This window comes from Streptomyces sp. SN-593 (genome assembly GCF_016756395.1).
Classification (GTDB): domain Bacteria; phylum Actinomycetota; class Actinomycetes; order Streptomycetales; family Streptomycetaceae; genus Actinacidiphila; species Actinacidiphila reveromycinica.
Window position 1 is genome coordinate 626,922 of the sequence record NZ_AP018365.1, and the last position, 459,237, is coordinate 1,086,158.

A 459,237-nucleotide genomic window follows, 5' to 3' on the forward strand; every position below is an offset into this window, starting at 1 on the left:
AAGCCGGCCAGCTCCTCCTTGAAGTACGCCGTGGACGCGTCGTCGTCGCAGACCGGCGCCGCCGCGCACAGGCCGGTCAGCAGGCCCCAGTTCATGTCGTTGGCGCCGATGCTCACGATCACGGCGGACGCGCCGGTGGCGCGCTGGGCGACCGCGAGCTGCGGCGGCACCACCTTCCCGCCGCGCACCTGCACCCCGAGGATGCCGTCGGAGACGGTGGCGCCCTGGCAGGCGAGGTTGAGCACCTTCCAGCCGTTGGCCGAGGCGAGGTCGGCGGCATAGGCGTCGGAGCTGCGGCCGCAGGTGCGGTCGAGCGCGGTGGGGTGGTCCACCAGCGGGTTGCCGATGCCCGCGGCGGTCGAGTCGCCGATCACCACCGCGTGGATGCCGGGCATCGCCGGCCCCTTGGCCGCGGGCACCGGCGCGGCCCGGGTCCGGCCGACCAGGTCGTCGAGCGTGTGCACCTGGCGCAGCGCGCGGGGTGTGCCGGAGGCGAGCAGGTAGACCCCGGCGGCGTTGGCGGCGCTCACGGTCACCAGGGTGGCCGCGAGCAGCGTCAGCATCGTGCGCGGGGAGGTGCGGCCGACGCCCGCGACCGCGATGGCGATGACGCCCGCGCAGCCGGCCGCGACGAGGGTCTCCCAGACGCAGTAGCGCTTCCAGCCCGCCGCGAGCTGCCGGCTGAGCAGCGGCACCAGCGCGTCGTCGCCGTCGGCGTGGAACGCCTCGTTCACCTGCGAGTCCAGGGTGATGTGGGCGAGCTTGAGCTTGGGGCGGATCGGCCCGTCGAAGCGCGGCTGGGTCGGGATGGCCTCGCCGAACAGGTCCAGCTCGCCGGGTCCGGACCTGCTCAGGCCCGGCTGCACCGCGCCGACCTGGACGTTCTGCCCGGCCGCGGAGACCGCCTGCATGGGCGTCAGCCGCACCGCCAGCCAGATCCCGGCGGCGCTGGCGCCCGCGACCAGGACGGCCGCGAGCAGCAGGTTGCGGCCCCGGCGCAGCCACCGTGACCTGCCGTCCGTCCACCGCACGAGCCGCACGTGTCGCCCTCTCCTCCGTCCGGACCGCGCCTCGGCGCGCGGCCCCGCCCGTCCCATCCTGCGCGGCTCCCGCACCCGGCCGCCTGTGCACGACCCTAACGGGCCAACCCGGACGAACGCCCCATCACGCCCCGGGTGCGCCCCGGTCGTACACCTGTCCGCGGCCGAGGGCGCCGCCGCGGCGGCGGCCGTGCGGGACGCGGCGTGACACCCGCCGCGCACGGCGGTGCGCGGATGTACCGACGGCGTACGCTCCCGGCATGAAGGACAGCGATTTCGTGCGGCGGATCATCGGCATCCTCACCGAGGCCCGCCAGATGCAGGTGCTGCTGGAGGAGGACCCCGAGCGGCAGGACATCTCGGGCGACAACGTGCGCGCGCTGCTCAACGAGACGATGCCGACCATCGAGTTCCCCGCCGACGCCAGTCCGGGCGAGATCGGCGAGGCGCTGAGCCTCCAGCTCAGCCCGGTGATCGAGCGCCTGACCGGGGCGTTCTCGCTGATCTTCCTCCAGCTCGCCGACCTCCACGACGCGGGCCGCACCGACGTGACGTCGGCCGACATACTCCAGGACCTCGCCCTGCGCGCGGACGAGTTGTGGCCTGGCGAGGAGGACGGCGGAGTCTGACCGCGTCCCGGCGCCGCCGCGCGACGGGCGGACCGGGCGGGAGCGGACCGGGCGGGGGCGGACCGGGCGGGGTGCGCTCAGGTCGCGGTGCAGCCCCCGTCCACGGTGAGGACGGACCCGGTGACGCAGGCGGCCGCGGGGGACGCGAGGAAGACGTAGGGCGCGGCGACCTCCTCCACGGGGGCGGTCGGGCGCCTGCCGCCGGACCCGGGGACGCCCGCCGCCCGCCCGGGGCGCGTCCGGCCGGCGGACGGACCAGCGGCGGACGGGCGTCGGCCGCGTGCAGGGGCGCCCCCGAGCCCACCGGCAGGGAACCGCTCAGCCCGTCGGGACGCCGACCCCGCCGGCCTCCAGCGCCGCGCGCAGCGTCGCCAGCGCGTCCGCGGTGGCCGCCACCGCGGACGGGTCGAGGACGTCGCCGACGAGTTCGGCCAGCACGTCGGCGAAGGTCCTCTCGGCCGCGTCGAGCAGCAGCGCGCCGGCCTCGGTCAGCGCCAGCAGGGAGGACCTGCGGTCGGCCGGGTTCGCCCGCCGCTCCACCCACCCCTGCCGCTCCAGCCGGTCGGCGCCCTTGCTGACGGCCCCGACCCCGACGGCGAACTCGGCCGCGAGGTCCGCCACCCGCGTACCGGGGTGGGCGCGCAGATGGCGCAGGAACTCGAACTGCGAGGCGACGATCCCGTGCCGGGCCTTCAGGCGCTCGCCGAGACCGTTGTACAGGCGCGTCTCACAGCGCACCAGGTCGGCGAAGAGACCGGGCAGCAGGCGGTCACCGTTGTCCATTTAACTTCCTCGGCATATAGTTCTTGGGAAGATACTTCCACGGCTACTTCTTGCAGGGAGCATACGCGTGAGCAAGCAGCAACGCGCCCGGATCGACACGATGATGCGGCAGCCGCAGCCCGAGGGCCCCCGGTCGATCGAGGCGCTCCGCACCGGGTTCGAGGCACTCATGGCCACGATGGCGGTGCCCGCGGGCATCCGTACCGCCGCGGCCGAACTGGGCGGCCGACCCGCGCTGCGGGTCGATCCGGAGGGGGAGTCGGCCGCCGGCACGATCCTGTACTTCCACGGCGGCGGCTGGGTGTCCGGCTCGCCGGTGACGGCGCTGTCGCTGACCGGGAGCCTGGTGGCCAGGACCGGCGTCACGGCGTACTCCGTGGACTACCGGCTCGCGCCCGAGCACCCGTTCCCGGCCGCGATCGAGGACGCGGTCCGCGCCTACCGCGCCCTGCTCGACACGGGCGCCGACCCGTCGGCCGTCGTGTTCGCCGGGGACTCCGCCGGGGGCGGCCTCACGGTCACCGCATGCCTGGCCGCCCGCGACGCCGGCCTGCCGCTGCCCGCCGGCCTCCTGGCGTTCTCCCCCGGCCTCGACGCCACCCGGACCGGCGCGAGCATGGACGGCAAGGAGGGCGTCGACCCGATCTTCACCCGCGCGGGGCTGGAGTACACCGGGGCGATGTACCTGGCCGGGGCCGACCCGTACCAGCCCCTGCTCAGCCCGGCGCTGCTCGGCGACCTCGCGGGCTTCCCCCCGCTGCTGGTCCAGGTGGGCGCGAACGAGGTCCTGCTCGACGACTCCACCCGCCTCGCGGAGCGGGCGAGGGACGCCGGGGTGGACGTCGTCCTCGACGTGACCGCGGAGGTGCCGCACGTCTTCCAGGCGTTCACCGGCCTGCTCGACGAGGCGGACGAGGCGCTGGACCGCGCCGCCCTCTTCCTCACCCAGCGCCTGCGCCGGGGCGGGGCGGTCAGCGGGCGGTGACGCGGGGCAGGTACCAGAGGCAGAAGGCGGCCAGCGCGGCGGCGGCGGCCAGGCAGATCCCGGTCTCGATGAGCTGGAGCGGGACGAACTGGTCCATCGTGAAGGACCTGTTGTACCGCCCGACGATCTGCTGCTGCCGCATGCAGGTGGCGAACGCGTGGGTGTCGCGGCCGGCGCAGGGCGGGATGCTGGTGGTGAGGCTGCCGTCGGCCCGGACGTAGCCGACGCCCTGGAACCAGCCGTCGCGCGGAAGGCTCGGGAAGTCCAGGCCCCGCGTGCGGCGGAGGCGCGGGGTGAGCAGGTGCGGGCGCAGCTTCCCCAGCCCGAACAGGACCGCCTCGGCGAGCGCGGCCGAGAGCGCGACCGCGGGCAGGGTGCGGCGCACCAGCACACCGGCGGCCGCCCCGGTCGTCAGGGCGAGCAGGAGGTGGGCGACGCCGACCGGGCCGGTCCAGGAGAAGAAGTCCCAGTCGCCCCACCAGACGACCGCCCGCCAGGCGGAACGGTCCGGGCCGCCGTTGTGGCCGCGCCAGGCGGAGTACCACCACCAGGAGACCGGCACGGTCAGCACGACGGCCGCCGCGGTGGTGACCGCGGCCGCCACCCCCAGCTTGACCGCGGCCCATTCCCGGCGGCCGACGGACTGCGTCCAGGCCAGCCGATACGTCCCGGACTCCAGGTCCTGCGCGAACAGCGGGGCGCCGACCAGCGCGCCGACCGCCAGCGGCAGGTAGCGCAGCACGGACGGCGACAGGTGCGTGACGGTCGGCGGGGCCGTGCCGCCGCTCCCGGCGTCGCACCGGTGCGGCGTGGCCCGGCAGACGTCGGCGTAGTGGTGCACGGCGGAGACGAGTTGGTGGTGCTCCCCCAGCGCCCACAGCGCGGCGAGGACGGCGAACCCCGCCGTCGTGCGGTAGACCGCCCGGTGCCGCCGCCAGGCCAGCCAGGCGGGTCCGGCGAGGCGGGGCACCGGGAACGGCAGCCGGGCCGCGCGCTCCTCGCGCCGCGGCCAGGACACGTAGCGGGCGAGGGCGCTCATCGGCCGGGGTCGGGGTCGGACCGGTGGTGGTGCACGCGCGGCTGGTCGGCCGGGCGGGTCAGCGGCTCGTCGGCGGGCGCGAGGAGGGGCGGGGCCTGCGGGTTGCGCAGGTAGGCCAGCAGGATCTCCTCCAGGGTGGGCGTCTCGGCACGCACGGTGCGGTCCAGGGAGGCCGGCAACTGGAGCATCGCGGTGAGCTGGCGGCCGGTGGTGCGCGCCTCGACGACGGTGTGGCCGAGCAGGGCGTCCGGCAGCGGGGCGGCCGCGTCCGGACGGGCGCGGGCGCGGTGGGGCGCGCGGGGATCTCCGTCGGCCCGGGGATCGCCGTCGCCCCGGGGATCGCCGTCGCCCCGGGGATCGCCGTCGCCCCGGGGGCCGCCGTCGGCCCGGGCGCCGGAGGTTCCGCGGTCGTCGAGGGTGTGGGTGACCAGGGTGTGCGCGGCCTGGACGAACTCCACGTCGTCGGCGACGAGCATCCGGCCGCGCGCCATCAGCAGCACGTAGTCGCAGACCAGGTCCAGCTCGGCGAGGATGTGCGAGGACATCACCACGGTGGTGCCGCGCTCGGCGGCGGTGGTCATCAGCGCGGCCATCATGGCGTGCCGCCGCAGCGGGTCGAGGTCGGCCATCGGCTCGTCCAGCAGCAGCAGGTCGGGGCGCTTCCCGAGCGCGAGGGCGAGGGCGACGCAGGTGCGCTGGCCTCCGGAGAGCTGTCCGACCTTCGCGCGGAGCGGCACATCGGCGTCGGCCACGACGGCCCGCGCGGAGGCGTCGTCCCACAGCGGGTTCATCTCCCGGCCGTAGCGCAGCGTCTCGGCGACGGTGAACCCGGCGTGCAGCGGCCGGTCCTGGAGCAGCAGGCCCACGCGGGGCAGGACGGCTCCGGTACCGGGCCGGTGGCCGAGGACCCGCAGGCGGCCCTCGGTCGGAGTGCGCAGCCCGGCGGCGACCGCGAGCAGGGAGCTCTTGCCGTCGCCGTTCGGCCCGACCAGGCCGGCCACCCGGCCGGGCGGAACGCGGAAGTCGCAGTGCCGCAGCGCCCACTCGGCGCGGTTGCGGATGCCGAAGCCGCGCGCCTCCAGCGCGGGCGGCTCGTTCCCGGTGCGCGGGGCACCGGTCGGCGGGTGGTTCGCCATCGCTCCTCGCTAGCCCTGTGACCGGGAGTCGTGGGCCACCCCGGTTCCGGGAACGCGGGCCTCGGAGCCGCTCGGGAAGTACGTGTCGAGCGCGGCGGACACCAGCGCGGCGACGTCCTCGCGCCCGAGGTCGGCGTCGCGGGCCGCGGCCATCCAGGCGTGCAGTCCCGCGTGGAGCGGGGAGTCCGCGGCCGCGCCCGGCTGGACGAGCGACCTGCGGACGAAGGTGCCGACGCCCTGCCGCGCCTCGACCAGCCCCTCCCGCTCCAGCTCGCGGTACGCCTTGAGGACGGTGTTCGGGTTGATCGCGGTCGCCGCGACCACCTCCGCCGCCGACGGCAGCTTGTCCCCGGGCGCCAACTGGCCCAGCCGCAGGGCCTGTTCGGTCTGCCGGACGATCTGCTGGTACGCGGCCACGCCGCTGCGCCGCTCGATACGGAAGGTCACCACCGCCCCACCATACCCCTAGTGGATTAGTGGACCCAGGGGCCGTCCGGGGCGGTTGACATCGACCGCTCTTCCTGTCGACACTCGGTCCACTAGTCAACTAGTGGACCGAGTCGATTTCCCGCGCCTCCGACCTGACGGGCCGCGCGGTGATGACGCACGCCCTCCCCCGGGACAGGAGCCACCGCGGTGACCCTCACGCCTGTGCACCCCTCCGGCCGGGCCGCCCTGACGGCACCGGCCCCGGCCCGCCCGCGACCGCCGGACCCCGGCGTCCGGCGCGGCACGGCGCCGCCGGCCGCCGGAAGGTCATCCGGGTGGACCCGCCGCCCGGTCGCGCAGACGCTGCTCCTGCTCGCCCTCGCGCTCGCCGTGCGCGCGCCCTCCTTCCGCCGCCCGTTCTGGAGCCCGGACGAGGGCTACCTCGGCACCGAGGCGGTCGCCCTGCGCCACGGCGGCCGGATGTACGCCGACGTGGTGGACCGCAAGCCGCCCCTGGTGCCCTGGCTGTACGAGGCGTGCTTCGCCCTGACCGGTCCCGGCACGCTCTGGCTGGTCCGGGTGTGCGCGGTGGTGGCGCTGGCGGTCACCGCGGTGTGCGTGGCCCGCCTGGCGGCCGGGGAGTGGGGGCCGTGGGCGGGGCTGCCGGCCGGGGTGCTCACGATCGCCGCGTCGGCGGCGCTGCCGCCGCCCGACGCGATGGCCGCGACCTTCGAGGTCTTCATGCTCCCGGCGACCGCGGCCGCCGTGTACTTCGCCGCCCGCCACCGCTTCCTGGCCGCCGGACTGGCGCTGGCCGCCGCGACTCTCACCAAACAGGTCGGGCTCGCCCCCCTGCTGCCGATCGCGGTCCAGGTGCTCACCGCCCCGCGCCGCCGCCTGCGGTACGGCGCGGCGCTGGCCGCCGGACTGGCGCTGCCGATCGCCGGCTGCGCCCTCCTGCTGGGCGTGCACTCCTTCGTCTTCTGGAACTACCTGTCCTCCGGGTCCTACGCCTCCTCCGCGCCGGGGGTCGCGGCGGTGTGCGGGCACGCGGGCAGCGCCCTGGGCCGGCTCGCCCTGCCCTTCGCGGGCGTCGCGCCCTTCCTGCCGCGGCTGCGGGGGCGGCGCCACCGGATCGGCGCCTTCGACCGCACGCTGTTGCTGTGGCTGCTCGCTTCCGCCGCGGGAGTGAGCGCCGGATTCCGCTTCTACGGCCACTACTTCCTGCAACTCCTCCCCCCGCTGGCCCTGCTGGCGCTGCGCGCGCTCCACGCCGCCTTCGGGCACGCCGGCCGCGGCGCCGTACGCCCCGCCCGGCGGTGGACGCCGTACCGGACTCCGTACCCGGCGCGGGGGCGCGCCCCCGCCCGCAGGGGCGCGGACGCCCGCGGTCGGGCCACCGCCCTCGCCTGTGCGGTGGCGGTGGCGGTGTGCGCGGCCTTCGGCGCGGGCGCGCTGCGGGCGCGGCCGCCGGAGCTGGGCCGGTCGCTCGACCTGGCCGCGGCGGTGGACGCCGACAGCCGGCCCGGGCAGAGTGTCTTCCTGTGGAGCATGCACCCGGAGGTGTACTGGCTCGCCGATCGGCCCGCCGCCAGCCGCTACCTGACCGCGGGGCTGCTCACCAACTTCAGCGGCGGCGCCGACGTGCGCCGCGTCGGGGCCCGCTACGCCGTACCGGGCGCGTGGGCCGGCCTGCGCCGCGAACTGGCCGCCGCTCCCCCGTGCCTGGTGGTCGACGACTCCGCCGGCACCCCCTACCAGATGGCCGGCTACCCGCTGCTGGCCCACCTGGTGGACCGCGGGTACACGCGGGTCGCCCGGGTGGACGGGGCGCCGGTCTACCGCCGGTCCGGCTGCTGAGCCGGGCGCCGGTGCCACGGGCGCGGCCCCGGACACCGCCGCCGGTGGGGGCGGGGCGTCCGGGGCCGCGGGGCCGCCCGGCGGAGCCGGGTGGACTACGGGTAGCTCACCACGTCGGTCGGCGTCGTGTCGGAGGCGGTGACCGCCCCGGTGTCGTTGATGACGTGGCTGATGGTGCCCACGCCGCCGAGCGAGACGGTCAGCGCGTCGTGGAACTTCACTCCGGCCGTGTCGGGTGCCTCGAAGGCGTGGTAGTTGTCCACGGACGGGTTGACGTTGAAGTAGCAGTAGCTGCCCAGGCCCCATGCCTCGTGGGTGGTGACGTCGTCGCCCACCTTGTAGGCCGCGTAGCCGTCGACGCCCGGGGAACTCGTCCAGGACGCCTGGTCCGGCGGGTCGTAGGGATTCTCGTTCTGGAAGAAGATCGTCCTGCCGCCCTGGCCGTTCCACACCACCTCGTACTTCTGGTAGTGCTCGACGAACAGGCCGTCGGCCAGGACGTCGTCGCCGTTGACGGTCAGGCCGTTGTCGGCGGTGTTGGTGGTCCAGCCGACCGAGCCGGAGTTGCCGTGGTCGGCCCGCCAGGCCCAGATGTGGTCGATGATGGTGTCGTTGCTGTTGACGACCAGGCTGTCGGTGGCCTTGCCGGCGTTCTCCCCGCCGATCCGGAAGAAGACGTCCTGGATCGTGGTCGGGTCGGCCGAGTGGTCAGCGGAGGACCCGGAGGGCCCGACGGTCAGCAGCGCCTGCGAGTTGGTGGTGCCGGCGTCGAAGAGCAGGCCCTTGAGCCGGACCCCGTCCACGTCGGCGACCTTCATCGCGTCCACGCCGTTGTCCGGGACGAAGGTCGGGTAGCCGACGCCCAGGATGGTGGTGTCCGCGCGCGTCACGTCGAGCGTCTGGTCCAGGTGGTAGACGCCCGGGGTGACGAACAGGTTGCAGCCCTCGGAGAGCGCGTTGTTGATGGTCTCGGCCGTGTCGCCGGCCTTCACCACGTAGAACTGGCTCATCGGCAGCGAGGTGCCGGCGGTGCTGCCGTTCGCCCAGCTCGCACCCGAGGAGTTCGTCTCCAGGCTCGGCTCGAACACCCGGTAGTCGCCCGAGCCGTCCACGTACAGGTACGGCACGTCACGGGAGACCGGGGTGGTGGCGAGCGTGGTCTCCGGCGGGTTGGGGAACGTGGTGGACGGCGCTCCGGACACGCCGGAGAAGACCATGTTCCACACCCCGCCGTCCCAGCTGCCGAGGTCGCTGTTGCGGGTGTACCACTGCTGCTGCGACACCGACGACGCCTGGCCGCTGACCTTGGTGTCGGCGATGAAGCCGCCGCTGGCGTAGCCGTAACTGGCCGGGTAGAGCGCCAGGTTGCCGTGCACGTCGATGCGGCGGAAGGGCGCGGCCTGGGCCACCGCCCAGCGGTCGGTGCCGCTGGAGGGGTTGATCGCCAGGTTCTCCGCGCTGCGCCAGAAGTTCTGCGTGGCGTTGCCGGCGTCGGAGGCGTTGAAGGCGTCCACGGTCACGTCGCCGTTGATGGTGACGTCGTCCGGGTTCTGGCCGAGGCCCGCCACGGAGGTGTAGAAGCCGACGTTGTCCTCGACGCCGTAGGTACCCGGCTTGAACAGGTCGGCCACCCGGTTCTCGCTGAACTGGGCGGTGGCGGTGTCCTTCATCTGGTTGAACTGGGTGTCGAGTTCCGACTGGATCGCGGCGTCGCCCATCGACGGGTCGAAGACGTGCACGTTCGGCCCGAAGTCGGGGGTGTCGGACTGCGCCGGGCAGTCCGCGGCGTCGGCGGCGGGCCGGGCGGCCGCGCCGCCGCGGCCGGCGGACTCCGCCGAGGCGGAGCCGGCCGCTCCGGTCAGGCCCGTCAGCGTGGCGAGCAGCAGCGCGCCGGCGCCGAGTGCGGCGTAGCCGCGCCGGCGGGTGCTCGCGGGGCGCCGGCGGTCCGCGGTGGGGGCCGCGAGGGATGGTCTGCGCATGGAGGTCCTTTCGCCCGGGTTCACGAAGTGAACGCTCGGGTCAGCGCGGATAGTGGGGTTGATCGCGCTTGTATACCGCTACTTCACAGCCAATGCGCCATACGATCCTTTGATTCGCATATCAGAGAACGCTCTCAATCTAAGGATCGGGGGTGCAGCGGCTCGTTAGGCAGTCTCAGCCGAGCCCGGCCCACCGTCAAGGAGTTGGCGGCAGCCCCGCACACACTGATCACATCGCGCACACCGGACACCCACGGCCCGCCCGTCGCGCGCCGACCGGGGGAAGAGGCGGGAAGGCAGGGAGCCGGAGAGGCGGGAAGCCGGGGGCGGTTGAGGCGGCCGGCGGGGGCGGCGCCGCGCCCGGTGGCTCAGCGGCGCCGCTGCTCGGGTCGCAGCTCGAAGTCGCCGTAGCTGTTGTCGGCGGGGTTGACCGTCACCCCGGGGGCCACGATCGCGTCGATACGGTCGAGGACGTCGGCCGGCAAGGCGACCTCGGCGGCGGGCAGGAAGGCGTCGAGCTGCTCCATGGTGCGCGGCCCGATGATGGCGGAGGTGACGCCGGGGTGGTTGACCACGAAGGCCACCGCCAGCTCGATCAGGGTCAGGCCGGCCTCCTCGGCCAGGAGCGCGAGCTGCTCGACGGCCTCCAGCTTGCGCCGGTTGGCCGGGGAGTCCATGGCGAAGCGGGCCGGCGGGCGGGCCGCGGAGGCCGGGCCGGCGGAGGTGTCCTCGCGGTAGCGCCCCGACAGCCAGCCGCCGGCGAGCGGGCTGTAGGTCAGCGTGCCCATGCCGTGGCGGCGCGCCGTGGGAAGCACGTCCTCCTCGATGCCGCGGACGAGGATCGAGTACGGCGGCTGCTCGGTGACGAACCGCTCCAGGTGGCGTTCGCGGGATGTCCACTGGGCCTCGACGATCTGCGAGCCGGAGTAGGACGAGGAGCCGAGGTAGCGGATCTTCCCCTGGCGCACCAGGTCGGTCAGGGCGCCGAGGGTCTCGGAGACGTCGGTGTCCGCGCTGGGGCGGTGCACCTGGTAGAGGTCGATGTGGTCGGTGCCCAGGCGCCGCAGGGACTCCTCCACCTCGCGCACGATCCACCGCCGCGAGCCGCCGCGCCGGTTGGGGTCGTCCTCGCCCATGGGCATGAAGAACTTGGTCGCCAGGACCACGTCCTCGCGCCGGTCGCGCAGCGCCTTGCCGACGATCTCCTCCGAGGCGCCGGCGGAGTACACGTCCGCGGTGTCCACGAAGTTGATCCCGGCGTCCAGGGCCCGGTGGATGATCCGGACGGAGTCGGCCTCGTCCTCGTTGCCCCAGGGGCCGAACATCATCGCTCCCAGACAGAGCGTGCTGACCTGGACACCGGTGCGGCCGAGCGGTCGGTACTGCATGGAATGGTTCTCCCTCGTCGGGTGGTCAGTCGTTCCGGGCGGGAACGGCCCCGCCGGCGCCCGCCCAACTGGCCAGGAGGCCCAGGGCCTCCCGCTCCGGCGAGTCCGGTTCGGGGGTGTAGACGTTGAGGCGCAGGCCCGGGTCGGAGGGCAGGTCCATCGCCTCGTAGGGCAGGACGAGATCGCCGACCAGCGGGTGGTGCAGGCTCTTCACGCCGCTGCGGTGGAACTTCACGTCGTGGCGGGCCCAGCGGCGCGCGAAGTCCTCACTCCTGGTGGTGAGCTCCCCGACCATGTCGGTCAGCGCCCGGTCGTGGGGCGCCCGGCCCGTCTCGGTCCGAAGGAAGGCGACGGAGTCGTCCGCGGCCTTCTCCCAGTCGGGCCAGAAGTCACGTCCCGCGGGGTCCAGGAAGAGGAACCGGGCGGTGTTGACCGGGCCGCGCCGGGCGAACAGCGGGGAGTCGAACACCGGCGCGTACAGGGCCCGGCCCAGCGCGTTCGCGGCGAGCACGTCGAACCGCGCGTTGCGTACGTACGCCGGCACGCCGGCCATCGCGTCGAGCAGCCGCAGGACGGTGGGCCGCACCCGGGACGCGGTCACGGTGGGGCGCCGCCCGGGCGGGGTGGCCGAGCGGGCCAGGTCGTAGAGGTGGGCGCGCTCGGCTTCGTCGAGCCGCAGCGCGCGGGCCAGTCCCTCCAGCACCGAGTCCGAGACGCCGCCGAGGTTGCCGCGCTCCAGGCGGACGTAGTAGTCCACGCTCATGCCGGCGAGCAGGGCGACCTCCTCACGCCGCAGACCCGCGACGCGGCGGTTCCCGCCGCCGTGGACCGGTAGACCCGCCTCCTCGGGGGTGATGCGCGCCCGCCGGCTGCCGAGAAACGCGCGGACCTCGGCGGCCAGGTTCTCCCTGTCGACTCCGGCCACGGTCAGGCCCCGGGGGCTTCGGCGGTGGCCGTGCCGCAGACGCGGTGGCGGCCGCGGTGGCGGTGGCGGCCGTGGTCGTGGCCGTGGTCGTGGCCGTGGTCGTGGGAGAACGGCTCGGCCGGATCGGACGGCGCGGACGGAGGGCGGGAATCCTGGGGCACGGGGGCTCCTTCGATCGGCACGGAGGTGCTGCCGGTCCCTCCACCGTAGATCCGCCGGCCGGAGGGCTGCGAGGTACTGCCGTTACCTGGAAGAGCGGTGACTCCCACCGGGCGGCCGGCGCGCGGTTGGCTGGAGGAAAGCGGGGCACCCGCAGTCCGTCCCCCGGCCGGGAGCCGAAACCGTCCTCGAAGGAGAACCGTGCGCGCAGCACTCATGTACGCAGCAGGCGACGTCCGCGTCGAGCGGGTCGCCGACCCTGTCCTGAAGGAGTCCACCGACGCGCTGGTCCGCATCACCGCGGCCTGCATCTGCGGCAGCGACCTGCATCACTACCACGCGCTGCCGGCCTCCGCCGGCCCGGTCCGCATGGGCCACGAGTTCATCGGCGTCGTGGAGGAGACCGGGGCGGACGTCGCCTCGGTGCGCCCGGGCGACCTGGTCGTCGCGCCGTTCGCCTACTCGGACGGCACCTGCGAGTTCTGCCGCGCCGGGTTGCAGACGTCCTGCCTGCACGGCGGTTTCTGGGCCCGGGACGGCGTCGACGGCGGCCAGGGGGAAGCCGCCCGCGTGCCGCTGGCCGACGGCACCCTCGTCAAGCTGCCGGTCGGCCCGGACGACGCCCTGATCCCCTCCCTGCTCACCCTCTCCGACGTGCTGGGCACCGGACACCACGCCGCCGTCCGGGGCGGGGTGCGGCGGGGCAGCACCGTCACCGTGGTCGGGGACGGCGCCGTCGGCCTGCTCGCCGTCCTGGCGTCCAAGCGGCTCGGCGCCGAGCAGATCGTGCTCATGGGCCGGCACACCGCGCGGACCGACCTCGGCCGCGCCTTCGGGGCGACCGACGTGGTCGCCGAGCGCGGCGCCGAGGGCGTCGAGCGGGTCCGCGAACTGACCGGGGGCGGCAGCGCCGTCGTCATCGAGGCGGTCGGGCTCCGGCCGGCCTACGAGCAGGCGTACGGGGTGGTCCGCCCCGGCGGCACGATCAGCCGGGTGGGCGCGCCGCAGTACGAGGAGGCCCCGATCGGCTTCGGCAGCCTGTTCGGCCACAACATCACCCTCACCGGCGGCCCCGCCCCGGCCCGCGCCTACATCGACACGCTCCTGCCCGACGTCATGGAGGGCCGCATCGAGCCCGGCCGGGTCTTCGACCGCGGCGTCGACCTCGGCGGCACGCCCGAGGGGTACCGGGCCATGGACGCGCGCGAGGCGCTGAAGGTACTGGTGCGGCCGTGACCCGCGGCGCCCGCGCCGCGGGACGGGCATACCCGGGGCTGCCCGCCGGGCCGCCCGCCGGGCCGCCGGTCCCGCCACCGCTGCGCTCCCGGCCAGGACGCAGGTGCGACCCGCCCCTGCCGACGAGAGGAACCCGCTGATGGAAACCGTCACCCTCAACAACGCCGTCCGGATGCCCGCCCTCGGGCTCGGCGTCTTCCAGACACCTCCTGACGAGACCAGGGCGGCCGTCACGGCCGCGCTCGACCTCGGCTACCGGCACATCGACACGGCCGCCGCCTACGGCAACGAGCGCGAGGTCGGCCAGGCCGTACGCGACTCCGGGTTGCCGCGTGACGAGGTCTTCGTGGAGACCAAGATCTGGATCAGCGACTACGGCTACGACGAGACCCTGCACGGCTTCGACAAGAGTGCGGCCAAGCTCGGCCTCGACCGCGTCGACCTGCTCATCCTGCACCAGGCGCTGCCGTCGGACTTCGACCGCACGCTCGCGGCCTACCGGGCCCTGGAGGCGCTCCTGGCCGACGGCAGGGTCCGTGCGATCGGCGTCAGCAACTTCATGGTCGAGCACCTGACCGCTCTGCTGGAGGCGACCTCCGTCGTCCCCGCCGTCAACCAACTGGAGATCCACCCCTACTTCCAGCAGCGCTCCGTGCTCGACTTCGACGACCGGCACGGCATCGTCAACCAGGCGTGGTCCCCCATCGGCGGGATCACCTTCTACCCCGGCTACGGCGAGAACCGCACCAGCGTGCTCGCCGACCCCGCCGTCACCGCGACCGCCGAGGCGCACGGCAAGAGCCCCGCCCAGGTACTGCTGCGGTGGGGGCTCCAGCAGGGCCGCTCGGTCATCCCCAAGTCCACCCGGCGCAAGCGGATCGCCGAGAACATCGACGTCTTCGACTTCGCTCTCACCCCCGACGAACTCGCCGCCCTCGACGCCCTCGAAACCGGCAGGCGCGGTGGCCCCGCACCCGAGGACGTCACGCTCGCGAGCCACGGCCGCGCCGTTCCCGAGGCGTGAGCGGTCCGCCCCCACCGGGCGGGTGGCGGGCCCGGTGGGCCGCGACACGCTCGCGGGTGGCGCAACGGCGCGAGCAGTAGCGGCGGTTCGGGCCGCGTCCCTCGGTCACGTAGACGTTGGGACAGCTCGGGGAGGCGCACACGCCGCCCGGCGGCCGCTGGCGGTCCCACAGGAGGACGGCCAGCGCCATGCACGAGGAGGCGAGGAACCACTCGGCCCACGGCGCCTCGTCGTCTGCGTCCAGATGCGGGTGCCAGGGGGTGCCGCCCCCGTGGGAGGTGAGGCGGAGCGGGCCGGTGCCGGCCGCGAGGAGCCGGTTGAGCCGGGCCGCGGCCTCATCGACGTGCTCGGCGGCGAAGACCTCGCGCAACCGGAGGGCGGCCGCGCGCAGGTCGGCGAGGTCGTCGGTGGTGAGGCCGAGGGGGTCCTCCTCGCCGTACGCGCGCAGCACGGCGGCGACCTCCTCACGGACCCTGGTGCCGGCGGCCTCCTCACGGACCCTGCTGCCGGCGCCCGCGTCGCGGTCGGTGCGGGCGGTGGTTCCCGGGACGGGGTCGGGGTCGGCGCCGGGGCCCTTCGCGGTGCCCGGCCGGGGGCGGTCGGTGCCGTCCGCGGCCCTCACCTCCGCCGGACTCCCCTCCCCCGCCAGCACGTTGACGAGATCGGCGGCACGCCTGGCGTTGGCCGCGACGGAGTGGCGGGGGAAGCGGTCGTCGTACGGGAGGGTCACACGCGCAATGTAACGCAGGTGGCGCATGTTTGCGTTACCCGCGTAGCGTCCCCCGGATGGGAACGCGTGACAGCGGCCGGGCCGTCCGGTCGTACCTCGGGGGCGCGGCCGCGGCCCGGGTGGGCGACGAGATGTCGGGGCCCGCGCTGCTGCTGGCCGGGCTGGCCGCCACCGGGTCGGCCTCGCGTGCGGCGGCGGTACCGGCCGCGCTGATGGTGTCGGCGGCGGTCGGCGGCCCGCTGTTCGGCGCGCTGCTCGACCGGTCCGCCCGCCCGGGGCGCCTGTTGGCGACGGCACTCGGCGGGTACGCCGCCGCGCTGGCGCTGCTGATCACGACGCTCGGCCGGCTGCCGATCGGGGCGAGCGTCCTCCTCGCGGGGCTGGCCGGGTCGGCGGGACCGGCCCTCTCCGGCGGGTGGACCGCGCAACTGCCCCGGGTGGCCGTTGGCCGCGCCTTCGCCCGGGCCAACGCGCTCGACGCGATGACGTACGACCTGGCGGGCCTGGTGGGTCCCGCGCTCGCCGGAGTGGTGGCCGGGCCGGCGGGGGCGCCGGTGGCCGTGGCGGCGGCCGCCGGGCTGGTGGGATCGGCGCTGCCGTCGGCATGGGCGCTGCCGTCCGCGTGGGCGTCGCCGTCCGGGTGGGAGCCGCCGCGGGGGCCGAGTGCGTCGGGAAGGCCGCGCACGTCGGACGGCTCCGGCGGCACGGGCCGGGCGGGCACCTCGGGCGGCTCCGTCCGTGCGGGAGACCCGAGTGCCCCCACCGAGCCGGGCCGCCCCTTCGGTACGGGCAAACCCTGCGAAACCGCCGCCCCGGGCACTTCCGGCGCCCCCACCGGCAAGGGCGCCTCCGACCGGCCAGGCAGCCCGGGCACATCGGGCGGTTCCGTCCGTGCGGGAGACCCGAGTGCCCCCACCGAGCCGGGCCGCCCCTTCGGTACGGGCAAACCCCGCGAAACCGCCGCCCCGGGCACTTCCGGCGCCCCCACCGGCAAGGGCGCCTCCGACCGGCCAGGCAGCCGGGGCACCTCGGGCGGTTCCGGCGGACCGCGTCCACCTCGCATACCGGTGCGCGCCGACCTGGCCGCCGGGTTCCGCGCGATCCGCCGCTCGCCCGCGCTCGCCCGGGCCACGGCCGCCTCGGTGGTGTCGTGCGTCGGCGCCGGCCTGTTCGTCACGTGCGCACCGCTGCTCGGCGCCGCGGTTCTGGGTGGCGCCGGCCGCGGCGCGTACCTGCTGTCCGGCGCCGCGGCCGCCGCGCTCGCCGCCAACGCGCTGCTCGCGCGCCGTCCCCGAGCCCCGCGCCCGGACACCGTGCTGCGGTATGCCACGCTCGTGCTCGGCTCCGGCTGCCTGCTCGCGGCGACGGGACGGCCGGTCGCCCTCGCCGCCGCCGCGCTGCTGGTCGGCGCGGGCCAGGGCCCGCAGCTCACCGCGCTGTTCGCGATCCGCCACCGCGAGGCCCCGGCCCGCCTGCGCGGCCAGGTCTTCACGACGGGCGCCAGCCTCAAGACCACCGGGTACGCCGTGGGCACCGCGCTCGCCGGTCTCCTGGCCACCCGCTCCCTGCCCGCCGCCCTCCTCACCGCCGCCGCGTTCCAGGCGCTCGCGCTGCTGCCCCTCGCGCTGCGCCCGGCTCCCGCCCGCCAGGCGGACACGGTGGGGCCGCGCCCGCCCGCCGAGCCCCGCTGACCCGTGCACCGGCGCCGTGCGTCATGACGCCACGTGCCATACCGCCCTACCGCCGAACCACCCCGGCCACCTCAGCACCGCCGCCCGCCCGCCGGGCGCAACCCCGCGGACGGGCGGCGGCACCGCACCAGGGGCCCCTCCACGAACGGTCGGCGACCCGCGCGACCCGCGCCGCCGACGGACGGCGCGGCACAGCGGCGGCGAGCGGCCCGGCCACCGACGCCGCACACACGACAGTCGCCGCGGCGGCACCCGTTCGGCGCAGGTGCGGGCACCGTGCGTGCCCCCTCGTCCGCTGATCGCACCGATCGGACCTGCGGAAGAGCGCCGCGCGGCGCGGCAGGACGCCGCCCGGACCGTATCCGTACGACGGCGTGGCCGTGCGGCGGCCGCCTCGGCCGCCGGACCGTCCCTGTGCCAGGCCCAGCAGCGCGAAGTCCGCGAGGTCGGACCCGGGGGGACCACGCAGCTCACCAGTACCTCGCGGTCGGCGGCGGGCTCGGCGCGCTGCCAGGACCCGGCGGGGACGGCGACGTGGAAGCGGGGGCCGCTCCGGGCTCGGGGTCCGGGGTGAGCAGGTGCTCGGTCACGGTGCTCGGGGCGGGGCCGGGCGGGCTGGTGCGCAGGAGCAGCGGGCCGCCCTGCTGCCAGGGCCACACCTCGTCGGACGCGACGTGGTGCCACGCGTAGCGCGCACCGGGCGCCAGGAGGTAGTGGATCACCGTGGCGGAGGCGCGGGTGCCGCCGCCCGCGGGATGCGGGTCGAGCCCGAGGGCGCGGGCGAGTTCGGGCACGTGCGGCATCGGGCGTCGTCCTCGATCGGCGATGTCGGGCAGGGCTCATTGCGGGGCATACGTACGCCCGTGCCCGCGCGCCCGGCCCGGCGCGCGGGCGGCACGTGGCACGATCGGGGGGCACCCCGCGCCGCCAGGGGCTCGCCTCCCGGGCGCCGTCCACGGTCGGCGTCGCCGCACAGGGGTCCGCGGCCTCGCCACGTACGCCGTCGCCGGCAGGCCGCCTCCGCCCGCTGCCCGCCGCCCGCCGCCATCGCACCCGCACCCGCACCCGCACCCGCACCCGCACCCGCGTAGGAGACCCGCCGTGCGCCTGCTGCTCACCACCGACACGCACGTGCCCAAGCGGGCCCGGGAGGTGCCGACCGCGCTGCTCGCCGGGATCGACGCCGCCGACGTCGTCGTGCACGCCGGCGACTGGGTGGACGAGGCGACGCTCGACCTGTTCCAGGCACGGGCGCGTCGGCTCGTCGCGGTGTACGGCAACAACGACGGCCCCGGTCTGCGGGCCCGGCTGCCGGAGGTGGCCCGCGCGCGGCTGGGCGGCGTCCGGTTCGCGGTGGTGCACGAGACGGGCGCGGCACAGGGCCGGGACGAGCGGTGCGCGGCGCGCTTCCCGGACACCGACGTACTGGTCTTCGGGCACAGCCACATCCCGTGGGACTCGGTGGCCGCCGGCGGGCTGCGGCTGCTCAACCCGGGGTCGCCGACGGACCGGCGGCGCGAACCGTACCGCACCTACATGACGGCCGAGGCGGACGGCGGGACGCTCTCCGACGTCCGGCTGCACCGGCTGGAGGCGTAGGGCCTGTCCGCCGGACCCGCCGGCCGGCCCGGGGGATACGCACCGGTCAGCCCGCCGGACCTGCCGTTCAGCCCGGGGGCGTACCGGCCGTACCGGTCAGCCCGCGGGCCGGGCCGTGGCCGCGCTCCCGCCCGTGCCGCCGGAGGACGCGCGCCGCTGCGTGCCGTCGTCCTCCATCGGCGCCCGCAGCGGCCGCGCCAGCGCGGTGATGCCCTCGTCGAGGCGTTGCAGGTGGCGCAGCACCCGGTAGGTGACGGTGCCGGAGCGCAGGTGCGCGCTCCCGGAGTCCTCCAGCATCGACGCGATGCTCGGCCCGGTCCGCACCTCGGGTCCGCGGCGGGGCGCGGCTCCCTTGCCCTTGCTCCCCTGCGGCCGGCCGCCCTCCCCCGGTGGGCCGGCCGCCCCCTCCCCCGCCATGGCGACCGCCCGCTCCCCGGGCGTCTCCTGCTCCTCGACGTGGCTGATGAGCGCGTCGATGTTGTGGGCGATGCGCGGGCCGACCGCGGCGAGCCGGGGATCGGCGGCCACGCTCCTGCTGTAGGGCACCAGTTCGGCGGTCGCCGCCAGTGAGCGGGCGTGGTAGGCGCAGGTCTCCAGCAGGGCGACGAGGTAGCGGGCGGTGCGGCGGCGCACCCGCAGCGGGGTGATCGGGTAGGTGAGCGGGCTGGTGGAGCGGCGCAGGGCGTCCAGCGCGGTGTCGAGGTCGCGGGCCATGTCGACGAGGTCGACGGCCGGTCCGCCGCCGAGCTGGTCCACGGCCGCCACCGACACGTCGCGCAGCCGGGCCAGCACCGTGACGAGTTGGGCGTCGGTGTGCTCGTCGGTGCGGATCGGCAGCACCAGCACGGCGGCGATCACCCCGCACGCGGCGCCGAGCGCGGTCTCCTCGATCCGCAGCACCAGCACCGACAGGCTGTAGGTGTGCAGGAGCGTGTAGAGGAGTCCGAGCATGGCGGTGACGAAGAACGACATCAGCGTGTACGACACCGGTGCGGTGAAGAACATCGCGAAGATGAGGACGAGGACCAGCGCGAACGCGGTCCAGGTGTGCGGGCCGACCGCGCCGGCCAGCAGCACACCGGCGACGACGCCGCAGATGGTGCCGAGCAGCCGCCGGTAGCCCTTGACCAGGATCTCGGCGGTGGAGGTGGTGTTGAGGAACACCACCCAGCAGGTCAGGACGGCCCAGTACCAGCGCTGCGAGGACAGGAACTCGCCGCCGACGACGGCGAGCGCGGAGCCGGTGGCGACCTGGAAGGCGGAACGGGTGCTGGGGCGGTCGAGCCCGGTGCGCGCCGCGGGGGCGGGGTCCTCGGCCAACGCCAGGTCCTCGGCCTCGAACTCCTCGCGGGAGCGGACGGTCTCGGGGGCGTCGTCGGACTCGTCGCCGGGGCCGTCGAGGGCCATCCGCAGGCCGAGCACGGCGCGCGCGGCCTCGCCGACACCGCGGAAGGCGTCCTGGACCGCGGGGGTGGCGCGCGGCAGGTTCGCGTCGTCGCGGTAGCCGAGCAGCCGGTTGCGCAGGTGGGTGACGCCGGTGCCGAGGTCGTTCTCGGACAGCCGCGCGACGAGCACCTGGAGGGCGCGCATCTCCTTGCGCAGGGTGCGCACGGCGTCGTCCTCGTCGCCGAGCCGGCGGACGGGGGCGGGCAGCGGCGCGTTCGGCAGGTGCAGGGTGAGGGTGTCGGCGTGGCCGGTACCGCGGGTGTTGAGCAGCAGGATGCCGAGCCGCTCGGCGGCGATCTCGGCGTCCACGACGCGGCGTTGGAGCTGGTTGGCGGTGGCCTCGTCGGTGGTGCCGTCCTCCAGACGGGCCTGGATCATCAGGGCCGTGTCGTGCAGCCGCGCGGTGTCCTTGCGCAGGTCGGTGACCGCGCCGTCCAGCCGGTCGGCCGGGGACTCCAGCACCTCGCGCTGGGTGGCGACCAGTTGCGCGGTACGGGCCCGGAACGCCTGCCGCAGCCGGCGCAGCGTGCGCTCCGGCGTCTCGGGCACGAACGCGAAGCGGGTCAGCGCGCTGCACGCGAAGGCGATGGCCAGCGTGCGGCACAGCCCGGGCAGGTCGGAGGAGGAGGCGTGCACGAACAGCGAGACGAAGTAGACCTGGAAGCTGATCATGCCGATGGCGGTGTAGCGGTCGCCGAACCGGCGGACGTAGGCGGCCACGAAGATCAGCAGCACGAAGAAGATGTCACCCACCACGACGTGCGGGTTGAGCACCGAGCCGAGCGACACCGACACCAGCGCGGCGGGCAGGCCCAGGGCGAGGGTGACGGCCTGGTCGGCGACCCGCTTGTCCCGGATGGCGAAGGTGGAGACCATCGCGGCCATCGCGCCGGCGACCAGTTGCGTGACCGGGGTGTCCATCGCGGCGAGCACCAGCAGGGCCAGCCCGATCGAGCCGACCGTGCGCAGGCCGGCCATCAGCCGCAGCAACCCGGGGTCGGAGGCCGAGTAGCGGTCCCACAGGTCCGTGAGTGCCCTACGTGTCCCTGCCATCGCCACTGTCGTGTTCCCTCGGGTGTTCGACCACCCACAGCATCCCATGCACACCGCCCGGTCCCGCGCGCGGCACCCCGTGACCTGCGCGCGGTCCGTGTCCCGGCGGTGCCGCGGGGACTACTTGGCGCCCAGTTCGCGGGTGAGCGCGACGGCCTTCGACAGGTAGACGGTGCCGGCCACGACCATGGCCACGCCGAGGAGTTCCGGGACGAGCCACCAGCCGGTACGGATGTGCTCGTCGTAGACGGTCAGGCCGAGCACCAGGCTGAGGGTCGCGTCGCCGAGCGTCAGGGCGGGCTGGGAGGCGGCGATGGAGCCGGACTGGAGGGAGTTCTCCAGCAGGAACACGGCCGTGATCCCGCACAGCGCGAACCCGTAGGTCTGCCACGCCGCGAGGAACGCGCCGAAGCCGTCCGCGGAGAAGGTGTTGGCCGCCGACTTCATCAGGGCCGCGGTCAGGGCGTTGGCCGCGGCGGCCGCGACGCCGAGCAGCGCGGCACGGGCCGGGCCGGTGCGCCGGTGCCGGGCGAGCGCGACGGCGGCCACGGTGAAGCCGCCCACCCCGGCGACCGCCGGCACCCACCGGGCCAGTGACGCCTGGTCGGTGCCGCCGTCGGGGGCGGCGCAGGCCAGCCCGATCGCCAGCCCGAGCACCATGCAGGCCACCGCGACCCAGCCGCGGGTCGGCAGGCTGCGATGGAGCACGGGCATGGCGATCAGCAGCGCGAAGGGCAGTTCGAGCACGAACACCGGCTGGGCCAGCGCCAGGGGGCCGGTGACCAGCGCGAGCGCCTGGAACAGCGCGGCCCCCGCCACGCCGCAGATGCCCAGCAGCCACGCCGACTGGTGGAGCATGTCCACCAGCAGCCGGAAGCGCATCGCGTCCTCGGCGGGCACCCGCAGCGCGGCCTTGCGTTGGAAGACGGTGCCGGCCGCGTTGCTGGCGGCGCCGAGCAGCGCGAAGAGCACACACAGCACCAGCAGGGCGGACCTCCCGCAGCGTCACTCGCGGCCCCCGTGCCGGGAACCGTCTCGAAGCGGCGCCGACGCGGCAGGCACCGGACCGGCGGACACGCAGGACAGGACGTTACCCGCGCCGGTCCGTGCCCGGCGCCGCCGACATGCCGCGCGACCCGCCGCGGGTCCGCGCACGCCGGCTCCCGGGTCCGCACACCCCGGCTCCCGGTCCGCGCACCCCAACTCGCGCGTCCGCCGGCCGCCGCGGTCCTCCGCCCCGGCGCACGGGGCGCGTCGGGCACGGCCGCCCCGGGGGAGGCACCGACCCAGGCGGCCGGTGGCCCTCCCGGAGCTGTGTCCCAGGCGGCCGGCCCTCCCGGAGCTGCGTCACCCGGGTATCGGCCCCGGACCGCCGCCCTCCGCCAGGTCGATCCGCCAGTCGTTGCACCGCATCGGGCGCCCCTTGGGGTACTCGAAGGCGACCTCGCCGAGCAGGGTGAAGCCCGCGCGGCGGCACACCGCGTTGGACGCCCGGTGGTCGATCGACGGGTACGCGTGCAGGTGGCGGCGAGTGCCGACCGCGGCCGCCCGCTCGACCACGGCCCGGGCGGCGGCCACCGCGACGCCCCGTCCCTGGAACTCGGGGAGCACGCCCCACCCGGTCTCGAAGACCGGCTCCTCCTGCCAGACCCGGCCCCAGAACCCGATGCTGCCCACCACCCGGCCGTCCGCCCCCGGGTCCAGGTCAGCGCCTGTGTGTGCACCCGCGTGTGGGGCGAGGTCGGCCACCACCACGTACATCCTCCCGCCGTCGGCGTCCGGCGGGAGGTAGCGCGCATGGCGGGCACGCACCTGCTCCTCGGTCTCCGGCCCGCCGAGGTGCGTGGTCATCTCCGGCGTGTTCATCCGCTCCAGCACCCACAGGTCGCCCTCGGCCCACTCCCTCAGCCGCACCGCCACCGACGCCGCCACCGACGCCCCGCCCGTATCCACCCGTTCCTCACCCATTCCCGCACCGTATACCGCGCCTCCGACAACGCCCCCGGACCGGGTGGAGGGGACGGCGCTCACCTCGGCAGCAGGGTGCCCTTGCGGCCCAGCAGGAACGCCTTGAACGCGGCGACGGGCACGCTGTCGCGCTGGCCCTCCAGCCACGCCACGCCGATCTCGCGGACGGCGCGCTGCCCGACCAGGTCCAACTCGGCGACCCCGGGCCGGGGCACCGCGGGCGGCGGCAGCAGCGCCACGCCGAGGCCGGCCGCGACCAGGCCGCGCAGCGTCTCCGCCTCCTCGCCCTCGAACGCGACGCGGGGCGCGAACCCGGCCTCGGCGCACAGCGCGTCGGTGATCCGGCGCAGCCCGTACCCGGCCTCCAGGGTGACGAACGGTTCGGCCTCCGCCTCCGCGAGCCGGACCCGCCGCCGGGTGCCGAGGCGGTGTCCGGCCGGCACCACCAGCCGCAGCCGCTGCTCGTCCAACCGCCGCACGACGAGGCCGGGTTCGACCGGCAGCGGCGAGGTCAGGCACAGGTCGAGCGCGCCGGCCCTGAGCCGTTCGAGCATGGCCTCGCCGTAGGTCTGCACGAGGTGGAAGCGGACCCGCGGGTGGTCGGCGCGGAAGGCGCGCAGCAGGGCGGGGACGGTCTCCGGGCCGAGGGTGTGCAGGAAGCCGAACGCCACCCGGCCGCCACCCGGGTCGGCGTCCGCGCGGACCTCCTCCGCGGCGCGTTCCACCTGCGCCAGCGCGCGTTCCGCGGCCTGCTGGAACGTCCGGCCCGCGCGGGTCAGCCGCAGGGTGCGGCCCTGGCGGGCGAAGAGGGTGACGCCGAGGTCCGCCTCCAGCCGGGCGACGGCGCGGCTGAGGGTGGACTGCGGCATGCCGAGGTGGTCGGCGGCCCGGGTCATGTGGGCCTCGCGGGCGACCGCGGCGAACTGGGCGAGGCGCGGGGCGAGCAGCAGCGCCCAGGCGCCCGCGGCCAGTTCCGCCGGTGCCGCGGGCGCCTGCGGCGGTTTGCCCCGCGGAGCCGCGCCCGCGCCCCCGCCGGACACCTCGGCCGCACCGGTGCCCGCGGCAGCGGAAGGCCCGGGGCCGGTCGCCGGCGCCTCCCCCGGGTCCGTCCGCGACTCCGCCGCCCCGCGCGACTCCCCCGCCCCGCGCGGGCCCTCTTCCTCGCCGCCACCGGCCACGGAACTCCCCTCCACGCTGCCTTGATGCACTGCCGGATCGATTCTGCCCCTTGCATGCATTGGACGCATGCGAACACCCCGCCCTAGCGTCGCTGTCATGGACCCCGCAGATACCGGCGCGGGCGCGGTCGTCCGTCCCGCGCCCACCGCCCTGACCCCGGCCCCCGCCCCCGACCCCGCCCCCGTAGCACCTCCCGTCGGCGCGTCCGGGCCGGGGGCCGACCGGGACGAGCGGGATCAGCAGGACGACCGGCTGCGCGCCGGCACCCGCGCCTACCGCCGGGCCAACCTCGCCCTGTTCGCCGCCGGCCTGGCCACGTTCGCGCTGCTGTACTCCACCCAGGCCCTGCTGCCCGCGCTCTCCGCGGGGCTGCGGCTGTCCCCCGCGCAGGCGAGTCTGACGGTGTCGGCGAGTACCGGGGCGCTCGCGCTCACCCTGCTGCCGGCGAGCGCGCTCAGCGAGAAGTACGGACGCACGCGGGTGATGACGGTCTCGGTGTTCGCCGCGTCCCTGCTGGCGCTCGCGGTCCCCTTCGCCCCGGACCTCGCCGTGCTGGTCACCCTGCGCGCGCTCCAGGGCGTCGCGCTCGCCGGGCTGCCCGCGACCGCGATGGCGTACCTCGCCGAGGAGGTGCACCCCTCGGCGGTGCCCTCGGCGATCGGGCTGTACGTCGCGGGGAACTCCATCGGCGGGATGAGCAGCCGGGTCGCGGGCGGCGCGCTCGCCCAGGTGTACGGATGGCGTACCGCCCTGCTCGTGGTCGGCGCCACGGCGCTCGCCTGTGCCGTCGCCTTCCGCGTCCTCGCCCCGCCCGCGCGGCACTTCACCCCCGGGTCGATCTCGCCGGCCGCCCTGCGCCGCACCGTCGCCGGCCACCTCCGCGACGGCCGGCTGCGCCGCCTCTACGCGGTGGGGATGCTCTTCATGGCCGTGTTCGGAGCGGTCTACACGGTGCTGGGGTACCGGCTCACCTCCGCGCCCTACACGTTGTCGCAGTCCGCGGTCGGCGCGGTGTTCCTGGTGTACCTCGTCGGCACGGGCACCTCCGCCGCGTCCGGAGCGCTCACCGCGCGCGTCGGCCGGCGCGGGGCCTTCGCCGTCGCCCTCGCCCTGTGCGCGGGCGGGCTGGCGGTGACGCTGGCGCGGCCGCTGTGGGCGGTGCTGCTCGGGCTGGTGCTCATCACCGGCGGGTTCTTCATCGGGCACGCGGTCGCGTCGGGCGCGGTGAGCCGTACGGCGCGCAGCGGCAGGGCGCAGGCGTCGGCGCTCTACCTGACGGCGTATTACGTCGGGAACAGCCTCGGCGGGACGGTCGCGGCGTCGGCCTACCACCTGTCCGGGTGGGCCGCGGCGGCCGCGGTCGCCTTCCTCGCGCTGCTCCTGGCCGCCCCCGCGGCCCTGCGCCGCGCCTGACCGCCCCCGCGGGCCCCGCGGAGTAAGGCCCCCGAGCCGCCCGGTCGGCCGGCCGACGCGCGCGGGGCCGCCGCGACCCGCCTCCGGTGCGCGGGCGCGGACCCACCGCGTCCACGCGCCCCCAGGACCACCCGCGCGGCCTCCCCCGCCCCCCTCGGCGAGCCCGGGCTGTCGGCCGCCGACCCGCCCGGTACGGGAGCCGCGCGGGGGCCACCGGCCGCCGGGAGCACCGAAGGCCGGGTGCAATTGGGCGCTTATACGGCACCTCTTCCGCATTGACCCATTACTTCGTGCGGTAGGGTTCTTTACCTGACGCATACCAACGGCGGGAGAGCGGGAGGGACGGCGGGATGGTGCGGCACGGAAGGACCACCGCGCTCCCGGCAGCCGTTCCGCGGGCCGGGACGTCCGGCGGCGCCCGGGCGACACCCGCCGGGTGCGCACCGCGCGACCGCGTTCCCGATACCGGCGCCTGAGGTCCGCACGGCCCGGCCGGGGGGCCGGGCGCCCCGACCGACGGCCCGGCACGGCCCGGGACCGTAGTGCCCGCGCCGCCGCGGCCGCCGACGGGACCGCTCACCGCCGCCCGCGGCACCCACCGCGCAGGATTCCGTCCCCCACCCCCGTACGCCCCTTGGAGCACGCCATGGGCCTGTCGGCTCACGTTCGCAAGACCCCGCTGCCCGGCGTCGGCAGCCGTTACGACCTCGACACCGACGCCGGCGGGCACCTGTCGGTCGTCGTCCACCAGGACGGGCGGCGTGAACTGGCGCTGCGCGACCCGCAGGACGACGACGCGTGCGCGGGCGCCCTTCCGCTGACCGAGGCCGAGGCCGGGGCGCTGGCCCGGCTGCTGCTGCCGGACCCGGTGGCGAAGCTGCGCCGCGCGCAGGTCGGCATCGACCTGGTCACCGAGCGGATCGAGATCGACAGCCGGTCGCCGTACGCCGGCCGCACGCTCGGCGCCACCCAGGCCCGTACCCGTACCGGCGCCTCGATCGTCGCGGTGCTGCGGCGGACCTCGGCGCACCCCTCGCCGACGCCGGACTTCCGCTTCGCGCTCGGGGACACGCTCGTCGTCGTCGGCACCCGCGAGGGCGTGGACGCCGTCGCCGAACTGATCACCGGAGGATAGCCGCTCGTGCACAACACGACGTCCATGCTCGTCGAACTCGGGGCGATCATCCTCGCTCTGGGCCTGCTCGGCCGGTTCGCCGGCCGGGTGGGCTTCTCCCCGATCCCCCTCTACCTGCTCGCCGGACTCGCCTTCGGCCAGGGCGGGATCCTCCCGCTGGACGCGAGCGAGGACTTCGTGGCCACCGGTGCCGAGATCGGCGTGGTCCTGCTGCTGCTCCTGCTCGGCCTGGAGTACAGCGCGTCGGAACTGGTCACCAGTCTTCGGACGCAGTACCCCTCCGGCGCGGTGGACTTCGTGCTCAACGCGGTGCCCGGTGCCGCCGCCGCGCTGCTGCTGGGCTGGGGCCCGGTCGCCGCGGTCGCGCTGGCCGGCGTCACCTGGATCTCCTCCTCGGGGGTGATCGCCAAGGTGATGCGCGACCTGCGCCGGCTCGGCAACCGGGAGACGCCGGTCATCCTGGGCGTGCTGGTGATCGAGGACCTGGCGATGGCGCTGTACCTGCCGATCCTCACCGCGCTGCTGGCCGGCGCGGGGCTGGCCGGCGGCACATTGACCCTGCTGATCTCGCTGGGCACGGTCGGCGCGGTGCTCTACCTGGCGCTGCGCCACGGCCGGCTGATCAGCCGGGCGGTCTCCTCGGACAACCCGGAGATGCTGCTGCTCGTCGTGCTCGGCCTGACCCTGCTGGTCGCGGGCGTCGCCGAACGCCTCCAGGTCTCGGCGGCCGTCGGCGCGTTCCTGGTCGGCATCGCGCTGTCGGGCGACGTCGCCGAGGGCGCGAGCAACCTCCTCACCCCGCTGCGCGACCTGTTCGCCGCGGTGTTCTTCGTCTTCTTCGGGCTCTCCACGGTCCCCGCGGACATCCCGCCGGTGATCGTGCCCGCGCTGGTCCTCGCGCTCGTCACCACGGCGACCAAGATCGGCACCGGCTGGTTCGCGGCCCGCCGCGCCGGCATCAAGCCGCCCGGACGGTGGCGGGCGGGCGGAACCCTGGTGGCCCGGGGCGAGTTCTCGATCGTGATCGCCGGGCTCGCGGTGGCCACCGAACCGCGGATCGGCCCGCTGGCCACCGCCTACGTGCTGATCCTGGTCGTCCTCGGGCCGGTCAGCGCCCGCTTCACCGAGCCCCTGGCGCGCCGTGTCACCGCCCGCCTGCCGGACCGCGCCGCACCGGTCGGGCAACCCGCCCCGGCCGGCGCGACCGCGGGCGCGGGCGCGGGCGGCGACGGCCGGGGCGACGGAGGGGACGACCCGTTCGACGTCCGCGCCGAAGCCGCCGGGGACCGCGAGCCCGACGACGGGACCGCGCCCGACCTCGGCGCGGACGACGGGACCGCCCCCGGCCTCGGCCCGGAGGCCGCACCCGCCAAGGGCTGACCCGCTTCCGGCACCCCTGGACACCCGCCGGACCCGCACCGGCACAGGCACCGGCAGCGGCACCCGGGAGAACGGGTGCGGGGCTCGCCTGGCGCGGTCCGGCGGCGGGCGGCGGTGGGCCGTTCGACCGCGCCGGAAGCCCGGGCAGTAGGGTCCAGATGACGCGCCGGCCGCCGCCCGCGCGGTGCAGAGCGATCGGGAGATCTGGATTGGCCACCGAGCCGGAACCGCAGTCCGTACTGAGCCCGTTGACCTCCGCCGCGATCTTCCTGGTGCTGACGGTCGAGGACGGCGGTGAGCAGACCGCGCGCGAGCTGCTCGCCGATCTCCCCGGGCTGACCCGCGCCATCGGGTTCGGCGCGCCCGACGGGCGGTTGAGCTGTGTCGCCGGCGTCGGGTCGGCCGCGTGGGACCGCCTGTTCGCCTTCCCGCGGCCGGCGGACCTGCACCCCTTCACCCCGCTGGAGGGCACGCGGCACCGCGCGCCGGCCACCCCCGGCGACCTGCTCCTGCACCTGCGGGCGACCCGGCCCGACCTGTGCTTCGCGCTGGCCACCGAGATCATGAAGCGGCTGCGCGGAGCGGTGGCCGTGCAGGACGAGGTGCAGGGCTTCAAGTACCTCGACGTCCGCGACCTGCTGGGTTTCGTGGACGGCACCGAGAACCCGGTCGGCCCGGCGGCGCGGCAGGCGGTGCTGGTCGGCGCGGAGGACCCCGAGCACGCGGGCGGCAGCTACGTGATCGTGCAGAAGTACCTGCACGACCTGGACGCCTGGAACGCGCTCCCGGTCGAGGCGCAGGAGCGGATCATCGGGCGCACGAAGGCGACCAACATCGAGCTGGACGCCGACGACTCGCACGTCGCGCTGAACACCGTCACCGGCCCGGACGGCGAGGAGCAGGACATCCTGCGCGACAACATGCCGTTCGGCAGCCCGGGCCGCGGCGAGTTCGGCACGTACTTCATCGGCTACGCGCGTACCCCGGACGTCACCGAGCAGATGCTGCGGAACATGTTCCTGGGCACCTCGGCGGCCTCCCACGACCGCATCCTCGACTTCTCCACCGCCGTCACGGGCACGCTGTTCTACGTGCCCTCGGCGGACTTCCTCGACGACCTGCCGGACGCTCCGGCGCGCGGGTCCGCGGTCGGCACGGCGCCGCCGCCGGCGGCCGGGTCCGGCCCGGTGCCCGCGCAGGCGGACGCACCCGGACCCGCGCGGCCCGCCTCCGACGGCAGCCTCGGCATCGGCAACCTGAACAGGAGCACGTCCTCGTGAACAACCTGCACCGCGAACTCGCCCCCGTCTCCGACGCCGCGTGGGCCGACCTGGAGGCCGAGGCCCGGCGCACCTTCGCCCGCCACGTCGCGGCCCGCCGCATCGTGGACGTGCCCGAGCCCGCCGGGCCGGAGCTGTCCGCGGTGGCGACCGGACACCTGGACCGGATCGACGCGCCCGCGCAGGGCGTGACCGCCCGCACCCGCCGCTCGCAGCCGGTGGTGGAGCTGCGGGTGCCGTTCACCGTGGACCGCGGCCAGGTCGACGACGTCGAGCGCGGCGCCAAGGACGCGGACTGGCAGCCGGTCAAGGACGCGGCCAAGCAGCTCGCGTACGCCGAGGACCGGGCGGTCTTCGAGGGGTACGCCGCCGCGGGCATCACCGGCATCCGCGCCGCGTCGTCCAACCCCGAGCTGACGCTCCCCGCGGACGTCCGCGACTACCCGGACGCGATCAGCCGCGCGGTCACCACGCTGCGGCTGGCGGGCGTCGACGGGGCGTACACGCTGGCGCTGAGCGCGGACGCGTACACCGCGGTCAGCGAGACCTCCGACCACGGCTACCCGATCCACCAGCACCTCGCGCGGCTGCTGGACGGCGACATCGTGTGGGCGCCGGCGATCGACGGGGCGTTCCTGCTCGCCACCCGCGGCGGGGACTTCGAGCTGCGGCTCGGCCAGGACGTGTCGATCGGCTACCTCGGCCACACCGCGACCACGGTGGACCTGTACTTCCAGGAGACCCTGACGTTCCTGGTGCACACCGCGGAGGCGGGTGTCGCCCTCAAGCCGTCCGCCGGCCCGACCGCCGTCTGAGGCGGCCCGGCCGGACCGCCGGGGCCCGGTTCTCCCCTGCCGGGCCTTGGGGGGCGTTCACGGCCGGCACGGCTCGCGACGGGGCAGAACGCGGTAGCGTGACAACAGCCCCGCGGCGCCACCCGTTTCACGGGTGGTGCGCGGGGCGCGGCACCGGACAGGACAGGGCGGCACTGGGCAGGCTCAGTGCCGGCGGAGCCGCCAGTCGCTCGACGGTGCCGACGCCGTCGACAGGGCCGTCCGGCCCGATGAGTGGTAGCGAAGGATGGGGGCAGCACGTGGCCGAGGAAGAAGCGACGTTCGCCGAGGAGACCGGCGTTTCCGACCGGTTACGCCAGGACCTCCCGCACAGCGCGCGGATGTACGACTACTACCTGGGCGGCAAGACCAACTACGCGGTGGACCGGACCGCGGCCGAGGACGTGATCCGCCGGTTCCCCTCGATCCGGACCGTGGCCCAGATCAACCGCGCCTTCGTGCACCGCTCGGCGCGCTTCCTCGCCCGCGAGCGCGGGATACTCCAGTTCATCGACATCGGCACCGGTATCCCCACCCAGCCGAACCTGCACGAGGTCGTGCAGCGCGAGGTCCCGCAGGCGCGGATCGTCTACGCCGACAACGACCCGATCGTGCTGGTCTACGCCGACAACCTGCTGAGCAGTTCGCCGCAGGGCGCCACCGAGTACGTCGAGGCGGACGTCACCGACCCGCAGAAGCTGCTCGCCGCCGTGGAGGCGGCCGGCTGCCTGGACTTCACGCAGCCGGTCGGCCTGAGCCTGAACGCGGTGCTGCACTTCGTGACGGACGCGATGGACGCCTACGGTGTGGTGCGGACGCTGGTCGACCGGCTGGCGCCGGGTTCGTACCTGGCGATCTCCCACTGCACCCCGGACTTCGACCCCGGTGCCTGGGCGGCGATCACGGACATCTACACCGAGGGCGGCACCCCGTTGCAGGTCCGCTCGAAGGCCGAGGTGGAACGGTTCTTCGAGGGCCTGGAGCTGGTGGAGCCGGGCGTCGAGGTGGCCCACCGGTGGCGGCCGGAGGCCGGCGAGGGCCCCACCCTGGTCACCGACGCGCAGTCGTCGCTGTACGCGGGCGTGGCCCGCAAGGCCTGAGCCGGACCGGCACCGGTCGGCGCCGAGGCCGGGGACCCCGCGCAAAGGGGTCCCCGGCCTCGAAGGCACGGCTCGGCGCGTCCGCCCCGGCAAGCCGCGCCGGAAAGGACCTAGCAGAACTTCTTGATGTGGTCCTGGATGCGGCGGACCGTCGCGCGCTGGCCGAGCGAGGCGATCATCAGCCGGTCGAAGCCCTTGACGTGCTCGTCGACCTCGTGCTCCTCCTGGAGGTAGAGGCCGCCGCCGGAGCGCTCGATGTAGACGATGTCGGGGAGCTGGCCGTCGGCGAAGTCGAAGATCGTCGTGGTGCCGATCTGCACCGGCAGGTTCGGCTTGGTCAACTCCACCAGGTTGAAGCCGATGTCGGGGTCGTCGGCCAGGGATATCAGGTGTTCGAGCTGGCGGCGCATGCCCTCGCGGGAGCCGTACGGGCGGACCAGGGTCACCTCGTCCAGCACGCACAGCAGCTTCTTGCCGGGCTCGCGCATCAGCCGCTGCTGCCGCATCGCGCGCAGCTCGATGATCCGCTCGATCTCCTGCTCGCTCTTGCCCGGGGCGTTGGCCCTGATCAGCGCGCGGGTGTACTCGGCGGTCTGCACCAGGCCCGGTAGCTGGGCGATCTCGTAGCTGCGGATGCGCTGGGCCATGTCCTCCAGACTGACCAGGGTCTGGAGGGTCTTGGTGGAGACGTCGCTCCACGCGTCCCACCAGCCGCGCTCGTTGGCGGCGCGGGCGAGGTCGAGCAGCAGGTCGCGCTCCCCCTGGTCGTGCACGCCGTAGACGTCCAGCAGGCGCCGGAGGTCGGCCTCCTTGAAGTCGTGCCGGCCGTTCTCCATCCGGCTGATCTTCGAGGCGGAATGGCCGATCTGGCGCACGACGTCCTCGGCGGTGAGGCCGAGCGCCTGACGGCGCTGCCTCAGCGTCTCGCCGAAGATCATCCGTTGCGCCGTCGGGGCCCGCCCGGACAGATCGTGGACGTTACGGGCCCCACGCGGACTGCGAGACGGTTGAGCTGGCACGGTCGGTCTCCTTCTCGGGGGGTCACACCCCGTACGGGTCACCTATCGTGCCGTAGCGCTCACGAAGCGGAGGGCCCGACGTCACATCTGGCTGGATCTCGCTACTCGACGGCGAACTCGCCGCGCACGACCCCGGTCACGAACGCACGCATCGCGGTGCGGTCCACGGTCAGGATCGGACCGTTCCTGTCCTTGGAGTCGCGGATCCCGATCGTTCCGTCGCCCAGCTCCGCCACCTCGACGCAATTGCTCTCGTGGTTGCTGTAGGAACTCTTCCGCCAACTCACCGCGGTTCCGGCCACGTCCGGCCGGAACCGCGGAGCAACGTGGCGCTGGGCACCTTCGCCCTGACCGGTCATCGTTCTCCTCCTCGCAGTGGGGGTGTCGGAGCACGGCCACATGTGCAATTGCATGCGGTGGCCATCTTTAATAATGGCCTGGCACCACGTGTTTCATGCGTCGCAGGGGCGTACTCCCGTTCCCACCGCACGACTTGGGCCACGGCGGCGCCGCGTCAGGGCGCGGGCGGGGTGACGGCGGGGGTCAGGAGGGCGAGGCGGTCGCGGGTGGCCTTCGGGAGTCCGGCGACCACGCAGGCGTAGGAGTGCGCCAGCAGGTCGTCGATCTCGTCCGGGGGGATGCTGCCGTCGAGCGCCACGGTGTTCCAGTGCTTCTTGTTCAGGTGGTACCCGGGGGTGACGGCCGCGTAGCGGTCCCGCAGGTGCAGCGCGAGGGCCGGGTCGCACTTGAGGGAGACGGACGGCGGGTCGGCGTCCGGGCTGAGGATCGCGAAGATCCGTCCACCGACCTTGTAGACGTCCGCGCCCGGGCCGAACGGGTTCTCCTCCGTGGTCTCCGGCAGGTCCAGGGCGAGTTCGGCGAGCGCTTCGGGCTCCACCGGCGGGAACGGGGAGGCGTCGGCGGACGGGTCCGGGGAGCCCTTCGCACCCGGTGCCCCCTCCGCGTCCGGGGACGCGTCCGGGGACGCGCCCGGCCGGTCGCCGCGGCCGCCGTCACCGTCGCGTGCGCTGGTCGCCATCGGTCCGTCCTCCCGGGTTCCGCGAGTGCGGGCGCGCCGCGGGTCGGCGCGCCCTCACGCTACCGCCCGGCACCGACACCGGCCCGGGGCGGCGGCCGGAAGCGGCGCCCGGAAGCAGCGACCTGGAGCCGCGGCCGGGATCGGCGACCGGGGGGAAGCGCCGAGGCCGGCCGGCCGCTTCGGCATCAGCCCTGGCCCGCGCCCGGGCGGCGGACCTCCAGGTCGGTGCACTGCCAGCTCAGCTCGCGCACCCCCGGACCCGGCGCCGAGTGCCCGTAGGCCCCCGCCGAGACGCTGATGCACACCACCAGCCACGCGCGCCACCGGGTCCCGACGCCGTGCCCGTCGTCGTAGACGGTCCGGCCGTCGACCTGCCAGCGGACGCTGCGGGCGCCGAGCAGGACGTCGAGCCGGAAGGGGCGGCCGGGCGTGACCAGCCCGTCGACGTTGTCGCCGGCGCCGCCGACGTGGTTGCTCAGTTCGAGCATGTGCGGATGGGTCGGGTGGTACTCGAAGGCGTCCACTTCTCCGTGGCCGGGCTGCGGGCGCCCGGAGGAGCCGTCCCGTCCCCACGTCCACAGCGCGGGCCAGGCGCCCGGGGTGTCGTCCACGACGCAGGTCGCCGACAGCTCGTCGCCGGGCAGCAGTTCGAAGCCGCCGGGGGCGTACTCGGTGGAGACCAGGTCGGTGTGCCACAGCCCGCCGCCCGCGGCGCGGGCCCGGAAGACCCCCGCGGCGGTCGGCCCGTAGGAGGGGCCGATCTGGTCGAGTTTGTTGTCACCGGGGTTGCGGCCGTCGGGCGGGTACGCGGAGGAGCGGCCCACCGCCCATGCCTTGCGGTCGGTGAAGGGGGCGGCGAAGACGACGGGCGCCGGACGCGCTGCGGACTGCGGGACGGTCATGGGTGCACTCCAGGACGGCGGCCATTACACCCAGTGAACGCCGATCACGCGGGGTCCGGGTAGCGGCGCGCGGAGGCGCCCCCGGCGCGCACACCGCGCGGAGCACGCCCCGGGCCGTCCGACACGGAGCCGGGCCGGTATCGGGACGGCATCGGTACGACACCGGAACCGGAACCGGCGGCGGGGCCGCGCGGCACGGCGGCCGGCCCGCTCCCGCCAGAGCATGGGAGTCAAGCGTACGATCAGACAAAACCACGCCAACGGTACGAACAGGGCCGAGGGGCGGCGCGCACCCGGCGCGAGCGGGCACGGACGAAAGGGCTCGGATGGGCGGCGCACGCGACAACCCGGCTGAACACCGGGACGACGACGCCGAGCTCCGGCAGATCGAGGCGCTCAACCGGCTGCGGGCGAACCCTTCGGCCGGACCCGACCCGGCCCCCGGCGCTTCCGACGCCTCCCCCGCCCCCGGGTCGGAGGCCGCGGCCGGACCGGCCCCGTCCGGCCACCCGTCCGGACCCCCGTCGACGTCGCGGCCGCAGGAGCCGCACGATCCGCACGCCGGACCCGGCGGGCCGGATGCCCTCCCCCCGCAGGACGCGCCGGGCACCCCGCGCGGTCCGGGCGGGTCCGGGGTCCGCGACGCGCACGGGCCCGCCGACGCGCCGGTGGAGCCGGCGCCCGCCGCCCGTACCAGCCCCCGGCACCGCGACGCCCTCCTCGTGGACACCGGCCACACCGTCGCCGACGCGCAGTCCCTGGACGAGGCGCTCAAGGCGCTCACCGCCCTGCGCGCGCCGAGCTTCCCCCTCGACGGGCAGGCCGTCTTCGGCATCGACGGCACCTTCCTCACCAAGCTCGCCACGCTCGGCTTCCGCGCGGCCGGCCCCGAGCGGATCTTCCGGATGCCGCTGGCCACCGGGTACCCGGCCACCGAGGTGGTCCGCACCGGGCGCCCGGTCTTCCTGGCCACGGCCGACGAGTACCGGCGCCGGTTCCCCGTCACCTACCCGCTCACCGCGCACAAGGGCCGCATGTCGTGGGCGTTCCTGCCGCTGACGGCCTCCGGCCGGCTGAGCGGGGTGTGGCTGGCGGCCTTCCGTTCGCCGGTGGCCTTCACCGAGGACGAGCGGACCCTGCTGACGGTCACCGCGCGGCTGCTGGCGCAGGCCCTGGAACGCACCCGCGTCGGCGAGGCGGAGATCGCGCTCTCCCGCGGACTGCGCAGCAGCATGGGCCGCGCCGGGCCGGCGATCCGGGGGCTGAGCGTGGCCACCCGCTACGTGCCCACCGGTGGCGGCCTGATGGTGGGCGGCGACTGGTTCGACAGCATCGAGCTGCCCAGCGGCCGGCTCGCCCTGGTCATCGGCGACGTGCAGGGCCACGACGTGCACGCGGCGAGCCTGATGACGCAGTTGCGCACCGCCGTGCACGCCTACGCCGCCGAGGGGCACGGGCCGGACGCGGTCCTCGCGCGGGCCTCGCGCTTCCTGACCGCCCTGGACGAGGACCGCTTCGCGACCTGCGTCTACATCGAGGCCGACCCCGGGACCGGGCTGCTCCAGGTGGCGCGCGCCGGGCACCCGCACCCCGTCCTGCGGCTGCCGGACGGCACCTGCATGCTCAAGCACGTCCCCGGCGGCCTGCCGCTCGGCCTGATGCCGGGCGGCGAGGACTATCCGGTGACGCTCATGCAGCTACACGAGCAGGAAGTGCTGATGCTCTGCACGGACGGCCTGATCGAGACCGGCGGGTACGACATGTACAGCGGGTGGGTGCGGGTGCGCGACGCGATGTCGCCGGGGCCGGGCGAGGACCTGGAGGGCATGGCCGACCGCCTGATCGAGGCGGTGAGCGGCCCGCCGCACCCGGGCGGCCGCGCGCGCCCCGAGCCGGACCTGCGCCACACGGACGTCCGGGCGCGCAACGAGGACGACATCGCACTGCTGCTGGTGCGCCGGGACTCCGGCGCGCCGCTTCCGGACCTGCGCGAGCGGCGCCTGGTGCTGGCCATCGAGCAGGGCCGGGGTCAGGACCTGTCCGAGGCCCGCGCCGAACTGGAGTCGCTGCTGCACGACTGGGCCCGGCCGGACCAGGTGGACACCGCGGTGCTGCTCGCCTCGGAGCTGGTCGGCAACGTCCTGATGCACACCGACCAGTCCGCCGCGCTCGTGGCCGTGGTGTCCGGGGAGCCGGGCCGGCGCACCCTCACCGTCGAGGTCACCGACCGCGGGGACGAACTGCCCCACCAGCGGGCCCCGGGCGAGCTGGCCTCCTCCGGGCGCGGCCTGGTGCTGCTCGACCTGCTCGCCGACGAGTGGAGCGTGCAGCCCGAGGCCGAGGGGAAGACGGTGTGGTTCTCGCTCAGCGAGGACGCCGATCCGCAGGACGCCGCCTGACGGACCGACCGGCCCGGCGCGGCGACGGTTCCCCGCCGGTCATCCGGGCCGGTGTCTCGTCGGTCCGCGTGGATCTCACCCGGCTCCGCGCGGCTCACCCGGCTCCGCGCCGGGCTTCGCCGTAGGGCGGGGGAAGAGCCGCCTGGCGGCCGGCCGGGCTGTCCTCCGGGCGGGTGCGGACCGCGCCGGGCAGTTCCGGGGCCTCGGTGGCGGGGGGAAGGTCGGGAGTGAGCGGGGCGTCCTGCGGGCGGTGCCGCGTGCGTGTCGCGGGCGCGCCGTAGGTGCGAGGGGGATCGTGCGGGTCGGGGGGGTCGTGCGGGTCCGGCCGGTCCGGCCGGCTCCGCTGCCCCCGTCGTTGTTCTGTCCGGTCGTCTCCTTCACTCATGTCCTTCGGGTACCCACCGGTATGCCGGTAATCGGCCGGTGACCGTTTCGGTGGGGCCGGTCCCGAAACAATCGTCAGTCGGGCCGTCGCCTTTCGCCGCGGATGCGCCCTGCCACGTAACGCTTTGATAACCGGACACCGGAGGGTTGACCGCCTTTCCCGACGGTCAATACCTTCTGGGCGGCGCAGAACTTTCGACATCGCCGTCGAAACATTCGAAAGGCACTCCATGATGAAGCGCGCTCGGTTCTCGCGTGTCGCCGCCGGTGGCGTGGTGCTCGCACTCGGACTGTCCCTGGCGGCGTGCGGCGGCACCGGTTCGGGGGCCGGCTCCGGCCGCATCCACGTGCTGGTCTACGGCGACGCGACGAACAAGGTGGAGAAGCAGATCGTCGCCACCTTCAACCGGACCTCGAAGGTCAAGGCGGTGCTGGACACCATCCCCGGCGCGGACTACCAGCAGAAGCTCCAGACGATCATCACCACCAAGCAGGCGCCCGACGTCTTCTACAACTGGGGCGCCGGCAGCATCGAGCCCTTCGTCAAGGCCGGGCTGCTGATGCCGCTGGACGGCTTCATCGCCAAGGACCCGGGACTGAAGTCGAACTTCCTGCCGTCGGTGTTCAACACGGCCGTCATCGACGGCAAGCCGTACGGCGTCCCGATGCGCGGCACCCAGCCGGTGCTGCTCTTCGACAACAAGAAGGTGCTGGCCGACGCGGGGCTGTCGGAGCCGCGGACGTGGGCCGACCTGCTCGCCGACGTCAAGGCGCTCAAGGCCGCGGGCAAGACGCCGATCGCGCTGGGCGGCGGCGACCAGTGGCCGACGCAGATGTGGTTCGAGTACGTCTACGACCGCGTCGCGGGCCCCGGCCTGTTCGAGAAGGCGCTCGGCGGCGACACCGGTGTGTGGGCGAGCGCCGACAGCCGCAGGGCGCTGGCCCTGCTCAAGCAGCTCGTCGACGCGGGCGCGTTCGGCAGCTCCTACGACTCGGTGAAGTTCACCGACGGCGGTTCGCCCGCGCTGCTGGCCACCGGGAAGGCCGCGTTCGAGCTGATGGGTTCGTGGGAGTACTCCACCGAACAGGACGCCGACCCCGGCTTCACGACCAGCGGTCTGGGCTACGGCCCGTTCCCGACCGTGCCGGACGGCAAGGGCGACCCGCACGACGTGGTCGGCAACACCAACAACTTCTACTCGGTGCTCAAGAAGACCAGGTACCCGGACGCCGTCGCGCAGTTCCTCAAGCTCCAGTACTCCGACGCGTTCGTGAAGGCGCACCTGGCCATCGGCAACCTGCCGACCACCACCAACACACCAAAGTTCCTGGACACCGCGGCCAACCCCGCCTACCTGAAGTACCAGTTCGACCTGGTCCGGCAGGCACCGTCGTTCCAGCTCTCCTGGGACCAGGCGTACCCGCCCTCGGCGACCACCGCCATCCACACCGCCGTCCAGGAGTTCTTCGACGGCAAGACCGACGCCGACGGCTTCATCAAGGCCATGCAGTCCCTGCCGGCGTCCTGACCCGGGGGCCACGGACATGACCACGACCTCGACCGCGCCGCCGCCGGCCGCGCGCGGCGGGCGGGCCGGGCGGCCCCTCCGCCGCCCGGCCCGGCGCTCCGGCGCGGCGGTGACCCGCCCGGGCTTCGGCTGGGCGGTCCCCGCCACCTTGTTCTTCGCGCTGTTCGCGGTGCTGCCCCTGGTCCTGGTGGCGGTGCTCTCCTTCACCGACTGGGACGGCCTGGGCGCGCCGCGGTTCGCCGGACTGGCCAACTGGCGGGCGCTGCTGCACGACCCCACCATGATCAGGAGCCTGTGGCTGAGCGTGCTGATCACCGTGCTCGGCGTCGCCGTGCAGACCCCGCTGAGCATCCTGCTCGGGGTCTGGGCGGCCGGCCGGCAGCGCAACCGCGCGGTGCTGTCCGCGGTGTTCTTCGTGCCGCTGCTGCTGTCGGCCACCGCGGTGTCCGTGCTGTGGCGGGCGGTGCTCGACCCGAACTTCGGGGTGCCAGCGCAGGCGCGCTGGCTGTTCGGCGACGGCAACCTGCTGGGCATGCGCTCGGGCGCGATCGGCGTGCTGGTCTTCGTCGGGGCCTGGCAGTACACGCCCTTCCACACCCTGATCTACCAGGGCGCGGCCCGCGCGATCCCCGAGGTCCTCTACCAGGCCGCGCAGATCGACGGCGCGGGCACCGTACGGCAGTTCTTCCACATCACGCTGCCGCAACTGCGCAACACCATGATCACGTCGATGATCCTGATGGTCGTCGGCGGCCTGACCACCTTCGACACGGTGCTGATCCTCACCCAGGGCGGCCCCGGCACCGACACCACGATCAGCGCCTACTACATGTACGAACGGGCTTTCAAGAGCTTCGACTTCGGCGGCGGCTCGGCCATCGCGCTGGTCCTGGTGCTGGTCGCCACGGTCATCTCGCTGGTCGTGGTGCGGGTGTCCGGCTACGACCGGATGCGCGGCAGCACGGAGGGACTGTGATGAGGCGGCGCCCCAACGTCCTGGCCGGACTCGGCTCCCTGGTCTGGCTGTTCCTGGTCGGCCTGCCGCTGTACGTCATGCTGCTGGCCACGCTGCGCAGCCGCAGCGACTACGCGGCGCACGGCCCGCTGGCGCTGCCGCGGCACGTCACGCTGCACAACTACACGCAGGACTTCTCGAACGGCTTCGGCCGGTACTTCCTCAACACCGTGCTGGTGACCGCCGCGGTGGTGGCCGTCGTGGTGCTGCTGGTGCCGCCGCTGTCGTACGCGATCGTGCGCGGCCGCGGCCGGATCACCGCCGGCGTCTTCCGGCTGTTCCTGCTCGGCCTGGCGGTGCCGGCGCAGGCGGTCATCGTGCCGATGTTCTACGTCATCAACCGCGCCGGGCTCTACGACAACCTCGCCGGGGTGATCCTGCCGACCGCGGCGTTCTGCCTGCCGGTGAGCGCGCTGGTGCTGACCGGGGCGATGCGCGACATCACCCCCGACCTGTACGAGGCGATGGCGATGGACGGCGCACCGCAGTGGCGGGTCTTCGTGCAACTGGTGCTGCCGCTGTCCAAGGGCGGCCTGTCCACGATCGTGGTCTACTCCGCGCTCCAGGCGTGGAACGGCTTCCTCTTCCCGCTGGTGCTGACCCAGTCCGACTCCTCCAAGGTGGTCACACTGGGCCTGTACGACTTCCAGACCGAGCACGGCGTGGACATCCCCGGCCTGCTGGCCGCGGTGGTGCTGTCGATGCTGCCGATCCTCATCGTCTACCTGTTCGCCCGCCGTGCCCTGGTGCAGGGGCTGATGGGCGTCGGAGGAAAGTGACCGACACCGTGCCCGAACCGACCACGCCGGACCGCGCTCCGGCGCCCACCGCCCGCTGGCGGGACCCCGCCCTGCCGCCCGAGGCCAGGGCGGACGCCCTGATCGCCGAGATGACCCTGCCCGAGAAGGCCGCCCAGCTCTACGGGATCTGGGTGGGCGCCTCCGCCGAGGGCGGCGAAGTCGCCCCGCACCAGCACGAGATGGAGGAGCCCGCCGACCTCGACACGCTGCTGCCGCGCGGCCTGGGCCAGCTCACCCGGCCGTTCGGCACCGCCCCGGTCGACCCGGCGCTCGGCGCGCTGTCGCTGCTGCGCACCCAGCGCCGCGTGATGGCCGCGAACCGCTTCGGCATCCCGGCGCTCGCCCACGAGGAGTGCCTGGCGGGGTTCGCCGCCTGGGGCGCCACCGCCTACCCGGTGCCGCTGGCCTGGGGCGCGGCCTTCGACCCGGCGCTCGTGGAGGACATGGCCGGGCGGATCGGCCGCGACCTGCGGGCGGTCGGCGTCCACCAGGGGCTCGCGCCGGTCCTGGACGTGGTCCGCGATCCGCGCTGGGGCCGGGTCGAGGAGACCATCGGCGAGGACCCGTACCTGGTCGGCACCATCGGCACGGCCTACGTGCGGGGGCTCCAGTCGGCCGGCGTCGTCGCCACCCTCAAGCACTTCGCCGGCTACTCCGCCTCCCGCGCCGGGCGCAACCTCGCGCCGGTGGGCATGGGTGCCAGGGAGCGCGCCGACGTCGTCCTGCCGCCGTTCGAGATGGCGGTGCGCGAGGGCGGCGCCCGGTCGGTGATGCACGCCTACACCGACACCGACGGCATCCCGTCCGCGGCCGACGAGCGGTTGCTGACCGGGCTGCTGCGCGACACCTGGGGCTTCACCGGCACCGTCGTGGCCGACTACTTCGGCGTCGCCTTCCTCCAGACCCTGCACGGGGTGGCCGGCAGCCTCGGTGAGGCGGCGGGCGCCGCGCTCGGGGCGGGCGTGGACGTCGAGCTGCCCACCGTCAAGGCGTACGGCGAGCCGCTGCTCGCGGCGGTGGCCGAGGGGCGGGTGCCCGAGGCGCTGGTGGACCGGGCGGTGCGCCGGGTGCTGGTGCAGAAGGCCCAGCTCGGCATGCTGGACGCCGACTGGGACCCGGTGCCGCGAGCGCTGGCGCGCCACGTCGAGGACCCGCACGCCCCGGCGCCTGCCCGCGGCGGGGAAGCGGGCACCGCGGCGGCGGACGCGCTCACCGCGCGGGCCCTGCGCGGCAGCGTGGACCTGGACTCGGCCGGCAACCAGGACGTCGCCCGGCGTCTCGCCGAGGAGAGCGTGGTGCTGCTGCGCAACGACGGCACCCTCCCGCTGGACCGGCCGGGCACCATCGCGCTGATGGGCCCGAACGCCGACACGCCCACCGCGGTGCTCGGCTGCTACTCCTTCCCCGTGCACGTCGGCGTCCAGCACCCGCAGGTGCCGGCCGGCATCGAACTGCCCACGCTGCGGGAGGCGTTGGCGGCGCAGTTCCCGGACTGCCGGATCACCGCGGCGGCCGGCTGCGCGGTGGACACCGCCGACACCGGCGGCATCCCGGCCGCGGTGCGCGCCGCCGCCGCCGCGGACGTGGTGGTGCTCGCGCTCGGCGACCGCGCCGGGCTCTTCGGCCGCGGCACGAGCGGCGAGGGCTGCGACGCGGAGTCTCTGGCGCTGCCCGGCGTACAGCAGCGGCTCCTCGACGCCGTCCTGGACGCCGGCCGCCCGGTCGTCGTCGTCCTGCTCGCCGGCCGACCGTACGCGCTCGGCGACGCGGTGACGCGGGCGGCGGGCATCGTGCAGGCGTTCTTCCCCGGCCAGATGGGCACCGCGGCGGTCGCGGCCGTGCTCGCCGGGCGGGTCGAGCCGTCCGGGCGGCTGCCGGTGAGCGTGCCGGCCCGGCCCGGCAGCCAGCCGGCCACCTACCTGGCCGCGCGGCTGGGCCGGGCCAGTGACGTCTCCAACGTCGACCCGACCCCGGCCTATCCGTTCGGTCACGGGCTGGCGTACACCACCTTCGCGTGGGGGGACCTGCGCACCGACGGCGGGGAGGTCGGCACCGACGGCGAGGTGCGCTGCTCCTTCACGGTGCGCAACACCGGCCTGCGTGAGGGCACCGAGGTGGTCCAGGTCTACCTGCGCGACCCGGTCGCCTCGGTCGTCCAGCCCTACCAGCGGCTCGTGGGCTACCGGCGGGTGCGCCTGGCGCCGGGCGCCCGCGCGCGGGTGGAGCTGGCGGTGCCCGCCGACCTCGCCGCCTTCACCGGCCGCGACGGCCGCCGGGTGGTGGAACCCGGCGCGCTGGAGCTGCGGTTGGCCGCTTCCAGCGCGGACGTCCGGCTCACCGTGGCGTGCACGCTGACCGGCCCGCCCCGGACGGTGGACCACACCCGCGGCACCCACCCCCGGTTCACGGTGCGCCCGGTGTAGTCCGGCGGACGGCGGCGCTCCTCCCCCGGGACTCGGCCGGGTGGAGGGGCGGCCGCGATGGCGCGGGCGGAGCCGACGGCGGGCGGCGGCCCGGGGCCGGCGGGGCGCTGCCGGATCAGGACGGGTCCGGCACCGAGCGGGCCCTGAGGTGGACGCGCTCGCCCTGCGGGCCGAACAGCGCGAGGAACTCCACCGGGCGGTCGCCGGCGTTGGCGAAGCCGTGCGGGGTGCGGGTGTCGAACTCCGCGGCCTCGCCCGCCGCGAGGATCACGTCGCGGTCGCCGAGCGCGAGCCGCAGCCGCCCGGACAGGACGTACAGCCACTCGTAGCCCTCGTGGGTGCGCTGCTCCAGCGGGCCGCCCGGGTCAGGGCCGCCGGGCCGGACCGGCATGATCTGCTTGTAGGCGTGCAGCCCGCCGAGGTAGTGGGTGAGCGGCACGAAGGTCTGGCCGTGACGGGTGAACGGCCGCGGGTGCACGCGCGGGTCGCCGGTGGCGGGCGCGCCGACCAGCTCGTCCAGCGGCACCCCGTACGCCTTCGCCAGCGGGAGCAGCAGTTCGAGGGTGGGCTTGCGCCGGCCGGACTCCAGCCGGGACAGCGTGCTCAGCGAGATGCCGGTCTCCTCGGCGACCCGGGCGAGGGTGAAGGCGCGGGCGTGCCGCAGACCGCGCAGCCGCGGGCCCACCTTGGCGAGGACTTCGTGCAGTTCGGCCATATCCCGTATGTGCCCTCCCGGCAGGGGCGTCTGTCAAGCTCCGCCCCGCGGTGCCGCCCGGTGCCACCCGGCGGGGACCCGCAGGAAATTGCACTCACCAACGAACCGCATTAGCGTCTGACCGGCTGCGTGCCGCGCAGGACCGGGCGCGCGCGGCGGCACCGATCACGCGCACCCGGGGAGCCCGCACGACCATGGAACAGCGCCCGACCGACCCGCATGACGTCCTCGTCGAGGACCTGCTGGCGAAGATGACCCCCGAGGAGAAGTTCGGGCAGCTCCAGCAGCTTGCCTGGAACGGCGACACCGGCCCGGGCGGCGGCCAGAACCACCTCGCGGAGGCCGCCGCGCGCGAGGGCCGGCTCGGCTCGGTGCTCAACCTGCGGGGCGCCGCCCACACCAACGCGCTGCAGCGGCTCGCCGTCGAGGAGTCCCGGCTCGGCATCCCGCTGCTGTTCGGGTTCGACGTGATCCACGGCTTCTGGACGACCTTCCCGGTCCCGCTGGCGCAGGCCGCGAGCTTCGACCCCGGGGTCGCGGTGGCCGACGCGCGGACCTCCGCCCGGGAGGCCCGGTCCAATGGCCTGCACTGGACGTTCGCCCCGATGATGGACGTGACGCGCGAGCCGCGCTGGGGCCGGATCGCGGAGAGCTGCGGCGAGGACCCGTACCTGACCGCCCGGTTCGCGGCGGCGAAGGTGCACGGGTACCAGGGCACGGCGTCCGGCGAGGGGTACGACGGCGCGCGCGGCGACCTCGGCGACGTCGTCCGCGCCCGGGCGGATCACGACGGGAACGCCGGCGCTGATCACGGCGGGAACGCCGGTGCGGACGGCGCGAGTACGGCCGGTCCGCGGGCGGACCTGTACGGCCCCGACCGGATCGCGGCCTGTGCCAAGCACTTCGTCGGGTACGGCGCGGTGGAGGGCGGCCGCGACTACAACACGGTGGACGTCTCCCCCCGGCGGCTGCGCAACCTCTACCTCCCGCCGTTCGCCGCGGCGGTACGGGCCGGGGCGGCCACCGCGATGGCGGCGTTCAACACCGTCAACGGGGTGCCCGCTCACGCCAACCGGCCGCTGTTGCAGGGCGTGTTGAAGGACGAGTGGGGCTTCGACGGGGTCGTGGTGAGCGACTGGGGCGGCGTGCACGAGCTGATCGTGCACGGCTTCGCGGCCGACGGCGCCGACGCGGCCCGTCTCGCGCTCGCGGCCGGCCTGGACATGGAGATGGCCGGCACGCACGTGGGCGACAACGGCCCGGCCCTGCTGGCCGCCGGCCGGATCGACCCGACCCGGCTGGACGACGCGGTCCGCCGGGTGCTGCGCCTCAAGGCCCGGCTCGGCCTGTTCGACGACCCCTACACCGACGAGGCGGCGCAGGTGTCGGCGCCGACCGCGGCGAGCCGGACGGCCGCGCGCGAGGCCGCGGCGCGCTGCGCGGTACTGCTGAAGAACGACGGCGCCCTGCTGCCGTTGGACCGCAGCGGCGGCTCGCTCGCGGTGGTCGGCCCCTACGCCGGCTCGGCCGACCTGCACGGCACCTGGTCGGGCCCCGGCGAGAGCCGCTTCCCGGCGGTGAGCGTCCTGGAAGCGGTGCGGGCGGCGGCGCCGGACCTGCGGATCCGCCACGCCGCGGACGGCGCGGCCGCCGTCGAGGCGGTGCGCGACGCGGACATGGCGCTGGTCGTGGTCGGTGAGGCGTCCGCGCTCAGCGGCGAGGCGTCCTCCCGCAGCGACATCACGCTGCCGGCCGGCCAGGAGGAGCTGATCGCCGAGGTGGCGGCGACGGGACGGCCGTTCGCCGTGGTGGTCGTCGCCGGACGCCCGCTGGTCACGGAGTCCTGGATCGAGCGCGCCCCCGCGGTGCTGCTCGCCTGGCACGGCGGGATCGAGGCGGGGCCGGCGCTGGCGGACGTGCTCTTCGGCGACGTGAACCCCGGCGGCAAGCTGCCCGTCACGCTGCCCCGCTCGGTCGGCCAGATCCCGCTGTACTACAACCACGAGAACACCGGCCGGCCGGCCGACCCCGCCGACCCGGCGAAGCCGTACGTCACCGGCTACCTCGACCAGCCCTACGGTCCGCGCTTCCCGTTCGGACACGGCCTGTCCTACACCTCCTTCGAGGTCGGCGCGCCCACGAGCGCGGCCGAGACCGTCGCCGTGGCCGACCTGGCGGCCGGCGCGCGGGTGGAGGTCGCCGTCACCGTCGCCAACACCGGTGCGCGCGAGGGCGACGAGGTCGTGCAGCTCTACCTGCACGACCCGGTCGCCTCCGTGGTGCGGCCGGTGCGCGAGCTGCGCGGCTTCCGGCGGGTCACGCTGGCCGCGGGCGAACGCGCCGAGGTGGTCTTCTCCCTGGGCGCGGCCGAGTTCGGCTTCCTCGCCGACGACACCGGGGCGCTGGTCCTGGAGCCCGGCCGGATCGACGTCCACGTGGGCAGCAGCTCGCAGCGGACGGCGTGCCTCGCCCTGACCCTCGTCTGACGCCCCTCCGCCCGACGCCCTCCCGCGCACTCCCGCGCCCTCCCCCGCCCCGCCCCGCCCCGCCCCGGGCTCCGGGCGCCCGGCCGACCCGCGCGTCACCAGGGGAGGGGACCGTCGTCGTCCACGAAGGTGCCGGTCGGGGCGCCGTCGGGGAGGGTGGCCAGGCGGATGGGGGTCGCCGCGCCCTGCGAGGGGGTGCGGGGCCCCTGGAAGCCGGTGAAGTCGGTGGCCACCAGGCCCGGGGAGGTGGCGTTGATCAGGATGCCGGTGCCGGCGAAGTGGCGGGCGTACTGGAGGGTGACGGCGTTGAGGTAGGACTTCGACGGCGCGTAGGCGGCCATGATCGGGCCGACCTCGGCCTCCGGGTCGGCCTGGAGCGCCAGCGAGCCGACGCTGCTGGAGACGTTCACGATGCGCGGCGCCCCCGAGCGCCGCAGCAGCGGCAGCATCGCGTTCGTCACCCGGATCACCCCGATCACGTTGGTCTCCACCACCGCGCGGACCACGTCGAGGTCGAGCGCGGTCGGGTCCTGCACCCAGCCGGGGCCGGTCACGCCGGAGATGCCCGCGTTGTTGACCAGGGCGTCCAGGTGCCCCACCGAGCGGGCGAGCAGTTCCGCCGCCTCGGCCACGCTCCGGTCGGAGGTCACGTCGAGGGGCACCCCGAAGGCGTCCGCCCCCGCGGCCCGCAGTCCCACGACGGCCGCCTCGCGCCGCGCGCCGTCCCGCGCGCCCACACCGACCCGGTACCCGAGGGCACCGAGCCCCGCCGCGATCTCGTACCCGATCCCCTTGTTCGCGCCGGTGACCAGCGCCGTCCTCTTCTCACTCATGCCGCCGATGCTCCCCGCGCACCGGCCCGCGCGGCCAACACCGATGCGTACTCCTGTGATACCCGGGGGGTATCGCCGGAGTACGCTCGGTCCGCATGGATGACCTGGAGACCCGCGAGCTGCGGTACTTCCTCGCCGTCGCCGAGGAACTGCACTTCGGCCGCGCCGCCGAGCGCCTGGGCATGGCACAGCCACCGCTGTCCCGCGCGATCCAGCGGCTCGAACGCCGCCTGGGTGTCACCCTCCTGCGACGCGACCGCCGCGGCGTGGCCCTGACCGGCGCCGGAGAGGTCCTGCTCGACGAGGGCCGCGCGGCGCTCGACGCGGCCACCGCCGCCGCCCGGCGCACCCGCCGCGCCGGCGGCGCCGACCGCCCGGGCGGCTCCCCGCACCGCCTGGTGCTCGCGGTGAAGGCCGCCGCCTCCCACGAGCTGCTGCAGAAGCTGCTGCACGCCTACGCCGCCGAGCCCGGCGCCGTCGAGGTCGAGGTGCTGCCGAGCGGCACCTGCGAGCAGGAGGACATGCTGCGCGACGGCCGCGCCGACGCGGCCCTGATGCACAAACCGTTCAACTCCCTCGCCGGGTTCGACAGCGAGGAACTGCTCACCGAGGGCCAGATCGCCGTCCTCCCCGCCGGGCACCCGCTCGCCGCACGGACGTCCCTGACGCTCGCCGAGGTCGGCGGCATCCCCGACCTGCCGCTCGCCCGGTGGGCGCGCCGCGGCGTCCACCCGCCCGGCCCCGGGCCCGAGATCCACGACCAGACGCAACTGGCCCAGCTCATCGCCCTCGGCCGCACCGTCGCCGTCTTCCCGGACTCGGCCCGCGCGTGGCTGTGGGCCGAGCACGCCGCCGTGCCGCTGAGCGACGCGCCGCCCGTCGTCACGCACATCGCCTGGCCCGCGCACAGCCGCTCGCTCGCCCTGGCCGGCCTGGTCCGCACCGCCACCCGGCTGTGACGGCCCGGTCCCCCCCGCAGCCACCCGGCGGTGTCGGACCCGGCCCCCCGCGGCGTGTGACGGTCCGGCCGCACCGCGACCCGGCCGCCGGGCCGAGGGGTCCGGCCCGTCGTACGCTGCGGGCACCGGCGCGACACGTTCACGCGCGGCGCTCCTGGCGGGGCCGCGCAGGCGAAGGGCGGCTGAGTTCTCCGATGGCATCGACGACCTACACCGTGGCACCGATCAGCACACGCCGACACCTGGACTTCGTGGCGGAGCGGGGGAGCGCCAGCCACCTGCAGATGCCGTCGTGGGGCGGGGTGAAACCGGACTGGCGGGCGGAGAGCCTGGGATGGAGCGACGGCGCCGGGCGGCTGGTGGGGGCGGGTCTGGTGCTGTACCGGCCGCTGCCGGGGGTGCGGCGGTCGCTGGCGTACCTTCCGGAGGGCCCGGTGATCGACTGGCACGCCGACGACCTGGACCGGTGGCTGGAGCCGCTGGTGGCGCACTGCCGGGGCCGGGGCGCGTTCGCGGTGCGGGTCGGCCCGCGGGTGGAGGCGCGGACCTGGGACGCGGCGGCGGTCAAGGCCGCGATCGCCGACCCGGCCGTCACCCGGTTGGGCGAGGCCGAGCCGACGTGGCGGGACCCGCGGGCCGCCGAGGTGGAGGCGCGGCTGCGTGCGGCGCGGTGGCGGCCGGCCCGGACCGGCACGGACGGCTTCGGCGCGGGCCAGCCGCGGTTCGTGTGGCGGCTGCCGCTCGGCGGCCGGGTGCCGGAGGACGTCCTGCGCGGCTTCAGCCAGCAGTGGCGGCGCAACGTGAGGAAGGCCGACAACGCCGGTGTGAAGGTGGTCCGCGGTGACGCCGCCGATCTGCCCGAGTTCCACCGGCTGTACGTGGAGACCGCGCGCCGCGACGGCTTCGTGCCGCGCCCGGCGGAGTACTTCGCGCGGATGTGGTCCGCGCTGACCGCGGAGGACCCGGACCGGATGCGGCTCTACCTCGCCTCGCACGACGGCGACGTGCTCTCGGCGGCCACGATGCTCACGGTCGGCGGGCACGTCTGGTACTCCTACGGCGCCTCCACGGCGCTGCGCCGCGAAGTGCAGCCGAACAACGCGATCCAGTGGCAGATGATGCGGGACGCCTGCGAACTGGGCGCCTCCGTCTACGACTTCCGCGGCATCACGGACACGGTGGACGCGTCCGACCCGCACCTGGGGCTGCTGCGCTTCAAGTCGGGCGCGGGCGGCGAGGCGTGCGAGAACATCGGCGAGTGGGACTTCCCGGTGAACCGGGTGCTGCACCGCGCGCTCGACGCCTACCTGTCACGGCGCTGAGCGTCGGGCGAGGCAGGGGGCGGTCCCCGCCCGACGTCACGCCGTCACGCCGTCACGCCGTCACGGGTGCAGCTCCCGCAGGGGGAGCCGGGCGAAGGCGATCCGGTCGTACGCGGTCGCGGTGCCGGTCTCGTAGAGGAGGCCGACCTCGTCGGGACCGGTCTGCACCAGATCGCTGTACCCGGCGGGGAGTCGGCTCAGGGTGCGGACGTCGGCCCAGGTGCGGCCGCCGTCGGCGCTGGCGCGCACCGCCATGGCGGCGCGGGCGTCGGGGTCGGCCGGGCCCGCGAACAGCAGTGGCCCGCCGACCGGTTGGAGCAGGCTGCCCTGCACGACGGGCCCGGACAGCTCGACCTGGGGCGCGTACGGCTGCTCCAGGTGCTCGCCGCCGTCGGCGCTGCGGGCGTCCACGCGGACGCCCGGCGCGCTGCCGTTCTGGTCGCGGGCGTTGAAGTACACGGTGCCGTCCGCCAGTTGCGCGACGGCCGTCTCGTTGGCGTTGACCACGCCGTCGGGTGTGCCGTCCACGAACCCGATCCGCCAGGTGGTGCCGCCGTCGTCGCTCAGCAGGCAGTGGCCGCCGTAGTACTTCGCCTCGGTGCCGGTGTCCGCGGAGCCGGCCGGGGGCGCCGAGGAGTGGTTCGCGGGTGCGACGAGGCGACCGCGGTGGGGGCCGGTCCCCAGCGCGATCGCGTGGCCCGGACCGGTCGCGTACCAGCGCCAGTCCGGGTGCCCGGCCGCCGCGGTGATCTCCCGCGGCGCGGTGAAGGTCAGCCCGTCGTCCGTGCTGTGCTGCACCCACACCCTGCGGCCGTCCGCCGCCGGCGCCTGGCCGGACATGATCTGCTCCTCCGTCACCCCCGCGCCGTTCGTGCACGTCAGCAGGGTGATACGGCCGGTACGCGGGTCTACCACGGGCGCCGGGTTGCCGTGCGTGTCCGTGCCGTCGCCCGCGACCACGGCCTGGCCGGCCCAGGTGCGGCCGCCGTCCGCGGACCGCCTCGCCACGACCACCGTCCGGGCGCTGTCCGCGCTCCCGCTCCTCGCCTCGGCGAACGCCAACAAGGTGCCGCGCGTCGTGCGGACCACGGCCGGGATGCGGTACACGGCGTAGCCGTCCGCGCCCGAGGTGAACACGGTCGTCTCGGGTGCCGGGCCGGTCGTGCCGCCTTCCGTGGCGGCCGCGGCTCTCGTCGACACCCCGGCCAGGCCCAGCGCCCCCACGGTCAGCGGCAGCACGATGAGCCTGCGACGGCTGAACGACATCTCCGGTCTCCTCTCCGACGTACGTACTGCTGGCGTGATGGCGGTGCGGGTCGCGCGCGACCGGGAGGCCGTGGCCCGGCCGGTACGGGCGCCGACGGGTACGGACCGGCGGGTACGGACCGGCGGTACGAGCCGACCGGTCACGATCCGCCGGACAGGGCCTGGCCGACCGGGTCCAGGCCCGCCTCGGCGAGCCGGTCGGCGACGGCGGCGGCCTCCTCCGCGGTGAGGGGCAGCAGCGGCGCCTGGGTGCGGCCGGAGCGGATGACACCACGGGCAGCGAGCGCGGCCTTGAACGCGCCGAGCGCCGCGGACATCCGTCCGATCCGGGTACGGTCGGCCACCTCGATGATGCCGAACAGCGCGGTGAGCCGCCGCTGCTCGGCCCGTGCGGCGGCGCCGTCCCCGCGCCGGGCCGCCTCGTAGAGCCGGACGTACCCGTGCGGGTCGACGTTGCCGAGCCCGGGCACGATCCCGTCCGCGCCCCGCTCCATGGCGAGGTCGGCCAGCGTCTCGGAGCCGGTCAGGCACCCGACGCCGCTGCCGGAGGTGCCGTCGAGCACGCGCTGGAAGCCCTCCAGGTCGCCCGAGGAGTCCTTGACCGCGGCGATCACCTTGTCCCGGGCGAGGCCCACCAGCAGCGCGGGGGGCAGCTTGACGTGGGTGTTCGCCGGGATGTCGTAGGCGACCAGCGGCACGTCCAGGGCGGCGTGCAGGAGTTCGTAGTGGGCGCGTACCTCGGCATCGGTGACGCCCACGTAGAAGGGCGCGGTGACCACGACCGCGTCGGCGCCGATCGCCTGGGCGCGCCGGGCGTGGTCGAGCACCCGCAGCGTGCCGGTGTCGATCGCGCCGGCCAGCACCGGAACCTGCCCGGCGGCGGTGGCGACGACCGTCCGCAGGGCGACGTCCCTCGCGGCGTCGGTCAGTTGGGCGATCTCCCCGGTGGAGCCGCCGACGAACAGGCCGTGCACGCCGGCGTCGAGCTGGAAGGCTGTGAGGCGTTCCAGCGACGCGGTGTCCACCTCCCCGTCGTCGGTCAACGGGGTGCACAGGGGAGGGACGACTCCGTGGAACATCAGGTCCTCTTCACGGTGTTGGTGCCGGTGGGTGGTGCGGGATCGGACGGCGGTGCGGGGGCGGTGGGCGGTGCCGGGGCGGCGGGCGCGCCGGGCACCATTCCGCTGCCGGGGTCGGGATCGGCATCGATGCGGGCGCCGCTGCCGGGATCGGCGTAGGCGTCGGCTTCCAGGCGGTCGCGCGGGGGCAGCCCGGCGCGTTCCGCCCGCCGGTCCGCGGCGGCCTGCACCCGTACCGGCACGTCGAATCCGACCAGCAGGACGACCAGGGCGGTGAGCGCCACGCCGAGCACCGCGATGGACCTGCCCAGGCTCAGCGGCTCGGCGAGCTTGGCGCCGAGGATCGGGGCGGCGGCGCCGCCGAGCGCGCCGACGTTGTAGCTGAACCCGAGCGCCGCCGCCCGGATGTTCAGCGGGTAGTGGTCGCTGACGTACTTCGGCAGCACCCCCGAGCCGCCCGAGCCGGTGCCGACCAGCATGAACAGCAGCACCCACATCCACACGGTGTGGCCGGAGCCGAGCGCGAAGACCGGCACCACGAAGGCGAGCGAGGCGGTCAGCATCCCGGTGTACGCGATCCGGGTGCCGAACCGGTCGCCGAGGTAGCCGCTGAGCACGCACCCGAGGGCGTAGCCGCACCCGGCGTACAGCAGGGCGTCGGACACCTGGTCGGGGCTGTAGTGCAGCGAGGTCTTCAGGTAGGTCGGCAGCAGTGCCTGGAGCGGCCAGGAGTAGAGGAACGCGCAGAACACGGTGACCATCAGCGCGACCACCACGGGCCACAGCCGCCCGGCGAACTGCACGGTCAGGGCCACGAAACAGGCCGTGATCACGGCGACCAGCGCGAGGGTGACCGCCATGTCCTGCCCGCGCAGCACCACGACGAGCGCGACCGCGGCAGCGAGGCAGACCACGACGTTGAGCGCCCGGCGCGACCCGCCGGAGAACAGGACCGCGGTGGCGCTGACCGGGCGGCGGCCGGAGTCGGCCGCCCGCTGCCACTCGGTCGCCTCCGGCAGCCGGCGGCGCAGGTAGACCGCGAGGACCACCGGCAGGATGCCGATCCAGAACAGCACCCGCCAACTGCTGTGCGGCACGACCCAGGCGTACGCCTTGGCGGCGAGCACGCCGCCGAGCGGGTAGCCCGAGAGGATCATGCCGCTGGCGGTGTTGCGGAGCCGCCGCGGCCAGCTCTCGATGAGGTAGGTGACGCTGGTGCCGTACTCGCCGGCCATTCCGAGGCCGACGACCATGCGGAAGGCGAAGAGCGACCAGTAGTCCCAGGAGAAGCCGCAGAGCACCGAGCCCACGGCGTACAGCGCGATGCTCAGCACCATCGCCGGGCGGCGGCCGAACCGGTCGCCCAGCGCACCGATGGCCAGGCCGCCGAACCAGCGGGAGACGAAGGCGGCGGACACCAGGGTCGCGGCGGTGACCGTGGACAGGTGGAAGTCCCGCGAGATCTCCGTGAGGACCAGCGTGATCAGGACGAAGTCGAAGCCGTCCATCGCGTAGCCGAGCCAGGCCGCCGCGAAGGACTTCCAGTCCTGGCGGGACAGCTCCGCGCGCCAGCGCAGCGGTGGTGCTTGGGGGTGGTGGCTCATACGGCTCGCATCCTCGGGAGCGGGTGGACGGTGCGGTCGGGGCGGTGCGGGGCGGTGGGGCGGGGCGGTCGAACGGGGCGGGCACGGCGGTGCCCTGGCGTACGGCGCCGGACGCCCGGGTCCGTGACGCACCGTACGGGCCGACTCCGCACCCGCTCCAGGTCGGACGTGGGACGTCCGACGTCCTACGGTCAAGGTAACGTAGGCGCCATGCCCGCTTCGCGCAAGCCCCTCGCCCCGGAGGTCTCACCGCAGGCCCGGGGCCGGCGGCCCACCGTGCAGGACCAGATCACCGACCTGATCGTGGAGCTGGACCTCGATCCGGGCGAGGCGCTGCCGCCGGAGCCCGAGCTGATGCGCGTGCTCGGGGTCAGCCGGAACTCGGTGCGCGAGGCGCTCAAGGGCCTCCAGGCGCTGGGCATCGTGGACATCCGCCACGGCTACGGCACGTACGTCGGCACCGCGCAGCTACTGTCCATGGCGCCCGGCCTGCTCTTCCACTCCCGGCTGGCGGTGCGCCGCGAGCACCCGGGGGCCCTGCGCGACATCGTGGAGGTGCGGGCGATGCTGGAGAGCGGACTGATCCGGCGCTCGGCCGCGGAGCTGTCCGCCGCCGACCTCGACCGCCTCCAGGCCGAGCTGGACGCGCTGGCCGCCGACGGCGCGCCGGCCCGCGCCGACCACGACCGGCGGTTCCACGAACTGCTCTACGAGCCGCTGGGCAACACGCTGGCGCTCCAGCTCATCGCCCTGTTCTGGGGGGTGTACCGGCAACTCGAAGGCGAGGTCGGCAAGCCCCGCACCGATCACGAGCAGGTGGTGCGCCAGCACCGCAAGGTCCTGGCGGCGCTCCGCTCCCGCGACCCGGACGCGGCGGCGGCCGCCATCGCCGACCACTTCGCGGACGTCACCGCCCGCACCGAGCGGCTGGCGGCGGACCGGTTGCCACCCGCCTGACGGGTCCGCGCGACGGCCGCGCGACGTCCCGCACGCCCCTGGTGTAACGCCGTGAAACGGCGCCGCACCCTGGTCGGCTCGGCCAGGGCGGGGTTACGCTGCGCGGGTGAAACGGGAGGGTGTAACGCGTGGCTAGCGGGAGCGGAAGCGTGGGCGGCAACGGGAGCGGGAGCAGCACCCGCCCCGCCGGCAAGGCGACGGTCCGGGCGATCGCCGCCGAGGCGGGGGTGTCGATCGCGACGGTCTCGCGGGTGATGAACGGCCACGTGCGGGTCGCACCCGACACCGAGGGCCGGGTGCGGCGCGCGGTGGCGCGGCTGGGCGCGCAGGCACCGGCGCGGCGCGGCAGCGCGACCGGCGCGATCTACGTGCGCTGCCCGTACGTGCTCACCGACTACTTCGGGGTGATCGTCTCGTCGGTCGCCGAGACGCTGGACCTGCACGGGCGGCGCCTGGTGCTGAGCGCGGGGGACGCGGCGCGGGCCACCCAGGTGCTGCCCGGGCTGCCGGACGACCCGGGCATCGCGGGCGCGCTGCTGATCGTGCCGCCGGAGCCGGAACGGGAGTTGGAGGCGCTGCGGGCGAAGGACTTCCCGTTCGTGGTGATCGACCCGCGCACCCCGCTGCCCCGGGACATCGCGTCGGTGTCGGCGGCCAACCTGACCGCGGCCCGCAGCGTCACCGCGCACCTGGTGGAGCTGGGGCACCGCAGGATCGGGGTGATCGGCGGCCCGGGCGACTGGCTGGCGGGCAGGTCCCGCCTGGCCGGCCACACCTCCGCGCTCGCGGACGCCGGTGTGCTGCCCTCCCCCGAACTGGTCCGCTCGATCGAGCCGACCGCCGGGTGGGGCTACGCCGCGGCCTGCGAGCTCCTCGATCTGCCCCAACGCCCCACCGCGCTGGTCGCGTTCAACGACAAGGCGGCGGTGGGCGCGCTGCGGGCGGCGTACGAGCGGGGGTTGCGGGTGCCGGAGGACCTGTCGATCACCGGGTTCGACGACATCGACCTGAGTCGCAGCACCGTGCCGCGGCTGACGACCGTCCGCCAACCGCTCGAGGAGATGGGGCGGATGGCGGTCTCGCTGCTGATGCGGCTGCTGGAGCAGCACACCGTGGAGACCCTGCACGTGGAGCTGGCCACGGAGTTGGTGTTGCGCGGCTCGACGGGCCCGGCGCCGGGGAGCACGGGGTGAGCGGGCAGGACGAGGTCGCGCCGGACCTCGGGAGGAGCCGGGCGGGCCGGGCGGAGGCGCCGCCCGGTGCGCCGGACCGGCCCGCGCTCCAGGTGCTCCGCCCCGGCCACGCCGCCGCGGTGCTCGCCTTCGAACGGGAGAACCGCGCGTACTTCGCGGCGTCGGTACCCGACCGCGGGGACGCGTTCTTCGCCGAGTTCGACGCCCGGTTCGCGCGGCTGCTCGCCTGGCAGGCCGACGGCACGGACCACCCGCACGTCCTGGTGGCCCCGGACGGCGAGGTCGTGGGCCGGGTGAACCTCGTCGAGGTCACCCCGCAGCGCTCGGCGGAGCTCGGCTACCGCATCGCCCGGAAGGCCGCCGGCCGGGGCCTGGCCACCGCCGCGGTGCGCGAGGTCTGCCGGCTCGCCGCGACCGCCTACTCCCTCACCGCGCTCACCGCCCGCGCGACCCACGACAACCCGGCCTCCCGCACCGTCCTGGAACGTAACGCCTTCCGGCCCGTCGGCCACCTGACCCTGAACGGGAAACCCGCCACCCGCTACCACCGCCCCCTCCCCTGACCTTCCGCCGCCACGCGCGCGCCGCTCCGGGCACGGATGGCGCCCCCGCAGGACCGCGGGAACGTGGGGCCGGGCTCCGCGGTCCACGGCCCGGGGCGGCCTCGGGGTCGGGGTCCCGCCCGGATGGAGCAGGGTCGCGCGGACTCGGGGAGCACGCTCCCGGTGCCGTGCATAGCTTCGTGGCATGACCTCCATCGACACCGTCATCATCGAGGCGGAGGACCCCGCCGCCGCCGAGACGTTCTACGCGACCGCGTTCGGCCTCGGGGACCGGCTGCGCGTGCGCGGCTCCGACACCCCGACCAGCGGTTTCCGGGGCTTCACGCTGTCACTCACGGTGGCCCGCCCGGCGACCGTGGACGGCTTCCTGGACGCCGCGGTCGACGCGGGCGCCACCGCGGTGAAGCCGGCCGCCAAGTCGTTCTGGGGCTACGGCGGCGTCGTACGGGCCCCCGACGGGACCCTGTGGAAGGTGGCCACGTCGCAGAAGCGGGACAAGGGTCCGGCCACCCGAGACGTCGACCGGTTCGTGCTGCTGCTGGGCGTGTCGGACATGACGGCGACCAAGGACTTCTACGTGGCGCACGGGCTGACCGTGGGCAAGAGCTACGGCCGCAAGTACGTCGAGTTCGCGGCGCCGTCCAGCCCCGTGCAGTTCGCGCTCTACGGGCGCCGTGCCCTCGCCAAGGACGCCGGCGTCGATCCCGAGGGCAGCGGCTCGCACCGTATGGCCGTGGTCGGGGGCGACCGCGGCGCGTTCACCGACCCCGACGGCTTCGCCTGGGAGGAGCCGGGTGCGGAGCCCGGCGCGGAGCCGGGTGCTCGTCCGGCCTGACCGGGGGTGACCGGGAAGGCGGTGCGCGCACCGCACCGCGCACCGCTCCCCCGGCCCCGATCACCGGCCGCGCCCGGCCCGCGCACCGCTCGACGGGCGCCCGGGCCCTCGGCTCAGGCGCTCTGCGACTGCTCCACCTCGACGTGCTGCGGGTAGAACGCCACGTGGCCGGCGATCGCGCCGACCGCGGCGTACGGCTCGCGGTAGGTCCACACGGCGTCGGTGATCGTGTCCTCGCCGGTGACCAGCGAGTAGTAGGACGCGTCGCCCTTGTACGGGCAGTACGTGCTGCTGTCGGTGGGCGCCAGCGCGTCCGCGGCCACGTCGGCCAGCGGGATGTACTGGACGGCGGGGTAGTCGGCCTCCTGGAGGGTGAGCGCGGCGGTGGTGTCGGCGACGACCTTGCCGCCGGCGCGCACCACGACGCGGGCGGCCGTCGGCTCGACGGTGATGGGGTGGTCGGGGCCGGGCGTCTTGACGGGGCGTGCCATGAGGACTCCAGAACTCCTGACGGGTCGGCCCGGACGGGTGAACCGGGCCTCATCCCTCGACAACCGCGCCCGCTCGGCCGCCATTCCCGCCGGGGGCGTCGCCTGACGCGTGGCATCGCACGTCTGCTCCCGCTGCTCCCACGTGGCCTCCCCGTGCCGGGCCGGACCCGGCCGTCCGCCCGGGCACCCGTCGGGGCGCCTGTCAGGACGCCCGCCCCGGCACCCGCCGCAGCACCTGGAGCAGGTGCTCCTCCCGGTCGAGCGTTGCCGCGTCCTGGAGGTCGCGGGGGGTTCCGCCGGGCGGGCATGTCCGAAGCGCGCTTGTGCGGCGCTCCTCGGCTCGGTGACCGGTCGGCGTCCGGTCCGGTGACCGGGCGATCACCGCACGTCCGCATGGCCGGGCCCACGCGTTTTCCGGCGGCCGGGCGGAGAATGGCCGCATGAGCGAGTTGCCCGAGCCGCCCGGTCCCGGCACGCTGAGCGGCGCCGCGTTCTTCCGGCCGGTGCGGGCCGGGAACGCCTTCGAGGAGACCGTCGAGCGGCTGCTCCAGGTGATCAAGCTCGGGGTGGTCGCGCACGGTGAACGGCTGCCCCCGCAAAGGGAGTTGGCGGAGCGCTTCCACGTCAGCCGGGTGACCCTGCGGGAGGCGCTCGGCTCGCTGGAGCAGGCCGGCTACGTGCGGTCGCGGCGCGGCCGTACCGGCGGGACGTTCGTCACGCACCGGCCCGGCGCGCAGGACGGCCCGCTCGGCCGGATGGCGCGGCGGGCGCCGGACGAGGTGGAGGACACGCTCGCCTACCGCCGGGCGCTGGAGATCGGCGCGGCGGAACTCGCCGCGGGCCGCGCGCTCGGCGCGCAGGAGCGGCGGCACCTCGCCGACCGGCTGCGGGACACCCAGACCTGCGAGGCGGTGGACTACCGGCGCACGGACTCCCGCTTCCACCTGGCGATAGCCGAGCTGAGCGGTTCCCGGTCGCTGGCGGCGAGCATCGCCGACACCCGGATGCGGCTCAACGACCTGCTCAACGCGATCCCGCTGCTGGAGCGGAACATCGAGCACTCGCAGGCGCAGCACGCGCGGCTGGTGGCGGCGATCCTGGCCGGCGATCCGGTCGGGGCCCGGCAGGCGGCCGAGGAACACCTGGCCGCCACCGCCTCGTTGCTGCGCGGCTTCCTCGGCTAACCCCCCATCGCTCGCTCCCCCACCGCTCCCCTCACGGCTCTCCCCGCCGCTCCCCCACCGCTCCCCCGCGCACCACCCGTCACCGGCGCGGCCCTTGACGGCGCGTCCGGCGGGGTGAGACGGTCTCCCCGCTAATGGAACAGGTTCATTCCATTAACCAGCTCGGGAGACGCCCATGTCCGCTCCCCGCCCCCCGGACCCGACCGCCACCCCGCACTCCCCCGGCTCCCCCCACTCCCCCGCCTCCTCCGCTTCCGACGAGCAGCGGCTGCGCGAACTGGGCTACGTCCAGGAGCTGGCCCGCTCCATGTCGGGCTTCTCCAACTTCGCCGTCTCGTTCTCCATCGTCTCGATCCTCTCCGGCTGCCTGACCCTCTACGGGTTCGGCATGAACACCGGCGGGCCGGCGCTGATCGTCTGGGGCTGGCCGGTCGTCGGGCTGATGACGCTGTGCGTGGGCCTGTCCATGGCCGAGATCTGCTCCAGCTTCCCGACCGCCGGCGGCCTGTACTACTGGGCGGCGAAGCTGGCCCCCTCCCGGGCGCCGGCGTGGAGCTGGTTCACCGGCTGGTTCAACTTCCTCGGCCAGGTCGCGGTCACCGCGGGCATCGACTACGGCGCCGCCACCTTCCTGGGCGCCCTGCTGGACCTCCAGTTCGGGCTGTCGGCCACACCCGGCCACACCGTGGAGCTCTTCGCGGTGATCCTCCTGGCGCACGGCCTGCTCAACACCCTGGGCGTGCGGCTGGTCGCGCTCCTCAACGACGTCAGCGTCTGGTGGCACCTGGTGGGCGTGCTCGTCATCGTCGGGGTGCTGGTGTTCGTGCCCGACCACCACTCCTCCGCGTCCTTCGTCCTCGGCAGGTTCGTCGACGACACCGGCTTCCACAGCCCGTTCTACGTCGCCATGCTCGGCCTGCTGCTGGCGCAGTACACCCTCACCGGCTACGACGCCTCCGCGCACATGACCGAGGAGACCCACGACGCGGCCCGCTCCGGCCCGCGCGGCATCGTCAACGCGATCGTGGTGTCGCTGGTCGCCGGCTGGGTCCTGCTGCTCGGGCTGACCTTCGCCATCCAGGACTACGACGGCGAGCGGACCACCGGCAGCGGGGTGCCGCCGGCGCAGATCTTCATCGACGCGATCGGGCACACCGGCGCGAAGCTCCTGCTGCTGATCGTGATCGGTGCCCAGTTCTTCTGCGGCATGGCCTCGGTCACCGCCAACTCCCGGATGATCTACGCCTTCTCGCGGGACGGCGCGCTGCCCGCCTCCCGGCTGTGGCACCGGATCGACCCGCGCACCCAGACCCCGACGAGCGCGGTGTGGCTGGCCGCGGGCGGCGCCTTCCTGCTCGGCCTGCCCGCGCTGTGGAACTCCACCGCCTACGCCGCGGTCACCTCGGTCTCGGTGATCGGCCTGTACATCGCCTACGTCATCCCGGTGTACCTGCGGCTGCGGCAGGGCGACGCGTTCACGCGCGGACCGTGGCACCTGGGGCGCTGGAGCCGGCTGGTCGGCAGCGTGGCGGTCGGCTGGACCGGGCTGATCACGCTGCTGTTCATGCTGCCCACCGTCAGCCCGATCACCGCCCTCAGCTTCAACTACACGCCGGTCGCGGTCTGCGTCGTGCTGGGCTTCGCGGGGGTGTGGTGGCTGGCCTCGGCCCGGCGCTGGTTCACCGGCCCCCGGATCCAGGACGGCGGTGCGCCGGCCGACCCCGTCGAGAACGATCTGGAGCCCCGTTGAGCAGCAGCCGCCTCACCCTCGACGAGTTGCGCGGGCGCATCGCGTCCGGCGCGGTCGACACCGTCGTCCTGGCGATGACCGACATGCAGGGCCGTCTCCAGGGCAAGCGGGTGGCGGCCGACTTCTTCCTGACCGACGTGGTGCCCGGCGCGGCCGAGGGCTGCGGCTACCTGCTGGCCGTGGACGTCGACATGAACACCGTCGACGGCTACGCCGTGTCCTCCTGGGACGCCGGCTACAGCGACCTCGTGCTCGCCCCGGACCTCGGCACCCTGCGGATGGTCCCGTGGCACCCGGCGACCGCGATGGTCCAGTGCGACGTCACCCACCACGACGGCGCCCCGGTCAGTGTCTCGCCCCGGCAGGTGCTGCGCCGCCAGCTCGACCGCCTCGCCGGGCACGGCTGGCACGCCTACGCGGGCACCGAGCTGGAGTTCATCGCCTTCCGCGACACCTACGAGCAGGCGTGGGACCGCGACTACCACGGCCTGACCCCGGTCAACCAGTACAACGTCGACTACTCCATCCTCGGCACCTCCCGGATCGAGCCGCTGCTGCGCCGCATCCGCAACGGGATGGCCGGCGCCGGCCTGACCGTCGAGTCGGCGAAGGGCGAGTGCAACCCCGGCCAGCACGAGATCGCCTTCAAGTACGGTCCGGCGCTGGCCACCTGCGACGACCACGCGGTGTACAAGACCGGCGCGAAGGAGATCGCCGCCCAGGACGGCGTGAGCCTCACCTTCATGGCCAAGTACGACGAGCGGGAGGGCAACTCCTGCCACGTGCACCTGAGCCTGCGCGACGACACGGGCGCGCCGGTGATGGCCGGCGACGGCCCGCACGGCTTCTCGCCGGTGATGGAGCACTTCCTCGCCGGGCAGCTCGCCTGCCTGGCGGACTTCGCACTGCTGCTGGCGCCGAACGTCAACTCCTACAAGCGCTACGTGGAGGGGAGTTTCGCGCCGACCGCGATCGCCTGGGGCCGCGACAACCGCACCTGCGCGCTGCGCGTGGTCGGCCACGGGCCCTCGCTGCGGTTCGAGAACCGGGTGCCCGGCGGCGACGTCAACCCGTACCTGGCGGTGGCCGCGCTGGTCGCGGCCGGGCTGCACGGCGTGGAGCGGGAGCTGCCGCTCCAGGCGGAGTTCACCGGCAACGCCTACGCCTCACGGGCGCCGCGCGTCCCGGCCACGCTGCGGGACGCGGTGGACGCCTTCGAGCGCAGCGCACCGGCCGCGGCGGCCTTCGGGGAGGACGTCGTCCGCCACTACGCGCACGCCGGGCGGACCGAACTGGCCGCGTTCGGCCGGGCGGTGACCGACTGGGAGCGGCGCCGCGGATTCGAGCGGCTGTGACGCGCCGCCCGCTGGTCGGCGTCAGCGGCTACCTCGACGAGGCGGCCTGGGGCGTGTGGCGGCAGCCCGCGGCGCTGCTGCCGCACACCTACGTGGAGTCCGTCGCCCGGTCCGGCGGAGTGCCGGTGGTGCTGCCGCCGCAGGACGGAGGAACCGCCGAGGTGCTGGACCGCCTCGACGCCCTGGTGCTCGCCGGCGGTCCCGACGTGGACCCGGCCCGCTACGGAGCGGCACCGCACCCGCGCACCGGCGCTCCCCACCCGCTGCGCGACGCCTGGGAGTTCGCGCTGCTCGGCGGTGCGCTGGAGCGCGGGCTGCCGGTGCTCGGGGTGTGCCGCGGGATGCAGGTGCTCAACGTGGCGCTGGGCGGCACCCTGGTCCAGCACCTGCCGGACCGGATCGGGGACCTCACCCACCAGCCGGCCCGCGCCACGTTCGGGCGCCGGACGGTACGCACCCGGCCGGGCAGCGTCCTGCACGGCGTCCTCGGCGGGTCCGCCGAGGTGTCCTGCTACCACCACCAGGCGGTGGACACCCTGGGCACGGGGTTGGTGCCCAGCGCCTGGAGCGCGGACGGCACGGTGGAGGCGGTCGAACCGGCCGTGTCCGGCGGCGGGTTCACCGTCGGCGTCCAGTGGCATCCGGAGGCGGACCCGGACGAACCCCGGCTGTTCGCCGCGTTCACCGCGTTCGCTGCGGCAGCGGCGACACGAGCGGCAACGGCGGCGACCCGGGGCGGCGCGCGATGAGGCCGCGCGCCGGTCGCCGGCCGGGTCGTCGGGAGCGCGGGCGCCCCGGTGGCACGGGCGCCCGGCCCACCGCCCTCCGCCGCACCGGCCCGAATCCGCGCCCGCACCCGCACCGTATCGACCGCTTCGAGAACAGGGTGGACAGCTGATGCCCCAACCGCAGACCTCCGCGCCGGACTCCGGCGGCGGGCCGTGGCCGGTGGTGAACCCGGCCACGGAGGAGATCATCGCGCGCGTGCCGATGGCCGGCCTCTCCGAGACCGACGCGGCGGTCGCCCGCGCCCGGGCCGCGTTCACGACGTGGCGCCGGATCGCGCCGGCCGACCGGGCCCGGCTGCTGCGGGCGTTCGCGGCGGCGGTGGACGCCGACCGCGAGCACCTGGCACGGCTGGAGGTCGCCAACTCCGGCCACACGCTGGGCAACGCGCGGTGGGAGGCGGCCAACGTCCGCGACGTGGTCGAGTACTACGCCGCCGCGCCCGAGCGGCAGTCCGGCCGCCAGATCCCGGTGGCCGGCGGGCTGGACGTCACCTTCCACGAACCGCTCGGTGTGGTGGGCGTCATCGTGCCCTGGAACTTCCCGATGCCGATCGCCGGGTGGGCGCTGGCCCCCGCCCTCGCGGCCGGCAACACGGTGGTGCTCAAGCCGGCGGAGCTGACCCCGCTCACCGCGCTGCGGCTGAGCGAACTCGCGCTGGAGGCGGGCCTTCCGCCGGGCGTGCTGGAGGTGCTGCCCGGCCGCGGCGACGTCGTCGGGCGGCGTTTCGTCACGCACCCGGACGTCGCCAAGGTGGTCTTCACCGGCTCCAGCCGGGTCGGCAAGGAGGTCGCGGCCGGCTGCGCGGCCCAGGTGAAGCCGGTGACACTGGAGTTGGGCGGCAAGAGCGCCAACATCGTGTTCGCCGACGCCGACCTGGCCAAGGCCGCCGCGACCGCGCCGTCGGCCGTCTTCGACAACGCCGGGCAGGACTGCTGCGCCCGTTCGCGCATCCTGGTGCAGCGCGCGGTGTTCGACGACTTCATGGCGCGGCTGGAGCCGGCGGTGCAAGCGGTGCGGGTCGGCGATCCGGCCGATCCGGCCAGCGAGATGGGGCCGCTGATCTCGGCGGCCCGGCGCGACGCGGTGGCCGGCTACGTGCCCGAGGACGCCCCGGTCGCCTTCCGCGGCAGTGCCCCGGACGGGCCGGGCTTCTGGTTCCCGCCGACCGTGCTGTCGCCGGTGCGGCCCGACGACCGCGCGTTCACCGAGGAGATCTTCGGGCCGGTGGTGACCGTGGTGCCGTTCACCGACGAGGAGGACGCCGTCCGCATCGCCAACGACACCCCCTACGGCCTGTCGGGGTCGATCTGGACCCGCGACGTGGGGCGGGCGATCCGGGTGGCGCGGGCGGTCGAGGCGGGCAACCTGTCGGTCAACTCGCACGCGTCGGTGCGGTACTCGACCCCCTTCGGCGGCTTCAAGCAGTCCGGACTCGGCCGCGAGCTGGGCCCGGACGCGCTCCATGCCTTCACCGAGACCAAGAACGTATTCATCGCCACGGAGGACTGAGCAGATGACGCTCGCACAACGCTTGGACGGCCGCGTCGCCGTGATCACCGGTGCCGGCAGCGGGATCGGCCTGGCCAGCGCCCGCCGGCTGGCGGCCGAGGGGGCCCGGGTGGTCTGCGTGGACGTGGACGAGGACACCGGTGCCGCCGCCGCGCGGGAGGTGGACGGCCTGTTCGTCCGGGCCGACGTCACCGACGAGGACGCGGTCCGCGGCATGTACGAGACGGCGGTCGCCACCTACGGGCGGCTGGACGTGGCGTTCAACAACGCGGGCATCTCCCCGCCGGAGGACGACTCCATCCTCACCACCGGCCTGGACGCCTGGCGCCGGGTGCAGGAGGTGAACCTGACCAGCGTCTACCTGTGTTGCAAGTACGCCATCCCGCACATGCGGCGGCAGGGGAAGGGCTCGATCATCAACACGGCGTCGTTCGTGGCGGTGATGGGCGCGGCGACCTCGCAGATCTCCTACTCGGCGTCCAAGGGCGCGGTGCTGTCGATGAGCCGGGAGCTGGGAGTGCAGTTCGCCCGCGAGGGCATCCGGGTCAACGCGCTGTGCCCGGGGCCGGTCAACACCCCTCTTCTTCGCGAACTGTTCGCCAAGGACCCGGAGCGGGCCGCGCGCCGCCTGGTGCACATTCCTCTCGGCCGGTTCGCCGAACCGGAGGAACTGGCCGCCTCGGTCGCGTTCCTGGCGAGCGACGACTCGTCGTTCGTCACGGCGTCCACCTTCCTCGTCGACGGCGGGATCTCGGGCGCCTACGTGACCCCGCAGTAGCGGGCCCGGCCCGGACCCGCACTCCCCCCACCCCCCCACGGAGAGGTTCCACCACATCAGCGACGTCAGCCGCAGGACGTTCATGGCGATCTCGGCCGGGGCGGCCGCCGCGGCGACCGTCGGCGGGGCGGCGGAGGCCACCGCCGCCGAGCCGGGTCCGGCACCGGCCGCCGCACCGAAGGCCACCGGGACGCTCACCGACGCCAAGCACGTCGTGGTCCTCATGCAGGAGAACCGCTCCTTCGACCACTACTTCGGCACGCTGAAGGGCGTGCGCGGCTTCGCCGACCGCAGCGCGATCCAGATCGCGGGCGGCTACAGCGTCTTCGACCAGCCCAACGGCACCGGCCGGCAGTACCCGTGGCAGTTCAGCGCCACCGAACCGGCCGGCGGCGCCGACCCCGAGCGGCTGGCGCAGTGCAACGGCGACCTCGCGCACGGCTGGGCGGACCAGCACGCGGCGTGGAACGGCGGCCGGATGGACGGCTGGATCGCCGCCAAGGGCAACGTCCGCACCCTCGGCTACCTGAAGCGCGACGACATCCCCTTCCACTACGCGCTCGCCGACAACTACACCGTCTGCGACGCCTACTTCAGCTCCACGCTCAGCGCCACCGGCCCCAACCGCACCTTCCACTGGAGCGGCCAGATCGACCCGGACGGCCGCAGCGGCGGCCCCGCCTACGACGGCGGCTCGGAGTCGGGCCTGCGCTGGCAGACCTACGCCGAGGCGCTCCAGGCCGCCGGCGTGAGCTGGAAGGTGTACCAGAACGCGGCCGACAACTTCACCGACAACGCCCTGGCCTACTTCACGCAGTTCAGCTCCGCGCCCGCCGGCACCCCGCTGCACGACCGGGGCATGGGCTCGGTGCCGAAGGCCACCGGCAGGACCCCGAACGACATCGCCGCCGCGATCCGGGCCGACGTGCTGGCGGGCACGCTCCCCCAGGTGTCCTGGGTGGTCGCCGACGAGGGCTCCTCCGAGCATCCCTACGCGACGCCCGCGGACGGCGCCCACTTCGTGCACATGGTGATCGACGCCCTGGGCGCCGACCCGGCCGTCTACAACTCCTCGATCCTCTTCCTCAACTACGACGAGAACGACGGGTTCTTCGACCACGTGCCGCCGCCGGTCCCCGTGGCCGGCACGGCGGGCGAGTTCTACACCGGCACCCCGATCGGGCTCGGTGTCCGGGTGCCGATGATCGCCGTCTCGCCCTGGAGCCGCGGCGGTTGGGTGAACTCCGAGGTCTTCGACCACACCTCGGTACTGCGCTTCCTGGAGACCTGGACGGCGGCGCTCGGCACCCCCGCCACCTGCCCGAACATCAGCGCCTGGCGCCGCTCGGTCTGCGGCGACCTCACCTCCGCCTTCGACTTCGCCCACCCGATGCCCGGTCTGCCGTCGCTGCCGGACACCTCCGCGGTGATCGGCGAGTCGTCCTGCGCGCCGCTGCCCAACCCGGCACCGGTCACCAACGCGCTGCCCGCGCAGGAGTCCGGCACCCGGCCGGCGCGTGCCCTGCCGTACCAGCCGGACGCCCGCCTGGACCACATCGAGTTCGGCTCCGGCGGGGTGACCAAGGTCTGGCTGGCGATGGACAACACCGACGCCCGCTCGACCCGCGCGGTGCACTTCGCCGCGTACGCCAACGCCCACCGCGGCGGCGGGCCCTGGCAGTACACGGTGGCCGCCGGCGCCGCCACGAGCGACTTCTTCAACTGCGGCGCGGGCTACGGCGACGGGAAGTACGACCTGGGCGTCGTGGGACCCAACCGGTTCCTGCGCCGCTTCCAGGGCGACACCACCGCGCCCGGGAAGGACGTCGCCGTCACCCCCTCCTACGCCGTGACCAGCAGCACCGGCAAGCTCGCGCTCTGGTTCACCCTCGCCAACCACGGCACGGCGGCGGTCACCTTCACCGTCACCGCCGGCCACTACCGCTCCGACGGGCCGTGGACGTACCAGGTGCCGGCCGGCGGCCAGGTGGCCGACTACTTCAACGCGGTGACCGTCTCGAACGGTTGGTACGACATGACGGTGACGGTCAGCAGCGACCCGTCCTGGTCGCAGCGCTTCACCGGCCACCTGGAGACCGGCCTGCCGAGCGTCAGCGGCTGACCGGGGCCGCCGGCCGCCGGGGGACGTCCCCGTCGCCCTCAGGAGGTCAACGGCTGCGCGCCGCACGCCGGTTGGCGCGCAGCCACTCCTTGTTCATGGCGGTGATCGACATCAGCGGGATGCCCTTGGGGCAGGCGTTCGCGCACTCGCCGGTGAGGGTGCAGCCGCCGAAGCCCTCGTCGTCCATCTGCCCGACCATGTCCAGCACGCGGGTCTCGCGCTCCGGGCCGCCCTGCGGCAGCGCGGCGAGGTGGTTGACCTTCGCGGAGGTGAAGAGCATCGCGGAGCCGTTGGGACAGGCGGCGACACAGGCGCCGCAGCCGATGCACTCGGCGTGCTCGAAGGCGCGGTCGGCGTCGGGCTTGGGCACGGGCGTGGCGTGCGCCTCGGGCGCGGCACCGGTGGGCACCGAGACGTAGCCGCCGGCGGAGATGATCCGGTCGAAGGCGGAGCGGTCCACCACCAGGTCGCGGACGACCGGGAAGGCCGCCGCGCGCCAGGGCTCGACGTCGATGGTGTCGCCGTCGCGGAAGGACCGCATGTGCAACTGGCAACTGGTGGTGCGCTCCGGGCCGTGCGCGTCGCCGTTGATGACGACGCCGCACGCGCCGCAGATGCCCTCGCGGCAGTCGTGGTCGAAGGCGACCGGGTCCTCGCCGTCGAGGGTGAGGCGTTCGTTGAGGGTGTCGAGGACTTCGAGGAAGGACATGTCGGGCGACACGCCGTCGACCTCGTAGGGGGTCATGGCACCGGGGGCGTCGGCGTTCTTCTGCCGCCAGATGCGCAGGGTGAGCCTCATGCGTAGCTCCGCTGGGTGGGGTGGACTTCGGTGAAGACGAGCTCTTCCCGGTGCAGCACCGGGGGCCTGCCGGTGCCGGTGAACTCCCAGCCGGCGGCGTAGCCGAACTCGTCGTCGCGGCGGGCGGCCTCGCCGTCGGGGGTCTGCGACTCCTCGCGGAAGTGGCCGCCGCAGGACTCGGCCCGGTGCAGGGCGTCCAGGCACATCAGCTCGGCGAGTTCGAGGTAGTCCACGACCCGGTTGGCGCGCTCCAGGGACTGGTTGAACTCCGCCTCGGTACCGGGCACCTTGATCCGGCGCCAGAACTCCTCGCGGATCTGCGGGATGCGGTCCAGGGCCTTGCGCAGGCCCTGCTCGGTGCGCGACATCCCGCACAACTCCCACATCAGCTCGCCGAGTTCGCGGTGGAAGGAGTCGGCGGTCCGGTCGCCGTCCACGCTCACCAGCCGGCGCAGCCGCTCCTCGGTCGCGGTCACCGCCTCGGTGACGGCCGGGTGCGCGGGGTCCACCGGGTCGGCGGCCGGGTGCCGGGCGAGGTAGTCGTTGAGGGTGGCGGGCAGCACGAAGTAGCCGTCGGCCAGCCCCTGCATGAGCGCGGACGCGCCGAGCCGGTTCGCGCCGTGGTCGGAGAAGTTGGCCTCGCCGATCGCGAACAGCCCGGGCACGGTGGTCTGGAGGTCGTAGTCCACCCACAGGCCGCCCATCGTGTAGTGCACGGCCGGGTAGATCCGCATCGGCACCTCGTACGGGTTCTCCGCGGTGATCCGCTCGTACATCTCGAAGAGGTTGCCGTACTTCTCCTCGACCGCGCGCCGGCCCAGCCGGGTGATGGCGTCGGCGAAGTCGAGGTAGACGCCCTGGCCGCCGGGGCCGACGCCGCGGCCCTCGTCGCAGACGTTCTTCGCGGCGCGGGAGGCGATGTCGCGCGGCACCAGGTTGCCGAACGAGGGGTAGATCCGCTCCAGGTAGTAGTCGCGCTCGGCCTCGGGGATGTCGGCCGGCGGGCGCGTGTCGCCCTTCTCCTTCGGCACCCAGATCCGGCCGTCGTTGCGCAGCGACTCGCTCATCAGCGTCAGCTTGGACTGGTGGTCGCCGGTGCGCGGGATGCAGGTGGGGTGGATCTGGGTGAAGCACGGGTTGGCGAAGTACGCGCCGCGGCGGTGCGCCCGCCAGATCGCGGTGGCGTTGGAGTTCATCGCGTTGGTCGACAGGTAGAAGACGTTGCCGTAGCCGCCGGAGGCGAGCACCACGGCGTCGGCGAGGTGGGTGCTGATCTCGCCGGTGACCAGGTCGCGGGCGACGATGCCGCGGGCCCGCCCCTCCACGACCAGCAGGTCCAGCATCTCGGTGCGCGGGTGGATCTCGACGTTGCCGGCCGCGATCTGCCGGGACAGCGCCTGGTAGGCGCCGAGCAGCAGTTGCTGGCCGGTCTGGCCGCGGGCGTAGAAGGTGCGGGAGACCTGGACGCCGCCGAACGAGCGGGTGTCGAGCAGCCCGCCGTACTCGCGGGCGAAGGGGACGCCCTGCGCGACGCACTGGTCGATGATCTCCACCGAGATCTGCGCCAGCCGGCGGACGTTGGACTCGCGGGAGCGGAAGTCGCCGCCCTTGACGGTGTCGTAGAAGAGCCGGTGGATCGAGTCGCCGTCGTTGCGGTAGTTCTTCGCGGCGTTGATGCCGCCCTGCGCGGCGATGGAGTGGGCCCGGCGCGGCGAGTCCTGGTAGCAGAACTGCACGACGTGGTAGCCCTGTTCGGCGAGGGTCGCGCCGGCCGAACCGCCGGCGAGGCCGGTGCCGACCACGATCACCCGGTGCTTGCGGCGGTTGGCCGGGTTGACGAGTTTCGCGGTGAAGCGGCGGGTGTCCCAGCGGTCCTCGATCGGCCCGTCGGGAGCCTTGGTGTCGGCGACGGGCGCGCCGGTGCCGTAGCGGGTGTAGTCGTTCAACTCGGCTCCCTCAGTGGACGGTTCCGGTCATGACGCCGACCGGCACGGCGATGAAGCCGGCGGTCAGCAGCACGGCCAGACCGGTGGCGGTGGCCTTCAGGGCGCGGTCGCGGCGGCGGTTGCCCGCGCCGAGCGTCTGCGCGGCGCTCCAGAAGCCGTGCCGGACGTGCAGGCCGAGCGCGAGCATCGCCACGATGTAGATCACGTCGCCGTACCAGGTGTGGAAGGTCGCCTCCACGTTCTGGTAGGGGTGGCCGGGCTCGGCGTTGCGGTTCACCGTCAGCGTGGTCAGGTCCAGCAGGTGCCAGACGATGAACAGCGCGAGGATCACCCCGCCCCAGCGCATGGTGCGGGTGGCGTAGCTGGAGCGGGCCCTGCGGTGCGCGTAGCCGACCGGGCGGGCCCGCAGGTCGCGGCGGCTGAGCTGGAAGGCGGTCACGCCGTGCGCGACCACCGCCGCCACCAGGACGACCCGGATGATCCACAGCGCCCACTCGTAGTGCAGCGCGGGCTCACCGAGGGTGCGCAGCCAGTGCGCGTAGCCGTTGTAGTCGTCCGCGCCGAAGAAGATCTTGAGGTTGCCGAGCATGTGCGCGACCAGGTAGAGCAGCATGACCAGGCCGCTCACCGCCATGACCGCCTTCTTGCCGACGGTGGAGTCCCACGCCGTCCTCAGCGTGGGCGGCCGCCGGTCGGTCCGGGTTGCCAGTGCCATGGACACGACGGTAGGGCGCCACCCGATGAGTGGTCCAAGACATGATCCGGCTTGTTTCCATAGCTGGTGCCTATCGACGGCGTACGCTGGGGGGATGCAGTTCCAGCAACTGGCGTACTTCGTGGCGGTCGCGCAGGCGCGGCACTTCACCCGCGCCGCGCAGACCCTGCACGTCTCGCAGCCCTCGCTGTCGCAGCAGATCAGGACGCTGGAGAAGGAGCTGGGGGCGCCGCTGTTCAGCCGGGCGCGCGGGAACATCGCGCTCACCGACGCCGGGGAGGCGCTGCTGCCGCTGGCGCTGCGCATCCTCGCCGACGCGGACACCGCGCGGCACGAGGTGCTGGAGCTGGCTCAGCTTCGCAGCGGGCGGGTCCGGCTGGGGGCCACGCCGAGCCTGTGCACCGGCCTGCTGCCGGACGTGCTGCGCGCCTTCCACGACCGGCACCCCGGCATCCGGCTGCTGCTGGAGGAGGGCGGTTCCCACGACCTGGTCCGCGGGCTGGCGCGCGGTGCGCTGGACCTCGCGCTGGTGGTGCTGCCGCTGCCCAGCCCGTCGCCCGCGCTCACCACGGTGGAGCTGTTCCAGGAGGACCTGGTCGTCGTCTCGGCGCTGGACGCGGAGCCGCCGCCGGCGCCGCTGCGGGTCGCCGATCTGCGCGGGCAGCCGATGGTGATGTTCCGGCACGGCTACGACCTGCGGGACCTCACGCTCGCGGCCTGCCGCGCCGCCGGGTTCGAGCCGGGCTTCACGGTCGAGGGCGGGGAGATGGACGCGGTGCTGGGGTTCGTGCGGGCCGGGCTCGGGATCGGGGTGGTGCCCTCCACGGTGGCCGCGCGGGCGGGCGAAGGTCTGCGGGTCACGCCGCTGGCGCCCCCGGGGCTTCGGCGGACCGTGGCGCTGGCGCACCGCAGTGACGTGGCGCCGCCGCGGGCCGCGCGGGTGCTCCAGCAGGTCATCCTCACGGAGTCGGTGCCCCCGCGCCCCTGACCCTCCCCGGGTTCCCGGACCTGTCGGTTCCGGGACCACCTGTGGGCGCTGTGCTGGTCGCGGACCACCCCTCTCCGGACGGCTCGGCGTGCCCCCGCGCGGTGAGGGAGAGGCCGACCCCGCCCGTCGTGCTGGGCACTCAGCGCCGAGCGGCCGCAGAACGTGGACCGGGCTCACGCGTCAAGGGCGCTGAGAGCTTCGAACGCCTCGCGCAGATCGACCGCTTCCGGCAGTTGCCCGGCCTCGACGGAATCCACGACTTCCCGCGCTCGCCAGTGGTTGGACGGCACCAGTCGACCAGACAGAATGGCCTTCTGTGCCGCGTCGCACGCTTCATCAAGCCGGTTCCCCGCCACCAGAACCAGAGCCAGATCGATACTCGCCGACGCCACCCGTCGCGGCCATTTCGCCACATCACGACCAGGGTCCAGCCGGGAAATCACTTCTCGGGCGAAGGGCTCGGCCGCCGGATCACCGAGCCAAGCCAATGTGGTCGCCGTGTACGAGAGCGACTTTCCGGGGTCGTACTGGTAGTGATGCTCGGGAAGTTCCGGCGGCGCGAACGCGGATGACATATTCTGGACGCGCTCAATTGCCGAGTACGTTTCTCTTGCCTGCCCCAGCCGCGCACGCGCCCGCCCTTCTTGGGCGGTTGACTGGATCAGCACCGAACTTCCGGCCGGAGCGATTTCCTGCGAAATCCGAGAAAGCTCGACAGCGCGGACATAGTCGCCGTCCGTCAGCACACGCCAGGCTTCCGTTTCGTAGCACCACGCCTCTATTTCCGGGTGTTCCGCCTGGCGAGCCAGTGCCACAGCCGTTTGCAGGCGCGCCGTTGCGGCATCTTCCTGCTTCAGGTCGATGTGAACCGTCGCACCCAGCAGAGACAGCCACCCGCCGATGGCCAGCAACCGCCGATGCTCTGCCAGGGTTTTCTTCGCGTCCAGCAGGTGCAGCACATAGGAGGAATTCCGCCTCACGCGCTGCAGAATATCCTGCGGCGGGGACTTCGGATACGCCGCGGCAAGGACGTCGAAAGCAGACTCAAGACGATCAAGGGTCTCGCTTCCTACGTCGCTCGCCTGCACACGACGCGCCAACTCCCATGCGTCCGATTCATCGTCGTGGGCCTCGATTCCACGAGAAGCCCGAGGGACCGCCGCTACGGACACGGTTGGACCGGAGGACAGGACCTCCTCCAGTTCTCCGGGAGCAAGCCCCAGAAGCAGCGCCACCTTGGGACGCAGATGCGGATGCGGGCCGCCTTCTCCCCGCTCCCAGCGTTGCACAGTGGTCCGGTCCACTTCGAGTGCGTCGGCAAACCGCTCCTGGGTGTACCCGCGCGCCTTCCGTCGCTCCGCGAAGCGCTGCCGCCTGGCTGCCATACCGCACTCCGTCCCGCTCTGTCCGCCCTGGTCAGGGTACCCCGCGCAGCCAACACGCCGCGAAAGTACAGCTTTTCCGCCGTGGTGCGTCCCAGCTCCCACCCGGGAGTGTGGTCAGGCGGGAGAACCCCGGCGACCGCGCGACCGGTCCCGGGGGACCGATCCCTCGGAAGGGAGCCGCGGGCTCCAGTTCGCGGGCAGGAAGCCGGGAACCCCGCGTCGCCCCCGCGGCCGGGCCGAATGGCACCGCCACGATCACGAACAGCACCGTAGAAGGAGAAGAGGCGTTCGTATGGCCGGCAAAGCAGATGCGTGCGGCAATGCCGCGTGGAGGAACGGCGTTCCTCCGGAGTGGTTCTCGGCGCGGAGGATGTACGCGTACCAGGTGGGCGTTCTCCGCAAGCGGTCGGGGATGAGTTTGGTGCAGCTCGGGGAGAAGACGTGCTACGAACAGTCGTTCCTTCACCGGGTGGAGAAAGGCGACCGGCTGGGGCACGTGCTGGTGGCGCGCACCCTGGACAGGGCGTACGGGACCGGGGACTTGCTGGAGCGGCTGTGGTATCTGGCGAAGCACGAGTACCACGACCGTGAACTTACTGAAGGCATGGGGCCGTTCGAAGACGTGGGCCGGGCAGATGGAACATCTGGTCGACGCGGCCCTGCGCGCACGGGTGCACCGCCTCCGCGCGGCCCTGCGCGACCGCGACGACGCGCTGGAGGCGCAGTCCCGCCTCGCCTTCGTCCGCGAAAGCTTACTGGTACACCTCGACGCGCACCGGGTACGGCCCCCGGCCGTCGGTTCCAGGACCACCTGCCAGCCGTGGCCTGGTCGCGGACCCCTCTCCGGACGGCTCGGCGTGCCCTGTGCGGTGAGGAGAGGACGGCACGGTCGTCGCCGAACGCGTTACTCCCCCGGGACCCTGGAGCCCGGCTGTTCCTTGCCGAGGTCGCGAAGGTGCGCCAGGTACTCCTGAGCGGTTGGCTCGGTGCTGTAACGGCCCCGGAGCACTGCTGCCAGTTCGCGGCTGGTCATGACGAGGGAGGGAACGGACTGCCGCTCACCCTTCAGCGCTCGCTCGCCGTGGACAAGTGCCTGTTCGAGGTCACCCTCACGTGCCGCGGCGACACCGAGGGTCACCCGGGCCTCGGCGTTGCGCATCGGCGACCGCTCCGTCCCGTCGAAGTCCGTCCCGGCCCGCACCACCTCCTCTGCCAGCGTCCGCGCGAGCCTGTCCTCTCCTACCAGCCGGTAGCAGTCCATGGCGTAGAAGTCGAACTTCGCCGGGTCCACCACGAAGTGGTGGTCAAGGTTCTCGGGGTAGGGCATCCCTTCGAGAAGTCGCCGCCCCCGTTCGAGTGCCACCTCGGTCTGCCGTCGGTCCCCTATCCGGGCCCATGCCTTCGCCTCCTGGGCGGCGAGCTGCACGGCTACCCCATGGTGGCCCGCCGCCTCCGTTCCGGCCTGGCATGCGGCGATCACGCCCCGGTAGTCACCGGTGGTCAGAGCGAACCACGCGCGCATCTCGTGCCCCCAACCGGAGACCTCGGCGTTGTCCGCCTCCGAGGCCAGCGAGAGCGCCGCCCGCCGGGTGGTCTCCGCGGCACGTCGGTCGCCGGTGTCGTACTCCACACACCCGACCAACAGGGCGAGCCACCCGGACAGCGCCAGGACCTCCCGGTGCTGGGCAAGGGTCAAGCTCTTCGCATGGAGTTCGACAACGCGCCGCAACCATTGCCGTCCTTCCAGGAGAAGTTGCTCGCTGGGCACGTACGGGTATTCCGAGCAGAGACGATCCGTCGTGATCCGCAGTGCTTCCAAGGTGGCGTTGTCCACGTCCGACCGATGGAGCCGGCTGACGATCTCGAACGTCTCCATTTCACCGACCGAGGCGGCTGCGGCGCGTCCGTTCCTGCGCGTCGACTCCGGGAAAAGGGCGTAGGTGACGGTTCCGAAAACGGCCGCGATGACGGGACGGTAGAAATCTCCCGGCACCTTCCCGGATTCCCAACGCTTCCACTGCCGCACCATGCTGTCATCGCTCGGCAACTCCGAGGGGGCATGGGCCCGCAGCGCCCGAACGGCGTCGAGCTGTGACCAGTTGCGCGCTGCGCGCTCCGCTGCGATGCGCCGGGCCCATGCCGGTCTGTCGTCACTCATCAGCCCTCCTTGAGCGAGTGCCTACCGTGAGCCTGCTCCACGCATCGGGGGACACGCAAGAGGACACCGGGGGGACATCGACGCTGTCCCCATGTCCGGTTCGCTGCCCCCACCGTGTCACTTTTCCCCCGGGCCCGGACCAGGGAGGGTGATTTCAGATCACGTTCCCCGTTCTCACCGAGGGCAGCACCGTAGAAGGAGAAGAGGCGTTCGTATGGCCGGCAAAGCAGATGCGTGCGGCAATGCCGCGTGGAGGAACGGCGTTCCTCCGGAGTGGTTCTCGGCGCGGAGGATGTACGCGTACCAGGTGGGCGTTCTCCGCAACCGGTCGGGGATGAGTTTGGTGCAGCTCGGGGAGAAGACGTGCTACGAGCAGTCGTTCCTTCACCGGGTGGAGAAAGGGGACCGGTTGGGGCACGTGCTGGTGGCGCGCACCCTGGACAGGGTGTACGGGACCGGGGACCTGCTGGAACGGCTGTGGTACCTGGCGAAGCACGAGTTCCACGACCGTGAACTCACCGGGGGGATGGGCCCGTTCGAGGCGAAGGCGGCCAACATCCTGGAGTACGCCCCCGGCACCCTCCCGGATCTGCTCCAGACCGCCGCCTACACGCGGGAACTCCTGCACCTGGCCCAGCTCGGCAACGGGCAGGCGGACCAGCAGATCGCGGCCCTGCGCGACCGACAGGTGCGCTTGGTCGGCGCGCGGCTGCGGTACCGGGCGTTGATCGACGAAGCGGTGCTGCGCCGCGGGGCGCGGGACGCGAAGACGTGGACCGGGCAGGTGGAGCATCTGGTCGACGCGGCGCAGTGGCCGGGGGTCGTGGTGCACGTGGTGCCGTTCGACGCCGGTCCGCACCACGTGCGCTCCCCGCTGGAGCTGGCCTACCTCCACGACGGTGGCGCGGTGGCGTGCATGCAGGGCGGTTGGCGCGACCACCTGACCGACGACCCGGAGGACGTCGAGTCGCTGCGGGGCACACTGGACGCGCTGCGTGACCTCGCGATGACCCCGGCGGCGTCGCTGGCGCTCCTGCGCGCCCTGCTGGCCGAGCAGACCGGGGACGAGCCGCCGACGGACGGGGAAGCGTGAGTTCCGCCGGTGACGAAGCGGCTGTCGCCGCGTTACGGACCACCGGGCGGCCCCGCACCTGGCGGGTCATGGCGACCAACGGCGTCACGGTGTCCTGGTACCTGCCGCCGTGGGCGTACGAGGACCCCAGCAGGTCCGAGGTGGACCCGCACCACCTCCCCGTCGCCCTGGTCGACGTCGAGCTGTTCCGCTACTTCGAGGACGTCGTCGACCCCCTGGTGGGCCCGGGCGACGGTCTGGACGGCGACGGGTTCGTGCTGGCGTACTTCTGCGCGGTCACGTGCCGCCCCTTCGCCGACCGCGAGGTGCCCGACGCGCCGGTGCACCCGGTCCTGACCGTCCAGGTCGGCAGCGGCGACGAGACGGTGTGCCACGACCCGGCGGAGCTGGCCGCGCTCATCGCCCGCCTGCGGACCCACACCGACTACCTCGACCAGCACGTCCACCCCGCGTTCACCGCGATCCACGACGACTGGGAAGTCCACCACCGCACCGTGGCGAAACCGCCTCCGTGAGACGGGACACGCCGGCTGACCGTGACGACGTTCCCCTCGCCTCCGCCGGGAGAGGCCCCTCCCGCCCGAAGCGCCCCGGGAAGAGCGGGACCGACCGGCCACGGCGGACCGCAAGGTCCCGTGGTTCCGCGGACGGGGCAGACTGGGGGCATGGTCGGCGCCGAAATCCATCGGGTGGACGCGTGGCGCCCGAAGGTCCCGGGCATCACGGAAGTGCTGCACGCCCACTTCACGCACCACGCCTACCCCGTGCACACGCACACCACGTGGGACCTGATGCTGCTGGACGACGGGGTGGTCGACTTCGCGCTGGACCGCACCCGCCACGGCGCGACGGACGCCAGCCGCGTGGTCCTGCTGCCCCCGGGGGTGCCGCACGACGGCCGCACCGTGAACGCGACGGGCTTCCGCAAGCGCGTGCTGTACCTGAGCACGGACGTGCTGCCCGCCCGCCTGGCCGGCAAGGCGGTCGCCGGGCCGATCCTGGGCGACGCGGCGCTGCGCGCGCGGGTGCACCGCCTGCACGCGGCCCTGCGCGACCGCGACGACGCGCTGGAGGCGCAGTCCCGCCTCGCCTTCGTCCGCGAGCGCCTGCTGGTGCACCTCGACGCGCACCGGGTGCGGCCCCCTGGCCGCGAGGGCGACCGCCTCGCCGCGCGGCTGCGCGAGCTGCTGGACGCCCGGCTCGCCGACGGCCTGACCCTCGGCGAGGCCACCTCGCTCCTGCACGCCCACCCCACCCACCTGATCCGCAGCTTCTCCCGCGCCTACGGCCTGCCCCCGCACACCTATCTCACCGGGCTGCGGATCGAGCGCGCCCGCCGACTGCTGCTGGCCGGGGAGCGGCCGGTCGAGGTGGCCGCGGCCGTCGGGTTCTACGACCAGGCCCACCTGAACCGGCACTTCAAGCGCCACCTCGGCGTGACCCCGGTCGCCTACGCCCGCCGCCGCCATAGCGCCGTCCCGGTCGGACGTCCGGCCCCGCGCTGACCGCGTCGGGAACCCGCCGGTCGGATGCCCGCACCGCCTCGCGTTCCGCGGGTGCCCCCTCCGTCGTCCCGGGCGCCCCGGGGCGCCCACGTGCACCCGTTCCGCTCAGAAGGCGGAGCGGATGAGGCCGCCGTCGACGCGGAGGGTGGCCCCGCTGACGTACTGGGCGTAGGCGCTGCACAGGTACGCCACCGCCGCCGCGATCTCGTCGGGCTCGCCGAACCGGCCCTGGTCGTTGGGGATGAGTGCGTCGACCGCGTTCGGCCGGATCTCCTCCCACGTGGCGCCCCAGCCGCGGGCGGGCCCGATCTGCGTGACGAGCTCGCGCGTCGCGTCGACCAGGATCGCGCCGGGCGAGACGACGTTCGAGGTCACACCGGTGCCCTTGAGTTCGCGGGCCAGCGAGACCGCGAGGTTGTGGCGGGCGGCCAGCGTGGCGTTGTACTGCGGGTGGCTGTCCATCGGCTGCGAGGCCAGGCCGCCCCCGACGGTGACGACCCGCCCCCAGCCGCGCTCGCGCATCGCCGGGACCAGGTGCCGGATCATCCGGACGCCGGAGACGACGTTGACGTTGTAGGTGTCGCTCCATTCGGCGGGCGTCGCCTCCGCCCAGGACACGTGCCGGTAGAAGCCGGCGTTGTTGACGAGGATGTCCACCGGGCCGCCGGCCGTCGCCGCGCGGGCGACCTCGGCGGCGCCCTCGTCGGTGGCGAGGTCGCCCAGTGCCGTGGTGGCCGTGCCGCCGGCCTCGCGGATCGCCGCCGCGACGGCCTCCGCCCGGTCCCGGTTCCGCCCGTGGACCACGACGGCCGCGCCCTCCGCCGCCAGCATCCTGGCGGTCGCCTCGCCGAGGCCGGCGCTGGAGCCGGTGACCAGCGCGCGCTTGCCGATGAGATCGAGGTTCATCTGGTGTTCCTTTCCCGGGCCGCCCCGCGCCCTTCTGACGTGGGGAAACGACCGCTTACCCGACAAGTCTACAACTGTAGACTTGTGAGTGCGGCCAGTCCGGGTCGGCGGGTCGGCGGGTCGGCGCAGGGTGCGGCCAGCCCGGGTCGGCGGGGCGTCGCAGAGGGGGCGGGCCTCAGCGGCAGGGCGGTACGGGGCCGCGCGGTACGGGGCCGGGCGGGTGGCGCGCGTCAGGACTGGCCCGCGCGGGCCCGCGTCGATCCTGCGCTGCCCCCGCGCGCACGGCGGCCGCGGCAAGGCCGTCGGGCCCCGGTCGTCGGGCCCCGGTCGTCGGCACTCCGCCGTCGGACCCAGCCGTCGAGGGCGGGCCGTCGAGGGCGGGCCGGAGGGTTCGGATCAGTCGTCGGCGGGGGTGGAGCCGGAGCCGGGAGAGGGCGCGGCTCCGGTCTCCCGGGTGACCGGTTCGAGCATGCCGGCCAGCAGTTCGGCGAGCCGGGCGTCGTCGGCCTCGGCCAGGGCGCTGGTTCCGATGACGGTGCGCAGCAACCAGGTCCCCGCCGCGAGGGCGAGCCCGAGTTGGGCCCGGACGTCCGCCTCGGGACCGCCGATCAGGCCGGCCAGCCGCGTCCCCGCGTGCCCTTCGATGCCCCGCCGGACGATGTCCGCGGCCTCGGGGTCGGACGCGCACCGCAGGGTGAGCAGGAACGGGTCGAGGCGTTCCGCGCCGGGCGCGGTGCGCTCGGCGAGCGCCCGCGCCATCGTCCGCGCCGCCCCGCTGCGTTCGGTGCCGACGACGGTCGGCGGCCCGAAGGAACGGTCCACCACCTCGGCGAACAGGCCCTGCTTCGAGCCGAAGTAGCGGTTGATCATCATCGCCGTCACCCCCGCCCGCTCGGCGATCTGCCGGACACCGGCGCGGGCGTACCCGTGCTCGGTGAACTCGACGACGGCGGCGGTGAGGATCGCTTCACGGGTCGTCGCGGCGTCGCGCCGTCGGGCGGGGGGTGCGGCACTCATGGACCCGAGCATATGCGCGGCGCCCCGCCGCCACGGATCACGCGGAGCGCACGCGGAACCCTCGTCCGACCCCATGGATCACGCGGAGCGCACGCGGAACCCTCGTCCGCCGCCATGGATCACGCGGAGTACACGCGGAACCCTCGTCCGCCTCCGCGGCTACACCTCCCGGCCGAGGAAGTTCAGCAACCTCGTCTGGGCGTCGGCACCGCGGGCCGAGGGGACCTTGGCGCCGAACGCCCTCGGCATCCGGATGTCCTCGTCCTCCGGCAGCAGGATCCCGGTCGCCACGGCCACCGCCTCGGGGTCCAGCGCCTCGTCCTGGCCGGTCGCCCGCGCCAGGTCCCATCCGTGGATCAAGGTGTCGGCACACGCCATCCGCCTCACGAACTCCTCGAACGGGAGAGAGCCGAACTCCTCCCCCAGGAGGGCACGGGCCTTCCCCGGGTCGCGCAGGGCGGCCCCGACCTCCCCGGATGCCGCGCCCCAGGCCCGGGCCAGGTCCTCGCCCCGCCCCGGCGCGGAGTAGTCCGACCCGTCCAGCCCGGCGACCGCCCGCCGGTGGTTCGAGACCACGTGGGCGGCGACGTCCCGAGCGGTCCATCCGGGGCAGGGGGACGGATCCTCCCATCGGTCCTGCGGGCAGTCGTGGATCAGTTCCCCGAAGCGGCCCGCGATCCGCCCGTAGAGCTCCGGCACCGAAGAAGCCACGTCACTCCTCATCACTGGTCAGGTCGGCGACGGCCCCACCCTGGCACACGCGACGCGCAAGGGGCACCAGCGGCCGGACCGCGACCGGACCTCGGCCGGAGCACCTCTGCCGCGCGCCGGGGGACGCGGCCGTCAGACCGTCGCGATCGCCGGGTCGCTCACCCCCGGGCGGCCGTTCTCCACGTGCCCGGCGAAGCGCCGTGCGAACGCCGCGTCGTGGTCCGACACCACCGTCACGTCGTACCAGCGGCCGGAGCGGGCGAGGTCGAGCCGGTGGGTCTCGCGGCGGCCGGCGCGCACCACGAGCATCCGCTGCTTCCCGTCGTACGCGTCGCGCACCGTGAACCGGATGTCGCTGCCGCCGGAGTTGGCCAGGGTCAGTTCCACCTGCCCGGTCCGCGCGTCGTGGCGGGCGGTCACCTCCGCGGCGGCGCGGTGCGCGGAGCCGCTGAAGGCGCGCAGGAAGCCGGCCGGTCCGTGCACGGTCAGGTCGTACGCGCCGGCGGTGGCGTCGGTGTCCCAGTGCCCGGCGATGGTGTGCCCGGCGCCGGTGGTGTACGTCCACGGACCGTCGGTGCGGTTGCCGGAGGTGACGTGGAAGCAGGCGCCCGCGCCGGTGCCGCCGCCGAACGTGAGGGTGACGCGCCCGTCGGAGGCGGTGACGGCCGCGTCGGCGCGCGGCGCGTAGGGCAGCGGCCTGGTCGGGCGGGAGCCCTTCTCCTGGCGGGGCACCGCCTGCCGCGCGGGCGGCACCGGCACGTAGGAGTCGTGCCGGTCGGAGTCCGGCGGCAGGTAGCCGTCGGTGCCGGGCAGGCGGGCCGGCCCGTCGTGCTGGAGCGAGAAGTCGAACGCCGAGGTCAGGTCGCCGCAGACCGCGCGCCGCCACGGCGAGATCTGCGGCTCGCGCACGCCGAAGCGCCGCTCGATGAACCGCACGATCGAGGTGTGGTCGAACGTCTCGGAGCAGACGTAGCCCCCGGTGCTCCACGGCGAGACCACGATCATCGGCACCCGCTGGCCGAGGCCGTACGGGCCGGGCGCGTAGGTGGAGTTGCCCGGGAAGAGTTCGAGCGAGGTGTCGACGGTCGAGCCGCCCCGGCCCGGCGCGGCGGCGTACGGCGGCACCACGTGGTCGAAGTAGCCGTCGTTCTCGTCATAGGTGATCAGCAGGGCGGTCCGGCTCCACACCGCGGGGTCGGAGGTGAGCGCGTCCAGGACCTGCGAGATGTACCAGGCGCCGTAGTTCGCGGGCCAGTTGGGGTGCTCGGAGAACGCCTCGGGCGCGGCGATCCAGGACACCTGAGGCAGCCGGCCGGCCCGCACGTCGGCGCGCAGCACGTCGAAGAAGCCGTCGCCGGCCTTCGCGTCGGTGCCGGTGCGGGCCTTGTCGTAGAGCGGGTCGCCGGGCACGGCGTTGCGGTACTGGTCGAAGTAGAGCAGCGAGTTGTCGCCGTAGTTGCCGCGGTAGGCGTCCTCGATCCAGCCCCAGCCGCCGGCCGCGTCCAGGCCGTCGCCGACGTCCTGGTAGATCTTCCAGGAGACGCCGGCCGCTTCGAGCCGCTCGGGGTAGGTGGTCCAGCTATATCCGGCCTCGGAGTTGTCCACGACCGGGCCGCCGCCCTTGCCGTCGTTCCCGGTCCAACCCGTCCACATGTAGTAGCGGTTGGGATCGGTGCCGCCGATCAGCGAGCAGTGGTAGGCGTCGCAGACGGTGAACGCGTCGGCGAGCGCGTAGTGGAACGGGATGTCGGCGCGGGTCAGATGGGCCATGGTGGCCGCGGACTTGGCCGCGATCCACTGGTCGTAGCGCCCGCCGTTGACCGCCGCGTGGCTGCCGGTCCACTCGTGGTTGAGGCCCTCGATGAACTTCATGCCCAGGTCCTGCGTGTCCGGGTGGTACGGCAGCACCTCGCCGGCGTCCGGACCCGTGCCGTCGGGCTGGTGCCACACGGACTTGCCGCTGGGCAGGGTGACGGGCCGGGGGTCGCCGAAGCCGCGCACTCCGCGCAGCGAGCCGAAGTAGTGGTCGAAGGAGCGGTTCTCCTGCATGAGGACGACGATGTGGTCCACGTCCTGGAGGGTGCCGGTGCGCCGCCCGGCCGGGATGGCGGCGGCCCGGGTGATGCTGCCGGACAGGGCGGAGAAGCCGGCGGTGGCCCCCGCGATCTGAAGGAAGCGGCGCCGGTTCAGTTCGGTCATGGCTCGCGGGACCTCTTTGGCTCGGGGCGGATGCACGGCCGGTCGGCGCAGGCGGGTGACGTACGTGACCGGTGTGCCGCCGACGTGTCGTCGACGGGTGGGCGGGGAGGAGCGGACGGCGGTACGCCGGGGGCGGTACGGGGGTGGCGCGGCGCCCGGCCGGGACGGCCCGGGCCGAGCCGTCCCAGATCACCGAGCGCCGGCGAAGGGCGGGTGTCGCCCGCGTGGCGCGCCGCCGTACGGACCGCGAACAGCCCCCGCCACGCTGCCGCGTCGCGGGTCCGGGAGGGCGCGCGGGTGGACCTGGGCACGGGATGCCCCCGCGGCCGGCCCGGCGACCGCGCCGTCACCGTGGGTTCCGTCGCCGCCCGGCAAGGCGCCGTTCAACCGGCCGTCGCCGCCGGGCGGGACCCTGCACGACGTCACCGCGCCGCTCCCGCGACCCGCGGGCACCGGGTCGGCGCGTCCCCGCACCTCCGGCACTCCCCGTACCTCCCCGTACCTCGCCGCACCTCCGCGCACCGCCGGGCCCGCACCGGGGGCGCCACCGCGATGGCCGCGCCGACGCGTCGCGCGCGCCCCCGGCCCGGCCCGGCCCGCGGCCCGGGAGCCGGGGGCCGCGGCCGTGCGCCGAAAGGGGCCCTCTGCGCGCCGCCAGGCGGGTGGCGCACGGCCCCGCCCACCGGGTGGGCTACGATCCGCCGAGTCCACCCCCTACCACGCAGGAGGCGTCACGTGGCCGACAGCGAATACCGGGTCGAGATCGACGGTGCGCGCGTGCTCACCCCACGACTGCTCCTGCGGCCGTGGGAGGACGACGACGCGGCGGGTGCCCTCTCGGTCTACGGGGCCGACGAGGTGACCCGCTGGCTGGCCCCGGCCATGAGCCGCACCCCGGACGCCGACGCGATGCGCGAGCTGCTGGGCTGCTGGCGGGCGAACTGCGAGGAGCTGGAGGCGCCGGCCGGCCGCTGGGCCGTCGCCAGGCGCGACACCGGCGAGCTGGTCGGCGGCGCGGCGCTGCTCCCGCTGCCCCCGTACGGCGTGGACCTCGAGGTCGGCTGGCAGCTCGCCCCGACCGCCTGGGGCCTGGGGTACGCCTCGGAGGCCGGGCACGCCGTCGCGCACTACGCCTTCGAGGCGGGTGTGGACGAGATCTTCGCCGTCGTCCGCCCGCGCAACGAGCGCGGCGCCGCCACCGCGCGCCGCGTCGGCATGGAGTGGGTCGGCGAGACCGAGAAGTACTACGACCTGCGGCTCCAGGTGTACCGCCTGCGCAAAGCCGAGTTCCCGCCGGCGCCCGCCCCGCGCCCGGCCGGATAGCCTCCGCGGGACCCCGTCGGGCCCCTCCCGCACGGCGCCGGGCCCGCGCGGGGCGGTCGGAAATCCGGGCGAGCCGGGCGTGCCCCGGCTGTTACGGTACGGGGGCCGGCCGCGGGACTCCGGCGCGACTTCCGGAACCTGCCTCTGAAGCAATGATTCGCAGCTCGCGCTCCCACACCCCGGCCGGCGTCCCTCGTCATGGGAAGGGGTGCGTGCGCGGTGCCGGGTGCGCCGGAGGGCCTGGTCGCCGCCGAGGACGTGCTGCTGTTCGTGAACGCGGCGGTCACCTCGACCGGCCAGCGCGAGTTCCACGGTGGTGCGGACGAGCAGCGGATGTCGCTGGAGTTCCTGCACGCCTACATGCTCGGCAACTACCGTGAGCTGTACGCGGCCGCCCTCGCGCTGGGCGTCAACGACCACAACGCCGCGCTGATCGTGCGGCACCTGCTGCGGACCGCCGCCGAGGCGGACCCCGGGCAGCGGCGCACCGAGGGCGCGTTGATCGCCCGGCGGCTCGAACTCCTCCCGCCCCAGCGGGTGTACGCCCTCTTCGCCGAGCTGCGCGCGGCCCGGGTGAACAACCGCCGCACCCGGGCGGTCGTCCGGGACTGGCTCGCGGGCCGCCCCGACCCGGCGTTCGACGCCGTGAAGTACCACGCGGGCATGAAGGGCGCCCTGCGCCATGCCCATCTGCGCCCCGCGAACGAGGAGTTGGGGCGGTTCCTGTTCGCACCGCGCGGCGGTGCGCGGTTCGGGCACCCGCTGCTGGAGGCGCGCCGCCGGGCCCGCTACGAGCAGGCGGCGCTCTTCGAACTCCCCTTCACCGTGGCGGAGGGGTTCGCGGCGCGGCACGGCATCCCGCGCGAGGTCTTCCTGGAGCGGATCGCGCCGCGCCTGACCCGGCTGGAGCGGCTGCGGACGCAGGAGTCGGCCCGCCGCTCGGGCGCCGCCGCGGTGCCGGCCGACCTGTCCCGGATGCCGCTGACCCGGCTCGCCTCCTACGTGCTGGCGCTGCCGGTGCCGGACCGGGTGGCGCGCCGGGCCGAGCTGACGGCGGCGCTGGCCGCCGCCGCGCGGCGTACCGCCGGGGCGCGCGCCGGGAGCTGGGGCCGGGTGACCGCGGTCCTCGACGACTCGTACTCCGCCACCGCCTCCGGCCAGAAGCGGCGCCGCCCGCTGGCGGTCGCGCTCGCCGCGCACTTCCTGCTGGCGGCGCTGGCCGGCTCCTACCGGGCGCTGTGGACCTCGGGCCGCACGGACGCGCTGCTGGCCCGGCCGCAGGGTCCGACGCCGCTGGGCGCGCGGCTGTTGGACGCGCTGGAGTCCGGGCCGGACCTGGTGCTGGTGGTCTCCGACGGCTTCGACAACGCGCCGCCGGGGCTGGCCGCGGAGGTGCTGCGGGTGTGGCGCACCCGGATCGACCCGGCCGGCCGCGCCGGCGTGGTGCACCTCAACCCGGTCTACGACGCGGACGGGTTCGACGTGCGCCGGCTGTCCCCCGCCGTGCCGACCGCGGGCATCCGCGACGCCGAGGACCTGCCGGCGCTGGTGGAACTGGCCGCGTTCGCCACCGGGCGTACCGGCATGGCGCGGCTGCGGGCCCATCTCGACACGCGGATCGCGGAGTTCCTGGCGCCCGGCGCACCGGCCGGCGGCCCGGCCGCGCCGACAGGCGCAGCGGCCGGCGGACCGGACGTACCCGCCGCCCGCCAGGACGTCCCCGCCGGGGGCACGACCGGCGGTACGACCGGGGGTGCGGCATGAGCGGCGGCTTCCGGCTGGACCTGGCCGGGCTGGAGCCGGGCCCGGCCCAGGTGTGGGGCGGCGTGCGGCTGGTGCCGCTGCTGCGGGCGGAGCCGGTCGAGGGGCTGCGGCTGCACGCCGAGCTGTACCGCGACGGGTACGGCGTGGTGGCGACCGGCCCGCGGACCGCGTACACCTCCTACATCCCGCACGGCTTCGTGGCCGACTGGGGCGCGGACGCCGGACGGACCGGGCAGGCCGCGGCGTACGGCACCCAGTTGCGCGGCGGGCCCGGCGGGCGCGACGAGGGGCCGGTGGCGTGCGTGCCGCTCACCGCGCACCGGCGGATGGCGCGCCGCGAGGCGAAGCACCGGCTGCGCTTCCTGCCGCTGCACCTGGCCCTGGAGGGCTATCTGAGCCTGCACTTCGGCGGCCCGTCGATCGCGTGGGAGCACTGGTCGCGGGAGGCGCTGCGGCGCGGGCTGTCGCCGCGGGCGGAGGAGGCGTACCGCGGCGCCGAGGTCGGCGGGCTCGACGACGCGCTGCGGGTGTTCGAGGTGCACCCCCGCCAGTGCGGGACGGTCGTCTACGTCGCGGACGCGACGGCCGCGGTGTTCGCCGTGCCGCATCCGGAGGACTACCGCGCCCTGCACCACACGCTGCTGCTCGACCTGTACGGCGAACTCGTCCACCAGTACGGCCTGTTCGGCGCCCCGGTGCCGGAGTTCCGGCCCGCCCTCGGCGATCCGGACTCGCTGCCGGAACTGCGCGCCGCGGTCGCCCGCGAGGAACGCGGCTGGCGGGAGTTCCACGACGGCACCATGGCCGCGGGGCTGCTGGACGCGCCGTACCGGGCCCAACGGGTGTACCGCGCGGGGCCGTTCACCCTCCAGCGGTTCCTGCCGGCCTTCCGGCCCCATCAGGAGAACCACATCGGCGAGGCGATCACGACGCGGAACGGGCGGATCGCCTACCTCAAGACGTTCCGGCTGTCCGAGGCCCAGGTGCGGCGCGGCCACCTGCTCACCCGGCTGGCCGCCAACGACTGGCAGTTCGGCGCCACCGCCGGCGAACTCAAGGTGACCGAAGCGGAGTTGGCCCGGCGCCTGACGTCCGCGGGCTTCGGCCACCTGCTGCGCCAGGACATCGCCGACGGCTTCCGCGCCGCCGCCCGCCGCCGACCCGGGTGATCCCGGCCCCGGGCCCCGGCGCGCCCGCGCGTCACCCCGGTTCGCGCGTCACCCCGGTTTGTGGGCCACCACCAGCCGGCAGCGCGGGCTGCCGTCCGCGCGCCGGCCGTACTCCTCCAGCGCGAGGGTGGACACCGTGAAGCCCGCGGCGGTCAGGTCCGCCCGCACCGGCTCCAGCGGGAAGGTGCGGTAGTACATCACGAACGACGGCCGCCACACCGCGTTGCGCACCCGCATCGCGGTGTCGAAGCCGGTCAGGGCCCAGTACCCGGGTGAGCCGACCGGGGGCGGCGCGGCGATCGGGAAGGCGAACAGCGCGCCGGGCCGCAGCGCGCGGTGCACCCCGGCGAACAGCGCGGGCCGCTCCGCCGGCAGGAAGTGCCCGAACGCGCCGAAGCTGACGGCGAGGTCGAACTCCGTGTCGAAGGGCAGCGCCCGCGCGTCGGCCCGCACCCAGCCGTGCTCCGGGTGGGCGGCGCGGGCGCGGTCCAGCATGCCCGCGCTGAGGTCCGTGCCCGTGACGCCGTTGGGGCACAGCCCGGCGAGCACCCGCACGCCCGCCCCGGTGCCGCAGCACACGTCGAGGCCGGTCCGGAAGGGGCCGTAGGGCCGTAGCGCCGCCGCGGTGGCGTCCAGGAGGCGGTCCGGGGTGCGGAAGGGCGTGTGGTCGAAGGTCGGTGCCAGCAGGTCGTACCCCTGCTCGACGGAGGACAGCGCCTGGACGGCCAACTCGCGTACGGAGGGGCCCTGGGAGGAGAACACGCGATCAAGGTTAGGGCCTGGCGCCGGGCCGCCCGCGGAGATCCGGGCGACGGCCCCCGGGGAAGGGCGGGGGGATGTGCGCGAGATCTCACCCCGGCGAAACGGAATCGACATTCCCGTTGCCTTATCCTGGCTTTAACGGAATCACAGTTCCGGTTCCGTGCACACGTCCGAGCGCTTCCGCTCGTCCTTCCGGCCGGACCCTTCGTGTCCGTGCCGTCTCCCTTTCGCATCCGTAAGGAGTTCCATGGCGTCCGAGACCCGGCGCACCCACTACCAGGTGACGTTCGCGGTGCTGGCGGCGAGTGTCAGCGCGTACGCGCTGCTCCAGTCCCTGGTCACCCCGGTCCTGCCGACGATCCAGGCGTCCCTGCACACCTCGCAGAACACGGTCACCTGGGTGCTGACCGCGTATCTGCTCTCCGCGTCCATATTCACGCCGATCATGGGCCGGATCGGCGACATGGTCGGCAAGAAGCCGGTCTTCGTGGCCACCCTGGTCGCGCTGGCCGCGGGCTCGCTGCTGGCCGCGCTGGCCACCAACGTCGGGGTGATGATCGTCGCCCGGGCGATCCAGGGCATCGGCGGCGGTGTGCTGCCGCTCGCCTTCAGCATCGTCCGCGAGGAGTTCCCGCGCGAGAAGATGAGCGGCGCGGTCGGCGCGATCGCCTCGCTCGTGGCGGTCGGCGGCGGCCTCGGCATCGTGCTGGCCGGCCCGATCGTCAACGCGCTCGACTACCACTGGCTGTTCTGGCTGCCGATGATCCTCACCATCGCGACGGCCGTGGCCACCGTGCTCTTCGTGCCGGCCAGCCGCAACCGCACCCCCGGCCGGATCAGCTGGGCGCCCGCGCTGCTGCTGTCGGCGTGGCTGGTGGCGCTGCTGGTCGCGCTCAGCCAGGCGTCGGTGTGGGGCTGGGGCTCGGGCAAGGTGATCGGCCTGATCGTCGCCGCGGTGGTGCTGGCGGTCGCGTGGGTGGAGACCGAGCGCCGGTCGGCCACGCCGCTGATCGACATGAAGATGATGAGCCGGCCCGCGGTGTGGACCAACAACACGGTGGCCCTGCTCTTCGGCGTCGGCATGTACGCGGTCTTCGCCTTCCTGCCGGAGTTCGTGCAGACCCCGAAGTCCACCGGCTACGGCTTCGGCTCGACGATCACCCAGTCCGGGCTGATCCTGCTGCCGATGTCGGTGGCGATGTTCCTGGTGGGCCTGGGCGCCAACACGCTGGCCGCCCGGATCGGCGGCAAGACGGTGGTGCTGCTCGGCTCGCTGATCAGCGCGGTGTCGATGGCGCTGCTCGCCTTCGCGCACGGCGCGACCTGGGAGCTGTGCATCGCGACCGCGGTGATGGGCGTCGGCTTCGGCCTCGCCTTCGCGGCGATGTCGAGCCTGATCGTGAGCGCGGTGCCGGCCGAGCAGACCGGCGTGGCCAGCGGCATGAACGCCAACATCCGCACCATCGGCGGCTCGGTCGGCGCGGCGCTGATGGCCAGCGTCGTGACCTCCGGTCCGGCGGCCGACGGCCTGCCCCGCGAGGCCGGCTACACCCACGGCTTCGCCATGCTCGGCGTCGCCCTGCTGGTCGGCGCGCTGGCCGCGCTGCTGATCCCGGTGACACACCGCGGCACCCGGGTGGCGGGGTCCGCCGACGAGAACGAGCCGGCGCACGCGCCGCTCGCGGCCGTACCCGGCGGTACGGTCATGAGCGACACGTCGGAGTGAGGTCCGGCACCGGCCGGCCCGGTGCCGCCCCCACCGGAGGGGCCGGCACCGGGAAGAGCCGCACCGATCGGGAGTGGACGATGGCAGCGCACGAGCCGGGGCACGGCCCCGTACCGGACAGCGCCCTGCACGAGGCCGGGTGCGGCGAGCACCCGGCGCCGCGGGACACCGCCGAGCCGGCGACCGGCCGCGGCACCGCGCACCGCCCGATGCGGCGCGACGCCGCGCGCAACCACCAGTTGGTGATCGCCGCGGCCCGGGAGGTGCTCACCGAGTACGGCACCGACGCCAGCATGGAACTCATCGCGTCCCGTGCGGGCGTCGGGGTCGGCACCCTCTACCGGCGGTTCCCGAACAAGGAGGCGCTGGTCGACGAGATCGCCGGGCAGATGCTCGGCGAGCTGGTCGGCGAGGCCCGCGGCGCCCTGACGCTCCCGGACGGCACCGGACTGGAGGTGTTCGTCCGCGTCTTCGGCCGCTGGCTGAGCGAACACCGCGGCTACGCGGACAAGTTGGTCGGCCACACCAAGGCGGCGTGCGTGGAGCAGTTGCGCGACCTGATCGACCGGCTCCTCGATCAGGCCAGGGCGGCCGGGCGGGTCGCCCCGCACATCGAACTCGGCGACGTGATGGCCCTCGTCTGGGGGCTGCGCGGCGTGGTGGAGACCAGCGGCGCGGTCACGCCGGACGCCTGGCGCCGCCACACCGACATCCACCTGGCGGGCCTTCGCGCCTCCTCCCCCGACGCCGCCCACCCCGCCGTCACCCGCGACCAGCTCACCCGCATCAACACCGGCGGCTGAGCCTCCGCCTTCCCGACCGGCCCACCCCCGGTCGGCCTCCCGGCTTCCCGACCAGCCGGCCTCCGACCGGCCCGTCCTCCCGAGCGACCCGCTCCTCCGTCCGGCCCTCTTTCCGGCCGCCCCGGGTGCTCCCGCCCCGCGGATCAGACGGGGCGGGACATGTACAGCAGGCGGGGGCGGGGGTCGTGGGAGGCGGCGGGGACGAACCCCAGGCGCTCGTAGAGGGCGATCGCGTCGCCGCGCCAGTCCCACACCGACAGCCGCAGGGTGGCCACACCGCTCGCCGCCGCCTCGGCGAGCGCGGCGCGCACCAGGGCGGAGGCCACGCCGCGCCCGCGGTGGGCCGGGTCGGTCCACAGCCGCTTGATCTCGGCCACGCCGTCGGCCGGGGCGGTCAGCACCATGCAGCCCAGGTCGGTGTCCCCGGCGACGGCCAGCAGCACCACGTCACCGGCGAACGCGGTCCGCGGATCGGCGACCTCCGCCCGGTAGCGCTCCGGGAGGTCGTCCACCCCCGCGACGGCCTCGCCCTTCTCGGCCTGCGTCCGCAGGTGGTAAGCGGCAAGCAGGCCGGCCGGCCCCCGGCGGTCGGGCCGGGCCCGGTCGGGCCAGCGGACGACGGTGGTCGGCGCGGGGCGCGGGTTCATGCCCCCAGCATCACACAGCGCAGGTCACGGGCACCGCACGCCCCCGCGTGCCGGCCCACCGGGCCCGCGGGCGGGAGAACGGGCCCGGCCGCCACCGCCGACGGGCCCGGTCGGGTGCCGGGCGCGGGGGTCAGCGGCGGGTGCCGGGCGCGGGTGTCAGCGGCGGGTGCCGCAGTCCGGGCAGAAGGCCGCGCCCGCCGGGAGCTGCGCACTGCACGAGCCGCAGGTGTCCGGCTGGGCGAGCCGGTTGCCGCAGCCGGGGCAGAAGGCCGAACCGTGGGTCTCGGCATGGCACTGCGGGCAGACCAACTGGCGCGGGGTGTTCACGGCGAACGACTGCCCGGCGTTCTGCCCGGCGGTGTACGCGCGCTCGGCGACCATGTCGTTCAGCCCGCGCTGCTGGGCGGCGACCGCCTCGGCAGCCGTGTCGGGGGCGCAGGTCAGGCAGATGCCCTGCCCCGCGTTCCAGCAGCGGTTGCAGACGTAACCGGTGCAGCGCGGGCAGCGGTTGAAGTGCCCCTGCGCGTTGCTGATCGCGCGCTGGAAGGCGGCGTCGCGGGCACTGCCGTACCCCGCGCCGGCCAGGCCGTCGGCCGCGGTGGACATTCCGCTTCCGGCCCGGCCGAGCATTCCCCAGGCCGCGTTGACCCCCTTGCCGACCCAACTCGCCATCCGGCCACCGGTGTACGCCTCGAACTGCGAACGCCAGGTGTCGTAGCAGCGGTTGCAGGAGAACTCGAACTGGAACCCCGCGCCTGTGCCCTGCTGCTCGCACAGATCGCGGTAGTTGTTGCTGAAGTAGATCTCCGCGGTCACCGGTCGCCCTCCCCGAAAAGCCTCCGGCCGGGCCCCTGCCCGCCGGTCGTCCCCTACCGGTCAGGGACGCCCCGTACGCCCTTCCGGTTCTGCGGGTCGCGTTCGACTCCGCATGCACACAGCATTTTCCCACACCCGGGCGGGCCCGCGGCGCCCCGCGCTCGACCGCGCGCCACCGCTCCGGCCCCGGCCTCCCCACCCCCCTCAGCGGTCACTCGAGTCGGCGCCCGCCGCCGCCCGTTCGACGCGGGCGGGGGCCCGGTGGCTCGCGCGGTGCGGAGGCGGCCCGGACAGCGCGCGGCCGCGGCCGCCGGACCCGGTACGGGCGCACGGCGGCCGCGGCCGCGTCGGACGGAAGGGGTCAGCCCTGGCGGGCCTTGCCGCGCGGGTCCTTGCGGTTGATCACGTAGACCTTCCCGCGGCGGCGGACGAGCTGGGCGCCCGGGCGGCCCTTCAGGGAGCGAAGCGAGTTGCGAACCTTCATGGTGGCGCCCTTCTCCTCGTAGTCTCTACGGTGCAGGGGTGACAACCGCGGCGGCCGCGCGTTCATTCCGCGCGGACGGGCGGTCCATGAGGGGACGGGCCAGGCCATGACCGAAGCAGCGCAGGACCGCACCGGGGCGACCGGCGGCGAGGACGAGCCGGACTTCTCCAGCCCGGGGTTCTCCAGTCCCGACTTCTCCAGCCCGGACTTCACAGGCCCCGGCGGCGACCGGATAGGCGACTTCACCCCGCCCGACTTCGAGGTGCCGCCCTTCGAGGGCCCGGACTACGAAGCCGAGGACGCCGACGACCTGGTGCCGGAGGAGGCCGGCTACTCCAGCCCCGGGTTCTCCAGCCCGGACTTCACCAGCCCCGGACCGATCGACGACCCCGACGAGGGGCCCGGCGCGCACTGAGCCGCCCGCGCGGCCCCCAGTCCGGCCGGACCTCAGCCGCCCGGCCGGACCGTGAGGCCGGCGAGGTGCGCGAGCATCGCGTCCAGCGCCGCTTCCAGGGGAGTGGTCTCGCGCCGGACCTGGGTGAGCAGCAGGCCGCCTTGGAGCGCGGCGAGCAGGGCGAGCGCGAGGCGGTCCGGGTCCGCGTCCGCCCGCAGGTCACCGCGGTCGCGCATCGCGTGCAGCCCGGCCCTGATGGCCGCCTCCCAGCGCCCGAAGCCGTCCGCGAGGTCGGCGCGCGCCACCTCGTCGCTCTCCGCGAGTTCGCTGGCCAGCGACCCGATCGGGCAACCGCCCTGGCAGTGCACCTCGCGCTGGATGCCGACCACGTGGTCCCGCCAGGCGCGCAGCGCCTCCAGCGAGTCCAGGCGGCCCAGCAGCGGCTGCTGGGCGTCGAGCACGGCCTGCGTCTGGTAGGCGATCACCGCGCGGACCAGCGCGTTCTTGTCGGCGAAGTAGTGGTAGATCTGCGAGGCGCTGACCCCGGCCGCGGCACGCACGTCGTCGGTGCTGGTGCCCGCCACGCCGTGCTCCAGCATCAGCCCGGCCGCGGCGGCCACGATACGCCCGCGGGTGGCGGCGCCCTTGCGGGTCAGCCGCTGCGGCGCCGTCGGGTCGGGCACGGGGGGCGAGTCGATGCTCATGCGTTCAGCGTAGGCCCTGGTGCGCGTCCGCACGGCGCCCGTCCGGCAGCGCTTCCCCGGGCGCCCGCGCCCGTCCGGCAGCCCTCCCCCGGGGCACCCGCGCCACACCGTCCCCATTTCTGGAGTTGACACTCCAATCTTCGCGTGACAAGAATGGAGCCATCGCTCCAGTTTTCGCCGGGGCGACCCCCTCACGGCGGACCCGCGCACCGGCGCGGGCGGCACACCGCCGCACACCCACGGACAAAGGGCGCATCACCATGGAGTTCGAAGGCCGCAAGGCACTGGTCACCGGCGGCACCTCCGGCATCGGCCGGGAGATCGCCCGGCAACTCGCCGCCGCGGGCGCCGAGGTCGTCATCAGCGGCCGCGACGCGGAGCGCGGCGCGGCGACGGTCGCCGCGATCGAGGCCGCCGGCGGCAAGGCGCGCTTCTTCGCCGCGGACATGGCCGACCTCGACTCGGTCGGCCTCCTCGCCGAACAGGCCGCCGACGTCGACATCCTGGTCAACAACGCCGGGATCTTCGACTTCGCCCCGACCGCCGAGCAGTCCGTCGCGTCCTACGACGCGATGTTCCAGGTCAACGTGCGGGCGCTGTACTTCCTCACCTCCGCGATCGCGCCGAGGATGGCCGAGCGCGGGGAGGGGAGCGTGGTGAACATCAGCACGATGGCCGCGACCGTCGCGCTGCCCGGCGGCTCCGTCTACAGCGCGACCAAGGCCGCCGTGAACTCGCTGACCCGCACCTGGGCCGCGGAGTTCGGTCCGTCGGGCGTGCGCGTGAACAGCGTCTCCCCCGGCCCGACCCTCACCGAGAGCGCGCCGCTGGAGATGGTCGACACCCTCGGCGCCACGACGCTGCTGAAGCGGCACGCCGACACCGCCGAGATCGCCGCCGCCGTGGTCTTCCTCGCCTCGCCGCGGGCGACGTACGTCACCGGCGCGACGCTGCCGGTGGACGGGGGCCGCGCCGTCGCGTGACCCCGGCGGGCCGCCCGCCCGCGCCCGTGCGGGCTGATCCGTACGGGAGCGGGGGACGTCGCGCCGGCGGGCTCCGCGCCCGTGCGGGACGCGCCGGGGTCGGGGTCGGGGCCAAGGTCGAGGTCGGGACCCCGGCCCTGGCGTGCCGGCACGCGGACCGGGGCCGGGGGAAACGGCCGTCGGGGTCGGTTCCTCCCGGGCCGGCTCCCTCCGGGTCAGCCCGCCGCACCCGGCCCGTCCGGGTCAGCCCGCCGCCGCACCCGGCCCGGTCGGGCCCCGCCCGCCCCGCCGCGCGGGCGGCGGTTCGGGCACCGGCGGCGCCAACTCGCGCGCGGCGGCCCCGTACACCGCCTCGGCGACCGCGGCCAGGTCCGGCGAGTCGAGCTTCCACTGCTGCCAGTACAACGGCACGTCCACCGGGCGCCGGGCGGCGAGTTCCACGAGGGTGCCCGCCGCGAGGTGCGGGCCCGCCTGCATGTCGGGGATCATGCCCCATCCCAGCCCGGCGGCGACCGCGTCGAGGAACGCCTCGGACGAGGGCATGCAGTGCCGGGCGCGCGTGGCGGCGCGCGCCCGCCGCGGGGCGAGCCCGCGCAGGAACCGGTCCTGGAGTTCGTCCTTGCGGTCGAAGACGATCGCCGGCGCGTCCGGCAGCGCCTCGCGCAGCGGCCGGCCGGCGAGCCAGCGGGCGACGAACCGCGGCGCGGCCATCGCCCGGTAGCGCATCCGGCCGAGCGCCCGGACCGAGCAGCCCTGCACGGCGTGGGGCGAGGAGGTGACGGCGGCCATCACCCGGCCCTGGCGCAGCAGCGCCGCGGTGTGGTCCTCGTCGTCGCGGTGCAGGTCGAAGAGGACGTCCCGGTCGGCGGCGGCCTCGGCCAGGGCGGGCAGGAACCAGGTCGCCAGCGAGTCGGCGTTGACCGCGATCGGCAGGGTGGCGGGGCCGAGCGCGTCGCCGAGGCCGAGTTCGGCGCCGGCGTCGAGCTCCAGGCGCGCGAGCTGCCGCCCGAAGCGGATCACCACCTCGCCGGAGGGGGTCGGCCGGACCGGCTTGGTCCGCAGCAGCAGCACCCGCCCGGTGCGCTGCTCCAGCGCCTTGACCCGCTGGCTCACCGCGGACGGGGTGACGTGCAGGGCTTCGGCGGCCGCCTCGAACGTGCCCTCGTCCACGGCGGCGAGCAGCGTCCGCACCTGGTCCAGCGGAAGTCCCGGCATCTGCCGCGCTCCTTCCTTCGAAAGCGCCGGTCCCGGCACGGGTCCCGGAGAAGGCACGTGAAGAATTCCTCATGCTACCTAAGAATCATGAGCTGGCCTGCAAGATCGTCGGGCCCCTAGCCTCGTCGCATGCACGCAGCTCTCCTCGCCGTCCTGGCGGGCCTCGGCACCGGCCTGTCCCTGCTGGTGGTCATCGGTGCCCAGAACGCGTTCGTGCTCCGCCAGGGCATCCTCCGCCAGCACGTCCCGGCGGTCGTCGTGATCTGCGCCGTCTCCGACATCGTGCTGATCTCCGCGGGCGTCGGCGGGATCGGCACGGTGGTACGGCGCTGGCCGGCCGCGCTGACGGTCAGCGCGTGGCTGGGCGCGGCCTTCCTGGTGACGTACGGCGTGCTCGCCGCCCGCCGGGCGCTGCGCCCCGAGCGGCTCACCGCGGCGGACGGTGCGGGTGCCTCCGCCCGGGCCGCCGTCCTCACCTGCCTGGCGATGACCTGGCTCAACCCGCACGTCTACCTGGACACGGTCCTGCTGGTCGGCTCGGTCGCCAACAGCTACGGCCACGCGCGCTGGCTGTTCGGGGCGGGCGCCGCCGCGGCGAGCACGATGTGGTTCACCGGGCTCGGCTTCGGCGCGCGGCTGCTGCGCCGCCCCTTCGCCCGGCCCGGCTCCTGGCAGGTGCTCGACGCGGTGATCGCCGTGGTGATGGTGTGCATGGGCGTGCTGATGGCGACCCGGGCGTAGGAACGGCCGCGCCGCCGCCCGGGCCGGCAGCCGCCACCCGCCACCACACAGACCGCGAGGGCCGCGAGGGCCGCGAGGGCCGCGAGCCGGCCATCCGCCGGGCCGGGAGCCGCCCCCGCTCAGGCCAGGAGCCGGCCGCCCCACGCGGCGCCGCGGGTGCCGCCCTGGTTGATCGGGCGGAAGCCGATCACGGCGGCGTCGTCACGGCGGTTGCCGACGCCGGACAGCATCTGGGCGCAGATCTGGGCGAGCGTCAGTCCCTCCGCGCGGGCGGCCCGGGCGATCCGGGCGAGCGTCGTCATGCCCTCGCCGAGGTCGGTGCCCGGCACCTCGATCAGGCCGTCGGTGTACAGCAGCAGGGTGTCGCCGTTCTCCAGTTCGTGGTGCCAGGTGGCGCGGGGCATCGAGGGCGCCACGCACAGCGGCAGGTCGGGACCCTCGCCGAGGAGGTAGCGCGGCTCGCCGGAGGCGGGCAGCAGCAGCGGCGGCGGGTGGCCGGCGTTGGACCACGCGACGTGCCAGCGGCCGCCGGGACGCGGCACCAGGTTGGCGTGCACCACCGTGACCAGCGGCGCGATCTTCAGCCCGTCCACCACCCGGTCGAGCTGGGACAGGCTCTCGGCCGGGCTGTTCGGGTGGTCCTGGTCGTAGGCGATCACCCGGAGCATGCTGCGCAACTGGCTCATCGAGGTGGCGGCGTCCAGGTCGTGGCCGGCGATGTCGCCGATGGTGAGGGTGACGGTCCCGTCGGGCAGCAGCAGGGCGTCGTACCAGTCGCCGCCGATCTCGGCGGTCTTGCTGGCCGGCTGGTAGTGCGCGGCCAGTTCGGCGCCGGGCACCCTCGGGGTGGGTGTCAGCAGCGCGCGCTGGAGGGTGAGCGCGGTGTGCCGGGTGCGCTGGAGCTCCACCGCCTGCCGCAGCGGCTCGCGTGCCTCGTGCAGGATCTCGCGCAGCAGCGCGAGGTCGGCCTGACCGGGCGGCGGGCCGTCGGCGCAGCTCGCCGCGCAGGCGAACGCCACCACGGACGACTCGATCACGATCGGCACGAAGGTCAGGCTGGTGGCGCGCGCGGCGCGCAGCCACCGCCTGGACATCTCCGACAGCACGCTGTCCGGCGGATCGCCGGTGGGGAAGGTCAGCAGCCTGGGGCGGCGGCTCTCGATGACCTGCTGGGCGACCGAGCCCACCAGGTACGGCTCGTTGCTCAGCGGGGGCAGGGCCGGCAGCCCGGAGCGGGCGGTGGACGCGACGCGGACGGCGGTCAGCGGGCCGCCGACCCCCGGGGCGGGCAGCATGAAGACCGCGCAGACGTCGGTCAGGTCCGGCACCACCGCGGCGGCGACGGCGGCGAACGCGTCGGGCACGTCGTCGGCGCCGGTGACCGTGGTGACCCGGGCCAGCAGCCGCTCGCGCAGCCGGTTGCGCCACTGGTCCTCCACGTCGGCGGTCGCACCGATCCACTCCACCAGTTCCCCGCCGCGCTCGATGGGCACCGCCCGGGACTGCACGTGCCGGTACTCCCCGGACGCGGTCCGCATCCGGAAGGTGCACACGAACAGCGACGGGGTGCCCTCGTACGCCTCGGTCCAGGTCTGCACCAGGCGGTGCCGGTCGTGCGGGTGCACCGCCGACAGCCACTCCTGGTCGATCACCGGCCGCCACGGGATGCCGGTGAACTCCTCGAAGCCGCCGACCAGCTCGATGATGTCGCCGTTCGGTTTCATCAGCCACACGATCTGGGTGACCGCGGACATCAGCGCCTCGTACCGCTGGAGCGCCTTCTGCCGCTGTCCGGACAGCAGCTGGGCGGCCTCGACCGCGTCCACCTGCGGGGTGGTGTCGACCGCCACGGCCAGCACCCCGGGGCCGAACCGGGAGACCACCGGCGAGCAGCTGTAGACGAAGTGGCGGCGGCCGGGCGCGCCGGGCGCGGTGCCCTCGGTGGTGCGGGACTCGGTGACCTGGCGGGCGGCCCGGTCCAGGTACACCTGGTCGAGCATCTTCAGGAAGCGGGCGGCGTTGGGCTCGGTGAACACGTCGGCGGCCCGCGCGCCCAGCTCCCGGGGGCCGAACAGGGCGCGGAACGCCTCGTTGACGTAGACGAGGCGGTGATCGGCGCCGGCGGTGAGCGCGACGGCGACGATGGCCCGGTCGAACACCTCGGGTTCGAGTTCGGGCACACCCGTTCCGCCGCCGATCCGCCTCACCCTCCGATCATCGCGCGCCCCGGCCCGCCGGGCGCGTCGAGAGGGCCGCGCGTCGGTGGCGGGGCGCGGTCCCGGCGGCGGCGGGCGGGCCGCGGGCCGCCGGCGGGCCGCCGCGCGCGCCTGCCGTTACGGTGGGTACGGGGGGCACCCACGAGCATCCGCCGACCGCCTACACGCAAGGAAGTCGCGCCCATGACCTCAGCGCCCACCATCCCGGACATCACGCTGAACAACGGCGTGCCGATCCCGCAGCTCGGCTTCGGAACGTTCCAGATCGAGCCGAAGGACACCGGGGAGTCGGTGCTCGCCGCGCTGGAGACCGGCTACCGGCACATCGACACCGCCGAGATGTACGGCAACGAGAAGGAGGTCGGGCAGGCCGTCCGGGCGTCGGGCCTGGACCGCTCCGACGTCTTCGTGACCAGCAAGCTCAACAACGGGTTCCACGCCTACGGCGACGCGCTCACCGCGTTCACCCGCAGCCTGGACGACCTCGGCATGGAGTACCTGGACCTGTTCCTCGTGCACTGGCCGATGCCCGCGGTCGGCGACTACACCGAGACCTGGCGGGCGATGGAGGAGATCTACCGCTCCGGCCGGGTCAAGGCGATCGGCGTCTCCAACTTCCAGGCCGCCCACCTCCGGCGGCTGTTCGAGGAGACCTCGGTGGTGCCCGCGGTCAACCAGATCGAGGTGCACCCCTATCTCGTGCAGGACGAGCTGCGCGCCTTCAACGCCGACCACGGCATCGCCACCGAGGCGTGGTCGCCGATCGCCAAGGGCAAGGTGCTGCACGACCCGGTGATAACCGCGATCGCCGAGCGGGTGGACCGCACGCCCGCGCAGGTGACGCTGCGCTGGGCCCTGCAACGCGGCGACATCGTCTTCCCCAAGTCGGTGACGCGCTCGCGCGTGGAGGAGAACATCCGGCTCTTCGACTTCGAGCTGACGCCGGAGGACGTCGCCGGGATCGCCGCGCTGGACCGCGGCGAGCGCACCGGACCGGACCCCGACACGTTCAACTGGGTGCCGTGACCGGGCCCCAGGCCCTGTCCGGCGGGCAGGACCTGGGCGGGGGGTGACCCGTGCCGGGGCGGCGCACCGCGGCCCCGCGCCCCGGGTCGCGGGGAGCGGGCACCGCCCCGGCCGGGGGTCAGGAGGAGGTCTCCAGGAGCCTGCGCAGGTCCTCGGCCATGCGCAGCGCCGCGGCGCGCCCGTCGCCGCCCAGCGAGCCGGCGTCCGCGGGCCGCGCGCGGTCCACGACCACCCGCAGCGCGGCCGCCGCGTGCCGGGCGAAGAGCGCCAGCAGGTCCAGCTCGCTCAGGCTCGACCGGGACTGCGGCACCGGGTCGAGGACCTCCAGCACGCCGAGCACCCGGTCGCCGTGCGTGAGCGGCGCTGCCATCAGCGAGTCGGGGACGAACTCCGTGGACTCGGCGAAGTCCCGATTGAAGGAGGAGTTGTGGGACAGGTCGTCGATGATCATGGGCTCCCCGGAGGAGACGACCCAGCCGGCGATCCCGCTCTCGGCCGGGAACCTCCGCCCCACCAGGAAGCTCTCGCCCTGGCCCGAGACGGCCTGGAAGACCAGCTCGTGGGCCTCCTCGTCGAGCAGGAACACCGAGCTGGCCTGGGCGCCGAAGATGGCCCGGGCGGTGTCGACCACCGACTGCATCAGCTCCTGGGAGAGCGGATCCGTCTCTGCGTTGCTCTGTGTCACGAAGCACCCCTGATGCCCAGTTGGACGTTTGCCGCGGAAAGGTAGAGCGCGTTCTTGAGCTGGAAGGTCGTCATCCGGCGGTGCCGGGACAGGATGCGGGCGCACAGCCCGGCGATGTAGGGCGTGGCGAAGCTGTTGCCCGTGGTCCTGATCGTCCCCCCGCCGAGCCACGCCACCTGGACGTTCTGGCCGGGGGCGAAGAACTCCACCGGGGGGCTCGGGTTGTACAGGTGCAGCTCGGGGTCGTCCTCCTGGTGGCTGCCGACGGAGATCACGGACGCGAAGCGCCAGGGGAAGCTCTCCACCGGCGTGTTGTGCGCGGAGGCGACGATCGCCGTGCCGCGGAAGTACGCCTCGTCGGCGAGGACCCGCAGCTCCTCCGCGAACTGCGGGCGCGTGGTGGACAGGCTGAGGTTGATCACGTCGAAGCCCTGCCGGATCGCCCAGCGCAGCCCGGCCAGCAGCACGTCCCCGGTGCCGCCGAACCCCTTGCCGAGCACCTGCACGCTGTACAGCTCGCACTCCGGCGCGGTCCTGCGGATGATGCCGGCGCAGGCGGTGCCGTGGCCGCACGAGTCGGTGGGCTCGGTCTCCACCACGCTGGTCCCCGACTCGTCCTTGCGGACCGTCCAGGAGCCGTCGACCCGGCCGATCAGCGGGTGGTCGTCCTCCACCCCGGAGTCGACCACGCACACCCGCACCCCGGTGCCGAGCGCGTCGGCCCAGCCCCGGTCGGGCGCGGGCGCCTCGCCGTCGGCGGCGACCAGCACGTCCTCGGGGTGCTTGCCGCGCAGACTCCAGGTGAGTCCGGGCCCTGTGCCCTGCTCGGCGGTTCTCATTCAGCAGCAGCCTCTCGCGTTCTGGCGTGGTCGCGTGTGCGGTGCGGGGGCCGGCCGCGCGGGCCGGCGGGGTCGGCCGGGCGGCGGCGGGCGGCTCATGCCGGCTCCTGCTGCCACCGGGCCGCCTGGCGCGCGCCGGGCAGGTGGCCCTTGGCCGCGAACTGCCGGGCGGCCTGGGCGGCGGCCTGCCGGGCGTCCTCGGCCCGGCCGGACCGGCGCAGCACGTCGGCGCGGTCCAGCCAGGCGACGGCGATCAGCACGGGCGAGTCGGTGCCGGAGGCGGTGTGCACCGCGCGGGCGGCCAGCGTCTCGGCCTCCTCGGCGTTGCCGCGCGCCGCGGCGATCCGGGCGAGGAGGCCGTCGAGGTCGGCGGTGTCCGAGGCGGCCTCGCCGGCGCCGGCGGTCGCGCCGCCGGGCACCTCGGTGAGGCGGGCCACCGCGTCCTCCACCCGGCCGGCGTCCAGCAGCAGCCGTGCCGACTCCCGGGCGACCACGCCGCGCAGGCCGCCGGCCTGGAGGCCGGCGGCGGCGCCGTCGGCCTCGTCGAGCAGGTGCAGCGCCCGGTCGCGGTCGTCCGCGAGCGCGGCCACCGTGGCGGCGAACAGCGGGAGCACCACGCGGCCCTCGGCGTAGCCCAGTTCGCCGGCCAGCCGCCGGGAGCGGGCCAGGCACGCGTCGGCCTCCTCCCACCGCTCCTGGAGCGCGAGCAGCACCGCCAGCGGGCAGTTCAGGGTCAGCCGTACGGTGGGGCGCTGCTCGCCGTGCTCGGCCAGGAGGGCGCGGCTGCGGGCTACCGCGGAGGACACCGGTTCGGGGCCGCGCCACAGCGAGATCCCGATCGCGCCGAGTGCCAGGGCCCGTTCCGGCTCCGCGCCGGCCCGGCGCGCGTGCGCCAGCGCCCGCGAGAGCAGGTCGTCCGCGGCGACGTGGCTGCCGTGCGACTGGCGGTCCTGCGCGATCCTGATGCACGCCCGCGCCTGCCCGAGGTCGTCGCCCGCGCCCTCGAACACTGGCAGCGCCCACTGGGCGACGGTGCCCGCGCTGCTCCCGTCGGGCGCCGCGGACACCGCGGCCAGGGCCAGGCGCGCGTGCGCGGCCTCCACCGGGCGGACCGCGTCCCGCGGGCCGGCGTCCGCGGCGTCGAGCACCTGGAGCAGCAGCGCCCGGCCCTCGTCCGTACGGCCTGTCGCCAGCAGGACGTCGCCGAGCCGCCGGGCGGCGGCCGCCCACTCCGGCTCTCCCTCGGCGGCGAGTTCGACGGCGCGCTCCAGCAGTCCCGCGGCCCACGCCAGGTCGGAGCGGGCCAGTGCCCTGGAACCGGCGTCGATCAGCAACCGTACGGCGCGCAGCCGCAGTTCCTCGGTGTGCGGGCCGAGCACGCCCAGCTCGGCGCGGTAGCGGTAGGCGCGCTCCAGGTGCGCGGCCACCGCCGCGAGGCCCTCGGCGGAGGCACCTCGCCCCGCCGACCCGGACGGCGGTGCGACCCGCGCGGCCCCCGGCGCCGGATCGGCCCGGCCCGGCGTGCCCGCGAGCGGCGCGGCACCGGCCACCGCGGCCGGGCCCGCCACCGCGTACGCGGCCATGGCGGCGGCCGTCGAAGGCCCCCCGGACAGCGCGCCGCCGGCCGCCGCGACCGGACTCCCCGGCGCACCGCCGACCACCGCCCCCGGCTCCGCCAACACCTCCGACAGCCTACTCGCCTGCCCCGTGGCGGCGCTCGGACTTCCCCCGGACGCAGAGGCGTTGACGGCTCCGGCCGGGCTCCCCGACCCGCCCCCGGACACCGCATTGCGCCCCGCCGGACCGTCCCCCGCTCCTGCCGGACCCCCGGCGGCACCCGAACCTCCCCCGGGCGCGGCCGCGTTGGCCGGACGGGTCGCGGCCGCCAGGCGTTCGGACAGCGCGAGGGCCGCGTGTTCGTGGCGCTCGGCCCGGGTCCGCTTGGCCATCGACTGGTAGGTGACCTCGTGGACGAGCCCGCTGCTGAAGCGCAACGGGTAGGTGCCCGGGCGCGGCCGGTCCGCGGGCGACAGCAGGCGGTGCCGGCCGAGCCGGGCGAGTGCCGCGCCGACCGGGCCGTTCAGCGGCGGGCGCGGCGCGGGCCCGCCGGCTTCCGGCCGCGTCCCGTCGTGCAGCGCGCCGCCGGGGGCGCCTTCGGGGTCCCCGGCGACCAGGTCCGCCACCTCGTCCGCGGTGAACTCCCGGCCGGCGACGGCCGCGATGTCGAGCGCGGCGCGCTCCGCCCGGCCGAGCGCGCCGATCCGCGCGCCGAGCAGCGCCTGGAGGGTGGTCGGCAGGTCGCCGCCGCCGTCCGGCCGGTAGCCGGAGTCCGGCTGGGTGAGCGCGGCGATGAGCTGTTCGAGGTAGAACGGGTTGCCGCCCGCGGACTCCAGCACCTGCGGCGGCACGCCCGTACGCCGGCGGGGCCGGGCGGCCCGGGGCCCGGACCGGTCCGGGGACGCCGCGCCGTCCCAGTGCGCGCCGACCTCGGTCAGCGCTTCGGCCACGGCCTCGGCCTGCGGGGTGGTCAGGCCCGGCAGGGTCAGCGCCCGCGCGCCCGGGCCGCCCCACCCGGCGTGGCGGTCGGCGAGGTCGGGTCGGGCCGCGCACACGAACAGCACCCCGGCCGAGGCGAGTTCGGCACGCAGCGCGGTGACCATGGCCAGCAGGGGGTCGCTCGCCCAGTGCAGGTCGTCCAGCACCAGCACGACCGGCCGGCGGCGCGCCAGTACGGCCAGCAGGCCGGTCAGGGCCGCGCAGGTGTCGTCGGTCGACGGGTTGGGGGTGCCGTCCTCCAGCAGTCCGGCCGAGAGCACGGCCAGCGCGGCGCCGACCTCGTCGCCTTCCGCGGCGTCCTCGGCCGCGGCCCCGGCCCCCCGCGTGTCCCCGTCCCCGTGCCCGCCCGCGCCGGCCGCCGGGCCGCCGGGTCCGTCCGGCCCGTCACCGCCCCGCGCGTCCGGGAGCAGCCTGATCTCCGGGAACTCGTCGAGGAGTTGGCGGACGGCCTCGGCGAGCGGCGCCAGGCTGCCGCGCTCCCCGTACGGCCGGCAGCGGCCCGAGCCGTACGCGAAGGCACCGCCGGACTGCTTGCGCCACTCGTGGATCAGCCGGGTCTTGCCCATGCCGGCCTCGCCGAACACGGTGACCAGGTTCGGGCCGCGGCCGTCCCTTTCCGCCGCCGCGGCCAACGCCTCGCGCAGGGCGTCCAGTTGGCGGTCCCGCCCGACGAAGGGCACGTCGAAGCGGCGGGTAACCTCGGGCTCCTCCTCGACCACCGCGAGCAACCGGTAGGCGGAGACCGCGTCCTCCTTGCCCTTGAGCAGCAGCGGCCCGACCGGCTCCGTCAGCGCGCGGGCGCCGGCGGCCCGGAGGCTCTCCGGACCGATCAGCACCTCGCCCTCGCCCGCGTTCTGCTCCAGCCGGGCCGCGACGTTGACCGTCTCGCCCGACACCAGCGCCTGGCGCGACGACACGTCCGACGCGGTGACCACCGGCCCGGTGTTGATGCCGATCCGCACCCCGATCCGGATGCCGAGCGAGGGGCCCAGCTCGGTGTCGTTGAGCCGCTGGACGGCCTCCAGCATGGCCAGGCCGGCCGCGAGGGCGCGGGCCGCGTCGTCCTCGTGGGTCACCGGCACGCCGAAGACCGCCATCACGGCGTCGCCGATGAACTTCTCGACGGTGCCGCCGAACTCCTCCAGGCACTCGCGCATCCGGTCGAAGTAGCGCAGCACCACCGTCCGCAGCGTCTCCGGGTCGAGCACCCCCGACAGCGCCGTGGAGCCCACCAGGTCGCAGAAGACCACGGTCACGACCTTGCGCTCCTCCTGCGGCACACCCGCCGGTTTGGAGGCGGCCGGGGTGCCGCAGGACGGGCAGAAGCGCGCCTCGGACGGCAGTTCGGCGTCGCACGCAGCGCAGCGCATGGTCGTGTCCCTTCCCGCTGGTCGTGGAGCGGCTCAGAAGAGCGCGCCGCCGGCGATCTCGCTGTGGGCCTGTACCTCGGGTCCGACCTCGTCCAACCGCGCCTTGATGTCGAGCATCACCGACAGTTCCTCGGCGCTCAGCCCGCGCAGCACCTCCTGCTGCTCCTCGGTGAGTTCGGCGACGCCGAACCCGTGTGCCCGGAGCACGTCCAGGGTGTCGTCGGCCGGTCGGCCGCCCTCCCCGCTCCGTCCGGTCCCGCCGTCGTCCCGGCCCTGCGCCGCCCCGTCGGTCATGAGGTGTGGGTCCTTTCCCTGGAGTGATCCTGCTGCGCTGCCCGGCCGATGTGCGCGAACAGCTCCACGAGTCCGTCCACGGTGTGCAGCGCGCTCATCACGACCGCGTTCACCAGGGGCGGGTCGAGCGGCAGCCCGTCGAGCAGTGCGAACAGCTCGGCGGTGTGCCCGGTGTCCAGTTCGGCGTGCCCGCGTACGGTGCGCAGCGCCGCCTCGGGCACTCCGGCGGCGGCGATCTCGTCGGCCAGCCAGGGCGCGGGCGCGTTGCTCTCCAGCACGGCGATGTAGCCGAGCAGCGCGACGGGGTGATGGTGCTCGATCCAGTAGTACTGGGCGCCGGCCAGCCGGGCGACGGCGGGCGACGGCTGCCGGTCGCGTACGGCCGCGGGGTCCCCGCCCAGCGCGGCGATGTCGTCGAGCAGCCAGTCGTCGTGGCCGCGTTCCTCCTCGACGTGGACGCGCAGGTACGCCGCGAGCGGGGCACCGACCGCGTCGCCGAGGTCCGCGCAGCGGGACGCCGCGCGCTGCATCAGCGGGACGGACGCGCGGATCAGGCCGTGCATGTCCTCCAGGTAGCGGCCGTAGCGCCGGGCCAGGCCCGGTGCCCGCCACATGGCCGTGGTGGCCGCCCGCACCGCCGGCGCGGTCAGCAGCAGCCGGGCGCTCAGCGCCGTACCGGCCGGGACCGCCGTGCCGGCAGTCACCGTGCCGCTCCGTGGAGCGCGACCAGGTCGGCGTAGGGAGCGCAGCCGTGCCGCCGGACCAGCGCCACGGCGCCGGCCTCGGCCTGGCCGCGGGCGGCGTACCGGTCCAGCAGGGCGCCGACGGGCCCGGCGCCGGCGGCGGTCGCCGCGGCCAGCACCTCGGGCCGCTCGGCGAGCGCGCGGCAGCCGTCGCAGTAGCCCGGACGCGGGGCCGCCTCGTCGGCGGCGCCGTAGCGGTGCCGGAGGTGGGCGGGGCCGACGGTCCTGATCATCCGCAGCACCGGCGACCGGACCGCGCGGGCGCTGATCGACTCCCAGTCGTCGGTGCCGATGTGGCCGAGGGTCAGGTGGGCGGGGGCGGGTCTGCGGTCCACGACCGCCTGGTTGCAGCAGGCGACGACGGTGCCGTCGGCCGCGACCACCGGCCACGCGGCCATCGAGCAGGGCAGCGCGCGCTCGGGGTCGGGCGAGGCGGTGTCCGCGGCGGCCCAGGAGGCCGCGCGCCCCACCCGGCGCAGCGAGTTGACCAGCATCGGGACGCGGGAGCCGAAGGTGCGCCGGATGTCGGCGGTGACATCGGCGAGGTACGGGTCGTCCGCGCCGCTGCCGACCAGGTGGAAGCTGGCGGCGACGCCGGCGTCCAGGACCCGCCGGACGAGGGCGAACACGGGGGCGCGGCCGGTCTCGCGCTCGTGGTAGGCGTCGACGCTCACCGAGAAGTGGTCCACGGCCGTGACGGCCCGCCAGATCCGCTCGGGCACGGCCGCGACCTGCCCGGGGTGCCCGGGGCGGTCCGCCCGGCCGGCGAAGAAGGCGCCGGTGAGCAGCGCGGTCCGGGTGCCCGCCGCGCGCGCCGTCGCGGCCAGTTCGGTGACCAGCTCCGGGCGCAGCAGCGGTTCGCCGCCGGTCATCATCAGCACGGACGGGTGCGCCGCGGGCGTGAAGGTGCCGACGAAGGACCGCAGCCGCGCCGCGTCCGGCTCGCCCGAGGCCATGGTCGCGGAGGTGGAGCAGTGCGCGCAGTGCAGGGGGCAGCGGCCGGTGACGGTCAGGAGCAGCCCCGCACCCGGCAGCGGGCGCTGCGTCATCAGTTCGGCGAGTTCCATCGCACGCTCCTCATCGTCCTTCCGAAGTGTCGGCGGGGGCGGTTCGAGGCGGGGTAGGAAACGGTATGGAAGCGGTAAATCCGCAGGTCGGGGCCCGGGACACCGTTGGCCCCTGGAGGTGTCGCGCGCGGCGGTGCGGAACCGGTCGCGGCCGCCCCCGCGAAGGCCCGTCCGGCGGTCCCGCGGTGCCCCTTCCCGAGGCCCGCGCGAGGCCGCTTCCGCAGGGCTCCGGCGCCGGCCTCGCCCGGGCCCGCGCGAGGCCGCTTCCGCAGGGCTCCGGCGCCGGCCCGGGCGGCGGTCCGGGCGGCGGTCCGGAGGGCGGTCCGGGCGCCGGCTCGGAGGGCGGCGCGGGCGCCGGCTCCGGCGGTGGTCCGAACGGCCGCCTCGGGGAGGGTCCGGGCGGCCGGCGCAGCCGCGGACGGTCGGCAGTGGCGCGCGGCCGGTTCGGGCGGCGCGGCCCCCTCGGGCGCTGCCGCCGGCCCAAGCGCTGCCGCCGGCCCAGGCGCTGCCGCCGGCTCAGGCAGTGCCGCCGGCTCAGGCGGTGGCCCTTGGCAGCGGCTGGACGTGTTGCAGGGCCTGTTCCCGCGCGTACACCTGGGTCAGCCGCGGGAGTTCGTAGTGCGCGGCGTGCGCGGTGACCTCGCAGTCCGGCGCGATCAGCGCGCCAGCGTCCATCAGGGACTCCAGCTTGTGCAGGGCGCGGTCCTGGTCGCAGGTGAGCGCTTCGGCGGCCTGACGCAGCGTGAAGGGCCCCTCCGGCAGCTCCGCGAGCAGGCAGAGCGTGGTCCGGTCGGCCGTCGGCAGGTCGTTCCACCCGCTGTCCAGCCGGGGCCGCACGTCGGTGTCCCCGGCGACCAGTTCGTCCAGCACCGTCCTGCCGTCGGCCAGCCGGGCGGCGTACTCGCCCAGCGGCAGGTAGCGGCGTACCGCGAGCTTCAGGCCGCTGACCCGGACGGCGAGCGGCAGCATGCCCGTGGCGGCCACGATCTGTTCGGCCGACGCCGGACAGGACCGCAGCCGGTCGTGGCCGACGATCCGGCCGAGCAGTTCGAGGCTCTCGGACCGGTCGAAGGCCGCCAGGTCCAGCCGGTTCGCCGACGCCAGGCCCGCGAGCTGGGCGCGGGACGTGACCAGGACGGCGCTGCCGCCGGTGTCCGGCACGAGGGGCCGTACGGAGCCCTCGTCGGCCGCGTCGTCCAGCACCAGCAGTACCCGCCGCGGCTCCAGCCAGGTCCGCCACGCGGCGGCCGCCTCCTCGGTGCCGGCCTCCTGGGCGCCGGCCCGGCGGACCCCGGCCCCGGGCGCCGCCCCGGGCAGGTCGGCCGTGCGGGCCGGCTCCGGAAGGTCGGCCATCCGGGCCAGCTCGGCCACCAGCGAGGCGGCCGTGCGCGGCCGGCCGTCCTCGTCGCGCATCCGCAGCAGCACGCGCCCGTCGGGGAACTCCGCGGCGAGCCGGTGCGCCGCGTGCACCGCGAGCGCGGTCTTGCCGGTGCCGACCGGGCCGGTGAGCAGTGTCAGGCGCCGCTCGCCGGCCAGCAGGCCGGTCAGGTCCCGCAGGTGCCGCTCGCGGCCGGTGAAGTCGGCGAGGTCCTGCGGGAGGACGGTACCCAGGACACCGCCGGGACGGCGCGCCGCGGCCCTCGGGCCGGCGGCGCCCAGCGGGCCGAGGGAGCTGCCGGGTTGCTGCGGGCCGCCGTCGAGGATCGACCGGTAGAGCGTCTCCAGGGCGGCGCTGGGCTGGAGTCCGTACTCCGCGGCGAGGAGCTGGCGCAGCGCCGCGTAGGCGGCGAGCGCCTCGGTCTGCCGGCCCTGGTCGAACAGCGCGGTCATCTGCACCGCCCTGAGCCGCTCCCGCTCCGGGTGCCGCTCGACCAGGTCCCCTACGGTCTCGGCGACCTCGGTGGCCCGGCCGAGGCGCAGCTCCACCTCGGCCCAGTCCTCGTAGACCTGGACGTAGCGGCTGTCGAGCCGCTCGGCCTCGGACCTGACGGCGGGGGAGAACCGCAGCTCGCGCAGCGGGAGTTCCTGCCACAGCCCGAGCGCCTCGCGCAGCATCCGGGACGCGGGGCCCAGGGCGCCCTGCGCCGTGGCCTCGCGGGCGCCCCTGGCCAGGTGCCGGAAACGCAGCACGTCCAGTTCGTCGTCGCGCACCCGCATCAGGTAGCCGCCTGCGTGGTGCGCGAGGCGCTCGCCGGCGCCGGCCCGGTCCAGCAGTTTGCGCAGCGCGGAGATGTAGACCTGGATGTTCTTGCGCGCGGTGCGCGGGGGTCGGCCGTCCCACAAGGTGTCGGTCAACAGGTCCAGCGACACGGGGGTGTTGGCACGCAGCAGCAGCATCGCCAGCAGCAGCCGCTGCTTGAGCGGACCGAGCGGGAAGGGGCCCTCGGCGGTTCCGACGGACAGGGGGCCGAGGACGGTGAGCCGCAGGCTGTCGTGCAGTGGTTCGGCCATCTCTGGTTTCACCTTTCCCACCGACGGACCCGGGAGCGGATCGTGAGCTGAGATGAATGACATCCGGCGGATGACTTATATCAAAGGATGCGGCCCGGGTGAACACGGCAACGTCCCTCCGCGCCGCGCGAGTTGCCGTCAACACCTTTTCCACCTGCGACGATACCGCCCCCATACCGCGGGTAGACCGGTTCCGAATCGACCCCGCCTAGCGTTTGGGATGTCCGAGCAACGCTTCACATCCGCTGAGACGAGGAGACGATCATGGCTGACGCCGTCGACCCCACCAACGAGGACACCACCGCCGAGACCGAGAACGAGGTGGAGGCGCACTCCGAGGCCCTCGACCTCCAGGAGATGGGCGTGAGCGGGCTCGAGGCCCCCGGCAGCACGGTCAGCCTGGCCGCCTGCGCCTGAGCTACCCGTGTGGGTGGCGTGCCGATGCGGCGCGCCACCCACTCGTCGTTTCGCACCCGCGCGGCCCGGCCGGCCGTGCCGGGCGCCCGGACCCGACAGGAGACACCATGGCCGATCCCGTGGACCCCGCTTCCTCCGCAGTGCCCGACGACGAGCAGACCGCCCCCGAAGCGGCCGACGGCGAGTCCGAGGTCGAGGCGCACGTCGCCAACCCGCTGGACCTCCAGGAGATGGGCGTGCAGACCTCCTTCGCCGACAACGTCATCGGCTCGACGAGCGCGACCAGCCTGATCTCCTGCTGCTGACGTCCGCACCGCCGCCGCACCGTCGACCCAGCACCGGAGAGGCCCCATGATCCCGTTCCTTTACGTCGTCGCGGACAAGGAGTTCTACGCACCGCTGGAGACCGCCCGCGACCGCGGCGAGGTCTACCGGCCCGCGGGGGTGCCGGACGGCTGGGCCGGGACGGAGTCCGGGATCTGGACGATGTGGCACCGGGGCCGGCAGTTGCGCGGTGTCGAGGACGGCTGGAAGGTGCACGTGTCCGCGCGGCCCGGCCGCCAGCAGCACGTCCTCGACACCGTGGCCGCCGTCTGCTTCGAACAGGACGTCGCCTTCAAGCACATGTCCTGCTCGCTCGCCTACTGGTGGATGCACCACAAGCAGGCCGCGCGGCAGCAGAGCGGCAAGTTCGTCGCCGCCTATCCCACCGACGTCGAGGCCGCCCGCGCGCTCATGGAGCGGCTGCGCACCGAACTCGACGGCGAACAGGGACCGTTCGTCCTCACCGACCGGCGCTACCGCGACTCGCGCACCGTCCACTACCGGTACGGCGCCTACCTGCCGCGCGACCGCGTCAACGCCGACGGCACCTACACCATGCTGCTGCGCCGCCCGGACGGCGTGGTGGAGGAGGACCACCGCGGCGTCTCCTTCCACCTGCCGGAGGGAGTGGTCGACCCCTTCGTCAAGCGCCGCCCCGCCGCGGCGGGCACGAAGGCCGCGGCCCCCCGCCGGAAGGCCGGCACCCCCCGCACGGAGCCGGTGACCTTCCACGGGTACACCTTCGAGGAGGCCCTCCAGTTCTCCAACGCCGGCGGCACCTACCGGGCGCGGGAACTGGCCACCGGCCGCCAGGTCTTCATCAAGGAGGCCCGCGCGCACACCGGCGTGGCCCACGGCGAGCGCACCGCACCCGACCAGTTGCGGTCCGAGCACCACACGCTGACCGCCCTGCACGCCGCGGCCCCCGGCCTCGCCCCGCAGCCGCTGGAGCTCTTCCACGAGTGGGAACACGACTACCTCGTCACCGAGTTCATCGAGGGCGAGACCCTCCAGCGCTGGATGGTCGCCCACCAGCCGATGCTCGGCACCGGCCGGCTGCCCCACGAGTTCGACGACTACTACGCCCGCTGCGAGAAGCTGCTCGAACGGGTGGAGAGCGCGCTGGAGCGGCTGCACGCCGCCGGCTACCTCTTCGTGGACGTCAGCCCCGGCAACGTGATGGTCGGCGAGGACGACAGCGTCCGACTGGTGGACTTCGAGGCCGCCCAGCGCGCGGACGCCGACGAGATCCTGGTGATGGGCACCCCGGGCTACTCCCCGCCGCCCGAACTCGTGGGCGACGACCGGCGGATCCACGACGACTTCGGGCTGGCCGGCCTGGCCCTGCTGCTCCTCGGCCCCTTCCACCAGTCGGCGCGGCGCAACCCCGACGCGCTCGCGCACCTGCGCGGCGAACTGCTGGAGCGGGCGCCGCTGCCGGAGCCGCTGTGGCAGAAGGCGGTGCGGTTCCACCCGCCGCGCGCCGCGGCGGACGGCGCGCTCCCCCTACCCTCGCCCGAGGAGGTGGCCGCCGACCCGCTGCGGCACCTCGCCGACCTGCGCGACCGCACCGCGGACGCGCTGGTCGCGATGGCCGAACCGGACCATCCCGACCGGGTGTTCCCCACCATCGCCGACGGCTACCGCACCAACACCCAGTGCCTGGCCTACGGTTCCGCCGGTGTCCTGCACGCCCTGACCCGCGCCGGGCGCGCCCTGCCGGACGGCGCGCTGGAGCGCCTGCGCACCGACGCCTTCGACCGGATCGACCGCCTGGGCCCCGGACTGATGGCCGGCACCGCCGGCATCGCCTGGGTGCTGGCCGACCACGGGCTGCTGGACGAGGCGCGGGACCTGCTCGCCGCCGCGGACCGCCACCCGCTGATCACCTCGGGCGCCTCCGCGACGCTCTTCGGCGGCAGCTCCGGCCTCGCCCTCGCCCACCTGGCGGTGTACGGCCACACCCGCGACGCCGCGCACGTCGAGCGCGCGGCCGAACTCGCGGCGGCGCTGCCGTCCGACGCCGGCCTCGCACCGCTGCTCGGCGCCGACGACGCCACCGGCCTCATGCACGGCCGGACCGGCATCGCGCTGATGCTCCAGCAGCTCGCCGCCGTCACCGGGTCGGACGACGGACTGGAGCGCGGCGTCCGGCTGCTGCACGCCGAACTCGACCGCGCCACCGACCCCGACGCGCCCGGCCTGGCCTTCCCGATCTCCGCCACCGACAGCCGCAGCCTGCCGTACCTGTACTCCGGGTCCGCGTCGATGGCGCACGCGGTCGTCCGCTACACGCGGACCGTCGACGACGAGCGGCTCGCGCAGGCGCTGCCGCGGCTGCTGGCGTCCACCCGCACCACCTACACCGCGATGTCCGGGCTCTTCCAGGGCCTGGCCGGACTGGGGTTCGCCCTCGCCGAGCAGGCCCGGCTGACCGGCGAGAGGTCCGCCCGGGCCGACGCGGTCCGCGGCGCGCGGGGGCTGTTCAAGTTCGCGGTGCCCCACCCGACCGGGGTGCGCTTCCTCGGGGACCAGCTCATGCGCTTCAGCGCGGACCTGTGGAGCGGCTCGGCGGGGATACTGCTCTTCCTGACGCAGTTGCTGGACCCCGCGCCCGACCCGCTGTTCACCGTGGACGCGCTCAGCGGCGCGCACGCCCGTACCCCAGCGGCCAGGTGAGGTGCCGATGAGCGTGGAGAAGACCGACGGAACGAACGGGTCGCCCACGGGCGACGCGCCCGCCGCCGACCCGCCGGACGGCGCCTCGGCGGGCTGGGCCGCCACCCGCGACGTCAACCTCTACTGGTGCGGGCAGACCGCCTCCGCGTTCGGCTCGGTCTTCACCACGATCGCGCTGCCGGTGGTGGCGGTGGTGCACCTCAACGCCTCGGCCGGGGCCATCGGCCTGATCAGCGCCGCCGCGACCGCGCCGATCCTGCTGCTCGGCTTCCCGGCGGGCGCGCTCGCCGACCGCCTCGCCCACCCGCGCCGCGCGCTGATCCTGCTCGACCTGATCTGCGCGGCGGCCGTCGGTGTCGTCGCCCTCGGGCTGGCCGCCGGCGCCGTCTCGCTGCTCTGGCTGGGCCTGCTGTGCGCCATCATGGGCGCCACGTCCACGCTCTCCATGTCGGTGTACTTCCTGCACCTGCGCCAACTCGTCGGCCCGGACGGGATCGGCGGCGCCCGCGCCCGGCTCCAGGCCGGGCAGTACGGCGCCGCGCTCGTCGGCCGCCTGCTCGCCGGACCCGCGATCGCGCTGCTCGGCGCGGCCGCCGCGCTCTCCGTCGACGTGGCCAGCTACCTGCTCAGCGCCGCGGCCCTGGTCACCATGCGCTCGACCGACCTGGTCCCGCGCGGGCCCGCGCCCTCGGTGCTCACCTCGCTGCGCGGCGCGATGGCGGGGCTGCGGCTGTTCACCGGCGACGGCTTCCACCGCGCGCTGGGCGTGTTCATCGTGGTGCCGGCCGCGGCCCTGGCCGGTGTCACCGCGCTGACCGGACCGTTCCTGCTGCGGGTCATCCACCTGCCGACCGCCGCCTACGGCTCGCTCTTCGCGCTGTCGGGGCTGATGGGGCTGTCGGGCTCCGCCGTCGCCGGGCGGGTGCTGGCACCGGGCCGGGACGCCCGGCGGGTGCTGCTGGGCGGCTTCACCGCCGCCATGATCTGCAGCCTGCTGCTGCCGCTGTCCGGCGGTCCGCTGCCGCTGGCCGCGTTCTGCGCGGCGATGGGCATCGGTCTGCCGATCTTCTTCGGCGCGATCGCCAACGTGGCCGTCAGCTCCGTCCTGGTCGCCTCGATGTCCGAGGAGACGCTCGGCCGCGCGATGGCCGCGCTCCAGGTGTGCGTCGCCACGGCCGGCCTGGTCGGCGCGCTGGGCAGCGGTGTGCTCGGCGACTGGCTCGGGGTGCGCGGAGCGCTGTGGGCGATGGGCCTGCTCGCGCTGGGCGGCATCGTGCTGAGCCTGCCGCCCGCCCTGCGGGCCGCGCGGGTGGCCGCCGACGTGCCCGAACCGGAGCCGGCCCCGGTCTGACCACCGGTTCCCCCGACATGGCCGGAATTCGACTTGCCCGGCCGGTTCGGCGTTCCGCCGGCGCGGCCGGGCGCGCGGCCCGAACGGACAGCGACGTCCGTGTCACGCACGGAAGTCGGCCCCGGCGGCGGACACACCGGCACCCCCGCCTTTGTCCCGTCACACAGTTCACATCGGCCACAGGGCCGACGGCCATTCCGGGATCGGGGGAGCACCGGCTACGATGAGGCCGGGGGAAGAACAGCTCGGCCTGGCCGGTACTACTCGGGGGGAGGCGGACGATGGACAAGCGTGTTTCCGCCGTGTCGTCCGCCGCCGGACGCCGGGCCGGCACCGCCGCCGCGTCCCCGGCCGGAAGCGGTTCCGCCGCCGACGAGCAGTCCCCCGCGGCCCCGCCGCCCGCGCCGACCTCCACGCTCGCCGGCAAGATCGACGCCCTCTTCCGTGTCGTCCGCCGCCCCAACCGGGAGCCGTACAGCCACGAGGAGGTCGCCCGCGCCTGCCGGGAGGCCACGGGCGAGAGCTTCTCCGCGACGTACCTGTGGCAGTTGCGCACCGGCCGGCGCGACAACCCCACCAAGCGCCACCTCGAAGCCCTCGCCCAGTTCTTCGACGTCCCCGTCGGGTACTTCTTCGACGACGAGCAGGGCGCGGCCATCGCCAAGGAGCTCGAACTGCTCGGCGCGCTGCGGGACGCGGGCGTGCGCAGCATGGCGCTGCGCGCGGTCAACCTCTCCCCCGAGGACGCGGCCACGATCAGCGACATGATCGACGTCCTCGCCCGCCGGGAGCGCGGCTCCGCGGGGCGCGGGCTCTAGGGCCGGTCCGGCGGAACCCGCCGGGCTCAGGCGCCCGGCACCGCACCTCCCTGCGTTGCCGAACCACCCACGGACGACCCGGTACGAGGACGTCTCTCCGCCTTGCGACGCAACGGCACCGGACACCGCGCGCCCGACCGGCACGATCCGCCGGACAGGCCCCGGGACCTGTCCGGCGGAAACCCGCGGCCGGGTGGCGCGCGGTCGCGGCCGCCCCGTGGGCCGCGCCGGATCAGCCGACCTGGGCGCCCTTGCCCAGCGCGATCACGCCCGCCTCGGAGACGGTGTACAGCGCGCGGTCCCGCTCGGGGTTGACGCCGATGGTGGCGCCGGGCGGCACGTCCACGTTCTTGTCGAGCACCGCCCCGCGGACGATCGCGCCGCGCCCGACCCGCACGTTGTGGTGCAGCACCGAGCCCTGGACGACGGCGCCGGTGTCCACGACGACGCCCGGCGAGAGCACCGAGCGCGTGACCTGGCCGCGCACCACGCAGCCGGGGCTGATCACGGACTCCCCCACGATGCCGCCGGCGGCGATCTTCGCGGGCGGCAGCGAACCGGGGTTGGTGTGGATCGGCCAGTCGCGGTTGTAGAGGCTGAAGGCGGGCCGGTCGGAGACCAGGTCCATGTGCGCGTCGTAGTAGGCGTCGAGGGTGCCCACGTCCCGCCAGTAGCCATGGTCGCGGGCGGTCTCGCCGGGCACGTGGTTGGCGTCGAAGTCGTAGACGTGCGCGGCGCCCTGCGCGGTCAGCCGGGGCAGGATGCTGCCGCCCATGTCGTGCACCGACTGCGGGTCCTCGGCGTCCTCGTGCAGCGCCTCCAGCAGCGCCTTGGTGGTGAAGACGTAGTTGCCCATCGAGGCGAAGACCCGCCCGGGGTCGCCGGGCAGCCCCGGCGGGTCGGCCGGCTTCTCCAGGAACCGTTCGACCGCCACCCCGTCGGCGCCGGGGGTGATCACGCCGAAGCCGGAGGCGTCGGCCCTGGGCACCTTGATGCCGGCCACCGTGACGCCCGCACCGTGCTCCGCGTGCTGCTCCAGCATCTGCCGCGGGTCCATCCGGTAGACGTGGTCGGCGCCGAACACCGCGACGTAGTCCGGCTGCTCGTCGTGGATGAGGTTGAGCGACTGGAGGATCGCGTCCGCGCTGCCGAGGTACCAGCGCGGGCCGAGCCGCTGCTGGGCGGGCACCGGCGTCACGTAGTTGCCCAGCATGTTCGACATCCGCCAGGTCGTCGACACGTGCCGGTCCAGAGAGTGCGACTTGTACTGGGTGAGCACGCAGATCCGCAGGATGCCGCCGTTGACCAGGTTGGACAGCACGAAGTCGACCAGGCGGTACGACCCGCCGAAGGTCACCGCGGGTTTCGCCCGGTCCGCGGTGAGCGGCATCAGCCGCTTCCCCGCCCCGCCGGCCAGCACTATGCCAAGGACCGAAGGTCCACCACCGCGCATCGGCGCCCCTTTGTTCGTCGTCGTCGGTCGCGGAGGGCCGGCCGGACGGCCGCCTCCGTTCCCGTGAGCCGTGTGCCCGCGTGCCGCGGACCGATCCGCGGCCGCCGGCCGTTCTCCCGCGCCGTCCGCCCGCAACAGGCCCCAGGGCCTGTCCGGCGGACCCTGCCGGGCTCACGGCGCCCGGCACCGCACCTCCCTGCGTTGTCGAATCATCCATGTACGACCCGGTACGAGGATGGTTCTCCGCCTTGCGATGCACGGCACCGGACCCCGCGAGCTCGACCGGCACGATCCGCCGGACCGGCCCTAGGCGGTGCCGGCCTTCGCGACCGCCTCGTACAGGTCCGCGGTCCTGCGGGCGACGGCGTCCCAGCCGAACTCGCGCACCGCGCGCAGCCGCCCCGCCTCCCCCATGCGCGCCGCGCCCGCCGGGTCGCCGAGCACCCGGTCCAGGGCCCGGGTCAGACCGGCCTCGAACTCCTCGGCGTGGCCCTCCCGGTAGGGCACCAGCAGCCCGGTCTCGCCGTCCTCGACGACCTCGGGTATGCCGCCGACCGCCGAGGCGACCACCGCCGTACCGCAGGCCATGGCCTCCAGGTTGACGATCCCCAGCGGCTCGTACACCGACGGGCAGACGAACACCGCCGCGTGGGTGAGCAGTTGCACCACCGCGGGGCGCGGCAGCATCGCCGGTATCCAGTGCACCCCGTCGCGCACCGAGCTGAGCTCGTCGAAGAGCGACCGGAACTCCCGGTCCAGCGCGGGGGTGTCGGGCGCGCCGGCGCACAGCACGAGTTGCGCGGCGGGATCGATCGCGCGGGCGGCGCGCAGCAGGTGCGGCACGCCCTTCTGCCGGGTGATCCGGCCGACGAACAGCACGTAGGGCCGGGCCGGGTCGATGCCGAGGCGGGCCAGGGCGTCGGTGCGCGGGTCGGCCCGGTAGGTGGTGGTGTCGATGCCGTTGCGCACCACGTGCACCCGGTCGGGGTCGAGGCCCGGGTAGCAGGACAGGATGTCGCCGCGCATGCCGTCGGAGACCGCGACCACGGCGTCGGCCGACTCCATCGCGGTGCGCTCGGCCCAACTCGACAGGGCGTAGCCGCCGCCGAGCTGCTCGGCCTTCCACGGGCGCAGCGGTTCCAACGAGTGGGCGGTGAGCACGTGCGGGATGCCGTGCAGGAGCTTGCCGAAGTGGCCGGCGAGGTTGGCGTACCAGGTGTGGGAGTGCACCAGGTCCCGGTCGCCGAGCGCGGCGGACATCTGGAGGTCCACGGCGAAGGTGCGCAGCGCGTCGTTGGCGCCGTCGAGGCCGGCCGGGGCGCGGTGGCGGAAGACGCCCGCGGTGTTCCCCTCGCCCCAGCAGTGCACGTCGAGGTCGACCAGCGGGCGCAGCTCGCGGGCGAGGAACTCGACGTGCACACCGGCCCCGCCGTAGACGTCCGGGGGGTACTCCCGGGTCAGCAGTGCGACCTTCATCCGGACCTCCACCCGTCGGCAACCGTGCTCCTTGCCTTCCCCGGTTCCGGGCGGAGCTATCACGGTGAACGGCTCGGGTTCCGCGGTGCCCCCGCCCCCGGTCGGACCCGGTCGGGCGGCCGCACCCGACCGGCGGGCGCCGGCGGGGACGCCCGCCCGCGCGCCGGCGCGCGGACGCGGCGGGGGCGCGGTGCGGTTGACCCGTATTCGGCCAAGGTCGCCGCGTTGCCCCCGGTTGCCCCCGGTTGCCACCCGTTTGCCGTCCATGACCCCCCGCAGTCGCCGGGGTGGGCTTTTACTGACGAATGGGGCACCGGTGCACGTGTGGGTCGCGTGGGACCGGCTCACAGGCAAGCACAACCCCGTGGTGCACGCGGCAATACGGCCGATCCCGCCCCGGCGGGCCCGGAGCGGAATGACGCTTTATGGACGGCTGCGGCCCCCTGGCCCCGGGCACACGTATGGGAGAGACGACACGTGATGACCACCCCCCACCCCCCCGCACCTCTGCCGCTGCGCGCAGGAGAGCGGTTGGCACTGGCGCTGGCGAGAGAAGAGATGATGCAGGACTACCACCGGTGGGAGACCGACCCGGCGACGGTCGTCGGGTTCGGCGCCCGCTGGCCGGTGTCCTGGGAGGTGTTCCGGGCCCGGTTCCTGAGCAGTCACACCTCGCGGCACTACCAGCTCTTCGAAGTGGTCACCACGGAGGGCGCGGTGCCGGTCGGCACCACCTCCCTCAACGTCGACCAGGCGGTCAACACCGCCGAACTCACCCTGGTGATCGCCCCGGAGCACCGCGGCCGGGGCTACGCGGCCGAAGCCACCGCACTCACGCTGGACTGGGCGTTCTCCATCGCGTCGCTGAGCGCGGTGTGGTTGGAGGTGCTGGCCCCGCACACCGCCGCGGTCAACGCCTACCTCAAGGCCGGTTTCCGCACCGCCGGCCGGCTGCGCAGCGCGGCGCTGTGGCAGGGCCGGCGGGTGGACAAGCTGTTCCTGGACTGCGTGCCCGACGACCTGGCAGAAAAGAGGTGATCCGAGAATGTCCTGCCCCGACGTGAACTGCCGCAAGGGCGGCTGCACCACCGACCCCGGTCAAGGCCGGCCGGCCCCCGAGCGCGGTCCGAAGGCATGACCCCGCTCGTCACCTGCCGTACCCCCGCCCGGCGGGGGTACGGCCCCGGGCCCCACGGGCCGGTCCGGGCAAGTACGGTATGCGGGACCGTGTGGTGACCAGCCGCGGAGGGGAACGCACCGATGGCCCAGTTCGACATGCCGATAGAGCAGCTCAGGACGTACCGCAGCGAGTCGGTCGAGCCACCGGACTTCGACCGCTTCTGGGCCGACACCCTGGCGCAGGCCCGCGGCCACGACCTGGCCGCGCGGTTCGAGCCGGTCGCGACGGCGCTGCGGACCGTGGACACCTTCGACGTGGAGTTCTCCGGCTTCGACGGGCACCGGATCAAGGGCTGGTTCACGGTGCCGGCCGGTGCCCGTGAACCTCTGCCGGTGGTGGTGGAGTTCATCGGGTACGGCGGCGGGCGCGGCCTGCCGCACGAGCGCCTGACCTGGGCCTCCGCGGGGTACGCGCACTTCCTGATGGACACCCGCGGGCAGGGCGGCTCCTGGTCGACCGGCGACACCCCCGACCCGGTGGGCTCGGGTTCGGCGACCCCCGGCTTCCTGACCCGCGGCATCACCGACCGCGACGAGTTCTACTACCGCCGGGTGATCACCGACGGCGTGCGCGCGGTGGAGGCGGCCCGTACCCACCCGCTGGCCGACGCCTCCCGCACGGTGGTGACCGGCGTCAGCCAGGGCGGCGGGCTGAGCATCGCGGTCGGCGGCCTGGTGCCCGACCTCGTCGCGGTCGCGCCCGACGTGCCGTTCCTGTGCGACCTGCCGCGGGCAGTCCGGATCACCGACGCGTTCCCCTACCGCGAGGTCGCGTCCTACCTGTCCACCCACCGCCCCGAGCGCGAGCGGGCCTTCGGCACCCTCGCCTACTTCGACAACGTGCACTTCGCCGCCCGCGGCCGGGCGCCCGCGCTGTTCTCCACCGCCCTGCTGGACGCGACCTGCCCGCCCTCCACGGTCTTCGCCGCGTTCAACGGCTACGGCCACGAGGACCGCACCATCGAGGTCTACGACTTCAACGGCCACGAGGGCGGCGGCGCCCACCACGAGGCCCTGCGCCTGGAGTGGCTGCCGAAGTACCTCTGATCCGCGCCCTCCCCCGGCCCTGCCGCGCGTTCCGCCGTCCGTCCGTCCCCTCCCGTGCCGAACCGCACGGGCGCGCGGACGTGTTGGCGGGGACCGTTTCGAACCTCCGCGAAAAAAAGAGGAATACGTCGGCGGTCGGGGGGCAGGAGGCGGTTGACCGTCCTACAAGTGCGAGGCGATGACGTGACCGCGAATGCGCAGCAGTCGAGTAGCACAAGCGGGACCGCGACCTGCCTGCGGCAGGCGGGTTCGGCCCACCAGGAGGCGCCCGGCGGGCTCCCCTGGATCGAAGACGCGACCGCGGTTGCCCCGCAGGACGCGCGCGTGCTCTCGAAACTCTTCTTCGACCGACTCCAGGAACTGGAGGAGGGGACCCACGCCTACAGCTACGCCCGGAACACCCTGATCGAGATGAACCTGGCGCTGGTGCACTTCGCGGCCGGCCGCTACCGGAACCGCCCGGGCACCGACCGGGAGGAGATCATCCAGGTCGGCACGATCGGGCTGATCAAGGCGATCGACCGGTTCGACCTGTCCCGGGAGACGGAGTTCACCACCTTCGCGATCCCGTACATCGTCGGCGAGATGAAGCGGTTCTTCCGCGACACCTCGTGGGCGGTGCACGTGCCGCGGCGGCTCCAGGAGCTGCGGGTCGAGCTGAGCAAGGCGAAGGAGCACCTGGCGCTGCTGCTCGACCGCGACCCCACGGTGCCGGAGCTGGCCGCCCACCTGGAACTGACCGAGAACGAGGTGCTGGAGGGCCTGGTCGCGGCGAACGGCTACACCGCCGGATCGCTCGACATCCCCTGGTCCGACAGCGACGCGGGTCCCGACAGCGACGGCCGCACCCTCGCCGACACCATCGGCGACTGCGACCCGACGATGGAGCTGATCGAGAACCTGGGCAGCCTGGCGCCGCTGGTCGCCGAACTCTCCGACCGCGACCGCGACCTGCTGCGGATGCGCTTCGTGGAGGAGATGACCCAGTCCCAGATCGGCGAGGTGCTGGGATACTCCCAGATGCACGTCTCCCGGTTGCTGAGCCGGATCGTGAAGAAGCTGCGCGCGGGCATGCTGGTGCAGTAGGAGGACGTTCTTCCGGCCGGGGGCCGGGTGCGGGCCGCGAGCCCGTACCCGGCCCCCGTCGTTTGCCCGCACCCCACGCCCGCACCCACCACGCCCGCGCCCGCGCCCGCGCAGCGTGCCGCACCTCCCCCGCACCCGCGCCCTCGCCCCACGCGCGCATGCCGCGCCCCGGCCCGGTGAGCGCCGGGCCGGGGCGGGGGGGTTCACGCCGGATCGGGGCGGGTCACGCCGGACCGCTCGACGCCCGCGGCGTGCCGGTCGGCGACGCCGCCGTCGCCGGGCCGGCCGAGGAGAGCGGCGTCGCGATGTCCTCCAGGGACTTCTGCTCGGCGTTGACCGCGAAGACCGCCGCCACCAGCCCGCCCGCGCACATCAGGGCCGCGCCGATGCAGAACGCCAGCACGGTGTCGCCCACCTTCCCCGAGGAGGTGAGGTCGGAGAAGACCAGCGGGCCGGTGATGCCGCCGGCCGCCGTACCGACCGCGTAGAAGAAGGCGATCGCCATCGCGCGGGTCTCCATCGGGAAGATCTCCGACACCGTCAGGTAGGCGCTGCTGGCCCCGGCCGAGGCGAAGAAGAGCACCACGCACCAGCAGACGGTCAGCGTGGTGGCGTCCAGCGAGCCGCGGTGGAACAGCCACGCGGTGAGGAAGAGCAGGACGCCGGACAGCAGGTACGTCCCGCTGATCATGATCCGCCGGCCGACGAGGTCGAAGAGCGGGCTGAGCAGCACCGCGCCGCACAGGTTGCCGGCGGCGATCACCGCGAAGTAGTAGCCGGTGTGGCCGGAGTCGACGCCGTAGAAGGTGATGAGGATCGTGCCGAACCCGAAGGTGATGGCGTTGTAGAGGAACGCCTGCCCGATGAACAGGGACAGGCCGAGCGTGGCGCGCCTGGGGTACTTCAGGAAGACGGTCTTCGCGATCAGTCCGAAGCCGATGCTCCGGCGCTGGTGGATGGCCATCTCGCGGTCGGCGCGCGGCAGCCGGGTCCCCTTCTCCGCCTCGACCTGCCGCTCGACGTCGGAGACGAGCTGGTCGGCCTCGTCGCCGTAGCCGTGGATGAACTGCCAGCGCGGGCTCTCCGGCACGTGCCGGCGCACCAGCAGGATGACCAGGCCGAGCACCACGCCGAGCGCGAAGGTCAGCCGCCAGCCGACGTCCTTGGCGAAGACGCCGGTGTTCAGCGCCACGATGGACAGCAGCGAACCGCCGATCGCGCCGAGCCAGTAGCTGCCGTTGATGCTCAGGTCCACCCGGCCGCGGTACTTCGACGGGATCAGCTCGTCGATCGCGGAGTTGATCGCCGCGTACTCCCCGCCGATGCCGAAGCCGGTCAGGAAGCGGAAGGTGAAGAACCACCACGGCGCGAAGGACAGCGCGGTCATCGCGGTGGCGCCCAGGTACACCGCGAGGGTCACCATGAACAGCTTCCTGCGGCCGAACCGGTCCGTCAGCCACCCGAAGAAGAGCGCGCCGACACACGCGCCGGTCACGTAGAGGGCGGCCGCGAGCCCGGTGATCTGCGAGGACGTGATGGACAGCCCGGAGCCGGGCTCGGACAGCCGCCCGGCGATGTTGCCGACGATGGTGACTTCCAGGCCGTCGAGGATCCAGACCGTGCCCAGGCCGACCACGATCATCCAGTGCCAGCGCGACCACGGCAGCCGGTCGAGTCTGGCCGGCACATCGGTGGTGATCGTGCGGCCGTCGACCGGGGACGGGTCCGGGGCGGACGTCGCCATGGAGCTCACCTCCTTGCCGGCCAGTCTCACACCGGCCGGCTCCACTCGCGTGTGCGGCGCTTCCGGCGGGTCGCCGCGGCCACCGTGCCCTGAGCCGTGCCGCGCACCGGGTGACCCGCGCCGCGGGGCTCCTGCGGCCCCGCCGTACCGGCTGCCCCGCTTCACCGGCTCCACCCCGGTGCCCCGCACGCCCGCGGAACCAGATCCTCCGTTCTCACCCGGGTGGCCGTTTCCAGAGAGGCCGGTGGGGAACAAGTGACGCCGCTGGGGGATCATGAACCCGCAGGACCGTTCCGTCGACCGACCCCATGAGGTGAGGTTCCGCAGTGCGCAAGCACCCGCAGCATTCTTCCGCCGACAGACCGCCGTACTCCGCACGCATGCGCCGCGGGGCGCTCGTGGCGGGCCTGCTCGTGGCCGTCGCCGGCTGCGGAAACGGCCAGCCGTCGCCCGGCTCGACCACCTCCGACGCGACGTCCGCGTCGTCGTCGGCCGGCAGCGGCAGCCCCACGACGTCGGGCAGCACGTCCGCGAGCCCGTCGCGCACCACCACGGCGGCGCCGCCGCCCACCACCTCGCAGCAGCCGACGACCACGTCGGCGGCGAGCTGCGTGGACCGGGCGTACAACGCGATGACGAGCGCCCAGCGGGTCGGCCAGCTCTTCATGACCGCGGTCTCCAGCACCGGCATGACGACAGCCCAGGCGCAGGCGATCACGGCCGGCAGGACGGGCTCGGTCTTCCTCCAGGGCCGCACCACGCAGGGCACCGCCGCCGTGAAGGCGGTCACCGCCAAGGTGCGCGCCCTGGCCTCCCCCGTGCGGGGCGTGTCGCTGGGGATGTTCGTCTCCACCGACCAGGAGGGCGGCCAGGTCCAGGTGCTCAACGGGCCCGGCTTCAGCACCATCCCCAGCGCGGTGACGCAGGGCACGCGGTCCGCCGCGACCCTCCAGTCCGACGCCGCCACGTGGGGCCGCCAACTGGCCTCCGCCGGGGTCAACATGAACCTCGCGCCCGTCGCGGACACCGTCCCGGCGGACCAGGTGGCGGTGAACGCGCCGATCGGCAAGCTGGACCGGGAGTACGGCACCGACCCCTCGACGGTCGCCTCGCACAGCACCGCGTTCCTGCGCGGCATGCGCCAGGCCGGCGTGGTGCCGTCCATCAAGCACTTCCCGGGCCTGGGCCGTTCCAGCGGCAACACCGACTTCACCGCGGGCGTCACCGACTCGGTGACCACGACCGACGACGCGTACCTCCAGCCCTTCCGGGCCGGCATCCAGGCGGGCACGCCGTTCGTGATGGTCTCCTCGGCGATCTATACCCGGATCGACCCTGACCACCAGGCCGCCTTCTCCTCGGCCGTGATCCGCACGCTGCTGCGCGGCAAGCTCGGCTTCAAGGGCGCGGTCATCTCCGACGACCTGGGGAACGCCGCCGCCGTCGCCGACCACACCCCGGCGCAGCGCGCGGTGGACTTCATCACGGCCGGCGGCGACGTGGTGCTGACCGTCCGGCCCAGCGACATCGCCCCGATGACCTCGGCGGTGCTCAGCCGGATGTCGGCCAGTTCCTCGTTCCGCGCCGACGTGGCGGCGAGCGTACGCCGGGTACTGACCGCCAAGCACAACGCGGGCGTGCTGACCTGCGGCTGACGTCCGCGCCGGCGGGCCCCGGCGCCGGCGTCGGCCGGCCGGGGCCATTCGTGGTCCATCCGGGTGGACGGGCCGTTTTCCTGGACCGGTTCGGCGGTCCCGCGTGCCATGAAGGAGGGGCACACGGGACCGCCGCGCTTCCGGAAAGAGGGCCGCCATGTACCCAGCGCACGCCAGGCACCGCGTCACGACCGGCATCGCCGGTCTGCTGATCGCGGGCTGCGGCCTGCTCGCCGCGACGTCCGCGTACGCGGTGGCTCCCCGGCCCGCGCGGCCGGCCGGCACCGGCACGGGCGCGAGTGCCCCCGCGCCCGACCACCGGGGCCGGCAGGCGCCGCCTTCCGCCGACCGGCGGCCCCGGGCCGACACCGACCAGCAGGCGCCCTCCTCCGCCGGGGACCAGCAGACGTTCGCGGCGGCCGAGCCGCAGGGCCGGGTGGTGTCGCGCCTTCCGCTGACCGTCCGTGAGAAGGCGACGTCCGCCTCGGGCTCCCTCGGATCGCTCCGGTCCGGCGCCGTGGTCGCGCTGCACTGCAAGGCCGTGGGCCAGAGCGTCGACGGAAACACGCTGTGGTACCTGCTGGGCGACGGCCGCCCCGGCTACGTCGCCGCGCGCCACGTGCAGAACCTCTCGGCGGTGCCGTCCTGCACGTGACGCCGCCGGACGGCGCCGAGCCGGGCGGCCGGCGGCCCGCCGATGACGCGCGGATGAACTGCGGGCGAATTGTGGGCTCCTGGCCTTTCCGCAGGTGGGAGGGCCTGCCACCGCATGTTTAGCATGTCGGCGTCACGTCCTGCTGCACCGATTTCCCGGAGGTCCGGTGTGCCCGCCGAACCCGCACCCGAACCCGAACCCGTCCCGGCGGCCGGCGCCGAGGCCGACGCCAACGCTGACGCCGACGCCCACCGCGAGTCCGCGCCCGAGGGCGGTGCGCCGGCGGGCGAGACGGCTGCCGTGCCGCCCGACGGCGTAACGCCGGCGGCCGGACCGGCCGGACCGGAGCGGCGGCCCGCCGACCGGCAGGGCCCCGGCCCGGACGCGGCGGCCGGGGACGACGCGCCCGCCCGCGCCGCCGAGGACACCGACACCGCTGAGGACGACACCGACGCCCACACCGAGACCGCATCCGGCCCCGAACCCGGCGCGGGTGCGCGCGCCGACACCGGGACCGGCACCGGCACCGATGCCCGCACGGACTCGGACGGAGACACCGACACCCGCACCGGCGGGGACGCCGACACCGGTACGGCCGCCTGTGCCACTGCCGACACCGGCGCCCTCACCGAGACCGCGTCCAGCCCCGAACCCGGCGCAGGTGCGCGCGCCGACACCGACACCGACACCGACACCGACACCAGCACTAATGCCCGTACGGCCCCGAACGGCGACACCCGCACCCGCACCGACTGGGACGCCGACACCGGTACGGCCGCCCGTGCCGCTGCCGACACCGGGGCCCTCACCGGCCCGGAGAACGACACGGACGGCGACACCCGCACCCGCACCGGCGGGGACGCCGACACCGGCGTCGCCGCCATGCTCTCCGGCGCGGACACCCCCGCCGAGCCCCGCCGGCGCGCCGCGCGCGGCTGGACCGTGGCCGGCGCAGCCGTCGCCGTCGCCGCCGCGGTCACCGCGGGCGTCCTGGCCGCCGGGGGCGGCCGCGGCGCCACGCACCCGGCGACCGCGACGGCCCCGGACGGCCTCCGGCACACCGCCGTCGACGTCTCGACGAGCACCTGCGGCCGGGGCTGGGGCGCCGCGCAGCGGCCCCGCGCCGGAACGCAGGCGTTCGACCTGCACAACTCCGCCGCGAACGCCACCGAGGTCTACCTCAAGGACCCCGCGACCGGAAGGCTGTACGCGGAGATCGAGGGGCTGGCCCCGGGCGCGACCCGGTCGATGGTCGTGGACCTCGGCAGCGGGCGGTACGCGTTCGAGTGCCAGCAGGAGGACACCGACGCGGTCACCGGCCCCACCGTGACGGTCCCGGGCAAGGTCCCGCAGGGACCGTCCTCCCTCCCGGTCACGGTGCACGACCTGATCCCGCCGACCCTGGACTACCAGAGGTGGATCAAGGCCCGGATGGCCGAACTCTCCACCGACACCGCTGCGTTGACGTCCGACATCGACCACGGTGACCTGGCCGCCGCCCGCCGCGACTGGCTCACCGGCCACCTCGTCTACGAGCGGATGGGCGCGGCCTACGACACGTTCGGCGACGCGGACGGCGTGATCAACGGCACCACGGCGATCGGCCAGAACCCGTCCGCCGACCCGGACTTCACCGGTTTCCACCGGATCGAGTACGGGCTGTGGCACGGGGCGTCCGCGGCGTCCCTGCGCGGGCAGGCGGCGACGCTCGACAAGGCCGTGAAGGCACTCACGTCGCAGTGGGCCACGCAGCAGATGGATCCGGCGAACATGGGCCTGCGCGCGCACGAGATCATCGAGAACGCCGAGCAGTTCGAGCTGACCGCCCGCACCGACTACGGCAGCGGCACCAACCTGGCCACCGCGTCGGCGAACATCGACGGCACCCGGGAGATCCTGGCGGAGCTGCGCCCGCTGCTGGCCGCCCGTGACTCCGGACTCGCGCAGCTCGACGCCTCGCTCGACCGCGCCCAGACCTACCTCGCGTCCCTCGACCACGACGGCAGGTGGACGCCGGTGGCCGGACTGACCCGCGCCCAGCGCGAGCAGGTCGACGCCGACTTCGGCGACCTGCTGGAACGACTCGCCCCGGTGGCGGCGATCTTCGACGTACGGAGGACGGTATGACGACCGACACCCACGGCCCGGCCGGCGGCGAGCTGCGGCGGCGCGGTTTCCTGCGCGGCGCGGCGGTCGGCGTCGGGGCCGTCGGCGCGGTGGCGGGCGGCGCGGCCGCGCTGGCCGGATCGAGCGCGGCGGCCGCGACGCCGGCGCCGGCCGCCGGGCAGGCGGCGCCGTTCCACGGCCCGCACCAGGCCGGCATCACCCAGGCCGTCCAGGCGTCCAGCGTGTTCCTGTCCTTCGACGTCACCGCGGCCGACCGGCGCGAGCTGGTCGAGTTGCTGCACACCGTCACCGAGCGGGCCCGGTTCCTGACCTCCGGCGGGACCCCGGCGGCGCTGGGCATCACCGACTCGCCCTCGGACAGCGGCACGCTCGGCCCGCGGGTGCCCGGCGACGGGCTGACGGTCACCACCGGGGTCGGCGCGTCGCTCTTCGACGACCGGTTCGGGCTGGCGGACCGCAAGCCGCTGCGGCTGACCACGATGCCGGCGTTCGAGGACGACGACCTGCAACCGGACTGGTGCCACGGCGACCTGAGCCTCCAGCTCAGCGCCCCGCACCCGGACACCGTGCTGCACGCACTGCGCGACATCGCCCGGCACACCCGCGGCGGCATGCAGGTGCGCTGGCGGATGGACGGCTTCACCAGCCCGCCCCGCCCCAGCGGCACCCCCCGCAACCACCTCGGCTTCAAGGACGGCACCGCCAACCCGGACATCACCGACCCGGCCGTCGCGAAGCGGCTGCTGTGGACCGGCGGGGGCGGCGAGCCGGCCTGGACGTCCGGAGGGTCGTACCAGGTGGTGCGGCTGATCCGGATGCTGGTGGAGTTCTGGGACCGGGTCTCCATCACCGAGCAGGAGCGGATGTTCGGCCGGGCCCGGGACACCGGCGCGCCGCTGGACGGCGCGGGCGAGTTCGACACGCCGAAGTACGCGCAGGACCCGATGGGCGACGTGATCCCGCTGGACAGCCACATCAGGGTGGCCAACCCGCGCACCGCGAAGACCGACGACTCCCGCATCCTGCGCCGCGGCTACAACTACGACCGGGGCATGGACAACGACGGCAACCTCGACATGGGGCTGATCTTCGTCTGCTACCAGCAGGACCTGGAGCGGCAGTTCGCCGCGGTGCAGAAGCGGCTGGCGGGCGAACCGCTGGTGGACTACATCACACCGTTCGGCGGCGGCTACTTCTTCGCGCTGCCGGGCGTGCGGGACCGCGGCGACTGGCTCGGCAGCACCCTGCTGGCCTGAACCGGTGCCGGGGCCGCCGGTCCCGGACCCGCACACCGAACCGCCCCCCGCTGTTCACCGGGGAGCCACCACCGGGCCGTTGTCATGTCGCGGCCCAGCTCGACGATCGCGTTCGACGCCGTGCGCGATTCGACACATGGCACGCGTAGGCACCACACAGCGGAGGCTGAGGCAACATGAGCACCACAGGCAGAACGAGCAGGTCACGAGGGGGTTCGCGGGGGCGGGCCGCGCGCTGGGGGGCGTGCGCCGGAGCGGCGGCGCTCGTACTGCTGGGCGGCACGGCACCTGCCCGGGCCGACTCCGCCGGCCAGGGCGGCGGCAGCGGGAGCAGCAGCACGACCACGCCGATCAAGCACCTGGTGGTCCTCTTCGACGAGAACGTGTCGTTCGACCACTACTTCGCGACCTACCCGAAGGCCGCCAACACCGACGGCACCACCTTCACCGCGGCGAAGAACACCCCGAAGAACATCGACACCGCCGCGCACGCGGGCCTGGTCGCCAAGAACCCCAACCAGTACGCGCCGCAGCGGCTGAGCCCGGACGAGGCCGTCACCTGCGACCAGAACCACTCCTACGGCCCGGAGCAGTACGCCGCGAACGGCGGCAAGGCCGACCAGTACGTCCAGAACACCGACTCCGGCAAGTGCTCGGGCGGCCTGTACTACCAGCCCGGCCTGGTGATGGACTACTACGACGGCAACACCGTCACGGGGCTGTGGAACTACGCCCAGCACTACTCGCTCGGCGACAACTCCTACAGCTCCAACTACGGCCCCTCCACGCCCGGCGCGCTCAACCTGGTCTCCGGCCAGACGCACGGCGTCGTCTCGGTCGACCCGGCCTCCGGCACCGAGCACCCGAAGCAGACCGCCACGCCCGACTCGTACACCGTGGTCTCCCCCGACGCCCAGGGTGTCGGCACCGTCGCCAACGACCCCGACCCGGCCTACGACGACTGCTCGGACAACAGCCACACCAGCACCAACGCGCTCGCCAAGATGACCGGCAAGAACGTCGGTGACCTGCTGAACTCCAAGAACGTCACGTGGGGCTGGTTCCAGGGCGGCTTCCGCCCGTCCACGGCGTGGGACGGCAAGCAGGGCGACTACGCCAGTTGCCAGGGCGACACGCACGCCAACGTCGCCGGCACCTCCTCGGTCGACTACAGCGCGCACCACTCGCCGTTCCAGTACTACGCGTCGACGTCCAACCCGCACCACCTGCCCCCGAAGAACACGGCGGAGATCGGCCACGACGGCCAGGCGAACCACAACTACGACCTGACCGACTTCGACTCGGCGCTCAAGGCCGGTGACCTGCCCGCCGTCAGCTTCCTCAAGGCGGCCGAGTACCAGGACGGCCACGCCGCCTACTCCGACCCGACCGACGAGCAGAACTTCCTGATCAAGGAGATCAACGCGATCCAGTCCTCCGCGGACTGGAAGGACACCGCGATCGTGGTGGCCTACGACGACTCCGACGGCTGGTACGACCACGCGTACGCGGTGCCGAGCAACGGCTCCAAGGACACCACGGTCGGCTCCAACAACAAGGCCGCCGACAGCCCGGCCTGCCAGGCCGCCCCGGCCGCCGCGCAGGGCTACGACGACCGCTGCGGCCCCGGCACCCGGCAGCCGCTGCTGGTCATCTCGCCCTACAGCAAGGTGAACTCGGTCGACCACACGCAGACCGAGCAGGCGTCGATCACGAAGTTCATCGAGGACAACTGGAAGACCGGCCGGATCGGCGACGGCTCCTTCGACTCCCGCGCGAACACCCTCACCAACGCCTTCGACTTCAAGCACCCGAACAACGAGCAGGTGCTGCTGAACACCAACGGGTCGGTGAAGTCGGTCAAGCCGATCAGCTCCACCCACCCGACCTCCCCGGGCAAGCCCACCCAGCCCGGCCACGGCGGCACCGGCGGCTCCGGCGGCACCTCGGGCACCACCGGCGGCGGCAACGCCCCGTCCACGCAGCTCGCGGCGACCGGCAGCCCGTCCCCGGCGCTGCCGCTCGGCATCACCGCGGGCGTCCTGGTGGTCGGCGGCGGCGCGCTGTACTACGCCCGCCGGCACCGCGCCTCGCGCTCGGCGGCCTGACGCCGGCCCGCTCCGCGGGGTCTGACAGGGGCCGTCCCGGAAGTCTCCGGGGCGGCCCCTCGCCGTACCCGCCGCGCGTCGGACCTTGAAGCAACTCCGCAGCGGGCGCGGCGCGTTGTGTTCACGAACCGAAGACACATCCCCGATCCGCGGTCCGCACGCGGCGCCCGCGCGTATTCCGGTACCGGCTCCGCGCACAACTCTTGACATGGGTGAAACACAGGGAGAAACATTCCGGTGTGCGGTGGGAGAGCGCTCTCATCGGTCAACCGGTCGGCGCCCGCCCGCAGTTCGGCACCTTCACCCCCACCCTGGAATCAGGAGAGTCGCCCATGCTTCCTCCCCCCACCGGCGCGGTGGCGCTGAGACCCGCGGCTGCCGCGGACCGGCGCAGACGGCGCAACATCGTGGCCGCGGTGGTCACCGCGCTGCTCGCGTCGCTGCTGCTGTTCGTGCCGATGCGGTCCGCGCACGCGGCCGGCACCCTGCTCTCGCAGGGAAAGACCGCGACCGCCTCCTCCACCGAGAACAGCGGCACGCCCGCCTCCGCGGCGGTCGACGGCAACACCGGAACCCGCTGGTCCAGCGCCTTCTCCGACCCGCAGTGGCTCGAGGTCGACCTCGGCGCCACCGCGACGGTCAGCTCGGTCACCCTCAACTGGGAGACGGCGTACGCCACCGCCTTCAAGATCCAGCTCTCCTCGGACGGCTCGACCTGGACCGACGCGTACTCCACCACGACCGGGACCGGCGGCACGCAGACGGTTTCCGTAAACGGTTCCGGGCGCTATGTCCGGATGTACGGGACCGCGCGCTCCACCGGGTACGGCTACTCGCTCTGGGAGTTCCAGGTCTACGGCACCGCCGGCTCCGGCGGCTCCGGCGGCACCACGGGCGGCGGCGGCACCGGCCCGATCACGGGCGGCGGCGACCTCGGCCCCAACGTGAAGGTCTTCGACCCCTCGACGCCGAACATCCAGAGCCAGCTCGACGCGATCTTCGCCCAGCAGGAGAGCAACCAGTTCGGTGACGCCCGCTACCAGGTGTTCTTCAAGCCGGGCACGTACAACAACATCAACGACCAGATCGGCTTCTACACGTCGGTCTCCGGCCTGGGCAAGAACCCCGACGACGTCCAGATCAACGGCGACATGACCGTGGACGCCGGCTGGTTCAACGGCAACGCCACGCAGAACTTCTGGCGCAGCGTGGAGAACATGGCCATCAAGCCGGTCAGCGGCACCGACCGCTGGGCGGTCGCGCAGGCGGCGCCGTTCCGCCGGATCCACGTCGAGGGCGGCCTCAACCTCGCGCCCAACGGCTACGGTTGGGCCAGCGGCGGCTACATCGCCGACAGCAAGATCGACGGCACCGTCGGCCCGTACTCGCAGCAGCAGTGGTACACCCGGGACAGCTCGATCGGCGGCTGGACCAACGGCGTGTGGAACATGGTCTTCTCCGGTGTCCAGGGCGCGCCCGCGCAGGGCTTCCCGAACCCGGTCTACACCACGCTCGGCACCACCCCGGAGTCGCGGGACAAGCCGTACATGTACATCGACGGCAGCGGCAACTACCAGGTGTTCGTGCCGAACATGCGCACCAACGCCAGCGGCGTGGACTGGCCGAACACGCCCGGCACCTCGATCCCGCTGACCCAGTTCTACGTCGCCAAGCCCGGCGTCTCCGCCGAGACCATCAACGCGGCGCTCGCGCAGGGCCTGAACCTGGTGCTCACCCCGGGCATCTACCACGTCGACCAGCCGATCAACGTCACCCGCGCCAACACCGTGGTGCTCGGCCTGGGTTACGCCACGGTCATCCCGGACAACGGGGTGGACGCGATGAAGGTCGCCGACGTGGACGGCGTGAAGCTGGCCGGCTTCCTGATCGACGCCGGCACCGGCAAGTCGGCCCAGCTCCTCCAGGTCGGCGCGCCCGGTTCCTCGGCGAGCCACGCGAGCAACCCGACCACGATCCAGGACGTGTTCGCGCGGATCGGCGGCGCCGGCCCCGGCCAGGCGACCACCGCCTTCGAGATCAACAGCAACGACGTGGTGATCGACCACACCTGGCTGTGGCGGGCCGACCACGGCGCGGGCGTCGGCTGGACCACCAACCCCGCCGACGAGGGGTTGAAGGTCAACGGCAACAACGTGCTGGCGACCGGCCTGTTCGTGGAGCACTTCGAGAAGTACGACGTCGAGTGGGCGGGCCAGAACGGCAGGACGATCTTCTTCCAGAACGAGATCGCCTACGATCCGCCCAACCAGGCCGCCATCCAGAACGGCACCACCCGCGGTTACGCCGCCTACAAGGTCGACAACAACGTCACCAGCCACGAGGGCTGGGGGCTCGGCAGCTACTGCAACTTCACCGCGGACCCGTCGATCGTGCAGGACCACGGCTTCGAGGCGCCGAACACGCCCGGGGTCAAGTTCCACGACCTGCTGGTGATCTCGCTCGGCGGCATGGGCCAGTACGCCCACGTCATCAACAACACCGGCTCGGCGACGTCGGGCACCTCCACCGTCCCCTCCACCGTGACCAGCTACCCGTAGTCCCGTCACGGAGCACACCTCGGGAAGCCGTCGCCCCCACCGGGGCGGCGGCTTTCCGCGCGACCGCCTCCGTCGCCGCGTGCTCTGCTACCGTGCCCGCAGATCAGCGGAGATCAACGGTCGAGGGGGACTGGTTGGGCACCGGCAGGCGGTCGACGGCGGAGCACGAGCGGCAGGCGGACATCCTCCGCTACTGGCGGGCCGTGGAGTACTTCAGCCCACCGACGGTCGAGCCGGTCAACCCGCGTGCCGACATGTTCGCGGTCCGCCCGCACCGGCCCCTGCCCTGGGAACCGGGCTCCGAGGTCAGCCGGGCGCCGTCCCGCCCGAACACCGTGTGGCAGCACACCGTGTACGCCGGGACCTTCGCGGTGGAGAAGGTGCGCGACCTCCTGCTGGAGACGTTCCGCGCCCCGGACGCCGAGCTGGACCTCGACGGCCGGATCAGCGGCGACAGCGCCGTCCTGTGCTTCACCGTCACCGCGGAGGGGCTGCTGATCAAGGACAGCCCCACCGTGTCCGCCTGCGCCTGGGCGGTGGGCCGGACCCTGGACCCCGGGCCCCAGGACGAGCACTGGCTGGACGGGTTCGAGTCGCACAGCGCGGCGCTGTTACAGCGCCTGCTGGACCTCGGCGACGGGAAGGTCGAGGTCGAGCGCCGGACGGTTTCGACCGGCCCGGGCGCCGCCTCCACCGAACTCGGCGCCGTCGCCGGGCTGTTCTCCCGGCTCGCGGTGACCGCGGCGCGGAGCGGCCTGAGCTCCGCGGCCGCCGCGGCCGGCGCCGGGCTCGGGCCGGTGGGAGGTCTGGCCACCGAGCTGATCGAGCAGGCCGGCGGCGAGCTGATCGACGCCGCGGCCGACCGGCTGGCCGACCTGGTGGCGGGCGCCGAGCGGCCCTCCGGCGGGCGGCGGCCGGACGGCATGGCGGACGGTACGCCGGACCAGGACGGCTCCGGGGACACGGCCGGGCCCGACGGGGCGGAGCCGGAGGCGGCGGACACCGAGGGCACGGATGCCGGCGGCGCCGAGCCGCAGGAGCCGCCGGCCGAACTGGGCACGAAGGTGCTCGACGTGCACGACCTGGCGGCCGTCACCCGCTGGGTGGCCGAGCAGTTGGGGGTCGCCGCGGTGCTGCGGCCCGACGCGATCCGGGTCAAGAGCTACCGGGTCTCGGCCAAGCACGCGGACGAGACGGTGGGCGACACCCTCCTCAACAGCTTCTACGCGGACGACCTCCAGCGGGTCGCCGAGGCCGTGGCGGCGGGCGGGGCCGGTGAGGCGCTGCTCGGCTACCTGCGTGCGGACGCGGACCTGGACGCCGATGCCCGCCACGACGTGCGCCGTGCGCCCGAGACCGTCCTGGAGCAGGTCCGGCCCTCGCGGATGCCGCTCGGGCGATGGCCCGCGGACAGCGACAAACCCCTGGTCCTCAGCCAGCAGTTCGCGGTCAACCGCATCATGGACACGCTCGGAGCGGACGGCGGCACCGGGGTCTACGCCGTCAACGGCCCGCCGGGCACCGGGAAGACGACCATGCTGCGCGACCTGATCGCCGCCGTCGTGGTCCGGCGCGCCGAGCGGCTGGCGGAGTTACCCGGCCCCGAACTCGCCTTCTCCCGAACTCCGTTCACCTGGCGCGTGGAGGACAACGCGGGCAAGACCTACCCGCGCAGCATCCATCCGCTGGTTCCGGGCCTCACCGGCTTCGAGATGGTGATCGCCTCGTCGAACAACGGCGCGGTGGAGAACGTCACGCTGGAGGTTCCCGGCGCGCGGGCCGTCGGCGACGAGTGGAAGGCGGAGGCGGACTACCTCTCCGGCCCCGCCGGCATCGCGCTCGGCGAGCCGGCCTGGGGGGCGATCGCCGCCCGTCTGGGACGGCGCAGCAACCGCTCCGACTTCGTGCAGCGGTTCTGGTGGGGAAACACCCCGCAGGTCCCGGGCCCGCGGCGGGCGCCGAGCGCGCCCGCTCCCCCGCGGCCTCCCGGCCTGCAGAAGATGCTCCAGCAGCAGATCGCCCACGTCCCCGGCTCCTCCAGGAGGCCGCAGGCCGCGGGGGACGCCCCCGGCCAGGAGGCGCCGCTGGGGCGGGAGACGTGGAGCGACGCGGTGCGGCGCTTCTCCACCGCCCGGCGCCGGGTGCGCGAACTGGCCGCGCGGCGGCAGGAGATCGCCGACCTCGCCGCGCGGCTGGCCGCACCGGACGCGGTCCTGGCGGGCCTGCTGGCCCACATGTCCGACGCCCAGGACGCCCTGGCCCTGCTCCAGCGGGAAAGGCGCCACGGCGAGGCCGCCCTCGACGAGCGCCGCCGCGAGCACACCGCCCGCACGGACGCGCTGGACGAGGCCCGGCGCCTGCTGGAGGAGGCCGACGCCAGGACGGCGCTCGGCGCGCAGGACGTCAGGTCGGCGGAGGCGCTCGTGCACGGCCACAACGCCCAGCGGCCCGGTCTGCTCCGGCGGATCTTCTCGCCCGAGACCGGGCGGCGCTGGGAGGCCGAGCGCGACCTGCTCACGGCCCGACTCGCCACCGCCGACACCCGGCTGACCACGCTGGAGGCGTCCCGTGCGACCCGGCGCGCCGACTCACGGGCGGCACGCGGCGCGCGGGACGAGGCGCTGACCGCCGTCCGCGGCGCGCAGTCCCGGCTGGCCGCCTGCGAGCAGGCCGTCGCGCGGCAGGTCGCCGCGGTCGCCGAGGCCGGGGAGCAGGCGGACCGCAGGCGGCGCGAGCGGGAGGCCGAGGGGCAGCGGCTGGCCGAGGCACGCCGGCGGTGGGGCGCCTCGGTGCCGGGCGACGAGTGGCGGGCCGACGCCGACGACCGGGAGGCGATGGAGGCGCGGGAGCTGTCCGCTCCGTGGATGGACGCCGAGTTCGCCGCGGCGCGTTCCGCGCTCTTCCTGGCCGCCCTGGACCTGCACCGCGCGCTGCTGGCCGCCGCCCCCGACCGGCTGCGCCGGAACCTCCAGGCCACCATGGACGTGGTCGGCGGCCAGGCGCCCTCCGACCTGCCGGCGCAGGTGGTGCTCGCCGCGTGGCAGATGCTCTTCCTCGTCGTGCCGGTGATCTCCACGACCTTCGCGTCGATGGGGCGGATGTTCGGCAGGCTGGGCGGCGAGGCGCTGGGCTGGCTGCTCGTCGACGAGGCGGGCCAGGCCGCGCCGCAGGAGGTGGTCGGCGCCCTGTGGCGGACACGCCGCGCGGTGGTCGTCGGCGACCCGCTCCAGCTCGAACCGGTGGTCACCCTGCCGTGGACCGGTCAGCGGCGGCTCGCCACCCGCTTCTCGGTGGACCGCCGGTGGGCGCCGTCCGCGGCCTCGGTGCAGACCCTCGCCGACCGGCTCAACCCGTACGGCACCTGGCTGGCCGACTCCGAGGGCGGGCAGGTCTGGCTCGGCTCGCCGCTGCGCGTGCACCGCCGCTGCGACCGCCTGATGTTCGACGTCAGCAACACCATCGCGTACGACGGGATGATGGTCTACGGGGTCTCGCGCGACCAGGACGACTTCCCCCTGGTGACGCGGAGCGTCTGGGTGGACGTGCCCGCGCTGCCGGGCGAGGAGAAGTGGAACCCCGAGGAGGGGGGCGCCCTGGAGTGGTTCCTCGACCTGGTCAGGGACCGCGTCACGGACGCGATGCAGCGGGAACCGTACGACGGGAGCCTGCTCCCGGGCCCCGGCTCCGACCCCGGCCCCGGTGCGCCCGCGGACGCCCGGGCCCGGGAGCTGAGGCGCCGGATCGACGAGTCGCTCTTCGTCATCAGCCCCTTCCGCGACGTCGTGGGCGGTATCGGCCGGGTCGCGGACGGCCGCCTCTCCCGTCGGCGCTACGGGACGGTGCACACCACGCAGGGCAAGGAGGCGGACATCGTGGTCCTGGTGCTCGGCACCGGCGCGGGCCAGGTGGGTTCGCGCGACTGGGCCGCCAGGACGCCGAACCTGCTGAACGTCGCGGTCACCCGGGCCCGCCGCAGGCTGGTCGTGATCGGGGACCACGCCCTCTGGTCGCGGCACCGCTACTTCCGGGACCTCGCCGGGCACGACCGGCTGCACCGGTGGACACCCGAGCGCTGAGCCGGGGTCCGAGCGGAGGCCGGCCGCGGATGCGGCCTCCGGCCCGGGCCACGACTACGGCTGCGGCTGCTGCCACGACTGCGACTACGGCTTGCGGGCCTCGATGAGGAAGCGGGTGGAGTGGGCGACGAACGGGCCGCGGGTGGTGATGAGGCGGTGGAGGTCGTACAGGCGGGCGCGGTAGCGCTCGACGGTGAAGTCCGGGACCATCCAGATCACCTTGCGGAGGAAGTAGACCACCGCGCCGATGTCGTGGAACTCCATCCGCAGCCGTTCCAGGCGCAGGTCCAGCACCTCCAGGCCGGCCGCCTCGGCGCCCGCCCGGGCCGTCTCGGGGTCACGCGCGCCGCCGGCGCCGGAAGGCTGCGGGCCGAGGAAGAACTCGTAGACCTCGGCGGCGCTGGCCGGACCGACCTGTTGGGAGAGGTAGGTGCCGCCGGGGCGGAGCACGCGGGCGATCTCCCGCCACCACACGGTGACCGGGTGGCGGCTGGTGACCAGGTCGAACGCCGCGTCCGCGAAGGGCAGCGGGGGCTCGTCCGGGTCGGCGACCACGACCACGCCGCGCGGGTGGAGCAGGACGGTGGCCTTCGCGGCGTTCGGCGGCCACGACTCGGTGGCGGCCGTCACCGGCGGGAGGACGGGGGCGCCGGCCAGCACCTCGCCGCCTCCGGTCTGCACGTCCAGCGCGGCCGACGCCCGGCCCAGGCCGTGTCTGACACATCCCGCCTGGTTGACGGGGCCTGGCACGCACGCTCGCCGCGTTGTCGGTCGTCGGCGCAGCCCGCTGCGCTCTCCTCCCTCCGCCTTGCGATCGCACGCACCAGGCCCCGTCAACCCCCGCCCTTCGGGCGGGACGACGCTCTGTGTCAGACACGGCCCAGCCGCTCGGACATCAGCCGCTGGTAGCCCCACGAGGGCCGCTGCTCGCTCGCCCGGCCGTCCAGCCAGGAGAAGTCCCATCCGTCCACGCGGACGGCGTCGGCCTCGGCCAGCAACTCGTCGAAGGTCCGGTCCATCCGCTCAGCCTCGCGGGACACCGCGGCCGGCGGCAAACGGTTTTACGGCTCCGGGGGCGCCGGGGCCGCGTGGCGTGCGGCGGCCGCCGCGGGCCGCGGGTGACCGCACCGGTGGGGCGCCCCGAGCGCCCCGACGGGCGCGGCCGTCGTCCGGGAGGGAGCCCGGCTCACGCCGTGGCGGGCGGGTTCAGCGTCAGGTAGCAGCGGATCGCGGTGCCCGCCGCGCTGGTGTGGGTGCGCACCAGGTCGGCGATCTGATGGACCATCAGCAGCCCGCGCCCGCCGGGGCGTCCGGGCGGGGGCGTGCGGCTGCCCGCCAGCGGGTCGGCCAGCCGGCCGGCGTCGCGGACCTCGAACGCGACGTGGCCGTTCTCCGCCCACACCCGCACCACGCCCGAACCGCCGCCGTGCAGCACGCTGTTGGTGGTCAGCTCGGCGACGGCGAGAGCCAGGTCGTCCAGCCGCCGCCCGGTCAGCCCCAGCTCGTCGGCCGCGCGCACCGCGAACTGCCGGGCCGCGCGCAGCCCGTCGTCGTCGAACGGGAAGGACGCCGCGAACCGGGGCTCGGCGAGCGGCACGTTGTAGGACGCCACGGCCCGCTCGGGCGCGTAGTGCGCGCTGGCCCGGCGCCGGCCGCCCTCGATCAGCACCGGGTGCGTCACACAGGCGTCGCCCAGTGCCTGCGGCGGGAGCCGGGTGGCGTCGTACAGGCACAGGATCGTGGCCCGGCGACCGTCGAACGCGGAGTTGACCAGGGCTTCGTGCTGGACGCAGGCCGGGTACTCCAGCGGGGTGCGGCCGGGCCAGACGGGCTCGGCCACGATCCGGACCGGGCCGTCCGGCTGCGCGTCGGCGAACGCGGCGAGCACGCCCGAGATGATCCGGCCGGGGTTGCGGCCGGCGCGGGCCATGTCGGTGAAGTGCACGCCGTCGGCGGCCGGGCCGAGCGCGTTGTGCAACTGGGCCAGCCGTTCGCCGGGGACCGCGACGGCGACCCGCTCGCCGGCGGCCAGGCCGTCGCGGACGAAGGCGAGGGTGCTGTCGAGGCACTCGGTGTCGTCGCGGTAGAAGTAGGCGGGGTGCGAGAAGGCACCGCCGACGGGCTCCACGTCCTCCGACCCCCTTTCGGACACCTCTGCCGGTGTCGCCAGTATGCGCCTGGTGGAAATGGCCTCGTCAGGGGGTCTCCCCCCGTCGGGCGTCCCGTACACGGACCGGCTCGACGCGGGCGCCGGTCCGTCCCGCGCGGGCACTGTACCGCCACGCGCGGTCGCGGGTCCTCCGTACTCAGCCGTGGTTGATCGCCTCGAAGGCCGCGGACAGCGTCTCGCTCTCGTCGGCCGGCAGCGCCCGCTCCAGCGCCGGCACGAGGTCGCGGCGCTCGTGGAAGAGGTACTGGTACATCTGGGTGAGGGCGCCGTCGATGGTCAGGCGGCGGGTCTCCTCCGGGTGCCGGCCGGTGAGCGCGCGGTCGAGGATGTCCTGGATCAGCTCGCCCTCCTGCCGGTCGCGCGCCACCACCCGGGCCCCCTCGCCGTGCCGTTCCAGCACCTTGCGCACGGTGGCCTCCTTGGCGGCGCAGTGCCGCGCGAAGGTGTCGGCGAGCGGCCGCACCTCATCCGGGGTGTCGCCGCCGCGCATCCGCAGGTCCTCGACCATCGCGAGCAGCATCCCGCCGGAGGTGACCAGGCTGGCCGCGAGCCCGGTGGGCACCGGGTGCCCGTCATGGCCCGCCGCGGCTCCGCGCGGGTGCCTGCGGCCCCAGCTCCACCGGCCGCGGCCGCCGCCCGGCTCCGCCGCCGTGCCCGCCCCCGGCTCCGGAACCGCGCTCGCGCCCGCGCCGGGACGGTCGGGCGTCTCCTCGCGCTCGCTCGCTTCGCTCATGACGGGCTCCTTGTCTCCGCTCGCGGGTGCCGTACGGCGTCCGGCGGACCCCGGCGGCCGTCCGCGCCGTGCGTCGTGACGGTCCTCCACGTCCTACGGTGCAACGCTCCGGCCGTCCGCGCCCCTCACCGTCCGCCGCCGGGGCGGGTCCGGCGGTCCGCCGGGGCCGGCCGGAGCGAATGCGGACCCGGCCGGGATCACCGTCCGGCGTCGTCCTCGTCGTCGTCCGGCAGCTCCTCGTCGGGAAGGTCGGCATCGGCCACCAGGTGGACCGCGGCCTCCTCCGCCGAGGCGGCACCGCCGTCGATGCCGACGTCCTCGCCGGCCACGCCGTCACGTCGCGCGTGCGCCCCCTCGTCCGGACCGACCAGTCGGCCCGAGCGGGACCCGCCCGCCTCCGGGTCGAGCAGTTCGCCGTCGGTGTCCGGGGCGTCGCCGAGGCCGTCGCCTTCCGGCGGCTCCCGTTCCGGGCGCTCCCGGGCGAGCCGCTCCTCCAGGGACTCGCCGGCCCGCTGCTCCTGCCCGGTGGTACCGCTGCCCTCCACGGCCAGCGGCCGTTCGGGCGGCGAGTACCCCTCGTCCAGGACCTCGTCCACGCCCCGGTCGTCCAGCGTGTCCGCCGGCTCCAGCGGGCCCGTGTCCTCGCGGATCTCGCGGTCCCCGCCGGCCTCCGGCTGGTACACGTCGTCACCGCGCCCCAGGTCGTCTGTTCCGCCCTGCTGCTCAGTCATGTGCGTGCGCTCATCTCGTCGGGGACCTCGTCGCCAACGGGGCGCCTACCCCTCCGCACCACCGAGAAACGGACATTACGGGGGTGCCCTGACCCCCGGGGCGGTGTGTCCTGTCGGTTCCGGGACCACCTGGCGGTGGGGGCTTGTCGCGCCGTTCCCCGCGCCCCTGGGGATGCGCGGGTCCCCCCGGGTCCCCCTCCCCCGAGGGTGGTGCGTCCTGCCGGTTCCAGGACCACCTGTCAGTGGGGGGCTGGTCGCGCCGTTCCCCGCGCCCCTGGATTCGTGCGGGTGCTTCGCGGATGGGGGCGCGCCCTGGTGGGCAGCGCCGAGCATCACGAAAAGCCGGTTCCCCGTCACGGGAAGACCTGCCTGAACGCGGGAACCCCACACCCGGCACCCGCCACAACTGACGGAGTACCCGCAGACACCCAGGGGCGCGGGGAACGGCGCGACCAACCCCCACCCCCAGGTGATCCCAGAACCCACAGAACACACCACCCCCCAGAGGGCCAGCGCACCCCAGGAACACCCGCAGGCACCCAGGGGCGCGGGGAACGGCGCGACCAAACCCCACCGCCAGGTGGTCCCGGAACCGGCAGGACGCGGCACCCCGGAGGGTCAGCGCACCCCGGAAGGGCGGAACTGGACACTGATCCGCCCGCCCACCGTGGAACGGGTCTTGGGGATCGCGTGGTCCCACGTCCGCTGGCAGGACCCGCCCATGACGATGAGGTCCCCGTGCCCCAGGGGACACCGCACCTTCGCCGGACCGCCGCCGCGCGGGCGCAACAGCAACGGTCTGGGCTCGCCGAGCGAGAGGATCGCGACGAGCGTGTCCCGTTCGCTCCCGCGCCCGGTCCGGTCGCCGTGCCAGGCGACGCTGTCCCGCCCGTCGCGGTAGTAGCAGAGCCCCGCCGTGGCGAACGGCTCCCCCAGCTCCGCCGCGTAGTACGCGCCGAGCGCGTCCCGCGCCCGCTCCAGCACGGGGTCGGGCAGCGCCTCCCCCGCGCCGTAGTGCGCCAGCAGCCGCGGCACCGCGACCACGTCGTCGTACATGACGCGCCGCTCGGCCCGCCAGGGCACCTCCGCGGCGAGGCGCGCGAACAGGTCGTCCGCCCCGGCGAGCCAGCCCGGGAGCGTGTCGATCCAGGCGCCCGCGCCCAGCCGGGTCCGCCGGGCCGCGGAGAGGTCGCCGACCCCGGGCTCGCCGCCACCGAACAAGGACGCCTGCTGCGGGTACATACCAGCAGCGTAACCGATATTCGTACGGGCATTCGATTATGCGGCGAGGGTGCTCCCGCGGGTGCCGACGGGCGCGGGAAGCGCCGCAGGAGCGCGCCGCGCCGGGGCGGCGCACGATGGAGGCATGCTCTTCGCCGACGTCGCCCGGGTCTCCCGGGAGATCGCGCGGACGTCCGCGCGCACCCGCAAGACGGAGCTGCTGGCCGGGTTCTTCCGCGCGGCACTGCCGGAGGACGCCCCGATCGCCATCGCCTACCTGGCCGGCCGCCTCCCGCAGGGCCGCCTCGGCATCGGCTGGGCCGCGCTGCGCGACCGGGCGGACCCGGCCGCCGAGCCGACGCTGACGGTGCGGGCGGTCGACGCGGCCCTGACCGACATCGGACAGGTGTCGGGACAGGGCGCCCAGGCGGGGCGCCGGGCCCTGCTCCAGGACCTGTTCGGCCTGGCCACGGCCCCGGAGCAGGAGTACCTGCTCGGCCTGCTCACCGGCGAGGTCCGGCAGGGCGCGCTCGACGCGGCGGCCGTCGAGGGGCTGGCGGCGGCGACGGGCGCGCGGTCGGCGGACGTACGGCGGGCGGTGATGCTCGCCGGGGCGCTGGAACCGGTGGCACGGGCCCTGCTGGACCGCGGCCCCCAGGCCCTGGCCACCTTCGCGCTGGAGGTGGGGCGGCCGCTGCTGCCCATGCTGGCCGGCTCGGCGAAGGGCGTCGAGGACGCGCTGGTGCGGCTCGGGCCCTGCGCGGTGGAGGAGAAGCTCGACGGCATCCGGGTCCAGGTGCACCGCGACGGCGGCAGGGTGCGGGTCTTCACCCGCACCCTGGAGGAGGTCACGGTGCGGCTCCCGGAGGTCGTGGCGGCCGCCGCGGCCCTGCCCGCGGAGCGCTTCGTGCTGGACGGCGAGGTACTGGCGCTGGACCCGGACGGGCGGCCCCGGCCGTTCCAGGAGACCGCGGGCCGGGTGGGCTCCCGGGTGGACGTGGCGACGGCCGCGGCGGCGCTTCCGGTGCACCCGGTCTTCTTCGACCTGCTCTCCGTCGACGGCCGTGACCTGCTCGACCTGCCGTACGCGGAGCGGCACGCGTCGCTCGCCGCGCTCGTCCCGGCTGAGCGCCGGGTGCGCGACCTGCTCGTCTCCGACCCGGGCGACGAGCGGCAGGTGCGCGCCGCCGAGGAGTTCCTGGCGGCCACGCTGGCCCGCGGGCACGAGGGCGTCGTCGTCAAGGGCGCGGCCAGCCCGTACGCGGCGGGGCGGCGGGGCGCGACGTGGCTGAAGGTCAAGCCGGTGCACACCCTGGACCTGGTGGTGCTCGCCGCCGAGTGGGGGCACGGCCGGCGCACGGGCAGGCTGTCCAACCTGCATCTGGGCGCCCGGGGCGACGACGGCTCGTTCGTGATGCTCGGCAAGACCTTCAAGGGCCTCACGGACGCGCTGCTGGACTGGCAGACCGAGCACCTGCTGGCCCGCGCGGTCGGCGACGACGGCCACGTGGTCACCGTGCGCCCCGAGCTGGTGGTGGAGATCGCCTACGACGGGGTGCAGACCTCGCCGCGCTACCCGGCGGGCCTGACCCTGCGCTTCGCCCGGGTGCTGCGCTACCGCGACGACAAGACCCCGGACCAGGCGGACACCGTCGCCGCCGTCCGCGCCGCCCGCTCCGGGGACGCGCCCTGAGACCGGCCCCGGTTGCGGCGGTGCGGTCCGGGTACCCGAAGGCGACAGCTTGACGACGGCCCACGACAGCGGCAGCCGGTCCGAGCACCGGACGAGAGGTGAACCCCCATGGCCCGCACCACCCGGCGCGACAAGGTCCGCGCACTCCTCGACACCTACGGCCGCACGTACGCCGACGAGGCGGGCATCCGCCTCGCCGACACCCCGCAGCCGCTCTACCGCCTGCTGGTCCTGGCCGGCCTGCTCAGCGCCCGCATCCGCGCCGGCGTCGCCGTGGCGGCGTCGAAGGAGTTGTCGGCGGCCGGCCTGCGCAGCCCGCGCGCGATGGCGGCGGCCACCTGGCAGCAGCGCGTGGACGCCCTCGGCCGCGGCGGCTACCGGCGCTACGACGAGCGGACCGCCACCCAGCTCGGCGACGGCGCGGAGCTGGCCGGCTCGCGGTACGGCGGCGACCTGCGCGGGATGCGGGCCCGAGCCGACGGCGACGTCGCGGAACTGCGCCGCGAGCTGCGGGAGTTCCCGGGAATGGGCCCTGCGGGCGCGGACATCTTCCTGCGCGAGGCACAGGCCGTCTGGCCCGAGGTCGCGCCCTACCTGGACGCGAAGACCCTCCAGGGCGCCCGGCTGCTCGGCCTGCCCGAGGCCCCCGCCCGGCTGACCGAGCTCGCCGACGGCGCCGATCCCTCGGTGCTCGCCGCCGCCCTGGCCCGCGTGGCGCTGGACAAGGACGCGGTGCGGACCGTCGAGGAGGCGGCCGCGGCGCGCTGACACCGCCGGCCACCGCCGGCTCCGCCACGGTACGGGGGCCGCGGTACGGGGGCGCCGCCGCCGTACGGGGAGGGGCGGGCGGGGCGGCTACTGGTTGTCGAGCCGCAGCTTGGCCTCCTGCTCCTGGTCGCCCGCGGCGGTGCCGACGACCCGGACCGCGAAAGCCTCCGCGAGGCCCTCCCGGAGCCGGTCGACGGCGCGGTAGCCGCCCTGGGCGGTGACGGTGACGGGCGCGCTCAGCCGGCCGGGATCGGCCAGGCCCAGCGTGCGCGACACGTCGAACGTGGCCGTCCACACCGTGGGGTGCCCGCCTTCCGTCTCCTCGGGCCGGTCGTCCTCGGCCCGGTCGGACGGGAAGCTGGCCTGGAGCGCGGCGAGGACGGCGCGGGCGTCCTCCTGGTCGCAGCCGTCCAGGACGACGGCGACCTGCGCGGACGGGTCGAGCGGCTGGTCTTGCGCGGTACTCACGGTGATGTCCTCTCGGGTGGACCGGCGGGCGGGCGGTCCGCGGACACGGCGGGCCATGATCAGCGCATTTCCGCTGGGCGGCGGACAAAACCCCGTACTGGGCCGTACGGGCGCGGGCCTTCCGGGTGATCGGGGCCCGGGCCGCTGCGGCACAATCGGGGGATGCCGCGACGCGCCGCCCGTACCCCTCCCACGTCCCGAGCCGGCCGCACCTCGCCCGCCTCCCGGACCGCCCGCACCACTGCCGCACTGCCGCCGGACGCCGCCTGCCCCTGTGGGCTGCCCGCCCGCTACGGCGACTGCTGCGGGCCCCTGCACGCGGGCACGGCGGCCGCGCCCACCGCCGAGCGGCTGATGCGGTCGCGCTACGCCGCGTTCGCCGTGGGTGACGCGGCGTACCTGCTGCGCACCTGGGCCGCGGCCGTCCGGCCGCCCGAGCTGGACCTCGACCCGGCCGTCCGCTGGACCGGCCTGGACATCCTCGGCACCACAGGGGGCAGCGCCTTCCACGCCGAGGGCACCGTGGAGTTCCGCGCCCGCTACCGGCTGGACGGCCGGGACGGCGAGCAGCGGGAGAACAGCCGCTTCGTCCGCGAGGGCGGGCTGTGGGTCTACGTCGAGGCGCTGACGTGACCGAGCGCGCGTCCGGGCTCGATCCGGTGCGGCGCGCGGCGGTGGCCGGCCATGTGCTGGAGGTGCTGGCCCGGGCCTGCCCCGGCAGCCGGGCGGAGCTGCGCGGGTCGCTCGCGGTGGGCACGGCCGACCCGTACAGCGACATCGACGCCCTCTGGACGGTGCCGGACGACCGGTTCGGCGCGTGCGTGGACCGGGTCGGCGCGGTACTCGCCGAGGTGCGCCCGCTGATGGCGCTGCGCGGCGACCCCGACAGCGCCGACACCCCTGGTCGGCGGCTGCTTTTCGCGGCCTTCGAGGGGCTGCCGCCGTACTGGCGGCTGGACCTGGGCGTCGTCGCGGAGCCCGGCGCGGAGCCCACCGCGCCGCGCGTGCGGCACCCCTGGCGGCCGGCCGCCAGCGCGATCGCGGGCGGCGTCGGCGCGGTCAAGGCCCTGCACCGCGGCGACCCCGCGACCGCCCACGCCCTGCTGACGAGGGCCTACCCCCGCGTCGGCCTGCACGCGCGCCCCACCGGGACCTTCGCCGCCGACCTCGCCACCCTGGCGGACGCGGCCCTCGCCCTCGATCCCGGGCTCGCCCGCGAGGCCGCCGCCCTGACCGCGCTCCCGCTGCCCTGACCCGGCACGGCCGCCGGTGGCCCGCGCCGCGCCGGTCACCCAGGGCCTGTCCGGCGGCTCCCGCCTGGCTCACGGCGCCCGGCACGACCCGCCGGACAGACCCTAGGCGATCGGGTCCCGGGCGTCGTAGTGGACGAAGGAGCGCTGGAAGAGGCCGACCAGCGTGATCGCGGTGATGCAGGCGAGTCCGCCGCCGACCACGGCCGCGGTCGGGGAGAACAGGTCGGACGCGGAGCCCGCCAGGAAGTCGCCCAGGCGGGGGCCGCCGACCACGACGACCAGGAAGACGCCCTGGAGCCGGCCGCGCATGTCGTCCGGCGCGGCGGACTGGAGCATCGTGTTGCGGAAGACCATGGACACGGTGTCGGCGCAGCCCGCGAGCGCGAGGAAGAACATGCCGAGCGGGAGGTCGCGGGTCAGCCCGAAGACGGCGACCGCCGCACCCCAGGAGCCGACGGCGACGAGCACCGCGAACCCCTGGCGGTTGACCCGGCCGAGCCATCCGGAGAAGACGCTGCCGACCAGCGCCCCGATCGCGGGCGCCGCGGCGAGCAGCCCGACCGTGCGGGTGTCCCCGCCGAACCAGAGCCCGGCGACCGCGGGGAACAGCACCCGGGGCTGCGCGAGCACCATGGCGGCGAGGTCGGAGACGAAGGTCGTCCGCAGGTTGGGCCGGGCAGCGAGGTAGCGCAGCCCCTCCACGACGGACGGCCTGCGCCGCGCGGCGCCCGCACCCGGCTCGCCCGGCAGCATCGCCGGCAGCCGCCACATCGCGTACAGGGAGGCGGTGAAGGCGGCCACGTCGATCAGGTAGGCGGCCTGGTAGCCCCAGAAGCCGACGAAGACGCCGCCGAGCATCGGCCCGGCCATCTGCCCGACCCCGCTGGACAGGGAGGCGAGCGCGTTGGCGGCGGGCAGCCGCGCGGGCGGCAGCAGCCTGGGGATCATGGACGAGCGGGCGGGCGAGTTCATCGCGAAGCACACCGCCTGGAGGGCGACGATCGTGTAGAGCGGCCACACCCGGTGCACGTGGGCGATCGCGACCACGGCGAGCGCGGCCGACAGCAGCAGGGCGCCGCTCGCGGAGGCCAGCCCGAGCCGGCGCCGGTCGACCGCGTCGGCGACCGCGCCGCCGTAGAGCCCGAAGACGATCAGCGGCACCAGGGAGCACAGACCGACCAGGCCGACGTAGAAGCTCGACCCGGTGATCGCGTAGACCTGGAGCGCCACCGCCATCGCGGTCATCTGCTGGCCTATGTAGGACACGGCGTTGCCGAACCACAGGCGCCGGAAGTCGGGGTGCTCCCGCAGCGGGGAGACGTCCGCGAGCAGGCGGGAGCGGCGGGGTGCGGGAACCGCGGGCGGCGCCGTACCGGCCTGCGCGGTGTCGACCGCGGTGGTGCCGGGCCCCGGGCCCGGGCCGGCGGAACCGGCGGCGTCGCTGCGGTCTTCTTCACTGTTGAGCACGCGAAACGGTAGCAACCGGCCGAGCCGGGCGGACCGGCGGGGCCCACCGGGCGCGACAGCGGGCGCAAGGGTGACAGATTCCACCCGATTGGCGGATGCGTTTCGGAACCAGGTGGTGGCAGAGCGTGCGGCGGCATACGCTGACCGGGACGAACAGGCCGCCGGGGAAGTACCTGGCTCCGCGGCCCGTCCCGGAACCCGCCGCCGACTCGGCCGCGCGTCCGGCACCGGCATCAGGCGCCACCGCGTCCGCACCGCCCGACAGAGAAGGACTTCCCGCCGGGCGCCGTGACACGCGGAGAAGACCGGCCGCGTTCGGCGCTTCCGGACCACGCGACGCTAAGGAGTGCGCGGTGTCAACAGACGAGATCACCCGCTTGAAGACCGAGGACGGCCCGACCGGGCGCGACGGGGACGGAACGTCCCTGCTCGCACAGGAGCGCCCGTTGGACGCCTGGTCCCGGTGCGCGCCGATCCGGCTCGCCGGATACGAGGACGACCCCACCGAGACCCACATCCTGCGCAGCATCGACTGACGGCCCCCGCGGGCCGCGGCGCACGCGCCGCCCCGCCCGGGCGACAGCCCCGGCGCGCACAGGGCCCGCCCCCGGACGACCTCCGGGGGCGGGCCCGTCGTGCGGGCGGCGTGCGTGTCCGACGAACCGTCAGCACCCGCTCTCCCCAGGCACAACGCGCTTCCCGGCCGGCCCGGGGGTATCCGGTCCACGCCATCGGTGTGACACGGGTCATGCACGGATCGACGTAAATCCGGTGTGAATTTCGCATGTTCGGGCCAGGACCGGGCAAACGGCGGTCGTGTGTGCCGATTTCTCCGACACCCGAGGAGCAAACCTATGCTGATGGCCCACCCGACCGTCCTGCGCAACCTGGTGGAACGTTACGAGGCGCTCCGCGCCGCCGTCGACCGGGGGAACGTGGACGGTTCGGAGCGTGCGGAGGGCGTCGACCCCCTGACACGGCAGCAGTTGCAGGACACGATGTACACGCTGTGCGTCTCGACCGGCACCCGGGAGATCGGGGCCGCACTCGCGGCAGCACACCGGCACCTGGACACGATCGCGGTCGAGACGTTCGAGACGGCCCCGGTGGCCGACGCCAGCGCGGCCTGAGCACCGCCCGCCGCGCACCGGTCCGGACGACCGCCGACCGCTGACGGCCCGGATCACCCCCACGCAGCACCTCGCCTCCTTCACCACCCGAAGCACCTGAAGCACCTCATCACCTGAACGACGTCTGAAGCACCGACCGGACGACGGAGTACCGGACGGCGACCCCGCGGGTGCGGGTCGCGTTCGTACGCGCGACCCGCCGCCCGCGCCCGACATTCCTCGCCATCCCCCCGCATCCCCGCTCGGAGCCTCCGCGCGCCCGCGCCCGGCCCTCGTACGGCCTACAGGGCGGTCGACGCCCGTTCCCGGGTCCCGCAGCGCCTCCGCGGACACCGGCACCCTCACGGGGCGCACCGTCGGCGATGCGCCCCTCCCCCGCACGGCACCCGGCGTCCCGCCGCACCGCGCTTCCGCGTGCCGCGCCGTTGACCAGGCACTTCACGGTCCGACCCGGGCGGTACGCCCTTAGCGGCCGCACTCGCGGTACGCCAGTGCACGGTCACCCGTTGGGGTGAAACAACGGGCGGACGTGACTCGATTGGCCGTGTCGCGCGTTGTCATCGGTGCGGGCGTAGGGCTCGCCATGTTTTCCCGGAAGGCAGTGAGCGAATGAACAGGGTCGCCCGAAAGGGACTGGTCACGGCGATGGTCGCGGGCGGTGTGCTCGCCTCCGCCGGGGCCGCGCAGGCCGACTCCGCCGCCGGCGGCGTGAGCGCGGGCTCGCCGGGCGTCCTGTCCGGGAACTCGGTGCAGGTGCCGGTGCACGTCCCGGTGAACGTGTGCGGGAACACGGTCGACGTGGTCGGCCTGCTCAATCCGGCGATGGGCAACACCTGCGCGAACACCTCCTCGGCCGCGCCGACGACGGCCGGGGCCGCCACGGCGCCGCGGGGCGCCGGCCCGTCCGCGACCGCCGCCGGCACGGGTCGGCACGCGGGGAAGGCGGCCGACGAGTCCGGCGACCCCGGCTCCCGCTCCTCCGGCGGCGCCCACGCGGCGGACCGCACCGCCGGCTCCCCGGGCGTGCTGTCCGGCAACTCCCTCCAGTTGCCCGTCGACGTCCCGATCAACATCTCCGGCAACTCGGTGAACGTCGTGGGGATCGGCAACCCCGCCTCCGGCAACACCGCGGTCAACAGCAGCCCGCCGGTGCGCACCACCACGCCCCCGCCGCCGGCCCACCAGCCGGTCCCCGCGCCGCCGAACGAGATGGTGGACACCGCCGACGCCTCGGCCCTGCCGTCCCTCGCGCACACCGGCGCCGACGGCCTGGGCTGGACCGCGGGCGCGAGTGCCGCGCTGCTGCTCGGCGGCGCGCTCCTCTACCGCAGGGCGCGCCCCTCGGCCCGGACCGCCGCCGCGGCGGGGCCGGTCGGCGCCGGCACGCGCTGAGCCCCGGCACGCGCCGGCCGACGGTCGCCGGCCGGCGGTCCCCCCTCCTCGGGCCGCCGGCCGGTCAACTCCTCACCCGCGCCCGCGAGCTGGGACGCTCCCACCTGGACCGTTCCCGGCGCGGCTCCTCACGTCCAGCCTCTAGGGTGTGTGCGCACCCGCACGCCCGCTTCAGCGCCGAAGCCGGCCCGTGCCCGTCTCGCACACCTCTGCCGCGTCACCGCGAAGCCGTGATTCCGAGGAGCCCCGCAATGGCGTTGCCGCAAGGCGCGCTCAGCCACCGCTACCGTGGCGAGCACCCCCTCCGTACCCTCCTCTACCTCTTCCACCCCGACCGGCGCCGCGTCGCCGTCGCCGTCGCCGCCTTCCTCGCCAAGCACGCCCCCGTCTGGCTGCTGCCACTGGTCACCGCCAACATCGTGGACGTCGTGGTCCGCCACGAGCCGATCTCCGTCCTGTGGTGGAACTCCGCGGTGCTGCTGGTGATCCTCGTGCTCAACCTGCCGTTGCACCTGACCTACGTGCACCACATGCAGGGCTCGATCCGGCGCACCGGCACCCGGCTGCGCAGCGCACTGTGCCACCGGATGCAGCAGTTGTCGATCGGGTACCACTCCCGGGTCAGCGCCGGGGTGCTCCAGGCCAAGGTGATCAGGGACGTCGAGACCATCGAGACCGCGGCCCAGCAGACCGCGGACAACGGTCTCGCCTCGATCGCCACCCTCTCCGGCGGGCTGGTGGTCATCGGCGTCCAGGCACCCGCCTTCCTGCCGGTCTACCTGGTCGTGGTGCCCGCCTCCGCGGTGCTGGTGGTCAAGCTGCGCCGCCGGCTGAAGGACCGCAACGAACTGTTCCGGCAGCAGGTCGAGCAACTGTCCTCACGGGTCGGCGAGATGACCACGCTCATCCCGATCACCCGGGCGCACGGCCTGGAGGGCACCGCACTGCACCGGATGGACCGCACCCTGGGCGAGGTGCTGCACGCCGGGCTGCGCCTGGACCGGCTCAACGGCTGGTTCGGCTCGATCGCCTGGATCCTGCTGAACGCGATCGGCGTCGCCTGCCTGGCCGGCTCCGCGCTGGTGGCGTACTACGGCTGGCTGGACGTCACCCCGGGCACCGTGGTGATGCTCGCCGCGTACTTCTCCAGCCTCACCGCGTCGGTGACCACGCTGCTGACCCTCGCCCCGCAGATCGGCAAGGGCCTGGAGTCGGTGCGCTCGATCGGCGAGGTGCTCCAGGCCCCCGACCTGGAGCAGAACGACGGAAAGGCCGAGGTCACCGGCGTGGTGGGCCGGTTCGTGTTCCAGGACGTGCAGCTGACCTATCCCGAGGGCGACCGCCCGTCCCTGGACGGGTTCGACCTCGACGTGCGGCCGGGCGAGACGATCGCGCTGGTCGGCGGTTCGGGCGCCGGCAAGTCCACGGTGCTCAACCTGGTGATCGGCTTCCTGCGGCCCACCCGCGGCCGCATCCTGCTGGACGGCGTCGACATGGAGTCACTCGACCTGCGCGACTACCGCAGCCACCTGTCGGTGGTGCCGCAGGAGTCGATCCTCTTCGAGGGCAGCGTGCGGGACAACGTCACCTACGGCATGACCGGCGTCCCCGACGACCGGGTGCGCGCCGCGCTGCGGGACGCCAACGCGATGGAGTTCGTCGAGCGGATGCCGGCCGGCCTGGACACGGTGGTCGGTGAGCGCGGCGCCCGGCTGTCCGGCGGGCAGAAGCAGCGGCTCGCCATCGCGCGGGCGCTCATCCGCGACCCGCGGGTGCTGGTGCTCGACGAGGCGACCTCCGCGCTGGACTCCCGCTCGGAGGCGCTGGTGCAGCAGGCGCTCGGCCGCCTGGTCAAGGGCCGTACGGTCTTCGTCGTCGCGCACCGGCTGTCCACGATCCGCAACGCCGACCGGATCGTGGTGATGGACGAGGGCCGGATCGTGGAGGTCGGCTCGCACGCCGAACTGCTGCGCCGCGGCGGTGCGTACGCGGGGCTCCAGGCCGCTCAGCTCGCCTGAGGCACGGTGGGGCGGGCCGGGCCCGGGCCCGGTCCGCCCCACCGCCGCGCCGGCGGGCCGTCAGCCGCCGAGCACGCCGGAGACCATCGCCTTGGCCTCCTCCTGCACCCGGGCCAGGTGCTCGGGGCCCTGGAAGGACTCGGCGTAGACCTTGTAGACGTCCTCGGTGCCGGACGGGCGCGCGGCGAACCAGGCGCTGTCCGTGCTGACCTTGATGCCGCCGAGCGGGGCGCCGTTGCCGGGCGCCTCGGTGAGCACGGCGGTGACCGGCTCGCCGGCGAGTTCGCGGGCGGGCACCTGGTCGGGCGACAGCTTGGCCAGCAGCGCCTTCTGCTCCCGGTCGGCGGGCGCGTCGATCCGGGCGTAGGCGGGCGTGCCGAACCGGCCGGTCAGGTCGGCGTAGTGCGCGGAGGGGCTGCGGCCGGTGACGGCGGTGATCTCGGCGGCGAGCAGCGCCAGCAGGATGCCGTCCTTGTCCGTGGTCCAGACGCCGCCGTCGCGGCGCAGGAAGGACGCGCCGGCGGACTCCTCCCCGCCGAAGGCGAGGGTGCCGCCGAGCAGTCCGTCCACGAACCACTTGAAGCCGACCGGCACCTCGGTGAGGGTGCGGCCGAGTCCGGCCACCACCTTGTCGATCATCGAGGAGGAGACCAGGGTCTTGCCGACGGCCAGGTCGCGGCCCCACTGCTCGCGGTGCCCGGCTAGGTAGTCGATCGCCACCGCCAGGTAGTGGTTGGGGTTCATCAGGCCGCCGTCGGGGGTGACGATGCCGTGCCGGTCGGCGTCCGCGTCGTTGCCGGTGGCGACGGCGTACTCGTCCTTGCGGGCGATCAGCGACGCCATGGCGTACGGCGAGGAGCAGTCCATGCGGATCCTGCCGTCCCAGTCCAGCGTCATGAACCGCCAGGTCGGGTCGGCGTACGGGTTGACCACGGTCAGGTCGAGGCCGTGGCGTTCGGCGATCGCGCCCCAGTAGCCGACGGACGCGCCGCCCAGCGGGTCGGCCCCGATCCGCACCCCGGCGCGGCGCACCGCGTCCAGGTCGAGCACGTTCGGCAGGTCGTCGACGTAGCCGCCGAGGAAGTCGTGCCGGCCGGTGGTGTCGGCGGCCAGCGCCCGCGCGTAGGGGATGCGGCGCACCTCCCGCAGCCCGTCGGCGATGAGCGCGTTGGCGCGGTCCTGGATCCACCCGGTGGCGTCGGAGCCGGCGGGGCCGCCGGCGGGCGGGTTGTACTTGAACCCGCCGTCACGCGGCGGGTTGTGCGACGGGGTCACCACGACGCCGTCGGCGAGGCCGGTGGTGCGCCCCCGGTTGTGGGTGAGGATCGCGTGCGAGACGGCCGGGGTCGGGGTGTAGCCGTCGGCGGCGTCGACCAGGACGCGCACGCCGTTGGCGGCGAACACCTCCAGCGCGGTGACGCGGGCGGGTTCGGAGAGCGCGTGCGTGTCGGCGCCGAGGAACAGCGGTCCGTCGGTGCCCTGCGCGGCGCGGTACTCGCAGATGGCCTGGCTGGTGGCGGCGATGTGGTCCTCGTTGAACGCGGTGTCCAGCGCCGAACCGCGGTGGCCGGAGGTGCCGAACGCCACCCGCTGCCCGGGCTCGCCCGGGTCGGGGTGCAGGGCGTAGTACGCGGTGACCAGCCGGGGTACGTCGACCAGGTCCTCCGGACGGGCGGGGGTTCCGGCACGCTCGTGCGGCATCCTGCACTCCTTCTCGCTGCTGGCTGTCGTGGGGGGTGGCCTGACCTGCCCGTCCATTCTCGCCCGCCGGGCCCGCCGGGCCGACACGGCCCCGCCGCGGGTCCCGCATCCGCCCGCCGGGCCTACGATGGTGACGCTCCGGCGGGTGCCGGACGGGAGGCGGAGGCGATGGCCACGGCTGGGCTGCCTGCGGCGGACGGGGTACGGCTGGCGTCCCGCACCGGACGGTGGGTGCTGGCCTGTTCGGTCCTCGGCTCGGGCATGGCGATGCTGGACGGCACGATCGTCAACATCGCGCTGCCGCGGCTGGGCGAGGACCTGGGCGCGTCGCTGGCGGCCTTGCAGTGGACGGTCAACGGCTACCTGCTGACGCTGGCCGGGCTGATCCTGCTCGGCGGGGGGCTCGGCGACCGGTACGGGCGCCGGCGGGTGTTCACCGTCGGGGTGGTGTGGTTCGCGCTGGCCTCGGCGCTGTGCGGGATCGCGCAGGACAGCGGGATGCTGATCGCCTCCCGGGCCCTTCAGGGGGTGGGCGGCGCGCTGCTGACGCCGGGCTCGCTGGCGCTGGTGCAGTCCACCTTCCGGCCGGAGGACCGGGCGAAGGCGGTCGGCGCGTGGTCGGGCCTGGGCGGCGTGGCGGGCGCGGTCGGGCCGTTCCTGGGCGGCTGGCTGGTGGACGGTCCGGGCTGGCGCTGGATCTTCTTCATCAACGTGCCGCTGGGCGCCGTGGTCGTGGCGATCGCCGCGCGCCACGTCCCGGAGAGCCGGGACCGGAACGCGACGGGGTCGTTCGACGTCACGGGGGCGGCGCTGGCCGCGCTGTGCCTGGCCGGGATCACCTACGCCCTGATCGCCGCGTCGGGCAGCCCCTCGCTCCTCGGCGTGGGGCTGCCGGTGCTGGCGGGGGTGCTGTGCGGGGTGGCGTTCCTGCGCACCGAGCGGGTCCGGGCGCACCCGATGCTGCCGCTGGGCGTGTTCTCCTCCCGGCTGTTCACCGCGATGAACGTGGTGACGCTCTGTCTGTACGCGGCGATCGGCGGGGTGTTCTTCCTGCTGCCGGTGCAGTTGCAGGTCGCCGCGGGGTACAGCGCGCTGCGCGCGGGCCTGGCGACGCTGCCGGTGACGGTGCTGATGCTGCTGCTGTCGGCGCCGGCCGGGGAGCTCGCGCAGCGGATCGGGCCGCGGCTGCCGCTGACGGTGGGGCCGCTGCTCGCTGCCGCGGGCATGCTGCTGCTGACCCGGATCTCGCCGGGGACGTCCTCCTACCCGCTGGACGTACTGCCCGCGGTGGTGGTGCAGGGCCTGGGGATGAGCCTGTTCGTGGCGCCGCTGACCGCCACCGTGCTCGCCTCGGTGGACGTGGACCACGCGGGAGTGGCCAGCGGCGTCAACAACGCGGCGGCCCGGGTCGCCCAACTCCTCGTCGTGGCCGCCCTGCCGCTGGCCGTCGGGCTCTCCGACGACGCGTACCGGTCGGCGCGGGCGGTGGACGCCGCGTTCGGGAAGGCGATGGTCATCTGTGCGGGCCTGTGCGCGGCCGGCGCCGGCCTCGCCGCGTTCCTGGTCCCCTCCCGCACGGTGCTCTCCGAGGGCGCCGAGGAGACCGCGGAGCCGCAGTGCGCGGCCAACTGCGGCTTCTCCGCGCCTCCCCTGGAGCCCGGCAGTTCACGGGTGACCTGACCCCTCCGCCGTGGTGTGTCCTGGCGGTCGGGGGAACCCCGTCACGGACGGGCCGGTCGGGCCCTTCCCCGCGCCCTGAGCGGGCGCGGGTTGCACCGTGGCGGTCCCCGGCGGACCGCGAGGGCCGCCGACGGCGCTCAGCCGGGCTCGCCGTCGGGCGGCGGGGCTCCCTCGGTGAGGAGTTCCTCCAGGACCGGGAGCGCCCGGTCCAGGGCTTCCCGCTGCTCGGCCGTCAGGCGGGCCATGCGGCGGGCCAGCAGCTCCGCGCGTTCGCGCCGGATGCGGTCGATCAGCGCCCGTCCCTCCTCGTGGATGCTGACCAGCCAGGAGCGCCCGTCGCTGGGATCGGGTTCCTTGCCGATCAGCCCCGCCTCGGCCAGCGGCCGCACCGTGCGGGTGAGGGTCGGCGCCGCGATCTGCTCCAGCGCGGCCAGCTCGCCGAGCCGGATCGGCCCGTACTGCCTGATCCGGGCGAGTGCGGACAGTTGCGCGTAGGTCAGGTTCAGGTCGTCCGCGGACGCCTGCGCGAGCTGGCGGTACAGGCGGGCGACGATCATCGCGACGGCCGCCGGTGAGGCGCCCCCGCGCCCGTCGTGCTCGGTCATGGCGGGGACGCCTCCTCGGGTCGTACGGCTGTCAGTCCTGGGTCTCGGGCACCTTGCGGGAGCGGATCAGGGACGCACCCGCCGCCACCAAGGACATCACGATCGCCAGGGCGAACACCACGACCAGTCCGTCGTGGAAGGGACCGGAGATCAGGTGCGGGAAGAACTCCCGCCCGGTGAGCGTGTGCGCGTGCTGCGGGGACAGCCGGCCCAGCAGGTCGGGGCCGAGCAGTTCCTGGATCGGGTTGTAGCCCAGGAACGCGGAGAACAGGATGCCGACCGGGGGCAGGGTCGCCACCTGGTGGGCGTTCGCGGCGGGCACGCCCTGCGCGGTGAGTCCGGAGCTGAGGGTGTGCGGCAGGGACCCGGCCAGGCCGGCCACCATGAGCGAGAAGAACACGCCGATGGACAGCACCATGCCGGCGTTCTGGAAGGTGGCCCGCATGCCGGAGGCGGCGCCCCGGGACTCCGCGGGCACGCTCGCCATGATGATCGAGGTGTTGGGCGCGGCGAACAGGCCGCCGCCGAGGCCGTTGAGGAAGACCACGACCGCGAACACCCAGTAGTGGAAGTTCGTCGGGATGAGCAGCAGCCCGGCGAAGGAGGCGGCCATCACCACGAAGCCCGCGGCGGCGAACAGCCGCGCGCCGTAGCGGTCGGACAGCGCGCCCGCGACGGGCCCGGCGGCCAGGAAGCCGACGGTGAGCGGCAGCAGGTAGATGCCCGCCCACAGCGGGGTGTCGGCGTAGTTGTAGCCGTGCAGCGGCAGCCAGATGCCCTGGAGCCAGATGATCAGCATGAACTGCAGGCCGCCGCGGGCGATGGACCCGAGCAGGGTGGCGGCGTTGCCGCCGGCGAAGGCCGCGTTGCGGAAGAGCGCGAGCGGGAACATCGGCTCGGCCACGCGGGACTCGATCAGGCAGAACACGACGAGCAGCGCGGCGCCGCCGATCAGTCCGGCGAGCACCCAGGGGTTCGTCCAGCCCATGGTGTGGCCGCCGTAGGGCTGGATGCCGTAGGTGATGCCGGCGAGCAGGGCGGTCAGGCCGACGGCGAAGGTGATGTTGCCCCACCAGTCCATCTTCGCGGGGCGGCGGACGCCGGTGTCGTGCAGGGAGCGGTAGGCCCACACGGTGCCGATCAGGCCGATCGGGACGTTCACCCAGAAGATGGAGCGCCAGTTCCACTCGGCGAGCAGGCCGCCGAGCACCAGGCCGATGAAGGAGCCGGCGATGCCGGCCACCATGTTCACGCCCAGCGCCATGCCGCGCTGCTTGGCCGGGAAGGCGTCGGTGATGATCGCCGCGGAGTTGGCCATCAGCATGGAGCCGCCGACCGCCTGCGCGACGCGCCAGCCGATCAGCCACAGGGCGCCACCGCCGCCGTGCATCGGGTCGACGGAGAGGATCACCGAGGTGATCGTGAAGATCAGGAAACCCGCGTTGTAGATCTTGACCCGGCCGAGGATGTCGCCGAGCCGTCCGAGGGTGACCACCAGGACCGCGGTGACCAGCATGTAGCCCATCAGCATCCACAGCAGGTAGCTGACGTTGCCGGGCTGGAGCGGGTCGAGGCGGATGCCGTTGAAGATCGCCGGCAGCGAGATGAGCACGATCGAGGAGTTGATCGTGGCGATGAGCATGCCGAGCGTCGTGTTGGACAGGGCCACCCACTTGTAGTGCGGGTGGTCGGCGGCGATGCGCGGTGGGCGCCGCCCTATTCGTGTCGTCGAGTCTTCTTCGGTCGCCATGCGGCGGTCACACCCCACCCGGAGAGAGCAGTTAGTTAACTTAGGCTAAGTAACTCTAGCATTCGAAGGTGGCCCGCCAGGAGGGCGGTCGCGCGGCGGCGACGGGGTGCGGGGGGCGCGCCCGCGGAAGGGGCGCGCCCCGTTCGGCCCGGTCAGCGGCGGCGCAGCAGGACGCCCCGGATGTACGCGGCCTGCCCGGCGTGCTGGAGGTCGTCGCCGATCACGCTGATCAGCCGGACCCCCAGGGTGACCGGCGGGTCCCAGCGGTCGTCGACGACCCGGTCGAGGTCGCCGTCGGCCAGGCCGCCGAGGTAGTCGAGGGTGGCCGCGTGCACCGCGTCGTAGTAGCCGGTGAGCAGCGCCCGGTCCTCGACCCGGACCTGGCCGACCTGCTGCGCGCTGTGCCCGTAGCCGATCGCGCCGGCCGGGAAGGGCAGGTCGAAGCGGCGGTCCCAGCCGTCGGCGGTCCACACCTGCTCGCGGCCGGCCACGTCGGCCACGTGGTCGTCCTGGACCCGGGTGAGGTGCCAGACCAGCCAGCCGATCGGGTTCGCCTCCTCGTCCAGGCGGGCGGCCAGTTCGTCGGCGGTCAGGCCCTCCACGGCGGAGTGCACGACCTCCTGGATGCGGCCGTAGGCGTCGGCGAGGACTTCAGCGGTGTTCATCGGGGCTCCAGCGGCTCGTCGGGGTGGGTTCCATCGAAGGGCAATTCCCGCAGCGCTCGCATTCTTCCCGCCCGCCCCGCCGCCCGGACGGGACCGCCACGCGGGCGTGCCCGCGTTCGGTGTTCGAACGCGGGCACGCCCAGGGGGTGTTCGGTGGTGGCGGCCCGCCCCTCGCGGGCCGGGCCGTTCCTCCTTCCGTACGCAGGGCCGCGCGGCGGCTACGGGGTGACGTTGATGGTGAAGGTGGTCGTGGTGTTCTCGATGTTCACCGCGTTGTCGCTCTCGGTCAGCCCGTTGATCGTCACCGATCCGACCGGCGGGCCCTGGCCCGCTTCCGGCTGCGGGTTCGCGTACAGGCCGAAACCGGACCTCGCGTCGTAGGTGTCACCGCTCTTGTGCGCACCGGTCACCGACAGGTCGGTGATGGTGGTGTCCTTGATCGGGTTGAGCGAGGTGCTGCCGTTCCACTTGGTCTGGAACATCACACCGGAGTAGGTCGGGTCGCTGATGTCGATGTCGCTGAGCCGCAGGCCCTGCATCGTGAACTCCGCCGAGTAGATCCACAGGGCCGGGAAGACCTGGGCGCCCCAGAAGTGGCCGCCGTCCCTGGCCAGCGTGATGTTGGAGAAGTTCGTGGTCGGTGAGGACTCGAAGCCCAGGGCGGGGATGCCGCCGAAGGCCAGCGAACCGATCGTGATGCCCGGGTAGGTGAGGCTGTCGGCGATGTAGAGGTTGCTGAAGGTGTTGCCGCCACCGCCGTAGACCGCCAGGCCCGCGGCGCGCCACACGGTCTGCACGCTCAGGTTGGAGAAGGTGTTGCCGGTCTCCTGCTCGTTGTGGTTGTCGATGGCCGGGAACAGGGCGAAGCTGTCGTCGCCGGTGGACCGGGCCTCGTCGTTGCTGATGGTGTTGCCGGTGGAGCCGTTGGTCAGGTTGACGCCGTCGGCGAAGGTGTCGCGGATCCGCAGGTTCGTGAAGTGCGAGTCGTCGACGTTGGTGGCCCACACCCCGCAGATCGTGTGCTCGATCCACAGGTTGTCGATCGTCAGGTCGGAGACGCCGGTGAGGTCGAAGACCTTGCCGGGGCCGTCGATCCGGCTGGTGTAGTTGCCGAAGAAGCCGAACCCGGTGAAGGTCGAGCCGTCCGCGGTGCTCTGCACCGCGAAGCCGCCGTCGGTGTTCTCCTGGGTCTGCGGCGTGGTGAACTGCGTGAACCACGGGCCCGCGCCGATCACCTTGATCGCCCGGCCGTAGACGGTGAACTTGTTGGCGGTCTGGTAGGTGCCGGCCGGCAGGTAGACGCCGAGCTTGGTGGTGTCCTGCCGCGCGGTGTCCAGCGCGTTCTGCACGTCCTGCTGGGTGAAGCCGGCCGGCACGACGTACTTCGTCGGGTCCGGGTTCGGCGTCGCGGTGGCCTGCTCCAGGTCGATGTAGTCGATGTTGTAGTAGGCAGCGGTGTTCGCCGCGTCCTTCTGGAGCCTGATGGTGTGACCGGCCGGCACGGTGGTGCCGAGCATCACGTTCGCCTCGTCGTAGATGTGCCGCGGCCCGCCGGAGCCGGCCGAGTTGGTGGGACTCGTCTCGTCGCCGTAGAGCCACTCGTACTTCGAGGTCAGGCTGATCGTCTTCAGCAGGGTCCCGTCCACGTAGACGTCCAGCGTGGTGGAGTCGGTGCCGTCGGGGATGTTGAAGCGGGTGACCAGGGTGTTGGTGGAGGCCCGGGTGGTCCACTGCACGTACTGGCCGTTGGCCCCCAGGTGCACGGCCTCGCGGCCGGACGCCTCGCCCGCCGGGTCGCCGATGGTGCGGTTCGGGCCGAGGACCGTCGCCCCGCCGCCGACCGTGCCGTCCTCCGCCTCGTAGGCGTCGTAGGGCATGTTCGCGCCGCGGCCGACGAAGAACGCCTGGCTGTCGGTGTTGTTGGCCTGCTTGATCGCCACCTCGTTGGTGTCGACGGCGACCACGGTCTTCACCGTGTACCTGCCGTTGACGGCGGTCCAACTGCCCACGCTGACCGGGCTGGTGGTGGCGCCCACCGCGATGGCGCCGCTGTAGGAGCCGGTGAGGGTCTTCACCACGCTGCCGCTGGCCGTGTCGACGACCGAGACGGTCACCGCGTGCGCGCCCGAGGCCGAGGCGACGGTGCCCTGGTTCTTGATCGCGACCGTGAAGCCGACGCTCTGGCCCGCGGACGGGTTGCCCGGGGACCAGGCCACCACCGGCACGAGGTCGGAGCTGTTCACCGGCTTGACCACGAGCGGGGCGGCGGCGGTGTAGCTGTTGTTGGTCTCGTTCTGCTCGACCACCGCGTTGCTCTCGTCGACCTTCGCGGTGAGCTGGTAGCTGCCGGCGTCCTTGGCGCCCACGGCCGCCGTCACGGTGCTGCTGCCGCCGGCCGCCAGGGCTCCGACGTTCGCGGTACCGACCTTGGTGGTGCCCAGGTAGAAGTTGACGGAGCTCGCCGGGGAGGCGTTGGTGCCGATGTTCTTCACCGTGGCGCTGAGCGTGATCGGGTCGGTCTCCACCGGCGCGGCCGGGGACGCGGTCAGCGCGCTGACCGTCAGGTCCGGGTTGGGCCCGGGGACCCCGATCACCTGGACCTCGGCCGCCTGGCCGCCGCCCGCGCCGGAGTTGTTGCTGAAGGTCAGCCGGACGTCGGCGACCCGCGCGCTGACCGGGATCGCCACGCTGTTGCCGGTGGCCGGGTCGAAGCTGTACTGCTTGGCCGCCGAGATCTGCGTGAAGCCGGTCGCGGACTGCTCGCGGCCGTCGATCTGGATGGTCTGGGTGCGCGGCCCCCAGGCGCTGGACGGGTTGAGCTTCACCACGACCTGGCTGGTGTCCACGTTCGCACCGAGCTGGATCGTCAGCGAGCTGGTGCCGGTGCCCTCCCAGTAGGTGCTGGTGTCGTCGTCGTTCGCGTTCGCGGCGACGAAGTTCTGCACCGTGGAGGACGCGGTGATCGGCTTGCCGACGGCCTGGTTGGTGCCGCCGGTCGGCGGCGACGTGCCGTTGCGGGTCACCGTGTTGCTGTTCGCCGACTCGTTGCCGGCCGCGTCCACGGCCCGCACGTAGTAGGTGACGGTGGCCGTGTCGGGCTGGCTGTCGGTGTAGGAGAGGGTGTTGCCCGCGGTGGTGGCGATCTTGGTGCCGCCGCGGAACACCTCGTAGCCGGTGACGGCGACGTTGTCGCTCGCGGCGCTCCAGGTCAGCTTGATCTGGCCGGAGGCCGGCTGCGTGTAGGCCAGCGCGGTCGGGGCCGACGGCGGCTGGGTGTCGCCCGAGGTACCGGTGCGCGTCACGCTGTTGCTGGCCGCGGACTGGTTGCCGGCCGCGTCGTGCGCCTTGACGGTGTACGTCACGGTGGCGGTGTCGGGCTGGCTGTCGGTGTACGTCAGGACGGTGCCGGCGACCGAGCTGCGCAGGGTGCCGCCCGCGTAGATGTCGTAGCCGGTGACACCGACGTTGTCGGTGGCCGCGTTCCAGGTCAGCTTGACCTGGCCGGAGGCCGGCTGCGTGTAGGCCAGGCCGGTCGGCGCCGAGGGCGCCTGGGTGTCACCGGTGGTCGGGCCGTAGACCTCGAACTCGGAGATCTGGCCCGCCGGCCAGCCGGTGTTGCCGGTGATGTTCAGCCGGACGTAGCGGGTCGTGGTCGAGTTGAAGGAGATCGTGACGGTGTTGCCGCTGGCCGGGTCGAACGTGTAGCCGGTCGAGGCCACGATGTCGGAGAAGGTGCTGCCGTCGGTGCTGCCCTGCACCGCGAGCGTCTCGGTGCGGCTGGCCCACGAGGTGGCCGGCGGCAGCTTCAGCACGACCTTGTTCACCGGGACCGCGCTGCCCAGGTCCACCCGCAGCCACTGCGGGAAGGCGTTGTTGGCGCTCTCCCAGTAGGTGTTCGCGTCCCCGTCGACGGCGTTGCCGGACGGGTAGACGTCGTTGTGGGCGGACTCGGCGGTCGGCCGGCCCGCGGCGAGGTTGTCGGTGGAGGCGGCCGCCGCCTGCGCGGTCAGCTCCGAGAGCTGCGCCGTCTTCCCGGCGGTGTTCGCCGACACCTCGGCACGTATGTAGCGGGCCTTCTGCGCGGGGAAGGACACCTTGACGGTGTTGCCCTTGCCCGGGTCGAACGTGTACTTCGCGGAGCCGACCAGCGTCTCGAAGGTGACGCCGTCCTCGCTGCCCTGGAGGGACATGGTCTCGCTGCGCCGGCTCCAGGAGGCGGGCACCTTGAGCTGGATCCCGTCGACGGCCTTGTCCTTGCCGAGGTCGACCTGGGCCCACTGCGGGAGGGTCTTGCCCGAACTCTCCCAGTAGGTGTTCTGGTTGCCGTCGTCGAGGTGGGTGGCGGAGTTGCCGCCGCCGGTACTGCTCGCCGCGGCGGTCCCGCCCGGCGCCGCGTCCGATCCTCCCGAGGCGGCGGCGGGGATGGCCTGGACGCCGAGCAGGAGCAGCCCGGCCGTGGTCACCCCCGCCACCAGCCGTGGAATGGAGCGCTTGGGTCTCATGGCATCCCTTACGTGTCGTAGTCCGGACGAAGGAGACTCACTGACTGCACGATCCGGAACATGCGAACTGAACCATCAAAGTTGCAGAGCCATCACGCAGATCCATCGTTGATCTGCTCATAATTTGCGCAGGTGTTGGCAGAGTGTTACAGACGCGCTACGGCGCCGTCCATCCTTGTGACAGCAACGATTCGTGCGCGGGCAGCACGGGCCGCCGCCGCGCGCCCGCGGGGCGGCGGCAGGGGCCGGGCGTGGAAGACGGGAGCGGGCGCGGAGCGGAGCGGGCGCGCGCAGGCGGGGCGGGCCCGCGGCGCCTCCCCCGGCTCAGTCGTCCGAGCTGAACTGCCGGCGGAAGGCGGCGCGGACCGGAGCCGAAGCACGCATCACCGCGTCCTTGCCGATGAGCCTGCGTCGGAGCATCGCGAGCCGCGGATGCCGCTCGCTCATCTCGGTGGACTGCCGGTCCAGTTCCTCCACCAGCCGCTCGGACCGCTTCTCCACGGCGAGCTCGTCCAGGATGCGGTCCACCTCCGCGAGCAGCGCGCCGTGAAGCTGCCACTGGCGCGGATGCGACTGGACACCGGACAGCAGCAGGTCCGCCACGGTGTCGCGGACCCGCGCGGCGTCGGTGAGCGCCTGCGCGAGCCGGTCCTCCGCGGTCTGCGCGCTCTCCGTGACCTGGGTGGTGATCAGGACCGCGAAGCTCTCGATCGCACCGGCCACGTGGTCGAAGAGCTCCTCCAGCTGCCGGCCGATCTCCTCGGTGAACAGCCGCTCGTCGGTACGCGCCTTCGCCAGGTCGGTGAGCGTGCGCGAGAGCACCCGCAGCACCACCGCGCAGATCTCCAGGGTGTCCAGGCCGGTGCGCAGCACCACCCGGGACAGCAGGCCCTCGCGCACCCGGGGGTTGAAGCGCAGACTGTCCTCGGCCTGCCGCAGCGACGCGTCCACCTCGCTGATGTCGTGGTCGACCCGGCGCGCCTCATGCAGCCGGGCGGCCGCGCGTTCGACCGGCAGGTGCCCGGCGACCTGGCCGCCGATGTCGCGGAAGAGCCGCCCCATCCGGCGGGCCATCGCCTCGATCGAACCGCCCGCGGACTGCACCCACACCGGCGGCGCGAACAGCAGGTTGAACAGCAGGCCGACGGCGGCGCCGATCAACGTCTCGTAGATCCGGTCCCAGGCGGTGGTGGCGACCTTGGTGACGCCGAGCACCAGCATCGCGGAGATCGCCACCTCCGCCTCGAACTCGCCGACCCGGACCACCCGGCCGACCAGCAGCGCGGTGAGGATGATCAGGCCGAGGCTCCACCAGCTCAGCCCGACCAGCGAGCTGAAGCCGATCGCGATGACCACGCCCACCACGACCGCGTTCACCCGTCTGATGCCGGTCATGAAGGTGGAGTAGAGGGTGACCTGCACCACCAGCAGCGCGGTGAGCGGCGCGGTCAGCGGGACCGGCTGCGGCAGCAGCCACACCGCCACGACGTAGGAGATGACCGCCGCGGCCGTGGAGCGGCCGATCTGCGCCGCCACCGGCTCCGCGGTCCAGCGGACCAGCTTGACCATCGGTTCGGGTACCTCGGGCATCCCGTGCACCTTCCCGCTTTCGGCGATCTTGCTACCTGCCGCGCCAGCCTAAGGGCTGTCCCGTCATCCCCGGCGGATCAGCGTGCGGTGTCAGATGCGGTGGATCGCGGGGCGGAGCGTCGTCCTCGTACCGGGTCGTCCGCGGACGCGGCGGCGGCCGCTTCCCCGGATCCCGTGCACCTCCTTGACGGGCCGTCAACCACGCCGTAATCATCACTGGCATCAGAGAGCGCTCTCCGACGCGCCCTCCACCCGCGCCCATCCATCTCCAGGAGACGGTCGTGACCGGCAACCCCCCACCTCTGCACGCACGCACCACCCCCCTGAGCAGACGCTTCTCCCGCTCCCTCGTCCTCGCCTGCGTCGCGGCGCTCGTCGCCGCGTTCGCCCTGGTGATCAACCAGACCCCGGCACGCGCGGCGGGCACCCTGCTGTCGCAGGGCAAGCCGGCCAGCGCCTCGTCCACCGAGAACGCCGGCACCCCCGCCTCCGCCGCGGTGGACGGCGACAACGGCACCCGCTGGTCAAGCGCCGCCGCCGACCCGCAGTGGCTCCAGGTCGACCTCGGCGCCACCGCGACCCTCGACTCGGTCACCCTCCGGTGGGAGACCGCGTACGCGACGGCGTACCAGATCCAGACCTCCGCGGACGGCACCACCTGGACCAGCGCCTACGCGACCACCACCGGCAAGGGCGGCACCGAGACGGTCGCCGTAAACGGTTCCGGGCGCTATGTCCGGCTCTCCACCACCCGGCGCGCCACCCAGTACGGCGTGTCCCTGTGGGAGTTCCAGGTGTACGGCACCGCCGGCTCCCCGAACGGCGCCTGCTCCACCACGAACGCGGCGCTCCACAAGACCGCCACCGCCTCCTCCACGGAGAACGCCGGCACCCCCGCCTCCGCCGCGGTGGACGGCGACAACGGCACCCGCTGGTCCAGCGCGGCCGCCGACCCGCAGTGGCTCCAGGTCGACCTCGGGTCCTCCCAGCCGATCTGCGGCGTCCAGTTGACCTGGGAGACCGCCTACGCGAAGGCGTACCAGATCCAGGTCTCGACCGACGGCACCACCTGGACCAGCGCCTACGCGACCACCACCGGCGCGGGCGCCACCGAGCTGGTCACGCTGTCCGGCACCGGCCGCTACGTGCGGATGTACGGCACCACGCGCGCCACCCAGTACGGCTACTCGCTCTGGGAGTTCCAGGTCTTCACCGGCGGCAGCGGGAACGGCGGCGGCACGGGCGGCGACGGGGGCACCACGCCCCCGCCCGGTGACTCCACGCTGCTGTCGTACGGCAAGCCCGCCACCGCCTCGTCGTACCAGGACGACGCGAACTGCGGGGGGTGCACCCCGGCGAAGGCGTTCGACCACGACCCGGCCACCCGGTGGGCGACCAGCGACGTGACCGGCTGGGTCGATCCCGGCTGGATCCAGGTGGACCTGGGCGCGACCGCGCACATCACGCAGGTGGTCCTCCAGTGGGACCCGGCCTACGCGACCTCGTACCAGATCCAGACCTCGGCGAACGGCACGACCTGGACGAGCGTCTACTCGACCACCTCCGGCAAGGGCTTCAAGGAGACCCTCTCCGTCGACGGCACCGGGCGCTACGTGCGGATGTACGGCACCGCGCGCAGCAACGGCTACGGCTACTCGCTCTACGACTTCGACGTGTACGGCACGGGCGGCGCCCCGACGGCCCCTCCGGCCGCGCCGCCGAACCCGGGCAACCCCGAGAAGACCGTCTTCGACGACGAGTTCAACGGTCCGGCGGGCAGCGAGCCGGACTCCTCGAAGTGGAGCCAGGACCCCGGCAACGGGCAGAACGGCGAGCTGGAGACGTACACCGACGGCGGCAACACGAAGATGGACGGCAACGGCGACCTGGTGATCGAGGCCGACAAGACGTCCACCGGCTACACCTCGGGCCGGATCAACACCGCCGGGCACTTCGACTTCACCTACGGGCACGTCGAGGCCCGGATCAAGGTCAGCGGCACGCAGGGCCTGTGGCCGGCCTTCTGGCTGCTGGGCTCGAACTTCACCACCGGCACGCCGTGGCCGCAGTGCGGCGAGATCGACATCATGGAGCACGTCGGCAAGGTGCCGGACGCGGTCTACTCCACGCTGCACGCGCCCGCCTACAACGGCGGCAACGGCGACGGTTCGCCGTACACCGTCGCCGGCAGCGACTTCTCCTCGGCCTTCCACACCTACGCGCTGGACTGGGACTCCGGCCACATGACGTTCTCGGTGGACGGCAACGCCTTCTTCACCGTGGACAAGGCCAACCTGGAGCAGACCAGGGGGCCGTGGATCTACGACCACCCGTTCTACATCATCCTCAACAACGCGGTGGGCGGTGACTGGCCCGGCGCCCCCGACGCCACCTCCGTCTTCCCGCAGAAGATGCTGGTCGACTACGTGCGTGTGGCGCAGTAACGGCCGCCCGGCGGTGGGAGGGACGGCCGTTCGGCGCTCCGGCGACGGCCGTCTCTCCTTCCCCGTTTCCCGCCGAACATGATCGCCTGACCCCCTTGTTTCTGGCTTTGGTCCAGGCCAATAGTGGAGGCCCACATTCCTACCGACGGGTTCGCGGGTGGTGCGGTCGCATCACCCGCGCCCCCCATCCCGCAGGAGGAGTACGTGCTCTCTCGGCGTTCATTCGTCAAAGGGATCGGCACCACCGGCCTGGTCGCGGCGGCCGGTTCGGCGGCGGGCTTCGCCGTTCTCGCGCCCCGGGCGTCCGCCGCCGGCGTCTCGCTGCCGGTCTCGCTCGCGAACAGGTCCGGCAGCGACACCGTCTACGCGTACATCAGCGGCGCCGACGACTCCGGCTGGCCCGGATTCGTCGGCGCCGACGGCGCCTTCAACCGCCTGCCCAGCCCGTCGTCGGTGCTCACCCCCACACCCGACTACGCGATCCCGCTGGGCGGTTCGGGCTCGGCGGCGACCACCGTCACGCTCCAGGACTACGTGATCGGCGGCCGGGTCTGGTTCTCGATCGACGACCGCATCCAGTTCTTCGTCAACCCGCCGGGCGCCGACGGCGGCGTCCCCGGCCTGGTCCAGCCGGGGTTCACCAGCTCCGACCCCAACTGGCAGACCCAGTGGACGTTCGCCGAGTTCACCTTCAACAGCGCCAACCTCTACGCCAACATCAGCTACGTGGACATGGTGGCGCTGCCGATCGCGATGGCGAGCAGCGGCGCGAGCGGCGACCAGTCGGTGAGCCCGCTGCCGGACGGGGCGCTCGCCTCGATCGCGTCCGGGCTCCAGGACCAGCACGCCGCCGACGGCGCCCCCTGGGACCAACTGGTGGCCACCGGCTCCGGCGGCGCCCCGCTGCGGGTGCTCGCGCCGTCCCACGCGCCGACCGACTTCGGCGGCTACTGGGACTCCTACCTGGACTCGGTCTGGAGCCACTACGCCTCCACCCCGCTGACGATCAACGCCCAGGGCAGCTCCGGCACGTACACCGGCACCGTCTCCGGCGACGCGTTCGTCTTCGAGGGACTCGACGACGACGGCGTGGCGTTCACCCGGCCCAGTGCCGTGGACATCTTCGGCTGCGCGAGCGGGCCGCTGTACAACTCCGGGTCGGACGCGCGCGGCGCCGTCGCCGCGCGGCTGGCCGCCGCCCTCAACCGCAGCTCCCTGCTGGTGTCCGGCGGTGACAACCAGCCCGACGGCGTGACGCCGTCCGGCTACTACCAGGACCCGGTGACGAACCACTACGCGCGGCTGGTCCACCAGTACGCCTCGATCGGCTACGCCTTCCCCTACGACGACGTCGGCCCCACGGGCGCGGCGCCGGTCGACGGCCACCTCCAGGACGCGGCGCCCACGTCGTGGAGCCTGACCCTGGGGAACGCGGGCTCCTAGAGTCCGCCCCGGCGGATCTCGTCGGTCGGGCTCGCGGCGGCTCACCGCCGTGCGTCGCACGGCGGTGAGCCGTCTCCGTACCGGGTCGTCCGTGGACGGTTCGACCCCGCGGAGGCGCGGCGCCGGGCGCCGCGAGCGCGGCAAGACCCGCCGACCTGGCCTCGATCGCCCGTCAGGGCCCCGCTCCGCGGTCGGGGCCCTGACGCGTGGGGGCGGTGCCCTGTCCCGGGGCGCCGAGCGGGGCTCGCCCCCGCCGGGGACCCGCCCGGCCCCTTCCACCGCGCAGGCCCGCGCGGCCCCGCACGGCGTGCCCAGGGCTTGGGTTCCAGTGGTCGTTCCGGGGCCGCCCGAGGCCGATCCATCGGCCGGTCGCGCCGGGCGGGCCGTCCCCGGGGGACCCGGGCGAGGTCCGGGCCGAGCCCGGGCGGGGTCCAGTGTGAGACCCGGGCAGGGCCCGGGGCGGCGTACACGCCGGGTCCGAGCAAGGGTCAGGGCAGCGTACGCGCCGGGGTCCGAGCAGGTCCGGATCGGCCTACGGGCCGGGGTTCAGCCTGATGGCCCAGGTGGCGGGCGACGCCCCGGGGTGGCGCGTCCGGTCTCCGGGGGACGCCGACCGGGGCCGCCCGTGAGCGCGCCGGACGGCGCCGGGGCGGCGGCGTCCGGACCGTATACGGGTGCTCGTCTTGCGCTCCGGGCGCCGAGCCCCTCGTGCGCGGGGTGAGAACCGGGCGGTCGCCACGTAACGTGACCTTCAGGGCGAAAAGGTCGCGCGCCGGACAGCGGGCACGGCGGTCCTGAGGGAGCTGAGGCAGGTGTGGCGATGAGCGGTCCCGGACACGGCGGCGACGCCGCGCCGGCCGGTGCCACCGACGCGCTGCGGCTGGCGGTCCTGGACGCCGCCGAGGGCCTGGGCGAGGCGGACGTCCTGCGGCTGGCGGTGCAGCAGTGCGTCGCGGCGCTGGGCGGCCTCGGCGGGCTGGCGCACCTGGCCGGGCCGGCCCACGGCACCCTGCGGCTGGCCGCGGCGGGTGGCGTGCCGGACCCCGTGGCCCGCGCCTGGGAGCAGCCCGACGACCCCCGCCTGGCGCCCGTACGCGCGATGGACCGCCGGCAGGTGCAGTGGTCTCCGCGCTGGCCCGACGCCCCGGAGGGTCCCGCACCGGGCCATCCCGGCACCGCGCCGGCCGGGCCCGCGGGACTCCCGTCCGGGGCGGGCGGCGTGCCGGCCGGGCTGCGGGCGTGCGGCGTGCTGGCGGCGCCGATCCTGGTGGACGGCGCGGCGGTGGGCGTGCTGTCGGTGCTGCTGGAGCGGGAGCCGGGGCGGGACCGGAAGCGCTTCCTGGCGGACGTGGCGGCGCTGGTGGGCGTGCGGCTGCCGGTGGCCCGCCGCTGGCGCAGCGGCACCGCTCCGTGGTGGCAGGAGCCGCAGGGACCGGCCGGGCAGGTGCGGCGGGAGATCAGCGTCGGCACCTGGAGCTGGGACCTGGACACCGGGCTGGTCGACGTCGACGAGGTCTCCGAGGGCCTGGTGGAGCTGGCCGGCCTGGACATGGACACCTGGGACCACCGGATCGAGTCGTGGATGGAGCGCATCCACCCCGACGACCGGCCCGCCGTGCAGGAGGCGATCGAGGAGTCCCTGGCCGACGGCCGCCCCTACGCCGTCGAGCACCGCGTCCTGGACGACTCCGGCCGGGTCAACTGGCTGGAGCTGCGGGCCGCCTGCGAGCGCGACGAGAGCGGCCGGCCGACGCGGATGGTCGGCACCGTCTGGAACGTCACGGCCCGCCGCAGCCAGCTCGAATGGCTCGCCGGCCTGCTGGAGCTGAATCCCGACCCGATCTACGTGATCGCCGCGGACAACCGGGTCCAGTGGGCCAACCTGGCCGCCCGCGAACTCGGCGGCGACGGCACCCGGGAGCCCACCGGCCGCACCCCGTGGGACGCCGAGCCGCTGCTGCGCGACCGCGGCCTGCCCGAACTCCTGGACCGGGCCCGCGCGGCGCCCGGCTCCGCGAACACCCTGGAGATCGACGTCGACCGCCCGTCCCCGCGCGGCTCGGCCTCCTACGTGGTCAGGGCGGTGGAGATCGGGGGGTTCATGTCGATCCAGATGTCCGACACCACCGAACGGCGCCGGGCGGAGCACGCGGCGGCGGAGCGAGGCCGCCAGGTCGCGGACCTCAACGCCGCGCTGGTCCGCGCGCTCAACACCCAGGACGTGGTCGCGGCGGTGGTGCAGCACGTCCTGCCGCTGGTGCACGCCGACGGCCTGGTCGTCCACGACCTGACCGGCCCCACGCCCCGGCTGATCGGCGACACCGGCTTCTCCCCCGCGCTGGTCGAGGAGCTGCACGCCCTGCAACTGCGGCGGGCGGCGCGGGCCGGCGGCGGGGAGGGCGCGGCGGCCGCGAGCGGGGAAGGGAGCGGGGAAGGGGCCGGGAGCACGGGGGCGCGGCCGGGCGGCGGCCCGTCCGCGGCCCCCGACGTGCACGCGGCCCCGCGCCCGGACGCCGAGCCGGGCACCGGGCCGGGCCCGGGCCGTTCGCCGGACCTCGGGCCGCCCCAGGGCACGGCCCCGGGGGCCGGCGGGTGGGGCGGCGCGGAGGCGGCGGACCGGGCCGCACGGCACGCGCCCGCGGACGGCGACCGCGGCACCGCGGACCTGGGCCCCGGCGGCGCGGCGGGTACGGCCGGCGTCGCGGACCAGCCGCGCTTCATCTCCCGGGCCGACCGCACCGACCGCGCCGACCGCGCCGCCGGGCCCGCCGCGGGCCGCGACGGGCGTCCCGCCCCGCCGCCGTGGCTGCTCGGCGAGCTGGCGGAGCTGGACGGCGTCGGCGCGTGGGCGGTGCTGCCGCTGGCGGTCGGCGACCGCCGGGTCGGATCGTGCGTCATCGGCTGGAGCGCGCCGCGCCGCTTCACCGAGGACGACAAGACCCTGCTCGGCACCGTCGGCGTCATCATCGCCCAGGCGCTCGGCAACGCCCGGTTGTACGAGAGCGCGCGGCACCGCGCCGAGCGCCTCCAGCAGGAGCTGCTGCCCGGCCGCCTCCCCGACACCGTCGGCCTGCACGCCGTCGCCCGCTACCGCACGGCCGACGGCCAGGAGCTGGGCGGCGACTGGTACGACACGATCGCGCTGCCGGGCGGCCGGACGCTGGCGGTGATCGGCGACGTGCTGGGGCACGGCCTGGAGCAGGCGATCGCGATGGGCATCATCCGGCACGCGGCGCTGACCGTCGCGGCCCTGGACATGCCGGTGGACGAGATCATGGCGCACCTCAACGACGTGGTGGTCCGGCTCGCCCCGCGCGTCGACGACCCGGTGGTGTGCGCCACCTGCCTGCTCGCCCTCTACGACCCCACCTCCGGCTCGTGCAGCATCGCCAGCGCCGGCCACGCCCCGCCGATCGCCCTGGAGCCGGGCGGCACCGCGCGACGGCTCACCATTCCCAGCGGGCCGCCGCTGGGCATGGCCCAGGTGCCGGCGCAGGTCACCGAGACGGTCCTCGCCGAGGGCACCGTGCTGGTGCTCTACACCGACGGGCTGCTCGGCTCGCAGGCTCCGGACGCGGAGCGGCTCACCGAGGCCGTCGCCCGCCACGCCGGCGGGGCGCCGGTGCCGGTCGGCGGCGAGCGGGCCGAACGCTGGCTGGCCGCGATGTGCGACGCGGTGGTGGCGCAGCTCCCGCCGGACCCGTGCCGGCAGGACGACGCGGTGCTGCTGGCGCTGAGCACCGAGCGGGTGCCCGAGGACCGCATGTCGGCCTGGGACCTGCCCTGGGCGCCGGAGTCGGCGGGCCGGGCCCGGGACCTGACGGCCGCGGAGCTGGCCGCCTGGCACCTGGACGACCTGACCGACGCGGCCACCCTCATCGTCAGCGAGCTGATCGGCAACACGGTGCGGCACGCCATCGGGATGGTGCCGGGCCCCGCGGAGGGCGGGGAGGGCGGGGAGGGGGCGCCGGGCGGCGAACCCGACCTGGGCGACTTCGGCGACCTCGGCCTCGACGGCGGCCTGAGCCTGCGGATCGGGCTGGGCCTGGACGAGGGCCCCGACCGGCACGCGGCCGACGCGGGCGGCGGCGTCGTACGACTGCGGCTGCTGCGCATCGAGCAGGCGCTGATCTGCGAGGTGTACGACGGCTCGCAGGCCACCCCGCGGGTCCGGCACCCGCTGCTGGACGACGAGTTCGGCCGCGGGCTGCAACTCGTGGCGATGATGGCCGGCCAGTGGGGCACCCGCTACACCGAGAGCGGGAAGTGCATCTGGGCCCGGCTGGACGCGCCCCCGCCGCAGGACGACGGCCCGTCGTCCGCGGCCGCCGACACCGACGGCGGCACCAGCGCCGGCGCGGCGGTCGGGGTCGCCGCGCGGGTCGCCGCTCGGCGGACCGCCTGGTGACGGGCGGCGGCGCAGGACGGGAACGGCGAGGTCCGCCGGACAGCCCTTAGGACGCCAGGCCGGCGAGGATCGCGCGGGCCGCGGCGACGAGCGAGGGGGTGAGGCGGTCGAGGTCGGGCAGGTCGGGCTCCTCGGTGTCGGGCCCGGTCCCGTACGCGGTGGTGGTCGTCTGGAGCCGGATGGCGAGCACCGCGCCGCCGCTGCGCACCTTGACGATCCGGGTGAGGTCGTCGAACGTCAGCAGGTACGCCTCGTCGCCGAGTCCGGGCAGGGGCCGGGTGCGCTCAGCGACCCGCAGGCTGGAGGGGTCCACCGACCGCTGGGCGTCGAACTCCGGGGCGGGGTCGGTGCGGCGGTGCAGGGCGACGTCCACCTGCACGTCGTAGGACGTCCTCGCGCCCTGGCCGCGGGCTCCCTGGGCGACGAAGCCGCACTGGGCGCGGTCCAGCGGCGGGGTGTGCTCGAAGACCGCCGGCCAGACCCCGCTGCTGACCGGGTCGACCGCGGCGCTGAACGCGTCGAAGACGTGGTCCGTGCAGGGGCTCTGGCCGATCCGGTAGCCGTGCAGGTCGGGTCCCCGGTGACGCTGCGGCAGGTCCCCGGCCCAGGCGAGGCCCGCGCCCGTCAGGGCGACCGCGAGCGCGCCGGCGAGCACGCCCCACACCCACCCCGGCAGGGACCTGAGCCGGCTCGGGCGCGGCGGCAGGCCGGCCAGCACCTCGGCCCCGCCGGTCCGCGGGCCGGGCAGCGCAGCGCCCCGGGGTCCCTCGTCGGCCGCGCCGCCGTCGCCCCGGCCGTCTCCCGCGCCCCAGCCGTCGCCGCCGGCCTCCCATGACGCCTCAGGTTCGGTGATCATGCGGTCTCCCCCGCTCAGCGTGCGAACACTGTACGGTCGGGCCGCCGAAACGTCACTGCCCCGGTGGGACGGGCGGAGCCGGGAGGACGGGCGGAGCGGGAGGCCGGGGCGCCGCGTGGGGCCGGGCGGGGGTCAGACCTCCAGCTCGTTCTCGATCCGCTTGAGCTGGTGGCGGGCCATCGCCAGGTTCGCACGCTGCTTGTCCAGGGCGAGGTAGAGGAACAGCCCGCCCTGTCCGCGGCCGCTGAGCAGCCGGATCAGGTGGTACTGCGTGCCCAGGGTGATCAGGATGTCCTCGATCTCGTCCTTCAGCCCGAGCAGTTCCATGGTCCGGGCCTTGGCACGGACCACGTCGGTGTTGCCGGCCGCGGCCACGGTCAGGTCGAGGTCCTTCCCGCCCCCGAGCATGCCCAGGGCCATGCCGCTGGTGTAGTCGACGAGTGCGACGCCGATGACGCCCTCGATCGAGGTCATCGCGTCCTTCAGGGCGCTTTCGGTGTTGGCCATGGGATCGGTGCTTCCTTTCACGGGTGCCGGCGGGTCCGGCGGTCGGGTGGTGGGGCGGGGGGATCTGGCGTGGGCGCTGCGCGCCCGCGGCGGACGTTCGGTCATGGGGTCAGGCGTCCTCCCTGTCGTCGGCTCCGCCGGCGAGCAGGTGCGCGACGTACGCGCCGGACCGGCGGGCCTCCATGTGCAGCCGGCCCACGTTCACGCGCGGCCCGGCCAGGACGGTCAGCACGCAGGCGGGGCCCGCGGCGTACAGCGCGACGTATCCCTGCTCGCCGCGGACCAGCAGTTCGCGGAAGGAGCGGTCGCCGGCCGCGTCCGACAGGCGCAGCCCGATGCCGAGTCCGGCGGAGCTGAGCGCGGCGAGCGTCTCGGCGTGCACGTCGGACGCCTCGTGGGCGATCACCAGCCCGTCCACGGTGGCCGCGAGCACGCCGGTCGCCTCGGGCAGCCGGGCCAGCAACCGGCCCAGCTCGTCGCGTACTTCGGCTTCGTGCGCCATGAGTCTCCTTCGTCCGGCCCGCTCGGCCCGCTGCCGCAGGGCGCGCCTCACAGGTGCTCCAGTGCGTCGCGGAGCCGGCGCAGCAGCGCGGCGTCCGCGTCGTGGGCGATGTCCCTGAACCAGGCGGGGGCCGGGGCGGGGCCGCCGGCGGCCGCCGGCGGCGGGACCGCGACCCGGCCGGCCGCGGCGAGCCGCCGTACGTGGACCAGGGCGTGGAAGGCGGGGCGGCCGAGCAGGGCGGCGATCGCGGACGGGGTGCGCACCCCGTCCGCCAGGTCGAGGACCGCCTGCTCGTGCCGGGTGGCCGGCGGCAGCCGCGGGTCGTGGCGGGGGCGTACGGGCGCGGTGTCCAGTCGGGGGCAGGGCCACAGTGCCTCCAGGAAGCGACGCCGCCGGCGGGACTCCCGCTCCACCTCGTCCAGCGGCACCGGGCGCACCGGCCCGAACCAGTGCGCGGCGCCGTGCCGGAAGCGGGTCGGGCCGCCGGCCGGCGCCAGCACGAAGAAGGCGGCGTCGAAGAGCGTGCCGAGTTCGCTGATCTCCAACTCCCCCGCGGACAGCCGGCGGTGGTCCAGCAGCCAGCGGGCGGTACGGCTCTCGGCGCCGCCGTGGCGCACCGCGTCCTGCCACGCCTCGGGGGACAGCCGGCCGCCGACCGTCAGCAGCACCTCGATCCCGGGCGCGGCCGGGCTCTCGGCGTGCACGACCGCGCCGTCGAGGAGGTAGAGGGTGCCGCTGTCGCGCAGCAGGGCGCCGGTCGCGCGCTCCCGCGCGAGGCGGACCAGCATCGGGGAGAGCGGCGCGGCGTCGATGGGACCGCCGCCGGCGGGCGGGGACGGCGGTGCGGCGGGCGGGGGCGGCGGCGCGGCGGGCGGGGGCGGCGGCGTCGCGGGCTTGCCGGGCGCGGGGCGGTCCGCGCCCGGGGCGCCCGTCATGCGAGGACCAGCCGCTGGGCGAGGTCGCGCAGCCGCATCAGCGCGAGGGCGAGGTTGGCGTGCGACCGGTCCAGCCACAGGTGCAGGAACACCCCGCCCTCGTACGGCGCTTCGACGAAGCGCACCAGGTGGTAGGCGGTGCGGGTGGCCACGACGACGTCCTCGACGAGCGGGCCCTTCTCCCCCGCCGCCCCGGCCTCGGCTGCCGCCTGCGGGCCGGCGAACACCGCGTGCTCGGCGGCCGCCCGGGCGAAGTCGGCCAGGTGCGCGGCCATCGCCTCGTGGTCGCCGTCCGGCGCCTCACCGACCTTGCCGAGCGCGAGCCCGCTGATCCACTCCACCAGCGCGGCGCCCCTGGCGCCTGGCAGCGTCATCGCCTCGAGCAGGCACTCGTCGATCCCGGACACACGACTCCCCTCGGTGCAGGGCCGGTTGGGCCACCGCCGGCGAGGCGGTGACGAGCAGGTTACGCACCGTGCCATCCGGTCCGGGGAGTTCTGGCAATTTCCACTGGTACGTGCGGGGAGCTGTTCTAGGATGCCCTCCGCGCCCCGCCGGGGCCGCCGCCAGGGCCCCGCCCGCGCGCGTTCCGGGCCGTGCGCTCAGCCCTGCGACGTGGCGAACTCCCAGACCACCGGCAGGAACTCCTCGGGTGTCTCGACCTGCGGCATGTGGCCGGTGCCGGGCAGCAGCCGGAACCGCCCGCCCGGGACGGCCCGCGCGAACGCGCGCCCGTAGTCGGCGTCCACCACGCGGTCGCTTTCGCCCCACGCCACCAGGGTCGGGTGCGCCACCTTCCCCAGCCGCTCGCGCAGCGTCGGGTCGCGCATCTCCCTGCCCGCGTACACCTCCAGCGCCGCGCGGTTGGCGGCCGCGACCGCGCGCTGCCCGTCGGTCAGCGCGGAGGGGTCGAAGCGGAACTTCGAGGGGTCGTGGAAGGAGAGCCGGGCGAGTTCGGCCGGCGTCAGCGGGAAGGTGTCGGCGACGGGGTGGCCGGGCAGGTCGATGCCGACGCCGTTGACGATCAGCACCTTGGCGATCCGCTCGCTGCCGAGCAGGGCGAGTTCGGCGGCGATCCAGCCGCCGATGGAGTTGCCGACGACCACGACGTCGCGGGCGTCGAGCGCGTCGAGCAGGGCCGCGTGGACCTCGGCGACGCCGGCCGGGGCGGTCAGCCACGCCGGGCGGTCGGTGCCGCCGAAACCCGGGTGGACGGGGGTGATCACGCGGGCCGGTCGCCGCTCGGCGAGCAGGCGGGCGAACGGCGCGACGGTCTGCGGGCCGCCCCCGCCGTGCAGCAGCAGGAAGGTGCGGACGGGGCCCTGCGGCTCGCCGCCGCCGTCCCGGGCGTCGTGCTCCTCGACGGTGACGGCGACGTCGAGGTCGCCCCCGCCCACGGTGAGGGTGAGGGTGTGTGCGGTGCTGGTCATCGGTGGTGCTCCTCGGGTCGTTCAGGGGGCGGCGGTCCGGCGGGCGCGCCCCGCGCGGGTGCGGGGTGCGGGCCGGGGCGTACGGGAGGCACGGCGGGCGGCGGAGTGGGCGGCGGGAGCGGGCTGCGGCGCGGCGCTCACGCGAAGTCGTCGGCCGGCTCGGTGGCGTAGCGGCTCATCACGTCGATCGTCGCCCGCGCGGTCAGCTCCCCGCCGCCGGCGATCATGTCGCGCAGGTCGCGGAAGTAGCGCACGTACAGGTCGGGCGTGAAGGTGTTGAGGATGACGGCGGGTTCGTCGCCGTGGTTGGCGAAGGTGTGCGGCGCGCCGGGCGGGATCATCGCGAGCGTCCCGGCGGGCGCCACGTGGACCGCCTCCCCGACGGTGAAGTGCACGGTGCCGGAGACGACGTAGAAGCCCTCGTCGTGCTCGGCGTGGCGGTGCTGCGGCGGGCCGTCGGTGTGCGGGGCGATGGTGATCTCGCCGATGCCGAGCCGGTGCCCGGTGGTGCTGCCGTCCTCCAGGATGCGCATCGTGGTCGCGCCCAGCTCGATCACTTCGCCGCCGTCCGGGCCGGTCACGGAGACCTCGGTCATGCCCCTCAGCTCCTTTCGTGCGGGGTCACGGGACCTTCGTGCGAGTTGACTCTCACGAAGGTAGGCCGCTCCCATTCATTGTGCAAGTCCACTCTCATGAAGAGAGTTCAATGCTAGGATGGGGGCGGACCGACAGGAGGCAGGGACGATGACCGCACAGGCCGGCACCGGGCGCAGCAACCAGAAGAAGCGCACACGCGCGGCGATCCTCGTGGCCGCGCGCGACCTGGTCGGTTCCGGCCGCGAGGTGACGATGCCGGAGATCGCGCGCGCCGCGCTGGTCTCCGAGGCCACCGCCTACCGCTACTTCCCCGACCTCCCGTCGCTGATCGGCGAGGCGCTGGCCGGCGCGTGGCCCGAACCCGCGGACGCGCTCCGGCCGGTCGCCGGGTCCGACGACCCGGTCGAGCGCGTCGCGTTCGCCTGCGAGTTCCTGCTGCGCGGCACCCTGGCCCGGCAGGGTGCCGTCCGCGCGATGATCGCGGCCACCGTCATCCGGCCCGAGACGGCGGCCGCCCGGCCGGGCATCCGTTTCGGGCTGATCGACCACGCGCTCGCGCCCGTCCGCGCGGCGTTCCTGGCGGCCGACCCCGAGCGGCTGGCCCAACTGGAGCGCGACCTCGCGGTGGCCGTCAGCGCGGAGGCGCTCTTCTGCCTGACCGACCTGTGCGGGCTCGCCCCCGAGGAGGCCGTCGCCAGCGCCGTGCGCACCGCCTCCACGCTGACCGCGGCGGCGGTGCGCACGCTGACGGACCGGGACTGACACCGGGTGCAGGGCGCCCCCGGTGAGGGGCCCCTGCGGCGGGCCCTGCCAGGCACCGGTGCTCGGGCCCGGGGGCTCGGCCCTGGCGCTCGGGCCCGGTGCTCGGGCCCGCGGCTCGGCCGAAGCTCCAGAACCGGCTCGGAGCGCGGCGGGCCCCTCCGTACCTCGCGCTCAGTGCTCCGTCAGCGGCCGAACCACACCGTGGTCACGTTGCAGAACGCCCGGATGCCCTGGGCGGACAGCTCCCGGCCGTAGCCGGAGCGCTTCACCCCGCCGAAGGGCAGGGCCGGGTGGGAGGCGGTCATGCCGTTGAAGAAGACGCCGCCCGCCTCCAGGTCACGGGCGAACCGGCGCTGCTCGTCCGCGTCCCGCGTCCAGACGTTGGAGCTGAGCCCGAACGGCGTGTCGTTGGCGAGCGCGACGGCCGCGTCCAGGTCGGGCACCCGGTAGAGGGTGGCGACCGGGCCGAACGCCTCCTCGCGGTGGATGCGCATCGCGTCGGTGACGCCGGCCAGCACCGTGGGCTCGTAGAACCAGCCGTCGGGCAGGGCCGCGGGCCGGCCGCCGCCGCACAGGGCCGCGGCTCCCCGGGAGAGCGCGTCCTCGACGAGTTCCTCCAGGTCGGCGCGGCCCTGCTCGGTGGCGACCGGGCCGACGTCGGTGGAGTCGTCCATCGGGTCGCCGACGGTCAGCCGCTCCATGGCCCGCACGAACCGCTCGGCGAACGCGTCGTACACGTCCTCGTGCACGATGAAGCGCTTGGCGGCGATGCAGGACTGGCCGTTGTTCTGCACCCGGGCGGTGACGGCGGTGGAGACCGCGTCGTCGAGCTCCGCGGCGGCCGACGACATCACCACGAACGGGTCGCTGCCGCCGAGTTCGAGCACGGTCGGCTTGATCGCGTCGCCGGCCGCGGCGGCCACCGCCCGGCCGGCGCCCTCGCTGCCGGTGAGGGTGGCCGCGGCCACCCGCGGGTCGCGCAGGACGTCCTCGACAGCGCCCGAGCCGACCAGCAGGGTCTGGAAGCAGCCGTCCGCGAAGCCCGCCCGGTGGAAGAGGTCGCCGAGGTAGAGCGCGGTCCGCGGGACGTTGGAGGCGTGCTTGAGCAGGCCGGTGTTGCCCGCCATCAGCGCGGGCGCGGCGAAGCGGACCACCTGCCACAGCGGGAAGTTCCACGGCATGACGGCCAGCACGACGCCGAGCGGGCGGTAGCGCACCACCGCACGCTCCGCCCCGCTGTCCGCGACGTCCGCCGGGTCGGGGTGCTCGTCGGCGAGCAGTTCCTCGGCGTGGTCGGCGTACCAGCGCATCGCCTTGGCGCACTTGGCGGCCTCCGCGCGGGCGGAGGCGAAGGTCTTGCCCATCTCGGCGGTCATGGTCCGCGCGATCGTGTCGCGCTCGCCGTCCAGCAGGTCGGCGGCGGCCCGCATCAGGGCGGCGCGGGTGGCGAAGTCGGTCTCGCGGTGCTCGCGGAAGGCTCTCGCCGCCTTGGCGACACGCTCCTCGACGGCCGCCGCGTCCATCGGCTCGAACGTCTCAAGGGTCCGCCCGGTGGCGGGATCCACGCTGGCGATGGGCATCGTCTGCTCCTCCTTCGTCCCCCTGTCCCCCGCGGTTTCCGGCCGCCGCCAAGGGGGCGGCGCCGTCGCAGGGCCCCTACCCGGGCGGGCGCGGGGTATCCGGGCCATCGTCACCCGGGACGGTGCGGCTCCGCGACAGCACGGGGGCCACCGCGGTGGCGCTCGGGACACTTGTGCACTCCCGCGTTTCGTGGGACGTTCACCACCTCGTCACACCACGCACATGCTTCTCGGGCTCTACGCGCGGAGAATCAGGTGCTGCACCATGTCTCGCACAGCACGCCCACTTCCGACGACGGTTCCCCATGTACCGCCCCCACCTGGAGGTTGACGGATGCCTATCCGAGTCCCCGGCGCCGCCGGATCGTCCCGCAGATCCGGCAGGTCCGGCGCCGCACCCGCGGATCGGGTGCCGGCACTGCCGCACGTCCCCCTGTTCCCCCGCGGCCGCGTGCTGGTCGGCGCGGCAGCCGCCCTGAGCGCGGTCGCCGCGCTCGGCGGCCTGGCCCTGTCGGGCGGCAGCGCGCAGGCGGCGGCCGGGCCGCAGTCGGCCGGGGCCGCCCCTGCCGCCACGGCCACCCACCGCGTGCTGTTCGACGACACGAAGGCCGAGGAGGCCGGCAACGCGGACTGGATCATCAGCACCAGCAAGCCGGACCCGCTGGCCCAGAACGCCTCGCCCAGCAAGGAGACCGACTGGACCGGCGCGCTGTCCTCGTGGGGCGTCGCCCTCCAGAAGACCGGCGGCTACAGCCTGGCGACCCTGGCGTCCGGCAAGACCATCACCTACGGCAACTCGTCGAACGCGCAGGACCTCAGCAACTACGACGAGTTCGTGCTCGACGAGCCCAACACCCAGCTCAGCGCGGCCGAGAAGACCGCGGTGATGACCTTCGTGAAGAACGGCGGCGGCCTGTTCCTCATCTCCGACCACCAGAACAGCGACCGCAACAGCGACGGTTGGGACTCGCCGAACGTCATCAACGACCTGCTGACCACCAACAGCGTGGACAGCACCGACCCGTTCGGCTTCTCCGTCGACCTGCTCGACATCAGCACCGACACGCCCAAGGCGATCAGTGACAGCACCAACCCGGTGCTCAACGGCTCGTTCGGCAAGGTGACCGGCAGCATCATCGCCGACGGCACCACCTTCACGCTCAAGCCGGCGGACAACTCCAGCGTCAAGGGGCTGCTGTACCGGACCGGTTACTCCGGGAACACCGGCGCGTTCTTCGTCACCAGCACCTTCGGCAGCGGCCGGGTGGCGATCTGGGGCGACAGCTCGCCGGTCGACGACGGCACCGGCCAGTCGGGCAACACCCTGTACGACGGCTGGAACGACACCCGTGGCACCGACGCCGCCCTCGCGCTCAACGCCACCGCGTGGCTGGCCGGCGACGGCAGCGGGACCACCACCGGGGGCACGACGTCCGGCACCACCTCGGGCACCTCGTCCGGGACGTCCACCGGTACCTCCACCGGCACCACCAGCGGCTCGACCACGGGCGGCTCCGGCGGCTGCACCTCCGCGCAGCTCATCACCAACCCCGGCTTCGAGTCGGGGAACACCGGCTGGACCGCGAGCACCAAGGTGATCACGAACGCCACCGCCGAGGCCGCGCGCACCGGTTCGTACAAGGCGTGGCTCGACGGGTACGGCACCGCGACCACCAACACGCTCGCGCAGAGCGTGGCGATCCCGTCCGGCTGCTCGGCCTCGTACAGCTACTGGCTGCACATCGACACCGCGGAGACCGGCTCGACGGCGTACGACACGCTGACCGCGCAGGTGCTGAACTCCTCGGGCACGGTGCTGTCGACGCTCGCGACGTACTCCAACACGAACGCGGCGTCCGGCTACACCCAGCACACCTTCAACCTGAGCGCGTACGCGGGGCAGACGGTGACGCTGAAGTTCACCGGCGTGGAGGGCTCCAAGCTCCAGACGTCGTTCGTCGTGGACGACACGGCGCTGAACGTGAGCTGAGGGTCGGCAGGTCAGGCGGTGGGGCCGATCCCGGTCCCACCGCCGAACTCGCACCACACCGCCTTGCCGTCGCCGCGCGGTTCGACGCCCCAGGTGTCGGCGAGCGCGTCGACCATCAGCAGGCCGCGCCCGGAGGTGGCGGCCTCGCCGGGAGTGCGGCGGCGCGGCCAGACGCTGGAGCGGTCCTGCACCGACAGCCGCACCCTGCGCACCGGTTCGGGCAGCACCTCCAGGGTGAGGACGGCGCCGCCCTCGGTGTGCAGCAGGACGTTGACCAGGAGTTCGCCGGCGGCGAGTTCCACGTCGTCGGACAGTCCGCCCAACTCCCAGGCGGTGAGCGCCTGCCGCAGCGCCAGCCGGGCGTCGGCCAGGCTGTCGGGGTCGGCCTGGTGGACGTACTGGTGGATGCGCGGCGCGCGGCTGGTGCCGGGGTCCGGCGCGCGGCGCAGCACGAGCAGCGCGACGTCGTCACTGGAACCCCAGCGCTGCCAGAGGCTGTCGGCGAGGTGGTCGGCCAGGTCCTCGGCGCGGCGCGGGCCGCCGCGGACCGCCTCGGCGAGCGCGGCCATGCCGACGCCGATGTCGGTGTCGCGCTCCTCGACCAGGCCGTCGGTGCAGAACAGCAGCGTCTCGTCGGGCACCAGGTCGAGCCGGGTCTCCGGATACTCCTGGAGGTCGGCCAACCCGGTCATGCCCAGCGGCAGGCCGCCGCGGACGTGCGGCCAGCCGGTGCGCCCGTCGGTGTGCCGGATCAGCGGCCCGAGGTGGCCGGCCCGGGCGGTCCACAACGCACCGGTGACAAGGTCGAGTTGGGCGTAGGCGCAGGTGGCGAAGCGCTCGGTGTCGAGTTCGGCGAGGAACTGCGAGGCCCGGGCGAGCACGGTGGAGGGCGGGTGTCCCTCGGCCGCGTACGCGCGCAGCGCGATCCTCAACTGGCCCATGACGGCGGCCGCGTGGGTGTCGTGGCCCTGGACGTCGCCGACCACCAGGCCGACCCGGTTCTGCGGCAGCGCGACGACGTCGTACCAGTCGCCGCCGACCTCGCGTCCGCGGGAGGCGGCGTGGTAGCGCACCGCGATCTCGGCGCCTTCGAAGCGGGGGACGTGCCGGGGCAGCATCGTGGCCTGCAGACCGGTGGCGAACTCCCGCTCCTGGTCGAAGAGGACGGCGCGCTGGAGCGACTGGGCGAGGATGCCGGCCAGCGCCACGCTCAGCTCCCGGTCCTCCCGGCTGAAGCGGTTGCGATCGCGGTAGAAGAGGGCGAGCCCGCCGATCGAGCGGGACTCGGCGATCAGCGGCAGGAAGGCGCAGGCGTCCATCCCGATCTGCTCGACGAACGGGGCGGCGAGCGGGAACCGCGCTTCGAGTTCGTCGTTGTCGGCGAAGAAGTGGGTCTGCTGGGTGCGGACGGAGTCGGCCAGCGGCAGCGACTCGACCAGCCGGACCGGCTCGAACGTCGGTATCCCGCGCATGAGTTCGCCGGCCGTCATCAGGAACCGCATGGTGGTGCCCTCGACCAGCGAGAGCGTCAGCCCGTCGGCCCCGAACCGCTCGGCACCGCCCGCGCCGGTCAGCACCGCGGTGACGTCGTCCACGGTGACCGCGTGCGACAGCGCCTCCGTGGTCCGGCCGACGACGGAGGAGAAGCTGCGGCGCGACGGGACGCCGCCGCCATCGGGCGCGTCGGAAGGCGCGTCGGAGGGCGCGGCCTGGGTCAGGTCGTCGGTGGCGACCCGGACGATGCCCACGACGCGGCGGGCGTAGCCCTCCTGATCGCGCAGGATGGTGCCCTGGGTGTGGGTCCACTGCTTGACGCCGTCCCGGCGGGTGATCCGGAAGTACCCCCCGTAGCTGCGCCGGCCGGTCTGCACGGCGCGGCGCAGCTCGCGGTCGATACGATCGCCCTCCTCGGGGGTGATACGCAGCACCAGCGCGTCGGGGCTGCGGTTGAACTCCTCGCGGCGCAGGTCGAACACCCGCAGCCCCGCCTCGTCGAGGTCGAAGGTCCCCTGGTCGAGGTCCCAGTCGAAGCTGCCCATGCCGTTCATGGCGAGCCGCTCCTCCGGGCCGATCGCCGGGCCGCCGGCGACGTCGTACGAGGACGCTCCGACGCGGGGGTCGTAGCGGCTGCGGACGGGGGGCTTGTGAGCTGTCATCCAACTGCTCCGGGGTGGGGTCGACGGCCGGAGGTCACCCGCGCGGGACGGTCCGCCGGGGCGGTTCGGCCGCCCTCCGCCGGAGGTCTCGGCTTCCCGGGGCGCCTCCTCTGCCGGCCGGAATCGTCGTCGTCCTAGCCATTATCACCCGATATCCGCCGGTGCGGGCGGCTGCGCGGAAGCGGCTTCCCCGTCGGTTCCGGAGCGGGTCGCGGGGCCTGCGAGGGCACCCGGGGGGCCGGGTCCGGGGGCGCCGGGGCGGACGGCGGGGACGGCGGGGACGCCGTACCCCCGGGTGCCGGTGCCGGTGCCGGTACGGGCGGCCGATCCGGGGACGCCGGGGCGACCGGCGGGGGCAGTGCGGCCGGTACAGCAGGGGCGTACGGCTGCGGCTGCGGCTGCGGCTGCGGCTGCGGCTGCGGCTGCGGCTGCGGCTGCCCGAGCGTGCCCCCGGCGGGGCCCAGCGTCGGGGTGAGGACGCGGAGCGCCACCAGGCCGGGGCGGGCGGGCCACGGAACCGGCGCCTCGACGCCGGGGAAGCGCTCGACCAGGGCGTCGAAGACCCGGTAGGCACTCGCCTCGTCCCGGGCGGTGATCACGACGTGCGCGAGGCCGTCGGCGCCGAGGCGCTGCGGGGGGACTCTGCGGTCCATGGGCACGTGAGCGGCTCCCTTCCTCGGGGCCGGTCCCTTCCGCGGGATCGGCTGCCCGGAGGGACACGGCGGGCCGCGGCCCGGTTGCCGATCGGCGCCGGGTTCACCCGCACGGGCCGGGGGCGGCATGACGGGCGGGGCATCGGGTAAGCGAGAGGGCGTCGATCGCGGGGCGCGTTCGCGTCCCGCCCCGCAGCGACCTGGGAGGACATGATGACCGAGCCGTATCCCACGCCGACGCCCCCGCGTCCGGGCGGGCCCCCTCCGGGTCCGGACCCGACGCCGGGACCCGGTCCCGGGCCGAGCCCCGTGCCCGCTCCCGGCCCGCACCCGGTGCCGGGGCCCTCGCCGGACCCCGTGCCGACGCCTCCCGGCCCCGAGCCCACGCCGCCGTCGCCCGCGCCGGACCCGATCCCGCCGACGCCCCAGCCCGAGCCGGCCGCGCCGCCGCTGAAGTGAGGGGCGTGTGCCACAGTGGGGCCCGTGACCGGACCCCCCTTGCTCGTCGTGGACGGGGCGAACGTGGTCGGCTCCGTGCCGGACGGCTGGTGGCGTGACAGGTACGCCGCCGCCGAGCGGCTGCGGGACGCCCTCGTGCCGTACGCCGCCACGGGGCTTCCCCCCGGCGCCCCCGCGCCGACCTGGGCGGGCGGCGTCCCGCTGGACGTCGTCCTCGTGGTCGAGGGCGCGGCCCGCGGGGTCGGGTCGGTGCCCGGCGTGACGGTCCGCTCCGCGCCCGGCAGCGGTGACGACCTCATCGCCGAGATCGCGCAGGGCGCGCGGGCGGGGACGGCCGGACCCCGGCGCTGCCTGGTGGTGACCGCCGACCGCGGCCTGCGGGCCCGTGTCATCGCGGCGGGCGCCGAGGTCACCGGCCCGCGCACCGTCTCCCGCCGCCCCTGATCCCCCGGCCCACCGGACAGGTCACCACCGGTGGCGGCGAGGCGTGACCGCCGTCAGCGGCCCTCGCGCAGGTGCTCGCGGCGGCGGCGCTCCTCGTCGAGCAGCGCCATGAACTTCAGCGTGTTCTCCTCGCCTTCGCCGTCCTCTTCCTCCTGCGCCGCCGCCTGCTCGCGCAGTTGCCGGTCGTGGACCAGGGCCGGCGGCACCGGGTCGGCGTCCGAGCGGCGCGGTCCCTCCGGGCCGTCCGCGCCGGTCCGGATCAGCCGCTCGACCCGGATGATCCGGAAGTGCCTCCCGGCGACGTCGAGTTCGTCGAGCTGCTCGGTGTCGAGGAGATCGGCCGCGCGCTTGTAGGACTCGTGCTCCTCGTCGGTGAGTTCGCGCTGCCACGGCACCATCACCCGCAACTGCATCGCCAACCCGTCGCGGGCGTCGCGCGGAGTGGCGGCGGTGCCGGTGGACTGCGGCCGCCAGCGGCCCCCTTCGCGCTCGGCGGCCATGAAGGTCGCCGGCAGCAGCACTCCACCCGGGTGGCTGCGCGCGGCGGCACGGGAGTCCTCCCGCACGTCGCGGGGCACGCTGCCGTTCTTCCGCAGCGCGGTGAGGAGTTCGACCCGCAGCACGCCGGGCGGCAGCGTGGCCTCGCCGCCGGAGGCGATGGCCAGGTCCGCCGCGGGGTCCAGCGGCGGCTGCGCGGGGTGGGTCCGGTCGGGGTCGGTGGCACGCGGCGGTTCGGGGCCGTCGGGGCCCATCCGGATGAAGCGCTCGGCCCGCACCACGCGGTAGCGCGCACCGGCCACGGTCAGCTCGTCGAGCCGCTCCCAGTCGAGCCGGTCGGCCGCCTCGGCGTACTGGGCGCGGCCGGCCTCGTCGCCGTCGGCCGCGCACCGGTCGGCCCGGGTGCGGAAGTGCGCGCCGAGCGCGTCGCGGGCGTCCTGCGGGGCGAGTCCGGCGAAGCCCGGGCGCAACTTCCAGCCACCTTCGGCCCGTTCGCGGGCGACGCCGAAGACCGGACCGCCGGCGAACAGGGTCGACGGGTACGCCTTGCGCGCCTTCCACGTCTCCACGTCCGCGGGCGCGGCCATCCCCGCCGCGACCGGCGACGGTGTCTCGGTCGGCCGCGCCCACTGCGGGCCGGTCACTTCCTCCTGAGCGTCACCGTTCGCCTTCATGCCCATAGGATGCCCGCCCGGCCGCCGCCAGGCCCCCGGTTCGGCCAAAACCGCGCCCTCGGACGGCGCCGGCGCGCGCCCCGGTCCACGGCTCCTCGCCACGTCCCGCATCGACGCGCGGCCCTTTGTCGCCGTCGGAGAATCAGCCGAGCTTCGCCACCTTGGCGATCTGCGCGGTCACCACCTCGGCGGGGATCTCCGGATGCGCGCCGGGGAAGCCCATCGCGGACAGCACCACGACGGTGGCGCCGACGCGGACGACCAGGAAGCGGAACGGCACGTCGACGGGGGCGTCGCCGTCGTCATCGCCGTCCACGACCTGGGTGATGGTGTACTCCACGGCGTCGTCACCGACGGAGGGGGCGGCCACCGGCACGGGGCGGGTGTACCGCTCCCCCTGGCCGCCGGGGAAGGAGTCACAGGCGGTCAGGGACGCGCGCAGGTCCTTCATCACCCCGACGGCGTCCGCCGGTTGGTAGGCGAGGAGCGTGTCCCCGACCACCGAGTCGTCCTTGCCGTCCTTGACGTCCCGCGTGACGTCCTGCTCGAACAGGGCGTGATGCTGGTGGCCGGGACTCACCGGCCCCATGGCGATCCCCGCCAGCGCCGTGCACGCGGCCGGTGACACCTTGGGCAGTCGGGCCACGTCCGTGATCACGACCTTGATCGTGACCCCGTCGGGGCCGTGGCCGAACTGCGTGCCCGTGGACCATCCCGGCAGGTCGGTCTTGGCCACGGCCGCCTGTTCCAACTGCCGTTGGTCGAGCATCCGCGCCGCGGGAGCCGTGCCGGTCGCGGCAACAGCGGCGGTCGACGCCGGACCGGTCGGCCCGTGCGCACCTCCGCCCGTACCGTCGCCGCCGCCCCCGCAGGCCGTCGCCGCGGCCACCAGCGCCGCGATGCAGAGCGCCCCCGCCGCCGGCCGTCGCGTCGTCCGTGCCCAGGCCCGGGCCGTGCTCCGTACTCCGTGCGACGCCGCGTCGCCCATGTGTGCTCCCCCCACTGCTGTGTCCGGCCGAACCCCATGGCCGTGCCGTGCCGCCCAGGCGCGCGGCACGGGCCACTCCCCCGGGGGCCCGCCGCGCCGACGGCCTGCGGAAACGTACCGGGCGCCCTTCGTACGGCGCAATTCCGCGGCCCGGAGGGCGCCGCGGGACGGGACCGCCGCCCACGCAGGTGCGCGCTGCCGGTCGTCCGTCGGGCGTTCAGGCGCCGAGGAAGCGGGCGATGCCGGCCGGGGACAGGAGGTGGTGGACGGCCAGCCGGCGGGCGCCCTCGATGCCCGCGCGGCGGCCGAGCACGGTGGTCTCGATCGCGACGGTGCGCGTGGCCAGCGGCAGCGCCCGGCGGTAGACGGCGGCGCGGATGTCCGCGAGCAGGTCGTCGTGCAGCGAGGCGATCGAACCGCCCAGCACGATGGTGTCGGGGTTGTAGAAGCTGACGAGCGAGGCGAGGACGTCGCCGATCCGCTGTGCGGCGAGCCGGACCTGGCGGCGGGCCAGCGGGTCGCCCTCGGAGACCAGGCGCACCACGTCGGCCGCGTGCTCCGCCGGCAGCCCGGCCTCGCGCAGCCGGGCGGCCACGGCGGCACCGGAGGCGACGGCCTCGACGCACCCGGTGTTGCCGCAGTGGCACAGCACGTCGTCGTGTCCGGGTACGGCGATGTGCCCGATGTCGCCGGCCGCGCCGCTGGCGCCGCGGTGCACCACGCCGCCCGAGACGATGCCGCAGCCGATCCCGGTGCCGACCTTGACGTAGAGCAGGTGGGCGGTGGCGGGCCGGTGGCCGTACTCGCCGAGCGCCATCATGTTGACGTCGTTGTCCACGAGCACGGGGGCGCCGCGCCGGCCCGCGAAGAACCCGGGGACCCGGTAGCCGTCCCAGCCGCGCATGATCGGCGGGCGCACCACGGTCCCGGTGCTCGCCTCGACCGGTCCGGGCACGCCGATGCTGATCGCGCGCACGTGCTCGGGCGGGTGCCCCGCGGCGGCCAGCATCCGTCCGATCTGCGCGTCCAGCGCGGACAGTACGGTCTCGGGCCCGTCGTTGATGTCGAGGTCCTCGGTGGTCTCGGCCAGGACGGCGCCGCCGAGCTCGGAGATCGCGACGGTGCCGTGGGTGGCGCCGAGGTCCACCGCGCACACCACGGCGGTGTGCGAGGCGAGGTGCAGGGCGAGCGGCGGACGGCCGCGTTCGGTGGCGACCGTGCCCGTCTCGACCAGCAGGCCGCGCTCGATCAGCAGGTCCACCCGCTGGGCGACCGCCGCGCGGGACAGGCCGGTGGCGGTGGCCAGTTGGCTGCGGCGGGTGGCGCCCCCGGCCACGAGCCCGGCGAGTTCGCTGAGCGAGGTGAGCTGCCGGTCGGCTGCTGCGGTCACGTGTACGCCCGTCCCTTTCCTCCGATGCGGCGCCGCCGTCGGGCGCGAGGCCCAGACGACCCTCGCACACCGCCGCGCCGGCGCGCCGAGCCGCCCGCCCCGCCGCGCGAAGCCGACCGCACGATGCCCGAGCCGAAGCCGGAACCGAAGCAGAAGCGAAGCAGAAACCGAAGCCGACCCGGTCCCGTCGCCTCGCCGTCGCCCGGCAGCCCTCCGCCCGCCTCCGCGGCACCGGGCGCCCCTCAGGTCGCGGGGGCGGCCACCCGCCGATTTATGACAGAAGTTAGCGTAATTCTTGCCATTGTCAACCGAAACCCCAGTGGCTAGCGTTTCCAGCGAACCGAAAGGGAGGGAAGTTTGGTGTCACTCTCGGGGCCCCACGCAAAGAACCCGCCGGACACGGCCGGTGCGCCCGGCACACCCGGCACGGCCGCGCTGCGCACGGCGATCGCCGGCACCGGCATGATCGGCCGGGTCCACCTGGACGCCGTACGCCGCAGCGGCGCCCCGGTCGTGGGTGTCAGTGCCTCCACACCGGCCCGCGCGAAGGAGGCCGCCGCCGCGCTCGGCGTGGACCGGGCCTTCGACTCCTCCGAGGAGCTGGCCACCAGCGACGACGTGGACGTGGTGCACATCTGCACGCCCAACGACGCGCACGCCCGGCTCGCCGAACTCGCCCTGCGCGCGGGCAAGCACGTGGTCTGCGAGAAGCCGCTGACCACCTCCTCGGCCACCGCGGACGCCCTCGCGGACCTGGCCGCGCGCAGCGGCCGGGTCGCCGCGGTGCCGTTCGTCTACCGCTACCACCCGATGGCCGCCGAGGCCCGGGCCCGGGTCCGCGACGGCCGGGCCGGCGACGTGCGCCTGGTGCACGGGCACTATCTCCAGGACTGGCTGCTGCTGCCGGAGGACACCAACTGGCGGGTGGACGCGGCCGCCGGCGGGCCCTCCCGGGCGTTCGCCGACATCGGCTCGCACTGGTGCGACCTGGTGGAGTGGGTGACCGGCCACCGCATCGCGGAGCTGACCGCGCTCACCCAGAGCGTGCCGCGGACCGGCGGCACGCCCGCCACCGAGGACGTCGTGCAGCTTCTCTTCCGTACCGACCTGGGCGCGAGCGGGTCGGTGACGGTCTCCCAGATCTCCCCCGGCCGCAAGAACCGGCTGTGGTTCGAGGTGGACGGCACCCGCACCTCCCTCGCCTTCGACCAGGAGGCGCCCGAGTCGCTCTTCGTCGGCAGCCGCGGCGAGAACGCGACGGTGCTGCGCGACCCGGCCACCCTCTCCCCCGAGGCGGCCCGGCTGTCGGTGGTGCCCGGCGGGCACCCGATGGGCTACCTCGACTGCTTCGCCGCGTTCGTCCGCGACGTGCACGACGCCGCGCGCGCGGCCACCGCCCCTTCCGCCGCCACCCCTTCCGCCACCGCTCCCTCCGCCACCACCCCCTTCGCCACCTTCGCCGACGCCGCCCGCATGGTGCGCCTGACCGAGGCCGTCCTCGGCTCGGCGAACGACCGGACCTGGAAAGAGGTCTCCTGAGATGAAGCTGGGCTTCCTCACCGCCTGCCTTCCGCAGCTCCCGCTCGCCGAGATCGCCGGCTGGGCCGCCGCCCACGACTACGACGCGCTGGAGGTCGCCACCTGGCCGTCCACCGGCTCACGCGACTTCGAGGCGAGCCACATCGACGTGGTGGACTTCGGCAAGGCGGAGGCGGACCGGGTCCGCGCGCTGTTCGACCAGCACTCCCTGACGCTGTCGGCGCTGGCGTACTACGAGAACAACCTGCACCCCGACCGCGAGCGCCGCGCCGAGATCGCCGCCCATGTACGGGCCAACGTGGACGCCGCCGCGCTGCTCGGCGTGGAGTACGTCGGCACCTTCATCGGCCGCCACCCGGGCCTGTCGGTGAAGGAGAACCTCGCCCAGGCCGAGCGCGAACTGCCCGCACTGGTGGAGTACGCCGGCGAGCGCGGCGTGAGGATCATCATCGAGAACTGCGTGATGGAGGGGTGGCACCCGGACGGCTACCCGGGCAACCTCGCCTACTCCCCCGAGCTGTGGGAGTGGATGTTCGACCTCGGCTTCTACCTGAACTACGACCCCTCGCACCTGCTGTGGCTCGGCATCGACCCGGTCGCGGCTCTGGGGCCCTACTTGGACCGCATCCCGCACGCCCAGGCCAAGGACGCGCAGCTCGACCCGCGGGCCCGGGACCGGTACGGGTTCTTCGGCCGCACCGTGGAGCGCGCCGACGGCTGGGACAGCGGCTGGTGGCGCTACCGGGTCCCGGGCCTGGGCGACGTGGACTGGCGCCGGCTGGTGGACACCTTCTACGAGGGCGGCTTCACCGGGGTGCTCTCGGTCGAGCACGAGGACCCCGTGTGGAGCGGCGACGTGGAGCGGGTCACCCGCGGCCTGGAGATCGCCCACCGCACCCTGCGCCCGCTGATCGTCGGGTGACGGCCGCCCGCCGCGCCGGCGCCGCCGCCCCCACCGCGTTCCCGCACCCGCACCCGCCGCTGTACTTCCAGGAGGCATCGCTTCGATGGCCACACCCCTGAGCATCCAGCTCTACACCCTGAGGGACCAGATCGCCGCCGACCGCGACGGCACGCTGACCCGCCTCGCCGGGATCGGCTACCGCGCCGTCGAGGCGTTCGACCCGACCGCCGACCCGACCGGCTTCCGCAAGCTCCTGGACGACCTGGGCGTCAGCGTGTCCAGCACGCACGCCTACGCGCTCTTCGACAAGGACGCGGGCGAGGTGTTCGACGCGGTCGCCACGGTCGGCACCGACCTGGCGATCATCCCCGGCGGCATCGCCGAGGAGGAGTTCACCACCCCCGACGGGCTGCACCGCACCGCCGACCTGCTCAACGGGTTCGCCGCCAAGGCGGCCGGGCACGGCATCCGGATCGGGTACCACAACCACTGGTGGGAGATCGAGCCGCGGTTCGAGGGCCGCACCGCGCTGGAGGTGCTGGCCGACGAGCTGGCCCCCGAGGTGTTCCTGGAGGTCGACACCTACTGGGCGCAGGTCGGCGGCGCCGACGTGCCGTCGCTGCTGCGCACGCTGGGGGACCGCGTCCTCGCCCTGCACGTCAAGGACGGTCCGGGCGTGAAGGGCGAGCCGCACACCGCGGTCGGCAAGGGCGCCGTCGACGTGCCGTCGATCCTGGCCGCGGCGCCGGACGCGCAGCGGATCGTCGAGCTGGACAGTTGCGCCACGGACGTCTTCGAGGCCGTCGCCGAGAGCCGCGCCTACCTGACGGCGCTGGAGGAGGGGCTTTCATGACCACGGGTTCGGGCTCCGGTCCGGTCGGCGTCGCGCTGATCGGCGCCGGCGTGATCAGCACGCAGTACCTGGAGGCGCTGTCCACCTTCCCGGACGTCCGGGTGCTGGCCGTGGCGGACCTGGACGTGGCGCGGGCCCGGGCGCAGGCGGACGCGTACGGCGTGCCGCACGCGGGCGACGTGGCGTCGGTGCTGGCGATCCCCGAGGTGGAGATCGTCGTCAACCTGACGATCCCGGCGGCGCACGCCGAGGTCGCCGCGGCCGCGCTGGCGGCCGGCAAGCACGTCTACGGCGAGAAGCCGCTGGCGCTGGCGCCGGCGGACGGCGCGAAGATCCTCGCGCAGGCGCAGGAGCACGGCCTGCGGGTGGGCAGCGCGCCGGACACGTTCCTCGGTGCCGGGCTCCAGTCGGCGGCCCGGGCCCTGGCCGCCGGGGTGATCGGCGAGCCGGTCAGCGCGGTCGCGGTGACGCAGGGGCCGGGGCCGGAGAGCTGGCACCCGAGCCCGGAGTTCCTCTTCCAGTACGGCGCCGGGCCGCTGTTCGACATCGGTCCGTACTACCTGACCGCGCTGGTCGCCCTGTTCGGGCCGGTGGAGCGGGTCGCGGCGAGCGCGCGGCAGGCGCGGGCGCGGCGGGTGGTCGGCTCGGGCCCGAAGGCGGGTACCGCGTTCGCGGTGGAGGTGCCCACCCACGTGCACGCGCTGCTCGACTTCGCGTCGGGCCCGAGCACGTCGGCGACGTTCAGCTTCGACTCCTCGGTGCCGCGCCGGATGATCGAGATCACCGGGACCGAGGGCACGCTGTCGCTGCCGGACCCGAACACGTTCGAGGGGCCGGTCCAGGTGCGCTCGTTCACCGACGAGGACTGGCGCGACCTGCCGGTGACGGGGACGACCGCCGGCCGCGGCATCGGCGTGCTGGACATGGCGCGGGGTATCCGGACCGGTGCGCCGCACCGCGCGTCGGGCGAGCTGGCGCAGCACGTGCTGGAGTTGATGTCCACGGTGACGGACTCCGCGGAGCGGCACGGCTTCGTGGCCCTCGAATCCCGCGCTCCGGAGGTGGCGACGCTTCCGGAGGACTGGGACCCGGTGGCGGCGACGCTGACCTGACCGGCGTCGTCGTCACCGCCGACCCGGGGCACCGTCCCCGGGCGCCCGGTCGGCCCACCCGTGGGGGATGGGCCGGCCGGGCCCTTCTCATCTCCCGGGCGGGCCGCTCAGGCGTCGACGACGTTCGTCGCGAGCAGGCCGATGATGACCACGCCGACCACGATCCGGTAGACCACGAACGAGTTGAAGGAGTGCCGGGCGACGAACTTCAGCAGCCAGGCGATGGAGGCGTAGGCGACCACGAAGGACACGAGGGTGCCGACGGCCAGCGCGGAGGCGCTGACGCCCCCGCTGGTGGCGTCCTTGAGTTCGTACAGCCCGGCGCCGGTGAGCGCGGGCAGGCCGAGGAAGAACGACAGCCGGGTGGCGGCCATCCGGTCCAGGTCGCGGACGAGGGCGGTGGAGATCGTGGCACCGGAGCGCGAGAAGCCGGGGAAGAGCAGCGCGAGGATCTGCGAGCAGCCGACGATCATCGCGTCCTTGACGGTGACCTGGTCCTCGCCGCGCTTGAACCGGGCCATCTGCTCGGCGGCCCACATCACGCCGCTGCCGACGATCAGCGAGAACGCCACCACCCACAGCGAGCCGAGCGGGCCGTCGATGAGCGGCTTGGCGGCGAGTCCGACGACGACGATCGGGATGGTGGAGTAGATCACCCACCAGGTGAACTTGTAGTCGTGGGCGTCGCGCTCGCGGCGGTCGGCCAGGCCGCGCACCCACGCGGTCACGAACCGGGCGATGTCCCTGAAGAAGTAGACGAAGACCGCCGCGATGGCTCCGACCTGGATCACGGCGGTGAAGCCGACCACGGCGTCGTCGTCGACCGGGATATTCATCAGGCCCTCAACCAGCTTGAGGTGCCCGGTGGAGGAGACCGGCAGGAACTCGGTCAGTCCTTCCACGATGCCGAGAAGGGCGGCCTGGCCGAGGCCGATGGCGCTCATGGGTGGTTTCCGTCCCCTGGTCCTGGTGTGCCGGTGGGAAGTGCGGACGGACCGGGCACGCCCGTGGCATGCCCGGCCCGCTCCGACTCGACTACATTCGCGTAGACGTCCGCTCAGACTCTAGAGGATCCGCGGCCGCGGTACGACGCCGGGGCGGCTCCGCCCCGGGGGTACCGTACCGGAGCCGCACACCGCGTTCTCGCAGTTCACAGGGTGTTCACCGCGGAGACGGCCGCGGTTCACCCGCTGGACACCTACCGCGCCCGCCGGGGGTGTCGGTCGGCCGTTCGAGAGGCGTCAGCAGGCGCCCTCGTCCTCCCACACGCCCCACTCGCCGGTGGTTCCGGGGGTCTCGCCGGTGGTCCACCACTTGGCGAGCCAGGTGTGGCCGCCGTAGGAGACCTTGTCGCCGCCGACGTAGATCGCGCTCGACGACCACGCCGTGGCGGTGCAGGTGCCGCCGCCGGTGCCGCCGCCCGTGGTGCCGCCGGACCCGCCGCCGGTGGTGCCGCCGGTGCCGGTGCTGCCGGTGAACGGCTCGAAGGTGTGGCTGAACTGCCAGGTGCTCTGCGAGATGCCGGAGCAGGAGTCCGATGCGCCCTGGCCGGGGCAGCCGCCGTTGTCACGCTGGAGCGCCCAGAACGACAGGGTGTTGATGCCCTTGCTGACCGCCCAGTTGTAGACGGTGGTGGCGTCGGCGGTGGTGAAGGTCTCGGCGGCGCCGTAGTCGTCGATGCCGGGCATCTCGGTGACGCCGATCATCGCCCACAGGTCCGCGTCGCTCTTCGACGGGTAGAGCTGCGCGAGTTCGTCGTGCAGGCCCTGCGACGCGGTCTCGGTGTCGGTGGCCATCTCGTGCGTGGCGCCGTCGTAGTAGTCGAACGTCATCTGGTTCACGACGTCGAGCCGCACGCCGTCGGCGACCGCGTTCTTGAGCACCGACAGCCCGGAGCCGTCACCGAGGGTGCCGGTGGTCAGGCCGTGGGTGGTGGTGGGGAGGGTGTAGGAGAACTGCACGGTGCGGCCGTTGGCCGCCGCCCAGTCCTGCACCAGCTTGACGGCCTTGTTGCGGCGGTCCAGGCCCGCGGCGTTGGTCAGCGAGTCCGCCTCGACGTCGAGGTCGATCCGGCTGACGTTGTAGGTGGTGATGACGCTCTCGTACGCCGCGGCGATGGAGTTGACGTTCGTGCAGCTGTCGGCGATGTCGGTGCCGGTGCTGTCGGCCGCGTATCCCCCGAAGGACGGGATCACGTCGCCGCCGCCGGCCTGGATGGTGGCGATGTCGCTGCCGAAGTTCGCCTGGCTGACCGGCGTGGAGCCGTCGCCGTTCCAGTCCGGGGTGCAGGAGCCCGCGGAGGCGGTCTGGAGGAAGGCCATCGTCAGGTACTTGTTGCCCGAGTCGGCGGCCAGCCCCGAGAGGCTGTTGCCGTTGTACGCCTCGAAGTACGGGGCGAACACGTGGCTGGGAAGTGCGGTGGCGGCGGTGGCCTGCGGAGCCGCGGCGTGCGCACCGCCGGCGCCGGCCAGCACCAGGCCGGCCGAGGCGGCTGCGGCGACGCCCGCGATCAGGGCGCTCAGTGGTCTGCGAACGCGTCCGGTCATGGACCGCGCTCCCTTCGGTGTGGGGGTCCCAGCACGGCGGGCCGCGCTGGTCTGGACCAATGCTGATCCATACTGTTTGATCTGGACCACCCAACTGTCAAGGGCCCTAACAGATAATCCGGTTGGCCGGCCGTACGCGGCGGCCGCCGCCGCGCCCCGACAAAAACGGGCGCGGCGGCGGCCGGCGGTGGCGGGGTGCGCGTCAGCGCCGCGGGCTGAGCAGCGCCAGCGCGGGCACGAACCGGGCGGCGTCCACGGTGCCGACGCCGGTGGCCATGTCGTACCCCTTCACGGCCGTGTAGCCGGTGACACCGTCGTAGGAGTTGTCCGTCCCGTCCTTGACGTCGACCACGCCGCCGACCTTGCCCGTGCCCTTGGCCAGGGCGTACAGCGCGGTGTGGATGTCGCCGACCCGGTGCCCGGCGACCTGGTCGGCGAGCGCCACGATGCCGGAGAAGAGCGGGCTGGCCTCGCTGGTGCCGCCGTAGACGTCCCACCCGACGGCCGTCGGGTCGTAGCTGGAGTACACCCAGGCGCCGCCGTCGACGGCCGCGGACATCGAGACGTCGGGGGTGCCGCGCCGCGCGCCGACCACGTTCTTCACGCCGTTCTGGTACGCCGGCCGGGCGAAGACGTGCGACTGGCCGCCGCCGCCGGCGCCGTAGTCGTTGTACACGCTGTCCGGCGCGGTGCGGTTCCCGGCGTCGTCCAGGTGGAGCTGGGTACCGCCGACGGAGGTGACCAGCGGGTCGGAGGAGGGCCAGGAGTTCACCGCGTACGGGTAGTTGGAGCTGCCGTCCTCGGTCGCGTCGGTCGCACCGCCGTCCCCGGACGAGCCGAGCACCGTGACGCCGTGGCGCGCGGCGTCCTCGAAGGCGTAGCGCAGCTTCTGGATGCTGGAGAAGTCGCCCTGGTCGAAGCCCGGGAAGGTGTTCTCGGTGGCCCCGAAGCTCTGGGTGATGACGTCGCCGACGCCCTTGTCGATCAGCGCCTTCTCGCCGTCCATCATCTCGGGCAGGCCGGTGACGCCCTCGGTCTCGGCCACGCCGGTCTCCAGCAGCACGATGTGCGCGGCCGGGGCGATCGCGTGCGCCATCTCCACGTCGAGGGTGCTCTCGCCGGCCCAGCCGGTGTGGTCGGGGTTGGTGGGGTCGAAGGGCGGCACGTCGCCCCACTTGACCACCTGCACCGTGGTGCTGGGAATCCCGAACTGCTTGCTGTAGACGTCCAGGTCGTGCTGGATCGTCGGCGAGCCGAACGAGTCGACGATCACGATCGTCCGGCCCTTGCCCGTCACGCCCGCGCGGTAGAGCGGGTTGAGGTCGTACGCCTGCCGGTACTGCGTGGGTGTGTAGCAGTTGATGCCCCACTGTGCCTGGCACTGGGCGATGGTCAGCGGGCTGCTCGCGTCCTTGACCAGCTCGTGTCCGACGACGGCGGGCACCGGTCGCACGGCGGGCGCCGCGTGGCCGGCCGCCGCCGTGGCCGCGCCGGTGAGCGGTGCCGCGATCAGGGCGGCGGCGGTCAGGGCGGTGGCTCCTGCCGCGGCGACCACGGCGCGCGGCCGCGGGCGGGGTGTGCGCATGGACTCTCCTCGTGTGGAGGGCTCTCCTGGCGAGCGGTGCGGCCGTCACGGAGACGGCCGCGGTGGTCACTCGGATAGATCATGCCCAGGACAAGGGAGTTCGCCGTTTGCCGTACGTCGTTTTACCCGAACGGCCGATAATTTTACGCCGCCATGACCATGCCACATCGGGCCGACGCGGCGTCAGAACCGCTGTCGCGGAGCCCGTTGGCGGAGGGGTCCGCCCCCTCGGGAGGAGGGGACGGACCTCGCGGTCCGGGCCCTCGTCACCAGGGCGCGGACCCCTCGCGGTCAGGACACGATGTCCTTCGTCCGGAACCCGCGGAACGCCAGCGCGGCGAACACCACCGCGTACGACACCGAGATCGAGGTGCCCTCGATCATGCCGGTCCACTCGGTGACCGGTTGCATCGTGTCGAGCCAGGCGAACTGCCAGTGCGCGGGCAGCGCGTCCCGCCACCGGTGCAGCGCCGTCACCGCGTCCAGCACGTTGCCGACGATGGTCAGCCCGACCGCGCCGCCCACCGCGCCCAGCGGTGCGTCGGTGACCGTGGACAGCCAGAAGGCCAGGGCCGCGGTGACCAACTGGCTGACGAAGACGTAGGCGACGGAGATCGCCAGCCGGGTCAGCGCGGTGCCGGCCGGCACCGAGTCGCCGGTGGGCAGTTCGAGGTCGCCCCAGCCGTACGCCGCCGTGCCGGCCACGAACGCCACCAGGGGCAGCAGCACCAGCGCCACCGCGCTGAACCCGAGCGCGACGGTGAGCTTCACCGCGAGCAGCCGGGCCCGCGGCACCGGCGCGGCCAGCAGGTAGCGCAGACTCGACCAGCCCGCCTCGGAGGCGACGGTGTCCCCGCAGAACAGCGCGACCGGCACCACCAGCACGAAGCCCGCCGACACGAACAGGCTGGTCGCCGCGAAGTTCGCACCGGACGACGTGGCCGTGTCGATGAGGGTGGGCGTGCCGCTCCCGTCGCCCGGGGTGCCGCCGATCGCGAACGCGGCCATCAGCACGAACGGCAGCAGCACGAGCAGTCCTCCGACCACGAGCGTGCGGCGCCGCCGCAACTGGCGCCGGGCCTCCACCCGCAGCCGCAGCGTGCGGCCGGGCCGGTAGCCGGGCGCGGCGATCCCGCCGGAGCCGGCCGGGCCCCCGGCGGGCCCGGGCAGGTCGGGCACGGGCGCTGCGGGCACGGTGCTCATGCCGAGCCTCCGATCAGGGTCAGGAAGGCGTCCTCCAGGCGGCGGTGCGGGCCGACCTGCGCCACCGGCACGCCGAGCCGCACCAGTTCGGCCACCAGCTCGACCGCGCTCGCCCCCTCCGCCATGACGACGAGCAGCCCCTCCTCGGCCCGCACCGCGCTGGCCACCACGGGCAACCCGGCCGCCGCGTCCACCTGCTCCGGCGTCAACTCGCCCTCGACGCCCACCAGTACGGTGTCGGTCGAGCCGATGATCCGCGCCACCGGCCCGGAGGTGACCAGCCGCCCGCGGTCCATGACGACCAGGTGCGTGCAGGTCTGCTCCACCTCGGCCAGCAGGTGGCTGGAGACGATGACGGTCCGGCCGGTGGCGGCGTAGCGGATCATCACCTCGCGCATCTCCCGGATCTGCGGCGGGTCCAGGCCGTTGGTGGGCTCGTCCAGGATCAGCAGGTCCGGCAGGCCGAGCATGGCCTGCGCGATCGCCAGCCGCTGCCGCATGCCCTGGGAGTAGGTCCGCACCGCGCGCCGGAGCGCGTCGCCGAGTCCGGCGATCTCCAACGCCTCGGCGAGGTGGGCGTCTTCGGGCGGACGGCCGGTCGCCTGCCAGTACAGGTCGAGGTTCTGACGTCCCGTCAGGTGCGGCAGGAAGCCGGCTCCCTCGACGAACGCGCCGACCCGCGAGAGTACCGGCGCTCCCGGCCGTACCGCCTCCCCGAACACCCTGATCTCGCCTTCGTCCGGGCGGATCAGCCCCATCAGCATCCGCAGCGTGGTGGTCTTCCCGGCCCCGTTCGGCCCGAGCAGTCCCAGCACCTGGCCGGGCTCGACCTCGAAGGTCAGGTCCCGCACGGCGTACCGGTCGGCGGACTTCGCGTAGCGCTTGCTCAGCCCGCTGATCCGCAGCGGGACCGCGGCCAGCGCGGGGTCGGCCGGGCGGGGGCGGACCCGGCGGCGGCCCAGGAGCAGCAGCGCCGCCGCGACCACGACCGCGGCCGGCGGCAGCGCCCACGTCCACCACGGCAGCGAGGCCGCGCCGACGCCCAGCCCCTGGTCGACCGGCACCGTGACGGCCGCGGAACCGGCCAGCGACACGGTGTAGGCCGCGGGGGCCGCGGGCGTCGCGTAGCCCAGGTCGGTGGTCGTCAGCACCACGGCGAGCCGGTGCCCGGCCTTGAACGTGTGGTCCACCGCCGGCAGTCGGACGCGCACGGTACGGCCCGCCGGCGAGCCGGTCACCCGGACCGGGGTGGCCAGGCCGGACGGCAGCGTCTCCTGGCCGTCCGCGCGCACGTCGTACAGCTTCGCGAACAGCACCGCCTCGGGGGCGGTGGTGGCGACCTTGACGGTGACGCTCGGAGCGCCGGTGAGGACGGTGGCGCGACGCAGCGGTGCGGACTCGAAGCGCGCCGACTGGGCGGCGTAGTCCACGGTCACGCTCCGCCCGAGCTGGGCCAGTCCGGACAGCGCGCCCGACCCGGGAACGGAGGAGATCGCCGGCGGCGAGCCGCCGGCCGGGTTGGTGACCTGCTGCGCCCGGCCGGTGAGCGCGACGCGCCGGGTGGACGTGCCGTCCAGGCCCGGGTAGCTCCCGAGGCTCGCGCCGCGCAGGACCTGGCTGCCGTCGGCGGAGTTGATGCCGGTGACGCGGGTGACGCGGAAGGCGGGGCCGGTGCCGGCGCCCGTGTCGCCCTTCAGGTAGCGGTCGAACCATGCGGTGACACGGGCGTCCACCCGGGCGTCCTCGGTGTCGCCCCCGTCGTGTCCGCCCTCGATCCAGTCGACGGACACCGGGGCGCCGTTCGCCTTGATCGTGCGCGCCATCGCGTCGGACTGGGCGAGGGTGAACAGCGAGTCGGTCTGGCCCTGCACGACCAGCGTGGGCACCTTGATCCGGCTGCCGACCGCGGACGGGCTCAGCGCGGCGAGCTGCGCCCGGTCGGCCGCGGTGGAGACCCCGCTGGTGGCCACCCGCTCGTACAGGTCGCAGATCGACGGTTCGAACCGGCCGCAGACGGGATCGGACGTCCGCGCCCCGGCGGAGGCGGAGGCGGAGGGATCAGCCGTGGGGGTGGAGGGCGTGGCGGTCGGCGCGCGGCCGGCCGTCCCGGAGGGCGCCGGCGCGCCGGCGGGGGCCGTCGTGGGCCCGCCGCCCGTACCGGTCGGCGTCCCGTCGCCGGTGGTGTCGCCGTCCGCCGGTCTGGCGCCGGAGAAGAGGATGCCGCTCCACAGCTTCTTGTACACGCCGTCCGGCAGCAGCGCGTCCGCGAGGTTCCAGTACGTCTCGCGGGGCGCGATCGCGTCGATCCGCGGATCGTTGCCGGCGGCGATCAGCGAGATCGCGCCGCCGTAGGAGACGCCGGAGATGCCGACCCGGGGGTCGCCGGGCGCGTCGAGCTGGACGTCGGGGCGGGCCGCGAGCCAGTCGACGAGCCGGCTGACGTCGGCCGCCTCACCGTCCTTCGCGTTGAGCCCGATCCGGCCGCCGGACGCGCCGAACCCGCGCGCGGACCAGGTCAGCACCGCGTAGCCGTGCGCGGCCAGCGCCTCGGCCTGGCCGCGCACGTCGTCCTTGGTGCCGCCGAAGCCGTGCGCGAGCAGCACCGCGGGCCGGCGCCGGGTGCCGCCGTCGGTGAAGTACGACGTGTCCAGCCGCACTCCCCCGGCCCCGGTCAGCATCGCGTCCGTACGGTGCACCGACCCGCCGCCGGTGCCGCTCGCCGCCGCCGTGCCGGTCACGACGCCGCCCACCGCCACGGCGGCGAACGCCCCCGCCGCAGCGATCCACTTCCGCCCCCGCGGCCACCGAAGATCCATCCCCCGATCCTAAGGGCGGTGTCCGGCACGGTGACCGGCACGGTGACCGGCACGGTGACCGGCACGGTGACCGGCCGTCGGCCCACCGGGATCCTCCGCGGGGCCGAGCGCCTGGGCCGGCGCCGGACCGGAGTGTCGGCGGGGCGGGATACGGTCGGGGCGTGGGCAAGGGCTTGACTGCGGCGCAGCGCAAGGCGGTGGCGGCGTCCGATCCGTCGACGGGGCGGGTGGCCGCCGGGGCCGCGGTGTGCGCGGCACTGGTGGCGGCCGGGCTGGCGGTGCCGCACGGCCGGGCCGGGCTGCACTACCTGACGCCGGAGGGCCGCCGGGTGCGGGCGGAGCTGGCCATGCGCGCCGGCGGGCAGACGGCCGGGGAAGGGCCCGAAGCGGCGGCCGGGGCCGGTGAAGTGGAGGCGGACCGGGGCCGGTTCGTCGCGGACGACGGGTCGGGAGCGGTGCTTCCGGGTGCCGGGCGCGTCGCCGAGGTGGCCGCCGCCTGGGAGGGGCTGCGCCAGATCCGCGCGGTGCTCGGTGACGGCGCCGCGCAGGCGCCGGCGGCCTGGGAGCGGGAGCGCCCGGTGCACGCGGTGGCGCTGGCGCTGGAGGCCGCGGGGGTACCGCCGCACCGTGCGGGGGAGGACGGCGCCGCGGGCTACCGCGTGCGGTCCTCCGCGCATCCGGGCCTGGTCGAGGTGACCTGGTCCGGCGCGGCCGCCGGGTCCGCCGCGCTCGCCCGGGTCGCCTCGCTCCTCGGTCCCCTCGGCTGGCAGGCGACCGAGCACCGCGCCCGCGGCGGCGCCCCCTTCCTCCTGGTCTCCCCCCGCCACGCGTAGGCCCGCGCCCCTCGCACGCGTGCCCGAGCCCCTCGCACGGGTGGACGGGTGGACCGCGCCGCCGCGTGGCACAGGCCGTCGAGCGGGGCGGGGCCCCTGCGGGCACCGATCCGGACGAGGCGGTCCGCACGGTGCCCGCCCCGCGCTCCCACCCGCCCACCACCGGCGGGGCGCCCCGCCGGCCGCCCGGGACCAGCACATAGAGTCGTGTGCATGGAATACCGACACCTCGGCCGCAGCGGCCTGTTCATCAGCGAGATCGCCTACGGCAACTGGCTCACCCACGGCTCCCAGGTGGAGGAGGACGCCGCCACCGCATGCGTGCGGGCCGCCCTCGACGCGGGTATCACCACCTTCGACACCGCCGACGTCTACGCGCAGACCCGCGCCGAGTCGGTGCTCGGACGCGCCCTGAAGGGCGAGCGCCGCGAGGGCCTGGAGATCCTCACCAAGGTCTTCTGGCCCACCGGCCCCGGCCTCAACGACCGCGGCCTGTCGCGCAAGCACATCGCGGAGTCCATCGAGAACTCGCTGCGCCGGCTCCAGACCGACCACGTGGACGTCTACCAGGCGCACCGCTTCGACGTCTCCACCCCGCTGGAGGAGACGATGGAGGCGTTCGCCGACGTCGTGCACTCGGGCAAGGCGCACTACATCGGCGTCTCGGAGTGGACCTCCGACCAGATCCGGCGCGGCCACGCCCTGGCCCGCGAGTTGCGCATCCCGCTGGTGTCCAACCAGCCGCAGTACTCGGCGCTGTGGCGGGTCATCGAGGGCGAGGTCGTGCCCACCTGCGAGGAACTGGGCCTCGGCCAGGTCGTGTTCTCGCCGATCGCGCAGGGCGTGCTCACCGGCAAGTACCGGCCCGGGCAGCAGCCGCCGGCCGGCTCGCGGGCCACCGACGACAAGGGCGGCTCCGGCATGATCAGCCGCTGGATGCGGGACGAGGTGCTGGAGCGGGTGCAGCTCCTGGAGCCGCTGGCCGCCGAGGCGGGCCTGTCCACGGCGCAGCTCGCCGTGGCCTGGGTGCTCCAGAACCCGAACGTGTCCGCGGCGATCATCGGTGCCTCCCGGCCCGAGCAGGTCACCGAGAACGCCAAGGCGGCGGGCGTGAAGCTGGAGGCCGGGCTGATGGCGGGGATCGAGGAGGCCCTCGCCCCGGTGGCGACCACCGACCCCAAGCGCGTCCACGACAACGTGCCGGAGCGCCGCTGAGGCAGGGCCGCCGCCGGGCCCGGCTCCCCCGCCGCGCCGCGTGTGGCGGCGCGGGCGGGCCCGGGCCCGGGCGTACCCTGACCGGGCTGATGACGTCCGTCGAAGGCGCCCGCCCGATGTCCCGCACGCCGCACGACCCGCCGCCGCACGCCACGGGGGACGGCATCCCGCCCGCCCCGCCGCGCCGGTCGCCGTACACCCGGCGCGTCGTGGGCTGGGCCGTGGCACTGGCGGCGGCGTTCGCGGCACTGGCCGCGGTGGTGCTCACCCGCCACGGCGCCCCGTACCCGCCGGACGCCCGCCCGATCGGCTGGGCCGTGGGGCACCGCCCGGCCGCGGTGCTGACCGCCGCCCGCGTGGTGACCCACGCGGGCACGGGCCCGTACCCCTACGTGGCCGCGGCCCTCGGCGGATGGCTGGGCGGCAGCCGGGGGCGGGTGGCCGCTGCCCGCGCCGGGGCGCCGACGGCCCTGCTCGCCGTGGCGGCGCTGCTCGCCGAACAGGCGGTGCGCACCGGGCTGATGCTGGCCTTCCACCGGGCCCGGCCCCCCGCGGCGGACTGGGCGACGGCCGCGTCGGGGCACTCCTTCCCCTCCGGGCACGCCGCGTCGAGCGCGATGGCCGCCGGGCTGCTGGCCTGGGGCGCGCTGCGGGCCCGCCCGGGCGGCCTCGGGCGGACCGCGGCGGTCCTGTGCGCGGCGGCGGCCGTCGCGGTCGGCTGCTCCCGGGTCTACCTGGGGGTGCACTGGCCCACGGACGTGCTCGGCGGCTGGCTCTCCGCGGGCTGCTGCCTGCTGCTGGCGCTGCCGCCGCTGACCCGGTTCGCCCGCGCGCACGACGTCCCCGGCGGGTTCCCGGACCGCGGCCCGGACGGGGACGGGGGCAGGAACGGGGACGGGGACGGGGCGGGCGGCCCGGACGGGGACGCGGGGGGCGGTCCGGTCAGACCTTGACCCCGTGCGCGCGCAGGAACGCCAGCGGGTCGATGTCGTCGCCGTAGTCCGGCCCGGTGCGCATCTCGAAGTGCAGGTGCGGCCCCGTCGCGTTGCCGGTCGCGCCGGACCGCGCGATCCGCTGGCCCTCCGAGACGTGCTGGCCGGCCTTCACCGAGATCTGCGACAGGTGGCCGTACTGGCTGTACTCGCCGTCGGCGTGCTTGATGACGACCTGGTAGCCGTACGACCCGCCCCAGCCCGCGGTGACCACGGTGCCGGCGGCGACCGAGTGCACCGCGGTGCCGGTGCCGACGAGGAAGTCCACACCGGTGTGGTAGCCGCTGGCCCAACTGCTGCCGCCCACGTGGTAGCCGGTGCCGATGGAGGCGTGCACGGGAACGGTCCACCCGGAGGACTTCTTGGTCGCGGAGGTGGTGTGCGCCTTCTTGGGCGCGGGCTTCGCGGCGGGCTTCGCGGCGGTTTTCCCGGTCGGCGCCGCCTCGGTCTTCTTCGGCGCGGCCTTGGCGGGCGCGTCGAGGGTGAGCCGCTGGCCGGGGATGATCAGGTCGGGGTCGCCGCCGACCACGGTGCGGTTGCCCGCGTACAGCGCCGGCCAACCGCCCTTGACCTGGTGGTCCGCGGCGATGCCGGACAGCGTGTCCCCGCGCGCGACGGTGTAGCGCTCCCCGGCGGCCGCCTTCGTGCCGGACGCCTGGGCCGCGGCCGGGTGGGCCGGCGCCGCGGACTTCTTCGCCGGCGCCGCCTCGGTCTTCTTCGGCGCGGTCTTCGCCGCCTCGGTCTTCGCCGCCTCGGTCTTCGCCGCCTCGGTCTTCGCCGCCTCGGTCTTCTTCGGCGCGGCCTTCTTCGGCGCGGCCTTCTTCGTACCGGTGGACACCTGCACGGTGTGCGAGGCCGTCGCCGCCTCGCGGGTGAGCCCCGCCCGCAGCGAGCAGACCGGCCAGGCGCGCGGCCCCTGGCTGGCGAGCACCTTCTCCGCGACCGCGATCTGCTCGCTCTTGGAGGCGAGGTCGGCGCGCGGGGCGTACGCGGCGCCGCCGTACGCCCGCCAGGTACTGGCGCTGAACTGGAGCCCGCCGTAGTACCCGTTGCCGGTGTTGATCTTCCAGTTGCCCGAGGACTCGCACTTGGCGACCTTGTCCCACACCCCGGAGGTGGCGGCGTGCGCGCTGCTCATCCCGATCAGCGGCAGGGCGAGCCCGGCTCCGCCCGCGGTGACGGTCAGCGACGCCTGGGAGACCCGGCTCGGACGATAGCGGCGGTGGCGTCCGCGTAAGGCCATGACGCGCGTCCTTTCCCTACAGCGCCCGGCTGTCCCGGACGGGCCGAAGAGGCGGCCCAAAGATAGGCCCGCCCCGGCTCCGCCACAAGAGCACCCGCACCACCATCAGGTGGGACTAGGGGGCGCATCCGGGGCGTTGCAGGTGAAGTGACCTCCGTACTGCGCGACACGCCGTTCTCCGTCCTGGACCGGTCCCGTACCCGTGCGGGCGAGGACCCGCCGCGGGCCCTGCGCGCGACGGTGGAGTTCGCGCGGCGGGCGGAGGCGCTGGGATACCACCGGTTCTGGGTCTCGGAGCACCACGGCGTGCCCGGGGTCGCCGGGTCCGCGCCGACGGTGCTGGCGGCCGCCGTGGCCTCGGCGACCTCGCGGATCAGGGTCGGCACCGGCGGGGTGATGCTGCCCAACCACCGGCCCCTGGTGGTGGCCGAGCAGTTCGGGGTGCTGGAGTCGCTCTTCCCCGGGCGGATCGACATGGGCCTGGGCCGCTCGGTCGGTTTCACCGGCGGCGTGCGCAAGGCGCTCGGGCACGGCAAGGAGGCCGCGGAGGGCTTCGACGGGCAGATCGGCGAGCTGCTCGGCTGGTTCGACGGCTCGCAGCGGGCGTACCCGCAAGTGCACGCCTGGCCGGCCGAGGGCCTGCGCCCGGCGCCCTTCCTGCTCGCCACCGGCAGCGGCGCCGACCTGGCCGCCGCGCACGGCCTGCCCCTGGTGATCGGCGGCATCCGCGGCGAGGACGCGATGCTGCGGGCGGTGGACCGCTACCGCGCCGCCTTCCGCCCCTCGCCGTGGGCCGCCGCCCCCTACGTGGTGCTCTCCGGCACCGTGGCCGTCGCCGCCACCGCCGAGGCCGCCCGCCGGCTCCTGGCACCCGAGGCGTGGGCGACGGCCTACTCCCGCACCCACGGTGTCTTCCCCGCCCTCACGTCGTACGACTCGATCGCCGCGACCCCCATGTCCGCCGCCGAGCGGGACCGCTTCGAGACGGCCATGACCGGACACGTCCACGGCACCCCGGACGCCGTCGCGGCCTCGCTGGAGTCCCTGCTGTCGCGCAGCGCGGCCGACGAGTTCCTGGTGACCACCAGCACCTACGACCGCGCCGAACTCCTGGACTCCTACCGCCTGCTGGCCGGTCTGCTGTCCTGAGTCCCTCCCCCGGCCGCGCTCGGCGCCGGGCCCGTGCCGAGGGGCCGCGCCCCCGTACGCGCCGGGGCAGGCGGCGCCGGCGGAATCGGCCGGACCGGTGAACCCGACGGGCGGTCAGCGCCGCCCGCTGGCGTGCGATGTGACGGTACGTCCGGTTGGCGGCCGGTCCTCACTCGCAGGCGCGGTGGCCTCACCGGGATGGACGGCACCACCGCGCCGGAGCCGTTCATCATTCCTACGGTGATCGCATGAACGCCTTCCGTCCCGCTCGCCCCTCCGGTCGCCACCGCCCCGTCCTGCCCACCGGGCTGCCGGCGGCCGCGCTGGCCGCCGCCTGCTGCCTGGCCGCGCTGTCCGCCGGACCTGCGGCCGCCGCCGCGCCGGCACCCGCGTCCGCGTCCGCGCCCGGCGGCGGCCAGGACACCTCGGCCGCCGACGCCTCCACCCGTATGACCGCGGACAGCACGCTGCTGTCCGAGCCCGGCGTCCACGTCATGCCCCACTCCGGCGCGCCGGACCTGCCCTCCGGCCTGTCCGCGCTGTCCTGGACGGTGTCCGACGCGCGGACCGGCCAGGTGCTGGCCGCGAAGGACGCGCACCGCAGGCTGCCGCCCGCCTCCACGCTCAAGACGCTCTTCGCCGACACGGTGCTTCCCCGCTTCCCCGCCGGCCTCAGGCACAAGGTCGAGGACTCCGACCTGGCCGGCCTCGGCGACGGCAGCAGCCTGGTCGGGGTCCAGCCCGGCCAGACCTACACCGTCTCCGACCTGTGGCGGGGTGTCTTCCTCGCCTCCGGCAACGACGCCGTCCACGTGCTGGCGAACATGAACGGCTCGGTCGCGAAGACCGTCTCCGAGATGCAGGCCAAGGCCCGGATGCTGGGCGCCATGGACACCCACGTCGTCACCCCCGACGGCTACGACGAGCCGGGGCAGCTCTCCTCCGCGTACGACCTCGCGGTGTTCGCCCGGGCCGGTCTCGCCAACCCGGACTTCGCGCGGTACGCCGCCACGAAGGACTCCCAGTTCCCCGGCGGCTACGACGCGCAGGGCTCGTACGTGTCCTCGTTCGGCATCGAGAACACCAACCGGCTGCTGACCGGCGAGAAGGGCGTCACCGCGTACCCGGGTCTGGTCGGCGTGAAGAACGGCTACACCACCAACGCCGGCAACACGCTGGTCGCCGCCGCCCGCAAGAGCGGGCGCACCATCATCGTCTCGGTGATGAACCCGCAGTCCGGGGAGACCAACGCGGTCTACACGGAGGCGGCGAAGCTGCTCGACTGGGGCTTCGCCGCCGCGGACCGCACCACGTCGGTGGGCACGCTCAACGCGGCGGCGCCCGTGCCGGCGGCCGGCACGGGAACCTCCGCGGACGCCGACCGGAGCGGGACGTCCGGGGCGGCCCGCAAGGGGGACCGGGCGCCCCAGGAGGCGCACGCCGCCCCGGTGTCCTCACGCTCCGCGGTGGCCTCGCCGACGGCATGGGCGGTCGGCGGCGCGCTGGTGCTGCTCGCGGCCGCGTCGGTGGTGGTGCTGCGGCGGCGCGGCGCCGCGAAGAACCGGTGAAGCCCCTGGCAGAGGGGTACTCTCGGTGACGGGGCGGTCGGGCCGGGCGGTGGGCGCGAGTCGGCGATCGCCCGTGCGCTGACGCGCGTCGCCGGAGGGGGAGCTGTAGCCGCATGAGCCGTCGTTCGACCGGATCGGTGTCCACATGGGCCGAGATCCAGCGCCAGCAGCAGCGGCAGACGGAGGCTCAGCACCGGGCACAGGAGCAGCAGCGGCGCGACGCCGAGCGGCGGCAGCGGGCCGCGGAGCGCGCGCTGGCCCGCTCGCAGAAGGAACAGCAGGCGGCGTACCGGCGCCGCCGCGAGGACGACGCGCGCCGGCGCACCGAGGAACTGGAGCACCGCGTCGAGGAGTTGGCGGGGCTGCTGCGGGCGGGCTGCGCCGCGCCGCTCTTCTCGCCCGAAGCACTGGTGCTGCCGGAGGAGTTGGAGCCCTTTGCGCCGGGACCCCTCGCGGTTCCGGTGGCGATGCCGCGGCTGGAGCATTACGCCCCCGCGCACCGCTCGACCTGGAGCCTCGGCCGCCAGGACCGGCAGGTGCGCGAGCGCTACGAGCGCGACCTCGCGGTGGCGCGGGCCGCCGAGGCGCAGCGGCAGCGCCAACTCGCCGACTACCAGGAGCGCTACCGCCGCTGGGCCGAGCAGCGCCTGGCCGAGGTCCGCCGCCACAACGCCGGGGTGCGCGACGCGCTGGACCGGCTGCGCGACGGCGAGCCGGACGCCGTCGAGGAGTACCTGACGGGCGCGCTGTACTCGTCGCGGGCATGGCCCGAGGGGCTGCCTCGGCAGGTGTCGGCGACCTTCGAGGCACCCGAGCGGCAGTTGGTGCTGGACTGGGAGCTGCCGGCCCTCGCCGTGGTGCCGGAGGCCGCGCTCGTGCGGTACATGCCGAGCGTCGACCGCGACAAGGAGGTCGCGCGCCCGGTCACCGAACGGCGGGCGGTCTACCGGGACCTGCTGGCGCAGTGCCTGCTGCTGGTGCTGCGGGAGGTGTTCGGCGCGGACCGGTTCGACCTGCTCGGCTCGGTGGTGCTCAACGGCTTCGTCGACGACACCGATCCCGCGACCGGGCACCGCAGCCCGGTGTTCCTGGCCACCGCCAGGGTCGCCCGGGCGGACTTCGCCGCGGTGAACCTCGCGCAGGTGAACGCGGTGGACTGCCTGGTGGACGGGTTGGGCGGGCAGTTGTCGGCGCGTCCGGACCGCAGGGCGGAGGTCGTCCCGGTGCGCCGTCCGGGCGAGGCCGGACGCCGGGTGGTCAGCCACGGCGGCGGCGAGGAGCCGGACCTGCTGACGATGGACCCGCTGGAGTTCGAGGAGCTGGTCGCGGAGCTGTTCCGGGCGATGGGCATGAGCGCGGTCACCACGGTGCGGTCCGGCGACGGCGGGGTCGACGTGGACGCGCTCGACCCGGACCCGATCCGCGGCGGCAAGATCGTGGTGCAGGTCAAGCGGTACCGCAACACCGTGACCCCCAGCGCCGTACGCGACCTGTACGGCACCGTGCAGTCCATGGGCGCGAACAAGGGCGTGCTGATCACCACTTCGGGCTTCGGCCCGACCTCGCACGCCTTCGCCAACGGCAAGCCGCTGACGCTGGTGTCGGGCACGGACCTGGTGGAGCTGCTCCACCAGCACGGCCTGGGCGGCCGGTTGGGCGGCGGTCCGCCGTCCGCCGGGGCCGCGGGCACGCCGACCGGCGGGTCGAACACGGGAGTCGACGACGAGCCGGACGCCAGCGTGCTGGGCATGTGGTGGGCCGGGGACGTGGCGCTGGACGTGTGCGCGCTGGTGTGCGCGGGCGGCCGGGTGCTCGGTGACGACCACTTCGTCTTCTACAACAACCCGCGCACCCCCGACGGCAGCGTGCGGATGATGCCGGGGCTCGGCGGCGACAAGGCGGCGATCTGGGTCAGCTTCGACCGGCTGCCGGCCGGTGCCGACCGGGTGGTGCTGGTCGCGGCCATAGACCCCGAGGTGAACCCGGACGCCGACCTGGCCGGCTTCACCGACGCCCGCATACGCCTCACCGACCCCGAGGGCAGTGAGGCGGACCGGCTGGACGTCTCCGACGGCCGGCCCGGCGAGACGGCCCTGGTACTCGGCTCCTTCCGCCGGCGCTCCGGCGACGACTGGGCCTTCGTGCCCGGCGGCAAGGGCTACCAGGGTTCCGGCGGCCTGGTCGAGCTGGTGCAGGAGCACGGCATCGAGGTGGAGTAGCCCGGCCCGGCGACGCGGCCGGGGTACGGCCCGGGGCGCCGGCTCGGGGCGCCGGCCGCGGCGGATCGGCGCGGGGGGGATGGCACCGGTCCGCAGTGTGTTAAGCTCACCGTAGGGACTTGTAGGTTTCGCTTTTCACGGCACCTCGTCCTCTTCCCCTCGGCTCTCGTCCGAGTGTGGTGTGTTCTCCCGAACGGCACGGCGTCGGCCGATCCTTCGCCCCGCCTTCGTCTCCTCGCGGCTCCGGCGAGCGTGTGTCTCCCCGCTCGCGCCGCGATCCCCACCCGTCCGACCCGGCGGCGTCCGTCGCCGCCGACCTGGACCTTCCGTCCGCGAAAGGACGACTTCCATGACCGACATTCTCGAACGCCCGCGGACCCGGCAGGAGTTGCCGCAGCGGGTGACCGGCGTGCTCGACACCGAGCGCGGCGGGCAGGCGCGGCTGCGCGGCCCCGGCCTGCTCCCCTCCCCCGACGACCCGGTGGTACCCCAGGCGCTGGTCCGCCGGGCCGGGCTGCGCAGGGGCGACCTCGTGGAGGGCACCGCCGGCAGGCCCGGCACCCTCACCGACGTCCACTCCGTCAACGGGCTACCGCCCGCGGCGGCTCGCCCCCGCTTCGCCGACCTCACCCCCCTGCACCCCAGGGAGCCGCTGCGACTGGAGAGTCCGGCGCTGAAGGGCTCGTCGGCGGCCGCCGGCCGCGTCATCGACCTGATGGCACCGGTCGGCAAGGGCCAGCGCGGCCTGATCGTCGCCCCGCCCAAGGCCGGCAAGACCGTGCTGCTCCAGGGCGTCGCGGCCGCGATCGCCACCAACCACCCCGAGGCGCACCTCATGGTGCTGCTCGTGGACGAGCGCCCCGAGGAGGTCACCGAGATGCGGGCGAGCGTGCGCGGCGAGGTGATCGCCTCGACCTTCGACCAGCCCGCCCGCCAGCACATCCAGGTGGCCGAACTCGCCGTCGAGCGGGCGAAGCGGATGGTCGAGCAGGGCCGCGACGTGGTGATCCTGCTCGACTCCCTGACCCGGCTGTGCCGCGCCCACAACAACAGCGGCGCCGGCAGCGGCCGTACGCTCTCCGGCGGGGTGGACGCCGCCGCGCTGCTCGGCCCCAAGCGGCTGTTCGGCGCGGCCCGGCTGGCCGAGGAGGGCGGCTCGCTGACGATCCTGGCGACCGCCCTGGTCGACACCGGCTCGCGCGCCGACGACTTCTACTACGAGGAACTCAAGGGCACCGGCAACATGGAGCTGCACCTCGACCGGTTCCTGGCCGAGCGGCGGGTCTTCCCGTCCATCGACATCGCCGCCTCCGGCACCCGCCGCGAGGAACTGCTCGTCCCTGCCGACGAGTTGGCGGTCCGCTACCACCTGCGCCGGGCGCTGGTCTCCCGTGACCCGCACTCCGCCACCGAGGTCCTGCTGAGCCGGCTGCGCGAGACGCGGACCAACGCGGAGTTCCTGCGCGGCGCCCGCGCCACCGTCCCCGGCGCCTCGTAAACCGGCCTCGCAGGCCCCGCTGTCCCGCAGACCCCGCCGTCCCGCAGACCCCGTCTCCTCAAAGGCCCGTCTCCTCAAAGGCCCCGCCGCCTCTCCGCAGGGGCGGAGAACCCGGTGCCGCCGGGCGGTCCGGCCCGGCAGGACCGGCGGACGACCGACGGAGACCTCACCGACCGCTGCGGCTGGAGCGGCCGGACGGTGGGTGCCCGCCGGTCGAGCGGGTGATCCGCGCCGTGCTGCCCACACCGCTGACGACCCCGCTGACGGCACCACCGGCGGCACCGCACGCGGCGGCGGGGCCCGGTGCGGCGGACGGCATCGGCTAACGTGCGGCGCATGCTGCTGGGACGGGAAGCCGAGGCGGACACGGTCGGCGCGCTGCTGGAGGGCGCGCGGTCCGGACGCAGCGGGGTGCTGGTGGTACGCGGGGACGCCGGGATCGGCAAGACCGCGCTGCTGGCCCACGCCGTGGCCCGGGCGGACACGGACGGCTTCAGGGTGGTCCGCGGCTCCGGCATCGAGTTCGAAGCCGAACTTCCCTACGCCGGACTGGAGTTGCTGCTGCGCCGGGCGATGGGGTCGATCGGGTCGGTGCCGGAGCCCCAACAGCGGGCGCTGCGCGCGGCGTTCGGGCTGGCCGCCGGGACGTCGGGCGAGCCGATGTTCGTGGGCCTCGCGGTGCTGTCGCTGCTGGCGGGGCACGCGGGCGGCGGACCGCTGCTGTGCGTCGTGGACGACGCGCAGTGGCTGGACCGCGCGTCGGCGGACGCGCTGGTGTTCGCGGCCCGGCGGCTGGACGCGGAGGGCGTGGTGATGCTCCTCGCGGCGCGCGACGGCGAGGGATCGTTCCGCGCGCCGGGTCTGCCGGTCCTGCGGCTGGCCGGGCTCGACGCGGCGGCGGCGGGTCTGCTGCTGGCGGAGCGGGGTGCCGGGCTGGCCCCCGCCGTGCGCCGCCGGGTGCTCGCCGAGGCCCAGGGCAACCCGCTGGCGCTGCTGGAACTGCCCCTCGCCCTGGCCCCGGCGACGGCCGTCGCCGGGAACGCGCCGGGCGCCGCGCCCGCACCGCCTCCCGCCGGCGCGCCGGGGGCGACGCGTACGACGAGGGCGGCTGCCGCCACCGGCGGGGCGGGCAACGGCGGCACGGCACCCGTCGCGGGTACGGCCGGCGCCGACGGCCCCCTCAACGCCACGACCGCGGCGGGCGCCCGAGGACCGGCGGGCGCGACGGGCACCGCCGCGCCCGTACGGACCGCCGACGTGGCGGAGGCCGCCGGTCCGACCGGGTCCGGCGCGGCGGCACCCACGGCCGGTACGGCGGGTCCCGCCACCGCCCGCCCGCGCACCATGTCCACGGCAGGCGCGGCCGCCGCACTCGGCGCACCCGATGCCGCCGACGCGGCCCGCGGTACCGACCCCGCGCCCGCCACCGGCGCGCCGGACGCGAGCAAACCGCCGGGTCCGGCACGCACCGGCGCTCCCCCACGGACCGCCGACGACGCGGGTGGCGTCCCCGCCGCCCCGACCACCGGCCTCCTCCCCGCCCCCGAAGTGACGAGCGCGTCCGGCACGGCGGCCACCTCGCCCGCCTCCGGCACCACCAGTGCGGTCGGCACGTCGAGCGCGTCGGGTGCGGCCGGCGCCGACGGCGGGGCCGTGGCCGACGGTGCCGGACCTGACGGCTTCGGACCGGGCGCGCTGCCGCTGACCAGCAGGCTGGAAGCCGCCTTCCACGGCCGGGTCGGCCACCTCCCGCCCGGCACCCGGACCCTGCTGCTGATCGCCGCCGCCGACCACACCGGCGTCCCGGAGACCCTGCTCGCCGCGGCCACCGCGCTCGGGGTGGGCGTGGAGGACCTGCCGCCCGCGCAGGACGCCGGGATCGTGCTGGTGGACGAGGAGGACCGGCTCCGCTTCCGCCACCCGCTGATGCGGGCCGCGATCCACCAGCGCGCGCCGCTGCCGGAGCGGCTGGCGGCGCACCGGGCGCTGGCCGACGCGGCGGACCCGGTGCACGACCCGGACCACCGGGCCTGGCACCTCGCGATGGCCGCGACCGGCCCCGACGAGGAGGTGGCCGCCGCCCTGGAGGCCACCGCGGTCCGGGCCCGCGAGCGCAGCGGCCACTCCGCGGCGTCGGTCGCCTACGAGCGCGCCGCCCGGTTGAGTCCCGGCTCCGCCGCCCGCGCCGGCAGGCTGCTGCTGGCCGCCGAGTCCGCCTCGGAGGCGGGCGAGCTGCCCCGGGCCCGGGAGTTCGCGGAGCGGGCCGCCCGCGCGGCCTCCGACGCCCTGCCCCCGGGCTCCGCGGAGCAGGCGGTGGTGCGGGCCCGGGCGCTCGACGTACGGGCGCTCGCCGACTTCTGGCAGGGCGCGTTCCCCGGCGCGCACCGGATGCTGCTGGAGGGCGCCGAGGCCGCGGCCGCGGCCGACCCCGAACGGGCCGGGCGGATGCTGGTGCAGGCGGTGCACACCGGCTGGTACCTGGGCGCCGTGAAGGTGCGGGCGACCGTCGGGCGGCTGGCGGCCCTGGAGTTGCCCGCGGGCACGGCGATCCGCGCGGTCGCGGACTTTCTCGCCGGAGCCCTGGCGGACGCCCTCGGCCCGGATCCGTCCGGACCGGCCGCCGCGCAGCGCCCTGACCCCGTGTGCCCCGACCCTGTCCCCCCGGACGCCGGACACCCGGGAGCCGGACACCCGGAAGCAGGCCCGCCCGCCCCGGAGTCGGTCTCCTCGGCCGCCTCGGCAGCCCGCGCCGGCGGCGCCGACCCGCGCGAGCTGGCGATGCTGTGCGCGGCCGGCATGCTGCGCGGGCAGGACGCCGAATCCCACGCGCTGGCCGTGGAGTTGGCGGCCGAGTGCCGGGACGCCGGTGGTCTGGGCCGGCTCGCCACGGTGCTGTTCTTCCAGGCCGAGGTCGAGCTGTTCCAGTCGCGGCTCACCGACGCGCACGCCACCGCCGCCGAGTGGCTGCGCATCCACCCCGGCACGCGACAGGCGCAGTGGGTCAGCCAGTTGAACGGTGTGCTGGCCCATGTGGCGGCGTTGCGGGGCGAGGACGCGGAGTGCCGTGCCCGTGCCGCGGAGGCGCTGGCGGCCGCACCGGGCGCCCCGACCGCGCCGGGCGCGAGTTGGGCGTACTGGTCGCAGGGCCTGCTCGACCTCGGTGCCGGCCGCGCCCGATCGGCGCTGGAGCGGCTGGAGTTGCTGGCCGATCCGCTGCTCAGCCACCAGATCTCGGCCACCCGCAGCGTGCCGGACCTGGTGGAGGCCGCGGTGCGGGTGGGCGAACCCGGGCGCGCGGCCGAGCCGTTCGACCGGTTCGAGCGGTGGGCGCGGGGCACGGGGCAGGGCTGGGCGGCGGCCATGGCGTCCCGCTGTCGGGCGCTGCTGGCCCCCGACGAGGAGGCCGAGGAGCACTTCACGGCGGCCCTGGCCGGCCACGACCCGCACCGGCGCCCCTTGGAGGCGGCCCGCACCGGGCTGCTGTACGGCGAGTGGCTGCGGCGGGCCCGGCGCAGGAACGAGGCCGCCGGGCGGCTGCGGTCCGCGCTGGAGGTGTTCGAACGGCTCGGCGCCCGTCCGTGGGCGGACCGGTCCCGCCGCGAACTCGACGCGTGCGGAGTTCCGGTGACGGGTCGTCAGGAGTCGCGGTCGCCTGCGGACCGGGCGGGACTCACCCCGCAGGAGTCGCAGATCGTCCGGCTGGCCGCGCAGGGCCTGTCGAACAAGGACATCGCCGCACGGCTGTTCCTGAGCCCGCGCACCGTCGGCTACCACCTGTACAAGGCGTATCCGAAGCTCGGTGTCGCCTCACGCGGTGAACTGGCCGCGCTGCTCGGTTGACCCGTCCCGTCCACCTCGTCCGTACAGTCATCGGCGGCCCCGCGACGCCCCCGGACGCCGGTGCGCCCGCCCGGACACCGAGGACCGGACGGGCGCAGCGCGCAGGGGGCGGTGCCGCGGCACCGTCAGATGACGACGCCGTGGCCGCGCATGTAGGCGACCGGGTCGATGTCCGAGCCGTAGCTCGGCGTGGTGCGCACCTCGAAGTGCAGGTGCGGACCGGTGACGTTGCCGGTCGCGCCCGAGACGCCGATCTCCTGGCCCTCGGTGACGGTCTGGCCGGCCGAGACCAGCGTCTTCGACAGGTGGCCGTACAGGGTGTACCTGCCGTCGGCGTGGTGGACGATCACGTCGTTGCCGTACGCGCCGTCCCAGCCGGCCGACACGACGGTGCCGGCGGCGACCACGTGCACCGGGGTGCCGGAGCCGACGAGGAAGTCGACGCCGGTGTGCGAACCGCTGGACCACAGGGAGCCGGACGCCTTGTAGCCGGTGCCGATGGCGGCGTCGCCGACCGGCTTCATCCAGCCGGTGCCGGCCGTGGCCGACTTCGCGGCCGTGGCGGAGGCGGCGGTGCTCGCGGTGGACTTCGCCTGCGGCACGGCCTGCGCGACGTGCAGGGTCAGCACGGTGCCGGGGCGGATCAGGCCCGGGTCGGACCCGATGGCGGCCTTGTTGTCCTGGTACAGCCGCTTCCAGCCGCCGGTGACGTGCTGCGCCGTGGCGATCTTGACGAGGGTGTCGCCCTTGACGACCTTGTACGTGGCCGTGGCGGAGGTGGTGCTCTTCTCCGGGGTGGCCGCGCCGGCGTGGGTCGCGGCGACCAGCGGCAGCACGAGCGCGGCGCTGCCTGCGCCGGCGGCCACGGTCAGACGGGTGAGGCGGCGGCCGCCCAGGATCCTGGGCCTGCGGTGCCGGTTGCGTGCGGGCATGGGGGATGTCCTCTCCTACGCCTGCGAGGTGAGCTGTCGGGTTCGGGCGGGAGATGCCCGGCCGCGGGTGCGGCTTCACCCCGAGCCGCCCGGACGCGCGCCGCTGGCGCGGCGGTCGGTCCGGGCGGCGACCTGTCCTGGGTCCCCCGCTCCTGCCATGTCGGTGCTCGGATGATCCGCGGGGTGGGCGGTGGCAGGACTCGGCGGTCCGCCCGGCGGATGGGAAGCGGGTTGCCCCGCACCCGACGGAACGTAGGGGAACCCGCTCCGGGCGGGCAAACAGCGGGGGCCGCCTCCCCGGGCGCCGCGGTCACGGTGTGTGGCCGCACACCCGGATGTCCGCTATGCGATCCTTACGTCGAGTGCGCCGTCCGACACCGTCCATCACGTTTCGCCCCCTGCGACCACACTCCGTCCCCCGATCAAGCGCGGACCGTGCCCACCCGGTGATACCGCTCACAGACGCGCCAAATGTCCCTCTTTGTACGATTTTCGGGGTCGCGCGCGCACCGGTCGGCGCCCTCGGCGGAGGGCGGTCGGGGCGGCCCGCCCTCAGAACGTGCCGGCCGGCCCGGTGAGGCGGTGGTCCAGGGTGCGGGCGAGGCGGTAGGCGACCGGGCGGAAGCCGATCGCCGGGAGGTGCCCGGCGGCGTGCGGGGACGCGGACGGCCACTGCGCGGCCATGTACCGGTGCCCGGCGTCGTACGCCCAGGCGAGCGCGGTCGCCAGCAGCACCCGGCTGATCCCCTCCCCGCGGAAGGCGGTGTCGACGTACATCTCGACGAGCTCGACGCTGGATTCGGGCACCACCGGGTCGGGCCGCGCGGGCACCAGCAGCACCATGCCGATCTCCTCGCCCCGCCGGGAGGCGATCCACGCGCCGCACCGGGAGTCCGCGAGCGCGGCCGCGTAGTGCACGCGCAGCGCAGCGAGCGCGGTCTCCGGCTGCGGCTGGAAGGTGGCGGTGCCGCGCTGCCGCCGCGCGGACTCCGCGGCCATCCGGCCGATCTGCGGCAGGTCGCCCGGGCCGGCGCGGCGGATGGCGAGCCCCTCGACCCCGCGCGGCTGCCGCCCGCGCGCCTTGACCGCCATCAGGCCGTGCACCCGGTCCCGGCCGAACCCGAGGTCGGACCAGGGCGCGGTGCCGACGTCGCCGGCCGGCACATCGACGTAGTGCGCCAACCGCCGGTCGGCGACGAGCCGTTCGGCGACCCGGACGTACAGCGCGCGCAGCACCTCGCTCTCGCGGCCGGCGGGCAGCGCGTGGCCGCCGTGCGGGACGAGGGCGGAACGCGGGTGGGCGCGCAGCGCGGCCGGATCGTCCGGGGCGAGATCGACCGGCACGGCCGCGAGGTGCCCGATCAGGCCGCCGTCGCCGTCGAGGGCGCTGACCGCCTCCACCCCGGGCGTCCGGTGGAGCCTGCCGAGCAGGTCCTCCCCGCGCACCGGACCGTCGGCGAGCCAGGACCGCTGCGACGGGGGCCGCCGGGCGCGGGCGAACCAGCGGTCGTACCGCTGCACGGCGAGGGGTATGTGCTCGGTGGTCAGCGGCGCGATGGCGACAGTCATGGTGCTCGTGGACGCTAGCGGTGCGCGCCGCCCCAGGGCAAGGCGGGTCCGGACGGCCGCCGGGACAGGCCGGGACGGGTGCCCGCCAAGCGCCCGAAAAGCCGTGCGGGGACGGGATGTCCGGCTCTCCGCGCCCCCTCGGCGACGCCCCGGGGCGGCCTCGGCGGCCCGCTGTCCCCCGCCACCCGACCCTCCGTCCGGCGCCCCACCCGACCCTCCGTCCGGCGCTTCACCCGGTCCACGCCGGGTGCCTCGGGTCGTCCGCCCGCACCAGCACGTCCGCGGCCTCCTCGGGCAGCGCCTCGCGCGCGTACCGCGCGTAGGCCGGCAGGGTCCACCGCTCCTCCGCGGGGGTGCGCCGGGCCAGCGCCGACGGGGACAGCCGCAGATGGACCGTCAGGTCGAACGGCAGGCCCTGGCCGAGCAGCAGCGGTCCGTCGAGCACCAGCACGCCGCCGGGCGGGAGTTCGACGTAGCCGGCCCGGGTGGAGCGGTCGGTGCGCGGGTCGCGCAGCGAGGGGAGGGCACGGCCGCTGCCGCCGGGCCCGAGCGGGTCGAGCACCTCGCGGCGCAGCGCCCCGGTGTCGAGCCAGAGCTGGTAGTACGCGTCGACGTCCTCGTGGCCGTACTCCAGCCGGAGCGAGGCGGGGCGCCAGAAGGTGTCGGCCGCCACCCGCAGCACCGGGCGGCCGAGCGCGGGCAGCGCGGCCGCGACGGCGTCGGCGAGGTCGGCGGGACGGGCGGCGGGCGCGCCGTCCACGGCGACCCGCCACCAGGGGCCGGGCGGGCGGCCGGCCGCGATCCGCTCGGCGAGGGCGTCGGCGAGCTTGGGCCAGGTGATGGGGGTCGGCTGCACCCGCCCCATCCTGCCGGACCGCCCCCGGTCGTCACCCCGGCGCCTCGCCCTCACCCGATCGGGCGGGGCGGTGGGGCCGCACCCGGGCCGGGACCGGCCGCGTACCGCGCAGCACCTCACCCGACTGGCAGAAGGAGGCCGCACATCACCCGTTTGCCAGCGCGCGCGATCTCTCACTTTTTGTGAGCCTGGGAGGACTCACGGTGACCGTCCCCATCACCTCAGGAGAAGAGCCCCATGATCCTGTCCATCTCCGGCGTCGTGCTTCTCGGCGTCATCTGCTTCCTGTTCTTCCGCAAGGACGGCCTGAAGGTGTCCCACGGAGTGGTCTGCGCACTCTTCGGGTTCTACCTCGCCGGTACCGCCATCGCCCCGAGCATCACAGCGGGCGGGGCGAGCCTGGCCAGCCTGATCGGCGGGCTCAAGATCTAGCGCCGTCCGACCGGCGGCCACTCCTGCCCCACCCCTCGGGCCCGGCAGCGGTCGATCCGCTCCCGGGCCCGTCGCCTTTCCCGCAGCTCGCGGCCCGCAGCCCGCCGGCCGCGCGGCCTGCCGCCCGCCGCCCGCAGCCCTCCGCGCGCGTCCCACCGCGCACCGGCGTCCCCCCACGCGCCGCCCCCCACCCGAACCACCCATGGAGCACCCCGTGGCCAGGCGTCCCCTTCCCAGCATCCTCAGCAGCCGGCCGGCGCTCGTCCGCGGCCGCGACCTGGCGCGCACCGCGGCCGACGGCGCCGGCGACGTGCTGCACCCCGTCATCACCATCGCCCGGGGCGTGCGCCGGCAGGCGTCGTGGGCCGGCGGGTGGTGGGGCCGCACCCCGAAGGACCGGCGCGGGCCGGCGCTGCTGCTGGCCGCCACGGCCGCCGTGATCGTGGCGATGATGCCGTACGGGCCGATCCTCGGGGTCGCCGCGCTGGTCGCGTCGGCGGCGTGGATGGGCCGGGACCGCAACGCCTCGGCCCCGGCCGGTCCGACGGAGGCCGAGGGCGTACGCCTCCAGTCGCTGTACGAGGCGCTGGTGCCCTACCTGTCCGACCCCGGCGACCCGGCACCGCTGTACACCCACGACGGCGGCTGGGAGCAGGCGTTCAGCGGGTACGAGTTCCGGGACGGCCGGCTGGTCCGGCTGCACCTGCGCTATCCGGCGTACTTCACCGACGGCGAGGAGGACTCCCGCGTCCGCGTCGAGCAGCTACTGCACGCCAAGGCCGGGCGCGGCCGGGAGTACCGCTTCGACTGGAACGAGGAGGAGAACCACCTCACCCTCACCGCGCTGCCGCCGCTGCCGACCGACATCGTCGCGCAGCGGTTCGTCACGTCGCCGGGCGAGACGGTGCTCGGCTTCACCGACTCCGACGCGGTGCAGCGCACCGTGCCCGTCACGGTGCCGTCCGCCGAGGACGGCACCGCGGGCGGCGACGGCCCGGTCACCCGGGACGCGCCGCCCGTGCTGTGGCGCACCGGCGCGCGCTCCACCGAGCCGCACCTGCTGGCGCTCGGCCAGCCCGGCACCGGGACGACGAGCCTGCTGCGGTCGATCGCGCTCCAGGCGCTGGTGCACGGCGACGTGGTGATCGTCGACGGCAGCGGCACCGGTGAGTACGCGTCCCTGGCCGGACGGCCGGGGGTGCTCGCCGTCGAGGACGGGGTGCTCGGCGCGGCGGCGACGCTGGAGTGGGCGGCCCACGAGACCGAGCGGCGGCTGATCGCGGTGAACCGGGCCCGCCAGGCGGGGAACCCGGTCGCCGACGACGTGCGGCGGCCGCTGTGGATCGTCGTCGACCGGCCGACCGCGCTCACGCAGTTGGCGCTGGCCGAGGGGCGGCCCGACCCGCAGACCCTGCTGGACGTGCCGCTGCGGCACGGCAGGACCGCGAACGTCGCGGTGGCGGTGGCCGACCAGCTCGACGCGACCGAGGCGCTCGCGCCGGTGGTGATCTCGCAGACCCGCGCCAGGGTGGTGCTGGGGCCGCTCGCGCCCGAGCACGTGCAGGCCGTCCTCGGGGCGCCGCAGCGGACGACACCGGCGGCGGACGTGCCGCCCGGGCGGGGTTACGCCCGGCTCGGCACCGGGCCGGTGCTGCGGCTCCAGGTGCCGGCCGCGCCCGATCCCTTCGACGAGGAGGCGCCCGCGGCGCAGCGGTCGGCGGTGCTCGCGCTGCTGTCCCCGGACGGTGCGGACGCCGCGGCTCCGGCGCCGCACGTGCCCGACGCCGAGCCCGGGCGTGCTCCGGCGACCGAGGCGGTGGTCCTGCGCAAGGACACGGTGGTCCGGACGGTCGCCGACCTCGAGTTGGGGTGAGCCGGACCCCGGGTGCCCCCGTCCCGCCGGTCGCGGGACCGCCCCTGGGCGGGGGCCGGTCTCCCCGTCAGCGGCGGGTTCCCCGCGCCCCCACGGCAACCCGCCGCTGACGCGGAGACCGGCTCCCGGCCACAGGCCGCCGTACGGTTGCGCGCGCCGTTCCCCGCGCCCCTGTGGGCCCCGGATTCCGCGGAGAAGCCGCACCTCGCCAGGAGCGTGAGCGACCCTGCACACCCGGCGCCCCGCAGGGACTCGTGGCGCCGCCGGGACGGCGATGCGGCCCGCCATCCCGGAGGGACACCGCACCACCGCTCTCGCGGAGGACGGCTCCCGGCCGCGGGTCGCCGTGCGGTTGCGCGCGCCGTTCCCCGCGCCCCTGTGGGCCCCGGGTTCCGCGGGGAAGCCGCACCTCGCCAGGAGCGTGAGCGACCCTGCACGCCCGGCGCCCCGCAGGGACTCGTGGCGCCGCCGACGGCGATGCGGCCCGCCGTCCCGGAGGGACACCGTGCCCGGGTCCGGGGGCGGGTCCCCGGTCCGGCGGGAGCGGGGCACCCGGGCGGGTCAGGCCACGAAGAGCCCGGTGGGGTCGCCGTCGGGCGCCGCGCCGGAGCGGACCAGTTCCGCGGCCTGGGCCAGGCGCGCCGCGGCCTCGTCGGCGGCGGGACCGCTCACCGTGAACGGTATGCGCACGTAGGACTCGAAGGCGCCGTCGATCCCGAACCGGGGCCCCGCGGGGACGCGGACGCCGAGCCGCTCGCCCGTGACCGCGAGGCGGGACCCGGAGACGTCGCCGGTCCGCACCCACATCGTCATCCCGCCGCGCGGCACGCTGAAGTCCCACCCGGGCGTGTGCGCGCGCAGCGCCGCCGCGAGGTCGTCGCGGCACTCGCGCGCGCGGGCCCGCCGCGAGGCGAGCGCGTGCTCCCAGCCGCCGCCCCGCAGCAGCCACGCCACCGCGAGCTGGTCGACGACCGGCGACGCGAGGTCGAGGTAGGCGCGGGCGGAGACCAGCCGGCGCACCACGTCGGGCGTGGAGCGCACCCACCCGATCCGCAGCCCGGCCCAGACGCTCTTGCTCGCCGATCCCACGGTCATCACGGTGCCGCCCCGGTCGAAGGCGGCCAGCGGCCGCACCCCGGACTCCTCGCCGTCGAGGACCAGTTCGGCCATGGTCTCGTCGGCGACCACCGTCGCCCCGGCGACCCGCGCCGCCTCGACCAGCTCGCGCCGCTCGTCGTCGCCGACCAGCGTGCCGGTCGGGTTGTGGAAGTCGGGCATCACGTAGACCATCCGGGGCGCGGCGTCGCGCATCACCCGGCGCCAGGCGTCCATGTCCCACCCGCCCAGCCGCTCCTTCAGCGCCACCGGCACCAGCCGCGAGCCGGTCTCGCGGAACAGCTCCAGCACGTTGGCGTAACTGGGCGACTCCGCGGCGACCCGCTCGCCGTAGCCGACCGAGTGGCGGGCGACCGCGCCGACCGCCCCCATCGCGCCGGTGGTCACCATGATCTGCTCCGGCATGGTGGGCACTCCGCGCGCGGTGTAGCGGTCCGCGATCGCCTCGCGCAGCACCGGCAGCCCGGCGGGGAAGTCGCCGTGCGTCGCCGCGTAGGCGGGCAGTTCCGCGACGGCGCCCTCCATCGCCCGGGTCAGCCAGGGCTCGGGGGCGGACAGCGCCGCGGTGCCGAGGTCGATCACCGAGCCGGCGGCGTCCGGGGGCAGCGGCTCCAGGCTGCGGGAGGGCTGGATGTGCCCCTCCGGGATCGCCGTCCAGCTCCCCGCGCCGCGCCGGGAGTGCGCGAAGCCCTCGGCCCGCAGCGCCTCGTACGCGGCCGCGACCGTGGTCCGGCTCACCCCGAGGGCGAGGGCCAGTTCGCGTTCGGCGGGCAGCCGCGCGGCCACCTGGAGCCGCCCTTCCAGCACCAGCAGCCGCACACCGTCGGCGAGCCCCCGGTAGGCGGGAAGCCTCCGCCCGCCGCGCACGGAGGTGCCGTCGGTGGCGGGCCGGGGCGTGAGGAGCCTGGCCAGGTGCGCCGCGCTCACCGCAGCGGTCCACTGGGGCATCGAACTCAGTCCACCTTTCCCTGATTGGCCGTGGCGGGAAACCCTTCACAGGCCACACAGTGGCACGCGCGTCCGTTCACCCGCCAGGGGGGTCCCATGAGCCGTTCCGCCGTCCACCGCCTCGTCCGCCTCTACGTCGGCCTCGCGCTGTACGGCGCGAGCGACGCGCTACTGGTCCGCGCCTCGCTCGGCCTGGACCCCTGGGACGTCTTCCACCAGGGGCTCTCGCGGCTGACCGGGGCGAGCATCGGCCTGGTGTCCATTGTCGTCGGTGCCGCCGTCCTGCTCCTGTGGTGGCCGATCCGGCAGCGCCCCGGGCTCGGCACCGTCTCCAACGTGGTGCTCGTCGGCGTCACCCTCGACGCCACGCTCGACCTGGTGCCCTACCACGCCGCGCTCGCGGTGCGGGTACCGCTGATGGTGGGCGCGGTGGTGCTCAACGGCGTCGCCACCGGCCTGTACATATCCGCCCGGTTCGGCCCCGGCCCCCGCGACGGCCTGATGACCGGCCTGCACCGCAGGACCGGCCGCTCGCTGCGCGCCATCCGCACCGGCATCGAGCTGACCGTGCTGGCGGCGGGCTTCGCGCTCGGCGGCGGCGTGGGCGTCGGCACGGTGCTGTACGCCGTGTCGATCGGCCCGCTCGCCCAGTTCTTCCTGCGCCTGTTCGGCACTCCCCCGACCGCGGCTCCGGAGCCGCGCGCCGGCGCCGGCGCAGCCCGTCCGGCGGCCGCCGGAGGGGCCGGGGCGGCCGGTACGACCGGCTCTGCGGGCATTCGCCGGGAAGCGCCGGAACACCGGGTGGTGGACACGATTTAGCCCTGAGGGGTGCGGGCGGGTAGTGTACGCGGTTGGCCCAGCGGCCCGACCGCCACAGCAGGCAAAAGATACGACGACAGCGGGTGACATATCCTGCTAAGTGTGACAAACGGGATGTCGCTGGGTAGAAACAGGGGCGACACGACGGGCGACGCATATCCCGAAACGGGAATCTTCACCGCCGACCGGACGTTGACCGGATGACGACGACAGCGACACCTGTCCTGTGGGCGACCAAAAGCCCGGGAGGCACGATTCATGAGTGAGCGAGCTCTCCGCGGCACGCGACTCGGGGCCACCAGCTACGAGACCGACCGCGGCATCGATCTGGCCCCGCGCCAGACCGTGGAGTACGCATGCCGGAACGGCCATCGATTTGAGATGCCGTTCTCGGTTGAGGCCGAGATTCCGCCGGAGTGGGAGTGCCGCGCCTGCGGCCAGACCGCGCTCCTGGTGGACGGAGAAGGTCCCGAGGAGAAGACCACCAAGCCGGCGCGCACGCACTGGGACATGCTCATGGAGCGGCGCACGCTCGAAGAGCTGGAGGAAGTGCTCGCCGAGCGGCTCGCCGTCCTCCGTTCCGGGGCGATGAACATCGCGGTGCATCCGCGCGACAACCGCAAGACCGCCTGACCGCACCCGGGTCCGCGGCGCCGCGGGCCCACCAGGGGCCCGCACCCGCGGCCCCCGAACCCTTCCGCCCGGCCGGAGCAGCCCGCTCCGCGCCGGGCGCAGCTATGCCCGCCCACCGTGTACGCCCGCCCACCCGTGCGCCGGGGCGGGCTCGGACCGCTGCGCCGGGGCGGGCTCGGGCCGCGCTCCTCAGTCCCGGTTGACGACTTCGCCCTGGACCACCTTGTCCCCGGCCGTGCCGGAACCTCCGCCCCGGCCGGAGCCCGGGCCACCGCCGAAGCCGCCCGGTCCACCTGGTCCACCCGGTCCGCCGAAGCCTCCCCCGAAGCCGCCGCCGGGGCCCCCGGGGGGCATCGGGACGCCGCGGGCGAGTATCGCCCGGTCCACCCGGCGGCCGATCAGGGCCCGGGTCGGCGGGAAGAGCAGGACGAGCGCGACCGCGTCGGAGACGAACCCGGGGATGATCAGCAGCAGGCCGCCCAGCATCGCCAGGCCGTTGCGGCCGCCGCCCTCGGGCGGGCCCGGCGCGACCCCCTGCTGCTGGGCGTTCACCGACGCCGTGAGGTTCCGCCAGGCACTGCGCCCGGCCCGCTTCACCGCCGCGGCGCCCAGCACCAGCCCGGCGAGGATGCACAGGAGGACGACGAACCCGTTGGTCGCCCCGGCCACCAGGATCAGCAGCCAGATCTCCAGCACCGCCCACGCCGCGATCGCGAGGGGCACGAAGGTGCGGGCCCGGGAACGCCGCCTGCGCGGCGGCCGGACCGGGGGCGGTGTCGTCGTCGGCGTCGTCATACCTCAAGTGTGCCAAAGACCGGGGGGAGCCCGGCTCGGAACTCCCCCGCCGGCCGGCCCGCCTCCCGCCCCCGCGCGGCGCCCGCGTCGGGGCCCCCGCCGCGTCCTACGGCAGGGGGCGGCGGCCGGTGATCTTGCTCGCCCGCGCGCCCACGCCCCACGCGGTGACCCGCCACAGCGCCTCGGCCACGATGTTGCGGCTCATCTTGCTGTCGCCCCGCTCGCGCTCCACGAAGGTGATCGGCACCTCGACCACGTGGAACCCGGCCTTGACCGCGCGCCAGGCCAGGTCGACCTGGAAGCAGTAGCCGGCGGAGGCGATGTCGCCCAGGCCCAGGCTCTCCAGGGTCTGCCGCCGGAAGGCCCGGTAGCCGCCGGTGACGTCCCGCAGCGGCACGTCGAGCATCAGCCGGGAGTACGTGCTGCCGCCGCGGGAGAGGTACTCGCGGTGCTTGGGCCAGTTGACCACCCGGCCGCCGGGGATCCAACGCGAGCCGAGCACCAGGTCGGCGCCCTTCAACGCGGTGAGCAGCCTCGGCAGTTCCTCCGGCTGGTGCGACCCGTCGGCGTCCATCTCGACCAGCACGCCGTAGTCGTGCTCGATGCCCCACTGGAACCCGGCCAGGTAGGCCGCGCCGAGCCCCTCCTTGCCCTGGCGGTGCATCACGTGCACCTGCGGGTCGTCCGCGGACATCTCGTCGGCCAACTTGCCGGTCCCGTCGGGACTGTTGTCGTCCGCGATCAGGACGTCCGCGTCGGGCACCGAGGCCCGCACCCGCTTGACGATCGGCCGGACGTTCTCCGCCTCGTTGTAGGTCGGGATGATGACCAGGACCTTGCCGAGGGAGTCAAAGCTCCGCTGCCCGTCCTCGTTCACTGCTGCGACTGCCCTTTCGCCATGCGCGTGCGCTCCAGCCTGCCGATCGCGACGGCGGCCGCGCAGGACAGGAGACCAACCATAGCGAGTGCCCACTCAGGTGCCGCACCAACTCGGTCCGCGACGGTCTTCTCGTCGCGCAGCGGTATGTCGGCGCTGATGACCTGCTGGGTGAACTCCTTGCTGCGCTTCTCGATCGTCCCGTCCGGCTCGACCACCGCGCTGATCCCGCTGGTCGCCGCGGTGACCACGGCCCGGCCGTGCTCGACCGCGCGCAGCTTGGACATCGCGAGCTGCTGGTCGGGCTGGCCGGTGCGGCCGTAGGTCGCGTTGTTGGTCTGTACGACGATGGCGCGGGCTCCGGCGTTCACCGTGTCGCGGACGATTCCGTCGTAGGCCACCTCGAAGCAGATCACGTCGCCGACGTCCGCCGGGCCGATCCGCATCACCCCGGTGTGCGTGCCCGGGTAGAAGTCCTTCGGGATCTCGTTCAGCATCGGGATGACCTTGGTCAGCTCCTTGCGGAACGGGACGTACTCGCCGAACGGCACCGGGTGCTGCTTGGTGTAGCTGGCACCGGGGCCGGTGACCGGGTCCCACACGATGCCCTCGTTCTGCACGTGCTCCTTGTCCGGGCCGTCGACCAGCGCGCCGACCAGCACCGGCACGCCCACCGCCTGGACCGCCTCGGTGATCTTGGCGTACGCCTGCGGGTAGGTGAAGGGGTCCAGGTCGGAGGAGTTCTCCGGCCACAGCACGATGTCGGGCTTCTCCGCCTTGCCGGCCTTGATGTCCGCGGCGAGCTTGAGGGTGGCCTGGACGTGGTTGTCGAGGATCTTCATCGGGCGGCCGAGGAAGTGCATGCCGGGCTGCTGCACGTTGCCCTGCACGATGGCGACCTTCAGGTGGCCGACCGCGTTGGTGTGGATCGGCACGAGCAGGCCGGCCAGCAGCACCGCCGCCGACAGCACCAGCGCGCCGGCGGCCGGCAGCGCGCCGCGCACGGTCGGCAGCAGGGCCCACGGACCCGTACCGCGGCCGCGGTGGGCCCGGTGGGCGGCGAGCGCCGCCCAGGCCAGCGTGGTGCCGCTGAGGGCCACCGCGAAGCTCACCAGCGGGGCGCCCCCGAGCGCGGCGAGCGGGGTGAACGGCGATCCGGTGTTGGCGAACGCCAGCCGCCCCCACGGGAACCCGCCGAAGGGCAGCCGGTCGCGGACGAGTTCCTGGGCCACCCACAGGCAGGACGCCCACAGCGGCCACCACGGCAGCCGCCGGGCCACCACCATCAGGCCGGCCATCAGCACCAGGTACAGCGCCTCGATCGCGGACAGGCCCACCACCGCGAACCAGGTCACCGACCGCAGCCACACCAGCAGCCACAGGAAGAACGGGAAGGCGAAGGCGAAGCCGAGCCACGCGCCCTGCCGGACCGTGCGGCCCTCCAGCACCAGCGCCAGGCCGGCCACCGCGACCAGGGACAGCGGCCACACGCCGTACGGCGGGAACGCGGCGGCCAGCATCAGGCCGAACGCCGCGGCGACGGCGCTGCGCGGCGCGGCGGCCCTGGCCGTGGCCTTCCACCGCGCCCGCCTGGTCGCCGGCACGACCGGCACGACGGTCACTTCGGCGGCGGTCGTGTCCCCGGCGGGCACGATGCCGGTGGGCGCCGCGGGGGCGTTCGGCGGACGCAGGCGCACAGGCGTGGCCTTCCTGCAGGTCGGGACATTTGACGAAGGTGACGGTACCTCCTGTACCTGGGACCCCGGGGAGCGCGGGTCCGCCCGGTCCTCCCCCCGCACGCCGGACCGAGGGGCGCGGGGAACCGCGCGACGAGCCGACGGCCGTGCGCAGGGTCCCGCGACGAGGGGAAGGGGCGGCCTCGGGGATGTCGGGGCACTCAACGGGAGCGGGCCCGGACACCCTTCGGGCCGACCTGGGAACCGCTGGCTGCGGCTCGGCACCGAGGCCGTTGTCTACTGGGCGTCCGGGCCCTTCCCGGGTCACACCTGCCGATCGGGCGGCACTCCCCCCGCGTTCCGCGTCGCGGACGCTGGACCTGGCTGCCAGTGGCGGCGCGCGTGCGGCGCGGCGCCCCATGGCCCAGCGGTGTTCGACGCAACCGCGGAGAGCCCCCGGTCCGACGTCCTGTGGTGGACCTGGCCGAACCTACTCGCCTCCGACCAGCCACTGTCAACACCCCTGTGACCTGCGAACTCTCGGCAAATCAGCAGGTCAGTGGCGAGGTGCCCGCGCGACGGCGACACGCCGCCGCGCCCGCACCGCACACCGTTCGGGCGCATCCCGGAAAGCCCAGGTCACCCGTTCGGCGGGCGGTGGATCGTGCGGCCGGCCACGACGGTGCGCAGCGCGGTGGGCAGGGGGGCGCCGGGGGTGAGGTCGGGCAGGCCGGGGGTGCCCGAGCGCGGGTCGGTGGACCAGTTGGCGACGCGCTCGTCGGGGGTCTGCACGACGAGGTCGCCGACCTGCCAGACCGCGTAGTCGGCCGGGGCGCCGGGCACCAGGACCCCGGCGTCGTCGCGGCCCACCGCCCGCCAGCCGCCGCGGGTGTGGGCGTGGAACGCCGCGCGGGCCGAGACGCGGTGCTCGGGGGTGCGGTGGAAGGCCGCGGCGCGGACGGCTCCCCAGGGGTCGAGGGGCGTGACGGGACTGTCGGAGCCGAGGACGAGCGGCACCCCGGCGCGGGTCATCGCCGCGTAGGGGTTCAGGGTGCGGGCCCGCTCGCGGCCGAGCCGGGCGGCGTACATGCCGTCCTCGCCGCCCCAGGTCGCGTCGAAGGCGGGCTGCACGGAGGCGATCAGGCCGAACTCGGCGAACGCGGCGATCGTCTCGGCGGTCATCATCTCGGCGTGCTCGACGCGGTGCCGCAGGGCCCGTACGCGGCCGGTGCCGGCCGCTGCGGCCGCCGCGCGCACCCCGTCGACCACGGCGGCCACCGCGGCGTCCCCGATGGCGTGGAAGCCCGCCTGGACCCCCGCCCGGGTGCACAGGGTGAGATGGCGGGCGACGGTGTCGGCGTCGAGGTAGGTGACGCCGAGGTGGTCGGACCCGGTGTCGGCGTAGGGGGCGTGCAGGGCGGCGGTGCGCGAGCCGAGGGAGCCGTCCACGAACAGGTCGCCGCCGGCGCCGGCCGCGCCGAGGTCGCGCAGCCGGTCCAGGTCGGCGGGGCCGGCCACGGGCTCGGCCCAGTAGCCGTGCACGCGCGGGCCGGGCTCGGCCGCGGCGAGCGCGAGCAGGCCGGTCAGGTCGTCCTGCGAGGAGATGTTCGGGCCGGCGCACTCGTGCAGGCTGCCGATGCCCTGGGCGGCCGCGTGCCGCAGCGCCGCGCGCTGGGCGTCGGCGCGCTGGGCGGGGGTCACGGCGGCGTAGGCGGCCGCGCGGGCGGCGTGGTGGGCGTCGCGGGTGACCGGGCCGCCGGGGTGGTGGCCGGGCAGGTCGGCGGCGCCGGGCACGAGGTCGAGCAGCGCGCTGGTGACGACCGCGGAGTGCACGTCGGTGCGGGCGAGGTAGAGCGGGCGGCCGTGCACGGCCCGGTCCAGTTCCTCCCGGGTCGGCGGGCGGCCCTCGGGCCAGCGGGTGTCGTCCCAGCCGTGGCCGAGCAGCACCCGGTCGCCGGGGTGCGCGGCGGCGTACGCGGCGGTGCGGTCCAGCGCGTCGGCCAGGGTGCGGGCCGGGCCCAGGTCGAGGCCGGTCAGGGCCAGCCCGGTGGCGGTGGTGTGCACGTGGGCGTCGACGAACGCGGGGGCGACCAGCGCGCCGTCGAGGTGCACGACCTCGTCCACGCCGTCGGCGAAGGAGTCGGCGGCGCCCTCGGAACCGACCCAGGCGACCGTGTCGCCGTCGACCACCATCGCGGTCGCGAACGGGTCGGCGGGGCTGTAGACGAAGCCGCCGCGCAGCAGCACGGTGCCGCCTGCGGGTCCGTGCTGGTCGTGCGGTTCGGGGATCGTGGTCGCCGCTGCGGCGGGGCGCTGGTGCATGACGCCAGTCTCCCCCGGACGGCTCGGTGCTCAGATCCGGGGGGGCCTGGACTCGTAGGCGGTGGACAGCACCACGGTGGTGCGGGTGGAGACGCCTGCCAGGGACCGGATCCGGGACAGCAGGTGCTCCAGTTCGATCGGGGCGGAGACCCGCACCTTGAGGATGTAGTTCTCGTCGCCGGCCACGCTGTGGCACGCCTCGATCTCGGGCACCTCGGCGAGCCGGTCGGCGATGTCGTCCGGCGCGCTGGGGTCGAACGGCTTGACGGAGATGAAGGCGGTCAGCGACAGGCCGACCGCCTCGGGGTCGATGACGGCCGCGTAGCCGCGGATGACGCCGCGCTGCTCCAGCCGGCGGACCCGCTGGTGCACGGCCGAGGTGGACAGGCCCGTGGCCCTGCCCAGGTCGGTGTAGCTCATCCGCCCGTCGGCGACGAGCAGTTCCACGATGTGCCGGTCGAGCTCCTCCACAGCCGATGACCTTACCGGCACGGAGGGCTCCCCGGTCACCCCGTGGCCGTGCCCGCCGGGGCCGGTCACGGCGCGAGCAGGCGGCGGGTGAAGGCGTTGCCGAAGGTGCCGTCGGGATCGAGGTCCGCCACGAGCGCCCGGAAGTCCGCCATCCGGGGGTAGAGGCCGCGCACGGTCGCCGGGTCGGTGGTGGCGAGCTTGCCCCAGTGCGGGCGGGCACCGTAGGGGGCGAGGGCCGCCTCCATCCGGCCGAGCACCGCGGTCACGGCGGGGGTGTCCTGGCGCCAGGTGAAGTGCAGGCCGACGGTGTCGTGCCCGTAGGCGGGGCTGAGCCAGAGCCGGTCGGCGGCGATCGTGCGGACCTCGCAGGTCAGCAGGACCGGCGCGAGCAGCGCGCGCAGGTCGGCGACGGCCGCGATGGCGGCGGTGCCGTGGGCGCGCGGCACGAGGTACTCGGACTGGAGTTCCGCTCCGCTGCTGGGGGTGAACTGGGGGCGGAAGTGCGGCAGCCGTTCGTACCAGGGGCCGGCGGTGCCGTCCTGGGGGGTGCAGTGCACCGGGTCGATGCCGGGCACCGGGTGCAGCGGGCCGGGGGCCGCCGCGGTCCACGGCAGGTCGGGTTCCGGGGTGCCGTCGAGCCGCTTCAGCCAGACCTGGGTGAAGCCCCGCACCCGCCAGTCGGTGAAGAGGCTGACGCTGTAGGCGGCGCCGGTGAGGGCGTCGAAGTGGGCCAGCGCGTCGTCGAGGGCGAGGGCGGTGCGGGCGGTCTGCCGGACCTGGAAGGCGGGCACCACGTCGAGGGTGAGGTGGGTGGCGATGCCGAGCGCGCCGAGCGAGACCACGGCGCCGTCGAAGCGGTCGCCGTCGCGTTCGCGGCTGAGGCTGAGCGTGTCGCCGCCGGAGGTGACCAGGTCCAGGGCGGTCACGGAGGTGGCCAGCGAGCCGTTGGCGTCGCCCGAGCCGTGGGTGCCGGTGGCGACCGAGCCGGCCACCGAGATGTGCGGCAGGGAGGCGAGGTTGGGCAGCGCGAGGCCGCGGGCGTGCAGGTGCGCGGCGAGTTCGGCGTAGCGGACGCCGGCGGCGACGCGGACGGTGCCGGCGGCGCTGTCGACGTCGATCTCGGCCGGGAGCGCGGCCAGTTCGACGAGGTCTCCGTGGGTGTCGGCTATCGCGTTGAAGGAGTGTCCGCTGCCGAGCGCCTTGACCCGTCGGCTGCCGGCGACGATCGCGCGCAACTCGTCGAGCGTGGCCGGGCAGTGCACGCGTTCCGCGCCGAAGGTGAGGTTCCCCGCCCAGTTGGTCCGCATGCCGTGCCACTCCCGCCCGCCGGCCCGACGCCGGCACAACCGCGCTGGTCCACGCCTTGCCGCCACCCTATAAGGCGGTCTCACGGGCGATCGTCCGGGGCACCAGGGGGCGTAGGGGCGCACCCTGGGGGCGCATCGCGGAGGCATCCGAGGGAGTGTGACGAAGGCCACACCTCGACCGTGCGGAGCACTCCGCATGGCGCGATTACCCGCGTAGCGCGGCGGGAAGTGCTCGCTATGGCCGCGAGCGAGAAGCCGGGCCGGCCCAACGGAGGGCATCACCCAAGGGGGAACGCATCATGCGTCACCATGTGCGCCACAGTCGCAGCGCCCGGACGTCCTCGGCTGCCGCGGAGGGTCACGAACGCGACCTCGTGCTCGCGCCGGCACCCGCTCCCGCCGCCGATGAGGCCGAGGACGACGGCACGGACCCGGCCGCCGACTTCGACGACACCGAGGACCCCTACGACGAGGAGGGCGACGACTTCGCCGACGTCGTACGGCTCGCCTGCCCCGACTGCGGCCGGCCGATCGCCGTGGTCGGCGACGACAGCGTGCTGCCGTCCCACGCGGTGTGCCCGAACCCCTGGCAGCCCTTCGGGCTGACCGTCTGCGCCGGCTCCGGGCGCGCGGTCGCGGACGCCGGGGCCGTGGAGCCGCTGGTACTGGCCCCCGTCCGCGAGCAGCCCACCGCGCCGCTGCCGCTGGACTGGCGCACGCAGCCGTTCTCCCACGTCGGCGGCCCCGGCTCCCGCCCGGTCCGCGTCCCCGTCCAGCGCGCGCCCCACACCCTGGCCGCGTAGGCACGTCCGGCCCCGCGCCCGACGGCGCGGGGACCCGCAGCCCGGCCGCACCGACGGCGGGCACCCGGCCCCGCACGCCCGGACCGGCCGCACCGGCGGACCGGCCGCACAGGCGGCGCACGCGCGCGGGGACGGCGGACCCCCACGGCGGGGGCCCGCCCCGTTCCTAGTCGCGGGTCTCGGGGCCCACCAGGTGGCGCGCGATCACCATCCGCTGGATCTGGTTGGTCCCCTCGACGATCTGCAGCACCTTCGCCTCGCGCATGTACCGCTCGACGGGGAAGTCCGCGGTGTAGCCGTATCCCCCCAGGAGTTGGACCGCGTCGGTGGTGACCTGCATCGCGGCATCCGTGCAGAACAGCTTCGCCATCGCCGCCCGCGCGCTGAAGTCCTCCCCGGCGTCGCGCAGTCGGGCCGCCGTCAGGTAGAGCGCGCGGCCCGCCTCCACCCGGGTCGCCATGTCCGCGAGCATGAACCGCAGGCCCTGGAAGTCCGCGATCGGACGGCCGAACTGGCGGCGCTGCGCCATGTACGCCACCGCGGCGTCGAGCGCGGCCTGCGCCACGCCGACCGCGCACGCGGCGATGCCCAGCCGCCCGGCGTCGAGCGCGGCGAGCGCGATCGCGAAGCCCTGCCCCTCGTCGCCGATCCGCCGCTCGTCGGCCACCTCGACCCCGTCGAAGTGCATCTGCGCGGTCGGTGAGCCCTTCATGCCCATCTTCCGCTCGGGCGTGCCCGCCTCCAGCCCGGCCGCGTCGCCCGGCACCAGGAAGGCGGAGATGCCGTGCGCGCCCTCGCCGCCGGTACGGGCGAGCACCGTGTAGAAGTCGGCGACGCCGCCGTGCGTGATCCACGCCTTGGTGCCGTCGATCGTCCAGGACTCGCCGTGCCGCACCGCACGGGTGCGCAGGCTCGCCGCGTCGGAACCCGAGGTCGGCTCGGACAGGCAGTAGGCGCCCAGCAGTTCGCCGCCGAGCATCGCGGGGAGGTGGTCGGCGCGCTGCTGCTTGCTGCCGAAGGCGGCCACCGCGTGGCAGGAGAGGGTGTGCACGCTGACCCCGAGCCCCACGGTCAGCCGCGCGGCCGCCAGTTCCTCCAGCACCTGGAGGTAGACCTCGTAGGGCTGGCCGCCTCCGCCGTGCTCCTCCGGGTAGGGCAGGCCGAGCAGGCCGGAGCGGCCGATGAGCGCCAGGGCCTCGCGCGGGAAGTGCCCGGCCTCCTCCTCGGCGGCGGCCGCGGGCGCGATCTCGCGCCGGGCCAGGTCCCGGGTCAGGTCGAGCAGAAGGCGGGCCTCGTCGGTGGGCAACTGCCGTTCGACCGGCTGCGGGCCTTGCTGGGGCATGGCGGCACATCCTCCCTGTGGGGTGGCGGCGGCCCCGCGCAAGGGTGTGGTGGAGCCGTCCGGTGAGAACTACCCCGTTCCCGTCGCTGTCTCCCACGCCGGGTCGCGGCAACGGTGATCAACGGGTCCGGCGGATGGAGTATGCCGTATGGCGGCGGCGCCGTCACGGGTGCGTCACCGCCACCGGCCGCCCGCCGGAGCCCGCAACCGCGCGCGCCTCCGGCCGCGTCCCCCGGTTCGGTGCCCGGGCGGTCCGGGCGGCGCGGGCGACCGGGAGGGCGGATGCCGGCGAACGAGGCGGAAGGGCGACGTACGCTGCTGCGCATGGAGAGCTTGGAGGCGTCCGACCCCCGGTCGGTGGGCGGTTACCCGCTCCTCGCGCGGCTGGGCGCGGGCGGCATGGGGCAGGTCTACCTGGCGCGTACGGTCGCGGGGCGGCCGCTGGCGCTGAAGACCGTCCGCGCGGAGTTCGGCACGGACCCGGCGTTCGGCGAGCGGTTCGCGCGGGAGATCAGGAACGCGGACCGGGTGCGCTCGCCGTGGACCGCCACGGTGGTCGACTACTCCCCCGCGGGCGCGAGTCCGCAGTGGCTGGCGACCGAGTACGTGGCCGCGCCGTCGCTCGCCGACTGGGTCCGCGCGCACGGCCCGCTGCCCGGCGGGAGCGCGGCGGCGCTCGGCGCGGAGCTGTGCGAGGCGCTGCACGCGGTGCACCGCGCGGGCCTGGCGCACCGTGACGTGAAGCCGTCGAACGTCCTGCTGGCGGGGACCCGGCCGCTGCTGATCGACTTCGGGATCGCCCGCGCCGCCGACGACACCCGGCACACCAGCACCGGGGCGATGATCGGCTCGCCCGGCTACATGGCGCCGGAGCAGGCCGCGTCCGGGAGTTCGGCGGAACCGGGCGACGTGTTCGCCCTGGGCGCGGTGCTGGTCTACGCGGCGACCGGCCGCGGCCCGTTCAACCACCCCGGCGAGACCGCCTCGACGCCCGCCCTGCTCTACCGGGTGGTGCACGAGGACCCGGACCTGAGCGGGGTGCCGGAGGTGCTGCTGCCGGCGGTGGCCGCGCTGCTGGTCAAGGACCCGGCCGACCGGCCGACCGCCCTGGAGGCGGCCGCGCTGCTGGGCGACGGCGCCGGCAAGGCGGCCGCCGCACCGGCGCCGTGGTCCGGGAACCTGCCGCCGGGGCTGGCCGGGGAACTGGTCGCCCGCGAGGAGGCGACCCGCGCCGCGCTGGCGGACGCCCCGGCCCCGCCCGCCCCGACCGGGGCGGCGAGCGCACCCGCCGCGCCCACCGCACCCGGTGTCCCTCCGGTGGCCGCCACCACCCCGTACGGGCCCGAGTCCGCGACGTTCCGTCACCCCGCCTACCAGACACCCCGGACAGGCCCTCAGCAGACCGTCCAGCGGCCTTCGGTCCCGCCGCCGGGCTACGCCTCCCCCGGCGCCCGGAACGGCCCGCCAGGCCCCGGCACGGGCCTCCCCCCGGGCTCAGGCGGGGGCGGCAGCCGGCGCGGCGCGCTCGTCGCGGCGGCCGCCGTCGCCGTGGTCCTGGTGGTCGTGGGCTCCCTCGCGGTGCACCGCTGGCGGCAGAACGCCGACGACCAGGGGTCCGACGCCAAGGCGCCCACCGCCTCCGCGTCCTCCACCGCCACCGGGACCGGCAGCGCCGCCGGCCCGACCGGGACCGCCGGATCGCACACCGGCTCCGACGACTCCGACGACCCCGACGGCGATTCCGACTCCGACGGCTCCGACGGCTCCGACTCCGACGGCTCCGGTTCGGCCGACAAGCTGCCCGCCGCCTGGATCGGCACCTGGTACGGCGTCGGCCCGGGGCTGCCCTCGGTCACCGGCAAGGCCAAGGTCACCATCACCCTGACCGGAGGCACGCGCGGGAACGTGGTCGGCAAGGAGGTCACCCACGTCACCGGGTCGATCTCCGGCGCGGACATCGGCTGCACGGACACGCTCGGCTTCACCGAGCGCGACGGCTCCACCGTCGTCCTCCAGGCGGTGTCCAGCACCGCGTCCGACCCGTCGAGCGGCACCGAGTGCACCGTGGGCCGCGTCTACACCCTCACCCTCGACAGCGACGAGGAGACGCTCAAGCTGTCGGACTACAGCGGTCTGACGGTGGGCGCGCCCACCACCTTCACCAAGCAGGACTGACCGGCCCGCACGGAGCAGGACCGGCAGGCGGCGGTCCCGGCCCCCGGGCCGCTCCCCCACCGGTGGGGCTCCTCCCCCACCGGTGCGCCCTCCTCAGCGGTGGGCAGCGGTCAACTCGCGTCCGCCAGCAGGAGGGTGCCCATCTGCTCGGGCGGCGCGGGCCGGCCGTAGTACCAGCCCTGGCCGGTGTCGCAGCCCAGGTCGCGCAGGTAGTCGGCCTGGGCGCTGGTCTCCACGCCCTCGACGGTGACGGACAGGCCGAGGCCGTGCGCGAGCGACACGATCCCCTCGACGATCTTCAGGTCGACCGGGTCGGCCGGGTGGTGGCTCATCCCCCGGGAGAACGCGCGGTCGAGCTTGAGCACGCTGACCGGCAGCCAGCGCAGCGAGGAGAGGTTGGAGTAGCCGGTGCCGAAGTCGTCCAGGGCGATCTCCACGCCGAGGTCCGCGATCCGCCGCAGCGGCTTCAAGGCGTCCTGGTCGGCGCCTATCAGCGCGCTCTCGGTGACCTCCAGGCACAGCGCCTCCGGCGCGAGCCCGCTGTCGTCCAGCACCCGGGAGACCTCGGCGACCAGGTCGGGGTGGTGCAACTGGATCGGCGAGAGGTTGACGTTGACCCTGGGCGGCCGCGCGCCGTGGTGGTTGCGCTGCCACACCTCGGCCTGCCGGACCGCCTGCTCCAGCACCCAGCGGCCGAGCGGCACGATCTGCCCGGTGTTCTCGGCGAGCGGGATGAAACGATCCGGCCCGATCACGCCGTGCACCGGGTGGCCCCAGCGGACCAGGGCCTCGGCGCCGTGCACGACGCCGTCGCTCAACCCGATCAGCGGCTGGTACTCGACGAAGAACTCGCCGCGCTCCAGGGCGCCGGGCAGCCGGTTGGTGAGGCTGTGCCGGGTGATCGCGCGGGCGTCGGCGTCGGGGTCGGCCACCTCGTAGCGGTTGCCGCCCAGTTCCTTGGCCCGGTACATGGTGATGTCGGCGCTGCGCAGCACGTCGGCGGCCGCGTGCGAGGCGGTCGGGGTGAGCACGATCCCGATGCTGCCGTGCACCGGCAGTTCGCGGCCGTCCACGAGGACAGGCGTGGCGAACGCCGCCAGGATGCGGCCGGCGAGGTCGGTGACGGCGTCGAGGCCGGGCGGGTCGGTGTAGAGGGCGACGAACTCGTCGCCTCCGATCCTCGCCACGAGCTGGTCCGGCGAGGTCAGGCAGTTCCGCAGCCGGTCGGCGACGGCGACCAGGAGCTGGTCGCCGACCGCGTGGCCGAGGCTGTCGTTGACCGTCTTGAAGCCGTCGAGGTCGAGGTAGCACAGGCCGATCCGGCGGCCGGAGTCCGTGTCCCCGGCGGACGTGCCGCCACCGGACGTGCCGCCACCGGGCGTACCCGCGTCGAGCCCCGCCCCCCGGTCGCCGTCCTCCGCCGTGCCGCCCTTGCCCGCTGACCCGGACGGCCCGCCCGACCCGGACGCCTCCGGTGGGGCGAGTGCCTGGTCGAGCCGTTCGAAGAACAGGGCGCGGTTGGGCAGGCCGGTGAGGGCGTCGTGGGTGGCCTCGTGGCGCAGCCGCTGGAGCAACTGGCGGCGCTCGGTGATGTCCTCCAGCAGGGCGAGCTGGTACTGGGGGTTGCCGGCGGAGTCCCGGAGCAGGGAGACCTGGAGGTTGCCCCACAGCACGGAGCCGTCCGCCCGGGGGTACGCCTTCTCGGTGTGGTAGCCGTCGCGCTCACCGCGGACCAGCTCGCCGTTGAGGGCGCTGACGACCGCGGGGTTCTCGGGGTGGGCCCACTCCGAGACGGTCCGCTGCATGACGTGCTTCTCGCCGCCGAACATCCGGCTGAGCGCATCGTTGATCTCCAGGACGCGGCCGTCGAGGTCGGCGATGCCGATGCCGATCGCGGCACCCTCGAAGACCGCGCGGAAGCGCGCCTCGCTCGCGGCCAGCGCGCGTTCGGCGTCGGCCTGGGCGGCCAGCGCGGCGCGGGAGATCGACTCCTGCTCGTGCAGGGTGCGTTCACGCAGTGCCTGGGAGAAGCCGACGGCGACGGCGTGCTGGAGGCGGGAGCAGCGGGCGCGCACCTCGTCGGCGGTCAGGCCGCCGCCGGGCGGGCAGTACAGCGCGAGGTACGCGTCGATGACGCCGAGGATGCTCGGCAGCGCCTCGGGGTCGGTGCAATGCGCGTCGACCAGCGCGGCGCCGACCGGCACCGCGGCCCGCGGGTCGAACCGGTCGGCGCTCAGCGCGTCGCTCAGCACGCGGGCCAACGGCCGCAGGTACGCCTCCAGTTCGGCCCGGGTCATGGAGGTGGCGGTCAGCGGGAAGACGGCACGGCCCCATATGGCGGCGAACCGGCGCAGGCTGTCGTCGGCCTCGGCCCGGGTACGGAGGTCCGGCCCGGCGTGGGCCTCCACCTCGGGCCCGGCCGCGTCCCCCGCGTGCGCCCGCGGACCCGGCCGGGTGGCGGCACCGGGATCGGCCGACCGCCCGTCAGGGGTCCGCGCGCCGGCGCCGGTACCGACCGGCCGGCCGTCGCCGGCACCGCCGTCACCGGTCGCCGGGTCGGCGACGGCGGCGAGTACGGGGGCGGCGGCCGCAACGGCCGGGTGTCCGCCCGCCGGCCTGGTGGCCGGCCCGGTTGCCGGCCCGGGGGTCGGCCGGGTGCCGGCATGCCACGCCGCGTCACCGGCCGCGGCCGCCCCGGGGGTCACGCCTTCAACCCCACACCGGCGAGCCCGAGCAGTACCACCGGGTCGTCGTCCTCGGCCGGCGGGGTGTTGGGGCGCCAGTAGGGCAGCGGCACGATGCCCGGCTCCACGATCTCGAACCCGTCGAACAGCGGCCGCAGTTCGTCGACCGTACGGTGCACCAGGCGGCTGGCGGTGCGCTGGTAGACCGTCACCACGTCGCGCTGCGCGTCGGACTGGTCGGCCTTGCTCGCCGGGGTGGAGTGCGTGATGACCATGACGCTGCCGGGGGCGAGGGCGTCCCGCAGGGTGCCGATGATCTCGCCCGGGCGGTCGGCCTCGGACAGGAAGTGCACCACCGCGACGAGCATCAGCGCGACCGGCCGGTCCAGGTCGAGCAGCCGCCGGACCTCCGGTGCCTCCAGCACCGAGCGCGGGTCGCGCAGGTCGGCCGCGGCGATCGCGGCGTCCGGGTTGCCCGCCAGCACGGCGCGGCTGTGGGTGACGGCGACCGGGTCGTTGTCCACGTAGACCACGCGGGCGCCGGGGTGCGCCTCCTGGGCGACCTCGTGCACGTTGCCGAAGGTGGGTATGCCCGAGCCGATGTCCAGGAACTGCGTGATGCCGCGCTCCAGCGCGAAGTTGACCGCGCGGCGCATCACGGCCCGGTTGGCCTGGCCGATCTTCGGCATGCCCGGCAGCGCCTTCAACGCGGTCCGGGCCGCCTCCCGGTCGACCTCGAAGTTGTGCGAGCCGCCCAGGAAGTAGTCGTAGATCCTGGAGACGCTCGGCACGGTGATGTCGATCCCCTGCGGGGCCCAGGACGGTCGGTCGGTCACGGTCGGTGTCTCCAGGTCGGGGGAGGTGCGGACGCGGCAGGCGGGCGGGACCGGATCGAGCAGACTCCCGGATGCTCGACCGAGGTTACTGATCACGTGTTCGGAGTGAAGCACATCACCGGGAACCCGAGGTCCGTTTTGCTCCGCTAGCACCGGCATGTACCGATGCGGATACGCGCACCTGCGGAGACGCGCACCCAGCAGGAAGGGCCCGCGGCGCGAGAGCGCCCCGGGCCCGACCCTAGCGCGTGGACGGCGATCGGATCAGCGCAATGATCGGATCAGTGCGCGGAAGGGTGAACTCGCCGTCCCCGTCGGCTCAGCAGGCTCCCTCGTCCTTCCAGACGCCCCACTCACCGGTGGTGCCGGGCGTCTCGTTCGTGGTCCACCACTGGGCGAGCCACTTGTGGCCGCCGTAGGACACCTCGTTGCCACCGGTGTAGACGGCGGACGCGCTCCAGGCCGCCACGTCGGCGCAGTCGCCGCCGGCCGGGGTGGTGGGCGGCGTGGTGGGCGGCGAGGTCGGCGGGTTGGTGGGCGGGGTCGCGCCGGCGAACTTCACCGAGTACTTGGCGAAGTCCCACGAGCTCTGCGGGACCGAGCTGCACGAGCCCGAGGTGCTGCCGTTGTTGTCCGGCGGGTTGCACTGCAGGTCGCGGTTGAGCGACCAGAAGGTGAAGCGGCCCATGCCGTGGCTGGTGGCGTAGTCCAGCACGGTCTGGAAGTCCGCCTGGTAGAAGTACTCGCCGCTGTCGCTGCGGCCGTTCATGCCGGAGAAGCCCTCGTGGGCGTAGGCGGTGGCGGCGCTCCAGCCGAAGGTGGTCTGGAGCAGGCCGTTGAACGCGGTCAGCGCCGCGGTCTGGGAGGCGGCGCCGTTGAAGCCGCCGTCGAACGGCATGATGGAGAAGTTGTTCGGGGTGAAGCCGAGCGTCTTGGCCTCGTTGAGCATCTGCTGCCCGAACCAGCCGGTGCCGGCCGCGGTGCCCGGGGTGGTCACCGAGATGTAGATGCCGGGGTTGTTGCGCTGGAGGATCTGGGCGGCGCCCAGTTCGTTGGCGACGGCCGCGGTGTTCTCGTACTCCGGCTCCTCCAGGTCGAAGTCGATCGCCTTGAGCTGGTACTTGTCGACGACCTGCTGGTAGGCGGCCGCGGTCGCGGCCGCGCCGGAACACGCCTGGCCGAGCTTGGTGCCGCCGTATCCGCCGATCGAGACGGACACGTCGCCGCCCTTGGCCCGGATCGCGGAGATGGTGTTGGCGACCGAGGTGTCCGAGGACACCGCGGCGGTACCGCCCCAGGTCGGGCTGCACCCGCCGCCGTTGGGGGCGAGGATGAAGGCGAGCTGGAAGGCCTTGAGGCCGGTGGCGTCCATGATCGCCGTGGCGCTCGGCGGGTTGTTGTCCAGCGGCATCAAGTAGGGCGCGGCGGCGTACCAGTTGCTGCTCAGCGCGTTGGCCGTGGGGGTCGCACTGGCCTCGCCGGCGCCGAGGGCGGCCGCGGTGCCCAGCCCGGCGACGGCCAGGACCGCGGCGGCCACTCCCGTGCCGAGGGCTTTGAGACGGTTCACGTCGGACCTCCTGTGGGGGAACGTGCCAGCAGGTTCCTGCGGTGATCCGTACGCGTCAATAGGTTGGTCCAGACCTTTGGGTCAATCCACAAATTGGTCTCTACCAGTTCGGCGGGCACGCCGAAGGGCCCCGGTCGCGCGCGGGACGCGCGCGGCCGGGGCCCGCGGAGCCGGCCCGGGAGGCCGGCGCCGGACTCAGACGACGCCGACGGACTCCAGCGCGCGCCGCTGCCCGGGGCTCGGCTTGACCGGGAAGTACAGGTAGGCCACACCGCCGGAGCCGGAGCCCACCGAGCCGGTCGCGGTGATCCGCTTCGTACGCAGCCACACGGTCTCGAACTGCGCCCGCTTGTAGACGTTGCGCACCGCGTCGTCGTCCGCGCTGGCGGGGTCGTTGGCGACCACGTCGCCCTCGGCGGTGAAGCCGACGATGCACATCAGGTGCCCGGACGTGCTGTAGTTCGCCCCGTCCAGTTCGCTGGCGAGGAACGACTGCGAGGTGATGACCGGGATGCCGGCCTTCACCAGGCGCTCGATGTCGTTGAGCGAGTGCAGTTGGGTGACGACGCCCTGCAGGTCCTGGTAGGTGGCCGCGTAGGCGGCGTTGAACGGCCAGTTGCCGCAGCCCTCGTACTGGTAGTCGTACGTGTAGCGGGCGCCCTGGTCGACCTGCGGGTCGGCGTAGGAGGGGTCCACCCAGGACAGGTCCGCGGCGCTCGGGCCGCGCCCCCAGTACTCGATGACCATGGTGGAGGAGGTGGGGCTGCACCACGCCTCGCCGCCGTTGTCGTACTGCGGGTACTGGCCCTTGTGGATGTCCTGGGAGTAGCGCGGCACCGGCAGTTCGACGGCGCCCTTCAGACCCGGCACCGACGCCGGCACGGTGTAGCGGTCCGGGATGTTCGAGGCGAACGCGCCCACCCGCCACACCGTGGGCGTGTCGCCGCTGCCGGGCTTGCGGTAGAGGGTGACCCGCAACCGGTACGAGGCCAGCAGCCTGCCCGCGCTCGCGTCGTCGATCGCGAACGTGTCGGTGTAGATGCTGCTGGTGTCGTCGCCCTGGCCGTCCACGGAGGTGCGGCGGATGTCCTCGTCGCCGTCGCCGGAGGTCCAGCGGCCCATCACGTAGGCGGGGGCGGCGGTGCCGTCGGTGTACGTGCCCAGCAGCTCGACCTGGAGCCAGGTGCCCGCGGGGGTGTGCGCGTTCCAGGAGGAGACCAGTTCGGTGGCCGGGTGCGGGAGCCTGCGCACCGGCGAGGTCCAGGAGGCGTACTCGTAGGAGGCGGTCGTGCCGGTGTGCGGGTCGGTGTAGTCCGTGGTGCCGGCCGGGCGGACGATGCGCACCCCGGGGCGGGAGCCGGGCACCGGCAGGGTGCCCTGGTGCTCGCCGAACAGCCAGTCGGGGTAGGTGCTCCAGCCGTGGTAGTCGACCGGCGCGGGGTCGGCAGCGGCGGCGCCCTTGCCGCCGCCCTGCGCGGGCCGCCCGGCGGGGGTCCCGGTGCCGGCGGCGGCCGGCGCTGCGGAGGCGGTCTGCGCGTTCGAGGCGGCGACGGCGGCCGCGGCGGCGAGCGCGGCGGTCAGCACGGCACGCCGGGGCGCGTTACTGGTCATGTGGGTGGTACCTCGGTTCCCCTCGACGTGAACGGGAGATGGCCCGTCCGGGCCCTGCTGGGGCACGGCGGGTGCCGACCACTATCGTCGCTGGACGGGCCGTCCACCAGGGTTGACGTGTTCCCGGACGGATCATTATTGGCCTATACCACTGACGGTCACCCGGGAAGAACGACCAGGTCACGCCCGGTCAGGTTGAGCCGCTCCCCGCCGTCCTCGGTGCACACCGCGATGTCCTCGATGCGCGCGCCGAACCGGCCGGGCAGGTAGATCCCCGGCTCGATCGAGAACGCCATCCCCGGCTCCAGCGGCCGCGCGCTGCCCGCGACGATGTACGGCTCCTCGTGCGTCTCCAGGCCGATGCCGTGGCCGGTGCGGTGGATGAAGTGGTCGCCGTACCCGGCCGCGGCGATCCGGTCCCGGCCCACCGCGTCCAACTGCTCCGCGGTGACCCCGGGGCGGACCGCCCGCGTCTGCGCGGTCTGCGCGGCGAGCAGCACCTCGTACAGCTCCCGGAACTCCGCGGGGGGCTCGCCCACCGCGTAGGTGCGGGTGGAGTCGGAGCAGTAGCCCTCCGCGGTGGTGCCGCCGATGTCCACCACGACCGGGTCGCCGGCCTTCACCACCCGGTCGGAGACCTCGTGGTGCGGGCTGGCGCCGTTGGGACCGGAGCCGACGATGACGAAGTCCACGGTCGCGTGGCCGGCCGCGATGATCGCGTCGGCGATGTCCCCGGCGATCTCGCGCTCGGTGCGGCCGGGCCGCAGCCACTCGCCGATCCTGCGGTGCACCCGGTCGATCGCGGCACCCGCCCGGCGCAGCGCCTCCACCTCCGCGGGACTCTTGCGCATCCGCAGCACCGACAGCACGTCACCGGCCAGGCCCGCCTGCGCGGTGGGCAGCGCGTCCTGGAAGGCGAGCAGCTTCTCGGCCCACATGTGGTTGTCGACCGCGAAGCGGGCGACGTGCGGCGGGAGCCGGCGGGCGATCATCGCGTACGCGTCGTCCGTCTCGGCGAAGCCCACGATCTCCACGCCCAGCGAGCCGGCCGGGGACGCCTCGGCGGCGGCCTTCTCCAGCGCGGGCACCACCAGGAACGGGTCGCCCTCCGCGGGCACCACCAGGCAGGTCAGCCGCTCCAGCGGCAGCGCCTGATAGCCGGTCAGGTAGCGCAGGTCCGCGCCCGGGGAGACGAGCAGCGCGTCGAGCCCCGCGTCCTCGGCGGCCCGCCGGGCCCGGTCCAGTCGCTCCGGCGGGAACAGTTTAGCCGCGCCGGCCTTGCCAGTGGATTCGCTCACGGCCCCACGGTAACGGCGTCCCCGGGGCGGCGCGCGGAATTGCCCGCGGCCGGCCCGCGCGTGGCGCGCCCGCGGTCGGGAGGGGCCGCGGGCCGCGGCGAGCCGCCGCTGCGAGCCGCCGGCGGACCCGAGCCGCCCGCGCGTGGCGCGCCGGCGCCCGCGGACCGGACGGGGCGGCCGGCCCCGGCGCGCCGGCGGACGGCGCGGCCACCGGCGCCCCGGGGGCGCTCGCCCCGTATGGTCGCGGGGTGGCGGAGATGACGTTGGCGGAGATGGCCGCAGGCATGCAAGGGCTCGCACCGTCGTGCGGCGCGACCAGGGTGATCGCGGTGGACGGCCACGCGGGCGCCGGGAAGACGACGCTCGCCGGGCGGCTGGCGGCGGCCTTGGACGGTTGCCCGGTCGTGCACACGGACGACCTGGCCACCCACGAGGAGCCGTTCGGATGGACGGACCGGCTGGCCGCGCAGGTGCTCGCGCCGCTGCGCGCCGGCCGCGACGGCGTGCACGAGGTCTACGACTGGCACGCGCGGCGCTTCGCGGGCGAGCGCGCCGTGGCCGCGTCCCCGTACCTGCTGCTGGAAGGGGTCGGCACCGGCCGGGCCGCACTGCGGCCGCACCTGACGCTGACGCTGTGGCTGGAGGTCGGGCCGGCCGAGGCGCACCGGCGCGGACTGCGCCGGGACGGACCGGAGTTGACCCGTTTCTGGACCGGCTGGACCGCCGCGGAGGACGCGCACTTCGCCGCCGACCCCACCCGCCCGCACGCCGACCTGCTGGTCCACCAGGACCGGGGCCGCGACGGCGGCTACCGGTTCGCCCCGGGACCGGCCGCCCGCGCGCTCCCGGGACCCACGGATCGTCACGGAAGGTGATCATCCGGTGCCGTCCTGCTGCGGCTCGGCGCGACCGGAACCGTCCGGTCGAATGCGGTCGGGAGGCGATCGGAATCGCTCGGTGATCACGCGCGTTCCCGCCACGAACAGGCGTCCGTGATCGCTTGACCGGCCGGGTCTCCAGAGATTACGTTTTCAACCAGCGGCTCTGAGCGGCCGCTCAGCAGGCGCGGAGCCCCCGATTGTTCCCCCGTGATCGGGGGCTCCGTCCTGCCCTCGGCGCCGTCGGCCGCGCCGCGCGGCCCGCCGCGCCCCTTACCTACCGTGACGGACTGGCGCCTCCGCACGCCCTCCCCCGCACGCCGCGCGCTCCCGTCCGGCTTGCCTGCGCGCCCTACGGTGATCGGACCATCGCGGGTACGATGCGCGAAGGGGTCGGTGCGGTGCCTGGGGGGTATCGCAGTCTGCTCAACTCACGCCCGTTGGCCACGGGTTGGGAGTGCATGTCCGCGAGGCGGGGGGACGGAGTGGTGGGGACTTGATGGACTTCGGCACCGACCGCCCGGGCGCGCCGGCCGATCTGGCCTGGTTGCGCGGGGTGGAGGCGTACACCATGGGCGCGTACGTGCAGGCCGAGGAGGAGTTCAGGTCCGCGGTCCGGACGGACCCGGGGATGGCCGACGCGTGGCTGGGCCTGCACGCGCTGCGCGCCGACACCTCCATCGCGCTGCTCCAGATGTACCGGCACCGCGACCGCTTCGGCGAGCAGCGCGCCGCCCACCGACGCACCCTCAACTCCTGGTACTGGCTGGGCTGGTGGGTGCAGCCGGTGCTGGAGACCAGCCGCGACCTCCAGCTCGCGCACGCCTCGCACTGGCTGGACGGCCGCCATGTCGCCGAGCTCGACCGGGCGTTGGCCGACTGCCCGCCGGTCGACACCGATCCGCAGGTGCGCTTCCTGCACGCCTGCCGCGCCTACCTGGTCAAGGACTGGGAGCGGCTGGTCCGGCACACCGAACCGCTGCTCGGCGATCCCGTCCTCGGCATCGAGGCCGGGCTGTTCGGCGGGATGGCCCGGGTCCGGCTGGAGATGTGCGGCCAGGCCGAACCGCTGCTGTCCGCCGCGCTGATGCGGTGCCGCAGCGAGCAGCCGCAGCGCAAGGAACTGCGCTACTGGCTCGCCCGCGCCTACGAGGGCACCGGCCGCAGCGCCGCCGCGGTGCCGCTCTACCGCGCCGTGCACCGGGTGGACCCGGCCTTCATGGACACCTCCGCCCGGCTCGCCGCCATCCACGAGTCGGACGACGGCCTCGACGAGGGCGCGGGCCTGGCCGCGGTGTCGCTGGCCGGGGGCAGCGGCCAGGCGGTGCCCGAGGGCGGCGACCCCGAGACCGGCTACCCCGTCGACTTCCCGCCCGACCCGTCGGCGGCCGCCGGCCCCGGCCCGGACACCGAGGCCGAGTTGGACGAGTCGCTGCTGATCGCCGGGCCGCTGGGCGACGCCGTGCGCGACCGCGCCGCCACGCTGCCCGGCCCGGTCGGCGCCGCGGGCCCGGCCGGACTGCCGCTCGGCGGTTCGGACCCGGTGCTGCTCGCCGAGGCGCTCGCCGAGCTGGACCGGATGGTCGGGCTGGAGCCGGTCAAGCGCCAGGTGCGCGCGCTGTCGGCCCAGTTGCGGATGGCCCGGCTGCGGGCCGGACAGGGCCTGCCGGTGCAACCGCCGAAACGCCACTTCGTCTTCTCCGGCCCGTCGGGCACCGGCAAGACCACCGTCGCCCGCATCCTGGGCCGGGTCTTCTACGCCCTCGGCCTGCTCGGCGGCGACCACCTGGTGGAAGCCCAACGCTCCGACCTGGTCGGCGAGTTCCTCGGTCAGACCGCGGTGAAGGCGAACGAGCTGATCGACTCCGCACTCGGCGGCGTGCTCTTCGTGGACGAGGCGTACGCCCTGTCCAACTCCGGCTACAGCAAGGGCGACGCCTACGGCGACGAGGCGCTCCAGGTGCTGCTGAAGCGGGCCGAGGACAACCGCGACCGGCTGGTGGTCATCCTGGCGGGCTACCCCGAGGGCATGGACCGGCTGCTGGCGGTGAACCCCGGCCTCGGCTCGCGCTTCACCACCCGGGTGGACTTCCCCAGTTACCGCCCCCAGGAGCTGACCCGGATCGGCGAGGTGCTCGCCGGCGAGAACGGCGACCGCTGGGACGACGAGGCGCTGGACGAGCTCGCCGCGATCAACGGGCACGTCGTGGACCAGGGGTGGGTCGACGAGCTGGGCAACGGCCGGCTGCTGCGCACCCTGTACGAGAAGAGCTGCGCCTACCGCGACCTGCGGCTGTCGGAGTACCCGTCGACGCCCGGCCGCGACGAACTGGCCACGCTCCGGCTGCCGGACCTCATGCAGGCGTACGGCGAGGTGCTCTCCGGGCGGGGCCCCGGCACCCCGCCGCCCGCCGAGCCGGCGGAGTAGCACCGGCCCGGCGGCCGGGGACAAGCGGCCACCGGCCCGGCGGCCGGGGACAAGCGGCCGGGAGCTGGGACCCGCGGGCCGGAGGCCGGGTCGGCACCCCGGCACCCCGCCATCCGGCTTCCGGCTTCCGGCTTCCGCCATCCGGCCTCCGGCTTCCGGCTTCCGGCCGTCAGCGGACCAGTTCGCCCGTCGCGCCGCCGGCCTGGGCCGGCCCCGGCACCTGCGCGGCGCCCGCGGTGCCGCTCTTGCGCGCGGCCGCCCGGTGCGCGGGGTCCCTGACCTCGCCGACGAGCATCTCCAGCACGTCCTCCAGGGCGACCAGGCCGAGTACCCGGCCCTGCCCGTCGGTGACGGACGCGAGGTGGGTGGCGGCGCGGCGCATGGCGGTGAGCGCGTCGTCGAGCGGCAGGTCGGCGCGCAGCGTGGTCATCGGGCGCCAGAGCCGCTGCGGCACCGACTGGTCCGGGTCCTCCACGTCGAGGATGTCCTTGACGTGCAGGTAGCCCAGGTAGCCGGAGCCCGCGGTCGCGTCGGCGGCGACCGGGAAGCGGGAGTAGCCGGTCCGCACCGTCAGCGCCTCGATCTCGCGGGCGGTCGCCGCCGGGCCGAGCGTGACCAGCTCGTCGGGGGTGAGCAGGACCTCGGTGACGGTGCGGGTGCCCAGTTCCAGGGCGTCCTCCAGCCGTTCCTGCTCGTCGGAGTCGAGCAGCCCGGCCGCGCGGGCGTCCTCCACCAGCACGGTCAGCTCCGCGCGGGTGAAGACCGCGTCGACCTCGTCCTTCGGCTCGACGCGGAAGACCCGCAGGATCAGCCGGGCGCACGCGCCGAGCACCGCGGTCACCGGCCGGAACACCCGGGCGAAGCCGACCAGCCCCGGGGCGAGCCGCAGCGCGGCCTTCTCCGGGTCGGACATCGCCAGGTTCTTCGGCACCATCTCGCCGATCACCAGGTGCAGGAAGACCACGATCGCCAGCGCCAGCACGTATCCGACGGGGTGCACCAGGCCGTGCGGGACGTGGGCGGCGGAGAAGGCCGGCTCCAGCAGACGGGCGACGGTCGGTTCGGCGACCGCGCCGAGCGTCAGCGAGCAGACGGTGACCCCGAACTGCGCGGCGGCCATCATCTGGGGCAGGTGCTCCAGCCCGTACAGCACGGTACGGGCGGAGCGCTGCTCGGCCGCGTGCTGCTCGATCTGGCTGCGGCGCACGGAGACGAGCGCGAACTCGGCGGCGACGAAGAAGCCGTTGCCGAGCACGAGCAGGACCGCGAAGAGGAGTTGGAGGAGGCTCATCACCGGTCACTCCCCTCGGGGCCCGCGACGGTCACCGCGGCCGGGCGGTGCCCGCCCCTGCCGTCCGTCCCGTCGCCGGGCACGGCGCCCGGGTCGTCCGGCGCGGTCGTCCGCACGATCCCGACGCGCTCGGCGCGGTGGTGGCCGACCTCCTCCACGCGCAGCAGCCAGCCGGGCAGCTCGGCGGTGTCGCCGACCTCGGGGATGCGGCCGAGCAGGTCGGCCACCAGCCCGGCGACGGTCTCGTAGGGGCCCTCGGGCGCGGCGAGGCCGATCCGGGCGAGGGTGTCGATCCGGCAGCCGCCGTCCGCGGTCCACGCGGGGCGCCCGTCCTCGGCCGGCGCCTGGGCGAGGTCGGGCAGGTCGACGCTGTCGTGCTCGTCGCGGACCTCGCCGACCAGCTCCTCGACGATGTCCTCCAGGGTGACCACGCCGGCGGTGCCGCCGTACTCGTCGACCACGACCGCGATCGGCTGCTGGTTGCGCAGCAGTTCCAGCAGGTGCTGGACCGGCAGCGTCTCGGGGACCAGCAGCGGGGCGACGGCGATCCGGGAGACCGGTGTGCGCCCGCGCACGGCGGCGGGAACCGCGAGCGCGTCCTTGAGGTGGACCATGCCGGTGGTGTCGTCCAGGCGCTCCCGGTAGACGGGGAACCGGGACAGGCCGGTGGCGCGGGTGAGGTTGAGGACGTCGGCGGCGGTCGCGGTGTCCTCCAGGGCGCTGACCCGGACCCGGGGCGTCATGACGTTCTCCGCGGTGAGGTCGCCGAGCGACAGGGTGCGGACGAACAGGTCGGCGGTGTCCGGCTCCAGCGCGCCGGCGAGCGCGGAGTGCCGGGCCAGCGAGACCAGCTCGCCCGGGGTGCGGGCGGAGTCCAACTCGTCGGTGGGCTCCACGCCGAGCATCCGCACCAGGCGGTTCGCGGCGCGGTTGAGCAGTTCGATCACCGGGCGGAAGGCGCGGGAGAAGGCGCGCTGCGGGCCGGCCACCACCCGCGCGACGGCCAGCGGACGCGAGACCGCCCAGTTCTTCGGTACGAGTTCGCCGATCACCATCTGCACGCCGGAGGCGACCATCATGCCGATCACCACGGCGACGCCGGGGGCGACGCCCTCCGGCAGGCCGGCGGCGTGCAGCGGGTCCTCCAGCAGGGCGCCGAGCGCGGGCTCGGCGAGCATGCCGACGACCAGCGAGGTGATGGTGATGCCGAGCTGGGTGCCCGAGAGCTGGAAGGAGAGCTTCCGCAGAGCGGCGACCACGCTGCGGGCCCTGCGGTCGCCTTCGGCCGCGGCCCGCTCGGCGGCGGGGCGCTCCACCGTGACCAGCCCGAACTCGGCGGCGACGAAGAAGCCGTTGGCCAGGATCAGGACGAAGGCCGCCGCGAGCGGCAGCAACGAGGTGCTCATGAGGCCGCCGCCCCGCGTTTCCGGTCGTCTTTCCGGGCGGGAGGGGCGGCGCAGGTACTACCGGACGGTTCGTCCATCGGGGTGTGAGTGTCACTCCTCGGGTGGGCGCTGCGCGGGGCTGCGCCGGGGTGGGGTGCGCGCGGTGGGCGCGCTTGGGCATCCAGGGTAGTCACTGCGGGCCCGCCCGCGAAGTGACGGTGCCCACGAGGCGGCGAGCGCGTCCCGGCGGCGGCCGTTCACGCGGGGACGCGCTGCCTAGAGGTGGCCGTCCTCGCGGGGAGGGGCCTCGCCCAGGGCCGCGACCAGCTCGCGCAGCCGGCGGGCGTCCCGCACCGCCTGCGCGCGGGCGATGCCGGGCTGGATGCCCATCACCGCCAGTGTGGTGCCGTCGGCGAGGTCGAGCCGGACCCAGGCGTCGCCGTGGCCGAGGTTGACCCCGAGCACCTCGGCCCAGGCCAGGCGCCGCCGCACCGTGAGGTTCACCACCGTGAGCCCGCCGGCGTCGGCGACGGCCTTCGGCCGGCTCAGCAGCGTCAGGCCCGCGCCGATCAGCACCGCCGTGACGACCACGGTGGCACGCTCGGCGGTACTCCAGGGCGAGGCGCCGTCACGGGGCATCAGCACGGCGACGGCGGTGAGCACCACCACGATCGCCACCGCGAGCGTGAGCAGCACGACGCGGGTGAGGACCGGCCGGAAGGTGACCGGCAGGTCGGACCGCGCGGCGGCGGCAGCGGGGTGCTCCGCCGGGCCGGCGGGCACCGTCACAGCCGGGCGGCGTGGATGCCGGTGGTCAGGATCGCGCGGGCGCCCAGGTCGTAGAGCTGGTCCATGATGATCTGGGCCTCGGCGGTCGGGACCATCGCGCGGACCGCGACCCAGCCCTCGTGGTGCAGCGGGGAGACGGTCGGCGACTCCAGGCCGGGGGTGAGCGCGACGGCCTTCTCGACCTGCTCGACGCGGATGTCGTAGTCCATCATGACGTACCGCCGGGCGACCAGGACGCCCTGCAGGCGGCGCAGGAACTTCCGCACCTCGACGTCGTCGGCGTCGGCGCCGGTGCGGCGGATGACGACCGCCTCCGACTCCATGATCGGCTCGCCGAACGCCTCCAGCCCGGCGTTGCGCAGCGAGGTGCCGGTCTCCACCACGTCGGCGATGACCTGGGCGACGCCGAGTTGGATCGCGGTCTCCACGGCGCCGTCGAGGTGCACGACGGACGCGGACACGCCGCTGTCGGCCAGGTGCTTGCCGACCACGCCCTCGTAGGAGGTGGCGACGGTCAGTCCGGCCAGGTCGGCCACGCCGGTGGCGGTGCCGGGCGCGGCGGCGTACCGGAAGGTCGATCGCGCGAAGCCGAGTTGCAGGATCTCCTCGGCGCTCGCCCCGGAGTCCAGCAGCAGGTCGCGGCCGGTGATGCCGATGTCGAGCCGGCCGGAGCTGACGTAGATCGCGATGTCGCGCGGGCGCAGGTAGAAGAACTCGACGTCGTTGACGTTGTCGAAGAGGACGAGTTCCTTGGACTCCTTGCGCTGGCGGTACCCGGCCTCATGGAGCATGGCCGCCGCGGGTCCGGACAGTGCGCCCTTGTTCGGTACGGCGATGCGGAGCATGGGGTCGGGTTCCTTTTCCTCGTGGCGGTGCCGGGGTGCGGGTGCCGGGGTGCGGGTTGCCGGCGGCGGTGGCCCGGGCCGGCGGGGTGCGGTGGTGGAACGGAGGTGGTGCGGTGCGGTCGGTGGAGCCGCGGTCACAGATGGGCGTAGACGTCCTCCAGGGAGATCCCGCGCGCCACCATCATCACCTGGACGTGGTAGAGCAGTTGCGAGATCTCCTCGGCGGTCGCGTCCGGTCCTTCGTACTCGGCCGCCATCCACACCTCGGCGGCCTCCTCGACGACCTTCTTGCCGATCGCGTGGACGCCCTTCCCGACGAGTTCCGCGGTGCGGGAGGTGCTGGGGTCGCCGGTGGCGGCCTTCTGCCGGAGCTCGCTGAACAGCTCCTCGAATGTCTTGTCAGCCATGGTGGTCCCTAGCGTACGGGGAAGTGGCCGGGGACCACCGCCACAGTTCGGATGCTGGTCACCGCCAGGGTTCGGACACCGAACGCAGGGTCGCCGCGGTGGCCACCGCCGCGGTCACCGCTTCGTGGCCCTTGTCCTCGGCGGAGCCGGGCAGCCCGGCGCGGTCGAGTGCCTGCTCCTCGTCGTCGCAGGTGAGGATGCCGAAGCCGACCGGCACCCCGGTCTCCACGGCGACCTGGGTGAGTCCGTTGGTGACGCCCTGCGAGACGTACTCGAAGTGCGGGGTGCCACCGCGGATGATCACGCCGAGGGCGACGATCGCGTCGTAGCCGCGGCCGGCCAGCACCTTGGCCACGACGGGGAGTTCGAAGCTGCCCGGCACCCGCAGCAGGGTCGGCTCCTCGATCCCGAGGTCGCGCAGCGCGCGGACCGCGCCGTCCACGAGGCCGTCCATCACCTGGGTGTGCCACTGCGCCGCGATGACGGCGACCCGCAGGTCCCCGCAGTTCTTCACGGTCAGTTCCGGGGCGCCCTTGCCGCTCACGTGTCTCCTCTGGTCGTGCGTCGTTCGGTGCGGGGAATGTTGCCGGGAATGTTGCCGGGGGTGGTGCCGGGAATGGTTCCGGGGGCGGCCGGGGCGGTGCCGGGCACCGTCGGGACGGTGCCGTCCAGCCACGGCAGTTCGTGGCCCATCCGGTCGCGCTTGGTGCGCAGGTACCGGACGTTGTGCTCCCCGGCGGCGACCGGCATCGGCTCGCGGGAGAGCACGTCCAGGCCGTACCCGGCCAGCGCCACGGACTTCGCCGGGTTGTTCGTCATCAACCGCAGCGAGCGCACCCCGAGGTCGGTGAGCATGTGCGCGGCGGCGGCGTAGTCACGCGCGTCGGCGGGCAGGCCCAGTTCGAGGTTGGCGTCGAGGGTGTCCCGACCGCGCTCCTGGAGCTCGTAGGCGCGCAGCTTCGGCATCAGGCCGATGCCGCGGCCCTCGTGGCCGCGCAGGTAGAGCACGACACCGCGCCCGGCGGCCGCGATCTCGCGCAGCGCGGTCTGAAGCTGCGGTCCGCAGTCGCAGCGCAGCGAGCCGAAGACGTCGCCGGTCAGGCACTCGGAGTGCACCCGGACCAGCACGTCGGTGCCGTCGCCGAGGTCGCCGGCGACCAGCGCGACGTGCTCGGCTCCGTCGGCGGTGCCGCGGTAGCCGTACGCGCGGAACTCGCCGTGGGCGGTCGGCAGCCGGGTGCTGGCCTCGCGGCGCACCCCGCCCGGCGCGACCGGTTCGGCCGGCGCGGCGCGCCCGCCCGGCGCGACCTTCGCGGTCGGCTCCACCGCCGCGGCCCGCTCGGACCGTTCGGACGGCACGGACCGTTCGGACGGCGCCGAGTCGGCCGCGCGCCGGTAGGCGATCAGCGCCTCGATGGAGATGATCGCCAGGCCGTGCTTGCGGGCGAACGGCACCAGCTCCGGGAGCCGGGCCATGGTGCCGTCCTCCTGGGCGATCTCCACGATCGCCGCCGCCGGCCGCAGTCCGGCCAGCCGCGCGAGGTCCACCCCCGCCTCGGTGTGGCCGGCGCGCACCAGCACCCCGCCGGGGCGGGCCGCGAGCGGGAAGACGTGGCCGGGCCGGACGAAGTCGCCGGCCCGCGCGGCCGGGTCGGCCAGCAGCCGGATGGTGGCGGCGCGGTCGGCGGCGGAGATCCCGGTGGTCACGCCGTGCGCCCCGCTCGCGTCCACGGACACGGTGAACGCGGTGCGCATCGACTCGGTGTTGGACTCCACCATCTGCGGCAGTTCGAGCCGGTCCAGCTCCGGGGCCTCCATCGGCACGCAGATCAGCCCGCGGCACTCGTTCATCATGAAGGCGACGATCTGCGGGGTGATCCGCTCGGCGGCCACGACGAGGTCGCCCTCGTTCTCCCGGTCCTCGTCGTCGACGACCACGACGGGGCGGCCCGCGGCGATGTCGGCGACGGCCCGCTCCACCGGGTCGAGGGTGAGGCCGTCGGGCCGTCCGGTGCCGGGGTCCTCGACCCGGTCCTGCCCGTGGTCGCGCCGGCAGTCGTGGGGTGCGGTCATGGCCGTCATGCCCTCGCTCCTTCCACGGTGGTGACGGGCTGCCGCGGCTGCGGTCCGCCCCGTTCGCCGGTGGTCCGGCGTGTCTGCTGCCACCAGGCGTACATCCCGGCGATCACCAGGACGAAGTAGATGATGTAGACCAGGCCGGAGAACGGCAGCCCGCTGTGGAAGTTCAGCGGCACGCCGACCACGTCGACGGCCAGCCACGCGAACCAGAACTCGACCCAGCCGCGGGCCTGCGCGTACATCGCGGCGAGGGTGCCGACGAAGATGTAGGCGTCCGGCCACGGGTTCCACGACAGCTTCGGGAAGGCGAGGAAGAGCGAGGCGACCGCCACGGTGCCCAGCCCGGTGGCGACCACCAGCACGGCCCGCTCGCGCCAGGTGGCGAAGCGGATGGCCAGCCGGCCGGAGCCGCCGCCGCTGCCGCGCCGCCACTGGTACCAGCCCCACACGGCGACGGTGATCACCACGAGCTGCTTGCCGACCCCGCCGCCGAGGTGCGCGCCCCAGAACGCGGCCACCAGCACCACGCCCGACAGCAGTTGGACCGGCCAGGTCAGCATCGCCCGCCGCCAGCCGAGCGCGAGCGCGGCCAGGCCCAGCAGGTTGCCGATCATGTCGGACCACACCACGTGCTGGTCGAAGGCGGTGAACGCCTCGCTGTTCAGCCAGTGCACGACGCTCACCGCCCGGCCTCCGCCCGCGGCGCGCCGGCGCCGGTTTCCGCGACCGGGGCGGTGCCCGCGGCCGGGGTGCTGCCCGCGGCCGCGACGCGAGCGGGGACGGCGCCCTCGCCGAGCATCCGCTCGACGTACTTGGCGATGACGTCCACTTCGAGGTTCACCGGGTCGCCGGGCTGCTTGATGCCCAGCGTGGTCAGCGCGAGCGTGGTCGGGATGAGGCTGACGGTGAAGGAGTCCGGTCCGGCGTCGACCACGGTCAGGCTGATGCCGTCCACGGTGATGGAGCCCTTCTCGACCACGTAGCGGGCGAGTTCGGCCGGCAGCGCGACCTTGACGATCTCCCAGTGCTCGCCCGGCACGCGCTCCAGCACCGTGCCGGTGCCGTCCACGTGCCCCTGCACCAGGTGGCCGCCGAGCCGGCTGCCGAGCGCCATCGGCCGCTCCAGGTTGACCCGGGAGCCGGGCGCGAGCGCGCCGAGGGACGAGCGCCGCAGCGTCTCGGCCATCACGTCGGCGGTGAAGGCGCCGTCGGGCAGGTCCACCACGGTCAGGCAGACCCCGTTGACGGCGATGGAGTCGCCGTGTTTCGCGCCTTCGGTGACGACTGGGCCGCTCACGGTGAAGCGGGAGGCGTCGCCCAGATCCTCGACGGCGGTGATCTCGCCCAGCTCTTCCACGATTCCGGTGAACACGTCAGCTCTCCTGGGGTGCGGTGGGGACGTCGGCGGGGGCGGCGGCGCTGACGACGGCGGCAGCGGCGGCGACGGGGACGGCGGTGAGGCGCAGGTCGGGTCCGAGGCGGTCGACGCCGGTCACGTCGAGCCGCAACGCCTGCGCGATGGTGCTGATTCCCCCGCCGTCGAGCGCGGCGGGGCCGGCGCCGAGCAGCGCCGGGGCGAGGTACGCGGTGACGGCGTCGACGTATCCGGCGGCCACGAACGCGCCGGCGAGCGTCGGCCCGCCTTCGAGCAGCACCGCGCGGACCCCGCGGGCGAGCAGTTCGGCGAGCAGCGCGGCCACGTCGATGCCGCGGCCCTGCGGCGCGTACGGCAGCCGGACGACGTCCACGCCGGCGAGGTGGGCGGTGTCCGCGTCCTCGCCGACGGCGATCAGGGTGGGCGCGGCGTCGTCCAGCACCCGGGCGCCCGCGGTCGTACGGGCCCGGGTGTCGACGACCACCCGCAGCGGCTGGGTGACGCCGTCGATGCCGCGCACGGCCAGGTGCGGGTCGTCCGCGAGCAGGGTGCCCGAGCCGACCACGACGGCGTCGGCCTCGGCGCGCAGCCGGTGCACGTCGGCGCGGGCCTCGGACGAGGTGATCCACCGGCTGGAGCCGTCGGCGGCGGCGATCCGGCCGTCGAGGGTCGCGGCGTACTTCCAGCGGACGTGCGGCCGGCCCCTGCGCACCGAGGTGAGCCAGGCGGTGTTGACCGCCGCGGCCTCGTCGGCGAGCAGGCCGCCCGCCACGTCGAGGCCGGCGTCGCGCAGGGTCCGCGCGCCGCCGGACGCGACCGGGCTGGGGTCGGCCACCGCGTACACGACGCGGGCCACGCCCGCCTCGATCAGCGCCTGGGCGCAGGGACCGGTACGGCCGGTGTGGTTGCAGGGTTCCAGGGTGACCAGCGCGGTCCCGCCGCGGGCCCGCTCGCCGGCCGCGAGGAGCGCGTGCACCTCGGCGTGCGGTCCCCCGGCGCGCTGGTGCCAGCCCTCGCCGGCGACCCGCCCGGCCGCGTCGAGGATCACGCAGCCGACCACGGGGTTCGGCGCGGTCGCGCCGAGAGCGCGGGCGGACAGCGCGACGGCGCGACGCATCGCGTCGGCTTCTGCACTGGTGGCCACCGGGTCCTCCTGCCTCATCAGGCACGGACTCCGGGGCGAGGGAACTGACGGGCTCCCACTCGACGGACCGACCGGTCCCGCACGCGCCGGTCCGCGCCTGCGCACGGACCCGCCCCTACGGCGGCCTTCCCGAGTGAACGCCCGCCGCGCACTGCCTCCCATCCGGACTTTCACCGTCGGTCCAGGAGTTTCACCTGGTCAACCGACCGCTGGCTGCGGCCGGGTCGCGGACTGTAACCGCCGGTTCGGAATTGCACCGACCCCGGAGTGCGCGAACGTCACTACTGCGATCAAGTCTGCCACGGGGGCGCGGCCCGGCTCCACCCCCTTCTTGTGCGCTCGCTCACACGGGCGCGCCGAGGGGCGCGCGGCCGCGCGGGCGGAAGGGCGGGCGAACCGCCGCACAAGGGACGAGGGTCCCACGGGGTGCGCGGCAGGGGGCTCCGGGACGTGCGGGGCGCGCGGAACATCCGGGATGCCCGAGTCGGGGGCTCGACCGCCGGCCGACCGCGTGGCGGGGCGGGAGCGAGCGGTCCGGCGGATGCGCACGGGGGAATCGAACCCGCCGGACCGTGTCTCCACGTTAGCGCGCCCTCACGGAACGTCCGAGACCGAGTCGGACAAATACAGTCGCGCGAACACGCCATGGCACAGGCGCGCGCATCTCCCTTGCCAGGCAAGGGAGTTGACCCTCAGGCACAGGCGGACACCGGGGGCCGCCACCCGCCGGGGCGGGCCCGTCCGGCGACAGGACCCCCGGCCCCGCGGCGGGCACCACCCCCGCCGCCGGCCCCCTCCGGCGCGGCGCGGGACCTCGCGGTGGCGCGCCGGCCCCCCACCGGGGTCCACCCGGAGCACCGCGCCTCCGGGCGCCGCACCGCCACCGCGTGATCGCCCCGCGGGCGCGCGAGCGGCGGTCGCCGGCGACGCGTGGCGACGGTCCCGGCGGGAACCGGCCCGCGGGCGCGTCCGGCCGCGGGTCCTTCGGCCAGGCGACCTCGGGTCCCTCGACCGGACGACCTCGGCTCCTTCGGCCGCGGGCGACCTCGGGTCCCTCGGCCGGACGGTCGCGCGGCGGCATCCAGGGACCGGCGCTCCCCGGATCGGCTCGTCTCTCCCGCCCCGCCCCGGCCCGGCGCACGGTGGGAGGCGACCCCGGCGGGGCACCGGTCGGCAGCCGCCGGCCACGGCCCCGCGGGGTCGGACACCGGACACTTGCGAGGAGCACGTCATGAGGATTCTGGTCACCGGAGCCACCGGCCAGGTGGGCCGCAGGTTCGTCCCCCGGCTGATGCAGCGCGCCGGGCGCGGGGACGACACCGTACGGGTGCTGGTCCGCGACGAGGCGCGCGCGGAGCCGTTCACCCGGCTGGGGGCGGAGGCCGTGGTGGGCGAGCTGCGCGACGGCGCCGACGTGCGCAGGGCCGTCGAGGGGGTCGACGCGGTGGTCAACGTCGCGGCGTCCTTCCGCGGCGTGCCCGACGAGGAGGTGTGGGCGGTCAACCGCGACGCGGCGCTCGACCTCGGCCGGGCCGCGGTCGAGGCGGGCGCGCGACGGTTCGTGCAGGTCAGCACCAACCGGGTGTACGGCGCCGGGCGCGGCCGCCCCGCCCTGGAGGACGACGGACCGCTGGCCGGCAACAGCCGGCTCCCGGGCACCGCCTACCCCGACTCCAAGTGGGCGGCCGAGACCGGACTGCTCGCCCTGGACGGCCTCGACCTGCGCATCGGCCGCCTCGCCTTCGTCTACGGCGAGGGCGACCCGCACCTGGACAACGCCCTGCCCTGGGCCAAGGCGTGGCCCGGGCACCAGCGCCTCCAGATGGTCCACCACGCCGACGTCGGGCAGGCGCTGCTGCGGCTGCTGTACGTCCCCGGGCTGGCCGGGCGGATCTACAACATCGCGGACGACGCGCCCGTCACCTCCGTCGACCTGCTCTGGCTGGGCGGCGTCGAGCCCTCCCCCGAGGCCGCCGACCGCGTGGTCACGGACCCCTGGGACGGTGTCGTCTCCACCGCGCGCATCCGCGACGAGCTGGGCTTCCGGCCGATCTACCCCTCGGTGTGGACCGCGCGGGACGCGGGCGCGCTGTGACCCGCCGGGAGTGCGGTCCGGGCGCGCTGTGACCCGCCGGGAGTACGGCCCGGACCCGCCGTGACCCGCGGGACTCCCGGTCCGGGCCTCGCCGACGGGCCGGGGCAGGCAGGCGAGGCGGCCGGGGACAGCCGGGGGCAGGGGGCGAATCGTTTCGCCGGCGCGTCGGCCGTCACGGCGACATCGCCGCGCGGCGCGGGAGGCGGCGGCGGGGCGGTGCGGAAGCTGGGGGGATGACGACGACGGCACAGTGGAGCGCGCCGGGTGACGTGGCGGACGTGGTGGGGCGGATGCGGGCGCTGGCGGTACGGCTGCCGCCTGCGGACGGGGTCGCGGTGTTCAACCGGGTGTACCTGGCGGTCACCGAGGAGTTCGCCCGCCGGCTGGGCCGCGGCCGCTTCTCCGACGGCCCCGAGGCGGCGGAGCTGGCGGTGCTGTTCGCCGGGCGGTACCTGGCGGCCGTCGAAGGCGCGGGCGGTCCCGAGGCGGAGGCCGGAACCGGGGCCGGAACCGGGGTCGGGACCGGGTCCGGGTCCGGGGCCGGAACCGGGGTCGGGACCGGGACGGAGACGTGGGCCGGGACCGGGGACGTGACCGGGGGCGCCGCGGACGGCAGCGGCGGTGCCCCCGCCTGCTGGCGCCCGCTGCTGCGGGCCCGGGCCGACCCGGACGTCCGGCCGCTCCAGTTCGCTCTCGCCGGCATCACGGCCCATGTCGGCCACGACCTCGCGCTGGCCGTGGTCGACACCTGCCGGGCCACCGGCCGCTCCCCCGCCGCGGTCGCCCCCGACTACGCCGAGGTGGGCGCGGTGCTCACCGCCATCGAGGTCCGGGTCCGGGAGGAACTGATGCCCGGCCCCGACCTCCTGGAGCGTTTCGACCCGCTCACCCACGCCGTCGCGTCGTGGTCCCTGGCCCGCGCGCGGGACGGCGCGTGGGCCACGGCCCGGCTGCTGTGGGCGCTGCGCGACCGCGGGGAGGCGTACGCCGACTGCGCCCACGGCCTCGACGCGTCCGTCGGGGCGATGGCCTGTGCCCTGCTCGCGCCGTTCCCGGTCGGCGCCGACCGCCTCGCCCGGCGGCCGGCGCTCGGCGTGTCCCACCCGGACCCGGCGGCACGGGCGGCGCAGGCGGCTCCGCCCCTCCCGGTCCTGCCGATCCTGCCGATCCTGCCGGTCCCGGGGTCCCAGTGGTCTCAGTCCTCCGGCAGCAGCACCGGCGCGATCTCGTCGTAGCGGTCGCCGGGGCCGGGGTTGAGCGGGTCGGTGGCGCCGCCGAGGTGGTGCATGACGCCCCACACCGCGTTGAGCGCGGTCTGCACCGCGCCCTCGGCCCAGCCGGCGGTCCAGGACACGTCGTCCCCGGCGAGGAAGATGCCGCGCTGGTCCGCGGGCAGCAGGTCCTGCACGAAGTGCGTGAACAGCCGCCGCTGGTAGCGGTAGTGGCCGGGCAGGTTGGCCTTGAACGCGCCCATGAAGTAGGGCTCGTCCTCCCAGGACACCGTGACCGGGTTGCCGATGACGTGCTTCCTGATGTCCACCCCGGGGTAGATCTCGCCGAGCGACTTGAGCATGACCTCCATCCGCTCGTGCGCGCTCAGCGGCAGCCACTTCGAACTGTCGTCGCACCAGGTGTACGACAGGCAGATCACCGCCGGCCGGTCCGGTCCGTCGTCGAGCAGGTAGGTGCCGCGCGTCATCCGGTCGGTGAGTGTCATCGACATGGTGTCGCGGCCGGTGCGCGGGTCCTGGTCGAGCCAGAACGGCCGGTCGACCGGGACGAAGAGCTTGCTGGACTCCATGTAGTGGGTGCGCTCGATCGCGGTCCAGTGGTCGATCGGGAAGAGCGACTCGTCGCAGGAGATCTTCGACAGCAGCATCCAGCTCTGCGCGGTGAACACCGCCGCCCGGTAGCTGCGGATGTCGCCGGTGGCGTCGGTGACGGTGATCCGGTTGCCCGCGGTGCGGTGCAGCCCGGTGACCGCCGGGCGCGGGACACCGCCGTGCAGCGAGCGCAGCGAGGTGCCGCGCGGCCAGTGCAGCAGCTTGTCCGGCTCGCGTTCCCACAGCCGCAGCGGGAGCTGCCGGCTGCCGCCCACGATGCTGTGGTGGTCGTCGTCGGCGCCGGTGTAGACCACCCGCAGGATCTCCAGGATCGAGTTCGGGAAGTCGGTGTCCCAGCCGCCGGTGCCGAAGCCGACCTGGCCGAAGATCTCCCGGTGCCGGAAGGACGCGAACTGCGGTGCGGCGCACAGGAATCCGTAGAAGGTCTGGTTGTCCAGGCGCTCGACCAGACCGGACCAGATCTCCCTGATCCTCGGTACGTCCCTGGCGCGCAGCGCCTGCTGCATCGCGGAGAAGTCGGCGCCCTCCTCCAGGCAGGCGTTCCAGGCGCGCATCACCTGGTGGTAGACCTCGGGCAGGTCGTCGACCGACGTGGCGTAGTGCGATCGGCCCTTGAGGTCCACGACGGTCGAAGGGGTGCAGGGCGCCAGCGGGTTGGGGAACGGCCGGGTGGCCAGCCCCACCAGGTCGATGTAGTGCCGCAGCGCGGTGGAGGACGGCGGGAAGCGCATCGCGCCCATCTCCGCGGTCAGCGCGCCCGGTTCGCCCACCGCGCCGAACCCGTCGAAGGCGACCGTCCGCAGCCGGCCGCCGATCTCGCCCGCCTCGTAGAGCACCGGCCGCAGGCCCATCCGCATCAGCTCGTAGGCGGTCACGAGGCCGGACAGGCCGCCGCCGATCACGGCGACCTCGGTGCCGTGCGCGGTGGGCGGCACCGATCCGAGCCCGGCGGGGTGCGCGAGGAAGTCGTCGTAGGCGAAGGGGAAGTCGGGGCCGAACATGGTGACGGGGGGTTCGGCCTGGGCGCGGGCGTGTCCTTCGTCGTGGATCGCGGTGGGCACGGACGTCATCGGGCGGTTCTCCTGGCGGCGAGCGAGCCGTACAACTCGGGGCGGCGGTCGGTCAGATACGGGTTCTGCTCGCGGGTGGTGCGCAGCAGGTCCAGGTCGACGTCGGCGACGAGGAGTTCGGGGCCCGCGCCGGCCCGGGCGCGCACCACGCCGTCGGGCCCGGCCAGGCAGCTACCGCCGACGAAGTCGTAGTCGCCCTCGGGGCCGCAGCGGTTGACGTAGGCGATGTACATGCCGTTCTCGAACGCCCGTACCGGCAGCAGCGTTTCGGGCACGAACTCGTACGGGCGCATCAACGCGGTGGGGACGACGAGCAGTTCGGTGCCGGCCAGCGCGTGCGCGCGGACCGCCTCGGGGAACTCGACGTCGTAGCAGATCAGCAGGCCGATCCGGACGCCGTCCAGGGTGGCCTGGACCAGCGGGCGGTCGCCGGGGGTGAACACGGAGCGCTCGTAGTCGCCGAACAGGTGGGTCTTGCGGTAGTCGGCCAGCACGCTGCCGTCCGGCCCGGTGAGCCGGGCGGCGTTGTGGACGCGGTCGCCGTCCAGCTCGGGGTAGCCGTGCACGATGGCGACGGCGTGCCGTGCGGCGATGCCGGCGATGTGCCGCGCGGCGGGCCCTCCGGCCGGTTCCGCCACCTCGGCGACGGCGTCCCCGAGGGCGTAGCCGGTCAGGAACATCTCGTCGGTCACCAGCAGCCGCGCGCCGCGCGCCGCCGCCTCGGCGGCCGCCTGCTCCAGCGCCGCGAGGCTCTCCCGCGTGCTCGCGGGCAGCCCGCGGGGGCCCTGCAACAGCCCGGTCCGCAACGCTTCCACCGTTCCCCGCCTCCTGGCGACCGGATACGCCCCGCCGCGGCCCTCCGCGGCTCAGCCGGTCCCCTCCGTCCTCCGGCGGCGACAAGGCGCGAACATTGCGCCTGTGGCCCCGATCCGTTGCGTCCCGCCGGGCAGGAACGGCGATGTGTTGCGCGCACGCGGGCGCCCACCCCGGTGAAGGGGTGGGCGCCCGTCCGGATCGCCTGAGGCGGCTCAGACGGAGCCTTCCTCGTCCGTGGACTTGGCGGAGCGCTCGGTGCCGGGCTCACCGGTCATCTCGGTCTCGATCCGCTCCTTGCGGACCCGGCCGTGCACCCGGCGCTGCTCGGTGTGCTCCTCGACGCGCATCCGCACCCGCTCCTTGGCCACGACCTCGGTCTCGACCACGGGCTTGTCCTCGTGGAGCGTGACGACCCGCTCGGACTCGGTGATGTCGCCGGCGCGGGCGCCGCGGTCCGCCTCGGCGATCGGCGTGCGTTCGAGGCGTACCTCCTCGTGGACGATCGGTACGGTCTCCTCGACCTCCTCCACGTCGACGTACTTGTGCAGCCGGGCCTTGCCGGTCGCCTGGCGCTCGACCCTGACGTGCATCTCCTCCTCGGAGCGGGTCATCGCCTCCTCGCTGTCCGCGGCCCGCGCGTCCGCGGAGCCGATGCGCTCGGCCGCGCCGGTGCGGCCCGCCGCGTAGGCGGCGGTGCCGGTGCCCGCCTCGCTGCCGGACATCTCCGGGTCGGTGGCCTTGCCGGACGCGGTGCCCGAGTCCGCCATGTCCGCGCGGTCGCGGCGGGCGTGCCGACCGCGCCCGGCGGCGCCGGCCGCGCCCGCCGCCCCGGCCGCGCCCCCGGCGGCCGCGGCCTTCTCGCCGGTGCCGCTCTTCGTCCCCGCCTCGGGCGAGCCGGAGTCGCCACGCGTCTCCAGGCCGTAGTAGCGGTACAGGTGCCGTTCCTCCTCGGCGGACAGGTGCCCGCCGGAGTCCACGTCGACGTTGGGCGCGCCCTTGACCTTGTCCTTCTCGTACGGCACCTCGACGTGGTCCTGCACGATCTTCGCGGCGCGGGTCGGCACGAACGTCTCGTTGTTGCCGAAGAAGCCGGTTTTGACCGTCACCCATTCCGGAAGGCCGGTGGCGTCGTCCAGGTACATGTGCTTGGCATCGCCGATCTTCTTCCCCTGCGCGTCGTGGACCGGATGGCCCACGACCTGGGGGATCTGCTCGCGCGTGATCATGTCGCCTCCTCGGGCTGCCGGGGCCCTTTCCCGGTCTCACCTCACCGCGTTGCCCCATTCAGACCGACAAAACATATCCACTCATCCCAATGCGGACATTTCAGGTGGAGACGCCCCCGGGAGGAGCCCCGCTCGGCTCAGGACGGGCCCGCCGCGCCGTAGCGGCGCAGCAGCGGCGACAGCACCAGCACCGAGCGGGTCCGGCTGACGAACGGCTCCCCGGCGATCCGCTCCAGCACCTGCTCGAAGTGGCGGACGTCGGCGGCGAAGACCTGCACGACCGCGTCCGCGTCACCGGTCACGGTCGACGCGGACGCCACCTCCGGATAGTGCGCGAGCCCCCGCCGGATGTCCGCGGGCGACGTGTTGTGCCGGCAGTACAGCTCCACCAGCGCCTCGGTCTGCCAGCCGAGCGCCGCGGGGTCCACCCGTACGGTGAACCCCGTGATCGCGCCGGCCGCCAGCAGCCGGTCCACCCGGCGCTTCACCGCGGGCGCGGACAGGCCCACCTCGGCCCCGATGTCCGCGTACGAGCGCCGCGCGTCCGCGGCCAGGGCGTGCACGATCCGTCCGTCGATCTCATTGAGCGCCACAGCGGGAGTCTCGCACGGGCCGCGGGTCCGGCCCCGACCCGCCGCCGGGGCGGCTACGACCAGCTCGCGTACAGCGGCTTGCCCTCGGCGTAGCCCGCGGCGCTCTGCACCCCGACCACCGCGCGCTCCGCGTACTGGGCCAGCGAGGACGCGCCCGCGTACGTGCAGGAGCTGCGCACGCCGGCCACGATCGAGTCGATCAGGTCCTCCACGCCGGGCCTGGCGGGGTCGAGGAACATCCGGGAGGTGGAGATCCCCTCCTCGAACAGCGCCTTGCGCGCCCGGTCGTACGCCGACTCCTCACTGGTGCGGTTGCGCACCGCGCGGGCGGAGGCCATGCCGAAGGACTCCTTGTACAGCCGGCCGTCGGCCGACTGCTGGAGGTCGCCCGGTGACTCGTGCGTCCCGGCGAACCAGGAGCCGATCATGACGTTCGAGGCGCCGGCCGCGAGCGCCATGGCGACGTCGCGCGGGTGGCGGACCCCGCCGTCGGCCCACACGTGCCGGCCCAGCCGCCGCGCCTCGGCCGCGCACTCCAGCACCGCCGAGAACTGCGGCCGCCCCACCCCGGTCATCATGCGGGTGGTGCACATGGCACCCGGTCCGACCCCGACCTTGACGATGTCCGCCCCGGCCTCGACCAGGTCGCGCACACCGTCGGCGGCGACCACGTTGCCGGCCACGACCGGCACCGCCGGGTCGAGCGCGCGGACCGCGCGCACCGCGGCGAGCATCGACTCCTGGTGGCCGTGCGCGGTGTCGACGACGAGGGTGTCAACGCCCGCGTCCAGGAGCTGCTTCGCCTTGCCCGCCACGTCGCCGTTGATGCCGACGGCCGCGGCGATCCGCAACCGCCCGCCGGCGTCCACGGCCGGGGCGTACAGCGTGGCGCGCAGCGCGCCGGTACGGGTGAGGATGCCGACCAGCCGGCCGTCCGCGTCGACGGCGGGGGCGAGCCGGCGGTGGGCGCCGTCCAACCGGTTGAAGGCGTCCCGGGGGTCGATGTCCGCGTCGAGCACCAGCAGGTCGCGGGACATCACCTCGGACAACTGGGTGAAGCGGTCCACGCCGGTCAGGTCGGACTCGGTGACCACGCCGACCGGCCGGCCGTCCTCCACCACCACGCCGGCGCCGTGCGCGCGCTTGGGCAGCAGGGACAGGGCGTCCGCGACGGTCTGCGAGGACGCCAGCGTGATCGGGGTGTCCAGCACCAGGTGGCGCCGCTTGACCCAGCCGATGACCTCGGTGACCACGTCGATCGGGATGTCCTGCGGGATGACGGTCAGGCCGCCGCGGCGGGCGACGGTCTCCGCCATCCGGCGGCCGGCGATCGCGGTCATGTTCGCGACGACCAGGGGGATGGTGGTGCCGGAGCCGTCGGGCGAGCGCAGGTCCACCGCCTGCCGCGAGCCCACGGCGCTGCGGCCGGGCACCATGAAGACGTCGTCGTACGTCAGGTCGTACGGGGGCTGGACATCGTTGAGGAAACGCATACCGACTCTCTCACCTGCGGTTTTACGGGGGGGCTGGCGGGGAGTCAGCGCGGGTCGGACCCGGGTCCGGCCGCGGCTCCTCGTGCCATCCTCCCCGAAGTCCGCTGGTCACGGCGCCTCACGGCGGGCTCTTCGTCGAATCGGCGTACCCCGGCCCGCCCCCGGTTCGTATGATCCTCCAAGCGTCGCGCCCGCCACCCCCGCGACCCCGCTCTCCCCGTCGCGCCCGCCGTGCCGGACACCGACCCGCCGGGGACCGAAGGACGGCCCTCAGGAGCCGCCGCCGCGCCGGACCGCCCAGACCACCAGCGCGACGACCGCGACGAGGATCAGCACCACCAGGAACGGCGTCGGCAGGCTCCCCGAACCGCCGCTGCCGTAGCTGTGGTGATGGGTGATGTGGCTGTGCACGCGCGTCAGTCCCCCGAGTTTCATGGCCATGATCGTAGGGGCGGCCGCGCGCCGGAACGGTTCCGTCCGCGTCACAGGCGTGCCACAGGGAGGGGCGGGCGGGGGCGCCCCTCCCGGGGACACAGCGTGGCAAATAGCCCTTATCGGGCATTCCACGACATCCTGTGGCAGCATCGGCGCATGCTCGTGCTCGATCTGACCGGCGTCGGCGACCGGCAGGAGTTCATGGACCGGGTCTCCGCGGACCTGCGGCTGCCCGACTGGTTCGGGCGGAACTGGGACGCGCTCGCGGACTGCCTGACGGACCTGTCCTGGTGGCCGGTGGAGCCCGGCGGCCGCCGCCTCCACGTCCGCAACTGGCAGGGGTTCGCGGCGCGGCTCCCGCGGGACTGGCGGATCGTCAAGGACATCCTGCGCGACGCCGAGCTGTTCTGGCGCCACACCGACAGCGAACTCTCGGTCACCGTCGAGGACGACGTGCCCTGAGCCGCCCGGCGACGCATACGGAGACCGTCGGTCCGCCGGACCCGGGACCGCGGACCGGGACCGCGGACCCCGCACCTCCGGACCCGGCCGGCCCGGGGCGGCCCGGAGCGGGGCTCAGCCCCCGGCCAGGGACCCGTCGGGGTCGGCCCGGTCCAGGGCGGGCCGGGGCGCGGGCCCGGTGGAGTTCAGCAGGTGGTCCGCCGCGGCCGTGTCGGTGACCAGGCTCGTCACCAGCCCGGACCGCAGCACCGCGTTGATCGCCTCGGCCTTCCGCTTGCCGCCCGCGATCGCCAGCACCTCGGGAATGCGGCGCAACCGGTCCGCGTCGATGGTGATGCACCGCTCCCGCAGGTCCCGCCCCACCCGGCGCCCGCCGGCGTCGAACAGGTGGGAGGACATCTCCGCGGCCACCCCGAGGCTCGCGTAGTGCGCGCGCTCGGCGTCGGAGACCGCGTCGTACACCGTGGAGATCCCGGCCTCCCACGAGCCGATCGAGACGACCGCCACGGTGACCTTCTCGAAGTAGCTCATCGCGGCCGCGATCTGGCTCTGCGCGCGCAGCGCGGACGCGGTGGCGGAGTCGCCGAGCACCATCGGCGCGTACAGCGGGTGCGCCTCGCCACCGGAGACGGCCGCCGCGGTGCGGACCGCCTCCACGGAGCCGCGGTCGGTGCCGACGTCGTAGACCCCGGTGAGCTGCACGACGGTGCAGGGCGCGAGCCGGTCCAGCGCGTTGGCCATGGTGATGATGGAGCGGCCCCAGGCGAGGCCGAGCACGTCGCCGTCGCTGACCAGCTCGCCGAGCAGGTCCGCGGCGACCGCGCCGAGGTTCTCCGGGTCGGGCGCGTCGGCCTGGTCCGCGGGGGTCTCGACGACCACCGCGTGCCGCAGGCCGTAGTGGGCGCGCAGCGCGTCGGAGCGCTCGGCGTCGAGCTCCGCGGGCACTCTGATCTCGATCCGCACCAGGTCGCGTTCGAGCGCGGTCTCCAGCACCCGGGCCACCTTGAACCGGCTGACCCCGAACTCCTCGGCGATCTGGATCTTGGACTTGCCCTCCAGGTAGAAGCGACGTGCCATCGCCGCCGCCTGGACCATCTCGCCCGGGCCCATGCGCACCTGTGCGCGGCCTGTGGTCACGTCGCCTCTCCCCAGTCACCCATATGATCAGCTCCGCTGCCATCCTCCCAGACTCCGGCGGTTACGGACACGCAAGCGGCGGCCGGGCGCGGCCGATCCGCCGGCGCGCGGCGATCCGTCCCCGGCCGTTCGGCCGCCGGCCGGCCGCCGTTCCGCGGCCGTTCGCCGCGCGCGCCGCCCGGCCCGCCGTACCCGACCGCTGGTCAGCGCGCGGCGACGGCCTCGGCCTGTGCGCGCAGCGCGCGGATCGCGGCGGACGGGTCGTCCGTGCCGTAGACCGCGGAACCGGCCACGAAGACGTCGGCACCGGCCTCGGCGCAGCGTTCGACGGTCTCGGCCGAGACCCCGCCGTCGACCTGGAGCCACATCTCCAGGCCGTACTTGTCGATCAGCGCCCGGGTGCGGCGGATCTTGGGCAGCATGATGTCGAGGAACGCCTGCCCGCCGAACCCGGGCTCGACCGTCATCACCAGCAGCATGTCCAGCTCGGGCAGCAGGTCCTCGTAGGGCTCGATCGGGGTGGCGGGCTTGAGCGCCATGGAGGCGCGGGCGCCCTTCGCGCGGATCTCGCGGGCCAGCCGGACCGGCGCGGCGGCGGCCTCGACGTGGAAGGTGACGGAGCCCGCGCCGGCCTCGACGTACCCGGGCGCCCAGCGGTCGGGCTGGTCGATCATCAGGTGGCAGTCGAGCGGGATGTCCGTGGCACGGCCCAGCGCCTCGACCACCGGCATGCCGAGGGTCAGGTTCGGCACGAAGTGGTTGTCCATCACGTCGACATGGAGCCAGTCGGCACCCTTGGCCGCGTCGGCCGCGTCGGCGAGCCGGGCGAAGTCGGCGGACAGGATGCTGGGGTTGATCTGCGCGGTCATGGTTCCCAAGCAAACCAGATCCGGTGCGGTGGGGCGTGCGAGGGGCCGCCACCGCTGGGCGCCGATGGGCGCCGGGTGGCCGTCGCCGCGGTCCGCGGCGGGCGGTGCGGTGTCCCCGGCGGGCGGGGGCGGGACCCGGACGGGGGGTCGGCGTTCGGTGCGGCCCCGGCGGGCGGGCCCCGGCGCGGACCGGTACGGGAACGGGCGCGCGTCGGAAGCGGACCCGGCGCGGGTAGAACGCGGAACCGGCGCGGGTCGAAGGCGGAACCCGCGCGGATCGACTGCGGAACCCGCGCGGGTCGGACGCGGAGCCGGCGCGGAACCCGCGGCGAACCGCCCCGTTCTCTACCCGCGGTAACTCCGCGCTGGCGCTCCGGCGCCGGACGTCTTGACGGAGTATCAACACAAGCCGACACTTCGACGTGCCAACTTCCCACACCGTCGGCCAAATTGGCACACCCGACGGTGGGCGCCGGCCGCTCCGCGCCCCGTCGCGGTGCCCGTGCGCCCCTCCCCCCACGAAGGAGACGGCACGATGCGCCCCACCGCACCCGTACCCCCGCCCGCGTCCGCACCCCTTCCCGCGTCCGCGAGACCGGTGCCGCCGCCCGGGACCGCCCGGACGATGCGCCGGCCGCTGGCCGCGGCGCTCGCGGCGCTGCTGATGCTCTCCCTGCTGGTCCTGTTCGGCTCGACGCCCCGCGCGCACGCCCTGGACAACGGCCTGGCCCGCACGCCCCCGATGGGCTTCAACGACTGGAACGCGTTCGGCTGCGGCGTCAGCGAGCAGTTGATCGAGCAGACCGCCGACTACCTGGTCTCCTCGGGCCTGAAGGACGACGGCTACGGCTACGTCAACATCGACGACTGCTGGATGACGAAGTCGCGCGACGCCGCGGGCGACCTCGTGCCCGACCCGGCGAAGTTCCCCGACGGGATCAGCGGCACCGCCGCCTACGTCCACGCCAAGGGCCTCAAGCTCGGCATCTACGAGAGCGCCGGCACCGCCACCTGCGCCGGCTACCCCGGCAGCCTGGACCACGAGCAGCAGGACGCGGACAGCTTCGCGTCCTGGGGCGTGGACTACCTGAAGTACGACAACTGCAACAACCAGGGCGTGCCCTGGGAGCAGCGCTACGACGCGATGCGCGACGCCCTCGCGGCCACCGGCCGGCCGATCGTCTTCAGCATGTGCGAGTGGGGCGAGGACAACGTCTGGACCTGGGGAGCCGGCACCGGCAACCTGTGGCGCACCACCGGCGACATCAACGCCTCCTACGGCTCGATGCTGTCGATCTTCCACAGCAACGTGCAGCTCGCGCGGTACGCCGGCCCCGGCGCCTGGAACGACCCGGACATGCTGGAGGTCGGCAACGGCATGTCCTTCACCGAGGACCGCAGCGAGTTCAGCCTGTGGGCGGAGATGGCCGCGCCGCTGATCGCCGGCACCGACCTGCGGTCGGCCACCCCGGCCACGCTCTCGCTCTACGGCAACAAGGCGGTCATCGCGGTCGACCAGGACTCGCTGGGCAGGCAGGGCACCGAGGTGTCCTCCTCGGGCGGGCTGGACGTGCTCACCAAGCCGCTGGCGAACGGCGACGTCTCGGTCGCGCTGTTCAACGAGAACGCCTCGACGGCCACCATCAGCACCACCGCCGCCGCGGTCGCCGCGCCCTCCGCTTCGTCCTACAAGCTGACCAACCTCTGGACGAACCAGGTCAGCACCACCAGCGGCGCGATCTCCGCCTCGGTACCCGGGCACGGCACGGTGATGTTCCGCGTCTCCCCCGGCAGCGGCACCAGCGTCGGCACCACCCACCCGCTGCTCGGCGCGTCCTCGCACCGCTGCCTGGACGCCTACGGCAACCAGACGGCCGTGGGCACGCCGATCGAGATCTGGGACTGCGACGGCGGCGCCAACCAGGCCGTCACCCTCACCTCGGCCGGCGAACTGCGGCTGTACGGCGGGACCCAGTGCCTGGACGCCTTCGACAACCAGACCGCGGCCGGCACCAAGGTCGAGCTGTGGTCCTGCAACGGCGGGGCCAACCAGCAGTGGCGGCTCAACCCGGACGGCAGCGTCACCGGCACCCAGTCCGGCCTGTGCCTCGACGTCACCGGCGGCGACAAGCCGGCCGGCAACGTGAACGGCACCGCGCTGGAGCTGTGGACCTGCAACGGCGGCGCGAACCAGCAGTGGAGCCTGGCCTGACCCCGCTCCCGGCCCCCTGACCGCGGCCCCCGGCGCTCCGCCGGGGGCCGCACGCGGTGCCGGCGCCGACGGCCGGCGGCTCGGGGAGCACGGACGCCCGCCGGCGACGCGCAGGTCGGTCCGGCACACCTCGACGACGGCGGGCGTCGGTCCGGGCCCGCGTCAACGGCGGCGCAGCAGTGCCAGGTACATCGCGTCCGTGCCGTGCAGGTGCGGCCAGAGCTGGACGTCGGGTCCGTCGCCGAGCGCCGGCACGCCCGGCAGCAGCGGACGGGCGTCCACCGGGTCCGCGGCGGGGGCGTGCGGCGAGCGCGTCACGTCCTCGACGACCGCCCGGGTCTCGGCCAGGTGCGGGGAGCAGGTCGCGTACGCCACCACACCGCCCGGCCGCACCGCGGTCAACGCCTCGGTGAGCAGGGCGCGTTGCAGCGGGGCGAAGCCGCCGACGTCCTCCGCCCTGCGGCGCCAGCGCGCCTCGGGGCGGCGGCGCAGCGCGCCGAGGCCGGTGCAGGGTACGTCCACCAGCACCCGGTCGAAGGACCCGGGCCGCCACACCGGGCGGGTCCCGTCCGCGACGACCACCTGGTACGGGCCGGGGTTGCCGTGCAGCGCGCGGCCCACCAGCCGGGCCCGGTGCGGCTGCTTCTCCGCCGCGACCAGCAGCGCGCCGCGGTCCGCGGCCAGCGCCGCGAGCAGCGCCGCCTTCCCGCCGGGGCCGGCGCAGCCGTCCAGCCAGCGCGCGTCGGGGCCGTCCAGCGGCGCCGCGGCGAGCGCCGCCGCGACCAGTTGGCTGCCCTCGTCCTGCACACCGGCGTCGCCGTCGCGCACGGCCGGCACCGCTGCGGGGTCGCCGCCCTCGGCGAGCCGCACCGCGTACGGCGACCAGCGGCCCGGCACGGTCGTCTCCGGGGGCAGCGACGCCGCGATGCCGGCCGGAGTGCTGCGGCCGGGCCGCGCCACCAGCGTGACCTCGGGCCGCTCGTTGTCGGCCGCGAGCAGGTCCTCGATGCCGGCCCGGCCGCCGCCCAGCGCGTCCCACAGCGCGGACACCACCCAGCGCGGGTGGGAGTGCACCACGGCGAGGTGCTCCTCCGGATCCTCGTCGTAGGGCGGGGCGACCTGGGCCAGCCACGCGTCGAGGTCCTGCGCGCAGATCCGGCGCAGCACCGCGTTCACGAACCGGGCCCGCCCGTCGCCGAGCACCGCCCGGGCCAGTTCCACGCTCGCGGAGACCGCCGCGTGCGCCGGGATGCGGGTGCCGAGCAACTGGTGGGCGCCGAGCGCCAGCACGTCCAGGACCGGCGGGTCCACCTCGCGCAGCGGGCGGTCCACGCAGGCCGCGATCACCGCGTCGTAGGTGCCCTGGTGGCGCAGCGTGCCGTAGACCAGCTCGGTGGCCAGCGCGGCGTCCCTGCGGTCGAAGGTGCGGCCCTTCTTCGCCGCGTCCTGCTCGGCGGCCCGCAGCAGCCCGGGCAGCACCAGGTTGGCGTACGCGTCCCGCTCCCCCACCGCCCGCAGCGCCTCGAACGCCAGGATTCGGACGGGGTCCTTCTGCGGACGGCGGTACGGCGTGCCCTGCGCGCTCCGCGTGCCCTGCCTGCCCTGCGTGTTCTTCAAAGGTGCTCCGGATGTTCTTTCCCACGGACGTACGGCTCGCCGCCAAGGGTACGGTGCTGCCTCCCGCGGCGGCGGTCCGGCCGACCGCCCGACGGAGGCCGCCACGGAACGGGCGGCCCGGAGGGACGGGGCGGCCGGAGGAATGAGCGGCCCGCTACGCGCCGAACCTGGCGCCGGGCTCGATCCGGGTGCCCCGGGCCCAGTCGGCGGCGGCCATCCGCTTCTTGCCGACCGCCTGGACCTCGCCCAGCCGGACCGGGTGGCTCCCGGTGCCCACGAACACCGCCTTCTTGGTCACCTCGACCACGCCGGGTTCGAGGTGCTCGGCGTCCGGGGCGGGCGCGACCGGGCCCAGCTTGACCCGCTCGCCGCCGAGCAGCGTCCACGCGCCGGGCGCGGGGGTGCAGCCGCGGATGAGGCGGTCCACCCGCAGCGCGGGCGCGGTCCAGTCGACGGCCGCGTCCTCGACCGTGATCTTGGGCGCCACGGTGATCCCGTCGGCGGGCTGCGGCCGGCCGACGAGGTCGCCGCCGTCGATCCCGTCCATCGTGGCCACCAGCAGCCGCGCCCCGCTGTGCGAGAGCCGTCCGAGCAGGTCGCCGCTGGTGTCGCGGGACCGGATCTCCTCGGTGACGACGCCGTAGACCGGTCCGGAGTCCAGCCCCTGCTCGATGAGGAAGGTGGACGCGCCGGTCACCTCGTCCCCGGCCATCACCGCGTGCTGGACGGGCGCCGCGCCGCGCCAGGCCGGCAGCAGCGAGAAGTGCAGGTTCACCCAGCCGCGGGCGGGCACGTCGAGCGCCGTCTTCGGCAGCAGCGCGCCGTACGCGACGACCGGGCAGCAGTCCGGGCCGATCTCGCGCAGCCGGGCGAGGAAGTCCTCGTCGCGCGGCCGGACCGGCTTGAGCACCTCGATGCCGGCCTCCTCGGCGCGCTGCGCGACCGGGCTGGCCACGAGTTTGCGGCCGCGCCCGGCGACGGCGTCGGGGCGGGTCACGACGGCGGCGACCTCGTGGCGGTCGGAGGCGATCAGGGCGTCGAGTGCGGGCACGGCGACCTCGGGGGTGCCGGCGAAGACGAGCTTCATCGTGCGGGGTGTACCTCTCGGTGGGCGGTGGCACGGGTCGGCGCCCGCCGGGCGGGGTGCGGCCCGGCGGGCTGTGCTCTACAGGGCGCGGCCGAACGTGTCGTGCGGCGAGATCCTCACCTGCGGGGTGCCCTGCGCGCCCCAGTCGGCCTCGCGGATCGCCTTCATCGCGGCCTTGCGCCGCTCGGCGTCGAGCCGGTCCACGAAGATGATGCCGTCGAGGTGGTCGGTCTCGTGCTGGATGCAGCGGGCCAGCCGCTGGGTGCCGTCGATCGTGACCGGGTCGCCGTACATGTTGAAGCCCCGGGCCACCACGCCGTAGGCGCGCTCGCAGTCGTAGGTGAGGCCGGGCAGCGACAGGCAGCCCTCGGGGCCGTCCTGCCGCTCGTCGCTCAGCGTCAGCTCGGGGTTGATCAGGTGGCCGAGTTCGCCTTCGACGTTGTAGGTGAACACCCGCAGGGAGACGCCCAGTTGGGGCGCGGCCAGGCCGGCGCCGGGGGCCTCCAGCATGGTGTCGGTCAGGTCCTTGACGAGGGTGCGCAGTTCGAGGTCGAAGGTGGTGACCGGTTGCGCCGTCATGCGCAGCACCGGGTCGCCGAACAGGCGGATGGGCTTGACGGACACGGGCGGGTCTCCTGGAGCGGTCGGGGCGCCGTCGAGGGGCGGACGGAACGCGGACGGGGGTCAATCCTAGTGCTGCGACCGGGATGGTCCGCCGGGAAGCCCGCGGCGCCGGTTCCCGGTCACGGCGCTGGGGCGGCTCGCGGTGGGGAGTGCACGCGAACGGCGCGCGCCCCCGGGGCGGTCGCCGCGCCGGTCGGGCGTGACTCCTGGGGGCGGTGGCGCGTTGGTCAAGAGAGTTTGACCGAAATCGGACGCGCCCGCGGCTGGAGCGTGCGGTCCGATCCTTGTACGCCGTCGGTTGGAGAGGCCTGTTGATGCCCGACCACGCAACTCCCGATGCTCAGGCACGGGCCAGCCTGCACCTGCTGGTGCGGGACATCGAACGGGTCCGCCGGCAGGTCGACGCGTTGCGCACCCTGACCGCCCAGCTCGGGAACGTCTACCGGCCGCGGCGCGGCGGGCCCTCGGCCGGATTCGTGGTCTACGGTCGGGCGCCGGCGCCCACGGTGCGGCTCGCCCAGGAGTTGCGGGACAGCGTGGAGACGCTGGTGACGGCAGCGGTGGAGTTCGACCGCTCGCTCGGGTTCTCCTGGGACGCGGTGGGCTCCGCGCTGGGCGTCACGAAGCAGGCGGTGCACCGGCGGTACGGCGCCCGGCGGGCTCCCGCGGAGGGCGGTTCCGGCCCCACCGTGCCGGCGGCGCGCTCCGTGGAGGAGGAGCAGTCCGTGCACCCGGTGCAGCCCGCGCCGGCGTTCCCGAGCCCCCGCAATCCGTAGGCACGGGGCCTGGGCGGATTCGGGGTGCGCCCCTGTCCCCGGGTTCGGGGTGCCCGGGTGGGGTGGCGGTGCCCTTCTTCCGGTGGCGTAGGGGCGGCATCCTTCCGGTGGCGTAGGGGCAGCACCGAACCGGAGGGGCGGTTGCGGCGGGGTCCGGGCCGTCGGCCGGTGGCGGGCTGGTCGCGCAGTTCCCCGCGCCCTTTGGGGAACGTCTTCCGCGACGACGCCCCCCGAGCGCCCGTGGGGGAACGCCTTCCACAACGGCACACCCGAACACCCTCGGGCGAACACCTTCCACATCGGCACCCCCCGAGCGTCCGTGGGGGAACGCCTTCCGCGAGGGGCAGCGTGGTGGTGGGAGGGACGCCGCAGGGGCTAGCCGATGTCCGGGGGGTCCATGCGGAGCTGGAGGGGGGCGGTGGGGCCGGAGCGGGCGGCACGGGCGATCCGGCCGGCCTTGAGCGCGGCGGCGAGCGCCGCGCCGGAACCCGGGGGCACCCGGAAGAGCAGGCGCTCCCAGGGCTCGGTGCCGGCGGGGCGCCGCACCGGCACGGGGCCGAGCTGATCGGTGCCCTCGGGCAGGCGGACGAGGTCGACGAACTCCGCCACCGCGGCCGGCGGCCCCGACACCGCCGCCATCCGCGCCACCGGCGGGAACCTCAGCTCCGCGCGCTCCGCCAGCTCCCGCACGGCGTGCCCCGCCGGATCCCACCGCACCAGCGCCTGCACCGGCCGCAGCGTCGGCTCGGCCAGCACCACGACGGTGCCGCCCTCCCCCGCCGGCCGGACCAGCGCCGCGGCCAGGGCCCACCGCCGCAGCGCCTCCTCGGCCGCGCGCAGGTCCGGGCGGCCCAGCAGCGCCCAGCCGTCCAGCAGCAGCGCCGCCGCGTAGCCCTCCTCCGCGACCGGCTCGGCCCCGGGCGTGGCGATCACCAGCGCGGGGGCGCCGCCGACCGTGGCCAGCACGGTGTCCCGCCCCGACGTCCGCACCGGCACCCGGGGGAAGGCGCGGCCCAGTTCCTCCGCCGTCCGCCGCGCCCCCACCACCCGGGCCCGCAGCCGGAAGCCCCCGCACTCCTGGCAGTGCCAGTCCGCCGCCGGCCGCCCACACCACCCGCACGCGGGTGTGCCGCCCTCCTCGCGCACCTCCAGCGGCCCGGCACAGGCCGCGCACCGGGCCGGCGCCCGGCAGGTGTCGCAGCCGAGCCGGGGGACGTAGCCGCGCCGCGGCACCTGCACCAGCACCGGCCCGCGGGCGAGCGCGTCACGGGTCACCTGCCACGCCAGCGACGGCAGCCGCGCCGCGCGGGCCGCCTCGTCCCGTGCCTGGTCCAGGTCTCCGACCGTGCGGACCAGCGGTGCGGCAGCGCGTACCCGGTCTCGGGCGGCGGCCAGCGGCAGCGCCCAGCCGCTGTCCACGAGCTGCGCGCCCTCGACGGTGGTGGTGATCCCGCCGAGCAGGAACGCCGTGCGCTCCTCGCGGGCGCGCAGCAGCAGTACGTCGCGGGCGTGCGGCTGCGGGGCGTGCGGCTCGGCGTGGCTGGAGTCACCGTCGTCCCACAGGGCCACCAGCCCGAGGTCGGCGACGGGGGCGAACATCGCCGCCCGGGTGCCGACCACCACCTTGACGCTGCCGCGGCTGACCGCGAGCCAGCGCCGGTAGCGCTCCTCGGGTCCGGCGTCGGCGGTGAGCAGGACGTGGTGGCCCGGACCGAGCAGGTCGGTGAGGGCCGCGTCGACGCGCGCGGCGCTGCGCCCGTCGGGCAGCACGGCGAGCGCGCCGCGGCCGGCGGCGAGCGCGGTCGCCAGTACCGTGGCCAGCTCGCGCGGCCAGTGCGGTCCGGGCAGCGCGAGCCACACCGCGCGGGGGGTGTCGCCGCGGGCGAGGGCCTGGAGGTAGGCGGGGCCGGTGGCGTAGCGGGACCAGGTCGCGGGCGGGGGCGCCGCGGGAGTGGGGAGGGGGTCGGGCGAGGGGTCGCGCTCGGCCCGGGCCATCCGGGGCGGCACCGCGAGCTGCACCACGTCGGCGAGCGCGCCCGCGTAGCGGTCGGCGACCTGGCGGCACAGCCGCAGCAGCGGCTCGGTGAGCACGGGCTCGGTGGACAGCACCTGCGCGAGCGGGGCGAGCGGGCCGGCGTAGTCGCTGTCGGCGCGGCGCTCGACCACGAAGCCGTCGTGGAGGGTGCCGCCCTCGCGGCGGCCCTTGACCACGCGCGCGCCGAACCGGACCCGGACCCGGACGCCGGGCTGGGCGTCGGCGTCCATGGCGGCGGGCACGGCGTAGTCGAAGAACTGGTCGAGGTGGACCAGGCCCTTGTCGACCAGCACCCGGGCGACGGGCAGGCCGTCGGCGAGGGCGGCCCCGCGCCAGGTGCGCGGCTTCGCGCGCGGCTGCTTCGCCTTGCGGACCGTGTCCCGGATCAGGGCGAGCTGCTCCCCGCCGCCCGCCTCCGGCGGTTCGGCCGCCCCCTCCCGCCCGGGTCCCTCGTCGCCGCTCACCTTGTGATTCCTACCAGACACCTACGACACCACGGCGCCGACCGGGGGCTCGACGGCGTTGGTCGTGGCGCGGGTCGCCCCCGACCCGAAGGGACGGCCGCCGCCGTTGCCGGACCACCGGCGGATGTCGGGCCGAGCGCACGGTTCCCCGCGCCCCTGGACGGGTGCCGTGCTCCGCGGACGGAACCGGCCCCAGGGGGACGCGGGGAACTGGGAGACGAGCCACCGGCCGCCGCAGGACGACGGGAACCCTGCTCCGGGGGCCGGAACGGTCAGAGGCCGACCGCGGCGCGCAGGGCGTCGACCCGGTCGGTCTTCTCCCAGGTGAAGTCGTCCAGCTCACGGCCGAAGTGGCCGTAGGCGGCGGTCTGGGCGTAGATCGGCCGCAGCAGGTCCAGGTCGCGGATGATCGCGGCGGGGCGCAGGTCGAAGACCTCGCCGATGGCCTGCTCGATCTTCTCGACCTCGATGTTCGCGGTGCCGAAGGTCTCGACGAACAGACCGACCGGCTCGGCCTTGCCGATCGCGTACGCGACCTGGACCTCGCAGCGCGACGCGAGCCGCGCGGCCACCACGTTCTTGGCGACCCAGCGCATCGCGTACGCCGCGGAGCGGTCCACCTTGGACGGGTCCTTGCCCGAGAAGGCGCCGCCGCCGTGGCGGGCCATGCCGCCGTAGGTGTCGATGATGATCTTCCGGCCGGTCAGACCCGCGTCGCCCATCGGGCCGCCGATCTCGAACCGCCCGGTCGGGTTGACCAGCAGCCGGTAGCCGTCGGTGTCGAGCTTGATGCCCTCGTCGAGCAGGGCCTTCAGCTCGACCTCCACGACGAACTCGCGGATGTCGGGGGTGAGCAGCGACTCCAGGTCGATGTCGGAGGCGTGCTGCGAGGAGACGACGACGGTGTCGAGCCGGACCGCCTTGTCGCCGTCGTACTCGATGGTGACCTGGGTCTTGCCGTCGGGCCGCAGGTAGGGGATGGTGCCGTTCTTGCGGACCTCGGTGAGCCGCTTGGACAGGCGGTGCGCCAGCGTGATCGGCAGCGGCATCAGCTCGGGCGTCTCGTCGGAGGCGTACCCGAACATCAGGCCCTGGTCGCCGGCGCCCTGCTTGTTCAGCTCGTCCTCGTCGGCCTCGCCGCCCTCGACCCGCTTCTCGTAGGCGGTGTCGACGCCCTGGGCGATGTCGGGCGACTGCGCGCCGATCGACACGGAGACGCCGCACGACGCGCCGTCGAAGCCCTTCTTCGAGGAGTCGTAGCCGATCTCCAGGATCTTCCCGCGCACCAGCGAGGCGATGTCGGCGTACGCGGTCGTGGTGACCTCACCCGCGACGTGCACCTGACCGGTGGTGATCAGCGTCTCGACGGCCACCCGGGAGGTCGGGTCGGCGGTGAGCAGGGCGTCGAGGATGGTGTCGCTGATCTGGTCAGCGATCTTGTCGGGGTGACCTTCGGTCACGGACTCCGAAGTGAACAGACGGCGGGACACATCGCTCCCTGGGGTTGCAGCGGCTGCTGGCTCGAGCTCGGTGGAGTGCGCAGGGCTGCGCCCGGCGCTCCGCGGCTAGCTTAGCGTGAGCGTCCCGGGCACGGACCAGGCATCTCGCTCTTTGGATATGCCACACCCTGCACCCCGATGTCCACTACTCGTCCCCCCGTCGCCCGTTCGCCAGCCGTTCGTGTCCACCGCCACGCGGGCGGAAGACCGCTGGTGGCGGCGGGGTGGGGCCGCGGACATGCGGGCTCGCGGGCGAGCCGGGCGGGCCGACCGCGACGTGGCCGGATTTCACCGGTTGTTCACAGATCCGCGGACGGTCGGGCGCGGCCCGCCGCCGACCGTCCGTGACCGCCGGGCGCGGTGAGCCCGGTCCCGGCGCCCGGCCGCTCGGTATCCGTGTCCCGGTCTCCCGGCCCCGGCCGCTCAGTCGCGCGCGCCGGCGTCCAGGCGGGCGGCGACCAGGTCCCAGACCTGGTCGGCCAGCGCCTCCTTCGGGCCGTGCGGCACCGGGGTGGCGCTGCCGTCGGCGCCCAGGACCACCGCTTCGTTGTCGTCGGTGCCGAACGCCTTGCCGCCGCCGACCTCGTTGACCACCAGCAGGTCGCACCCCTTGCGGGCGAGCTTCGCCCGGCCGTTGGCCAGCACGTCGTCGGTCTCGGCGGCGAAGCCCGCGACGACCTGGCCGGGCCGGGCGCGGTGCGCCGACAGCTCGGCGAGTACGTCGGGGTTGCGGACCAGCTCGACCGGGGCGGGCCCGGCGCCGTCGTCGCTCTTCTTGATCTTGCTGGTGGCGTACGCGGCCGGGCGGAAGTCGGCGACAGCCGCGGCCATCACCACCGCGTCGGCGTCGGCGGCGGCCTTGAGCACAGCCGCGCGCAGCTCCTCGGCGGTGCCCACGGGCACCACGTCGGCGCCGGCCGGGTCGGCCAGCGCGTCGGTGTGGGCGGCCACCAGGGTGACCCGCGCCCCGCGCGCGACGGCGGTACGCGCCAGGGCGTACCCCTGCTTGCCTGAGGAGCGGTTGCCGAGGAAGCGCACCGGGTCGAGCGGTTCGCGGGTGCCCCCGGCGCTGATGACGACGTGCCGCCCGGCGAGGTCCGGCGCGGCGGTGCCCCGCGCGAGGGTGCGGCGGCAGACCTGGAAGATCTCGTCCGGGTCGGGCAGCCGCCCCTTGCCGGTGTCCACCCCGGTGAGCCGGCCGACGGCCGGCTCGATGACCACGGCGCCGCGGCGGCGCAGCGTGGCGACGTTCTCCCGGGTGGCGGGGTGCTCCCACATCTCGGTGTGCATGGCGGGCGCGAAGACCACCGGGCAGCGGGCGGTCAGCAGGGTGCTGGTCAGCAGGTCGTCGGCGAGGCCGTGCGCGGCCCGGGCGAGCAGGTCGGCGGTGGCGGGCGCGACCACCACGAGGTCGGCGTGCTGCCCGATCCGCACGTGGGGGACGTTCTCGACGCCGTCCCAGACCCGGGTGGAGACGGGCCGGCCGGACAGCGCGGCCCAGGTGGCCTCGCCGACGAAGTGCAGCGCGGCGTCCGTGGGCACCACCTGCACGTCGTGACCGGACTCGGTGAGCCGGCGCAGCAGCTCGCACGCCTTGTACGCGGCGATGCCGCCGCTGACACCCAGTACGACCTGTGGCCTGCCCATGCCTGCTCCGCTCCGCCGCGCCGTCACCCTGCCGTGCCCGGTCGAGGGCACCACCCCATGACACACCACGGGCCCGGCGGTCGTCCCGCCGGGCCCTGCGCAGTGCCTCGGCACCGCCATCCCCTTGCCTCCGGGCGCTCGGACCCGGTGTCGCGGGTCGATCGTGCCGGGTCCCTCGTCACCTCGGGACCCGCGCCCGCTCTCCCTCCCGACACCGGCGCGCCCTTCGGCTCACTGGGTGGGCGGCGCCTCGACGGCCTCGGAGGTCAGCAGGCCGGCGTTGATCTCGCGCAGCGCGATGGAGAGCGGCTTCTCGTGGACGTGGGTGTCCACCAGGGGGCCGACGTACTCCAGCAGGCCCTCGCCGAGCTGGGAGTAGTACGCGTTGATCTGGCGGGCACGCTTGGCGGCGTAGATCACCAGGCTGTACTTGGAGTCGGTGGCTTCGAGCAGCTCGTCGATCGGCGGGTTGATGATGCCCTCGGGCGTGGTGATGGAAGAGGACACGCTCTACCTACCCCTACTTGTGGAAGGACTTCTGGACGACGCCCCCGGACCGGGGGCTCGCTGCGGGGCGCTCGCGCGGTGCGGTGCGAGGTCACCCGATGTTCATCAAGGCTAGCAGCTCACGTGCTACATCCTCGACGGAGGTGTTGACAAGCGTCTCGTCGAACTCGGACTCCGCCGCCAGTTCGACCCTGGCGACCGCGAGCCGCCGCTCGATCACCTCGGGCGACTCGGTGCCGCGCCCGGTGAGCCGGCGGACCAGTTCGTCCCAGCTCGGCGGGGCGAGGAAGACGAGGTGCGCCTCCGGCATCGAGGTCCGCACCAGCCGCGCGCCCTGCAGGTCGATCTCCAGCAGCACGGGCGCACCGGCGGCGAGCCGGTCGAGCACGGCGCGCCGCGGCGTGCCGTACCGGTTGCCGGCGAACTCGGCCCACTCCAGCAGTTCGCCGTTGGCCACGAGCTTGTCGAACTCGTCGTCGTCGACGAAGTGGTACTGCACCCCGTCGCGTTCGCCGGGGCGGGGTCTGCGGGTGGTGGCGGACACCGAGAGCCACACCTCGGGGTGGGAGGCGCGCAGATGGGCGACGACCGTACTCTTGCCGACCCCTGAGGGGCCGGAGAGCACGGTCAGCCGCGGATGTCTGACCGGGGCGGCCGGGGAAGCCCCCTGCGAGGCGAGGGGCTTGGCCGGCCCCGGTGAGGCTGGAGAACTCATGGAGCGATTATCCCCGGTTCCCGAGAGCGGCGGGAACCGGAGTCACCGCCTCGTCCGGCGGACAGCGCCGCCCGACCTGGGACGGCGGACGGCGCGGGTCCAGGACATGAGCCGGGACGTGCGGGAAACGCCCCTAGGCGGGGGCGCCGCCGAACTCACGTTCCAGGGAAGCGATCTGGTTGGAACCCAGGCCGCGCACCCGGCGGCTCTCGGAGATGCCGAGCCGCTCCATGATCTGCTTGGCGCGGACCTTGCCGACGCCGGGAAGGGACTCGAGGAGGGCGGAGACCTTCATCTTGCCGATGACATCGTTCTCCTGGCCCTGCTTGATGACCTCGTGCAGGCTGGCGCCGGAGTGCTTGAGCCGGTTCTTGACCTCGGCGCGCTCCCGGCGAGCCGCGGCGGCCTTTTCGAGCGCGGCAGCGCGCTGTTCAGGGGTAAGGGGCGGAAGAGCCACGCCTACGTCACCTCGGATGTAGATCAATCGGATAGGGAGTACGGGCCGGCCGGAGGCACCGGTCGACCTGCGGCGCACCTGGGCGGCGCGCTCCTGTCGGAGACTAGCGGTCCCGGCGGCCCAAGTCAGCGAGAACAGATGAAAAGTCCTGGTCAGACTCGATCCCGCGGGATATACGGGACATACCGGAACAGGTTTCGGCGTCAATGGACCCGGTTGTTGAAAGCGGCCCTTTTTTCGGCCGTTTTCCCACCCGATTAGCCGCCGGCAATACCGCCCGATTCGACGGCGCCGCGCACCGCCGCGCGGACCTGGTCAGCATATGCTCGTACTGATTTCAACAAAGCAGCCGGGTCCGGTCCGTGCCGCAGCACGTCGCGGCTGACGCTCGGCAGCACGTTCGGCAGCGCCGGGCCGAAGAGCGCCGGCAGGTCCGCGGGGGTCGCGCCCTGCGCGCCGACGCCGGGGGCCAGCAGCGGGCCGCCCACCGCCAGGTCCGCGCCCGCCTCCGCGAGCGTCGCCCCGACCACCGCGCCGACCGACCCCAGCGGCGCCGCGCCCGCGTTCTCCGCCGCGACCGCGTCCAGCATCACCTGCGCCACCGACCGGCCGTCGGCCGAGGCCGCCCGCTGCACCTGGCCGCCCTCCGGGTTGGAGGTCAGCGCCAGCACGAACACGCCCCCGCCCGACGCCTCGGCGGCGTCCAGCGCCGGGCGCAGCGACCCGAAGCCCAGGAACGGGCTGACCGTCAGCGCGTCGCTGAACAGCGGGGAGGCCGGGTCGAAGTAGGTCGCCGCGTACGCGGCCATGGTGGAGCCGATGTCGCCGCGCTTGGCGTCCATCACCACCAGCGCGCCCGCCTCCCGGGCCCGGGCCACCGCCTTCTCCAGCACCGCCACCCCGCGCGAGCCGAACCGCTCGAAGAAGGCGGACTGCGGTTTGAACACCGCGGTGTGCCCGCCCAGCGCGTCCACCACGGTCAGCGCGAAGCGCTCCAGGCCGGCCGGGTCGTCGGGCAGGCCCCAGCCGGTGAGCAGGCCGGCGTGCGGGTCGATGCCGACGCACAGCGGCCCGCGGGTGTCCATCGCCCGGCGCAGCCGGACGCCGAAGGGCTCCGGGTGCCCGGCCGCGCTGTCCGGGGCGGGCTGCGGGGTGGTGCTGCCGGTCATGTGGTCACCTTCCGGGACTCCGCGCCGACCGCGTCGGCGAGGGTGGCGTACGGGCTCGCGGCCAGCCGCGCGGCCAGCCCCTTGTGCATGCCGCGCATCCAGAACGGGCCGCGGTAGATGAAGGCGGTGTACCCCTGCACCAGGGTCGCGCCGGCGAGGATGCGCTGCCAGGCGTCCTCGGCGTCCTCGACACCGCCGACGCCGACCAGCGTCACCCGGCCGCCCACCCGCCGGTGGAGCCGGCGCAGCACCTCCAGCGAGCGGGCCTTCAGCGGCGCGCCGGACAGCCCGCCGGTCTCCGCGGTCAGCGCCGGGTCGGAGCGCAGCCCCTCCCGGCCGATGGTGGTGTTGGTGGCGATGATGCCGTCCAGGCCCAGCTCGACCGCCAGGTCGGCGACCGCGTCGACGTCCTCGTCCGCGAGGTCGGGGGCGATCTTCACCAGCAGCGGCACCCGGCGGGTGGTGACGCTGCGGTCGGCGGCCTCGCGCACCGCGGTGAGCAGCGGGCGCAGCGCCGAGGTGGCCTGGAGGTCGCGCAGGCCGGGGGTGTTCGGCGAGGACACGTTCACCACGAGGTAGTCGGCGTGCTCGGCCAGCCGCTCGGTCGAGGTCACGTAGTCCGCGATCGCGTCCTGCTCGGCGACGGCCTTGGTCTTGCCGATGTTGACCCCGACGGTGGTGCGGAAGACCTTCCTGCGCGTGGCGAGGCGGGCCGCCACCGCCGCCGACCCGTCGTTGTTGAAGCCCATCCGGTTGATCAGCGCGCGGTCGGCGACCAGCCGGAACAGCCGCTTCGGCGGGTTGCCGGGCTGCGGCTGCCCGGTGACGGTGCCGACCTCCACGTGGCCGAAGCCGAGCATCGCCATCCCGTCGATGGCGACCGCGTTCTTGTCGAACCCGGCGGCCAGGCCGAACGGGCCGTGCATGCGCAGCCCCAGCGCCTCGGTGCGCAGGCTCTCGTACCGCGGCGCCAGCGCCGCCGCGGCGAACGTCCGCAGCACCGGCACCCGTGCGGCCAGCCGGATCCAGCGGAAGGCCAGGTGGTGCGCCTTCTCGGCGTCCATCCGCCGGAACACCAGCCGAAAGAAGAGGGCGTACATGGATCGCTTTCGTTCGTAGGAGGGACGCGCCCGTCAGGGGCGCGGGGGGAACCGCGCGGGTCCGGCTCGTGACGCGGACCGGGGACGGCGGTGCCCCCCGGGGACTCGGGGGGAGCCGCGCGTGGGTCCGGGCCGCCGGCCGGTGGCCCGGACACACGCCCGTGAGGCGCGGGGCCCGCGGACACCGGCCCACGGGGCCCGCTCCCCCCGGGGCGCCCTTGTCTCGCCCGGGCCCGCGCCGGCTACTCCGCCCGGGCCTGCGCCAGCGCGGCCGCGTGGTCCTGGAGCGAGCGCACCCCGATGTCGCCGCGGGTCAGCGCGTCGATGCCCTGCACGGCGGCCGCCAGCGCCTGGACGGTGGTCAGGCACGGCACGCCGCGCGCGACCGCGGCCGTGCGGATGTCGTAGCCGTCGAGCCGGCCGCCGGTGCCGAACGGCGTGTTGACGATGAGGTCGACCTCGCCCTCGTGGATGAGGGTGACCACGGTGGGCTCGCCGTCCGGTCCGGTGCCCTCGCTCTGCTTGCGCACCACCCGGGCCTCGATGCCGTTGCGGCGCAGCACCTCCGCGGTGCCGGAGGTGGCCAGCAGCTCGAAGCCGTGCTCGATCAGCGCCCGCGCCGGGAAGATCAGCGCCCGCTTGTCCCGGTTGGCGACCGAGACGAAGGCGCGCCCCTTGGTGGGCAGTGCGCCGTACGCGCCGGCCTGGGACTTGGCGTAGGCGGTGCCGAAGACGGCGTCGATGCCCATGACCTCGCCGGTGGAGCGCATCTCCGGGCCGAGGATGGTGTCCACGCCGCGGCCCTGCGGGTCGCGGAAGCGGCTCCAGGGCAGCACCGCCTCCTTCACGGAGATGGGCGCGTCCAGCGGCAGGGTGCCGCCGTCGCCGGTGGCCGGCAGCAGCCCCTCGGCGCGCAGTTCGGCGACGGTGGCGCCGAGCGAGATCCGGGCGGCCGCCTTGGCCAGCGGCACGGCGGTCGCCTTGGAGGTGAAGGGCACGGTGCGCGAGGCGCGCGGGTTGGCCTCCAGCACGTAGAGGATGTCCCCGGCCAGCGCGAACTGGATGTTGATCAGCCCGCGCACCCCGACGCCCGCGGCGATCGCCTCGGTGGAGGCGCGCAGCCGCTTGATGTCGTGGCCGCCCAGCGTGATCGGCGGCAGCGCGCACGCGGAGTCGCCGGAGTGGATGCCGGCCTCCTCGATGTGCTCCATGACGCCGCCGAGGTACAGCTCGTGGCCGTCGTAGAGGGCGTCGACGTCGATCTCGATGGCGTCGTCGAGGAACCGGTCGACCAGCACCGGCCGGGTCGGGCTGATCTCGGTGGACTCGGCGATGTACGCGGCCAGCCGGGTCTCGTCGTAGACGATCTCCATGCCGCGGCCGCCGAGCACGTAGGAGGGGCGGACCAGCACCGGGTAGCCGATCTCGTCGGCGATGGCCTTCGCGCCGGGGAAGGAGGTGGCGGTGCCGTGCTTGGGCGCGGGCAGGCCCGCCTCCGCGAGCACCCGGCCGAACGCGCCGCGGTCCTCGGCGAGGTGGATCGCCTCGGGCGAGGTGCCGACGACGGGCACGCCGTTGTCCTTGAGCGCCTGGGCGAGGCCGAGCGGGGTCTGCCCGCCGAGCTGCACGACCACGCCCGCGACCGGACCGGCGAGGGTCTCGGCGTGCACGATCTCCAGCACGTCCTCCAGGGTGAGCGGCTCGAAGTAGAGCCGGTCGGAGGTGTCGTAGTCGGTGGAGACGGTCTCGGGGTTGCAGTTGACCATCACGGTCTCGTACCCGGCGTCGTGCAGCGCGAAGGAGGCGTGCACGCAGGAGTAGTCGAACTCGATGCCCTGGCCGATCCGGTTGGGCCCGGAGCCCAGGATGATCACCGCCGGGCGGGTGCGCGGCGCGACCTCGGACTCCTCGTCGTAGGAGGAGTAGAAGTACGGCGTGCGGGCGGCGAACTCGGCGGCGCAGGTGTCGACCGTCTTGTAGACCGGGCGGACGCCGAGGGTGTGCCGGACCTCGCGGACGACGTCCTCGCGCAGGCCGCGGATCGCGGCGATCTGTGCGTCGGAGAAGCCGTGCCGCTTGGCGTCGGCGAGCAGCAGCGGGTCGAGCCGGTCGGCGGCGGCCAGCTCGTCGGCGATCTCCTTGATGAGGAAGAGCTGGTCGACGAACCACGGGTCGATCCTCGTGGCGTCGAAGACCTCCTGTGCGGTGGCGCCGGCCCGGATCGCGGTCATCACGGTGTTGATCCGGCCGTCGGTGGGCACGCCCGCGGTGGCCAGCAGGTCGTCCTTGGCGGCCGGGTCGACCGGGGTGGCGAAGTCGAACTGCGAGCCCTTGCGCTCCAGCGAGCGCAGCGCCTTGTTCAGCGCCTCGGTGAAGTTGCGGCCGATGGCCATCGCCTCGCCCACGGACTTCATGGTGGTGGTGAGGCTGGAGTCGGCGGCCGGGAACTTCTCGAAGGCGAACCGCGGGACCTTCACCACCACGTAGTCCAGGGTGGGTTCGAAGGAGGCGGGGGTCTGCTCGGTGATGTCGTTGGGGATCTCGTCGAGGGTGTAGCCGACGGCGAGCCGGGCGGCGATCTTCGCGATCGGGAAGCCGGTGGCCTTGGAGGCGAGCGCGGAGGAGCGCGAGACCCGGGGGTTCATCTCGATCACGATGACCCGGCCGTCCTCGGGGTTCACCGCGAACTGGATGTTGCAGCCGCCGGTGTCCACGCCGACCTCGCGGATGACCGCGATGCCGATGTCGCGCAGGATCTGGTACTCGCGGTCGGTGAGCGTCATGGCGGGCGCGACGGTGATCGAGTCGCCGGTGTGCACGCCCATCGGGTCGAAGTTCTCGATGGAGCAGACGACCACCACGTTGTCGTGCTTGTCGCGCATCAGCTCCAGCTCGTACTCCTTCCAGCCGAGGATGGACTCCTCCAGGAGCACCTCGGTGGTCGGCGAGAGCGTCAGGCCCTGGCCGGCGATCCGGCGCAGCTCGTCCTCGTCGTGGGCGAAGCCGGAGCCGGCGCCGCCCATGGTGAAGGAGGGCCGGACCACCACGGGGTAGCCGCCGAGGGTGTCGACACCGGCGAGCACGTCGTCCATGGAGTGGCAGATCACCGAGCGGGCGGACTCGCCGTGGCCGATCTTCTCCCGGACGGCGGCGACCACGCCCTTGAACAGGTCGCGGTCCTCGCCCTTGTGGATGGCCTCGACGTTGGCGCCGATCAGCTCCACGTCGTGCGCGGCGAGCACACCGCTCTCGTGCAGCGCGATCGCGGTGTTCAGCGCGGTCTGGCCGCCGAGGGTGGGCAGCAGCGCGTCGGGCCGCTCCTTGGCGATGATCTTCTCGACGTACTCGGGGGTGATCGGCTCGACGTACGTGGCGTCGGCGATCTCCGGGTCGGTCATGATCGTGGCGGGGTTGGAGTTGACCAGGATGACCCGCAGGCCCTCGGCCTTCAGGACGCGGCACGCCTGCGTGCCGGAGTAGTCGAACTCCGCGGCCTGGCCGATGACGATCGGGCCGGAGCCGATGACCAGGACGGACTGGATATCGGTGCGCTTAGGCACGCTGGCCCTCCATCAGGGAAACGAAGCGGTCGAACAGGTACGCGGCGTCGTGCGGGCCCGCGGCCGCCTCGGGGTGGTACTGGACGCTGAAGGCCGGCTTGTCGAGCAGCCGCAGCCCCTCCACCACGTCGTCGTTGAGGCAGACGTGGCTGACCTCGGCGCGCCCGTAGGGGGTGTCGCTGACCTGGTCGAGCGGGGCGTCGACGGCGAAGCCGTGGTTGTGCGCGGTCACCTCGACCTTGCCGGTGGAACGGTCCTGCACCGGCTGGTTGATGCCGCGGTGGCCGTACTTGAGCTTGTAGGTGCCGAAGCCGAGGGCGCGGCCGAGCAACTGGTTGCCGAAGCAGATCCCGAACAGCGGGGTGCCGCGCTCCAGGACCGCCTGGATGACGGTGAGGTCGGCGGTGGCGGGGTCGCCGGGGCCGTTGGACAGGAACACCCCGTCGGGCGCGGCCGCGTAGACCTCCTCGACGGTGGCGGTGGCGGGCAGCACGTGCACCTCGATGCCGCGCTCGGCCATGCGGTGCGGGGTCATGCCCTTGATGCCGAGGTCGAGGGCGGCCACCGTGAAGCGCTTGGTGCCGATCGCCGGGACGGTGTACGGCTCGGCGGTGGCGACCTCGGCGGACAGGTCGGCGCCGGCCATCTCGGGGGCCTGGCGGACCCGGGCCAGCAGCGCGTCGTCGTCGGCGCCTCCCGCGCCGGCGGCGAGCGCCGGCCCGGAGAAGATGCCGACGCGCATCGCGCCGCGCTCGCGCAGGTGGCGGGTGAGCGCGCGGGTGTCGATGCCGCTGATGCCGACCACGCCCTGGGCGGACAGCTCGTCGTCCAGCGAGCGCCGGGAGCGCCAGTTGGACGGGACGCGGGCGGGGTCGCGCACCACGTACCCGGCCACCCAGATCCGGCGTGACTCGGGGTCGTCGTCGTTGACGCCGGTGTTGCCCACGTGCGGGGCGGTCATGACGACGACCTGGCGGTGGTAGGAGGGGTCGGTCAGGGTCTCCTGGTAGCCGGTCATGCCGGTGGAGAACACGGCCTCGCCGAAGGTCTCCCCCACGGCCCCGTAGGCGCGGCCGCGGAAGATGCGGCCGTCCTCCAGGACGAGAACGGCGGGCGCGGTGGCCGCCCGGGTGGAGGTCGTCATCGTGCGCCTTCCTTTTCGGTGGTGAATTCAACGGCCCGTTCGCCGCTCAGCCCGGTGACCGCCTCGGCCCAGGCCGGGTGCTCGGCGGCGTGCTCGGAGCGGAAGCCGGAGTCGATCAGGGTGCCGCCGTGCTCCCAGGTGACGACGAGCAGGCCGCCCTCGGGCAGCACCTTCCCGGCGATGGCCTGGTCCAGTCGGGCGCCACGCAGCGCGTCGACCGGTACCAGGAAGCCGGGGGCGCCGGTGCGCTCGACCAGCAGGCCGCGCGCGGTCAGGGTCAGCCGGGCCCGGCTGCGGACGCCCAGTCCGTGCGCGACGATCCGGTCCAGCCACTGCCCGGCGGTGGTGGAGCCGTGGTAGCGGCCGTCCATGACGAGCAGCGGCTCGCCCAGTTCGGCGGGGTCCTCGGGGGCGGGCGGCAGCTCGGGCAGGCCGCCCTGGAGGGTGCGGCGCCACTGCCAGCCCTGCCGCATCAGCCAGTAGACCAGGCCGATCACCAGGGCGAGCCCGACGATCCAGCCGAGCCGGTCCGACCAGTGGGTGACCTTCGCGGAGTGCTTGCCGCCCTCGGCGGCCGTGGCCGCCAGCGCTGTCAGAGTCGTCACGTGAGCTTCCCGTCCATGACCGTCGCACGGCCCCGCAGGAAGGTCGCGATGACCCGGCCGGGCAGCTCGCGCCCCTCGTAGGGGGTGTTGCGGCTGCGGGAGGCGAAGTCCGCGGGGTTGACGGTTCCACGGTATGCGGGATCGACCAGCACCAGGTTGGCGGGCTCGCCGACCGCGACCGGCCGGCCGTGTCCTTCGAGCCGCCCGATCGCGGCGGGCCGCGCCGACATCCGGTCGGCGACACCGGCCCAGTCCAGCAGCCCGGTGTCGACCATGGTGTGCTGCACCACCGACAGCGCGGTCTCCAGGCCGACCATCCCCATGGCGGCCGCGGACCACTCGCAGTCCTTGTCCTCGTGCGGGTGCGGGGCGTGGTCGGTGGCGACGCAGTCGATGGTGCCGTCGGCGAGCGCCTCGCGCAGCGCCATCACGTCGGCCTCGGTGCGCAGCGGCGGGTTGACCTTGTAGACGGGGTCGTAGCTGCGCACCAGCTCGTCGGTGAGCAGCAGGTGGTGCGGGGTGACCTCGGCGGTGACGTCCCAGCCCTTGGACTTCGCCCAGCGGACGATCTCGACCGAGCCGGCCGTGGACAGGTGGCAGATGTGCACGCGGGAGCCGACGTGCGCGGCGAGCAGCACGTCGCGGGCGATGATCGACTCCTCGGCCACCGCGGGCCAGCCGGTCAGCCCCAGCTCGCCGGAGACGGTGCCCTCGTTCATCTGGGCGCCCTCGGTCAGCCGGGGCTCCTGGGCGTGCTGGGCGACGACGCCGCCGAACGCCTTCACGTACTCCAGCGCGCGGCGCATGATCACCGCGTCGTCCACGCACTTGCCGTCGTCGGAGAAGACCCGCACCCGGGCGGCGGAGTCGGCCATCGCGCCCAGCTCGGCGAGCTGCCTGCCCTCCAGGCCGACGGTGACCGCGCCGACCGGCTGCACGTCGCAGTAGCCGGACTCCTTGCCGAGCCGCCAGACCTGCTCGACGACGCCGGCCGTGTCGGCGACCGGGAAGGTGTTGGCCATGGCGTGCACGGCGGTGTACCCGCCGACGGCCGCGGCGCGGGTGCCGGTGAGCACCGTCTCGGAGTCCTCGCGGCCGGGCTCGCGCAGGTGGGTGTGCAGGTCGACCAGGCCGGGCAGCAGGACGTGGTCCGCGCCCTGGACGACGTCGGCGCCCTCGGCGCTGAGCCCGGTGCCGACCTCGGCGACGGTCTCGCCGTCGATCAGGACGTCCCGGGCCTCGCCGCCGAGCAGTCGTGCACCGCGGATAAGGATCTTGCCCATCGTTACTTGTTCTCCTCGGTACGTGCGGCTTCGGTGTCGGGGCCCGCGGGTTCCACGGCGGTCGGGGTGTCCGGAACGGCCGGGGCGGCCGGGGCGGCCGGGGTGTTGTCGGGACGGGCGGCCGGGGCGATCGCCGGCTCCGAGCCGCCGAGCAGCAGGTAGAGCACGGCCATCCGGGTGCTGACGCCGTTGGCGACCTGCTCGACGGCGGTGCAGCGGGGCGAGTCGGCGACCTCGGCGGTGATCTCCATGCCGCGGTTCATCGGGCCGGGGTGCATGACGATCGCGTGCTCGGGCAGCGCCGCCATCCGCAGCCCGTCCAGGCCGTAGCGGCGGGCGTACTCGCGCTCGGTGGGGAAGAAGGCGGCGTTCATCCGCTCGCGCTGCACCCGCAGCATCATCACCGCGTCGGACGTGGCGAGCACCGCGTCCAGGTCGTAGGAGACCCGGCAGGGCCAGGTCTCGACGCCGATCGGCAGCAGCGTCGGTGGCGCGACCAGGGTGACCTCGGCGCCCAGGGTGGTGAGCAGCAGCACGTTGGAGCGGGCGACCCTGCTGTGCAGCACGTCGCCGACGATCGTGATGCGGCGGCCTTCGAGGTCGCGGCCGACGCCCGACAGGTGGCGGCGCATGGTCAGCGCGTCCAGCAGCGCCTGGGTGGGGTGCTCGTGGGTGCCGTCGCCCGCGTTGACCACCGACGCGTTGATCCAGCCGGAGGTGGCCAGCCGGTGCGGGGCGCCGGAGAAGTGGTGGCGGATGACGACCGCGTCGGCGCCCATCGCCTCCAGCGTCAGCGCGGTGTCCTTCAGGGACTCGCCCTTGGAGACCGAGGAGCCCTTGGCGGAGAAGTTGATGACGTCCGCGGACAGCCGCTTGGCGGCGGCCTCGAAGGAGATGCGGGTGCGGGTCGAGTCCTCGAAGAAGAGGTTCACGACGGTGCGGCCGCGCAGGGTCGGCAGCTTCTTGATCGGCCGGTCGGCGACGCGGGCCATCTCCTCGGCGGTGTCCAGCACGAGGATGGCGTCGTCGCGGGTGAGGTCGGCGGCCGAGATCAGGTGGCGCTTCATGCGGGGGACTCCGGTGGCTGGGCGGCCGGGCCGTGCGGGTGCGGTGCGGGTGTGCACCCGTGCGGGCGGCCGGGCGTGCGGGCTCGGTCGGTGCGGGCGGTGGGGGGCGCGGGCGCGGCGGCGCGGCGCGTGGTCCGGCGCGGCGGCCGGGCCGGGGGCGCGCCGCGGCGGCCGCCCGCGGCGGATGCGGGCGCGGGCCGCGCCGGGGCGCGTACGGCGGCCGGTGCGGGCGCGCTAACCGTCCGCGGCGTGGCCCGCGCGCGGGCCGGGGTCCTTCTGGCCGAGCAGCACGCTGTCGCGGCCGTCCTCCTCGGCGAGCAGCACCTTGACGGTCTCACGCAGCGAGGTGGGCAGGTTCTTGCCGACGTAGTCCGCGCGGATCGGCAGCTCGCGGTGGCCGCGGTCGACCAGGACGGCGAGCTGGACCGCGCGGGGGCGGCCGATGTCGCCGAGCGCGTCGAGCGCGGCGCGGATGGTGCGGCCGGAGAAGAGCACGTCGTCGACGAGGACCACGAGGCGGCCGTCCACCCCGTCGCCGGGGATGTCGGTGCGGGCCAGCGCGCGCGGCGGGTGCAGCCGCAGGTCGTCGCGGTACATGGTGATGTCGAGCGAGCCGACGGGGGCGGCGCGGCCGGTGATCTCGGCGAGCTTGTCGGCGAGCCGGCGGGCGAGGAAGACGCCGCGGGTCGGGATGCCGAGGAGCACCACGTCGTCGGCGCCCTTGGCGCGTTCGACGATCTCGTGGGCGATGCGGGTGAGCACCCGGGCGATGTCGGGGCCTTCGAGCACCGGGCGGGCGGTGCCGGCGCCGTCGGCCCGGGGGCTCGCGGCGGGCGTCGGGCCCGTGCTGATGTCACTGCGGTCGTCGACCATGGGTCGGGGACCTCCTTCCCCGCCTCACGGGACGGGCCTTAAAGGACGTCTGGAAGAACACGCCCACCGTATCAAACGACCGGGACGGCCCAGGTCAGGCACCGGTCGGCGGCTTTCCGCTTGACGAGCCCGGATTACGCTGCGTAACCTCACAGTGAGTCACCGAGTTTCCGTCCGGGGAGCCATATGTCCAGCGATTACGCCAAGCAGCTCGGAGCAAAACTCCGGGCCATCCGCACGCAGCAGGGCCTGTCCCTGCACGGCGTCGAGGAGAAGTCCCAGGGCCGCTGGAAGGCAGTGGTCGTGGGGTCCTACGAGCGCGGCGACCGCGCCGTGACCGTCCAGCGCCTCGCCGAGCTCGCCGATTTCTACGGCGTCCCGGTGCAGGAGCTGCTGCCGGGGACCACCCCCGGCGGTGCCGCCGAGCCGCCGCCGAAGCTGGTGCTCGACCTGGAGCGGCTGTCCCAGGTCCCGCCGGAGAAGGCCGGCCCCCTCCAGCGGTACGCCGCGACGATCCAGAGCCAGCGCGGCGACTACAACGGGAAGGTGCTGTCCATCCGCCAGGACGACCTGCGCACCCTCGCGGTCATCTACGACCAGTCCCCCTCGGTGCTGACCGAGCAGCTGATCTCGTGGGGTGTCCTCGACGCGGACGCCCGCCGCGCGGTCCAGCACGAAGAGGGCTGACCGCCCGGCGGTACAGCCGTTGCAGAAACGTCCCCTCGCCCGGGGCGGCGCCCTTTGCCGGGCCGCCGCCCCGGGCGAGGGCGTTTCCGGGAGCGCTTCCCGGGCTTCTCCCCAACTTCCGTGTACGCAGGGTCAGTTGACGACCGCCGCACCCGCCTGGGCGACCTTGTCGTCGTCACTCCAGTGACCGCCGGACACCCCGATGCCACCGATCGTGCGGTCGTCCACCCGGATCGGCAGGCCGCCGCCGAACGGCACCAGGCGGTCCACCGCGGTGCCCGCGCCCCTGCCCAGCGGCGCGTCGGCCGCCATGAGGTCGTGCCACTGCCCGGTGGGCATGCCGAACCCGGCCGCGGTGTACGCCTTGTCCTGGGCGATCTGGGCGGCCTGCACCGGGGCGCCGTCCATCCGCGTGTAGGCGATGAGCTGGCCGGTGGCGTCGACCACCGCGATCGCGGAGGTCTGGCCGGCGGCCTCGGCCGCGGCGACGGCCGCCTCGACCGCCCTGCGGGCCGTGGCGCTGGTGATGCTGGCGATCTGCCGGACGGCAGCGTTCATGGTGGACTCCCTTGCGTGGAGGAGGGCGTACGGGCCCGCCGGGCGCGCCTGGCGCGGGCGCGGCGGGGCGCGGCATGGCCGCGCTGTTCGCACCCTGACAGTTAACAGTAAGCATGCTGATAAGACAACGCGTGCTGACGGGAGGGGATCGCTAGACTCGCGGCATGGGTCACTACTCGGCACGGCTCCTGGCCTTCGTCAAACGCGCGGAACAGGCCACCCAGCAGGCCAAGGAGCAGGTGCTGCGGGAGTACGGCATCACGCCCGCGCAGCAGGCCGCGCTCACCATCCTCAGCGACCACGACGGCATCACCTCCGCCGAGCTGGCCCGCCAGTGCCAGGTGACCCCGCAGACGATGAACAGCACGGTGGGCCGGATGGCCGCCCGCGGCCTGGTCGAGCGCACCCCGCACCCGATGCACGGCACCCTGATCGAGATCCGCCTCACCCCCCAGGGCCGCGACCTGTTCGAACGCGCCGACGCCCGGGTCTCGGAGCTGGACCGCGACCTGGCGGCCGACCTGTCCCCCGCGGAGCTGGGCACCCTCAAGACGCTGCTGACCCGGGTGACCGAGACCGCCCCGCGCGCGGCCGCGCCCCGCACCGAGCACACCCCCGCACCGTAGGGCCGCCGGGGGCGGCCTCTCGGGGGCGGCCTCCGTCATGCGGACCGGGGCGACGGTGCCGCGGCGGTGTCCGCCCCGGCACACGGTGTCCCGGCCGGCCCGCGGGTGCTCCGGGGCCCGCCGACCGGGCCGCCGGGGGTCAGCCCGCGTAGAGGCGGGAGACCACCTCGGGCAGGAGGCGTTCGGTCAGGGCCGGCGGCAGGGCCTGGAGCACCGCGAGGACCGGCGCCATCCGCGTGGGCAGGGTGCCGTCGGCACCGACCCCGGCGGCGGCCAGCGCGAGGGCGACCTCCTCCGGGCCGAGCGTGCGCGGGTCGAGCGCGCCGGCCAGTTCGACCAGCGCCGGATCGACCTGGGGCGGCCCGAGTTCGCGGGCCCGCCCGACCGCGGCGGCGAGTTCGGCGAGCAGGTCGCCGATCCGCTCGGGGTCGGCGACGGCCGCCGTGACCGTCAGGTGCAGGTTGGCCGGGGAGTCGGCGAACGCCGGCTGCGGCTGGAGGTACCAGCCGCGCAGCCGCATCTCGTCGCCGACCACGAACGGGTCCACCGCCGGGTCGTCGGAGGCGACCGCCACCAGCGAGGCGTCCGGCTCCCCCAGCACCCGCAGCCCCTCGATCCGCCGTACCCCGTCCACGAGTCGGGCGGTCGCGGCGTGCACCCGGCGGGAGAGGTCGACGTAGCCGTCCGTGCCGACGTGGCGCAGCACCGCCCACGCGGCGGCGAGCGGCCCGGCGGACTTGGTGCCCTGGAGGGTCGCGTTGACCACCGGGTAGCCGGGCCAGGACGCGTGCGCGAACCAGCCGTGCCGCCGCAGTTCCGCGTCGCGGAAGAGCAGCACCGACGCGCCCTTCGGTGTGTAGGCGTACTTGTGCAGGTCGACGGAGAGCGAGGTCACGCCCGGCACCGCGAGGTCGAACGGCGGCGGCGCGGGCAGGTCGGCGGCCAGCCGCCGGTGCCCCAGGTACCAGCCGCCGATGCAGGCGTCGACGTGGCACAGCACGCCGCGTTCGGCGGCCGCCGCGGCCACCTGTGCCACGGGGTCGATCACGCCGTGCGGGTAGGACGGCGCGGAGGCCACCACCAGCGCGGTCCGCTCGGTCAGCGCCGCGGCGACGTCCTCGGCCGCGACCCGGTACGACTCCGGGTCGACCGGCACGGTGACCACGTCCAGGCCGAACAGGTGGGCCGCCTTGTGGAACGCGGCGTGCGCGGTCGCCGGCAGCACGATCTGCGGGGCGGTCACCCCGCGGGTGAGGCGGGCGTGTTCGCGGGCCGTGAGCACCGCCAGCAGGCAGCTCTCGGTACCGCCGCTGGTGAAGGTGCCCGCGACGCCGGGGCGGGGGCCGAGGCCGCTTCCCGGACCGGCGCCGCCCGTGGTGCCGGGCGCGGCGCCGGCGGGCGCGCCGCCGAGCAGGGCGGCGGTCTGCGCGACCACCTCGTTCTCCAGCGCGACGACGCTGGGGAAGGCCGTCATGTCCAGGCCGTTCACGCCGGCGAACGCCGCCTGCGCGCGCCCGGCCAGCTCGTCCAGCTCCGGCAGCCCCGCGTCGTAGACGTACGCCATGGTGCGCCCGCCGTGCACCGGCAGGTCCTGCGTGCGCAGCGCGGCCAGGCGCTGGGGTATGTCCATGCGAGGACCTTACGGCGGGCCGGGCCGCCCCGACTGCCCCTCCGGGCAGCCGGGCGGTCCCGTCACCGCTTGAGCGTGGGCTTCAGCTCCATCAGCCGGCCCAGCAGCCCGTTGATGAACGACGGCGACTCGTCGGTGGAGAACTCCTTGGCGAGCTGGACCGCCTCGTCCAGGACGACGGCGTCGGGGACGTCGTCCTCCCAGATCAGTTCGTACGCGCCGAGCCGCAGGACGTTGCGGTCCACGGCCGGCATACGGTCGAGGGTCCAGCCGACGGCGTACCCGGCGAGCAGCTCGTCGATCCGCTCGGCGTGCGCGGTGCAGCCCTCGACGAGCTGCATCGTGTACGCGGTGACCGGCGGCTGCCGGTCGTCGGTCCGGGCGAGCCGAATCCAGTCCGCCATCACGACCGTGGGAGTCGCGCCCCGCTGCTCGGCCTCGAAGAGGATCTGGAACGCGCGCTTGCGGGCCTTGTTGCGGGCAGCCACGGTTAGCTGTTCACCCGGCCGAGGTAGTCGCCGGTACGGGTGTCGACCTTGACCTTCTCACCGGTGGTGATGAAGAGCGGGACGGCGATCTCGTAGCCGGTCTCCAGGCGCGCGGGCTTGGAGCCGCCGGTGGAGCGGTCGCCCTGCACGCCGGGCTCGGTGTAGTCGATGACCAGCTCGACCGAGGCGGGCAGTTCGACGTAGAGCGCCGAGCCCTCGTACATCGCGACGACCGCGTCGAAGCCCTCCAGGAGGTAGTTCGCGGCGTCGCCGACCACCTCGGGGCTCACGATGATCTGGTCGTACGTCTCGGTGTCCATGAAGACGAAGTCGGTGCCGTCCTTGTAGGAGAACTGCATACCGCGCTTGTCGACGTTCGCCGTCTCGACCTTGAGGCCGGCGTTGAAGGTCTTGTCCACGACCTTGCCGGAGAGCACGTGCTTCAGCTTGGTGCGCACGAAGGCGGGGCCCTTGCCGGGCTTGACGTGCTGGAACTCGACTACGGTCCAGAGCTGGCCGCCCTCGAGCTTGAGCACGAGGCCGTTCTTGAGGTCGTTCGTGGTGGCCACGGTTGCGGAATCTCCTGAAAGTGCTGCTTCGGGACCGAGGACGTGCCGCCCGGCCCGACCACGGCGTGGTCACAGCGCGAGGAGTTCCTTGGTCGTGATGGTGAGTAGCTCGGGTCCGCCGTCCGCCGTGGGGCGTACGACGAGTGTGTCGCCGATGCGGACACCGCCTCGGCCCGGAAGGTGGACCCCCGGTTCGACGGTGACCGGCACGCAAGCGTCCAGTTTACCCACGGCCGCGGGGGACAACTGAGGGTCCTCGTCGATTTCGAGGCCGACGCCGTGTCCGCTCCATGCCGCCAGCCCCTCGGTGTGCCCGGCCGCGCGCAGCGGCTCGCGGGTGGCCCGGTCGACGTCGCGGCAGGCCACGCCGGGTGCGAGCGCCTCGCGGCCGGCCCGTTGGGCGGCGAAGACCAGGTCGTACAGCTCGATCTGCCAGGAGGCGGGGGCGCTGCCGATCACGAAGGTGCGGCTCACCTCGCAGCGGTAGCCGTGGTAGCAGGCGCCGAGCCGCACGCTGAGGAAGTCGCCCTCCTCCACCCGGCGGTCGGTGGGGACGTGGCGGGCCACCCCGGAGTGCGGACCGGTGCCGATGCAGGTGGAGAAGGCGGGGCCGTCGGCGCCGTGGTCGACGAGGCGGCGCTCCAGTTCCAGCGCGAGGTGCCGCTCGGTGCGGCCGACGAGGATCGACTCCAGCAGTTCGCCGAGGGCCTGGTCGGAGATCTCCGCGGCGATGCGCAGGCTGGCGATCTCGTGCTCGTCCTTGATCAGCCGGAGCTGTTCGACGGCACCGGCCAGGTCGGTGAGACGCACGTCCGGGGCCACCGAGCGCAGGGCGCGGTGGCGGGTGACGGTGAGGTGGTGCTCCTCCACGGCGAGGCCGTCGGCCTGCTGCTGGCGGGCGAGGTCCGCCGCCGCGACGGCCGCGTCCGCCTCCGGCGAGGGGAGCACCACGTTGCGCAGGCCGTCCGCGGGCTGCGCGACGTCGTCCGGCGGCGGGCGCAGGTGCACGAGGGTGTCCTCGGCGCCCGGGCCGACCAGGAGGGCGGCGCCGGGCGGGGCGCAGCCGGTGAGGTACCGCACGTTCGCGGGTTGGGTGACCAGCGCGGCGGCCGCGTCCGCCGCGGCGCAGCGCTCGCGCAGTCGTGCTCTGCGTACCGTATGCACCTCCGCCATGTCGTGAGCCTACGACGGCCCTGTCGCATCGGCCTCTCCACGACTCCCTCCGGGGGTAACCGCGCCCGCGTCCGGCTCCGCTCCCCCTGTCCCGCGCCGGGGAGGCTCCGCCCGCGCGGGTCCGGTGCCGGTGTCCCCCGGTGCCGCCCGGTTCCTGGCTGGTCGCGCCGGGTGCCTCCCGGGGCGGGTCTCTGGGCCTCGCCCCCGGTTCCGCCCGGCTCCCGCCCCTGCCGGGCGCGGACCCGGGGGCGCCGTGGAACAGGCGAACCCGCCCGCCGGTACGGGGAACCGCGCGCTTGGCGACCGTGCACGTGCGGGTCGGCACGCACCGCAGGGGGCGCGCGCACGTCCCGAGGGGGCCGGGGCGCACTCCCTGCCGTGGCCGGGGCGCCCCGGCCGGGCGGAACACCGGGGAGGGCGGCGCGGCCGTCCCTCGGCCGGGAGCGAACGGGTGCGCGGGTCAGCGGGTGCGCGGGGCAGGGGTGCGCGGGTCCGGACGGCGGCGTTCAACCGGCTGCCGACGCGCTCCGGGAAGGGGCGAGGGACACGGTGAGGAGGGTGGCGGTGCCCGCGAGGGCCATGGCCAGAGGTGGGCCGAAAGGGGTGGCGAGGGCCCCGAAGACGGCGGGGGCGACCCCCTGCATGGTCATCGTTCCGGAGCTGAGCAGTCCGAAGGCGTGGCCGTGGGCGTCCGGGGGGACGGCGTCGAGGAAGGGCCGCTGGAGGCCCAGCCCGCTGGCGAAGCCGCCCCCGGCCAGGAGGAGGAGCACGGCGGCGGCGGTGAGTCCGGGTCGGGCGGCGAAGAGCAGGAGCGGCAGACCCATCAGGGCCATGAGGGGCGCGACGAGGCGTTCGCGGGTGGCGGGCCGCAGCAGCCGTCCGACCAGGACGTCCCCGACGAGCATGCCGACCGGCAGGCACGCCATGAGCACCGCGTACCCGCCCGGGGCCAGGTGGCGGGTGGCGGCGTACGCCACGATCTGCCCCTCGGCCCCGGCCACGCAGGCGCCCGGCAGCCACTGGGCGAGCAGCAGCCGTAGCGGACGGCGGGACCGCAGCAGCGCGGTGGTGGCGGCGAGGCTGGCCCGTACCGGGGACGCGGCGGAGGCGGCGGGCGCCGGTGCGGGGAGCCGGGGCAGGGCGAGGCGGGCGTAGCCGGCGGCGAGGGCGTACAGCGCGGCGCCCACGAGCAGCGCGCGGCGGGGGCCGAGCAGGGCGACGGCGGTGCCGCTGAGACCGAGCCCGGCGAGCTGCGCGGCGGAGGAGGCGATGGTGTTCAGGGAGCGGCCGAGCACGTAGGCGTCGCCGGTGAGGGTACGGGCCACCAGGCCGGAGGCGGCGCCGCCGAACACCGGGGTGAGGAGGGCGACCAGCGCGATCAGGGCCAGGCCGGCGGCGATCGGCGGCCCGGCGAGCGCGAGGAGCAGTGCGGTGGCGCACTCCAGGAGGTAGCCGCCGGTGATCAGGGCCCGGGGCGGCAACCGGTCGGCGAGCGAGCCGAGCAGGGTGACGCCGAACGCCTGCGGCAGGAACCCCGCGCCGAAGGCGACGCCCGTCAGCAGCGGGGAGGCGGTGGTCGCGTAGACGAGCACGGAGAAGGTGGAGATGCGCAGCGCGTCGGCGGTGATGGCGAGGGTGCGGGTCGTGAACAGGGCGCGGAAGCGCGGCTCGGCCAGGACCTCGCGGTAGGTGGTACGCGCCGGGGCGCGGGGCGGGCTGGTGGTGGGGGCCATGCCCGGCAGCCTTCCGGCGGCGCCCCGCGGCCCGCGAATGATTCGCCCCGGGACGTAAGGCCGAGGGCTCTCCCCCGGGCACGGGCCCTCCCGGCCCCGCCGCGGGACGGAACCGCGTGGCGTGCCGACGGGCCCCACCGCGACATCACGGTGCGCGGCAGCGCGGGGCCGACACGGGGGCGCGGGCCCGGCGGGGCGGCCCGATACGGGGCGGCGAGGGGGTCAGCGCAGAGCCACCGCGGAGGCGCCGAGCGGAGGCGGGGGCGCGGGCGGGGCGTGCGGGCCCGGCGGAACAACGGCGGGACGCGGACCGGGCAGCACAAGGCGAGACGGGGCACGGCGAGGCCAGCGCGGGATACGCGGCAACGACATTCGGCAGGACGCGAACCGGGCAGCGCAAGCCGGGCCGGGCCACGCGAGGCGAGACAGGCCGGGCCGGGCCGGGCCGCGCGAGGCGAGGCGAGGCGAGGCGGGGCGGGCCGCGCGAGGCGAGGCGGGGCGGGGCCGGCGGCGCGAGGCGGGGCGGGTGGCGGGATGCGCGGGCATAGGGTCGGCGCATGCTCCGCCTGGAAGTCGCCACCGAGGACCTGCTGCTCAGCCGTTTCGCGCTGTCGCCGGCCTTCGAGCTGAACACGGTGCTGCGGGCGCTGCACCTCGGCGACGGGCGGCTGCCGGAGGCGTGGGCGGCGCGGTTGCGTCCCGGCTTCGAACGGCTGCGGGCGCGGACCGAGTTGGACGCGGTGCTGGCGCTCCAGGTGCCGCGGGCCGGCGCGGACTTCGTCGCGGTACCGCCGCGCGGGCCCGCCCAGAGCTGGGCGGACGACCTCGCGGCGATCCGCGCCACCGCGCCGGAGCAGGCGCGCGCGGAGATCGCCCGCCTGACCGCGCGGCGGCCGGTGCGCGACCCCCGGGTGCGGGCGGTGCTGGACGCGCCGGACGTGGTCGAGCGGGTCGCGGCCGCGCTGGACCGGGCCTGGCACGAGCTGGTCGCGCCGGACTGGCCCCGGCTGCGGGCGCTGTGCGAGCGGGACGTGGTGCACCGGGTCGGGGTGATCGGCGAGCGCGGCTGGGCGGCCGCGATCGGCGAGCTGCACGACGGGGTGCGCTGGCGCGACGGCGGCATCGAGCTGGCCCCGATCGACGGCGGCACGGTGCGGCTGCGCGGCGAGGGGCTGCTGCTCATCCCGTCCGTCTTCACCTGGCCGGGCCTCGCCGCGTACTTCGACGACCCCTGGCCGCGGACCCTGGTCTACCCGGCGCGCGGCACCGCGGTCCTGCACGAGTCGACCGCTCCCCCGGCGCCCGACGCGCTCGCCGCGCTGGTCGGCCGTTCCCGGGCGCGCCTGCTCACCGCTCTCGACGCCCCGGCGAGCACCACGCAGCTCGCCCGCCAGCTCGGCTTCGCCCCCGGTGCGGTGGGCGACCACCTGGCGGTGCTGCTGCACGCCGGGCTGGTGTCCAAGGCCCGCTCCGGCCGCTCCGTCCTCTACCGCCGCACCCCGGTGGGAGACGCGCTCGTCGAGCCGCCGCCCTGACGTCCCCGCCCGAACGTCCCCGCCCTGACGTCCGTCGTCGGGCGCGGCCCGCGGAAGCGCCCGGCCCACGCGGGTCGGCCCACCCCGCCGGCCCGGCCCGCCGGGCCGCCCCGGATGTCCGCCCGGACGATCAGCCCGGCGCCGGGCCGCCGCTCACCAGATCGGCGGGCCCTGGAGGCTGCGGATCACCACGCGGTCGAGCGCCGCGGAGGCGGCCTCCACGTCGAGGTGCGAGTTGTCGATGATCGGCAGCCCGGAGCCGTACCAGCCGGCCATCCGGCCGTGGATGCGCGCGACCTCCTCGTCGGACAGCCGCCGGTTGCCGGACCGTTCGGCGTTGCGGGTCAGCACGATGTCGAGCCCGGGCAGCAGGACCACGGGCAGCAGGCCCGCGCCGACGTGCCGCTTCCACCCGCCCAGCCCGACGGTCGGACGGTCGGGGAAGACCGCGTCGTCGATGATGCAGGACACGCCGTTGGCCAGGAAGTTGCGGGCGGCGAAGCCGCAGGTGCGGCGGGCCAGCCGGTACTGCGCCTCGGAGTTCTCGTTCCACCCGGCCTGCGGGTCGGCGAACCCCGAGCGGACCCACTCGCGGACGTCGTCGAGGCTGATGTGGGCGGTGGGGACGCCCCGGTGGTCGGCCCAGTGCCGGGCGATCGTGGTCTTGCCCGCGCCGGCCGCGCCGATCAGCAGCACGGCTATCGGGCCGTGCGCGGCCCCCGGCAGCGACCCGCCGCCGGGAGCCGCGGGCGCCTGGACGGGGACGGGAGGGGGCATCGGGAAGTGACCGGTGCCCCCGGCACCCGCCGCCTGGGCGGGGGGACCTGGCACCGGGCCCGGACCGGGCGGCGGGCCCTGGCCCGGCGCGGGCGGCGGGCCCTGCCCCGGACCGGGCGGCGGGCCCTGCCCCGGACCGGGCGGCTGGGGCGCCCCCACGGCATGTTGCATGTCGGCCACTCCGTCCCGTCCGGTAGGTGTGTGCGGTGCGCTCGGTGTGACCTGGCACGCCACGGCCTGAACGGTACCGTGCGCTCCGGCTCCGACCCAACCACCCCTGCCCGCAAGGCGACCGGCGCGCGGGCGGCGCCCCCGCCGGGGACACCGCCGGGGACACCGCCCGCACCGCTCAGCTCGCCAGTTCCTCCGCCACCGCGCGGAGCGCCAGGTGGTACGAGCCGATCCCGAACCCGGCGATCGCCCCGGAGGCGACGGCCGTGAGCACGGACGTGTGGCGGAACTCCTCGCGCGCGTGCGGGTTGGAGATGTGCACCTCGACCAGGGGCGCGGTGCGCTGCGCCGCGGCGTCGCGCATCGCGTACGAGTAGTGGGTGAACGCCCCCGGGTTGAGCACCACCGGCAGTCGCCCGTCGGCCGCCTCGTGCAGCCAGCGGATCATCTCGCCCTCGTCGTTGGTCTCTCGGACCTCGACCTCCAGGCCGAGTTCCGCGCCCAGCTTCGTGCAGGACTCCACGAGGCCGGCGTAGGAGGTCGCGCCGTAGACGTCCGGCTCGCGGGAGCCGAGGCGGCCGAGGTTGGGGCCGTTGAGCACCAGGACCCGGCGGGTCATCCGGCGACCTCCCCGTAGGCGGCGAGCAGGACGGCGGGGTCGGGGCCCTCCAGCACGGTGGGCTTGGCGAGGCCGTCCAGGACGATGAAGCGCAGCAGGTCGCCGCGGGACTTCTTGTCCACCTTCATGGTCTCCAGCAGCCGCGGCCACTGGTCGCCCCGGTAGGTGAGCGGCAGCCCGACGGAGCCGAGGACGGCGCGGTGCCGGTCGGCGGTGGCGTCGTCCAACCGCCCGGCGAGGCGGCCGAGTTCGGCGGCGAAGACCATGCCGACGGAGACCGCCGCGCCGTGCCGCCACTTGTAGCGCTCGTTCTTCTCGATGGCGTGCGCGAGGGTGTGGCCGTAGTTGAGGATCTCGCGCAGGCCGGACTCCCTGAGGTCGGAGGAGACCACCTCCGCCTTGACGCGGATGGCGCGCTCGACGAGTTCGGAGGTGTGCGGCCCGGCCGGGTCGCTCGCGCCCTGCGGGTCGGACTCCACGAGGTCGAGGATGGCCGGGTCGGAGATGAAGCCGGCCTTGATCACCTCGGCGAGGCCGCTGACGTAGTCGTTGCGCGGGAGGGAGGCCAGCGCCGACAGGTCGCACAGCACACCGGCCGGCGGGTGGAAGGCGCCCACGAGGTTCTTGCCCTCGGCGGTGTTGATGCCGGTCTTGCCGCCGACGGCCGCGTCGACCATGCCGAGCACCGTGGTGGGCACCGCGATCCAGCGCACCCCGCGCAGCCAGGTCGCGGCGACGAACCCGGCGAGGTCGGTGGTGGCGCCGCCGCCGACCCCGACCACCACGTCGGTGCGGGTGAAGCCGGTCTGGCCGAGCGCCTTCCAGCAGTACGCCGCGACCTCCGCGGTCTTGGCCTCCTCGGCGTTCGGGAGCTGGATCGCGACGGCCTGGTAGCCCTGCTCGGCCAGGTCCTGCCGGATCGCCTCACCGGTGTCGGCCAGCGCCTCGGGGTGCAGCACCGCCACCCGCCGCGCCTTCGGCCCGATCAGCCCGGGCAGCTCGCCGAGCAACTGGTGGCCGACGAGGACCTCGTACGCTTCCGTGCCCGCGGTGCCCGCGACCTGGATACGGGTGGGGGGCGTCGCGCCGCTCCACGTGTCGTTGCCGTTGTGTGCGTCGCTCATGCGTCCTTCAGTTCCAGTGCGTCCAGTACGGCCGCCGCCACCTCGTCGGCGCTGCGGTCGGCGGTGTCCACCACCGCGCGGGCCACCTCGGTGTACAGCGGGCGGCGCTCGTTCATCAGTTCGCGCCAGCGCTGCCGCGGGTTGACCGCGAGCAGCGGGCGGGGGGCGTCGAGCCCGACCCGGCGGACCGCGTCGTGCAGGCTGACGTCGAGGAAGACCACCGGCAGCCCGGCGAGCAGGGCGCGGGTGCCGGCGTCCATCACGGCGCCGCCGCCCAGCGACAGCACCCCGTCGTGGTCGGCGAGCGCGGCGGCGACCGCGGCACGCTCCAGGGCGCGGAAGTGCGGTTCGCCGTCGTCGACGAAGACGTCGGCGATCGGCTTGCCCGCCGTCCGGACGACGTCGTCGTCGGTGTCGCGGTAGGCGACGCCGAGCAGTCCGGCCACGGCGCGGCCGACGGTGGTCTTGCCCGCGCCCGGCGGGCCGACCAGCACGACGACGGGGGCGGTCACCGGATGGCCAGGTGGTCGAGGAAGTCCTGGACGTTGCGGCGGGTCTGCGCCACGGAGTCGCCGCCGAACTTCTCCGCGACGGCGTCGGCGAGCACCAGCGCGACCATCGCCTCCGCGACGATCCCGGCGGCCGGCACCGCGCACACGTCGGAGCGCTGGTGGTGGGCCTGGGCTGCCTCGCCGGTGGCGACGTCCACGGTGGCCAGGGCGCGCGGGACCGTCGCGATCGGCTTCATCGCGGCGCGCACCCGCAGCAGCTCGCCGGTGCTGATGCCGCCCTCGGTGCCGCCGGAGCGGCCGCTCGCGCGGCGGATGCCGTCGGCGCCGGGCAGGATCTCGTCGTGGGCCTTGGACCCCGGTACCCGGGCGAGGTCGAAGCCGTCGCCGACCTCGACGCCCTTGATCGCCTGGATGCCCATGAGGGCGCCGGCCAGCCGGGCGTCCAGCCGCCGGTCCCAGTGCGTGTGGGAGCCGAGGCCGACCGGCACGCCGTAGGCCAGCACCTCCACGACGCCGCCGAGGGTGTCGCCGTCCTTGTGGGCCTGGTCGATCTCGGCCACCATCGCCTTGCTCGCGTCGGCGTCCAGGCAGCGCACCGGGTCCGCGTCGAGCCGCTCCTCGTCGCCGGGCACCGGCACCACCCCGTACGGGGCCTTGGCCGCGGCGAGTTCGACCACGTGGGAGACGATCTCGATGCCCGCGGTCTCCTTGAGGTAGGAGCGGGCGACGGCGCCGAGCGCGACCCGGGCCGCGGTCTCGCGCGCGCTGGCCCGCTCCAGCACCGGGCGGGCCTCGTCGAGGTCGTACTTCTGCATGCCGGCCAGGTCGGCGTGGCCGGGGCGGGGCCGGGTCAGCGGCGCGTTGCGGGCGAGTCCGGCCAGGATCTCCGGGTCGACCGGGTCGGCGGCCATCACCTGCTCCCACTTCGGCCACTCGGTGTTGCCGACCATGACCGCCACCGGGCTGCCCATGGTCCTTCCGTGCCGCACCCCGCCCAGGAAGGTGACCTGGTCCTGCTCGAACTTCATCCGCGCGCCGCGGCCGTAGCCCAGCCGGCGCCGGGCCAGCGCGTCCGCCACCATCGCGGTGGTGACGGGCACCCCGGCGGGCAGTCCTTCCAGCGTCGCGACGAGTGCGGGTCCGTGCGACTCCCCCGCGGTCAGCCAGCGCAATCTGCTCAACGGTGCTCCCTGGAAAACGGCCGTGCCATGTGGGCAGATCCTCCCACGTTTCCCGCACCTACCAGCATGCCTGTCCGGAGAACGGACCGGACCTGACACGGCGGGCGGCCGCCGTGTCAGCGCGCCGCGAGCGCCGCCTCGCCCGCCGCGCGCATCGCCTTCAGCGGACCGGGCGCGCGGCCGGTGTGCTGCTCGACCTGGAGGACGGCCTGGTGGACCAGCAGGTCCAGGCCGGACGCGACCTTGCCGCCGCGGGCGGACCACGCGGCGGCCAGCGCGGTCGGCCACGGCTCGTAGAGCACGTCGAAGAGGGTGCCGGGGGCGTCCGGGACGGCGGCGGCCAGGTGGTCGGCGGCGCCCGAGGGGGTGGTGGCGATCACCAGGGGGGCGCCGAGCCCGTCGGCCGCGGCGCTCCAGTCGGCGGTGCGCACGCGCACCCCGAGCCGCTCGCCCCAGCGGGCCATCTCCTTGGCGCGGGCCGGGCCGCGCACGTAGGCGGTGACCTCGCCGGTGCAGACGCGGGCGAGGGCGGCGAGCGCGGAGGACGCGGTGGCGCCCGCCCCGAGCACGGCCGCCGACGGCACCGAGGTGACGCCGTGCTCGGCGAGGGCCGCGACCATGCCGGGGATGTCGGTGTTGTCGCCGTGCCGCCGGCCGTCCGCGCCGAGGACCACGGTGTTGACCGCCTCCACCGAGGCCGCGGTGTCGCTGATCTCGTCCAGCAGCGGGATGATCGCGCGCTTGAGCGGCATCGTCAGCGACAGCCCGGCCCACTGCCGCGGGTCGAGGCCGTCGACGAAGCCGGGCAGCGCCACCTCGTCCACCTCGAAGCGGTCGTACCGCCGGCCGTCGAGGCCGAGGGCGGCGTACGCGGCGCGGTGCAGCACCGGGGAGAGCGAGTGCGCGATCGGGGAGCCGAGCACGGCGGCGCGGTGCGCGCCGGTGTGCGGCCGTGCGGTGAGGTCCAAGGAGAGCGCCCTGCTACTGGGAGTTGTACTGCTGGTAGAGCTTGTCGAACTCGGCCTTCGTCTGGGTGAACTTCGTGGTCTTGCCGTCCAGCGAGATGAAGTACCACCAGTTGCCGCTGTCGGGCGACATCGCGGCCTTGAGCGCGTCGGCGCCGGGGTTGCCGATCGGTCCGGGCGGCAGGCCCTGGTTCTTGTAGGTGTTGTACGGGCTGTCCAGCGAGTTGACCTCGGCGGTCGAGATGTCCGTCTGACTGCTGTTCTTGACGTAGTTGTACGTCGAGTCGAACTGGAGCAGCCCGCGGGTCTCGGAGTTGTTCGGGACCATCCGGTTGTAGACGACCTTCGCCATCTTCCGGAAGTCGTCGTCCGTCTTGCCCTCGGCCTGGACGAGACTGGCGACCGTGACGAGTTGGAGCGGGTTCGACAGCCCCTGCTTCTTCGCCTCGGCGGCCATGTCGAACTGGGCGTACTGCTTGTCCGCCTCGTCGACCATCTGCTTCAGCACCTCCACGGGCTTCTCGCCCTTGGCGATGCTGTAGCGGGAGGGGAAGAGGAAGCCCTCCAGCGGGTCGGTGATGTCGGGGTCGGAGTCGGCCCAGGACGGCAGCCCGAGCTGCTTCGCCTGGTCGTGCGCGGTCTGCTCGGTGGTGCCCGCCTTCACACCGAGCCGGGTGTCGATGGCCGCGTAGATCTGCTTGTCCCGCATGCCCTCGGCGATGATCAGGTTGTTCTGCGACTTGGGGTCCAGCATCATCGTGACGGCCGCGGCGCCGGACATCTGCCGGTGCAGGTCGTAGACGCCGGCCTGGATGAAGTTGCCCTTGGGGTTCTTGCCCGCCGCGGAGGTGAAGGCGCCGACGCTCTTGACCACCCCGGCCTTCTTGAGGATGTTGCCCATCGTGGTCGCCGAGGAGCCCGCAGGGATGTCCACCTGGACGTCGCCGGTGCCGGCGCCCGAGAAGTCCGGTGGCGGGCCGAACCGGCTCTCGTACATGTTGTAGCCCACGTACCCGACACCGCCGACGCCGCCGACGAGGACCGCCAGCACGACCACGCAGGCGCAGCCGCTGCGGCGCTTCTTGGTCGGCTGGCCCTGCGAGCGGCCCGACCTGCGGCCGCCGGACCGGCCCGGCTCCGAGGCGTCCGCGTCGTCGTCATCGTCGTCGTGGTCGGCGAAGAAGGCGTGGTCGCGCGGGTCGGCCTCGTTGTCGGCGTCCCAGTCGCCGGTCTCGGCCGGGGCGGGGCGCAGTGGACGGGTGCCCGGCTCCTGCGGGTGGCCCGGCGCGCCGGCGCCGGGAGGGGTGCCGGGCCGGCGCTGCTCGTCCGCATCCGGTGCGCCCGGCGCTCCCGCGCCCGGTTGCCGGGGCTGCGCCTGCTGCCCGGGCCCCGCCTGCTGGACCTGCTGCGGATGCTGCTGCCCGCCCGGCTGCTGCGGCTGCCGGGGCTGCCCCTGGAACGGGTCCTGCTGCTGGTAGCCCTGCTGCTGCGGCGGTTGCGGGTGCTGCGGCTGCTGCTGCCCGTAGTACCCGGGCTGCTGGCCGTACGGGTCCTGCGGCTGCATGCCGCCGTAGGGGTCCTGGACGTAGCCGTCGGCCTGGCCGGGCCGGTACGCGCCGGTGCCGTACCCCTCGTAGCCCTCGTAGCCGCCGCCGTAGCCGTCGTACCCGGTCTGCTGCTGCGGGTAGCCGTGCTGGACCTGGCCCTGCTGCGGCGCCTGCGGGTACTGCTGCTGGTGCTGGTGCTGGGGGTACTGCTGCTGGTCGTACTGCTGCTCGTAGCCCTGCTGGGGCGCCTGCGGGTACTGCTGGTGCTGCTGACCGGTGGCGTACGGGTCCTGCCAGTCGCCCTGCTGCGACCAGTCCTGGGGCTGCTGGGGATGCTGCTGCGGGTACCCCTGGTCGTACACGTCGCCGAAGAGCGGGTCCTCGGGGTGCCACGGTTCGGAGCCGGAACCCCGGCCATAGTCAGTCATCGGCATCCATCAGTCGGTCTTCCTGCTCGCACCCACTGCGGGGACCCCGGTGCTCGGTCGTCCGCCACGGCTGCTCGGGCGTCAGCCCTCGGTCCCGTCGGTACGCGGTCGGCATCTGGTCCACCGACCCTGTGAAAGGGGCGGCGCCCGTAGGCACCGCCGTGTCGCGCGGAACGTTACCGTATCGCGATCAGATGACCACTTCGACGTTCTCGCCCGGAGGGATGCCCGACGCCCTCTCCGCTTCCAGAGCGCTCTGCAGGATAACGACCGCGGCCGCCTGGTCGACCACGGAGCGCCCCTTCTTCGCCCGGACCCCGGACGCGCGCAGCCCCTGGGTGGCGGTGACGGTGCTCATCCGCTCGTCCACGAGGCGGATCGGCACCGGCGCGATGATTTTCGCCACAGCCGACGCGAAGCCGCGGACCTTGGCGGCGGCCGGACCCTCGGTGCCGTTCAGCGACCGGGGCAGGCCGACGACGACCTCGATCGGTTCGTACTCGGCGACGAGCGCGGCCAGCCGGCGCTGCGCGGCGGGCACGTCGCGGCCCGGCACGGTCTCCACCGGGGTGGCGAGGATGCCGTCCGGGTCGCAGGAGGCCACCCCGATCCGCGCGTCACCGACGTCCACGGCCAGCCGCCGGCCGCGCCGGAGCCCGCCGGAACCGCCGCCGGGACCTCCGGGCACCCCGGACTCCCCGGCTCCCCCGGAGCCGCCGCCGACGGGCCCGTCCGACCCGTTCGGGCCGTCCGGGCCGTCCGCGCCTGCGTGACCGCCGGGCACCGCTCCGCCCCGGCCCGCGGCGGAGCGCCGGGCCCGCGGCCGCTCCCGGCCGCGCTCCGCGCCCCGCCGCCGCTCGGTCACGTCACGCCTTCTCGCCGACGAGCCGCCGCACGGCCTCGATCGCCTCGGGCACCGCAGCGGCGTTCTGGCCGCCGCCCTGGGCGACGTCGTCCTTGCCGCCGCCCCCGCCGCCGAGCGTCTTCGCGGCGGTGCGGACCAGTTCGCCGGCCTTCAGGCCGCGCTCGCGCCCCGCCTCGTTGGTGGCGATGACGGTCAGCGGGCGGCCGCCGGCCACCGTGAAGAGCGCGACCACGGCGGGCCGGCCGCCGCCGATCCGCTGCCGCACGTCGAGCACCAGCCTGCGCAGGTCGTCCGCGCCGGTGCCCTCCGGCACGGCGCCGGTGACCAGCGCGACGCCCTTGACGTCCTCGGCGGCGTCGGCGAGCCCGCCCGCGGCCTGGAGGACCTTCTCCGCGCGGAACCGCTCGATCTCCTTCTCGGCGTCCTTGAGCTTGGCGAGCATCCCGGAGATCCGGTCGGGCAGCTCCTCCGGGCGGCCCTTCACCAGTTCGGTGAGCTGGGCGACCACGGTGTGCTCGCGGGCCAGGAAGTTGTACGCGTCCACGCCGACCAGCGCCTCGACGCGGCGCACTCCGGAGCCGATCGAGGACTCGCCGAGCAGCTTCACCAGGCCGAGCTGGGCGGTGTTGTGCACGTGGGTGCCGCCGCACAGCTCCTTGGAGAAGTCGCCGATGGTGACCACGCGGACCTGCTCGCCGTACTTCTCGCCGAACTCCGCGATGGCGCCCTGCCGCTTCGCCTCGGCGATCGGCATCACCTCGGCGCTGACGTCGAGTTCGCGGGCCAGCACCTCGTTGATCTTCTGCTCGACGTCGGTCAGCACGGTGCCGGGCACCGCGGCCGGCGAGCCGAAGTCGAAGCGGAAGCGGCCGGGCGAGTTCTCCGACCCGGCCTGGGCCGCGGTCGGGCCCAGCGCGTCGCGCAGCGCCTGGTGGGTGAGGTGGGTGGCGCTGTGCGCGCGGGCGATGGCGCGGCGCCGGACCAGGTCGATCTGGGCGTGGGCGGCCGCGCCGAGGGTGACCTCCCCGACCTGCACGACGCCCTTGTGCACGCTGACGCCGGGCACCGGGCGCTGCACGTCGCGGACCTCCACGACGGCCCCGCCGTCCAGCCGGATGCGGCCGGTGTCGGCGAGCTGGCCGCCGCCCTCGGCGTAGAAGGGGGTGCGGTCGAGGACGATCTCGACCTCGTCGCCCTCACTGGCGGCCGGCGAGGGCACACCGTCGACCAGCAGGCCGACCACGGACGCCTCGCCGTGGTCGTGGTGGTACCCGGTGAACTCGGTGGCGCCGGAGCGGTCGGCGACCTCGCGGTAGGCCGACAGGTCGGCGTGGCCGGTCTTCTTCTTCTGCGCGTCGGCCTTGGCCCGGTCGCGCTGCTCCTTCATCAGCCGGCGGAAGCCGTCCTCGTCGACGCTCAGGCCCTGCTCGGAGGCCATCTCCAGGGTGAGGTCGATCGGGAAGCCCCAGGTGTCGTGGAGCAGGAACGCCTGCTCGCCGGGGAGCACCCGGCCGCCCTTGGACTTGGTCTCGGTGACCGCGGTGTCGAGGATGTTGGTGCCGGCCGAGAGGGTCTTGAGGAACCGGGACTCCTCGGCGAGCGCGACCGACTCGATCCGCTTGCGGTCGTTGATCAGCTCCGGGTACTGCTCGCCCATGGTGCCGATCACGACGTCCACCAGCTCGGCGACCACGGGGCGGTCGGCGCCCAGCATCCGCATGTTGCGGATGGCGCGGCGCATGATCCGGCGCAGGACGTAGCCGCGGCCCTCGTTGCCGGGGGTCACGCCGTCGCCGATCAGCATGACGGCGGTGCGCATGTGGTCGGCGACGACCCGCAGGGAGACGTCGGAGTCGGCGGTCCGGCCGTAGTGCACGCCGGTGAGGGCGGTGGCCGTGTCGATGACGACGCGCAGGGTGTCGGTCTCGTACATGTTCTGCACGCCCTGCAGGATCATCGCGAGGCGTTCCAGGCCGAGGCCGGTGTCGATGTTCTGCGCGGGCAGGTCGCCGAGGATCTCGAAGCCGTCCTTGCCCTGGCCCGGGCCGCGCTCGTACTGCATGAAGACCAGGTTCCAGATCTCCACGTAGCGCTCGTCGTTGACCGCGGGGCCGCCCTCCTCGCCGAAGTCGGGGCCGCGGTCGTAGTTGATCTCGGAGCAGGGGCCGCAGGGGCCGGGCACGCCCATGGACCAGAAGTTGGGGCCCATGCCCAGGCGCTGGATGCGCTCGGCGGGCACGCCGACGACGTCACGCCAGATCCGCTCGGCCTCGTCGTCCTTCTCGTAGACGGTGATCCACAGCTTCTCCGGGTCCAGGCCGTAGCCGCCGTCGGCCTGGGCGCTGGTCAGCAGCTCCCAGGCGTACTTGATGGCGCCTTCCTTGAAGTAGTCGCCGAAGGAGAAGTTGCCGCACATCTGGAAGAACGTGCCGTGCCGGGTGGTCTTGCCGACCTCGTCGATGTCCGGGGTGCGCACGCACTTCTGCACGCTGGTGGCGCGGTCGAAGGGCGGCTTGACCTCGCCGAGGAAGTACGGCTTGAACGGGACCATGCCGGCCGGGACGAGCAGCAGCGTCGGGTCGTCCGCGATGAGGGAGGCCGACGGCACCACGGTGTGCCCGCGCTCCTCGAAGAAGCGCAGCCAGCGGCGGCGGATTTCTGCCGACTCCATCAGTGTTCGTCCTTCCGGTTCTTGTGCTTGCGGTCCCCGCGCCCGGCCCGGGAGGGCAGGGCGGTTCCGCCCGTGGTGCCCCCGGGCAGGGTGGCCCGCGGGGAGGGCAGCGACTGGGGTGCCTCGGGGGCGCCCTGGGTACGCAGGCCCAGGGCGTCGTGCAGTTCGGTCTCGCGCTGGGCCATGCCGACCCGTACGTCCTGGGCGAACAGCCGCAGCCGCGCGCCGGTCTCCAGCGCGCGGTCGGCGGCGGTCACGGCGAGGCTGTCGGGGTTGAGCCGGCGCACCGCGCGGCTCACCTTGACGGTGGCCCACGTTCCGGTGGCGGCGCCGGTCAGGAACCAGAACAGACGGCGGAACATGGCCTCAGTCCTTCGTACGGCGGTCGCGGCGGTCCCGGCGCGAGGCGGGCAGCACCCGTCCGGTGAGGGTACGGGCCCGGGCCTTGCCGGAGTCGCCGGCCTGCATGCCGACCGCGCGCCGCACGCCGTACCCGAACGCGGCGACCTTCACCAGCGGGCCGCCGAACGTCGAGGCCACGGTGGACGACAGCGCCGACGCGTTGGCGGTCACCTCGGCGACGTCGGAGGTGATGGTGTCGACCCGGTCGAGTTGCTCGCTCGCGCTGCGCAGCGCGTCCGATGCCTCGCCGAGCAGCGGCACGGCCTGCTCGGTGATGCCCGCGACCAGTTCCGTGGTGCGGCGCAGCGTCTGCGCGAGCCGGGCCAGGGCGACGGCCAGGAACGACACGAGGATCGCCCAGAACACGGCGACGATGAGGCCCGCCACCTCTCCACCGGACACGCTGCAGCACTCCTCCTGCTCACCCGACCACGTATGGGAGCGAGCCTATCGCGCTTACGGGAGCGGGCCTTCCAGGCCGCCCCGTTCCCCCGCCCCCGGACCCTACCGCCGGTAGGCGGGGAGTCGGCTATCCGCCGGACGGGGACCGGCGGGAAGCCCCCGCCCTACGGGGCCGGGCGGCGTCGGAACGGCGCACCCGGGCGGGTTTGTACGCAGCGACAGCGAACACGTACGCTCCGTAGACCATGTCCTCCGTGGAAGACCTCCCCGCCGAGCTGACCGGATTCGTCGGGCGCGCCGGCGAACTCGCCGAACTGGCCGAACTGCTGGCGACCGGCCGGCTGATCACGGTGACCGGCACCGGCGGCGTCGGCAAGACCCGGCTGGCGCTGCGCGCGGCGCGCGCCGCAGAGAACCGTTTCCGCGACGGCGTACGGGCCGTGGACCTCTCCGCGCTGGGGGACGCCGAACTCCTCGACCACACCGTCGCGGAGGCCCTGCGGGTGCCGGACCACACCACCCGCGGCCCGCGCGCCGCGCTGTCGGCGTACGTCGCCGACCGCGAACTGCTGCTCGTGGTGGACGGCTTCGACCGGGTCCGCACCGGATGCGCCGTGCTGGTGGCGGAGTTGCTGCGGCGGGCGCCGGCGCTGCGGGTGCTCGCCGCGGGGCGCCGCCCGCTGGGCATCACCGGGGAGCGGCTGCTGCCGCTGGCGCCGCTGCCGGTGCCGGGCGACGGGGTGCGGCTGTTCACCGAGCGGGCCGCCGCGGTGGTGCCGGACCTCGCGGCCACCGAGGCGGGCGGCGCGCAGCTCATCGAGCTGTGCGCGCGCCTGGACGGGCTGCCGCTCGCGCTGGAGCTCGCGGCGGTGCGGCTGCGCGCGCTGTCGGTCGCCGACGTCCTGCGCCGGCTGGACGACCGCTTCCGCCTGCTGACCGGCGGCGACCCGACCGGGCCGGTGCGGCACCGGGCGCTGCGCACCGCGATCGGCTGGAGCCACGAGCTGTGCACGCCGGCCGAACGCCTGCTGTGGGCACGGCTGTCGGTCTTCGCCGGCCGCTTCGACCTGGAGGCGGTGGAGTACGTCTGCGCGGGTCCCGACCTGCCCGAGGCCGACATCGCGGAGTCGCTGGCCGGGCTGGTGGCGCAGTCGGTGGTGGCCCGGGAGGCGGACCCGGACGGCGGCACCCGCTACCGGATGCTGGAGAGCGTGCGGGAGTACGGCGCCTCGTGGCTGGCCGCGCTGGAGGACGGGCAGCGGATGCGGCGCCGGCACCGGGACTGGTACCTCGGGCTCGCCACCTGGTGCGAGCTGGACTGGTTCGGCCCGCGGCAGGCGGAGGTCGCCGCACGGGTGGCGGTGGAGCTGCCGAACCTGCGGCTGGCGCTGGACTTCAGCCTCGACGGCCTCGACGAGGACCCGGCCGTCGGCCAGTACCTCGCGGGCACGCTGTGGTTCTGCTGGGTGGGCTGCGGGCGGCTGGCCGAGGGCCGGCACTGGCTGGCCCGCGCGCTGGAGGCGTCCGCCGAGCCCAGCGACGCCCGGGCGAAGGCGATGTGGGTGTGCGGCTACGTCTCGCTCCTCCAGGGCGACTCGACCGCGGCCGTGTCGGTGCTCCAGGAGTGCCGCGCCTCGGCCGAGGAGAGCGGGAACGCCGCCGCGACCGCGTACGCCGTCCACCGGCTGGGCTGCCTCGCGCTGGTCTCGGACGACCTGCCGGTCGCCGAGCGCCTGTTCCGCGACGCGCTCGACCGCTACCGGCGGATCGGCGAGCTGAACAGCAACGTGCTGATGGGACAGGTGGAACTGGCGATGGCCGTCGCCTTCCAGGGGGACCTGCCCCAGGCGGTCCGGCTGGCCGAGGATGTCCGGGACGTCTGCGGCGACCACGGCGAGCGCTGGACGCTGGCCTACGCCCTGTACGTCCTGGGGTACGCGGCCTGGCTGTCCGGCGACCCGGTCCGGGCGCGGCGGCTGACGGAGGAGTCCCTCGCCATCGACCACGCCTTCCACGACCTGGTGGGCGCGGTCCTGGCGCTGGAGCTGCTGGCGCTGGTGACGGAGCACGAGGGCGCGGCCCGCGAGGCAGCGGTGCTCCAGGGCGCGGCCGGCCGGCTGTGGGACTCCGTCGGCCTGCGGCTCTTCGGCTCCGGGCACTTCAACGCGCCGCACGCGATCTGCGAGCGCCGCCTGCGCGAGCGGCTCGGCGACCGCGTCTACGCGGCCGCCCTGCGCGAGGGCGGCCGGCTGTCGTTCGACGAGGCGGCCCTGCGTGCGCTGGGGTCGCCCCGCCGGCATACCGCCGCGTTCCCCGCGCCCCCGAAGGGCCGCGGGGAACTGCGCGGCAAACCCCCCACCAGCGCCCGCCCGTAGTCCGTCGGCCGTCCGAAGGGGCACGTGCCGCGGCGGCGGGCCGGGAGCGCGGCGGCGCCCCATCCCGCGCAGGCGCCGCAGGCGTCAGCGGGCGTAGTACTCCACGACAAGCTGCTCGTCGCAGATCACCGGGATCTCGCGGCGGTTGGGGTCGCGGTCGAGCCGGAACGCCAGCGCCTGGAGGTTCACCTGGAGGTAGCGGGGCGTCTCGCCGTCGGGCGCCCAGCCGCCCTCGCGCGCGACGAGGAAGGGGGTCTTCTCCCGCGACCGCTCGCGCACCTGCACGACGTCGTCGGGACGCACCCGGAACGACGGCTTGTCGACCTTGCGGCCGTTGACCTCGATGTGGCCGTGCACGACCATCTGGCGGGCCTGGTAGATCGTGCGGGCGAGCCCGGAGCGGAGCACCAGCGCGTCCAGGCGCCGCTCCAGCTCCACGATCAGCGCCTCGCCGGTCTTGCCCTCGACCTTCTTCGCGCGGTCGTACGCACGCTGCATCTGCCGCTCGCTGATGTCGTACTGCGCGCGCAGGCGCTGCTTCTCCAGCAGGCGGGTCTTGTAGTCGCTGTTCTGCTTGCGACCGCGACCGTGCTCGCCCGGCGGGTAGGGGCGGGCCTCGAAGTACTTGACGGCCTTCGGGGTGAGCGCGATGCCGAGCGCCCGGGACTTCTTGACCTTGGGACGCGACTGATTCACGTGCGTCGAACCTCCGTGTAGATTAGGTAAGGCTTACCTTAGCTGAGGAGTACGCATGATTCGACCCGGGAACCCCGCACCCGAACTGCCGCCGCGACAGCAGGAGCACGGTCAGCCGCGTCCCGAAGTGGAAGAGGCGCCCCGGCAGCCCTCGGCCGCCGAGCGCGCGCGCACTCTCGTCGAGGGTAACCCCTCCCTCGCCCTGGCCGTTCCCGCGCTCCAGCCTGCGCCGACCGAGCCGATGGTGCCGCTGCGCCACTCGGTCGGGCCCGACGGCGACGTCTTCCTGCTGTTCCCCCGCGACTCCCCCGCGGTGCGGGCGGTGCTGCGCGCCGACGACGAGGTGCCGGCTGTGCTCGAAGTCACCGACGTGGCGCCGGTCGCCGTCCCGCACCGCATCCGCGGCCGCGCCTGGGTGGCCGGGTGGCTCACGCACGTGCCCGGGGGCGGCTTCGAGGCCGACGCGGAACTGCTGCGGCTGGAGCCCGGGGAGATCTCCGTGGACGACCTGTGGGGCGCGGCGCTCGTCGAGCCCGACGAGTTCGCCGCGGCCGGACCGGACCCGCTGGCGCCGTTCGAGACCGACGTGCTCCAGCACCTCGCCGGCTCGCACCCGGAGGAGGTCTCCCTGCTGTGCGGGCTGGTCGCGGAGCCGTGCGTGGCCGGCGCCTCCGAGGCGGTGCCCCTCGCGCTCGACCGCTTCGGCCTCCGCGTCCGCTTCACCGGCCCGGACGGCACCTACGACGCCCGCTTCGACTTCCCGGCGCCGGTGGACGGTCCCGCGGCGGCCCGCCGCGCCCTGCGCCACCTGTTCGCGTCCGCCCGCGCCTGAACCCCGGGCCGGGAACCACCAGGGCGGGGAGTGCCAGGCCGGGGAGTGCCCGGCCAGGAGACCGCCTTGCCGGGGGCGCTCCAGGCTCTCAGCCACCCCCGGCAAGGCGGCTGCGCACCCGGTCGAGGACGTCCGCGAAGCGGGCCTCGGCGCCGTAGCGGGTCGGTTCGTAGTACCGGCGGTCGGCGATCTCGTCGGGCAGGTACTGCTGCGCGGCGATCGCGCCGGGCACGTCGTGGGGGTAGACGTACCCCTGGGCGTGGCCGAGCTTCGCCGCTCCCTTGTAGTGGCCGTCGCGCAGGTGCGCGGGCACCGGTCCGGCCCTGCCGGCCCGCACGTCCGCCAGGGCGGCCCCGATCGCGGTGGTCGCCGCGTTGGACTTCGGGGCGAGGGCGAGCGCGATGGTGGCGTGGCTGAGGATGAGGGACGCCTCGGGGAACCCGATCATCGCGACCGCCTGGGCGGCGGCGACCGCCGTGGGCAGCGCGGTCGGGTCGGCCAGCCCGATGTCCTCGCTCGCCGAGATCATCAGCCGGCGGGCGATGAAGCGGGGGTCCTCCCCCGCCACGATCATCCGCGCCAGGTAGTGCAGCGCCGCGTCCACGTCGGACCCGCGGATCGACTTGATCAGCGCGCTCGCCACGTCGTAGTGCTGGTCGCCGTCGCGGTCGTAGGCCACCGCGGCACGGTCGACGGCCTCCTCGACGGTGGCGAGGGTGATCGCCTCCTCCCCCTTGGCGAGGGCGGAGCCGGCGCCGGCCTCCAGCGCGGTCAGCGCCCGGCGCGCGTCGCCGCCGGCGATCCGCAGCAGGTGCTCCTCGGCGTCCTGCGGGAGGGTGACCGCGCCGTCGAGCCCCCGCTCGTCGGTGAGCGCCCGGCGCAGCACCCCGCGGATGTCGTCGTCGGTGAGGGGTTCCAGCGTCAGCAGGAGGGAGCGGGACAGCAGCGGCGAGATCACCGAGAAGTACGGGTTCTCCGTGGTGGCCGCGATCAGGGTCACCCAGCGGTTCTCCACCGCGGGCAGCAGGGAGTCCTGCTGTGCCTTGCTGAAGCGGTGGATCTCGTCGAGGAAGAGCACGGTCTCGCGGTCGTACCCGCCCGCCTGGCGCTTGGCGGACTCGATGACGGCGCGGACCTCCTTGACGCCCGCGGTGATCGCCGACAGCTCCACGAACCGCTTGTTGGTGGCTTTGCTCACCACGTAGGCGAGGGTGGTCTTGCCGGTGCCGGGCGGGCCCCACAGGATCACCGAGGAGGCGCCCGCCGGCCCGGCACCGCCCTCGGACACCAGCCGCCGCAGCGGCGAACCGGTGCGCAGCAGATGCTGCTGGCCGACCACTTCCTCAAGGGTGCGCGGCCGCATCCGCACCGCGAGCGGGCTGCTGCCCGGCTCCCGCTCGCGTCGCTCCTCCGCCGCCGCGCTGAACAGATCTGGCTCCACCCGTGAAGGGTATGCCACCCCTGTGACACTCCGGCGTCGCCGCTGGTCACGGCAGGCGGCCGGGCGGTCGGACCAGGATCAGATGACGGTCTTCCAGTAGTACCAGAAGTGGGTGAGGATCAGCAGGCCGATGATCGCGTACCAGAGGACCGGGACCACCCAGTGGAACTCCAGCACGGCCGAGCGGACCGCGCCCGGGACCTTGATCAGGCCGTTGCGGATGTTGTGCACGGCGGTGTACCAGAAGATCAGGATCGTGACGACCCAGGCCAGGCAGCACCACAGGCAGACCGCGTGGATGTTGTAGATGGTCTGGTACTGGAGCCAGCTGATGAAGCACACGCCGAACAGGCCGCCGGCCTGGAGGCCGTACCAGAACCACGCCTTGTAGCGGCCGCCGGCGAAGACGCCCATCGCCACGCAGATGACCACGCCGTAGGCGACCAGGCCGATGATCGGGTTCTGGAAGCCGAAGGCGTGCGCCTGCTTGCTCTCCATCACGTTACCGCACGCGATGACCGGATTGATGCTGCACGAGAAGTGGGTCGGCTTGCCGTCCACGGTGTTCTGCAGCAGGACGAACTTGTCGTTGGTGATGACGAACGAGGCGAGCAGGCCGAGTGCGCCGGAGACCAGCAGCAGCCACGTGAACGCCTTGCTCGGCACGATCCCGGAGGGGCCTTGCGGTGCGTGGTCGTCGTCCGTGCGCGTCTCGTCCAACGCGGAAGTCGTCATGGTCGCCGATCTCTCAGGTCCGTGGGGGTGGGCACAGACATTGTGCACCCGGGGCGGTGAGTACGGTGTAAGGTACGCCGCCCCGGTACACGTACGAGGGGTTCAAACCAGCCGTTCCTTGACGGTCTCGGCCACCTCGGCCAGCGCCACCGGGCCCTGCTCGCCGCTCGCCAGGTCCTTCACCTGCACGACCCCCTCGGCCAGGTCCCGCTCGCCCGCGACGATCGCCAGGCGCGCGCCGGAGCGGTCGGCGGACTTCATCGCGTTCTTGATGCCCTTGCCGCCGAACGCGAAGTCCGCCGCGACCCCGGCCCGCCGCAACTCGGTGACCAGGGCGAACAGCGTCCGCCGTGCCTGCTCTCCCAGCGGCACCGCGTACACGTCGGTGGCGGCGGGCAGGTCCAGTTCCACGCCCTCGGCCCGCAGCGCCAGCACCGTGCGGTCCACGCCCAGCGCCCAGCCGACCGACGGCAGCGACGGGCCGCCGATCATCTCCGACAGGCCGTCGTACCGGCCGCCGCCGCCGACCGCGGACTGGGAGCCGAGCGCGTCGTGGACGAACTCGAAGGTGGTACGGGTGTAGTAGTCCAGGCCCCGGACCAGCCGCGGGTCGTCCTCGTAGGCCACCCCGGCCGCGGTGAGCAGTTCGCGGACCTGCTCGTGGTAGTCCTTGCACGCCTCGCACAGGTGGTCGACGATGAGCGGCGCGTCGGCGAGTTGACGCTGCACCGCCTCGCGCTTGTCGTCCAGCACCCGCAGCGGGTTGATCTCGATCCGCTTGCGGGTGTCGTCGTCGAGGTCGAGGCCGCGCAGGAAGTCCTGGAGCGCGGCGCGGTAGACCGGGCGGCACTCCTTGTCGCCCAGCGAGTTGAGCAGCAGCCGGAAGTCGCGCAGGCCGAGCGAGCGGTACGCGTCGACCGCCAGGATCACCAGCTCGGCGTCCAGCACCGGGTCCTCCGCGCCGATCGCCTCGGCGCCCACCTGGGAGAAGTGCCGGTAGCGGCCGGCCTGCGGCCGCTCGTAGCGGTAGTAGGAGCCGGAGTACCAGAGCTTGACCGGCAGGTTGCCGGCCTTGTGCAGGTTCGCCTGGAGGGCGGCGCGCAGCACCGACGCGGTGCCCTCGGGGCGCAGCGCCAGTTCGGTGCCGCCCTTGGTGCTGAAGGCGTACATCTCCTTGGTGACGATGTCGGTGGACTCGCCGACACCGCGGGCGAACAGCTCGACGTGCTCGAAGCCGGGGGTCTCGACGTATCCGTACCCGGCGCGGCGGGCCGGGGCGGCGATCGCCTCGCGGACCGCCAGGAAGGCGGCGGAGTCGGGCGGCAGGAGGTCGTAGGTGCCCTTGGGGGCCTGGAACGTGCTCACGGCAGTGACAGTCACAATCCTCGTCGTGGAGCCGGGTCGTCGCCGGCTCCGTGGCCGCCGGCCACCTGGCCCAGGAAGGGGTTGGTGGCGCGCTCGCGGCCGATGGTCGTCTGGGGGCCGTGCCCGGAGAGCACCACCGTCGAGTCGTCGAGCGGCAGGCACACGCGGGCCAGCGACTCGTACAGCTCGGCGGTGTCGCCACCGGGCAGGTCGGTGCGTCCGACGGAGCCGGCGAACAGCAGGTCGCCCGAGAAGAAGACCGACGGGATGTCGGTGGTCTCGGGCAGCCGGTAGGTCACCGACCCCTTGGTATGGCCGGGCGCGTGCGCGACGCCGAACTCCAGACCGGCCAGCGCGAGTGTTTCGCCGTCGGCCAGCTCCCTGAGGTCGTCGGGCTCGCCGACGGTCAGGCCGGCCAGCAGCGGCGAGCCCACGGAGGCGCCGATCGCCTTCGCCGGGTCGTGGAGCATGTGCCGGTCGGCGGGGTGCAGCCAGGCCGGCACGTCGTGCGCGCCGCAGACCGGCAGCACCGAGGCGACGTGGTCGACGTGGCCGTGGCTGAGGATCACGGCCACGGGCTTGAGGCGGTGCTTGGCGAGGATGTCCTCGACGCCCTGGGTCGCGTCGACCCCCGGGTCGACGATGACGCACTCCTCGCCGGCGGCGGGCGCGACCACGTAGCAGTTCGTGCCCCACGCCCCGGCGGGGAACCCGGCAATGAGCACGTTCGTCCTTCTGTCGTCCGTGGTGGATGGCCCCGAGCCTACCGGCGAGCGGGGCGCGGCTGCGAACCCCTTTGTCGGCCGGTGCGCGGACTGGACGGCAGGTGCGGCGTGACGCGAAGATCTGCGGCACGTACATTCGCATACGGCAGCTTCGACACCGGCTGTGTCCTCCCCGATACAGCCGGCGCACAGGAAACATACAACGCAAAGCGTCGGTGCGCGGCACGGACGGACAACCGACGCCCAGACAGACGACGGAGACGGCGAAGTGACCACCAGAGATCAGCGGCGGCGCCAGCTCGCCCGGGACAAGTTCGCGCGCCAGCAGCAGCGCCGGGTCAGCGCGCAGCGCAAGGCGCGGGTGCGCAACTCGGCGATCGCCGTGGTGGTCGCCGTGGTGGTGGCCTCGCTCGGCGGCGCCTGGGCGGCCGGCGCGTTCGACGGCAGCAGCAAGAAGGACGACGCCGCCGCGGCCAGCCCGACGCCGTCCGCCGCCGCGACCACCAGCGCGGCTCCCAAGGGGCCGGACCCGTGCGAGAAGGCGGCGGCCGGCAAGCCGGGCACCAAGCAGTGGAAGACGGAGCCGGCGATGTCGATCGACAAGTCCGCCGACTACACCTTCGACCTCCAGACCACCTGCGGCGACATCTCGATCGCGCTGGAGACGGCCAAGGCCCCGCACACCGTCAACTCGTTCAAGTTCCTGTCCGACCAGGGCTACTTCGACCACACCAAGTGCCACCGGCTCACCACCACCGGCATCTACGTGCTCCAGTGCGGCGACCCGACCGGCCAGGGCTCCGGCGGTCCGGGCTACACCATCCCCGACGAGAACCTGACCGCGTTCGGCAAGGCCGACGCGACCTCCGGCTCGGTCACCTACCCCGCGGGCACCGTGGCGATGGCCAACACCGGCCAGGCGCACACCGGCGGCAGCCAGTTCTTCCTCGTCTACAAGGACAGCCCGCTGCCGCCCAGCTACACGCCGTTCGGCACCATCTCCAAGGCCGGCATGAAGGTGCTCGACAAGATCGCCGCCGACGGTGAGAGCACCGGCCAGGGCGACGGTGCGCCGAACGCCACCGTGGTGATCAACAAGGCGACCGTCAGCAAGTCCTGACCGCCGGCCGGGCCGCGCCCGCTGCCCCGCCATGATCGGACCGAGTCCTGATCGGTATCCGAATTCGCGATTGAGCGCGCATCGGATGCGGACAGCCGGGGCGCCGGTCGCCTATGTTGGCCGTTGGGACCGGTCAGGGCGTGCGGTCCGGCCGGAGAGACACTGTGGACGATGCCCGCCGGCGGTGACGTGGGTGGGCATCACATGAGGGAGGCGCTGTGAGCAGCGACCCGTGGGGCCGCGTCGACGAGACGGGGACCGTGTACGTGCGTACGGCCGACGGTGAGAAGGAGGTCGGTTCGTGGCAGGCGGGCTCCCCCGACGAGGCGCTCGCGTACTACGAGCGCAAGTACGAGGGTCTCGTCGTGGAGATCGGCCTCCTCGAACGGCGGGTGCAGACGACCGATCTGGCGCCCAAGGAGGCGCTGGCCGCGATCGAGCACCTGCGGACCTCGGTGACCGAGGCGCACGCGGTGGGCGACCTGGCGGCGCTGGGCACCCGGCTCGACGCGCTGGTGGCGCTCGTGGACACCCGGCGCGAGGAGCGCCGGGCGCAGCGGGCGAAGCAGAGCGAGGAGGCGCGGGGCGCCAAGGAGAAGCTGGTCGCCGAGGCCGAGGAGCTGGCCGAGAGCGAGCAGTGGCGCACCGCGGGTGAGCGGCTGCGGGCCCTGGTGGACACCTGGAAGGGTCTGCCGCGGCTGGACCGCAAAGCCGACGACGAGCTGTGGCACCGCTTCAGCCACGCCCGTTCGGTCTTCTCCAAGCGGCGCAAGGCGCACTTCGCGTCGCTGGACGCGCAGCGCGAGGAGGCCAGGCGGACCAAGGAGAAGCTGGTCACCGAGGCGCAGTCGTTGTCCGACTCGACGGACTGGGGGCCGACCGCGGCCCGCTACCGCGAGTTGATGACGGAGTGGAAGGCGGCCGGCCGCGCCCAGCGCGAGGCCGAGGACGACCTGTGGAACCGCTTCCGCGGTGCGCAGGACGTCTTCTTCGCCGCCCGTGGCGAGGTGTTCGCCGAGCGGGACAGCGAGCAGCGGGAGAACCTGGCCCGCAAGGAGGAGCTCGTCGTCGAGGCGGAGAAGCTGCTGCCGGTGTCCGACCTCAAGTCCGCGCGGGCGGCGTTCCGTTCGATCAACGAGCGGTGGGAGGCGATCGGCCACGTGCCGCGCGACGCCCGGCCGCGGATCGAGGGCCGCATGCACACCGTGGAGCGGGCCCTCCAGGAGTCCGAGGAAGCGGAGTGGCGGCGCACCAACCCGGAGGTCCGGGCCCGGGCGGCCGGCCTGACCGGCCAGTTGCAGGCCGCGGTCGACAAGCTGCGCGACCAGGTCGACGCGGCGCGCGCCGCGGGCAACAACGCGAAGGCCGACAAGCTGCAGTCCGAACTGGACGGCCGCCAGGCCCTCCTGGACGCGGCACTGAAGGGCCTGGGCGAGTTCCGCTGACGCCCGGCTGAACGGCCCCCCGCGCCCTTCGGGGCCGCCCTTCGGGGCGCGGGGGGCCGTTCGGCGTTCGCGGGGCCGTTTCAGCGCTGCTGGCGGCCTGAGGTCACGCGGTAGACGTCGTAGACGCCCTCGACGCCGCGCACCGCCTTCAGGACGTGGCCCAGGTGCTTGGGATCGCCCATCTCGAAGGTGAAGCGGGAGATCGCGACCCGGTCGCGGGAGGTCTGCACGGCCGCCGACAGGATGTTGACGTGCTGGTCGGACAGCACCCGGGTGACGTCGGACAGCAGCCGGGCCCGGTCCAGCGCCTCGACCTGGATGGCGACCAGGAAGACCGAGGACTGGGTGGGTGCCCACTCCACGTCGATGATCCGCTCGGGCTGCTGCGAGAGCGCCTCGACGTTGACGCAGTCGGCGCGGTGCACCGACACGCCGTTGCCCCGGGTGACGAAGCCGATGATCGGGTCGCCCGGGACCGGGGTACAGCAGCGGGAGAGCTTCACCCACACATCGCTCTCGCCCTTGACGATGACGCCCGGGTCCGCGTTCTTCCGCCGCTTGGTGCGGCCCTGGGTGGGCGTGGTGATCTCGGCGATGTCCTCGGTGGCGCCGTCCTCGCCGCCGAGCGCGTCGACCAGCTTCTGCACCACCGACTGCGCGGTGATGTGCCCCTCGCCGATCGCCGCGTACAGCGCGGAGATGTCGGGGTAGCGCATCTCGTGCGCGAGCGTGACCAGCGAGTCGCCGGTGAGCACCCGCTGGATCGGCAGGTTCTGCTTGCGCATCGCGCGGGCGATGGCCTCCTTGCCCTGCTCGACCGCCTCCTCGCGCCGCTCCTTGGAGAACCACGCGCGGATCTTGTTGCGCGCCCGGGGGGACTTGACGAAGCCCAGCCAGTCCTGGGACGGGCCGGCGCCGGCCGCCTTGGAGGTGAACACCTCCACGGTGTCGCCGTTGTCGAGGGTCGACTCCAGGGGCACCAGGCGCCCGTTGACGCGGGCGCCGATGGTGCGGTGGCCGACCTCGGTGTGCACCGCGTAGGCGAAGTCCACCGGGGTCGCGCCGGCCGGCAGCGCTATCACGTCGCCCTTGGGGGTGAAGACGAAGACCTCGCTCTGCGACAGGTCGAACCGCAGCGACTCCAGGAACTCGCCCGGGTCCTCGGTCTCCTTCTGCCAGTCGAGCAACTGGCGCAGCCACGCCATGTCGTTGACCGCGTCGTCCTTCTTGTCCGAACGCGGGCTGTCGGTGCGCACCTTGGAGGCGCCGGCCACCGCCTCCTGCTTGTACTTCCAGTGCGCGGCGATGCCGTACTCGGCGCGACGGTGCATGTCGAAGGTGCGGATCTGCAGCTCGACGGGCTTGCCGCTGGGGCCGATCACGGTGGTGTGCAGCGACTGGTACATGTTGAACTTCGGCATCGCGATGTAGTCCTTGAACCGGCCGGGGACCGGGTTCCATCGCGCGTGGATGGTGCCGAGCGCCGCGTAGCAGTCCCGGACGGTGTCGACGAGCACCCGGATGCCGACCAGGTCGTAGATCTCGGCGAAGTCCCGGCCGCGGACGATCATCTTCTGGTAGACGCTGTAGTAGTGCTTCGGGCGGCCGGTGACGGTCGCCTTGATCCGCGCGGCCCGCAGGTCCTGCTGCACCTGGTCGGTGACCACGGCCAGGTACTCGTCGCGCTTGGGGGCGCGCTCGGCGACGAGGCGGACGATCTCGTCGTACATCTTCGGGTAGAGGATCGCGAAGGCGAGGTCCTCCAGCTCCCACTTGATGGTGTTCATGCCCAGCCGGTGGGCCAGCGGGGCGTAGATCTCCAGGGTCTCGCGGGCCTTCTTCTCCTGCTTCTCCCGCTTGAGGTAGCGCATGGTGCGCATGTTGTGCAGGCGGTCGGCGAGCTTGATCACCAGGACCCGGGGGTCCTTGGCCATCGCGACGACCATCTTGCGCACCGTCTCGGCCTGCGCGGCCTCGCCGAACTTGACCTTGTCCAGCTTGGTGACGCCGTCGACGAGCAGGGCGACCTGGTCGCCGAAGTCGCGGCGCAACTGCTCCAGGCCGTAGTCGGTGTCCTCGACGGTGTCGTGGAGCAGCCCGGCCATCAGGGTCGCGGGGTCCATGCCCAGCTCGGCGAGGATGGTGGTGACCGCGAGCGGGTGGGTGATGTACGGATCGCCGCTCTTGCGCTTCTGGCCGCGGTGCCAGCGCTCGGCGACCTGGTAGGCGGCCTCGATCTGCCGAAGCTGCGCGCTGTCGCCCTTGGGGTCGTTCCCCCGGACGACCCGCAGCAGGGGTTCGAGCACCGGGTTGTACGCGCTGGAGCGCTGGACGCCGAGCCGGGCCAGCCGGGCGCGCACCCGGCTGGAGGACGCGCCGGGGCGGGTCGGCGCCACGCTCCCGGGGGTGCGCACCGGCCGCACGGCGGACGGGGTGGGCGCAGGGGCGGGGGCGGACGCGGGCTTCGGGGCGAGCGTGGCGCCGTCACGGGCGCCGGCGCCCTCCTGGGCCGTCTCCGCCGCTCCGGCGGGAGCGGGGGGCGGGGGCGTGGGCGCCGGGGCGCCGGCCGCAGGCGTGCCCTCCCGGCCGTCGGCCGGTCCTGTCTCCTGGGCGGTCCCGTCGGCGGCGTCGAGCGGCTGGGCCTGGTCTGGCAACGGCACTCCTCACGCGGTGGAAGTCCCATGGTAACGAGCGGCGGCGGCGGACGGGTGCGCGGCGGGGCAAGGCGGCCCCGCCGCGCTCGTGCCGGCGCGCGCCCCGGCGGCACGGCGCCCCCGGCCCCTGGGGGCCGGGCCCCGGTTCGGAGGCTCGGCGACCCGGCCCGGGGGCGGGCCCGAGGGCCGGCGGCTCGGCGTTCCGGCACCGGCTCCCGGGACGACGGCTACCCGGGTCAGACCACGACCAGCGCGTCCAGCGGGACGTCCTTCAGCACCGGGGCGAGCCGCTCCCGGCCGCCGAGCGCCTCCAGCTCCAGCAGCACCGCCACGCCGACGACGCTCGCGCCGGTGCGGCCGACGAGGTCGAGCGCGGCCTCCGCGGTGCCGCCGGTGGCGAGCACGTCGTCGATCACGATCACCCGGTCGCCGGGCCCGAAGGCGTCCGCGTGCACCTCGATCTCGGCGGTGCCGTACTCCAGCGCGTAGCCCTGCGCCAGGGTCGGGCCGGGCAGCTTGCCGGCCTTGCGGACGGGCACGAAGCCGAGCCGGGCACGGGCCGCGGCGGGTGCGGCCAGGATGAAGCCGCGGGCCTCCAGGCCGACGATCTTGGTGGCCGCGTGCCGCGTGCACAGGCCGGCGAGCGCGTCCACCAGGGCGTTGAACGCCACCGGGTCGGCGAGCAGCGGGGTGATGTCCTTGAACATCACCCCGGGCTGCGGGTAGTCGGCCACGTCGCGGATCCGGGACAGCAGCAGGTCCCGCAGCTCGGAGGAGGCGGCTTCCGTCGAGGTCATGGTGCTTCTTTCGGTACGGGTTCGGGTTCGGGTTCCGGCACGGACCGGGCCGGGGGCGGGACCGGCGGCCGGGATCAGGACCAGGGGCCGGGATCGGGGGCGGGACACGTGCCCGGCACGTGAAAACGCCCGCCGCCGCCCGGCGGAATGCTCCCGGGCGGCGGCGGGCGGTGGATCAGCGGCGCTTGCCGGAGGGGCGGTTGCGGCCGCGGCCGCCCCGGCTGGACGGCTGGTTGCGGGCCGGGCGGGCGGCCGAGTCGGTACTGCCGGTGCCGCGGGCGCGCGGGCCGACGACCGCGGGGGCGGCGCCGTCCTCGTCGTCCTCCAGGGCGGCGCCTTCGGCGTCCTCGGCGTCCTCGGGCTCGGACTCGCCGGCGGCGGCCCGGGCCTTCGCCTTCGCCGCCTCGGACGCGCGCTTGGCCAGCACCCGCTTGCGCAGCGACCTGATCTGCGGCTCGCGCTCCTTCAGCTCCGCCACGATCGGGGTGGCGATGAAGATCGAGGAGTACGCACCGGCGGTGAGGCCGACGAACAGCGCGAGCGCGATGTCGTTGAGCATCCCGGCGCCGAGGATGCCGCCGCCGATGAACAGCAGCGCGGCGACCGGCAGCAGCGCCACCACGGTGGTGTTGATCGACCGGACCAGGGTGCTGTTCAGGCTGCGGTTGGCGACCTCGCTGTAGGTCGAGGTGTTCTTCTTGGTGATGTCCTTGCTGGCTTCCTTCAGCCCGTCGAACACCACGACCGTGTCGTAGAGCGAGTAACCGAGGATGGTCAGCAGGCCGATCACCGTGCCCGGCGAGACCTCGAAGCCGACGATCGCGTAGACGCCGACGGTGATGGTGAGGTCGTGCAGCAGGGCGACGAGGGCGGCCAGCGCCATCCGCCACTCGAAGGCGATCGCGAGGTAGATGACCACCAGCACCAGGAAGATGATCAGACCTTCGAGTGCCTTGTGGGTGATCTCCTTGCCCCAGCTCGGGCCGACGATCTCGGCGTCGATCTTCGACGCCGGGATGTCCAGGTCCTGGGCGATCTCCTTCTGGACCTTCTTCGACTCGTCCGTGGACAGCCCGGCGACCTGGATGCGCATGCTGCCGTTGCCGAGCTTCTGCACGGTCGCGTCGCGGCCGTCGGTGTCCCCGGAGATCTTGTCCTGCACGTCGGAGACGGACAGCGACGTCTTCGGCGTGTTGAACACCGCGCCGCCGGAGAAGTCGATGCTCTCCTTCAGCCCGTTCACCACCAGGCCGACGATCGCGACGATCGTGACGAGGATGGAGATCGAGTACCAGATCTTCCGCTTGCCGACGAAGTCGTAGCTGACCTCGCCGCGGTGCAGCCGGTGACCGAGAGTGCCGAGCTTGGACATCAGGCTTCCTTCGTCTCGGAGGACTGGCGGCGGATACGGCGCAGCGGTGCCTTGACCCCGAGGCTCTCCGGGTTGAGGCCGGACCACTTGTGGCCCTTGGCGTAGAAGGCCCTGCGGGCGAGGATCGTCATCAGCGGCTTGGTGAACAGGAAGACCACGGCGACGTCGAGCAGGGTGGTCAGGCCGAGGGTGAAGGCGAAGCCCCGGACCTTGCCGACGGAGACGATGTACAGCACCGCGGCGGCGAGGAAGGACACGAAGTCCGACACCAGGATGGTGCGCCGGGCCCGGGGCCAGCCGCGGGCCACCGCGGGTTGCAGCGTCCTGCCGTCGCGCAGCTCGTCCCTGATCCGTTCGAAGAAGACGATGAACGAGTCGGCGGTGATACCGATGGCGACGATGGCGCCGCAGACCGCCGGCAGGTTCAGCGCGAATCCGACGGCCTCACCCAGCAGACACATGATCGTGTAGGTGAGCGCGGCGGAGACGACCAGGCTGAGCACCGCGACGAAGCTGAGGCCGCGGTAGTACGCCAGCAGGTAGATCACGACGAGCGCGAGGCCGACGGCGCCGGCGATCATGCCGCCGCGCAACTGCTCGCCGCCGAGGGCGGCGGAGACGGTGGTCTTGTCGGAGATGTTGAAGGCCAGCGGCAGCGAGCCGTACTTCAGCACGTTCGCCAGGTCGGTGGCGGACTGCTGGGTGAAGTCACCGGAGATCTGCGCGGTGCCGCCGGAGAGGGTCGAGGAGACCGAGGGGGCCGACACCACGTTGCCGTCGAGGTCGATCGCGAACTGGTTGTTCGGCGACGCCTGCGCGGCGAGGTTCTTGGTGACGTCGGTGAACTGCGAGGAGCCCTTGGAGTCGAAGCTGAGGTTGACCACCCAGCCGTTGCCGCTCTGGGTGTCGAAGACGGCGTCGGCGCTGGTGACGTGCTTGCCGTCGATCTCGGACGGGCCGAGCAGGTACTTCACCCACTGCTTGTCGACCTCACCGCAGGCGACCACGTTGTCGGTGGCCTTGGCGCCCTCGCTGGCCTTGGCCCGCTCGGCGGGCTTGGTGCAGTCGATGGCCGTGTACTTCGCCTGGAGGGCGGCGGACACGCCCGACGTGGGGTCGGTGGTGCTGGTGCCGCTGGTGTCGGTCGTGCTGGGCGTCGTCGCGGTGGCCGTGGGCGTCGGGGTCGGCGCCTTGTCCGTGCCCGACTTCAGGGCGTCGGTGACCGCGCGGCCCTGGCTCGTGGTGGAGGACGGGGTCGTGGTGGCCTTGGCCGAGCCGGAGGGCGTCGCGCTCGACGAGGACTTCGGGGTGGCGGAGCCGGACGGCGTGCTGGTGGCGCTGCCGGAGGGGGTCGGCGTGGCGGTCGGCGTCGGCGCGCCGTCACCGTCGGCGAGCACCTGCCGGAAGTAGAGCTGGGCGGTGGTGCCGACCTGCTGCTCGGCCTGGTCGGCGTTGGTGCTCTTGGGGATGTCGACGATGATGTTGTCGCTCCCCTGGGTCTGCACCTCCGCCTCGGAGACGCCCAGGCCGTTGACGCGGTTGTTGATGATGTCGACCGCGGTGTTCATGTTCGCCTTGGAGACGGCCTTGCCCTGGTCGGGCTTGGCGGTCAGCGTGATCTCCACGCCGCCGGCGAGGTCGATGCCGAGCCGCGGGGTCTTGTGGCCGGAGAGGAAGATCCCCCCGGTCAGCGCCACCAGAGCGACGAGGATCACGGCCAGGGCGCGTCCGGGGTACCCCTGGCTCCCCGAGGACCTGCGGCCCTTCTTGGCTGCTGCCACCTTGTTGTCTCTCCCTGTCCTTCCGTCCCCGGGCATGCGGGCCCGGGGACGGCCACGAGTGGATGAAGCCGGACGCTTACTTCGCGGCGGAGCCGTTCCGCTCCTTGGCGGACCCGTCCTCGACGGCGGGGGTGTCCTCGGCGGCGGGCTCGTCCTTCTCCGCGGCCGTGTCGGACTTGTCGAGGCTGATGTGCTCCTCGGCGCCGTCGGCGCCGTCCGTCACACCGTCGGCCGCCGCGGCGTCCCCCGCGCCCGCGTCGGCGCCGTCCTCGGCCTCGTCGTCGAGCCCGGCGGGCTCCTCGGGCTCGATGCCGTGCACGATCCGGTTGAACTCCTCCTCGGAGAGCACCGTGCCGATGGCCGACTTGGTGAAGTGCGCGTGGACGCCGTCCGTGATCTCCAGAAGGACGGTCTCCTCGTTCACCTCCTTCACCACGGCGTACATGCCACCGATGGTGCGCACGCCGGTGCCGGGCTCCATCTTGTTGCGCATCTCCATCGCCTGGCGCTGCTTGGTCTTCTGCGACCGGGTCATCATGAACATGACGCCGATGATCAGGATCAGGGGGAGGAGGATTCCGATGCTCACGGTGTGGACATTCCTTCGCACGGCCAACGTGGGGGATGGCCTGGATTTCGGGATGTGGGTGCCGATCCAGAGGAAGGGCGTCGGCGGAGTCTAAGCGCTGGCTCGCCGATGGAACAACGCCCAGCATTGCATGGGGGTTCCTGATCGTAGGAGTCTAGCCGAGCTCAGGCACCGAACAGGCCGGTCTGTCCGGGTCCGCCCTGACTCGTCCCGCCGCCCTGCGGGGGCGGCACGAGGCCCAGGTGGGACCAGGCCGCGGGCGTCGCCACCCGGCCCCTGGGCGTCCGGGCGAGCAGCCCCTCCCGCACCAGGAACGGTTCTGCGACCTCCTCGACGGTCTCCCGCTCCTCCCCCACCGCGACGGCGAGCGTGGACAGGCCGACCGGGCCGCCGCCGAAGAGCTTCAGCAGCGCGTGCAGCACCGCCCGGTCCAGCCGGTCCAGGCCGCGGGCGTCGACCTCGTAGACCTCCAGCGCCCGGGCGGCGGTCTCGCGGGTGACCGCGCCGTCGGCGCGCACCTGGGCGTAGTCGCGCACCCGGCGCAGCAGCCGGTTGGCGATGCGGGGGGTGCCGCGGGAGCGGCCGGCGATCTCGGCGGCTCCGTCGGTGTCGATCGCCACGTCCAGCAGGCCGGCCGAGCGGTGCACGACCCGCTCCAGCTCGGCGGGGGCGTAGAACTCCATGTGGCCGGTGAAGCCGAAGCGGTCGCGCAGCGGCGGCGGCAGCAGGCCGGCCCGGGTGGTGGCCCCGACCAGGGTGAAGGGCGGCAGCTCCAGCGGGATCGCGGTCGCGCCCGGGCCCTTGCCCACGATCACGTCGACCCGGAAGTCCTCCATCGCCATGTAGAGCATCTCCTCGGCCGGACGGGACATCCGGTGGATCTCGTCGAGGAAGAGCACCTCGCCCTCGGTGAGCGAGGAGAGGATGGCCGCGAGGTCGCCGGCGTGCTGGATGGCCGGGCCCGAGGTGATCCGGATCGGCGCCGACATCTCGGCGGCGATGATCATCGAAAGAGTGGTCTTGCCGAGTCCGGGTGCACCCGAGAGGAGTACGTGGTCGGCGGTGGCGCCCCGCTGGCGGGCGGCCTTGAGCACCAGGTCGAGCTGCTGGCGGACGCGCTCCTGGCCGATGAACTCGTCGAGTTCCTTGGGCCGCAGCGCCGCCTCGACCGCCTGGTCCTCGCGGTCGGCGGCCGACCCGACCAGCCGGTCGGGTGTGTCGGCGGGGGCGTCGTCCCAGTTCATGGCGGGTCTCTCGGGTCGGGCGGGCGGGTCGGGCGGGCGGCTCGGCGGGCGGGGGGCGCGGGGGCCGCGGTCAGCGGGTGCGGTTGAGCGTCTGGAGGGCCGCGCGCAGCAGGGTGCCGACGTTCGGCTCGGGGGCGGCCTCGGCCTGCGGGGTGACCGCGGTGACCGCCTCCTCCGCCTCGCGCGGGGCGTAGCCGAGCCCGACGAGCGCGGCCAGTAGCTGCTCGGACCAGGACGGCGGGGCCACTGCGCGGGGGCCCTGAGCCGGTGCGGCGGCGGCCTGGGCGCCCACCGGCGCGCCCAGCCGGTCCTTCAGCTCCAGCAGCAGCCGCTGGGCGCCCTTCTTGCCGATGCCGGGTACTGCGGTGAGCGCCTTCTCGTCCCCGGCCGCGACAGCGGCGCGCAGGGCGTCGGGACTGTGCACGGCCAGCATGGTCTGGGCCAGCCGCGGGCCGACCCCGCTGACGGTCTGGAGCAGCTCGAAGACCTGCCGCTCGTCGTCGTCGGCGAAGCCGTAGAGGGTCAGGGAGTCCTCCCGGACCACCAGGGAGGTGGCGAGCCGGGCCGGCTCGCCCAGCCGCAGGGCGGACAGGGTGCCGGGCGAGCACTGCACCGCCATGCCGATCCCGCCGACCTCGATGACCGCGGTGTCGGGGGCGAGCGCGGCGACCGGGCCGCTGACGAAGGCGATCACGCGGGGGGCTCCTGGGTGGGTACGGGCGGGCGGGGCGCGGCGCGCCGGGCTCCGGCGGCCTGCTGGAGGCGGGTGCCGGCCGCGGTCTGTCGCAGGCGGTTGCCGGCGACGGCCTGCTGGAGGCGGTTGGTGGCCGGGGAGCGCCAGATGTGGCAGATGGCCAGGGCGAGGGCGTCGGCGGCGTCGGCCGGCTTGGGCGGGGCGTCGAGTCGCAGCAGCCGGGTCACCATGGCGCCGACCTGCTCCTTCCCGGCCCGTCCGCTGCCGGTGACGGCCGCCTTCACCTCGCTGGGGGTGTGCAAGTGCACCGGCAGGCCGCGCCGCGCGGCGCAGAGGATGGCGACCGCGCTGGCCTGGGCGGTGCCCATCACGGTGCGGACGTTGTGCTGGCTGAAGACGCGCTCGACGGCGACGGCCTCGGGGCGGTGCTCGTCCAGCCACGCCTCCAGGCCGCGCTCGATCAGCACCAAACGGTGGCCGATCTCCGCGTCGGCGGGCGTGCGGATCACCCCGACGCCGGCCATCGCCAGCGCCCGTCCGGGCACGCCGTCCACCACGCCGACCCCGCACCGGGTCAGCCCCGGGTCCACGCCGAGCACCCGCATGCCGCCCCTTCCCGCGCGCGTCGCCGCGGTTGGCGGTCCTTCGCCAACCTGTTCGTGCAGGTTATCGGTTGGCACCGACAAACAGCGGAGGGGCCGGCGGGGTGTGTCCCCGGCCGGCCCCTCGCTGACGGCGCGTCAGGCGCGCCGGGAGCGGTGACGCGTCAGGCGTCGACCTTCTCCATGACCTCGTCGGAGACGTCGAAGTTGGCGAAGACGTTCTGCACGTCGTCGCTGTCCTCCAGGGCGTCGATCAGCTTGAAGATCCGGCGGGCCCCGTCCTCGTCCAACTCGACCTGCATGGTGGGCAGGAAGTTGGCGTCGGCGGAGTCGTAGTCGATGCCGGCGTCCTGGAGGGCCTTGCGCACCGGCACCAGGTCGGTCGCCTCGCTGATCACCTCGAAGGACTCGCCGAGGTCGTTGACCTCCTCGGCGCCTGCGTCCAGGACCGCGCCGAGCACGTCGTCCTCGCCCAGCTCGCCCTTGGGGACGATCACCACGCCCTTGCGGTTGAACAGGTACGACACCGACCCGGGGTCGGCCATCGAGCCGCCGTTGCGGGTCATCGCCACCCGCACGTCGGAGGCGGCGCGGTTGCGGTTGTCGGTCAGGCACTCGATGAGGACGGCGACGCCGTTCGGCCCGTAGCCCTCGTACATGATCGTCTGGTAGTCGGCGCCGCCGGCCTCCAGGCCCGCGCCGCGCTTGACCGCGCTGTCGATGTTCTTGTTCGGGACCGAGCTCTTCTTCGCCTTCTGGATGGCGTCGAAGAGGGTGGGGTTGCCGTCCGGGTCGGCGCCGCCGGTGCGCGCCGCGACCTCGATGTTCTTGATCAGCTTCGCGAAGAGCTTGCCGCGCTTGGCATCGATCACGGCCTTCTTGTGCTTCGTCGTAGCCCATTTAGAGTGGCCGGACATCCGACAGTCTCCTTCGCGTCACCAGTGCTGTTCTACGTCGCGTGTTCGTCGTCGCGCGCTCGATCCTACCGGGATACGGTCAGCTCCCCGCGCGCACGGCGGACACGAAGAGTTCATGCACCCGGTGGTCGCCGGTCAGCTCCGGATGGAACGAGGTGGCCAGCACGTTTCCCTGCCGTACCGCGACGATGTGGCCGTCGTACTCGGCGAGCACCTCGGTGCTCGCGCCGACCGACTCCACCCAGGGCGCGCGGATGAAGACGCCCTCGACGGGCCCGCCGGGCACGCCGCGCACGTCGACGAACGCCTCGAAGGACTCGTTCTGCCGGCCGAAGGCGTTGCGGCGCACGATCATGTCGATGCCGCCGAACGTCTCCTGCCCGGATCGCGGGTCGAGGATCTTGTCGGCGAGCATGATCAGGCCGGCGCAGGTGCCGTAGACCGGCAGCCCGGCGCGGATCGCGGCGCGCAGCGGTTCGGTGAGCCCGAACAGCGCGGCGAGCTTGGAGATCGTGGTGGACTCGCCGCCGGGTATCACCAGGCCGTCCAGCGCGGCCAGTTCCTCGGGGCGCCGGACCGCCGTGGCCGCGGCGTCCGCCGCGGCCAGGGCCGTCAGGTGCTCTCGGACGTCGCCCTGGAGGGCCAGGACGCCGATGGTGGGAGAACTCGTCATCGTCGCCTTACCAGCCGCGGTTGGCGTAGTGCTCGGACTCCGGCAGCGTGTCGATGTTGATGCCGACCATCGCCTCGCCGAGGTTCCGGGAGGAGTCCGCGATGACCTTCGGGTCGTCGAAGAAGGTGGTGGCGCGGACGATGGCCGCGGCGCGCTTGGCCGGGTCGCCGGACTTGAAGATGCCGGAGCCGACGAAGACGCCCTCGGCGCCGAGCTGGCGCATCAGCGCGGCGTCGGCCGGGGTGGCCACGCCGCCTGCGGAGAAGAGCACCACCGGCAGCTTGCCGAGTTCGGCGACCTCGCGGACCAGCTCGTACGGCGCGCGCAGCTCCTTGGCGGCGGCGAACAGCTCGTTGTTGTCCAGGCCGCGCAGGCGGGAGATCTCGCCCTTGATCTGCCGCAGGTGGCGGACGGCCTCGACCACGTTGCCGGTGCCGGCCTCGCCCTTGGAGCGGATCATCGCGGCGCCCTCGGCGATCCGCCGCAGCGCCTCGCCGAGGTTGGTGGCGCCGCACACGAACGGGGTGGTGAAGGCCCACTTGTCGGAGTGGTTGACCTCGTCAGCGGGGGTCAGCACCTCCGACTCGTCGATGTAGTCCACGCCGAGCGACTGGAGCACCTGGGCCTCGACGAAGTGGCCGATCCGGGACTTGGCCATCACCGGGATCGACACGGCGCCGATGATGCCGTCGATCATGTCCGGGTCGGACATGCGGGCCACGCCGCCGTCCTTGCGGATGTCGGCGGGCACCCGCTCCAGCGCCATGACGGCGACCGCGCCGGCGTCCTCGGCGATCCGCGCCTGCTCGGGCGTGACGACGTCCATGATCACGCCGCCCTTGAGCTGCTCGGCCATGCCGCGCTTGACGCGGGCGGTGCCGGTCTCGGGGGACGCTGCTGGGGACGGGGAAGCGGTGGACACGGTTGACCTCACTCCTGGCGGGTGGACTTGCGAACTGGCGTGCTCCTTCATCGTCCGGCGGCGCGTGGACCGGCGGAAAGGGCCAATTCGGCGCAGGTGGCTCCCCCGGACACGCCTACCCGGCGGTGGCGCCGTCGGCGGTGAGCACCGCCGGCGGTTCGTCGTCCATCTCGAAGGCGAGCGGGAACGGGGCGTGGCCGGCCAGGCGCAGCCAGCGCACCAGCCGGTGCCGGCGCAGCGCCCGCGCGGCGCGCACCGCGTCGTTGTGGAAGCGCCGGGCCATCGGCACCCTGCGCACCGCCCGGGTCAGCTCGCCGACGATGTCCGTGCCGCCGGGCGCGGCCTGCACCTCGGCGACCGCGTCGGGCTCGGCGAACACCGCGCGCAGCGCCTGGCTCAGCTCGCTCTCGGCGACCTCGCGCTGGTCCGGCTCGGCCTGGCGGGCGGCGTGGGCGGCCTCGTAGAGCACGATGGAGGCGGCCGGGTCGAGCACGCCCGAGGTCGCCAGTTCCTGGGCGACCGAGGCGCGGCGCAGCAGTTGGGCGTCCAGGGCGGCGCGGGCGGCGTCGATCCGGGCGTGCAGGCGGTCCAGCCGGCCGGCGGTCCAGCTCAGGTACATCCCGAGCAGGATCAGTGCGGCGACGACGCAAATCACGGTGGTCACCGCGGCACCCTATTCCCCCGGGCCGCCGCGGTCCGGCGCGACGGGCCTCGCGGTGGACGGCCGGGCGACCGCGCGGTCGCCCGCACTCCCCATGAGTGCGGCCGGCCGCGCGGTCGCCCGCACTCATGGGGACGGACGTGCCCCGCGCGGTCAGGGCGCCGGACGGACGGCCTCCGCGCCGGCCGTGACGGTCTCGTAGACCGAGAGGATCTCCGCGGCCACCACGGACCAGTCGAACCGGCGGACGTGGGCGGACGCGCGGGTGCGCAGCTCCTCGCGGCGGGCGGCGTCGCCGAGCACGCGGACCGCGGCGGCCGCCAGCGCGTCGGCGTCGCCGTTCGGGAACAGCTCCCCCGCGCTGCCCTGCCCGAGCACCTGCGCGAAGGCGTCGAGGTCGGCGGCGAGCACCGCGGCCCCCGCGGACATCGCCTCCACCAGGATGATCCCGAAGCTCTCGCCGCCGAGGTTGGGCGCGACGTAGAGGTCCACGCTGCGCAGCAGCCGCGCCTTGTCCTCGTCGCTGACCATCCCCAGGAACTCGACCCGGTCGTGGAGCGCGGCCGGCAGCGGCTCCAGGGCCTCGCGCTGGTCGCCGCGTCCGGCCACCAGGAGCCGCGCGCCGGGCCGCTCCGCGACGATGCCGGGCAGCGCCCGCATCAGGACCTGCAACCCCTTGCGGGGCTCGTCGATGCGCCCGATGAACCCGATCGTGTCCCCCTGCCACTGCGGCTTCGGCTCCGCGGCGGCGAAGAAGCCGACGTCCACGCCGTTGGGGATGACGACCGCGTCGCCGCCCAGGTGCTCGACCAGGGTGCGCCGGGCGTACTCGCTGACCGCGATCCGGGCGCTGATCTTCTCCAGCGCGGGCTGGAGGATCGGGTAGGCCGCGATCATCGCGCGGGAGCGGGGGTTGGAGGTGTGGAAGGTCGCCACGATCGGGCCGCGGGCCGCCCAGCAGGCGAGCAGCCCGAGCGAGGGCGAGGTGGGTTCGTGGATGTGGATGACGTCGAAGCCGCCGTCGTGCAGCCAGCGGCGGACCCGCGCGGCCGACAGGAAGCCGAAGTTCAGCCGCGCCACGGAGCCGTTGTAGGGCACGGGCACCGCCCGGCCCGCGGAGACCGCGTACGGCGGCAGCGGTGTCCCGTCGTCGGCCGGGGCGAGCACCGAGACGTGGTGCCCGAGCGCGATGAGGTGCTCGGCGAGGTCGCGGATGTGGTACTGGACGCCGCCGGGGACGTCCCAGGAGTACGGGCAGACGATCCCGATCCTCACGTTCGCTCCGTCTTCGGGGGCTCGTTCGGGGTGGGGCCGGGCGGCGGCTGCTCCGCCCCCACGGTGCCGTCCGGCGGCTGCTCCGCCCCCGCGGGGCTGTCCGGCGGCTCGGCGGCGGGAGTCCCGGGCGGCTCGGGCGCGGCGGGGGCGGGCGGCGGCTGCGCCCCGGTGCCCGGGCGCTGCGGCAGGTCGCTCAGCCAGAGGCGTTGCAGCATGTGCCAGTCCTGCGGGTGCTCCGCGATGCCGGACGCGTACGTGTTCGCCAGTACCTGGGTCATCACCGCCGTGCGGCTCGCGCGGTCGCCGTCGGCGGGCACCTCGACCGGGGGGTGCACCTTGCCCTGCATGACCGGCGACCCGTCGTACCAGAGGGTGACCGGCAGCAGCAGCGCGCCGGTCTGCTGGGCGAGCATCGCCGGGCCGGCCGGCATCCGGGTTTTCTCGCCGAAGAAGTCGACCTCAACCCCGCTGCTGGACAGGTCGCGGTCGGCGACCAGGCAGACCAGGCCGCCCGCGCGCAGCCGCCGCGCGAGGGTGCCGAACGCGGAGCCGCCGGTGTGCGGCAGGACCTCCATGCCCAGGCTCTCGCGGTAGGCCACGAACCGGTCGTAGAGGGTCTCCGGCTTGAGGCGCTCGGCGACCGTGGTGAACGGCGTCTCCAGCTTGGTGGTGACCCAGGCGCCGGCGAGGTCGTAGTTGCCCATGTGCGGGAGCGCGAGGATGACCCCGCGGCCCGCGGCGAGGCCGTCGGTCAGCCAGTGCACGTCCTGCGGGGCGAAGCCGGAGCGGACGCGGTCCTCGCTCCAGGCCGGCAGCCGGAAGGACTCCATCCAGTACCGCAAGTAGGAGCGCATGCCCTGCCGGGACAGTTCGCGCAGCCGGTCGGGGCCCGCGCCGGGGACCACGCGGGCCAGGTTCGCCTCCAGCCGCCGCACGCCGGTGCCGCGCTGCCGCCACGCCGCGTCGGCGATGGTCCGGCCCAGCGCCCTGGCCGCCGGTTCCGGCAGCGTCTTCACCGCGCTCCAGCCGAGCCCGTACAGGCCGTCGGTGAGGCGTTCCCTCACACTCCGCTCCCTTGGCTGACCGCCCGCTCGGCGGCCTCCGCGTCGGCCTCGGCGGCCTCCCGGCGCACCGTGACGACCCGCTGGATCAGGGTGACGAGGCTGCCGACGGCGACGACCCACAGCGCGATCGGCAGCAGCCACTGGATGCCGGGCACGCCGAAGGTGCGGTGGAAGCCGGACAGGCCGCACAGCACCAGCGTGATCACCAGGCGCTCGGAGCGCTCGACCAGGCCGTTGACCGCGACCTTGAGGCCGATCGCCTCGCCGCGCGCCTTGGTGTAGGAGACCACCTGGCCGCTGGCGAGGCAGAAGATGGTGACCGCGCACAGTACGAGGTCGTCGCCGCGGCCGGCGTACCAGAGCGCCAGGCCGCCGAAGACGGCGCCGTCGGCGACGCGGTCCAGGGTGGAGTCCAGGAACGCGCCCCAGCGGCTGGAGCGGCCGGACTGCCGGGCCATGTTGCCGTCGACCAGGTCCGAGAAGACGAACAGGGTGATGACGACGGTGCCCCAGAAGAACTCGCCCCTGGGGTAGAAGGCCAGGGCGCCAACGACGACACCCGCGGTGCCGATCAGGGTCACCGTGTCCGGCGACACCCCCTTGCGCAGGAGGAATCCGGCGAACGGCGTGAGAACACGCGTGAAGAACGCACGCGCGTACTTGTTCAGCATGGCCTTCCCGACAGGTCGGTGGGGTTCGGAACGGGAACGGGCTGCTCGCGGGTCCCCGCACACGGCAGCCGGAGCGGCTGCCGGAGGGCCCATCGTAGCCAGACCGGGCCCCAGGTGCCCGGACGGGCGTACCGTCGGAGGGGAACTGTACGCACCCGCGGAGCGAACCCCGGGAGGCGGGACGCATGAGTGGTGGCGGTAGGAAGGACGCGGCACCAGGGGCCGCCGGAGACGTACCGGCGGCGGCCGCCGGCGGGAGCCGCCCGCAGGAGGTGCGCAACGTGGTCCTGGTCGGCCACAGCGGCGCGGGCAAGACCACCTTGGTGGAGGCGCTGGCCCTGGCGACGGGAGCCGTCGGCCGGGCGGGGCGGGTGGAGGACGGCGGCTCGCTCTCCGACCGCGACGGGATCGAGCGGCGCCAGCAGCGCTCCGTCCAGTTGTCCCTGGTGCCGGTGGAGTGGGGCGGGGTCCGGATCAACCTCCTGGACACCCCCGGGTACGCCGACTTCGTCGGGGAGTTGAGGGCCGGTCTGCGGGCGGCGGACGCGGCCCTCTTCGTCGTCTCGGCCGCGCAGGACGGCGAGGGGATCGGCGGCGCGACCCGCATGGTGTGGGACGAGTGCGCCGCGGTCGGCATGCCGCGCGCGGTGGTGGTCACGCACCTGGAGTCCGCGCGGGCCGGCTTCGAGGAGACGGCCGCGCAGTGCGCGCGGGAGCTGGGCGGCGACGACCCGGACGCGGTGCTGCCGCTGTACCTGCCGGTGCGCGGCCCGGCGGGACCCGACGGCCACGCCCCGGTCACCGGCCTGGTCGGGCTGCTCACCGGCCGGGTCCACGACTACTCCTCCGGCGAGCGGGTGGAGGCCGACCCGGATCCGGCGACCGCCGCGCGGCTGGCCGGGGCCCGCGACCGGCTGGTCGAGGGGATCATCGCCGAGAGCGAGGACGAGACGCTGATGGACCGCTACCTCGGCGGCGAGGCCCTCGACACCGGCACGCTCCTCGCGGACCTGGAGCGGGCCGTGGCCCGCGGCGGCTTCCACCCGGTGCTGGCCGCCGCGCCCGCCGCCGAGGGCGCCCGCCAGGGACTGGGCACCGTGGAACTGCTGGAGCTGGTCACCCGGGGGTTCCCCACCCCGCTGGAGCGCGCCGCACCGCCGGTCACCGATCCCGAGGGGCACCCCCGGCCGGCGCTGGCCTGCGACCCGGACGGCCCGCTGGCCGCCGAGGTGGTCAGGACGGCCTCCGACCCGTACGTCGGCCGGCTGAGCCTGGTGCGGGTCTTCTCCGGCACGCTGCGGCCCGACGAGACGGTGCACGTGTCCGGGCACGGCCTGCGCGACCGCGGCCACGAGGACCACGACGTGGACGAGCGGGTGGGCGCGCTGTCGTCGCCGTCCGGCCGGCAGCAGCGCCCGGTGCCGTCCGCGTCCGCCGGCGACCTGGTGTGCGTGGCGCGGCTGGCCCGGGCCGAGACCGGCGACACGCTCTCCGACCCGGACCACCCGCTGCTGATGGCGCCGTGGCGGATGCCCGACCCGCTGCTGCCGGTCGCGATCGAGGCGCACGGCAACGCCGACGAGGACAAGTTCTCCCAGGGCCTGGCCCGGCTGGTGGCCGAGGACCCCACCATGCGGCTGGAGCAGAACCCCGACACCCACCAGGTGGTGCTGTGGTGCATGGGAGAGGCGCACGCCGAGGTGGCGCTGGAGCGGCTGCGCGGCCGCTACGGGGTGCGGGTCGACGCGGTCGAGCACCGGGTGCCGCTGCGCGAGACGTTCGGCCGGGCCGTGAGCGCCCGCGGCCGGCACGTGAAGCAGTCCGGCGGGCACGGCCAGTTCGCGATCTGCGACATCGAGGTGGAGCCGCTGCCGGCGGGCTCGGGCGTCGAGTTCGTCGACAGGGTGGTCGGCGGGGCGGTGCCGCGCCAGTTCGTCCCGTCGGTCGAGAAGGGCGTGCGCGCGCAGGCCGAGCGCGGGGTGACCGCCGGCATCCCGCTGGTCGACGTCCGGGTCACGCTCACGGACGGCAAGGCGCACTCGGTGGACTCCTCCGACGCCGCCTTCCAGACCGCGGGCGCGCTGGCGCTGCGCGAGGCGGCCGCCGGGTGCGGCATCCGGCTGCTCGAACCGGTCGACGAGGTCGGGGTGCTGGTGCCGGACGCCTACGTCGGCCCGGTGATGAGCGACCTGTCCGGCCGGCGCGGCCGCGTGCTCGGCGCCGAACCGGCGGGCGCGGGCCGCTCGTTGGTGCGCGCCGAGGTGCCGGAGACCGAGATCGGCCGGTACGCCGTGGAACTGCGCTCCCTGTCGCACGGCACCGGCCGGTTCAGCCGCCACTATGCCCGCCATGAGCCGATGCCCACACAACTCGCGGCGAAAATGCACCACTTGGAGGGAGCGGAAGAGCAGACCGCGCGCGCCAGGTGACCCCCCGCCGGTAATGTGGTGAGTGCTCCGAACGTGTGATGCGGCCCGGTACGGGGAAAGGGCCGGTCGGAGCCGGTTCCGTGCAGGGTGCGGTCGGATGGCGAGTGGGGGCTGCGGTGACAGACGGGTTCGACTTCAGCCCGGGAGCGCAGGTCCCGCTCCTGGGCACCGACGGGGAGACGGCGGCCACGCAGGCGCTCGCCTCCGCCGCGTACCGGGACTCCTCGATGCAGGACCTGATCGGCATCAGCGACGGGGCTAAGGTCACCCCGCCCCGGCTGTCGCTGTTCGAGCCGAACCTCGGCGAGGCGTTCGCCCGCGCCGTCCAGGTCCGGATGCTCGGCGCCGCGCGCGGCGAGCTCGTCCAGTCCTTCGGCATCGAGCCGCAGACCGTCGTCGAGCACTGCCTGGCCGCCACCCGGATCCGGCAGGAGCGCGACAACCAGCTCAGCATCGTGATGGGCGTGTGCGGGGTGCTCTTCCTGCCCGGCACCCTGCTGTGGCTCGGCGCCTTCCAGCTACGCCGCTCGCTGGCCGGGCTGAAGGCGAAGGGCAACCGGGCCGGCGTGCTGGGCGGCGCGGTGCTCGCGGTCGCCGCCCTCCTGGCGGTCCTGCTGGCCATCAAGCCGCCCTTCAGCGGTTTCTGGCGGGAGTACTTCCGGGTGATGATGGTCGTACCGGTGATCGGCTGGTACCTCGCCCGCCGGATCTGCGAGCGCACCGCCAAGGACCTGCGGGCCCGCTGGGGTGACCTGGCCGGCGGCTCCGTGATCGGCGCGAAGATCCCCGAGGCGGTGCCCCGCAACCCCAACCAGCTCCGGGCGGAGACCCTGCGGCAGAGCCTGGCGAAGCTCGCCGCCGAGCAGAACAGCAACGTCGTCTTCTACGCCGGCCCCAAGGGGATACTCGGCATGGGCAGCCGCTGGGGTAGCTGGCAGATGGCCGAGGAGCTCGTCCCCCGCGAGGACATGAAGGAGATCAACCCGTTCCGAAGCTGGGACGTGGTCCGGGCGATCCACGACCGGCTGCGCATGCTGGAGCGCGGCCCCCTGCACACCGGCGGCTTCCCGAAGCCCTCGATACGGCACTGGGTGGTCGCACCGATCGGCGAGGGCGCCGGCAGCATCTCCCGCCCCACCGGCACCGAGGTCGAGGCGTACACCGTCAAGGACTTCGAGGTCCAGCGGATCTGCAACAACCAGCAGTTCGGCAAGGGCAACCGGCACTACCTGGGCGTGCAGTTCGTGCTGTGGGACGGCAACCTCGTCATCACCCTCATGGTCACCGTGACGGTGCTCGCGCAGACCCTGCGGGTCGAGGTCACCGGCTACGCCCTCGGCCCGATCAAGGGGCTGTTCACCTCGAAGCCGTCGGCGCCGAGCAAGACGGTCAGCAAGCAGGTGAAGTTCTGGGAGACCAAGACGATCTCGCTGCCGATCGTCACCCCCACCGAGGTGGTCCGCCTCGCCGTCCGCGCCCCCCTGACCCGCTTCCCGTCGATCCTCGACCACCTCGGCGGCGCCCTGAAGCTGCCCGAGCCGTTCGGGCTGCGCCACACCTGGGCCGACAAGCCCTGGCAGCACCGCTTCATGGCCGACGACGCGCTGCGCGCCGCCACGCCCGTGCTGCGCGCGGTGCACGCCGCCGCGATCCAGGTGATGGACGAGAACGGCGTGGACATCAGCCAGTTCACCAGCCGCTCCATGGCGCTGAGCGGCATGGTCCAGGCGGTCGAGCCGAAGAAGGCGGACGCCTACGACGCGTGAGCCCCCCTCGGGCTCAGCTCGGCCAGGCCTCCGCCAGGATCTTGCGGGTGTCCGCCAGCAGTTGCGGCAGCACCTTCGTGTTGCCGACCACCGGCATGAAGTTCACGTCCCCGCCCCAGCGGGGCACCACGTGCTGGTGCAGGTGCGCCGCGATGCCCGCGCCCGCCACGTCCCCCTGGTTCATCCCGATGTTGAACCCCTGCGCGCCCGACGCGGAGCGCAGCGCGGCCATCGCCTGCTTCGTCAGCAGCGCGACCTCCGCCGTCTCGCCCTCGTCCAGCTCCGTGTAGTCCGCGACGTGCCGGTAGGGCACGAGCATCAGGTGCCCGCTGTTGTACGGGTAGAGGTTGAGCACGGCGTACGCCCGCTCGCCGCGCGCGACGACCAGCCCGTCCTCGTCGGACTTCGAGGGGATCACGCAGAAGGGACACCCGTCGCCCGCGCCGGGCCCGGTCGGCTTGTTCTCGCCCTGGATGTACGCCATCCGATGCGGAGTCCACAGCCGCTGGAACGCGTCCGGACCTCCCGCCCCACCGCGCTGCTCCGGCTCACTCGTCATGCCGTTCAGCATATGGCCATCCCCTCGCCCCGCGTGTCGCCGGGGCCGTCCCGGGCCGGGGCCCGCGATCCTGGCGGAATGGCCGCCGACCCCCGCCTCGCCCGCTGGGAGGACCGCAGCGAACTGCCCCTCTTCGCCGTGGGTCTCCTCTTCCTGACCGCGTACGCCGTGCACGTGCTGGCCCGCGGGATGCCCCCGCAGGGGCACGACGCGTGCCTGGCCGTGGTCTACGGCGCCTGGGCGGTGTTCCTCGTCGACTACCTGGTGCGCTGGCGGCTGGGTCCGGACCGCTCGCTGGCGGTGCATGTGCGCCACCACCTGCTGGACACGGTCGTCCTGGTCCTGCCGCTGCTGCGCCCGCTGCGCTTCGTCGACACCTACCAGGCGGTGCAGCAGCGCCGGGAAGCACCGCGGCTGAACCTGTACGCGCGGGTGATCTCGTACACCGGCATCACCGCGGCCCTGCTCGGCTTCTCGGCGGCGCTGGCGGTGTACCAGGCGGAGCGCAACGCGCCCGGCTCGTCCATCCGCACCTTCGGCGACTCGGTGTGGTGGATGTGCTCGACCCTCACCACGGTCGGCTACGGGGACGCCACCCCGGTCACGGCGCTCGGCCGCACCATCGCGGTGGGGCTGATGGTGTGCGGTGTGGCGCTGCTGGGCGCGGTGACCGGCTCGTTCTCCTCGTGGCTGGTGCAGGTCTTCGCCCGGGAGGGCGAGCGGCCCCCGGTCCGCTGAACCGCGGCGGACCGGGGGCCGGGACGCAGGCCCGGGGGCCGGGGCTCAGACCTGCACGCGGCGCTCCACGACGTCCACGAGCTTGGCCAGCGCCTCGTCGCGCGGGACGTTGTTCTCCTGCGAGCCGTCGCGGTAGCGGAAGGAGACGGTGCCGTGCGACATGTCGTCGTCGCCGACGATGATCATGAACGGCGGCTTCTGGCGCTGCCAGGTCCTGATCTTCTTCTGCATCCGGTCCGAGGAGGAGTCCACCTCGACCCGCAGCCCCTTGCGCCTGGCCTCGGCCGCGAACTCCTGGAGGTAGGGCACGTGCGCGTCGCCGACCGGGATGCCGACCGCCTGCACCGGGGCCAGCCACGCCGGGAAGGCGCCGGCGTAGTGCTCCAGCAGCACCGCGAAGAACCGCTCGATGGAGCCGAACAGCGCCCGGTGGATCATCACCGGCTGCTGCCGGGTGCCGTCGGCCGCGGTGTACTCCAGCTTGAAGCGGGCCGGCTGCTGGAAGTCGACCTGGATCGTGGACATCTGCCAGGTCCGGCCGATGGCGTCGCGTGCCTGGACCGAGATCTTCGGGCCGTAGAAGGCGGCTCCGCCCGGGTCCATCACGAGTTCCAGGCCCTGCTTCTCCGCGGCCTGCCGGAGCTGCTCGGTGGCCTCGGCCCACTCGTGGTCCTCGCCGATGAACTTGTCGCCCTCGCCCCGGGTGGACAGCTCCAGGTAGAAGTCGCTGAGGCCGTAGTCCCGCAGCAGGTTCAGCACGAAGGTGAGCAGCGAGTCCAGCTCGTCGGGCACCTGCTCCTTGGTGCAGTAGATGTGCGAGTCGTCCTGGGTGAAGCCCCGGGCCCGGGTCAGGCCGTGCACGACACCGGACTTCTCGTAGCGGTACACCGTGCCGAACTCGAAGAGCCTGAGCGGCAGTTCGCGGTAGGAGCGGCCGCGGGCGTCGAAGATCAGGTTGTGCATCGGGCAGTTCATGGCCTTGAGGTAGTAGTCCTGCCCCTCGAACTCCATGGGGGGGAACATGCCCTCGGCGTAGTGCGGCAGGTGGCCGGAGGTCTCGTAGAGCTTCGCCTTGGTGATGTGCGGGGTGTTGACGAACTCGTACCCCGCCTCCTCGTGGCGCTTGCGGGAGTACTCCTCCATCTCCTTGCGGATCACCCCGCCCTTGGGGTGGAAGACCGCCAGGCCCGAGCCCAGCTCGTCGGGGAAGGAGAACAGGTCGAGTTCGGAGCCGAGCTTGCGGTGGTCGCGCTTCTCCGCCTCGGCGAGGAAGTCCAGGTGGGCCTTGAGCTCGTCCCTGGTGGGCCACGCGGTGCCGTAGATCCGCTGGAGCTGTGGGTTCTTCTCGCTGCCGCGCCAGTAGGCGGCCGCGTTGCGCATCAGCTTGAAGGCCGGGATGGCGCGCGTGGTGGGCAGGTGCGGGCCGCGGCACAGGTCCTTCCAGCACAGCTCGCCGGTCTTCGCGTCGAGGTTGTCGTAGATGGTCAGCTCGCCGCCGCCCACCTCGACGTCGGCGCCGTCGTCGGCCCCGGCCGCGGCGCCCTTGAGGCCGATCAGCTCCAGCTTGTACGGCTCGTCGGCCAGTTCCTCGCGCGCGGCGGCGTCGGTGACCGGGCGCCGGGAGAAGCGCTGGCCGCGCTTCTGGATCTCCTGCATCCGCTTCTCGATGGCCTTCAGGTCATCGGGGGTGAAGGGCTTCGGGACGTCGAAGTCGTAGTAGAAGCCGTCCTTGATCGGCGGGCCGATGCCGAGCTTGGCCTCGGGGAAGACGTCCTGCACCGCCTGCGCCATCACGTGGGCGGTGGAGTGCCGCAGGATGTTCAGCCCGTCGGGGCTGGTGATGTCCACGGCCTCGACCTCGTCGCCGTCGGCGACCGGGTAGGCGAGGTCCTTGAGCACGCCGCCGACCCGGGCGGCGACCACGGAGCGCTCGCCCTCGAACAGATCGGCCGCGGTCGTGCCCGTCGTGACCAACCGCTCTTCCGGTGCGGCGGAATCGCGTTTGATGATCACACGGAGGTCTGACACCGGTCTGCTCCTGACTTGAGGCTTGCGTGCGCGGGCGGGTCGCCTGCCGCCGCTGCGCTGAATCGTACCGAGCCGGGGCGGCCGATCGCGAAGCCGAGGGGTGGGGCCGGGCGCGGCCGACCGCGGAGCCCGGGGGCGAACGCCGGACGCGGCGGGCGGCGGCCCGTCCCGGGTGCTCGCCGGGGCCTGTCCGGCGGATCTTTGCGGGCAGGTCCTACGGGCGGGGCTCCCGCCGCTCGCGCAGGACCGCGGCGGTGTGCTCGTACCACTCGCGGTTGGCACGCTCGAAGGCGAGGCCGCGCAGGCAGGTGAGGTAGGGCCCGATCCGGCTGCCGCCGCGCAGGTACTCCTCCTCCGTGGCGTCGCCGCGCATCGTGCGCAGCAGCCCTTCGAACAGCTCGATCCGGGCCTGGGCGAAGGCGGTCCGCTCGGCGAGGCGGGCGGTGAGGACGTCCGGATCGACGTGGTCGGCGGCCTGCACCTTGACCATGAGGTCGTCGCGGATCAGCGACGGCTTCCCGGTGGTCCCGGCGAACCGTTCGAGCTCGGCGAGGCCGAGGTCGGTGACCTGGTAGACGCGCTTGTCGGGCCGGCCCTCCTGCGCCACCCTGCGGCCGGTGACCAGGCCGGCCCGCTCCAGCTTCGGCAGTTCCGCGTAGAGCTGCTGGGGCGCGGCCTGCCAGAAGTTGGCCACCCCCCTGTCGAACGCCTTCGCGAGCTGGTAGCCGCTCAGCTCCTCGTCGAGCAGCGCCGCGAGCACGGCGTGGCGCAGCGCCATCCGGTCGGCCTCCTCCGCTGTCCCCGGAAGTGCGGTGCCGGCCGCGGGGTTGTCCCGGGGTCCGCACCCGTGCATCATCCTACTCAAGAATATGAGTACCCCATTCGATGAGTACTCCGTGACCGGGACCCCCGCGGCCCCAGGACCAGGAGAGCCGCCGCCATGACGTCGACCGACACCGCCGTGGACCGCTTCCGCACCGCCGTCGAGCAGCGCGACCTCGGGGCGATGACCGACCTGTTCACCGAGGACGTCCGCCTGTACAGCCCGGTGAAGTTCCGCCCCTTCGAGGGCCGGGACCAGGTGCTCGGCCTGCTCAACGTCCTCCTGCGCACCTTCGAGGACTTCCGCTACGTCGGCCGCCTCGACGGCGCCGCCCACACCCTCGTCGACGGCGGCGAGACCCCGGCCGCGGTGCTGCTCTTCCGCGCCACCGTGAACGGCCGCGAGATCAACGGGATCGACCTGATCCACCTCGACCCGGCGGGCCGCATCCGCGAGTTCACGGTGATGGTCCGCCCGCAGTCCGCGGTCCACACGCTGGGCGAGGCGGTCCTCGCCGGGCTGGTCGAGGACGGGCTGGCGCCGGCGCCGCGGTAGCGCGGCAAGAACGCCCGGCCGCGTCCCGAAGGTGCGGCCGGCGGCGGGCGGGCGCGGCGCGGCGGGTACGACGACGGGTGCGCGCGGCATCCGCGGCTCCGGCGGGTAGGACGACGGGTGCGCGCGGCATCCGCGGCTCCGGCGGGCGCGGCGCCCGGGGTCACCGCCGGGGCGTGGGGGCGTCCGGGAGGGCGGCGCCCTGGAGTGGGGCGCCGTCGGGGGCGGTGGAGTCGGCGCCGTCCTGCCCGGCGGTGACGTGCGCGGCGGTGACGTGCGCGGCGTCGTCGTCGTGCGGGTCCGTGGACAGGAGCTGCTCGGCGCCGCCTTCCAGCAGCGCGGCGGTCTCGGTGGAGCGCGGCAGCATGGTTCCCTCGTAGGCGCGGACGGCGTCGGCGACCGTGGCCTCGCGTGCCAGCGCGAGCGCGAGTTCGGCGGCGTCGAGCATGGCGAGGTTCACCCCGACCCCCAGCGGGGGCATCAGGTGGGCGGCGTCCCCGAGCAGGGCCACGGCCGGGTCGTGCGGCCAGGTGTGCGGGACGGGGAGCGCGAAGATCGGCCGGTCGACGTACGGGCCGTCGTTGTCGGTGACCAGCCGCCGCATCCGGGGCGACCAGTGCGCGAACTCGTCGAGGAGCAGGGCGCGCAGTGCGTCGGTGTCGGCGACCGTCAGGCCGCGCCCGGCGATCCAGTCGACCGGCACGCGCCGGATGACGTACACGCGGATGTGGTCGCCGCTGTTGCGCTGGGCGAACATGGCGCGCTCGCCGTCGGCCGCGTGGGCACCGCCCCGGCCGACCAGTGCGGCGATCTCGGGGTGGCGGCGGTCGACGTCGGAGAACCACGCCTCCAGGAAGCCGACCCCGGTGTACCCGGGTCGGGCGGCGGACACGGCCGGGCGCACCCGGGAGAAGGCGCCGTCGGCGCCGACGACGAGGTCGGCCTCCGCGGTGGTGCCGTCGGCGAAGCACAGCCGGCGCGGCCCTCCGGCGGCGCCCTCGACCCGGTCGAGGGCGTGGCCCCAGCGCACGGTGCCCGGTCGGAGGGACTCCAGCAGCAGGTCGCGGAGCTGGCCGCGGTCGATCTCCGGCTTGAACAGGTCGCCGTCCTCGGGAAGGTGGTGGTCGAGGAGGGCGCCGGACAGGTCCAGCCGCCGCATCTCCTGCCCTTCCGGCCGGGCCAGCGCGAAGAAGGCGTCGAGCAGCCCGGCCTCGCGCAGGGCGATCTGGCCGTTGTCGGCGTGCAGGTCGAGCGTGCCGCCCTGGTCGCGGGAGTCGGCGTGCGGTGCGCGGTCGTGGACGGTGACCTCGATGCCGTGCCGCTGGAGGATGCGGGCGCAGGTCAGCCCGCCGGGGCCGGCGCCGACGACGTGGATCCTCGGGCGGGCGGGGCCCGCCACGGGCCCGACGGCCCGCCCGGGGCGCGGGCGGGTGCCAGGTGTTTCGGAGGTTTCCCCGTGTACGGGGGTCGCGGGGACTTCGGGGGTCGCGGGATTCATGGGGCTCCCTAAGAATGGTTGGCGGTCCGGGAGGACCGGGTATGGCTGATGGGGTTCTGCCGTTGATGGCTCCGAAGGAATGGCCGCCCGGTCCTCCGGGACGCTCCGACCACTGATTGAGAACTGCGGCCATCGCTGGTTAGGGACCTGTCGGCGGAGTGTTCTTCGGGCCACGGAAGTGCTGGTCACGGTGGAATGGAAGCGACGGGTTGAGCACTCGACAGGGCCGGATATGGGTCGGCATCGACGCGGGCAAGGGGCACCACTGGGCGGTGGCCCTGGACGCAGACGGCGAGACGTTGTTCTCGACGAAGGTGATCAACGACGAGGCCCAGATCCTCGCTCTCATCGAGACCGCCCGAGAGCGGGCCGACGAGATCCGCTGGGCGGTGGACATCTCCGGCCGAGCTTCCACGCTCCTGCTGGCCTTGCTGGTCGCCCACGGACAGAGCGTGGTCTACGTGCCGGGCCGCACGGTCAACCGGATGACCGGCGCGTACAAGGGCGAGGGGAAGACCGACGCCAAGGACGCGCGGGTCATCGCCGATCAGGCACGCATGCGCCCGAAGGGCTTCGCCGTTTTGGACACGCCTCCTGAGCTGGTCACCAGCCTGAGGGTGCTGACGAACTACCGGACCGACCTGATCGCCGACCGCGTTCGGCTGATCAACCGGCTTCGCGATCTGCTGGTGGGCATCTGCCCGGCCCTGGAGCGGGCCTTCGACTACTCCGCGGCCAAAGGCCCGGTCGTCATGCTGACCGAGTACCAGACCCCGGCTGCCCTGCGCCGCATCGGCGTCAAGCGTCTGACGACCTGGCTCGAACGCCGCAAGATCCGCAGCGCCGCCGACGTCGCCGCCAAGGCGGTCGAGGCCGCCCAGTCCCAGCAGATCGCACTGCCCGGCGAGAAACGGTCGGCGAAGCTGGTCTGCGACCTCGCCCACCAGCTCCTGGCCCTGGACGAGCGGATCAAGGACAACGACCGGGAGATCCGTGAGACCTTCCACACCGACGACCGCGCCGAGATCATAGAGTCCATGCCCGGCATGGGGCCCATCCTGGGCGCCGAGTTCATCGCCATCGTCGGCGACCTGTCCGGCTACCGCGACGCCGGCAGCCTCGCCTCGCACGCCGGCCTCGCCCCGGTCGCACGGGACTCCGGCCGCCGCACCGGCAACTACCACCGGCCCAAACGCTACAGCCGGCGCCTGCGCCGGGTGTTCTACATGGCTGCCCAGTCCGTGATGATGCGGCCGGGCCCGTCCCGGGACTACTACCTCAGGAAGCGAGGCGAGGGGCTGCTGCACACTCAGGCCCTGCTCTCGCTCGCCCGCCGCCGAGTCGACGTGCTGTGGGCGATGCTGCGTGACGGAAAGCCGTTCACCTCCGCCCCACCGGTCACACAAGCGGCTTGACTTCGTCATTGAGATTCCTTCCGCCAATGCCGGGTCGCGGCGGGTCACCGCTGGGTCTCCGACACCGGAGACCATATGTACAACGACTCCAAATATACAACCGTTCCAAATTCATCCGGACTCGGCTAGCCTTACGGACATGGCAGAGACCACCGGCCGAGCCGGGACGGGCGGGCTGCGCGCGCGCAAGAAGGCCGCCACCCGCCAGGCGATCGCCGACACGGCGCTGCGCCTCTTCCTGGAGCGCGGCTACGAACAGGTCGGCGTACGCGAGATCGCCGAGGGCGCCGACGTGTCGGTGTCGACGCTGTTCAACTACTTCCCGCACGGCAAGGAGGCGCTGGTCTTCGACGAGGACGCCCGCAACGAGGAGGCCCTGGTGCGCGCGGTCACCGACCGCTCTCCCGGCCGGACGGTCCCGGAGGCCCTGCGCGCCCACCTCGTCCGCTTCGCCGTGGCCGGCCACAGCCGCGACCCCCGCTTCGCCGACCTCCAGCGGCTCGTCCAGGAGACCCCGGCCCTGACCGCGTACTCCCGCGCGATGTGGCTGCGCCACGAACACGCGCTGGCCCGTGCGCTCGCCGGCGAGACCGGCCGCCCGCAGGACGACCCGCTCTGTGCCGCCTACGCCCGTTTCACCCTGGAGACGATCGCGTTCGCCGGCACCCGCCCCGACCCCGCGGCCGCGATCGACGCGGCGTGCCTGCTCCTCGAACGCGGCTGGAGCGCGACGGCCGCGGGGGGCGGCGCGGCACCGAAGGAGGGCTGACGTCCCCCGCGCGGCCGGGCGGAGGGGCGGCGCGGGCGCCCGTCAGCGCGGGTCGGTGCCCAGTGCGCCGTCGGTGTGGCGGGCGCCCTCCGTGCCCCGGGCGCCGTCGGTGTCGTCGTCGGCACGGCCGTCGTAGGCGGCGCGGGCGGTGAGCACCCGGGTCGCGTTCGCCTTGGACCAGTCCGCGATGGCGGTGGTCAGCGCGCCCGCCTCACGGCCGAGGTCGGTGAGGGAGTACTCCACCCGGGGCGGGACGGTCGGGTAGACGGTGCGCCGGACCAGGCCGTCGCGTTCGAGGTTGCGCAGCGCCTGGGTCAGGGACTTCTGGGTCACGCCCTCGATGTGACGGCGCAGCACGGTGAAGCGCAGGGGCCGGTCGTTCCGGCCGAGCACCCCCAGGATGTAGAGCGCCCACTTGTTCGCCAGCACGCTCACGACCGTCCGCGACGGGCAGTCCTTCGCGTACGTGACCCTCATGTCGGTATCCATCAGGTACCTATATACCCTTCCGGTGCCTACTTCCTCAACGAAACCGGCTCGTGCAGTCTGGTGGGGGCCGCACCGGGCACCGGCGCGGCCCCCCTGACACGAACGACGGAGGCACGATGATTCTGACCACGGGAGCAACGGGCAGGATCGGCGCGGAAGCGGTGCGGCTACTGGCCGGCGGCGGGCTCGCCACGAGGGCCCTGGTCCGCGACCCGACCCGCGCGCCCCAGGACGGGAGCTGGAGCGGCGCCGAGATCGCGTCGGGCGACTTCGAGCGGCCGGACACCCTGGACGCGGCGATGGCCGGCGTGGACACCCTCCTGCTCATCAGCCCGTCGGTCCCCGCCCAGGAGATCGCGGCCATCGACAGCGCGGTCCGCCAGGGCGTGAAGCACGTCGTCAAGATCACCAATCACCGCGCGACCGAGGACTCCCCCGTCGACCGCCGGCGCGACCACGCCCGCATCGAGGCCCACCTCAGGGCGAGCGGCCTGTCCCACACGCTGCTCGCGCCGAACCTGTTCATGCAGAACCTGCTCGTCGTCGCCCCGGTCGTCCGGCAGACACACGGGTTCGTGATGTCCACGGGCGACGGCCGGTTCGGGATGGTCGACTCGCGCGACGTGGCGGCAGCGGCGGCGGCCGTCGCGGCGGCCCCAGGCGACCACGAGGGGCGCGCCTACCTGCTGACCGGTCCCGAACTCGTCAGCTACGACGACGTCGCCGACGCGCTGACCCGGGCTGTCGGCCACGAGGTGGAGTACCGCAGGGTCACGCCCGCCGAGCACCGCGAGGGCATGATCGCGGCGGGGGTCCCCGAGCCGGTCGCCTCCTCCAACGCGCAGGTCTTCGGACTGATCGCCGAGGGGGACGCGGCCTGGCTGTCGGACGACGTCGCCGCCCTCACGGGCCGACGGGCCCGCGGCCTCGGCACGTTTGCCGCGGACCACGCCGACGTCTTCCGGTGACCCGGGGCCGCGCCGAAGCCTTCCGGTGACCCCGGATCCCGCTGAAGCCTTCCGGCAACCCGGGGCGCCGTCCCCCGTGCTGCACGCGCAGCGCGTCCCGAGGTGCACAATCCGCAGGTGGGGTCCATAACCGACGGAGAATCAAGACAACCAACTCACCGTCATTTATTATGTACCGTACATTCGCTACCCGGCGGGACCATGGGGGTGGGAAGTGGGTACCGGGGGAAACGGCGCGAACAGCGCCTCACCGCAAATGATCGACAACCCGCGGCTGACCGATCTCAGAAGCCTGCGGACGTACCTGTCCACGCACACGTCGGCCATGGAAGGCACCCTCCGACGCGCCGCCTCCGCGATCGGCGGAAAAGGCGACGACCAGTCATGGGTGGGCCCCGCCGCGAACCGTTGGCGCACCGACGCGAACGGCAAGCGCACACACGTCAAAGCGGAAGTCGACCGCCTCATCAGCGAGGTGGACAGGGCGATCGCCGGCTGCCCGGCGAAGGTCACCGTGAACGAAGCGAAGCTGTACGACGCCGACAGGGACTGACGGAAACCAGGGACCGGAGACGCGGTCCCACGTCGCGCTGGGGGGCGGACGTGACGGAATTCTCGGGAATCAACCCGGCCCGACTGCTGACCACCATCGACACGGTCACCAAGGACCAGCAGACGCTCCGGTCCGCCGTGACCGCCATGCAGAAGCAGTTCACCCGGCAGGGGCTGGACGACCAGCCACTGCGGTCCCTACTGCTCGTGTGCTCCTGGATGGACGACCAGGTGCCGATGCTCAAGCGGCGCTACGACCTGACCCTCATCTCGACCGCGCCCTACCCCGGCCACCCGGGCATGGTCGAGATCGACGAGTCCCTGATGACCAACGGACCGGTCGGCATCGCCCTGCGCCTGCTCGCCGAGGGCGACACGGTGCACCCGCTCAACATCAACGCCGAGGAATTACGGGCGATCACGGCTGCGTCCAAGGAGACCGGGATCAGCCAGAACCTGCTGATGGCCATCGTCTGGCAGGAACAGCAGTGGTACCAGAACATCGACCCGGCCCAGGACTCGCTGCTCACCGACGGCGGACACCTCTTCGACTGGACCCTGGAGCAGTCCGTCAAGCCCGACAAGTCACTCGGCATCACCCACATGAAACTGGCGACGGCGCGGGAGGTGATAGGAAGGGAGCCACGGGAGTTCACCGCGGACGGGAAGTTCCTCGGTGACCTCGACGATTCCGAGCTGACGAAATACATCGAGGAGAACCCCGACTTCGACATCAAGCTGTCGGCCCACTACCTGAAGCAGCTTCAGGCGAATCCTCACGGCGCGGGGTCGGACAAGCAACTCTTCCTTCTCTACGCGGCCGACACCCAGCAGGTCCGCGATGCCAACGCCCTCTACGGGGACGCCACGGCGCCACGCGGAGGGGCGATCCACTCACGGGCCGCCAACTGGGACAAGCTGAAGGTTCCGCTCCAGGACGCGAACGCCTGGGCCGACCTGACGGACAAGCAACGCAAGGCCGCGCTGGCCACCCTCGCGGCCGACATCCCCGAAGGACAGTCGGTGAACCTCTCCCCCGTCTACGCTCCCGACGGCGTGGAGACCACGGTGTACGGCACTGGCCCCGTTCCCCCCGGCACGCCGACACCGTCCCCCGGACCGGCCCCCACCCCTCCCGAGGACTGAGCGGATGCGCAACCGCGCCACGTGGAAACGTACCGGCGGCGTCCTGGTGACGCTGGGCCTCATGCTGCTCATGCCGGCGTGCGGGCACGACTCGCGCATCGCCCCGGTCGCCCTTCCCGCCGATGTCCCCAAGGCACCCGTCTTCGCGTTCGCACGGGACGTCCAGGCGCGGCTGGCGGACAAGGGCATGGACTGCACGAACACGGCCGGGGACAACTCCGCCGACGACCACGGGTCCACCGCGACGTGCGTCAGCACCGTCGACGGCGACAAAGTGCTCAACGAGATCAGCGTCTTCGCCCATCCCCAGCCCGACCGAAGCGACATCGGGACGTCCGTCGCCCTACGGAGGAAGTCGCCGACCTTCCAGACCCTCGTGGCCGCCGGGAACTGGTACGTGTGGGTGCGGCCCCCCACCCACGCCCAGGCCATCGCAACCGCGCTCGGCGGGGTCGTCCTGCCGGCGATCGGCGCGAGCGCACCCGCGTACCCGCTGCCGACGATCCCCGCCGCCCCCCGCTACCCCACCGTCGAAGCCCTCGCCCATGACCTCGACCAGGCCGTCGGCTGCACCGGCCAGAAGGTGGACGACCTCGGCGTCCTCACCTGCGACACCGGCGGCGCGGTGGGACGCAGCCCCAACTGCGCCACCCTCGCGCTGTACGGCACCGCCGCCGCACGCGACCAGGCCCTGCGCGACGCCATCCGGTGGAAGGGTGTCCCCGCCTACCTCGTCACCGCGGCCAACTGGACCGTCAACCTCTGCGACTACGACCTCGCCGACGCGGTCGCCACCGCCCTCCAGGGAGTCGTCGTCGGCTACGACGGAAGCTGAGCGGCCCGCCCCGCTGTTCCGCCACCGGAGAACACCGTCCTGACCGGGCCCGACGGTCACTACGGTCCCGTCCCATGACGACGATGACGACGACGCGTACGGTCGCGTACCCGGCCGACGGTCTGACGATGATCGGGCACCTCGCGCTCCCGGCCGGCACCGACCGCCGGCCTGCGGTGCTGCTCGGGCCGGAGGGCATGGGGCTCAGCGACGTCGAGCGCCGCCGGGCCGACGCCCTCGCCGAACTGGGGTACGTGGCGCTGGCCTTCGACCTTCACGGCGGGCGCTACCTGGGTGGCCCCGAGGAGATGCTCGCCCGTTGCCTGCCGCTACTCGCCGATCCCGACCGGATGCGGGGCATCGGCCACGCGGCGCTCGACGTGCTGCGCGCCGAACCGCGGACCGACCCCGACCGGATCGCCGCCATCGGTTACGGCACGGGGGGCGCCATCGGGCTGGAACTCGGCCGTGCCGGCGTCGACCTGCGTGCGATCGGGACGGTCAACGCAACGACCACGGGCCGACCGGGCGAGGCGGCGCGCATCCGCTGCCCGGTGTGGGCCGGAGTCGGGTCGGAGGATCCGATCATGCCGCCCGCTCAACGGGACGCGTTCACCGCCGAGATGCAGGCCGCGGGCGTCGACTGGCGCCTCGCGGTGTACGGCGGCGCCCTCCACGCCTTCCACCACCCGCCGGTCGACCACCCCACGGTCCCCGGCGTCGGCTACCACCCGCGGCACGCACAGCGCGCCTGGCGCGACGTCCTCGCCCTGCTCACCGAGTGCCTGCCCCTGCCGGAGTGACCCGACCGGCCCCGGCGCGGGAGCCCACCGCCCCCGCGCCCGGAAGCGCCACCGTCCCGACGCCCGTATCGCCCGGGAGTCCGAATGCAGGGCCGACCAGCGCTGGGCAACGGTGGATCCGCGAGTGCCGGAACTAGCCTTGTCGCATGGCAACTGACCAGCGTGCCCCCGTCACCTCGCTCGTCCTGTGGGATGTCGACCACACGCTCGTCAGTATCGGCGGGGGCGTCAGTCGCAGCATCTACGAGCGGGCCTTCCAGCGGGTGACCGGCGAGCCGCTCGGCGAGCTTGCGGACATGTCGGGCCGCACTGATCAGGCGATCATGGTGGAAACACTGCACCTGAACGGCGTCCACGAGCCGGAGGCCCTGTTCGACGACTTCTACGCCGCCTTGGCGGTGGCCGCCGAACAGCTCACCGGTCGGATGCGTGAGGTCGGCATCGTGCTCCCCGGCGCGCGGGAAGCCATCGAGTCGTGCGCAGCCCGAGGCACCGTCCAGTCAGCCGTCACCGGCAACATACGTCCCATCGCCATGGCCAAGCTCACCGCGCTGGGCCTCGGCGACGGCCTCGACTTCTCGGTCGGCGGCTACGGCGACGACGGCAGCGACCGCGCCGACCTCGTCCGCCAGGCACGGAGACGGGCGTCGCAGAAGTACGGTCACGACTTCGCCGGCCGCCGCGCCGTGGTCATCGGCGACACACCCCACGACGTTCGCGGCGCCCTCCACGCCGACGCCCTGGCTGTGGGTGTCGCCAGTGGCCAGAGCACTTCCGACGAACTGCGCGAGGCCGGGGCGCACATCGTGCTGGCGAGTCTCACCGACTTCGCCGTTCGCTGCACCGAGGCACTCGGTCGGTGACGTCTACGTGCCGTCCGCCGTTACAAGCCGACGAAGCAGTCGGCGTGCCCGAACCGTTCTACCCTTGCTCCATGTCCATGACCGCAGAGGTGACGGTTCGCACCCTCGACGGCCAGCAGCTCGCAGGCACGCTGACGCAGCCCCGGGAAGCGACCAGCCGCGCCGTCGTGCTGGTCCATGGCGGTGGCGTCACGCGAGAAGAGGGTGGCTTCTTCACACGGCTGGCGGACGGCCTGGCGGATGCCGGCGTTGCGTCCCTCCGCTTCGACCTTCGGGGCCACGGTGCGAGCGACGGTCGACAGGAAGAGCTGACGCTCTCGACCATCCTCAACGACCTCCGCGTGGTGCTGGCGCATCTACGGCAAGCAACCGGCGCACGGAAGATCAGCCTGCTTGGCACCAGCTTCACCGGTGGCGTCTGCGCCTACTACGCAGCGAAGCAACCAGACGAGATCGCCCGGTTGGTGCTGTTCAACCCGCAGCTCAACTACAAGCAGCGCACCATCGACAACCGGCCGTTCTGGGTGGGCGACTGCCTGATCGATGAGGCGGCGACCCAGCTCACCGAGCAGGGCTACCTGTCGCACTCCCCGACACTCAAGCACGGACGGGCCATCTACAACGAGGTCTTCTGGCTTCGGCCGCACGAGGCGCTTGGTGAGGTCCAGGCGCCGACACTCATCGTGCACGGCACCAAAGACACCTTCGTCTCCATCGCGGCCTCGCGGGCAGCGGTGTCGCAGTTCGGCGGGCCGTGCCGGCTGGTGGAGATCGAGGGCGCGCAACATGGCTTCGCCGTCCACGACGACCCGCAGTACCTCGATCCTCGGAGTCGGGCATGGCAGGCATCCGTCATCGGCACCACCGCGGAATTTCTGAGCCAGGGCGGCTAAGCTCGCAGGGCTTCACGCAGCGCACGCGGACCGGGCCGCGTCGCCCACGGACGCAAGGTGTGCATAACTCGGCCGAGTTCACGCTTGGTGCGCAGCGAGTTGGTCGCAGTGGCCACTTCCACCGATGCCAAGCCGACCGACGCCGCGTCGTCCGGTTGCCCGGCAAGCGCCAGCGATGAGGCACGGCGAGCCATGAAGTAGCCGGTGTCACGACGGGAAACCGTGCCGCTTGCCAAGATGTCGCCGTACAGATCGGCAGCGCGGGCCGGCTGTCCGGCCTCGATGTAGCAGCTCGCCGTTTGCAGCATCAGGTTGGTGTGGCTGTAGTGCGGACTGAGCTGTCGTTGCCCCTCGTCGGATTGGACGCCGCGGCTCAGCAGTCGGTGCGCTTCTTCAAGCCGCCGCTCAACGTCCGCCATCGGTTCACCGAGCATGGCCAAGCCGCGGGCTTCCTGCTGCCTCGCCTCGGCAAGCACCTTGGCCGGCAGCTTCCACCGGGCGTGGCCGGCCGCCTGCGAGAGCGTCAACATCCGCAGTGCTTCACGGTCGTCGTACGCCATCTGCGCCTTCTTGAGCAGTACATACCCTTGCAGAGCAGGGTCGTCGGCTTCCTGCGCCCATTCCATCGCCCGGTCGTACCAGAGTCCGGCGATGTCCGGTCGCTGTATGTCGCGGTACAGCCAGCCTGCGAACTCCGCGCCATCCGCACCGACGGTCAGCAGCTCGCGGCGGACGGCCGGGCTCACGTTGCGGGCGTGCTCCTCGACGGCGCCGAGAACGCCCAGCACCAGGGGCAGGGTGTCTCGCGGACCCTTGGCGCCGTCCTGCTTCTTCGCGGCCTCCAGTTTCGTGCGAAAGTGTGCGACGACCGGACCGTCGAAGTACCGGTGGGAATCCTGGAGTGCGGCAGCAACCTGTGGGAGATCCGCAGTGCGCAGACCGGGCAAAGAAGCTGCGATCCCGCCTTTGAGCAGCGACCGACGATCCAGAGGACTCATGGCATCTCGTTCCGTGGTGCTGAGCATGTGGCTCGCCCCGTCGGGCTCGCATGCCGACGGGGCGAGCAGACCGCCAAGTCCGCTGAGCGCCACAGCATGCGGGTTCACTGGTACAAACACCGGCCGGCCATTGACCACTACCGGCAGGAGGATATCGCCGGTGGACTGGGCCGTCTCTGCTGGTGGTGCTTCGAGCGCTTCCGTCGGCCTGTCACCTGGCAGCTTGAACCACAGTAGGTCGCCCGGAATCCGCAGGCTATGCGCCCAGCTCATAAGCTTCCCGAGGTCCTGCGGCGCGGAAGCGGCGCTCTCGATCCGGCTGAGTTGCGCCTGGGTGAGCCCCAGCCACCCGGCGAGTCTCTCCTGCGACACGGCCCGGCTGTGCCAGGGGTGGACACGGTAGGCGTAGAAGACCTGGCCCATGTGCCAACCGGCCAGGGCCTCACGTAGTCGGCCGTCCTGCCAGAACTCCGAGGGCACCACGGGCGGCTGTGTCACAACGTCGAGTTGCTGCTGACGAAGGCAGACCGCGCATACCGTGCCCCGGTTGTCGCGGGCCAGCCGCGTACCGCAGGAGCAGTACCGAACCTGTTGCTGTGCCATTCCGTACCCCAAGGCCGCCATACGCCAATGCCAAAGGTCAAGCCTACGGACGGTAGCCGCGCTGTGTCCGTCAGTCCATGCGTCCGGCGTATGGCGGTCTATGCAGCGGCGTCGTGACGCCCAGCACGTGTCCCCGCACACGCTCTCTACAGCCCATTACCCAGGTACGGGAGCACCCGCATGTCGACACCCCTTTATCCCACCCGCCGCCCCGTCGGCACGCTGCGTCTGACGGACCGGGTGCCGTTCATCGCCTCATGGTCGGCGGAGACGGCCACCCAACCCGACGTCACCATGCGCCGGGGCCGGCTGGCCTATCGCGACGAGCGGCCGTGGGACCGCGACAGCAACGGCGTCCTCTGGCGGCGCGTGCCCAGCATGCCGGGCAAGGGCAGGCCCGAGTACGGCAAGGTGCACCTCCTGCGTCAGCGGCTGGCCATGGACGCGCTGCTCTGCCAGGTCTGCGGACAGCCCGCCCAGCACGGCTCCACCGCTGACGGCCTGCTGTGGCTGCTGGGGGAAGACCCCGACGACCTCACCACCTGGCCGGCCGAGATGGTGACCGGACACCCGCCGGTCTGCCTGTCCTGCGCCTGGCTGTCGGTACGCGCCTGCCCCCACCTGCGGAAGCAGTACGCCGCGGTACGGGCGCGCCGCTTCTCCCTCAGCGGCGTCCACGGCGTGCTCTACCGCCCGAGCCACCCGGCTCCCGTGCCCCACGACGTCGGCGGCCTGGACTTCGGCGACGACCGCATGCCGTGGATGCAAGCCGCGCAACTGATGATGCGCCTGGACGAGTTCACACTCGTGGACCTGGAAACCGAGTACCGCTCCCACACCGGCTCCGGTGCCCTCCCCCGGTGACACGCAGGCGCCCACGCATCCTCCACCACGAACCCAGCGCGGTCACCTGGGCACGCGAGAGGTGCGGACTCACCCAACGAGCCCTCGCCGAAGCCGTCGGCATCTCCGAACAGCTCATGAGCGAGATCGAGTCGGGATGGCGCAACGCCACACCCAGCAACCTCCGCAAGGTCGCCCACGTGCTCAACTGCCCAGTGGTGATGTTGGAACGCAAGCGCTTCAACGACGAGGGCGCGTCCGACCGCTAGGGCGTGTCGGGAGCATGCGAACCCCGGCCCCACAAGGTCTCGCACGAACAAGGGGCCGCCCGACATGGGCGGCCCCTTCGGGGTGGGCGATACTGGGATCGAACCAGTGACCCCTTCGGTGTGAACGAAGTGCTCTCCCGCTGAGCTAATCGCCCCGACGACGTGAACAATACAGGGCGGGCCGGGGCGGGTTCAAACGGGAAGCCGCGTGGCGGCGAGATGGGCGCGCAGGCCGCGGCGGCAGGACCGCATCATGGCCGCGTGGTTGGCGCGGAAGAGCGGGCGGCAGGGGACGGCCAGCAGCCGCATCAGGCGCTTGTGCACCGTGACGGCCTGCTCGAAGACGATCCGGCTGCCGTGGTCAGGAGTCGGTTGGACCGTCCAGCGCACCCAGCCGTCGAGGTCTCCGCTCAGGGCCGCTTCGAGCACCCGGGCGCCGGGGTCCTGGCGGGTGGAGCGGGCGGCGACGACGAGGTCGTACGGCAGCGCGGAGCGGAACCGCAGCACTCCGCTGACGTCGTCGGTCTGCCGGACCTCCCGGACCTGGGGCCACCAGTCCGGATACCGGTCGGGGCGTTCGAGGACGCGGTAGACGGCGTCGGGCTGCTCGTCCAGCCGCCAGGAGCTGCGGAATCGGTAGTGGCTCCAGTCCATGGACCCAGTGTGCGCCGCGACTTGGGCACGGGCCGCACCGGCGGCGGATCGGACCGGACCGGCGGCAGGCCGCACCGGCGGCGGGTCGGAGCAAAACCACCGCATGCGAAAGGTCCCGAGCCGTCGTACGGACGGCCCGGGACCTTCTCCGGGTGGGCGATACTGGGATCGAACCAGTGACCCCTTCGGTGTGAACGAAGTGCTCTCCCGCTGAGCTAATCGCCCCGGCGCGTGCACCACATTACCGCACCCGGCGGACCGCTTCGGACCACCCGCCGCGCCGCGCGGCCGCAGGAGCCGCCGCCGCCCGCCACCCCCTCCGCCACGCGCCGGCCCCCACCGCCACCCACCCCCACGCACCCCACGCACCCCCACACAGACACGGCCTATCGAACGCCCGTGCGGGACACCTCCCAGCGCCGATCACTCCAAGTAGCGAGTGTGCGACTCCCGCGGACTGGCCAAACCGTCCCGAAACGGCTCCGTACGGGTCTTCCCGCTAAGCCGGACGAGGTACCAGAAGCCGCACAAACACCTCAGAGGGGTTTACAACGTCGCCGCAGGTGGCATGTCGATTTCGCCGACGTGCGAATCCCCGAGCGCACACTGAGCGAAAGGCCCTGGCGCTTATGAACACCACGGTCAGCTGCGAGCTGCACCTGCGCCTCGTTGTGTCGAGCGAATCCTCACTGCCCGTGCCCGCGGGCTTGCGGTACGACACGGCCGATCCGTATGCCGTGCACGCCACCTTCCACACCGGAGCCGAAGAGACGGTCGAATGGGTGTTCGCCCGCGACCTGCTCGCCGAGGGGCTGCACCGCCCCACCGGCACCGGCGACGTCAGAGTCTGGCCGTCCCGCAGCCACGGTCAGGGCGTCGTCTGCATCGCCCTCAGCTCCCCGGAGGGCGAAGCCCTGCTCGAAGCCCCGGCGCGGGCCCTGGAGTCCTTCCTGAAGCGGACGGACGCCGCGGTCCCACCGGGCACCGAACACCGCCACTTCGATCTGGACACGGAGCTCTCGCACATCCTCGCGGAGAGCTGATCCCCGTATCCCGTACCGTCCGCGGTCGTCCTACTCGGGGGGACGCCCGGACACCGGCCGCGTCGGGCCACCACCAGCGGTCCGACGCCGCAGGCAACGGAGCCGCCGCCGTGGGAGGAGTCCCCCACGGCGGCGGCTCCCGCGCTAGAGTCACGGGATTCAGCCGCCGGCCACGCGGGCAGGAGCGATCCCGTGCTCATCAACCACGACACCAGGTGCGCGCTCGACTGCGTGGTGGACCTGGTCAACTCCGCGCCGCAGATCGAGGGCCGTGACGGCCTGGACGACGTCGCCGACCTGCGCGCCTTCGTCGAGCGGCACGACGTCAGCGACGTCGCCACGCTCGACCGCGACGACATAGCCGCCGTCCACGCGGTGCGGGAACGGTTCGCCCAGGTCTTCGCCGCGCCGGACGACCCGAGCGCCGTCTCCGTGCTCAACGAGATGATCGCCGAGGCCGGCACCACGCCCCGGCTCACCGACCACGACGGCTACGACTGGCACGTGCACTACTTCTCGCCCGGCGCCTCACTGGCCACCCACGTCGCGGCGGACTGCGGAATGGCGATCGCCTTCCTGGTGCTCGCCGGGGAACGGGAACGGCTCCGGCGCTGCGACGCCCCGACCTGCCGCCGCGCCTTCGTGGACCTCTCCCGCAACCGCTCCCGCCGGTACTGCGACAGCCGCACCTGCGGGAACCGGCTGCACGTCGCCGCGTACCGGGCCCGCCGGCGCGAGGCGGGGGAAGCCGAGCCCCTGGGGTCGTAGACCGCGCGAGGCGGGCGCACAGGGCCCGGAAGACGTGGAACACCCGGCGGGCGGCACTGCGAGCGCGCCCGGACCCGGCGAGGGCGCCGCACCGGCGCAAGGACGCGGGCGGCAGGGGCTACAGGGCCAGCAGGTCCCACCCGGCGCCCGCGCCGATCAGCCCCCCGACCACGCACAGGAACAGCATCAGAGGCGGCTGCGACAGCGCGTACAGGCATCCCCTGGGCTCCACGAACTCGCCCCGGCGCCGAGCGGCCCGCCTGGCCGCACGCCAGGACTGCGGCTTCGGCGGAGCGGCGGCGGGAGGGCCGGCGGGCGTGGCGGGATGCCCGGCGAGCGCCGCGGGGCCGGCGGGCGCGGCGGCGCGGCCCACGGCTTCCGAACCGCCCGATCCCGACTCGTCGGGTCCCAAACCGTCCCGTCCCCAACCGTCCGCTTCCGAACCACCCGGTTCCGACACGCCCGGCGGCCCGGGTCGTACCGGAGAACCCGGCCGGACCGGGAAGGCGGGGTGGACGGACCGGCGGGGTGCAACCGGCCGGACCGGTGTCAGGGGGGCCGCCGCCGCCTCGGGGAGGTCGGGGCGGGGCGGCGGGGCGGGGAGCAGCGCCGCGCGGACCGGCGGGGCGGGGAGCACGGGGACGGGCCGGACGACGAGCAGCGGGCCCGCGGAGTCGTCGGCGGTGAGGGTGACCAGGGCGGTGAGGGCGGAGACGGGCGGTTCGGCACGGTCCGGCCGCGGAGGGGCGATGACGTCCCCGGGGGTGGGCAGCACACCGCGATGATCGCGCAGCGCCGCACCCCGCGCGGCCCAACACGCGGACTTTACAAGGGTGTTTACCTGCGTCTCGGATGCCGGGACCGACTTGCGCGACCGGCCCGGAACCGCCTCAGATCCCGCGGCGCTTCAAGATCTCCTCGACGTCCGCGAAGTCCGACAGGCCGCTGTCGGAGGCGGCGCGTGAGCGCCGCCCGCCCCCGCTCAGCGCGGGGGCGGAACCGGCCGCGGGACCGGCGGCTCCGGCCACGGCGGCGGGACCGGTCGCGGCCGCGGAGGTGTCGCCGCCGCGCCGCCCGCGCCGGCCCGAGACCAGCCGCGTGATGCCGAACAGGACCGCGGAGCAGGCGATGACGCCGAAGCCGAGCCACACCGAGGGCTTGAGGACGAGGTCCACGGCCCAGTCGCCCGTGGCGGTGCCGATCTTGCGGCCCAGGGTGACCAGGCCGGCCAGCGCCAGCCCGACCGGCAGCAGCGAGAACGCGGCGATCCGCGTCGCGGCCAGGAACCTGCGGCGGTACGCGGTCACGATCGCGATGGCCAGGCCGCCCGCGGACAGGGCGGCGCACAGCGTGTCGGTCAGCATCCGGCGGCTCCTGCGGCTGCGGGTCGGCCCGGGGCCGGCCGGGCCCGCGGGAGTGGTCGCTCCCATCCTGCCTCGCCCGGGCCGCCGGCGGCCACGACGGAGACCCGGCTTCCCCGGAAACCGGGGGGCATCTCCGGGTTCCTCCTCCGTGAGCGGTAGGTCGCGAGGGGGAGGCGGGGCCGTCGCCACCGCCGCCGCGCGCCGGCCCGTCCTGCCCTCCCGTGCCAGGTGGGAGACTTGTCGTATGACCGACATCCCCTCCTCCCCCGCCGTGCTCGACGTCTGGTGCGAGTTGCAGTGCCCGGACTGCCGCACCGCCCTGGTCGACCTGCGGGCCCTGCGCGAGCGGTACGGCACCGCGCTCGACATCCGCTTCCGGCACTTCCCGCTGCCCCGGCATCAGCACGCGCAGGCGGCCGCGGAGGCGTACGAGGAGGCGCACGCGCAGGGGAAGGGCTGGCCGTTCGCCGAGGCGGTGCTCGCCCGGGTGGAGGAACTGGCCGACCGCGGTCAGCCCGTGCTGGTCGAGACGGCGGCCGAACTCGGCCTGGACGCCGACGAGGTGGACACCGCGCTGATCGACGGCCGGCACCTGCTGGTGGTGGACGCCGACGTGGCCGAGGCGAAGGCGATCGGTGTGACCGGCACGCCGACCTACCTGATCGGCGACGAACTCCTCGACGGCTCCAAGGCGCAGGACGGGCTGCGCGAGCGGATCGAGCAGATCGTGGACCGGCTGCTCGGCTGAGGGGCGGCCCGGCGCCCTTCGCGGCGACCGGGCACCCTTCGTGCACGAACACCCCCGCTCGGCCACCCCCTACAGCAGCGGCTTGCTGAAGTGGTGGTCGGTCGTGCGGTAGCCCAGGGACGCGTAGAGGTGGAGCGCGGGGGCGTTCCCGGCGAAGACGTTCAGCCCGAGGGTGGTGGCGCCCCCCTTGCGGGTCAGCTCCTCGGCCACGCGCATGAGGGCGCGGCCGAAGCCGCGGCCGCGGTACTCGGGGGCGACCTCGACGGAGCTGACCCAGGACGGGTCGGCGAGGCGTACCCAGGAGAGGTGGCCGGCGGGGGCGCCGTCGTGTTCGAGGACGAGCACCATGGTGCCGGGTGAGGCCAGCCCCTCCGGGAAGGCGCTGGCGAAGCCGGCGGACTCCTCGCGTTCGGCCTGGTCGTCCGGCACGCCGGAGCCGGTGAGGGCGGCGACGTAGCCGTCGCGCTCGTGGTCGCGCCAGGCGGCGTACTCCTCCTCGCGCATCGGGCGCAGTGTGGTGCCCGGCGGCAGCAGACCGGCGGGGGGCCGGTCGTCGGTCTCGCGTGCGGGAAGGGCGAGCAGCATGGTGCGGTTGCGCTCGGTGTAGCCGAGGGCCGCCGCCATCCGCAGGGCGTACGGCATGCCGGCGCCGACCGTGGTCTCCACCCGGGTGCAGCCCCACTGCCGCAGCACCTCCTCGGCGGCGAGCGCGGCCACGGTGCCCCGGCCGCGCCGGCGGTCGGGCTCGTCGATCGTCAGCGCGTCGATCCGGCCGACGGTCGGGCCGTAGCGGCGGTCGGTGCCGACTCCGACGGCGCCGACCGGGCGGCTGTTGACGCACACGGTGTAGGCCGCGGACCGGGCGCCGTCGGCCCCGGTGAGCACCGGCCGGGCCGGACGCAGGGTGGTGGTCACCGGGCGGCTCCTACGGGTTGGGGTCGGCGGCGGCGCGCTCGGCGAAGACCCGCATCGCCTTGGCGGTGATCGGCCCGGGGGCGCCGGGCAGCGTCTGGTCGTCGAGGCGGTGGACGGCCTGGACGTCGCGCAGGCTGGAGGTCAGGAACACCTCGTCGGCCTCCGCGAGGACGTCCAGCGGCAGTTCGGCCTCCTCGGCGCCGGCCCACTCCACCACGAGCGCGCGGGTGATGCCGGCCAGGCAGCCCGACTCCAGCGGCGGAGTGAGCAGCCGGCCCCCGAGGGCCACGAACACGTTGGAGCCGGTGCCCTCGCACAACTGCCCCCGGGTGTTGGCGAACAGCGCCTCGGAGGCACCGGCGGCGTGCGCGCGGGCCAGGGCGACCACGTTCTCGCCGTAGGAGGTGGTCTTCAGGCCGGTCAGCGCGCCCTTCTCGTTGCGGGTCCAGGGCACGGTGACCGCCGCGGTGGTGTCGGGGCGCGGGCTCGCCGGGCCGAGCGCGACCACGAGGGTGGGGCCGGCGTCCCCGCGGTCGGAGCCGAGCGGGGACAGGCCGCCGGTGTAGGTGACGCGCAGCCGGCCCAGCGGCACCGGGTTGGCGTCGAGCACCGCCGCACAGGCGCGGGCCACCTCGTCGAGGTCGGGCTCGGGCAGCCCGAGGCCGGCCGCGGAGCGGGCCAGCCGCTCCAGGTGGCGCCCGGTCGCGAAGGCCCGGCCGTGCTCGGCCTTCAGGGTCTCGAAGACACCGTCGCCGACCGTCAGGCCGTGGTCGAGCACGGACACCGTGGCGTCGGCCGCGTCCCGCAGCCCGCCGTCCACCCAGATCCTCACCGCACTGTCCTTTCACCGTCGCGCGCGGCGCCCGGGCCGGGTGCCGCCCTTCGGACCCGGCGGGCCCTCCACGCGCCCGCCGGACCGCTCACGTCCTGCTCACATCCTGCTCATGTCCGCTCATATCCCGCGCACGTAGCCCGTGTACTCCGCCGGTGCCTCGCGCGTGCCGGGGTACACCTCCGACGCTACCGCCAGCAGCCGCTCGGCCTTCAATTCGGTCTCGGCCCACTCGCCGGCCGGGTCGGAGCCCCAGGTGATGCCCGCGCCGGCGCCGAAGCGCAGCACCGGGCCGCCGGGCGCGTCCCGGTCGATCCAGAACGTGCGGATGCCGACGGCGAGTTCGGCGGTGCGCCGATCGGCGTCCACCCAGCCGACCGCGCCGCAGTACGGGCCCCGCGGGGCGGTCTCCAGCTCGGCGATGATCCGCAGCGCGCTCGACTTCGGCGCGCCGGTGACCGAGCCGGGCGGGAACGCGGCGGCGAACAGCTCCGGCCAGCCGGCGCCGGGCCGCAACTCGCCGCGCACGGTGGAGACCAGGTGCACCAGGCCGGGGTGCGGCTCGACCGCGCACAGGGCGGGCACGGTCACGGTGCCGGTGGCGCACACCCGGCCCAGGTCGTTGCGGACCAGGTCGACGATCATCACGTTCTCCGCGTGGTCCTTGGCGAGGAAGTCCTGTGCGGTGCGGGCGGTTCCCTTGATCGGGCCGGACTCCACGGTGGCGCCGCGGCGGCGCAGGAACAGCTCGGGCGAGGCGGTGGCGATCTCGACACCGTGCGCGGGCAGCCGGACGACGCCGGCGTACGGGGCGGGGTTGCCGGCCGCGAGCACGGCGCCGAGCGCGTCGATGTCCCCGTACGGGCGGGCGCCTTCGGACGGTTCGTACCGGGAGGCGCCGGTGCCGGTGCCAGGGGTGGGGGTGGGGGTGGGGCGGCCGGGGAGGGGCGCGCTGAGCACCCGGCAGAGGTTGACCTGGTAGACCTCGCCGGTCGCGATCCTGGCCCGGATCTCGCGGACGCCCGCCTCGTAGGTCTCCTGGTCCGCCGAGGAGGTCCAGGTCCGCGGGTCGGGGCCGCGCCAGCCGGCGTGTGCGGCGACCTCGGCCGGGGTGGCGCCGGGCGGCGGCGCGGGCCGGGGCGCGCGGCGCACGTCGCCGAACCGGGCGCACAGGGTGCGGCCGTCGAAGTCCGCCGCGACCGCCCAGAAGCCGGACGAGTCCAGCGCGGCCACGTCGTCGGTGACGTCGCGGAGGTCGGTGGCCACGAGCGGACCGAACCGGGCCATCGGGGGCAGGTCGGGAAGGGCGCGCACCAAGGCTCCCTGGGGTCGGGCGGAGTACCGGGGACGGGCCGGACCGCGCAGGTGAGCGGCCTGCCGGGCGGGGTGCCGGGCCGGCCGTCGGACCGCCGGGGCCGGTCGTTTCGCCGTCAACAGCTTGTCATTGCCCCGGCACGCTGCGGAAACCGGTTTTTGAGCTGGCCCGGGAATCCGCTAGAGTTCAACTCGTCGCCGAGCAGTCTACGGTGGCGGCACCTGCGGACGTGGCTCAGTTGGTAGAGCATCACCTTGCCAAGGTGAGGGTCGCGAGTTCGAATCTCGTCGTCCGCTCGATGTGGGGGATCACCCGAACCCCTGCTGCTGGTGGAGTGGCCGAGAGGCGAGGCAACGGCCTGCAAAGCCGTCTACACGGGTTCAAATCCCGTCTCCACCTCCAAGGACGATTAGCTCAGCGGGAGAGCGCTTCCCTGACACGGAAGAGGTCACTGGTTCAATCCCAGTATCGTCCACTGGCCCCGACCGGGGCCTTTGCCACACCCGCCGGCGCAGCACCGGCACCGTTCCACCCCCCGCGCGATTAGCTCAGCGGGAGAGCGCTTCCCTGACACGGAAGAGGTCACTGGTTCAATCCCAGTATCGCGCACGCGTCATCGCACCGTCCCGGACGATTAGCTCAGCGGGAGAGCGCTTCCCTGACACGGAAGAGGTCACTGGTTCAATCCCAGTATCGTCCACACCCGGCCGAGGGCCGGAGACCCGAGGGTCTCCGGCCCTCGGCCTTTCCCGTCCGCCCCGAGGCGCGGGAAACAGCGCTGTGCCCGGGTATCGGCTGATACCCGGGCAACCGCTGCCGTCCGTCCTACCCCCGTCCCCACGGGGTTGACCGGTGAGTCCCGACCCGGACCGCTCTTCCAGGCCCGGGGCGTGGTGTGACGCCCCGACGGGCCGGTCACGGACGACGTCTGTGCGATCCCGCCGCGGGCGCGGCGGTGATCGAGTCCATGGTGTTCACGTGGGAGCGGCGGGCGCCTGACCTCGGGGGACGAGTGCACCGCCCGCCGCTCGACATCAAATCTACGAGCCGGGAAGGGCGGGGTCGTCATGCCTCCGGACATCTTTCCGGCCTCCCGGAGGATGACGTCCCATCCGCCGCATACTCCCCAGGGTGGACGTCGGGCGGGCGCGTCTCAGGGGTGTCCCGGAAGCCGTCCGGGCGGTGCGCGGCGGGGACGCCGCCGCGCGTGACGTCTCTCACCTCCACGCCGCCGCACCGCCGCGCCCCCGCGACCGGTCCGGGTCGCCGCCGCCTCACCCGTGGAGCGGCGGGAGGGTGCCTCCCTCGCCGGAGGCCGTGGCGGACCGCGCCTCGGCGACCGTCCGGGCGCATATGCCTTTCACAGCGTCACCCTCCTTCGGTGGAAAGCCAGTTGGCGGTGGCCGGGGGGTGGAGGCGGGTGCGGCGGGAGGCGCGGCCCGCCCGGCCCGGGGCCGCGGTTCCCGGCGCGTCCCGCGCCTTCACGACGCCACCGCCCACGGACAATTCACGGCCCGTCGCCTGCGAGGCATCAACGCACGCGGGGACTTGAGTACGTAAGCTGTGGGCGGCCGACCGGCCAGCGACGCGGAGTGGGGGTACTCCTCCCCACCGCCGGAGGTAGGGGACGGACTCACATGGCGATGATGCGGCTACGGCGCGAGGACCCGCGGGTCGTCGGCTCGTTCCGGCTGCATCGGCGGCTCGGCGCCGGCGGCATGGGCGTGGTGTACCTGGGCGCGGACAAGCGCGGGCAGCGGGTGGCGCTGAAGGTGATCAGGCCGGAGCTGGCCGAGGACCAGGAGTTCCGGTCCCGGTTCGCGCGCGAGGTGTCGGCGGCCCGGCGGATCAGGGGCGGCTGCACCGCCCGGCTGGTCGCCGCGGACCTGGAGGCCGAGCGGCCCTGGTTCGCGACGCAGTACGTCCCCGGGCCCTCGCTGCACGACAAGGTCGCCGAGGGCGGTGTCCTGCCGGCCGCCGAGGTCGCCTCGATCGGGGCGGCGCTGGCGGAGGGCCTGGTGGCCGTCCACGAGGCGGGCGTCGTACACCGCGACCTGAAGCCGTCGAACATCCTGCTGTCGCCCAAGGGCCCGCGCATCATCGACTTCGGGATCGCCTGGGCGACCGGGGCGAGCACGCTGACCCACGTCGGGACGGCGGTCGGCTCGCCCGGCTTCCTCGCGCCGGAGCAGGTACGGGGGGCGCCGGTCACGCCGGCCACCGACGTCTTCGCGTTCGGGGCGACGCTGGCGTACGCGGCGACCGCGGACTCGCCGTTCGGGCAGGGCAGCTCCGAGGTGATGCTCTACCGGGTGGTGCACGAGGAGCCCGATCTCGTCGGGGTGCCGGACGCGCTCGCCCCGCTGGTGTACGCGTGCCTGGCGAAGGGCCCGGAGGAGCGGCCGAGCACCGTGCAGTTGTCGGAGCGGCTGGCGGAGATCGCGACGCGCGAGGCGCGGGGGCTGGCGACGGTCCGGCCGCCGCGGCCGGAGCGGCCCACGGGCCGGCGTGCCGAGGAGTACGCGCAGCAGCGGACGGAGCGCGGCTCGGCGGTCCCCGGCGGGGGGCGTACGGCGGGGGGCTCGCACGGGAGCGGGACGCGGACCCCGGCGAAGGCCCCGGCGGGGCGGGTGCCGGGCGGGCGGACGCCCGCGGGGCGGGCGTCCGGAGGGTTTCCGGTGGCCCCGGGGGCTTCGGGGACGTCGGGCGGTTCGGGTGGCCCCGGGGGTCCGGGGTCGGGGGCGTCGCCCGCGGCGGGGACCGCCGCGGGCAGGACGGCGGCGGGCCGCACTCCCTCGAACCGGACCCCCGCGCCGCGGAGGTCCGGCGGCGCTGATCCGCGGCGGCGGCTTCTGCGGCAGCGGGTGTTCGTGTTCGTGATCGTCACGCTCATCGCGGCGGCGTGTATCGCGGTGCTCCAAGCGGTGTGAGGGCGGCGCCCGCGGGTGCACGCGTGAGTCGGTGCCCCTTGCGGTGTACGGGCCGCTGACCCGCCGTCGTGGCTGATCGCGCAGTTCCCCGCGCCCCCAAAGAGCTGCCCCCTCACGGTGCACGAGCCACCAGCCCGCCGTCGTGGCTGATCGCGCAGTTCCCCGCGCCCCCAAAGAGCTGCCCCCTTGCGGTGTACGGGCCGCTGACCCGCCGTCGTGGCTGATCGCGCAGTTCCCCGCGCCCCCAAGAAGCCGCCCCCTCACGGCGCACGGATCACCGACCCGCCATCGTGGCTGATCGCGCAGTTCCCCGCGCCCCCAAGAAGCCGCCCCCTCACGGCGCACGGGCCACCGACCCGCCATCGTGGTTGCTCGCGCAGTTCCCCGCGTCCCCAGGTGCGGGTCTAGGCAGGAGGGGCGGGGTCGGGTACGTTAACAAGCGCTTGCTTAGGACTCGGTCGACGGAGAGGGCGGCGGCGCGATGGCGAAGGACAGGGAGGCGGACCTGCGGGAGCGGGCGCGGGCGCTGCTGGCCGCACATCCGCCGGGAACCGTACCCCCCGGGGAGTTCCTGCGGGCGCGGTTCGACGCGGGCCTGGCGTGGGTGCACTTCCCGCCCGGCCTCGGCGGTCTCGGCGCCCCGCGCGCGCTCCAGCCCGTGGTGGACGCCGAACTCACCGCCGCGGGCGCGCCCGACAACGACCCGCACCGCATAGGCATCGGCCTGGGCATGGCCGCGCCGACCATCCTCCGCCACGGCACCGAGGAGCAGCAGCGGCGCTTCCTGCGCCCGTTGTGGACCGGCGAGGAGGTCTGGTGCCAGCTGTTCTCCGAACCGGGCGCGGGCTCCGACCTGGCCGGACTCGGTACCCGGGCGGTACAGGAGCCGGACGGCGGCGACTGGATCGTGGACGGCCAGAAGGTCTGGACGTCCAGCGCCCACAACGCGCGCTGGGCGATCCTCATCGCCCGCACCGACCCCGACGTGCCCAAGCACCAGGGCATCACGTACTTCGTGTGCGACATGACCGACCCGGGCGTCGAGGTCCGGCCGCTGCGCCAGATCACCGGCGAGGCGGAGTTCAACGAGGTGTTCCTGACCGGGGTGCGCATACCCGACGCGCACCGGCTGGGCGAGGTCGGCGACGGCTGGCGGGTCGCGCAGGGCACCCTGGCGAACGAACGGGTCGCCATAGGCGGTGTGGTGCTGCCCCGCGAGGCGGGCATGATCGCGGCCCCCGCCGCGGCCTGGCGGGAGCGGCCGGAGCTCCGTACGACCGAACTGCACGACCGGCTGCTGTCGGCGTGGGTGGACGCCGAGGTGGCGCGGCTGTCCGCGGAACGCGTCCGGCAGCAGCTCGCCGCGGGCTCCCCCGGACCCGAGGGCGCGGGCCTGAAGCTCGCCTTCGCCCGGCTGAACCAGCGGATCAGCGGGCTGGAGGTCGAACTCCTCGGCGAGGACGGGCTGCGGTACTCCGACTGGACCATGGTCCGCCCGCGCAGCGTCGACTTCTACGGCCGCGACGCCGGCTTCCGCTACCTGCGGGCCAAGGGCAACTCCATCGAGGGCGGCACCTCGGAGATCCTGCGCAACATCATCGCCGAGCGGGTGCTGCGCCTGCCCGCGGAACCCCGCACCGACAAGGACGCCGCCTGGAAGGACCTGCCCCGATGACCTCCCCGACCCGTCCCGCGGCCTCGACCGACGCCGGCTCCGGCACCGCCGGCAGCGCCCCCGCCGGTACCCCGGACCTGCTGTACTCCGATGTCGAGGACGACCTGCGCGGCACGGTCCGCGCCCTGCTCGCCGACCGCTGCCCGCCGGACGCCGTCCTCGCCCGGGCGGAGGACCCGCGGCCGTACGACGCCGAACTGTGGCGGCTGCTCGCGGCCGACCTCGGCCTCGCCGGGCTGCTGGTGCCCGAACGGCTGGGCGGCCAGGGCGCGAGCGCGCGCGAAACGGCCGTCGTGCTGGAGGAGTTGGGCGGTGCGGTGGCGCCGACGCCTTTCCTCGGCAGCGCGGTGCTGGCCACCTCGACGCTGCTCGGCTGCGACACCGCGGACGGAACGGTCGCCGACCTGCTGCGGCATCTGGCCACGGGCGAGGCGACCGCCGCGCTGGCCGTCCCGCTGGCCGCGGCACCCGGAGGCGGCTTCCCGGCGGCCGTACGGGCGGATGCCGAGGGCCGGTTGACCGGCCGGGTGACGAGCGTGGCGGACGCCGTCGGCGCCGACGTACTGGTGGTGCCCGCGCTCGGCCCGGCCGGCCCGGGGCTGTACGAGGTGGCCGCGGCGGACGCCTCGGTCGAGCCGTTCAGCTCGCTGGACCTCACCCGTCCGCTGGCCGACGTCGTCTTCGACGGTGCCGCCGCCCGCCCGCTGCCCGCGGGGGACGCGGCCGTCGCGCTGGACGCGGCGCTGCGCACCGGCGCGGGCCTGCTCGCCTCCGAGCAGGTCGGGCTGGCGCAGTGGTGCCTCGACGAGACGGTGCGCTACCTCGGGCAGCGGCACCAGTTCGGGCGGGTGGTCGGCTCGTTCCAGTCGCTCAAGCACCGGTTGGCCGACGTGTGGCTGGAGGTGGTCTCGGCGCGGGCGGCGGCCCGCGCGGCGGCCGACGCGCTGGCGACCGGCTCGCCGGACGCCCCGGTGGCGGTGGCGGTCGCGCAGGCGTACGCGGCGGCTGTCGCGGTGCACGCGGCCGAGGAGGCGGTGCAGCTGCACGGCGGGATCGGCATGACGTGGGAGCATCCCGCGCACCTCTACCTCAAGCGTGCGAAGGCCGACGAGATCGCGCTGGGCACCCCGGGCCGCCACCGCGCGGCGCTGGCCCCGCTGATCGAACTCCCCCCGCCCGGGCGCTGACCCGCGCCGTGGGGCCCGCCGCTCCCGCCCGGCCCCGCGAGGTGAACGGGTAAGGGGGCCGCGCAACCGCCGTGTGGACGCGTCGCGTCCGTGTTGACAGGATTCCCCTGTCCCGGACGCGTGTCCCCGTCCCGGCCGGACCGGCCACGGCGCCGCGAACCGCGGCCGCCGCCGCACGCGCACCACCCGCGGGACACGCGGCACCCGCACCACCAACGGGAGGAAGTACCCCATGACGGACAAGGTCGCCAGTCCCATGTGGCAGGCGCTCAACGACCTGCACACCGAGGTGCAGAAGGACCTCGCGGACGTGCAAGCGTCGCTGAAGGACGCCGACAAGCGGATGGCCGGCGGGAAGGGCGACGTGTGGGTCGGCGCCACCGCGCGCGGCTGGGCCAAGGACCTGACGGGTGCCGCCTCGGACATCGTGACGCAGGCCAACGGTTTCGCCGAGTACGTCAGCCGCGAACTCGCCGCGCACCCGAAGGAAGTGACCCCGGCCGTGGCGGACACCGAACGCCGGGTGCTGGCCGGACGCCTGCGCTGAGCGCTCCCGCGCCGGTCGCGGCGGCGCGTCCGGCGCGGGTACGTGCGTCAGGCGCGGGTACGTGCGTCAGGCGCGCCCGGCGCGGGTAGCGCGTCAGGCGCCGGTGGCGTGGGTACGCGCGTCAGGCGCGGGTGGCGTAGAAGGCGACGGCGGACGCGGCGGCCACGTTGAGGGAGTCGACACCCGCGGCCATGGGGATGGTGACGCGGGTGTCGGCCGCCCGCAGGGCCGCCGGGGTCAGTCCGTCGCCTTCGGTGCCGAGCATGAGGGCGAGCCGGTCCGGGTGGGAGGCGGCCAGCACGTCGAGCGGGACCGCGTCGTCGGCCAGGCAGAGCGCGGCGACGGTGAAGCCGTGCGCGCGCAGCAGGGCGAGGTCCTGCGGCCAGTCGTCCAGCCGGGTCCACGGCACCGAGAACACCGCGCCCATGGAGACCTTGACCGCCCGCCGGTAGAACGGGTCGGCGCAGCGCGGGCTGAGCAGGACCGCGTCCACGCCCAGCGCCGCGGCGGAGCGGAAACCGGCGCCGAGGTTGGCGTGGTCGACGGTGTCCTCGAACACCGCGACCCGGCGCGGCCCCGGACCGAGCCCGGCCAGCAGCGCGTCCACGGAACGCAGCGGTGTGCGGGCCATCGAGGCGAGCGCGCCGCGGTGCACGTGGTAGCCGGTGACCTGCTCGGCGAGCGCGGGCGTCACCTCGTACACCGGCGCGGTGGCCGCGTCGACCACGTCGCGCATCGGACCGAGCCACTTCGCGGACAGCAGCATCGAGCGCATGGGGTAGCCGGCGGCCAGGGCGCGCCGGATGACCTTCTCGCCCTCGGCGATGAACAGCCCCTCGGCGGGTTCGCGGCGCCGGCGCAACTCGACGTCGGTGAGGGAGGTGTAGTCGGCCAGCCGCGGGTCGGCGGGGTCCTCGACGGCGACCGGTTCAGCCACGCGCGACGCCACCCGGGCCGGTGCCGGGGACGGTACCGGTATCCGTGCCGGTACCAAGGCTGGTGCCGGGACCGGAGGTGCCGGCCGCCCGCGCGGCGTCGGCCACCGCGCCGCCCACGGCCACCACGTCGCCGATCACGATCACCGCGGGCGGGCGCACGCCCTCCTCCGCGACGCGCCGGCCGACGTCGCCGAGCGTGGCGTCCACCCGGCGCTGAGCGGCGGTCGTGCCCTCCTGGACGACGGCGACGGGGGTGTCGGCGGGACGCCCCTCCGCGACCAGCGCCGCCGCGATCGACCCGATCCGTTCCACCGCCATCAGCAGCACCAGGGTCCCGCGCAGCTTCGCCAGCGCCGCCCAGTCCACCAGCGAACGCGGGTCGTCCGGGGCGACGTGCCCGCTGACCACGGTGAACTCGTGCGCGACCCCCCGGTGGGTGACGGGGACGCCGGCGGCGGCCGGCACGCTGATCGCGCTGGAGATGCCGGGCACCACCGTCACCGGGATGCCCTCGCGGGCCAGCGCCTCGGCCTCCTCCATGCCGCGCCCGAACACGTACGGGTCGCCGCCCTTGAGCCGGACCACGGCCTTGCCGGCCTTCGCGTGCTCGACCAGCGCCGCGTTGATCGCCTCCTGGGCCATCGCCCGGCCGTACGGGATCTTCGCCGCGTCGATGACCTCGACGTGCGGGCCCAACTCGTCGAGCAGGTCGCGCGGGCCGAGCCGGTCGGCGACCACCACGTCCGCCTCCGCCAGCAGTCGCCGGCCGCGCACCGTGATCAGGTCCGGGTCGCCCGGGCCGCCGCCGACCAGTGCGACGCCGGCGGCACGGGCGCGGTGGTGCGGTGCGCCCAGCGTGCCGTCGCGCAGTCCGGCGACCACCGCGTCGCGCACCGCCGCCGAGCGCCGCGGGTCGTGGCCGGTCAGCACCGCGACGGTGACGCCGTCGCTGCGGCCGGTCGCCGGGGTCCACGCGGTCGCCGCGTCCGCGTCGTCGCTGCGCACGCACCACACCCGGCGCTCCTCCGCCTCGGCGCTCGCCGCGGCGTTGGCGGCCGGGTCGGTGCTGGCGACCAGCGCGTACCACGCGTCCGCGAGGTCGCCCGGACGGTACTTGCGGCGCTCCCAGCGCAGTTCGCCGGCCGTCACCATCGCCTCGACCGACGCCGTGGCCGAGGGCGACACGAGCACGACGTCGGCGCCCGCCGAGACCAGCGCGGGAAGCCGCCGCTGGGCGACCTGCCCGCCGCCGATCACCACGACCCGTTTCCCGGCCAGGCGCAGCCCTACGGGGTACGCGGGGGCGTCGGCGTGCGGCATGAGGGCTCCTCGGTCGTGCGGACTTCTTACACTCTACGGTCCGGCGCCGCCGTGGTTCCGGGCCGTCCCGGCCGCGGGCCGGTGGCCGGGACGGCCGCGGCACTCCCCCGGGCCGCGCCGGGGAACGCCCGGTCTTCGGCGGCAGCTTCCGCGCGGAAGCCGGGAACCCGGCGCTCCGCGCTCCGGCCGGGCGCCGGGCGGGAGACCCCCGGCCTGCCGCGGAGGACGGCGCCCCGCGCGCGGCGCCCGAGGGGCACCCCCGCGGGGGCGCCCGGGGCCTTTCCGGCACGATCCGCCGGACAGAACCTAGCCCTTCTCAGTGACACCCGCGGCGTCGAAGGTGGCGACCTCGTGCATGACGCGCGCCGCGCTCTGCACCAGCGGCAGCGCCAGCAGCGCCCCCGTCCCCTCGCCGAGCCGCAGGTCGAGGTCGACCAGCGGCCGCAGCCCGAGGGTGGTGAGCGCCGCGACGTGCCCGGGTTCGGCGCTGCGGTGCCCGGCGATGCACGCAGCGAGCACCTCGGGCGCGATCGCGCGGGCGACCAGCGCGGCGGCCCCCGCGCTGACGCCGTCCAGCACCACCGGGGTGCGCAGCGCGGCGGCGCCGAGCAGCAGGCCCACCATCGCGGCGTGCTCGAGCCCGCCGACGGCCGCCAGCACGCTGATGGGGTCCTGGGGGTCGGGCCGGTGCAGTTCGAGGGCCCGCCGGACCACGTCGATCTTGCGGGCGTGCATCTCGTCGTTGATGCCGGTGCCGCGCCCGGTGACCTCGGCGGGGTCGGCGCCGGTGTAGACGGCGACGATCGCGGCCGACGCCGTGGTGTTGGCGATGCCCATCTCCCCGGTCAGGAGCGCCTTGTTGCCCGCGGAGACCAGGTCGCGGGCGGTGTCGATGCCGACCTCGATCGCCTTGAGCACCTCCTCGCGGCTCATCGCGGGCCCGGCGGTGAAGTCCGCGGTGCCCGGCCGTACCTTGCGCGGCAGCAGCCCCGCGGTGGCGGGCAGTTCGGAGGCGACGCCGACGTCGATGACGCAGACCTCGGCGCCGACCTGGTTGGCGAACGCGTTGCAGACCGCGCCGCCGCCGAGGATGTTGGCCACCATCTGGCCGGTGACCTCCTGCGGCCAGGCGGTCACGCCCTGGGCGTGCACGCCGTGGTCCCCGGCGAACACCGCGACGGCCGCGGGCTCGGGGATCGGCGGCGGGCACTGCCGGGACAGCCCGCTGAGCTGCGCGGAGATGATCTCCAGCATGCCCAGCGCGCCGGCCGGCTTGGTCATCCGCTTCTGCCGCTCCCACGCCTCTCCGAGCGCCTTGGCGTCCAGCGGGCGGATGCCCCGCAGCGTCTCCTCCAGCAGGTCGTGCGGCTCCTCGCCGGGCAGCGCGCGGTTGCCGTACTCCTCCTCGTGCACGACCCAGGACAGCGGGCGCCGCTGCGACCAGCCCGCCTGCATCAGCTCGGGCTCCTCGGGGAACTCGTCGACGTACCCCACGCACAGGTAGGCGACGACCTCCAGGTGTTCGGGCAGGCCGAGTTCGGAGACCATCTGGCGCTCGTCGAAGAAGCTGACCCACCCGACGCCGAGCCCCTCCGCGCGGGCGGCGATCCACAGGTTCTCCACGGCGAGCGCGGAGGAGTAGGGCGCCATCTGCGGCTGGGTGTGCCGGCCGAGGGTGTGCCGGCCGCCCCGGGTCGGGTCGGCGGTGACCACGATGTTCACCGGGGTGTCGAGGATCGCCTCGATCTTCAGCTCGCGGAACTGCCGGGCGCGCGCCTTCGGCAGGGACTTCGCGTACGCGTCGCGCTGGGCCATCGCCAGCTCGTGCATCTTCTCGCGGGTCTTCTCGGAGCGGATCACCACGAAGTCCCACGGCTGGGAGTGGCCGACGCTCGGCGCGGTGTGGGCCGCCTCCAGCACGCGCAGCAGCACGTCGTGCGGGATCGGGTCGGGCCGGAAGCCGTTGCGGATGTCGCGGCGCTCACGGATCACCCGGTGCACGGCGTCGCGCACGGCGGGGTCGTACGGCTCCGCGGGCGGGCCCTGCGGTACGGGCTTCGCGGCGGCCGGCTCCCGCGCCGCCGCCGGGGCGGGCTCGGGGGCGGCGGGCGCCTCGGGCTGCGCGGGTGCGACGGGCCCGTCGGCGGCGGCGACCAGCTCGGGGGCCGGGACCGCGCCGGGGACCGCCGGGTCGGCGGGGGCCTCCTGCGCGACCGGTACGGCCTCGGCGGCGACCGGCTCGGGAGCCGCCGGTACGACGGCGGGCTCCGGGGCGGCCGGGGCGGGTCCCGCGTCGGCGACGGGGGCGGGGACGGGCTCGGGGCCGGGTTCGGCTCCGGACCCGGCCGGGGCCTCCGGGACGGACTGCGGTGCCACGGGCTGCGGTTCGGGCTGCTGGTCGGGAACGGCCTGCTCGGGCGTGACCTGGTCGGGAACGGCCTGCTCCGGTGCCGGCTGGTCGGACGCGGCCTCTTCCGGCACGGGCTGTTCCGCGGCCTGTTCCGCGGCCGGCGCGCCGCGGCGCTTGCCACGGCGACCCCGCGCGGCGGCCGCGGGAGCCTGCTCCGCGGCTGCCTGCTCCTGCACGGGCTCGGCCGCCTCCTCGGCGGGCGCCACAGCCCCGGCCTCGTCGGCCGGTACCGGTGCGGGCGCCACCGGGACCGGGGCGGGCCCGGCTTCGGCGACGGTCTCGGAAGCAGGTGCCGCGGCGGCCTCGGGCGCCGCCGGGGGCGCTTGGACCTGCTGCTCCGGCGGCTGGGGCGCCGCGAGCCCGCCGTCCGGCGAGGCGGCCGGACCGGCCTGCGCGGGCACGGCCGGCTCGGGAGCGGGCGGGGCGGCCGGCTCGGCGGGAGCGGGCGCCGCCGCCGCGGGCTGTGCGGGCTCGGGCGCGGCCACCGGGGCCGGCTCGACCGGTGCCGCCGCCTGGGACGGCACCTGCGCCTGCGCTGCGGCCTCCGGCTGAGGGGCCGGCGCGGACGGCTGCTGCTGGGCCTCGGGCTGCGCCTGCGGCTGGGGCTGCGCGGCCACTTCTGCCGCCGGCTCCGGCTCGGCCTGCGTCTCGACGGGAGCTTCAGCGGCCGCGGGCTGGGCCGCCTCGGCGGCCGGCGGCACCTCGCCCTGCGCCGCCTCGCTCTGCACCACCGGCTGGACGGCGTCCTGCTGCGCCGCCTCGGCCGGCGGCTGGGCCGGCTGGGCCGGCTCCTGCTGCGACTGCTGGGGCTGCTCCTGCTGGGGCTGCTCGGCCTGCGGCGCCGCCGCCTCGGGCGCCTGCGGCGCGGGCGCGGTGTCCTGGGCCGGCGCCGCCGGCTCGGCCGGGCGCGGCACGCTGTCCGCGCGCGGGATCAGCGACTGCTGCGAGGCGCCGCCGGGCGCGGCGGGCCACGGGCTGCCCGGGGCGGCGACCGCGGCGCCACCCGGCTCACCGGTCTGCTGCGCGGGGATGCCGTTCGCGTCGTCGCGCGGAACGTCGAGGTACTCCGGGCCGGACGTCGCCGGCCCGGGCACGGTGACCGCGGGGCCGCGGTCGGCGAGCGAACGCACGGAGACACCGCCGCTCGGGGTGTCCGGCACGGGCGGCCCCATGTGCAGGGGGCGCCGCGGCACGGCGGGCTGCTGCGGCGCGGGGGGCGCCTCGGCGGAGGTGTTCCACCCGGCAGCGGCGGGCTGCGGCTGCGCGGGGACGCCGTCCACCGGGTCGGCCTGTGCCGCCGCCGGCTGCGCCGGGGACCCGGAGGCGTCCGGACCGGCGCCGGCCGGCTGCGCCGGCACCTGCTGAGCCTGGACCTGCTGGGGCTGGGGCTGGACCTGCTGGGGCTGGACCGGCGCGGGCTGCGGCTGCACCGGCTGGGGCCGGACCTGCTGGGGCTGCTGGGCGACGAAGACCTGCGCGCCGTTGCCGAGCATCGGGGGCGCCACCGTCTCCAGCGGCACCTCGACCGGCACCTCCACGGAGATCGGCAGATCCACCGACGGCTGGTGCAGGGAGACCGGCTGCTGGAGGAGGTGCGGGGCCTGCTGCTGCGCCGGCACGGGGGCGGGCGGCGGCACCGGCTGGGGGTCGCTCCAGGAGCCCTGCGTCCCGGGCATCAGCAGCACGTCGTCCTCGTCGTCGTCGAGCTGCGCGCCGGGGGGTGCCGGGTGATCGAGGTAGGCGTATTCGGGCGCGGTCTGGTCGTCCACGGGCTCGGTACCCCAATCCGGTTGCTGCGGCACGCCGTTGCCGGGAAAGGCCGTGTGCGGCGGGAGAAGCGCCTCGGCGCCCGTGTCCGCGCCAGCGTTCTCCGGCAGCCCCTCGCCGGGGATCTGACCGGTGTCCGTCATGCGTGCCCCTCGCCCATCGGTTTCGCTCCTTCCAGCCGCTGCGCCCTGCATGACCCGACCCCCTACGACGACTAACGAGCGGGCCCGGCATGCGGCACGTCGGACCCGGCGCGCCCGCACAGCGCGACGCCCCGTCAACGTGTGATGACGGCACAACGATCGGTCAGCCTACCCCGGGTCCGACCGCCGTCAGGCCGGTAGTCCGCACCTCGGGACGTATCTCACACCGGCCCGGCAAGTACCGGCGCCACCAGCGGAAACGCCCTGCGCACCCGTCCCGTTGGCCTTCTCCTCCAGGCAACGGCGGGCCGCCGCCGGGGCGGTCGGGGACCGGGGGCGCGGCGGCCGTCGGTCAGCGCCTGGAGCCACTGAGCGCGAAGCTCACCGATCGCTCACGCTCGGCCCAGTCGCTGTCCAGTTCGACGGACTGCAACAGGCTCCGCTCGACGTCGTAACCGCCCTCGAAGAGGGCCCTGGTGATCGCCTCGGCCTCGTCCCGGTTGCCGGCCGCGGTCACGATCCGCTCCGGCCGCCGGGCCGCGACGGCGGCCGCCACGTCGGGGTCGGCGGTGCCGATCCGGACCACGTCGGGCTCGGGCAGGTCCTCCAGCGCGGTGGGCGCGGTGCCGTGCACGACCTGGAGTTGGACGCCGACCCGGCGGGCCGTCGCGGTGATCCAGTCGCAGGCGTCGGCGTCGCTGTCGACCGCGATGACGGCGGCGCCGAAGCCGGCCGCCTCCACCGCGAGGGAGCCGTCGGCGGCGCCGATGTCCCAGACCAGGTCACCGGGCCGCGGCCCGAGCCGGGCGAGTTGGAGGGCGCGCAACTGGGCCGGGAGGTGGCCGCCGTACTCCGCCGCGGGCAGCGCCCAGCCGCGGGCCGCTCCCGGGAACCCCGGGTCGCGCCCGGCGATCCAGCCGCCGCCGGAGTGGGTGGCGGGGCCGCCGAGCGCGGCGATGCCGTGGCCGCGGGTGGAGATCCCGCCGACCACCAGCACCACGTTCGGGTCGCGCCATATGTGGTCCGCCACCTTGTCGGAGGTGAGGACCGACACCTCCTCCTGCTCGGTGCCCAGGGCCTCGCAGATCACGAAGGTGCGGTGGACGCCCGTGAGCATGAGGGCGAGTTCGGCGGGCCCGGCGCCCGGCGCGGTGAGCACGGCGACCTTCGCGTGGGCGCGGCAGACGTTGACCGCCCGGCGCAGCGTGCGGCTGGTCGCGACCACGACGCGGGCGTCGTCCCACGGCATCCCGGCGCGGGCGAAGGCGCGGGCGACCGCGGAGACGGCGGGCACGACCTCGACCTCCAGGCCGAGTTCGGGGGCGCGCAGCGCGCGGACCACACCGAAGAAGCCCGGGTCGCCGTCGGCCAGCACCACCGCGGTGCCCCGGTGCCCGGCGATCCGGCGGGCGGCGATGTCGATGCTGCCGAGCACGATCTGCTCGGCGCCCTTCGGGACGTCCGCCAGGGCGAGGTGGTGCCGGGTGCCGGCCACGAGTGTGGCGGCGTCGAGTGCGGCCCGCGCCGCGCCGGACAGCGCGGTGCCGTCCCATCCGATCACGGTGACCCGGTCGGCCATCGTCGTCTGCCTCCATGGCGTGTGAGGGTCCCGCCGAAACTCTAACCCGCCGCGGCCCCGGCGCGGAGGCCGGTTCCGGCGGTTCGGGGATCACCCGCCGCCGGGTGGTGACGCGCCCTCACCACAGGGTGCGCGCGGACACGCGGCCGGGCGTTCCTCCCAGGGCGCCGGGCTCGTCGAGGTCCTCCCGCAGCAGGCTCCACACCAGCAGGTCCGTGCGGACCTCGGCCCACGCCCCGGCCGGGTCCGCGTCGGGGCGGGCCCGGACGATGCCGGCGCTGCGCAGCACCCCTTCGCTGACGCACCCGATCTTCTGCGCGACCTGTTGGGAGGCGGTGTTGTCCGCCGCGGTGCGCAGTTCGACCCGCTCGAAGCCCTGGTCCCGCAGCAGCCAGCGGCAGACGGTGAGCACCGACTCGCAGGCGTACCCCTCGCCGCGGGCCCAGCTCGCGGTGAGGTACCCCGCCTCGGTGCCGCGGATGCGCCAGTCCGTGTTCTGGAGGGTGACGGTGCCGACCAGCCGCTGGGTGAGCATCTCGGTGACCGCCAGCACCAGCCCGCGGCCCTGGGCGCGCTCGGCGGGCGCGCTCCTGGTGACGAACTCCAGGGCGTCGGCCGCGCTGTAGGGCTGGGGCACGTTCGTCCACGCCGCGATCAGCTCGTCGTTCATCATCTCCACGAGTGCGGGGATGTCGTCCTCGTCGTACGGGCGCAGCACCAGCCGGTCCGTACTGAGTGAGATGTCCGGAAAGGTGGAGGTCATTCGTGCTCCGTAACCAGGGCATGGGTGGATTGCACAGCATGCAGTATCGCGCCCGGCACGCGCCGGGCAGGGTCGGCGGAGGCCCGCGGGGCGGCGGCGCGGTACGGCCGGACGGGGTGAACTCGCCCGCGGCACAGGGCGGATGGACCCGTGGAAGCGGTGTCTCGCCGTTCGGTCGTGGTATCCGTGAACGTCATCCGATCCTGCTACCGTCTGCCCGCGTGAGAGTGCACCACGCAGCAGGAGTCGGCTATCAGCGGGCCGCGGGGGTCTACGAGCGCTCCCGGCCCTCCTATCCGCTCGCGGCGCTCGCCGACCTCGCGGACGCGTTGCCGCTGGAGCGGGGCCGCACCGTGGTCGACCTGGGAGCGGGCACCGGCAAGTTCACCAGGCTGCTGGCGCTGACCGGGGCGGAGGTGCTCGCGGTGGAGCCGGTCGCGGAGATGCGGGAGCGGCTGGCGGAGCTGCTGCCCGGGGTGGCGGTGTCCGCGGGGACCGCGGAGGACACCGGGCTGCGCGCGCGGTGCGCGGACGCGGTGGTGGCGGCGCAGTCCTGGCACTGGTTCGAGGCGGACCGGGCGCTGGCGGAGGTCGAGCGGCTGCTGCGGCCGGGTGGCGCGCTGGTGCTGGTGTGGAACACCTACGACACGTCGGTGCCGTGGGTGCGGGACTACCAGGACATCTACTTCCGGCTGGCCCCGCGCGACCTGCCGAGTCCGCCGCTGGCCGCGGGCGGCGGGCCGGTGGCGGTGGGCGACCCGGCCCGCGCCTGGCGGGAGGCGTTCGCCGCGCGTCCGGGCTGGGGCGTCATCGAGGAGCGGCACTGGCCGAACCCGCACTCCACGACGGTCGCCGACGTGGTGGAGCGGATGATGTCCTCCAGTCACATCGCCGTGCTCGACCCGGCCCGGCAGGCGCGGGTGCGCGCGGAGGTGCGGGCGGTGCTGGGCGCGCACGACGCGACGCGGGGCAGCGGGGCGATCGAGATGCCGTACACCACCGACGTGTACTGGGTGCGGCACGACTGAGCGACGGCCGTCACGCGCGCGCCCGCGGGCGGCTGGAAGCGGTCCCCCGGCGGCGAAGAGGGGTCGGCGCCCGTAATACAGTCGTCGCATGCTCGATTGGGTCATCTGGACGGTCTCCGTGCTCGCGCTGCTGCTCGCGGCGTGGTGCGGCTGGGCCGCCTACCGCGACTCGGCGACGAAGGACTGGCACTTCGCCGGGATGGCCGTGGTCACCCTCGCGGTGCTGGTGCAGCTCGTCGTCTCGGTCGTCCAGCTCGCCCGGGGGGACCGGCCGGAGCACGGCATGGCGGTGTTCGTGCCCTACCTGATCGGCGCGGTGTGCGCGATCCCGGCGGCGGCGTTCATGTCGCTCGCGGAGCGCACCCGTTGGGGTTCGGCGATCGTGGCGGCCGGCGGGGTGATCCTGGCCGTGCTGGAGCTGCGGCTGGACCAGATCTGGGGAGCGGGACATGGCTGAGGGCAGCACCGGGAACACAGTGGAGGGCAGCGACGTGACGTCACCCCGGCCGGCGGCCGAGACGGCAGGGCAGGCGGCCCGGCCGGAGCCGGAAGAGGCGGGGCGGGCCGGGGCGTCCGGCGGCGCCGGGGGCGGACCGGCGGACGGCGGGCCCTCGGCCGGGGGGAGGATCGGCACCGGTCCCGGCCGGCTGCTGCTCTCGCTCTACGCGGTCTTCACGGTCGCGGCGCTGTCCCGCTCGATCGTGCAGCTCAGCACGAAGTACCACGAGGCACCGCTGGCGTACGTGCTGTCCGGCGTGGCCGGAGTCGTCTACGCGGTCATCACCGTCGCGCTGTGGCGGGGCGGCGACGCGGCCCGCAGGGTGGCCCTGGTCTCCTGCTCGGCGGAACTGGTCGGGGTGGTCACGGTCGGCGTGCTGACCGTGGTGGACTCCTCGGCCTTCCCCGACGCGACCGTGTGGTCCGACTTCGGCATCGGCTACGTCTTCCTGCCGGTCGCGCTGCCGGTCGCCGGCCTGCTGTGGCTGCGCCGCTCCGCCCGGCAGGGGGCGGAGGCGGCGCCGGCACGGCGGACCGGGACCGGCGGCGCGTGAGGCCCGGACCCGGCGGGCGCGGGGCGCCCCGGTCCGGTCCGCGTCAGGCGGTCGCGGCGTAGCTTCCGGCGGGGGCCGGCGGGAGCGACGCGGTCTTCTCCATGTGCACCAGGCTGAGCCGGCGGCTGACCGGTTCGGCGGCGCCCACCTGCTCGTAACCGAGCTTGCGGTACATCCGCTGGTGCACCTGGCTGCGGTGACCGGTGAACAGCCGGTAGCGCTTGGCCTCGGCTTCGGCGGCGAGGCGGTCCTCGAGTGCGGCGAGCAGGCGCCCGCCGAGCCCGTGCCGCTGGAGGCGCGGGTGGACGATCAGTTTGCCGATGCGGGCGGTGCCGTCGTCGTCGACGGCGCCGCGTACGGAACCGACGACCTCCTCGCCGAGCCGCGCCACGAGGACGGTGCCCCCGGCGAGTTCGGCGCGCAGCTCGTCGAGGGTCTGGGTGAGCGGTTCGATGGTGTAGTCGCCGTACAGCTCTGCTTCGCCCTGATAGCACAGGTACTGGAGTTTCAGGATCTTCTCGGCGTCGCCGTGGTTCGCCGTAGAGATGGTCACGCTCATGCCCATGTCGCGCGGGCCTCCCCTTCGAAATCCGTCCGGGCTTTCTGAGGGTGTGGTGCGCGCCCGGAACGTGTGCCTGTGCGGAGTTGATGCGAATGTGCGCTCGATGTCGCCTCCGCTGGCGCCGATGATCGCACAGACGAACCGGCCGGGTACCGGTGGTGCGGCGTCCGGCACAGCGCCGCCGGGGCGGGCCCAAGGCACGCCGGGACGTCGGCTGTTTACCGTGCATTACCCCGTCCCACCGGGGATTCAACCCTCCGATTCACGACCGGAACGGGCCGTGGCGCGCCGACACCGGGCGACCTGGGGGCGGCGGCCCTGTGATATTCCCAACTCCCGGCCCGCGCAGGGGGGACGGCGGGGGTCGGATCTGCGGCCCCGGACCGGCCCCGGACCGGGCCCGGCCTGCGCGGACGTGCGGTACCCGGCGGGTGGACCCGGCGCGCGCGGGCGGCGGGCGCGCAAGTACCGTCGTGGGTGTACGGACCGGTAGGGTCGGTCCACGAGTTGACGTCCGTACCAGCCCGGAGGGGTCCGTTGTCCCGCATGTCCCGCAGCGTGCTGAAGGCGATCCTGCTCGTGCTGATGCGGGTGCTGTACCGCCCGGTGGTCGAGGGCGTGGAGCACATCCCCGGCGAGGGCGCGGTGATCCTGGCGGGCAACCACGTCACCTTCATCGACTCGCTGTTCCTGTCGCTGGTGGTCGACCGGCAGGTCTACTTCATCGGCAAGGACGAGTACGTCACGGGCAAGGGCGTCAAGGGCTGGCTGATGGCCTGGTTCTTCACCACCTGCGGCATGATCCCGGTGGACCGCGACGGCGGCCACGGCGGGGTGGCGGCGCTGATGACCGGGCGCCGGGTGCTGGAGGAGGGCAGGATCTTCGGCATCTACCCCGAGGGCACCCGCTCCCCCGACGGCCGGCTGTACCGCGGCCGCACCGGCATCGCCCGGCTCGCGCTGATGACCGGCGCGCCGGTGATCCCGTTCGCGATGATCGGCACCGACAAGGTCCAGCCGGGCGGCACCGGCATGCCCCGCATCGCGCCGGTGACGGTCCGGTTCGGCACTCCGCTGGACTTCTCCCGGTACGACGGCATGGACCGCGACCGCTACGTGCTGCGGGCGGTGACCGACGAGGTGATGTCGCAGGTGATGCACCTGGGCGGCCAGGAGTACGTCGACATCTACGCGACGAAGGCGAAGGCGGCGTGACCAAGGCGCGCTGACCCTCCGGGGAGACCCGGGGGGTGCGGCCGCCTCGCGGCGCACGGGCGGCCACACCACGCGGCAGGGGGCCGGCACGGACAACCCGTGCCGGCCCCCTGCCGTGTGCTCCGGGGGTGTCAGGCGCCGCCGTCCTTGGCCGTCGCCCAGGTGTGCTGTGCGGCCAGGTCGGCCTTGACCTCCGCGAGTTGGACCGCGACGGCGGCCGGGGCGGTGCCGCCCCGGCCGTTCCGCGAGGCGAGCGCGCCCGGCACGTCGAGCACCTCGCGCACCGCGGGGGTCAGGTGCGGGGAGATCTTCGCGAACTGCGCGTCGGTGAGCTGGTCGAGCTCGATGCCCTCGGCCTCGCACACCTTCACGCACTCGCCGGCGACCTCGTGCGCGACCCGGAACGGCACGCCCTGCCGGACCAGCCACTCGGCGATGTCGGTGGCCAGCGAGAAGCCGGCCGGGGCCAGCTCCGCCATCCGCTCCTCGTGCACGGTGAGGGTGGCCATCATGCCGGTGAACGCCGGGAGCAGCACCTCCAGTTGGTCGCAGGAGTCGAAGACCGGCTCCTTGTCCTCCTGGAGGTCCCGGTTGTACGCCAGCGGCAGCGCCTTGAGGGTCGCCATCAACCCGGTGAGGTTGCCGATCAGCCGGCCGGACTTGCCGCGGGCCAGCTCGGCGATGTCCGGGTTCTTCTTCTGCGGCATGATCGACGAGCCGGTGGAGAAGGCGTCGTGCAGGGTCACGAAGGAGAACTCCTTCGTGTTCCAGATGATGATCTCCTCGGCGATCCGGGAGACGTTGATCCCGATCATCGCGGTGATGAAGGCGAACTCGGCGACGAAGTCCCGGGAGGCGGTGCCGTCGATGGAGTTGCCCGCGCTGCCGCGCTCGAAGCCGAGGTCGCGGGCGACCGCCTCCGGGTCCAGGCCCAGCGAGGACCCGGCGAGGGCGCCGGAGCCGTACGGCGACACCGCGGTGCGCTCGTCCCACTGCCGCAGCCGCTCCGCGTCCCGGGACAGCGCCTGGGCGTGGGCGAGCACGTGGTGGGCGAAGAGCACCGGCTGCGCGTGCTGGAGGTGGGTGCGGCCGGGCATCGCCGCGTCCGGGTGCGCCTCGGCGAGGCCCACCAGCGCGTCCTGGAGGTCGGCGACGAGGCCGCCGATGACCCGGGCGTGGTCGCGCAGGTACATCCGGAAGAGGGTGGCGACCTGGTCGTTGCGGGAGCGCCCGGCCCGCAGTTTCCCGCCGAGGTCGGCGCCGACCCGCTCCAGCAGGCCGCGCTCCAGGGCGGTGTGCACGTCCTCGTCGGCGATGGTGCCGGTGAAGGCGCCCGCGGCCACGTCGGCCTCCAGGGCGTCCAGCCCGGCGGTCATCCGTTCCAGTTCGTCGGCGGTCAGCAGCCCGGCGCGGTGCAGCACCCGGGCGTGCGCCCGGGAGCCGGCGATGTCGTACGGCGCGAGCCGGAAGTCGAAGTGCACGGACGCCGACAGCTTCTCCAGCGCGGCGGAGGGGCCGTCGGCGAACCGTCCGCCCCACAGTTTGAGGTCCGGGCCGCCGGTCGCGTTCTTCTCAGCACTCACTGGTTCAGGTCCCTCTTCACGGCGATCTTGCTGGGCACGTCGAGCGGTCGACGCAGGCATAAGTATGCACTGCTCCGCATGATTTACCAAAGCCCCGGCTCGACGGGGCTCGGAGCGGTGCGCGGGGCTCCCCGCGCGGAGGATGACGGACCGCCGCCGAGGCGGCGCTACACCTCGCCCTGCGCGAGCCGCAGCAGGTGGTCCGCCAGCTTCTGCCCGCCCGCGGGGTCCCGGGAGATGAGCACCACCGTGTCGTCGCCGGCGATGGTCCCGAGGATGTCGTACACCTCCGCCTGGTCCATCGCCGACGCGAGGAACTGCGCCGCGCCCGGCGGGGTGCGCACCACCACCAGGTTGGCCGACGCCTCCGCGGAGATCAGCAGTTCGGCCGCGAGCCGCCGCATCCGCTCCTCCTTGACCGACTCCCCCAGCGGCGCCTGGGGCGTGCGGAAGCCCCCTTCCGAGGGCACCGCGTAGATCAGCTCGCCGTCGTTCGTACGGATCTTGACCGCGCCCAGCTCGTCGAGGTCCCGGCTGAGCGTCGCCTGGGTGACGCTCAGCCCGTCGTCGGCCAGCAGCTTCGCCAACTGGCTCTGCGAGCGCACCGGCTGCCGCCCCAGCAGGTCGACGATCCTGCGGTGGCGTGCGGTACGGGTCTGCGGGACTGCCTGGCCCCCGCCATGCGGCTCGGTCATCGTGTACGGATCTCCGTCATTCTCCGGATCGGTCGGCCTCAGCGGCCCGGTACACCTCGTCGAGCACACCGGGCAGCGCCCGGAGGAACGCGTCGGTCTCCGCGTCGCCCACGACGAGCGGAGGCGCCAGCCGGACCACCCCGGGAACGGCCGCGTTCACCAGGAACCCGGCGTGCTGCGCCGCGCGTTCGACCTTGGCGGCCAGCGGCTCGGTGAGCACGATACCGATCAGCAGGCCCGCACCGCGCACATGATCGACCAGCGGGTGTTGCAGCGCCTCCACGCCCTGCCGCAGCTTCTCGCCCTGCCGCTTGACGTTGTCGAGCAGGTCCTCGGCCGCGATGGTGTCCAGCACGGCCAGCGCGGCGGCGCAGGCCACCGGGTTACCGCCGAAGGTGGTGCCGTGGCTGCCCGGGGTGATCAGCTCCGCGGCCCGGCCGAACGCGAGCGCCGCGCCGAGCGGCAGTCCGCCGCCGAGCCCCTTGGCCAGGGTCATCACGTCGGGCTCGACACCCTGCGCGTGGCACTCGAACCAGTGGCCGGTGCGCCCCACGCCGGTCTGCACCTCGTCGAGCACCAGCAGCGTCCCGGTGGCCGCGGTGATCTCCCGGGCCGCGCGGAGGTAGCCCTCCGGCGGCACCACGACGCCGTACTCGCCGAGGATGGGTTCGAGGATCACCATCGCGGTGTCGGTGGTGACCGCGGCGCGCAGCGCGTCGGTGTCGCCGAACGGGACGTGGGTGACGTCGCCGGGCAGCGGCTCGAAGGCGGTGCGCTTGGCGGGCTGGCCGGTGAGCGCGAGCGAGCCCATGGTGCGGCCGTGGAAGGCGCCCTGCGCGGCCACGACGTGGGTGCGGCCGGTGAGCCGGCCGATCTTGAAGGCCGCCTCGTTGGCCTCGGCGCCGGAGTTGGTGAAGAACACCCGGCCCGGCCGCCCGGCGCGCTGGATCAGCCGCTCGGCGAGCGCGACGGTCGGCTCGGCGAGGAAGAGGTTCGAGATGTGGCCGAGCGAGCCGATCTGCCGGGTCACGGCCTCGACCACGGCCGGGTGGGCGGTGCCCAGGGCGTTGGTGGCGATGCCGCCGAGGAAGTCGAGGTACTCCTTGCCGTCGGCGTCCCAGAACCGCGCGCCCTCGCCGCGCGCCAGCGGCACCCGGGGCAGGCCGTAGCTGTTCATCAGCGCGCCCTGCCAGCGCTGGGCCAGCTCCTCGTTGGCGGTCACCGTGCTCCCCCTTCTGCGGACGTGTCCGCGGTTGCCGTGCTGTCGGTTGCGGTGCCGGCGGATGCGGCGGGGAGGGCGGGGCCGGCGGCGTCCGGGCCCGTACGGTCCGGGTCCGGGCCCGTACCGACCGGGTCCGGGCCTGTACCGACCGGGTCCGGGCCTGTACCGACCGGGTCCGGGCCTGTACCGACCGGGTCCGGGTCCGGGACGACCATCGTGCCGATGCCCTCGTCGGTGAAGATCTCCAGCAGGATCGAGTGCGGCACCCGGCCGTCGATGACGCGGGCGGTCCGCACCCCGTTGCGCACGGCGTGCAGGCAGCCCTCCATCTTCGGCACCATGCCGCTGGACAGGTCCGGCAGCAGCTTCTCCAGCTCGCTCGCCGTGAGCCGGCTGATCACGTCGTCGCTGTTCGGCCAGTCCTCGTACAGGCCCTCGACGTCGGTGAGCACCATCAGCGTCTCCGCGCCGAGCGCGGCGGCCAGCGCCGCGGCGGCGGTGTCGGCGTTGACGTTGTAGATGTGGCCGTCGTCCTCGGCGCGGGCGATCGAGGAGACGACCGGGATGCGGCCGTCGGCGAGCAGCGCCTCGATGGCTCCGGTGTCGATCGCGGTGATCTCGCCGACCCGGCCGATGTCCACCGCCTCGCCGTCGATCGTCGGGCGGTGCTTGACGGCGCTGATGGTGTGGGCGTCCTCGCCGGTCAGGCCGACCGCGAGCGGGCCGTGCCGGTTGAGCAGGCCGACCAGTTCGCGCTGCACCTGGCCGGCGAGCACCATCCGGACCACGTCCATCGCCTCGGGCGTGGTGACCCGCAGACCCGCCTTGAACTCGCTGACCAGGCCGTGCCGGTCGAGCTGGGCGTTGATCTGCGGGCCGCCGCCGTGCACGACGACCGGCTTGAGCCCGGCGTGCCGCAGGAACACCACGTCCTGGGCGAACGCGGCCTTGAGCGCCTCGTCGACCATGGCGTTGCCGCCGAACTTCACCACCACGGTCCTGCCGTGGTGCCGCGTCAGCCAGGGCAGCGCCTCGATCAGGACCTGCGCCTTCGGCAGCGCGGTGTGCTTGCGCGGGGTTCCCCCGGGGCGGGGGTCGGCGGTGGTCACGAGCTGTACGCGCTGTTCTCGTGGACGTAGTCGGCCGTGAGGTCGTTGGTCCAGATCACGGCGGACGCGTCGCCGGCGGCGAGGTCGGCGGTGATGACGACCTCCCGGAAGCGCATGTCGACCAGCTCGCGGTCCTCGCCGACCGAGCCGGCCCGGCACACCCACACGCCGTTGATCGCGACGTCGAGCGCGTCGGGCTCGAAGGCGGCGGAGGTGGTACCGATCGCGGACAGCACCCGGCCCCAGTTGGGGTCCTCGCCGTGCACGGCGCACTTGAGGAGGTTGTTGCGGGCGATGGAGCGGCCCACCTCGACGGCGTCCTCCTCGGTCGCGGCGTGCACCACCTCGATCCGGATGTCCTTGCTCGCGCCCTCCGCGTCGCCGATCAGCTGCCGGGCCAGGTCGGCGCAGACCGCGCGCACGGCTTCGGCGAACTCGTCGTACTCCGGGACGGTGCCGGACGCGCCCGAGGCGAGCAGCAGCACCGTGTCGTTGGTGGACATGCAGCCGTCGGAGTCGATCCGGTCGAAGGTCCGCCGGGTGGCGTCCCGCAGGGCGGTGTCCAGGGTGCCCGGCTCGACGTCGGCGTCGGTGGTGAGCACCACGAGCATGGTGGCCAGGCCCGGCGCGAGCATGCCCGCGCCCTTGGCCATGCCGCCCACGGTGAAGCCGGACGGGCCGGTGGCGACGGCGGTCTTGTGCACGCTGTCGGTGGTCTTGATGGCGATGGCGGCCTTCTCGCCGCCGTGCTCCGACAGTTCGGCGGCGGCCGCGCCGATGCCCGGCAGCAGCTTGTCCATCGGGAGCGGCACGCCGATCAGGCCGGTCGAGGCGACGGCGACCTCGCCCGCGCCGTGGCCCAGCACCTCCGCGACGCGCTCGGCGGTCGCGTGCGTGTCCTGGAAGCCCTTCGGACCCGTGCAGGCGTTGGCTCCGCCGGAGTTGAGCACCACGGCGGTCACCTCGCCGCCCTTGACCACCTGCTCCGACCACAGCACCGGGGCGGCCTTCACCCGGTTCGAGGTGAAGACACCCGCGGCGGCCCGGCGCGGCCCGGTGTTGACCACGAGGGCCAGGTCCGGGTTGCCGTTCTCCTTGATCCCGGCGGCGATGCCCGCCGCCGTGAACCCCTTCGCTGCCGTCACGCTCAAGGCGCCACTCCGATCGTGGAAAGTCCCGTGGCCTCGGGGAACCCGAGGGCGATGTTCATGCTCTGCACGGCGCCGCCCGCCGTGCCCTTCGCCAGGTTGTCGATCGCGCTGATCGCGATGACCCGCCCGGCGTCCGGGTCGTGGGCGACCTGGACGTGCGCGGCGTTGGATCCGTAGACCGAGGCGGTCGCCGGCCACTGCCCCTCGGGCAGCAGGTGGACGAACGGCTCGCCGGCGTACGCCTTCTCGTACGCCGCGCGCACCTCGGCCGCGCCGACGCCCGGGAGCGCCTTGGCGGAGCAGGTCGCCAGGATGCCGCGGGGCATGGGCGCGAGGGTGGGCGTGAAGGACACGCCGACCCGGCGGCCGGCGACCGCGCTGAGGTTCTGGATCATCTCGGGGGTGTGCCGGTGGCCGCCGCCGACGCCGTAAGGGGTCATGGATCCCATCACCTCGGAGCCGAGCAGGTGCGGCTTGGGCGCCTTGCCCGCGCCGGAGGTGCCGGACGCGGCGACGACCACCGCCTCGGCTTCGACGAGGGCGGCCAGGTAGGCGGGGAACAGGGCGAGCGAGACGGCGGTCGGGTAGCAGCCGGGCACCGCGACGCGCTTGGACCCCTCCAGCGCGGCGCGGCCGCCCGGCAGCTCGGGCAGCCCGTACGGCCAGCTACCCGCGTGTTCCGACCCGTAGAACCGCTCCCAGTCGGCGGCGTCCGTGAGCCGGAAGTCGGCACCCATGTCGATGACGAGCACGTCCTCGCCGAGCTGCTCGGCGACGGCCGCGGACTGGCCGTGCGGCAGCGCGAGGAAGACCACGTCGTGGCCGGCGAGCTCCTGCGCGGAGGTCTCCGCGAGCACCCGGCCGGCCAGCGGCACCAGGTGCGGTTGCAGCGCGCCCAGCCGCTGCCCGGCGTTGCTGTTGCCCGTCAGCGCCCCGATCTCGACCTCGGGGTGCCCGACGAGCAGTCTGAGCACCTCCCCGCCGGCGTACCCGCTGGCTCCGGCCACCGCCACCCGTACCGTCATCGGCTCCTCCTTCGACGGCATGACTATACGGACAGACGCGTTTTTATGCAATGACGATCGCAGCAGGTCACCGCCCCGGGCGGTTCCCGGCGCCGTCGGCGGTCGTCGCCGGCGGGGCGGACGGGGCGCCGAAACCGGGGGCTTGTTCGAGGACGACCCGGCAACGGGATATCTTGATATCAAGCAATGTTGGAGACTGGAACGGAGAGCAACCGGTGGCTGACTCGACCATCATCTACACGCACACCGACGAGGCCCCGGCCCTGGCGACGTACTCGTTCTTGCCCGTGATCCAGGCGTACGCCTCGACCGCCGGGGTCACCGTCGAGAGCCGGGACATCTCGCTGGCGGGTCGGATCATCGCCGGCTTCCCGGAGTACCTGGAGGAGGGCCAGCGGATCGACGACGCGCTGGCCGAGCTGGGCGAGCTGGCCCAGCGGCCCGAGGCGAACATCATCAAGCTGCCGAACATCTCCGCCTCGATCCCGCAGCTCAAGGCGGCCGTCGCCGAGCTGCGCGAGCAGGGCTACGCGCTGCCGGACTACCCGGACGACCCGAAGACCGACGAGGAGCGCGACATCCGCGCCCGCTACGACAAGGTCAAGGGCAGCGCGGTGAACCCGGTGCTGCGCGAGGGCAACTCCGACCGCCGGGCCGCCGCCGCGGTGAAGAACTACGCCAAGGCCCACCCGCACCGCATGGGCGCCTGGTCGGCCGACTCGAAGACGAACGTGGCGACGATGGGCGCCGACGACTTCCGCTCCACCGAGAAGTCCGCGGTGATCTCCGAGGCGGGCAGCCTGCGGATCGAGCTGCACGGCGACGACGGCAGCACCAGCGTGCTGCGCGAGTCGGTGCCGGTGCAGGTCGGCGAGGTCGTGGACGCGTCGGTGCTGCGGGTCGGCGCGCTGCGCGAGTTCCTCACCGCGCAGGTGGCCCGGGCGAAGGCCGAGGGCATCCTGTTCTCGGTGCACCTCAAGGCGACCATGATGAAGGTCTCCGACCCGATCATCTTCGGCCACGCGGTGCGCGCCTTCTTCCCGAACACCTTCGCCGAGTACGGCGCCGCGCTCGCCGCCGCCGGGCTGACCCCCAACGACGGCCTGGGCGCGCTCCTGTCCGGCGTGGAGAAGCTGCCGGAGGGCGACGCGATCAAGGCGTCCTTCACCGCGGAGCTGGCCGACGGCCCGGCGCTGGCGATGGTCGACTCCGACCGCGGCATCACCAACCTGCACGTGCCCAGCGACGTCATCGTGGACGCCTCGATGCCCGCGATGATCCGCACCTCCGGCCACATGTGGGGCCCGGACGGCAACGAGGCCGACACCCTCGCGGTGCTGCCCGACAGCAGCTACGCGGGCGTCTACCAGGTCGTGCTGGACGACTGCCGCGCGCACGGCGCCTACGACCCGGCCACCATGGGCTCGGTGCCCAACGTCGGCCTGATGGCGCAGAAGGCCGAGGAGTACGGCAGCCACGACAAGACCTTCGAGATCGCCGCCACCGGTACGGTCCGGGTGGTCGACGGCAACGGCACCGCGGTGCTGGAGCAGGCGGTCTCGGCCGGCGACATCTTCCGGATGTGCCAGACCAAGGACCTGCCGATCCGCGACTGGGTGAAGCTCGCGGTCACCCGTGCCCGCCTCACCGGCGACCCGGCCGTCTTCTGGCTGGACGCCGACCGCGCCCACGACGCGGCGCTGATCGCCAAGGTCGAGGCGTACCTGCCCGAGCACGACACCGAGGGCCTGGACATCCGGGTGCTGTCCCCGGTCGAGGCGACGAAGCTGTCGCTGGAGCGCATCCGCCGCGGCGAGAACACCATCTCCGTGACCGGCAACGTGCTGCGCGACTACCTCACCGACCTGTTCCCGATCCTGGAGCTGGGCACCAGCGCCAAGATGCTGTCGGTGGTGCCGCTGATCAACGGCGGCGGCCTCTTCGAGACGGGCGCGGGCGGTTCCGCGCCCAAGCACGTGCAGCAGCTCGTCAAGGAGGACTACCTGCGCTGGGACAGCCTCGGCGAGTTCCTGGCGCTCGCGGTGAGCTTCGAGCACCTCGCGCAGACCACCGGGAACGCGCGGGCGCAGGTCCTCGCCGACACCCTGGACCGCGCCACCGGCACCTTCCTCAACGAGGACAAGTCGCCGTCGCGCCGGGTCGGCGGGATCGACAACCGCGGCAGCCACTTCTACCTGGCGCTGTACTGGGCCCAGGAGCTGGCCGGCCAGTCCGACGACGCGCAGCTCGCGGAGGCGTTCGGGCCGCTGGCGAAGACGCTGACGGAGCAGGAGGAGACGATCGTCGCCGAACTGGTCGCCGTCCAGGGCTCGCCGGCGGACATCGGCGGCTACTACCAGCCCGACCCGGCGAAGGCGAAGGCCGTCATGCGGCCGTCGGCCACCTTCAACGCGGCCGTCTCGTCGCTCGGTTGATCCGCTGACGGGGTGCCGCCGCTCGTCCGGGCGGCGGCACCCCCGAGCGTCCCCGGGCCTCCCCGCATACCCCTGGGGCGTCCCCGGGGCATCCCGGGCGTCCCCGGCGGACGCGGCGCGGCGGACGCGCCGCAGCGCGCGGCCGCGCTACGTGGTGCTGCGCAGCACCACGTACTTCGGGTTGGCGGCGACCACGTCGCAGTTGCCGAAGAGCCGGCGCAGGCGCACGTGGTAGCCGAGGTGGCGGTTGGCGACGACCCGGAGTTCGCCGCCCGGGGCCAGCGCGGCGCTCGCCGTGCCGAACATGCGGCGCGCGGCCGCGTCGGTGGTGGCGCGGTGGGAGTGGAACGGCGGGTTGAGCAGCACCAGGTCGGCGCTGCCGGGCGGCAGCGCGGTCAGGGCGTCGCCGACCGCGAACCGCGCCGTCGCCCCCGGCACGGCGTTGGCGTGGAACGTCTCCCGCGCGGAGGCCACCGCCTGGTAGGACTCGTCGGTGAAGAGCACGTCGGCGTCCGGGTTGGCGAGCGCGGCCGCGGTCCCGAGGACGCCGTTGCCGCAGCCGAGGTCCACCACCCGGTCCGGACCGGTGCGCTCCGGCAGGTGCGCGAGCAGCAGCCGGGTGCCGAGGTCGAGCCGGTCGGCGCAGAACACGCCGGCGTGGTTGACGACGGTGCGCCCGGACATGGCGCCGATCCCGTCGGGCAGGGCGTACCGCAGCGGCCACGGGTTGGCGCCGCGGGCGAGGCCCGGCTCGGGCGTGCTGAAGACCAGCCGGGCCTTGCGCACGGCCAGCGACGTGGTGGTCGGGCCGATGATCCGCTCGAAGAGCCGGAGCGTGGAGGTGTGGATCTCGCTGACCATGCCGGTGCCGAGCACGGTGGTGCCGGCGTGGACGGCGGGTGCCAGCCGGTGCAACTGGTCCTCCAGCAGGGCGAGGCTCTTGGGCACCCGGACGACCAGCAGGTCCACCCGCGCGGGCGGTTCGTCGCGGGTGGTGCGCAGGTCGGCCGCGGCGGTGGGGGCGTTGCGCCGCAGGTTCGCCTCGGCGGCCCGCCGGCCGAGGTAGGAGTCGGTGACGAGGGTGGGGCGGGTGCCGCCGTGGACGGCCAGCGCGGTGGTCAGGGCGCCCCAGCGGTCGCCGACGACGGCGGTGGCTCCGGGCGCGGCCGCCGCCGTGCCGCTGTCGGCGAGGTGCCGCAGCGCGTACGCGTCGGCGGCGTCCCAGGCCCGGAGCTGCTCGCGCGGCTCGTCCGGGTAGCGGGTCAGGTCGAGGTCGCCCCACGGCGAGCTGAATCGGTGCATCGTGGGCCCAGCGTATCGGGGCGCGGCCGGCGGCCCGCCCGCGGTCGGGGACCGCTCGGCCGGTGGACGAGCCCGTCGGCCGGAGGCCGGTCAACCGGCGGCCGGGGACCCGGCAGCGGGCGGCCGGTGACCGGGCAACGGGCGGCCGGTGACCCGGCAGCCCAGGCCGGGGACCTGTCAGCCGGCGGTCGGGCCGGTCAGCCAGGCGCCGAAGACCGGCAACGCGTCCGGCCCGTAGTCCGCGTTCATGCCCGCGACGAGGTCGGCGATCGAGACGGCGCGCAGCGACGCCCGCCAGGCCGCGTCCGCGGCGGACATCGCGCGGGAGATCGCGCAGGGCACGGCGCAGGACTCGGGCGGGGTGGCCAGCGGGCCGCGCTGCCGGATCTCCGTGCAGGTGAAGGCGCGCTCGGGGCCGTCCACGGCCTCGACCACGTCGAGCACGCTGATCGAGGCGGGCTCGCGGGTGAGCACGTAGCCGCCGGCCTTGCCCTGGACCGAGCGCACCAGGCCGGCGCGGGACAGCGCCTGCAACTGCTTGGCCAGGTAGCTCGCCGAGACGTCGTGCAGTTCCGCCAGCCGGGTCGCCGGGACCTGCTCCCGCACTGAGGTGAGCACCACGCAGCAGTGCAGGGCCCACTCGACTCCGCCGGACATCTTCACCTGATCACTCTAACCAGCCCGCTCAGGGGGCCCACTCGGTGCACGCCTCGCCCCGTCCCGTCTCCATGGTTACTCGGATGCGCGATATCCGCGTATAGTCCCGGACAGAAGGTGTCCGAGTTCACCGCGGGCCGGTTCGCCGGCACCGGTGCGCCTCGGCGCGTCCGGCACGACACCCCGACGGAAGGCATGTCATGAAGATCGCGGTCATCGGCGGTACCGGGCTGATCGGTTCCCAGGTCGTCGCCCGACTCAAGGACGCCGGACACGACGCGGTACCGCACGCGCTGTCCACCGGCACGGACGTCATCAGCGGCGAGGGGGTGGACGAGGCCCTGGCCGGGGCCGAGGTCGTCGTCAACCTGACGAACTCCCCGACCTTCGACGACGCCTCCCCGGCCTTCTTCCGGACCTCGATGGACAACCTCGTCGCCGCCGCCGCGCGCAACGGCGTGGGGCACTTCGTGGTCCTCTCGATCGTCGGCGTGGACCAGGTGCCGGAGCTGGACTACTACCGGGCCAAGACGCTCCAGGAGGACGTCCTCAAGGCGGGGCCGGTGCCCTACTCCATCGTCCGGGCGACGCAGTTCATGGAGTTCGTCGACGCGATCCTGTCCTGGACCGCCGACGGCGACACGGTGCGGCTGCCCGCCACGCCCATCCAGCCGATCGCGGCCGCGGACGTGGCCGCCGCGGTGGCCGACGTGGCCGCGGGCGCGCCGATCGGCGGGGTCCTCGACGTCGCCGGACCGGAGGTCTTCGCGCTGGACGAGCTGGGCCGGCTCACCCTGGCCCACCGGTCGGACCCGCGCACGGTCGTCACGGACCCCGACGCGGGCATGTTCGGCGCGGTCAGGGGCGACGTCCTCACCGACCTCGGCGCCCGGCTCGCGCCGACCCGCTACGGCGACTGGCTCGACCGCAAGGCCGCGTGATACCGCAGGGCCGCGTGATGGCGGGGACCGGGGCCGTGTCCTGGCCCCGGGTCCCCTGGCTGCCGCCTCCTGCTGCCGCCGGCCCCTGCGAACACCCCGGGTGAGCTTCATCCCGCGCGTGATGCCTTTGTCACTACCGCCGCACGAGAGCGGCGGGCCGGAGTCGAACCGGCAATTCGCGGGCCTTGTGCCCGAGGCGACGGGCCGACGGTCGACGGCACATGCTGAGTCTGGAGCGAGAGTCTGAGGTTCAGTGCGGCGCCGCTTCGCGCGGTCGCCGCCTCACGACGAGCTTCAGGTTCAGCTTTGCGCTCCTGGCGCACCCCTCCGCACGCCGGCGGAGGGGCCCCTCCGCCCGCAGGCGGAGGGAACTTGGGGGGCTACGACCCGAGCAGGTAGCCGAACACCGCGTCCGCCACCCGCCGGTCGGCGACCTCGGCGCCGTTCGCCTCCTCACGGGCGAACTGCACCGCGTGCTGGAGCTTCTCCACCCGCTCCAGCAGCTCGTTGACCCGGCGGGCCGGCAGCGCGCCGGAGAACTTCACGGTCGTCCAGTAGCCGACGGCGATGTCCTCGTAGTAGACCTCGACCTGCGCCGGGTGCTGCTCGGTCGCCTCGGCCTTCACGTGGTTGCGCGGCACCTTGCGGGTGCGGATGGTGCGCACCGGCTCGGTCTTCCACGCGTCGGTGGAGGCGTCCAGGTTCCACGCCTCGGCGGCGTCGAGGACCGGCAGCCGGCGGATGAACTGCGCCAGCTCCACGAGCTGCTTCTCCAGGAAGAGCAGGTACGTCACCGGCACGTCGGCCACCAGTACGCGGCCGTCGACGGTGACGTCGGCGCGCGCCTCGCAGTTGGCCCAGTCCTTGGTGGCGGTCACGTCGAACAGCCGGCTGAGGGTGACCGTCGCGGAGCGCAGCACCTGCTCGGCCTGGACCTGCACCCGGGTGGACTCCGGCGGCAACTGCTCGCCTTCCTCGTCCTTGGGCTGGTAGGTCCTGGCGATGCCGGACAGCAGCGCGGGCTTGAGCACGTCGCGCTGCGCGGCCGCCAGCTCGTGATGGGCCTTGGACTTGGCGCCCTTCTCGACTGCGATGATCTGATTGAGTTTCGCCACGGGGAGAACGTAGCAGCGGACATGATCGTCCTACGAACCGTTTATCTGCCCGCAGCCGGGTCGTGATCGGACCACGACCCGGCGGTGACATCGCCCGCCAGGGACGGCACATGACGACCCGTCACGCGTCCGCCGGACGGGATGTGCCGGCGCGTCACCTCACGGCGTGCGCACCCTCGTCGGGTAGTGCTCGGCGACCACCTCGGACATCGCGCCCAGCGGATCGGCGGCGACCTGCGTCGCGGAGAAGTAGATGTTGCCGCGCACCTGCGGGTGGTCCGCGTCGAAGGTCAGGTGGCGGGACAGCTCCGCCGGATCCTGCCACTGCGCGGGCTGGCCGGCCGCACCCGCCTTGTACAGCGCCTCCCCGACGTAGAGCTTCGCCCGGGTGCCGGCCACGACGTCGGACCACCAGGGCACCAGCACGGCGTAGTCGGCGGCGGCGAAGCCGATGTTCCAGTAGACCTGCGGGGCGATGTAGTCCAGCAGGCCGCGCCTGACCCAGCCCCGGGTGTCGGCGTGCAGGTCGTCGTAGGTCTGCACGCCCGCCTGGGTGGCCGAGCCGAGCGGGTCGGTGGCGGCGTTGCGCCACACGCCGAACGGGCTGATGCCGTACTGCGTGCCGGGCCGCACCCGCCGGATGCGCGCGGCCGTCTCCGCGACGAGCAGGTCGGTGTTGTGCCGCCGCCAGGCGTCGCGGTCGGGGAAGCCGGCGCCGTGGCGGGCGTAGCTGGCGTCGTCCGCGAAGGTCTGGCCGGCGACCGGGTACGGGTAGAAGTAGTCGTCGAAGTGCACGGCGTCGATCGGGTAGCGGCGCACCGCGTCGAGCATCGCGTCCTCGACGAAGCGGCGGACCTGCGGCTGCCCGGGGTCGTAGTAGAGCTTGCCGCCGTAGGGCAGCACCCACTCCGGGTGCAGCCGGGCCGGGTGGGTGGGGGCGAGCGTGCCGGGGTCGTCGGTCATCGCGACCCGGTACGGGTTGAACCAGGCGTGCAGTTCCAGGCCGCGGCGGTGCGCCTCGCGGACGGCGGTGCCCAGCGGGTCCCAGCCCGGATCGCGGCCCTGGGTTCCGGTCAGGTACTGCGACCACGGCTCGTAGGGCGACGGCCAGAACGCGTCGGCGGTCGGGCGGACCTGGAACATCACGGCGTTGAGCCGGCGCTCGACGGCGAGGTCGAGCAGGTCGGTCAGCTCGGCGCGCTGCTCCCGGGGGGACAGGCCCGGCGCGGACGGCCAGTCGGTGTTGGCGACGGTGGCGATCCACATGCCGCGCAGTTCGCGGCGGGCGGTGGGCGGGTGGTGCGGGCCGGTCGCGCCGGCGCCGCGCGGGGGCGGCGCGGTGGGTGCGGCCGGTGCGGGCCGCGCCGGATCGGCGGTGGCGGGCGCGGCGGACGCGGCGGCTTGTGCGGTGCCGGCCGCGGCGGCCGCGGCGGCCGCGGCCAGCGTTCCGGCGGCCGCCACGGTGAACGTCCTGCGGGAGAGTGGGTCCATGCCGTCCTCCTGATCTACCGTCCAGATCCGCCGATGATGGTGGTCCCGGTCGGTGGCGGCAACCGCCGAATGGTCCAGTCCACCGCAATCACCGGGTGCGGGGCCCGCGGGTCCTGCTGGGCGGTAACGTCTGTCCGGTACGCGATCAGGTACGAGCCAGGGCACGGCAAGCAGCGTCGGGGCCGGACACGGCCGGCGGTCGGGAGGCGGACGAGTGAGTGACATCCAGCGCGTCGGAGTGGTGGGCGCGGGCCAGATGGGTTCGGGCATCGCCGAGGTGTGCGCGAAGGCCGGGCTCGACGTCCGGGTCGCCGAGACCACCGGCGAGGCACTGGAGCTGGGCCGCGCCCGGCTGGCGAACTCCCTCGGCAAGGCGGCCGAGCGCGGCAAGCTCACCGAGGAGGAGCGGGACGCGGCCCTGCACCGGCTCAGCTACACCACCGACCTCGCCGATCTCGCCGACCGGGACCTCGTGATCGAGGCGGTGGTGGAGGACGAGCAGGTGAAGCTGGGCATCTTCAAGACGCTCGACCAGGTGGTCACCCGTCCCGACGCCATCCTCGCGTCCAACACCTCCTCCATCCCGCTGGTCCGGCTCGCGGTGGCCACCTCCCGCCCCGACCAGGTGGTCGGCATCCACTTCTTCAACCCGGCCCCCGTGCAGCGGCTGGTCGAGGTGATCCCCGCGCTCACCACCGGCAGCGAGACCCTCAAGCGCGCGGAGGAGTTGGTCACCGACGTCCTCGGCAAGCACCCGATCCGCGCGCAGGACCGCTCCGGCTTCGTGGTCAACGCCCTCCTGGTGCCCTACCTGCTCTCGGCGATCCGCATGTACGAGTCCGGCATCGCCACCCGGGAGGACATCGACAACGGCATGGAGCTGGGCTGCGCCCACCCGATGGGCCCGCTCAAGCTCTCCGACCTGATCGGCCTGGACACGGTGGCCGCCATCGCGGACTCGATGTACTCGGAGTACAAGGAGCCGCTGTACGCGGCTCCGCCGATCCTCCAGCGGATGGTGGACGCGGGCCGCCTCGGCCGCAAGTCCGCCGCGGGCTTCTACACGTACTGACCCCCGCTCCCGGCCCCTCCCGGCGCGCACCCCGCCGGGAGGGCCGGCCGCGATCCCCAGAGTCCAGCCGCCACCCACCCGCCCCAGCCCCGCCCCGCCCCGCCCGCACCCGACGATTCCGCGGGCGGCTCCCCCGGCGCCTCCGGCACCCCGCCTTCCAGAACTGTCGGCCCCTCCCGCGCCGGTAAGGCGCTTCCGACGCAGGCCCGATTCCGCCCGACGAAGCGGGACCGTGGTAGCGGATTGCCCCGTTTTCCGAGGCCGGTGGCCGCTCCTGCGACGACTCGTCGCCTATTCCAACAGGTAGTCCAGGTCACCGGCGATCGCTCCGTCGATGATCGAAACGGGCGGCCGGCGCCGCGTCGCACGGGCGCTCCTGCTTCTCGATACGCTCCACCTTGCCGCCGCTGACGTGCACCAACCGTCCGAGTGCCGCACTCGACAGCCCTCTGGTCACACGCCAGTTGCGCAGTTCCCCTCCGAACCACGCACGGAGCGACGTGGAGTCGTCCAGAGGCTTGGGCTTCTGCGGCACTGCTTCCCCCTTGGTCATCGATGCGGACAACGAACCCGTGGAGCCGCTGTCCGCATCGCTGGGCGGTGGCCCGCCAGTATCGAGATACCGGTCGGATTCGTACCCGCTCTCCGGAACGTCGGAACCGGCGAGCGTCCCGGGCCGGCCATCGGACGAACACCGCACCGCGTGCGGCTCAGCGCGGCATGAACGCCCCGTCTGTCGACGCGGCGCCGCCGTGCGGCTGGACCTACTCCGTCTCGTCGCGGGCCAGGCGCCCGGTGAAACCGTGGTCACGCAAACGGGCGTAGGCGGCACGCACTTGGGTCGGAACGGGCTGTTCGACGGTGAGTCCCCGTGCGGGGTAGATCATGATCCGCTGCGTCGCGCCGACCATCATCGCGATGACCATGTCCTCGTCGCCGATGGCGGACACGTAGTCGTCGTACGAGAGGCGCACCGACGCGCAGACGGCGTCCACCGACGGCCACACCTTGCGCAGTGTCGCGTACGCGCGCCGCTCCTCGTAGGGCTTGCTGACCAGGAGGATTGACGCCACCTCGACGCCGTTGGCGGCCAGGAGTTCCCGGGACTTCGTGATGTTCTCCCCCGTGTTCCTCGCCTCCGGTTCCAGCAGGACCGCAGAGTCCGGTACGCCCCGGTCGAGCGCGCGCTCGCGGTAGTGCACGGCTTCGCCTCGGGGCATACGGGCCGCCGACGTCGGACTGGTGGCGCCGGTCATCACCACGAGCGGGGCCATCCCGCGCGCGTAGAGGTCGGCCGCGGTGTCCGCGACGGTCAGGTCGTGGCTGCCCAGCGCAATAACAACCGAGCACGGCCGCGGCACATGGTGCATCCGCAGGTAGTCCCACAGCAGCAGGACGTCCGCGCGCACCGGCGGTTGGGCGGTCACGCCCGTTCCCCGTCCCGCGCCGAGTCCGGCACCTGGAAGTCGTATTCCCATGAGAACCGGGACGCGGCGTGAACCCCGACGGCGAACTCCACCACCGTGCCGTCCGCGGTGCACGTGGTCCGGTGCAGTTCCACCACGGGCTCGCCTGCGGGAAGGCTCAGCAGGTCCGCCTCCTCGGCCGTGGGCATCCGAGCGAAGATCCGCTCCCGCATGCGGTCGATCTCGTACCCCGCGTCGAACAGCACGCGAAAGCCGCCGCCACGGCCGGCGGGACCTGGACTGGGATCGACGATGCGCGTGCCTTCGACGTGCTCGGGGCGGTAGTAGCTGGTCAGGGTGTGCGTCGGCTGGTCGCCTTCCTTGACGAGCCGGGCGCGGGCGTACACCTCTGCTCCGTCAGGAAGCCCCAGGGCACTGGTGACCAGGTGGCTTCCCTCCACTCGGCTCACCGTCTGCGTCTGCTCGCCCCGGTGGTACGGACGGCCCGATGCGACCCGGTCGGCAATGAACGCCACCTCGTCGCCATCCCGCCACTTCGCCTTGTCGTACCGCGCGATGCCGAGTCGCTTGAGCGGCGTCCGATGCCGCACCACCGTGCCGTGGCCGCGCGACGACGTGACGAGCCCTTCCGCTTCCAGAGCCTTGTACGCCATGTGGACCGTGGACTTGGACCCTTCGCCTGCCTCGACAAGCGTGCGGATGTGCGGCAACGGCTGTCCCGGCTGGTATTCGCCGTTCCGGATCTGCTTCGCCAGACGATCCGCGAGCTCTCGCCACTTCGACGTCATGTGCGCCTCCTTTCAAGACGCCCAGTCAATCGCAGTCCCAGGACTGACGGTCCGAGATGGCGGCTTCATCCCGTATGGGCGGCCGCTCGACCACAAAGGAGGGAAGGTCGGCATGACGGTCGTTGTTCAAAGGTCAGAACGCCAAGACGACGGCAGCAACCAGAAGCGCGCGGCACCGAGTTCATCGTCAGCCGTGCTGCGGTCCGCGGCCCGTGCCCAGGCCCGTCGTTCCTCCGGAAGCCCCGACTGGCTCGCCGCGCTGCAACGGGCCACGGTCGAGCACGCGGTGAGCCGGAGTGGCGAACCCTTCGTCGTCGTGCTGTACGCCTTGACGACGGCGGGGAGGCAGCCGACCGCGTCTCTGGAGCGCGCGAGGATGTACGCCGCCGAGAAGGGCTGGCGTATCGCCGGCGCCGCGTTCGACGACTGCGGCATGACCGAACCGAACGAGCGCCCCGCCTGGAACCAAGCGCTCCGCCTGCTCCGCGGCGCACGCGCGCAGGGCATCGTCACCGTGGACCGGTCCTCCGTCAGCACGAACGACACCGAGTACGAGCAGGCACTCCTCTGGTTGCAGGACCGCCGCAGCTTCCTTGAACACGTGCCGATCGACTGGCACCCGTCTCCGATCACGTAGCCCAGGCCACCACCGCCGCCGATCTCCGCTCCGGCCATGCCGAGTCAAGCAGGCAACCACGTCCCCTCCACTCCCCGCCGGGCGTGACGGACTCACGGCCAACGCCCGTGGCCGGAGCGGGCACCAACCCCGGACCTCGTTCACGCCACGAGGCGTGCAGCGAGTTCGCCGGACACCCCGGCGCCCACAGCTGGGACCTGGACGAACCGCCCCGCCATCTCCGCGTACCCCCACCGACGCCGGCCCGGCACCGCCCCGGTCAGGCCCGACTGCCCGACGGCCGCCTCCCCCATGCCGCGGCCCGATTCCCCCACCCGACCACGAACAGGACACCCGCACCATGAACCCCGCGGCCCCATCCAACTCCTCTCCTTCCGCGTCGGCCGCACCCTCGCCCACGCCCACAGCACCCTCACCGGACACACCACCGACGACCCCGACGACATCGAACAACTCCGCCAGACCTACGACACCCTCCGCGACACCGCCCTCACCCCCACCGAAACCCTCAACCACCTCCGCACCCTCCGCGACGGCAAGTCCTGACCAGACAACGTGTCCACTCGATCAACCCGCAGGGAGAGCAGCGATGCCACCACGTTCCCGGGCCCGGCCCAGAAGGCTCTGCCAGGAACCCGAGGCCGTCACCTGGGCCCGTGAGAAAGCGGGCCTGACCAAACGAGCCCTGGCCGCCCGGATCGGCATCTCCGAACAGCTCATGGGAGAGATCGAATCGGGCCGGCGCAACGCCACACCCGCGAACCTGCTCAAGATCGCCGCAGCCCTGAACTGCCCGGTCGTGGTCCTGGAAGGCAAACGCGGGAGCAACGCCACCGACGCTGACAGCTGACAGCGCCCGGACGACAGCAGACCATCCGACGACGACCATCGCGCCGGGACGCCTCCTCGCCCGCCGCCAAGCCCTCACTGGCGCGGCACCCTCCGGACGGCCTACCCGAAGAACGTGCCGCCGGGCCTCTTCCCGCGGCCGTTCGCGGTCAGGCGTCGGCTCCTGCTTCGGCGTGGCGGGTGCCGGAGTCGGGGCCGTGCCAGTCCAGGCAGATCACGGTGGCGTCGTCCTCCATGTGCCCGTCGCAGGCGTCGATGACCGCGGCGGTCAGCGTGCGGACCGCTTCCCGCGGGTGGTCGGTGGCGGTGTCGCGGACCAGACCGCGCAGGTCGACGCTCTTCGCCCGGCGCTCCTGCATGCCGTCGGTGTACAGCACCAGCCGGTCTCCGGGGCGCAGGTCGATGTCCTGGACCCGGTAGGGGTCGCGCGGGTGGGCCGGGTTGACCCCGAAGGGAAGGTCGGCGTCCAGGTGGATCTCGTCGACGACACCGTCGCGCAGGCGGAGCGGCCAGGGGTGCCCGGCGTTGACGAGGTGGGCGCCGGTGCCGTCCAGCGCGATGCGCATGAGCTGTCCGGTGGCGAAAGTGCGGCGGCCGTGGTCGAGCATGGCCTGGTGGACCTGCCGCGCCTGCTCGGCGAGGTCGGCTCCGGCGCGGCGGGCGCCGCGGGAGGCGTTGACCAGGAGGGTGGCCATCAGCGAGGCGTCGGTGTCGTGGCCCATCGCGTCGGTGACGGACAGGTGGAGGGTGTTGCGGTCGAGCGCGTAGTCGTAGGTGTCGCCGGCGATGGAGTCGGCGGGGACCAGGGCGGCGGAGAGGGCGAACTCGGCGGCCTCGCAGGAGGGGGCCGACGGCAGTAGCTGGCGCTGGATCTCGGCGGCCAGGCTCATCGTGGTGGTGCGCTGGACCCAGTGGTAGATGTCGGTGAAGCGGCCGTCGGTGACGACGATGTACGCCAGCGCGTGGGCGGCCTCCGCGACGTGTGCGACCGCCTCGGGGCTGGGGTGGGGAAGGGTCAGCTCCAGCACGCCGAGGGTGTCGCCCCGGTTGGTGACCGGGGCCAGTACCCGCCGGCCGCCTCCGCTGTCCTCCGCCTCGACCACTTCCTGGGAGCGCAGTACCTCCTCGTACACGCTGCCCGCCAGGGGGATCTGCTCCGCGCGGCGGCCCTCCTGTGTGTCCGGTGCCTCGCTGACCCGCACCAACTTGTGGCCCACGACGTCGACGAACAGGAACGACACGTACCGCGCGCCGAATCGCTCCCGCAGGTTCCGGGCCACCACGTCCACGGACCCCACCGGAGCGGCGTCCTCCGCCGCAGCCAGGATGTCGACCAGTCCGATCTGCTCCCGCGCCATGACAACCTCCCAGGCAGTAGATCATTCTCCTTCCCGCAAGTGCCTCCGCATCACTCGATCCCACCGGAAAGGCCACTCCCGCGCCGACCCGGGAGCGGCCGTCCCGTGATCCCAAGGCCGCGATCCTGTCCCACCCGCCCCACGTATCCCCTCCCTGTCGGCGGGAAGAGGCGTCGGTCCGATCTTTGCTGCGGGATGCCTTGACCCTTGGTTACAAGCAGGTTAGAAAGTGGTGCGCCAAACAGAAATATGCATTCAACATATGAACGAGCGCATCGCGTCACCATCCGGCGGATCCGTGGAACAGGTCTGCTGAGGGGGTGTCAGGGTTCCGGTGCGCGGATGCTTTTCCGTTCCGGCGCGCTTACCCGTCGTTTCGATTCGTGAAGGGAAGACACGCGAAGCGACGCCGGTGGCCACCCTCAGGCCCAGCCGGCTCCGTCCACCCGAGCGATCGACGGAGCGGCGGCCCCACCCTCAGCGTCGAGGAGCACACGTGCCCAGAATGTCCCGACGGGTCACCCTCTCGGTGTCCGCTGCCACCGTGGCGGCAGCCGTCCTCGTCCCGGTCTCGGCCGGCGCACAGACCCCCAACTCCCCTTCGGCGTCCCCCAAGCTGGGGGTCACCGTCACCCACACCGGCAAGGGGCCGACCGGATACCAGGCCACCTTCCGGATCAAGGCCCCCACCGCGACGTCCATGCAGATCAAGGGCGAATGGGGCTTCGCGTCCTTCGAGAGCGTCGAGGCCGACTCCTCCAACGCGCACCCGGTCGCCCCCTCCGACTGGAAGCCGGGTGACTTCCCGCTGGAGTCGCCGAACTCCCCTGGCGGCTACTGGCCCGTCGCCAGCATGACGGAGGACACCAAGACGGGGGTCTGGTCCTACACCACACCGCTCCCGTCCGGCGTGTTCACGTACTCCTACTACGCGAACTGCACCGCCGCCGCCCCCGCCCTGAAGGGCTGCACGGGGACCTCGGACCCGGCGAACCCGCCGTGGAACACCACCACCGGCTCGACCGAGGCGAACAGCCAGGTCTACGTGCCCTCCGACCCCAAGTCCGGTACCGCTGACGCGTCCTGGGAGGCCGACGCCCCGGCCGGCCAGCGGGGCAAGCTCGTGGACGTGGCCTATCCGACCCCCAACACCGCCACGGGGACCCACCCTCTCGCGGTCTACACCCCCGCCGGCTACGACCCGAAGCGCAAGACGCCCTACCCCGTGCTCGTCCTCACCCACGGGGGCGGGGGCAACGAGATGGACTGGTCGACCCAGGGCCGGATGCAGCAGATCGTCGACAACCTCACCCGCACCGGCAAGATGCAGCCGACCGTCATCGTCATGCCCGACGGCGGCGGCCTGACCTCCGGTGCCAGCTTCACCTCCGAGGTCGCCGACCAGATCCTGCCGTACGTCGAGAAGAACTACCACGTCGGCACGAGCGCGAACGACCGGTCCTTCGCCGGGCTCTCCGCCTACGGGACCCAGGCGAACAACTTCCTGTTCACCGACACCTCCGAGTTCGGCTACTACGGCGTCTGGTCGCCCGCCGCCGGCGCGCCCGGTGTCGTCGGCAACGGCTCGGGCAACCCGGTCCTGGACGCCGACTACACCAACCCCGCCCTCAAGCAGGTCCTCGGCATCCACCTCGGGATCGGTGCGGAGGACCTGGGCGGCAACCTCCCCGCCCTCACCGCCGTCACCGAGCGGGTCGGCATGCTCAACGCCGGGGTGCCCTTCACCTTCTACACCACCGGCGGCGGCCACACCTGGGACTTCTGGCGCCAGGCGCTGCGCGACTTCCTGACCAAGGTCGACTTCCGCGCCACCACGACCACCGTCTCGACCACCACCGCCAAGAACACCGCCAAGGCGACCGCGTCGGTCTCCGCCGCCACGGACGAGCCCGTCGCACCCACCGGAACCGTCCAGTTCAAGGTCGACGGCACCGACCTGGGCAAGCCGGTCAAGCTCGCGGGCGGGAAGGCGACCGTGAGCGCCACCGCGTCGCAACTGTCCGGACACACCATCACCGCCGTCTACAGCGGCGCCACCACCTACAACCCCAGCACGAGCGCGGCGGTCACCGGCTGACCTTCGCTGACGCCGACCGGGCCACACCCGCAAGGGCGTGGCCCGGTCCCGTGCGTCCGCGGTCGACGGCGGAGCCGCTGCGACCGGACAGCGAACGCGCGGGCGCCAGGGGGGCGGCCCGGGGGCGTCGGGGGTGCGGCGTCGCGTCCTCGGGGGCTACGCGTCGGCGTCGCCGGCGGCGAGGGGAAGGTAGGTGCCGGGGGTCTGGCCGGTGACCCGGCGGAACGCGGCGATGAACGCGCTGGGTTTGCGGTAGCCGACCGCTCGGGCGGTGGCGTTGACCGAGGTGCCGTCGGCCAGCATCGGGACGGCCGCCCGGATACGGACGTGGGCGCGCCAGGTGGCGAAGGTGAGGCCGGTCTCGGCGCGGAACAGCCGGGACAGGGTGCGGACGCCGGCGTGGACGTGGTCGGCCCACGCGGTGAGTTCGCGCGGGTCGGACGGGTGGGCGACGAGCTGTTCGGCGACCGCGCGGGCCCGCGGGTCGGCGGGCATCGTGACCTGGATGTGGTGCGCGGGCAGCGGCGTGAGCAGCTCGAACATCAGCGCCTCGGCGGCCGCACGGCTGTGGTGGTCGGGGGCGACGCGGTGCAGGTGGGTGATGATCTCGCGCAGCAGCGGGCCGACGGCGAAGCAGGTGGGCCCGGTCCAGTCCAGGGGCCAGCGGTCGGCGTCGAAGGTGATGGTCAGCATCTCCCCCGCGCGCAGCACGGCGCCGGCGTGCTCGACGCCGCCGGGCACCCAGAACCCGTAGCCGGGCGGGATGAGCCAGTCACGGCGGGCGACGGTCCCCATCAGCGTCGCGGTCGAGCTCCACGTGAGCATCGGTTCGGGATGCGCGTGCAGTTGGAGCAGTTCGTGGTCCCGGGCGATGTCGCGGTCGATGCACAGGATGGGGGAGACCGCCGTCGACACCGCTCCCGCGCCCGGCGGGTCCGTACCGACCGGCGGCTCCGTACCGCCCACCGGGTCCGTACCGCCCACCGGCTCCGTACCGACCGGCGGGTCCGTCATGCCCGGCGGCCGGGGGCCCTCCGGCGCACCGCTCGCGGTCCGCCGCACCGGGTTGGCCGGTTCGGGGTATCCATTGGCCTCTACGCGCACAGCGGCCAGCCTAGCGTGGGTGACCCGACGTGAGGAGTGCGTGGCTGATGAACGACGTGAGGGTCCGGGCCGGGGGCCCGGTGGAGCGGTACGGGCCGGCCGCGGCGGCGGCCGGAAGCGACGCGGCGCGCGGCGCGAGGGCGGTGCGGGCATGACCACCCCCGCCGAACCGTTCTCCCCCGCACTGCGCCGGTCGGTGGGGGTGGTGATGATCGGCGCGTCCCTGTCCTTCCTGGACTCGACGGTCGTCAACGTCGCCCTGCACACCCTCTCGGTCGACCTGCACGCCGGGCTGGGGACGGTGCAGTGGGTGGTGACCGCCTACCTGCTCGCCCTCGCGGCGGTCATCCCGGCGACCGGCTGGGCGGGCCGCCGGTTCGGCGCCGCCCGGGTGTACGTCGCCGCGCTGGCGGTGTTCACCGTGGGGTCGGTGCTGTGCGCGTGCGCGCCGACCGCCGGGACGCTCATCGCCTGCCGGGCGCTGCAAGGCGTCGGCGGCGGGGCGATCATGCCGGTCGGCACGATGATCTGGACCGCGCAGTCCTCCAAGGCGCAGATGGGGAAGGTGATGAGCCTGATCGCCATCCCGATCATCCTCGCTCCGACGCTCGGCCCCGCCGTCGGGGGTCTGCTCATCCAGGGCATCGACTGGCGGGCGGTCTTCTGGCTGAACGTCCCCTTCGGGGTCGCCGGTGTCGTGCTCGCCGTCCGGCTCCTTCCCCGGGAGGAGCCGCAGGTGCAGGGGGGCGGCGCGGGACGGCTCGACGTGACCGGCCTGGTCCTGGCCTCCGCCGGGATCGTGGGCGTCACCTACGGCCTGGCGGAACTCGGCGCCGCGGCCGGCCCGGACACCGCCGCCGCCGTCGCCCTGCCGGTCGGGCTGGCCGCCCTGGCCGGATTCGCCGCACACGCCCTGCGGGCGCAGCGGCCGCTGCTCGACCTGCGGCTGTACGGCGGCCGCGCGTTCACCGCCGCGTCGGTCGCCACGTTCGCCCTCGGCGCCGCGAACTTCGGCGGGATGATCCTGATGCCCCTGTACCTCCAGACCGTCCGCGGCGACGGTGTGGTCCTGGCCGGGCTCCTGCTCGCGCCGACCGGACTCGGCGCGCTGCTCTCGGCACCGTTCACCGACCGCTACGGCGCCGGGATCACCGCCTTCACCGGCGCCGCCGTCCTGGCGGTCTCGACCCTCCCGTTCGTCTTCCTGACCGCCACCACCCCCTACGCCCTGATCTGCCTGGTCATGGTGGTCAGGGGCGTCGGGTTCGGCCTGTCGGTCATCCCGGCGATGACCGCCGCCTACCGTGCCCTGCCGCCGGACAAGATCCCCGACGCCACCCCGCAGCTCAACGTCCTCCAACGCGTCGGCGGCGCGATCGGCACCGCGGTGCTCACCGTCATCCTCAACGGCCGGCTCCACGGCCACCCCACACCCGCCGGGCGGGCGGACGGCTTCGGGACCACGTTCGTCTGGGTGCTCGCGATCACGGTCGCGGCCGCCGTGCCGACCCTCGTGCTCGCCCGCACCGAACGCCGAGCCCGCCGACGCGCGGACGCGCCCCGGCCCGAACCCGGACCCGAGGAGGTCGCCGAGGCCACCCGCTGACCCCCTCAGCCGCCGCCCCCGGCGCCGCCGCCGGCGTCGTCCCCCGCGCCGTCGGGTGCGGGTGCCGGGGCGGGTGCGCCTTCCCCTTCCGCGTGGACGGCGTCGACGGGCAGCATGACCAGGGCCTCGGTGCCGCCGTGGCCGTTGCCGCGGAGTTGGACGCGTACGCCGTGGCGCAGCGACAGCCGGCCGACCACGAACAGGCCCATCCGGTGGGAGACCGCGGCATCCACGGTCGGCGGGGCGGCCAGCCGCTCGTTGATGTCGGCCAGGTCCTCCGCGGACAGGCCGATCCCGGCGTCGTCGATCCCGATCAGCACCCGGCCGTCGGGAAGGGCGTGGCCGGTGACGCGCACCTTGGTCTGCGGCGAGGAGAACGACGTGGCGTTCTCCAGCAGCTCGGCGAGCAGGTGGACGAGGTCGGTGACGACGCGGCCGGCGACCTCGACCGCCGGCACCGAGGTCAGCTCGATCCGCTCGTACTGCTCCACCTCGGACGCGGCGGCGCGCAGCACGTCGACCAGCGGGACCGGGCTGGTCCACCGGCGGCCGGGCTCCTCACCGGCGAGCACCAGCAGGTTCTCCCCGTTGCGCATCATGCGGGTCGCCAGGTGGTCGAGCTTGAACAGCGACGCGAGGTGGGCGGCGTCGGCCTCCTGCTCCTCCAGTTCGGAGATGAGGGAGATCTGCCGCTGGAGGAGGCCCTGGCTGCGGCGCGAGAGGTTGGTGAACATCGCGTTCACGTTGCCCCGCAGCAGCGCCTGCTCTCCCGCCAGCCGCACGGCGTCATGGAGCACCAGGTCCATGGCGGCGGCGACGCGGGCGATGTCGTCGTCGCTGTACGTGCTCGCCGGAAGGGGCAGCAGCGAGGAGAGGTCGGCGTCGAGGACGTCCCCGGCGGAGAACCGGCCGACCACGCGGGGCAGTTCACGCGCGGCGTGCTCGGCCCGCGCGCGCAGCGTCTCCAGGTCCGTCCGCTGCCGCCTGCGCGTCCCCGCGCGCCGTCGCCGCCACCGCCCGGCCTTCGGCGGGCGCGGCTCCTGCGACCGGCCGGGATCGGGACCGTCCGGACTGCCCCAGCGGCTCTCCAGGTGCTCGTCCAGCACCCGTTCGGCGCCGTGCAGCTCGGTCGCGAGCTGCTCGCGCGCCTGGGCGATGGCGTACTGCTCCCGCATGGCCGAGACCAGTTCCGCCGAGTGCTGCTCCATCAGCGCGGTGAGCATGTCCCGTTCGGCCAGGGCGCGGGCGCGTTCGCGCCGGAGGGTGTCGACGTCGTCGGCCGGTCCGGTCCGCGCTTCGAGCTGCCGCAGGCTGTTCTCCACCAGTTCCCGCCGCCGCTGCTCGGCGTGGAGTTCGGCCTGGAGTTCCCACACGGTCTCCTCGGCCAGCTCGGCCCGCTGCACCGCCCGGGCCAGGGCGTCGCGCAGCATGTAGACCTCGTGCCGTTGCGGCTCGTGGACCAGGCAGGCCGCGAGGTACAGCTCCCGTACCGACTCCCGCACGTCCTTGTGCATGCGGGTCTGCGTGCGGCTGAAGACCGCGTCGTCGAGCTTGCCGAGGAAGGCGATCTCCGGCAGGCGGCGCCCGTTGAGGTAGCGCGACAGCGTCGTGGCGTCGATCCCCACCAGGCGTTCCAGCTCGCCGAGCGTCATGCCGAGGCTGGTGTAGAACTCCCGCAGCCGGTTGGCCCACGCGGTCATCTCCGGGCCCAGGTCGTTCCTCAGCGGACTGAGCGGACGGCCTCGACGTGGTTCCTGCATCCCCCGCAACAACTCCCCTCTGCCGTCATCCTGCCAGGAATTGTTGCCGCCCCGCGGCACGAACGCTGTCTCCGCTGGTGCAAGAAATCCGGCCTTGCGAGGTTCAGGTGCGGAAGGACGCGCACGAGAACCATGGAGGACGAGGGATGAACACCGCAGGTCAGTACCTCGAGTTGGGAGGAGCGGTCCTGCAACTCGCAACGGCCCTGATCGGGGCGTTCGGCCCCCGGCCGGCACGCCGCAGGCGCCGGAACAGGAAGCCGGCCGGCACCAGGAGGTCCTGAGCACGCAAGGGGGGCCCGGCGCGACGCGCCGGGCCCCGGGCAAAGCAGGTCAGGACACACCCTCGCAGGAGCAGCCGCCGGGCCACGGGCTCCCGTACCGGGCGCGGTCCGGGGAGCACTCCGGGAGCGGGCACCGGTATGTCCGCGACCGCGGCGGCCGGGCGGGGCGGTCAGGGTCGGGGGCGGGTTCTGCGGGTGCGGGTGAGGGCGAGGGCCGCGCCGCCGACGGCGAGGGCCGCGAGGGAGGCGAGGGCGAGGGGGATCGCGCCGTTGCTGCCGGTGTGGGCGAGCGAGCCGGTGGCGGACGGGGCGCCGCCGCCCGTGGTGCCGGTGGTGCCGGAGTCCCCGGAGCTTCCGGACGCGGTGCCGGTCTGGGTGGAGCCCTGGTTGCCGCCGCCCGCACCGCCGGTGGAGCCGGTGCCGGTGGAGGCACCGCCGGGCACCTTCACGGTGAAGGCGGCCTTGTTGTCGGCGAGGTGGTCGTCGTAGGGAAGGGCCCCCTGGTCGGCGAGTTGGGCGACCAGGGTGCCGCTGGTGGTGGCCGGGGCGTCGGCGCCCACCTTCACCTTGAAGGTCAGCTTCTGCGTGTGGCCGCTGTCGAAGACGCCGTCGAGGTCGCACTGGTACCGCGGCGCGCCGAGCGCGGGATCGCGGGTGCCGTTGTCCCACGGGACGCACCCGGCGGGCACCTGCGTGGCGGTGGTGCCCTTGGGGATGTCGACCATGACCGTGAGTTCGTCGTCGAACGTGTAGCGGTCGACGGTGGCCGGCCCCCGGTTGGCGGCCGTGGCGGTGAGCGTGGCCGTGTCGCCGGGGCGGGCCGTCGCGGTGTCACCGGTGAGGGCGATGTCGGCGGTGTTGGCCGCGTCGATGTTCTGCTGTGCTTGCCGACCGGAGCCGCCCGACGGTGCGCTGCCGTCCGGCACGAGCGTCAGGTCGCCGGCGCCGGCGCTCCTCGGCGCGGCCGGCACCGCGGTGGACGTGGCCGTCGGGGCGTAGGAGAAGATCTCGTGCAGCGCGGACTTCTTCACCCCGATCGTCAGCGGGGTGGACAGCCGGTACTTCCTGCCGGGCTCGACCGGCCTGGAGAAGTGGCAGGTCGCGACCGTCGCCTCCCAGCCCTCGGCGGTGCTGTCGGTGTAGTCGCAGTTCGGGAAGCGCGTCGCGAAGGACAGGCCCGGGGAGAGCGCGAGCCGGTAGTCCGTGGTCGCGGCGGTCAGCGAGCCGACGTTGGCGACGGTGAGCGGCTCGGTCAGGGTGCTGCCGGGCGCGGCGTCGTCGATCCGCTGGAGGGTGTCGACGACCAGGTCGACCCTGCCGACGGTGACCTTGACGGTGAAGGGGGCGAACGTCACTCCGGCGGCGGTCGCGGTGATGACGGCCGTGCCTCCGGCGCCGAGCGCGGCGCCCGGCAGGGCCCGGATGTCGACGATGCCGCCGGTGCCGCTCGGGCCGACGTCACCCCTGTCGAAGGTGCACAGGCCGCCCGCGCAGTAGTCGTCCGAGCTGGTGGCGAAGGAGCTGATGCCGGTGATGTCGACGGTGACGTGCACGTCGTGGAGGGTCGCGCCCTGCGAGTCCAGCCCCCAACTGACCTGGCCGTCACCGTCGTCGGGCACGGCGAGCCCGACGGGCGTCCCGGCGAACAGGTACGGCGCGGACCCCTCGTCGGCGTGGGCCGGGCCGGTGGCCAGCGCCCCGCCGACCAGGGTGACCGCGGCCGCGGCCAGGGTGGCCGCCCATCGTCGCCATCTGTGCGTGGACATCATGCGGTCTCCCCCAGGAACTCACGGAGTACGGCTTCGGGACACCCCTTTCGACCTCCGGGCGCCCCGGATGGTTGCCCCGGCGGTGGCACAGGGCGTCGGCGCCCTGTGCCACGCGCCGCGCCGGGGCGCGCCGTTCACGCGAGGTCCAGGGGATGGTCCCCGATCACCTCGCGGCGGACCTGGCACCACTCGGGCGCCTGGCCGGCCGTCCACCGCGGGTCGCCGCGCTGGGTCCGGTCCCGCTCCGTGGCCAGCGACCGCCCGGTCGGAAGGCTGCCGAGGGCGAAGTCCCCGACCGATCCCTCCACCAGCGGGTCGTTCCCCGTCGCCCGTGCCACCAGTCCGGCGTCACCGCCGCCGAGCCCGCACGGGGCGAGGCCCAGCACCGTCGCCACCAGGTAGAACGTGTGGTAGAGCACACCGACGTTGCGCAGCGTGGTCGCGTAGGCGATCCGCTCGTACTTCCAGGCCAGCCGGGAGAAGCGCGAGGTGACGGTGAGCACGGCGTCGGGTGCGTCGTCGCCCTTGGACTGCACGGCGGTGGCCACGAGCGCGTCGATCACCGGCTTCTCGTCGCACACCTCGACCAACTGGTGCCGCCAGGCGTCGTAGTGGTAGACGCGGCGGTCCAGGCCCTCCACCCGGTGGGCGGTGACGTAGACCTCCAGGTCGTGGGCGCCGCCACCGCTCGGGTAGGGGCGGTCGGCCGCTTCGTAGGGCATGCCGCGCTCGGGGTAGGGGCCGTAGCGGGCGCGGGTGCGGCTGCTGCGGAAGAGGAACTCGCCGAGTTGTCCGACGGACATCGCCCGGGGACCGTAGCGCCGGATGGACTGGCGGGCTTCCAGCACCTCGCTGAAGGAGGGTTCGTCGGGCCGGGCGCGCAGGTGCGCGGGCCGCCGCAACTCCACCGTGCGGCCGGAGTGCCGGGCCCGGACGGCGGGTTGCGGCTCGGTCGTGCCCAGCAGCCGGAACGTGGCGCCGTACGGACGGTCGTCCCAGCCGAGCCGCGAACGGGTGTGCAGGTGGAGGTCGTTCGCGGACCACTGGCCCAGCGGGCCCAGGTCCTCCGCGAAGCGGCCGTCCGCGTCCGCGACGGCCAGCAGCCCGAAGGCCGCGAGCCACCGGACCGCCTCACGGACGGCCTCCGGCGACAGGCCGCACCGGGGGTCGGGCGGCGCGTCCCAGACCGCCGGCGCGCTCAACGTCCCCAGGAGCGCCACCGCCCTGGGGTCGGGCACCAGGACGCGCAGCCCCCGCAGCGCCGTCTCGGCGACCGTCACCCCCTGGTCCGCGCGCAGCACGACGGCACGCGACAACCGGACGACCGCCCCCGGCGCCACGTCGGCAGGGGCGTCCGGCACCGGCTCGGTCATCGGCACCGCACGTGCCAACTCCCCGTCATCGGTGAGCAGATGGCGCACCGCGTGCGGGGACAGCGAGGCGAGCAGGCGCCGGAAGCGGGCGATCCGGGCCACGGCCGTACCCGGGTCGGGGTCGTCGAGCAGCACGTCCTCGGCCCGCTCCGGCACGGCCGTGCCGGCGAGCGCCCCGCGCAGCGCCGCCTCCACCTCGGCGTCGGTCTCCCCCAGGTCGGCCGCGCCTCCGGGCCCGCGCAGCGCCAACCTCCGATCGACGCGGACGAGTTCCCAGTGGGCGGGAAGGGAGAGGCCGACGGCGAGTGCGCCGGCCGCGGTGGGGACCGAGGAGATGGTCAACGGGGGCTCCCGACGGGTCGGGCGCTTCCCGGACGGGAAGCGCGGGGGGATCGGCGGGGCCCGGACGGGCCCGGGCGCCGTCCTGATGCCGGGCCGGTCACAGGAACATCGGCACCGGGTTGAGCTGCTGCTCCGGCAGCGGTGCGTCGAGCCAGCCCATCCGGACGGGCACGTCGTAGAGCCGGCCGGGTCCGAACCGCGCCCAGAAGTGGCGCAGTCCGGGCACGACGGCCTTGAACACCGGCAGGCCGATGTCGGGCCGGGTCATGTCGATCCCGTAGGCGTCCAGGCCGGCCTTCGTGCACAGGTCGACGGCGTGCCGCAGATCGACCGCGATGTCGCTGCCGCTCTGCCGGGGGAAGGCGTCCAGGCGCACCGGGGCGGCGTCCGGGTCGGGGGCGAGATAGGGGTGGTCCGCGAGCCGGGCGGTGCGCCACCAGTGCATCTGGACCGGGTCGGGGAAGCGGTAGCCCCCGCCGTCCGGGCCGACGTCCAGCACCGCCGGGAGGAACTGGTTGAGCTCCGAGACCGCCCTTCGCAGGGCGATGGCGGGGTCCAGGTGGGCGCCGAAGGCCAGCAGGATGTCCTCGACGGGCTTGTCGACGCGCCGCGACACCGCGGTGAAGGCCGGCACGCCGAGGTCGCTGGTGACGTCCAGCACCCACAGTTCGCGGCCGACCGCACGGTACGCGTCCACGCAGCGCGCGACGAAGGGGTCGTCGGACGACGCCAGGTCGACGGCCGGGCGGCGCAGCCGGTTGTACCACCAGATCGCCACCGCGTCGCGTTCGAACAGTTCCATCAGGCCCTGGAGCAGGGCGTCCTCGGGCGTGGTGCCGGCGGCGCAGCCGTTGGAGTCGGCCCACGCGTACAGCGTCCGGGCGTGCTTGGGGTAGAAGTAGTAGAGCTGCATCGTCGGCAGCCAGCGCGTGGGGCCGCCGGTCAGCGAGTGCAGGGGGGACCACTCCAGCCGGGCGTCCTCGTCGAACGGGACGGCCACCACGGTGAACGTGGAGCCGGTGCTGTTCCAGCGCTGCCGGTCGGCGTACTGGGCCGCGCTGTAGCCGGCGACCGCGTTGGGGTGGACGGCCGCGTCGCCGAGTTCCCGGTAGGTGGCGGTGATCCGCGCCTCGTCCTCGTGGTAGAGGCCCGAGTAGCGCTCGATCGCCTCGCACGCGGCTCCGACGCGGGCCTGGAGGGCCGTGGTGCCCTTGCCCGCCGCGCGGCTGCGGATGCCCTCGCGCAGGGCGTCGAGTCCGGTGGCGCCGAGCGCGAAGTTCTGGCCGGCCACGCAGGTGTGCAGGAGGTCCGCGGGCATGCGCGGGTCCTCGGTGGTGAACTCCTCGATGCCGGACACGACTCCGGTGATCGGGCTGATGAGCCGCTCCAGCGACGTCATGAGCTCCTTGCCGTCCACGGCGCGCATGCCGCCGTCGCGGGCGACCGCCGGAACCGAGGGCGCGAGCACGATCGGGGACTCCCCGCGCCGCGCCTGGGTCCCCGGGTCGCCGCAGCTCGGGCACTGCGGCCGGTGCGCGTGCGGGTGTTCGACGCGTTCGGCGGTGAGCGGCCGCACCACCTCCACGTGGCCGTGGCCCGGCTCGGGGGCACCGTCGCCGCCACCGGTCCAGGCGCCGCGCGCGGCCCACCGCAGCGCGCGCAGCGCCACCAGGTGCGCCGCGAGGAGGGTGCCGGTCGCGGTGGCGGCCTGCGCCGGTACGTACCGCCGGCCGGTGCGCTCCTCGACGTACGTCTCCACCATCCGGTTGCGTCGCAGCCGGAAGGCCAGGCACTCCCAGCACCCGCCGGCGCCCGGCTCGAAGACCGGGCCGATCCACACCGCGGCCCCGGCGGGCCTGGCCAGCAGCCACGGCCGGCCGGAGGACAGGGCCGAGCGGTTGACCTCCTCCAACCGCGGGTTGAGGTAGTCGTCGGCGAGTACGACCAGCAGCGCCGCGTCGTGCTCGACGACGCGCGCCCCGGCGTCGGCCAGGGCCCGGCGCAGCGGCTCGGCGTCCACCTCCCCGACCGTCCTGATCTCGCAGGTCAGTGCTTCCAGCAGCGGCTGGACCGCCTCGCCGTCGAAGCCGGCGGTCTCCCAGGCGGCGACCTCGGCCGGGTTGAGGGAGGCGTCCGCCTCCACCACGTAGCCGCGGGCGCGGAGCCTTCCCAGGGCGTGGTAGACGATCTCCGGGGCGTGGTCGGCGGACAGGGCGGTGACGATCTCGTCCTCGGTGTGCTTGCCGAGCAGGAAGGGGGCCAGGTCCACGACCGCGGAGCCGTGCACCGCGTAGGCGGTGTCCTCGGCGAACAGGTAGACCGCCTCGCCGGGCACCACGTCCACGGCCAGATGAGGGCGGAACCGCACCACCCTGCGGCCGGGGGTTCTCTCCGTCATCGTGTGCTCCTCGGGGGTGAAGTCGGTCCGGCGGACGAGGGGGTCCGGGCAGGGGGCGGGACGGGGTGGCCGGCGGCGCGCAGCAGGGCGAGCACGACGGCGGGCAGGCCGTCGCCGGCGCCGAGCTGGTGCTCCTCGGCCGCCGTCCGGTCGGGCAGGCAGGAGCCGTGGGCGGCGCGGGCCGCGAACTCCCACCCGATCTCCCGCAGGGTCCGCCGCGCCGCGCCGCGCTCCCCGGCGGCGCCGCCGGGGGAGGCCGCGGCGGCCGCCGCGCGCTCGCCCGCCGCCAGGAGGGCGTCGCTGCCGAGCGCGCAGTACCGCCCGGGCGCCGCGCCGGGCTCGCCGGGCGCGGCCTGGGCCCGTCCGGAGCCGCGGCGGTCCCGCGCGGCCCGCGCGCGGGCCAGTTCCTCGGCGGCGTGGCGCAGTGCCGCGGGCGCGGCGCCGTCCGTGGCGAGCACCGTGATGCCCAGCGCGGGTTCGTGCCGCAGCCCCATCCAGTGCGAGCCGCCGCCGCTGTCCGGGATCGCGGCCCGGTGCGCGCGGTCCAGCAGGTGCCCGGCCAGCCGCAGCAGGTCGTCGTCGTCCGCTCCGACGGGCGGGTGCGCGGGGTGCGGCGGGACGGGGCGGCGGTGGCCGGTGTGGACGTCGACCAGGTGCTGGCAGGTCCGCAGGACGGCGTCGCCGACCGGGTCCGGCCCCTGGCGGGCCCTCAGCAGCCGGGAGCGCAGCGCGGCCCCGCCGCCGGGCGCCAGCAGGCCCGGCACCCGTCGGCCGGTCGAGGTCAGGATGTCGGTGCCGCCCACCACGGTGCGGAAGATCGGCACGTCCAGGCGGCGCAGGTCGGCGACCGAGGCCGCGGCCAGGGCGATCCGGCCGGCCGTCGCCGGCGTGGCGGGGTCGGCGCCGTGCGCCAGTTCGGCCCGCAGGACGCGGGCCAGGACGGCCTCGCGCCGCTCGAAGCCGGTCAGCGCCTGGGGCGCCTCCGCCGCGCGCATCGTGGTGAACGACGCCCAGGTGCTGGACCACATCACGCGGACCGTGGTGCCGTCGAAGGCGTGGCCCGCGCCGCCGGGCGCGGTCAGCCGTTCCGCCGACCGGGCGAGCGCGGTGTCCGCCTCCCGGTAGCCGGCGGCGACCGCGGCGGTGTGCTCGCGCGGGTCGAGCACCTGGTCGCCGTACCAGGCCATGCTCTCCGGCTGCCAGGTCAGCGCGCCGTCGAGCAGGCCCAGGTCCCGGCCGTGCTCGCTCAGCCGCGGCACCTCCGGCCGGAAGGGGACCGGTTTGCGGTCGGCGGGGCTGCACCCTCCCACGTCCACCGCGGGGCCGCCGGGGCGCAGCAGCACCGGGGCGGTCACCATGCCCGTGGGCAGCGCGGTGTCCGCCAGCGCGGCCTCCACCGGGTCGTCCGTGCCCGTGGCGAACACGGGGTGCATGACCGTCTCCAGGTCCAGGACGACCGGCAGGGCGCCGCAGGGGCGCAGGTTGTCCTGCCACAGGTCGCGTGCCTGCACCAGGGTGGCCAGCCGGATCAGGCGGCCCAGGTGCCGCGGGTAGTCCGCCAGTTCGTCCGGCGCCGAGCACGCGCCGCGCTCCACGTAGCCCTCCCAGGCGTAGCCGTCGCGGGCCAGGAGGGGGCGGCGGTGCGGGGGGCGGTCGGGGAACGCGTCGGCGGTCTCGTCCAGCAACCGCAGGAAGGCGGCGGCGCAGCTCAGGTCGCGGGGCTTGTAGACGGCGCGCCGGCCGCAGGCGAAGGTGAGCACCGCGACGTTCCGACCGTCGTCGTGCGGATCGCCGGCGTCGGCCGCGACCCGGTCCAGGGCGGCGGCGCGGACCTGTCCGAACAGGCCCTCGGCAAGGACGTCCCGGTCCGCGGCGAGCCGGGTGAGCATCTCCCGGGTGGCGGCCCGCCACTGCCGCACCGCGGTGCCGACCAGGAAGCCGAGGACCGGCAGCGCCGCCAGCCGCCGGCACCAGTCGCCGCGCGAGCCGTCGATCTCGGCGGGCCGCAGGAAGCGCAGGTCGAAGTCGAGGGCCGGCCCGCAGTGCGCGAGGACGCGGTCCGCGCCCTGCGCGGCCAGGTCCGCTTCGGCACGTTCGGTGAGTTCCGGCGCGCGGCCGGCCGCCCGCAGGGCGGCGAGGTCGGCGAGCAGCAGGATGCGGGTGGCCTCCCGCATGCACCGCTGCGGCGCCCACAGCCCGTCGTCGCCGGTCGAACGGTCCGGCAGGGCGCGCAGCAGGAGGGCGAGTTCCCGGGCCCAGGCCGGCAGGGCGGTCAGCCGTGCGGGGTCGATCCCCGCGTGCGCCGCGAGGACGTCTCCGGCGCCGAGCGCCCCGGCCGCCACCGCGGCGCGCACCGCGGGGGCGTCCAGGTCGGAGGTCCCCGTGGCCGCCGCGGCCCACTGCGCGGCCCGACGGCGCGCGGCGTCGTCGAGGACCGCGGCCGGGCCGGCGGCGGCGCGGTCGGCCGGCGGGGCGCCGGCCGCGATCACCGTCGCCAGGACGTCGGCCAGGTCGCCGAGGCCGCGCAGCACCGGACCGGCTCCGGGTGCCGTGACGGCACGGGCGACCGGTGGGGACGGGAAGGCGGCACCCGACGGGGACGGGAAGGCGGCGCCGGACGGGGACGGGGCGGCGGCTCCGGACGGGGACGGGGCGGCGGCTCCGGGCGGGGAGGGGAGGCTGCTCATCGCGCGCCCTCCCGTCCGGTCGCCGCGCCCACCGGATCCAGCAGGCGGGCGAACGCCGGGCAGCCGGTGACCAGTTCCGCATAGCGGCCCACCGCGACCGGCAGGCCGTCCTCCAGCACGAGGATGCGGTCGGCCGCGGCGAGCGACTCGACCCGGTGGGTGACCACGATCCGGCCCGGTCCGGCCTCGGCCAGCCGGCCGAGCAGCGCGACCTCGGTGGCCGGGTCGAGGCCGCTGGTGGCTTCGTCCAGGACCAGCAGGCGCGGCCGGCCGGCCAGCGCCCGGGCCACCAGCAGCCGCTGGCGCTGCCCCCCGGAGACCATCCGGTTGCCCGCGCCCACCGGCGTGGCCAGGCCCAGCGGCATGGCCCGCACCTCGTCGGTCAGTCCGACGCCGTCGAGGGCCGCCCACACCGCGGCGTCGTCGATGCCGGGCCGCCCGGCGGCGACGGTGCTGCGGATGTCGGTCCCGGTGGCGGTGGCGTCCTGGAGCACCGCGGCCAGCGAGCGCCGTGCCGAGACCGGATCGAGGCCGTCGAGCCGGCGGCCGTCGAAGCGCACCTCGCCCTCCGCCAGGGGGACCAGGCCGAGCAGGGCCTGGACCAGCGTGGACTTCCCGGCGCCGGAGGCTCCGACCACGCCGACGAACTCGCCCGGTCCGACGTCCAGGTCCACGCCCCGCAGCAGGGCCGCGCCGCCCGGGGCGCGTACGCCCACCCCGCGCAGTGCCAGCCGGCGGGCGGGGGGCACGGCGGCGCCGGCGGGCTCCGCCTCCAGCCCCACCACCTCCAGCAGCCGGTCCACGACGGGGACCACGCCGAAGACGGCGGTGGCGATCCGCCCGGCCTGGCCGACGGAGCCGATGAACTGCGTCAGGGCGATGTTGAGGGCCAGCAGGCCGCCGGCGCCCGGGTACGCGGTCCCCAGCAGCAGCGGCGCCCCCAGCAGCAGGGCGTAGAGCAGGCCCGGAAGGGCCGCCGTGAGCCCGCTGGCGGCGGACTGCCAGCCCACCGCCGCCAGGTCCTGCCGCTTCTGCTCCGCGAACACCTCCAGCCAGCGGCCGAAGGCGCGTTCCTCCCGCCCGGCCACCCGGATCTTGTCCAGCCCGCGCAGCATTTCCAGGAGCGTCGACGACGCCTCCCCGTAGAGCGCGAACACCCGGCGGTCATGGCGGAGTTGGCGCATGCCGAACCAGCCGGAGAGGGCGGCGGCGGCGAGTACCAGGGCGAGGGCGGGCAGGCTCGGCAGCGGCGCCAGCACGATGACGACGACGAGGCTCGCGGCGCCGAACAGCAGGTTCAGGAGGGCCGACAAGGTGGTGTTGCCCAGCATCTGGCGCACCGCGTCGACTCCGGCGACCCGCACGGCGAGGTCGCCGGCGGTGTACTCGCGCAGCCGCCAAGCCCGCGTCCGCAGCAGCCGGTCCAGGGCGGCGGGCCCGAGGACCGCCTCGGCGTAGGACTCCAGCCGGGCCAGCACCAGGTTCCGCAGCCAGACCAGGCCGGCGTAGACGCCCAGTCCGAAGCCGGCCAGGACCGCCAGCTCGCCGAGGAGTCCGGTACGGTCCCCGAGCACCGCGGACAGGGCGAGGGCGCCCGCCGACGGCAGGAACGCGCCGAGCACCGCGGCGGCCAGGCCGGCGGCCAGCAGCAGGGCCAGGTCCCCGCGCCTGCGCCCGTGGGCCGCCAGGTCCCGGGCCCGGCGCGCCTCCAGCGGCCGTGTCACCTCCCACGCCCACGGCGTCAGGTCGGCGGCGGTGGCCGCGTCCACCCGCCCGATCGCGCCGTGGCCCGGCAGGACCAGCCGGAAGGAGCGCCCGCGGGGCAGGAGCGCGACGGGCGAGCCGTCCCGCCAGTAGCCGAGGAGGGGGTGCAGCGGGGTGCGGTGCCAGTCGTCGGCGAGCGTCACCACGCGGGCTCGCAGCCCGAGCGCCTCGAAGGCGCCCTGGACGTCCGCCGGGCCCTCCTCGTCCCGTGTCCCGGACCGGTCCGCCGCGGGGGCGGCGCCGAGGTGGGCCGCCACCTCCTCGACGCAGCCGCGGGGCGGGGCGGCGGACACCGGGGCTCCGGCCCGGAACCGGTCCAGCGGGGAGAGGGGCGAAGCCGCGGCGCTCACCGGTCGCCCACCCTCGCCGCTCGCGCCCCGGCCAGCGGGCCGGTGGCGGACCGGCCGGCGGGCGGCGTTCCGCCGGGCGGACCCGTAGGGGCCGGGCCGGACGGCGTCACACGGCCTTCGCGCACGACCAGTTCGCGGTCGCACGCCCGCACCGCCGAGCGCCGGTGGGCCAGCATCACGACCGTCACGCCGCGCCGCCGCAGCCGGGCGAAGAGCTGCTGCTCCACGGCCCGGTCCAGCGCGCCCGTCGCCTCGTCGAGGACCAGGAGCGACGGGTCGCAGGCGAGCGCCCGGGCGATCTCCAGGCGCTGCCGCTCACCGCCGCTGAAGTTGGCGCCGCCCTCGTCGACCACCGCCCGGTGGCAGCCGCCCCGGAGTTCGACCACACGGTCCAGGCAGGCGTCGTGGACGGCCCGTTCGATCGCCTCGTCGCTCACCGTCTCGTCCCACAGCGCCACGTTCTCCGCCACCGTTCCCGCGAACAGCTCGATGGTCTGGTCCACCCAGGCGACGCTCCGCACCAGCTCGCCCCTGGGCCTCTCGTCCGACGGCCGGCCGTCGAGCAGCACCCGGCCGGTCAGCGGGGCCAGCACCCCCGCCGCCAGCCGCGCCAGCGTGGTCTTGCCGGCACCGGTCGGCCCGGTGATCGCCACCCACTCCCCCGCCGCCACGTCGAGGTCCACCTCGCGCAGCACCGGCCGGCCCGGGGCGTACCCGGCCGTCACCTGCTCCATCCGCAACGAGCCCCCGGCGCGCGCACCGGTGTCCGGCTCCACGGTCCGCACCGCGGACGGGTCGTACGGCTCGGCGAGGAGGTCGTCCAGCAGCCCGATGCGGGTGAGCAGTCCGGGCACCGCGAGGAGCCCGCCGACCGCCGTAGCGGCCGCCGCCGTGAACCCGCCCGTCAGGCTCTGCACCGCGAAGAGCGCGCCGAGGGTCATGTGCAGGTGGAGGATGCGCGGCGCCGCGGCCAGGACGACCAGCGACGAGGCGCCCACGGTCAGCACCGCCGGCAGGGCGGTGAGCGTCTGCTGCTGCCGGTTGTGCACCGACGTGGCGCGCACCGCGACCGCGTGCAGGCTGCTCCACCGACCGGTCACCTCGGCCTCGCCGCCGCCCGCCTTGACCGCGTCCAGCGCCCTCAGCGCCGCGAAGCCCGCCGCGTCCCGGCAGGCGGTCAGCCGGGCCTCCACCAGCGCGGCGGCGGACTGGCGCCGCCAGCTGGTCAGCGGCACCCCGACCACCAGCAGGCCGAGTCCGACCGCGAGGCCGCCGACCACGGAGTCCTCGCGCACGATCACCGTGCCGAGCAGGGCGGCGTTGACCACCGCGCCCGCCGCCGGCACCAGTTGGTGCACGAGGCCCAGGCTGAACGCGTCGACGGCCTGCGCCCGGGCCGCCATCGCACCCGGGTCGCGCCGCAGCAGGGTCCGTCCGTCGATGTGCAGCAGCCGCCACACCAGGTCCACCGACATCGTCAGGGACTGGCGCACCTGGAGACGGCCCAGGAGCTGGTTCTGCGCGGCCACCGCCAGCCCGGACACCAGGCCCACGGCCACCGTGACCGCGTAGAGCCGCAGCCCGCCGCCGGACCCTCCCGACACCGCGTCCGCGGCCAGGAGCTTCAACACCATCGCCAGCAGCAGGGACATGGCCCCGCCCACCAGGGACAGCGCGACGGCGCACAGGACGCCCGGCCACTGGGCGGCCAGCGCCGCCGCCAGCCGCCGGCCCGCGGTGCCGCGCGGCCCGCCCCGGGTGAACTCCGCGCCCGGCTGCGCCGTCAGCAGCACCCCGCTCAGTTCCGGTGCCAGTTCGGCGAACGGCATCCGGTGCCGGCCGATCGCGGGGTCCACGACGGTCACCAGGTCGCCGCGCACCCGCTCGACCACGACGAAGTGGCCGTCCGCGAGATGCGCCACCACCGGCAGCGCCACCGTAGCGAGGCCGGAAGGGTCGGGGACGCCGTCGCGCCACGGGACGGTGATCCGTACCGCCGAGGCTCGAAGACCCTGGTCCCGGGCCGCGCGCAGCCAGGTCAGCGCGTCGACGCCGTCCCGGGACGCGCCGGTGGCCTCGCGCAGGTCGCGCAGCGGCACGCGCCGGCCGTGGCAGGCCAGCACGGACGCGAGGCAGGCGGGCGCGCAGTCGGTCTCCTCGGCCTGCGGCACGTAGGGGACGCGGAGGGTGCGGCTCACCAGTGCCCTCCCGTCAGCTCGTCCAGGGGGTGCACCGATCCCGTCCGGACCCGCGCGATCACCGGTACCAGCGCCGGGAGTTGGGACGCCACGTCGCCGCTCCCCAGCCCGATCCGCGCCGCGCCGGCGACCAGCGCGTCGTGGAGGTCCACCGTCACCAGGCGATACGGGCCGTGCCCGCTCACCGCGAGGGAGGCGGACAGCCCGCCCAGCATCCGGCTGACCTCCGCGGCGGTGACCGGGTAGCGCCCCACCGAGCCGACCTCGCCGCTCACCGAGACCGCCGACTGGTCGGAGGACAACTGGGCGCTGACCGCCGCCCCTTCGGTCACCGGGAAGCCGCGGTCGCTGCCGAGGAACATCCAGGCGCGCAGGCCCCCCGAGCCGCTATCCACGGACACCACCGGCGTGCCCGGGGAGACCGCCGTGCCCGGAGCCGAGACGATGCCCAGCACGCTGCCGTCGACGGGTGCGAGGACCGCACGGGTGCCGCCTCCCGCGACGGCGACCTGTCCGACCCGCTGGCCGGAGCGCACCGCGTCGCCGGGCGCGACGTCCACGCTCAGTACGGTTCCGGTGACCGGGGAGGCCACCGGCCTCGGGCCGCTGCCGTGCACCAGCACGCCCTCCAGCCGGACGGTCGACTGCACCGTGCCGATCGCCGCCCAGGACACCAGGCCCGCGACCGCCGCGAGCACCACGGCCAGCGCGGTCAGCAGGCCCGGGGGCACCAGGGTCATCCGCTGGCCGGCGATGCGCGCCGCCGACGCCAGCCGCTCCTGCGCCCGCGCCTCGGCGGCGGCTTCCTGCCCGGCGATGGCTTCCTGCTCGGCGGTGGCCTTCTCCTCGGCGGCGGTTTCCTGCCCGCCCGGCGCTCCGGTCCCGGCCGTGCCGTCCGCCTCGACCCCGTGCTCCGCCTCGGCTGCGGCCACCCGTCCCGTCCGGGCCGCGCCCCGCGCGTCGTCCGCCGTTCCCCTGCCGTGCTCGGACATCACTCGCCCCCCGCGGGACGGTTCGCGCCGTCGTGGGCGCTCTCCCGGCCGCCCGGCGCGGGCGTCGGGTCCGGCTCCGGCTCCGGCTCCGGCGGGAGCTCGCGCACCGGCAGACGGGACCAGCCCTGGACCGCCGGCGACCGGTGCGGCACGGCACCCGGCAGAAGGGCGAGCCTTCCCGGCCGCCCGGCCAGGAACCGCAGGAACTCCGCGCCCGCGAGGTCGGCGTGGTGCATGCCCAGGCAGATGTGGGGGCCGTGCCCGTAGGCGAGGGCGGCCTCCGGGCCCGTGCGGGGGCCGGGGCCGGCGTCCTCGCCGGCGAGCGCGGAGGCCAGCAGCAGCACCACCGTCTGCCCCGCCGGGAGGGCGAGGCCGCCGACCGACGCGGGGCAGGCCGCCCGCCGGGCCAGCATCCTCAGCGGGCTCGCGGCCCGCAGGGTGGAACGGAAGGCGTCGTGCGCCCGGTCCGGCTCCTCGCGCAGCCGGGCCAGCAGCTCCGGCTCGGCTGCGGCCCGGTGCGCCGCCTGGGCCAACGCCTGGCTGAGGGTCTCCAGCCCCGCCGTGAGCAGGAGTACGAAGAGCGCAAAACCCTCTGCCTCGTCGGCGGTCCCCGTCCGCACGGCCTCGCCGACCGCGTACAGCGGCCCGCCGTCCGCGGCCGCCAGGGCACCCCTCACGTACCGCCGCAGCGCGGCGAGTTCGCCGGCGAGGGCGTCCGCTTCCTCCCCCGAAGGGCCGGCTCCGGGACCGATACGGTCGCGCAGCAGCCGCGCCCAGCGCTCCAGTTCGTCGGCGTCCCCGGCGGGCAGTCCCATGACCAGGAGCGCCAGTCGCACCGGCAGGCGGTCCGCGTAGCCGCTGACGAAGTCGAAGCCCTCGCCGGCGTCCGCCGGCCACGTCCGCTCGACCGCCTCGGCGATGGCGGCGCGCGCCGCCGACGCCCGGCGCCGGGTGAAGTACGGCGCGACCAGGCGGCGCAGCCGGGCGTGTGCCGACCCGTCGCGCAGGCTGGGCATGGCCCGGAACACCGCGTCGAGGTCGTCGTGCGGGCTGATCCGCAGCGCGGGCAGCCTGCCGTCGCCGTCCCCGACGACCAGGCGTGGATCGCCCAGCGCCTCGCGCGCGGCGTCGGCCCGTGCCACCACCGTCAGCCCGGTGCCCGCGTGGAGGGCGGGCCAGCGGCGGGCGACGGACGGACTGAGCGTCGGACGCCGGCCGGCCAGGCACGCCAGGACCTCGCCGACCGCCGCGGAGGTCGGGTTCGCGGTCTCCCCCATGGGCTGTTCACGCTCTTCCGTCAGTGCCGGCGGGCAGGGTTCGCCCTGCCCGCCGGCGGCGAATCACCGGCGGGGCCGGAGGATCACGACACGGGCAGGGTGGGCTGCGAGCCGCAGCAGGTGCCGGACCCGACGGTGCTCGCGGTGCAGCCGGGACAGGAGAACGAGCTGGCCGAGCCGCAGGTGCTCAGGCCGCCGACGGCCCCCAGCAGCCCGAGGGACTCGTCGCTGATCTCCTCGACCGGAGCGGGCGGCACCGGCAGTGCCTCCTGCGCGCTGATCCCGTACTCGGCGAGCACCGCGACCGGCTCGTCCCGGTAGCGCGTCGCGAGTTCCTCGTCGCTCCAGAGCTGTGCCACGAGAGCACCGAAACTGCGTCTTTCCTCGGCGGTCAGCTGGATGTCGGACATCGACACGTCCAATCTCGGATCGGGGTCCCGGGCCACACGGCCCGGGGACCAGGCAGGTGGCTTCCACCGATCGGGGCCCGACGGCCCCGTACCGTGCGGAACGCGAAGCGGAATCCCCGTATCCGGGTCCGCCGAGACGGAAATGTGGCACAGCGCGTCCCTGCCCGACATCGGGGAAACCCCTACGCGCGACCCCAACACCGCTTCCGGCGTGCGGGGTTGGCCCTCCTTCTCGGCACGGCAGCGGCCGTCGTCCCCCCGAAAGGGGGTGCGGGAACGGCGCGCGTGTGACGGACGGGAGGCAGGTGACGGAATGGAGTCAGGTGGGGACAGGACCTGTCCGGCGACCCGCGACAGCCGCCCTGACCGTGGGTAAGGTGCCGTGTGTCCGCCAGGGGAAGGCGGAGACCGGCAGGGGGAACGAAGACTTGACCAGTCCGCCGCGGATATCACCGGAGCACGCGTCCGTCGGCACCCGGCAGATCGTCGGCAGACACGCGCACCTGGACCGGCTGCGCGCCGCACTCGACGAGCCGGGCCCACGCGGAACACTGCTCGAACTGCCGGGGGAGCCGGCTTCCGGGAAGACCAGACTGCTGGCCGCCTTCCGGGAGGAGGCGAAGGCGCGGGAGGTGCCGGTGTGGACGGCCTCGGGCGCCCTGCACGGCGCCCGCCCGGGCGGTGGACGGCCGCGCGCGGGCGCCGCCCCGCCTGTCCGGCACCCCGCCGGCGCACCGGACGGCCGGGGCGGCGCGGGTGCGGACCTGCGGGCCGCCTTCGCCGCGGCGACGGGCCCCGGCGGCACCGGCCTGTTACTGCTCGACGACCTGCACGCCGCCGACCGGCGCTCGGCGCAGACGCTCGCCGCGCTCCTGCGGGACCCGGTGCCCGGACTGGTCGTCGCCGCCGCGTACCGTCCGCGCCAGTGCCCGCCCTGGGTGCGGTCGGCGCTGGAGGGCGGGGCCACCGCCTCGTGGCGGCTGCCGGTCGGTCCGCTCTCGCGCGCCGACGCGGCGCTGATGGCGCCGGGCCACCCCGCCGCCTCCGTCGACCGGGCGCACGCCCTCTCCCAGGGGCTGCCCGGGTACGCGGCGGCCCTGCTCCGCGAGGCGGAGGGCGCCCCGGCCCCGGACTTCCAGGAGGAGCCGGTGCCCCTCCAGGTCCCGGGCCTGGACGCGGAACTCGCGGCGCTCGGCGAGGACGAGCGGCAGGTGCTGGACATCGCCGCGGTGCTGGGGGAACCGGTCGATCCCGGTCTGCTCGTGGCCGTCGCCGCCAGGAGTCCGGCGCACTGCGCCCATGTCGTGGACCGGCTGGCGGCGCTGGATCTGCTGCGGCCCTACCCCGACCCGCCCCACGCGTGGGGGTTCCGCCATCCGCTGGTGCGCGCCGCCTGCTACCACCGGGTGCTCCCCGGGCAGCGGTGGCTGCTGCACACCCGGGCCGCCGCGGTGCTGCGGCGCCGGGCCGCGCCGCTCACCGAGATCGCCGAGCACGTGGCGCGCGGCGACTGCGGCTCGGACCCGCACGCCGCCGCCGACCTCGCCGCGGCCGCCCACGACGTGCTCCCCACCCGCCCGGACCGGGCCGCGCGCTGGCTGCGGACCGCGCTCCGGCTGACCAGGGACCCCGCGGGCCGGGCGGGCATCACCCTGGCCCTCGCCGAGGCCGAGATGGCCTCGGGGCGGCCCTGGGTGAGCCGCACCCTCCTGACGGACATGTGCGCGGCCCAGGGGGACCAGCACCAGCTCACGCTGGCGAGGCTGGCGCACTCCCGGGCCGAACTGATGATGGGACGGCCCCGCGAGGGGTACGTGCCGCTGCGCCGGGAACTGCCCCGCGCCGAACGCGTGGGCGGGGCGCTGGGGGTGCGGGTCGCCGCGGAGGCGGCCGTCTGCGCGGTGCTGGACGGCAACCGCGACGCGGTCCGGCACCTCGAACTGGCGTCCCGCCTGCTGCCCAGCGCGCCCGCGGCCGCGTTCGACACGCGGCTGGCCGTCATCGAGGCGTTCACGGCCGCCTACGTCGGCGGCATCCCCGCGGTCGGCGGGCGGCTCGCCTCGGCGGCCGCCGTGATCGACGAGCGCTCCGACGACGAGTGCGCCGCCGACCTCGGCACGCTGACCCTGCTGGCCTGGGCGGAGACCATGCTGGAGCGCGACGGCGAGGCGCTGCGGCACTTCGCCCGCGGGCTGCGGGTGACCGACCGGGGCGGTCCCCGGGCACTGACGCCCTACCTGCTGGCGGGGCAGGCCCACGCGGCGGCCCGGCAGGGCCGCGTCGAGGCGGCCCTGGCCGCGGCGGCGGAGGCCCGCGGCGCCGCCCGCCGGATGGGCAACGCACCGCTGGCGGAGTTCGCCGACGTCACGCACGCGGCCTCGGTCGCGCGCCGCGACGGCTCCACCGCCGCCACGCCCACCCCCGTGGCGGGCGCCGGCGGGTCGCCCCCCGACGCGGGGAGCTGGTTCGCCGCGATGACCGCGCGGACGGCGGTGCGCCTGCGGTGGGAGCGGGGCGATCCCGCCGTGACCACGGAGCTGCTGCTGCGGGCCTGCGGCGGCGCGGAGTTGCCGCGCGTCGAGGCGTGCGGAGCCGCGTACTGGGCGGGCGTGCTCATGGACCTGGCGCTGGCCCGGGGGGACACCGTCCAGGCCGCCGGGTGGGCGCGGACGGCCGAGGAGCGGGCCGAGCAGTCCGGGCTGGACGGGCAGCGCGGCCACGCGCTGGCGTCGCGCGCCCGGCTGGAGGCCCACAGGGAACGGCCGACGACGGCGGCGGCGCTCGCGGCCGGGGCGGCGGAGCGTTTCGCCGCCCTGGGCTTCCTCCATGACGAGGCGTCGGCTCGGCTGGTCCGCGCCCGCGCCCTGGGAGACCTGCGGGAGTGGCGTGAGGCGGAGGTCGAGATGGCGCAGGTGCGGGTGATCGCCCAGGCGACCGGTTCGCGCGCGCTGTTGGGGGTCGTCGTCACGGAGCAGCGCCGGGTCGGCGCCTGCGCCGGCCGGCAGTCCGCGCCCGCCTCGCCCGGCCATCTGGGACTGACCCGCCGCGAGTGGGACATCGCCCGCCGGGTGGCGGCGGGCGCCAGCAACGCCGAGGTGGCCGCGACGCTCTACGTCTCGGTCAAGACCGTGGAGTCCCACCTGACGAGGATCTTCCGCAAGTTGGGCATGACCTCCCGCAACGGCCTGGCGGCGGCCCTCACCGTCGCCTGACGGCGGGAGGCCCCCGTCGGCCGCGTCCTGGGGGCACAGCAGGAGCGGCGGCCGATCGAGGCCGCCGGGACGACGGACACGCCCCCAGGCGCTCGGCACCTGGGGGCGTGATCGCGGCGGAGGTCAGGCGTAGTAGCCGAACAGGTCGGCGACGACGTCCACGGAGCCGGCGCTCGCGTGGAAGTCGATCTTCCCGTCGACCACCGGGACGGTCACGAGGTTCGCGATCGTCTGCCCGGCCGACCAGTTGAGGTTGGACGAGGTCGGTCGCGCCTGGCCGTCGGGCCACACGGTGAGCACACCGCCGGTGGTGCCGTTCACCACCGTCACGTTGAGGACGACGGCCTTGGCCCCGGCCAGCGCGCCGCCGTCGGCGAGGCTGAGCGCGAGCGAACCGGTGGAGCTGAGCTTGCCGATGCTGGGGGCGCCGGTCCCGGTGCGGGTGTCCAGCAGCCGGACCGGGGCGGCCGGGTGGAACAGCGCGCCGCCGGCGTCGGCCCGGTAGTAGCCGAACACGTCGGCCACGAAGTGGGTCGTGCCCGAACTGGCGTTGTACAGGTCCACGGTGCCGTCCGCGCCGACCGGCACGATCACCAGGTTCGGCACCGACTTGCCCGCGATCCAGTTGAGGTTCGAGGAGTCGGGCCGGGTGGTGCCGCCCGGGTAGGCGATCAGGTGCCCGGCCGCCTGCTCGCCGGTGGCCGTCACGTTGAGCACCACCGCCGTGGCCCCCGACGCGGGCACGCCGCCCGCTCCGGCGACCTTGAGCGCCACGGTGCCGTTCGCCTTGACCGGGGTCGTGGTGGTGACGCCGATCTTCGACCGGGTGTCCAGCACCCGGGCCGGACCGACGGGGTAGTACGTCGCGCCGGACGGGTCGGTGGAGAAGTACCCGAAGGCGTCGGCCACGAAGTGCACGGTGCCCGAACTGGCGTTGACCAGGTCGATCCTGCCGTCGTCGCCGACCGGCACGATCACCAGGTTCGGGATGTTGCGCCCGGGCGTCCAGTTGAGGTTGGACGAGGTGGGCTCGGTGCCGCCGTCGGGGTAGGCGATCAGGTGGCCGCCGGTGGTCTCCGCGGTGGCGGTGACGTTGAGCACGACGGAGGTCACGCCGAAGGACGGGACCGCGCCGCCGGCGCTGCCGGCGACCTGGAGGACCACCTTGCCGCCCGGAGCGACCGGAGTGGTGGTGGCCACGCCGATCGCGGCGCGGGTGTCCAGCACCCGGGCCGGGTTGACCGGGGTGAAGGTGCCTCCGACGGTGGTGGAGGTGGCCTTGCACAGCGCGGCGATCGCGGTGCGCGCGTTCTGCGGCGTGCCCAGGCCGGTGGTCAGGTCGTAACCGGTGCCGGCGGTGTAGAGGCCGGCGGGCAGGACGTTCTGGCCGGGGACGATGTTGTTGCCGTCGACGACGTCGTGGAAGGCGCTCGACGGGAGCCGGTAGAGCGCGGTGTTGGCGAAGCCGATCGGCCCGTCGGCGGCGCAGCCGAGGTCGAGGTCGGCCTGCGCGGCGAGGGCCGCCCAGGTCGGGGAGGCGCCGCTGGTGCCGCCGATGACGTACCAGCCCGCGTCCACCTGGTTCTTGGAGGCTTCGCCCCACTCGACGAGGTAGCCGTGGTCCGGGTCGGCCAGCGCGGCCACGTCCGGAACCTGCCGGCAGTCCTGGTCCGTGCCGGCGGAGCAGGCGTCGAAGTACCCGGGTCCCCGTCGGCCGGACTGGTAGCCGCTGGCGGAGTCCATCTGGAAGTACGACGAGACGCCGCCGCCGGTGGCGCCGCCCTCGCTGTTCCAGACCCGCTGGGTGGCGTTGGAGCCGGTCATGGTCGTGCCGCCGACGCCCAGCACGTAGGGCTGCCCGGCCGGGTCGTCCACGGCGACCCTGCCGCCGTTCGGGTCGTCGTTGGTGCCGTCGCCGTTCACGTCGTACCAGCAGTCACCGGAGCCGTCGTCGCCGGAGGCGGCCGTCACGGTCTGGCCCTGGGCAGCGGCCTCGGCGAAGATCTGGTTCTCGGCGTCGAGGTACGCCCGGCTCTGGTCGGCGGTGCAGGCACCCCAACTGGTCGATATGACCTTGACCTTGTTGTCGGTGACCATCTTCTGGTACACGTCCAGCACGTTCTGGTCGCTCGCGCCCGCCGCGTCGGGGCCCTCGTAGACGACCAGGGACGCCTGCGGGACCAGCCCGATCAGGTCCTCGATGTCCAGCGCCGACTCCATGCCCACCGCGGAGCCGTACGCGTCGGTCGTGTCGGCCGGCGCCGTCGGGCCGCCGTCGACCTTGACCGCGCTGACGGAGACCTTCGTGCCGTAGCAGGACTGGTAGGCGGCGATGTCCTGCGGGCCGTAGTTCTCCAGCTCGAAGATCCCGACGGACACGCCGGTGCCGACGTCCGGCTGGTCGGCCATGCCGTAGGCGGTGGCCAGCGAGCGGGCGCTCCAGTAGTCCTGGGTGTCGGTGTAACCGGCCGCCGACAGGCCCGACTTGGTGGCCGTGCACAGGCTCGGGGTGGTGCCGGTCACGCGCGGGGTGACGGCCTGGGCGCCGGCCGTGGAAGCACCGGCCGTGGAGGCGGCGGCCTTCCGCACGTGTGACGACAGGTGCGGGCTGAGGTGCGCGAGCGTGTCCAGGCCGGTGACGCCGGTCACGGCGGGCGCGGCGTCGGCGGGCAGCGCGGGCGCGGAGGTGTTGAGGATGCCGCGCCGGCCGTCGGGGGCGCGGAAGCCGGTGAAACCGGTGTGCAGCGCCTTGGCCGCGGTGGCGAGGGTGGTGTGCACGGGCAGCGTGGTGCCGTCGGCCGACAGCGTGCCCACGGTCAGGCCCTGCGCCGTCAGGGCCGCCCGGACCCGGTTGACGGTCGCGGCGCTCGGCCCGAACTCCGTCTTGTACTGACCGGTCTTCAGGTAGTGGTGGTACAGCGGCGAGCCGGGCGTCGACACGTCCGCGATGAACGTCCGCAGCGCGGCCGGGTCGCGCGGTGCCAGTTCGACGCCCAGGTCGATCGGCGTGCCGCCGTCGGGCGCCGACGTCCGCACCGCGCCGTGCGGCAGGGCCGGCGCGGTGCCGATCCGCTGCGGCGCGACGGCCGTTCCCCCGCTCCCGCCGTCCGCGACGGCGGCCGGCGCGCCCGCCGCCACCACGGCCAGGGCCGCCACGGCCACCACCGGGCCGAGCACCCCCCGGCGCCTACTCCCCTGCCGTGCGCGGTCGGCCTCCCGGCCGGTCGCACGCGTGCCTGTCCCCATGTGCGGTTCTCCTTCGTGTGCGCCGCGGCCGGCCGCGCGGGCGCGCTGGTGCCTCGCATACGGGAGCGCCGCGCGTCACCGCGGACGCCCGGCGCCGTGTGGAACGGTTCCCCCCGGTCGCCGCCCGGCGCGGACCGCACTGGCCCGGGTCGGGAAGCGAATTCCCCCCTGCGAGACGGCGTCGCGACGTCGCGGGAGGTATTCGTCCGCGCGTGCGAGAGCCGGCGTTGCTTTGTACCAGCTATGCGGCGGAGCCCGCGCGTCCGGGTGCGGGTGTTTTACCCGCTCTTGGCATTCGGGCGGGTCCCGGCCGGCCCACCGCCCCATGCCCGGCGGCCACTTGGCGTCCGGCCGCCCGGCCTGCGGGGTCTCACGGGCCCGGGCTCCGAGGGCGCCCGGGCTCCGAGGACTCCCGGCCTCCGCGGCGTCGTACCTCCCCGGTCCGCCCGGTCCCCGGCGGGGCCGGCGGTCCCCGCTACCGGCCCGCGTCCCCGGAGGCGGCCTTGACGGACGCGACGCGGCGGACGACGACGTCGATCGCGGCGTCGATGGCGTACGCGTACCCCTCCTCCCGGTCGAAGCGCGCCAGTTCGGCGGCGGCCTCGGCCACATGGGGCAGGCCGGAGCGCACCAGCAGCCCGCGCCGCTGGGAGAGCCCCCGCGCCTCCACGACCCCGTACGTCGGTCCGGCCTGGACCTCGCGGAGCAGGGTGCCGATGAGCGCCGCCACCATCAGGCGGAGCAGGCGCACGGCCTCGCCGACCGGGCACCCGGCGCCGCGCAGCACCGTGAGCAGCGCCTCGGCGGGGGCGAGGGCGGCGAGCGAGGAGATCTGGCGCGTCATCACGAGCGTCGCCGCCTCGGGGTGCAGGAGCGCCCGCGCGCGGAAGGCGTCGGCGACCGCGCGCAGGTCGGTGGCGAAGTCCCCGGTCAGATCGGGCAGCGCGATGCCGTCCAGCAGGTGTTCCGCGACGGCGTCGAGCAGGCCGTCCTTGCCGTCCACGTGGTTGTAGAGGCTCTTCGCGTCGACGCCGAGCGTGCGGGCGACCGACCGCATCGAGACCGCGGCGATCCCGTCCGCGTCGATGACCTTCAAGGTGGCCCCGACGATCACGTCCCTGGAGAGGTGGGCGGTCCCCTTCGGCGGCCGGCCGCGCCGCGTGCTGCCTGTCTCCGAGGAGTGCGTCATAGCAGCTCATTGTGCCCTCCCTTGCATAAACCCACAACGTGGGTATGGTGGGGGCCGATATTTACCCACGCTGTGGGTAATGAGGATCGTGGCTGTTGAGGATGAGGAGCGCAGATGCACTTCGCCCGGACCGCGCCGCCCGCACGCCGTACGCTCGACCGCCGGGTCAAGCAGGTGGTCCGGTGGGGCACCAGCCACGCCCTCCCGCGCACGGCGGTCGCGCTCGGGGCCCGGCGCGGCGACCTCCAGGGCCGGCTCGTCGCCCAGATGTCGAACGGGACCAGCGCCGAGCTCTTCACCCTGCTCGACGAGATCCGCGGGAAGGGCCCGGTGTTCCTCTCGAAGCTGGGCGCCGTCGTGGCCTCGCACGAGGCCGTCCGGGAGACGCTGGCCAACCCGGACGTGGAGGCCGGCCGGTTCGTCCCGCCGGACAGCGTGCTCGCCAGGATCGGCGCCTGGTCCGAGATCGACGTCCTGCACCCCGTCCGCCCGCCGTCGCTGCTGGCGGTCGAGCCGCCGCAGCACACCCGGTACCGCAAGCTCGTCACCAAGGTGTTCTCGGCGCGCGCGGTGGCGCAGCTCAAGGACCGCACCCAGCAGATCGCCGACGAACTCGTCGCGGCGATACCCGCCGGCGAACCCGGCGACCTGATAGCGAGCTACTGCGCCCTGCTGCCCGTCACGGTGATCTGCGAGATCCTCGGCGTGCCGCCCGGCGAACGGCACCGCGTCCTGGAACTCGGCGAGGCGGCCGCGCCCAGCCTCGACCTGGGACTGCCCTGGCGGGAGTTCCGCCGGGTCGAGAGCGCGCTGGCCACGTTCGACCGGTGGCTGACCGGGCACCTGGACCGGCTGCGCGCCCAGCCCGGTGACGACCTGCTCAGCCAGCTCGTCACCGCCCAGGAGGACGGCGCGGGCCTCACCGACCAGGAGGTGAAGTCCACCGCGGGGCTGGTCCTCGCGGCCGGCTTCGAGACCACCGTGAACCTGCTCGGCAACGGCATCGCCCTGCTCGCGGCCGACCCCGCACAGCGCGCCCTCCTGCGCGAGCGGCCGGACCTGTGGGACAACGCCGTCAACGAGATCCTGCGCTACGACCCGCCCGTCCTGCTCACCGGCCGCATGACGGTGCGCCGGACCACCATCGCCGGCGCCGGGGTGCCGGCCGGACGGCTGGTCAGCGTGGCGCTGGCCGGGGCCAACCGCGACCCCGACGTCTTCCCGCGTCCGCACGTGTTCGACGTGACCCGCGACAACGCCCGCGACCACCTCTCGTTCGGCGCCGGACGGCACTACTGCCTCGGGGCGTCGCTCGCCCGGATGGAGGGCGCGATCGGCCTGCGCACGCTCTTCGAGCGGTTCCCCGCCGTCGAGTTGCGCCCCGGGGCCCGCCGCCGCCCGACCCGCATCCTGCGCGGCTACGGCACGCTGCCCGCCGTGGCCCGGACGCGCTGAGCCACGCGGCGCTCCTCAGTGCAGCACCTTCTCCTTCGCCTGCTGGTACTCACGGTCGGAGATGGCGCCCTTGTCGTGCATCTCGGCGAGCCGGGAGAGCTGCTCCACCTCGGGCGTGCCCGTGCCGGCCGCGCTGCGGACGTAGGAGTCGAACTCCTCCTGCCGCGCCTGCGCGTGGGCCACTTCGCGCGCGCCCATGTTCCGGCCACGGGCGACGACGTAGACGAACACACCGAGGAACGGCAGCAGGATCACGAACAGCAGCCACCCCGTCTTGCCCCCTCCCCCGAGGTCGTCGTCGCGGAAGATGTCCACGATGACCCGGAAGAGGAGCGCGAACCACAGCACGGCCATGCCCAGGAGGAACACGGTCCAGAACGCACCGAGGATCGGATAGTCGTACGCGAGAAAGACGGTCCCTGCCATGGTCTTCTCCCTTCTGCCAGGGACGGCGCGCCTGCCTCCGCGCCTCCACCGCACCGGCGTTCACCCCGAGCCGCCGCGGCGGACGCGCGAGGGGGAGCCGCGTGTCAGGACGGGCCCTCGTCCTCGGCCACCGCGATCGCGATGCCCAGGGCCTCGGTGATGTGGCCCGCGGCGGACATCACCCGCGCGGTGCCGACGACCGGGGCGATCGCCACCAGCACGTCCTGGACCTGCCGGGCGGTCAGTCCCCGCTCGACCGCGGGGCCGAGGTGGGCCGCGTAGGAGAGCGCGGGAGCGTCCATGGACGCCAGGGCCGCGATCCGGGTCAGGAGGAGCGTCCGCTCGTCCAGACCGCAGCGCTCCAGGGAGTCGACCGTCATGGCGGCGAGGGTGTCCAGCACCGGAGTCTCCGTCGGTGCGGCCATGATCGTCACCCCTTTCGACGACTTAGGGGTTTGCCTCCATGATATCGCCCGATACGTCCCTGATGTCGGGTGGCCGCGGGAGCGGCTCCGGGTCTCCGCCCGGGCCGCGGGAGAACGCTCCGGGCGTCCGCCTGGTGCCGCGGGCCCGGCCTCGCGCGCGCCGACCCGTCGGCGGCGGCCGACGGGTCGGTGCGCCGGGCGGGGCCGGGCGCTGGGTGGGTCGGGGCGCTGGGCGGGGCCGGGCCGCGGGCCGGTCAGCGCTCGATCAGACGCATCTGGGCCTCGGTGTGGGTCTCGCCGGCCGCCGGCGGGAGGTCGCTGAGCTTCGCGAGTTGCTCCCGCGTGAGCCGGACCGCGTCGGCGCCGATGTTCTCCTCGACGCGGCCCACCCGGCGGGTGCCGGGGATGGGGGCGATGTCGTCGCCCTGCGCGAGCAGCCAGGCGAGCGCGACCTGCGCCGGGGTGGCGCCGATCTCCCCGGCGACGGCGGCGACCTCGTCGGCCAGCCGCAGGTTGTGCGCGAAGTTCTCCCGCGCGAACCGGGGGTTGTCGGCGCGGAAGTCCGCCGGGTCGATCTGGTCCGCCGAGCGGATCGCGCCGGTCAGGAAGCCGCGGCCGAGCGGCGAGAACGGCACGAAGCCGATGTTCAGCTCGCGCAGCACCGGCAGCACCCGCGCCTCGGGGTCACGGGTGAACAGCGAGTACTCCGACTGGAGGGCGGTGACCGGGTGGACGGCGTGCGCGCGGCGGATGGTGTCGGGCCCCGCCTCGGACAGGCCGATGTGGCGGATCTTGCCCTCCGCGACCAGTTCGGCCAGGGTGCCGACGGTCTCCTCGATCGGGGTGCCCGGGTCGACGCGGTGCTGGTAGTACAGGTCGATACGGTCGGTGCCCAGCCGCTTCAGCGAACCCTCGACCGCGGTGCGGACACTGGCCGGGCTGCTGTCCGCGCCGTCCTTGCGCCCGGTGTGGGAGACGAGGCCGAACTTCGTCGCCAGCACCACCTCGTCCCGGCGGCCCCTGAGCGCGCGGCCGACGAGTTCCTCGTTGACGTACGGGCCGTAGACCTCGGCGGTGTCGAGGAACGTGAGGCCCAGGTCCAGGGCGCGGTGGATGGTGCGGATCGACTCCGCGTCGTCGCTCCCCGCGCCGGCGTAGGCGTGGGACATGCCCATCGCGCCCAGGCCGATCCGGGAGACGTCCAGGTCGCGCAGCTTGATGTGCTTCATCGCTCCTCGTTCCTCCTGATGATCTCCCTGGTGCCAACGGTGGCCGGCCGGGGGGAATTCCGGGTGCCGACGCGGTTCCGGGTGCCAGCGCGGTTCCGGGCGCCAGCGCGGTTCGGGGCGTCGGACCGCTGCCGCTCGCCGGACCGGTACCGGGCGTCACCGGACGGCGTGGTCCGCCGGCCGGCGCCGGGCCGGCCCTACGCGGGGAGTTCCTGGGCGACGGTGACGGCGGCGACGTCCGCCGAGATCGCCGCGGCGGCCTCGCGCAGGTACGGCAGGAAGTCCTCGCGGGCCTGCTCGGCGGAGGTGCGGCCCGCGTGCAGGGAGACGTTGACCGCCGCGAGCACCCTGCCGTCGGCGCCCCGGACGGGGACGGCGATCGAGCGCAGCCCCTCCTCCAGTTCCTGGTCCACGATCGTGTACCCGTCGGCCGCCACCTGCCGGAGGATGCCGGCGAGCCGCACGGGGTCGGTCACGGTGTGCCGGGTGGGCGCGGGCAGCGGCCCGGCGGCCGCCCACCGCTCCCACTCCGGGGGCGACAGCTCGGCGAGCAGCACCCGGCCCATGGAGGTGGCATGCGCCGGGAAGCGGGTCCCGAGGGTGATGCTGACGCTCATGATCCGGTGGGCCGCCACCCGGGCGACGTAGCGGATGTCGCGGCCGTCCAGGACCGCGAGCGACGCCGACTCGCCCACCCGCTCGACGAGTTCGACCAGGTGGGGATGGGCGAGCTCGCCCAGGGTGAGCCGGGACAGCACCGGGTAGCCGAGGTCCAGTGCCCGGGGCAGCGGCCGGAACCTGCCCGCGTCCGACGTCACGTAGCCCGCCGCCTCCAGGGTGAGCAGCGACCGGCGCGCGGTGGCCCGGGCCAGGCCGGTGCGCTGAGCGACCGCGGAGAGCGTCATCCCGTCGGCGTCCGCGCCCAGCGCGGCCAGGACGGACAGGCCGCGCGCGAGGGACTGGAGGTACTCGGGGCCGAGGTCGCGCTTGGCCGCGGCGGTACGGTCCAGGGTCGCCGCGGGGCCGGCGCCGGCGGGCTCCCCCGCAGGCTCCGCCGGGTGGGCGGCGCCGCCCGAACCGTCGCGCGCCCCCGGGCCGTCCGCGCCGCCACCGGTGCCCGGGAAGCCGTCGGACGCCGCGTCCGCCGGCGATGCGGTCGGTGCGGTCGATGCGGTCTGTGGCGTCGGTGCCGTCGTCCGCCGCGCCGGGCCGCCACCACTGCCCGACAGGGCCGCCGCCATGCGCGCGGCGACGGCCCGCATCCGGGGCAGCGCGAAGTCCCGCAGTTCCCGCGCCGAGTGCCGGCTGGTGTGGCTGACCACGCTCAGCGCGGCGACGGTGACGGTCTCCGCGCCGTCTCCCGCACGGCCCGCGGCCCTGCCCTCGCCCCGGCCCGCCGCCGTCCCCCGCGCCGGAACCGTCACGGGGACCGCGACCGCGACCAGGCCGGGCTCCAGCAACTGGTCGTCGCAGGCCCACCCGTCGCGGGCCGCCCCGGCCGCGGCCCGGCGCAGCTCCGGCTCGTCGGGCCCGCCCGCACCCGCCTGCGGGAGGGTGCGGAGGCGGACGGGCGGGCCCGCGCGCCACGCGGCGAACCGCTCGTCGTCCCATTCGGCCGCGAACAGCAGCCCGGCGGCGCAGCGTTCGGCCGGTAGGAGATCACCCACGCGGAAGCTCACCGACAGCGCTCGGCGCCGGGTGTACTGGACGACGAAGCGGGCGGCGGTCCCGTCCGGCACGGCGACCGACACCGACTCGTCGAGGTCGTCGGCGAGTTCGCGGGCCAGCGGGGCCAGCACGTCCGGGACGGCGGCGGCCCGCAGATAGGCCCCGCCGAGGGCCAGCAGCGCCGGGGCCACCACGAGGTCCGCGCCCTCCTCCCGCAGGTAGCCCAGGTGGAGCAGCGTCGTGGCGATCCGGTCGACCGGGGACCTGGCCAGCCCGGTCGCCTTCACCAGCGCGCTCGCCCGCGTCCTGCCGTCGGGGGCCCCGGCGACGTTCTCCAGGACCAGCAGCCCGCGTTCGAGCGGGCCCACCGACGCGTCGGGGTGGCCGCCGTCCGGCATGGCATTCCTCCCCCGCTCCCACGCGCGCCCGAACCGTCGTCCCCGCCCCCGCCCTGCGGGGCCGGGTGCGCGGGCCACCAGATGGTGACCCGCGCAACCTAGTTCATTGGGCGAACGGCGACAAGCGGCGGCCGATGACGGCGCGGCGCGCCGGCCCCCGGCGGGCGCACCGCAACCGCGGCGGGCGCACCGGAACCGCGGCGGGCGGACCGGAAGCGGCCCGCGCCTACTTGCGCCAGAACAGGTGGTGGGTCACCCCGCTCGGGCTGGGCACGACGTCCACGTGGAAGCGGTCGCGCAGATCGTCGGGGGAATCCCACAGCCGCAGCCCGGACCCGAAGCGCACCGGCGAGACGGTGACGTGCAGCGTGTCGACGAGGTCGGCGTCCAGGAACTCCCGGATGGTGGTCACCCCGCCACCGAGCCGGACGTCCTTGCCCTGCGCCGCCTCCCGGGCCCGCGCGAGGGCCGTGGCCGGGTCGGTGTCGATGAAGTGGAACGTGGTGTCGCCCAGGGTGAGCGACGGCCGTTGGTGGTGGGTCAGCACGAACACCGGGGTGTGGAACGGGGGTTCGTCGCCCCACCAGCCGCGCCACTCGTCGTCCCGCCAGGGCCCGCGCACGGGACCGAACTTGTTGCGCCCCATGATCTCGGCCCCGATGTTGCGGGCGTAGTCGCGGGTGAGGTAGTCGTCCAGCCCCCGGCTGCCGCCGGGGTCGGTGCGCATGGGCCAGCTCGCGGTGGCCCCCGCCCAGGCGAAGAGCCGGCCGGGATCGACGTGCCCGAACGGCCGCTCGAGCGTCTGGTCCTCGCCGGCGCCGACGCCGTCGCTGGACACGTTGAAGTTCTGGACACGCAGCAGCTGCGCCACGATCTCCTCCTGTGCGGGTAGGCAACGGTCATGAGACTGCCGGCGCCGCCGGAACTCATCGCTGCCGTCGAAAACGTGGGAGGCGGGCGGCAGGTGGAGGGCGGCGCGGAACCACGCCCCGCCCGGCCCTCCCGCCTCCGCCCCCTCGCTTCCGCTTCCCCGCTCCCGCTACGCCTGCGTGAAGAGCGGGTCGTAGGCGGTGGAGTGCGCGCGGCCGGACATGAAGGAGAGGAAGTCCTTCACGAACGCCGCGCGGGAGTACCGGGCCTCGCCGCCCGCGACGGTGCGACGGAACCCCGTGCGGAACAGCGCCCGGTACTCGTCCGCGTCGATGTACTGGTTCCCGTCCGCGTCGGTGACGTCGAAGAGCACCTCGGCGACCCGGATCAGCGCGGGACCGGCGAGGGAGGGCACCGCGGCGGCGTACTCCTCCGCGCTGATCCGCCCGTCGCCGTTGGCGTCGAGGTCCGACTGGAGTTCCTTCCACCACGCCGCGAACGCGTTGTAGAGCCTGGTCTCCTCCGGCTCGTCCAGGTCCAGGCGGTAGGACAGCTCCCGCGCCATGGCGGCGAGGTCGGGCCAGTCCAGGTAGCCGTCGCCGGTCTGGTCCAGCACCGCCGTGAAGAACTCGGCGGCGCTCCTGCCGCGTGCGTCCTGCTCACGCGCCGCGCCGCGGTCGCCCGCCGGGGCGTGCCCGCCGCCGCGCGTGCCGCCCGCGTCGGCGGCGGCGCGCTCGGCCCCGCCCCAGACGTCGTCGTGCCCGTGGCCGCGCTGCGCGGGCAGCGGCGCGACCAGCCGGAACAGGGCACCGGCCCGTTTCACCTGGCCGCGCAGCGCGTCGAGCGTCGCCGCGCGCGGGTCGTCGCTTCCCGGGGTGAGGTAGAGCAGGTCGGTGACGCTCTCGGTCCGCAGCCAGCCCTCGGGCAGGAACCGCGCGAGGCCGGCCGCCAGGTACGCGCTCTGCATGAGCGTCTGGGCTCCCGGCGTCTCCGGCAGCCCGGCCCGGCGGCGGAACGCCTCGGGCAGCGAGGCCACGGTGATCGCGCCGAGCACCGGCCCGGCGACGGTCCGGCCGGCGGCCCACACGGTGGGCAGGCCGTCCAGCAGCGGCGGCGCCGGGAGGTGGTCGAAGAGCTTGTAGAGGATGACCCGGACCGCGTCCGTGTTCTCCAGTTCCTCCTCGATCACGCGGTCGTAGTAGCGCCAGAACTCCGGCAGCGTGGGCGGGAGATGGCCGGCGCGGTCCCCCAACGCGGCCAGGTAGGCGCGGAACTCGGCGTACAGCCGCACCATCGTGGCCTGGTCCAGCGGCTGTCCGCTGAGCCGGCACATCGTCACGGAGCTCTCGAAGAGCGTCGCCACCACCCAGGCGCGCACCGACGGGTCCATGGCGTCGTACGCGCGGCTCTGCGCGTCGGTGCCGGACAGCCGGGCGTGCAGGCGGTTGAGCCGCGCGGCCTCCCGCTGCCGGGTGTGGTCGTCGGCGCCGAACATCCGCTGGAGGCTGACGAGGGTGTTGCGCAGCCGCCGCCACGGGTGCGCCACGAAGGTCGAGTTGTCGATCAGGGCCGCGCCGACCTGCGGATGGGCGGCTTCGAGCACCGTGGCCCTGATCACGGCCAGCGCCCAGCGCGGGTCGTTGAAGAACCGGTGGAACTGAGCGTCGGGCCCGAACAGCGAGCCGTCGGAGGGGAGTTCGGATCGCGGCTCGGACGGGCCCCCGGCCGGGTCCCCGGCCGGGCGGGCGCTGCCGGGATCGCCGTTGCCGGCGCGGTCGGTGCCCGCGTGGTCGGCGCCCGCGTGGTCGGCGCCGGAGCCCGTGCTCCTCGGGGCGCTGCTGCCTGCTTGCGTCACAGGTGGGTCTCTCCGTTCGGGTGCGGGGTCACGCCGCCGAAGCGGCGGTCGCGGTGCTGGTAGGCGCGGACGCACTCCAGGAAGTGCGGCGCGCGGAAGTCCGGCCAGAGCACCGGCGGGAAGACCCACTCGGCGTAGGCGACCTGCCAGAGCATGAAGTTGGAGATCCGCTGCTCGCCGGAGGTGCGGATGACGAGGTCCACGTCCGGGGTGTCGGGGAACGGCAGGTGCGCGGCGAAGTGCCGCTCGTCCACGGCGTCGGCCGGGATGGAACTGCGGATGAGCGAGCGCGCCGCCTCCACGATGTCGCGGCGTCCGCCGTGGTCGAACGCCACCGTCAGCGTCATGCCGCGGTTCGCCTCGGTCAGCGTCATCAGGTCGGCGAAGTCGCGGGCCAGCGGCGCGGGAATCCTCGGGTCCGTGACGCCGAGGAACCGGCAGCGGATGCGGCGCGCGTGCAGCAGCGCCGCGTGCTTGCGGACCACGCGGCGCACCAACTCCATCAGGAAGTCCACCTCGCTGGTCGGCCGGCGCCAGTTCTCGGTGGAGAACGCGTACAGGCTCAGCCACTTCACGCCCGCCGACCGCGCCGCCTCGATCACCTCGATCACCGGCGTCTCCGCCGCCCGGTGGCCCGACGTCCGGGGCAGGGAGCGCTGCTGGGCCCACCGGCCGTTGCCGTCCATCACGCAGGCGACGTGCCGCGGAACGTCCCTTGGTTGTACGGCGCCGGGCTCGCACGGTGGCCGCGGACCGGCCTGCGCCGGGATCGCGGCACGGATGCCGCCGTCTCGTTCGTCGACCGTCACCAGTGCTCCCCCGCTGTCGCGCAGTCCCCCGTCGCGGACCGGCCCCGAACGGGGGCCCGGCCGCGTGCGGTTCGGCTTCCAGCAGAGTGCCGCCGCCGGGGTGCGACCGCACCGCGTTACCGGGGGATTCACCCGTAGCACTCCAGCACGATTGCGCCACCGGCGGCACAGCCGACCCGCGCACCCCCGCCGGTCGCGGCGGGTCCACCGGACCCATCGGCCCCACTGGCCTCACCGGACCTGCCGGACCCACCGGCCGTCAGCCTCGCTCGTACGCGTCCACGACCTCGTCCGCGGGGCCGTCCATGAGGAGTTCGCCCTTCTCGATCCACAGCGCCCGGTCGCAGGTGTCCCGGATGGACTTGTTGTTGTGCGACACCAGGAAGACGGTGCCGGCCTCCTCGCGCAGTTCGCGGATGCGTTCCTCCGAGCGCTTCTGGAACGCCCGGTCGCCGGTGGCCAGCGCCTCGTCGATCATCAGCACGTCGTGGTTCTTCGCGGCCGCGATCGAGAACCGCAGCCGGGCCGACATCCCGGAGGAGTACGTCCGCATGGGCAGCGAGATGAAGTCGCCCTTGTCGTTGATCCCGGAGAAGTCGACGATCTGCTGGTAGCGGGCCTGGACCTCCTCCTGGCCCATGCCCATCGCCAGGCCGCCCAGGACCACGTTGGCGCCGCCGGTCAGGTCGTTCATCAGCGCGGCGTTCACGCCCAGCAGCGACGGCTGGCCCTCGGTGTAGACGCGGCCCCGCTCGGCCGGCAGCAGCCCGGCGATCGCCTTGAGCAGGGTGGACTTGCCGGAGCCGTTCGAGCCGATGATGCCGACGGCCTCGCCGCGGTACGCCACGAACGACACGCCGCGGACCGCGTGCACGACGTGGACGTTCGGCGAGCCGCGGCGCAGCACCAGGCGCGCCAGGGCCGTCGCGGCGTTGCCGCGGCCCGTGCCGGCGGTGTGGACGCGGTAGACCACGTGCAGGTCGTCCACGACGACGGTGGGGGCGGGCGGGCGGCCCGCGGCGTCCCCGCGCGGCGTCTCCCCGGACCCCTCCCCCGCCGCCAGCCGCGTCGGCGCCGCGTCCTCGATCTCGGCGCGGGCCTCCGCGGACTCGGCGCGTTCCAGTTCCTCGAGCCGTTCGATCCGCTCGACGCGCCGCGCGTCCCGCTCCGCTTCCTCGTCCGCCACGTTCCTTTCCCTCCACCGCCTCGCGTACCCCCACCCCACCCGCTTGCCCCCGAGCACGCAAATCGGCACACATGCCGCAGGCGGACACGGCGGCGGAGCCGACCCTCGTCAGCAGGGCGTGCGGCACTCGCCGCCGACGAGCCGACCGGCGCGCTGGGCACTGCGGCTCGGGCGGCCGGTGCCGGCGCTGCCCCAGGCAGGTGTCGGGTGGTCCGAGCGGCGGAATGGCCGTGGTCGCCCCCAACTCGGCCGCGGCCCGCACGCGGCGCGGGCGCCCCTCCTCACCCACGGCGAGCCGATGCACGGCCCGCCGCACCCGAACCCGGCAAGAGTCACCCGGCAGGGAGCCCAAGGCCGCGCCCGCGGACGCACCGGCAGGCAGGCACAGGTGACCGGCGCCGCAGGACGACGGCGGCGGTGTGCCGACGACCGGACCGGCGCGACCCACGGCAGAACCTCGACCGGACAGCGGACATACGGTGCCGCTGCCGGTGACCCGCAGCCGACCCTGCCGACCAACCGCTCCGGACGGCAACCGCCTCCAGCGCACGAGCCGCCGCACCCGAACCCGGCAGAAGTCACCCCGGCGGAGAACCCCAGGCCGCACCTCCGCCCGCAGACTCAGCGGCAGGCAGGGTGACCGGCACCGCTGCACGACGGCGGCGGTACGCCAGCAACCGGACCGGTGCACGCCTCCGCCGGAGGCCCGCGCGGCCCACGGCAGAACCTCGACCGGACAGCGGACATACGGTGCCGCTGCCGGTGACCCGCAGCCGACCCTGCCGACCAACCGCTCCGGACGGCAACCGCCGCCGACGCACCGGCCGCCGCACCCGAACCCGAACCCGAACCCGGCAAGAGTCACCCGGTGGAGAACCCCAGGCCGCACCTCCGCCCGCGGACGTGGCGGCAGAACACCGCGCCCCGGGTCCGCGGCATCCCGTCGTTCGCTGCGGCGTGCGGGGCCCGATCGCACGGCGGAGGATCGTCCTCGGAGCGGGCCCGCTCCGACGAGCCCGACGACGCCGGGGGCGGCCCCCACCGTCGGCGGGGAAGAGCCCGCGTGCCGGGCGCCGCCGGCCAGGCGGGACGTGCCCGGCGGGCGTGTGGGCCCCCGGGCGAAGCTCCGGGGTGTCACGCGGCAAGGCCCCTCCAGGGGGTGGTCCCGGAACCGACAGGACGCACCCCCCTGGAGGGGCCCGCTAGGACCTCGCCACCTCGTGGGCTAGCTGCGCAGCACCGCGTCGGTGCGCTCGGCCGCGCGGGCCACCGCCGCCTCACGGGCGGCGGACGCCTCCTCCGCGGTGAGCGTGCGGTCCGCCGCCCGGAAGCGCAGCGCGTACGCCAGGGACTTGCGCCCCTCGCCGATCTGCGGACCGGTGAAGACGTCGAAGAGCCGCAGGGACTCCAGGAGTCCACCGGCCCCCTCGCGCAGCGCCGTCTCGACCTCGGCCGCGGGCACGTCGGACGCGACGACCAGCGCGACGTCCTGCGTGGCGACGGGGAACGTCGACACGCGCGGTCCGCTCGGCCGGTAGCCGGCCCCGGCGCTCTCGATCAGGTCGAGGTCGACCTCCATCGCCGAGGTGCGTTCGGGCACACCGAGCGCCTTGGTGACCCGCGGGTGCAGCTCGCCGCCGTGCCCGATCAGCACCTCCGTACCGTCGGGGGCGACGGCGTAGAAGGCCGCGCACCGTCCGGGGTGGTAGGGCGCGTGCTGGTCCTGGCGCAGGATCAGCTCGACCCCGGCCTCGCGGGCGACCCGGCGGGCGGCCTCGATCGCGTCGGCCCATCCGGCCGGGTGCCCCGGGCCCCACCAGCCGGAGGGCTCGCGGGCCCCGGCCAGCACCACGGCGGCGTGCCGCGGCTGGTCCGGCAGGGCGGCCTCCAGCGACGCGATCTCCTCCGCCGTGGGCCGGCGGTCGACCGGCAGCCGCGGCGGGACGCCGGCGCCGTCCTGGGGATGGAAGACCAGGCCGGTCTCGAAGAGCGCGAGGTCGTGGCTGCCGCGCCCGTCGTTGCGGCGCAGGGCGCCGAGCAGTCCGGGCAGCAGGGTGGTGCGCAGCGCCGGCTCGTTGTCGGACAGCGGGTTGGCCAGCAGCACGGTGCGGCGGCGCGGGTCGTCCGCGTCGAGCCCGAGCGCGTCGAAGGCGTCGGCGCCGAGGAAGGGGTAGTTCGGCGCCTCCACGTAGCCGGCGCCGGCCAGCGCGCGGCCGATCCGGCGGCGCAGGAGCTGGGAGTCGGTCAGGCCGCGCTGCGAGGGCACCTTGGGCAGGGTGGAGGGCAGGTTCTCGTAGCCCTCCAGCCGGATGACCTCCTCCGCGAGGTCGTTGGGGAAGGCGAGGTCGGGCCGCCAGCTCGGCACGCTGACGACCAGCTCGTCGGAGCCGGTGACGTGGCAGCCGATCTGCTGGAGCCGGCGCACCACGGTCTCGCGGCCGTACCCGGTGCCGGCCACCCGGTCGGGGTGGTCGGCGGCCATCGCCACGGTGCGCGGCTCGGCCGGCACCGCGACGTCGGTGACGCCGGGCTCCGCGGCGCCGCCGGCCAGCAGCACCAGCAGGTCCACGGCGCGCTGCGCGGCGGCCGCGGTCGCCTGCGGGTCGGTGCCGCGCTCGAAGCGGCGGGCCGCCTCGGAGCCGAGCTTGTGCCGGCGGGCGGTGCGGGCGATCGACACCGGGTCGAAGTGCGCGGCCTCGATGACGATCTCGCTGGTGCCGGAGTCGGCGATCTCGGTGTGCGCGCCGCCCATCACCCCGGCCAGGCCGATCGGCCCGGTCGCGTCGGTGATCACCAGGTCCTCGGCGTCCAGCACCCGCTCGACGCCGTCGAGGGTGGTGAGCTTCTCGCCGGCCCCGGCGCGTCGCACCCCGATCGGGCCGTTCAGCCGGGTCCGGTCGTAGGCGTGCAGCGGCTGCCCGACCTCGAACATCACGTAGTTGGTGATGTCCACGGCGAGCGAGATCGGCCGCATGCCGACCTTCTGAAGCCGGCGCTGGAGCCAGATCGGCGATCGGGCCTCGTGGTTGACGCCGGTGACGGTGCGCGCGGTGAAGCGGTCGCAGCCGGCCGGGTCGGAGACCTGGACCGGGTAGCCGCCCTCCCTGGGGCCGGGCACGTCGATCAGCGCCGGATCGCTCAGCGGCAGCCCGAACGCGGTCGCGACCTCCCGGGCCACCCCGCGCAGCGACAGGCAGTAGCCGCGGTCGGGGGTGACCGCGATGTCCAGCACGTCATCGACGAGTTCGAGCAGGCCGATCGCGTCGGTGCCCGTCTCGTGCTCGGGCGGCAGCACCACGATGCCGTCGTGGTCGTCGCCCATGCCCAGCTCGCGGGCGGAGCAGATCATGCCGTGCGAGACCCGGCCGTAGGTCTTGCGGGCGGAGATCCGGAAGTCGCCGGGCAGCACGCCGCCGGGCAGGATCACCACGACCTTGTCGCCGACCGCGAAGTTGCGGGCGCCGCAGACGATCTCCTGCGGCTCGCCGGTGCCGTTCGCCTTGCCGACGTCCACGGTGCAGAACCGGATCGGCTTCTTGAAGCCCTCCAGTTCCTCGATGGTCAGCACCTGGCCGACGACCAGCGGCCCTTGCAGCCCGGCGCCCACGTGCTCGACCGTCTCGACCTCCAGACCGGCGGAAATGAGCTTGGCCTGGACGTCGCGGCCGGTGGTGCCGGCCGGCAGGTCGACGTACTCCCGCAGCCAAGAAAGCGGGACCCGCATCAGATCTCCATCCCGAACGGAAGGGTGAAGCGCACGTCACCCTCGACGATGTCTCGCATGTCCTCGACGTTGTGGCGGAACATCATCATCCGCTCGATGCCGAAGCCGAACGCGAAGCCGCTGTACTTCTGGGGGTCGACGCCGCAGGCGACGAGGACCTGCGGGTTGACCATGCCGCAGCCGCCCAGCTCGATCCAGCCCTCGGAGGAGCAGGTGCGGCAGGGGCGGTCCGGGTTGCCGACGGAGGCGCCGCGGCAGACGTAGCAGAGCATGTCCATCTCGGCGGACGGCTCGGTGAACGGGAAGAAGTTCGGCCGCAGCCGGGTCGTCATCCCCTCGCCGAAGAGCGAGACGACCATGTGGTCGAGGGTGCCCTTCAGGTCCGCCATGGTCAGGCCCTCGTCCACGGCCAGCAGCTCGACCTGGGCGAACACCGGCGTGTGGGTGGCGTCCAGCTCGTCGGAGCGGTAGACGCGGCCGGGCGCGATCACGTAGACCGGCAGCTCGCGGGCGAGCAGCGCGCGGATCTGCACCGGTGAGGTGTGGGTGCGCAGCACCATCCCCGACGCCTCCGACCCGTCGGGGCCGGCGACGAAGAAGGTGTCCTGGGCGTCGCGGGCCGGGTGGTCCGGCGGGAAGTTCAGCGCGTCGAAGTTGAACCACTCGGCCTCGACCTCGGGCCCCTCGGCGACCTCGTAGCCCATGGCCACGAAGATGTCCTCGATGCGGTCGCTCAGGGTGGTCAGCGGGTGGCGGGCGCCCGACGGGACGCGGCCGTAGGGCAGCGTGACGTCGACCGCCTCCTCGACCAGCACCCGCGCGTCGCGCTCGGCCTCCAGCTCGGCCTGCCGGGCGGCGATCGCCTTGTTCACCTGGCCGCGGGCCTGGCCGACCCGCTTGCCGGCCTCGGCCTTGGCCTGCGGGGGCAGCGCGCCGATCTCGCGGTTGGCCAGCGCGAGCGGTGAACCACCGCCGGCGTGCGCGGTCCTGACGTGGGTGAGGGCGTCCAGATCGGCGGCGGCCGCGATCGCGGCGAGCGCTTCGTCGCGCATCCGCTCGACCTGCTCCGGCTGCAACGCCTCGACCTCGACTGGGTCGTACGACTTGTTCGGTGCCGACATCTCTTCCCGTTCCGAATTCGGATGCTGTGGCGGTTGACCCCGAGGCGGTGCCTCCGGGGGAGGATCTTGCCCGACCGGACCCATGCCGAAGGCCGAGTCTATCGGCCGCGGCGGTCCGGCCCGGCTACCGGCCGTGGCGGCGGCGGCCCTCCCGGCGGTGGCGGCAGTCCGGCGCGTGCGCCCGGTGGTCGCCGCGGTCCGGGCTGTCCAGGCCGGGTGGGCCGGGTGGGCCGCGTGGGGCCGGCGGGTGGTGGTGCTGCGGCGCCCGTCGGGGCGGCCTGTCCACGCCGTCCCCGGGCCGGCGTGCGCCGGCGTGGTTCAGGCCAGGTAGGCGGGGGCCCCGACGGGCAGGATAAATCGGAACTCGGCGCCGCCGCCGGGCGCCCGCCCGACGCTGATGGTGCCGCCGTGCGCCTCGACGATGCCCTTGACGATGTACAGGCCCAGGCCGGTGCCGCCCCGCTTGCTGCCCCGCCAGAAACGGGTGAAGACGCGGCTCATCGACTCCTCGGGGATGCCGGGCCCTTCGTCGCTCACCGTGACCGCCGTGCCTTCCGTCGTCCGGTCGTCGCCACCGAGGCCGGTGGCGCGGGTCACCTCGATGGTGACAGTCCCGTCGCCGTGCCGCACCGCGTTTTCCAGCAGGTTGCCGAGGATCTGGTCGATCTTGTCCGGGTCGGCCCACAGCGCCGGCAGCGGCCCGGGCACGAGGACCGCGAACCGTTCGGGGCCCTGCCCGGCCGCGACGTGGGCGTCCACGTGGTGCCGGACGGCCGCCGCCATGTCCACCGGCTGGCGGCGCACCTCCAGCCGGCCGGAGTCGATCCGGGAGATGTCGAGCAGCTCGGCGATCAGCCGGGTCACCCGGTTGGCGTCGGCGTCGACGGTCTCCAGCATCAGCTTCTTGTGGTCGTCGGTGAACCGCTCCCACTTCGCCAGCAGCGTCGCGGTGAAGCCCTTGACCGAGGTGAGCGGGGAGCGCAGTTCGTGGGCGACGGTGGCGATCAGTTCGGCGTGCGAGCGCTCGGTACGGCGCCGCGCCTCGGTGCCGCGCAGCGTCACCACCAGCCGCCGCACCGGCCCGCGCGGCCGCTGCCGCACGTACCGCGCCGAGACCAGCACCTCGCGGCCGCCGGGCAGCAGCAGGTTCCGCTCGGGCTGCGCGACCCGGATGGCGAGCCCGCCGTAGGGGTCGGTGAGCTGCCACCAGCGGCGCCCCTCCAGGTCCTCCAGCGGCAGTGCCTGCTCCACCGGGCGGCCGAGCACGTCGGCCGGGCGCAGCGCGGTGATCCGGGCGGCGGCGGCGTTGAAGCAGATCACCCGCCCGCTCTCGTCGGCGACCACCAGCCCGTCGGGCAGGTCGTCGGGGTCGATGCCCAAGGAGTACGGGGCCGTGCCGGCGGGCCGGTCCGCCGCCACGCCGCGCACGCCGTTCTGCGGCATCACGTCCAACGCCGCCACCCCCCTCTCAGGGCCCGGGCGGCCACCCTACTAGCTCGGGGTGATGCCGCGGCACCCCGCCGAGGTGCGCTGGGCGCGGGCGGAGGCGTACAGGCAGACGGCGGCGGCCGTCGCGAGGTTCAGGCTCTCCGCCCGGCCGTGGATCGGCACCCGGACCACCTCGTCCGTCAGCGCCCTGGTCTCCTCGGGCAGCCCCCACGCCTCGTTCCCGAACACCCAGGCGGTCGGCCCGGCCATCCGGCCCTCGTCGAGTTCGGTGTCCAGGTCGCGCCGCCCGGCGCCGTCGGCGGCCAGCACCCGGACGCCCTGGGCCCGCAGGTCCGCCACGGCCGCCTCCACCGGCACGCCGACCGCGACCGGCAGGTGGAAGAGGCTGCCGGCGGAGGCGCGTACGGCCTTGGGGTTGTACAGGTCGACGGAGGCGTCGGTGAGCACCACCGCGTCGGCGCCGGCCGCGTCCGCGCAGCGCAGTACGGTGCCGGCGTTGCCCGGGTCGCGGACGTGCGCGAGCACGGCCACCAGCCGCGGCCGGGCGGCGAGCACCCGCTCGAACGGCGTGTCCAGGAACCGGCAGACCCCGACCAGGCCCTGCGGGGTGACGGTGTCGGAGACGTCGGCGACCACCTCGGGGGTGGTGGTCAGCACGGGGGCGCCGGCGGCGCGGGCCGCCTCGATGACGTCGGGGTGCCGTTCGGCGGCTTCCGCGGTGGCGTACAGCTCGATCAGCGTCCGGCCGTCCGGCCCGCCCGGGTGCGCGGCCGCCTCCCGCACGGCCTGCGGCCCCTCCGCGAGGAACCGTCGCTCCTTCGCCCGGAACGACCGTCTGGCGAGCCGGCGCGCCGCGGTCACCCGCGCGGACCGCAACGAGGTCAGATCCGTCGGGGGCGTACTCACGCGTGCGGCTCTCTCTCGGTCGACGGATGGGGGGTCGTGACGGGGTCGTGGTGCGCACGGGCCGTGGTTCCCGGGGGCGCGGGTGGCCGGGGGGCGGGTTGCCGGGCGATCGGAAACGGACCGGGGAAGCTCCCGCGACCGGCGGCAGGGACCGTCCCGGGGGCAAACGCACCGCGGGCCCACAAGCGGGGAAACCGCCTGCGGACCCGCGCACCGTCACTCCACGGCCGGGCTCAGCGCAGCGTCACGCGGCCTTGGGCGCGTTCACGTCCGACGGGAGCGCCTTCTGCGCGACCTCGACCAGCGCGGCGAACGCGGGGGCGTCGGTCACCGCGAGCTCCGCGAGGATCTTGCGGTCCACCTCGATGTTGGCGGCCTTCAGACCCTGGATGAAGCGGTTGTAGGTGATGCCGTTCGCACGGGCAGCGGCGTTGATCCGCTGGATCCAGAGCTGGCGGAAGTCGCCCTTGCGCTTCTTGCGGTCGTTGTAGTTGTAGACCAGGGAGTGGGTGACCTGCTCCTTGGCCTTGCGGTACAGGCGCGAACGCTGACC

General features: G+C 74.5%; 372 protein-coding genes, 7 tRNA genes, 4 pseudogenes and 2 riboswitches (2 of these 385 running past the window's edge). Of the genes and pseudogenes, 150 read left to right on the plus strand and 233 right to left on the minus strand.

Annotation, left to right across the window (positions count from 1 at the left end; all coding sequences use genetic code 11):
- On the minus strand, positions 1-1,040 hold the 5' portion of the coding sequence (locus tag RVR_RS02650; protein ID WP_237404527.1) for a GDSL-type esterase/lipase family protein. Its footprint begins 541 nt before the window's first position; the window shows 1,040 of its 1,581 coding nt (coding positions 1-1,040); its start codon is at positions 1,038-1,040; the stop codon falls past the left edge of the window.
- Between the two features lie 260 nt (positions 1,041-1,300).
- Between RVR_RS02650 and RVR_RS02655 the strand changes: the two genes are divergently transcribed.
- Positions 1,301-1,669, plus strand: coding sequence for a hypothetical protein (locus tag RVR_RS02655; RefSeq protein WP_202232237.1), 369 nt, complete (start codon positions 1,301-1,303; stop codon positions 1,667-1,669).
- Between the two features lie 77 nt (positions 1,670-1,746).
- On the opposite strand, the gene RVR_RS02660 is transcribed toward RVR_RS02655, so the two are convergent.
- Together RVR_RS02660 and RVR_RS02665 are read right to left on the minus strand one after the other, a co-directional pair.
- Entirely contained in the window at positions 1,747-1,848 is a 102-nt protein-coding gene (locus RVR_RS02660; protein WP_202232238.1) for an SDR family oxidoreductase, read from the minus strand.
- A 139-nt stretch (positions 1,849-1,987) separates the two neighbouring features.
- On the minus strand, positions 1,988-2,452 hold the full coding sequence (locus RVR_RS02665; protein WP_202232239.1) for a MarR family winged helix-turn-helix transcriptional regulator: 465 nt from the start codon (positions 2,450-2,452) through the stop codon (positions 1,988-1,990).
- A gap of 67 nt (positions 2,453-2,519) precedes the next feature.
- On the opposite strand from RVR_RS02665, the gene RVR_RS02670 reads away from it, so the two are divergent.
- Entirely contained in the window at positions 2,520-3,437 is a 918-nt protein-coding gene (locus RVR_RS02670; RefSeq protein ID WP_202232240.1) for an alpha/beta hydrolase, read from the plus strand.
- Here RVR_RS02670 and RVR_RS02675 read toward each other — a convergent pair.
- Genes RVR_RS02675 through RVR_RS02685 form a run of 3 tightly spaced genes read right to left on the minus strand, consistent with a single transcriptional unit; the run spans position 3,424 to position 6,059 of the window.
- Complete coding sequence (locus tag RVR_RS02675) at positions 3,424-4,476, minus strand: cell wall protein (protein ID WP_202232241.1); 1,053 nt, start codon at positions 4,474-4,476, stop codon at positions 3,424-3,426. The two genes, RVR_RS02670 and RVR_RS02675, sit on opposite strands and share 14 nt — an antisense overlap.
- On the minus strand, positions 4,473-5,612 hold the full coding sequence (locus RVR_RS02680; RefSeq protein ID WP_237404528.1) for an ABC transporter ATP-binding protein: 1,140 nt from the start codon (positions 5,610-5,612) through the stop codon (positions 4,473-4,475). Before RVR_RS02680 ends, RVR_RS02675 begins: the two co-directional genes overlap by 4 nt.
- 9 nt (positions 5,613-5,621) lie before the next feature.
- Positions 5,622-6,059, minus strand: a complete 438-nt coding sequence (locus RVR_RS02685) for a GntR family transcriptional regulator (RefSeq protein ID WP_202238339.1) — start codon at positions 6,057-6,059, stop codon at positions 5,622-5,624.
- Between the two features lie 189 nt (positions 6,060-6,248).
- Here RVR_RS02685 and RVR_RS02690 point away from each other — a divergent pair, with 189 nt between their 5' ends.
- Positions 6,249-7,901 (plus strand): glycosyltransferase family 39 protein, encoded by a 1,653-nt coding sequence (locus tag RVR_RS02690; protein WP_237404529.1) that lies wholly within the window; start codon positions 6,249-6,251, stop codon positions 7,899-7,901.
- Between the two features lie 95 nt (positions 7,902-7,996).
- Here the strand turns inward: RVR_RS02690 and RVR_RS02695 are convergent, their stop codons facing one another.
- The 4 genes from RVR_RS02695 to RVR_RS02710 all read right to left on the minus strand — a co-directional run bounded on the left by RVR_RS02695 (position 7,997) and on the right by RVR_RS02710 (position 12,354).
- Positions 7,997-9,880 carry a coagulation factor 5/8 type domain-containing protein gene (locus RVR_RS02695; protein WP_202232242.1) on the minus strand — a complete coding sequence of 628 codons (1,884 nt, stop codon included), beginning with the start codon at positions 9,878-9,880 and terminating at the stop codon, positions 7,997-7,999.
- Positions 9,881-10,248: 368 nt separating this feature from the next.
- A complete protein-coding gene (locus RVR_RS02700; RefSeq protein WP_202232243.1) occupies positions 10,249-11,268 on the minus strand; it encodes an aldo/keto reductase in 1,020 nt (339 codons plus the stop codon).
- 25 nt (positions 11,269-11,293) lie between these two features.
- A complete protein-coding gene (locus RVR_RS02705; RefSeq protein WP_202232244.1) occupies positions 11,294-12,193 on the minus strand; it encodes a helix-turn-helix transcriptional regulator in 900 nt (299 codons plus the stop codon).
- A 2-nt stretch (positions 12,194-12,195) separates the two neighbouring features.
- Positions 12,196-12,354, minus strand: a complete 159-nt coding sequence (locus RVR_RS02710) for a hypothetical protein (protein ID WP_202232245.1) — start codon at positions 12,352-12,354, stop codon at positions 12,196-12,198.
- Between the two features lie 199 nt (positions 12,355-12,553).
- On the opposite strand from RVR_RS02710, the gene RVR_RS02715 reads away from it, so the two are divergent.
- Both RVR_RS02715 and RVR_RS02720 read left to right on the plus strand, forming a co-directional pair.
- A complete protein-coding gene (locus RVR_RS02715; protein ID WP_202232246.1) occupies positions 12,554-13,588 on the plus strand; it encodes an alcohol dehydrogenase catalytic domain-containing protein in 1,035 nt (344 codons plus the stop codon).
- 139 nt (positions 13,589-13,727) lie between these two features.
- Complete coding sequence (locus tag RVR_RS02720; protein WP_202232247.1) at positions 13,728-14,612, plus strand: aldo/keto reductase; 885 nt, start codon at positions 13,728-13,730, stop codon at positions 14,610-14,612.
- Here the strand turns inward: RVR_RS02720 and RVR_RS39035 are convergent.
- On the minus strand, positions 14,572-15,342 hold the full coding sequence (locus tag RVR_RS39035) for a CGNR zinc finger domain-containing protein (RefSeq protein ID WP_430393094.1): 771 nt from the start codon (positions 15,340-15,342) through the stop codon (positions 14,572-14,574). The genes RVR_RS02720 and RVR_RS39035 overlap by 41 nt on opposite strands.
- A 56-nt stretch (positions 15,343-15,398) precedes the next feature.
- Between RVR_RS39035 and RVR_RS02730 the strand changes: the two genes are divergently transcribed.
- Positions 15,399-17,033, plus strand: a complete 1,635-nt coding sequence (locus tag RVR_RS02730) for an MFS transporter (RefSeq protein ID WP_202232248.1) — start codon at positions 15,399-15,401, stop codon at positions 17,031-17,033.
- Between the two features lie 470 nt (positions 17,034-17,503).
- On the opposite strand, the gene RVR_RS39290 is transcribed toward RVR_RS02730, so the two are convergent.
- Positions 17,504-17,836: a cupin domain-containing protein gene (locus RVR_RS39290; protein WP_202232249.1), complete on the minus strand. Its 333-nt coding sequence runs from the start codon at positions 17,834-17,836 to the stop codon at positions 17,504-17,506.
- 298 nt (positions 17,837-18,134) lie between these two features.
- On the opposite strand from RVR_RS39290, the gene RVR_RS02740 reads away from it, so the two are divergent.
- Complete coding sequence (locus RVR_RS02740) at positions 18,135-18,632, plus strand: metallophosphoesterase family protein (RefSeq protein WP_202232250.1); 498 nt, start codon at positions 18,135-18,137, stop codon at positions 18,630-18,632.
- Between the two features lie 96 nt (positions 18,633-18,728).
- On the opposite strand, the gene RVR_RS02745 is transcribed toward RVR_RS02740, so the two are convergent.
- The 4 genes from RVR_RS02745 to RVR_RS02760 form a co-directional block, all read right to left on the minus strand.
- A complete protein-coding gene (locus tag RVR_RS02745; RefSeq protein ID WP_237404530.1) occupies positions 18,729-21,131 on the minus strand; it encodes an FUSC family protein in 2,403 nt (800 codons plus the stop codon).
- Positions 21,132-21,251: 120 nt separating this feature from the next.
- Positions 21,252-22,118, minus strand: a complete 867-nt coding sequence (locus tag RVR_RS02750) for a DMT family transporter (RefSeq protein ID WP_202238343.1) — start codon at positions 22,116-22,118, stop codon at positions 21,252-21,254.
- A gap of 360 nt (positions 22,119-22,478) precedes the next feature.
- Positions 22,479-23,099, minus strand: coding sequence for a GNAT family N-acetyltransferase (locus tag RVR_RS02755; protein ID WP_202232251.1), 621 nt, complete (start codon positions 23,097-23,099; stop codon positions 22,479-22,481).
- Between the two features lie 59 nt (positions 23,100-23,158).
- A complete protein-coding gene (locus RVR_RS02760) occupies positions 23,159-24,070 on the minus strand; it encodes a LysR family transcriptional regulator (RefSeq protein WP_237405211.1) in 912 nt (303 codons plus the stop codon).
- 304 nt (positions 24,071-24,374) lie between these two features.
- Here RVR_RS02760 and RVR_RS02765 point away from each other — a divergent pair, with 304 nt between their 5' ends.
- From RVR_RS02765 to RVR_RS02790, 6 genes are all read left to right on the plus strand, one after another.
- Complete coding sequence (locus tag RVR_RS02765; protein ID WP_202232253.1) at positions 24,375-25,691, plus strand: MFS transporter; 1,317 nt, start codon at positions 24,375-24,377, stop codon at positions 25,689-25,691.
- A gap of 646 nt (positions 25,692-26,337) precedes the next feature.
- Positions 26,338-26,826, plus strand: coding sequence for a cation:proton antiporter regulatory subunit (locus tag RVR_RS02770; RefSeq protein ID WP_202232254.1), 489 nt, complete (start codon positions 26,338-26,340; stop codon positions 26,824-26,826).
- Between the two features lie 6 nt (positions 26,827-26,832).
- Entirely contained in the window at positions 26,833-28,206 is a 1,374-nt protein-coding gene (locus tag RVR_RS02775) for a cation:proton antiporter (protein ID WP_202232255.1), read from the plus strand.
- A gap of 158 nt (positions 28,207-28,364) precedes the next feature.
- Entirely contained in the window at positions 28,365-29,486 is a 1,122-nt protein-coding gene (locus tag RVR_RS02780) for a Dyp-type peroxidase (protein WP_202232256.1), read from the plus strand.
- Positions 29,483-30,301 (plus strand): family 1 encapsulin nanocompartment shell protein, encoded by an 819-nt coding sequence (locus RVR_RS02785; RefSeq protein WP_202232257.1) that lies wholly within the window; start codon positions 29,483-29,485, stop codon positions 30,299-30,301. Before RVR_RS02780 ends, RVR_RS02785 begins: the two co-directional genes overlap by 4 nt.
- A gap of 278 nt (positions 30,302-30,579) precedes the next feature.
- Positions 30,580-31,419 (plus strand): SAM-dependent methyltransferase, encoded by an 840-nt coding sequence (locus tag RVR_RS02790; protein ID WP_272933053.1) that lies wholly within the window; start codon positions 30,580-30,582, stop codon positions 31,417-31,419.
- 110 nt (positions 31,420-31,529) lie between these two features.
- Here the strand turns inward: RVR_RS02790 and RVR_RS02795 are convergent, their stop codons facing one another.
- From RVR_RS02795 to RVR_RS02810, 4 genes are all read right to left on the minus strand, one after another.
- Entirely contained in the window at positions 31,530-32,357 is an 828-nt protein-coding gene (locus RVR_RS02795; protein WP_202232259.1) for a helix-turn-helix domain-containing protein, read from the minus strand.
- Positions 32,358-32,539: 182 nt separating this feature from the next.
- Positions 32,540-32,797 (minus strand): DUF397 domain-containing protein, encoded by a 258-nt coding sequence (locus RVR_RS02800; protein WP_202232260.1) that lies wholly within the window; start codon positions 32,795-32,797, stop codon positions 32,540-32,542.
- 155 nt (positions 32,798-32,952) lie between these two features.
- Entirely contained in the window at positions 32,953-33,477 is a 525-nt protein-coding gene (locus tag RVR_RS02805; protein ID WP_202232261.1) for an MmcQ/YjbR family DNA-binding protein, read from the minus strand.
- Positions 33,478-33,662: 185 nt separating this feature from the next.
- Entirely contained in the window at positions 33,663-34,379 is a 717-nt protein-coding gene (locus RVR_RS02810) for a LamG domain-containing protein (RefSeq protein ID WP_237404532.1), read from the minus strand.
- A 326-nt stretch (positions 34,380-34,705) separates the two neighbouring features.
- Between RVR_RS02810 and RVR_RS02815 the strand changes: the two genes are divergently transcribed.
- The 5 genes from RVR_RS02815 to RVR_RS02835 all read left to right on the plus strand — a co-directional run bounded on the left by RVR_RS02815 (position 34,706) and on the right by RVR_RS02835 (position 42,929).
- A complete protein-coding gene (locus RVR_RS02815) occupies positions 34,706-36,778 on the plus strand; it encodes an ATP-binding SpoIIE family protein phosphatase (RefSeq protein ID WP_202232262.1) in 2,073 nt (690 codons plus the stop codon).
- Between the two features lie 614 nt (positions 36,779-37,392).
- Complete coding sequence (locus RVR_RS02820; protein ID WP_202232263.1) at positions 37,393-38,691, plus strand: ABC transporter substrate-binding protein; 1,299 nt, start codon at positions 37,393-37,395, stop codon at positions 38,689-38,691.
- Between the two features lie 16 nt (positions 38,692-38,707).
- Complete coding sequence (locus RVR_RS02825) at positions 38,708-39,667, plus strand: carbohydrate ABC transporter permease (RefSeq protein WP_202232264.1); 960 nt, start codon at positions 38,708-38,710, stop codon at positions 39,665-39,667.
- Positions 39,667-40,485 carry a carbohydrate ABC transporter permease gene (locus RVR_RS02830; protein ID WP_202232265.1) on the plus strand — a complete coding sequence of 273 codons (819 nt, stop codon included), beginning with the start codon at positions 39,667-39,669 and terminating at the stop codon, positions 40,483-40,485. Before RVR_RS02825 ends, RVR_RS02830 begins: the two co-directional genes overlap by 1 nt.
- Complete coding sequence (locus RVR_RS02835) at positions 40,482-42,929, plus strand: beta-xylosidase/alpha-l-arabinosidase (RefSeq protein WP_430393096.1); 2,448 nt, start codon at positions 40,482-40,484, stop codon at positions 42,927-42,929. The genes RVR_RS02830 and RVR_RS02835 overlap by 4 nt, the downstream gene beginning before the upstream one ends.
- Before the next feature lie 115 nt (positions 42,930-43,044).
- On the opposite strand, the gene RVR_RS02840 is transcribed toward RVR_RS02835, so the two are convergent.
- A complete protein-coding gene (locus RVR_RS02840; protein WP_202232266.1) occupies positions 43,045-43,644 on the minus strand; it encodes a helix-turn-helix domain-containing protein in 600 nt (199 codons plus the stop codon).
- Positions 43,645-43,838: 194 nt separating this feature from the next.
- Between RVR_RS02840 and RVR_RS02845 the strand changes: the two genes are divergently transcribed.
- On the plus strand, positions 43,839-46,130 hold the full coding sequence (locus RVR_RS02845) for a glycoside hydrolase family 3 N-terminal domain-containing protein (protein ID WP_202232267.1): 2,292 nt from the start codon (positions 43,839-43,841) through the stop codon (positions 46,128-46,130).
- Positions 46,131-46,225: 95 nt separating this feature from the next.
- Here RVR_RS02845 and RVR_RS02850 read toward each other — a convergent pair whose 3' ends face one another.
- Positions 46,226-46,963: an SDR family oxidoreductase gene (locus tag RVR_RS02850; protein ID WP_202232268.1), complete on the minus strand. Its 738-nt coding sequence runs from the start codon at positions 46,961-46,963 to the stop codon at positions 46,226-46,228.
- Between the two features lie 95 nt (positions 46,964-47,058).
- On the opposite strand from RVR_RS02850, the gene RVR_RS02855 reads away from it, so the two are divergent.
- Both RVR_RS02855 and RVR_RS02860 read left to right on the plus strand, forming a co-directional pair.
- Positions 47,059-47,922, plus strand: a complete 864-nt coding sequence (locus tag RVR_RS02855; RefSeq protein WP_202232269.1) for a LysR family transcriptional regulator — start codon at positions 47,059-47,061, stop codon at positions 47,920-47,922.
- Positions 47,923-48,116: 194 nt separating this feature from the next.
- Entirely contained in the window at positions 48,117-49,244 is a 1,128-nt protein-coding gene (locus RVR_RS02860) for a lipid II:glycine glycyltransferase FemX (RefSeq protein ID WP_202232270.1), read from the plus strand.
- 60 nt (positions 49,245-49,304) lie between these two features.
- Here RVR_RS02860 and RVR_RS02865 read toward each other — a convergent pair whose 3' ends face one another.
- The 3 genes from RVR_RS02865 to RVR_RS02875 form a co-directional block, all read right to left on the minus strand.
- Positions 49,305-50,510, minus strand: a complete 1,206-nt coding sequence (locus tag RVR_RS02865) for a sialidase family protein (protein ID WP_202232271.1) — start codon at positions 50,508-50,510, stop codon at positions 49,305-49,307.
- Between the two features lie 140 nt (positions 50,511-50,650).
- Complete coding sequence (locus tag RVR_RS02870; protein WP_202232272.1) at positions 50,651-51,589, minus strand: dihydrodipicolinate synthase family protein; 939 nt, start codon at positions 51,587-51,589, stop codon at positions 50,651-50,653.
- Complete coding sequence (locus RVR_RS02875; RefSeq protein ID WP_202232273.1) at positions 51,589-53,193, minus strand: sialate:H+ symport family MFS transporter; 1,605 nt, start codon at positions 53,191-53,193, stop codon at positions 51,589-51,591. The genes RVR_RS02870 and RVR_RS02875 overlap by 1 nt, the downstream gene beginning before the upstream one ends.
- A gap of 210 nt (positions 53,194-53,403) precedes the next feature.
- Here RVR_RS02875 and RVR_RS02880 point away from each other — a divergent pair, with 210 nt between their 5' ends.
- The 4 genes from RVR_RS02880 to RVR_RS02895 all read left to right on the plus strand — a co-directional run bounded on the left by RVR_RS02880 (position 53,404) and on the right by RVR_RS02895 (position 56,741).
- Positions 53,404-54,150 carry a FadR/GntR family transcriptional regulator gene (locus RVR_RS02880; RefSeq protein WP_202232274.1) on the plus strand — a complete coding sequence of 249 codons (747 nt, stop codon included), beginning with the start codon at positions 53,404-53,406 and terminating at the stop codon, positions 54,148-54,150.
- A 128-nt stretch (positions 54,151-54,278) separates the two neighbouring features.
- Positions 54,279-55,343 (plus strand): LacI family DNA-binding transcriptional regulator, encoded by a 1,065-nt coding sequence (locus RVR_RS02885; protein WP_237404533.1) that lies wholly within the window; start codon positions 54,279-54,281, stop codon positions 55,341-55,343.
- Complete coding sequence (locus RVR_RS02890; protein WP_202232275.1) at positions 55,340-55,906, plus strand: GNAT family N-acetyltransferase; 567 nt, start codon at positions 55,340-55,342, stop codon at positions 55,904-55,906. The genes RVR_RS02885 and RVR_RS02890 overlap by 4 nt, the downstream gene beginning before the upstream one ends.
- A gap of 184 nt (positions 55,907-56,090) precedes the next feature.
- Complete coding sequence (locus tag RVR_RS02895; protein WP_202232276.1) at positions 56,091-56,741, plus strand: VOC family protein; 651 nt, start codon at positions 56,091-56,093, stop codon at positions 56,739-56,741.
- A 113-nt stretch (positions 56,742-56,854) separates the two neighbouring features.
- Here the strand turns inward: RVR_RS02895 and RVR_RS02900 are convergent, their stop codons facing one another.
- Positions 56,855-57,232, minus strand: a complete 378-nt coding sequence (locus RVR_RS02900) for a DUF427 domain-containing protein (RefSeq protein ID WP_202232277.1) — start codon at positions 57,230-57,232, stop codon at positions 56,855-56,857.
- Positions 57,233-57,672: 440 nt separating this feature from the next.
- Between RVR_RS02900 and RVR_RS02905 the strand changes: the two genes are divergently transcribed.
- The 7 genes from RVR_RS02905 to RVR_RS02935 all read left to right on the plus strand — a co-directional run bounded on the left by RVR_RS02905 (position 57,673) and on the right by RVR_RS02935 (position 66,719).
- Positions 57,673-58,416 (plus strand): FadR/GntR family transcriptional regulator, encoded by a 744-nt coding sequence (locus RVR_RS02905; protein WP_202232278.1) that lies wholly within the window; start codon positions 57,673-57,675, stop codon positions 58,414-58,416.
- Positions 58,417-58,723: 307 nt separating this feature from the next.
- A complete protein-coding gene (locus RVR_RS02910; protein WP_237405216.1) occupies positions 58,724-60,166 on the plus strand; it encodes an amino acid permease in 1,443 nt (480 codons plus the stop codon).
- A complete protein-coding gene (locus tag RVR_RS02915; protein WP_202232280.1) occupies positions 60,163-61,521 on the plus strand; it encodes a glutamine synthetase family protein in 1,359 nt (452 codons plus the stop codon). Before RVR_RS02910 ends, RVR_RS02915 begins: the two co-directional genes overlap by 4 nt.
- A complete protein-coding gene (locus RVR_RS02920; protein ID WP_202232281.1) occupies positions 61,518-62,270 on the plus strand; it encodes a gamma-glutamyl-gamma-aminobutyrate hydrolase family protein in 753 nt (250 codons plus the stop codon). The genes RVR_RS02915 and RVR_RS02920 overlap by 4 nt, the downstream gene beginning before the upstream one ends.
- Positions 62,271-62,418: 148 nt before the next feature.
- Positions 62,419-63,819 (plus strand): aldehyde dehydrogenase family protein, encoded by a 1,401-nt coding sequence (locus tag RVR_RS02925; protein WP_202232282.1) that lies wholly within the window; start codon positions 62,419-62,421, stop codon positions 63,817-63,819.
- 4 nt (positions 63,820-63,823) lie between these two features.
- Entirely contained in the window at positions 63,824-64,597 is a 774-nt protein-coding gene (locus RVR_RS02930; protein ID WP_237404534.1) for a 3-oxoacyl-ACP reductase, read from the plus strand.
- A gap of 82 nt (positions 64,598-64,679) precedes the next feature.
- Positions 64,680-66,719: a phosphocholine-specific phospholipase C gene (locus RVR_RS02935; protein ID WP_202232284.1), complete on the plus strand. Its 2,040-nt coding sequence runs from the start codon at positions 64,680-64,682 to the stop codon at positions 66,717-66,719.
- Between the two features lie 46 nt (positions 66,720-66,765).
- Here RVR_RS02935 and RVR_RS02940 read toward each other — a convergent pair whose 3' ends face one another.
- The 3 genes from RVR_RS02940 to RVR_RS02950 are packed head-to-tail and all read right to left on the minus strand — an operon-like array spanning position 66,766 to position 70,179.
- On the minus strand, positions 66,766-67,518 hold the full coding sequence (locus RVR_RS02940; RefSeq protein WP_202232285.1) for a succinate dehydrogenase/fumarate reductase iron-sulfur subunit: 753 nt from the start codon (positions 67,516-67,518) through the stop codon (positions 66,766-66,768).
- Positions 67,515-69,464, minus strand: coding sequence for a fumarate reductase/succinate dehydrogenase flavoprotein subunit (locus tag RVR_RS02945; RefSeq protein ID WP_202232286.1), 1,950 nt, complete (start codon positions 69,462-69,464; stop codon positions 67,515-67,517). The genes RVR_RS02940 and RVR_RS02945 overlap by 4 nt, the downstream gene beginning before the upstream one ends.
- A 10-nt stretch (positions 69,465-69,474) precedes the next feature.
- Entirely contained in the window at positions 69,475-70,179 is a 705-nt protein-coding gene (locus RVR_RS02950) for a succinate dehydrogenase cytochrome b subunit (protein ID WP_202232287.1), read from the minus strand.
- A 94-nt stretch (positions 70,180-70,273) separates the two neighbouring features.
- Between RVR_RS02950 and RVR_RS02955 the strand changes: the two genes are divergently transcribed.
- Complete coding sequence (locus RVR_RS02955) at positions 70,274-71,167, plus strand: LysR family transcriptional regulator (protein WP_202232288.1); 894 nt, start codon at positions 70,274-70,276, stop codon at positions 71,165-71,167.
- Between the two features lie 173 nt (positions 71,168-71,340).
- On the opposite strand, the gene RVR_RS02960 is transcribed toward RVR_RS02955, so the two are convergent.
- Positions 71,341-72,552 (minus strand): helix-turn-helix transcriptional regulator, encoded by a 1,212-nt coding sequence (locus RVR_RS02960; RefSeq protein ID WP_202232289.1) that lies wholly within the window; start codon positions 72,550-72,552, stop codon positions 71,341-71,343.
- Positions 72,553-72,922: 370 nt separating this feature from the next.
- Between RVR_RS02960 and RVR_RS39050 the strand changes: the two are divergent.
- Positions 72,923-73,087 (plus strand): annotated as a pseudogene (locus RVR_RS39050) (helix-turn-helix domain-containing protein); the annotation flags it as partial.
- 369 nt (positions 73,088-73,456) lie between these two features.
- Here the strand turns inward: RVR_RS39050 and RVR_RS02965 are convergent.
- Positions 73,457-74,710: an NsdA family TPR-like regulatory protein gene (locus RVR_RS02965; RefSeq protein ID WP_202232290.1), complete on the minus strand. Its 1,254-nt coding sequence runs from the start codon at positions 74,708-74,710 to the stop codon at positions 73,457-73,459.
- A gap of 292 nt (positions 74,711-75,002) precedes the next feature.
- On the opposite strand from RVR_RS02965, the gene RVR_RS02970 reads away from it, so the two are divergent.
- From RVR_RS02970 to RVR_RS02980, 3 genes are all read left to right on the plus strand, one after another.
- Positions 75,003-75,803: a helix-turn-helix domain-containing protein gene (locus RVR_RS02970; RefSeq protein WP_346731503.1), complete on the plus strand. Its 801-nt coding sequence runs from the start codon at positions 75,003-75,005 to the stop codon at positions 75,801-75,803.
- A 68-nt stretch (positions 75,804-75,871) separates the two neighbouring features.
- A complete protein-coding gene (locus tag RVR_RS02975; protein ID WP_237404535.1) occupies positions 75,872-76,318 on the plus strand; it encodes a DUF6907 domain-containing protein in 447 nt (148 codons plus the stop codon).
- A gap of 150 nt (positions 76,319-76,468) precedes the next feature.
- Positions 76,469-77,308: a helix-turn-helix transcriptional regulator gene (locus RVR_RS02980; protein WP_202232293.1), complete on the plus strand. Its 840-nt coding sequence runs from the start codon at positions 76,469-76,471 to the stop codon at positions 77,306-77,308.
- 105 nt (positions 77,309-77,413) lie between these two features.
- Here the strand turns inward: RVR_RS02980 and RVR_RS02985 are convergent, their stop codons facing one another.
- From RVR_RS02985 to RVR_RS03000, 4 genes are all read right to left on the minus strand, one after another.
- Positions 77,414-78,214: an SDR family NAD(P)-dependent oxidoreductase gene (locus tag RVR_RS02985; protein WP_202232303.1), complete on the minus strand. Its 801-nt coding sequence runs from the start codon at positions 78,212-78,214 to the stop codon at positions 77,414-77,416.
- Between the two features lie 396 nt (positions 78,215-78,610).
- A complete protein-coding gene (locus RVR_RS02990) occupies positions 78,611-79,231 on the minus strand; it encodes a TetR/AcrR family transcriptional regulator (RefSeq protein WP_237404536.1) in 621 nt (206 codons plus the stop codon).
- Between the two features lie 159 nt (positions 79,232-79,390).
- Entirely contained in the window at positions 79,391-79,942 is a 552-nt protein-coding gene (locus RVR_RS02995; protein WP_202232307.1) for a TIGR03086 family metal-binding protein, read from the minus strand.
- A gap of 132 nt (positions 79,943-80,074) precedes the next feature.
- On the minus strand, positions 80,075-82,141 hold the full coding sequence (locus RVR_RS03000; protein WP_202232317.1) for a phosphocholine-specific phospholipase C: 2,067 nt from the start codon (positions 82,139-82,141) through the stop codon (positions 80,075-80,077).
- Positions 82,142-82,876: 735 nt separating this feature from the next.
- Between RVR_RS03000 and RVR_RS03005 the strand changes: the two genes are divergently transcribed.
- The 3 genes from RVR_RS03005 (at position 82,877) to RVR_RS03015 (ending at position 86,397) form a co-directional block, all read left to right on the plus strand.
- The gene (locus tag RVR_RS03005; RefSeq protein WP_237404537.1) at positions 82,877-83,464 is read left to right on the plus strand and encodes a GNAT family N-acetyltransferase; all 588 of its coding nucleotides are present in this window, start codon (positions 82,877-82,879) and stop codon (positions 83,462-83,464) included.
- Positions 83,465-83,662: 198 nt separating this feature from the next.
- On the plus strand, positions 83,663-85,228 hold the full coding sequence (locus RVR_RS03010; RefSeq protein WP_430393097.1) for a hypothetical protein: 1,566 nt from the start codon (positions 83,663-83,665) through the stop codon (positions 85,226-85,228).
- On the plus strand, positions 85,225-86,397 hold the full coding sequence (locus RVR_RS03015; protein WP_202232321.1) for an ARPP-2 domain-containing protein: 1,173 nt from the start codon (positions 85,225-85,227) through the stop codon (positions 86,395-86,397). The genes RVR_RS03010 and RVR_RS03015 overlap by 4 nt, the downstream gene beginning before the upstream one ends.
- A 48-nt stretch (positions 86,398-86,445) precedes the next feature.
- Here RVR_RS03015 and RVR_RS03020 read toward each other — a convergent pair whose 3' ends face one another.
- Positions 86,446-87,159, minus strand: a complete 714-nt coding sequence (locus RVR_RS03020) for a class I SAM-dependent DNA methyltransferase (protein WP_202232323.1) — start codon at positions 87,157-87,159, stop codon at positions 86,446-86,448.
- A 247-nt stretch (positions 87,160-87,406) separates the two neighbouring features.
- Here RVR_RS03020 and RVR_RS03025 point away from each other — a divergent pair, with 247 nt between their 5' ends.
- Positions 87,407-88,885, plus strand: a complete 1,479-nt coding sequence (locus RVR_RS03025) for an MFS transporter (RefSeq protein WP_202232325.1) — start codon at positions 87,407-87,409, stop codon at positions 88,883-88,885.
- Between the two features lie 80 nt (positions 88,886-88,965).
- Positions 88,966-89,688: a TetR/AcrR family transcriptional regulator gene (locus RVR_RS03030; protein ID WP_202232327.1), complete on the plus strand. Its 723-nt coding sequence runs from the start codon at positions 88,966-88,968 to the stop codon at positions 89,686-89,688.
- Between the two features lie 143 nt (positions 89,689-89,831).
- Here RVR_RS03030 and RVR_RS03035 read toward each other — a convergent pair whose 3' ends face one another.
- The 3 genes from RVR_RS03035 to ykgO form a co-directional block, all read right to left on the minus strand.
- On the minus strand, positions 89,832-90,335 hold the full coding sequence (locus RVR_RS03035; RefSeq protein WP_202232329.1) for a GNAT family N-acetyltransferase: 504 nt from the start codon (positions 90,333-90,335) through the stop codon (positions 89,832-89,834).
- Between the two features lie 156 nt (positions 90,336-90,491).
- Positions 90,492-91,151 carry a double zinc ribbon domain-containing protein gene (locus RVR_RS03040; protein WP_202232331.1) on the minus strand — a complete coding sequence of 220 codons (660 nt, stop codon included), beginning with the start codon at positions 91,149-91,151 and terminating at the stop codon, positions 90,492-90,494.
- 361 nt (positions 91,152-91,512) lie between these two features.
- A complete protein-coding gene (ykgO, locus tag RVR_RS03045; RefSeq protein WP_202232333.1) occupies positions 91,513-91,635 on the minus strand; it encodes a type B 50S ribosomal protein L36 in 123 nt (40 codons plus the stop codon).
- 106 nt (positions 91,636-91,741) lie between these two features.
- Between ykgO and RVR_RS03050 the strand changes: the two genes are divergently transcribed.
- Positions 91,742-92,050 carry a hypothetical protein gene (locus RVR_RS03050; protein WP_202232335.1) on the plus strand — a complete coding sequence of 103 codons (309 nt, stop codon included), beginning with the start codon at positions 91,742-91,744 and terminating at the stop codon, positions 92,048-92,050.
- A gap of 32 nt (positions 92,051-92,082) precedes the next feature.
- Here RVR_RS03050 and RVR_RS03055 read toward each other — a convergent pair whose 3' ends face one another.
- A complete protein-coding gene (locus RVR_RS03055; protein WP_202232337.1) occupies positions 92,083-92,733 on the minus strand; it encodes a TetR/AcrR family transcriptional regulator in 651 nt (216 codons plus the stop codon).
- 260 nt (positions 92,734-92,993) lie between these two features.
- On the opposite strand from RVR_RS03055, the gene RVR_RS03060 reads away from it, so the two are divergent.
- The gene (locus RVR_RS03060) at positions 92,994-93,716 is read left to right on the plus strand and encodes an SDR family NAD(P)-dependent oxidoreductase (protein WP_202232339.1); all 723 of its coding nucleotides are present in this window, start codon (positions 92,994-92,996) and stop codon (positions 93,714-93,716) included.
- A gap of 243 nt (positions 93,717-93,959) precedes the next feature.
- Here RVR_RS03060 and RVR_RS03065 read toward each other — a convergent pair whose 3' ends face one another.
- Positions 93,960-94,931: a LysR family transcriptional regulator ArgP gene (locus RVR_RS03065; protein WP_202232341.1), complete on the minus strand. Its 972-nt coding sequence runs from the start codon at positions 94,929-94,931 to the stop codon at positions 93,960-93,962.
- A 129-nt stretch (positions 94,932-95,060) separates the two neighbouring features.
- Between RVR_RS03065 and RVR_RS03070 the strand changes: the two genes are divergently transcribed.
- Entirely contained in the window at positions 95,061-95,672 is a 612-nt protein-coding gene (locus tag RVR_RS03070) for a LysE/ArgO family amino acid transporter (protein ID WP_202232343.1), read from the plus strand.
- Positions 95,673-95,791: 119 nt separating this feature from the next.
- Here the strand turns inward: RVR_RS03070 and RVR_RS03075 are convergent, their stop codons facing one another.
- Positions 95,792-97,879: a SpoIIE family protein phosphatase gene (locus tag RVR_RS03075; protein ID WP_202232345.1), complete on the minus strand. Its 2,088-nt coding sequence runs from the start codon at positions 97,877-97,879 to the stop codon at positions 95,792-95,794.
- Between the two features lie 192 nt (positions 97,880-98,071).
- Between RVR_RS03075 and RVR_RS03080 the strand changes: the two genes are divergently transcribed.
- Positions 98,072-98,914 (plus strand): aldo/keto reductase, encoded by an 843-nt coding sequence (locus tag RVR_RS03080; RefSeq protein ID WP_202232347.1) that lies wholly within the window; start codon positions 98,072-98,074, stop codon positions 98,912-98,914.
- Positions 98,915-99,032: 118 nt separating this feature from the next.
- Here RVR_RS03080 and RVR_RS03085 read toward each other — a convergent pair whose 3' ends face one another.
- The 7 genes from RVR_RS03085 to RVR_RS03115 form a co-directional block, all read right to left on the minus strand.
- Positions 99,033-99,554: a GAF domain-containing protein gene (locus RVR_RS03085; protein WP_202238347.1), complete on the minus strand. Its 522-nt coding sequence runs from the start codon at positions 99,552-99,554 to the stop codon at positions 99,033-99,035.
- A 41-nt stretch (positions 99,555-99,595) separates the two neighbouring features.
- Entirely contained in the window at positions 99,596-100,438 is an 843-nt protein-coding gene (locus RVR_RS03090; protein WP_202232349.1) for a S8 family peptidase, read from the minus strand.
- A gap of 95 nt (positions 100,439-100,533) precedes the next feature.
- Complete coding sequence (locus tag RVR_RS37300) at positions 100,534-104,364, minus strand: adenylate/guanylate cyclase domain-containing protein (RefSeq protein ID WP_237404539.1); 3,831 nt, start codon at positions 104,362-104,364, stop codon at positions 100,534-100,536.
- A 33-nt stretch (positions 104,365-104,397) separates the two neighbouring features.
- The gene (locus tag RVR_RS03100) at positions 104,398-104,658 is read right to left on the minus strand and encodes an aroma-sacti cluster domain-containing protein (protein WP_237404540.1); all 261 of its coding nucleotides are present in this window, start codon (positions 104,656-104,658) and stop codon (positions 104,398-104,400) included.
- The gene (locus RVR_RS03105) at positions 104,655-105,362 is read right to left on the minus strand and encodes an iron-containing redox enzyme family protein (RefSeq protein ID WP_237404541.1); all 708 of its coding nucleotides are present in this window, start codon (positions 105,360-105,362) and stop codon (positions 104,655-104,657) included. The genes RVR_RS03100 and RVR_RS03105 overlap by 4 nt, the downstream gene beginning before the upstream one ends.
- Positions 105,359-106,468 carry a radical SAM family protein gene (locus RVR_RS03110; RefSeq protein WP_202232361.1) on the minus strand — a complete coding sequence of 370 codons (1,110 nt, stop codon included), beginning with the start codon at positions 106,466-106,468 and terminating at the stop codon, positions 105,359-105,361. The genes RVR_RS03105 and RVR_RS03110 overlap by 4 nt, the downstream gene beginning before the upstream one ends.
- 534 nt (positions 106,469-107,002) lie before the next feature.
- A complete protein-coding gene (locus RVR_RS03115) occupies positions 107,003-108,919 on the minus strand; it encodes an AfsR/SARP family transcriptional regulator (protein WP_202232363.1) in 1,917 nt (638 codons plus the stop codon).
- Positions 108,920-109,183: 264 nt separating this feature from the next.
- Between RVR_RS03115 and RVR_RS03120 the strand changes: the two genes are divergently transcribed.
- From RVR_RS03120 to RVR_RS03140, 5 genes are all read left to right on the plus strand, one after another.
- Positions 109,184-109,336, plus strand: coding sequence for a hypothetical protein (locus RVR_RS03120; protein ID WP_202232369.1), 153 nt, complete (start codon positions 109,184-109,186; stop codon positions 109,334-109,336).
- Positions 109,337-109,443: 107 nt separating this feature from the next.
- A complete protein-coding gene (locus RVR_RS03125; protein WP_202232370.1) occupies positions 109,444-109,641 on the plus strand; it encodes a hypothetical protein in 198 nt (65 codons plus the stop codon).
- 46 nt (positions 109,642-109,687) lie between these two features.
- Positions 109,688-112,339, plus strand: a complete 2,652-nt coding sequence (lanKC, locus tag RVR_RS03130; RefSeq protein WP_202232371.1) for a class III lanthionine synthetase LanKC — start codon at positions 109,688-109,690, stop codon at positions 112,337-112,339.
- Between the two features lie 7 nt (positions 112,340-112,346).
- Positions 112,347-113,690: an MFS transporter gene (locus RVR_RS03135; protein WP_202232372.1), complete on the plus strand. Its 1,344-nt coding sequence runs from the start codon at positions 112,347-112,349 to the stop codon at positions 113,688-113,690.
- Between the two features lie 281 nt (positions 113,691-113,971).
- A complete protein-coding gene (locus RVR_RS03140) occupies positions 113,972-114,508 on the plus strand; it encodes a helix-turn-helix domain-containing protein (RefSeq protein ID WP_202232373.1) in 537 nt (178 codons plus the stop codon).
- A 232-nt stretch (positions 114,509-114,740) separates the two neighbouring features.
- Here the strand turns inward: RVR_RS03140 and glgC are convergent, their stop codons facing one another.
- Entirely contained in the window at positions 114,741-115,961 is a 1,221-nt protein-coding gene (gene glgC, locus RVR_RS03145; protein ID WP_202232374.1) for a glucose-1-phosphate adenylyltransferase, read from the minus strand.
- Positions 115,962-116,267: 306 nt separating this feature from the next.
- Positions 116,268-117,437, minus strand: a complete 1,170-nt coding sequence (gene glgA / locus RVR_RS03150; RefSeq protein WP_202232375.1) for a glycogen synthase — start codon at positions 117,435-117,437, stop codon at positions 116,268-116,270.
- Between the two features lie 480 nt (positions 117,438-117,917).
- Between glgA and RVR_RS03155 the strand changes: the two genes are divergently transcribed.
- From RVR_RS03155 to RVR_RS03165, 3 genes are all read left to right on the plus strand, one after another.
- Positions 117,918-118,475, plus strand: a complete 558-nt coding sequence (locus RVR_RS03155) for a GNAT family N-acetyltransferase (protein ID WP_202232376.1) — start codon at positions 117,918-117,920, stop codon at positions 118,473-118,475.
- A gap of 222 nt (positions 118,476-118,697) precedes the next feature.
- Entirely contained in the window at positions 118,698-119,663 is a 966-nt protein-coding gene (locus tag RVR_RS03160; RefSeq protein ID WP_202232377.1) for an acetylxylan esterase, read from the plus strand.
- 234 nt (positions 119,664-119,897) lie between these two features.
- Positions 119,898-120,749: a SigB/SigF/SigG family RNA polymerase sigma factor gene (locus RVR_RS03165; protein WP_237405217.1), complete on the plus strand. Its 852-nt coding sequence runs from the start codon at positions 119,898-119,900 to the stop codon at positions 120,747-120,749.
- A 223-nt stretch (positions 120,750-120,972) separates the two neighbouring features.
- Here the strand turns inward: RVR_RS03165 and RVR_RS03170 are convergent, their stop codons facing one another.
- Positions 120,973-122,493, minus strand: a complete 1,521-nt coding sequence (locus RVR_RS03170; RefSeq protein ID WP_202232379.1) for an MFS transporter — start codon at positions 122,491-122,493, stop codon at positions 120,973-120,975.
- A 380-nt stretch (positions 122,494-122,873) separates the two neighbouring features.
- Here RVR_RS03170 and RVR_RS03175 point away from each other — a divergent pair, with 380 nt between their 5' ends.
- From RVR_RS03175 to RVR_RS03205, 7 genes are all read left to right on the plus strand, one after another.
- Entirely contained in the window at positions 122,874-124,148 is a 1,275-nt protein-coding gene (locus RVR_RS03175) for a glycoside hydrolase family 3 protein (RefSeq protein ID WP_202232380.1), read from the plus strand.
- A gap of 157 nt (positions 124,149-124,305) precedes the next feature.
- Positions 124,306-124,803 (plus strand): SH3 domain-containing protein, encoded by a 498-nt coding sequence (locus RVR_RS03180; protein ID WP_202232381.1) that lies wholly within the window; start codon positions 124,306-124,308, stop codon positions 124,801-124,803.
- Between the two features lie 168 nt (positions 124,804-124,971).
- Positions 124,972-126,930 (plus strand): imelysin family protein, encoded by a 1,959-nt coding sequence (locus RVR_RS38845; RefSeq protein ID WP_346731435.1) that lies wholly within the window; start codon positions 124,972-124,974, stop codon positions 126,928-126,930.
- Complete coding sequence (gene efeB / locus RVR_RS03190) at positions 126,927-128,186, plus strand: iron uptake transporter deferrochelatase/peroxidase subunit (protein ID WP_202232382.1); 1,260 nt, start codon at positions 126,927-126,929, stop codon at positions 128,184-128,186. The genes RVR_RS38845 and efeB overlap by 4 nt, the downstream gene beginning before the upstream one ends.
- A gap of 176 nt (positions 128,187-128,362) precedes the next feature.
- Complete coding sequence (locus RVR_RS03195; protein WP_202232383.1) at positions 128,363-130,294, plus strand: alkaline phosphatase family protein; 1,932 nt, start codon at positions 128,363-128,365, stop codon at positions 130,292-130,294.
- Between the two features lie 332 nt (positions 130,295-130,626).
- The gene (locus tag RVR_RS03200; protein ID WP_202232384.1) at positions 130,627-132,852 is read left to right on the plus strand and encodes a discoidin domain-containing protein; all 2,226 of its coding nucleotides are present in this window, start codon (positions 130,627-130,629) and stop codon (positions 132,850-132,852) included.
- 92 nt (positions 132,853-132,944) lie between these two features.
- Positions 132,945-136,928, plus strand: a complete 3,984-nt coding sequence (locus tag RVR_RS03205; protein WP_202232385.1) for a DEAD/DEAH box helicase — start codon at positions 132,945-132,947, stop codon at positions 136,926-136,928.
- Positions 136,929-137,012: 84 nt separating this feature from the next.
- On the opposite strand, the gene RVR_RS03210 is transcribed toward RVR_RS03205, so the two are convergent.
- The 6 genes and pseudogenes from RVR_RS03210 to RVR_RS03230 form a co-directional block, all read right to left on the minus strand.
- On the minus strand, positions 137,013-137,765 hold the full coding sequence (locus RVR_RS03210; protein WP_346731436.1) for a class I SAM-dependent methyltransferase: 753 nt from the start codon (positions 137,763-137,765) through the stop codon (positions 137,013-137,015).
- A 47-nt stretch (positions 137,766-137,812) separates the two neighbouring features.
- Positions 137,813-137,947, minus strand: a pseudogene (locus tag RVR_RS37310) (SAM-dependent methyltransferase); the annotation flags it as partial.
- A 167-nt stretch (positions 137,948-138,114) separates the two neighbouring features.
- On the minus strand, positions 138,115-139,056 hold the full coding sequence (locus tag RVR_RS03215) for a sensor histidine kinase (RefSeq protein WP_202232387.1): 942 nt from the start codon (positions 139,054-139,056) through the stop codon (positions 138,115-138,117).
- A 178-nt stretch (positions 139,057-139,234) separates the two neighbouring features.
- Positions 139,235-139,831, minus strand: coding sequence for a hypothetical protein (locus RVR_RS03220; RefSeq protein WP_202232388.1), 597 nt, complete (start codon positions 139,829-139,831; stop codon positions 139,235-139,237).
- Between the two features lie 197 nt (positions 139,832-140,028).
- A complete protein-coding gene (locus RVR_RS03225) occupies positions 140,029-140,562 on the minus strand; it encodes a DUF5709 domain-containing protein (protein ID WP_202232389.1) in 534 nt (177 codons plus the stop codon).
- Positions 140,563-141,180: 618 nt separating this feature from the next.
- Positions 141,181-141,804 carry an alpha-ketoglutarate-dependent dioxygenase AlkB gene (locus RVR_RS03230; RefSeq protein WP_202232390.1) on the minus strand — a complete coding sequence of 208 codons (624 nt, stop codon included), beginning with the start codon at positions 141,802-141,804 and terminating at the stop codon, positions 141,181-141,183.
- A 124-nt stretch (positions 141,805-141,928) separates the two neighbouring features.
- On the opposite strand from RVR_RS03230, the gene RVR_RS03235 reads away from it, so the two are divergent.
- Together RVR_RS03235 and RVR_RS03240 are read left to right on the plus strand one after the other, a co-directional pair.
- The gene (locus RVR_RS03235) at positions 141,929-143,476 is read left to right on the plus strand and encodes an ATP-dependent DNA ligase (protein ID WP_202232391.1); all 1,548 of its coding nucleotides are present in this window, start codon (positions 141,929-141,931) and stop codon (positions 143,474-143,476) included.
- Between the two features lie 108 nt (positions 143,477-143,584).
- Positions 143,585-144,244, plus strand: coding sequence for an HhH-GDP family DNA glycosylase (locus RVR_RS03240; protein WP_202232392.1), 660 nt, complete (start codon positions 143,585-143,587; stop codon positions 144,242-144,244).
- Positions 144,245-144,331: 87 nt separating this feature from the next.
- Here the strand turns inward: RVR_RS03240 and RVR_RS03245 are convergent, their stop codons facing one another.
- The gene (locus RVR_RS03245) at positions 144,332-144,712 is read right to left on the minus strand and encodes a hypothetical protein (protein WP_237404543.1); all 381 of its coding nucleotides are present in this window, start codon (positions 144,710-144,712) and stop codon (positions 144,332-144,334) included.
- Between the two features lie 162 nt (positions 144,713-144,874).
- On the opposite strand from RVR_RS03245, the gene RVR_RS03250 reads away from it, so the two are divergent.
- On the plus strand, positions 144,875-145,345 hold the full coding sequence (locus RVR_RS03250) for a YchJ family protein (protein ID WP_202232393.1): 471 nt from the start codon (positions 144,875-144,877) through the stop codon (positions 145,343-145,345).
- Positions 145,342-145,965 (plus strand): hypothetical protein, encoded by a 624-nt coding sequence (locus RVR_RS03255; protein WP_202232394.1) that lies wholly within the window; start codon positions 145,342-145,344, stop codon positions 145,963-145,965. Before RVR_RS03250 ends, RVR_RS03255 begins: the two co-directional genes overlap by 4 nt.
- A 102-nt stretch (positions 145,966-146,067) precedes the next feature.
- On the opposite strand, the gene RVR_RS03260 is transcribed toward RVR_RS03255, so the two are convergent.
- Complete coding sequence (locus RVR_RS03260; RefSeq protein WP_430393098.1) at positions 146,068-147,432, minus strand: MFS transporter; 1,365 nt, start codon at positions 147,430-147,432, stop codon at positions 146,068-146,070.
- Between the two features lie 353 nt (positions 147,433-147,785).
- Here RVR_RS03260 and RVR_RS03265 point away from each other — a divergent pair, with 353 nt between their 5' ends.
- The 4 genes from RVR_RS03265 to RVR_RS03280 all read left to right on the plus strand — a co-directional run bounded on the left by RVR_RS03265 (position 147,786) and on the right by RVR_RS03280 (position 151,972).
- The gene (locus tag RVR_RS03265; RefSeq protein WP_202239689.1) at positions 147,786-147,968 is read left to right on the plus strand and encodes a hypothetical protein; all 183 of its coding nucleotides are present in this window, start codon (positions 147,786-147,788) and stop codon (positions 147,966-147,968) included.
- A 318-nt stretch (positions 147,969-148,286) separates the two neighbouring features.
- Positions 148,287-148,562 (plus strand): DUF5133 domain-containing protein, encoded by a 276-nt coding sequence (locus RVR_RS03270; protein ID WP_202232396.1) that lies wholly within the window; start codon positions 148,287-148,289, stop codon positions 148,560-148,562.
- 609 nt (positions 148,563-149,171) lie between these two features.
- Positions 149,172-149,954 (plus strand): chaplin, encoded by a 783-nt coding sequence (locus RVR_RS03275; protein WP_202232397.1) that lies wholly within the window; start codon positions 149,172-149,174, stop codon positions 149,952-149,954.
- A 251-nt stretch (positions 149,955-150,205) separates the two neighbouring features.
- A complete protein-coding gene (locus RVR_RS03280) occupies positions 150,206-151,972 on the plus strand; it encodes an ABC transporter ATP-binding protein (protein ID WP_202232398.1) in 1,767 nt (588 codons plus the stop codon).
- A 60-nt stretch (positions 151,973-152,032) separates the two neighbouring features.
- Here RVR_RS03280 and pgm read toward each other — a convergent pair whose 3' ends face one another.
- The gene (gene pgm / locus RVR_RS03285; protein WP_202232399.1) at positions 152,033-153,673 is read right to left on the minus strand and encodes a phosphoglucomutase (alpha-D-glucose-1,6-bisphosphate-dependent); all 1,641 of its coding nucleotides are present in this window, start codon (positions 153,671-153,673) and stop codon (positions 152,033-152,035) included.
- 168 nt (positions 153,674-153,841) lie between these two features.
- Here pgm and RVR_RS03290 point away from each other — a divergent pair, with 168 nt between their 5' ends.
- Complete coding sequence (locus RVR_RS03290) at positions 153,842-155,353, plus strand: DHA2 family efflux MFS transporter permease subunit (RefSeq protein ID WP_202232400.1); 1,512 nt, start codon at positions 153,842-153,844, stop codon at positions 155,351-155,353.
- Between the two features lie 137 nt (positions 155,354-155,490).
- Here the strand turns inward: RVR_RS03290 and RVR_RS03295 are convergent, their stop codons facing one another.
- The 5 genes from RVR_RS03295 to RVR_RS03315 all read right to left on the minus strand — a co-directional run bounded on the left by RVR_RS03295 (position 155,491) and on the right by RVR_RS03315 (position 164,465).
- Positions 155,491-155,958, minus strand: coding sequence for a MarR family winged helix-turn-helix transcriptional regulator (locus RVR_RS03295; protein ID WP_202232401.1), 468 nt, complete (start codon positions 155,956-155,958; stop codon positions 155,491-155,493).
- Positions 155,959-155,989: 31 nt separating this feature from the next.
- Entirely contained in the window at positions 155,990-157,708 is a 1,719-nt protein-coding gene (locus tag RVR_RS03300) for an MFS transporter (RefSeq protein ID WP_202232402.1), read from the minus strand.
- Between the two features lie 152 nt (positions 157,709-157,860).
- Entirely contained in the window at positions 157,861-158,373 is a 513-nt protein-coding gene (locus tag RVR_RS03305) for a mycothiol transferase (RefSeq protein WP_202232403.1), read from the minus strand.
- Positions 158,374-158,591: 218 nt separating this feature from the next.
- Positions 158,592-162,875, minus strand: a complete 4,284-nt coding sequence (locus RVR_RS03310; protein WP_202232404.1) for a discoidin domain-containing protein — start codon at positions 162,873-162,875, stop codon at positions 158,592-158,594.
- A gap of 324 nt (positions 162,876-163,199) precedes the next feature.
- Positions 163,200-164,465: an aromatic acid exporter family protein gene (locus RVR_RS03315; protein WP_202232405.1), complete on the minus strand. Its 1,266-nt coding sequence runs from the start codon at positions 164,463-164,465 to the stop codon at positions 163,200-163,202.
- Positions 164,466-164,788: 323 nt separating this feature from the next.
- On the opposite strand from RVR_RS03315, the gene RVR_RS03320 reads away from it, so the two are divergent.
- From RVR_RS03320 to RVR_RS38525, 3 genes are all read left to right on the plus strand, one after another.
- Positions 164,789-166,909: a discoidin domain-containing protein gene (locus RVR_RS03320; RefSeq protein ID WP_202238352.1), complete on the plus strand. Its 2,121-nt coding sequence runs from the start codon at positions 164,789-164,791 to the stop codon at positions 166,907-166,909.
- A 204-nt stretch (positions 166,910-167,113) separates the two neighbouring features.
- Positions 167,114-168,352, plus strand: coding sequence for a beta-1,3-glucanase family protein (locus RVR_RS03325; RefSeq protein ID WP_202232406.1), 1,239 nt, complete (start codon positions 167,114-167,116; stop codon positions 168,350-168,352).
- Positions 168,353-169,172: 820 nt separating this feature from the next.
- The gene (locus RVR_RS38525) at positions 169,173-172,760 is read left to right on the plus strand and encodes a SpoIIE family protein phosphatase (protein ID WP_202232407.1); all 3,588 of its coding nucleotides are present in this window, start codon (positions 169,173-169,175) and stop codon (positions 172,758-172,760) included.
- Positions 172,761-172,806: 46 nt separating this feature from the next.
- On the opposite strand, the gene RVR_RS03335 is transcribed toward RVR_RS38525, so the two are convergent.
- The 7 genes from RVR_RS03335 to RVR_RS03365 all read right to left on the minus strand — a co-directional run bounded on the left by RVR_RS03335 (position 172,807) and on the right by RVR_RS03365 (position 177,586).
- Positions 172,807-173,616: a hypothetical protein gene (locus RVR_RS03335; protein ID WP_202232408.1), complete on the minus strand. Its 810-nt coding sequence runs from the start codon at positions 173,614-173,616 to the stop codon at positions 172,807-172,809.
- 132 nt (positions 173,617-173,748) lie between these two features.
- Positions 173,749-174,123, minus strand: coding sequence for a hypothetical protein (locus RVR_RS03340; RefSeq protein WP_202232409.1), 375 nt, complete (start codon positions 174,121-174,123; stop codon positions 173,749-173,751).
- A 109-nt stretch (positions 174,124-174,232) separates the two neighbouring features.
- Positions 174,233-174,625 carry a roadblock/LC7 domain-containing protein gene (locus tag RVR_RS03345; protein WP_202232410.1) on the minus strand — a complete coding sequence of 131 codons (393 nt, stop codon included), beginning with the start codon at positions 174,623-174,625 and terminating at the stop codon, positions 174,233-174,235.
- Positions 174,626-174,672: 47 nt separating this feature from the next.
- A complete protein-coding gene (locus RVR_RS03350) occupies positions 174,673-175,413 on the minus strand; it encodes a transcriptional regulator (protein WP_202238353.1) in 741 nt (246 codons plus the stop codon).
- A 143-nt stretch (positions 175,414-175,556) separates the two neighbouring features.
- On the minus strand, positions 175,557-175,934 hold the full coding sequence (locus RVR_RS03355; protein ID WP_430393212.1) for a hypothetical protein: 378 nt from the start codon (positions 175,932-175,934) through the stop codon (positions 175,557-175,559).
- Between the two features lie 228 nt (positions 175,935-176,162).
- A complete protein-coding gene (locus RVR_RS03360) occupies positions 176,163-176,990 on the minus strand; it encodes an alpha/beta fold hydrolase (RefSeq protein ID WP_202232412.1) in 828 nt (275 codons plus the stop codon).
- Between the two features lie 137 nt (positions 176,991-177,127).
- Positions 177,128-177,586 (minus strand): cupin domain-containing protein, encoded by a 459-nt coding sequence (locus RVR_RS03365; protein WP_202232413.1) that lies wholly within the window; start codon positions 177,584-177,586, stop codon positions 177,128-177,130.
- 148 nt (positions 177,587-177,734) lie between these two features.
- Here RVR_RS03365 and RVR_RS03370 point away from each other — a divergent pair, with 148 nt between their 5' ends.
- Positions 177,735-178,349 (plus strand): TetR/AcrR family transcriptional regulator, encoded by a 615-nt coding sequence (locus RVR_RS03370; RefSeq protein ID WP_202232414.1) that lies wholly within the window; start codon positions 177,735-177,737, stop codon positions 178,347-178,349.
- Positions 178,350-178,531: 182 nt separating this feature from the next.
- Here RVR_RS03370 and RVR_RS03375 read toward each other — a convergent pair whose 3' ends face one another.
- The gene (locus tag RVR_RS03375; protein WP_202232415.1) at positions 178,532-179,929 is read right to left on the minus strand and encodes an NADP-dependent succinic semialdehyde dehydrogenase; all 1,398 of its coding nucleotides are present in this window, start codon (positions 179,927-179,929) and stop codon (positions 178,532-178,534) included.
- 334 nt (positions 179,930-180,263) lie between these two features.
- On the opposite strand from RVR_RS03375, the gene RVR_RS03380 reads away from it, so the two are divergent.
- Complete coding sequence (locus tag RVR_RS03380) at positions 180,264-181,919, plus strand: hydrolase (RefSeq protein ID WP_237404544.1); 1,656 nt, start codon at positions 180,264-180,266, stop codon at positions 181,917-181,919.
- Between the two features lie 11 nt (positions 181,920-181,930).
- Here RVR_RS03380 and RVR_RS03385 read toward each other — a convergent pair whose 3' ends face one another.
- Together RVR_RS03385 and RVR_RS03390 are read right to left on the minus strand one after the other, a co-directional pair.
- Positions 181,931-183,967 (minus strand): SpoIIE family protein phosphatase, encoded by a 2,037-nt coding sequence (locus RVR_RS03385; protein WP_237405221.1) that lies wholly within the window; start codon positions 183,965-183,967, stop codon positions 181,931-181,933.
- A gap of 242 nt (positions 183,968-184,209) precedes the next feature.
- The gene (locus tag RVR_RS03390) at positions 184,210-184,728 is read right to left on the minus strand and encodes a hypothetical protein (RefSeq protein ID WP_202232417.1); all 519 of its coding nucleotides are present in this window, start codon (positions 184,726-184,728) and stop codon (positions 184,210-184,212) included.
- Positions 184,729-185,211: 483 nt separating this feature from the next.
- On the opposite strand from RVR_RS03390, the gene RVR_RS03395 reads away from it, so the two are divergent.
- Positions 185,212-185,631, plus strand: coding sequence for an NTP pyrophosphohydrolase (locus tag RVR_RS03395; protein WP_202232418.1), 420 nt, complete (start codon positions 185,212-185,214; stop codon positions 185,629-185,631).
- A 53-nt stretch (positions 185,632-185,684) separates the two neighbouring features.
- On the opposite strand, the gene RVR_RS03400 is transcribed toward RVR_RS03395, so the two are convergent.
- The 3 genes from RVR_RS03400 to RVR_RS03410 form a co-directional block, all read right to left on the minus strand.
- Entirely contained in the window at positions 185,685-186,803 is a 1,119-nt protein-coding gene (locus RVR_RS03400; protein ID WP_237404545.1) for a DUF5954 family protein, read from the minus strand.
- A 142-nt stretch (positions 186,804-186,945) separates the two neighbouring features.
- Positions 186,946-187,791, minus strand: a complete 846-nt coding sequence (locus RVR_RS03405; protein WP_202232419.1) for a hypothetical protein — start codon at positions 187,789-187,791, stop codon at positions 186,946-186,948.
- A gap of 217 nt (positions 187,792-188,008) precedes the next feature.
- The gene (locus tag RVR_RS03410; RefSeq protein ID WP_202232420.1) at positions 188,009-189,181 is read right to left on the minus strand and encodes an ROK family transcriptional regulator; all 1,173 of its coding nucleotides are present in this window, start codon (positions 189,179-189,181) and stop codon (positions 188,009-188,011) included.
- Positions 189,182-189,541: 360 nt separating this feature from the next.
- On the opposite strand from RVR_RS03410, the gene RVR_RS03415 reads away from it, so the two are divergent.
- The 4 genes from RVR_RS03415 (at position 189,542) to RVR_RS03430 (ending at position 193,589) form a co-directional block, all read left to right on the plus strand.
- The gene (locus RVR_RS03415; protein ID WP_237404546.1) at positions 189,542-190,720 is read left to right on the plus strand and encodes a Gfo/Idh/MocA family protein; all 1,179 of its coding nucleotides are present in this window, start codon (positions 189,542-189,544) and stop codon (positions 190,718-190,720) included.
- A 1-nt stretch (position 190,721) separates the two neighbouring features.
- Positions 190,722-191,642 (plus strand): sugar phosphate isomerase/epimerase family protein, encoded by a 921-nt coding sequence (locus tag RVR_RS03420; protein ID WP_202232421.1) that lies wholly within the window; start codon positions 190,722-190,724, stop codon positions 191,640-191,642.
- Positions 191,643-191,727: 85 nt separating this feature from the next.
- Entirely contained in the window at positions 191,728-192,477 is a 750-nt protein-coding gene (locus RVR_RS03425; protein ID WP_202232422.1) for a sugar phosphate isomerase/epimerase family protein, read from the plus strand.
- The gene (locus tag RVR_RS03430) at positions 192,474-193,589 is read left to right on the plus strand and encodes a Gfo/Idh/MocA family protein (protein ID WP_202232423.1); all 1,116 of its coding nucleotides are present in this window, start codon (positions 192,474-192,476) and stop codon (positions 193,587-193,589) included. The genes RVR_RS03425 and RVR_RS03430 overlap by 4 nt, the downstream gene beginning before the upstream one ends.
- A 107-nt stretch (positions 193,590-193,696) precedes the next feature.
- Here RVR_RS03430 and RVR_RS03435 read toward each other — a convergent pair whose 3' ends face one another.
- The 5 genes from RVR_RS03435 to RVR_RS03455 form a co-directional block, all read right to left on the minus strand.
- Entirely contained in the window at positions 193,697-194,533 is an 837-nt protein-coding gene (locus RVR_RS03435; protein WP_202232424.1) for an undecaprenyl-diphosphate phosphatase, read from the minus strand.
- A gap of 297 nt (positions 194,534-194,830) precedes the next feature.
- On the minus strand, positions 194,831-196,135 hold the full coding sequence (locus tag RVR_RS03440) for a chitinase (protein ID WP_202232425.1): 1,305 nt from the start codon (positions 196,133-196,135) through the stop codon (positions 194,831-194,833).
- Positions 196,136-196,337: 202 nt separating this feature from the next.
- Positions 196,338-197,720: a S53 family peptidase gene (locus RVR_RS03445; protein ID WP_202232426.1), complete on the minus strand. Its 1,383-nt coding sequence runs from the start codon at positions 197,718-197,720 to the stop codon at positions 196,338-196,340.
- Between the two features lie 291 nt (positions 197,721-198,011).
- Positions 198,012-198,923: an ABC transporter permease gene (locus tag RVR_RS03450; protein ID WP_202232427.1), complete on the minus strand. Its 912-nt coding sequence runs from the start codon at positions 198,921-198,923 to the stop codon at positions 198,012-198,014.
- Positions 198,920-201,739 (minus strand): alpha/beta fold hydrolase, encoded by a 2,820-nt coding sequence (locus RVR_RS03455; protein WP_202232428.1) that lies wholly within the window; start codon positions 201,737-201,739, stop codon positions 198,920-198,922. The genes RVR_RS03450 and RVR_RS03455 overlap by 4 nt, the downstream gene beginning before the upstream one ends.
- Before the next feature lie 161 nt (positions 201,740-201,900).
- On the opposite strand from RVR_RS03455, the gene RVR_RS03460 reads away from it, so the two are divergent.
- The 3 genes from RVR_RS03460 (at position 201,901) to RVR_RS03470 (ending at position 204,740) form a co-directional block, all read left to right on the plus strand.
- Positions 201,901-202,572, plus strand: coding sequence for a hypothetical protein (locus RVR_RS03460; RefSeq protein ID WP_202232429.1), 672 nt, complete (start codon positions 201,901-201,903; stop codon positions 202,570-202,572).
- 213 nt (positions 202,573-202,785) lie between these two features.
- On the plus strand, positions 202,786-203,787 hold the full coding sequence (locus RVR_RS03465; protein ID WP_202232430.1) for an aldo/keto reductase family protein: 1,002 nt from the start codon (positions 202,786-202,788) through the stop codon (positions 203,785-203,787).
- A gap of 89 nt (positions 203,788-203,876) precedes the next feature.
- Complete coding sequence (locus tag RVR_RS03470) at positions 203,877-204,740, plus strand: phosphatase PAP2 family protein (RefSeq protein WP_202232431.1); 864 nt, start codon at positions 203,877-203,879, stop codon at positions 204,738-204,740.
- Here RVR_RS03470 and RVR_RS03475 read toward each other — a convergent pair.
- A complete protein-coding gene (locus tag RVR_RS03475) occupies positions 204,730-206,022 on the minus strand; it encodes a transglycosylase family protein (protein ID WP_202232432.1) in 1,293 nt (430 codons plus the stop codon). The two genes, RVR_RS03470 and RVR_RS03475, sit on opposite strands and share 11 nt — an antisense overlap.
- Positions 206,023-206,169: 147 nt before the next feature.
- On the opposite strand from RVR_RS03475, the gene RVR_RS03480 reads away from it, so the two are divergent.
- From RVR_RS03480 to RVR_RS03500, 5 genes are all read left to right on the plus strand, one after another.
- Positions 206,170-207,171, plus strand: a complete 1,002-nt coding sequence (locus RVR_RS03480) for an LLM class flavin-dependent oxidoreductase (RefSeq protein WP_202232433.1) — start codon at positions 206,170-206,172, stop codon at positions 207,169-207,171.
- Positions 207,172-207,419: 248 nt separating this feature from the next.
- The gene (locus tag RVR_RS03485) at positions 207,420-208,739 is read left to right on the plus strand and encodes a D-alanyl-D-alanine carboxypeptidase family protein (RefSeq protein WP_202232434.1); all 1,320 of its coding nucleotides are present in this window, start codon (positions 207,420-207,422) and stop codon (positions 208,737-208,739) included.
- A 113-nt stretch (positions 208,740-208,852) separates the two neighbouring features.
- Positions 208,853-210,958 (plus strand): restriction endonuclease, encoded by a 2,106-nt coding sequence (locus RVR_RS03490; protein ID WP_202232435.1) that lies wholly within the window; start codon positions 208,853-208,855, stop codon positions 210,956-210,958.
- 349 nt (positions 210,959-211,307) lie between these two features.
- Positions 211,308-212,456 carry a transcription termination factor Rho gene (rho, locus tag RVR_RS03495; protein WP_202232436.1) on the plus strand — a complete coding sequence of 383 codons (1,149 nt, stop codon included), beginning with the start codon at positions 211,308-211,310 and terminating at the stop codon, positions 212,454-212,456.
- Between the two features lie 336 nt (positions 212,457-212,792).
- A complete protein-coding gene (locus RVR_RS03500; RefSeq protein WP_202232437.1) occupies positions 212,793-216,296 on the plus strand; it encodes a helix-turn-helix transcriptional regulator in 3,504 nt (1,167 codons plus the stop codon).
- A 125-nt stretch (positions 216,297-216,421) separates the two neighbouring features.
- Here RVR_RS03500 and RVR_RS03505 read toward each other — a convergent pair whose 3' ends face one another.
- The 3 genes from RVR_RS03505 to RVR_RS03515 all read right to left on the minus strand — a co-directional run bounded on the left by RVR_RS03505 (position 216,422) and on the right by RVR_RS03515 (position 219,662).
- Positions 216,422-217,228: a M23 family metallopeptidase gene (locus RVR_RS03505; protein ID WP_202232438.1), complete on the minus strand. Its 807-nt coding sequence runs from the start codon at positions 217,226-217,228 to the stop codon at positions 216,422-216,424.
- Positions 217,229-217,233: 5 nt separating this feature from the next.
- Positions 217,234-217,404: riboswitch (cyclic di-AMP (ydaO/yuaA leader) on the minus strand.
- A gap of 376 nt (positions 217,405-217,780) precedes the next feature.
- Entirely contained in the window at positions 217,781-218,797 is a 1,017-nt protein-coding gene (locus tag RVR_RS03510) for a GNAT family N-acetyltransferase (protein WP_202232439.1), read from the minus strand.
- 229 nt (positions 218,798-219,026) lie between these two features.
- Positions 219,027-219,662, minus strand: a complete 636-nt coding sequence (locus RVR_RS03515; protein WP_430393099.1) for a nucleoside/nucleotide kinase family protein — start codon at positions 219,660-219,662, stop codon at positions 219,027-219,029.
- A 228-nt stretch (positions 219,663-219,890) separates the two neighbouring features.
- Here RVR_RS03515 and RVR_RS03520 point away from each other — a divergent pair, with 228 nt between their 5' ends.
- Positions 219,891-220,085, plus strand: coding sequence for a hypothetical protein (locus RVR_RS03520; RefSeq protein WP_103887705.1), 195 nt, complete (start codon positions 219,891-219,893; stop codon positions 220,083-220,085).
- A 214-nt stretch (positions 220,086-220,299) separates the two neighbouring features.
- Positions 220,300-221,958, plus strand: coding sequence for a hypothetical protein (locus tag RVR_RS03525; RefSeq protein ID WP_202232441.1), 1,659 nt, complete (start codon positions 220,300-220,302; stop codon positions 221,956-221,958).
- Between the two features lie 561 nt (positions 221,959-222,519).
- Here the strand turns inward: RVR_RS03525 and yczR are convergent.
- Complete coding sequence (gene yczR / locus RVR_RS03530; RefSeq protein ID WP_202232442.1) at positions 222,520-224,022, minus strand: MocR-like transcription factor YczR; 1,503 nt, start codon at positions 224,020-224,022, stop codon at positions 222,520-222,522.
- A gap of 96 nt (positions 224,023-224,118) precedes the next feature.
- Here yczR and yczE point away from each other — a divergent pair, with 96 nt between their 5' ends.
- Positions 224,119-224,841: a membrane protein YczE gene (yczE, locus tag RVR_RS03535; RefSeq protein ID WP_202232443.1), complete on the plus strand. Its 723-nt coding sequence runs from the start codon at positions 224,119-224,121 to the stop codon at positions 224,839-224,841.
- Between the two features lie 258 nt (positions 224,842-225,099).
- Positions 225,100-225,474, plus strand: coding sequence for an RNA polymerase-binding protein RbpA (locus RVR_RS03540; protein WP_031517570.1), 375 nt, complete (start codon positions 225,100-225,102; stop codon positions 225,472-225,474).
- Between the two features lie 189 nt (positions 225,475-225,663).
- Here the strand turns inward: RVR_RS03540 and fxsA are convergent, their stop codons facing one another.
- From fxsA to RVR_RS03570, 6 genes are all read right to left on the minus strand, one after another.
- Positions 225,664-226,269 (minus strand): FxsA family membrane protein, encoded by a 606-nt coding sequence (fxsA, locus tag RVR_RS03545; protein ID WP_202232444.1) that lies wholly within the window; start codon positions 226,267-226,269, stop codon positions 225,664-225,666.
- Between the two features lie 106 nt (positions 226,270-226,375).
- Positions 226,376-227,146, minus strand: coding sequence for a polyprenol monophosphomannose synthase (locus RVR_RS03550; RefSeq protein WP_202232445.1), 771 nt, complete (start codon positions 227,144-227,146; stop codon positions 226,376-226,378).
- On the minus strand, positions 227,143-228,843 hold the full coding sequence (gene lnt, locus RVR_RS03555; RefSeq protein WP_430393100.1) for an apolipoprotein N-acyltransferase: 1,701 nt from the start codon (positions 228,841-228,843) through the stop codon (positions 227,143-227,145). The genes RVR_RS03550 and lnt overlap by 4 nt, the downstream gene beginning before the upstream one ends.
- Before the next feature lie 618 nt (positions 228,844-229,461).
- Entirely contained in the window at positions 229,462-231,144 is a 1,683-nt protein-coding gene (locus tag RVR_RS03560; protein ID WP_202232446.1) for an amidohydrolase, read from the minus strand.
- A 30-nt stretch (positions 231,145-231,174) separates the two neighbouring features.
- Positions 231,175-231,615, minus strand: a complete 441-nt coding sequence (locus RVR_RS03565) for an Lrp/AsnC family transcriptional regulator (RefSeq protein WP_202232447.1) — start codon at positions 231,613-231,615, stop codon at positions 231,175-231,177.
- 65 nt (positions 231,616-231,680) lie between these two features.
- A complete protein-coding gene (locus tag RVR_RS03570; RefSeq protein WP_202232448.1) occupies positions 231,681-232,922 on the minus strand; it encodes a D-arabinono-1,4-lactone oxidase in 1,242 nt (413 codons plus the stop codon).
- A gap of 299 nt (positions 232,923-233,221) precedes the next feature.
- Between RVR_RS03570 and RVR_RS03575 the strand changes: the two genes are divergently transcribed.
- Complete coding sequence (locus tag RVR_RS03575) at positions 233,222-233,725, plus strand: hypothetical protein (RefSeq protein ID WP_237404547.1); 504 nt, start codon at positions 233,222-233,224, stop codon at positions 233,723-233,725.
- 166 nt (positions 233,726-233,891) lie between these two features.
- Here the strand turns inward: RVR_RS03575 and RVR_RS03580 are convergent, their stop codons facing one another.
- Positions 233,892-235,067, minus strand: a complete 1,176-nt coding sequence (locus RVR_RS03580) for an acyl-CoA dehydrogenase family protein (protein WP_202232449.1) — start codon at positions 235,065-235,067, stop codon at positions 233,892-233,894.
- Between the two features lie 324 nt (positions 235,068-235,391).
- On the opposite strand from RVR_RS03580, the gene RVR_RS38530 reads away from it, so the two are divergent.
- Positions 235,392-237,242 (plus strand): serine/threonine-protein kinase, encoded by a 1,851-nt coding sequence (locus RVR_RS38530; RefSeq protein ID WP_202232450.1) that lies wholly within the window; start codon positions 235,392-235,394, stop codon positions 237,240-237,242.
- A 110-nt stretch (positions 237,243-237,352) separates the two neighbouring features.
- Here RVR_RS38530 and RVR_RS03590 read toward each other — a convergent pair whose 3' ends face one another.
- The 5 genes from RVR_RS03590 to RVR_RS03610 all read right to left on the minus strand — a co-directional run bounded on the left by RVR_RS03590 (position 237,353) and on the right by RVR_RS03610 (position 245,238).
- Positions 237,353-239,650 (minus strand): putative bifunctional diguanylate cyclase/phosphodiesterase, encoded by a 2,298-nt coding sequence (locus tag RVR_RS03590; protein ID WP_430393213.1) that lies wholly within the window; start codon positions 239,648-239,650, stop codon positions 237,353-237,355.
- 293 nt (positions 239,651-239,943) lie between these two features.
- Entirely contained in the window at positions 239,944-240,762 is an 819-nt protein-coding gene (locus RVR_RS03595; protein ID WP_237405224.1) for an SAM-dependent methyltransferase, read from the minus strand.
- Between the two features lie 319 nt (positions 240,763-241,081).
- On the minus strand, positions 241,082-242,329 hold the full coding sequence (locus tag RVR_RS03600) for a carbohydrate-binding protein (protein ID WP_202232452.1): 1,248 nt from the start codon (positions 242,327-242,329) through the stop codon (positions 241,082-241,084).
- Positions 242,330-242,524: 195 nt separating this feature from the next.
- On the minus strand, positions 242,525-243,940 hold the full coding sequence (locus RVR_RS03605) for a C39 family peptidase (RefSeq protein ID WP_202232453.1): 1,416 nt from the start codon (positions 243,938-243,940) through the stop codon (positions 242,525-242,527).
- 158 nt (positions 243,941-244,098) lie between these two features.
- Positions 244,099-245,238 carry a M24 family metallopeptidase gene (locus RVR_RS03610; protein ID WP_202232454.1) on the minus strand — a complete coding sequence of 380 codons (1,140 nt, stop codon included), beginning with the start codon at positions 245,236-245,238 and terminating at the stop codon, positions 244,099-244,101.
- 257 nt (positions 245,239-245,495) lie between these two features.
- Between RVR_RS03610 and RVR_RS03615 the strand changes: the two genes are divergently transcribed.
- Both RVR_RS03615 and RVR_RS03620 read left to right on the plus strand, forming a co-directional pair.
- Positions 245,496-246,113 (plus strand): uridine kinase family protein, encoded by a 618-nt coding sequence (locus tag RVR_RS03615; protein ID WP_237405225.1) that lies wholly within the window; start codon positions 245,496-245,498, stop codon positions 246,111-246,113.
- Positions 246,114-246,615: 502 nt separating this feature from the next.
- Complete coding sequence (locus RVR_RS03620) at positions 246,616-248,544, plus strand: AAA family ATPase (RefSeq protein WP_202232455.1); 1,929 nt, start codon at positions 246,616-246,618, stop codon at positions 248,542-248,544.
- A 169-nt stretch (positions 248,545-248,713) separates the two neighbouring features.
- On the opposite strand, the gene RVR_RS03625 is transcribed toward RVR_RS03620, so the two are convergent.
- From RVR_RS03625 to ribD, 10 genes are all read right to left on the minus strand, one after another.
- The gene (locus RVR_RS03625; protein WP_202232456.1) at positions 248,714-249,835 is read right to left on the minus strand and encodes a hemolysin family protein; all 1,122 of its coding nucleotides are present in this window, start codon (positions 249,833-249,835) and stop codon (positions 248,714-248,716) included.
- Positions 249,835-251,241 carry a hemolysin family protein gene (locus RVR_RS03630; protein ID WP_202232457.1) on the minus strand — a complete coding sequence of 469 codons (1,407 nt, stop codon included), beginning with the start codon at positions 251,239-251,241 and terminating at the stop codon, positions 249,835-249,837. The genes RVR_RS03625 and RVR_RS03630 overlap by 1 nt, the downstream gene beginning before the upstream one ends.
- Positions 251,242-251,496: 255 nt before the next feature.
- A complete protein-coding gene (locus RVR_RS03635) occupies positions 251,497-252,009 on the minus strand; it encodes a PH domain-containing protein (RefSeq protein WP_237404548.1) in 513 nt (170 codons plus the stop codon).
- Positions 252,006-252,854: an ATP phosphoribosyltransferase gene (gene hisG, locus RVR_RS03640; protein WP_202232458.1), complete on the minus strand. Its 849-nt coding sequence runs from the start codon at positions 252,852-252,854 to the stop codon at positions 252,006-252,008. Before hisG ends, RVR_RS03635 begins: the two co-directional genes overlap by 4 nt.
- Before the next feature lie 134 nt (positions 252,855-252,988).
- The gene (locus RVR_RS03645; protein ID WP_103887687.1) at positions 252,989-253,261 is read right to left on the minus strand and encodes a phosphoribosyl-ATP diphosphatase; all 273 of its coding nucleotides are present in this window, start codon (positions 253,259-253,261) and stop codon (positions 252,989-252,991) included.
- A 58-nt stretch (positions 253,262-253,319) separates the two neighbouring features.
- Positions 253,320-253,805 (minus strand): 6,7-dimethyl-8-ribityllumazine synthase, encoded by a 486-nt coding sequence (ribH, locus tag RVR_RS03650; protein ID WP_202232459.1) that lies wholly within the window; start codon positions 253,803-253,805, stop codon positions 253,320-253,322.
- On the minus strand, positions 253,802-255,334 hold the full coding sequence (gene ribA, locus RVR_RS03655) for a GTP cyclohydrolase II (protein WP_202238361.1): 1,533 nt from the start codon (positions 255,332-255,334) through the stop codon (positions 253,802-253,804). The genes ribH and ribA overlap by 4 nt, the downstream gene beginning before the upstream one ends.
- A 5-nt stretch (positions 255,335-255,339) precedes the next feature.
- A complete protein-coding gene (gene pnuC / locus RVR_RS03660) occupies positions 255,340-256,023 on the minus strand; it encodes a nicotinamide riboside transporter PnuC (RefSeq protein WP_202232460.1) in 684 nt (227 codons plus the stop codon).
- A complete protein-coding gene (locus RVR_RS03665) occupies positions 256,020-256,712 on the minus strand; it encodes a riboflavin synthase (RefSeq protein ID WP_202232461.1) in 693 nt (230 codons plus the stop codon). Before RVR_RS03665 ends, pnuC begins: the two co-directional genes overlap by 4 nt.
- Position 256,713: 1 nt before the next feature.
- Positions 256,714-257,877, minus strand: a complete 1,164-nt coding sequence (gene ribD, locus RVR_RS03670) for a bifunctional diaminohydroxyphosphoribosylaminopyrimidine deaminase/5-amino-6-(5-phosphoribosylamino)uracil reductase RibD (protein ID WP_430393101.1) — start codon at positions 257,875-257,877, stop codon at positions 256,714-256,716.
- Between the two features lie 126 nt (positions 257,878-258,003).
- A riboswitch (FMN riboswitch) is annotated at positions 258,004-258,134 on the minus strand.
- A gap of 956 nt (positions 258,135-259,090) precedes the next feature.
- Between ribD and RVR_RS03675 the strand changes: the two genes are divergently transcribed.
- Entirely contained in the window at positions 259,091-259,954 is an 864-nt protein-coding gene (locus tag RVR_RS03675) for an NAD-dependent epimerase/dehydratase family protein (RefSeq protein WP_202232462.1), read from the plus strand.
- Between the two features lie 233 nt (positions 259,955-260,187).
- Positions 260,188-261,189, plus strand: a complete 1,002-nt coding sequence (locus RVR_RS03680) for a DUF5995 family protein (RefSeq protein WP_202232463.1) — start codon at positions 260,188-260,190, stop codon at positions 261,187-261,189.
- On the opposite strand, the gene RVR_RS03685 is transcribed toward RVR_RS03680, so the two are convergent.
- The 6 genes from RVR_RS03685 to RVR_RS03710 all read right to left on the minus strand — a co-directional run bounded on the left by RVR_RS03685 (position 261,150) and on the right by RVR_RS03710 (position 267,431).
- Positions 261,150-262,868 carry a flavin monoamine oxidase family protein gene (locus RVR_RS03685; protein ID WP_202232464.1) on the minus strand — a complete coding sequence of 573 codons (1,719 nt, stop codon included), beginning with the start codon at positions 262,866-262,868 and terminating at the stop codon, positions 261,150-261,152. The two genes, RVR_RS03680 and RVR_RS03685, sit on opposite strands and share 40 nt — an antisense overlap.
- On the minus strand, positions 262,865-263,683 hold the full coding sequence (locus RVR_RS03690) for a carbon-nitrogen hydrolase family protein (RefSeq protein WP_202232465.1): 819 nt from the start codon (positions 263,681-263,683) through the stop codon (positions 262,865-262,867). Before RVR_RS03690 ends, RVR_RS03685 begins: the two co-directional genes overlap by 4 nt.
- A 213-nt stretch (positions 263,684-263,896) precedes the next feature.
- Positions 263,897-264,910, minus strand: coding sequence for a DUF2382 domain-containing protein (locus RVR_RS03695; RefSeq protein WP_202232466.1), 1,014 nt, complete (start codon positions 264,908-264,910; stop codon positions 263,897-263,899).
- A gap of 137 nt (positions 264,911-265,047) precedes the next feature.
- Entirely contained in the window at positions 265,048-265,503 is a 456-nt protein-coding gene (locus RVR_RS03700; protein WP_202232467.1) for an Lrp/AsnC family transcriptional regulator, read from the minus strand.
- A gap of 53 nt (positions 265,504-265,556) precedes the next feature.
- Positions 265,557-266,996 carry a GuaB1 family IMP dehydrogenase-related protein gene (locus tag RVR_RS03705; RefSeq protein ID WP_202232468.1) on the minus strand — a complete coding sequence of 480 codons (1,440 nt, stop codon included), beginning with the start codon at positions 266,994-266,996 and terminating at the stop codon, positions 265,557-265,559.
- A 270-nt stretch (positions 266,997-267,266) separates the two neighbouring features.
- A complete protein-coding gene (locus RVR_RS03710) occupies positions 267,267-267,431 on the minus strand; it encodes a hypothetical protein (RefSeq protein ID WP_202232469.1) in 165 nt (54 codons plus the stop codon).
- Positions 267,432-267,587: 156 nt separating this feature from the next.
- Between RVR_RS03710 and RVR_RS03715 the strand changes: the two genes are divergently transcribed.
- The gene (locus tag RVR_RS03715; protein WP_202232470.1) at positions 267,588-267,893 is read left to right on the plus strand and encodes a barstar family protein; all 306 of its coding nucleotides are present in this window, start codon (positions 267,588-267,590) and stop codon (positions 267,891-267,893) included.
- A 114-nt stretch (positions 267,894-268,007) separates the two neighbouring features.
- Here the strand turns inward: RVR_RS03715 and RVR_RS03720 are convergent, their stop codons facing one another.
- Together RVR_RS03720 and rpe are read right to left on the minus strand one after the other, a co-directional pair.
- Positions 268,008-269,003, minus strand: coding sequence for a sugar-binding transcriptional regulator (locus RVR_RS03720; protein WP_202238363.1), 996 nt, complete (start codon positions 269,001-269,003; stop codon positions 268,008-268,010).
- 230 nt (positions 269,004-269,233) lie between these two features.
- The gene (rpe, locus tag RVR_RS03725) at positions 269,234-269,899 is read right to left on the minus strand and encodes a ribulose-phosphate 3-epimerase (protein WP_202232471.1); all 666 of its coding nucleotides are present in this window, start codon (positions 269,897-269,899) and stop codon (positions 269,234-269,236) included.
- 625 nt (positions 269,900-270,524) lie between these two features.
- Between rpe and RVR_RS03730 the strand changes: the two genes are divergently transcribed.
- Entirely contained in the window at positions 270,525-272,111 is a 1,587-nt protein-coding gene (locus tag RVR_RS03730; RefSeq protein WP_202238364.1) for a glycoside hydrolase family 27 protein, read from the plus strand.
- Between the two features lie 162 nt (positions 272,112-272,273).
- Here the strand turns inward: RVR_RS03730 and RVR_RS03735 are convergent, their stop codons facing one another.
- The 3 genes from RVR_RS03735 to def form a co-directional block, all read right to left on the minus strand.
- Positions 272,274-273,728, minus strand: coding sequence for an RsmB/NOP family class I SAM-dependent RNA methyltransferase (locus RVR_RS03735; RefSeq protein ID WP_202232472.1), 1,455 nt, complete (start codon positions 273,726-273,728; stop codon positions 272,274-272,276).
- Between the two features lie 154 nt (positions 273,729-273,882).
- The gene (gene fmt, locus RVR_RS03740; RefSeq protein WP_202232473.1) at positions 273,883-274,815 is read right to left on the minus strand and encodes a methionyl-tRNA formyltransferase; all 933 of its coding nucleotides are present in this window, start codon (positions 274,813-274,815) and stop codon (positions 273,883-273,885) included.
- Positions 274,816-274,893: 78 nt separating this feature from the next.
- On the minus strand, positions 274,894-275,439 hold the full coding sequence (gene def / locus RVR_RS03745; protein ID WP_202232474.1) for a peptide deformylase: 546 nt from the start codon (positions 275,437-275,439) through the stop codon (positions 274,894-274,896).
- A gap of 314 nt (positions 275,440-275,753) precedes the next feature.
- Between def and RVR_RS03750 the strand changes: the two genes are divergently transcribed.
- Complete coding sequence (locus RVR_RS03750) at positions 275,754-276,215, plus strand: hypothetical protein (protein WP_202232475.1); 462 nt, start codon at positions 275,754-275,756, stop codon at positions 276,213-276,215.
- A 375-nt stretch (positions 276,216-276,590) separates the two neighbouring features.
- On the opposite strand, the gene RVR_RS03755 is transcribed toward RVR_RS03750, so the two are convergent.
- From RVR_RS03755 to pyrR, 14 genes are all read right to left on the minus strand, one after another.
- The gene (locus tag RVR_RS03755; RefSeq protein WP_202232476.1) at positions 276,591-278,714 is read right to left on the minus strand and encodes a primosomal protein N'; all 2,124 of its coding nucleotides are present in this window, start codon (positions 278,712-278,714) and stop codon (positions 276,591-276,593) included.
- A 272-nt stretch (positions 278,715-278,986) separates the two neighbouring features.
- Positions 278,987-280,204, minus strand: coding sequence for a methionine adenosyltransferase (gene metK / locus RVR_RS03760; protein WP_202232477.1), 1,218 nt, complete (start codon positions 280,202-280,204; stop codon positions 278,987-278,989).
- 432 nt (positions 280,205-280,636) lie between these two features.
- Positions 280,637-281,860 (minus strand): bifunctional phosphopantothenoylcysteine decarboxylase/phosphopantothenate--cysteine ligase CoaBC, encoded by a 1,224-nt coding sequence (coaBC, locus tag RVR_RS03765; protein WP_202232478.1) that lies wholly within the window; start codon positions 281,858-281,860, stop codon positions 280,637-280,639.
- A 231-nt stretch (positions 281,861-282,091) separates the two neighbouring features.
- Positions 282,092-282,367, minus strand: a complete 276-nt coding sequence (gene rpoZ, locus RVR_RS03770) for a DNA-directed RNA polymerase subunit omega (protein WP_103887663.1) — start codon at positions 282,365-282,367, stop codon at positions 282,092-282,094.
- 91 nt (positions 282,368-282,458) lie between these two features.
- Positions 282,459-283,082: a guanylate kinase gene (gene gmk / locus RVR_RS03775; protein ID WP_237404551.1), complete on the minus strand. Its 624-nt coding sequence runs from the start codon at positions 283,080-283,082 to the stop codon at positions 282,459-282,461.
- Positions 283,083-283,215: 133 nt separating this feature from the next.
- A complete protein-coding gene (locus tag RVR_RS03780) occupies positions 283,216-283,539 on the minus strand; it encodes an integration host factor, actinobacterial type (RefSeq protein WP_202232479.1) in 324 nt (107 codons plus the stop codon).
- Between the two features lie 257 nt (positions 283,540-283,796).
- Positions 283,797-284,708: an orotidine-5'-phosphate decarboxylase gene (pyrF, locus tag RVR_RS03785; protein ID WP_202232480.1), complete on the minus strand. Its 912-nt coding sequence runs from the start codon at positions 284,706-284,708 to the stop codon at positions 283,797-283,799.
- A complete protein-coding gene (locus tag RVR_RS03790) occupies positions 284,705-285,808 on the minus strand; it encodes a quinone-dependent dihydroorotate dehydrogenase (RefSeq protein ID WP_202232481.1) in 1,104 nt (367 codons plus the stop codon). The genes pyrF and RVR_RS03790 overlap by 4 nt, the downstream gene beginning before the upstream one ends.
- 242 nt (positions 285,809-286,050) lie before the next feature.
- Positions 286,051-289,368, minus strand: coding sequence for a carbamoyl-phosphate synthase large subunit (gene carB, locus RVR_RS03795; RefSeq protein WP_202232482.1), 3,318 nt, complete (start codon positions 289,366-289,368; stop codon positions 286,051-286,053).
- Positions 289,361-290,512 carry a glutamine-hydrolyzing carbamoyl-phosphate synthase small subunit gene (carA, locus tag RVR_RS03800; protein WP_202232483.1) on the minus strand — a complete coding sequence of 384 codons (1,152 nt, stop codon included), beginning with the start codon at positions 290,510-290,512 and terminating at the stop codon, positions 289,361-289,363. Before carA ends, carB begins: the two co-directional genes overlap by 8 nt.
- Positions 290,509-291,117: a PH-like domain-containing protein gene (locus tag RVR_RS03805; protein ID WP_202232484.1), complete on the minus strand. Its 609-nt coding sequence runs from the start codon at positions 291,115-291,117 to the stop codon at positions 290,509-290,511. The genes carA and RVR_RS03805 overlap by 4 nt, the downstream gene beginning before the upstream one ends.
- The gene (locus RVR_RS03810; protein WP_202232485.1) at positions 291,114-292,400 is read right to left on the minus strand and encodes a dihydroorotase; all 1,287 of its coding nucleotides are present in this window, start codon (positions 292,398-292,400) and stop codon (positions 291,114-291,116) included. Before RVR_RS03810 ends, RVR_RS03805 begins: the two co-directional genes overlap by 4 nt.
- 2 nt (positions 292,401-292,402) lie before the next feature.
- Positions 292,403-293,467 carry an aspartate carbamoyltransferase catalytic subunit gene (locus RVR_RS03815; RefSeq protein ID WP_202232486.1) on the minus strand — a complete coding sequence of 355 codons (1,065 nt, stop codon included), beginning with the start codon at positions 293,465-293,467 and terminating at the stop codon, positions 292,403-292,405.
- Between the two features lie 234 nt (positions 293,468-293,701).
- Positions 293,702-294,340 carry a bifunctional pyr operon transcriptional regulator/uracil phosphoribosyltransferase PyrR gene (gene pyrR, locus RVR_RS03820; RefSeq protein WP_237404552.1) on the minus strand — a complete coding sequence of 213 codons (639 nt, stop codon included), beginning with the start codon at positions 294,338-294,340 and terminating at the stop codon, positions 293,702-293,704.
- A 186-nt stretch (positions 294,341-294,526) separates the two neighbouring features.
- On the opposite strand from pyrR, the gene bldD reads away from it, so the two are divergent.
- Complete coding sequence (bldD, locus tag RVR_RS03825; protein ID WP_202232487.1) at positions 294,527-295,027, plus strand: transcriptional regulator BldD; 501 nt, start codon at positions 294,527-294,529, stop codon at positions 295,025-295,027.
- Between the two features lie 132 nt (positions 295,028-295,159).
- Here bldD and RVR_RS03830 read toward each other — a convergent pair whose 3' ends face one another.
- On the minus strand, positions 295,160-295,585 hold the full coding sequence (locus tag RVR_RS03830; RefSeq protein ID WP_202232488.1) for a GlcG/HbpS family heme-binding protein: 426 nt from the start codon (positions 295,583-295,585) through the stop codon (positions 295,160-295,162).
- Positions 295,586-295,749: 164 nt separating this feature from the next.
- Here RVR_RS03830 and RVR_RS03835 point away from each other — a divergent pair, with 164 nt between their 5' ends.
- Positions 295,750-296,211: a MarR family winged helix-turn-helix transcriptional regulator gene (locus tag RVR_RS03835; RefSeq protein WP_202232489.1), complete on the plus strand. Its 462-nt coding sequence runs from the start codon at positions 295,750-295,752 to the stop codon at positions 296,209-296,211.
- 139 nt (positions 296,212-296,350) lie between these two features.
- On the opposite strand, the gene RVR_RS03840 is transcribed toward RVR_RS03835, so the two are convergent.
- From RVR_RS03840 to RVR_RS03860, 5 genes are all read right to left on the minus strand, one after another.
- Positions 296,351-297,841 carry a pyridoxal phosphate-dependent decarboxylase family protein gene (locus tag RVR_RS03840; RefSeq protein ID WP_202232490.1) on the minus strand — a complete coding sequence of 497 codons (1,491 nt, stop codon included), beginning with the start codon at positions 297,839-297,841 and terminating at the stop codon, positions 296,351-296,353.
- A 62-nt stretch (positions 297,842-297,903) separates the two neighbouring features.
- Positions 297,904-298,329 carry a transcription antitermination factor NusB gene (gene nusB, locus RVR_RS03845; protein ID WP_202232491.1) on the minus strand — a complete coding sequence of 142 codons (426 nt, stop codon included), beginning with the start codon at positions 298,327-298,329 and terminating at the stop codon, positions 297,904-297,906.
- 2 nt (positions 298,330-298,331) lie between these two features.
- A complete protein-coding gene (gene efp, locus RVR_RS03850; RefSeq protein ID WP_202232492.1) occupies positions 298,332-298,898 on the minus strand; it encodes an elongation factor P in 567 nt (188 codons plus the stop codon).
- 69 nt (positions 298,899-298,967) lie between these two features.
- A complete protein-coding gene (locus RVR_RS03855; RefSeq protein ID WP_202232493.1) occupies positions 298,968-300,071 on the minus strand; it encodes an aminopeptidase P family protein in 1,104 nt (367 codons plus the stop codon).
- Between the two features lie 506 nt (positions 300,072-300,577).
- Positions 300,578-301,804, minus strand: coding sequence for an MFS transporter (locus tag RVR_RS03860; protein ID WP_202232494.1), 1,227 nt, complete (start codon positions 301,802-301,804; stop codon positions 300,578-300,580).
- Positions 301,805-302,361: 557 nt separating this feature from the next.
- Here RVR_RS03860 and RVR_RS03865 point away from each other — a divergent pair.
- Positions 302,362-303,339 (plus strand): DUF5937 family protein, encoded by a 978-nt coding sequence (locus tag RVR_RS03865; RefSeq protein ID WP_202232495.1) that lies wholly within the window; start codon positions 302,362-302,364, stop codon positions 303,337-303,339.
- A 153-nt stretch (positions 303,340-303,492) separates the two neighbouring features.
- Here RVR_RS03865 and RVR_RS03870 read toward each other — a convergent pair whose 3' ends face one another.
- The 7 genes from RVR_RS03870 to mltG form a co-directional block, all read right to left on the minus strand.
- A complete protein-coding gene (locus RVR_RS03870) occupies positions 303,493-304,287 on the minus strand; it encodes an AAA family ATPase (RefSeq protein ID WP_202232496.1) in 795 nt (264 codons plus the stop codon).
- A 178-nt stretch (positions 304,288-304,465) separates the two neighbouring features.
- Complete coding sequence (gene aroQ / locus RVR_RS03875) at positions 304,466-304,906, minus strand: type II 3-dehydroquinate dehydratase (RefSeq protein WP_202232497.1); 441 nt, start codon at positions 304,904-304,906, stop codon at positions 304,466-304,468.
- Positions 304,903-306,030 (minus strand): 3-dehydroquinate synthase, encoded by a 1,128-nt coding sequence (aroB, locus tag RVR_RS03880; RefSeq protein WP_202232498.1) that lies wholly within the window; start codon positions 306,028-306,030, stop codon positions 304,903-304,905. Before aroB ends, aroQ begins: the two co-directional genes overlap by 4 nt.
- The gene (locus RVR_RS03885) at positions 306,027-306,542 is read right to left on the minus strand and encodes a shikimate kinase (RefSeq protein ID WP_202232499.1); all 516 of its coding nucleotides are present in this window, start codon (positions 306,540-306,542) and stop codon (positions 306,027-306,029) included. The genes aroB and RVR_RS03885 overlap by 4 nt, the downstream gene beginning before the upstream one ends.
- The gene (gene aroC, locus RVR_RS03890) at positions 306,539-307,723 is read right to left on the minus strand and encodes a chorismate synthase (protein WP_202232500.1); all 1,185 of its coding nucleotides are present in this window, start codon (positions 307,721-307,723) and stop codon (positions 306,539-306,541) included. The genes RVR_RS03885 and aroC overlap by 4 nt, the downstream gene beginning before the upstream one ends.
- Before the next feature lie 116 nt (positions 307,724-307,839).
- Positions 307,840-308,691 carry a shikimate dehydrogenase gene (locus RVR_RS03895; RefSeq protein WP_202232501.1) on the minus strand — a complete coding sequence of 284 codons (852 nt, stop codon included), beginning with the start codon at positions 308,689-308,691 and terminating at the stop codon, positions 307,840-307,842.
- 13 nt (positions 308,692-308,704) lie between these two features.
- Positions 308,705-310,252: an endolytic transglycosylase MltG gene (gene mltG / locus RVR_RS03900; protein ID WP_430393102.1), complete on the minus strand. Its 1,548-nt coding sequence runs from the start codon at positions 310,250-310,252 to the stop codon at positions 308,705-308,707.
- A 126-nt stretch (positions 310,253-310,378) separates the two neighbouring features.
- Here mltG and RVR_RS39055 point away from each other — a divergent pair, with 126 nt between their 5' ends.
- Entirely contained in the window at positions 310,379-310,798 is a 420-nt protein-coding gene (locus RVR_RS39055) for a hypothetical protein (protein ID WP_430393103.1), read from the plus strand.
- A gap of 55 nt (positions 310,799-310,853) precedes the next feature.
- On the opposite strand, the gene ruvX is transcribed toward RVR_RS39055, so the two are convergent.
- From ruvX to RVR_RS03920, 4 genes are all read right to left on the minus strand, one after another.
- Positions 310,854-311,351: a Holliday junction resolvase RuvX gene (ruvX, locus tag RVR_RS03905; protein WP_202232503.1), complete on the minus strand. Its 498-nt coding sequence runs from the start codon at positions 311,349-311,351 to the stop codon at positions 310,854-310,856.
- A gap of 178 nt (positions 311,352-311,529) precedes the next feature.
- Positions 311,530-314,199, minus strand: coding sequence for an alanine--tRNA ligase (alaS, locus tag RVR_RS03910; protein ID WP_202232504.1), 2,670 nt, complete (start codon positions 314,197-314,199; stop codon positions 311,530-311,532).
- Positions 314,199-314,561, minus strand: coding sequence for a DUF6167 family protein (locus RVR_RS37330; protein ID WP_237404553.1), 363 nt, complete (start codon positions 314,559-314,561; stop codon positions 314,199-314,201). Before RVR_RS37330 ends, alaS begins: the two co-directional genes overlap by 1 nt.
- Before the next feature lie 4 nt (positions 314,562-314,565).
- Positions 314,566-315,003 carry a DUF948 domain-containing protein gene (locus RVR_RS03920; protein ID WP_202232505.1) on the minus strand — a complete coding sequence of 146 codons (438 nt, stop codon included), beginning with the start codon at positions 315,001-315,003 and terminating at the stop codon, positions 314,566-314,568.
- Between the two features lie 254 nt (positions 315,004-315,257).
- Between RVR_RS03920 and RVR_RS03925 the strand changes: the two genes are divergently transcribed.
- On the plus strand, positions 315,258-317,378 hold the full coding sequence (locus RVR_RS03925) for an ATP-binding protein (protein ID WP_237404554.1): 2,121 nt from the start codon (positions 315,258-315,260) through the stop codon (positions 317,376-317,378).
- An 84-nt stretch (positions 317,379-317,462) separates the two neighbouring features.
- Here the strand turns inward: RVR_RS03925 and rpsD are convergent, their stop codons facing one another.
- Positions 317,463-318,074 carry a 30S ribosomal protein S4 gene (gene rpsD / locus RVR_RS03930; RefSeq protein WP_202232507.1) on the minus strand — a complete coding sequence of 204 codons (612 nt, stop codon included), beginning with the start codon at positions 318,072-318,074 and terminating at the stop codon, positions 317,463-317,465.
- A gap of 55 nt (positions 318,075-318,129) precedes the next feature.
- Here rpsD and RVR_RS03935 point away from each other — a divergent pair, with 55 nt between their 5' ends.
- Positions 318,130-318,906, plus strand: a complete 777-nt coding sequence (locus RVR_RS03935) for a DUF2470 domain-containing protein (protein WP_237404555.1) — start codon at positions 318,130-318,132, stop codon at positions 318,904-318,906.
- Positions 318,907-318,994: 88 nt separating this feature from the next.
- Here RVR_RS03935 and RVR_RS03940 read toward each other — a convergent pair whose 3' ends face one another.
- The 4 genes from RVR_RS03940 to RVR_RS03955 all read right to left on the minus strand — a co-directional run bounded on the left by RVR_RS03940 (position 318,995) and on the right by RVR_RS03955 (position 323,172).
- The gene (locus RVR_RS03940) at positions 318,995-320,347 is read right to left on the minus strand and encodes a replication-associated recombination protein A (RefSeq protein ID WP_202232508.1); all 1,353 of its coding nucleotides are present in this window, start codon (positions 320,345-320,347) and stop codon (positions 318,995-318,997) included.
- Between the two features lie 78 nt (positions 320,348-320,425).
- Positions 320,426-321,082 (minus strand): vitamin K epoxide reductase family protein, encoded by a 657-nt coding sequence (locus RVR_RS03945; protein ID WP_202232509.1) that lies wholly within the window; start codon positions 321,080-321,082, stop codon positions 320,426-320,428.
- 102 nt (positions 321,083-321,184) lie between these two features.
- Entirely contained in the window at positions 321,185-322,447 is a 1,263-nt protein-coding gene (gene hisS / locus RVR_RS03950; protein WP_202232510.1) for a histidine--tRNA ligase, read from the minus strand.
- Positions 322,448-322,458: 11 nt separating this feature from the next.
- On the minus strand, positions 322,459-323,172 hold the full coding sequence (locus RVR_RS03955) for an MBL fold metallo-hydrolase (RefSeq protein ID WP_202232511.1): 714 nt from the start codon (positions 323,170-323,172) through the stop codon (positions 322,459-322,461).
- A 268-nt stretch (positions 323,173-323,440) separates the two neighbouring features.
- On the opposite strand from RVR_RS03955, the gene RVR_RS03960 reads away from it, so the two are divergent.
- Both RVR_RS03960 and RVR_RS03965 read left to right on the plus strand, forming a co-directional pair.
- A complete protein-coding gene (locus RVR_RS03960; protein ID WP_202232512.1) occupies positions 323,441-324,292 on the plus strand; it encodes a peptidylprolyl isomerase in 852 nt (283 codons plus the stop codon).
- Positions 324,293-324,510: 218 nt separating this feature from the next.
- The gene (locus RVR_RS03965) at positions 324,511-325,737 is read left to right on the plus strand and encodes a DUF349 domain-containing protein (RefSeq protein ID WP_202232513.1); all 1,227 of its coding nucleotides are present in this window, start codon (positions 324,511-324,513) and stop codon (positions 325,735-325,737) included.
- Positions 325,738-325,817: 80 nt separating this feature from the next.
- Here the strand turns inward: RVR_RS03965 and RVR_RS03970 are convergent, their stop codons facing one another.
- The 15 genes from RVR_RS03970 to pgsA all read right to left on the minus strand — a co-directional run bounded on the left by RVR_RS03970 (position 325,818) and on the right by pgsA (position 341,653).
- Positions 325,818-328,160, minus strand: a complete 2,343-nt coding sequence (locus RVR_RS03970; protein ID WP_237405226.1) for a RelA/SpoT family protein — start codon at positions 328,158-328,160, stop codon at positions 325,818-325,820.
- Between the two features lie 467 nt (positions 328,161-328,627).
- Complete coding sequence (locus tag RVR_RS03975) at positions 328,628-329,188, minus strand: adenine phosphoribosyltransferase (protein ID WP_202232514.1); 561 nt, start codon at positions 329,186-329,188, stop codon at positions 328,628-328,630.
- Between the two features lie 175 nt (positions 329,189-329,363).
- Positions 329,364-330,560: a protein translocase subunit SecF gene (gene secF / locus RVR_RS03980; RefSeq protein ID WP_202232515.1), complete on the minus strand. Its 1,197-nt coding sequence runs from the start codon at positions 330,558-330,560 to the stop codon at positions 329,364-329,366.
- Entirely contained in the window at positions 330,560-332,341 is a 1,782-nt protein-coding gene (gene secD / locus RVR_RS03985) for a protein translocase subunit SecD (protein ID WP_202232516.1), read from the minus strand. The genes secF and secD overlap by 1 nt, the downstream gene beginning before the upstream one ends.
- A gap of 76 nt (positions 332,342-332,417) precedes the next feature.
- Positions 332,418-332,930, minus strand: coding sequence for a preprotein translocase subunit YajC (yajC, locus tag RVR_RS03990; RefSeq protein ID WP_202232517.1), 513 nt, complete (start codon positions 332,928-332,930; stop codon positions 332,418-332,420).
- Between the two features lie 164 nt (positions 332,931-333,094).
- The gene (gene ruvB / locus RVR_RS03995) at positions 333,095-334,174 is read right to left on the minus strand and encodes a Holliday junction branch migration DNA helicase RuvB (RefSeq protein ID WP_202232518.1); all 1,080 of its coding nucleotides are present in this window, start codon (positions 334,172-334,174) and stop codon (positions 333,095-333,097) included.
- A gap of 70 nt (positions 334,175-334,244) precedes the next feature.
- Positions 334,245-334,868, minus strand: a complete 624-nt coding sequence (gene ruvA / locus RVR_RS04000; protein ID WP_202232519.1) for a Holliday junction branch migration protein RuvA — start codon at positions 334,866-334,868, stop codon at positions 334,245-334,247.
- The gene (gene ruvC / locus RVR_RS04005) at positions 334,865-335,473 is read right to left on the minus strand and encodes a crossover junction endodeoxyribonuclease RuvC (RefSeq protein ID WP_202232520.1); all 609 of its coding nucleotides are present in this window, start codon (positions 335,471-335,473) and stop codon (positions 334,865-334,867) included. The genes ruvA and ruvC overlap by 4 nt, the downstream gene beginning before the upstream one ends.
- 161 nt (positions 335,474-335,634) lie before the next feature.
- Entirely contained in the window at positions 335,635-336,387 is a 753-nt protein-coding gene (locus RVR_RS04010) for a YebC/PmpR family DNA-binding transcriptional regulator (RefSeq protein WP_202232521.1), read from the minus strand.
- 79 nt (positions 336,388-336,466) lie between these two features.
- Positions 336,467-337,060 (minus strand): pyridoxal 5'-phosphate synthase glutaminase subunit PdxT, encoded by a 594-nt coding sequence (pdxT, locus tag RVR_RS04015; RefSeq protein WP_202232522.1) that lies wholly within the window; start codon positions 337,058-337,060, stop codon positions 336,467-336,469.
- Between the two features lie 7 nt (positions 337,061-337,067).
- Positions 337,068-337,982, minus strand: a complete 915-nt coding sequence (gene pdxS / locus RVR_RS04020) for a pyridoxal 5'-phosphate synthase lyase subunit PdxS (RefSeq protein WP_430393104.1) — start codon at positions 337,980-337,982, stop codon at positions 337,068-337,070.
- A 115-nt stretch (positions 337,983-338,097) separates the two neighbouring features.
- Complete coding sequence (locus RVR_RS04025) at positions 338,098-338,601, minus strand: LemA family protein (RefSeq protein WP_202238369.1); 504 nt, start codon at positions 338,599-338,601, stop codon at positions 338,098-338,100.
- Between the two features lie 195 nt (positions 338,602-338,796).
- Positions 338,797-339,918, minus strand: a complete 1,122-nt coding sequence (locus RVR_RS04030; RefSeq protein ID WP_202232524.1) for a glycosyltransferase family 4 protein — start codon at positions 339,916-339,918, stop codon at positions 338,797-338,799.
- On the minus strand, positions 339,915-340,982 hold the full coding sequence (locus RVR_RS04035) for a phosphatidylinositol mannoside acyltransferase (protein ID WP_202232525.1): 1,068 nt from the start codon (positions 340,980-340,982) through the stop codon (positions 339,915-339,917). Before RVR_RS04035 ends, RVR_RS04030 begins: the two co-directional genes overlap by 4 nt.
- Positions 340,979-341,653, minus strand: coding sequence for a phosphatidylinositol phosphate synthase (pgsA, locus tag RVR_RS04040; protein WP_202232526.1), 675 nt, complete (start codon positions 341,651-341,653; stop codon positions 340,979-340,981). Before pgsA ends, RVR_RS04035 begins: the two co-directional genes overlap by 4 nt.
- A 185-nt stretch (positions 341,654-341,838) precedes the next feature.
- Here pgsA and RVR_RS04045 point away from each other — a divergent pair, with 185 nt between their 5' ends.
- Both RVR_RS04045 and RVR_RS04050 read left to right on the plus strand, forming a co-directional pair.
- The gene (locus RVR_RS04045; RefSeq protein WP_202232527.1) at positions 341,839-344,082 is read left to right on the plus strand and encodes an elongation factor G-like protein EF-G2; all 2,244 of its coding nucleotides are present in this window, start codon (positions 341,839-341,841) and stop codon (positions 344,080-344,082) included.
- A 116-nt stretch (positions 344,083-344,198) separates the two neighbouring features.
- Entirely contained in the window at positions 344,199-345,848 is a 1,650-nt protein-coding gene (locus RVR_RS04050) for a hypothetical protein (RefSeq protein ID WP_202232528.1), read from the plus strand.
- 13 nt (positions 345,849-345,861) lie between these two features.
- Here the strand turns inward: RVR_RS04050 and RVR_RS04055 are convergent, their stop codons facing one another.
- The gene (locus tag RVR_RS04055) at positions 345,862-346,419 is read right to left on the minus strand and encodes an HIT family protein (RefSeq protein WP_202232529.1); all 558 of its coding nucleotides are present in this window, start codon (positions 346,417-346,419) and stop codon (positions 345,862-345,864) included.
- Between RVR_RS04055 and RVR_RS04060 the strand changes: the two genes are divergently transcribed.
- On the plus strand, positions 346,420-347,145 hold the full coding sequence (locus tag RVR_RS04060; RefSeq protein WP_202232530.1) for a potassium channel family protein: 726 nt from the start codon (positions 346,420-346,422) through the stop codon (positions 347,143-347,145).
- Positions 347,146-347,190: 45 nt separating this feature from the next.
- Here RVR_RS04060 and thrS read toward each other — a convergent pair whose 3' ends face one another.
- Together thrS and RVR_RS04070 are read right to left on the minus strand one after the other, a co-directional pair.
- Entirely contained in the window at positions 347,191-349,173 is a 1,983-nt protein-coding gene (thrS, locus tag RVR_RS04065; RefSeq protein WP_202232531.1) for a threonine--tRNA ligase, read from the minus strand.
- Positions 349,174-349,387: 214 nt separating this feature from the next.
- Positions 349,388-349,951 carry a PadR family transcriptional regulator gene (locus RVR_RS04070; protein WP_202232532.1) on the minus strand — a complete coding sequence of 188 codons (564 nt, stop codon included), beginning with the start codon at positions 349,949-349,951 and terminating at the stop codon, positions 349,388-349,390.
- A 162-nt stretch (positions 349,952-350,113) separates the two neighbouring features.
- Here RVR_RS04070 and RVR_RS04075 point away from each other — a divergent pair, with 162 nt between their 5' ends.
- Positions 350,114-350,551, plus strand: a complete 438-nt coding sequence (locus tag RVR_RS04075) for a nuclear transport factor 2 family protein (protein ID WP_202232533.1) — start codon at positions 350,114-350,116, stop codon at positions 350,549-350,551.
- A 160-nt stretch (positions 350,552-350,711) separates the two neighbouring features.
- On the opposite strand, the gene RVR_RS04080 is transcribed toward RVR_RS04075, so the two are convergent.
- Entirely contained in the window at positions 350,712-351,947 is a 1,236-nt protein-coding gene (locus RVR_RS04080) for an FAD-dependent oxidoreductase (protein WP_237404557.1), read from the minus strand.
- A 308-nt stretch (positions 351,948-352,255) separates the two neighbouring features.
- Between RVR_RS04080 and RVR_RS04085 the strand changes: the two genes are divergently transcribed.
- Positions 352,256-353,461, plus strand: coding sequence for an IS110 family RNA-guided transposase (locus RVR_RS04085; RefSeq protein ID WP_202232535.1), 1,206 nt, complete (start codon positions 352,256-352,258; stop codon positions 353,459-353,461).
- A 139-nt stretch (positions 353,462-353,600) separates the two neighbouring features.
- A complete protein-coding gene (locus RVR_RS04090; protein ID WP_202232536.1) occupies positions 353,601-354,230 on the plus strand; it encodes a TetR/AcrR family transcriptional regulator in 630 nt (209 codons plus the stop codon).
- Between the two features lie 42 nt (positions 354,231-354,272).
- On the opposite strand, the gene RVR_RS04095 is transcribed toward RVR_RS04090, so the two are convergent.
- A complete protein-coding gene (locus RVR_RS04095) occupies positions 354,273-354,707 on the minus strand; it encodes a winged helix-turn-helix transcriptional regulator (protein WP_202232537.1) in 435 nt (144 codons plus the stop codon).
- A gap of 128 nt (positions 354,708-354,835) precedes the next feature.
- Between RVR_RS04095 and RVR_RS04100 the strand changes: the two genes are divergently transcribed.
- From RVR_RS04100 to RVR_RS04130, 7 genes are all read left to right on the plus strand, one after another.
- Positions 354,836-355,687: an SDR family oxidoreductase gene (locus tag RVR_RS04100; RefSeq protein WP_202232538.1), complete on the plus strand. Its 852-nt coding sequence runs from the start codon at positions 354,836-354,838 to the stop codon at positions 355,685-355,687.
- 256 nt (positions 355,688-355,943) lie between these two features.
- Positions 355,944-356,240: a hypothetical protein gene (locus RVR_RS04105; protein ID WP_202232539.1), complete on the plus strand. Its 297-nt coding sequence runs from the start codon at positions 355,944-355,946 to the stop codon at positions 356,238-356,240.
- 50 nt (positions 356,241-356,290) lie between these two features.
- Positions 356,291-357,385: a hypothetical protein gene (locus RVR_RS04110; protein ID WP_202232540.1), complete on the plus strand. Its 1,095-nt coding sequence runs from the start codon at positions 356,291-356,293 to the stop codon at positions 357,383-357,385.
- 4 nt (positions 357,386-357,389) lie between these two features.
- On the plus strand, positions 357,390-358,220 hold the full coding sequence (locus RVR_RS04115) for a hypothetical protein (protein WP_202232541.1): 831 nt from the start codon (positions 357,390-357,392) through the stop codon (positions 358,218-358,220).
- 74 nt (positions 358,221-358,294) lie between these two features.
- Positions 358,295-359,023, plus strand: coding sequence for a dienelactone hydrolase family protein (locus RVR_RS04120; RefSeq protein ID WP_202232542.1), 729 nt, complete (start codon positions 358,295-358,297; stop codon positions 359,021-359,023).
- 146 nt (positions 359,024-359,169) lie between these two features.
- A complete protein-coding gene (locus RVR_RS04125) occupies positions 359,170-359,886 on the plus strand; it encodes an HAD family hydrolase (RefSeq protein ID WP_202232543.1) in 717 nt (238 codons plus the stop codon).
- A 71-nt stretch (positions 359,887-359,957) separates the two neighbouring features.
- Positions 359,958-360,779, plus strand: coding sequence for an alpha/beta hydrolase (locus RVR_RS04130; protein ID WP_237404559.1), 822 nt, complete (start codon positions 359,958-359,960; stop codon positions 360,777-360,779).
- Here the strand turns inward: RVR_RS04130 and RVR_RS04135 are convergent.
- Complete coding sequence (locus RVR_RS04135; protein WP_237404560.1) at positions 360,776-362,380, minus strand: NsdA family TPR-like regulatory protein; 1,605 nt, start codon at positions 362,378-362,380, stop codon at positions 360,776-360,778. The two genes, RVR_RS04130 and RVR_RS04135, sit on opposite strands and share 4 nt — an antisense overlap.
- A 180-nt stretch (positions 362,381-362,560) precedes the next feature.
- Here RVR_RS04135 and RVR_RS04140 point away from each other — a divergent pair, with 180 nt between their 5' ends.
- The gene (locus tag RVR_RS04140; RefSeq protein ID WP_237404561.1) at positions 362,561-363,244 is read left to right on the plus strand and encodes a hypothetical protein; all 684 of its coding nucleotides are present in this window, start codon (positions 362,561-362,563) and stop codon (positions 363,242-363,244) included.
- Complete coding sequence (locus RVR_RS04145) at positions 363,241-363,492, plus strand: helix-turn-helix transcriptional regulator (protein ID WP_237404562.1); 252 nt, start codon at positions 363,241-363,243, stop codon at positions 363,490-363,492. Before RVR_RS04140 ends, RVR_RS04145 begins: the two co-directional genes overlap by 4 nt.
- Before the next feature lie 83 nt (positions 363,493-363,575).
- Here RVR_RS04145 and RVR_RS04150 read toward each other — a convergent pair.
- From RVR_RS04150 to RVR_RS04160, 3 genes are all read right to left on the minus strand, one after another.
- Positions 363,576-363,647: transfer RNA gene (locus RVR_RS04150), tRNA-Val, on the minus strand.
- 37 nt (positions 363,648-363,684) lie between these two features.
- Complete coding sequence (locus RVR_RS04155) at positions 363,685-364,146, minus strand: SRPBCC family protein (RefSeq protein ID WP_202232544.1); 462 nt, start codon at positions 364,144-364,146, stop codon at positions 363,685-363,687.
- 153 nt (positions 364,147-364,299) lie between these two features.
- A tRNA-Val gene (locus tag RVR_RS04160) sits at positions 364,300-364,371 on the minus strand.
- Between the two features lie 404 nt (positions 364,372-364,775).
- Here RVR_RS04160 and RVR_RS04165 point away from each other — a divergent pair.
- Positions 364,776-365,189: an SsgA family sporulation/cell division regulator gene (locus tag RVR_RS04165; RefSeq protein ID WP_003959770.1), complete on the plus strand. Its 414-nt coding sequence runs from the start codon at positions 364,776-364,778 to the stop codon at positions 365,187-365,189.
- Between the two features lie 192 nt (positions 365,190-365,381).
- Positions 365,382-365,957, plus strand: a complete 576-nt coding sequence (locus tag RVR_RS04170) for a CGNR zinc finger domain-containing protein (RefSeq protein WP_202232545.1) — start codon at positions 365,382-365,384, stop codon at positions 365,955-365,957.
- Positions 365,958-366,075: 118 nt separating this feature from the next.
- On the opposite strand, the gene RVR_RS04175 is transcribed toward RVR_RS04170, so the two are convergent.
- Both RVR_RS04175 and RVR_RS04180 read right to left on the minus strand, forming a co-directional pair.
- Positions 366,076-366,732, minus strand: coding sequence for a hypothetical protein (locus RVR_RS04175; protein WP_202239691.1), 657 nt, complete (start codon positions 366,730-366,732; stop codon positions 366,076-366,078).
- A 115-nt stretch (positions 366,733-366,847) separates the two neighbouring features.
- The gene (locus RVR_RS04180) at positions 366,848-367,321 is read right to left on the minus strand and encodes a hypothetical protein (RefSeq protein WP_202232546.1); all 474 of its coding nucleotides are present in this window, start codon (positions 367,319-367,321) and stop codon (positions 366,848-366,850) included.
- A gap of 244 nt (positions 367,322-367,565) precedes the next feature.
- Here RVR_RS04180 and RVR_RS04185 point away from each other — a divergent pair, with 244 nt between their 5' ends.
- Positions 367,566-368,069 (plus strand): DsbA family protein, encoded by a 504-nt coding sequence (locus tag RVR_RS04185; protein WP_202232547.1) that lies wholly within the window; start codon positions 367,566-367,568, stop codon positions 368,067-368,069.
- 69 nt (positions 368,070-368,138) lie between these two features.
- Here the strand turns inward: RVR_RS04185 and RVR_RS04190 are convergent, their stop codons facing one another.
- From RVR_RS04190 to RVR_RS04200, 3 genes are all read right to left on the minus strand, one after another.
- On the minus strand, positions 368,139-368,984 hold the full coding sequence (locus RVR_RS04190; RefSeq protein WP_202232548.1) for a GNAT family N-acetyltransferase: 846 nt from the start codon (positions 368,982-368,984) through the stop codon (positions 368,139-368,141).
- 10 nt (positions 368,985-368,994) lie between these two features.
- Positions 368,995-369,816: an aminotransferase class IV gene (locus tag RVR_RS04195; RefSeq protein ID WP_202232549.1), complete on the minus strand. Its 822-nt coding sequence runs from the start codon at positions 369,814-369,816 to the stop codon at positions 368,995-368,997.
- Positions 369,817-369,936: 120 nt separating this feature from the next.
- The gene (locus RVR_RS04200; RefSeq protein ID WP_202238374.1) at positions 369,937-371,103 is read right to left on the minus strand and encodes a chorismate-binding protein; all 1,167 of its coding nucleotides are present in this window, start codon (positions 371,101-371,103) and stop codon (positions 369,937-369,939) included.
- A 251-nt stretch (positions 371,104-371,354) separates the two neighbouring features.
- Here RVR_RS04200 and RVR_RS04205 point away from each other — a divergent pair.
- The 9 genes and pseudogenes from RVR_RS04205 to RVR_RS04245 all read left to right on the plus strand — a co-directional run bounded on the left by RVR_RS04205 (position 371,355) and on the right by RVR_RS04245 (position 377,470).
- A tRNA-Gly gene (locus tag RVR_RS04205) sits at positions 371,355-371,427 on the plus strand.
- Between the two features lie 32 nt (positions 371,428-371,459).
- Positions 371,460-371,533 (plus strand) — tRNA-Cys (locus tag RVR_RS04210).
- Between the two features lies 1 nt (position 371,534).
- Positions 371,535-371,606, plus strand: a tRNA-Val gene (locus RVR_RS04215).
- A 62-nt stretch (positions 371,607-371,668) separates the two neighbouring features.
- Positions 371,669-371,740, plus strand: a tRNA-Val gene (locus RVR_RS04220).
- A gap of 19 nt (positions 371,741-371,759) precedes the next feature.
- Positions 371,760-371,831: transfer RNA gene (locus RVR_RS04225), tRNA-Val, on the plus strand.
- Between the two features lie 937 nt (positions 371,832-372,768).
- Positions 372,769-374,137 (plus strand): annotated as a pseudogene (locus RVR_RS04230) (serine/threonine-protein kinase).
- 405 nt (positions 374,138-374,542) lie between these two features.
- Positions 374,543-375,736: an acyl-CoA dehydrogenase family protein gene (locus tag RVR_RS04235; RefSeq protein ID WP_202232551.1), complete on the plus strand. Its 1,194-nt coding sequence runs from the start codon at positions 374,543-374,545 to the stop codon at positions 375,734-375,736.
- Positions 375,733-376,923 carry an acyl-CoA dehydrogenase family protein gene (locus tag RVR_RS04240; protein WP_202232552.1) on the plus strand — a complete coding sequence of 397 codons (1,191 nt, stop codon included), beginning with the start codon at positions 375,733-375,735 and terminating at the stop codon, positions 376,921-376,923. The genes RVR_RS04235 and RVR_RS04240 overlap by 4 nt, the downstream gene beginning before the upstream one ends.
- A 232-nt stretch (positions 376,924-377,155) precedes the next feature.
- Positions 377,156-377,470, plus strand: coding sequence for a hypothetical protein (locus tag RVR_RS04245; RefSeq protein ID WP_202232553.1), 315 nt, complete (start codon positions 377,156-377,158; stop codon positions 377,468-377,470).
- 121 nt (positions 377,471-377,591) lie between these two features.
- Here RVR_RS04245 and RVR_RS04250 read toward each other — a convergent pair whose 3' ends face one another.
- The 5 genes from RVR_RS04250 to RVR_RS04270 all read right to left on the minus strand — a co-directional run bounded on the left by RVR_RS04250 (position 377,592) and on the right by RVR_RS04270 (position 386,390).
- A complete protein-coding gene (locus RVR_RS04250; protein WP_202232554.1) occupies positions 377,592-378,407 on the minus strand; it encodes a TrmH family RNA methyltransferase in 816 nt (271 codons plus the stop codon).
- Positions 378,400-379,728 (minus strand): uroporphyrinogen-III C-methyltransferase, encoded by a 1,329-nt coding sequence (gene cobA, locus RVR_RS04255; RefSeq protein ID WP_202232555.1) that lies wholly within the window; start codon positions 379,726-379,728, stop codon positions 378,400-378,402. The genes RVR_RS04250 and cobA overlap by 8 nt, the downstream gene beginning before the upstream one ends.
- 306 nt (positions 379,729-380,034) lie before the next feature.
- On the minus strand, positions 380,035-384,048 hold the full coding sequence (gene cobT, locus RVR_RS04260) for a nicotinate-nucleotide--dimethylbenzimidazole phosphoribosyltransferase (RefSeq protein WP_202232556.1): 4,014 nt from the start codon (positions 384,046-384,048) through the stop codon (positions 380,035-380,037).
- 352 nt (positions 384,049-384,400) lie between these two features.
- Complete coding sequence (gene cbiE, locus RVR_RS04265; protein WP_202232557.1) at positions 384,401-385,627, minus strand: precorrin-6y C5,15-methyltransferase (decarboxylating) subunit CbiE; 1,227 nt, start codon at positions 385,625-385,627, stop codon at positions 384,401-384,403.
- Positions 385,628-385,745: 118 nt separating this feature from the next.
- The gene (locus tag RVR_RS04270; RefSeq protein WP_202232558.1) at positions 385,746-386,390 is read right to left on the minus strand and encodes a GNAT family N-acetyltransferase; all 645 of its coding nucleotides are present in this window, start codon (positions 386,388-386,390) and stop codon (positions 385,746-385,748) included.
- A 221-nt stretch (positions 386,391-386,611) separates the two neighbouring features.
- Between RVR_RS04270 and RVR_RS04275 the strand changes: the two genes are divergently transcribed.
- The 3 genes from RVR_RS04275 (at position 386,612) to RVR_RS04285 (ending at position 388,470) form a co-directional block, all read left to right on the plus strand.
- Positions 386,612-387,418, plus strand: coding sequence for a class I SAM-dependent methyltransferase (locus tag RVR_RS04275; protein WP_202232559.1), 807 nt, complete (start codon positions 386,612-386,614; stop codon positions 387,416-387,418).
- Between the two features lie 88 nt (positions 387,419-387,506).
- Positions 387,507-387,875, plus strand: coding sequence for a hypothetical protein (locus RVR_RS04280; RefSeq protein ID WP_202232560.1), 369 nt, complete (start codon positions 387,507-387,509; stop codon positions 387,873-387,875).
- A gap of 34 nt (positions 387,876-387,909) precedes the next feature.
- Positions 387,910-388,470, plus strand: a complete 561-nt coding sequence (locus RVR_RS04285) for a hypothetical protein (protein WP_430393214.1) — start codon at positions 387,910-387,912, stop codon at positions 388,468-388,470.
- 43 nt (positions 388,471-388,513) lie between these two features.
- Here RVR_RS04285 and RVR_RS04290 read toward each other — a convergent pair whose 3' ends face one another.
- Entirely contained in the window at positions 388,514-389,035 is a 522-nt protein-coding gene (locus tag RVR_RS04290; protein WP_202232561.1) for a GNAT family N-acetyltransferase, read from the minus strand.
- A gap of 543 nt (positions 389,036-389,578) precedes the next feature.
- Here RVR_RS04290 and RVR_RS04295 point away from each other — a divergent pair.
- Positions 389,579-390,247 (plus strand): lysophospholipid acyltransferase family protein, encoded by a 669-nt coding sequence (locus tag RVR_RS04295; RefSeq protein ID WP_202232562.1) that lies wholly within the window; start codon positions 389,579-389,581, stop codon positions 390,245-390,247.
- A gap of 131 nt (positions 390,248-390,378) precedes the next feature.
- Here RVR_RS04295 and argH read toward each other — a convergent pair whose 3' ends face one another.
- The 6 genes and pseudogenes from argH to argC all read right to left on the minus strand — a co-directional run bounded on the left by argH (position 390,379) and on the right by argC (position 397,032).
- A complete protein-coding gene (gene argH / locus RVR_RS04300) occupies positions 390,379-391,830 on the minus strand; it encodes an argininosuccinate lyase (protein WP_202232563.1) in 1,452 nt (483 codons plus the stop codon).
- A gap of 167 nt (positions 391,831-391,997) precedes the next feature.
- A complete protein-coding gene (locus tag RVR_RS04305; RefSeq protein ID WP_202232564.1) occupies positions 391,998-392,525 on the minus strand; it encodes an arginine repressor in 528 nt (175 codons plus the stop codon).
- Between the two features lie 16 nt (positions 392,526-392,541).
- Complete coding sequence (locus RVR_RS04310) at positions 392,542-393,702, minus strand: acetylornithine transaminase (protein ID WP_237405228.1); 1,161 nt, start codon at positions 393,700-393,702, stop codon at positions 392,542-392,544.
- 245 nt (positions 393,703-393,947) lie between these two features.
- Positions 393,948-394,856, minus strand: a pseudogene (gene argB / locus RVR_RS04315) (acetylglutamate kinase); the annotation flags it as partial.
- Positions 394,853-396,007 carry a bifunctional glutamate N-acetyltransferase/amino-acid acetyltransferase ArgJ gene (gene argJ / locus RVR_RS04320; protein ID WP_202232566.1) on the minus strand — a complete coding sequence of 385 codons (1,155 nt, stop codon included), beginning with the start codon at positions 396,005-396,007 and terminating at the stop codon, positions 394,853-394,855. The gene argJ and the pseudogene argB, both read right to left, overlap by 4 nt.
- Entirely contained in the window at positions 396,004-397,032 is a 1,029-nt protein-coding gene (argC, locus tag RVR_RS04325) for an N-acetyl-gamma-glutamyl-phosphate reductase (protein ID WP_202232567.1), read from the minus strand. The genes argJ and argC overlap by 4 nt, the downstream gene beginning before the upstream one ends.
- 215 nt (positions 397,033-397,247) lie before the next feature.
- Here argC and RVR_RS04330 point away from each other — a divergent pair, with 215 nt between their 5' ends.
- Positions 397,248-399,467, plus strand: coding sequence for an NADP-dependent isocitrate dehydrogenase (locus tag RVR_RS04330; RefSeq protein WP_202232568.1), 2,220 nt, complete (start codon positions 397,248-397,250; stop codon positions 399,465-399,467).
- A 147-nt stretch (positions 399,468-399,614) separates the two neighbouring features.
- Here RVR_RS04330 and RVR_RS04335 read toward each other — a convergent pair whose 3' ends face one another.
- Together RVR_RS04335 and RVR_RS04340 are read right to left on the minus strand one after the other, a co-directional pair.
- Positions 399,615-400,769, minus strand: a complete 1,155-nt coding sequence (locus RVR_RS04335; RefSeq protein ID WP_202232569.1) for a methyltransferase — start codon at positions 400,767-400,769, stop codon at positions 399,615-399,617.
- 177 nt (positions 400,770-400,946) lie between these two features.
- Entirely contained in the window at positions 400,947-401,426 is a 480-nt protein-coding gene (locus RVR_RS04340) for an Rrf2 family transcriptional regulator (protein WP_202238376.1), read from the minus strand.
- Positions 401,427-401,626: 200 nt separating this feature from the next.
- On the opposite strand from RVR_RS04340, the gene RVR_RS04345 reads away from it, so the two are divergent.
- On the plus strand, positions 401,627-402,367 hold the full coding sequence (locus RVR_RS04345) for an SDR family oxidoreductase (RefSeq protein ID WP_202232570.1): 741 nt from the start codon (positions 401,627-401,629) through the stop codon (positions 402,365-402,367).
- A gap of 380 nt (positions 402,368-402,747) precedes the next feature.
- On the opposite strand, the gene RVR_RS04350 is transcribed toward RVR_RS04345, so the two are convergent.
- Together RVR_RS04350 and RVR_RS04355 are read right to left on the minus strand one after the other, a co-directional pair.
- Positions 402,748-403,482: a DUF7873 family protein gene (locus tag RVR_RS04350; RefSeq protein WP_202232571.1), complete on the minus strand. Its 735-nt coding sequence runs from the start codon at positions 403,480-403,482 to the stop codon at positions 402,748-402,750.
- Between the two features lie 159 nt (positions 403,483-403,641).
- The gene (locus tag RVR_RS04355; RefSeq protein ID WP_202232572.1) at positions 403,642-404,973 is read right to left on the minus strand and encodes a glycoside hydrolase family 10-like protein; all 1,332 of its coding nucleotides are present in this window, start codon (positions 404,971-404,973) and stop codon (positions 403,642-403,644) included.
- 214 nt (positions 404,974-405,187) lie between these two features.
- Between RVR_RS04355 and RVR_RS04360 the strand changes: the two genes are divergently transcribed.
- The gene (locus RVR_RS04360; RefSeq protein WP_202232573.1) at positions 405,188-406,045 is read left to right on the plus strand and encodes a 3-hydroxybutyryl-CoA dehydrogenase; all 858 of its coding nucleotides are present in this window, start codon (positions 405,188-405,190) and stop codon (positions 406,043-406,045) included.
- A gap of 313 nt (positions 406,046-406,358) precedes the next feature.
- Here RVR_RS04360 and RVR_RS04365 read toward each other — a convergent pair whose 3' ends face one another.
- From RVR_RS04365 to RVR_RS04375, 3 genes are all read right to left on the minus strand, one after another.
- Positions 406,359-406,598, minus strand: a complete 240-nt coding sequence (locus RVR_RS04365) for a helix-turn-helix domain-containing protein (RefSeq protein WP_237404565.1) — start codon at positions 406,596-406,598, stop codon at positions 406,359-406,361.
- A 211-nt stretch (positions 406,599-406,809) separates the two neighbouring features.
- Positions 406,810-407,415 carry a YdcF family protein gene (locus RVR_RS04370; RefSeq protein WP_237405229.1) on the minus strand — a complete coding sequence of 202 codons (606 nt, stop codon included), beginning with the start codon at positions 407,413-407,415 and terminating at the stop codon, positions 406,810-406,812.
- 53 nt (positions 407,416-407,468) lie between these two features.
- A complete protein-coding gene (locus RVR_RS04375) occupies positions 407,469-408,260 on the minus strand; it encodes a GntR family transcriptional regulator (protein WP_202232576.1) in 792 nt (263 codons plus the stop codon).
- Positions 408,261-408,372: 112 nt separating this feature from the next.
- On the opposite strand from RVR_RS04375, the gene RVR_RS04380 reads away from it, so the two are divergent.
- From RVR_RS04380 to RVR_RS04390, 3 genes are all read left to right on the plus strand, one after another.
- On the plus strand, positions 408,373-408,897 hold the full coding sequence (locus RVR_RS04380; protein ID WP_202232577.1) for a hypothetical protein: 525 nt from the start codon (positions 408,373-408,375) through the stop codon (positions 408,895-408,897).
- Between the two features lie 291 nt (positions 408,898-409,188).
- The gene (locus RVR_RS04385; RefSeq protein WP_202232578.1) at positions 409,189-409,443 is read left to right on the plus strand and encodes a Scr1 family TA system antitoxin-like transcriptional regulator; all 255 of its coding nucleotides are present in this window, start codon (positions 409,189-409,191) and stop codon (positions 409,441-409,443) included.
- A 43-nt stretch (positions 409,444-409,486) separates the two neighbouring features.
- On the plus strand, positions 409,487-409,747 hold the full coding sequence (locus RVR_RS04390) for a helix-turn-helix transcriptional regulator (protein WP_202232579.1): 261 nt from the start codon (positions 409,487-409,489) through the stop codon (positions 409,745-409,747).
- Positions 409,748-409,895: 148 nt separating this feature from the next.
- Here RVR_RS04390 and RVR_RS04395 read toward each other — a convergent pair whose 3' ends face one another.
- A complete protein-coding gene (locus RVR_RS04395; RefSeq protein WP_202232580.1) occupies positions 409,896-411,104 on the minus strand; it encodes a PP2C family protein-serine/threonine phosphatase in 1,209 nt (402 codons plus the stop codon).
- 505 nt (positions 411,105-411,609) lie between these two features.
- On the opposite strand from RVR_RS04395, the gene RVR_RS04400 reads away from it, so the two are divergent.
- On the plus strand, positions 411,610-413,202 hold the full coding sequence (locus RVR_RS04400; RefSeq protein WP_237405230.1) for an Ig-like domain repeat protein: 1,593 nt from the start codon (positions 411,610-411,612) through the stop codon (positions 413,200-413,202).
- 156 nt (positions 413,203-413,358) lie between these two features.
- On the opposite strand, the gene RVR_RS04405 is transcribed toward RVR_RS04400, so the two are convergent.
- Positions 413,359-414,306: a helix-turn-helix domain-containing protein gene (locus tag RVR_RS04405; RefSeq protein WP_237404566.1), complete on the minus strand. Its 948-nt coding sequence runs from the start codon at positions 414,304-414,306 to the stop codon at positions 413,359-413,361.
- A gap of 151 nt (positions 414,307-414,457) precedes the next feature.
- On the opposite strand from RVR_RS04405, the gene RVR_RS04410 reads away from it, so the two are divergent.
- On the plus strand, positions 414,458-415,912 hold the full coding sequence (locus RVR_RS04410; protein WP_202232582.1) for an MDR family MFS transporter: 1,455 nt from the start codon (positions 414,458-414,460) through the stop codon (positions 415,910-415,912).
- Between the two features lie 5 nt (positions 415,913-415,917).
- Here RVR_RS04410 and RVR_RS04415 read toward each other — a convergent pair whose 3' ends face one another.
- The 10 genes from RVR_RS04415 to RVR_RS04460 form a co-directional block, all read right to left on the minus strand.
- Positions 415,918-417,672: an ATP-binding protein gene (locus RVR_RS04415; RefSeq protein ID WP_237404567.1), complete on the minus strand. Its 1,755-nt coding sequence runs from the start codon at positions 417,670-417,672 to the stop codon at positions 415,918-415,920.
- A gap of 454 nt (positions 417,673-418,126) precedes the next feature.
- Positions 418,127-419,722 carry a hypothetical protein gene (locus tag RVR_RS04420; protein ID WP_202232583.1) on the minus strand — a complete coding sequence of 532 codons (1,596 nt, stop codon included), beginning with the start codon at positions 419,720-419,722 and terminating at the stop codon, positions 418,127-418,129.
- Between the two features lie 137 nt (positions 419,723-419,859).
- Positions 419,860-421,440 carry a SagB family peptide dehydrogenase gene (locus RVR_RS04425; protein WP_202232584.1) on the minus strand — a complete coding sequence of 527 codons (1,581 nt, stop codon included), beginning with the start codon at positions 421,438-421,440 and terminating at the stop codon, positions 419,860-419,862.
- A 97-nt stretch (positions 421,441-421,537) separates the two neighbouring features.
- Entirely contained in the window at positions 421,538-423,838 is a 2,301-nt protein-coding gene (locus RVR_RS04430) for a TOMM precursor leader peptide-binding protein (protein WP_202232585.1), read from the minus strand.
- A complete protein-coding gene (locus tag RVR_RS04435; RefSeq protein ID WP_202232586.1) occupies positions 423,835-426,525 on the minus strand; it encodes a type 2 lanthipeptide synthetase LanM in 2,691 nt (896 codons plus the stop codon). The genes RVR_RS04430 and RVR_RS04435 overlap by 4 nt, the downstream gene beginning before the upstream one ends.
- The gene (locus tag RVR_RS04440) at positions 426,522-428,639 is read right to left on the minus strand and encodes an ATP-binding cassette domain-containing protein (RefSeq protein ID WP_202232587.1); all 2,118 of its coding nucleotides are present in this window, start codon (positions 428,637-428,639) and stop codon (positions 426,522-426,524) included. The genes RVR_RS04435 and RVR_RS04440 overlap by 4 nt, the downstream gene beginning before the upstream one ends.
- Entirely contained in the window at positions 428,636-430,837 is a 2,202-nt protein-coding gene (locus tag RVR_RS04445) for an ATP-binding cassette domain-containing protein (protein WP_202232588.1), read from the minus strand. Before RVR_RS04445 ends, RVR_RS04440 begins: the two co-directional genes overlap by 4 nt.
- Complete coding sequence (locus tag RVR_RS04450) at positions 430,834-431,829, minus strand: biotin/lipoyl attachment domain-containing protein (RefSeq protein ID WP_202232589.1); 996 nt, start codon at positions 431,827-431,829, stop codon at positions 430,834-430,836. Before RVR_RS04450 ends, RVR_RS04445 begins: the two co-directional genes overlap by 4 nt.
- Complete coding sequence (locus tag RVR_RS04455) at positions 431,829-433,106, minus strand: cytochrome P450 (protein ID WP_202232590.1); 1,278 nt, start codon at positions 433,104-433,106, stop codon at positions 431,829-431,831. The genes RVR_RS04450 and RVR_RS04455 overlap by 1 nt, the downstream gene beginning before the upstream one ends.
- 83 nt (positions 433,107-433,189) lie before the next feature.
- A complete protein-coding gene (locus RVR_RS04460) occupies positions 433,190-433,516 on the minus strand; it encodes a hypothetical protein (protein ID WP_202232591.1) in 327 nt (108 codons plus the stop codon).
- Positions 433,517-433,944: 428 nt separating this feature from the next.
- Here RVR_RS04460 and RVR_RS04465 point away from each other — a divergent pair, with 428 nt between their 5' ends.
- Positions 433,945-436,728 carry a LuxR C-terminal-related transcriptional regulator gene (locus tag RVR_RS04465; protein WP_202232592.1) on the plus strand — a complete coding sequence of 928 codons (2,784 nt, stop codon included), beginning with the start codon at positions 433,945-433,947 and terminating at the stop codon, positions 436,726-436,728.
- A gap of 123 nt (positions 436,729-436,851) precedes the next feature.
- On the opposite strand, the gene RVR_RS04470 is transcribed toward RVR_RS04465, so the two are convergent.
- A complete protein-coding gene (locus RVR_RS04470; protein ID WP_202232593.1) occupies positions 436,852-439,974 on the minus strand; it encodes a S53 family peptidase in 3,123 nt (1,040 codons plus the stop codon).
- 475 nt (positions 439,975-440,449) lie between these two features.
- Positions 440,450-441,163 carry a TetR/AcrR family transcriptional regulator gene (locus RVR_RS04475; RefSeq protein WP_202232594.1) on the minus strand — a complete coding sequence of 238 codons (714 nt, stop codon included), beginning with the start codon at positions 441,161-441,163 and terminating at the stop codon, positions 440,450-440,452.
- Between the two features lie 114 nt (positions 441,164-441,277).
- Between RVR_RS04475 and RVR_RS04480 the strand changes: the two genes are divergently transcribed.
- On the plus strand, positions 441,278-442,618 hold the full coding sequence (locus tag RVR_RS04480) for a cytochrome P450 (RefSeq protein ID WP_202232595.1): 1,341 nt from the start codon (positions 441,278-441,280) through the stop codon (positions 442,616-442,618).
- Between the two features lie 15 nt (positions 442,619-442,633).
- Here RVR_RS04480 and RVR_RS04485 read toward each other — a convergent pair whose 3' ends face one another.
- The 13 genes from RVR_RS04485 to rplT form a co-directional block, all read right to left on the minus strand.
- Positions 442,634-443,044, minus strand: a complete 411-nt coding sequence (locus RVR_RS04485; RefSeq protein WP_202232596.1) for an SHOCT domain-containing protein — start codon at positions 443,042-443,044, stop codon at positions 442,634-442,636.
- 104 nt (positions 443,045-443,148) lie between these two features.
- Positions 443,149-443,469 (minus strand): carboxymuconolactone decarboxylase family protein, encoded by a 321-nt coding sequence (locus RVR_RS04490; protein ID WP_202232597.1) that lies wholly within the window; start codon positions 443,467-443,469, stop codon positions 443,149-443,151.
- Positions 443,470-443,723: 254 nt separating this feature from the next.
- Positions 443,724-444,698 carry an aldo/keto reductase gene (locus tag RVR_RS04495; protein WP_202232598.1) on the minus strand — a complete coding sequence of 325 codons (975 nt, stop codon included), beginning with the start codon at positions 444,696-444,698 and terminating at the stop codon, positions 443,724-443,726.
- A gap of 197 nt (positions 444,699-444,895) precedes the next feature.
- Complete coding sequence (locus tag RVR_RS04500) at positions 444,896-446,764, minus strand: IclR family transcriptional regulator domain-containing protein (protein WP_202232599.1); 1,869 nt, start codon at positions 446,762-446,764, stop codon at positions 444,896-444,898.
- A 226-nt stretch (positions 446,765-446,990) separates the two neighbouring features.
- Positions 446,991-447,635 (minus strand): dihydrofolate reductase family protein, encoded by a 645-nt coding sequence (locus tag RVR_RS04505; RefSeq protein ID WP_202232600.1) that lies wholly within the window; start codon positions 447,633-447,635, stop codon positions 446,991-446,993.
- Between the two features lie 168 nt (positions 447,636-447,803).
- The gene (locus tag RVR_RS04510) at positions 447,804-449,312 is read right to left on the minus strand and encodes an oxygenase MpaB family protein (protein ID WP_202238379.1); all 1,509 of its coding nucleotides are present in this window, start codon (positions 449,310-449,312) and stop codon (positions 447,804-447,806) included.
- Positions 449,313-449,485: 173 nt separating this feature from the next.
- Entirely contained in the window at positions 449,486-450,259 is a 774-nt protein-coding gene (gene uppS / locus RVR_RS04515) for a polyprenyl diphosphate synthase (RefSeq protein ID WP_272933133.1), read from the minus strand.
- 298 nt (positions 450,260-450,557) lie between these two features.
- The gene (locus tag RVR_RS04520) at positions 450,558-451,286 is read right to left on the minus strand and encodes an ABC transporter ATP-binding protein (protein WP_237405232.1); all 729 of its coding nucleotides are present in this window, start codon (positions 451,284-451,286) and stop codon (positions 450,558-450,560) included.
- A 1,423-nt stretch (positions 451,287-452,709) separates the two neighbouring features.
- A complete protein-coding gene (gene pheT / locus RVR_RS04525) occupies positions 452,710-455,208 on the minus strand; it encodes a phenylalanine--tRNA ligase subunit beta (RefSeq protein WP_202232602.1) in 2,499 nt (832 codons plus the stop codon).
- Entirely contained in the window at positions 455,208-456,329 is a 1,122-nt protein-coding gene (gene pheS / locus RVR_RS04530) for a phenylalanine--tRNA ligase subunit alpha (protein WP_202232603.1), read from the minus strand. The genes pheT and pheS overlap by 1 nt, the downstream gene beginning before the upstream one ends.
- 318 nt (positions 456,330-456,647) lie before the next feature.
- Positions 456,648-457,772 (minus strand): sensor histidine kinase, encoded by a 1,125-nt coding sequence (locus RVR_RS04535; RefSeq protein WP_202238381.1) that lies wholly within the window; start codon positions 457,770-457,772, stop codon positions 456,648-456,650.
- 48 nt (positions 457,773-457,820) lie between these two features.
- A complete protein-coding gene (locus RVR_RS04540; protein ID WP_202232604.1) occupies positions 457,821-458,684 on the minus strand; it encodes a TrmH family RNA methyltransferase in 864 nt (287 codons plus the stop codon).
- 244 nt (positions 458,685-458,928) lie between these two features.
- Positions 458,929-459,237, minus strand: the 3' portion of a protein-coding gene (gene rplT, locus RVR_RS04545; protein WP_202232605.1) for a 50S ribosomal protein L20. 75 nt of this gene lie beyond the right edge of the window; 309 of the gene's 384 nt are visible here — the last part of the coding sequence; the start codon falls outside the window, past its right edge; the stop codon is at positions 458,929-458,931.

Bases quoted from the DNA above. Each gene is read 5' to 3' on its own strand.
- RVR_RS02655 (WP_202232237.1), top strand. From the start codon at position 1,301: ATGAAGGACAGCGATTTCGTGCGGCGGATCATCGGCATCCTCACCGAG.
- RVR_RS02665 (WP_202232239.1), bottom strand. From the start codon at position 2,452: ATGGACAACGGTGACCGCCTGCTGCCCGGTCTCTTCGCCGACCTGGTG.
- RVR_RS02675 (WP_202232241.1), bottom strand. From the start codon at position 4,476: ATGAGCGCCCTCGCCCGCTACGTGTCCTGGCCGCGGCGCGAGGAGCGC.
- RVR_RS02680 (WP_237404528.1), bottom strand. From the start codon at position 5,612: ATGGCGAACCACCCGCCGACCGGTGCCCCGCGCACCGGGAACGAGCCG.
- RVR_RS02695 (WP_202232242.1), bottom strand. From the start codon at position 9,880: ATGCGCAGACCATCCCTCGCGGCCCCCACCGCGGACCGCCGGCGCCCC.
- RVR_RS02700 (WP_202232243.1), bottom strand. From the start codon at position 11,268: ATGCAGTACCGACCGCTCGGCCGCACCGGTGTCCAGGTCAGCACGCTC.
- RVR_RS02720 (WP_202232247.1), top strand. From the start codon at position 13,728: ATGGAAACCGTCACCCTCAACAACGCCGTCCGGATGCCCGCCCTCGGG.
- RVR_RS02730 (WP_202232248.1), top strand. From the start codon at position 15,399: ATGGGAACGCGTGACAGCGGCCGGGCCGTCCGGTCGTACCTCGGGGGC.
- RVR_RS39290 (WP_202232249.1), bottom strand. From the start codon at position 17,836: ATGCCGCACGTGCCCGAACTCGCCCGCGCCCTCGGGCTCGACCCGCAT.
- RVR_RS02745 (WP_237404530.1), bottom strand. From the start codon at position 21,131: ATGGCAGGGACACGTAGGGCACTCACGGACCTGTGGGACCGCTACTCG.
- RVR_RS02755 (WP_202232251.1), bottom strand. From the start codon at position 23,099: ATGGGTGAGGAACGGGTGGATACGGGCGGGGCGTCGGTGGCGGCGTCG.
- RVR_RS02765 (WP_202232253.1), top strand. From the start codon at position 24,375: ATGGACCCCGCAGATACCGGCGCGGGCGCGGTCGTCCGTCCCGCGCCC.
- RVR_RS02770 (WP_202232254.1), top strand. From the start codon at position 26,338: ATGGGCCTGTCGGCTCACGTTCGCAAGACCCCGCTGCCCGGCGTCGGC.
- RVR_RS02780 (WP_202232256.1), top strand. From the start codon at position 28,365: ATGACGCGCCGGCCGCCGCCCGCGCGGTGCAGAGCGATCGGGAGATCT.
- RVR_RS02795 (WP_202232259.1), bottom strand. From the start codon at position 32,357: ATGATCTTCGGCGAGACGCTGAGGCAGCGCCGTCAGGCGCTCGGCCTC.
- RVR_RS02800 (WP_202232260.1), bottom strand. From the start codon at position 32,797: ATGACCGGTCAGGGCGAAGGTGCCCAGCGCCACGTTGCTCCGCGGTTC.
- RVR_RS02805 (WP_202232261.1), bottom strand. From the start codon at position 33,477: ATGGCGACCAGCGCACGCGACGGTGACGGCGGCCGCGGCGACCGGCCG.
- RVR_RS02810 (WP_237404532.1), bottom strand. From the start codon at position 34,379: ATGACCGTCCCGCAGTCCGCAGCGCGTCCGGCGCCCGTCGTCTTCGCC.
- RVR_RS02815 (WP_202232262.1), top strand. From the start codon at position 34,706: ATGGGCGGCGCACGCGACAACCCGGCTGAACACCGGGACGACGACGCC.
- RVR_RS02820 (WP_202232263.1), top strand. From the start codon at position 37,393: ATGATGAAGCGCGCTCGGTTCTCGCGTGTCGCCGCCGGTGGCGTGGTG.
- RVR_RS02825 (WP_202232264.1), top strand. From the start codon at position 38,708: ATGACCACGACCTCGACCGCGCCGCCGCCGGCCGCGCGCGGCGGGCGG.
- RVR_RS02830 (WP_202232265.1), top strand. From the start codon at position 39,667: ATGAGGCGGCGCCCCAACGTCCTGGCCGGACTCGGCTCCCTGGTCTGG.
- RVR_RS02840 (WP_202232266.1), bottom strand. From the start codon at position 43,644: ATGGCCGAACTGCACGAAGTCCTCGCCAAGGTGGGCCCGCGGCTGCGC.
- RVR_RS02845 (WP_202232267.1), top strand. From the start codon at position 43,839: ATGGAACAGCGCCCGACCGACCCGCATGACGTCCTCGTCGAGGACCTG.
- RVR_RS02850 (WP_202232268.1), bottom strand. From the start codon at position 46,963: ATGAGTGAGAAGAGGACGGCGCTGGTCACCGGCGCGAACAAGGGGATC.
- RVR_RS02855 (WP_202232269.1), top strand. From the start codon at position 47,059: ATGGATGACCTGGAGACCCGCGAGCTGCGGTACTTCCTCGCCGTCGCC.
- RVR_RS02860 (WP_202232270.1), top strand. From the start codon at position 48,117: ATGGCATCGACGACCTACACCGTGGCACCGATCAGCACACGCCGACAC.
- RVR_RS02865 (WP_202232271.1), bottom strand. From the start codon at position 50,510: ATGTCGTTCAGCCGTCGCAGGCTCATCGTGCTGCCGCTGACCGTGGGG.
- RVR_RS02870 (WP_202232272.1), bottom strand. From the start codon at position 51,589: ATGTTCCACGGAGTCGTCCCTCCCCTGTGCACCCCGTTGACCGACGAC.
- RVR_RS02875 (WP_202232273.1), bottom strand. From the start codon at position 53,193: ATGAGCCACCACCCCCAAGCACCACCGCTGCGCTGGCGCGCGGAGCTG.
- RVR_RS02880 (WP_202232274.1), top strand. From the start codon at position 53,404: ATGCCCGCTTCGCGCAAGCCCCTCGCCCCGGAGGTCTCACCGCAGGCC.
- RVR_RS02895 (WP_202232276.1), top strand. From the start codon at position 56,091: ATGACCTCCATCGACACCGTCATCATCGAGGCGGAGGACCCCGCCGCC.
- RVR_RS02900 (WP_202232277.1), bottom strand. From the start codon at position 57,232: ATGGCACGCCCCGTCAAGACGCCCGGCCCCGACCACCCCATCACCGTC.
- RVR_RS02905 (WP_202232278.1), top strand. From the start codon at position 57,673: ATGAGCGAGTTGCCCGAGCCGCCCGGTCCCGGCACGCTGAGCGGCGCC.
- RVR_RS02910 (WP_237405216.1), top strand. From the start codon at position 58,724: ATGTCGGGCTTCTCCAACTTCGCCGTCTCGTTCTCCATCGTCTCGATC.
- RVR_RS02925 (WP_202232282.1), top strand. From the start codon at position 62,419: ATGCCCCAACCGCAGACCTCCGCGCCGGACTCCGGCGGCGGGCCGTGG.
- RVR_RS02930 (WP_237404534.1), top strand. From the start codon at position 63,824: ATGACGCTCGCACAACGCTTGGACGGCCGCGTCGCCGTGATCACCGGT.
- RVR_RS02935 (WP_202232284.1), top strand. From the start codon at position 64,680: ATGGCGATCTCGGCCGGGGCGGCCGCCGCGGCGACCGTCGGCGGGGCG.
- RVR_RS02940 (WP_202232285.1), bottom strand. From the start codon at position 67,518: ATGAGGCTCACCCTGCGCATCTGGCGGCAGAAGAACGCCGACGCCCCC.
- RVR_RS02950 (WP_202232287.1), bottom strand. From the start codon at position 70,179: ATGGCACTGGCAACCCGGACCGACCGGCGGCCGCCCACGCTGAGGACG.
- RVR_RS02955 (WP_202232288.1), top strand. From the start codon at position 70,274: ATGCAGTTCCAGCAACTGGCGTACTTCGTGGCGGTCGCGCAGGCGCGG.
- RVR_RS02960 (WP_202232289.1), bottom strand. From the start codon at position 72,552: ATGGCAGCCAGGCGGCAGCGCTTCGCGGAGCGACGGAAGGCGCGCGGG.
- RVR_RS02965 (WP_202232290.1), bottom strand. From the start codon at position 74,710: ATGAGTGACGACAGACCGGCATGGGCCCGGCGCATCGCAGCGGAGCGC.
- RVR_RS02970 (WP_346731503.1), top strand. From the start codon at position 75,003: ATGTACGCGTACCAGGTGGGCGTTCTCCGCAACCGGTCGGGGATGAGT.
- RVR_RS02975 (WP_237404535.1), top strand. From the start codon at position 75,872: ATGGCGACCAACGGCGTCACGGTGTCCTGGTACCTGCCGCCGTGGGCG.
- RVR_RS02980 (WP_202232293.1), top strand. From the start codon at position 76,469: ATGGTCGGCGCCGAAATCCATCGGGTGGACGCGTGGCGCCCGAAGGTC.
- RVR_RS02985 (WP_202232303.1), bottom strand. From the start codon at position 78,214: ATGAACCTCGATCTCATCGGCAAGCGCGCGCTGGTCACCGGCTCCAGC.
- RVR_RS02990 (WP_237404536.1), bottom strand. From the start codon at position 79,231: ATGAGTGCCGCACCCCCCGCCCGACGGCGCGACGCCGCGACGACCCGT.
- RVR_RS03000 (WP_202232317.1), bottom strand. From the start codon at position 82,141: ATGACCGAACTGAACCGGCGCCGCTTCCTTCAGATCGCGGGGGCCACC.
- RVR_RS03010 (WP_430393097.1), top strand. From the start codon at position 83,663: ATGGGAAGGGGTGCGTGCGCGGTGCCGGGTGCGCCGGAGGGCCTGGTC.
- RVR_RS03015 (WP_202232321.1), top strand. From the start codon at position 85,225: ATGAGCGGCGGCTTCCGGCTGGACCTGGCCGGGCTGGAGCCGGGCCCG.
- RVR_RS03025 (WP_202232325.1), top strand. From the start codon at position 87,407: ATGGCGTCCGAGACCCGGCGCACCCACTACCAGGTGACGTTCGCGGTG.
- RVR_RS03030 (WP_202232327.1), top strand. From the start codon at position 88,966: ATGGCAGCGCACGAGCCGGGGCACGGCCCCGTACCGGACAGCGCCCTG.
- RVR_RS03035 (WP_202232329.1), bottom strand. From the start codon at position 90,335: ATGAACCCGCGCCCCGCGCCGACCACCGTCGTCCGCTGGCCCGACCGG.
- ykgO (WP_202232333.1), bottom strand. From the start codon at position 91,635: ATGAAGGTTCGCAACTCGCTTCGCTCCCTGAAGGGCCGCCCGGGCGCC.
- RVR_RS03050 (WP_202232335.1), top strand. From the start codon at position 91,742: ATGACCGAAGCAGCGCAGGACCGCACCGGGGCGACCGGCGGCGAGGAC.
- RVR_RS03055 (WP_202232337.1), bottom strand. From the start codon at position 92,733: ATGAGCATCGACTCGCCCCCCGTGCCCGACCCGACGGCGCCGCAGCGG.
- RVR_RS03060 (WP_202232339.1), top strand. From the start codon at position 92,994: ATGGAGTTCGAAGGCCGCAAGGCACTGGTCACCGGCGGCACCTCCGGC.
- RVR_RS03065 (WP_202232341.1), bottom strand. From the start codon at position 94,931: ATGCCGGGACTTCCGCTGGACCAGGTGCGGACGCTGCTCGCCGCCGTG.
- RVR_RS03070 (WP_202232343.1), top strand. From the start codon at position 95,061: ATGCACGCAGCTCTCCTCGCCGTCCTGGCGGGCCTCGGCACCGGCCTG.
- RVR_RS03080 (WP_202232347.1), top strand. From the start codon at position 98,072: ATGACCTCAGCGCCCACCATCCCGGACATCACGCTGAACAACGGCGTG.
- RVR_RS03085 (WP_202238347.1), bottom strand. From the start codon at position 99,554: ATGCAGTCGGTGGTCGACACCGCCCGGGCCATCTTCGGCGCCCAGGCC.
- RVR_RS03090 (WP_202232349.1), bottom strand. From the start codon at position 100,438: ATGAGAACCGCCGAGCAGGGCACAGGGCCCGGACTCACCTGGAGTCTG.
- RVR_RS37300 (WP_237404539.1), bottom strand. From the start codon at position 104,364: ATGCGCTGCGCTGCGTGCGACGCCGAACTGCCGTCCGAGGCGCGCTTC.
- RVR_RS03100 (WP_237404540.1), bottom strand. From the start codon at position 104,658: ATGACCGACGGGGCGGCGCAGGGCCGGGACGACGGCGGGACCGGACGG.
- RVR_RS03110 (WP_202232361.1), bottom strand. From the start codon at position 106,468: ATGGAACTCGCCGAACTGATGACGCAGCGCCCGCTGCCGGGTGCGGGG.
- RVR_RS03115 (WP_202232363.1), bottom strand. From the start codon at position 108,919: ATGGCCGAACCACTGCACGACAGCCTGCGGCTCACCGTCCTCGGCCCC.
- RVR_RS03120 (WP_202232369.1), top strand. From the start codon at position 109,184: ATGGCTGACGCCGTCGACCCCACCAACGAGGACACCACCGCCGAGACC.
- RVR_RS03125 (WP_202232370.1), top strand. From the start codon at position 109,444: ATGGCCGATCCCGTGGACCCCGCTTCCTCCGCAGTGCCCGACGACGAG.
- lanKC (WP_202232371.1), top strand. From the start codon at position 109,688: ATGATCCCGTTCCTTTACGTCGTCGCGGACAAGGAGTTCTACGCACCG.
- RVR_RS03135 (WP_202232372.1), top strand. From the start codon at position 112,347: ATGAGCGTGGAGAAGACCGACGGAACGAACGGGTCGCCCACGGGCGAC.
- RVR_RS03140 (WP_202232373.1), top strand. From the start codon at position 113,972: ATGGACAAGCGTGTTTCCGCCGTGTCGTCCGCCGCCGGACGCCGGGCC.
- glgC (WP_202232374.1), bottom strand. From the start codon at position 115,961: ATGCGCGGTGGTGGACCTTCGGTCCTTGGCATAGTGCTGGCCGGCGGG.
- glgA (WP_202232375.1), bottom strand. From the start codon at position 117,437: ATGAAGGTCGCACTGCTGACCCGGGAGTACCCCCCGGACGTCTACGGC.
- RVR_RS03155 (WP_202232376.1), top strand. From the start codon at position 117,918: ATGACCACCCCCCACCCCCCCGCACCTCTGCCGCTGCGCGCAGGAGAG.
- RVR_RS03160 (WP_202232377.1), top strand. From the start codon at position 118,698: ATGGCCCAGTTCGACATGCCGATAGAGCAGCTCAGGACGTACCGCAGC.
- RVR_RS03170 (WP_202232379.1), bottom strand. From the start codon at position 122,493: ATGGCGACGTCCGCCCCGGACCCGTCCCCGGTCGACGGCCGCACGATC.
- RVR_RS03175 (WP_202232380.1), top strand. From the start codon at position 122,874: ATGCGCCGCGGGGCGCTCGTGGCGGGCCTGCTCGTGGCCGTCGCCGGC.
- RVR_RS03180 (WP_202232381.1), top strand. From the start codon at position 124,306: ATGTACCCAGCGCACGCCAGGCACCGCGTCACGACCGGCATCGCCGGT.
- efeB (WP_202232382.1), top strand. From the start codon at position 126,927: ATGACGACCGACACCCACGGCCCGGCCGGCGGCGAGCTGCGGCGGCGC.
- RVR_RS03195 (WP_202232383.1), top strand. From the start codon at position 128,363: ATGAGCACCACAGGCAGAACGAGCAGGTCACGAGGGGGTTCGCGGGGG.
- RVR_RS03200 (WP_202232384.1), top strand. From the start codon at position 130,627: ATGCTTCCTCCCCCCACCGGCGCGGTGGCGCTGAGACCCGCGGCTGCC.
- RVR_RS03220 (WP_202232388.1), bottom strand. From the start codon at position 139,831: ATGAGCGAAGCGAGCGAGCGCGAGGAGACGCCCGACCGTCCCGGCGCG.
- RVR_RS03225 (WP_202232389.1), bottom strand. From the start codon at position 140,562: ATGACTGAGCAGCAGGGCGGAACAGACGACCTGGGGCGCGGTGACGAC.
- RVR_RS03230 (WP_202232390.1), bottom strand. From the start codon at position 141,804: ATGTACCCGCAGCAGGCGTCCTTGTTCGGTGGCGGCGAGCCCGGGGTC.
- RVR_RS03235 (WP_202232391.1), top strand. From the start codon at position 141,929: ATGCTCTTCGCCGACGTCGCCCGGGTCTCCCGGGAGATCGCGCGGACG.
- RVR_RS03240 (WP_202232392.1), top strand. From the start codon at position 143,585: ATGGCCCGCACCACCCGGCGCGACAAGGTCCGCGCACTCCTCGACACC.
- RVR_RS03250 (WP_202232393.1), top strand. From the start codon at position 144,875: ATGCCGCGACGCGCCGCCCGTACCCCTCCCACGTCCCGAGCCGGCCGC.
- RVR_RS03270 (WP_202232396.1), top strand. From the start codon at position 148,287: ATGCTGATGGCCCACCCGACCGTCCTGCGCAACCTGGTGGAACGTTAC.
- RVR_RS03275 (WP_202232397.1), top strand. From the start codon at position 149,172: ATGAACAGGGTCGCCCGAAAGGGACTGGTCACGGCGATGGTCGCGGGC.
- RVR_RS03280 (WP_202232398.1), top strand. From the start codon at position 150,206: ATGGCGTTGCCGCAAGGCGCGCTCAGCCACCGCTACCGTGGCGAGCAC.
- pgm (WP_202232399.1), bottom strand. From the start codon at position 153,673: ATGCCGCACGAGCGTGCCGGAACCCCCGCCCGTCCGGAGGACCTGGTC.
- RVR_RS03290 (WP_202232400.1), top strand. From the start codon at position 153,842: ATGGCCACGGCTGGGCTGCCTGCGGCGGACGGGGTACGGCTGGCGTCC.
- RVR_RS03295 (WP_202232401.1), bottom strand. From the start codon at position 155,958: ATGACCGAGCACGACGGGCGCGGGGGCGCCTCACCGGCGGCCGTCGCG.
- RVR_RS03300 (WP_202232402.1), bottom strand. From the start codon at position 157,708: ATGGCGACCGAAGAAGACTCGACGACACGAATAGGGCGGCGCCCACCG.
- RVR_RS03305 (WP_202232403.1), bottom strand. From the start codon at position 158,373: ATGAACACCGCTGAAGTCCTCGCCGACGCCTACGGCCGCATCCAGGAG.
- RVR_RS03310 (WP_202232404.1), bottom strand. From the start codon at position 162,875: ATGAGACCCAAGCGCTCCATTCCACGGCTGGTGGCGGGGGTGACCACG.
- RVR_RS03315 (WP_202232405.1), bottom strand. From the start codon at position 164,465: ATGCCCGAGGTACCCGAACCGATGGTCAAGCTGGTCCGCTGGACCGCG.
- RVR_RS38525 (WP_202232407.1), top strand. From the start codon at position 169,173: ATGAGCGGTCCCGGACACGGCGGCGACGCCGCGCCGGCCGGTGCCACC.
- RVR_RS03335 (WP_202232408.1), bottom strand. From the start codon at position 173,616: ATGATCACCGAACCTGAGGCGTCATGGGAGGCCGGCGGCGACGGCTGG.
- RVR_RS03340 (WP_202232409.1), bottom strand. From the start codon at position 174,123: ATGGCCAACACCGAAAGCGCCCTGAAGGACGCGATGACCTCGATCGAG.
- RVR_RS03345 (WP_202232410.1), bottom strand. From the start codon at position 174,625: ATGGCGCACGAAGCCGAAGTACGCGACGAGCTGGGCCGGTTGCTGGCC.
- RVR_RS03350 (WP_202238353.1), bottom strand. From the start codon at position 175,413: ATGCTGGTCCGCCTCGCGCGGGAGCGCGCGACCGGCGCCCTGCTGCGC.
- RVR_RS03355 (WP_430393212.1), bottom strand. From the start codon at position 175,934: ATGACGCTGCCAGGCGCCAGGGGCGCCGCGCTGGTGGAGTGGATCAGC.
- RVR_RS03360 (WP_202232412.1), bottom strand. From the start codon at position 176,990: ATGACCAGCACCGCACACACCCTCACCCTCACCGTGGGCGGGGGCGAC.
- RVR_RS03365 (WP_202232413.1), bottom strand. From the start codon at position 177,586: ATGACCGAGGTCTCCGTGACCGGCCCGGACGGCGGCGAAGTGATCGAG.
- RVR_RS03370 (WP_202232414.1), top strand. From the start codon at position 177,735: ATGACCGCACAGGCCGGCACCGGGCGCAGCAACCAGAAGAAGCGCACA.
- RVR_RS03375 (WP_202232415.1), bottom strand. From the start codon at position 179,929: ATGCCCATCGCCAGCGTGGATCCCGCCACCGGGCGGACCCTTGAGACG.
- RVR_RS03380 (WP_237404544.1), top strand. From the start codon at position 180,264: ATGCCTATCCGAGTCCCCGGCGCCGCCGGATCGTCCCGCAGATCCGGC.
- RVR_RS03385 (WP_237405221.1), bottom strand. From the start codon at position 183,967: ATGAACGGCATGGGCAGCTTCGACTGGGACCTCGACCAGGGGACCTTC.
- RVR_RS03390 (WP_202232417.1), bottom strand. From the start codon at position 184,728: ATGGACCGCAGAGTCCCCCCGCAGCGCCTCGGCGCCGACGGCCTCGCG.
- RVR_RS03400 (WP_237404545.1), bottom strand. From the start codon at position 186,803: ATGAAGGCGAACGGTGACGCTCAGGAGGAAGTGACCGGCCCGCAGTGG.
- RVR_RS03405 (WP_202232419.1), bottom strand. From the start codon at position 187,791: ATGGGCGACGCGGCGTCGCACGGAGTACGGAGCACGGCCCGGGCCTGG.
- RVR_RS03420 (WP_202232421.1), top strand. From the start codon at position 190,722: ATGAAGCTGGGCTTCCTCACCGCCTGCCTTCCGCAGCTCCCGCTCGCC.
- RVR_RS03425 (WP_202232422.1), top strand. From the start codon at position 191,728: ATGGCCACACCCCTGAGCATCCAGCTCTACACCCTGAGGGACCAGATC.
- RVR_RS03430 (WP_202232423.1), top strand. From the start codon at position 192,474: ATGACCACGGGTTCGGGCTCCGGTCCGGTCGGCGTCGCGCTGATCGGC.
- RVR_RS03435 (WP_202232424.1), bottom strand. From the start codon at position 194,533: ATGAGCGCCATCGGCCTCGGCCAGGCCGCCCTTCTCGGCATCGTGGAA.
- RVR_RS03440 (WP_202232425.1), bottom strand. From the start codon at position 196,135: ATGACCGGACGCGTTCGCAGACCACTGAGCGCCCTGATCGCGGGCGTC.
- RVR_RS03445 (WP_202232426.1), bottom strand. From the start codon at position 197,720: ATGCGCACACCCCGCCCGCGGCCGCGCGCCGTGGTCGCCGCGGCAGGA.
- RVR_RS03450 (WP_202232427.1), bottom strand. From the start codon at position 198,923: ATGAGCACCGTGCCCGCAGCGCCCGTGCCCGACCTGCCCGGGCCCGCC.
- RVR_RS03455 (WP_202232428.1), bottom strand. From the start codon at position 201,739: ATGGATCTTCGGTGGCCGCGGGGGCGGAAGTGGATCGCTGCGGCGGGG.
- RVR_RS03465 (WP_202232430.1), top strand. From the start codon at position 202,786: ATGGAATACCGACACCTCGGCCGCAGCGGCCTGTTCATCAGCGAGATC.
- RVR_RS03470 (WP_202232431.1), top strand. From the start codon at position 203,877: ATGACGTCCGTCGAAGGCGCCCGCCCGATGTCCCGCACGCCGCACGAC.
- RVR_RS03475 (WP_202232432.1), bottom strand. From the start codon at position 206,022: ATGGCCTTACGCGGACGCCACCGCCGCTATCGTCCGAGCCGGGTCTCC.
- RVR_RS03485 (WP_202232434.1), top strand. From the start codon at position 207,420: ATGAACGCCTTCCGTCCCGCTCGCCCCTCCGGTCGCCACCGCCCCGTC.
- RVR_RS03490 (WP_202232435.1), top strand. From the start codon at position 208,853: ATGAGCCGTCGTTCGACCGGATCGGTGTCCACATGGGCCGAGATCCAG.
- rho (WP_202232436.1), top strand. From the start codon at position 211,308: ATGACCGACATTCTCGAACGCCCGCGGACCCGGCAGGAGTTGCCGCAG.
- RVR_RS03500 (WP_202232437.1), top strand. From the start codon at position 212,793: ATGCTGCTGGGACGGGAAGCCGAGGCGGACACGGTCGGCGCGCTGCTG.
- RVR_RS03505 (WP_202232438.1), bottom strand. From the start codon at position 217,228: ATGCCCGCACGCAACCGGCACCGCAGGCCCAGGATCCTGGGCGGCCGC.
- RVR_RS03510 (WP_202232439.1), bottom strand. From the start codon at position 218,797: ATGACTGTCGCCATCGCGCCGCTGACCACCGAGCACATACCCCTCGCC.
- RVR_RS03515 (WP_430393099.1), bottom strand. From the start codon at position 219,662: ATGGGGCGGGTGCAGCCGACCCCCATCACCTGGCCCAAGCTCGCCGAC.
- RVR_RS03520 (WP_103887705.1), top strand. From the start codon at position 219,891: ATGATCCTGTCCATCTCCGGCGTCGTGCTTCTCGGCGTCATCTGCTTC.
- yczR (WP_202232442.1), bottom strand. From the start codon at position 224,022: ATGCCCCAGTGGACCGCTGCGGTGAGCGCGGCGCACCTGGCCAGGCTC.
- yczE (WP_202232443.1), top strand. From the start codon at position 224,119: ATGAGCCGTTCCGCCGTCCACCGCCTCGTCCGCCTCTACGTCGGCCTC.
- RVR_RS03540 (WP_031517570.1), top strand. From the start codon at position 225,100: ATGAGTGAGCGAGCTCTCCGCGGCACGCGACTCGGGGCCACCAGCTAC.
- fxsA (WP_202232444.1), bottom strand. From the start codon at position 226,269: ATGACGACGCCGACGACGACACCGCCCCCGGTCCGGCCGCCGCGCAGG.
- RVR_RS03560 (WP_202232446.1), bottom strand. From the start codon at position 231,144: ATGCACCAGCGCCCCGCCGCAGCGGCGACCACGATCCCCGAACCGCAC.
- RVR_RS03570 (WP_202232448.1), bottom strand. From the start codon at position 232,922: ATGCGGACCAACTGGGCGGGGAACCTCACCTTCGGCGCGGAACGCGTG.
- RVR_RS03575 (WP_237404547.1), top strand. From the start codon at position 233,222: ATGCGTCACCATGTGCGCCACAGTCGCAGCGCCCGGACGTCCTCGGCT.
- RVR_RS03580 (WP_202232449.1), bottom strand. From the start codon at position 235,067: ATGCCCCAGCAAGGCCCGCAGCCGGTCGAACGGCAGTTGCCCACCGAC.
- RVR_RS38530 (WP_202232450.1), top strand. From the start codon at position 235,392: ATGGAGAGCTTGGAGGCGTCCGACCCCCGGTCGGTGGGCGGTTACCCG.
- RVR_RS03605 (WP_202232453.1), bottom strand. From the start codon at position 243,940: ATGACCAGTAACGCGCCCCGGCGTGCCGTGCTGACCGCCGCGCTCGCC.
- RVR_RS03615 (WP_237405225.1), top strand. From the start codon at position 245,496: ATGACGTTGGCGGAGATGGCCGCAGGCATGCAAGGGCTCGCACCGTCG.
- RVR_RS03620 (WP_202232455.1), top strand. From the start codon at position 246,616: ATGGACTTCGGCACCGACCGCCCGGGCGCGCCGGCCGATCTGGCCTGG.
- RVR_RS03625 (WP_202232456.1), bottom strand. From the start codon at position 249,835: ATGAGCCTCCTCCAACTCCTCTTCGCGGTCCTGCTCGTGCTCGGCAAC.
- RVR_RS03630 (WP_202232457.1), bottom strand. From the start codon at position 251,241: ATGAGCACCTCGTTGCTGCCGCTCGCGGCGGCCTTCGTCCTGATCCTG.
- hisG (WP_202232458.1), bottom strand. From the start codon at position 252,854: ATGCTCCGCATCGCCGTACCGAACAAGGGCGCACTGTCCGGACCCGCG.
- RVR_RS03645 (WP_103887687.1), bottom strand. From the start codon at position 253,261: ATGGCTGACAAGACATTCGAGGAGCTGTTCAGCGAGCTCCGGCAGAAG.
- ribA (WP_202238361.1), bottom strand. From the start codon at position 255,334: ATGACCGCACCCCACGACTGCCGGCGCGACCACGGGCAGGACCGGGTC.
- ribD (WP_430393101.1), bottom strand. From the start codon at position 257,877: ATGAGGCAGGAGGACCCGGTGGCCACCAGTGCAGAAGCCGACGCGATG.
- RVR_RS03675 (WP_202232462.1), top strand. From the start codon at position 259,091: ATGAGGATTCTGGTCACCGGAGCCACCGGCCAGGTGGGCCGCAGGTTC.
- RVR_RS03680 (WP_202232463.1), top strand. From the start codon at position 260,188: ATGACGACGACGGCACAGTGGAGCGCGCCGGGTGACGTGGCGGACGTG.
- RVR_RS03685 (WP_202232464.1), bottom strand. From the start codon at position 262,868: ATGACGTCCGTGCCCACCGCGATCCACGACGAAGGACACGCCCGCGCC.
- RVR_RS03695 (WP_202232466.1), bottom strand. From the start codon at position 264,910: ATGATCACGCGCGAGCAGATCCCCCAGGTCGTGGGCCATCCGGTCCAC.
- RVR_RS03705 (WP_202232468.1), bottom strand. From the start codon at position 266,996: ATGCGTTTCCTCAACGATGTCCAGCCCCCGTACGACCTGACGTACGAC.
- RVR_RS03710 (WP_202232469.1), bottom strand. From the start codon at position 267,431: ATGAAACTCGGGGGACTGACGCGCGTGCACAGCCACATCACCCATCAC.
- RVR_RS03715 (WP_202232470.1), top strand. From the start codon at position 267,588: ATGCTCGTGCTCGATCTGACCGGCGTCGGCGACCGGCAGGAGTTCATG.
- RVR_RS03720 (WP_202238363.1), bottom strand. From the start codon at position 269,003: ATGGGCCCGGGCGAGATGGTCCAGGCGGCGGCGATGGCACGTCGCTTC.
- rpe (WP_202232471.1), bottom strand. From the start codon at position 269,899: ATGACCGCGCAGATCAACCCCAGCATCCTGTCCGCCGACTTCGCCCGG.
- RVR_RS03730 (WP_202238364.1), top strand. From the start codon at position 270,525: ATGCGCCGGCCGCTGGCCGCGGCGCTCGCGGCGCTGCTGATGCTCTCC.
- fmt (WP_202232473.1), bottom strand. From the start codon at position 274,815: ATGAAGCTCGTCTTCGCCGGCACCCCCGAGGTCGCCGTGCCCGCACTC.
- RVR_RS03750 (WP_202232475.1), top strand. From the start codon at position 275,754: ATGCCCGACCACGCAACTCCCGATGCTCAGGCACGGGCCAGCCTGCAC.
- coaBC (WP_202232478.1), bottom strand. From the start codon at position 281,860: ATGGGCAGGCCACAGGTCGTACTGGGTGTCAGCGGCGGCATCGCCGCG.
- gmk (WP_237404551.1), bottom strand. From the start codon at position 283,082: ATGAGTTCTCCAGCCTCACCGGGGCCGGCCAAGCCCCTCGCCTCGCAG.
- pyrF (WP_202232480.1), bottom strand. From the start codon at position 284,708: ATGACCGGCAGCACCACCCCGCAGCCCGCCCCGGACAGCGCGGCCGGG.
- RVR_RS03790 (WP_202232481.1), bottom strand. From the start codon at position 285,808: ATGTACGCCCTCTTCTTTCGGCTGGTGTTCCGGCGGATGGACGCCGAG.
- carA (WP_202232483.1), bottom strand. From the start codon at position 290,512: ATGACGACCTCCACCCGGGCGGCCACCGCGCCCGCCGTTCTCGTCCTG.
- RVR_RS03810 (WP_202232485.1), bottom strand. From the start codon at position 292,400: ATGGGCAAGATCCTTATCCGCGGTGCACGACTGCTCGGCGGCGAGGCC.
- RVR_RS03815 (WP_202232486.1), bottom strand. From the start codon at position 293,467: ATGAAGCGCCACCTGATCTCGGCCGCCGACCTCACCCGCGACGACGCC.
- pyrR (WP_237404552.1), bottom strand. From the start codon at position 294,340: ATGGTCGACGACCGCAGTGACATCAGCACGGGCCCGACGCCCGCCGCG.
- bldD (WP_202232487.1), top strand. From the start codon at position 294,527: ATGTCCAGCGATTACGCCAAGCAGCTCGGAGCAAAACTCCGGGCCATC.
- RVR_RS03830 (WP_202232488.1), bottom strand. From the start codon at position 295,585: ATGAACGCTGCCGTCCGGCAGATCGCCAGCATCACCAGCGCCACGGCC.
- RVR_RS03835 (WP_202232489.1), top strand. From the start codon at position 295,750: ATGGGTCACTACTCGGCACGGCTCCTGGCCTTCGTCAAACGCGCGGAA.
- RVR_RS03840 (WP_202232490.1), bottom strand. From the start codon at position 297,841: ATGGACATACCCCAGCGCCTGGCCGCGCTGCGCACGCAGGACCTGCCG.
- RVR_RS03855 (WP_202232493.1), bottom strand. From the start codon at position 300,071: ATGGCGGAGGTGCATACGGTACGCAGAGCACGACTGCGCGAGCGCTGC.
- RVR_RS03860 (WP_202232494.1), bottom strand. From the start codon at position 301,804: ATGGCCCCCACCACCAGCCCGCCCCGCGCCCCGGCGCGTACCACCTAC.
- RVR_RS03865 (WP_202232495.1), top strand. From the start codon at position 302,362: ATGCTCCGCCTGGAAGTCGCCACCGAGGACCTGCTGCTCAGCCGTTTC.
- RVR_RS03870 (WP_202232496.1), bottom strand. From the start codon at position 304,287: ATGCAACATGCCGTGGGGGCGCCCCAGCCGCCCGGTCCGGGGCAGGGC.
- aroQ (WP_202232497.1), bottom strand. From the start codon at position 304,906: ATGACCCGCCGGGTCCTGGTGCTCAACGGCCCCAACCTCGGCCGCCTC.
- aroB (WP_202232498.1), bottom strand. From the start codon at position 306,030: ATGAGCGACGCACACAACGGCAACGACACGTGGAGCGGCGCGACGCCC.
- mltG (WP_430393102.1), bottom strand. From the start codon at position 310,252: ATGCAGCCGCAGGACCCGTACGGCCAGCAGCCCGGGTACTACGGGCAG.
- alaS (WP_202232504.1), bottom strand. From the start codon at position 314,199: ATGGAGTCGGCAGAAATCCGCCGCCGCTGGCTGCGCTTCTTCGAGGAG.
- RVR_RS37330 (WP_237404553.1), bottom strand. From the start codon at position 314,561: ATGTTCCGCCGTCTGTTCTGGTTCCTGACCGGCGCCGCCACCGGAACG.
- RVR_RS03935 (WP_237404555.1), top strand. From the start codon at position 318,130: ATGATTCGACCCGGGAACCCCGCACCCGAACTGCCGCCGCGACAGCAG.
- RVR_RS03945 (WP_202232509.1), bottom strand. From the start codon at position 321,082: ATGACGACTTCCGCGTTGGACGAGACGCGCACGGACGACGACCACGCA.
- RVR_RS03975 (WP_202232514.1), bottom strand. From the start codon at position 329,188: ATGACCTCGACGGAAGCCGCCTCCTCCGAGCTGCGGGACCTGCTGCTG.
- secF (WP_202232515.1), bottom strand. From the start codon at position 330,560: ATGTCCAAGCTCGGCACTCTCGGTCACCGGCTGCACCGCGGCGAGGTC.
- ruvB (WP_202232518.1), bottom strand. From the start codon at position 334,174: ATGAACTGGGACGACGCCCCCGCCGACACACCCGACCGGCTGGTCGGG.
- ruvC (WP_202232520.1), bottom strand. From the start codon at position 335,473: ATGCGGGTGCTCGGCGTGGACCCGGGGCTGACCCGGTGCGGGGTCGGC.
- RVR_RS04010 (WP_202232521.1), bottom strand. From the start codon at position 336,387: ATGTCCGGCCACTCTAAATGGGCTACGACGAAGCACAAGAAGGCCGTG.
- pdxT (WP_202232522.1), bottom strand. From the start codon at position 337,060: ATGACGAGTTCTCCCACCATCGGCGTCCTGGCCCTCCAGGGCGACGTC.
- RVR_RS04025 (WP_202238369.1), bottom strand. From the start codon at position 338,601: ATGTACCTGAGCTGGACCGCCGGCCGGCTGGACCGCCTGCACGCCCGG.
- pgsA (WP_202232526.1), bottom strand. From the start codon at position 341,653: ATGCTGAACAAGTACGCGCGTGCGTTCTTCACGCGTGTTCTCACGCCG.
- RVR_RS04045 (WP_202232527.1), top strand. From the start codon at position 341,839: ATGAGTGGTGGCGGTAGGAAGGACGCGGCACCAGGGGCCGCCGGAGAC.
- RVR_RS04055 (WP_202232529.1), bottom strand. From the start codon at position 346,419: ATGCTGAACGGCATGACGAGTGAGCCGGAGCAGCGCGGTGGGGCGGGA.
- RVR_RS04060 (WP_202232530.1), top strand. From the start codon at position 346,420: ATGGCCATCCCCTCGCCCCGCGTGTCGCCGGGGCCGTCCCGGGCCGGG.
- RVR_RS04070 (WP_202232532.1), bottom strand. From the start codon at position 349,951: ATGGCGCTGCGCCACGCCGTGCTCGCGGCGCTGCTCGACGAGGAGCTG.
- RVR_RS04075 (WP_202232533.1), top strand. From the start codon at position 350,114: ATGACGTCGACCGACACCGCCGTGGACCGCTTCCGCACCGCCGTCGAG.
- RVR_RS04090 (WP_202232536.1), top strand. From the start codon at position 353,601: ATGGCAGAGACCACCGGCCGAGCCGGGACGGGCGGGCTGCGCGCGCGC.
- RVR_RS04095 (WP_202232537.1), bottom strand. From the start codon at position 354,707: ATGAGGGTCACGTACGCGAAGGACTGCCCGTCGCGGACGGTCGTGAGC.
- RVR_RS04100 (WP_202232538.1), top strand. From the start codon at position 354,836: ATGATTCTGACCACGGGAGCAACGGGCAGGATCGGCGCGGAAGCGGTG.
- RVR_RS04105 (WP_202232539.1), top strand. From the start codon at position 355,944: ATGATCGACAACCCGCGGCTGACCGATCTCAGAAGCCTGCGGACGTAC.
- RVR_RS04115 (WP_202232541.1), top strand. From the start codon at position 357,390: ATGCGCAACCGCGCCACGTGGAAACGTACCGGCGGCGTCCTGGTGACG.
- RVR_RS04120 (WP_202232542.1), top strand. From the start codon at position 358,295: ATGACGACGATGACGACGACGCGTACGGTCGCGTACCCGGCCGACGGT.
- RVR_RS04125 (WP_202232543.1), top strand. From the start codon at position 359,170: ATGGCAACTGACCAGCGTGCCCCCGTCACCTCGCTCGTCCTGTGGGAT.
- RVR_RS04130 (WP_237404559.1), top strand. From the start codon at position 359,958: ATGTCCATGACCGCAGAGGTGACGGTTCGCACCCTCGACGGCCAGCAG.
- RVR_RS04135 (WP_237404560.1), bottom strand. From the start codon at position 362,380: ATGGCACAGCAACAGGTTCGGTACTGCTCCTGCGGTACGCGGCTGGCC.
- RVR_RS04140 (WP_237404561.1), top strand. From the start codon at position 362,561: ATGTCGACACCCCTTTATCCCACCCGCCGCCCCGTCGGCACGCTGCGT.
- RVR_RS04155 (WP_202232544.1), bottom strand. From the start codon at position 364,146: ATGGACTGGAGCCACTACCGATTCCGCAGCTCCTGGCGGCTGGACGAG.
- RVR_RS04165 (WP_003959770.1), top strand. From the start codon at position 364,776: ATGAACACCACGGTCAGCTGCGAGCTGCACCTGCGCCTCGTTGTGTCG.
- RVR_RS04180 (WP_202232546.1), bottom strand. From the start codon at position 367,321: ATGCTGACCGACACGCTGTGCGCCGCCCTGTCCGCGGGCGGCCTGGCC.
- RVR_RS04185 (WP_202232547.1), top strand. From the start codon at position 367,566: ATGACCGACATCCCCTCCTCCCCCGCCGTGCTCGACGTCTGGTGCGAG.
- RVR_RS04200 (WP_202238374.1), bottom strand. From the start codon at position 371,103: ATGGCCCGGTTCGGTCCGCTCGTGGCCACCGACCTCCGCGACGTCACC.
- RVR_RS04235 (WP_202232551.1), top strand. From the start codon at position 374,543: ATGGCGAAGGACAGGGAGGCGGACCTGCGGGAGCGGGCGCGGGCGCTG.
- RVR_RS04240 (WP_202232552.1), top strand. From the start codon at position 375,733: ATGACCTCCCCGACCCGTCCCGCGGCCTCGACCGACGCCGGCTCCGGC.
- RVR_RS04245 (WP_202232553.1), top strand. From the start codon at position 377,156: ATGACGGACAAGGTCGCCAGTCCCATGTGGCAGGCGCTCAACGACCTG.
- cobA (WP_202232555.1), bottom strand. From the start codon at position 379,728: ATGCCGCACGCCGACGCCCCCGCGTACCCCGTAGGGCTGCGCCTGGCC.
- cobT (WP_202232556.1), bottom strand. From the start codon at position 384,048: ATGACGGACACCGGTCAGATCCCCGGCGAGGGGCTGCCGGAGAACGCT.
- cbiE (WP_202232557.1), bottom strand. From the start codon at position 385,627: ATGGCCGACCGGGTCACCGTGATCGGATGGGACGGCACCGCGCTGTCC.
- RVR_RS04270 (WP_202232558.1), bottom strand. From the start codon at position 386,390: ATGACCTCCACCTTTCCGGACATCTCACTCAGTACGGACCGGCTGGTG.
- RVR_RS04280 (WP_202232560.1), top strand. From the start codon at position 387,507: ATGCTCGATTGGGTCATCTGGACGGTCTCCGTGCTCGCGCTGCTGCTC.
- RVR_RS04290 (WP_202232561.1), bottom strand. From the start codon at position 389,035: ATGGGCATGAGCGTGACCATCTCTACGGCGAACCACGGCGACGCCGAG.
- RVR_RS04295 (WP_202232562.1), top strand. From the start codon at position 389,579: ATGTCCCGCAGCGTGCTGAAGGCGATCCTGCTCGTGCTGATGCGGGTG.
- RVR_RS04305 (WP_202232564.1), bottom strand. From the start codon at position 392,525: ATGACCGAGCCGCATGGCGGGGGCCAGGCAGTCCCGCAGACCCGTACC.
- RVR_RS04310 (WP_237405228.1), bottom strand. From the start codon at position 393,702: ATGAACAGCTACGGCCTGCCCCGGGTGCCGCTGGCGCGCGGCGAGGGC.
- argC (WP_202232567.1), bottom strand. From the start codon at position 397,032: ATGACGGTACGGGTGGCGGTGGCCGGAGCCAGCGGGTACGCCGGCGGG.
- RVR_RS04335 (WP_202232569.1), bottom strand. From the start codon at position 400,769: ATGCACCGATTCAGCTCGCCGTGGGGCGACCTCGACCTGACCCGCTAC.
- RVR_RS04340 (WP_202238376.1), bottom strand. From the start codon at position 401,426: ATGTCCGGCGGAGTCGAGTGGGCCCTGCACTGCTGCGTGGTGCTCACC.
- RVR_RS04345 (WP_202232570.1), top strand. From the start codon at position 401,627: ATGAAGATCGCGGTCATCGGCGGTACCGGGCTGATCGGTTCCCAGGTC.
- RVR_RS04355 (WP_202232572.1), bottom strand. From the start codon at position 404,973: ATGGACCCACTCTCCCGCAGGACGTTCACCGTGGCGGCCGCCGGAACG.
- RVR_RS04365 (WP_237404565.1), bottom strand. From the start codon at position 406,598: ATGACCAAGGGGGAAGCAGTGCCGCAGAAGCCCAAGCCTCTGGACGAC.
- RVR_RS04370 (WP_237405229.1), bottom strand. From the start codon at position 407,415: ATGCACCATGTGCCGCGGCCGTGCTCGGTTGTTATTGCGCTGGGCAGC.
- RVR_RS04375 (WP_202232576.1), bottom strand. From the start codon at position 408,260: ATGACGTCGAAGTGGCGAGAGCTCGCGGATCGTCTGGCGAAGCAGATC.
- RVR_RS04380 (WP_202232577.1), top strand. From the start codon at position 408,373: ATGACGGTCGTTGTTCAAAGGTCAGAACGCCAAGACGACGGCAGCAAC.
- RVR_RS04385 (WP_202232578.1), top strand. From the start codon at position 409,189: ATGCCGCGGCCCGATTCCCCCACCCGACCACGAACAGGACACCCGCAC.
- RVR_RS04390 (WP_202232579.1), top strand. From the start codon at position 409,487: ATGCCACCACGTTCCCGGGCCCGGCCCAGAAGGCTCTGCCAGGAACCC.
- RVR_RS04395 (WP_202232580.1), bottom strand. From the start codon at position 411,104: ATGGCGCGGGAGCAGATCGGACTGGTCGACATCCTGGCTGCGGCGGAG.
- RVR_RS04400 (WP_237405230.1), top strand. From the start codon at position 411,610: ATGTCCCGACGGGTCACCCTCTCGGTGTCCGCTGCCACCGTGGCGGCA.
- RVR_RS04410 (WP_202232582.1), top strand. From the start codon at position 414,458: ATGACCACCCCCGCCGAACCGTTCTCCCCCGCACTGCGCCGGTCGGTG.
- RVR_RS04415 (WP_237404567.1), bottom strand. From the start codon at position 417,672: ATGCAGGAACCACGTCGAGGCCGTCCGCTCAGTCCGCTGAGGAACGAC.
- RVR_RS04420 (WP_202232583.1), bottom strand. From the start codon at position 419,722: ATGTCCACGCACAGATGGCGACGATGGGCGGCCACCCTGGCCGCGGCC.
- RVR_RS04430 (WP_202232585.1), bottom strand. From the start codon at position 423,838: ATGACGGAGAGAACCCCCGGCCGCAGGGTGGTGCGGTTCCGCCCTCAT.
- RVR_RS04435 (WP_202232586.1), bottom strand. From the start codon at position 426,525: ATGAGCAGCCTCCCCTCCCCGCCCGGAGCCGCCGCCCCGTCCCCGTCC.
- RVR_RS04450 (WP_202232589.1), bottom strand. From the start codon at position 431,829: ATGTCCGAGCACGGCAGGGGAACGGCGGACGACGCGCGGGGCGCGGCC.
- RVR_RS04455 (WP_202232590.1), bottom strand. From the start codon at position 433,106: ATGGGGGAGACCGCGAACCCGACCTCCGCGGCGGTCGGCGAGGTCCTG.
- RVR_RS04460 (WP_202232591.1), bottom strand. From the start codon at position 433,516: ATGTCCGACATCCAGCTGACCGCCGAGGAAAGACGCAGTTTCGGTGCT.
- RVR_RS04470 (WP_202232593.1), bottom strand. From the start codon at position 439,974: ATGGGGACAGGCACGCGTGCGACCGGCCGGGAGGCCGACCGCGCACGG.
- RVR_RS04475 (WP_202232594.1), bottom strand. From the start codon at position 441,163: ATGACGCACTCCTCGGAGACAGGCAGCACGCGGCGCGGCCGGCCGCCG.
- RVR_RS04480 (WP_202232595.1), top strand. From the start codon at position 441,278: ATGCACTTCGCCCGGACCGCGCCGCCCGCACGCCGTACGCTCGACCGC.
- RVR_RS04485 (WP_202232596.1), bottom strand. From the start codon at position 443,044: ATGGCAGGGACCGTCTTTCTCGCGTACGACTATCCGATCCTCGGTGCG.
- RVR_RS04490 (WP_202232597.1), bottom strand. From the start codon at position 443,469: ATGGCCGCACCGACGGAGACTCCGGTGCTGGACACCCTCGCCGCCATG.
- RVR_RS04495 (WP_202232598.1), bottom strand. From the start codon at position 444,698: ATGAAGCACATCAAGCTGCGCGACCTGGACGTCTCCCGGATCGGCCTG.
- RVR_RS04500 (WP_202232599.1), bottom strand. From the start codon at position 446,764: ATGCCGGACGGCGGCCACCCCGACGCGTCGGTGGGCCCGCTCGAACGC.
- pheT (WP_202232602.1), bottom strand. From the start codon at position 455,208: ATGCGGGTCCCGCTTTCTTGGCTGCGGGAGTACGTCGACCTGCCGGCC.
- pheS (WP_202232603.1), bottom strand. From the start codon at position 456,329: ATGTCGGCACCGAACAAGTCGTACGACCCAGTCGAGGTCGAGGCGTTG.
- RVR_RS04535 (WP_202238381.1), bottom strand. From the start codon at position 457,772: ATGCCGCAGAACGGCGTGCGCGGCGTGGCGGCGGACCGGCCCGCCGGC.